Origin of the sequence: Pseudomonas sp. S5F11 (assembly GCF_019641515.1) — a bacterium.
In the GTDB taxonomy this organism is placed as follows: Bacteria; Pseudomonadota; Gammaproteobacteria; order Pseudomonadales; family Pseudomonadaceae; genus Aquipseudomonas; species Aquipseudomonas rhodesiae.
The window spans coordinates 2,173,131-2,626,218 of record NZ_JAIFJZ010000001.1 but is presented as its reverse complement, the minus strand read 5'-3'; the positions used below and the strand labels follow the sequence as shown (position 1 = coordinate 2,626,218).

Sequence of the window (453,088 nt, the reverse complement as noted above, 5' to 3'; positions counted from 1 at the left end):
CGCGCCAGCAGGGTCTTGGTCAGCTCTTCGGAGGAAAACTTTTTATCGGCGAGACCGCGGGCGATCTCGGCCAGAGTCATGTGATGCATGAAAGGCTCTTTCCCTTTAGTCGATGACTTTCGGAACCAGGTACAGGCCGTTTTCGACCGCTGGCGCGATGGACTGGTAGGCCTCGCGATTATTGCGCTCGGTCACCACGTCTGCGCGCAGGCGCTGGCTGGCTTCCAGCGGGTGAGCCAGGGGCTCGATGCCGTCGGTGTTTACGGCCTGCATTTGGTCAACCAGCCCGAGAATGCTGTTCAGGGCTGCGGTGGTCTGTGGAAGATCGGCTTCATTCAGGCCAAGCGAGGCCAGATGAGCGATTTTTTCCACGTCGGAGCGTTCAAGCGCCATGGGAATCTCCTGTGGAAAACAGAACGGAGGCTGTCCGTGTGTTAGATTGTCGGAACACTACCGCATTTCTACGGTCTTACGGCCGCGATTGTGGGGGTTGGTGCATAGAAAGTCGGCCAATTTAGCACATTGGCGCCTTGCCCAAAATCCCTGTCGTTGTTAGAGTTTGCCGCACTTTTTTACCCACGCGTTGCCTAGGGTCCCTTTCCCATGTTCAAGAAACTGCGTGGCATGTTTTCCAGCGATCTTTCCATTGACCTGGGCACTGCCAACACCCTTATTTACGTGCGCGAGCGCGGTATCGTTCTGAATGAGCCATCGGTTGTGGCCATTCGGACCCATGGTAATCAGAAAAGTGTCGTTGCCGTCGGCACCGAGGCCAAGCGCATGCTCGGCCGGACACCCGGCAATATTGCCGCCATTCGTCCGATGAAGGACGGCGTGATCGCCGACTTCAGTGTCTGCGAAAAGATGCTGCAGTACTTCATCAACAAAGTTCACGAAAACAGTTTTTTGCAGCCCAGCCCTCGTGTGCTGATCTGTGTGCCTTGCAAGTCCACCCAGGTGGAGCGTCGTGCCATCCGTGAATCGGCCCTCGGCGCCGGTGCCCGCGAAGTGTTCCTGATCGAAGAGCCTATGGCTGCCGCCATCGGTGCCGGCCTGCCGGTTGAGGAAGCGCGCGGTTCGATGGTGGTGGATATCGGTGGTGGTACTACCGAAATCGCCCTGATTTCGCTGAACGGTGTGGTGTACGCCGAATCCGTCCGCGTGGGCGGCGACCGTTTCGACGAAGCGATCATCACCTATGTGCGTCGTAACTACGGCAGCCTGATCGGCGAATCCACCGCCGAGCGCATCAAGCAGGAAATCGGTACGGCCTACCCGGGCGGCGAAGTGCGTGAAGTCGATGTTCGCGGTCGCAACCTGGCCGAAGGTGTTCCTCGTGCCTTTACCCTGAACTCCAATGAAGTGCTGGAAGCTCTGCAAGAGTCCCTGGCTACCATCGTTCAGGCGGTGAAAAGCGCCCTGGAGCAATCGCCGCCGGAATTGGCGTCCGATATCGCCGAGCGCGGCCTGGTCCTGACGGGTGGTGGCGCTTTGCTGCGCGACCTCGACAAGTTGCTGGCCCAGGAAACCGGCCTGCCGGTGATCGTTGCCGAAGACCCGCTGACCTGCGTTGCCCGGGGCGGTGGTCGTGCACTGGAAATGATGGATAAACACACCATGGACCTGCTCTCCAGCGAATAAGACATTGCTGGTTTGCCCATGCGTCGCCCGCAGGCAGCACTTTGCAGTGCTGCCTGTTGGCGTTTATCTTCTTCAATCTGCATCCAGGCCGGTTTGATGCCGTATGAATAAAGAGAATATTTGCCTGGGAGGAGCGGCCTATTAAACCGCTTTTCGCCAAAGGCCCCTCATTGGGCGTGCGCTTATTGGTGCTGGTCGTGCTTTCGGTCGCGCTGATGGTGGTGGATGCGCGCTTCGCACTGCTTAAGCCGGTGCGCAGTCAGATGTCGCTGGTGTTGATGCAGACTTACTGGATCACCGACCTGCCGCAGCGTCTCTACCAAGGCGTGGCCAGCCAATTCGGCAGTCGCACCGAGCTGGTCGCCGAGAACGAAAAACTCAAGACTGAAAACCTGCTATTGCAGGGGCGCATGCAAAAGCTCGCGGCCCTGACCGAGCAGAACGTTCGGCTGCGCGAGTTGCTCAATTCTTCTGCGCTGGTCAACGAAAAGGTCGAAGTGGCCGAGTTGATCGGCATGGACCCCAACCCCTTTACCCATCGCATCATCATCAACAAGGGTGAGCGCGACGGCGTGGTCCTGGGCCAGCCGGTGCTGGACGCGCGTGGCCTGATGGGCCAGGTGGTGGAGCTGATGCCCTACACCTCGCGGGTACTGTTGCTGACGGACACCACCCACAGCATCCCTGTGCAGGTCAACCGTAACGGGCTGCGCGCGATTGCCAGCGGCACCGGCAACCCCGAGCGTCTGGAGCTGCGTCATGTGGCCGATACCGCCGACATCAAGGAAGGCGACCTGCTGGTCAGTTCCGGCCTGGGTCAGCGCTTTCCGGCGGGTTACCCGGTGGCGACGGTCAAGGAAGTGATCCACGATTCCGGCCAGCCCTTCGCCATCGTGCGCGCCGTGCCTACCGCTGCCTTGAATCGCAGTCGCTATCTGTTGCTGGTATTCAGCGATAACCGCACCCCGGAAGAGCGCGCCAATGAAGCTGCGCAGGCTCAGGAAGCGGAAGACAAAAAGAACGGCACTGCGCCGATTATTCCCGCGACCGTGCCCAAGCCCGCTCCGGCAAGCCCAGTGACTCCAGCAGCAGCCCCGGCAGCGACTGCCCCTGTGGCCACGCCGGCCAAGCCTGCGGCCCATAGCGCGCATCCAGTCAAACCCGCCGCTACTAAGCCGCCAGCAACCACGGCGCCTGCCGCCAAGCCTCCTGCGGTTGCGGCGCCGGCCACCACGCGGCAGAGAGAGGAATAATGGCCAGTACCCATTCGCGAAATGGCTGGATCGTCTGGCTAAGCTTTGCCATCGGCTTGCTACTCAGCGTGTCACCGCTGCCTCAGTTCATGGAGATCCTGCGTCCGCTCTGGCTGGCGTTGTTGCTGGCGTTCTGGTCCCTGAACCTGCCGCATAAAGTCGGCATGGTCACCGCCATGTTCCTGGGCTTGGCGGAGGACGTACTCTATGGCACCTTGCTGGGCCAGAACGCGTTGATCCTGACCCTTATTACGTTCCTGGTGTTGTCGTTGCAGCAGCGTCTGCGCATGTTTCCGATGTGGCAGCAATGCCTGGTGATTCTGGTGATTTTCGGCCTGGCGCAGTTGGTGCAGCTGTGGCTCAGTGCCCTCACCGGTAACCGTCAGCCAACCCTGGCGCTGGTATTGCCCGCGCTGGTCAGTGCCTTACTGTGGCCGTGGATCAGCTTCGGTCTGCGTGGGTTATGTCGTCGCTACAAGATCAATTGAACGGATTGCGAGGCTCTGCCTGGTTATCGAACCCTACAGGGAGAGTCTGCAATGAATACCCTTTATCTGGCCTCCGGTTCTCCCCGGCGGCGTGAACTGCTGACTCAGATCGGTGTGCCTTTCACCGTCGTCAGTGCCGCTATCGATGAAACTCCTCTTGCCAATGAATCCGCTGTTGCCTACGTCGAACGTCTCGCGCGCGGCAAGGCCATGGCCGGTTTCGCCGCGCTTGGGCAAGCCTCGGCGGCCTGTGTGTTGGGCGCCGATACCGCTGTGATCGTGGATGGCCTGATCCTCGGCAAACCCGTGGATCAGGCCGACGCTTTGGCCATGTTGATGGCCTTAGCAGGGCGTGAACATGAGGTTCTGACCGCGATTGCTCTGACTGACGGCCAGCGTTGTGAAACGCAATGTGTCAGCAGCCTGGTACGTTTTCGCGCAATTAGCGTGGAGGAGGCGACCGCCTATTGGCGCAGTGGCGAGCCCCAGGACAAGGCGGGCGGCTATGCTATTCAAGGGCTTGGCTCGGTTTTCGTTACCGGGCTCAACGGCAGTTATTCCGCCGTGGTTGGCCTGCCGGTGTGCGAAACCGCACAACTGCTCGCGCAATTCGGCATACCCTGTTGGCAAAACCTTACCGTGCGCTGAATGCCTGACTCCAGCGCCCAGCCTTAAGCGATCGGTCACTATTGTGAAAACGCCTGAACGAGACCCAGCCATGAGTGAAGAGATTCTGATCAATATCACGCCGATGGAATCGCGCGTGGCGGTGGTAGAGAACGGTGTTCTGCAAGAAGTGCACGTCGAGCGTACTCAGAAACGCGGGATCGTAGGCAATATCTACAAAGGCAAAGTCGTGCGGGTATTGCCGGGGATGCAGGCGGCATTCGTCGACATCGGCCTGGACCGTGCCGCGTTCATCCATGCCTCGGAGATCTCGCTGCGCGAGGGCCCGGCGGTCGAAAGCATCAGTGCCCTGGTGCACGAAGGGCAGAGCCTGGTGGTGCAAGTCACCAAGGACCCCATCGGCTCCAAAGGCGCACGCCTGACCACGCAACTGTCGATTCCGTCGCGCTACCTGGTATATATGCCGCGTACCGCGCATGTCGGCATATCCCTGAAGATCGAAGACGAAGCCGAGCGCGAGCGCCTGAAAAAAGTGGTCAGCGACTGCGTGGCCGCCGAGGGCATCAAGGAAGCAGGTGGTTTTATCCTGCGCACCGCCGCCGAAGGGGCCGGCGCTGACGAGATCCTCATGGACATCCGTTATCTGCGGCGGTTGTGGGACCAGATCGGCGCACAGATCAAGACTATCGGCGCGCCCAGCGTGATCTATGAAGACTTGGGCCTGGCCCTGCGTACTCTGCGCGATTTGGTCAGCCCAAAAATTGAGAAGATTCGCATCGACTCGCGGGAAACCTTCCAGCGCACCACGCAATTCGTTGCAGAGCTGATGCCGGAAATCGCTGACCGTCTGGAACACTACCCCGGTGAACGGCCGATTTTCGACCTGTATGGCGTCGAGGACGAAATCCAGAAAGCCTTGGAGCGCAAGGTGCCGCTCAAGTCCGGCGGCTATCTGGTGGTGGACCCGGCGGAGGCCATGACTACCATCGACGTCAACACCGGTGCGTTCGTCGGCCATCGCAACCTTGAAGAAACCATTTTCAAGACCAACCTCGAAGCGGCCACGGCTATCGCCCGCCAACTGCGCCTGCGCAACCTGGGCGGCATCATCATCATCGACTTCATCGACATGGAAGATGAAGAGCATCAACGCCAGGTGTTGCGCACCCTCGAAAAACAGCTGGAACGCGATCACGCCAAGACCAATATCATCGGCATCACCGAGCTGGGTTTGGTGCAGATGACCCGCAAGCGCACCCGTGAGAGCCTGGAACAAGTGCTGTGCGAACCGTGCAGCAGTTGCCAAGGACGTGGAAAGCTGAAAACCCCGGAAACGGTTTGCTATGAGATTTTCCGGGAAATCTTACGAGAGGCGCGGGCTTACCAGGCCGAAGGTTATAGAGTGCTTGCCAATCAAAAAGTGGTCGACCGTTTGCTGGATGAAGAGTCCGGTAACGTCGCCGAACTTGAGGGGTTTATCGGTCGCACGATTCGCTTTCAGGTCGAAACCATGTATTCCCAGGAACAATACGACGTGGTGCTGCTCTGATTCCGCAATCGCTTCTTTTTAATGAGACCGGCGGCACTGACCTGCCGCCCGACTACTGCCTTGAGGGTCGCCTGACATGGAGCGTCTGACACGCTTTTTTGCCGCCTTGACCCGTTGGGGCCTGGGCTTGTGCGCCTTGCTGCTGGTGTTGGCGGCGGTTTACGTAAGCCTTGGACGTGAATTGACCCCGCTGGTGGCCGAGTATCGTGCCGAGGTCCAGGCCAAGGCGGAGGCCGCGCTAGGCATGCCCATGCACATCGGCAGCCTTGAAGGCCGCTGGAGCGGCTTCGCGCCCGTGCTGCTCGCCCATGACGTGATGGTGGGCGAGGGCAGCAGTGCCTTGCGCCTGGATCAGGTTGAAGTGGTGCCGGATATCTGGGCCAGCCTGACCGCCCGTGAAGTGCGCATCGCCCACCTGCAGCTCAGCGGGCTGCAACTGAGTGCCAAGGAAGACAAGGACGGCCGCTGGGCCTTGCAGGGCTTGCCGTTACAGGACGATCAGCCCCTCGACCCGCAGCAACTGCTTACCCGCATGCAGATGGTCAAGCGTGTGTCGCTGCTCGACAGCCAGGTAACCTTGCAGCCGTTCGATCAGCCGCCGCTGACCCTGACTTACGTGGGACTGAGCCTACACACCGGCATGACCCGCCAGCGTCTCGACGCGCGCCTGACCCTGCCCGACGGCCAGCCGCTGGCCATGAGCCTGCGCAGCCGCATCCGCGCCAGCCAATGGAGGGATGCCGAGATCCAGGCGTACCTGAGTCTGCCTCAGAGCGACTGGGCCAAGTGGATTCCGGCTCGGCTGACGCAGCAGTGGAAACTCACGCAATTGAAGGCCGGTGGCGAGTTCTGGCTGAACTGGGGCAACGGCACCGTGCAAAGCGCCGTGGCGCGCCTCAATTCGCCTCAGGTCAAAGGCAGCTACGCCGAGCGCAAGCCGGTACATATCGAAAACCTTGCCCTTACCGCGTATCTGCAACGCAGCGAGACAGGCCTCAAAGTACTGTTCGATTCGCTGGCGATGAGCCTGGGGGAAACCCGCTGGGAATCGCGCCTGCAATTGCAGCAGACCTTGGCCACCGATAAGGACCAGGAAGTCTGGAAACTACAGGCCGATCGGCTGGACCTGACCCCCATTACCCCGTTGCTCAACGCGCTGGCGCCGCTGCCGGAGGGTTTCGCCAAAACCGTCGAGCATCTCAAGGCGACGGGCTTGCTGCGTAATGTGCTGGTGGACTTCCGCCCCCAGGACAGCACCGATGAAAAAGTCAGTTTCGCCGCCAACCTCGAACGCGTGGGTTTCGATGCCTATTTCGGCGCGCCGGCCGCGCGCAATGTATCCGGCAGCATCAGCGGGAACCTGGGCCATGGCGAGCTACGCATGGACAGCAAGGATTTTTCCCTGCACCTGGACCCGATTTTCGCCAAGCCCTGGCAATACATTCAGGCCAATGCGCGCCTCACGTGGACCTTGGACAAGCAAGGCTTCACCCTGATTGCGCCTTACATCAAGGTGCTGGGGGAGGAAGGCAAGATCGCCGCCGACTTCCTGATCCGCCTGCATTTCGACCACAGCCAGGAAGACTACATGGACCTGCGCGTCGGCCTGGTGGACGGTGATGGACGCTTTACCCCCAAATACCTGCCGGCGGTGTTGAGCCCGGCCCTGGATGAATGGCTGCGCACGGCGATTCTCAAGGGGGCGGTGGACGAAGGCTTCTTCCAGTACCAAGGCTCGCTGAACCACGATGCGGTGCGAGCGGCGCGCAATATCAGCCTGTTTTTCAAAGTGCATGACGCCGAGCTGGCCTTCCAGCCGGGCTGGCCTCATGTGAGCAAGGTCGATGGTGAGGTGTTCGTCGAGGAGAGCGGCGTGCGCATTCTGGCCAGCAAGGGCCAGTTGCTCGACACTCAGGTCAAGGACATCTACGTCAACATTCCCCACGCTCCGGCGGGCAAAGACAGCCACCTGCTGCTCACCGGCAATTTCGCCGGCGGCCTGGGCGACGGTTTGAAAATCCTGCAAGAGGCCCCGATCGGCACGGCGTCGACATTCGCCGGCTGGAAGGGCGAGGGCGATCTGCAAGGTAAGCTCGACCTGGACATCCCCCTGGCCAAAGGCACCGAGCCCAAGATCGTGGTGGATTTCCAGACCGATAAGGCCCGCCTGCAGTTGGCCGAGCCAACCCTGGACCTGACGCAGCTCAAGGGCGATTTCCGTTTCGACAGCGCCAAGGGGCTCAGTGGCCAGAACATCTCCGCCCAGGTGTTCGAGCGACCGGTCACGGCGCAGATCTTCGCCGATGGCAAACCGGGCAATATCAGCACCCGCGTGGTTGCTAAGGGCCAGGTCACGGTCAAGCGGCTGACCGACTGGTTGAAAATCACTCAGCCGTTGCCCGTGTCCGGCGATATCCCCTACCAGTTGCAACTCAATCTGGACGGAGCCGACAGCCAACTGATGGTCAGTTCCAACCTCAAAGGGGTGGCGGTGGATTTGCCGGCACCGTTCGGCATGCCGGCCAGTCAGGGGCGTGACAGCACATTCCGCATGACCTTGCAGGGCGCCGAGCGGCGTTACTGGTTCGACTACGGCGAGCTGGCGAATTTCACCTTCGCTGCGCCGCCGGACAAATTCAATGAGGGCCGCGGTGAGCTGTTCCTCGGTGACGGTGACGCGGTGCTGCCGGGTAGCAAGGGGTTACGGGTTCGTGGCGTGCTCTCGGAGCTGGATATCGACCCTTGGAAAAAACTGGTTAATCAGTACGCCGGCAACGATCCTGGCGGCAGCGCCAAGCAACTGCTGAGCAGTGCCGATTTCAAAATCGGCAAGCTTACCGGCCTGGGCACCCAGTTCGATCAGGTCAGTTTGCAATTGGACCGCAAGCCCGCAGCCTGGGCCATGCAGCTCGACAGCCAGCAGGCCAAGGGCCGCGTGAGCCTGCCGGACGCCAAGGGCGCGCCGATTGTGGTCGACCTGCAGTACGTAAAACTGCCGGCCGTGGATCCGACCGTCCAGGCGGATGAAAATGCGCCGGACCCGTTGGCGAGCGTCGATCCCAAGGATATTCCGGCGCTGGATATCAGCATCGATCAGTTGTTCCAGGGGCCTGACCTGATAGGGGCCTGGTCGCTGAAGATCCGGCCTACCGCCAAAGGCTTGGCCTTCAACAATCTGGATCTGGGCCTCAAGGGCATGCAGCTCAAAGGGGCAGGTGGTTGGGAAGGGGCGCCGGGCGATAGCAGCAGTTGGTACAAAGGTCGCCTGGACGGCAAAAACATTGCCGACGTGCTCAAGGGCTGGGGCTTTGCACCAACCGTGACCAGCGAGGACTTCCATCTGGATGTAGACGGTCGCTGGCCGGGCTCGCCGGCCTGGGTGGGGCCGAAACGCTTCTCCGGCAGCCTGGACGCTGCATTCCGCAAAGGCCAGTTCGTCGAAGTGGAAGGCGGAGCTCAGGCCCTGCGGGTGTTTGGCCTGCTCAACTTCAACTCCATCGGCCGTCGACTGCGTCTGGACTTCTCCGACCTGCTCGGCAAGGGATTGAGCTATGACCGCGTCAAAGGCCTGCTGGCGGCCAGCAATGGAGTATTCGTCACCCGTGAGCCGATCACCCTGACTGGGCCGTCGAGTAACCTGGAACTCAATGGCACGCTGGACCTGGTAGCCGATCGCGTCGATGCGAAGCTGCTGGTGACGTTACCGGTCACCAATAACCTTCCGATTGCCGCATTGATTGTCGGTGCGCCAGCGGTTGGCGGTGCCCTGTTCCTGATCGACAAGCTGATCGGCGACCGTGTGTCACGTTTCGCCAGCGTGCAATACAAGGTGGAAGGGCCCTGGAAGGACCCCAAAATCACCTTTGACAAGCCATTCGAAAAACCAAACTGAGTGCCTGCGCGGTAGCATGGGGGCTCTTTTTTCCTGGTGCATGTCCATTGCGGAGTAGGCCCCATGTCCTTTGCGGTAATTCAAATGGTCAGCCAGAGTGACGTGCTGGCCAACCTGGCGCAGGCTCGGCGCCTGCTTGAGCAAGCGGCGGCGGGCGGGGCGAAGCTGGCGGTGTTGCCGGAAAACTTCGCTGCCATGGGCCGTCGCGATGTGGCGGACATCGGTCGCGCCGAGGCACTGGGCGAGGGCCCGATCCTGCCATGGTTGAAACAAGCCGCCCGCGACCTCACCTTATGGATAGTGGCTGGTACGTTGCCGTTGCCGCCAGAGGGCCAACCGCAGGCCAAGTCCAACGCCTGCTCGCTATTGATCGATGACCATGGCGAAATCGCTGCCCGTTACGACAAGCTGCATCTGTTCGATGTGGACGTTGCCGATGCGCGAGGTCGCTATCGCGAGTCCGACGACTATGCTTTTGGAAGCAACGTGGTGGTGGCGGACACGCCGGTGGGGCGCTTGGGCTTGTCGGTGTGTTATGACCTGCGCTTCCCGGAGCTGTACAGCGAATTGCGTGCAGCGGGGGCCGAACTGATTACCGCGCCGTCGGCGTTTACCGCAGTGACCGGCGCTGCGCATTGGGATGTGCTGATTAGGGCACGGGCCATCGAGACCCAATGCTACCTGCTCGCGGCGGCTCAGGGCGGTGTGCATCCGGGGCCACGGGAAACCTACGGCCACGCGGCGATTGTCGACCCGTGGGGACGGGTGCTGGCACAACAGGATCAAGGCGAAGCGGTGCTGTTAGCCGCTCGCGACAGCAGTGAACAAGCGTCGATTCGGGCGCGCATGCCGGTGGTCAACCACCGGCGCTTTTTCTCGCAGGGCGCACAGCGGCCTGCTTCGGAACGATGAATTTAAGGCCAAATCTATGAGCGAGTTGTTGTCCTCAGTCAGTGAACACCTCCTGGCACCCGGTGGCGTGACCATCGAAAACTTGCAAACGGTGCTGGGTGATCTGGCCGGGCCGGGCATCGACGCGGCCGACCTGTATTTCCAGGGGCAGATTTCCGAGTCCTGGTCCCTGGAAGACGGCATCGTCAAGGAAGGCAGTTTCAACCTTGACCAAGGCGTGGGCGTGCGTGCGCAGTCCGGTGAAAAAACCGGCTTTGCCTACAGCAACGCCATTACTCTGGAAGCCCTGGGGCTGGCGGCTCGCGCGGCGCGCTCGATTTCCCGCGCCGGCCAGCATGGCACGGTGCAGGCGTTCAGCAGCCAGGACGTGGCCCAGCTATACGCACCGGATAATCCTTTGGAAGTGATCAGCCGTGCCGAGAAGGTCGAGCTGCTCAAGCGTGTCGACGCCGCCACTCGCGCCCTCGACCCGCGTATCCAGCAGGTCAGCGTCAGCATGGCCGGTGTGTGGGAGCGCATCTTGGTGGCATCCACCGATGGCAGCCTGGCGGCGGATGTGCGGCCGCTGGTGCGCTTCAACGTCAGCGTGATCGTCGAGCAGAACGGCCGTCGCGAGCGCGGCGGCCATGGCGGTGGCGGGCGAACCGATTACCGTTATTTCCTCAGTGAGGATCGTGCCATGGGCTATGCCCGTGAAGCACTGCGTCAGGCATTGGTGAATCTGGAAGCCATTCCGGCGCCAGCGGGCACGTTGCCCGTAGTGCTGGGGTCGGGTTGGTCCGGGGTGTTGCTTCACGAAGCAGTGGGCCACGGCCTGGAAGGTGACTTCAACCGCAAGGGCAGCTCGGCCTACAGCGGGCGCATGGGCGAGCGCGTGGCGTCGTCACTGTGCACAATCGTCGACGACGGTACCCTCGCCGGTCGCCGTGGTTCGCTGAGCGTGGACGACGAAGGCACCCCTACCGAGTGCACCACCTTGATCGAAAACGGCGTGCTCAAGGGCTATATGCAGGACAAGCTCAACGCGCGTCTGATGGGTGTGGCACGCACCGGTAACGGTCGGCGCGAATCCTATGCGCACCTGCCGATGCCGCGCATGACCAACACCTACATGCTCGCTGGCGAAAGCGACCCGGCGGAAATCATCGCCTCGGTCAAACGCGGCATCTACTGTGCCAACCTCGGCGGCGGCCAGGTGGATATCACCAGCGGTAAGTTCGTGTTTTCCACCAGCGAGGCGTATTTGATCGAGGACGGCAAAATCACCGCGCCGGTCAAAGGCGCCACGTTGATCGGCAACGGGCCGGAAGCCATGAGCAAGGTGTCCATGGTGGGTAACGATCTGTCCCTGGACAGCGGCGTGGGTACTTGCGGTAAAGATGGGCAGTCGGTGCCGGTGGGTGTCGGCCAGCCAACGCTGAAGATTGATGCGATCACCGTGGGGGGCACGGGCTCGTAAGCACGGGAGCTACGGGTGGCGAAGGCCGCCACCCGGGGAAGAGGATCAGCGCAGGCCGCGTTGAGTCTCGTCCAGCTCACGGATGTACTTGAAGATTTTACGGCTGGTGGCCGGCGCCTTGTTATGCGCCAGCTCGTGCTGGGCCTGACGGATCAGGGAGCGCAGTTGTTGGCGGTCCGCGTCCGGGTAGTCCAGCACGAACTTCTCCAGCACCGCGTCATCGCCCGAGATCAGGCGGTCACGCCAACGCTCCAGGTTATGGAAGCGTTCGTTGTACTGGCGAGTGGAGGCATCGGTTTGATCGAGCAAGGTGAGAATGGCGTCAATGTCCTGATCGCGCATCAGCTTGCCGATAAACGAGATATGCCGTTTGCGCGCGATATTCGAGGTGTGCTTGGGCGCATCCGCAAGCGCCCGGCGCATTTCGTCGGTCAGTGGCAGTTTGGCAATCAAGTCTTTTTTGAGCGTTGTAAGGCGCTCGCCGAGGTCAACCAGAGCATGCAGCTCACGTTTGACCTGGGATTTGCTTTTCTCCCCATCGAGGGAGTCGTCGTAAGAATCAACCATGGTGGCAGTCCGCAAAGAAACGCCGCCATGATAACCAGTCGGGGGCCGCTTGTCCGGCCCGGTCGCTCGATGGCCTTAACCGAAAGCAGAATTTGAGTGGAGAAAACCATGAGTGCAGCCCAAAGCGTCGGTCCGCAAGCGTTACCGGCACTGCAGGAACAAGTCGAGCAGATTCTTGCCGAGGCCAAGCGCCAGGGGGCCAGTGCCTGTGAAGTCGCGGTGTCGCTGGAGCAGGGGCTGTCGACGTCGGTGCGTCAGCGTGAAGTGGAAACTGTTGAGTTCAATCGCGACCAGGGGTTTGGCATCACCTTGTATGTGGGGCAGCGCAAAGGTTCGGCGAGTACCTCGGCCAGTGGCGCGGAGGCGATCCGCGAGACGGTTGCCGCTGCATTGGCGATCGCCAAGCACACTTCCGAGGATGAAAGTTCGGGTCTGGCCGATAAAGCCCTGATGGCCAAGGATGTAAAGGACTTTGATCTTTTCCATGCCTGGGACATCACCCCGGAACAGGCCATCGAGCAGGCGCTGGTCTGTGAGGCCGCAGCATTTGACGCCGATTCTCGGATCAAGAACGCCGATGGCACCACGCTCAATACCCACCAAGGCTGCCGTGTATACGGCAACAGCCACGGTTTTATCGGCGGTTACGCGTCCACTCGCCATAGTTTGAGCTGCGTGATGATCGCCGAGGCCAATGGCCAGATGCAGCGGGATTACTGGTATGACGTGAACCGTCAGGGCGAACTCCTGGCTGACCCTGTCAGCATCGGCCAGAAGGCCGCGCAGCGTGCCGCGAGCCGCCTGGGCGCGCGTCCGGTGCCGACCTGCGAAGTGCCGGTCCTGTTTTCTGCGGAACTGGCCGGCGGTTTGTTCGGCAGTTTCCTCGGGGCGATTTCCGGCGGCAATCTGTATCGCAAATCCTCGTTCCTGGAAGGGGCAATCGGCCAAACGCTGTTTCCAGAATGGCTGACCATCGATGAACGCCCGCACTTGATGCGTGCCATGGGCAGCACCTCGTTCGACGGTGATGGCTTGGCGACCTATGCCAAGCCGTTCGTCGAGAAAGGCGAGTTGGTGTCCTATGTGCTGGGTACTTATTCCGGTCGCAAGCTCGGGTTGCCCAGCACCGCGAATGCGGGGGGCGTGCATAACCTGTTCGTGACCCACGGCGATGAAGATCAGGCAGCGCTGTTGCGGCGTATGGGCCGTGGCCTGCTGGTCACCGAGTTGATGGGCCATGGCCTGAACATGGTCACCGGTGACTATTCGCGCGGCGCGGCGGGGTTCTGGGTGGAGAACGGCGAGATTCAGTTTGCCGTCCAGGAAGTCACCATTGCTGGCAATATGCGTGACATGTTTAAGCAAATCATTGCGGTGGGGAATGACGTAGAGCGGCGCAGCAACATCCACACCGGTTCGGTATTGATTGAGCGGATGACGGTCGCCGGCAGCTGATCCTTCCGACTGACCGCCCACAAAAAAGGCGCGCCATCTCACAGATGGCGCGCCTTTTTTGTGGGCGGCTGAAAAGTCGACTTAACGCCTATGCTTGTTTTGATTCTCAATATCATTTAATAATAAATATCATTACCGAGCGAGTGTGGATCATGAATTCTGTCCTGCACGAGGATCCTTACCTGGAAAGTTGGCGCTGGATGAGCCGTCAGATCCGCTGCGGTCTGGACCCCAACGAACCGCGGCTGATCGAACATTACCTCAGCGAGGGTCGATACCTGGCGTGCTGCACCGCAACGCACCCGTGGACCATCGCTGAAACCTCGTTTCGCCTGTTGATCGACACCGCCAGTGATATCGCCTTGCCCTGGCACTGGCGATCACTGTGTCTGGATCAAGCCTGGCGCCCGTTGCGCGACCTGGAAAAACTCTCTCATTGCGCCTGTCGCCTCAAGCGCTGGCAGGCCTTTGCCTGGCAGTTGGCAACGTGCCAGTTGCTGCCGTCCCTTTCTGTTTCTGACCTGGTGCAAGGATCTTCCGATGAGTAACACCCGTATCGAACGCGACAGCATGGGCGAACTGCATGTTCCCGCCGATGCCCTGTATGGCGCCCAGACCCAACGCGCGGTGAACAATTTCCCGATCAGCCATCAGCCAATGCCCGCGCAGTTCATTCGCGCGCTGATCTTGGCCAAAGCGGCGGCTGCCAAGGTGAACGTGGAGCTCAAGCAAATCAGCGAAGGGCAGGGCAAGGCCATCGTCGATGCCGCCCAGGGCTTGCTGGAAGGCGATTACATGCGCCATTTCCCGGTGGATATCTTCCAGACCGGCTCCGGCACCAGCTCCAATATGAATGCCAATGAAGTGATTGCAACCTTGGCCAGCCGTTTGCTGGGTGAGGCGGTCAACCCCAATGACCATGTGAACTGCGGCCAGAGCAGCAACGACATCATTCCCACCACTATCCATGTGAGTGCCGCACTGGTCCTGCATGAGCAAGCGCTGCCGGCTCTGCTGCATCTGGTGCAGGTGATCGAACACAAGGCTGAAGAGGTTCACCCCTTTATCAAGACCGGCCGTACGCACCTGATGGACGCCATGCCCGTGCGCATGAGCCAGGTACTCAACGGTTGGGCGCAGCAACTCAAGGCCAATATCGGCCACTTGCAGGATTTGCTGCCCAGCCTGCAAGCCTTGGCCCAAGGCGGGACTGCGGTGGGCACTGGCATCAACGCACATCCGCAATTCGCGGCGCGCTTCAGCCAGCAACTCAGCAGCCTGACCGGCGTTAAGTTCACGCCGGGCAAGGACCTGTTTGCATTGATTGGCTCTCAGGACACCGCCGTCGCCGTTTCAGGCCAGTTGAAAGCCACTGCGGTGTCGCTGATGAAAATCGCCAATGACCTGCGCTGGATGAACTCCGGTCCGCTGGCAGGTCTGGGTGAGATCGAGTTGGAGGGGCTGCAACCGGGCTCGTCGATAATGCCGGGCAAGGTCAATCCGGTGATTCCGGAAGCAACCGCCATGGTCGCAGCGCAGGTGATCGGCAATGACACGGTAATCACCGTCGCCGGTCAGTCCGGCAATTTTGAGCTAAACGTGATGCTGCCGGTCATCGCCCAGAACTTGCTCAGCAGCCTGGAGCTGCTAGCCAGCTCCAGCCGCCTGCTGGCCGATAAAGCCATCGCCAGCTTCAAGGTCAACGAAGCCAAGCTCAACGAGGCGTTATCGCGCAATCCGATTCTGGTGACAGCGCTCAACCCGATCATCGGTTACCAGAAAGCCGCTGAAATCGCCAAGAAGGCCTATCAGCAGGGGCGTCCGGTGCTCGATGTGGCGCTTGAACACACCGATTTGCCGCGCAGCCAATTGGAAACGCTGTTGGACCCGGAAAAACTCACCGCCGGCGGCGTGTAATCACCCCACCCTGCTTTGGAGGCTCACCATGGAGCACTGGAAACGCACGATCGAACGGGCTAATCGATGCTTCATGCAGGGCGAATGGGTGGACGCGCGCGAGGCGTATCTGCAGGCCCTTGCCCTGGCCCAGGTGCTGTTCGAACGCTGGGCGGATGCCGACGAGGCCGTGGCAGCCTGCGTGATTTCCCATCACAACCTCGCGGACCTGCACCTGCGCCTCAACCAGCCGGAAGAAAGCGCGGAGTATCTGTGCGCCATTCACCAACGCTTGCTGCAGACCATGCAGGACCCACGCCTCACCCCGCAACTGCGTGACGCCGCAGCGCGCCAGAGCAGCAAAACCTACGTTGAACTGTTGAATTTCATCAGCGAGCACGGCGAGTACCCGCGTACCCATCGCTTGCTCGGAGGTGCCGCAGCCCAACCGACCACGCCTCACTACGGAGCACACTGATATGGCTTACACCTTGCCTGCTTTGCCTTATGCCTACGATGCCCTGGAGCCGCACATTGATGCGCAAACCATGGAAATTCACTACACCAAGCACCATCAGACATACATCAATAACCTCAACGCAGCGGTGCAAAGCACTGAGTTCGCTGAATGGCCGGTAGAAAAACTGGTCGCCAGCGTACAACAACTGCCGGAAAAACTGCGTGCGGCTGTGATCAACCAAGGAGGCGGGCACGCCAACCATTCTTTGTTCTGGGAAGTGATGTCGCCCCAGGGCGGCGGCAAACCGGAGGGCGTGCTGGGTCAGGCAATTGACCAGCAGTTGGGCGGTTTCGAGAGTTTCAAAGAGGCGTTTACCAAAGCGGCGTTGACCCGCTTCGGCAGTGGCTGGGCCTGGTTGAGCGTCACCCCGCAGAAGACACTGGTGGTGGAAAGCAGCGGCAATCAGGACAGCCCGTTGATGAATGGCAATACGCCGATCCTTGGACTGGACGTCTGGGAGCACGCGTATTACCTGCGCTATCAGAACCGCCGCCCGGAATACATCAATGCCTTCTACAGTGTTATCAACTGGCCAGAAGTCGCCGCCCGCTATCAGGCTGCCATGGCTTGATGCGTCTCTCCATGACAAGCACTAAGGCCGACTATGGGCACTGAAACTCTGGCGATCGGCAGCGTGCGATTGTTTCGTTATGCATTTGGCTCGCTGCTGCTGTTGGCAGGTACTGCATTGCTGGTGGCCCATGGTCTGGCCTGGCTCGACTTGGAACCGCGCATCCTGCGGGCGCTGCAGGGTGGTTCGATTTGCGCCCTGGGCACTGCACTGGGCGCGGTGCCGGTATTGGTGATAAAACGCATGCCGGCTGCCTTGAACGATACGTTGCTAGGCTTCGGGGCGGGTGTGATGCTGGCTGCCACCGCGTTTTCGCTGGTGGTGCCGGGCATCGCGGCAGCTGAAAGCCTTGGGCTTTCGCCCTGGGGGGCCAGTGGCCTGGTCAGCTTCGGCATCATGTTGGGGGCGTTCGGGCTTTATTTGGTTGACCGCAAGGTCTCAGGCGCCAGCCCGGAAATGCTGGTGGGTACGCCGGAGCACCCGGTGATTGCGCCACGCATCTGGCTGTTTGTGTTTGCGATCATTGCCCACAACATTCCGGAAGGCATGGCGGTGGGCGTATCGGCGGGGGGCGGAATGCCGGATGCCGATAGCCTGGCCATGGGCATTGCTTTGCAGGATGTGCCCGAAGGCCTGGTGATTGCGTTGGTGCTGGCGGGTGCGGGCATGTCGCGGGTCAAGGCCTTCATGATCGGCGCCGCGTCGGGGCTGGTCGAACCCGTATTTGCCGTGCTCTGCGCCTGGCTGGTAAGCCTGGCGGAAATGCTGCTGCCCCTTGGGCTGGCGCTGGCCGCTGGGGCGATGCTGCTGGTGGTCACTCACGAAGTGATCCCGGAGTCGCGGCGCAATGGCCACGAAAAGCTAGCCAGCCTGGGCCTATGTATCGGGTTTTGCGTGATGATGGCGATGGATACCGCGTTGGGATAAAGCGCCGGGAGGTTATTCCCCTTCGTCGAAGAAGTTGTTGATCAACTCTACCAAGGCGTCCATTGCCTCTTTTTCTTGATCGCCTTCGGTCTCCAGGTGAATCGTAGTGCCCTTGCCGGCCGCCAACATCATCATCGCCATGATACTTTTGCCATCAACCATCGACTCCGGCGTGCGTCCTGCGCGGATTTTGCAGGGGTATTTTCCAGCAACGCCGACAAATTTTGCCGAGGCCCGGGCGTGGAGGCCCAGCTTGTTGATGATTTCAATTTCACGAGCGGGCATCGCGTGAGTGTTCCTTTCAGCTGAGGTCGCGGTGGCGAACCTGGACGTTCTTGAGGGTTTGTTGCAGCACCTGACCCAGGCGCTCCGTCAGGTAAACCGAGCGGTGATGGCCGCCGGTGCAGCCGATGGCGATGGTCACATAGGCTCGGTTGCTTGCGGCAAAACGTGGCAGCCACTTGAGCAGGTAAGTGGAGATGTCCTGGAACATCTCCTCCACATCCGGTTGCGCCGCCAGGTAATCAGCGACCGGCTGATCCAGCCCGGACTGGTCACGCAATTCCGGCTTCCAGTAAGGGTTAGGCAGGCAGCGCACATCGAACACCAGATCGGCGTCTACCGGCATGCCGCGCTTGAACCCAAAGGACTCCACGAGAAAGGCCGTGCCAGGCTCCGGCTGGTTCAGCAGCCGCAGCTTGATAGCATCGCGCAGTTGATACAGGTTGAGGCTGGTGGTATTGATCTTCAGGTCGGCCAGATCGATGATCGGCCCCAGCAGCTTGGTCTCGTCCTCAATCGCTTCGGCAAGGGAGCGATGGGGGCTGCTGAGCGGGTGGCGCCGCCGGGTTTCGGAGAAGCGCTTGAGCAGGGTCTCCTCGTCGGCATCCAGGTACAGCACATCGCAGTGAATATGCTTGGCGCGCACTTCCTCCAACAGCTCAGGGAACCGGGAAAGGTGGCTGGGCAAGTTGCGGGCATCGATCGACACGGCAACCAGCGGCTGCGCTAGCTCAGTGTGGATCAGCGCGCGTTCGGCCAGTTCCGGCAGCAACCCGGCGGGCAGGTTGTCGATGCAATAAAAGCCACTGTCCTCCAGAACATTCAGGGCAGTACTTTTACCAGAGCCGGAGCGGCCACTGACGATGATCAAACGCATGATTACTTCTCGTTTTGTTCATCCAGAACAACCTGATAGAGCGCTTCATTGCTGCTGGCGCTGCGTAGTCTGTTACGTACTTCCTTGCGATCAAGCATGCTGGCGATCTGCCGAAGCAGTTCCAGATGCGCATCGGTGGCAGCTTCCGGGACCAGCAGGACAAACAGCAGGTCGACCGGTGCGCCGTCGATGGCGTCGAAATCGATGGGGGCTTCCAGGTGTATCAGAGCGCTTATCGGATCTGCGCACCCTTTGAGGCGGCAGTGTGGAATCGCGATGCCGTTACCAAAACCGGTGGAACCCAGTTTTTCACGGGCGACGAGCGCCTCGAAGACATCTTGCATCTCCAGATCCGGCACTTCGCGAGCGATCAGGTTGGCAATTTGTTCGAGGGCTTTTTTCTTGCTGCCGCCCGGCACGTTCACGAGGGAACGGCCGGGGGTCAGGATAGTTTCAAGTCGGATCATGGGGGGGAGAGTTAGCGACCTGTACCTTGCATCAGGTGCAGATTCTTTTCCTTATGCTTTATGAGTTGGCGGTCAAGCTTTTCGTACAGCGAGTCAATCGCGGCATACATGTCGTCATGTTCGGCATTGGCGACGACTTTGGCATTCGGTATGTGCAGGGTGGCCTCGATTTTCTGCTTGAGCTTATCGACCTCCATGATGACCTGCACATTGGTAATTTTGTCGAAGTGCCCCGCAAGCTTGTTCAGCTTGCTCTCGGTGTACTCACGCAGGGGCTTGGTGACTTCCAGCTGGTGTCCACTGATGTTGACTTGCATACAGCTTCTCCTTCGTTGCCAGTGCATAAAGCGGCAGGCCGGGATGCCTGCCACTGGAACGCTATGGCCCGCCCGTCACATCAAACGCTTACGCTCGCTGGAAGGCGCGATCCCAAGGGACTCGCGATATTTGGCGACGGTTCGACGGGCGACCTGAATGCCTTGTGCCTCCAGTAAACCAGCGATCTTGCTGTCACTCAACGGCTTTTTCTGATTTTCCGCGGCAACCAGTTTTTTGATGATCGCGCGGATCGCCGTGGACGAGCATTCGCCGCCTTCGGAAGTGCTGACATGGCTGGAGAAAAAGTACTTCAGCTCATAAATACCCCGTGGGGTATGCATGAATTTCTGCGTGGTCACCCGTGAAATTGTCGACTCGTGCATGCCGACCGCCTCGGCGATGTCATGCAGCACCAGCGGTTTCATCGCTTCGTCGCCGTATTCCAGGAAGCCGCGCTGATGCTCGACGATCTGGGTGGCGACTTTCATCAGGGTTTCATTGCGGCTTTGCAGGCTCTTGATGAACCAGCGCGCTTCTTGCAGCTGATTGCGCATGAAGGTGTTATCGGCGCTGGTATCGGCGCGGCGCACGAACCCGGCATATTGCGGATTGACGCGCAGGCGCGGCACCGACTCCTGATTCAGCTCCACCAGCCAGCGCTCGTTGTCCTTGCGTACGATAACGTCTGGGACAACGTATTCGGCTTCGCTGGACTCGATCTGCGAGCCTGGGCGAGGGTTGAGGCTTTGCACCAGCTCGATGACTTGGCGCAGCTCGTCTTCCTTGAGCTTCATGCGTCGCATCAGTTGGCTGTAGTCGCGGCTGCCCAGCAGATCGATGTAATCGGTGACCAAACGCTGGGCTTCGCTGAGCCAAGGGGTCTTGGCGGGCAACTGACGCAATTGCAGCAGCAGGCACTCGCTGAGGCTGCGGGCGCCAATGCCGGCAGGCTCGAACTGCTGGATGCGGTGCAGGACGGCTTCGATTTCGTCCAGCTCGATATCCAGTTCCGGGTCGAAGGCCTCAAGGATCTCCTCAAGGGTTTCGTCCAGATAGCCCTGGTTGTTGATGCAGTCGATCAGGGTCACGGCGATCAACCGATCGGTGTCCGACATCGGCGCCAGGTTCAACTGCCACAACAGGTGGCTTTGCAAGCTTTCGCCGGCGGAAGTCCGGGTGGTGAAATCCCACTCGTCATCGTCGCTGCTGGGCAGGCTGCTGGCGCTGGTCTGGTAGACGTCTTCCCAGGCAGTGTCCACGGGAAGCTCGTTGGGAATACGCTCGTTCCATTCACCTTCCTCCAGGTTATCCACCGTCGGGGCGGTTTCCTGATAGGAGGGTTCCTGCACATCGGAGTTGGGTTTTTGCTCGATGTTGTCAGCCAACGGATCTGCATTATCGAAGTCGTCGCCTTCTTCCTGGCGTTCGAGCATCGGATTGGACTCCAGAGCCTCCTGGATCTCCTGTTGCAGGTCCAAGGTCGACAATTGGAGCAGGCGGATGGCCTGTTGCAGCTGCGGTGTCATCGTCAGCTGCTGGCCCATTCTCAGGACTAGCGATGGTTTCATGGCAGGGGCTTAACACCTTATTCGCCGGCGCAATGCGCCATCCACGACAGGGCGCGTGAGCGCCAAACATAAGCAAATTATATGCCTGATATCGGGGGCTTTGCCTAGAGCGCGGTAACAATAAAAATCCAGAGGCTTTCATTGCATCCGCGCACCAGGCTAACGTCCTGCCAACGCCTTGCTAAAGGCTGTTTACAGGCGGAACTCGTGGCCCAGGTACACTTCCTTGACCAGTTCGTTGGCCAGGATGGTGGCGGCATCGCCTTCGGCGATCAGTTGACCATCGTTGACGATATAGGCGGTTTCGCAGATATCGAGGGTCTCACGTACGTTATGGTCGGTAATCAATACCCCGATGCCCTTGGCCTTGAGGTGATGGATGATCTGTTTGATATCGCCAACCGAAATCGGGTCGACGCCGGCAAACGGTTCGTCCAGCAAGATGAACTTGGGCGCGGTGGCCAGTGCGCGAGCAATTTCCACACGACGACGCTCGCCACCGGACAGGCTCATGCCAAGGTTGTCGCGAATGTGGTTGATGTGGAACTCCTGCAGCAGGTTTTCCAACTCCGCGCGACGGCCATCCCGGTCAAGCTCCTTGCGAGTCTCCAGGATCGCCATGATGTTGTCGGCGACCGAGAGTTTGCGGAAGATCGACGCTTCTTGCGGAAGATAGCCGATACCGGCGCGGGCGCGACCGTGCATCGGTTGGTGGCTGACGTCCAGATCGTCAATCAGCACGCGGCCTTGGTCCGCTTGAACCAGGCCGACGATCATGTAGAAACAGGTGGTCTTGCCGGCACCGTTGGGGCCGAGCAAGCCGACGATCTGGCCGCTGTCAATCGACAGGCTGACATCGCGCACGACCTGACGGCTTTTATAGGCCTTGGCCAGATGCTGGGCTTTCAGGGTTGCCATTACTCGGCCTTCTTCTTCGGCTGGATAACCATGTCGATGCGTGGGCGCGGTGCGCTGACCTTGGTACCGTTGGCGCGGCCCGCCTGGGCGACCTGAGTCTTGGTGTTGTACACGATCTTCTCGCCTTCGGTGGAGTTACCGTCGGCGCTCAGCACCTTGGCCTGATCGATCAGCACAATGCGGTTCTGCTGCGCATGATACTGGATGGTCTTGCCATAGCCCTTCATCGGGCCTGGATCTTCTGCCTTTTGCTTCTGTTCGAAGTAGGCAAGGTTGCCCACCGACGTCACCACGTCGATGTCGCCTGCCGGGGTGCGCGTCAGAGTTACCGTGTTGCCGGTGATCTTCATCGAACCCTGAATAATGATCACGTCGCCCTTGTAAGTGGCAACGCCTTGCTTGTCATCCAACTGAGCATCGTCAGCCTGGATGCGGATAGGCTGCTCGCTATCGTTCGGCAGAGCCCAGGCGCTCACGCTTCCCAGTGCTGCGCCAAGACCGAGCAAAATCGGGAGAGTTTTAACGAGCCTCATACTGTCCTCTTACGTTCGATAGCAGGTGTATCCTGCTTTCTTTCAAATACGCTTTCATTCCCTTGCCAGTCGATACACCGCCAGCGCCGTCGATTCTAACGTCTTGCTCGGTCTGCGCATATTGCTTCTGTGGGAATACGGTCATGCGACTGCTGGTAATAATGGTGTCGCGGTTCTGCGCATCGGTACGCGCGACGCGCACTGAGTCGATCAGTTCGACTTCGGTGCCATCTGGGTTCACCTCGCCACGCTTGCTAGTCACGTGCCACGGAAACTCCGTGCCGCGATACAGGTTCAAGTCCGGGTTGGTCAGCAGGGTCACCTCGCTGGCCTTCAAATGCTCGACTTTGTCCGAGGTCATTTCGTATTGCACCTTGCCATCGGGCAGGAACTGCACGCTGTAGGCGTTGGTGGCGTAATAGTCGATAGCCCCATCGTCGACCTGCGCCACAGGTCGGTCGAGAAACCGCTCCGGGCTGATATTCCAGTAGCCCACCGCCAGGAACAGCGCGGCGATGACTCCGAATAACAGGAAGTTGCGAATCTTTTTGCTCAGCATAAAACGCTCTATAGGTAGGCGGCGTGGGCCGCTTCAAGACGGTCTTGGGCGCGCAGTATCAGCTCGCAGAATTCGCGGGCGGCACCTTCGCCGCCACGGGCAGTGGTGATGCCATGGGCGTGCTCGCGAACGAACGCCGCCGCGTTAGCCACCGCCATGCCCAGCCCGACCCGGCGGATCACCGGCAAGTCGGGCAGGTCGTCACCGAGGTAGGCGACCTGTTCATAGCTTAGGTTGAGTTGGCCCAATAGTTCGTCCAGAACTACCAGTTTATCCTCGCGGCCCTGATACAGGTGAGGAATCCCCAGGTTTTGCGCGCGACGTTCCACCACTGGCGTCTTGCGACCGCTGATAATGGCGGTCTGTACCCCTGCGGCCATCAGCATCTTGATGCCTTGGCCGTCCAGTGTGTTGAATGTTTTAAATTCGCTGCCATCTTCGAGGAAATACAAGCGGCCGTCGGTCAGCACGCCGTCAACGTCGAAGACGGCCAATTTGATGCGCTTGCCGCGTTGTAACAGGTCGTTGCTCAATTACATCACTCCCGCACGCAGCAAATCGTGCATGTTCAAGGCGCCAATCGGGCGGTCATCGCTATTGACCACTACCAGCGCACCGATTTTATGGTCTTCCATGATCTTCAGCGCTTCGGCTGCCAGCATGTCAGGACGCGCGGTCTTGCCATGGGGCGTCATCACCGCATCGATGGTGGCGGTATGGATATCGATGGTGCGGTCCAGAGTCCGACGCAAGTCACCGTCGGTGAATACGCCGGCCAGGCGGCCATCAGCTTCGAGGATCACCGTCATGCCCAGGCCCTTGCGGGTCATTTCCATCAATGCGTCCTTGAGCAGAGTGCCGCGTTGGACGTGAGGCAGCTCATCGCCCGAATGCATGACGTTCTCCACCTTCAACAGCAAGCGACGGCCCAGCGCACCGCCCGGGTGGGAAAACGCGAAGTCCTCGGCGGTAAACCCGCGAGCTTCCAGCAGCGCCACGGCCAGGGCATCTCCCATGACCAGCGCGGCGGTAGTGGAGGAGGTCGGGGCCAGATTCAGTGGGCAGGCTTCGTGGGCCACATGCACGTTCAGATTGACTTCAGCAGCCTTGGCCAGGGTCGATTCCGGGTTGCCGGTGATGCTGATCATCTGGATGCCTAGGCGTTTGATCAACGGCAGCAGCGTCACGATTTCGTTGGTGGTGCCGGAATTGGATAGGGCCAGGATGATGTCATCCTTGGTGATCATGCCCATGTCACCGTGGCTGGCTTCGGCCGGATGCACGAAAAACGCTGTGGTGCCGGTGCTGGCCAGGGTGGCGGCGATCTTGTTGCCTATATGGCCGGATTTACCCATGCCGACCACGACAACGCGACCCTTGCTGGCCAGGATCATCTCGCAGGCGCGTACGAAATCTGCGTCGATATGGGCCAGCAAACCCTCTACGGCTTCAAGCTCGAGGCGGATAGTGCGTTGTGCGGATTGAATAAGGTCGCTGGATTGGCTCATGTCTGAAATCGTATAGCCTGACGAAAAGTCGGCGATTATAGCGGTAATGTTCAATTCCCTCACGCAAGTTCGTCAGGGTTTATTCGGTAGTCGCCTGAGATTCATGCTCAGCAACGTTTTTTCCTGGCCCCGAAACTGAACTGGCGTTGTTCCGGCCTTGGGGGCGTTGTACCAGCAGTGATATAGTTCGCGGCCAGTTCGGTCCGCTCAGTCCCTGTGGCTATCTATATTGCGCAGCCGTTGCAAACGTTTGTCGCATAGATGGTGTCTGAGTGAGAAGCTGCATCCCAAGGAGTTTAGATGAGTGCCGATAACGCCTACGCGGTCGAGCTGAAGGGACTGACCTTCAAGCGCGGGACGCGCAGCATCTTCAATAACGTCGATATTCGCATTCCCCGCGGCAAGGTCACCGGCATCATGGGGCCTTCCGGTTGCGGCAAGACCACCCTGTTGCGTTTGATGGGCATGCAATTGCGCCCGAACGCCGGTGAGGTGTGGGTCAACGGCCAGAACCTGCCGACGCTGTCGCGCAGCGATCTGTTCGATGCGCGCAAGCACATGGGCGTGTTGTTCCAGAGTGGGGCACTGTTCACCGACCTCGATGTGTTCGAGAACGTGGCGTTTCCGCTGCGGGTGCATACGCAACTGTCCGATGAAATGATTCGTGACATTGTTTTGTTGAAGCTCCAGGCCGTGGGCCTGCGCGGCGCCATCGACCTGATGCCTGACGAGCTGTCCGGCGGTATGAAGCGTCGCGTCGCCCTGGCGCGCGCCATTGCCCTTGATCCCCAGATCCTTATGTACGACGAGCCCTTTGTTGGTCAGGACCCGATCGCCATGGGGGTGCTGGTGCGCCTGATCCGTCTGCTGAACGATGCATTGGGGATCACCAGTATCGTGGTCTCCCACGACCTGGCGGAAACCGCGAGCATCGCCGACTACCTGTACGTCGTCGGCGATGGTCAGGTGTTGGGGCAGGGCACGCCTGAGGAATTGATGAATGCCGACAACCCGCGCATTCGCCAATTCATGACCGGCGATCCCGACGGCCCCGTGCCTTTTCACTTTCCGGCGGCGGACTACCGCGCAGATCTTCTGGGGAAGCGCTGATGCGCAAGACATCTCTTATCGAAAAGGTTCGCCTTTTCGGTCGCTCGGGCATCGACATCGTCGAAGTGCTGGGTCGTTCGACGATTTTTCTATTTCACGCGTTACTAGGCCGCGGCGGCATTGGTGGCGGCTTTGGTCTGTTGATCAAGCAGTTGCACGCAGTGGGTGTGATGTCCCTGGTGATTATCGTGGTCTCCGGCGTCTTCATTGGCATGGTACTGGCGTTGCAAGGCTTCAATATCCTGTCCAGTTACGGTTCGGAGCAGGCGGTGGGGCAGATGGTGGCCCTGACGCTGTTACGCGAGCTGGGGCCGGTGGTGACTGCATTGTTGTTCGCTGGGCGCGCGGGTTCCGCGCTGACCGCCGAAATCGGCAATATGAAGTCCACCGAGCAGTTGTCCAGCCTGGAAATGATTGGCGTGGACCCGCTCAAATACATTGTTGCCCCGCGCCTGTGGGCTGGCTTCATTTCTCTTCCATTGCTGGCGATGATCTTCAGTGTGGTGGGTATCTGGGGTGGTTCTTGGGTCGCGGTAGACTGGCTGGGCGTCTACGACGGCTCCTACTGGGCCAACATGCAGAACAGCGTGACCTTCAACGGTGACGTGCTCAACGGCGTTATAAAGAGCATCGTCTTTGCCTTTGTAGTGACCTGGATCGCCGTATTCCAAGGCTATGACTGTGAGCCCACTTCAGAAGGGATCAGTCGCGCCACCACCAAGACCGTTGTGTACGCCTCGCTGGCGGTACTGGGCCTTGACTTCATTTTGACCGCCTTGATGTTTGGAGATTTCTGATGCAAAACCGCACTGTGGAAATCGGTGTCGGCCTTTTCTTGCTGGCTGGCATCCTGGCTTTACTGTTGCTGGCCCTTCGGGTCAGTGGCCTGTCGGCCAGCCCCACCGCCGACACTTATAAACTTTACGCGTACTTCGACAATATCGCCGGTTTGACTGTCAGAGCCAAAGTGACCATGGCCGGCGTGACGATCGGCAAGGTCACGGCAATCGATCTGGATCGCGATAGCTTCACGGGTCGAGTGACGATGCAGCTGAACAAGAAGGTCGACAACCTGCCGACCGACTCCACTGCGTCTATCCTCACCGCGGGTCTGCTGGGCGAGAAGTACATTGGTATCAGCGTGGGCGGGGAAACAGCCTTGCTCAAGGATGGTTCGACCATCCACGACACGCAGTCGTCGCTGGTGCTTGAAGACCTGATCGGTAAATTCCTGCTCAATACGGTCAATAAAGACGCTAAATGAGGAATCTGTACATGATCTCTACCTTACGACGTGGCCTTCTGGTACTGCTTGCAGCGCTGCCGTTGTTGGCTAACGCGGCGGGTTCTGCGCACGATCTGGTGCAGGACACGACCAACAAAATGTTGGCTGACCTGACGGCTAACAAAGAACAGTACAAGCAAGACCCGAGTAAGTTTTACGACGCGCTCAATACCATTGTCGGGCCGGTGGTCGATGCCGAAGGCATTTCCCGCAGCATCATGACGGTCAAGTATTCGCGTAAGGCGACGCCTGAGCAGATGCAGCGCTTCCAGGAAAATTTCAAGCGCGGCCTGTTTCAGTTCTATGGCAACGCATTGCTTGAGTACAACAACCAGGGCATTACCGTTGCGCCAGCCGGCGACGAATCGGGTAATCGCACCAGCGTCAACATGAGCGTCAAAGGCAACAACGGCGCGATCTACCCGGTGCAATACACCCTGGAGAAGATCCAAGGCGAGTGGAAGCTGCGTAACGTGATCATCAACGGCATCAATATCGGCAAGCTGTTCCGTGATCAGTTCGCCGATGCGATGCAGCGCAATGGCAACGACCTGGACAAGACCATCAACGGCTGGGCCGGGGAAGTCGCCAAGGCCAAGGAAACATCCGACAAAGAAGCCGGGAAGTCTGCGCAATGATCGAGTCGGCTGTTCGTCTTGGCGATGCCGGCGAGCTGTTTCTCAGCGGCGTGCTGGATTACCGTACCGGGCCTGACCTGCGCAAGCAGGGCCAGGCACTGATCAAGACCAGTACCGCGCCCGCGCTGGTGCTGGATTGCTCGGCGGTGACCAAGTCCAGCAGCGTCGGATTATCGTTGTTGCTGTGCTTCATGCGCGATGCCGAGGCGGCCAAGAAGTCGGTCAGCATCCGTGCGTTACCCGACGACATGCGCGAAATTGCCGAGGTTTCCGGTCTGACCGAGCTGTTGGCGCATCCTTAATACACATATTCAAGCAAGCCCCCCGTCAGAGTCCTGCTATGCGGGGTTCGCAGGCGCGGGGCTTTTTTGTATGATGTGCGACCCGCGCGCACTGGGCGCCGATAGAGGTTGAGCATGCAGGCCCTAGAAGTTAAGAGCTTCCTTGAAGGAAAGCTGCCGAATACTGAGGTTGTAGTTGAAGGCGAAGGCTGCAATTTCCAGCTGAACGTGATTAGCGATGAACTGGCGGCATTGAGCCCGGTCAAGCGTCAGCAGCAGATCTATGCCCATTTAAACCCGTGGATCACCGATGGCAGCATCCATGCGGTCACTATGAAATTTTTCAGCCGCGCGGCCTGGGCCGAGCGCACCTGAGCCCCCAAGGCGTCGAGATTCTTATGGATAAATTGATTATTACCGGCGGTGCCCGCCTTGATGGCGAGATCCGCATCTCCGGTGCGAAAAACTCCGCCTTGCCGATTCTGGCTGCGACCCTGCTGTGCGATGGCCCGGTGACCGTGGCCAATCTGCCGCATCTGCACGACATCACCACCATGATCGAGCTGTTCGGTCGCATGGGCATCGAGCCGGTGATTGACGAGAAACTGGCTGTCGAAATCGACCCGCGTACCATCAAAACCCTGATCGCTCCGTACGAATTGGTGAAAACCATGCGTGCATCGATCCTGGTGCTGGGCCCGATGGTTGCCCGTTTCGGCGAAGCCGAAGTGGCACTGCCTGGCGGTTGCGCCATTGGCTCGCGTCCGGTGGACCTGCACATCCGTGGTCTGGAAGCGATGGGCGCGATCATCGACGTCGAAGGCGGCTACATCAAGGCCAAGGCACCGGAAGGCGGCCTGCGGGGCGCGAACTTCTTCTTCGATACCGTCAGCGTGACCGGTACCGAGAACATCATGATGGCCGCTGCCCTGGCCAACGGCCGCAGCGTACTGCAAAACGCCGCCCGCGAGCCGGAAGTAGTCGACCTGGCTAACTTCCTGAACGCCATGGGGGCGAAGGTTTCCGGCGCTGGCACCGACACCATCACCATTGATGGCGTAGAGCGTCTGCACACCGCAACCTACAAGGTTATGCCCGACCGGATCGAGACCGGCACCTACTTGGTCGCCGCCGCCGTCACCGGTGGTCGCGTCAAGGTCAAGGATACCGATCCGACCATCTTGGAAGCGGTCCTGGAAAAACTCCGTGAAGCCGGTGCCGAAATCACCTGCGGCGAAGACTGGATCGAACTGGACATGCACGGCAAGCGGCCAAAAGCCGTCAACGTGCGTACCGCGCCGTACCCGGCGTTCCCGACAGACATGCAGGCGCAGTTCATTTCCTTGAACGCGATTGCAGAAGGCACCGGTGCCGTGATCGAGACCATCTTCGAAAACCGCTTCATGCACGTATACGAGCTGCACCGCATGGGCGCGAAGATCCAGGTTGAAGGCAACACTGCCATCGTGACCGGGATCGACAAGCTCAAGGGCGCGCCAGTAATGGCCACCGACCTGCGTGCCTCGGCCAGCCTGGTAATCTCCGCGTTGTGTGCGGACGGTGACACCTTGATCGACCGCATCTACCACATAGACCGCGGTTACGAGTGCATCGAAGAAAAACTGCAGATGCTCGGCGCAAAAATTCGCCGCGTACCGGGCTAGTCCTGGAACTGAAAACACCGCCACTGTAGTGAGCGGGCTTGCTGTGGTGAGTGGGCTTGCTGTGGTGAGCGGGCTTGCCCCGCGCCCCGCGCTGGACTGCGCAGCAGTCCCCGCTTTGGGGTCGCTACGCAACCCCGCGCCTGGCAAGCCCGCTCACCACACACGGTGTCAGTTCGCGGTATGCTGAATGTGTTCCAAATCGAGGCTGTCATGGCCTCGATCTGTGTCTGGCGCCGTTTGCGACCGGACAGCAATAGCCTGATGAAGGATTGACGTTTCCCATGTTGACCATCGCACTGTCCAAGGGCCGTATCCTTGACGACACTTTGCCGCTTCTGGCTGAAGCGGGCATCGTGCCGACCGAGAATCCGGACAAGAGCCGCAAGCTGATCATCCCCACGACCCAGGACGACGTTCGTCTGTTGATCGTAAGGGCTACTGACGTGCCGACCTATGTTGAGCATGGCGCGGCCGACCTCGGCGTCGCCGGCAAGGACGTGCTGATGGAATATGGCGGTCAGGGCCTGTATGAGCCGCTGGACCTGCGCATTGCGCTGTGCAAGCTGATGACCGCCGGTCGCGTCGGTGACGTTGAACCCAAGGGCCGCCTGCGCGTGGCCACCAAGTTCGTCAATGTCGCCAAGCGCTACTACGCCGAACAAGGCCGTCAGGTCGATATCATCAAGCTCTACGGCTCGATGGAGCTGGCGCCGCTGATCGGCCTGGCCGACAAGATCATCGACGTGGTCGATACCGGCAATACCCTGCGTGCCAACGGTCTCGAACCACAGGAATTTATCGCTGACATCAGCTCCCGTCTGATCGTCAACAAGGCATCTATGAAGATGCAACACGCCCGTATCCAGGCGTTGATCGACACCCTGCGCAAGGCAGTGGAGTCTCGACACCGCGGTTGACCCACACGCGCGGCCTTAGGCTGCGCCCGTCTATCCGCCTCATAGCCAGAATTCTCAGGTGCCCAAGCGGAGCGAACGGTAGTTTAGGGCGCCTGAGTTTTTTGCCAATCCTATGAGGCCCTCGCTATGACCACGTCCACTGCAATTGCCCGACTCAACGCTGCCGATCCGGATTTCGCCCATCATCTGGATCATCTGCTGAGCTGGGAAAGCGTGTCCGACGATTCGGTCAACCAGCGGGTGCTCGACATCATCAAGGCGGTGCGCGAGCGTGGCGACGCCGCACTGGTGGACTTCACCCGTCAGTTCGACGGTTTGGACGTCCAGTCCATGTCCGATCTGATCCTGCCTCGCGAGCGCCTGGAGCTGGCCCTGACCCGCATCACCGCCCCCCAGCGCGAAGCCCTGGAAGTGGCGGCGGCAAGGGTTCGCAGTTACCACGAAAAACAGAAGCAGGATTCCTGGAGCTACACCGAAGCCGATGGCACGGTGCTGGGCCAGAAGGTCACGCCGCTCGACCGTGCAGGCCTGTACGTGCCGGGCGGCAAAGCGTCGTACCCGTCGTCGGTTCTGATGAATGCTATCCCGGCCAAAGTTGCCGGTGTGGCTGAAGTGGACATGGTGGTGCCGACCCCGCGCGGTGAAATCAACGAATTGGTGCTAGCCGCCGCGTGCATCGCCGGTGTCGACCGCGTCTTCACCATCGGTGGCGCCCAGGCCGTGGCGGCCTTGGCCTATGGCACCGAGAGCGTGCCAAAGGTCGACAAGGTGGTCGGCCCCGGCAATATTTACGTGGCTACCGCCAAGCGCCACGTCTTTGGCCAGGTCGGTATCGACATGATCGCCGGCCCGTCGGAGATCCTGGTGGTGTGCGACGGCCAGACCGATCCGGACTGGATCGCCATGGATTTGTTCTCCCAAGCCGAGCATGACGAAGACGCTCAGGCGATCCTGGTCAGCCCGGATGCCGAGTTCCTCGATAAGGTCGCGGCCAGCATCAATAAGCTGCTGCCGACCATGGAGCGTGCCGAGATCATCGAGAAGTCGATCAATGGCCGCGGTGCGTTGATCCTGGTGCGTGATATGGAGCAAGCCATCGAAGTGGCCAACCGCATCGCGCCCGAGCACTTGGAGCTGTCCGTGGCTGACCCACAGGCCTGGCTGCCGTCGATTCGCCACGCCGGTGCGATCTTCATGGGGCGCCACACCAGCGAAGCCCTGGGCGATTACTGCGCCGGCCCCAACCACGTACTGCCCACCTCCGGCACCGCGCGCTTCTCGTCGCCGCTGGGGGTGTATGACTTCCAGAAGCGTTCTTCGATCATCTTCTGCTCGCCACAGGGCGCGTCCGAGCTGGGCAAGACCGCTTCGGTGCTGGCCCGTGGTGAATCGCTGAGCGCCCACGCGCGCAGCGCCGAATATCGCATCGCCAAGGGAGAGTAAGACATGAGCAAATTCTGGAGCCCTTTCGTCAAGAACCTCGTGCCTTACGTGCCCGGCGAGCAACCGAAAATGACCAAACTGGTCAAGCTCAACACCAACGAGAATCCCTACGGTCCATCGCCCAAGGCGTTGGCTGCGATGCAGGCCGAGTTGAACGACAACTTGCGCCTGTATCCGGACCCGAACAGCGACCTGCTCAAGCAGGCGGTGGCCACGTATTACGGGATCGACGCCGGCAAAGTATTCCTCGGCAACGGTTCCGATGAGGTGTTGGCGCACATTTTCCACGGCCTGTTCCAGCACGAGCTGCCGCTGCTGTTTCCGGATATCAGCTACAGCTTCTACCCGGTCTACTGCGGCCTCTACGGCATCCAGTCGGCGCCGGTGCCATTGGACGAGCAGTTCCAGATCCGCGTGGAAGACTACGCCAAGCCTAACGGCGGGATCATTTTTCCCAACCCTAACGCGCCAACCGGCTGCGTCCTGGCGCTGGACGCCGTGGAACAGATCCTCAAGGCCAGCCCGGATTCGGTGGTGGTGGTCGATGAAGCCTATATCGACTTCGGCGGCGAAACGGCCATCAGCCTGGTGGACCGCTACCCGAACCTGCTGGTGACCCAGACCCTGTCCAAATCGCGCTCACTGGCCGGTTTGCGCGTGGGCCTGGCGGTGGGCCACCCGGACTTGATCGAGGCGCTGGAGCGGGTCAAGAACAGCTTCAACTCCTACCCCCTGGATCGCCTGGCGATTGTCGGCGCGGCGGCCGCATTCGAGGACCGTGAATACTTCGAGAAGACCTGCCGACAGGTGATAGACAGCCGCAACCAGTTGGTCGCGCAGTTGGAGGATAAGGGCTTTGAGGTGTTGCCGTCGGCGGCCAACTTTATCTTTGCCCGCCACCCACGGCACGACGCGGCTGGTCTGGCGGCGAAGTTGCGCGAGCAGGGCGTGATCGTGCGGCACTTCAAGCAGGAGCGGATTGCCCAGTTCCTGCGGATCAGCATTGGTACGCCGGAGCAGAATCAGGCGTTGATCGATGGCTTGGGTGACCTCTAACACTCAGTGAAATCAAATGTGGGAGGGGGCAACCCCCTCCCACATTGGTTGGTGCTTTGGCCGTCAGATCAATGGCTCATCTGGCTTCTTATTCTTCCAGCCATCATTGCCCGGCAGCAGCAGGTTCAACCCGATCGCTACCACGGCGCACAGGGCGATGCCCTTGAGACCGAAATCATCCGGGCCGGTGCCGGTTCCCACCAGCACGCCGCCAATGCCGAACACCAAGGTCACCGACACAATCACCAGATTGCGCGCTTCGCCCAGGTCGATCTTGTGGCGAATCAACGTGTTCATCCCCACAGCAGCAATCGAACCGAACAACAGGCATAGAATTCCGCCCATCACCGGCACTGGAATGCTTTGCAGCAGCGCGCCGAATTTGCCGATAAACGCCAGGCTAATGGCAAAGATAGCCGCCCAGGTCATGATTTTCGGGTTGTAGTTCTTGGTCAGCATCACCGCGCCGGTCACTTCGGCGTAAGTGGTGTTCGGCGGGCCGCCAAACAGGCCGGCGGCCGTGGTGGCAATGCCGTCACCCAGCAAGGTGCGATGCAGGCCAGGTTTTTTCAGGTAGTCGCGCCCGGTCACGCTGCCCACCGCAATCACGCCGCCGATGTGTTCGATCGCCGGGGCCAGGGCCACCGGGACGATAAACAGGATCGCCTGCCAGTTGAATTCCGGCGCGGTGAAGTGGGGCAGGGCGAACCACGGGGCGGCCGCGATCTTGGCCGTGTCGACCACTCCAAAGTAGAACGACATGGCAAAGCCCACCAGCACGCCGGAGATAATCGGCACCAGGCGGAAAATGCCTTTGCCGAATACCGCCACGATCAGCGTGGTCAGCAGCGCCGGCATCGAGATCATCATCGCCGTCTGGTAATGAATCAGCTCGGCACCGTCGCCGGACTTGCCCATGGCCATGTTCGCGGCAATCGGTGCCATGGCCAGGCCGATGGAAATGATCACCGGGCCTATCACCACCGGCGGCAGCAAGCGGTCGATAAAACCGGTGCCCTTGATCTTCACCGCCAGGCCCAGGAACGTATAAACGAAACCGGCCGCCATCACGCCGCCCATGGTCGCCGCGAGGCCGAACTGGCCCTTGGCGAGGATGATCGGGGTGATGAAGGCGAAGCTCGATGCCAGGAATACCGGCACCTGACGCCCGGTCACCACCTGGAACAGCAAGGTGCCTAGACCTGCGGTGAACAGCGCAACGTTTGGATCAAGACCTGTGATCAGCGGCATCAACACCAGCGCGCCAAATGCCACGAAGAGCATTTGTGCGCCAGACAGGATCTGGCGCCAAAGCGGGTCGTTGAATTCATCCTGCATGCTCACGCGTCCTTCTGCTTGGTGCCGAAGATCTTGTCACCGGCATCGCCCAGGCCTGGGATGATGTAGCCGTGTTCGTTCAAGCGTTCATCGATGGAGGCGGTGTAGATCTGCACGTCCGGGTGTGCGCTCTCGACGGCGGCGATGCCCTCCGGCGCGGCTACCAGCACCATGGCGCGGATGTCCTTGCAACCGGCCTTCTTCAGCAGGTCGATGGTGGCGACCATGGAGCTGCCGGTGGCGAGCATCGGGTCGATGATCATTGCCAGGCGCTCGTCGATTTCCGGAACGAGTTTTTCCAGGTAAGTGTGGGCTTGCAGTGTCTCTTCATTACGGGCCACGCCCACGGCGCTGACCTTGGCGCCCGGGATCAGGCTGAGTACGCCTTCGAGCATGCCGATGCCGGCGCGCAGGATCGGTACCACGGTGATTTTCTTACCGGCGATTTTCTCGACCTGGACAGGACCGGCCCAACCGGGAATCTCATAATTCTCCAGGGGTAAATCCTTGGTGGCTTCGTAAGTGAGCAGCGCTCCGACTTCCTGAGCAAGCTCACGGAAGTTCTTCGTGCTGATGTCGGCGCGGCGCATAAGGCCGAGTTTGTGTCGGATCAGCGGGTGGCGGATCTCGCGAGTGGGCATGGGAAAGGCTCCGGCGGCGGGCAAAAAAACCGGCCTAGATTAATCTATCCGAGGGTGTTGTCCTATAGACATGTAGCACGTTAGTCCATAAAGGCTTGCCCGGAGCGCATGAGAAGCGTACCTTCGCCCGCTTTTCTTGCCACAGCACCCCTTGGAGAGCGCCATGTCCGCTGATCTCGAGCATATCCGTCAAATCATGCGCGAGGCTGACTGCCTGTACACCGAAGCGCAAGTCGAAGAAGCGATCGCCAAGGTCGGCGCCCACATCACCCGCGAAATGGCCGATACCAACCCGGTGGTGTTCTGTGTGATGAACGGTGGTCTGATCTTCGCCGGCAAATTGTTGACTCACCTGCAATTCCCGCTGGAAGCGTCTTACCTGCACGCCACCCGCTATCGCAATGAAACCAGCGGCGGCGACCTGTTCTGGAAGGCCAAGCCGGAAGTCTCGTTTATTGACCGTGACGTGCTGATCATCGACGACATCCTCGATGAAGGTCACACCCTGGGCGCAATCATCGACTTCTGCAAACACGCCGGCGCACGCAAAGTGCACACTGCCGTGCTGATCGACAAAGACCACGACCGCAAGGCTCGCCCTGAGCTGAAAGCCGATTTCGTCGGTCTGCCGTGCATCGACCGTTACATCTTCGGTTACGGCATGGACTACAAGGGCTACTGGCGCAACGCCAATGGCATCTACGCCGTCAAAGGGATGTGATACGTGGCGCGCTTTCTGGATCAGACACTGTTTACCGAGCTGGCCGAGAAAGCGAACGCCAGCACCCGTGGGCGGCATCATCACAATTTCCATGAGATGGACGAGCCGTGTCATCGCATGGCAGTGGGCCTGCAACCGAGCACCTACGTGCCCCCACATCGCCACCTCAGTGCGGACAAGGCGGAAACCTTGCTCGTGCTCAAGGGCCGTCTGGGCCTGCTGGTGTTCAATGACCGCGGCGAGGTAATCGCCAAGCGCGTGATGCAGGCTGGCGGCGAGTGCGCCGGCGTCGATCTGCCGCCGGGCGTGTTCCATGGCCTGGTGGTGCTGCAGCCCGATACGGTGATGTTCGAATGCAAGGCAGGGCCTTATCGGCCGGTTGGCGAGGGCGAACTGGCCGAGTGGGCACCGCGTGAAGGCGACGCCGGCGTGGCGGCGTATCAACGCTGGATGCTTGCGCAGTTCGATTGAGCTACAGTGCTGGGCCCCTTGCCGTGGAGTGGCTCATGAGCCGGTTGATACGCAGTTGCGCCATGCTGGCGTTGTCCTTCAGTTTGCCCTTGGCCGCAGCGCCGGCGCCGATGCACGGCCAATTCCTGCCGCCGGATGACCTTGCCCTGCGTGCCGAAGCTCCTGATCAGCAGCAATTGCTGCAGGTCACCGAGTACGCGGTGGTGGTGGGCAATCAGCGTCAGTCCAATCAACAGCCGATCCCGGTTACGTCACCGCTGATGATCCGCCTCAAGGGTAAGCCCCTGAACAAAGGCGCGACCATCGCCCAAGTGATGCTCAACTTCGATGCCGAAAGCAAAAGCCTGAAAAAGCCGGTATTCGATGAGAAAACCCGTACGCTTACCTTGTCGTACCCGGTGGCTCAATACCGTGTAATCGTCGATCTGCTGCGCAATGACACGGTGTATGTGCAGTTCCTCAGTTATGCCAACGGTCATATCTGGGCGGATTTGCATACCGGCACGGTCAAGTCCAGATAGGCCGGCGCCTACACAAGGCCGTGCCCCGCAGGTAGACTTCAAGCCCCGTGTAAATGTCTGCAGGCTGGAGTCGGTAATGCGTAAAGATAAGAAACAGGTGATTGGCGACGAGATCGGCGACGATCAGATCAAGTTGTTCCTGGACTTCGAGCCAGTCGACGCAACTTCACCGTCCCTGCACAAACTGATCAAGGCTTACCGTGGCCTGCGTATCGACGACTTCGAGCGCTTCCTGGGTTTTTTCAAGGCAGCCGGTTTGGACCTGGATGGCAAGGATGAGCACGGCCAGACCTTCGTCGACCTGATCAAAGACCAGCGTAACGCCGCCGAATACATCGAGCTGATCGACAACGCCCGCGGCTGATTACTCCAGGCAAAAAAACGCCCCGTTCTCCTCGTGAGAGCGGGGCGTTTTTTATTGCAGCAAGGCCTTAGGCGAAGCTCTCGGCCTCGTTGCTCTGCTCAACCAATTGCAGACTGATGTTGTTCTGGGCGTTGATCTTGCGATACAGCTCGGCATCGGTCTCCAGCACTTTTTCCCGCGCCGGGAAGATTTCATGCAGCTTAGCCGCCCACTCTCCACTGGCCTTGTCCGGGAAGCAGCGCTCGATCAGTTCCAGCATGATCGAGACGGTCACCGAAGCGCCTGGCGAGGCGCCCAGCAGGGCCGCCAGCGACCCGTCCTTGGCTGCGACCAGCTCGGTACCGAATTGCAGCACGCCGCCTTTCTTCGGGTCTTTCTTGATGATCTGCACCCGCTGACCGGCCACTTCCAGGCGCCAGTCCTCGGCTTTCGCCTCCGGGTAGAAGCGGCGCAGGGATTCCAGGCGCTGTTCCATGGACTGCATCACTTCGCTGACCAGGTACTTGGTCAGGTCCATGTTGTCGCGAGCCACGGCCAGCATCGGGCCGATGTTGCCGGCGCGAACCGACAGCGGCAGGTCGAGGAACGAACCGTGCTTGAGGAACTTGGTGGTGAACCCGGCATAAGGCCCGAACAGCAGAGATTTCTTGCCATCCACCACGCGGGTATCCAGGTGCGGCACCGACATTGGCGGCGAACCCACGGCGGCCTGGCTGTAGACCTTGGCCTGGTGATGCTTGACCACTTCAGGGTTATCGCAGCGCAGCCACTGGCCGCTGACCGGGAAACCGCCGAAGCCTTTGCTTTCTTCGATGCCCGAGGCTTGCAACAGCGGCAGGGCCGCGCCGCCAGCACCGAGGAACACGAACTTGGCATCCACTTCACGGCTGTTGCCGCTGTTGACGTCCTTGATGCTCACGGTCCAGCCGGCGCCGTTGCGCTTGAGGCCGGTGACGCGCTTGCAATACTTGACCTGGGTGTCGGCCGAGCTGGTCAGGTGGTTGAGCAGTTGATTGGTCAGGGCGCCAAAGTTGACGTCGGTGCCGTTCATGACGCGGGTGGCGGCGATTTTTTCGTCGAGCGGGCGGCCCGGCATCATCAGCGGCATCCATTCGGCCATCTCGCTGCGGTCTTCGGTGTAGTGCATGTCCGAAAACGCGTGGTGCTGGCTCAGGGTCTCAAAGCGCTTCTTGAGGAACTCCACGCCTTTGTCGCCTTGCACGAAGCTCAGGTGCGGTACCGGGCTGATAAAGGATCTGGACGAGCCAAAGGTGCCCTTTTTGGTCAAGTACGCCCAGAACTGCTTCGACACCTCGAACTGGGTGTTGATGTGCACGGCTTTCTTGATGTCGATGGAGCCATCGGCGGCCTGAGGTGTGTAATTCAGCTCACACAGGCCGGCGTGACCGGTACCGGCGTTGTTCCACGGGTTGGAACTTTCCGCGGCACCCGAGTCCATCAGCTCAACGACTTCCAGCTTGAGGCCGGGGTCGAGCTCTTTGAGTAGTACGGCCAGGGTGGCACTCATGATGCCGGCCCCTACCAGTACTACATCGACTGCTTCGTTATGCGCCATTTAACGCGTCTCCAAAATCTGCAGCACCAAATTGACGGCATGGCTGCCAGGAGTGACGGGGCGTTCACGTATTGCCCCAGGTTACCCATGGCCAGGATCGCCATGTCCGTTTCGCAATTCTTTGCAACTCAGCACACGCTTGCTGCCTGGCCTGATCTGCCTATGAACGCATTCATGGGCGGCTGTGGCAATTCGACTTATGGTCAAAGCGTGCGATGCGTGCAATCAATCCGTAGCGGACAGGCTCAAGCTCCAGTGGTTGATGAGTACTCGGTCCTGTGCGGTTGGGCTGTTCCAGACGCTGATGGTGCTTGTACAAACGCCAAACTATTCATTTGCTCGCCACACTCTTGTGAAGTTGTGAAAACCCGTTTTTTCACGCTCTTTTGAAGACGTGAACCTCAAAAAAGGGCTGCCCCAGCCTGGCACCTGGCCCGTAAACCTCTGCCGATAGGCAGCAAAACGGGCAAACAACTCAAGTGGCCGAGCGCAATGGCAGCTCTGGCAGATTCGGTAAAGGCGGGTGGTTTGCAAAGGAACAGCAAGCGCGCCGGCTTCACTCGATCTGTGTGGGCGGCTCTCTGTGGGCGATTCTTGGGGGTTAATACCGAGGCATTAACGATGCTGCGAGGCCCGATCAGGAGACGTCCTTATAATCGGGGGGAGATTGTAGCGAAGAACGTCAGGGAAATGGGCGTGTTTTATGACTTTTATTAGGCGTTTGGTCAGGCGGCCAACACCGGGTGGCGCGATGACCGTGTCGCGCGTGGGCTGACACGGGCCCGGGCCGGCAGCGGTCGATGCATCCAGCTCAGGCGGATTTCTTCGATTTCCACCCAGCCTTGGCCCACCGGCGGCTGGCTGCATTCTTTGAAGGCTTGGCAGCGGCCCTGGGAATCGAGCAAGGCAAACTGACGAAGCGCGGACTTGCGAGTAAATAACGACCAGAGATATTGCATGGCGATCAACCTCCTGTGAATGAGGCCAAGCATGCCGATGCGGGATGACGCGGCGATGTATCGGCTGTGACACATCGGTGACAGCGAACCGCGCAAAGTGTCGTGAGTCATAGGTTGTAACTGATGCTGGTTCCCGGCGATGGCGCCCCGTTATACTGCCGGCCTGTCGGTACCTGATTTCTGGAGAGAAGCGCATGTTGCAACGCCTGTTGTTCGGTTTGATCACTGTGACCACGTTGTCCCTGGTTGGCTGCGCCAACAGCCCGCAACAACTCAGCCCGCAACCGAAGCTCACCACGCAGTTGGCCCCGGTAGGCCATGGTCAGCCGGTGTCGGTGCGTGTGGTGGATGGCCGTCCTTCGCCGACCTTGGGTTCCCGTGGGGGCCTGTATCCGGAGACCGCGCTGATTTCGGTCAACGCCCAGGATGTGCTGCCCAAGCTGCAGGTCCAAGCCGAGGCGGCCGTGCGTCTGCTGGGCTTTACTCCCTCCAACTCGCCGGGCGTGCCGCAGTTGACGGTCACCCTGGCTGAGCTGAAATACCAGTCGCCGAAGGAAGGTCTGTATGTGACCGAGGCGTCAATCGGCGCGACCTTCAAGTCCGACGTCAACGCCGGCACCCGCCGCTACAGTGGCCGCTACGCTGCATCCCTGAATCAGCGCTTTGGCATGTCGCCGAACCAGGAGACCAACACCAAGCTGGTCAGCGACGTCCTGAGCGATGCCTTGACCCGTCTGTTCAAAGACCCGAGCATCGGCCAGTTGCTTAGCTCGCAATAACCGCTCCACAAAAAACCGGGCTCGCAAGGCCCGGTTTTTTTACGTCTTCAGTTTCATGCCGCCGTGTCGATACAGAAGTCCAGCAGGCTGATCCCGGTCAGCAGATCGGTTTCCGGCAAGTCCGCATGGGAATGCCCGCCCAGGGCGCAATACACCAGCCAATGCCGGTCTTGAACGTTGAACGCCAGGCTGTCTATCAGCGCCTCCTGTTCATCGCTTTGAGCGATCAGATACAGCCGATCCTGGTTTTGTGCATGCAGCATGACAAGCTCCCGAACGTCCGAAGGGCCACAGAGTGGACTGTTAAGGTGACGTTCAGGTGACGCGGTAAATTACTGGATAGATTAGCCGTCCATGGGGAGGAAACGTTCACGCGCAGCAGAGGTAGTGCGCGTGCGGTTGTGTCCAAACTGTTACCCAGGCACCGTTTTACCGAGGTTTGCGATGGCACTGCCCGCACTAATGATTAACGTTGTCGCGCTGGCAATCGCCTGCCCAGGCGCCGCGCTGCTGTATGTCACCCGCCTGCGCGAGCAGCGCGCCATGACCAAGCTCGCCGCTCAAAGCGAAGAACGCGCAATCGATCAGCCGATGCTGTTTCTGGATGTGCGCCTTGTACGGGCGCACCGGGTGGCTTACCGCATCGGGTTCGCCTGCCTTGGAATGGCGCTACTGACCTCGTGGGTCAGCACTCACCTTTAAGAACACTGCAAAGCGAACGTGGGAGCTGCAAGCCCCCACATTTTTCGCCCGGTGTTTAGAGCGGGATCCCAGCCTTGACCCGATACTGATTGCGCACCGGCGTTGCATATTGCACCACCAGGAATGGCCGGTGTTCCGCCGGGCATTCGCTCAAGCGCCGCTCCCACTCGGCCTTCGCCTTGGCCAACTCGTCGGCGGGGAACAGCTCCTCGGCCTTGGGCACCTGCAATTGCGGCTCGGCGTCACTCCATTGGGCATAAGCCAGGTAGTGCACCGGAAACAAGCGGTAGCCGCCGAGAATCTGCCGGTCCATTTCCACCGCCAGCACCTTGGTGTCTTCGAAGCGCTCGGTAATCGGCGGGGCGAAGTTGATATGCACCCGGCCCTTGTAGCCGGTGATGCCCAGGGCAATGCTCACGTCGTCCTCGCCCGGTGCCTTCGTGTAGGTGCCGGTGGTGGCGCGGATATACAGTTCACGCGCTTTGGCCGCATCACAGGGGTCATATTCGTAGCTGATGGACACCGGCGTCAGGTTCAGCGACTGGATCACTTCGGCGAACGGTTCGTCCTTGCGGCTGACGTGGAACATCTTGAGGATCGCCGATTCGGTGCGATCGTCGCCGTCCTTGGCGCGGCCTTCGGCCTGGGCGATCCAGATCGATTGGCGGTCATTGAGGATCGAATGGTTGATGTAGGCCGACAGCAGGTTGAACGCCGCCATTTTTTCCTTCCGCCCGGTGATCGAGCGGTGCACGATGAAGCTCTTGTTCAGGCGCATCAGATCGCTGACGAACGGCTTTTGCAGCAGGTTGTCGCCAATGGCGATGCGCGGCGTCGGCAGGCCGGCGTGGTACACGGCGTAGTTGACGAAGGCCGGGTCCATCACGATATCGCGGTGGTTGGCCAGAAAGAGGTAGGCGGTGCCCGATTTGAGCTGCTCGACCCCGGTGTAGGTGACACCGTCGGTCGCCCGGTCGATGGTGTGGTCGACGTAATACTCGACTTTGTCCTGCAGCGTCGCCACGGTGGTGACGCCGGCGAATTCGCGGCGCAATTTGCGGGCGATCATGGGCTTGAGCAGCCAGCCAAGGGTGCCGGCGAAGCGGGGGAAGCGGAAGTGGGTCAGGATGTCCAGAAAGGCCTTGTCACTGAACAGCCGCGCCAGCACCGCCGGGACTTCGCTGTCGTTGTAAGGTCGGATGGTATCGAATTCGCCCATCATGCTCTCTTGTTAGAAACGGCTAGGATAAGTAGAAGAAATACCAGGGTTCGGCCCGAGTCATTGGCTCAGCCGGGGTATAACCCTGTAAATAGACCGGCGATTATACGCACAAGTCACCTGGGAGACTGCGATGCTGGAACCTGCGCTGTACGATTGTCCTTATTGTGGCGAGTCGGTTGAAACATCGGTGGATTTGTCTGGCGGTGACCAGATTTACATTGAAGACTGCCAGGTGTGTTGCAGACCGATCATTTTCAATCTGCAGGTGCATGGCGACGAGTGGATGCTCGACACTCGCAGCGAGAACGAATAACAGGTACGCCTATGCAGCGAATCTACGAACCGGAAAACCTGATGGAAGGCGAGCTGCTGCAGCAGATGCTCGCCAGCGAGGGTATCGAGGCGCACCTGGTGGGCCGCCATTTGCTCGGCGGCACCGGCGAATTGCCGATCTTCGGCCTGCTTGGCCTGGAAGTGGACAACGACCGCGCACTCGACGCCCGTGAACTCATCACCGCCTATATCGGCGCGCAACCGCTGCCCGGCGATGAACCCGACAGCTTCCCCGACGTGTTGGTCTGTTAGGCTGTCGGCCGGTTTATCCAAGAGTCGTGTTGCCCCATGTGTGGACGTTATGCCCTGTTTCGCTGGAACCCCACCTTTGCTGCCTTGCCGGGCTTTCCGGCCGATCAGCAGGCGCAGTGGAACATTTCGCCGAATGATTCGGTGCTGATCCAGCGCCTGGAAGGCGAGCAGCTCACCCTGGCCCGCGCTCGCTGGGGGCTGACGCCGCCCTGGCTCACCGACCTGTCCCGCACCCCGGCCCATGCCCGCGCCGAAACCCTGGCCGAGCAACCGATGTTTCGCGAGGCGTTTCGCCAACGCCGCTGCCTTTTGCCAGCCAACGGTTTCTACGAATGGCGCGGAACCCAGCGCAAACGCCCGTACTGGCTGACGCCGGGGGAGGGCTCCTCGTTGTTTTTTGCCGCGATCTGGGAAGCCTACCCCGTGCAGGAACAGGTGTGGCTGAGCACGGCCGTGGTGACGCAGGCCGCGCAAAGTCAGCGACGGCCGTTGATCCTGGATGCGGCAGGGCAAGCGGCCTGGCTCAACCCCGACACGCCGCTGCCGGCGTTGCAGGCATTGCTGGCCAGTGAACCGAGCGCGTTGCGCGAGCGGGTCCTGGCCAACCTGGTCAACGATCCCAAGCTCAATGGGCCGGAGTGCCTGACCCCGGCGTGAGCCTGTCGGCGCGCCCTACACCTTGAACTGATTGATCAGCCGCCGCTGCTGCTCCGCCAGCTTGGTCAAGTCCGCACTGGCCGCGCTGGATTCGTCCGCGCCTCCCGCCACTTCATTGGCCACCTGGCCGATATTAATCACGTTGCGATTGATGTCCTCGGCCACTGCGCTCTGCTCCTCGGCCGCACTGGCAATCTGAGTGTTCATGTCGTTGATCACCGACACTGCCTGAGTAATAGTCTGCAGCGCTTCAGCCGCCTTGGCCGCGTGTTGTACGCTTTCGTCGGTGCGGTGCTGACTGTCTTCCATCACCCGTACCACGTCCCGTGTGCCTTGTTGCAACTGCTGGATCATGGCCTGGATTTCTTCGGTGGCCTGCTGGGTTTTTTGCGCCAGGTTGCGCACTTCGTCGGCGACCACGGCAAACCCGCGACCTTGTTCGCCGGCGCGCGCGGCTTCGATGGCAGCGTTCAGCGCCAGCAGGTTGGTCTGTTCGGCAATCCCGCGAATGGCAGTCAGGATCGCGTTGATGTTTTCACTGTCCTTGGCCAGCGTTTGCACCACCGCAACCGCTTTGCCGATTTCCTCGGCCAGCACACCGATGGAGGCCGAGGTGTCGCGCACAATGCGCATGCCCTGATTCGCGGCCTGATCGGCGTGGCTGGCGGCTTGCGCGGCCTGGGTGGCATTGCGCGCCACGTCCTGGGCGGTGGCGGTCATCTCATGCACGGCAGTGGCGACCTGGTCGATTTCCACCATCTGCTTATGCACGCCCTGGTTGGTGCGGATCGCAATATCGGCGGTGTGCTCCGACGAATCGCTAACCTTCTGCACCGAGCTCACCACTTGGGTAATCATGCCCTGCAATTTGATCAGGAAGGTGTTGAAACCGCTGGCGATTGCGCCCAACTCGTCGGCTCGGTCGCTGGTCAGGCGGCGTGTCAGGTCGCCTTCGCCTTGGGCGATGTCATTGAGCATGGCCACCATCTGTTTGAGCGGGCGGGCGATCCCATGGCCAACCAGCCAGATCACCAGCAGGCCGAGCCCGGCCACCACCAGGCCGGCGATCGCCATGCCGACGGTATCGGTTTTGCGCTGGGCTTGCAGGTCGCTTTGCAGTTTCTGCGAGTCGGCCATCACCGCCGCCAATGGCAATTGCATCATCAAGGTCCAGCGTGCGTCGGTCTGGCCGATGCCGAAGGGCAGGAACAACTCGATATGGCCGTGCTCGCGGTCGATGTCGTAGCGCACTTCGCCGGGCTTGAGCTGGTTGAGGTTGGTCAGTTCGCTGGCGTCGAGCAGGTCGCTGGCCTTTTCGCCGAGTTTGCTGGCGTCCTTGGTGTAGGCCACCAGGCGGCCGTTGCTGGAGATCAGCGCCAGTTCGCCGGCGCCTTTATAGAGCTTCTGGTCGGCACTGGTGAGCATGTCCTGAATGAAGTTCACCGACAGATCGGCCCCCACAATGCCCTGGAACTTGCCATCGACCATGATCGGCTCGATGAACGAGGCCAGCATCACCATGACGTCGCCGACTTTATACGGGGCGGGGTCGATGGCGCAGGGCTTCTGGCTTTCCTTGGAGCACAGGTAGTACTCGCTGGCGCGTACGCCGGTGGAGAGCATTTTCTGGTCGGCCACGTCGGCGAGCTTATCCAGGCCCAGGCTGCCGTCCGCGTTGCGATACCACCACGGGATAAAGCGGCCGTCGGCGCCCATGCCGATGATGGGGCTGTTCACGTAGGCGGCGTCGTTATGATCGATCGCGTTGGGTTCCCAGCCGATGTAGGCACCGAGGATTTTGGGGTTGCGCACCACGCTTTCACGCAGCAGGTTGATCAGTTGCTCACGGGCGATCTGCAGCGCGGGCTCGCCCTTGGCGTCCTTCATGGCAAGTAAGGCGTTGGCGGTGGCCAAACCTTTGGCGGTCACCAGTGGCGCCTCCAGCTCACGCTGGATCTGGGTGGCCTGGGTTTGCGCCAGGGACGTCAGGCGCTGCTCGATGATCTGCTCGAACTGCGCCTGAGTGCGTTGCTGGACCATCTCTTGGGTGCGCGCGCTGGCGAACACCGCGTAGAGCACCAGCACCGCGACCACGGTCAGCACAATGGCCCCGGCCAATGCGGCGACGGAAAACTGAATCGACTTGAATTTCATGAACGCTCCACGCGCAGGAGAGATGGGCTGCCTGATGTATCGGCTGGAGACGGGCAGGTCATGAGCGGTGGGCGGTCAAAAGCCGGCCGCTTGTCGCAAATGGGACAGCCGTCGCCGCAGCGGGAGGTGTGAGATGTATCCGAAATTCAACGGTTACACGTCTGGTGTATCTGGCGTCGATACAGTCGAACGCCTACGATACGCGCCATGTTTTCAGGGCGTCTTTTCAGGGAGAGTGTATTGATGAAGAAATCACTGGCGGTAAGTGTATTGGCGGCAGCGGTCCTGCTGGCCGGGTGTCAATCGGTCAACACCACCAGCGGCGGCGCCGTTGGGGTAGAGCGCAAGCAGTACATGTTCAGCATGCTGTCGAGCCAGGAAGTCGACCAGATGTATGCCCAGTCCTACCAGCAGACCCTGGGTGAGGCCAGCGGCAAAGGCTTGGTGGATAAAACCAGTGCCAACGCCAAGCGGGTGCAGGCCATCGCCAAGCGTCTGATCGCCCAGGCACCGACCTTCCGTGCGGATGCGGCGCAGTGGAACTGGGAAGTGAACCTGATCAAAAGCGATGAGATGAACGCCAACTGCGGGCCTGGCGGCAAGATCTTCGTGTACAGCGCGCTGATCGACAACCTCAAGCTCACCGATGACGAATTGGCCGCGGTAATGGGCCATGAGATCGCCCATGCCCTGCGTGAGCATGGTCGCGAAGCCATGTCCAAGGCTTACGGCATCGAAATGGCCAAGCAGGGCGCCGGCGCGTTGTTTGGCCTGGGTCAGGACAGCCTGGCGCTGGCCGACACCGTAGCCAACTACGGCATGACCTTGCCCAACAGTCGCAGCAATGAAAACGAAGCGGACCTGATCGGCCTGGAACTGTCCGCCCGTGCCGGCTACAACCCGAACGCCGCGATCACGCTGTGGAACAAGATGGCCAAGGCGTCCGAGGGCGCGCCGCCGGAGTTCATGAGCACGCACCCGGCGTCTGACAGCCGCATCGCCTCGCTGCAGGCGGCCATTCCAAAGGTCATGCCGCTCTATCAGCAGGCCAAAAAATCTTGACCCTGTGACGATCCAATGGTGGGAGAGGGTTTGCCCCCTCCCACATTGAATTGGGTTTGCAGGCTGAGACTCTTAGATCCAGCCACTGCTCTGCATGGCTTTGTACACCGCCACGATCGCCAGGATGAAAAACGCTGAGGCGGCCAGGCGGCGAATCAACGTCAGCGGCAGTTTCTCTGCGGCGAAATTCCCCGCCAATACCACCGGCACGTTGGCAATCAGCATGCCCAGGGTGGTACCGATGATCACCAGCCACAGTTCCGGATATTGCGCGGCGAGCATCACCGTGGCGATTTGCGTCTTGTCACCGATTTCCGCGAGGAAAAACGCAATCAGCGTGGTTAGGAAAGGCCCGAACTTGCGCGTGGTGCTGGCTTCGTCATCGTCGAGTTTGTCCGGCACCAAGGTCCACAGCGCGGTGGCGCAGAAGCTGGCCGCGAGGATCCAGTGCAGCACCGCATCCGAGAAGAAACTGCCGAACCAGGCGCCCACGGCACCGGCGGCGGCGTGGTTGGCCAGGGTGGCGGCGACGATACCGGCGATGATCGGCCAGGGTTTGCGAAAGCGGGCGGCCAGGATGAGGGCGAGCAGTTGCGTCTTGTCGCCGATTTCGGCCAAGGCAACGATTGCGGTGGGAACGAGCAATGAATCCAGCATCAGGTAGGTTTCCAGGGGCGGGTCGACACGGCTATGACACGTACAGCCTTCCCGCCCCGGGTAAGGTGTGCGTGTCATAGGTCTTGTCAAACCCCGGTCCGTCTGTGCGGACTCCTGGGTCGCATACGCCATGGTCTGCTGACCAAGTATGTTGACGTATGCCGGACGAGCATGGTGCTCGTGGGAGACTACTCCCCTAGGACGGAGCGGATTCTGCCTAGGCAAATTCCATTCGGCAAGCGTTCTTTGCTAAACCTCGATCAGCCGCGCTTGGCGCGGTAGATACGAAAACCGTTGCCTTCAGCCTTGATCGCACACGCGCCCAGATGCTCTTCGATCAGCGGCTGGTACTTCAGGAAACTGTTGGCCACCAAGCGCAGTTCGCCGCCTTTTGACAGATGTTTGGCCGCTTTTCGCAGCAAGTTCTCGGTGGCGAAATAGTCTGTGTGCACGCCAACATGGAACGGTGGATTGCTCAGAATCGCATTCAATCCCATCGGCGCGGCGTCGATGCCATCACCGGTCAGCACCTCGGCTTCCAGGCCGTTGGCGGCCAGGGTCAGGCGGCTGCTGGCGGCGGCGAAGGCGTCCACGTCGAGCAAAGTGACGGTGTTGTGCGGGTAGCGACGTTTGATTGCGGCTCCCAATACGCCAGCCCCACAGCCAAAGTCCAGCAGGTGGCCGCTCGGCAGTTTATCCAGATGCGCCAGTAATAACTCGGTGCCGCGATCCAGGCGACCGTGGCTGAACACCCCCGGCAGGCTCACCACCTTCAACGGCCCTTCGGCCAGCGGTACGTCGAAGGTCTGTGCCAAGCTCTCCAACGCCAACGCCTGCGGAGCATTGGCTACGGTGACTTGCCACAGCTGGCAATGCCGCGCGTTGTCGAGCTTGCGCGGTTTGCCGAAGGGGATCATTTGCTTGGCGGCGCTTTCGATACCGGCTTTTTTCTCGCCCACCAGGAACAGCTCGGCGCCGGGAATGCGTGCGGCCACGGCCTTGAGCAGATAGTCGGTCAGGTCCTTGGACTTGGGCAGAAAGATTACCGCCGCGTCGAACGCACGCTCCGGCACGCTGACGCCGAACTGGCTGCGCTCGAGGAAACGGGCGTCGAGCGCCGCCTGGTCGCCGGCATGCCAGCACCAGCCGTGGGCATTGGGCAGGCGCCCCAGCAAGTCGTCGGCGGGCAACCCCACCAATAGCAGGTTGCCTTGAAAAAGTTCGGCCTGGCGAAGCAGTACTTCACTGCGCGGATCCATGGTCTGCTCCTTGAAAAGGGGCGCAGTTTATCAACTCACAACCCGCAGCGGGGTACCGCTGAAAAAGCCACGGGCGTTTTCCACCAGTTGACCAACGATACGCTGGCGCGCTTCGCGACTGCCCCAGGCATTGTGTGGGGTGACGATCAAGCGCGGAATATCGTCGGCCAGCAGCGGATTACCGTCGACCGGCGGCTCCACGCTCAACACATCGGTAGCCGCGCCGCCCAGATGGCCGCTGCGCAACGCCTGTGCCAGGGCTTGCTCGTCGATCAAACCGCCGCGCGCGGTGTTGACCACCAGCGCGCCGGGCTTGAGCAGCGCCAGTTCGCGGGCACCGATCAAATGGCGGGTGTGCTCGTTGAGCGGGCAGTGCAAGGTCAGCGCGTCGACCTGGGGCAGCAGTTCATCCAACGGCACGCGGTCGGCTCGGGCAGGGCGCCCCGGAATCGCGCCCAGCACCACGCGCATGCCAAAGGCTTCGGCCAGACGCGCCACGGCGCTGCCCAATTCACCGTGGCCAAGCAGACCGAGGGTTTTGCCCTCCAATTCGATGATCGGATGATCCAGCAGGCAGAATTGCTTGGCCTGTTGCCATTTGCCGGCGGCTACATCCTGCTGATAGTCCTTCAGCCGCGTCGCCAGGTTGAGCAGCAGCATAATTGTGTGTTGCGCCACCGATGGCGTGCCGTAGCCCTGGCAGTTGCTCACCGTGATGCCCTGGGCGCGGGCGGCGGCCATATCAATGTTGTTGGTACCGGTGGCCGACACCAGGATCAGTCTGAGATCGGGGCAAGCCGCCAGGGTTTGTGCGTTGAGCACGATCTTGTTGCTGATGGCCACTTGGGCACCTTGCAGGCGTTCCAATACATTTTGCGGCGTCGTGTCCGAAAACAGCTGCAACTCAGTGAAGCTGTCTCGCAATTCGCTGAGGTCGAGGTCCCCCAAGTCCAGGGAAGGGTGATCAAGGAAGACGGCGCGGCGATTGTCAGTCATCAACTGTACCTTTTGCGACAGAGTTCGAAGGCGTAATCTGCCGAGCCTATCAGATGAAATAATCAGTTACTTAATGGAGTGAGCATGTACCTCGCCGAGTTTTTGACCGTAGCCTTGATTCACTTGTTGGCGGTGGCCAGTCCCGGACCGGACTTCGCCGTGGTGGTGCGTGAGAGCGTGACCCACGGCCGCCGCGCCGGCACCTGGACCGCGCTGGGCGTGGGTTCGGCGATTTTCCTGCATGTGGGCTATTCGTTGCTGGGTATCGGGCTGATCGTGTCCCAGTCCATCGTGCTGTTCAACGCCCTCAAGTGGGCCGCGGCTGCTTACTTGCTGTACATCGGCTTCAAAGCCCTGCGCGCCCAGCCGGCCAAACCCGCGGCCGAGGGCGAGCTGCACCGCGAAGCCGGTGAACGCACCCCGCGCGGCGCCTTCACCGCCGGTTTCGTAACCAATGGCTTGAACCCCAAGGCCACGTTGTTCTTCCTCTCGTTGTTCACCGTGGTGATCAATCCACACACGCCGCTGGCGGTGCAGGCCGGTTACGGCGTGTACCTGGCGGTGGCGACGGCGCTGTGGTTCTGCCTGGTGGCGATGCTGTTCAGCCAGCAACGCGTGCGCGCCGGGTTTGCGCGGATGGGGCATTGGTTCGACCGGACCATGGGCGCGGTATTGATTGCCATAGGTGTGAAGCTGGCGTTTACCAGCATGAAATAACATTGGCCCACCCGGTGCGCATGACCAGTAATCGGTGCAAATGCTGGCGCAAAGCTAGCATTTGCTGAGGTCTGCAAATCATTCCTTTGGCTGATTTAGCGCACACATAACGTCTCTACAGTGCAGGTCTTCAAGCCAAGACCGTGCAGTCATAAAAGGGATTCGTATGTTGCAGACCCGTGTTATCCCGCCCGCCGAAGGTGCGTACCAATACCCACTGTTGATCAAGCGCCTGCTGATGTCCGGCACCCGTTACGAGAAGACCCGGGAAATCGTCTACCGTGACAAATTGCGTTACACCTACCCCACCTTGATCGAACGCGTCGCGCGCCTGGCCAATGTGTTGACCGAGGCCGGTGTGAAGGCCGGTGACACGGTGGCGGTGATGGATTGGGACAGCCATCGCTATCTGGAATGCATGTTCGCCATCCCGATGATCGGCGCGGTGATCCACACCATCAACGTGCGCCTGTCGCCGGAACAGATCTTGTACACCATGAACCACGCCGAAGACCGCTTCGTGCTGGTCAACAGTGAGTTTGTCGGGCTCTATCAAGCCATCGCCGGGCAGCTCACCACTGTGGACAAGACCCTGCTGCTCACCGACGGCGAAGCCAAAACCGCCGATCTGCCTGACCTAGTGGGCGAGTATGAAACCCTGCTGGCCGCCGCCAGCCCTCAGTACGACTTCCAGGATTTCGACGAGCACTCGGTCGCCACCACGTTCTACACCACTGGCACCACCGGTAACCCCAAGGGCGTGTACTTCACCCATCGCCAACTGGTGCTGCACACCATTGGCGTGGCGACCATCATGGGCAGCGTCGACAGCGTACGATTGCTGGGCACCAACGACGTGTACATGCCGATCACGCCGATGTTTCACGTGCATGCCTGGGGCTTGCCGTATGTGGCTACCATGCTCGGTCTCAAGCAGGTCTACCCTGGCCGCTACGACCCGGAATTGCTGGTGGAGCTGTGGCGTAAGGAAAAGGTCACGTTCTCCCATTGCGTGCCGACCATCCTGCAGATGGTGCTCAACGCCAAGGCCGCTCAGGGGGTGGATTTTGCCGGTTGGAAAATCGTCATCGGTGGCAGTGCGCTGAATCGTTCGCTGTATGAAGCTTCCAAGGCCCGTGGGATTCAACTCACCGCTGCGTACGGCATGTCCGAGACCGGACCGCTGGTGTCCTGTGCGCATCTCAACGAAGAACTGCTGGCCGGCAGCGAAGACGAGCGCATTACCTACCGCATAAAGGCTGGCGTGCCGGGGCCGTTGGTGGAGGCGGCGATCATCGACGCCGAGGGTCGTTTCCTGCCGGCCGATGGCGAATCCCAGGGCGAACTTGTGCTGCGCGCGCCCTGGCTGACCGAGGGATATTTCAAAGAGCCGCAGAAGGGCGCCGAGTTGTGGGCGGGCGGCTGGATGCACACCGGGGATGTGGCCACGCTGGACGCCTTTGGTGTGATCGATATCCGCGACCGCATCAAGGATGTGATCAAGACCGGCGGTGAGTGGGTCTCGTCCCTGGCCCTCGAAGACCTGGTCAGCCGTCACCCGGCGGTACGCGAAGTAGCGGTGGTAGGCGTCGCCGACCCGCAGTGGGGCGAGCGCCCGTTTGCCTTGGTGGTGGTGCGCGACGGCCATGCAATTGGCGCCCGCGAGCTGAAGGAACACCTCAAACCGTTCGTGGAATTGGGCCATTTAAGCAAGTGGGCGATTCCGAGTCAGATCGCCGTTGTTACGGAAATTCCCAAGACCAGTGTCGGTAAGCTCGACAAGAAGCGTATCCGCATTGACATCATTGAATGGCAGGCCAACAACAGCACGTTCCTGTCAACCCTCTGAGCTGATTTGCCGTGCCTTTGTGGCACGGCGATGCTCTATCTCGCGCCTTCACTTGTGATTTGCCGATTTTCAGCCATCCTTCCCGCGTCGGCCCCCGCCGACATGGCGAAAGGACTGTGGCAGACGGCTCGGTGATGCAAATCACACTTTAGAGGGATCAAGCCCTACCCCCTGCTGGCTATAGTCCCACTCAGAGTTTTTCAAGGATGCACCGCTTCGGGCCATGGAGGTTCAGTTGCCAGGCAGCATTGGAATCGTTGTATTCCGGCTGTTACACGCATCATCTAGAACTCACTGCCATAACAATAATGCACATGGAGTAGCGTCGATGACCTCAGTAAACCAGTTCTGGCGCCGGGCAAAATTGCCTCTGGCCGTCAGCCTCGCCTCTACGCTCGCCGGGCCCGCATTCGGCGTCAGCTTCAATATCGGTGAAATCGAAGGGAATTTTGACTCGTCGCTTTCCGTGGGGGCGAGTTGGTCGACAGCCAAGCCCAACAAGGACTTGATCGGCGCCAACAACGGCGGTCGGGGCTTGTCCCAGACGTCCGATGACGGCCACCTGAACTTCAAGCGCGGCGAGACCTTCTCCAAGATCTTCAAGGGTATCCACGACCTGGAGCTGAAGTACGGCGACACCGGCGTATTTGTGCGGGGCAAATACTGGTACGACTTCGAACTCAAGGATGAAAGCCGTGAGTTCAAGGACATCAGCGACAACAATCGCAAGGAAGGGGCCAAGTCTTCCGGCGGGCAGATTCTCGACGCCTTCGTTTATCACAACTATGCGATTGCCGATCAGCCGGGCAGCGTGCGCTTCGGTAAGCAGGTAGTGAGCTGGGGCGAAAGCACCTTTATCGGCGGCGGCATCAACTCTATCAACCCGATCGATGTGTCTGCGTTCCGTCGTCCGGGTGCCGAGATCAAGGAAGGCTTGATTCCGGTCAACATGTTCTACGTATCGCAAACCCTGACCGATAACCTCTCGGCCGAAGCGTTTTACCAGCTGGAATGGGACCAGACCGTTACTGATAACTGCGGCACGTTCTTCTCGCAGCCGGATGTGATTTCCGATGGTTGCAGCAATAACCTGCGGGTGCTGAACAAGCGTTCGACCATCCCGGGCGCAGCCTTGCCGACCTTGACTGCCTTGGGTGTGGACGTTAACAACGAAGGCGTACTGGTCCGTCGTGGCCCCGACCGTGATGCTCGCGACAGCGGACAGTTCGGCGTGGCGATGCACTACAACTTCGAACCGCTGGATACCGAGTTCGGCGCGTACTTCATGAACTACCACAGCCGTGCGCCGATTTTCAGTGCACAGGGTGCGCCGTCGTCGGCCTACACCCGTCCGCTGGGGCCGCTTGGCGCCTTGCGTCCACTGGTCGTGGCCGGTAACTCCAATTACTTTGTCGAGTACCCGGAAGATATCCGCCTCTACGGTTTGAGCTTCTCCACCACGTTGCCGACAGGCACCGCATGGAGTGGTGAACTGAGCTACCGTCCCAACGCACCGGTGCAGTTGAGCACCACCGATATCCTCTTCGCCGGCGTGACGCCGATCCCAGGCTTTGGCAACGCCTCCGTACTCAAAGGCACCCCTGGTCAGGACCTGCACGGTTACAACCGCAAGGAAGTGACCCAGTTCCAGACCACCTTCACGCACTTCTTCGACCAAGTGATGGGCGCGAGTCGCTTGACCACCGTCGGTGAAATCGGTGTGACCCATGTGGGCGGCCTGGAAAGCAAGTCCCAAGCCCGTTATGGCCGTGACCCGGTATTCGGCCCTGGCACCTTGCCAGGTGGCTTCTGCGACAGGCTTAACCTGTCCACCGCCAATGGCGCTGGCTTGCCCAATGCCTCAGGCTTGAACACCAATTGCAACAACGATGGCTTCACCACCGCCACCTCCTGGGGCTATCGCGCTCGCGCCATCTGGGAATACCCGGATGTGTTCGCCGGTGTGAACCTCAAGCCTAACGTGGCGTGGTCCCACGACGTGAAGGGCTACTCGCCAGGCCCTGGCGGTAACTTCGAGGAAGGTCGCAAAGCGGTCAGCCTGGGGCTGGATGCCGAATACCAGAACACCTACACCGCAAGCCTGGCCTACACCAACTTCTTCGGCGGCAAGTTCAGCACCGTGGATGACCGTGATTTTGTCGCCCTGAGCGTCGGCGCGAACTTCTAAGCACACTGAATTTCAGGAAGACCGGAATATGAAAATAACTAAAAGTCTGTTGCACGTAGGTGTGCTGGGGCTGTCGATCCTGGCGAGCAACGTTATGGCGGCGGTCTCGGCAGATGAAGCTGCCAAGCTGGGTACCACCCTGACGCCGATGGGTGCCGAGATGGCCGGTAACGCTGCCGGCACTATCCCGAAATGGTCGCCGATGCCGACCAACGCCGGCGCTGTGGATGCCCGTGGTTTCCTTGCCAACCCGTACGCCAGTGAGCAACCGCAGTTCACCATCACCGCAGCCAATGTCGAGCAGTACAAAGACAAACTGGCGCCGGGGCAGTACGCGATGTTCAAGCGCTACCCGGAAACCTTCAAGATGCCGGTCTACCCGACCCATCGCGGCGCTACCGTGCCGGCCGAGGTGTTTGCCTCGATCAAGAAGAACGCCACCACCACCAACCTGGTGTCCGGTGGCAACGGCCTGGAGAACTTCGAAACCGCGGTGCCATTCCCGATTCCGAAAAGCGGCGTTGAGGTGATCTGGAACCACATCACCCGCTATCGCGGCGGCAGCGTGACGCGTCTGGTTACCCAGGCTACCCCGCAAACCAACGGTTCCTACAGCCTGGTGTACTTCCGCGACCAGTTCGTGTTCCGCGACAAAATGAAGGACTTCGATCCGAAGAACCCGGGCAACGTACTGTTCTACTTCAAGCAGCAAGTGACCGCGCCGGCACGCCTGGCCGGCGGTGTGCTGCTGGTGCACGAAACCCTGGACCAGGTGAAGGAGCCGCGTTCGGCATGGGTCTACAACGCCGGCCAGCGCCGTGTGCGCCGGGCGCCGCAAGTGTCCTATGACGGCCCGGGCACCGCTGCCGACGGTCTGCGTACCTCCGACAACCTCGACATGTACAACGGCGCGCCGGATCGCTACGACTGGAAGCTGGAGGGCAAGAAAGAAATCTACATTGCCTCCAACAGCTACAAGATCGACGACCCTAAGCTCAAGTACGCCGACATCATCAAGGCCGGTCACATTAACCAGGACCTGGCGCGTTACGAGCTGCGCCGCGTCTGGCATGTGGTCGCCACCTTGAAGGAAGGCCAGCGCCACATTTACGCCAAGCGTGACTTCTACATCGACGAAGACACCTGGCAAGCGGCGGTGATCGACCACTACGACGGCCGTGGCCAACTGTGGCGTGTCGCCGAGGCTCATGCCGAGAACTACTACGACAAGCAAGTGCCGTGGTACGCCCTGGAAACCCTCTACGACCTGCAATCCGGCCGCTACCTGGCGCTGGGCATGAAGAACGAAGAGAAACAGGCCTACGATTTCGGCTTCACCGCCTCCACTAGCGAATTCACCCCGGCAGCCCTGCGTCAGGATGGTGTGCGCTAGGTTGCACGACCCAATGTGTGAGGGGCTGGCCCCCTCCCACATGGGATGCATTCCAGATTGAATGATAATTTGGCAAAGCTCGATCAAAGGGTGGGAGGGGGCTTGCCCCCGATAGCGGGATAACAGTCGGCATTTACGTTGACTGTTACCGCGTTATCGGGAGCAAGCTCCCTCCCGCTTTTTGCCTATCGCGATATTTTTTGTCGCAGTTCTTTTTCAGGCAATTGTTGCAAAGATCTACAAAGCGGCGGCTTTTACCGCTAGTCTGCGGACATCTGCAATGCCGACAATAGCCTTCAATAAGAGCCCGGCGATGACTGATCTGTCCCGAATCCAAGGGCCTGCCAGTGCGGTGATCCCGTCACTGGAAGCTCGCTTTTACCGGCCGCCACTGCCTGACGGCTATGTGCTGCGACCGCGCCTGTGTGAACGGCTGAGTGCCGGATTGCAGGGGCGGTTGTTGCTGGTCAGTGCGCCGGCAGGGTTCGGTAAGAGCTCCCTTGCGATTGAGTTCTGTCAAAGCCTGCCGGCGCATTGGCAAAGCCTGTGGCTGGGCTTGAGCCCGCGGGACAGCGACCCCGGTCGTTTCCTCGAGCGCCTGCTCGAAGGCCTGCAACAGTATTTCTCTTCACTCGGCGCCCAGTCCCTAGGCCTGCTGAAAATGCGTCAGCGTCACCAGCCTTTTGCCTTTGAGGAGTGGCTCGACGGCCTGCTCGATGAGTTGGCCCAACACCTGTCCGCCCGCGCGCCGCTGTTACTGGTGCTGGACGACTATCACTTGGCCCAGGGGCCGGTGCTGGATCGTTGTTTGCAATTTTTCCTTAACCACTTGCCCGATGGCCTGGTAGTGCTGGTGACTAGCCGCCAGCGCCCGGACTGGCATCTGGCGCGCCTGCGGCTGTCGCGGCATTTGCTGGAACTGAACGAGCACGACCTGCGCCTGACCCATGCCGAATCCCTGGCGGTGCTGGATCGCCATAGCAACTCATTGCGCGGCGAAGCCCTCGATAACTTGATCCGTCGTAGCGAAGGCTGGGTGGCCGGTTTGCGTTTCTGGTTGCTGGCGGCCTCCGAAGCCGGCAACGAGAGTGCCTTGCCCCAGAGCCTGCACGGTGGCGAAGGGTTGATCCGTGATTACCTGCTGGAAGAGGTGATCGATTGCCTACCGGCCGAGGTGCAGGCGTTTCTGTTCGACACCGCGCCCCAGGAGCGCTTTTGCAGTGACCTGTGCGACGCCGTGCGCGAAGCCCATGACAGCGCGGAGATCCTGCGTTACCTGCAATCTCACCAAGTGTTTCTGGTGCCGCTGGACGAGCAGGGCGTTTGGTTCCGTTATCACCATTTGTTCTCCGACCTGCTGCGCAGCCGGCGCGAAAGCAGCCCTGTGCTGCCGGCCGCCAGCCTGCACCTGCGCGCCTGTCGTTGGTTCAACGCCCAGGGTTTGATCGACGAGGCGGTGGAACAGGCGTTGCGCGCCGGCCATCTGGATGTGGCGGCGAACCTGGTGCAAAACCTGTCCGAAGAACAACTGCTGGCCGAGCAGAATGTCGGTATGTTGCTGCGTTGGAAAATGGACTTGCCCGATAGCTTGCTGATCAGCACTCCCCGCTTGATCGTGCTCTACAGCTGGGCATTGGGGCTGGCCTGTCAGTTGGATGCGGCAGAAGAATTGTCCAGCTATCTCAGTCGGTTTCTGCCGGCACCCTCGGCCACTGCGCAAAAATCCATGCTGGCGCAGTGGCTGGCGCTCAGCGGCATCATTGCTCGTGGTCGCGGCGATCGCGAGCGTACCCAGCGCTATTGCAGCGAGGCCTTGGACAGCCTGCCGCAGCGCCGTTACGGCCAGCGACTGATGTGCCTGTCGACCCTGTCCAATCTGGCGATTGCCGACGCCGATTTATGGCGTGCCCGCGGTTTGAATCGCGAGTCGCTGGAGCTGGCGCAGCGCGTCGGCAACCCGCTGTTCGAGGCCTTGGCCCACTATGATCGCGCGCGGGTCCTGCAAGCGCGCGGCGAAATTCTGCGTTCCCTTGACGAAGTGCGCCAGGGCCTGCAACGCCTGCACGGTCTGGCGCCTCAGCGGCTGTATGCGGTACGGGCTCGCCTCTCGCTGTATGAAGGTTACTTGCTGCTGGTGCGGTTTCAGCCCGAAGCCGGCATGGTTCGCCTGCGCGCTGGACTGGCTGAAGCCCGTGCCTGTCGCGATATCAGTGTGTTGATCGGGCATTGCGTGATCGCCAGTTTCGAAGGGCGGCGCGGTGAGTTCCCTTTGGCGTTCGCCGAACTCGCCGAAGCCGAACGCTTGATGCATATCTGGGACGTGCCGCCGATCTACTACCTGGCCATGATCACTCTGATCAAGTGCGAATTGTGGCTGGCCCAGGGCCGCACCGATCTGGCCGAAGCCTGGCTGGCACGGTTGGAGCAAACCTACAACGGCGAGCACGCCGCCGCCGCGCCGGAATTCCACCCGCACCTGCCGCAGCATATCGGCCTGCAACAAGCGGCCCTCGACGCCACACGCCATCAGCGCGGCGCGGCTTTGCAGCGCTTGGAAGAACTGGCTCAGCAAGCCCACGACAGCGGTCGCCAGATGATCGCCCTGATGGCCTTGACTCAACAGACACAGTTGCTGCTTGAGGGTGCCCAGGAAACCAAGGCGCGTCTGATTCTGGCTCGGGCACTGGAGGCGGGAGCGGGCGGCGCGCTGCAACCTTTTCAGCGTCTGCTGGACGCCCACCCGGATTGGATGCGCGAACAACTGGCCCAGGACCCTCATGGCTTACTGAGTCAAAGCTTGCTGGCCTTGCTGCCCAAGTCAGTGACGGTGCAGCCTGCGCCAGCCCATGAAGCTCTCAGTGCGCGTGAGTTGGCGGTCCTGCAGCTGATCGCCGAAGGCTGTTCCAACCAAGACATCAGCAACCGGCTGTTCATTTCACTGCACACGGTCAAAACCCATGCGAGCCATATCAATAGCAAATTGGGCGTCGAGCGGCGTACCCAGGCGGTGGCGCGGGCGCAGGAATTGCGCTTGATTGGTTAGGTATCAAGCGAGCTTGCTTGGAGTGGTCTGCGAAGCGTTCCAGTCTGTTTTAATAGGGCGATTGTTGCGGCGCTACCCGCCTGAGACACTGATTGATTTGCACTGGAAGACTGCCCATGGACAACACATCGCCCACGCTCATCCGCGAAACTTTCCCCGTCGGCCCGTTGCAGTGCAACTGCACAATCATCGGCGACCCCGTCACTAAAAAAGCCATCGTGGTCGACCCCGGCGGCAATCATGAGCTGATCCTGGCGCGCCTCGATGCGCTGGGGCTGAAAGTGGTGAGCATCATTCATACCCACGCCCATCTCGATCACTTCCTCGCTTCGGGTCAATTGAAAGAGAAGACCGGTGCCACCCTGCATCTGCACAAGGAGGACCAATTCTTGTGGGACAACCTGGAGATGCAATGTCAGATGTTTGGTGTGCCCTACACCCCGGTGCCGTCGCCCGACCGCTGGCTGGCCGATGACGAAGAACTGGCCTGCGCCTGCGGCGTGGCCTTGCACACCCCAGGGCATACGCCGGGCTCGATGAGTTTCTGGTTCGCCGATGCCAAATTGCTGATTGCCGGGGACACTTTGTTCCGGCGCGGCGTGGGGCGCACGGACCTCTGGGGCGGCGACCAGGCGACCATCGTGCGGTCGATCAAGCAGCGCCTGTACACCCTGGATGAGGGCGCCACCGTGGTGACCGGCCATGGGCCGGACACGCGGCTGGGGGATGAGATGCGCGAGAATCCGTTTGTTCGCGCCTGATGTAAGTGAGTGCACCGTTACAGCGAAAACGCAGGTCGTGTTCAGGTGGTGTCTGCTAGGGTTTTGATAACGGTAAATGGCGCCCTTCTTTTGTTACAGCCTGGGAAGCGACGATGGAATTTTTGCCGTTTGTCGCGTTCCAAACTCGGCACAGGTCCATTGCCAATGTCCTTTGCACCACAGAATGCAAAAGTAGGAGCTTTTTTCATGTTCACTCCGCGTCGTCTGCTTGTTGTCGCTACCGCCGTAGCCTTGTTGTCCGGCTGCGCTTCCCCTAATCCTTATGACGGCAGCAGCCAGGGACAGGCGAATAATGAATCCGGTGGTATGAGCAAGACCGCCAAATACGGCGGTCTGGGTGCCCTGGCCGGGGCATTGGCGGGCGCTGCCATCGACCACAACAACCGTGGCAAGGGTGCGCTGATCGGCGCGGTAGTGGCAGGTGCAGGTGCCGCCGGGTATGGCTATTACGCCGACCAGCAGGAAAAGAAACTGCGCGAAAGCATGGCCAATACCGGGGTTGAGGTGCAGCGCCAGGGGGATCAGATCAAATTGATCATGCCGGGTAACATCACCTTCGCGACTAACTCCGACGCGATCTCCAGCAGTTTTTACCAGCCGCTTAACAATCTGGCCAACTCGCTCAAACAGTTCAATCAAAACACCATCCAGATTGTGGGCTATACCGACAGCACCGGCAGCCGCCAACTGAACATGGACCTGTCCCAACGCCGTGCTCAGAGCGTGGCCAATTATCTGACCTCCCAAGGCGTGAGCCCGGCCAACCTGAGCGCACGCGGTGCCGGCCCGGATAACCCGATTGCCAGTAACGCCGACGTCAATGGCCGCGCCCAGAACCGTCGCGTGGAGGTCAACCTCGGTCCGATCCCTGGCCAGCAATACGGTCAGCCGGGCCAGCAGGCTCCTCAGCAGAATAATCAGTTCCAGGGCAATCCATACCAGCAGTACCAATAAACAGCAGGCATTAAAAAGGGCGCCGTGCAATCCATGCACGGCGCCCTTTTTAGTGGGCGGCATTTACTTCAGTCGATGTACTCGAACACTTTCACAATCTTCTGTACGCCGGACACGCCTTGCACCAAGTTGGCAGCGCGAGTGGCTTCCGCCTGGGTCAGCAAGCCCATCAGGTAGACGATGCCGTTGTCGGTGACAACCTTGATGCGCGAGCCTGGGATGGCGTTGTCCGTCAGCATCTGGGCCTTGATTTTGGTCGTCAGCAGCGCGTCGTTGCTAATCGCCAGCAGGGTGATCGGGTCCATCACCTGCAATTCGTTGTGAACCTTCTTCACGCGCTGCACGGCCGCGGCGGCTTGTTCGGCCTGAGCCTTGAGGTCGGCGCGAGGTGTCTGGCCAGCCAGCAGCACCACGCCATTAAAGCTGGTGACGACGATGCGCGAGGCGCCATTGCCGAGGTCCGGCGCGGCCTTGGCGACGTTGACCTCGACCTTGGTTTCGATCAGTGAATCGTCGATCTTGCTGCCGAAGGTGCGCGTGCCCTTGTCGTCCTGGATGGGGGTGTCACGTGTCGCGGTGATTGCCGTGCTGCAGCCGCTGATGGCGAGGCACAGCGTCATGGCCAAAAGGCTGAGGCGGTTAACGGTCATTCTTCACTCCCGAACAGTTGGCTGTCGATCAGATCGCACAGGCAGTGGATCGCCAGCAGGTGGACTTCCTGGATACGTGCGGTGACATTGGCCGGAACGCGGATCTCCACATCTTCAGGCAGCAGCAACGAGGCCATGCCGCCGCCATCGCGTCCGGTCAATGCTACGACAATCATTTCGCGATCATGTGCGGCCTGGATCGCTTGAATAATATTCGCCGAGTTGCCACTGGTGGAAATCGCCAGCAGCACATCGCCCGGTTGGCCCAGGGCGCGGATCTGCTTGGAGAAGATTTCGTTGTAGCTGTAATCGTTGGCGATCGAGGTAATCGTCGACGAGTCGGTGGTCAGGGCGATGGCCGGCAGGCTCGGCCGCTCGCGCTCGAAGCGGTTGAGCAGCTCGGAGGAAAAGTGCTGGGCGTCGCCGGCCGAACCGCCATTGCCGCACGAAAGCATTTTGCCTTCGTTGAGCAAGGCATTGACCATGACCTGACTGGCTTGCTCGATGTGCGGTGCAAGTACGTCCATCGCCTGTTGCTTGGTGTCGATGCTGGCTTGGAAAAGCTGGCGAATTCGGGATTGCATGTCCATCTGTGTGACCTTAAGTAGCGCGGCTGTTTGGCACAGGAATGTGCAGCCCGCAAAGCAAAGAGCAAAAGTGTGTGGTGAAGATGTCCGGCGAATCAGCTGTCGAAGGCGTTCGGGAGCCAGTTCAGATCAGCGGTACCCGACGGTGTGCTTTCTATGGCAACCACATCGAAACGGCAGGGGGCGTCGGCCCAGCGATGCTCTTCTTGCAGGAAAAACTGCGCGGCGAGTATTAGCTTCTGACGCTTGCGCCCGTCGATACTGGCGAGCGCGCCACCCCATTGTGCGTGTTTTCTGTAGCGGACTTCGACGAATACTACTGTATCGCCGTCAAGCATGACCAGATCAAGCTCGCCGCGTTTACATAACCAGTTCTGCGCCAAAAGGCGCAGACCCTGTTGTTGCAGGTAGTTCAGAGCTTGAAGTTCGGCATCCTTGCCGCTTTGCGCACGGGACCGCTCGGGCATCAGCGCGGGGTGTCCGGCAGACGCTGGATCTGACCACCGACGAACTTCGCCCAGGGCATCTGGCGATCTACGCGTTGGTTGCCGCTGATTCCCAGGTTGCCCGAGAGACCGTCAATCCGAGTGTCCGGGAGCGCCTTGAGCTGGCCCAGGCGTGGCGCCAGACGATAGGCATCCACACCCATCGCGTAGAGACGGCCGAGGCTGCCATTGGCTTGTGGCCATTGTGCTGCAACTTGATTGCGCAGCGGGTCGGTGGTGTTGAGCAGCCAAGGGGTTTCACAGAACATTACGTTGGTCATGTCCAGGTATTGGTTCTTGTCGCCGCTGGCGCTGAATACGTGGGACGTTGCATACACGGGCACGTCGCCGGCGTACTGGAAGTTCAGGGTCGGTTTGATCTGTTGGGCCAGTTGCGGGGTTACGGCCAGGAAGATGAACTCGATGTCCTGGCGACGCGAAGGTTGTGCCGCCACGTCGGTACCAACGGCGTTTTGCAGGCTCTTGGCGCGGCCTTCGCTTTTACGCAGTTGGAACAGGTCGGCAATTTGCTGGGCCAGGGCGACCGGCTGGTCGACGTATTCCACACCCATCACCGTACCGCCATGAGCTTCCCAATCCTGACGGAAGGCTTTGTAGACCCGCTCACCCCATTCGCCACGCGGCACCATGGCGGCAGCGCGGTGCAGGCCATCAGCACGGGCACGACGCGAGACTTCGCGGGCTTCGTCTTCGGCGGCCAGGCCAAACTGGAACAACTGCGGTGGCGCTTGATCGGTCTCGCTGTAGTTCAGCGCCAAGGTGGTGATCGGCAATTGAGGGCGCGCGCTGAGCTGTTTGACCAGTGGTTTCTCCAGAGGACCGACCACCAGTTGCACACCGGCGGCCTGGGCCTTGGCGTAGAAGTCGTCGATGGAGGTGATGCGGGAACTGTCATAGAACTCGATCACTGGCGGTTTCTGCCCGGCCTGTTCGGCCTGGTAGTGCGCCGCCATGAAACCTTCGCGCAACGCCTTGCCAACGGACGCCAGCGGGCCGTCTTGTGGCAGCAGTACGGCGATCTTGGTCAGGGGTTGGCTGGCCAGCTCTTTAAGCTTTGTCAGCGGAGTCGGCAATTGCAGCGCTGCCGGATGGTTAGGGTTCTGCGCGCGCCAGGTATCGATAGCGGCCTGCTGTTGTTCCAGGGTGCCGGCGGCCTTGACCGACTGCGCCAGGGTGATCCAGCCGTCGAGCACCGGGTTGCCGCTGGCTTGCAGTTGGTCGGCCGGCACGGCGGCAATCAGGACCCAGATCGCTTCATGGTTGCTGTGGGCTGCGTCGCCAGTCAGCAATGGCGCCATGGCGACCCGTTCGCGGGCGGCGGCCAGAGTCTGGCCGTCTGCCTCATAAGCACGGGCATGCACGGTGCCAGTGCGAATTTGCTGTTCGGCCGGCAAGTCCTTGAGGTTCTGCAGGCTCGGGTGGCTCAGAGCGGTCAACGCGGCCTTAGGCTGGTTGCGGGTCATGGCCAGTTCGGCGGCCAGGGTGCTGGCGAATACTTGTGCAGCCGGTTTGAGAGCGTCCAGGGGCACTTGGGCAAGAATCTGCGACGAGCGGCCGGGATTGTTCTGGTGATAGGCCATGTCCGCCGCGCTCAAGCGCAGTAATGCCGCCTTTTCTGGCGTCTTGGCGGTGGCGGCCTGTTCGAGCAATTGCTCGATACTGGCGTCCGGAGTCCGAGGAAGGTCGCCAAGGCTGGACGAGGGCGAGCTGGCGCAGGCGGCCAGTAAGGCAGCGAGGCAGAGGGCGGAGAGCAGCCGCAGGCAAGCGATCATGTAAGTGTTCCTGATACCGATCAAATTAGCGTGGAATTGTACCCAAGCACTGGCCCAGGCGCGATGTTACTGGAGTGAAACCGTCGATTTAGGTCGTGCAAATGTTGCTATTTGTGGACTGCTGGTCATGGATGGCTGAAACGGCATCGGTTTCGATGGCATATTTTCAAAGCATCTACGCGCTACAATGGATTTTTTGCCAACCATCGAGGTGTGCGTTTTGACTGCTCCAGGTTCTTTGAATTCCACTGCAGGCTCGCTTTTTGTCGTGGCGACGCCCATTGGCAACCTGGACGACATCAGTGCTCGCGCATTGAAAGTGTTGCGCGACGTTAAATTGATCGCGGCGGAAGATACTCGGCACTCCCAGCGGCTGATGCAGCATTTTGGCATCAGTACTCCTCTGGCCGCCTGTCACGAACACAACGAGCGCGAAGAGGGCAGCCGTTTTATCGTGCGCCTGCTGGCTGGCGACGATGTGGCGTTGATCTCAGATGCCGGCACGCCGCTGATCTCCGACCCTGGCTATCACCTAGTCCGCCAAGCGCGGGCCGCAGGTATCAATGTAGTGCCTGTTCCGGGAGCGTGCGCGTTGATCGCGGCTTTATCGGCGGCTGGTCTGCCGTCCGATCGTTTTATCTTCGAGGGTTTCCTGCCGGCCAAGGCCGTTGGGCGTCGGGCGCGCCTTGAGGCGTTGAAAGAAGAACCGCGCACCCTGATTTTTTACGAAGCTCCGCACCGAATCCTAGAATGTCTGCAGGATATGGAGCTGGTATTCGGCGGGGAGCGTCTTGCGTTGCTGGCGCGTGAGCTGACCAAAACCTTCGAGACCCTCAAGGGCCTGCCCCTGGAAGCGCTGCGTGCCTTTGTAGAAGGCGACAGCAATCAACAGCGTGGTGAGTGCGTGGTGCTGGTGGCGGGCTGGACGGCGCCGGAAAGCGAGGATGCCGTCGGCAGCGAGGCCATGCGCGTGCTGGACTTGCTTCTCAAGGAGATGCCCCTCAAGCGGGCCGCGGCTCTGGCGGCGGAAATTACCGGCGTGCGGAAGAACGTCCTGTATCAAGTGGCGCTGGATAAACAGAAAGCCGAATAGTTCCGGGTTGAATGCGGCATTTCGTCCGATGGTGATGGCAGTCGGGTACTTTTAATACTTGTCCTGAGGCCGTCGTGCCGTTAACCTGCGCGGCGGAGAGTCGATTGGACAGTCGCTGCCCTCTATGAAAATTAGGGGGGGGAGGAAAGTCCGGGCTCCATAGGGCGAAGTGCCAGGTAATGCCTGGGAGGCGTGAGCCTACGGAAAGTGCCACAGAAAATAACCGCCTAAGCACTTCGGTGCCGGTAAGGGTGAAAAGGTGCGGTAAGAGCGCACCGCACGACTGGCAACAGTTCGTGGCTAGGTAAACCCCACTTGGAGCAAGACCAAATAGGGTCCCAAGGCGTGGCCCGCGCTGGGACCGGGTAGGTTGCTAAAGATGTCCAGTGATGGCCATCGTAGACGAATGACTGTTCAAGACAGAACCCGGCTTATAGATCGACTCTCCACCTTATTTCCCTCTATCCGAATCTCGGGCAGAAAACCGGTAGTAGCGCAAGAATCCCTCCCTGCCAAATCATTGGCAGATGCATCTTCGTAATACCAAAAAAATCTTACTCTTAATAAATTACTTTAACTTCAAGCAATAGCTCTTTGAGCTTGCTGTGCTTGTTGGGTCAAAAATATCGCTGAACTCTGGTTTCTCCTCCTTTTACGCTCCTAAATCTCCGTTCTGTAAGGCTTTTCCTTGAATCCGTGCCTTGACGGTGTGGTGGGCGCATTCCTATAGTGTGCGCAAGTGGCGGAAAGTGGCACAAAGTGGGTTTTTTGAACGTAAAACGCTAAAATTTGGAGAAACGCATCTGTGTTTCGCGGAGCTAACGCTATCAGTCTCGACGCAAAGGGCCGTCTCGCTATGCCGAGCCGGTATCGCGACGAGCTGATTTCGAGAAGTTCCGGCCAGTTGATCATCACTATTGATGCCGTTGACCCTTGTTTATGTGTTTACCCCCTCGACGAGTGGGAGTTGATTGAAACCAAGTTGCGCGCCTTGCCTTCATTACGCGAAGAAAACCGCCGCCTGCAGCGTTTGCTGATCGGCAATGCCGTCGACCTTGAGCTTGATGGCAGCGGTCGTTTCCTGGTGCCGCCGCGTCTGCGCGAGTACGCCAAGCTCGATAAGCGCGCGATGTTGGTCGGCCAACTGAACAAGTTCCAATTGTGGGACGAAGATGCCTGGGATGCTGTTTCTGCAGCTGACCTGGCTGCTATTCAACAACCGGGCGCCATGCCTGACGAACTGCGTGATCTGATCCTGTGACTATTGATAGCGGCTTTAACCACATCACCGTACTGCTTGACGAAGCCGTTGAGGCTCTCGCTGTACGCGCGGATGGCTGCTATTTGGATGGCACGTTCGGCAGGGGCGGGCACAGCCGGTTGATCCTCAGTCAGCTCGGGCCGGATGGAAAACTCCTCGGGTTCGACAAAGACCCCCAAGCGATTGCCACCGGGCAAGCGCTAGCGGCCGAAGACGGCCGCTTTGTCGTTGTGCAGCGCAGCTTTGCCGAGCTGGGAGCCGAAGTGGCCGAGCGCGGCATGGCAGGCAAGGTGGCCGGGGTGCTGCTCGACCTGGGCGTGTCTTCTCCACAGCTCGATGACCCGGAGCGCGGCTTCAGCTTCATGAACGACGGCCCGCTCGATATGCGCATGGACCCCACCCGGGGCGTCAGTGCCGCGCAGTTCATCGCCACCGCACCGGTGGAAGAAATCGCCCGTGTATTCAAAGAGTACGGTGAAGAGCGCTTCGCCGGTCGCATGGCTCGTGCCGTGGTTGAGCGCCGCGAAATCCAGCCGTTCGAGCGCACCGCCGACCTGGCCGAAGTGCTGAAAGTCGCCAACCCTGCCTGGGAAAAGGGCAAGAACCCGGCGACCCGTGCGTTCCAAGGCCTGCGTATCCACGTCAATAACGAATTGGGCGATCTTGAGGCCGGCCTAGAGGCTGCCCTCGACGCGCTGGAAGTGGGCGGTCGCCTGGTGGTGATCAGCTTCCACTCTCTGGAAGACCGTATCGTTAAACTGTTTATGCGCCGCCTGGTCAAGGGCGAGTCCGACAACCTGCCGCGCAACCTGCCGGTACGGTTCGAAGCTTTTGTGCCGAAAATCAAAATCCATGGCAAAGCGCAGTTCGCTTCTGAAGCTGAACTCAAGGCCAACCCGCGTGCCCGCAGTGCTGTTATGCGCGTTGCGGAGAAGCTGCGGTGAGTAAGCTTTTCGCCAAACCCCTCCCGGGTGGCAGCTTCTTTATGTTGCTGCTGTTCATCGGCGTACTGGTGTCCGCGATTGCGGTGTCCTACAGCGCCCACTGGAACCGTCAACTGCTCAACACCCTATATGGGGAGTTGAGTGTGCGTGACAAAGCCCAGGCCGAGTGGGGCCGGTTGATCTTGGAACAAAGTACCTGGACGGCCCACAGTCGTATCGAAGTGCTGGCCACCGAGCAGTTGAAAATGCACATCCCGAGCGCGGCTGACGTGCGGATGGTGGCGCCATGATGAAACTCGAAGGCGCACTGTACCCATGGCGCTTCCGCTTGGTGCTCGGTTTGCTGGCGCTGATGGTGGGGGCGATCGCCTGGCGCATCGTTGATCTGCAAGTGGTCGATCGCGACTTTCTGATCGGTCAGGGCGATGCCCGCAGTCTGCGTCATATTCCTATTCCTGCGCACCGTGGCCTGATCACCGACCGCAACGGCGAGCCCTTGGCTGTCAGTACGCCGGTGACCACGCTGTGGGCAAACGCCAAGGAACTGCAAGTCGCCAAGGACCGCTGGCCGGCCCTCGCCGCCGCCCTCGGTCAAGACCCTAAGGCCTTGGCCGAGCGTCTGGAAGCTCAGGCCAATAAAGAGTTCATCTATCTGGTGCGCGGTCTGACGCCTGAGCAGGGCCAGCAGGTGCTCGACCTTAAAGTCCCCGGTGTCTACGGCATCGAGGAATTCCGTCGCTTCTACCCGGCCGGTGAAACCACCGCCCACATGGTGGGTTTCACCGACATCGACGACCATGGCCGCGAAGGCGTAGAGCTGGCCTACGATGAATGGCTCGCCGGGGTTCCCGGCAAGCGACAAGTCATCAAGGATCGGCGCGGCAGGTTGATCAAGGATGTGCAGGTCACCAAAAACGCCAAGGCCGGTAAGCCCTTGGCGTTGTCGATTGACCTGCGTTTGCAATACCTGGCCAACCGTGAGCTGCGTAACGCGATCATCGAAAACGGCGCCAAGGCCGGCAGCCTCGTGATCATGGACGTGAAGACCGGCGAAATCCTCGCCATGGTGAACCAGCCTACCTACAACCCGAACAACCGTCGCAACCTGCAACCGGCGATGATGCGCAACCGCGCCATGATCGACGTGTTCGAGCCGGGTTCGACCATGAAAGCCATCTCCATGAGTGCCGCCCTCGAAACCGGGCGCTGGAAGCCCAGCGACAAGGTCGAGGTCTACCCGGGCACGCTGCAGTTGGGCAAGTACACCATTCGTGACGTTTCCCGTACCGAGGGACCGGTGCTGGATCTGACCGGCATTCTGATCAACTCCAGTAACGTGGGTATGAGTAAGGTCGCCTTCGATATCGGCGGCGAAACCATCTACCACCTGGCGCAGAAGATCGGCCTGGGCCAACCCACGGGCTTGGACTTTCCGGGCGAGCGTGTCGGTAACTTGCCGAACTACCGCGACTGGAAAAAAGCCGAGACCGCCACCTTGTCCTACGGCTACGGCCTGTCGGTGACTGCAATCCAACTGGCTCATGCCTTCTCCGTGCTGGCCAACAATGGCCGCATGGTGCCGTTGAGCCTGATCCACGTCGATGAAGCGCCGAAAGCGACCCAGGTAATCCCGGAAAATGTCGCCAAGACTATGCAAGGCATGCTGCAACAAGTGATCGAAGCGCCGCGCGGTGTATTCCGTGCCCAGGTTCCGGCGTATCACGTGGGCGGCAAGTCCGGTACCGCACGTAAGACGTCGGTGGGTACCAAGGGGTACGCCGAGAACTCGTACCGTTCGCTGTTCGCTGGCTTCGGTCCAATGAGCGATCCGCGCTACGCCATCGTCGTGGTGATCGATGAACCGAGTAAGGCTGGATATTTCGGTGGCCTGGTCTCCGCGCCGGTGTTCAGCAAAGTGATGTCCGGCACCCTGCGCTTGATGAACGTCACCCCGGACAACCTGCCGCCCACCCAACAAGCGAACGCCGGGCCACCGGCCGCTGCCGTAAAAGCCAATGGAGGGCGCGGCTGATGTCTCTGAGTTTAAACAAGATCTTCGCCCACGCCGGGCGCGACCTATTGATTCGTGAGCTGACCCTGGACAGCCGCAATGTGCGTGCCGGTGACCTGTTCCTGGCGGTGCCGGGTGGCAAGTTCGACGGCCGTGCACACATTGCCGATGCGTTGCAGCGCGGTGCAGCCGCCGTGGCTTATGAAGCCGAAGGCGCCACCGTGCTACCGATCACCGACGTGCCGCTGATTCCGGTCAAGGGGCTGGCCAAACAGTTATCCGATATCGCCGGGCGTTTCTATGGCGAGCCGAGCCGCCACCTCAACCTGGTGGGCGTGACCGGCACCAACGGCAAGACCAGCGTGACCCAATTGGTTGCCCAGGCTCTTGATCTGCTGGGCCAGCATTGCGGGATTGTCGGCACCCTGGGGACCGGTTTCTATGGCGCGCTGCAAAGCGGCCTGCACACCACCCCGAACCCGATTGCCGTGCAAGCGACCCTGGCCGACCTGAAAAAGGCCGGTGCCAAGGCCGTGGCCATGGAAGTCTCGTCCCACGGGCTGGATCAAGGCCGCGTCAGCGCTCTGGCGTTTGATGTGGCGGTGATGACCAACCTGTCCCGCGACCATTTGGACTACCACGGCACCATGGAGGCTTACGCCGCCGCCAAGGCCAAGCTGTTCGCCTGGAACGATCTTAAGTGTCGGGTGGTGAACCTGGACGATGACTTCGGTCGCCAATTGGCCGCCGAACACAGCGAAGCGCGCCTGATCAGCTACAGCCTGCACGATTCAAGTGCCTACCTGTATTGCCGCGAAGCCCAGTTCAACGACGAAGGCGTGCGTGCCACGCTGGTGACGCCTCAGGGCGAACATCACCTGCGCAGTACCTTGCTCGGCCGGTTCAACCTGAGCAATGTACTGGCTGCCATCGGCGCGTTGCTGGGCCTGGACTATGCCCTGGACGAAATTTTAAAAGTGCTGCCGAAGCTGGAAGGCCCGGCCGGCCGTATGCAGCGTCTGGGTGGCGGCAAACAGCCGCTGGTGGTGGTCGACTACGCCCACACGCCGGACGCCCTGGAGAAAGTCCTCGAAGCGCTGCGCCCCCACGCCAAGGGCAAATTACTGTGCCTGTTCGGCTGCGGCGGTGATCGTGATCGCGGCAAGCGCCCGCTGATGGCCGAGATTGTTGAACGTCTGGCAGACGGCGTGTTGGTCACCGATGACAACCCGCGCAGCGAGAATCCGAGCCAGATCTTCGACGATATCCGTGCCGGCCTCAAAGACGTATCCAAGGCCACCTTCGTTGCCGGCCGCGGTGCCGCCATCGCCCAACTGATCGCCAGCGCAAGCGCCGACGATGTGGTGGTACTGGCCGGTAAAGGCCACGAGGACTATCAGGAAATCAACGGCGAGCGGCATGCCTTTTCCGATCTGGTCGAGGCTGATCACGCCTTGAGCGCCTGGGAGGTTGCCCATGCTTAAGCCGATGCGCTTCAGTGAACTGACCCAGGCCCTGTCGGGCCGCATGTTGTCCAGCGACTGCCGCTTCGACGGTGTCAGCATCGACAGCCGTGCCATCCAGCCAGGGCAACTGTTTGTTGCGCTGGCCGGCCCGCGCTTTGATGGCCACGACTACCTGAATGACGTCGCCGCCAAAGGCGCCGTGGGTGCCTTGGTGCAGCGCGAAGTGCCGGAGTCGAGCCTGCCGCAGTTGTTGGTTGCCGACACCCGCTTGGCCCTGGGCCAACTGGGCGCACTCAACCGTGCCGCGTTCGATAAGCCTGTGGCTGCCATCACCGGTTCCAGCGGCAAGACCACGGTCAAGGAACTGCTCGCCGGTGTCTTGCGCACCCGTGGTCCGGTACTCGCTACCCGTGGCAACCTGAATAATGATTTCGGCGCGCCGTTGACCCTTCTCGAACTGGCCCCGGAACACACGGCGGCGGTGATCGAACTGGGTGCATCGCGCATCGGCGAAATCGCCTACACCGTCGCACTGACCAAGCCTCACGTCGCCGTTATCAATAACGCCGGTACCGCTCACGTCGGTGAGTTCGGTGGCCCGGAAAAGATCGTCGAAGCCAAGGGTGAAATCCTTGAAGGCCTCGACGCTTCGGGCACTGCCGTATTGAACCTCGACGACAAAGCCTTCGAAACCTGGCGTGTGCGCGCCGCCGGTCGCAAGGTCCTGACGTTTGCCGTGCTTAACGCCGCGGCTGATTTCCATGCATCCAACATCACCGTCGATGCACGCGGCTGCCCTTCCTTTACCTTGCACACCCCGCAAGGCAACGAGCACGTGCAACTGAATTTGTTGGGCAACCATAACGTCGCCAATGCCCTGGCCGCCGCCGCCGCCGCCCATGCCCTGGGCGTGTCGCTGTTCGGTATCGCCACGGGGCTGGGCGCTGTGCAACCCGTCAAGGGCCGCACCGTGGCGCAGTTGGCTACCAATGGTATGCGCGTGATCGACGACACCTATAACGCCAACCCCTCTTCCATCAACGCTGCGGTCGACCTGCTCAAAGGGTTCGCCGGGCGCAAGGTGCTGGTGCTGGGCGATATCGGCGAACTGGGCGACTGGGCCGAGCAGGGGCATCGGGAAGTCGGTGCCTACGCGGCGGGCAAAGTCGATGCGCTGTACGCAGTCGGTCCGAACATGGCCCACGCCGTCGCCGCCTTCGGCCCCGGTGCCACGCATTTCGCCAGTCAAGCCGAGTTGATCCAGGCCATCGGCGCGGCCGAACACGATAAAAACACAACCATTTTGATCAAGGGATCGCGCAGCGCGGTGATGGAAAACGTCGTCGTGGCCTTGTGTGGCTCAAGTACGGAGAAACATTAATGCTGCTGCTGCTGGCTGAGTATCTGCAACAGTTCCACAAAGGCTTCGCGGTCTTCCAGTACCTGACCTTGCGCGGGATTCTGGGTGTGCTGACCGCGTTGTGTTTGTCGCTGTTCCTCGGGCCGTGGATGATCCGCACCCTGCAGAACCTGCAAATTGGTCAATCGGTTCGCAATGATGGCCCGCAGTCGCACCTGTCCAAGTCCGGTACGCCGACCATGGGCGGCGCGCTGATCCTGTCGTCTATCGGTGTCAGCACTTTGCTTTGGGCTGACCTGCACAACCGTTATGTATGGGTGGTGTTGCTGGTGACCCTGCTGTTCGGCGCCATCGGCTGGGTGGACGACTACCGCAAGGTGATCGAGAAGAACTCCAAGGGGCTGCCAAGCCGCTGGAAGTATTTCTGGCAATCGGTATTTGGCCTGGGTGCGGCGATCTTCTTGTACATGACGGCCCCAAGCGCGGTGGAAACCACGCTGATTCTGCCCATGCTCAAGGATGCCAGTATTCCCCTGGGTATCGGTTTCGTGGTGCTGACCTACTTCGTGATCGTCGGCTCCAGCAACGCCGTCAACCTCACCGATGGCCTCGACGGCCTGGCGATCATGCCGACGGTGATGGTGGGCGGCGCGCTCGGCATCTTCTGCTACCTGTCGGGTAACGTGAAATTCGCTGAATACCTGCTGATCCCTTATGTACCGGGGGCGGGCGAGCTGATCGTGTTCTGTGGCGCGCTGATCGGTGCGGGGCTTGGGTTCTTGTGGTTCAACACCTACCCGGCCCAAGTCTTCATGGGCGACGTCGGCGCACTGGCGCTGGGCGCGGCCCTGGGCACCATCGCGGTGATCGTTCGCCAGGAAATCGTGCTGTTCATCATGGGCGGTGTTTTCGTGATGGAAACCCTGTCGGTGGTCATCCAGGTGGCGTCCTTCAAATTGACCGGGCGCCGCGTGTTCCGCATGGCGCCGATTCACCACCACTTTGAACTCAAGGGCTGGCCCGAGCCGCGCGTGATTGTCCGCTTCTGGATCATCACCGTGATTCTGGTGCTGATCGGCCTTGCCACCCTGAAACTGAGGTAGAAACGAGTGTCCCTGATCGCTTCAGACCACTTCCGCATCGTTGTCGGCCTCGGCAAGAGCGGCATGTCCCTGGTTCGCTTCCTGGCGAGCCGGGGCACGTCGTTTGCCGTGGCCGATACGCGGGAAAATCCACCGGAGCTGGTCACGCTGCGTCGTGACTACCCGCACGTGGAAGTGCGTTGTGGCGAGCTGGATGTCGAGTTTCTGTGCCGCGCCGACGAGCTCTACGTGAGCCCCGGCCTGGCCCTGGCGACTCCGGCCCTGCAAGCGGCTGCGGCCCGTGGCGTGAAGCTGTCCGGCGATATCGACCTGTTTGCGCGCAATGCCAAGGCGCCGATTGTAGCCATCAGCGGTTCCAACGCGAAAAGCACCGTCACTACCCTGGTCGGCGACATGGCGGCAGCGGCCGGCAAGCGCGTGGCCGTGGGTGGCAACCTCGGCACCCCGGCGCTGGACCTGCTCAGCGATGATGTCGAGCTGTACGTGATGGAACTGTCGAGCTTCCAACTGGAGACCACCCACGACCTCGGTGCCGAAGTGGCCACCGTGTTGAACGTGAGTGAAGACCACATGGACCGCTACAGCGGCCTACCGGCGTATCACCTGGCCAAGCACCGGATCTTTCGCGGCGCTAAGCAAGTGGTGGTCAACCGTAATGATGCCCTGAGCCGTCCGCTGATGGGCGAAGGGTTGCCATGCTGGACATTCGGTTTGGGCAAACCCGACTTCAAGGCTTTCGGCATTCGTGAAGAGAATGGCGAGAAATACCTGGCATTCGAATTCCAGAGCCTGATGCCGGTGCGCGAGTTGAAAATCCGTGGTGCCCACAACCAGTCGAACGCCCTGGCGGCACTGGCGCTCGGGCATGCCGTGGGTTTGCCGTTCGATGCCATGCTCTCGACCCTGCGCACTTTCGCCGGGCTTGAACACCGCTGCCAGTGGGTGCGTGACCTGGATGGCGTGAGCTATTACAACGATTCCAAGGCCACCAATGTCGGCGCCGCGCTGGCTGCCATCGAAGGCCTTGGCGCCGATATCGACGGTAAGCTGGTGCTGATCGCCGGTGGTGACGGCAAGGGCGCCGACTTCAAGGATCTCAAGGCACCGGTGGCCGCCCACTGCCGCGCCGTGGTGTTGCTGGGCCGTGATGCCGAGCTGATCGCCGCCGCCCTCGGTGACGCGGTGCCGCAGATTCGCGTGGCCTCCCTGGACGAGGCCGTCCTGCAATGCAAAGCCGTGGCCCAACCCGGTGACGCCGTTCTGCTGTCGCCGGCCTGTGCCAGCCTGGACATGTTCAAGAACTACGAAGAGCGCGGCCAGCTGTTCGCTCGCGCCGTGGAGGCCTTGGCATGAACCTGAACCTGAGAAACATCATCAAGCCGTACCCGTCGCCGATTATTACCGGGCGCGGTATCGACCTGGATTTCCCAATGCTTGCCGGTTGCCTGGCGCTGCTGGGCCTGGGCTTGGTGATGATCACTTCGGCGTCTTCCGAAGTCGCCGCCGTGCAGTCCGGCAACACCCTCTACATGATGATCCGCCATCTGGTGTACCTGGTGATCGGTATCGGTGCCTGCATCGTGACCATGATGATCCCCATCGCCACTTGGCAGCGCCTGGGCTGGCTGATGTTGATCGGCGCGTTCGGCTTGCTGGTGATGGTGATCCTGCCGGGCATCGGTCGCGAGGTAAACGGCTCGATGCGCTGGATCGGTTTCGGCGCGTTCAACGTGCAACCCTCGGAAATCGCCAAGGTGTTCGTGGTGATCTACCTGGCTGGCTATCTGGTGCGACGTCAGAAGGAAGTGCGCGAGAGTTGGATGGGGTTCTTCAAGCCATTCATCGTGCTGCTGCCCATGGCCGGCCTGTTGCTGATGGAACCCGACTTCGGCGCCACCGTGGTGATGATGGGGGCGGCGGCGGCGATGCTGTTCCTTGGCGGTGTAGGTCTGTTCCGGTTCACCTTGATGGTGGTGCTGGCGGTGGCGGCCGTGACGATTCTGGTGCAGGCGCAACCCTACCGGATGGCGCGTCTGATCACCTTTACCGACCCATGGTCCGACCAGTTCGGTTCCGGCTACCAGCTGACCCAGGCGTTGATCGCTTTCGGTCGCGGCGAGTGGCTGGGCGTTGGCCTGGGCAACAGCGTACAGAAGCAGTTCTACCTGCCCGAAGCCCACACGGACTTCGTGTTCTCGGTACTCGCCGAAGAGCTCGGCGTAGTGGGCTCGCTGTGCACTGTTGCGCTGTTCGTGTTCGTGTGTGTACGCGGCATGTATATCGGCTTGTGGGCCGAGAAGGCCAAACAATATTTCGCCGCGTATGTGGCGTACGGCTTGTCGTTCCTGTGGATCGGCCAGTTCCTGATCAATATCGGTGTGAACGTCGGCCTGCTGCCGACCAAAGGGCTGACCTTGCCGTTCCTTAGCTACGGCGGCAGTTCCTTGGTGATTTGCTGCGCGTGCCTGGGTTTGCTGCTGCGCATCGAGTGGGAGAGTCGCACCCACCTGGGCAGCGAAGAGATGGAATTCAGCGAAAGCGACTTCGCCGAGGAGCCTATCCATGGGCGCTAATGTGCTGATCATGGCGGGTGGTACCGGGGGCCATGTGTTCCCGGCCCTGGCGTGTGCGCGGGAATTCCAGAGCCGTGGCTACACGGTGCACTGGCTGGGGACGCCGCGCGGCATCGAGAACGAATTGGTGCCTAACGCTGGGTTGCCGCTGCACCTGATCAACGTCAGCGGCCTACGTGGCAAGAGCAAGTTGTCCTTGCTCAAAGCACCGTTCGTATTGCTCAAGGCGGTTTGGCAGGCGCGCAAGGTTATCCGTGAGTTGAAGCCTGTCTGCGTGCTTGGCTTCGGCGGTTACGTGACCGGCCCTGGCGGCGTAGCAGCCAGGCTGGCCGGTGTACCGGTGATCGTCCACGAACAGAATGCCGTGGCCGGCACCGCCAACCGCCTGCTGGTGCCGCTGGCGGCGCGGGTGTGTGAGGCATTCCCGAACACCTTTGGCTTGTCGAGCAAACGCCGCACCACCGGCAACCCGGTGCGTACCGAGCTGTTCATGGGCATCGCTCGCGATGCCTTGGCCGGGCGCAAGGCGCACCTGTTGATCCTGGGCGGAAGCCTGGGCGCTGAACCACTGAACAAATTGCTGCCCGAAGCCGTGGCACAACTGCCGTTGGAGCTACGCCCGGAGATCTTTCACCAGGCCGGCAAAAACCACGATGAAGTCACCGCCGCGCGTTATCGCGAAGCCGGTGTGGAGGCCAACGTACAGCCTTTCATCAAAGACATGGCCCATGCCTATGGCTGGGCCGACCTGGTGGTTTGTCGCGCTGGTGCGCTGACCGTCAGTGAACTGGCCGCCGCCGGTCTGCCGTCCTTGCTGGTGCCTCTGCCCCATGCGATTGACGATCACCAGACCCGCAACGCCGAATATTTGGCCGGGGAGGGCGCTGCCTTCCTGCTGCCGCAAAGAACGACTGGCGCCGCCGATTTGGCCGCACGCCTGACCGAGGTTTTGATGCAACCGGAACGACTTAACAGCATGGCGAGCACCGCAAGCCGCCTGGCCAAACCTGAAGCAACCCGCACCGTGGTCGATATCTGCCTGGAGGTGGCCCATGGTTGAGAATCAGAAAGCCATGCCGCAGCCGGAAATGCGCCGTATCCGTCGCATTCACTTCGTCGGAATCGGCGGCGTGGGTATGTGCGGCATTGCTGAAGTGCTGCTCAACCTGGGCTATCAGGTGTCCGGTTCGGACTTGAAAGAATCCCAGGTCACCGACCGCCTCAAATCCTTTGGTGCGCAGATCTTTATCGGCCACCGTGCCGAGAACGCCGCCGAGGCCGATGTGCTGGTGGTGTCCAGCGCGGTGAACACAGCTAACCCGGAAGTGGCCACCGCCCTTGAACGTCGTATTCCCGTGGTGCCGCGCGCCGAGATGCTCGCCGAGCTGATGCGCTATCGCCACGGCATCGCGGTCGCCGGCACCCACGGCAAAACCACCACCACCAGCCTGATCGCCTCGGTGTTCGCCGCCGGTGGCCTGGACCCGACGTTTGTGATCGGCGGCCGTCTGAATGCAGCCGGCACCAACGCCCAGCTTGGCACCAGCCGCTACCTGATCGCCGAAGCCGACGAAAGCGATGCCAGCTTCCTGCATCTGCAACCGTTGGTGGCTGTGGTCACCAACATCGACGCCGACCACATGGCGACCTACGACGGTGACTTCAACAAGTTGAAGAAAACCTTCGTCGAGTTCCTCCACAACCTGCCGTTCTACGGCTTGGCGGTGGTGTGCCTGGACGACCCTGTAGTGCGCGAGATTCTGCCGCTGGTCAAACGCCCGACCGTCACTTACGGCTTCAGCGAAGATGCCGACGTGCGTGCGATCAATGTGCGTCAGGAAGGCATGCAAACCTTCTTCACCGTGCTGCGTCCGGACCGTGAGCCGTTGGATGTGTCGGTGAACATGCCGGGTAACCACAACGTATTGAACTCCCTGGCGACCATCTGCATTGCTTCCGATGAAGGCGTCAGCGATGAAGCGATCGTCGAAGGTCTGTCGCGCTTTGCCGGTGTGGGCCGACGCTTCCAGGTCTACGGCCAATTGCCGGTAGAGGGCGGCGACGTGATGCTGGTGGACGACTATGGTCACCACCCGACCGAAGTCGCCGCCGTGATCAAGGCCGTGCGCGGTGGCTGGCCGGAGCGTCGCCTGGTGATGGTGTACCAGCCGCACCGCTACAGCCGTACCCGCGATCTATACGATGACTTCGTCAATGTATTGGCCGACGCCAACGTGCTGCTGCTGATGGAGGTCTACCCGGCCGGTGAAGAACCGATCCCGGGCGCCGACAGCCGCAAGCTATGCAACAGCATCCGCCAGCGTGGCCAGTTGGACCCGATCTACATCGAGCGCGGTGTGGACCTGGCGCCAATCGTCAAGCCGCTGCTGCGTGCCGGTGACATTCTGCTGTGCCAGGGCGCCGGTGACATCGGTGGCCTTGCCCCTAAATTGCTGGCGAGCCCGCTCTTCGCCGCTGCCCAGGGGAAGTCGAAATGATCACGAACTACGAAGCCCTGTTTTCCACCATCACGCCTGCCGACTTCGGCCGCGTGGCGGTGTTGTTTGGCGGTAAGAGCGCCGAGCGTGAAGTGTCACTCAAGTCCGGCAACGCCGTGCTCGAAGCCCTGCAAAGCGCCGGCGTGAATGCGTTCGGGATTGATGTGGGCGATGATTTTCTCGCGCGCCTGTTGGCCGAAAAAATCGACCGCGCCTTTATCATCCTGCACGGTCGCGGCGGTGAAGACGGCAGCATGCAGGGCCTGTTGGAGTGCGCCGGTATTCCCTACACCGGTAGCGGCATCCTGGCCTCGGCATTGGCCATGGACAAGCTGCGCACCAAGCAGGTGTGGCACAGCCTGGGTATTCCAACCCCGCGTCACAGTGTTCTGTGCAGCGAAGCCGATTGTATTTCTGCAGTCGAGGAACTGGGCACTCCTTTGATCGTCAAACCTGCCCATGAAGGCTCCAGTATCGGCATGGCCAAAGTGAACTCGGCCGCCGAATTGATCGACGCATGGAAAGCGGCAAGTACCTACGATTCGCAAGTGTTGGTGGAACAGTGGATTTCCGGTCCCGAGTACACCATCGCCACCCTGCGTGGCCAGGTATTGCCGCCCATCGCATTGGGCACGCCCCACACCTTTTACGATTACGACGCCAAGTACCTGGCTTCCGATACCCAGTACCGGATCCCATGCGGCCTCGACGCAAACAAAGAACAGGAATTGATGGACCTTACGGCGAAAGCCTGTGAGGCGTTGGGTATCGCCGGTTGGGCACGGGCAGACGTGATGCAGGACGACCAAGGCAACTTCTGGTTCCTTGAGGTCAACACCGCACCAGGCATGACCGATCACAGCCTGGTACCAATGGCTGCCCGTGCCGCCGGTCTGGACTTCCAGCAGTTGGTGCTGGCGATCCTGGCCGCCAGCATCGAGGCAAGAGGCTAACGACATGAAAGGCGCATCGCTTCGTCATCAGCCCCCACGTGCACCGAGCCGCAAGCCGGTGCCCCGGGGTGCCAGTCGCATGGTGGCTAAAGAGCCGATGTCGGCGCGCCTGCCGAAAGCCAATTTTGCTTTCCTCAAGGCGCTGTTCTGGCCGGTGTTGCTGGTGGTATTGGGCTTCGGCACTTATGAAGGCGCGCAGCGTCTACTGCCGTACGCCGACCGCCCCATCACCAAGATCAGTGTGCAGGGCGATCTGAGCTACATCAGCCAGCAGGCGGTACAGCAGCGCATCGGCCCGTTCCTGGCGGCGAGCTTCTTCACCATCGACCTGGCCGGCATGCGCCGGGAGCTGGAGCAGATGCCGTGGATCGCCCACGCCGAAGTGCGTCGCGTGTGGCCGGATCAGGTGACGATCCGCCTGGAAGAACAACTGCCGGTGGCCCGTTGGGGGGACGAGGCGCTGTTGAACAACCAGGGCCAGGCGTTCACCCCGCGTGAGCTGGCCAACTACGAGCACCTGCCGCAGTTGTTCGGGCCGCAGCGGGCGCAGCAGCAAGTGATGCAGCAGTACCAGGCCTTGAGCCAGATGCTGCGGCCACTGGGCTTCTCCATTGCACGCCTGGAATTGCGTGAACGGGGCAGCTGGTTTTTGACAACCGGGGCAGGCAGTTCCGGCCCGGGCATCGAGTTGTTGCTGGGACGCGACCGCTTGGTGGAGAAGATGCGCCGCTTTATTGCCATCTACGACAAAACCTTGAAAGAACAGATTACGAACATTGCGAGCGTCGACCTGCGTTACGCCAACGGCCTTGCCGTCGGCTGGCGTGAACCGGCTGCGCCCACGGCAGCGCAACCCGCTGTCGCGAAGAATTAAGAAGAGGCAGGACCCATGGCAAACGTGCAAAGCGGCAAAATGATCGTCGGTCTGGATATCGGCACCTCCAAGGTGGTGGCGCTGGTGGGCGAGGTCGGGGAAGACGGCACGATCGAAATCGTCGGTATTGGCACGCATCCGTCCCGGGGCCTGAAGAAGGGCGTGGTGGTGAACATCGAGTCCACCGTGCAATCGATCCAGCGCGCCATCGAAGAAGCGCAGTTGATGGCCGGTTGCCGGATTCACTCGGCGTTCGTTGGCGTGGCGGGCAACCATATCCGCAGCCTGAACTCCCACGGCATCGTGGCGATCCGCGACCGCGAAGTCAGCTCGGCCGACCTGGAGCGTGTGCTCGACGCCGCCCAGGCCGTAGCAATCCCGGCTGACCAGCGCGTCTTGCACACCCTGCCGCAGGACTACGTGATCGATAACCAGGAAGGCGTTCGCGAGCCTTTGGGCATGTCGGGCGTACGTCTGGAAGCCAAGGTCCATGTGGTGACTTGTGCGGTCAATGCCGCGCAAAACATCGAGAAGTGCGTGCGCCGTTGCGGCCTGGAAATCGACGACATCATCCTTGAGCAACTGGCCTCGGCCTACTCGGTGCTGACCGACGACGAAAAAGAACTGGGCGTGTGCCTGGTGGACATCGGCGGCGGTACCACCGATATCGCGATCTTCACCGAAGGTGCGATCCGTCACACCGCCGTGATCCCGATTGCCGGCGACCAGGTGACCAACGACATCGCCATGGCACTGCGCACACCGACCCAGTACGCCGAAGAAATCAAGATCCGTTACGCCTGCGCCCTGGCCAAACTGGCCGGTGCCGGCGAAACCATCAAAGTGCCGAGCGTGGGCGATCGTCCACCGCGCGAACTGTCGCGTCAGGCCCTTGCCGAAGTGGTCGAGCCGCGCTACGACGAACTGTTCACCCTGATCCAGGCTGAACTGCGCCGCAGCGGCTACGAAGATTTGATCCCGGCCGGCATCGTGCTGACCGGCGGCACCTCGAAGATGGAAGGCGCGGTCGAACTGGCCGAGGAAATCTTCCATATGCCGGTGCGCCTGGGCGTGCCACATGGCGTCAAGGGCTTGGGCGACGTGGTGCGCAACCCGATTTATTCCACCGGCGTGGGTTTGCTGTTGTACGGGCTGCAGAAGCAGACCGACGGCATTTCCCTGTCGGGCCCAAGCAACCGTGACAGCTACCGTGGCGACGACGAAGCCAAGGCACCGTTGTTCGAGCGGTTACAGGCTTGGGTAAAAGGGAACTTCTAACGAAGTTGGCTTCATGCGACAAGTTACAAGCTTCAAGCTTGCAGCTCATGGCTTGCAACTTGGAGCTGCTGTAAAGCAGTAGGCGAAAAAACTAGAGAAAACGAAAGGAGAGGGAAAATGTTCGAACTCGTAGACAACATCCCCGCCAGCCCGGTCATCAAAGTGATCGGTGTCGGCGGTGGCGGCGGCAACGCTGTCAACCATATGGTCAAGAGCAACATTGAAGGCGTTGAATTCATCTGCGCCAACACGGATGCCCAGGCGCTGAAAAGCATCGGCGCGCGCACCATCCTGCAATTGGGCACCGCGGTGACCAAGGGCCTCGGCGCTGGCGCCAACCCGGAAGTCGGCCGTCAAGCCGCCCTGGAAGACCGCGAGCGTATTGCCGAAGTGCTGCAAGGCACCAACATGGTGTTCATCACCACCGGCATGGGCGGCGGCACTGGTACCGGTGCTGCGCCGATCATCGCCGAAGTGGCCAAGGAAATGGGGATTCTGACGGTTGCAGTAGTGACCCGTCCGTTCCCGTTCGAAGGTCGCAAGCGTATGCAGATCGCCGACGAAGGCATCCGTCTGCTGTCTGAAAGCGTCGACTCGTTGATCACTATTCCCAACGAGAAACTGCTGACCATCCTGGGCAAGGACGCTAGCCTGCTGTCCGCTTTCGCCAAGGCTGACGATGTACTGGCCGGTGCCGTTCGCGGTATCTCCGACATCATCAAGCGCCCAGGCATGATCAACGTCGACTTTGCCGACGTCCGTACCGTGATGAGCGAAATGGGCATGGCGATGATGGGCACTGGCTGCGCCAGCGGTCCGAACCGTGCACGCGAAGCTACCGAAGCGGCCATCCGCAACCCGCTGCTGGAAGACGTGAACCTGCAAGGCGCACGCGGCATCCTGGTGAATATCACCGCCGGTCCTGACCTGTCCCTGGGTGAGTACTCCGACGTGGGTAGCATCATTGAAGCCTTCGCTTCCGAGCACGCCATGGTCAAGGTCGGTACCGTGATCGATCCGGACATGCGCGACGAGCTGCACGTCACCGTGGTTGCCACCGGTCTGGGTGCCAAGATCGAGAAGCCTGTGAAGGTCATCGACAACACCCTGCACAGCAGCCAGGCCAGCCAGGCGGCTGCCGCTCCAGCCCCTGCGCGTCAGGAGCTGCCGTCGGTGAACTACCGCGATCTGGATCGTCCGACTGTGATGCGCAACCAGGCTCAGGCCGGTGCTGCGGCGTCCCGTAGCCCGAATCCGCAAGATGACCTGGACTACCTGGACATCCCGGCATTCCTGCGTCGTCAGGCCGATTAATGGAATGTATCAGGGCTATGAAGGTGATTGGTGTTCAGCAAAGGTCTGGTCTGCTATTATCGCCAGCCTTTGTTGATACCAGTTCGCAATTTGCGCTGAAGCGGTCCAAGCCATGATTAAACAACGCACCCTGAAGAATATTATTCGTGCCACAGGTGTAGGTCTGCACTCCGGGGAAAAGGTCTACCTGACCCTCAAGCCTGCACCTGTCGACACCGGCATCGTGTTTGTGCGTGCCGACCTGGACCCTGTGGTGCAGATTCCTGCTCGCGCGGAAAACGTTGGCGAAACCACTATGTCGACCACATTGGTCAACGGTGACGTCAAAGTGGACACGGTGGAGCACTTGCTCTCGGCCATGGCCGGTTTGGGCATCGATAACGCCTACGTCGAGCTCTCCGCGTCCGAAGTCCCGATCATGGATGGCAGCGCTGGACCCTTCGTATTCTTGATTCAATCTGCCGGCCTGGAAGAACAGGACGCAGCTAAGAAGTTCATTCGCATTCTGCGGGAAGTGACAGTAGAAGACGGCGACAAGCGCGCCACCTTCGTTCCGTTCGAAGGCTTTAAAGTGAGCTTTGAGATCGATTTCGATCACCCGGTATTCCGTGACCGCACCCAAAGTGCAAGCGTGGATTTTTCCAGCACTTCGTTTGTAAAAGAAGTCAGCCGCGCCCGTACCTTTGGTTTCATGAGTGACATCGAGTACCTGCGCAAGCACAACCTCGCACTCGGCGGCAGCGTTGAAAACGCCATTGTGGTCGACGCGGATGGTGTACTGAACGAAGACGGCCTTCGCTATGAAGACGAATTCGTGAAGCACAAGATCCTCGATGCAATCGGTGACCTCTACCTGCTGGGCAATAGCCTGATAGGCGAGTTCAAAGGCTTCAAGTCGGGCCACGCCCTTAACAACCAGCTGCTGCGCAAGTTGATTGAGCAGACAGACGCTTGGGAAGTCGTGACCTTCGAAGATGCCAGCACCGCACCGATCTCTTACATGCGTCCCGTTGCGGCGGTGTAAGTAACAACTCTCTTTCTTTAGTTTTTAAAGGCTGCCTTCGGGTGGCCTTTTTTTATTCCTGTGGGGTGTGGGCCTCGGTTGGCGGTGCACCGGCATCCACGATGCAATTGCGCCCACTGTGCTTGGCCTCATACAACGCCTGGTCCGCACTGAGCAGCAGCGCTTCCAGGGATTGGCGGTTGCGTTTATCCCAGGTGCTCACGCCGATGCTCACGGTGATCGGCCGCTCGCTACCCGCCACCCGTGGCAAGTGTTCGACGCTGCTGCGGATGTGCTCGGCGATGACCATGGCGCCTGCGGCATCAGTATGGGGCAGCACCACCGCGAATTCCTCGCCGCCATAGCGGGCGGCGAGGTCGGCGGGGCGGCGTATATTGCCGGCGATCACTTGGGCCACGGTGCGCAGGGCCTCGTCGCCGCCGCTATGACCGTGGCGGTCGTTGAACGCCTTGAAGTGATCCACGTCGATCATCAGCAGGGTCAGTGGCTCGGTCGAGCGCTGGGCGCGATCCCATTCCTGGCGCAGGCGCTCGTCGAGGATGCGACGGTTGGCCAGTCCGGTCAGGGCATCCGTGGCTGCCAGTTCTGACAGCACCCGTTCGGCGCGATAGCGACGTCGCAGCTCGCGACGCAGCATCCAGGCCAGCCACAACAACCCGATGCACAGAATGCCGGTCGCGCCGCTGGTCAGCAGTGCGGCGCGTTTCCAGGGGGCGAACACATCCTCGCGAGACAGCGCCACCACTACGATCAGTGGCAGTGTGCCCACGGTAGTGAAGGTGTACAGCCGGTCCTTGCCGGTGATGGTCGAGGTTGCCTGGAAGCTGCCATTGCCTTCGCGCAACATGCGCTTGAAATTCGGTCGCTCGCTCAAATCCTTGTTAATCATGTCGCTTTCGAGCAGCGGCTGTTGGGCCAGCAGGATGCCGTGGGTATTGAGTAGGTTGACGCTGCTACCGTTGCCGATGGCCAGGGTGCTGAACAATTGATCGAAATACGCCAGGCGCATGGTCGCCACCGCAACGCCGGCGAACTCGCCATTGGGCCCCGATACGCGCCGACTGAATGCTATGCGCCACACTTGGTCGCAGTCGCAACGGGTCTGGAAGGCCCGGCTGATATACAAACCGGCCTGCGGGTCCTTCAGATGCACCTGGAAATAATCGCGATCAGCGAAATTGCGCGGGGTGGGCCGCAGGGTCGAGGAATCCGCGATCACGGTGCCATTGGCATCCAGCATCAGCACCTCGCCTTTAAAGGGCGCGGCGGTGGATAAATCGAATTGCACCAGGTGTTGGATAGTGGCGTCGACCTTGGCCAGGTCCTCGCGCTGCCTGGCGGCTATCAGCCCCTTGAGGGCCAGGTCGTACAGCTCGACGTTGCGCAGCACATCGGCGTTGATCAGTTGGGCGATATTGGTGGACGAGCGCTTGGCCGCCTGCAGGGTACTGGTGTGTTCGCGGATCAATAACGCCGCGACGATAATGACGATCAGGACGACGGTGAGGCCGCTGCCCAGAAGGAGCAACAATTGCGGGTGTGCGGAAGGGTGGCGAGCACGGCGTGGACTCATCGGGCAGAACTTCAGCGGTATGGATGCTGGCAGTTTAGTTCTACCCGATGAAGATTGGATACTCGGTTACCAAAGAAAGAAAGGTGCCTCAGAACACATCAATCGGATAGTCGACGATCACCCGGTATTCATCCACATCGCGGTCTACTGCCGAGTAGCCGTTGCTGCCACGGTGGGTCGCCCATTGCAGGCGCACGGCCAGGTCTTTGGCCTGGCCGCCTTGCACCACATATTTCAAATCGATATCCCGCTCCCAGTGCTTGGCGTCCTTACCGTCGGCGCTGTACCAGGCGCTGTAGCCACGGCTTTGCGGGTCGACCTGGGTCAAGTCGGTCTTGCCGCTGATGTACGACACCGCCGTGGTCAGGCCGGGCATACCGAGGCCGACAAAATCATAGGCGTACTTGAGCTTCCACGAGCGTTCATTCGGGCCGTTGAAGTCCGAGTATTGCTGGGAGTTATCCAGGTACACGCTGTCGCCCTGGGTGATGTAGTCAAACGGCGTATTGCCGTTAACCCGCTGGTAGGCGGCGGTCACGCTATGGTTGCCTACGCCCACGGTCAAATGCAGGCTCCAGGTGTTGTTGTCGATATCCCCCAACAGGGATTGGCCGGTGTCCTGGGTGTGGTAGTAGTGCAGGCCCGGGTTGAGGGTGACCAGGTCGTTGAGGGCGTAGGTGTAGTCCAGGTCGTAGTAGTACTGGTGCCAGACGTCCTTGAGTTCGGATGCATAGAGATTGCTGGTCACCCCCGGCACACCGCTGAACGACACGCCGGCCCAATCCAGGTGTTGACTGCTGCGGTTATCGGGCAAGGCGCCGTAGCTGGCGCCGATGCGCCGATGGCCGCTCTGGTTGTAGAGCTTGGTGAAGCTGGCTTGGCCGCCCTCGAACATCCAGCCGTCCAGGCTATGGTTGCTCAGGCTAACGCCACGGAAAGTCTGCGGCAGCATGCGGGTCATGCCACCGGCAATCACCGGGTTATTGAGGAACAGGTCACCGGCTTTGAGTTCGGTGTCGAAGGCGCGCATTTTCAGGGTGCCGCCGGCCGTGGAGAACGAACCGGGGGCCTTGCCGCTGCCGCTGTCGCTGCCATAGGGAAGGATGCTGGAACCATCGGTGCCACCACCGCCGTCGAGCTTGAGGCCCAGCATGGCGTGAGCGTCCAGGCCGAAACCGACGGTGCCCTGGGTGTAGCCCGATTCGAAGGTGCCGATAAAACCCTGGCCCCATTCCTTGCTGTCGTCGGTGTGGAAGTCGCGACGGTCGCGGTTCATATAGTAATTACGGGTGTCGATTCTAAGGTGTGAACCTTCGACGAAACCGTCGGCGGGGAGGCTGTCTGCTGCGTGGGCTAGGGGGATAATCGTTGCTGCAATCGCGAGAAATAACGGGGTGAACGTCAGTGAGTTCTTCACCAGTAAAGCTCCTTTGGGTCAATCGTAAACGGCCGGTGTCGTGGGGGATGCCCGGCCTTTTTGACGGCAAAAAAAAGCCGCTGAAGGTCAGCGGCTTTAAGACAGATTCCCAGCGTAGAGCCCTGGAAATAAGTCGAGGGAAATTCGGGTAAGCGGGTCAGCTGTCTTTGCCGTCGCGCTCATCGATGCGTCAAATTAACGCAGGCGAGCACTGCGAAACAGAGTGTAACAAGATAATAACTGTTGCCCAAACCGCAACAGTCACGCACTTAGAGCGGTAGGGTGATGCCGAAAGTATTGCCACCGGTGTCGCTGCGCACAAACACATCCCCGCCGTGCATCAGCGCAATCGCTTTGACGATGGCCAGCCCCAACCCGTGATTCGCCCCGCTGTTACGCCGCGAGGCGTCGACCCGATAGAAGCGCTCGAACAACCGTGGCAGGTGTTCACTGGCGATTGTTTCGCCCGGGTTGGTCACGGCGATTGCCACCTGCTGCGCCTGCACCTCGATATGTACGTTAATCACCTGACCTGGGGCGGTGTGTTGCACGGCATTACTCAACAAGTTGATCAGCGCACGGCGCAGGTGGGCTTTTTCGATCTGTACCTGGGCGTCGCCGTGGACCCGCACTTGCACCTGGGCGTCTTCGAGGATGAAGTCCAAGTAATCGAGGGTGGTTGCCACCTCGTCGGCCAGTGAGCTTTCAACCAGTTTGGTGGCCTTGGTGCCCTGATCGGCGCTGGCCAGGAACAACATGTCATTGACGATCGAGCGCAGGCGTTCCAACTCTTCCAGGTTCGATTGCAACACCTCCAGATAATGCTCGGCCGAGCGTCCGCGTGTGAGGGCCACCTGGGTCTGGCCGATCAGGTTGGTCAGCGGCGAGCGCAGTTCGTGGGCCACGTCGGCATTGAACGATTCCAGGCGCGAATATGCCTGTTCCACGCGGTCGAGGGTGGCATTGAACGAGTTGACGAACTGACTGAGTTCCGGCGGCAACGGCGATAACTGCAGGCGCCCGGAGAGCTTGGGCGGTGCCAGTTTCTGCGCTTCTTCCGAGAGTTTGCCCAACGGCTTGAGGCCAATGCGCGAGACCCAGAACCCCAGCAACGCCGCCAGCAACACGCCCACCAGCGCCAGGCTGACCAACGCCACCAGCAACTGATGCTGGGTGGCGCGAAAGTTTTCGGTGTCGACGGCGATCATAAAGCGCAGCGGCGGGCGCTGGTCCTTGGCCGGGAACTGGCTGACCAGCACTTTAAGCGGGTAGCGATGGCCGGGCAGATGCAGGTCGCGCTTACCGGTGGGGCCGGCGGCGAAGGCGCGGATCTGCGCATCGGGATTGCCGTATTCGTAGGCCGGGTCGTTGCTGACTACCCAGAAGTGAATGCGCTTGTCTTCTTCGCTCAGCAGCTTGAGTTTGTTGGTGATCTTGGCCCAGTGGTCCGGCGTGCCGAAGCGGTTCACCGAAGATTCGAGCACGCTGTAGCGCGCGTCCAATTCGGCCCCCGGCAACAGGCCCAGGCCGCGATCCACTTGTTGGTACAGCGCACCGCCGATCAACAGGAAGATCAGCGCCGCAACCAGGGTGAACATGCCGCTCAGGCGCAGCGCAATGGAATTAGCCGGCACTGCGGTTCTCCAGCACATAGCCCATGCCACGGATGGTGTGCAGCAGTTTGTGTTCGAACGGGCCGTCGAGCTTGGCGCGCAGACGCTTGATCGCCACCTCGACCACGTTGGCATCGCTGTCGAAATTGATGTCCCAGACCATCTCCGCGATGGCGGTCTTGGACAGGATCTCGCCCTGGCGGCGCGCCAATACACTGAGCAGCGAGAACTCTTTGGCGGTGAGGTCCAGGCGCACGCCGTTGCGACTGGCCTTGCGGCTGATCAGGTCGATCCACAGGTCGGCGACCGTCACCTGCACCGGCTCATGCCCGCCGCTGCGACGCGTCAAGGCTTGCAGGCGTGCCACCAGTTCGAGAAACGAAAACGGTTTGCCCAAGTAATCGTCGGCGCCTTCGCGCAGGCCACGGATGCGGTCTTCCACGCGCTCGCGGGCGGTGAGCATGATCACCGGGGTCTGCTTGCGAGCACGCAAGGCGCGCAGCACACCAAAGCCATCGAGGCCGGGCAGCATCACGTCGAGCACAATCACTGCGTAATCATTCTCCAGGGCCAGGTGCAAGCCCTCGACGCCGTCGCGCGCGACATCCACGGTGTAGCCTTGCTCCGTCAGACCGCGATGCAGGTAGTCCGCGGTTTTCTCTTCATCTTCGATAATCAGGACGCGCATGACCCCGCCTCATTCTGTGGTCGCCAGCGCGGGCGCTGGTGTGGGCCGATGGAAAATTTTTTCGAGGTACAAGTATATGACCGGCGTGGTGAACAGGGTCAGCGCCTGGCTCACCAGCAGCCCGCCGACCACTGCGATACCCAGCGGTTGGCGCAGCTCCGCACCTGGCCCGGCACCGAGCATCAGCGGCACCGCGCCGAGCAGGGCGGCGAGGGTGGTCATGATGATCGGCCGGAACCGCGTGACGCAGGCTTCATAAATCGCTTCCTGGGGCGTCAGCCCGCGCACGCGCTGAGCCTCCAGGGCGAAGTCGATCATCAGGATGCCGTTCTTTTTCACGATGCCGATCAGCAGCACCAGGCCGATCAACGCCATGATCGAAAAGTCCTGGCCCATCAAGGTCAGCATGATCAGCGCGCCGAGGCCCGCCGAAGGCAGGGTCGAGATGATCGTCAGCGGATGCACGAAGCTTTCGTACAGCACCCCCAGGATGATGTACACCGCCACCAGCGCCGCGAGGATCAGCCATGGCTGGCTGGCCAGTGAACTTTGGAACGCCTGGGCCGCGCCCTGGAAGGTGCCGATGAGGGTGCTGGGCATGCCGATCTCGGCCTTGGCCTGGTCGAGCATGATCACCGCATCCCCCAGCGCCACACCGGGTGCCAGGTTGAAGGACAGGTTGGCGGCCGGGAACATACCGTCATGGCTGATGGACAACGGCCCCACGGTCGGTGGGTCGACCTTGGCCAAGGCCGATAGCGGCACCATCTCGTTGGTCAGCGGCGAGCGCAGGTAAAAGTAGTTCAGGCTCTCGGCCTTGCCGCGTTGTTGGCGGTCCAGCTCCAGCACCACTTGGTATTGATTGATCTCCGTCTGGAATTCGTTGATCTGGCGCTGGCCGAAGGCGTCATACAGTGCTTGATCCACATCGGTGGCGGTCAGACCGAACCGCGCGGCGGCCTGCCGATCGATGCTGATGTGGGTGATGCTGCCGCCCAGTTGCAGGTCATTGGACAGATCGCGAAAGGCCGGGTTGGCGCGCAGTTTTTCGGTGAGGCGCTGGGTCCAGGTGTTGAGCGTCGGGCCGTCGTTGCTCTTGAGCACATATTGATATTGGGCGCGGCTGGGGCCGGAGCTGAGGTTGATGTCCTGGCCGGCGCGCAGGTACAGCACGATGCCCGGCACCTTGGCCAGTTTCGCGCGGACGCGGTCGATAAACTGGCTGGCCGATACATCGCGCGACCCGCGATCTTTCAAGGCGATCCAGAACCGGCCGTTGGCGATGGTCTGGTTGCTGCCGGTCACCCCAACCGCGTGGGAGAACGCCTGCACCGCCGGGTCGTCCTTGATGATCTCGGCCAGTGCTTTGTGCTTGGCGACCATGTCCGGGAACGACACATCGGCCGCCGCCTCGCTGGTGCCGAGCACGAAGCCGGTGTCCTGCACCGGGAAGAACCCTTTGGGAATAAACACGTAACCGACCACGGCCAACGCGAGAGTCACCCCGAAGATCGCCAGCATGCTGCGCTGATGAGCCAGGGCCCTTCGCAGGTTACGCGCATAGCCGGCCAGCAGGCGCTCGCTGAAACCGGGTTTGGCATGGGCGTGATGACTGGGCGCGCGCATGAATAACGCGGCCAGGGTCGGTGCCAGGGTCAGGGACACCACCACCGAAATCAGGATGGTCGAGGTGGCGGTCAGCGCGAACTCCTTGAACAGGCGTCCGACCACGCCGCCCATGAACAGCAGCGGGATAAACGCCGCCACCAGCGAAAAGCTGATGGACACCACCGTAAAGCCGATCTCGCCGGCACCCTTGATCGCCGCCGCGCGTTGATCGAGGCCGGCCTCCAAATGGCGGTGGATGTTCTCCACCACCACGATGGCATCGTCCACCACAAAGCCCACGGCGATCACGATGGCCACCAGGGTCAGGTTGTTCAGGCTGAAGCCCATCAGGTACATCAGGGCAAAACTGGCGATCAACGACACGCCGAGCACGCTGGACACAATCAGCGTGGCCGACAGTTGGCGCAGGAACAACGCCATCACCGCCACCACCAGCAGGACCGCGATCAGCAAGGTCACTTCCACCTCATGCAGCGAGGCGCGGATGGTCTTGGTGCGGTCGCTCAGCACACTGACCTGCACCGACGCTGGCAGCATGGCTTGCAGGCGCGGCAACTGCGCCTGGATGCGGTCCACGGTCTCGACGATATTCGCGCCGGGCTGGCGTGAGATCACCAGGTTTACCCCGGGTGTATCCCCGGACCAGGCCTGCACGTAGGCGTTTTCCGAACCATTGATGACCTTGGCGATATCGCGCAATTGCACCGGCGCGCCGTCCTTGTAGGACACGATCAACCGTGCGTAGTCCTCGGGATGAAACAACTGATCGTTGGTCGACAGGGTCGATACGCTGTTATCGCCGTAGATCGCGCCCTTGGCCAGGTTCAGGCTCGACTGCTGGATGGCCAGGCGGATATCGGCGAGGGTCAGGCCGATGGCCGCGAGTTTGTCGGGGGAGGCTTGCACGCGGATCGCAGGACGTTGCTGACCGGTGATGTTGATTTGGCCGACGCCGTCGATCTGGCTGATCTGTCGGGCCAGGAGGGTTTCCACGTAGTCGCTCAGTTCGGTGCTGGGCATGCTGTCGGAGCTGACGCTGAGGATCAGCACCGGGCTGTCCGCCGGGTTGACCTTCTTCCAGGTCGGCAAGCTCGGCATATCGCTGGGCAGCTTGCCGGACGCGGTGTTGATCGCGGCCTGCACTTCCTGGGCGGCAGTGTCGATGCTTTTGTCGAGGGTAAATTGCAGGGTCAGCAGGGTGGAGCCCAAGGCGCTGCTGGAGGTCATCTGGGTCACGCCGGGGATCGCGCTGAATTGCACTTCCAACGGCGTGGCCACGGACGAGGCCATGGTGTCGGGGCTGGCGCCGGGCAACTGGGCGCTGACCTGAATTGTCGGAAATTCCGCCTCCGGCAGTGGCGCGATAGCCAGGCGCGGGAAGGCAATCAGCCCGAGCAGTACCAGGGCGAAGGTCAGCAGCAAGGTGGCGACCGGATGGTCGACACACCAGGCCGACGGAGAGCGGCTGCCGTTCATGGCTGCACCGTGGCGTCGACGGTTTGGATCACCTGGGGCGGCTCTTTGAGCACCTCGACCCGGGCGCCGGCCTTGAGCCGCGACTGACCATCGCTGACCAGCACATCCCCGGCCTGCACACCCTGGATCAGGCTGAGGTCGCTGTTCTGATAGGTGACCTGCACTGGTACCACCTCGACCTTGTCACCGTTGACCCGGTACACAAAGTGTGAATCCAGGCCGCGCTGCACCACGGTCGGCGGCACTACCAGGGCATTTTTGTCGAGGGCGGTCTGGATTTTGATGGTCACCAGTTGCCCCGGCCACAGGCGCTGGGCGGGGTTACTGAACTCGGCCTTGGCGCGCAGGGTGCCGGTGGTGGAGTTGATCTGGTTGTCGATCAGGCTCAGGTGGCCACGGCCCAGTAAATCGCCAGTCTGGCCGTCGGTGTCGGCGCCCAGATAGGCGTCGACACTGGCTTTTTCCGGCGCGGCGATCAGGCCTTGCAGGGTCGGCAGCATCTGCTGCGGCAGGGAAAATTCCACAGCGATCGGGTCGATCTGCGTCACGGAAAACAGGCCCAGGGCATCGCTGCTGCGCAAGAAGTTGCCTTCATCCACCGTGCGAATACCGACTCGGCCACTGACCGGCGAACGAATCTGCGTGTAGGAAAGCTGCACTTGAGCCGAATCAATCGCCGCCTGGTTGCCCTGGGCGGTGGCCTTGAGCTGGTTGACCAGGGCTTGCTGCTGGTCATAGGTCTGCTTGGACACGCCGTCATCGACACTCAACGCCTTGTAGCGCTTGAGGTTGACCAGCGCCACCTGCAACTGCGCCTGGCTCTCGCCCAACTGCGCCCTGGCCTGATCGAGGCTGGCGCGAATCGAGCGGTCATCCAGGGTAGCCAACAGGTCACCGGCCTTGACCCACTGGCCTTCCTTGACCAGCAATCGGGTGAGAATACCGTCCACCTGCGGGCGCACTACCACACTGTGCAGCGACAACACCGTGCCGATGCCGCTGACAAACCGAGGCACGTCCTGCTGCGTCACGTTCACCACCCGTACCGGGATCGCGCTGGGCGCCGCCAGCCGGGGCTTGGCCGGGCGGGTCACGGCCCAGAGGGCAATCGCGGATACCACGAGGACAACCGCGATCAGGGCGGTTTTTCGCTGAATGTGCATGGGCTGAGGCGCCGGGACAGAGGAGTGAAAGGGTTGGCCGTCTTTATAGCCCGCCAACCCGGTCAGCAAGGTGACTGCTAACTGACAGCGCTGTCAGCAAACGCCGACCATTCGTACAGGCGGTGGTTAAAGATCCGAGGCGGGCAGGTATACTGCGCGCCAGCGAAGCCCGCAAGCCGGCTTCGCTTCATTTTTTGCATGCTCCGGAGCTTCCATGAATTCCCCGACACAATCCCCTGTTGAAGCGGCCGACCTCGCCGATCCGGCCAGCGCCGAAGGCGTTGAAAAGGCCGAGATCCCGGCGTTCAAGTTTCCCTTCAAGCCGGGTGAGCTCGCCGGAGCCAAGAACGCCGCACAGCCTTGGTATAAGAACGGCGCCAAGAACGGCCACACCAAAACCCCGGGCATGGCCCCGCCGGGCACTCGGCGCTCCATGGGTAAACGCTGAGAATAAAGTCGGTCGGTTAGTTATGGCGTTTGCCTACAAATACTGCTGATATTTCTGCTTGTAGGATGACATCCGTTTCCAGAAAGCTTGCCAGCTTCTGCCATGCCCCAGGGTTACCGCGCAGGGATGGTGAGGTTGGTCTTTCCGGAAAAGGATGTTTCCCGTGGCTTTGATACACCTGTGTGTAGCGCTTGCCCTGTTGCTGTCGGTGGATGCCGTGGCAGCCGCTGATCAACCGCGTGACGAAATCCGTTTCGCCGTTGCCGCACAATTCCCCCCGTTCCAGAGTCGCAACCCGCAAGGGCAACTGGTCGGCTTGAACATCGAGTTGGGCAATGCCTTGTGCGTGCAATTGAATGTGCGCTGCACCTGGGTCGACCAAGTGCAGGTCGAAGACTTCAGCGCGTTGGATGCACGCCACTTTGACGCAATCATGGGCATCGCCCCCACTTCCAAACGGCGACGTTGGGCGAACTTCACCGATCTTCTCTATCCCTTTACCACCCGCCTGGTGGCGCGCAAAACCTCCGGCTTGCAGCCCTCTGCCCGCTCGCTCAAGGGCAAGCGTGTCGGCGTGCTGTTGGGCAGTAACCGTGAAGCCTTCGCCCGCTCGAAATGGGCGCCCAAAGGCGTGGTCGTCAAAAGCTTCTGGCTCAATGACGAACTGGTCCGCAGCCTTGTGGCGGGGGATATCGATGCAACCTTGCAAGGCACCGTGGAAATTCGCGAGGCTTTACTCGATACCCCCGAGGGCCAGGCTTTTGACTTTCTAGGCCCACCCGTTTCCGCCGAGCTATTGGGCGACGGCGTGGCGATTGCGGTGCGCAAACCGGATACCGCGTTGCGCCAAGCACTCAACCGCGCCCTTGAGCAGCTTATGCACAACGGCGAGTACCAGCGCATCGTTCAACCCTACCGCCTCGATGCCCCGCCCATCGGGCATGACGGCTAGTATGTGAGCAGCCGAGGGGCGCAGCGACTTACGCCGCCCGCAACGGGATAAACGCGTAGTTGGCCGGCACCTCGGTCGCAATCTGCGCGCCGGCATCCAGCACCTGCTCGGCGATGTCCAGCCCAGACACATGAAACACCCAGTCACTTGCCACTTTTGGTTGCTGCGTCGCCTGTTCGATCGCCTGGGCAAACGCGCCCATGTCCGGCAAGTAAGCCGTGAACCCATCGCCCTTGAGCGCGGTGGTGCGAATGCCCAGCAGTGCACACACCGCTTCCTTGGTCTGCACGTCGTCGCGGTCGGCCTGACGGGAGCGTTCAATCAACTGCGCCAATTCCCGATCCACCAATTGACCACCGACGATCAATGCCGGCCCCTGTTCCCAGGACTCCGGCGGGCATTCTTTGGCGGCAGGGTTCAACGGGATATGCGGGTTGATCTCCATCGGGTAGATGCGACACACCAGCGGGCGCCGTTCATAAATGCGGCATAGGTTGTCTTCGTCAAGATTCCGGCAGCGTCCGGCGTTATAGGCGGCAAACGTGATGGCCACAAATGCTTCGGCAGTGCCGCTGGGAACCACCACCGACCGCCGTTCGGCATGCTCGCGTTGATGGGCGGGCAGGCCCAGGCCGTTGCCGAGAAAGCCTTCCACCAGAACGATGACATTTCCGCCGTCGGCCGCCCACATACGGGCTTCGTCGAGGGTCAGCGGGACATGGTGGTCGGAGCAGCATTTGCCACAACCGACGCAGGAAAAATGGGTATTCATGGCGGATCTGTTACCAGGCTAGGTCAGAGGGCACGCGGCAACGGTGACGGGTTTTTACCTCTGTTCGCCGTTGTGCGACTCTGGAAGCAAGTTATGCGCCAGTCACTCGCGATCAACCACGTCGCGCAGCACGAAGCCCATGCCCGCGCTTTCATACAGCCGTCGGGCGCGCAGGTTGCTTTCCAGCACTTTGAGGTCCACGTAGGGTTCGCCGCGCTGCTTGAACACCTGGAACGCGTGCAGCAACAACGCCCGTCCCAGCCCTTGGCCTTGTGCGCAGGGATGCACGGAGAGGTTCTTGATAAACGCGCTGGTCCAGCATTGCGCCACGCCGAGAACGCCCGACGGGTTGCTGGCCACCAGACACAGGGTGGGGTCGAACTCGGCATCGGTGGTGAACTGAGCCTGCCAGGTGGGTAGGTCGGGCACGCGGCCGCCGCCTTGGTCCTGGGTCATGCGCAGAACCGCATGAATTGCTGGCGCCAGTTCTTCTCGGTAATGATCCAGCTGCGTACCGGCCGGCCACTGCGGGGCGGGCAGGCTGCCGCCGAGCGGGCGGCGTAGCAGTTGGAAATACTCAACCATCGATCAGCGGCCTTGTTGCGCTACGGTCTGAGCGGCGACCACCAGGCACTTGGTCAGTTCTGGGGAGGAAAACTTGGTCAGCACCGCGTTAGCCCCGGCCAGGCGTGCTTTTTCGCTGTTCATGGCGCTGTCCAGGGAGGTGTGCAGCAGCACATAGAGGTGCTGGAAATCCGGGGTTTCGCGTAGAGTGCGGGTGAGGGCGTAACCGTCCATTTCGGACATCTCGATGTCCGATACCACCACGTTGATCTCTTCGCCGGTGCCTTGCAGTTCAAGCAGTACGTCGATGGCTTCCTTGGCACTGCGCGCGGTGTGGCAGGTCAGGCCGAGGTTGCGCAGGGTGTGCACCGACTGCTGCAACGCCACTTGGCTGTCATCCACCACCAGAATCCGCGCATGGCCAAGCACTTCGGCTTCTTCCATGGTCAGGTCGGTGGGTGCGGTTTCAATCGGCGCGGGGGCAATGCCGTGGATCACTTTTTCGATGTCGAGCACCTGCACCAGGCCGCCTTCCACCTGGGTCACCCCGGTGATAAACGCGCGGTTGCCGCCTGAGCCGTAGGGCGGCGGGCGGATATCGGTGGTCAGGCAGTGCACGATCTTGCTCACCGCCTGCACATGCAGGCCCTGCTTGGAACGGCTCACATCGGTGACGATCAGGCAGCCACCGTTCGGATCTTCCAGCGGCATCTCGCCGAGGGCGCGGCTCAGGTCGATCACCGACAGTGAGGAACCGCGCAGGGTGGCGATGCCTTTAACGTGAGGATGGGACTCCGGCAATTTGGTCAGCGGCGGGCAAGGGATGATTTCGCTGACTTTCAGCAGGTTGATGGCCATCAGCTTGCCGCTGCGCAAGGTAAAGAGCAGAAGCGAGAGTGAGTCTGCGCGGGCTTTGGAGGTAGGCATAAAAACCTTCTGTGAATCACGGAGGACGATCTATGGAAGGTTATCGACCTCCGCGGCCCCGGCTTTAGCCCTTCCACACCTGCGGGTTCACCAGGTCCTGGGGCCTTTGCCCGAGCAGGGCGCTGCGCAGGTTGTCCAGGGCGCGGTTGGCCATGGCTTCGCGAGTTTCGGTGGTGGCCGAGCCGATGTGCGGCAGGGTCACGGCATTGCTCAGTTGGAACAGCGGCGACTCGGCCAAAGGTTCCTGTTCGTAGACGTCCAGCCCCGCGCCGCGAATGATGTGGTTCTGCAAGGCATGGATCAGCGCCGGCTCGTCCACCACCGGGCCGCGGGAAATGTTCACGAGGATGGCGCTGGGCTTCATCAGCCCCAGCTCGCGGGTGCTGATCAGGTGCCGGGTCTTGTCGCTCAACGGCACCACCAGGCAGACGAAATCCGCTTCGGCCAGCAACTGGTCGAGACTGCGAAACTGCGCGCCCAGCTCCTGTTCCAGCGCCGGTTTGCGGCTGTTGCCGCTGTACAGGATCGGCATGTTGAAACCCAGACGCCCGCGCCGCGCGACTGCCGCGCCGATATTGCCCATGCCGACGATGCCCAGGGTCTTGCCATGCACATCGCAGCCGAACAACGGCGCGCCGACGCTGGCCTTCCATTGCCCGGCCTTGGTCCAGGCGTCCAGCTCGGCCACGCGTCGCGCACTGCTCATCAGCAGGGCGAAGGCCAGGTCGGCGGTGCTTTCGGTCAGTACGTCGGGGGTGTTGGTGAGCATGATTCCACGCTCGGTGAGGTACGGCACATCGTAATTGTCGTAGCCCACCGACACGCTCGATACCACCTCCAGCTTGGCCGCGCCTTCGAGCTGCGCGCGGCCCAGCTTGCGACCCACGCCGATCAGGCCGTGGGCGTGGGGCAGGGCTTCAGCGAACTGCGCATTAATATCCCCCAGCTTGGGGTTAGGCGCGATGACTTCGAAATCCTGTTGCAGGCGTTCGATCATCGGCGCGGTGATGCGGCTGAAGGCGAGGACAGTCTTTTTCATGGCAGGCGGGGCTCATCGACTACGAAAGAATGCCAAGCACGCTAACATTCCTGCCGGCGGTTGTCAGGACACCGCCGAACCAATCTGAGCACAGGCCCCAATGGGTTGTTTGTTGGCGATCAATTAGCCAACCGCACCCCACCCAAGCTGCCGCTTAATTCATACGCCACCAATTCGGCCTGATGAGCCGCCAGAATCTCCGGCAGCGAGCCGCGCAGGTATTCCACCCAGGTCTTGATCTTCGCATCCAGGTATTGGCGCGATGGGTAGATGGCGTACAGGTTCAGCTCTTGGGAGCGGTAGTTGGGCATGACCCGTACCAGCGTGCCGTTACGCAGGCCTTCGATGGCGGCGTACACCGGCAGCAGGCCGACGCCCATGCCGCTGGTGATGGCGGTTTTCATCGCGTCGGCCGAGTTCACCAGGAACGGCGAGGTGTTGATCGCCACGCTTTCCTGGCCTTCGGGGCCATTGAACGTCCATTTGTCCAGCTGGATCACCGGGCTGACCAGGCGCAGGCACGCGTGGTTGAGCAAGTCCTGGGGGCGCTGTGCGCAACCTTTGGTCTTGACGTAGTCCGGCGAAGCGCAGGCGATGCTGTAGGTAATTCCCAGGCGCTGGGATACGAAACCCGAATCCGGCAATTCGCTGGCCAGCACGATGGACACGTCGTAGCCCTCGTCGAGCAGGTCCGGCACGCGGTTGGCCAGAGTCAGGTCGAAGGTAACGTCCGGGTGCGTGCGGCGGTAGCGGGCAATGGCATCGATCACGAAATGCTGGCCGATGCCGGTCATGGTGTGCACTTTGAGTTGCCCGGCGGGACGGGCGTGGGCGTCGCTGGCCTCGGCTTCGGCTTCCTCGACATAAGCGAGGATCTGTTCACAGCGCAGCAGGTAGCGTTTACCCGCCTCGGTGAGGGCAATGCGACGGGTGGTGCGGTTGAGCAAGCGGGTTTGCAGATGGGCCTCAAGGTTGGAGACCGCGCGCGAGACGTTGGCAGTGGTGGTGTCCAGTTGGGCGGCGGCGGCGGTGAAGCTGCCCGCTTCGGCCACGCAACTGAAGGCGCGCATGTTTTGCAAAGTGTCCATAGGGGCTTCTCAAGGGAGATGGCAAATTGTGACAGAAAGTTACGCAGTACAGTGATCCCTACCAATGGATTATCGCCTGAACGGTAACAAAGATTCACAGGAATACCCGCTTATCGACATCCCCCGCGCGCCCTAGAATTGCGCCACCTCTCCCGCTTCACCCATCTCAGGAATTCGCTTGCCGTGCCGCGTCGCATCAGCAGAGAGCTGAAGACTCTCAGTGTTTGGGCTTTATCGTTAGCAATCAGCGGCTGCATCGGAACCGGAGGAATCGCCCCACAAGGCCACGCCCTCGATGCCAATCAACTGGCCACCGACGAGGCTATCCAGCACGCCGCGCAAGACGCCCACTGGCCCACTGTGCAGTGGTGGCAAGCCTACGGCGACCCGCAACTGGACCACTGGGTCGACCTCGCCACGCAGCACAGCCCAAGCCTGGCCATGGCGGCGGCGCGAGTGCGTGAGGCGCGGGCCATGGCCGGGTTGGCCGAGTCGGCCGAAGCGCTGCAGGTCAACAGCGATACCACCCTCAAACGTCACAATTGGCCCAAGGATCAGTTCTACGGCCCTGGCGAGCTGAGCGGTGCCAACACCTGGGACAACAATACTTCCCTGGGCTTGAGCTATGCCCTGGACCTGTGGGGTCGCGAAAGCAACGCCACCGAGCGCGCAGTGGACCTGGCGCATATGAGCGCCGCCGAAGCGCGTCAGGCCCAACTCGAACTGCAAAACAACGTCGTGCGCGCCTATATCCAACTGTCGTTGCACTACGCCAACCGCGATATCGTCGCCGCCACATTGGCCCAGCAACAGCAGATCCTCGACCTGGCCAACAAACGCCTCAATGCCGGGATCGGCACGCATTTGGACGTGAGCCAGGCCGAATCGCCGTTGCCGGAAACCCATCGACAACTGGATGAGCTGGATGAAGCCATCGCCTTGAGCCGTAACCAATTGGCGGCGCTGGCGGGCATGGGGCCGGGGCAGGGCGCGCAGTTGCGGCGGCCAAGCCTGTCCCTGGCCGCGCCGCTCAAGTTGCCGTCGAGCGTCCCCGCGCAACTGCTTGGCCAGCGCCCGGATGTGGTTGCCAGTCGCTGGCAAGTGGCAGCGCAGGCGCGGGGCATCGATGTGGCCCATGCCGGTTTCTACCCCAACGTCGATCTGGTCGGCAGCCTCGGTTATATGGCCACCGGCGGCGGCATGCTGGAATTTTTGGCCGGCAAAAAATTCAACTACAGCGTCGGCCCGGCCATCACGCTGCCGATCTTCGACGGCGGCCGCCTGCGCGCGCAACTGGGCGAAGCCAGCGCCGGCTATGACATCGCGGTGGCACGCTACAACCAGGCTCTGGTCAATGCGCTCAAGGGCATCAGCGACCAGTTGATCCGTCGCGAGTCCATGGACAAGCAGCAGACCTTCGCCGCGCAATCGGTGGCCTCGGCGCAGAAAACCTACGACATCGCGATGATCGCCTATCAGCGCGGCCTCACTGACTACCTCAACGTGCTCAACGCCCAGACCCTGCTGTTTCGCCAGCAACAGATCGAGCAGCAAGTGCAGGCCGCGCGCCTGAGCGCCCATGCCGAACTGGTGACCGCCCTGGGCGGTGGCCTCGGTGCCGGCGACGACGTGCCTGCACCCGCCAAGACCGTTCCGAGCAAGACCCCGGCGGCGCTGGCCGCGTTCGATCACTGAGTAGGTTGCGATGACTCCCTTGCCTGCACCGCTGCGCTGGCTGCGTTCCCTTGAGTGGCGCCGTGGTTTCTTCGATTGGGCACGCAGTGACGGCGTGACCTGGGTATACATCTTCAAAGTGCTGATCGCGGCGTTCCTTACGCTATGGCTGGCCATGCGTCTGGAGCTGCCGCAACCGCGCACCGCGATGATCACGGTATTTATCGTGATGCAGCCGCAGAGCGGCCAGGTGTTTGCCAAGAGTTTTTACCGCTTCCTCGGCACCCTGGCGGGGTCGGCGGTGATGGTCTTGTTGATCGCCCTGTTTGCGCAGAACACCGAGCTGTTTCTCGGTGCGCTGGCGATCTGGGTTGGCATTTGCACCGCTGGCGCCACGCGCAACCGCAACTTTCGCGCCTATGGGTTTGTGTTGGCCGGGTATACCGCCGCGATGGTCGGCCTGCCGGCCCTGGCGCATCCGGACGGCGCCTTTATGGCGGCAGTCTGGCGTGTGCTGGAGATCTCTTTGGGGATCATCTGCTCGACCCTGGTCAGTGCCGCGATCCTGCCGCAGACCTCCAGCGCCGCCATGCGCAACGCGCTCTACCAACGCTTTGGCGTGTTCGCGCTGTTCGTCACCGATGGCCTGCGCGGGCGCAGCCAGCGCGACGGCTTCGAGGCCAGCAACGTGCGCTTCATCGCCGAAGCCGTGGGCCTGGAGGGGCTGCGCAGTATCACGGTGTTCGAAGACCCGCACATGCGTCGGCGCAACGGTCGCCTCAGTCGCCTCAACAGCGAATTCATGAGTATCACCACCCGCTTCAACGCCTTGCACCAGTTGCTTGAGCGCCTGCGCACCGATGCCGCCGACCATGTGGTGGCCGCGATCAAACCGGGCCTGCAAGACCTCGCCGAAGTGCTCGACGGTTTCTCTGGCCGCGCCCTCACCAGCCCCGATGCTGCGCGGCTGGTCAACCAGCTCAGCGCCTACAAGGACAGCTTGCCGGCCACGGTGCGCAGCCTGCGGGCGCGCTTTCAGGAGGGCAACCCCAGCGACGCCGAACAGCTGGATTTTCACACCGCCTATGAGTTGCTGTACCGCTTTGTCGACGACCTGCACAACTACGCGCAAACCCACGCCTCCCTGGCCGAGCACAGCCATGCGCGGGAAGACTGGGACGAACCCTACACACCGAAAACCAACTGGCTGGCCTGCGCCGCTTCGGGGATTCGTGCGTCGTTCATCCTGATCGTGCTGGGCAGCTACTGGGTGGCCACCGCCTGGCCCAGCGGCGCAACGATGACGATGATCGCAGCGGCCACCGTCGGCCTGTCCGCCGCCACGCCCAATCCCAAGCGCATGGCGTTCCAGATGGCCTGCGGTACCTTGATCGGTGCCCTGGTGGGCTTTGTCGAAATGTTCTTCGTGTTCCCCTGGATCGATGGCTTCCCGTTGCTGTGCGTGATGCTCGCACCGGTGATCATCCTGGGCGCATTCCTCGCCTCACGCCCGCAATACGCGGGTGTCGGTGTGGGCCTGCTGATCTTTTTCAGCACCGGCTCGGTGCCGGACAACCTCACGGTCTACAACCCTTACACCTTTATCAACGACTACATCGCCATGATCATCGGCATGCTGGTGTGTGCGGCGGCGGGGGCGATTATCCTGCCGCCCAACAGCCGCTGGTTGTGGCGCCGCCTGGAGCAGGACCTGCGCGAACAGGTGGTGTATGCCATCAGCGGCAAGCTCAAGGGCCTGGCCTCCAGTTTCGAGAGCCGTACCCGCGACCTGTTGCACCAGGCTTATGGCCTCGCCGTCGGCCAGCCGCAAGTGCAGCGCAACTTGCTGCGCTGGATGTTTGTGGTGCTGGAGGTCGGCCACGCGATCATCGAGTTGCGCAAGGAACAGGCGATCCTGCCGGTGCACCCGGCGTACGCCGAATCCCAGCCGTGGCGCCAGGCGATCCGCGTGATGGGGCGCTCGCTGGTGCGGCTGTTTCTGCAACCCAGCGCGAGCAACCTGGAGCGCGGGCTGGTCGCGGTCGACCATGCGATCAGCCGCGTGCAGGCCACCGACGAACCCTTCGCCCCGCACTTCGATACCTCGGCCCTGCGTCGGGTGAAAAGCTACCTGCACTTTATCCGCACCTCATTGCTGGACCCGCAATCACCCTTGGCGGCCCTCAAAGGAGCCCCGCATGCCCCGTGAAATCGCGTTCCACGGCATTTATATGCCGACCATGACCCTGATGTTCCTGATTGCCGCAGTGCTGGCGTGGGGCCTGGATCGCTTCCTGGCCGGCTTCGACCTGTACCGGTTTTTCTGGCATCCGGCGTTGCTGCGCCTGAGCCTGTTCGTTTGCCTGTTCGGCGCCCTGGCGCTGAGCGTCTACCGTTGAGAATGCACTGATGAAAAAGTTTTTCAGCCTGCTTGCCACCTTGCTGGTACTGGCCCTGGCGATCTGGATTGGCCACACATTGTGGGTGCACTACATGCAAACCCCTTGGACCCGCGATGGCCGCGTGCGCGCCGACATCATCAATGTCGCCGCCGACGTCACCGGTGAAGTGGTCGACGTGCCGGTGCGCGACAACCAGTTGGTAAAAAAGGGCGACCTGCTGATGCAGATCGACCCGGAGCACTATCGCATCGCGGTCAAACAGGCCCAGGCGCTGGTCGCCTCGCGCAAAGCCACCTGGGAAATGCGCAAGGTCAACGCCCACCGCCGCGCCGATCTGGACGCTCTGGTCATCTCCAAGGAAAACCGCGACGACGCCAGCAACATTGCCGACTCGGCCCTGGCCGATTACCAACATGCGCAGGCCCAGCTGGAAGCAGCCGAACTCAACCTGAAACGCACTCAGGTCGTGGCGGCCGTGGACGGCTACGTCACTAACCTCAACGTCCATCGCGGCGACTACGCACGCATCGGCGAGCCCAAGATGGCCGTGGTGGATATGCACTCGTTCTGGGTCTACGGCTTCTTCGAAGAAACCAAGTTGCCCCATGTGAAAGTTGGTGACAAAGCCGATATGCAACTGATGAGCGGCGAGACGTTAAAGGGCCATGTGGAAAGCATCTCCCGCGGCATCTACGACCGCGACAACCCCGAAAGCCGTGAATTGATCGCTGATGTAAACCCGACCTTCAACTGGGTACGCCTGGCCCAGCGGGTGCCGGTGCGGATTCATATCGATGAAGTGCCGCAAGGCGTGCTGTTGGCGGCGGGGATCACATGCACCGTGATCGTCGACCAAACGCAGAATTGAAATGTGGGGGGCAATCCCCCTCCCACATTTGACTGTGTTATGCCTTGATGAAGGTCTCATGCAAATGCCGCCACAACAGCGCACCACTGGCCTGTTTCTCGAACACCACGGTGGCGCGGCGGTCGGTCTGGGTGCCGCTGTCGTCCACTTGATGTTCGCGATAGGTCACCGTGGCGCCGCGCGCGTGGCGGTCAACCCCGGTCATTTCGCTCAAGGTGATTTTCAAGCCAGGGCGCATGCCGCCCAGGCGGGTGAACAGCGCCTTGACGCCGGCCGCATTCACCCGTGCGCCGGTGGCGGGGGCGATCATGCTGAAATCCGGAGAGAAGCGCGCAAGCAGGTTTTCCAAGGTTGCGTCGGGCGCAACGCCGGCAAACCATTGTTCGATCTCGATGTGGGTCTGGATTACTTCTTCGAAAAAGTCGCTGTAGTCGATCATTTACAAACTCCCATTTAAACCAAAGCGTTTTTTCAACACGGTTTCCAATAATCCTTTGGGCAACCACGCCGCCAACAGCGGCAACGCCCGGCCGCCATTGCCCGAGCGCAACAGGCGCGGCGGTTGCGATTGTTGCACCGCCTTGAGCACATCGGCCGCGAACACGGTTGCGGGTGTCGGTTTGTCCTGGGACGCCTGGCTGCGCGCACGAATGCCATCGCGCAACGGCCACCAGGGCGATTGTTCGTTGATCAGCAGTTCGGCTTGAGCGCCGGCGTTTTTGGCGAAGTGGGTGTCGATGGCGCCGGGTTGGACCTCCATGACGCGCACGCCAAAGGGCGCCAGTTCCATGCGCAGGGCATCGCTCAACGCATGTACGGCGGCCTTGGATGCGCAGTAAGCACCGGCGAACGGCGTGACCAGCACGCCGGAGACGCTGCCGATATTCACCACCAAACCCTTGCGTTTGCGCAAGGCCGGGAACAGCGCCTGGGTTACGCCGACGAGGGAAAATACGTTGGTTTCGAACTGGCGCTGCATGGCCTCGGTGCCGCCGTCGAGCAGCGGGCCCATGGCGCCGTAGCCGGCATTATTGATTAGCACGTCCAGCTCGCCCAGGTGTGCGGCCAGGGCTTTCAGCGCGGTGGCATCGTTGACGTCCAACTGCACGGCGTGAAAGCCGACCTGGTTGAGGGCAATCACGTCATCCTTGCGGCGGGCGCTGGCCAGTACGTCATAGCCTGCGGCTTTGAACGCTTCGGCCAGGGCGCGGCCGATACCGCTGGAGCAACCGGTGATCAATACGTTGGGCATGGAGCAGTCCTTTATCAGTCCGCGAAGCTGCCTTGCAGGTGCTCGGCACGAAATTCCAGGGTTTGCGGGCGGTAGCCGGGGCGTAGCGGTGGGGTGGGCAGGCAATCGTCCCAAGTGGCGCCGGCCTGCAACTCGCCGGGGCCGCGATAGCGCGGGGCGGCGTAGACGTTGTCGGCCAGGTTCACGGTGTCGCCCGGTGCGTAGGCCGCGACGCGCCAGCGCAGTTCGGTGAGGGGCACGTCGTTGCCGTTGTTCAGGGTCAGCTTCAGTGGCCGATCGGCTGGGCAGTCCTGCGGCGCGTAGGTGATGCGCAGTTCCAGGCGCGCCAATTGTGAGGCTTCGCGGTTGTCCAGCCACACCACCCAAACGGCCACGCAACCCAGGCCCGCCAAGGCCGCGAGGGACACCGGCAGCGCTTTGGCCGGGTAGCGCAGCAGCAGGATCAGCCAGGTGATGATCAGGAGAATGCCGAAGAACATGGAGACCACCTCGAATTTGGAACCAGCATCCTAACTTAAGCGTAGGTGGGATTGGGTAGCTTGAGTGCTGTGGTGGCCTTGCGGGCCCTATCGGGGGCAAGCCCCCTCCCACATTGGAATGTATTCACAGATCAAAGGCAGTAGGGTGCTTGCCCCCGATAGGCCCCACACCGCCAGCGAAAATCCAAAAAAAGCCCGCACCCACACTGGAATGTATTCACAGATCAAAGGCAGTAGGGGGCTTGCCCCCCGATAGGGCCCACACAGCCAGCGAAAATCCAAAAAAAGCCCGCACCCACACTGGAATGTATTCACAGATCAAAGGTGGGAGGGGGCTTGCCCCCGATAGGGCCCACACAGCCAGCGAAAATCCAAAAAAAGCCCGCACCCACACTGGTATGTATTCACAGATCAAAGGTGGGAGGAGGCTTGCCCCCGATAGGGCCCTCACAGCCAGCGAAAATCCAAAAAAAGCCCGCACCCACACTGGAATGTATTCACAGATCAAAGGTGGGAGGGGGCTTGCCCCCGATAGGGCCCACACAGCCAGCGAAAATCCAAAAAAAAGCCCCCACCCAACCCACTGCGGATAGGGGACGCAATGGGTTGGGCGAGGGCTTCTTGTACGACTGTTTTACTGCGCGATAGTTTTCACCGACACGCCACGTTCGATCGGCGTCGAGCGGCCGTAGATGTCTTCGAAGCGTTCGATGTCGTCTTCGCCCAGGTAGCTACCCGATTGCACTTCGATGATCTCCAACGGGATCTTGCCTGGGTTGCGCAGGCGATGGACCGAAGCGATCGGGATGTAGGTGGACTGGTTTTCGGTGAGCAGGAACACGTTCTCGTCACAGGTCACTTCGGCGGTGCCGCTGACCACGATCCAGTGTTCGGCGCGGTGGTGGTGCATTTGCAGCGACAGGCACGCGCCCGGCTTGACCGAAATGTGCTTGACCTGGAAGCGGCCGCCCATGTCCACCGAATCGTAGGAGCCCCACGGACGATACACTTCGCAGTGGTTCTGGGTTTCGCTGCGGCCCTGTTCGTTGAGGGTGTTGACCATCTGCTTGACGCCCTGGACCTTGTCCTTGTGGGCAATCATCATCGCGTCCTTGGTTTCCACCACCACGATATTGTCCAGGCCGATCACCGACACCAGTTTGCCGTTGCCGTGCACCATGCAGTTGCGGCTGTCCTGGATCACCACGTCGCCCTTGCTCACGTTGCCGTTGGCGTCTTTGTCGTTGACCGCCCACAACGACGCCCAGCAACCCACGTCGCTCCAACCGGCGCTCAGCGGCACTACGCAGGCGCGTTGGGTTTTTTCCATCACGGCGTAGTCGATGGAGTTGTCCGGGCAGCAGGCGAATGTCGCGTCGTCGAAGGACACGGTGTCGGCGGTCTGCTCGCTGCGTTCCAGGGTCAGTACGCAGGTGTCGTAGATGTCCGGATCGTGTTTTTTCAGCTCTTCCAGGAACCGGCTGGCACGGAACAGGAACATGCCGCTGTTCCAGAAGTAACCGCCGCTTTTGACGAACTCGACGGCGCGTTTTTCATCGGGTTTTTCCACGAACTGTTGCACGCGGCTCACGCCTTCGGGCAGCAGCGAATCGTTGGTGGACTTGATGTAGCCATAGCCGGTTTCCGGGCGGGTGGCCGGCACGCCGAACAGCACCATCTCGCCACGCTCGGCGGCTACGGTGGCCAGGGCCAGGGCACGCTGCAGGGCTTTTTGATCGTCGATCACGTGGTCGGCGGGCAGCACCAGCATCAGCTCGTCGCGGCCTTCGTTGACCAGCATCATCGCGGTCAGGGCCACGGCCGGTGCGGTGTTGCGGCCAAACGGTTCCATCAGGATGCGCTGGCATTCGAGCTTACGCGCGGCCAGTTGCTCGTTGACGATAAAGCGGTGGTCCTTGTTGCAGACCACGATCGGGGAGTCCATGCCTTCGAACACCAGGCGTTCCAGGGTTTGCTGGAACAGCGTGTGCTCGCCGGTCAGGGCCAGGAATTGCTTGGGGAACTGTTTACGGGAAAGCGGCCAAAGACGTGAGCCGCTACCACCGGAAAGGATTACTGGGATCATGGGTGTTTCTCCTTGAATTGATTTGGGTCAGAGCCTGTGGGGGGGGTAAGCCCGCGCCCACAGGGTTAGCGTCAATTTCAGAATCTAATCAGCGGGTCGACACAGGGCGTTTCACCCACACTGGCGACAGGCTCGAACCCGAGCCCGTGACGTACAGCACCGCCGCTTCACCACGTTCCAACGCAACCGGCTTCACATCGCCGACTTTCTTGTCACCGTCATACAACGCCAGGCTCACCTTCACCGGGTTGATCTCGCGCTCGCCGCGGCCTTTGGCGGCCACCGACTTGACCACATCGGTCTTGCCATCGGCGGTTTTCAGGCTCAGGGCCTTGTCGCTGAGGTTCTGCACGCGCACCAGGGATTTCTGCTTGTTCTTGAACGGCGGTTCTTCGATCAGCTGTGGCTGACCGCTACCGCTGTTGACCAGGGTGTAGTAGTGATCGGCGGCGAGTTTGACCGGCACGGTCTGGCTGCCGACTTTGGCGCTGTAGTCACCGCCAGGCATAAAGCTGAAGTCGCTGCTGGCCAGTGGGGCCACTTCGCTCAGGTTGGTGTTGCCAACGGTGGCGCTGACTTCCTGGTTGCTGGCGTTGTAGACACGCACGAAGCTCGAACCTTTTGGCGCGGTCGGGCCGTACAGGGCGGCGTCACCCCCGGCGAAGGCGGACATTGATACGACGCTCAGGCCGGCAGCGATGGCCAGAGTCTTGGCGAGACGACGAGGAGTTGTAGTGAAAGTCATGTGAGTTACCTCTCTTTCAGTTTTGCGCCCGTTCGGGCGTCTCGGATTTTTCAAGGGTGTTGAGTGCCATGTTTTGTTGGCGCGAACCGGCTTGTTTAAGTTGCGCAACCCACGATGGGTCGGCATCACCGATTTCGTTGTTGACCGGCAGATAACGTTCAGGGAACTCCCAGATCAGTACCTGGGGCGGGCTGTTCTTGAAGTCGTCGCTTTTGAGGTAGCTGAGCATCGGCAGGATCGGGCCGTGGCCGTCTTCGGCATAGCTGATCACATCGCTGCCCAAGGCTTGCTTGAGGGCGCCGACGAAGTTCCAGTTGGGGTTGGCGCTGTAGCTGGTGCCCACCAGCGCCACTGGGGTTTCGCTGTCGCTGAACAGCGCGTCGTCGCCTTTGGTTTCGGCCAGGTGCGTGACGCGTTTTTGCAGCGGCTCTTTAGGTGGCATCAGGTTTTCGAACAGCGGGTCCAAGGGCAGGAACAGACGCAGGTCGCCTTTATGCGGCTCGGTTTTTTCGGCCTCGGTGACAAAGCGCTGTGGCTCGCCACTGAGCGGGGTCTGCTCGGCAATCGCCTTGGCCAGTTGCTTGGCGGCGACTTCCGCGCCGTCCGGCGTCCAGTGGGTGTCGGTGCGCAGGAACACTTGCTTGCCGCTCAATTTGGCCTGTTGCAGCGGGCCAAGCAGGTCGGGGGCCGGGATCTTGTCGGCGGCGACACGGGCGTGGAAGTCCTGATACAGGTTGGCGTGGATGCTGGCCGGCTTCACTTCACCCAGGTGTTCTGGATACAGGCGTACCTTGGCCGGCACGATCGCCATCACCAGTTGAATGCCCTGGGCCTTGAGCTTCTGGCGCACACCTTCGACCAGCGCGTAGTTGCCTTCCAGGTTCTGGTCTTCGTTGACGGCGGGGTTGAACTCCTCGTCGCTGTACAACCAGTGATCGCGGCCCAGTACCACGCCAGGACGGCCTTCGTTGAACAGCTTGTAGTCCAGCGCGGCCCACAGGTTGGTGCCCAGGCGTTTGATTGGGAACTCGTCGTCGTAGTGGGTTTCGACGGCTTTGGTCCAGCGACCGTTGAGCACAGTGGCGTCGGCGTTGGTGCTAAAGCCGAAGAAGCTGCGCAGCGACCAGGCGCCCAGTGCCAACAGCAGCACCAGGAACAGGCCGATATAGAGGACGCGTAATGAACGGGTCATGGTCGGCTCCCTCAGAATTGGAAGTAAAGGAACGGCGAGAAACTCTGCGCCGACAGTTTGAGAATCGACGCCACGAATAGCAGCAGCACCGCAGCGCGCATGGCGTAGCGTGGCCAGTCAGCGGTCCAGTAGGCCGGTTGCACGGCAGCGTCCTGGCCCACGGTAAAACCGGGCTGGTGGATGCTGCCGGGGTTGTCGCCCGGTACGGCCTTGATCAGGCTCGGGTCGGCCGGCTTGGTTTTGTCGGCGGGGCGGTTGGTGTAGAAGTCGCGCAGGCCGAAGAACGCCAAAGTCGCATACGCCACCACCAGGGTTGCCACTTGCAGGCCAGTGAGGCTGGCGCGGTTGAGTTCCGACAGCGACCACTCGCCAAAGCTGAACATCGCACCGTACATACGGCCGGCGACGTGCAGGTTTTCGGCGCGGAAGATCACCCAGCCCATCACCACCAGCAGGAAGGTGAAGGCCCAGCGCAGCACATTGAAACTGCGCGGCGCGGTGTTCAGGCCGATGGCTTTTTCGATCGCCAGCCACATGCCGTGCCAGGCGCCCCACACGATGTAGGTGATGTTCGCGCCGTGCCACAGGCCACCGAGCAGCATGGTCAGGAACAGGTTGCGATAAGTAATCAGCGTGCCTTTACGGTTGCCGCCCAGGGTGATGTAGAGGTAGTCACGCAGCCAGGTCGACAGGCTGATGTGCCAGCGGCGCCAGAACTCGGTGATCGACTGGCTGATATACGGCTGTTTGAAGTTTTCCATAAAGCGGAAACCCATCATCAAGCCCAGGCCGATGGCCATGTCGCTGTAGCCGGAGAAGTCGAAGTACAGCTGCGCGGTATACGCCAGCGCGCCGAGCCAGGCATCCCCGGTGGTGGGGTTTTGCAGGGCGAAGCAATGGTCGGCCACCACCGCCAGGGTGTCGGCGATAAAGACTTTCTTGATAAAACCCTGCATGAACCGCGTGCAGCCCTCGGAGAACTTATCCAGGGTGTGGGTGCGGTTGTTGAACTGGTCGGCTAGGTCGCGGAAACGCAACACCGGGCCGGCGATCAGGTGCGGGAAAATCGCCACGAACGCCGCAAAGTCGATGAGGTTGCGCGTGGCCGGGGTGTCGCCACGGTATACGTCGATGATGTAGCTGATGGACTCGAAAATGTAGAACGAGATACCGATCGGCAACAGCACGTGGGTCAGGATGAACGGCTCCAGGCCCATCGATTTCATCATCACGTTGATGCTGTCGACACCGAAGTTGGCGTACTTGAAGTAGCCGAGGATGCACAGGTCGACGGCCACGCCGAGCAGCAGCCAGCGTTGGGCCGGTTTGGTGCGCACACCGGCGGCACCGACCTTGAGGCCGATCCAGTAATTCCACAGCGTCACGGCGGCGAACAGCGCCAGGAAGTCCACTCGCCACCAGGCGTAGAACACGTAGCTGGCAATCAGCAGCAGCAGATTGCGATAGCGTTGCCCGCTCAAGTAATACAAGCCGAGAAAGATCGGCAAGAACAGAAACAGGAACACATTGGACGAGAAAACCATCCCGATCTCTCCATGTTTAACCAACAGTCAAGGGCCAGAGCCCCCCCAAACCCCCCCACGAAAAAACGGGGGGCGGTACTACATTCCTACTGACGAAACCGGCTCAAAAATGTGGGAAGGGGCTTGCCCCCGATGGTGGTGAGTCAGTCACCGGATGTATCAACTGATACACCGCTATCGGGGGCAAGCCCCCTCCCACATGTCTAACCGCGTTGCGTCAGGAGCCTTTATTGCCTTTCTCATGTGCCGGGTCGTAGACCTTGGTCAGGTCGCCGCCCAGGCGGAAGGTCTTGAACGGCTGCATGCCATGCTTGCGTTCGATCACATCCGGTGCACAGGTGTAGAGGTTGCAGAACGGTTCGAGCCAGGCGAATTTCATGGCCTGCTTCAGGTCCTTCATGTCCTGTTCCTTGCCGTTCTTCTGCTCGAAGATTTCCGGGTCTTTCACTCCGGCCAGCACCTTGTCGCCCAGGCGCTTGAGCGCGCTGTTGTTTTCCTGGCGCAGGTCCACGCCGTTGACCAGGGCGAAACTGGCGATCATCGACAGCGGCGGCAAGGCGTAGTTGTGGTACGACAGCGCGCGTTGCTGGCGCTTCAATTCGTTAGGCAGGAAACCTTGGTCGTCGACCTGGTTCACGCCGACCTTGTATTCCTTCACCGCCCAATCGAACAGGTCGCGGCGGTTGGTGGCGACGGAGGTTGCCATCACCGACCAGGCGGCCCAGTAGGAGTGGTTGTTGGTTTTCTCCAGCGGCAGGTTGTCCCAGTCGCTCACTACCTGATCGGCCAGTTTGTTGAACCAGGCTTCGATCAGCTGCGACTCCTGCTGGTGGTTGGCCAGCGGGTGAGAGTCGGAGAACTTCAGGCGCACATAGGCCGAGGCCATGCTGCCCAGCGCCCATTTGCGCATGGACTTGCCGGTGTGGTTGAAGTCCTTGGACATCAGCGCATCGGCCTTGGCCCAGGACACCAGCCAGTTCAACGTGCATTCGAGCTGCTCCGGGCGACCGTCGCGCATGAACTGCATCACGCGCTTGCTGGTGTCTTTTTCCAGCTTGGTAATGTCAGCGGTGCTGTCGCGGAACGCCTGCTCGGACTGCACATTCAGCGTGGCGCGTGCCTTGTCCGAACCTTCGTACTTGCTGCGAAATTGCAGCGGCCCGGTGTAGGGCGTGGGCATGGTGTCGCAGTTTTCCTTGAAGTCGCCGGTCTTGAACGCTTCGATCGGTGCGAAATAGCCCTGGGGCGGACGCAGCGGCGCGGCGGCGTTGACGGAGCCGGCGAACATCGCCAGGCCCAGCAGGGTAGGGAGCATCAGCTTTTGCATAAGTAACCTCACTTCCCGAGTTGGGCGGTCTGTTGACCACCGCTTGGGAATACGTTGCGTGTGCAAATTTTCGCTTCGACCTTCTGCGCGGCAGTGCCCTTTTCCGGACCCTGCACTTCCACGGCCAGCAAGTTCTGCGAGGCCCAGTCTTCATCGGTGCGCAGTTCAAAGGCGAAACGCCCGTCTGTATCGGATGTTTCGGGTTTCTCGATCTTGATGTCCTCGTGGCGCCCGTTCATGTACCAGAGGGTGGCTTGCAGGGTTTTCACCGAGGTGTCGGCGAAGCGGATGTCGACCTGATGGTTGGCGTTGCGCAGGTCTTTGTTCGAACTGTTGACCAGCAATTCGTTCTTGCCCGGTTTCAAGGTGGCGCTGGCGCTCATCTGCGCGGGCTTGCCTTCGCAGCCGTTGTCGAGCAGCGACATCATCTGGCGGTAGATGGTCTCCTGGTCGAGGCGATACAGCGGCGAGAATTCCCAGATCAGGATCTTCGGCGGGCTTTTCTGGAACTCGTCGCTGCCCAGGTATTGCAGCATCGAGCCTTCCAGGCCGCCGCCGGGGAAGGCGACGTTGAGGATGTCGGCGCCGATTTCTTCTTCCAGGAACCCGGCGAAGTTGTAGTTCTTGCCGCTATGGCTGGTGCCCACCAAGGTGATCTGCGGGTTGCCGGAATCGCCGAACAGGTCGCCGTCGCCCGCTTCGCCCTTAGGCTCGGTGGTGAACTGGTCCATGTACTGGATCGCGTAACTGGTGCCGCACAGTTGCCCGGCCATGTTGTGCAGGGTGCCGGTCTTGCCCATGCGCCCGGAGCGCTTGGTTTCGAATTCACGCTTGGGAATATCGGCGAATTCCGGCATTTGCTTGACCTTGGCCGCGACGATTTTCGCGGTGCGCTGGGCGCCGTATGGGGTCCAGTGTTGGTCGCCACGGAAGTAGAAATCGTGGGCCGGTAGTTCGTCGGGCAACTGCTCGTTGGTCAGCGGCGACAGGTCCGGCACCACGTAACCCATCTTGGCGAAACGGCCGAGCATGGTCTTGTAGTTGGTCAGGGCCTTGTCGAAGTCGTACGAGGCTTTCTCTGCGGGATTGAGCTTGTTGCGGTTCACCAGGCCACGGGTCGGCTGGTAGACCACCACCAGTTCCACGCCTTTGCTTTTGAACGCGTCATGCAACTGCTGCATGCGCTTGTAGCCGGCCGGGGTGGTGTCGAACTCGGTGCGCAGGTCTTCCTGGGTACGGAACAGCCAGTCGCCCTGGGCTTGCACCAGGGTGGTGAAGTTCTGCTGGTAGCGCGTGGTGTAGTTCTTCGCGTCGTGGGCGGCCGGGCACAGGCTGCAGCACGGTTCGGCGGTAAAGGTCGGTGCCTTGACTTCGTCGGCGCGCACGCCCTGGCTGGCCGCGAGCAGGCCGAGGGTCAGACCCGAGAGGCTCAGCAGTTTGATCATGTGTGGGTGCATAAGGGTCATCCTCAGTCCTGCATTTCGGTCTGGCGTTCGACAGGGTCGATCAGCACGGCTTTCTGCTGGCGCACCAGCAGGTCGAGAATTTCTTCCTGGCGATCGCCGAGGACGCCGGAGAAGCTGATGCCACTGGATTTGGTCGGCGCCAGCATCGACACGCGGTACAGCTCGATACTCAACGGCGAGTCGATGGACAGCGGCCCGCTGCCGTTCCCCGCCAGTTCACCGCCGACCACGATCAGGGAAACCTTGGCGTCGAACGGATCGAGGGCGATGTCGCGGTCGGTGTCGGTCAAGTCCTTGATGTGGCCGTAGACGCCGGTCAAACCGTTGGCCATCGCGACGTTTTCGTACAGCTTGATGTTTACGCTGTTACGCACGCGGATGCCGTGGCGGCGGTTGCTGATCACCTTGTTGCCCCACAGCAGGTTGTCGCCGCTCTCATAGAGGGTGATGCCGTCGGTGTGGTTGCGGTAGATCTCGTTGTCGGCGATCAGGTTGTTGACGCTGTTACGGTCGATCACCAGGCCCGAGAGTTTGTTGTCGTAGCTGCGGTTGTTGAAGATGAAGCTGTCGTTCACTTCCCGGGAAATGATGATGCCGTGCTTCTTCTTGGTGCCGTAGACGGTGTTGTCCGCAATGATCAGGCCGTGGGAACGGTCGTGGGGGTCAATGCCGTAGACGATGTTGTCTTTGTAGGTATTGCCCTTGATCACGAAGCCGGTGGTCTCGTAGCAGTAGAAGCCGTACCACATGTCCGAGAACTCTGAATCAATGATCCAGCCGGTCGGCTCAGGACGCTTGAGTACCTTGGCCATATTCGGCGTGTACTGGGAAATACTCACCCCGTACGACTTACTGTTGGCGTAGCCGAAACTGGCCATTTTGCTGTTGGCGACGTAGGTCTCGGTGCCGCCCCAGGCCAGCAGGAACGGGCGGAATTCCTTGGGCGACTTGAACAGCGCCGGGCCATTGGCCTTTTCGCTCCAACCGGTGATTTTGGTGTCGCGCACAAACAGCTGGCCGTCGTTGATCAGGAACGAACCGGCTTCCTGGGACAGGCGCAGCTCTTGGGTGCGCTTGTCGATTTCGAGGATGCCCTTGCGCCCGACCACGATCGGCAACTTGGCCAGGAACACGCCCGGCGAGGTTTCGCTCAGGTACTGCTTGGGCACTTTGCCCAGCAGGTCCTTGAGGTTCATGTAGCCGTCGTCGATAAAGATCGCCTGGGGAATGCCATGCTGGCGCACCACCCATTCGGCCATCTTGTTATCGCCGCCGATAAAGTCCTTGAGCGCGTCTTCCTGCATCATGCGACGGATGCTGATTTTGCCCGGCTTGGTGCGTACGATCTTTTTTTCCATGGCCGCGGCGGTGTAGCCCGACAGGTCGGGCAGGGCCGGCTTGGCCATTTCCAGCGGCGCGGTCGGCGGGCTGGAAATGGTGTAGGTCTTGGCCTGTTGCAGTTCCTTGGCGATGGTCGGCGCCTTGGCCGTCGTATCGGCAAACGCGGTGGTACTGGCCACCAGCATTGCCGCGACGAGTAGGCTTTGAGCATTCATTGCGCAGGCTCCCATCAGAATTTCCAGATCACGTCGACAAACGCGCGATGCATGTACGAGTCGACCTGGCTGCCGTAGGCGTCACCCGGTTTGAACACACCCGCACGGAAACGCACCAACGCCGACGGCTCGTCGATCGACTGGCTGAGCGCGGCCGGCAGCAAGCCGGTCTTGAAGTACTTGGTGACCACCAGGTCCATCTCCTGACCCAGGTCTTTCTTACCGTCTTCCAGCGGCAGGGACGTGCTGGAGAGGATCGCGCCGGTCACGTCGTCGGTGTTGTTCTGCACCGCGTCGATACCGTTGCTGCCCACCGGCTTGTTGCCGTCCACGCGCCAGAACTTGTGGTACACCAGGCTGGCGTCATAGTCCTCACGCAGTTGCCAGGAGCCGAACAGGCTCATGGACTGCATGTTGTTCATTTCGCCGCGAAACGCTTCGCCGAAGCGATGCACACGGGATTGGGTGCCGGTCCAGTTCGAACGGTTGCTCTGCAGGCCGTTCTGTTCGTATTCGGCGCTGGCGCGGGCATAGGCCGCACCCACTTGCCACTGCGGGTCGAGACGCAGGCGGATACCCAGGTCGGTGGCCCAGCCGTTCACGTTATCGCTGCGCTTGGCCTGGTCCGGGCGGCTGCCGTCTGCTTTGAGGGCGTTGACCGTGTCGCGGTCGCCCTGCATACCGGTGACGCTGGCCCAGTAGTTGACGGTGTTGGTGTTGCGCCAGTTGTAGGCGTCGCTGTTGGCTTCGATGCCGAGCCAGGTCAGGTCGCCGTTTTCGCGCTTGTCCAACGAGTCGGTGGGCACGCCCGGTTCCGGGTAATCCAGCTTGCCGTCGTCATGAGTGTGATGGCCGCGCAGGCCGATCCACTGGCCCGGCATCCACTGGTAGGAAGCGTCGGCGTAGAAGTGCTGGCGGTCCTTGTCCTTGGGCGACAGTTCCTTGAGGTCGGTGCGGTATTCGCTGAAGCGTTCGGCGGCGCCCACATTGGCTTTGAGCAAAGTGGTGTCGAAGGTCCAGTTCAGCGCTTCGATATTGGTGTCGCGCCATTGGCCGTCGTCGTTGCGCAGGCGCTGGCGGCCGAACTTGAGGATCTCGCCGGGGTAGGGCGTGAAGCCGCTGTAGCCCACCCAGAACTCACGCATCGCCAAGTAGTTTTTCTTGGCTTTGCGGTCGTCATTGGTGGTGGGCTGGTCTGCGTCATCGGCCGACTGTTGCAGGGTGTCGGTCTCGATGATGTCGCTGGACACCACCGCCTGGCCCATGGCGTAGGCGCTCCAGTTGCCGCTTTCGCCGTAGATCCACGGGCGCAGGTCCAGGCCGACGCCGTTGACGTCGCCGCCTTTCTGGGTGCCCAGGTCGCGGTCGTCTTCGGATTGCGCGGTGGCTTTGACTTCCAGGCCGAAATTCTTGGCTTCGGTCAGCGCGGCCAGGGTCGGGCACGACCACAGCAGGGCAAAGGTCAGGCCAATACCGGCCTTGACGAATGGGTTGAGCTTCATAGGGATTCCTCGCCGTCTTCTTCTTGCAGGGCGTGCAGTTGCAGCGTGCTTTGGGCCAGGGTGCCGCGCGCGGCCAGCTCCTGTTGCACCAGGCGTTGGCCTTGGGCGCGTTGTTCCGGAGTCAGCGGGGCTTCGAGCTGGGCGGCCAGGTCATTGGCCTCCGGCGTGTCCTGGGCCTTGGCCAACTGGCTGAAGACATAGGCATTGACGGGGTCGGGCTTGGTGCCCTTGCCTTGGGAAAACAATTGGGCGATGGCGAAATCGGCGCTGTTCTGGCCGTTGCGCGCAGCGGTCAGCAAGTGGTCCAGGGCCTTTTGCGGGTAGACCTTGCCCAGGTAGCCACGGCGATAGATCTGGCCGAGGTAGTAATCGGCGGCCACTTCTTTGCCAACGGCTTTTTCGAAATGCGCTTCGGCGGCCTTGGCATCGGCCGGCACCCACTTGCCCTCGTAGTAGAGTTTGCCGAGCAACAGTTCAGCGCGCGGCTGGTCGGCGGCGCGGCCGTTGTCCAGGTACTTCATCATTTGGTCGACGTCGCCCAGTTCGGGGAAGTCGTAGAGCAGTTGCGCCAGGCTGACCCAGGACGCGGGGTAGCCGGGGGCGATTTTTTCCAGCAGCGCCTGGGCCGTCTTTTCGTCGGTCTTGCCCAGGGAGGCATCACCCAATACGCGGGCAACGCTGTCGACCCGTTGAGCGGTGACGGTGCCACGGCTGTAGCCGGCTTCCATCTGCTTGAGCAGTTCGGCTTGTTTTTCTGGCTCGGCTTTCTTCTGATAGACCGTAGCCAGTTCGACGTAGCAAATATCGGTGGTGTTCAGCGCGGCTTTGCAGATGCGCTCCACATCATCCAGATGCTGATCGTAGGTGTTCTGGGTGCGATACAGCAGCACCTGGGCCAGGCCCGCTTCCGGATAACCCGCCGCCTGCCACTGACTGATCTGCTGCTGGGCATTCACATTGGGAAAGCTGTGAGGGTATTGCAGGTACAGCATCGCCAGTGGAATCAGGGTGTTGCCTTCGCCATTGGCAAAGGCTTTTTTCAGCAGGGTTTCGGCTTCGTGGTGCTCGGCCTCGGTGGCGCCGGGCTTGGCCACCAGCAGGCGACCCAGGCGCGCCTGGGCGCGGGGCGAAGTATCCGCTGCGGCGCGGTACGTGGCCTCGGCCTGTTTGATCTGCGCCGGGTCACGAGTGCCAACCTGGATATCGGCCAGGCCCACTTGGGCCTCGCTGTAACCCAGGTCGGCCAGTTGCTGGTAGTTCTGCTGCGCGGTGACGGTGTCGCCGCGCTTGAGCGCTTCATTGGCCAGGCGTTGGTCGGGCAGGCCGACGCAACCGGCCAGCGAGATGGCCAGGGCCAGCGCACAGTAGGCCGAGGCGAAGTGGGATTTGCGCTGTGCGGGAGATGGCTTGCCTGCGAGCGTATCGGCGCGGTCAGCCTGGTAAACCGAGTCGCCAGCATCGCGGGCAAGCCCGGCTCCCACAGGGGCCAGTGTTGTTGTCGAGATAAGGTTCACAGGCATGTCCTCGCTTACAGACCGTGAGCCATGGCTTTGTCGATCAGCCAGTTCAGCGATGGGCCGCGGTCGCTGATCACTTCCACCGGGCGGCCGGCGTAGGTGCTGTCCAGCGGGGCATCAGGCTTGATCTGCACGCGGATGTCGGAGGACAGGTCGGCGCTGTTCAGGCTGGTGCTGCTGACGATGGTGCCGGTGCGGGTCTGTTCTTCGTCGGCGACCTGGAAGCTCACCGGTGTACCTGGGCGCACGTCGGCGAACTGGCGATAGGTGAAGCGCGCTTCGACGTTGGCTTCGCTGCCGCGTGGAACCAGTTGGAAGATCACGTCGCCCTTGCTGGCGTATTGGCCGTCGGCGACCAGTTGCTGCGCCACCACGCAATCGCAGGGCGAAGTCAGGGTGCCGGTCATTTGCTTGCCGAACAGCTCTTCGACTTTGGCCGGTTGCAGTTGGTCTTCGTCGAGGTGGCCTTTGAGCACATCGAGCATGCTGGTGCTGAAGGTGGCCAGCGGCGCGCCCTTGGCGGCGACCGCATCACCTTTGAGCAGGCTCTGCACGGTGCCGTCGCGCGGCATGGTCACGTTCATGCCCGGTACGCTGACCAGGCCGGCCTGGGCGTGGCTGACAAAGTACATGCTGTAGATCGACTTGAAGACGAACCCGAACGCTGCCAAGCCCACCAGGAAGATCGCCAGGCTGAAGGTCACGGCACGCAAGCGACCGAAGGCGCTCATGTTGCTGCCGCCGTCCTTGACCTTGCGCGCCTTGGTGAAGTTGTCGCGCTGCAGAGTCGCCAGCACGTCGCCCATGGTCACGATGTCACCGGACAGATGCGAGGTGATCAGGTGGCGCAGGGTGGAAATATCCTGGGCGTCGAGGTTCTGGAACTGGCAACCGGTGCGGCCGGTCTGGCGGTCGTAGGAGCGAATCTGCAGCTCGACGTCCATGGCCAAGCCAAGGTTATCGATGACGAATTGCAGACGACCCTTGTGCACTTCACCCACGTTCAGCGGCTGGGTGGCGGTGAACGCCAGGCCGCCGGCGGACAGGTCGATCACCCGTGCTTCGGTCTGGCTGCGGTCAGTGTTGAAAAAGCGCAGCTTGGCCGGGATTTTGACCCGGGCGTGCTGACGCTGGGCTTCGGATTCGTGGACAACGTTGGCGTTTACTTGGCTGTTCATGACGGTGTAATTCCTAGGTTAATTCAGGCTTGGCTGGGTCAGACCATCATCAGCAACACGGCGACGAAAATGCTGCCGGCGGAGAAGGTCATGGTCCGAGACGACCAGGTGTTGAACCAACGTTGAAAGCTGGCCAAATCGCGGGTCAGTTTGGTGTCCTGGCGGGTCCAGGACTGTTGATCAAGGCGGAAGAACACGTAGATCTTCACCAACGCGCCCATGATCTGGTTGTAATAGAGAATCAGCGGGTAGGCCGGGCCGATCTTGTGGCCGGAGCACGACAGCAGCAGGGTCAGGATCAGGCGGGTGATGCCGATCCACAGCAGGTACGCGAGGATGAATGCGCCGCCGTACTTGAAGGTGGCGATGATTGCCACGGTCAGGCCGAGCAGCGAAGTCCACATCGACACGCGCTGATCGAACAACACGATGCTGGTGAACAGACCCAGGCGACGCACACCCAGGCCCAGGGCACGGGAGTTCTGACGCAGGTTGTTGCCGTACCAGCGGAACATCAGCTTGCGGCTGGCCTTGATAAAGCTCTTTTCCGGCGGGTGTTCCACGGTGTTGATCGCGGCATCCGGCACGTAGAACGTGTCGTAGCCCAAGCGCATCAGGCTGAACCAGCTGGACTTGTCATCACCGGTGAGGAACTTGAAACGGCCCAGGCGCCAGTGTTGCAGCGAGTCGCTTTCCACGTCAGCAATAAAGCCCGGGTCGGTGACCACGCTGGCGCGGAATACCGACATACGACCGGTCATGGTCAGTACGCGCTTGGACAGGGCCATGGAACACATGTTGATGTGGCGTTGGGCGAAGCGCAGCTTGTGCCACTCGCTCATGATGTAACCGCCGCGCACTTCGCAGAACTCGTTGGTGGTCAGGCCGCCGACGTTGCCGAACAGCTGGAACCACGGCACGGTCTTGCGTACAACGCCTTCGGCGAGCACGGTGTCGCCGTCGATCACCGCCACGACCGCGCGGTCATCCGGCAAGTGACGCGAAATAGCACGGAAACCGAAGGCCAGGCCGTCGCGCTTGCCGGTGCCGGCGATACGCACGAAGTCGAGCTTGACGTGTTCTGGTGGGTTCATCTTTTCCCACAAGCTCTTGACCAGCAGCTCATCGGACATTTCCACCAGGGAGCAGACCACGGTGGTCGGGAAGCCACAGTCGATCGCTTCACGGATCACCGAGCTGTACACCTGGGCAGTGGTCAGGGCATCGATGCGGAAACTGGTGACCATCAGAAACACATGGGACGGGTCGGCAGCCTTGCCCAGCTTGCGGACTTTGCGGCGCAGGTGCGGGTAGACCACATACAGGAACAGCATGCCGCGAAAGAAATGCGTAGCGCCCATCGAGTAGCGCCAGATACCGACGGCGCCAATCAGGAAAATAAAATTCTTCGACTCGGAGTCGAACGTACTCGCCGGCAACAGCAGGGCGAGTCCCATCAGCAGGCTCAGAAACAACAGCCAGCCGGCGGATTGGAGGAGTACGTGTTTTAGCGTGGACATAAGCGTCATCCGAAGGTGAAGAAGGCTTCAAGCTGCAAGCGCTGGGGATAAGGACGCTTGCAGCTTGAAACTTGCCGTTGCTGTTACCAGCAAATGCCTTCAGTACGGCCGCTCGCGCTGGTGGCCTTGGACATGAAGCCCACCAGATCGACCACTTGCTTACCTTCCGGCGCGTTATGGGCCAGGGCGCGGAACTTCTCGTCGCGGTTGCCCAGGATGATCACGTCGGAGTTGTTGATCACATCGTCGAAGTCCGAGTTGAGCAGGGACGACACGTGGGGGATCTTGCCTTCGATGTAATCCTTGTTGGCGCCGTGAACACGCGCGTATTCGACGTTGCTGTCGTAGATGCTCAGGTCGTAGCCCTTGCCGATCAGCATCTCGGCCAGCTCGACCAGCGGGCTTTCACGCAGGTCATCGGTACCGGCCTTGAAGCTCAGGCCCAACAGGGCGACTTTGCGTTTGTCGTGGCTGGAGACGATGTCGAAGGCGTTCTGCACCTGGGACTCGTTGCTGCGCATCAGGGAGTTGAGCAGCGGTGCTTCCACGTCCAGGGAGCCGGCGCGGTAAGTCAGGGCGCGAACATCTTTTGGCAGGCACGAGCCGCCGAAGGCGAAACCTGGGCGCATGTAGTACTGGGACAGGTTGAGGGTCTTGTCCTGGCAGACCACTTCCATCACTTCGCGACCGTCGACACCGACCGCTTTGGCGATGTTGCCGATTTCGTTGGCGAAGGTGACTTTGGTGGCGTGCCACACGTTGCAGGTGTACTTGATCATCTCGGCGACGGCGATGTCCTTGCGGATGATCGGTGCGTCGAGTTCTTCGTACAGCGACTGCAGGACATCGCCGGAGGCTGTGTCGAATTCGCCGATGACGGTCATCGGTGGCAGGTCGTAGTCGGCGATGGCGGTAGATTCGCGCAGGAATTCGGGGTTGACCGCGACGCCGAAATCGACGCCTGCTTTCTTGCCGGAGCAGTCTTCGAGGATTGGGATCACCACGTTAGCGACGGTGCCCGGCAACACGGTGCTGCGCACCACGATGGTGTGGCGGGTGGTCTTGTCACGCAGGACAAAACCGATCTCGCGGCATACCGATTCGATGTAGTTGAGTTCCAGGTCGCCGTTTTTCTTGCTCGGCGTGCCGACGCAAATCATCGACAGGTCGGTATCGCGGATGGCTTCGGCGAAGTTGGTGGTGCCGCGCAGTCGACCCGTTTGGATACCCTGGCTCAACAGTTCGCCCAGACCCGGTTCAACGATTGGCGATTTGCCAGCGTTGATCAGGTCGATCTTTTCCTTGGAGATGTCCACGCCGACCACTTCGTGGCCACGGGCAGACAGGCAACCGGCACAGACTGCGCCAACGTAACCCAAACCAAATATGCTGATGCGCATCGCATTTACCTCATTGTCATTGAAGACGGTGTTAATCATGCCAATAGATGGCCGGAGTTCATGTTTGCAAGCGTCACTGTTTCCACGAAAGTTAGGCGAATAGACGCCGACTTACCGTGTACAGGCATGTTAAATAGTGAGTGTCTAACAATTGCACTCAAGTTGTGCGCAACGTGGCCTTGTTATTGGGGCCTGCCCTCAAATGCAGCCAGCCTTCCTGGGAGAAGGGCATGGCGCCAGTGCCGCAGAGCTTTGATAGGGGCAATAAGCCTTTAAATATCAAAGCCTTGGGATGTGTCACTGACCCATTGGGGTAAGCACGACCTTAGCCTTATAGTTTGTGGCAATAATTCCTTATCGCCGCCTTTAACTAATCAGTTGGTAATATGACCCATGAGTCGAAGTTGAATATGACAACTTCGCTACTTCCGTTGGTCGCCATGTAAGTCATCTCTTACAGAAACCGAGAATTTCGTTACCGGTGGTATGAGCGGCGCTTTAGGATGAAGTTCCTAGCCGCTCATCCTGTTTCCAGAAATTTCTTGAAATACGAGAGGAGATGGCACTAGTACTATATTGATAGCACTTGCTATTTGGGCCAGTAGTTGTGGGGAGTTGGCGCGTGGGGATAGTTTTGTGCCACTAGTGTGAAAAAAAACCGGTGCCACTACGAAAAAAAACGATGAATGTCGAGTGAAACTATTGATAGGGTTGTGTCGTGATATTTTTTGACGTCAAATAAATGACGATTTTTGATCTGCAGTGCAAACAGATAGGTGGGAGGCACCTGCCCCCGATTGCGTTGTGTCAGTCAATTTATGTATCGACTGATGCGCTGCCATCGGGGGCAAGCCCCCTCCCACATCTGCATTTTTTTGTCTGAGAGAGGCGGGTACGGCCTTATTCCGGTGCGTGGTCGCGCAGAAACACCAGGTTGTCCGGCTTAGACTGCTCCGCATTGAAGCGGTAGCCTTGCACATCAAACCCCTTGAGCTTTTCGGGGTCATTGATGCGTTCTTCGATCACAAAACGGCTCATCATGCCGCGCGCCTTTTTTGCGTAGAAACTGATGATTTTGTACTGGCCGTTTTTCAGGTCCTTGAACTCGGTGTTGATGATCCGCGCGTTCAGGGCCGTGCGTTTGACTGCCGAAAAGTACTCGTTGGACGCTAGGTTGAGTAGCACATCGTCACCTTGGGCGGCCAGGGCTTCGTTGAGCCATTCGCTGATGCGTGCGCCCCAGAAGGCGTACAGGTCCTTGCCACGGGCGTTGGCCAGTTTGGTGCCCATTTCCAGACGATACGGCATCATCAGGTCCAGCGGGCGCAGCAGGCCATACAGGCCTGAGAGCATGCGCAGGTGGTCCTGGGCGTAGCTGAAATCGGCGTCGCTGAACGTTTCCGCGTTCAAGCCGGTATACACGTCGCCCTTGAAGGCCAGCAGGGCCTGCTTGGCGTTTTCGGGGGTGAAGGCGGGCGTCCAACTGCCAAAGCGCGCGGCATTCAGGCCGCCGATCTTGTCGGAGACGTGCATCAATTCGCTGATCTGCGCCGGGCTGAATTCGCGCAGTTGCTCGATCAGTTCCTGTGAGTGATCCAGGTACTGCGGCTGGGTGAAGCGCGCAGTGACCGGCTTTGACTCGAAATCGAGGGTTTTGGCGGGGGAAATCACCATCAGCATGAAGTTGGCTCCTGTAATCGTGGGCGCGATTCTAGGGGCTGGGGCGATTTGACTCCACCTATGATGGCGATAGGCGCGATCCGCTATGATGGCCGGTAGTTCTGGAGAGGGAGACCCTGTGTGCGAATAGCGCTTTTATTGTCCGCTTGTCTGTTGTGCCTAAGCGCCCAGGCCGCGCCGGTGGACGTGGCCAGCCTGGACCGTGGCATCTGGCCCGAAAAGCTCAGCACGCCGGCGCTGTTCGATGTGGGCTCGCGCGCCGAAATCCTGATGTTCGCCCACAGCCTGCTGGCCAGCGAGTCCCAGGATGAAGCGGCTCTTAAACAACGCCTGGGATTGAAGATCATCAACCTGGCGGCCATCAACGACCTGCGCCGTGAGCTGTGGCAACGCTTGCTGGAGAACTACAGCGTCGCCCAGCAGAGTTGCGAGGTGGATGCGTCGTTCTGCTACCTGGTGGAAAACATGGACGACCTTCGCGAGGAGGCCGGCAAGTTCCAGATCAGCGAAAGCTCCTTCTATATAGATTGGGCCGCCCCCAGCCATGCCTTCCATGAGCGCTACCTGGACGAACTGCTGCGCAAGGCCGCGCTGTTTCCGCAGATCAGCAGCGAGGTTGCGCGGTTCGGCGACCATGAACGCAATGGCGATGAATTCAATGACCGCCTGTTCCTGCTGACCTTCGACGGCGGCCCCGCGCCCGTCAGCGGCAACACCGATTGGCTGGCCGACTATCTGCGCAAACAGAAGATGAACGGGGTGTTCTTTGTCCTCGGTAGCAGCCTGCAAACCCGCGTGGAGCGCAGCTCCGCCGCCGACGTGCAGGCGCTGTACCAAGGCCAGTGTGTGGGCACCCAGGGCTGGCAGTACCGTTCCCATAGCCATTGGGTGGACTGGCAAAGCTCGATCACCCGCAGCGCTGCGCTGGTGCAGAACCTGATGCCGGAAAACTACCTGCCGCTGTTTCGCCCACCCTATGGCCAGCGCCGCGCGGACAGCCAGGGGTTTTTCCAATCACAGGGCTTGCAGGTGGCGTTGTGGGACATCGATTCCCAGGACGAGCCGGGCAAGCTCAAGGCTGAAGAATCGGCGCAGCGCGTGCTCACGCTGATGCTGTTATGGCGCAAAGGCGTGATTGTGTTTCACGACACTCAGGACAAGGCGCGGGTGGCATTGCCGTGGTTGCTGCAGGCGACCGCCCAGAGCGGCCTGGGTTGGCAGGACTGTCGCGAAGCGTTTCGATGAAGTGCACGGCCCTGTTGGGTTTGCGCAAGTTTCGGGGTGATTTTGTGCGACATTTCGATGCAGGCGGACTTCCGACTTTAACGGCGCAGCTGGCACTCGGCTAGTGCTATTCGTCATCCTGAAAAATAAACTTCAAAAAAGCGTCAAAGTGCTTTTTCCTGTCACACGTTTTGCGGTATTACGAAGTCAGATCGCCGAAACCTGCAGCACAGGTGGCGTCTTCCAAGACTCCTCATGTGGGCATGCACTTGACGTCACTCAGGTGCATTCGGTGGTCGAATCGAGGCGCAGCACCGCCCAGGTATTGCGTCGACTGGCTCCCACAAAAGGTGACCGAGTATGGATGATCATGGACGTAACCCTTCTTCCGACCAGCCAATCCTTTATGTGCTTGATACGAATGTATTGATCCACGATCCAAACGCACTGCTCAATTTCGAAGAACACCACGTCGCCATCCCGATGATCGTGCTTGAGGAGCTCGACAAACTCAAAAGCGGCCACCACAGCGTTGCCGCCGAATGTCGCCAGGCCATCCGCCTGATCGACAAGACCCTGGGCGAGGCCTCGCCTGAAGATGTTGAAGTCGGTGTGCCGATCCAGCGCGGCAAGAGCGGACCCAAGGGCTTGCTGTCGATTCTGATGAGCAAGCGCAGCGAGCCCAACAGCCTGCTGCCGGAAAACCTGAACGACAACAAAATCATCAACCAATTGATCGACCTGCACGCGCGTGACAAGGACCTGCGTCTGGTGCTGGTGACCAAAGACATCAATATGCGCCTCAAGGCTCGCGCATGTGGGATCGCGGCCGAGGACTACAGCACCGACCAACTGGTCGACGACGTTTCGATGCTATCCCGTGGGTATCACACCATGACCGGTTCGTTCTGGGACCGTGTCAGCAAGGTGGAAACCCGTCAGGACCATGGCCGCACCTGGCATCAGGTACAACTGATCGACAACCTGCCGGCGGTGCATATCAATGAATTCATCATCGACGAACAGGGCTTCGTGGGCTGGATCAAAGAGATCCAGGTCGACAAGCTGCTGATCCTCGACCTGCATCAGGAACCCCTGTTGCACCAGGAAGCCTGGGGCCTGAAACCGCGTGATATCTACCAAAGCCTGGCGCTGTATGCGCTGTTGGATCCGGATATCCATCTGGTGAACCTGACCGGTGCCGCCGGTTCCGGTAAAACCATCCTGGCCCTGGCGGCCGCCATCGAACAGACCATGGTCACCAAGCGCTATCGCCGCATCATCGCCACCCGCAGCGTGCAGGGCCTGGACCAGGAAATCGGCTTCCTGCCCGGCACCGAAGCGGAAAAAATGGAACCGTGGCTGGGGGCGATCACCGACAACCTCGAAGCCTTGCACATGGATGACGAAAACACCCATGGCAGCGTCGACTACATCCTCAGCAAAGTGCCGTTGCAGTTCAAATCCCTCAACTACATCCGAGGTCGCAGCTTCCAGCAGAGCCTGATCCTGATCGACGAATGCCAGAACCTCACGCCGCACCAGATGAAAACCATCATCACCCGTGCCGGCGCCGGTTCCAAAGTGGTGTGCCTGGGCAACCTGGCACAGATCGACACCCCTTACCTGTCCGCGACCAGTTCCGGGCTGACCTACCTGACCGAACGCTTCAAGGATTTCCCGAACGGCGTGCATATCGCGCTGCAAGGGGTGCCTCGCTCGATTCTGGCGGAATACGCAGAGTCGCATCTCTGAGTCGCAAGCTTTAAGCTACAAGCTGCAAGTGGGTCCGGTGAGCTTTTGACCTGCCGCTTGCAGCTTTTAGCTTTTTTGCTGCCTCAAGGAGGCCTCGTGCTGACTCATCTCGATTCCCAAGGTCGCGCCCATATGGTCGACGTCACCGACAAGTCCGTGACGTTCCGTGAGGCGGTGGCCGAAGCGCGGGTGCGCATGCTGCCCGAGACCCTCAAAATGATTGTCGACGGTGCCCACCCCAAGGGCGACGTGTTCGCCGTGGCCCGTATCGCCGGGATCCAGGCGGCCAAAAAGACCAGTGATCTGATTCCCCTGTGCCATCCGCTGATGCTGACGGGCGTCAAGGTCGAGCTGGCCGCTGAAGGGGAAAATACCGTACATATCGTCGCGCGCTGCAAGCTCTCGGGGCAGACCGGCGTGGAGATGGAAGCGTTGACCGCCGCCAGCGTCGCCGCGCTGACCATTTACGATATGTGCAAGGCGGTGGATCGCGGCATGACCATCGAAAACATTCGCCTGCTGGAAAAACTCGGCGGCAAGAGCGGGCATTTCAAGGCAGACCAGGCATGAGCATCAACGTATTGTTTTTTGCGCGTTACGCCGAGGCGGTGGGCTTCGATTCGCTGGAGATGGAAGGCGAGTTTGCCACCGTGGATGCCGTGCGCCTGGCCTTGGCCAGCGACCCCGAGTTCGCCGTACTTAACGAGGCGAGCCTGATGTGCGCGCGCAACGAGGAGTTGTGTGATCTGGACGAACCGGTCTTGGCCGGTGATGACGTGGCGTTTTTTCCGCCCGTGACCGGAGGCTGAACGTGGCCATTCGTGTGCAGGTGGAGGCCTTTGATCCGGGTGCGCAAGTCAATGCCATGCACGCCGCGAATGTAGGCGTGGGCGCGGTGGTGAGCTTTGTTGGCTACGTGCGCGACTTCAACGATGGGCGCGATGTGTCTGGCATGTTCCTCGAACATTATCCGGGCATGACCGAAAAGGCCCTGGCCAAGATCACCGCCGAAGCCGAGCAGCGCTGGCCATTGCTCAAACTGGAAGTGCTGCACCGCGTCGGCGCCCTGGAGCCGGGCGAGCCGATTGTGTTCGTCGCGGCTGCCAGTGCCCATCGCCAGGCGGCGTTCGACGCCTGTGCGTTTGTGATGGATTATCTGAAGACCCGTGCGCCGTTCTGGAAGAAGGAAAACACACCGGAAGGTGCGCGCTGGGTGGAAGGGCGAGACAGCGACCACACTGCGGCGGATCGCTGGAAGTAGTACGGTCAAAAATCAGCTGAAATTAAATGTGGGAGGGGGCTCGCCCCCGATAGCAGTGTGTCAGTCAACAGAGGTGTTGAATGTGCCATAGCTATCGGGGGCAAGCCCCCTCCCACTTTTTATCGCATTCCAGCTTACGGGCGTTTGCGCTCTACGGCCCGCAATAGATGCGTCGGCGGTGTCTCGCAGCTGATCTTGCGCCCCAGCAGCGCTTCGATCGACGGCAACTGATACGAGTCATCTTCCCCGGCAAAGCTGATCGACACACCCGCCGCTCCGGCGCGGCCAGTACGGCCGATGCGGTGTACATAGTCGTCCGGCACTTCCGGCAGAGTGAAGTTGATCACATGGCTGATGCCGTCGATGTGAATCCCGCGGCCTGCCACGTCGGTGGCCACCAGCACGCGAATCTTGCCTTCGCGGAAACCTTCCAGGGTCTTGATGCGCTTGTGCTGAGGCACGTCGCCGGACAGTTGCGCGGCGTTCACGCCGTCACGCACCAGGCGTTCTTCGATGCGGCGCACTTCGTCCTTGCGGTTGGCGAACACCATCACCCGCTCCCAACCGTTGTCGTTGACCAGGTTGTAGAGCAGTTTGTATTTGTCGGCACCGGCCACGGCATAGATGTGCTGCTCGACGTTTTCGCTGGCGACGTTTTCCGCTTCGATCTCCACGATCGATGGGTCGGTGGTCCATTGCTTGGCAAGGTTCATCACGTCTTCGGTGAAGGTCGCGGAGAACAGCAGGGTCTGACGCTCGCTTTTCGGCGGGGTCTGGCGAATGATCTGGCGTACCTGTGGGATAAAGCCCATGTCGAGCATGCGGTCGGCCTCGTCCAGCACCATCACTTCGACCATGTCCAAATGCACGTCGCCGCGCTGGTTGAAGTCCAGCAGGCGACCCGGGGTGGCAACCAGGATGTCGCAGTGGCGGGCTTCGAGGTGCTTGAGCTGCTTGTCGAAGTCCATGCCGCCTACGAACGTCATGACGTTGAGGCCGGTGTACTTGGTCAGGTCGGCAGCGTCCTTGGCGATCTGTACCACCAACTCGCGGGTTGGCGCGATGATCAGCGCGCGCGGTTCGCCCATGTAACGTTCTTTGGGCGGCGGCGTTTGCAGCAGTTGGGTAATGATCGAGATCAGGAACGCGGCGGTCTTGCCGGTGCCGGTCTGCGCGCGGCCGATGGCGTCTTTGCCGGCCAGGGTAAAGCCCAGCACCTGCGCCTGGATCGGCGTGCAGTACGGGAAGCCCAGGTCCTGGATGGCGTGCATCAGTTCCGGAGCCAGCTTGAAGTCATGGAAGCGGGTCTTGCCTTCCTGGGGCTCGACGACGAAGTCTTCGAGTTTCCATGGGGTGACCGGCGGTTTGGGCGCACGTTGACGGCGCGGTGCTTTGGCTTGCGGGGCTGGCGTGGCCTCAGCCGGTGCAGTCTGTTCGGGCGCGGTCACCGATGGCTTCCTGGGCGGGGCCACAGGTGCGGTCCGGCCGGGCTGTTGACCGTCATTGCGGCTGCCGGGCGTCGGGACAGGGGCGCTGGGAACAGGCGCGAGCGGCTCAGCCTCGCTTTTGCCGAACATCTTCTTGAGTGCTTTGAGCACGGTGATCTCATTAATTGGTTAAGGAATATACGCCGGCCAGTGTAATGCAAGATTCGGGCGCGGCGTAGTGCGTCTGTCATACGGCTACATAAAGCGAGGGTTTCAGCGCAGGCGGTCGCTCAGCCATTGCCCAATGTCTTGTATCTCTTCAGGTAACACTTCGTGTCCCATTGGGTATTCCTGCCATGTCACGGTGACACCATGGTGCTTCAAGTACTCCATTGCTGTACGACCCATGGCGTTCTGCACCACGTCGTCGTACTGGCCGTGCAGGCAAAGGGTCGGAATGCGCTGTTGACTGGCGGATAACTCCAGCTCATCGCTGAACGTGGGGGCATAGGTGGAGAGGGCGATCACGCCACCCAGCGGTCCCTGCCACTTCAGAAAAGCGGTGTGGTAAACCACGGCGCCGCCTTGGGAGAACCCCGCGAGGAAAATTCGCGACGCGTCTATCCCGGTTCTTTTTTGCGCTTCGATCAAATCCATTACGGTTTGCGCCGAAATTTCCAGCTCTTCCAGGCTGATGGAGCGGGCGGGGCTCATGGCCGTTATGTCGTACCAGCTGGGCATCTCGTAACCGCCGTTGATCGTTACCGGACGGATCGGTGCCTGGGGCAAGACGAATCGGGTGGACAGCAGATCTTCCTGTAGGGCTTCGGCTACGGGCATGAAGTCATAGCGATCGGCACCCAGGCCATGCAGCCAGATAACACAGGCATCGGCAGGCTTGGCGGGCTGAAGAATAAGGGGGTCGGTCATGTTCGCTCCATAAACGTGCGCTCGCTCCGATTGGGTGCGTCGGAACGGTGCGCAGTGGGTTGATTTGTTAACAAGATGTCGCAACGTTGAATCTTTTACCCTTGAACCTGGGCTGAAACGACTCAGCCGTCACTCTGGTACGGCGCTTGCTATGTGTAGGTCGATGTCAGAACTATCCTCGGTCGGTAACACTATCAGTGAGTGCCGCTTGGGAGATAGCCGCTGGAATTAATGCGACAGTCCCATGCCGCTTGACCCTAAAAAAAGCCAACACGGGTCAATATCGCCTCATAAGGGTGCGCTGGGATTCGAGCTCCGACACAACAAGAGCAAAACTGGAGGTTTGAATGAAGGTATTGAAATCCACCCTGGCCATCGTATGCGCGGCCGCTGTACTGGGTGTCAGCGGTTTCGCCCAAGCCGGCGCAACCCTGGACGCTGTGCAGAAGAAAGGCTTTGTACAGTGTGGCGTGAGTGACGGCTTGCCGGGTTTCTCGGTACCGGATGCCAGCGGCAAGATCCTGGGGATCGACGCTGACGTATGCCGCGCTGTGGCGGCTGCCGTCTTCGGTGACGCCACCAAGGTCAAATTCAGCCAGTTGAATGCCAAAGAGCGTTTCACCGCGCTGCAATCGGGCGAAGTCGACATTCTGTCCCGTAACACCACCATGACCAGCTCCCGCGATGCGGGCATGGGCCTGAAATTCCCGGGTTTCATTACCTATTACGATGGCATCGGCTTCCTGGTTAACAACAAGCTGGGCGTCAAAAGCGCCAAGGAACTGGACGGTGCAACCATCTGCATCCAGGCCGGTACCACCACCGAGCTGAACGTTTCCGACTACTTCCGTGGCAACGGTCTGAAATACACCCCGATCACCTTCGACACCTCCGACGAAAGCGCCAAGTCGCTCGAATCCGGGCGTTGCGACGTGCTGACCTCCGACAAGTCCCAACTGTTCGCCCAGCGCAGCAAGTTGGCCTCGCCGAAGGATTACGTGGTACTGCCGGAAACCATTTCCAAGGAACCACTGGGCCCGGTCGTGCGTAACGGCGACGACGAGTGGCTGGCCATCGTGCGCTGGGTAGGCTATGCCATGCTCAACGCGGAAGAGGCCGGTATCACTTCCAAGAACGTCGAGGCTGAAGCCAAGTCCACCAAGAACCCGGACGTAGCTCGTCTGTTGGGCGCTGACGGTGAATACGGCAAAGACCTGAAAGTGAAGAAGGACTGGGTCGTACAGATCGTCAAGCAAGTCGGTAACTACGGTGAAGTGTTCGAGCGCAACCTGGGCAAGAGCACCCCGCTGGAAATCGACCGTGGCCTGAACGCACTGTGGAACAACGGCGGCATTCAATACGCACCGCCTGTGCGCTGATCGCTGATGGTTCTGTCACCCGGTGGGCCAACCGCCGGGTGATGTTCTGTTCCATTCTTTCCGGGGCACTTCATGCAAAATCAAATCGGCGCACCCAAGCAGAAGCTCAGCTTCAGCGACCCCAAAGTGCGTGCGTGGCTCTTCCAGATCATCACGATTGTGGCGGTGGTCTCGCTGGGCTGGTACCTCTTCAACAATACCCAGACCAACCTTCAGCACCGGGGCATCACCTCGGGTTTCGACTTTCTTGAACGCAGTGCCGGCTTCGGCATCGCGCAGCATTTGATCGATTACACCGAATCGGACAGCTACGCCCGGGTCTTCGTGATCGGCCTGCTCAACACCTTGCTGGTGACGTTCATCGGCGTGATTCTGGCCACCTTGCTGGGCTTTATCATCGGCGTGGCGCGCCTGTCGTCGAACTGGATGATCAACAAACTGGCGACGGTATACGTGGAAGTTTTCCGCAACATCCCGCCGTTGTTGCAGATCCTGTTCTGGTACTTCGCCGTGTTCCTGACCATGCCAGGGCCGCGCAACAGCCATAATTTCGGCGATACCTTCTTTGTCAGTAGCCGTGGCCTGAACATGCCGGCGGCGCTGGCCGCTGACGGTTTCTGGCCGTTCTTGGCGAGCATTGTGCTGGCCATCGTGGCAATCGTGATGATGGCGCGCTGGGCCAATAAACGCTTTGAAGCCACGGGCGTGCCGTTCCATAAGTTCTGGGCGGGCCTGGCGCTGTTCATCGTGATCCCGACACTGTGCGCGTTGATCTTCGGCGTGCCGCTGCACTGGGAAATGCCCAAGCTGCAAGGCTTCAACTTTGTCGGCGGCTGGGTATTGATCCCCGAACTGCTGGCGCTGACCCTGGCACTGACGGTGTACACGGCAGCGTTTATCGCCGAGATCGTGCGCTCGGGCATCAAGTCCGTCAGCCATGGCCAGACCGAAGCCGCTCGCTCCCTGGGCCTGCGTAACGGTCCGACGCTGCGCAAGGTCATCATCCCGCAGGCCCTGCGGGTGATCATTCCGCCGCTGACCAGCCAATACCTGAACCTGGCGAAGAACTCGTCGTTGGCCGCCGGTATCGGTTACCCGGAAATGGTTTCGCTGTTTGCCGGCACGGTGCTCAACCAGACCGGCCAGGCGATCGAAGTCATTGCCATCACCATGAGCGTGTACCTGGCGATCAGCATCAGCATTTCCCTGCTGATGAACTGGTACAACAAGCGCATTGCGCTGATCGAGCGGTGAGGAAACGCACATGAGTTCGCATACTTTCAAACCTGATATGCCGCCGCCGAGCAAAGTCTTCGGGCCGATGGCATGGATGCGCGCCAACCTGTTTTCCAGTTGGCTCAATACACTGCTGACCCTGCTGTCGATCTACCTGGTGTACCTGGTGGTGCCGCCGATCCTGCATTGGGCCATCCTGGACGCTAACTGGGTTGGCACCACCCGCGCCGACTGCACGAAGGAGGGCGCCTGCTGGGTGTTCATCCAACAGCGTTTCGGGCAGTTCATGTATGGCTACTACCCCGGCGATCTGCGCTGGCGCGTGGACCTGACCGTGTGGCTGGCCATCGTCGGCGTGGCACCGTTGTTCATCTCGCGCTTCCCGCGCAAGGCAATCTACGGGCTGAGCTTCCTGGTGCTGTACCCGATCATCGCCTTCTTCCTGCTGCATGGCGGTGTATTTGGCCTGGCCACCGTGGCCACCAGCCAATGGGGCGGCCTGATGCTGACCCTGGTCATCGCCACCGTCGGCATCGCCGGCGCCTTGCCCTTGGGTATTGTGCTGGCCTTGGGGCGGCGTTCGAACATGCCGGCGATTCGTGTGGTCTGCGTGACCTTCATCGAATTCTGGCGCGGCGTGCCGCTGATTACCGTGCTGTTCATGTCCTCGGTAATGCTGCCGTTGTTCCTGCCCGAAGGCATGAACTTCGACAAGTTGCTGCGGGCGCTGATCGGCGTGATCCTGTTCCAGTCGGCCTATGTGGCCGAAGTGGTGCGTGGCGGTTTGCAGGCCATCCCTAAAGGCCAGTACGAAGCGGCCGCAGCGATGGGCCTGGGCTACTGGCGCAGCATGGGCCTGGTGATTCTGCCGCAAGCCCTGAAGATGGTGATTCCGGGGATCGTCAACACCTTCATCGCGCTGTTCAAGGACACCAGCCTGGTGATCATCATCGGCCTGTTCGACCTGCTCAACAGCGTCAAGCAAGCCGCCGCCGACCCTAAATGGCTGGGCATGGCCACTGAAGGCTACGTGTTCGCCGCCCTGGTGTTCTGGATTTTCTGTTTTGGTATGTCGCGCTATTCCATGCACCTGGAACGCAAGCTCGACACAGGCCACAAGCGTTAGGAGTTCTTTTGATGAGCGAAGCAATCAAACAGCCTGTGGGCCCTGAAGGCATTATCCAGATGCAGGGCGTCAACAAGTGGTACGGCCAGTTCCATGTGTTGAAAGACATCAACCTCAACGTCAAGCAGGGCGAGCGTATCGTGCTGTGCGGCCCGTCGGGTTCCGGCAAGTCCACCACCATCCGCTGCCTCAACCGCCTGGAAGAGCACCAGCAGGGCCGCATCGTGGTCGATGGCGTGGAGCTGACCAACGACCTCAAGCAGATCGAAGCAATCCGCCGCGAAGTCGGCATGGTGTTCCAGCACTTCAACCTGTTCCCGCACCTGACCATCCTGCAGAACTGCACGCTGGCGCCGATGTGGGTGCGCAAGATGCCCAAGCGCAAGGCCGAAGAAATCGCCATGCACTACCTGGAGCGCGTGCGCATCCCGGAGCAGGCCCACAAGTTTCCGGGGCAGTTGTCCGGCGGCCAGCAACAGCGTGTGGCGATTGCCCGGGCACTGTGCATGAAACCGAAAATCATGCTGTTCGATGAGCCGACTTCGGCACTGGACCCAGAGATGGTGAAAGAAGTACTCGACACCATGATCGGCCTGGCCGAAGACGGTATGACCATGCTCTGCGTGACCCACGAAATGGGCTTTGCCCGTACCGTGGCCAACCGCGTGATCTTCATGGACAAAGGCGAAATCGTGGAACAAGCGGCACCGAATGACTTCTTCGACAACCCGCAGAATGATCGGACCAAGTTGTTCTTGAGCCAGATTCTGCATTGATCCAGCGGTAAAGCTTGAAGATAAACCCGGCCTTGGCGCCGGGTTTATTTTTGCCTGTCGACCGTGTCAGGACGCCTGAGCTGAAAGCTGTTGCGCGTCTTTGGCGATGAGCAGCCGGTTAAGATCTTCGCCAACGTTGAGCGTCTCTATCTCCGCCAACAGGTGGGGATGTTTATCCAACAAGCGCATCAGGATGAGTAATGGCTCAGGTGGAAACACCTCGGCCCTTTCGTACCGGGAAAATGCGTTGTGGCCGCGGCCAATCAACAGCCTCACAGCCTCCTTTTGGGTCAGATGTAATTTGCGCCGAATTCGCTTTATTTCGGCGGCAATGACTTTTCGCGCATCGACCAACAGTTGATCACTGGCAGTGGAATAACGCTCTGCACTGTCGGTGTCCATATCGAACTCCCTTTCATGGCAGACCTGGCATTCCCAGCCGGCGATATCAGGAATCTTGCGCAGCATGCCGCGGGTATTGATCGTGAAGGTGCGACCTTCGAAATGCTGCATGCCTTCAGCAGCGCCGCAGCTCACGCATTGTCGGGTTCTCATGAAGTTTTCTCCTTGAAGGAGATTACCGGCGGCCCACCGCTTGGACGGTAGGTCACTTTGATGTAAATCTCCGTGCCGTAAAACTTGATCAGATAGACGTCCTGCATATCTGATGGTCTGCGTATGTAGTCATTGACTTGTACAACATTCGAGCTTCCAGAGCGCAAACGGCAAGTCGCATCTGACCGAGGCTCAACTCCAGCTGCCGCCCTCCCTCTCGCGCGCTGGCGGTGAAAGCGCGCGCACCTAGCCGGATGACCTCTTCCTTGACTTGAGCCAAATCGTAATGAGGTGTGTGCTTTTCCATAAGACACCTAAGTTGATAATTACCCTTTAAGGGTAATTTTACCAATCGAAAATTTTGCTTCGTTTTCCGCCCAATAACCCTAGTGCGTTGCCTTTGTCGCTGAGCCCTAATAGGCTGTAGGAAAATTCATCCTATGATTGGACGAAAGCGCAAAATCCATGACAGACATCGCTCCACTGATTAAACGCTCGCTGGTCGACCAGGCCCTTGAACAGTTGCGCCTGCGCATCGCCCAGGGCGTATGGGCTGTCGGCGAGCGCTTGCCCACCGAGCCGGAGTTGTCCGCCGAGCTGGGGATCAGCCGCAATACCGTGCGTGAAGCCATGCGGGTGCTGGCGTTTTCCGGGTTGATTGAGATCCGCCAGGGAGACGGCAGTTATCTGCGCTCGATGACTGACCCTTTGGGGGCGATGCGTGCGTTGTCCCACTGCACCTTGGCGCAGGCGCAGGAGACCCGGCAGATCCTCGAAGTGGAGGCCATTGGTCTTGCGGCGCAACGCCGTACCGAGCAAGACCTGCAGGGGTTGCATCAAGCCCTGCGCACCAGCGCCGCGCTGTATCACGGTGACCTGGAGGCCTATATCCACGCCGATCTGGTGTTCCACACCCGCCTGGTGGATGCCGCGCACAACCCGGCGTTGAGCGAGTTGTACCAGTATTTTTCCGCCATCGTCGGCGCCCAGTTACGCCAGACCCTCAGTGTTTCACCACGCCGCCAGGCGGTGTTCGACCTGCACAGCGCCTTGCTTGAAGCGGTGGAGCAGCAAGACCCGGAACGCGCCAAATCCCTCTGCCGACAGTTGATCCATGAACCCTGAAGCCCAACGCACACCCGAACTCGAAGAACTGCTGATCGATGCCGAGGCCGATGACGACGAGGTCCAGCACACCCCGCCGCAGGTCAGCCGCCCGTGGTTGTTGCTGCTGGGCCTGGTGCTGGTGGCGTTGAACCTGCGCCCGGCGTTGTCGAGCATGGCGCCGTTGCTCAGCGATGTGTCGGCCAGCCTGGGCTTGTCGGCGGCCAAGGCCGGTTTGCTGACCACTTTGCCCGTGCTGTGCCTGGGGCTGTTTGCGCCATTGGCGCCGATTCTGGCGCGGCGATTCGGCGCCGAGCGCGTGGTGCTGGGGATCGTGCTGACACTGGCCAGTGGCATCATTCTGCGCAGTGCATTCGGTGAGGTCGGGCTGTTTGCCGGCAGCCTGATTGCCGGGGCGAGCATCGGCATTATCGGCGTGTTGCTGCCGGGCATCGTCAAGCGTGATTTCGCTCGCCAGGCCGGGGCCATGACCGGCGTGTACACCATGGCGTTGTGCCTGGGCGCCGCGCTGGCGGCGGGGGCGACAGTGCCGCTGAGCCATGTGTTCGGCGACCGCTGGAGCATGGCCCTGGGCTTCTGGATGGTGCCGGCGGTGGTGGCGGCGTTGGTATGGTGGCCCCAGGTCGGGCAACGACACGGCGCCCATCGCGTCGCGTATCAGGTCAAAGGCTTGTTACGCGATCCGTTGGCCTGGCAGGTGACCTTGTACATGGGCCTGCAATCGTCCCTGGCGTACATCGTGTTTGGCTGGCTGCCGTCGATTCTGATCAGCCGCGGCCTCAGCGCCACCGAGGCCGGGCTGGCGCTGTCCGGCTCGATCATCCTGCAATTGATCAGTTCGCTGGCCGCGCCCTGGTTGGCCACTCGTGGCCGCGACCAGCGCCTGGCGATCGTGGTGGTGATGCTGCTGACCCTCGGCGGGTTGTTCGGTTGCCTCTATGCGCCGCTGGACGGTCTGTGGGGCTGGGCGATCCTGCTCGGCCTGGGCCAGGGCGGCACCTTCAGCCTGGCGTTGACCTTGATCGTGCTGCGCTCGCGGGATGCCCACGTCGCCGCGAACCTGTCGAGCATGGCTCAGGGTTTCGGCTATACCCTGGCGTCCCTCGGCCCGTTTGCGGTCGGCCTGGTACACGACTGGACCGGCGGCTGGAGCGCCATCGGCTGGATTTTCGCGGTGATCGGCCTGGGCGCGATCATTGCCGGCCTGGGCGCAGGGCGTGCGCGTTATGTGCAGGTCACCAGCGAGAAACGCTAGAGATAGATCACCTCCAGAGTCGCCGAGCCGTCGAGCAGGGTGTCGGTGCTCAGGTCCAGGTTCTGCCGTGCGTTGATCACCGCTTGGACCTTGACCGTGCTGATCAGCTCCTGGATCGCCGAAGGCCCGGCGGTGCTGCCCTGCCTGGCGGTAAAGCCCAGGTAGCTATTGGCGTCGATATCAATGGGGTTGAGGTTGGCGGTGCGCCAGGCCAGGCCGCCGGTGGTGGACTCGGTGCCGTACACCGTCACGGTGCTATCCACCAGCGTGTTGCGGGGGTCGAAGGTCATCGAGTAAAGCCCAAGCCGGTTGCCGCTGTTGTCCAGTCCGAGCCCATAGTAAATCTCGCTGTTGACCGTTGCGGTGCCCTCGCGATTGTCGCGCATGCGCAGCGCAAAACGACTTGGCGCCGTGCAGGCGATGCTCACTTGCAGGTGTTTGATCGGCAGCCGCGTGCTGGTCTCCAGGTTCAGATCCTGCTGGGACATCTTGCCGTAGTCGATCAGCCCGCCGCCGGACAACTGAGGGTCGCAGGCGGTGGGCGTGACCACGCCTTTGACCCTCAGATCGACGCTGGAGGCGGCCTGGGTGTGGGCCGTGGCGGTCAATAACAGCAGGCTGTAAAAAACGATGGGATAAGCGTTCATGGCGTCAATTCCAGAAGTTAGAGGTAGATAATTTCGAGGGTGCCGGAGCCGTTGATCTGCACCACCTGACGCAGATCCAGGGATTGGGTCGGCGCCAGGTAAGCCTTGATGCGTAACGTGCCGCTCAGGTGCTGGATCGCCATCGGGCCTTGGGTGCTGCCCGCCAGGTGGGTGAAGCCCATATAGCTGTTGGCGGCGATGGGGATCTGCCGCGCACTGGCGCTGCTCCAGGCGGCGCCGTTGCTGGTGGAGTCGGTGCGATACAGCGCGCCGTAGGCATCGGCGGAAAAGTCTTCCGGGTCGATGTTCACGTAGAAGCGGCCGATCTTGTTCTGGCTGCCGTCGCGGTCCAGGCCGTAGGCGGTCTCGTCGGTGCCGCCGGTGGCCGAGCCTTCACGGTTGTCGTGCATGCGCAAGGCGAAGGGCACGGGCGCGTCGCAACTGACGGTCATTTGCAGGGTGCGGGTGGGCAACGGGGTTTCGTTTGTGACGCTCAGGTCCTTGGCCAGCAAGGTGCCGTAATCCACCAGGCCGCCGTTGGACAACTGCGGCGTGCACGCCACCGGCGCGAAGTGCGCGCGCAGGGTCAGTTCACGGTAACGACCGCTGCGCTGGGCCTCGAACGTCCCGTTGACCTCCCAGGTGGTGGCGTCCCGCACGTAGGTTGCGGCCCTGTCCGCCCAGGCGCTGAGGCTCAGTTGCAGGGAAAAGGTTTTACCCTGTACCACCGCGCCGCCTTGCACGGGGGCCACCAGGTGACCAGTGCGCCATTTCAAGCGCGGGCCAACCACGGCTGGCGGTTGCCCGGCCACGGGCATCAAGCCCAACTCCACCGAACGGCCATCCATTACGCCGTCACTGAGTTCGAGCGCGTAGCTGCCGTGTTCGGTGAATTGCAGGCGTTCGGCACTGGCGGCGAGGGCGCGATAAAACACGCTCAGGTCCTGCGCTTGCGGGCACGCAAGGGTCAGGCGCAAGCGGCGCTCGCCGAGCAGGCGCTGGGGTGCGCTGTCGGTTTGCGCCAGGCGGTTCATCAGGCCCAGGTCCAGCAGCGATTCGCTGAGGGTCAACTGGCACTCGTCGTTGGCCAACGCGTTGGCTGTGGCGCCGACGATGAGCAGCGATGCGGCCGTCAACTGCCGCAGCAGGCGAATAGGGGGCATGGTTACGGTCCTCATGATGGGGTACAGCGCGCGGGGGCGGTTTCGAAATACACCTCGGGATCGCCCTCATCCGGCAGCTCGAACTGCAAGCGACAACGGGGCAAACCGGGGGCACTGACCCACAGGCCGGACGAGGCCAGCACATTGGGCAGAAACACCTGGCCGCCGTCCTGAACCAAGGTCACGAACTCGCCGTTGGCGGTGCTGACACTGGCGCCGCGAGGCAGCAACACGCCCTGTTCGGTGCGGGCGGTGAGCAGCACGCGACGGGTCAGGCTCACGCCGAACTCCACGCGGTCCACGGCGCCGCGTCCGGCCGCGAGCATCGCCAGGCCGTTATTGATATCGGCATTGCGCGGCAGCGAACGGGTTTGCACTTCCACCGGGCTGCGGCCATAGGGGCTGATCTGGGGGACCACGGCCTGGCCTTGCCAGTCGGTCCAGACCGGGCCGCTGGGGGTGCTGAGCTTGATGCCGCTGATGTCGCCCACCGAAACCAAGGCAAAGGTGTCACGCACCGGATAGGGTGACAACGTGACCCCGCCGCCATGCACCACCACGCCACCGCGAGCGCTGCCCTGATAGCTCGAACGCTCGGCGTCGGAGCGGCTGTAACTGACATCCAGCTGGCTGTAGCGGGGCAGGGCCGAAAGGCCGAGGGTGGTTTCCACTTGTTGGTCGCGGGTGTCGTGTTCGGCGCTGACGCGGTAGCTCAGTTGGTCGTCGATCTGCTCGTTCACCCCCACGCCGGTACGGTGCTCGCCCCCTGAATTGCGCACCCAGGCCCGCACGCGCCGGTTATCCCCCAAGGGCAGGCTGACGTTGAAGTAGAACGCGTTGCCCTGCTGTTGGCGCCCGCCCATCTGCCACTCGGCACTGGCCGATAACGACACGCCGCTGACGCTGGTGCCCCAGGACACCAAGCCCCGGCTGCTGCTGTCGCCGTCGAAGTTGCTGGAGCGCGACACCCCGGCACTGAATGCACCCAGCCACGGATGCGCCCAACCCAGGCTGGCGCTTTGTTGGTCGCGATAGCGCGAGCGGCGCTGCTGGGTGGTCTCGGCCTCGTAGGTGGCCTCCTCCAGTTCGCGATAACCCGGCGTGCGCCAGGCGTTGGCCACGCTGAACGACCATTGATCGTTCAGGCGCTGGGACCACGACAGGTCGGTCTGCACACCGCGCACCTGGTCCCGTGCATGCGTGTCGGCCACTTGGCTGGCCAGTTGTACCTGGCTGTCCAACCCCGGCAACCAGCCCAGGCTCACACCGGCGGCGCGATATTCGCTGGCGGCCAGCACGCCGCTGCCCAGCGACAGTTGCGGGTGTACGGCACCGGTCCAACCGGCGCTGACCACCCAGGGATAGTCTCCCTGGGCATCGCCGATGTTGCGCACGCGCCCTGCCGACACCGAGTAACCCGGCGCCGGCAACCCCAGGCCGAGCATGGCGGCCGGAACGGTAAAGCGCCGTTCGCCACCGTTGCTTTCCTTGACCGTCACCTCGACGTCGGAGCGCGAGTTCAGGCGCCGCACGCCCGTCAAGGAAAACGGCCCGGCGGGAACTACCGTGGAGTGAATCAACGTGCCGTTCTGGCGCACTTCGACTTGGGCCGGGCTGTTGGCGATACCGTCGATGGTCGCGCCCTGACTCTGCTCTTGCAGCGCCTGCTCGGTCAGGACCTGCACACCGGTGATCTGCGCGCCGGGCAATACCGGGTTGTACAGGTTGACCTGCCCCGCCTGCAGCACCGCCTGGTGGCTGGCAAAGGTGCGCTGGGCATAGGCCTCCAGGTGCGTACTGCGCGAGAGGCCGTCCTGCCAGGTCTGCACCTGACGGCTGCGTACGATCCAGTCGCCGGCATTGAAGCCGACCTCGGTGTTGGCCGAGCCGAAGCGGCTGTCGCTGTCGCCGAAGCGGTTATAGAACCCGGTCAGGTCGTAATTGAGCAGGCCGGCCACGCCACCGGTTTCATAGCCCGAGACATCCTGTTGTAGCGGGCGCAGCGCCTCGGTCGGCACCACCAACGCCACCGTGAGCGTGGCTGGGTCCGGTTCCACCAGGCTTTGGGGATACTGTGCGAGAAAGTCGTGGCAGGGGCCGCTGTCGTCAGGTAAGCGCAGGTTGGCGGCGTCCAACAAGGCACGGTCGAAGCACAAGGCACCTTGTTGATCGAAGTTGACGTCAAGCCGACCGCGGTGCTGGCCGTTGACCCGCAGGCTGACGGCATGCCGCCCTGCGGCAAAGCGCGGAGGTTCCAGCAGCAGGCTGGCCAGGTGCGGGTCAATCCCGCGTTGCCGCAGGGTGGTGGCATCGAAGCCTTGGCGTGCATCGGCGCTGGCGGCCAAGGGTGCCAGCGTACAGGCCAGCAGCAGCGTGATAGTGACGGGCACAGTGGCGCCGTCACGGTAACTCAATACTGTTTTCACAAAGGGCACTCGAATGATGGACGCTGGAGCGTCCTGGTGACGGTCATCGAGCCGTCACTTCGATGCAGGCGGTAACCGCCTGGGGTTGTTCGTCAGGTAATCGGTGCTTCGTAGGCCGCCACGGCAAAGCCGTACACCGTGGCCGGTTGCAGCCGGACCTTGGTGGCCGGACCACCGCTGGCCGGCACACTCAGGGTTTCCCCCGGCAACACATAGGTGCGCGGCAACATCGCCTTGCCGTCGCCGGGCAGCAGCCGCAGCTCCTGGGCCAGGCGCACCACATAAGGGCTGGTATTGCGCACCTGCAACGTATTGCCATGCTGTGACCACGTCAGCTCAGTCCAAGGTGTGCGATTGGGCGCCAAGCCCTTGGGATGAATGATCACCGGCAGGTTCTGGCGTACCGTCACACCCACCCGGGCATGCCCGGCTTGCGTGGCGGGGCGGCCCTGTGGCATGCCTTCGAAAATCGCGCGTTTGAGGCGCTGGGTGAGCAGCGGTTGCTGGCTTTGCAGGATGAAGCGCACCAGTTGCGATTTGGACGGCTCCACCCGCGACAGCGGCGGCGTGACCACCAGCAAGGGTTCGGTGTCTTCGGGGATGTCTTGCAACGTGACATGCAGCAGCGCCAGTTGGCTGTCGGTGTTGGTGACCGACACGGCGGCTTCGCCCTCGGCTTCGTGAACGATCACCACGGAGGTGTCAGGGACCATGCCGTCAGCCCGTGCGCCCGTGCCGCCGAGCAGCAGCGCCAGGGCCATAAGGCAGGTTGCGGGGTTGAGCACTGTGGTCATGAGAGGGGTTCCATAAAGGTCAGAGGTAGCGCAGGTCCAGCACCACGGAGCCATCGAGCGGCACCGCCTGATCCAGGGTCAGGTACTGGGTCGCGTTGATGGACGTGTCGATCTGGAGTTGGGCGCTTAACTGGCCGATGAAATCGGGCTGGCGATCCCCGACCGGGGCAAAGCCGATATAGGTTTTGGGCCAGGCTTCGGACGCCGGGCGCCAGGTTTCGCCGCTGTCATCGGAGGCCAGCACTTGCAAGACTTGGGCGTCTCCCACCGGGTTGCGATATGACAGGGCCACCGAGCCCAGGCGCTCGGCCGGGGCATGGATATTTCGGCCCAGGCCATAGAGCACATCAGGGTCCAGGGAGGATTGCGCTCGGTTGTCGAGCCCCACCAGGGCGAACAGCATCGGCCGGCCGCACTGCACATGCAGTTGCAGTACGCGACTGGGCAGCTCGGTGACCACGTCGTCGCTGAGGGTATGAGAAAGAATTTTGCCGTGGTCGATCACGCCTTCGTCGGACAGCGTCACCAGGCAGGCGTCCGGGGTCAGCCGACCGGTCACGGTGACATCCACCTTCGATGCGGCGTGGGCCGCAGCGGCGCTGGTCAGCCAAAACACGATCACCGCAGTGCAGGGGTAGGTGTTCATCGATTGCGCCATTGGCCGAGGCAAGCTCGGCAGATCCGAAAAAAAGCCCATGCCGCACGCGTCAGCCAGGCATGGGCACCCAGGGTTACAGGTACTTCACTTCAAGCGTGGCGGAGCCGTCGATGGTGACCTCGTTGCTCAGGTCCAGGCCATCGGTACGGGCGATCACGGTTTGCACTTCCAGGTCCGTGACCAGTTCCTTGACCGAGGCCGGCTGGCTAGGGTCGGCCATGGTGGCGATCGATACGTACAGGCCGGCATCCCAGGCGTTATCGCCGTACCAGGTATTGCCGCCATCGCCGGAGACAATCGACTGCATCTGCGCGCCGTCGGCGACCGGGTTGCGCACGGTCAGCAGAAACCAACCCAGTTTCTGGGTGCCGTTTATCAGGCCCAGGCCGTAATTGGCGGGAGAGGCCGATGAGCCGGCACGGTTGTCGACGGAATGCAGGGCAAATTGAATCGGTGCATCGCAGATGACCGCCATGGTCATGGTGTGGGTGCCGATCAGCGTTGGGTTGTCCGGGCGCAGGTCTTTGGCGGAAATCTTGCCGTGATCGATGACGCCGCCCCGGGTCAGGCTCGGCGTGCAGGCGCTGGGTACGATCAGGCCCTTGACGGTCAAGTCGACCGTGGACGCCGCATAAGTGGCGGCAGAGCCGAGCAACAACAGGCCGGTGGCGAGGGGAGTGAGCAGGCTTTTCATCGGGAGCGAGTTCCTTTCGAGTCAATGGGCAGTTAGAGGTAGTTGAGTTGTACGGTGACGTGACCGTCGATGGGCACCTCATCGATCAGCGTCAACTCGTCTGCGGGGGCAACCCGCGTGAATAATCTGAGATCGGCGTTAAAGTCCTTCACCGCAATGGGCGCCAGTTGGCCGGAATCGCTGGCGACCGCACTTTTGAATGCGTAGCTCAGGATGTCGCTGGGGTTCCAGGTCACACCGTCGCTGGATATCACCATCCTCACCACGGCGCCATCGGCCACGGGGTTGCGCACGCGGAAGGCCACGCCGCCGAGTTTTTCGTCATGGGGCGTCATGCCCAGGCCATGCCAATGTCTGGGGCTGGCGGAAGTGCCAGCGCGGTTGTCGATGGTATTTAAGGTAAAAAACGTCGGCCCCTCACACACCACGCTCAGGTGCAGGGACTGGCCCGGCAAAGAGGTGTAGTGATCCGAGTTAAGGTCCTTGGCGGTCATTTTTCCGAAGTCGATTTCGCTGCCGCCGGACATCAATGGCGCACACGCGCTGGGGGTGATGCTGCCCTTGACGGCGAGGTCGGTGGAGCTGGCGGCGAACGCCGGCGGTACACACAGCAGTGTCAGCAGGAGCCGGTAAGCAAAGGCTTTCATGGGCACAGAGTCCTTTCGGGAGAGGTCAACGCAGTGTTGAGTGGGTTACAGGTACTTCAGCTCCAGCGTGGCGGAGCCGTCCAATGCCACGTCGTTGGTCAGAGTCAGGTCGTTTGCCGGGGCAATCGCGGTGTTGAAGACGAACTCTGCGGTGGCATTTTGCAGGGGATGGGGGAGCCAGCCGATTTGGGCGTCGAGGCTGCCGAAAGCCACCAGCATGCCGGGGATGATCGCCTCGTCCTCATCCACGGGCGACCATCGATCCGTCGTGTACTGCCCCAACAACGTCGACGGAATATCCGCCACGGGGTTGCGCAGCGACAGGAAATACCGGCCCAGTTTCTCCGTGGTGCCGTCCACCAGCCCCAAGCCATAAGCCCCGGAGCGGGTCGAGGTGCCTACCCGGTTGTCGACGGGGTGGATGGCAAAGAGCGTCGGCGCTTCGCAACTCACCGTCAGTTGCAGGGTTTTGACTTCCAGCACGGTGTGGTTGTCGGGGGTCAGGTCCTTGGCCGAGATTTTTCCAAAGTCCACGGCCCCAGGCAGGCTGGGCGTGCAGGCGCTGGGGGTGATGGTGCCCTTGACGGTCAGCTCCACGGAGCTGGTCGCAAACGCGGATGAGGCACTGGCGAGCAAGAGGGCGGCACCCACCAGGTTTAACGACGTGTTCATTTCAGGTTGTTCCAATACAAAGTCGGTGGTTGGCAAGCATGTCGGTTTCGAGGCGCCGCGGTGCGGTCGTCCGTTCCCTGTGATCGGGGTGGGGTGCAATCTAGCGACGGGGCACAGGAGGGGGAATACAACTATTACGAGAATGATCAAGCGGCAGACGTGTGTCGGATGCTTGTCGGAATAGGTTTGCCGAATATGTAGGAAAGTTGGTTTTTTCGTAGTTTTTGCATCGTCATGACGCCACCCATGGAGATAGCGTGACGTCGCGATAAGTAGTCATGTGAGTGTTTCGACTCTGTTTGCCTGGCTGCTACGTCAGCGCTGTCGGTTTGTTGCGAATGCCGCGTGCTGCAAAAACGACCGCAACCATGAGGTGACCATGGAGACTGACGTATCTTCGGACGCAGTGCTTTCCCGTGAATTGACACCTTCGACCGAGCCGCCCCTCCATTGGCGGCACCTGAAGGTCCTGGTGGTGGAAGACCATGCGACATACCGCGTCTTGATGGGGTGGCTATTGAAAAAACTCGGCTTGGGCCACCAACTGGCAACTGACGGGCAGCACGGTTTGGCGGCTCTGGCCGAGACCCCCTTCGACCTAGTGATCAGCGATTGCCAGATGCCGCAGATGGACGGCTACACCATGAGCCGCGCGATTCGCCTGCGCGAACATGCCAACGCACAGCGGCGGGTGCCGATCATTGCCCTGACCGGCAACCTGGTGCATGACGACCCACAGCGTTGTCGCGACGCCGGCATGGACGCCTGGCTGGTCAAACCGTTGACCCTTGAACAACTGCATGGGGTGTTGGCGTGCTGGTTACCGGGGCCGTCAGATGTGGTGCCGGTGCTGCCCAAGACCACGGGCTGGCCGACCCGTGCGGGTCTGATCGAAGCCTTCGGGGATGCGCGGGTTGTCGACCAGATGCTCGTCAGCCTGCTGCGCGAAGCGCGGGAAGACACCCTGATGCTCGACCATGCACGCAAAATCCGCGACGCGTCGTTGACTGCCGAAAGCCTGCACCGCTTGGTGGGTAGCCTGGCTTTTCTGGGCATGGCCGAGCTGGAGCTACGCGGCATGAGCCTGATCGAGCGGGTGCATGCCGAGGGCGTGGTGTTGAATGAGGCGCACCTGGACGCCTTCCAGGCCGACCTACGTGCTTACCTCACTTACTTGGGTTCATTGTGATGCCCGCAGACATTTGTAGGGAAAGGGAAGGCTGTGTTGAGGGTAATAGCTGTAGGTATTTTCTTTTTATTTTGTAGGTCCAAAAGCGGCGGCTATCAAACATTGATCGTGAGGAAAAACGCCGAGACTTCTGCGGTTGTTGAGGGATGGCGGCGGGGGTATTTTGCGCGGAATCTAGTGGCCATCATCTGTGGGTATTTATGCTTCGCGTAATCATTGCTGACGATCATCCCATCGTACGCATCGGGCAGAGAGTGGTGATCGAGGCGAATGGACGGTGCAAAGTAGTGGGCGAGGCCGACGGTCCCGATCAACTGCTGCGTGTGCTGGCGACCACACCCTGCGATGTGCTGGTGACCGATTTCGCCATGCCTGGTGGCCAGCAGGCGGACGGCTACGGTTTGTTGAGCCTGCTGCACCGCCAGTACCCGACGTTGCCGGTGATCCTGGTGACCATGTTTGCCAATATCGCCACGTTGCGAGCCTCCTTTGCCCACGGCGCGCGAGCTATCGTGGCCAAAAGTGCGTCGGCCAAGGAGCTGCCGCTGGCGATCAAGACCGTAAGCGCGGGCCAGACCTTTGTCAGTGAATGCCTGCGGGCCCAACTGGTGGAAGCCGGGCCGGGTGACCAATCGCGACAGCCGCAATTGTCCGAAAAAGAGCGTGAGGTGGTACGCATGCTGGCCAGCGGCATGACCGTCAGCCAGATCGCGGCGCGGGTCAATCGCAGTGTGTCCACCATCAGCAAGCAGAAGAGCACTGCCATGAACCGGCTTTGCATTTCCACCGACGTAGACCTCTTCGCCTATGCCCGCAGTTGCGGCATGGTGCCCTGAGGCGGGCTACTATTGGCGCGGTGAATGTCAGTAGCCTTGGCGGCGCGGGCGGCTTATCGTGCGCCTATCTTTTTCGCCGTCGACGGAGCCTGCCCATGAGTGATGCCCACAACGCCCTGATCACCGAGTTCTATCGCGCGTTCCAACGTCTGGACGCCGACGCCATGAGCGCCTGTTACAGCGACGACGTGATCTTCAGCGACCCGGCGTTCGGTGAGCTGCGCGGTCGGGACGTCGGCGATATGTGGCGCATGCTCACCACCCGCGCCAAGGACTTCTCGCTGACCTTCGACCAAGTGCGCAGCGACGACACCCGCGGCAGCGCCCATTGGGTGGCGACCTACCTGTTCAGCGCCACCGGCAACACAGTGGTCAATGATATCCAGGCGCGTTTTGTGTTCCGTGACGGCAAGATCTGCGAGCACCACGACCACTTCGATCTGTGGCGTTGGTCGCGTCAGGCCCTGGGCACCAAAGGTCTGTTGCTGGGCTGGACGCCGCTGGTGAAAAACGCCGTACGCGCCCAGGCACGCAAAGGTCTCAAGGCATTCCAGGCCAGTCGTTGATAAGCTGGGCGCTCTTCTGGTTGACCGACTCGATCCGTGACGACTCCCACCGACCCCAAACCCTGGTTCGTTTACCTGGTGCGCGCCGCCAACGGCGCGCTGTATTGCGGCATCAGCAATGACCCTATGCGCCGCTTCGCTCAGCATCAAAGCGGCAAGGGCGCGCGGTTTTTTCAGTCCAGCCCGGCGGTGGCGCTGGTGTACACCGAGCAATGTGCAAGCAAAGGCGACGCCTTGCGTCAGGAACGGCTGATCAAAAAACTCAAGAAGAGCGCCAAGGAGTGCCTGGCCGCCAGTGGTGCATAGATTCGACTGATGGGTTCCCATCACGGCATCGCCACCCATTGCGCGCTAAGCTGGCAGCTCAACCTGACAACTGGACCCTGGCATGTCTGAGCTCATTCTTCACCACTACCCCACCTCTCCCTTTGCAGAAAAAGCTCGGCTGCTGCTGGGCTTCAAAGGCCTGTCCTGGCAGTCCGTGCTGATCTCGCCGGTGATGCCCAAACCGGACCTGACCGCGCTCACCGGCGGCTACCGCAAAACTCCGGTGTTGCAGGTCGGCGCCGATATCTACTGTGACACCGCGCTGATCGCCCTACGCCTGGAGCAGGAAAAAGCCGCGCCGGCGCTGTTCCCCCTCGGCCAGGAAATGATCACCCAGACTTTCGCCACCTGGGCCGACAGCGTGGTGTTCGCTCACGCGGTGAGCCTGGTGTTCCAGCCGGAATCGGTGGCGGTGCGCTTCGGCAAATTGCCGCCTGAAGCGATCAAAGCTTTTATGGCCGACCGCGCCGCGTTGTTCAGCGGCGGTTCGGCGAGCAAGCTGAGCGCCGACGTGGCCAAGCATCAATGGCCAGCGATCATGACGCGCCTGGAGCAACAGTTGCAGCGCGAGGCGGGGGATTTTCTGTTTGGCGAGCCGTCGATTGCCGACTTCTCCCTGGCCCATTCGCTGTGGTTCCTCAAAGCCACGCCAGTTACAGCACCCCTGGTGGACGCCTACCCGGCAGTGTCCGCATGGCTGGGGCGCGTGCTTGGTTTCGGCCACGGCACGCCCAACCAGATGACCGCCGAACAAGCGCTGGAGATTGCGCGCAACGCCACCCCGGCGGCGTTGCCGGACGAAGCGTTTGAAGACTTGAACGGCTTCCATCCCGGCCAGGCGGTGACCATCAGCGCGATCGACTACGGCGTCGACCCAGTGGCCGGCGAGCTGCTGTTTGCCGGGCGCGAGGAGCTGATCCTGCGCCGTAGCGACGAGCGCGCAGGCACTGTGCATGTGCACTTCCCGCGCTTCGGTTTCCGTATCCAGGCGCAGTGAATGAAATTATTTATCCACAACAGGTGAGGTAAACCATCCGCCCATCCGTGTAGTGCTTGAAACTGCGATCAATTCGCATTAACAGCGTTTTCTACACGGGTTCTCACAGCATGAAGTCGATGGCGGGCGGTTGGGTAAAACAGTGGCTGGGAGCCTCGGTACTGGCGGTGTCAGCGGTGGCTTTGCTGCCGTTGAGCGTGGCGCGGGCGCAGGAGCAGCAAAGCGCGCAGTTCGACTTTGCCCTGGCGGCCAAACCATTGCCACAGGCTCTCAGCGATTTCAGCCGGGTCACCGGAATCAGTGTGATCTACACCGATGAAGCGCCCTATGGGTTCAGCGCCCCGGCAGTGCGCGGGCAGATGAGCGCGACCCAGGCCCTGCAACGCCTGTTGGGCAACACCGGCATGACCTTCCGCCAGATCGACGCCCGCACCCTGGCCCTGGAACCCGTGCCCACCGAAGGCGCACTCAACTTGGGCGCCACCACCATCAGCGGCATAGGCCAACTTGACGACAGCACCAGCTACCAGCCGCCGCCCACCAGCTCGGTGATGCGCTCGCGCGGCCTACTGCTGGAAACCCCGCAAACCGTCAACGTGGTGCCGGCCCAGGCGCTGCGCGATCAGACCCCGCGCAACCTGGATGACGCCCTGGCCAATATCAGCGGTATCACCCAGGCCAACACCCTGGCCAGCACCCAGGACGCGGTGATGTTGCGCGGCTTTGGCGACAACCGTAACGGCTCGATCATGCGCGACGGCATGCCGGTGGTGCAGGGCCGCGCGTTGAACGCCACGGCCGAACGGGTTGAAGTGCTCAAGGGCCCGTCGTCGCTGCTATACGGCATACAAGACCCGGGCGGCGTGGTGAACATCGTCAGCAAAAAGCCTGAATTGACCCCATCCACCGCCCTGACCGTGCGCGGCTCCACCTTCGGCGACGGCAAGAACGGCAGCGGCGGCAACCTCGACACCACCGGGCCGTTGGGCGATTCAGGGCTGGCCTACCGGTTGATCGTTGATCACGAAGACGAAGATTACTGGCGCAACTTCGGCACTCACCGCGAATCGCTGGTGGCGCCGTCCCTGGCGTGGTACGGCGATTCCACTCAACTGCTGTTCGCTTATGAGCATCGTGAGTTTCTCTCACCGTTCGACCGCGGCACGGCCATCGATCCCAAGACCAACCATCCGTTGGATATCCCGGCGACGCGGCGCCTGGACGAGCCGTTCAACAATATGGAAGGCCGCTCCGACCTGTACCGCTTCGAAGCCGATCACGATCTGAACGACGATTGGAAAGCTCACTTCGGCTACAGCTGGAACCGTGAAACCTACGACGCCAGCCAGGTACGCGTCAGCGCGGTGAACGCCAATGGCACCCTGACCCGCCGAATGGACGGCACCCAGGGCGCAATTACCACCGACCGGTTCGCCACCGCCAGCCTCGAAGGCAAGGTCAACGTGCTGGGCATGCAACATGACCTGGTGTTCGGCCTGGATGACGAGTACCGCAAAATCTACCGCGCCGACCTGATCCGCCAGGCCTCGCGGGGCACGTTCAACTACAACAATCCGGTATACGGCAACGAAGTGGCGGGCAGCACCGTCAGCGCCGCCGACAGCGCCCAGACCGACCTGCTGCGCAGCGACTCGCTGTTCTTCCAGGATTCGATTCACCTGACCGACCAATGGATTTTCGTAGCCGGTGCGCGCTACCAGATGTACGACCAATACGCCGGCAAAGGCGTGCCGTTCAAAGCCAACACCGATGGCAACGGCCAGGCCTGGGTGCCGCGTGCCGGGCTGGTTTATCGCTATACCGATCAACTGTCGTTCTATGGCAGTTACACCGAGTCGTTCAAACCCAACTCCACCATCGCCGCCTTGGCCGATGGCAGTACGCTCACCGGCGATCTTACGCCCGAGCAGGCCAAGTCCTGGGAACTGGGGGCCAAGCTCGACATTCCCGGGCGCATCACCGCCAGCGCGGCGTTGTTCACCATCGACAAGCGCAATGTGCTGGTCTCGGTGGGGTCCGGCGCGAACACGATCTACAGCATCGCCGGCCAGGTGAGTTCCCGTGGCCTGGAACTGGACGCCACTGGCCAGTTGAGCGACCAATGGAGCGTGATCGGCAGCTATGCCTACACCGACGCTGAGGACATCAAGGACAACGACCCGACCCTGGAAGGCAACCGCTTGCAGAACGTCGCCAAACACACCGGCTCGCTGGCGCTGGCCTACGACTTCGGCAGCCTGTTCGGTGGCGATCAACTGCGCATTGGCGCAGGCGCGCGCTATGTGGGCGAGCGGGCAGGGGACGCCGCCAACGACTTCACATTGCCGGGCTACACCGTGGCCGATGCTTTCGCCACCTACGACACCAAACTCGACGGGCAGAAGGTCAAGTTCCAGCTCAACGTGAAAAACCTGTTCGACCGCACCTACTACACCTCGGCGGCCAGCCGCTTCTTTGTATCGCTGGGGGACGCACGGCAGGTGTCGGTGTCGAGCACGCTGGAATTCTAAGGCTGGTGCTGGGCGCGTTGGCTGCGACGCTGTGTGAACTGCTTTTTGTGGTGAGCGGGCTTGTCCCGCGCTGGGCTGCGAAGCGGCCCCAACTCTAGACGCCTCACTGCCAACTGGAGCTATGCAGCATCATCGATGGAGCGGCTTCGCCACCCAGCGCGGGCGGTGCGACGATTCGACAACCCGGCTCACCACCAAGACAAATCCATGTCCCCCAGCAGCTTGCTCCACCGGCCCGCTCGCCACGGGCAGGTGGAGCTGTTAGCGTTGCCGCCACTGAAGATTTTGCGGAATTTGACACTGATGCATGTTGGACGATGGCTACCCCTGCTGTGCTTGAGCGTTTTCATGGGCGGTTGCGCGAGCGTTTCGCCAACCTCCACCCCGGCCATCCTTGACCATCTCATGGCCGACCCGGCCTTCAATGGCGCCACGGTCTCCTTGATGGTGCGCGACGCCCGCAGCGGCAGCACCCTCTACCAGCACAACCCGCGCACGCGCCTGGTGCCGGCCTCCAACCTCAAGTTGTTGACCACTGCGGCGGCGATGGATGTGCTGGGGCCGCAATACCGGTTTTCCACTCAGGTACTGAGCACCGGCAGCCGCCAGGGCGAGCGGCTGGCGGGCAATCTGTACGTGCGCGGCTTGGGCGATCCCACCGTGCAGTTCGCCGATTACCAGGCGCTGGCGGCACAGTTGGCCAGCAATGGCGTGCGAGAAGTGCAGGGCGATCTGGTGTTCGACGACACCTGGTTCGATGCCGAGCGCCTGGGCGTCGATTGGGCCCAGGATGACGAAAGCACCTACTACGGCGCGCAGATCTCCGCGTTGACGGTGTCGCCCAACACGGATTTCGACGCGGGTACCTTGATCGTCACCGCGAAAGCGCCCGTGGCCGTCGGCCAACCGGTGGGCGTTTCCGTGAGCCCGGCCACCGACTACGTGCAACTGAGCAATCGCGCCATCAGCGGCCCCGGCAACACGTACGGCATTACCCGCCAGCACGGCACCAACCTGCTGCAACTGAGCGGTGCGCTGGCCCCCGGCAAGCAGAGCCGGCAGTGGGTGAGTGTGTGGGAGCCTACCCAACTGGTGGCGAACCTGTTTGAACAGGCGCTGGCTCAGCAGGGCATCAAGGTGCAGGGCCGGCGCGTGATCGGTGGCGCTACGCCCGCGACGGCCGCATTGTTGGCCGAACATCAGTCGGCGCCGTTGCAGGAGTTGATCACGCCGCTGCTCAAACTCTCGAACAACAATATGTCCGAGGCCCTGCTCAAGGCCATGGGCCGCAAGACTGCGAACGCAGGCACCGCCGCGGCCGGCGTGGCGGCAGTGGCGGGCTTTATGACACGCCAGGGGCTGGACCCGGCCAGCCTGAGCCAGGTGGACGGTTCGGGCTTGTCGCGGCGCAATCTGGTGTCGTCCCTGACCTTCACCGAGCTGCTGCTGGCCAGCGCCAGACAACCCTGGTTCGACGCTTGGTACAACGCGCTGCCGATTGCCGGCAATGCGGACCGCATGGTGGGTGGCAGCCTGCGCTATCGCCTGCGCGGGACGGCGGCGCAAAACAACCTGCATGCCAAGACCGGCTCCATGGCCGGCGTGTCGTCATTGAGTGGCTATATCACCGACGCCGACGGCCGGCGCCTGGTGTTCTCGATGGTCAGCAACAACTACCTGGGCAACGCCGCGCCGGTGCGCGCCCTGGAAAATAGCGTGGCCCAGGCCCTGGCCCATTGGCAGGACTAGTTCAGGGCTGGTAGCCCATGCGCCAGCTTACGGCCCGGGTCGCCGCCAGTAATTGCTGGGCCGCCGGGCCGTCTTCATCGGCGTGGAACAGTGAGGTAGGGCCGACTACGGTCATTACCGCCGCCACCTGGCCGATGGCGTTGAACACCGGTGCCGACAAGGCGTCCACCCCCGGCATCAGTAAGCCGTGCACAAAGTGCAGGCCACGCTGGCGGATCTGTTCGCAGGCCGTGGCGTAGGCTTGGTCGTCCGCCAGGGCGTGGGCGATGCCCGCGTCGATCTCCTGCTGGCGCAGCTCCACGGTTTCCCGCGAGGGTAGGTACGCACTGAACACCAGCCCGGTGGACGAACTGAGCAGCGGCAACACCGACCCCAGTTGTGTCACCACCGTCACCGCGCGCACCGCCGGCTCGATCTGCACCACGGTCGCGCCCTGATTGCCCCACACCGCCAGAAAGCACGTCTCGTTCAGTTGGTCGCGCAGTTCCGCCAGGGGCAGCGCGCCGACTTTCAGCACGTCCATGCTGCCCAACGCAGCCAGACCCACGCGCAACGCTTCGCGGCCCAGTCCGTAATGGTTGGTGGCGTTGTTCTGTTCGGCGAACCCCGACGCGATCAATGCTTGCAGGTAGCGATGCACTTTGCTCGCCGGCATCTGCACATGCTCGGCCAGGCGCGACAGCGACGTGGCCGGGGATAGTTCGGCCAGGGCCTTGAGAATATCGGTGCCCACTTCGGCCGAACGGACTTTTTGTTTACCGGTGTCGCGGGGCTTTTCCATGGAGGGGCGGGGTTCCGAAAGATGAATGGGCGTCTTTATAGCTTGACGCTCGATAGTGATCAAATTACGTTATGCGTAACTGGATTACGATAAAAACAACTTCCGCTCAGAGGACGATCCATGACCCTCGAATACCTGTCGGGCTTCGGCAATGAATTCGCCAGCGAAGCCCTGCCCGGCGCCTTGCCGGTCGGCCAGAACTCCCCGCAAAAAGCACCCTACGGCCTGTACACCGAACTGTTCTCCGGCACCGCGTTCACCATGACCCGCAGCGAAGCCCGGCGTACCTGGTTGTACCGCATCCAGCCGTCGGCCAATCACCCGGCGTTCGCCAAATTGGAACGGCAATTGGCCGGCGGTCCGTTGGGTGCGGTGACGCCCAACCGGCTGCGCTGGAACCCACTGGATATGCCTAGCGAGCCGACCGATTTTATTGACGGTCTGGTCGCAATGGTCGCCAATTCGGCGTCGGAAAAACCCTCGGGTATCAGCATCCACCACTATCGCGCCAATCGCTCCATGGAGCGGGTGTTCTTCAACGCCGACGGCGAATGGTTGATCGTCCCCGAGCAGGGGCGCCTGCGTCTTGTCACTGAACTGGGCGTGCTGGAAGTGGAGCCGCTGGAAATCGTCGTGCTGCCCCGTGGCCTTAAATTCCGCGTCGAACTGCTGGACGCTCAGGCCCGCGGCTACATCGCCGAGAACCACGGCGCGCCGCTGCGCCTGCCGGACCTGGGGCCCATCGGCAGCAACGGCCTGGCCAATCCACGGGACTTCCTCAGCCCCGTCGCCCATTACGAAGACTTAAGGCAACCGACGACGTTGGTGCAGAAGTTTCTCGGCGAACTGTGGGCCTGCGAGCTCGACCATTCACCGCTGAACGTGGTGGCCTGGCACGGCAACAACGTGCCGTACAAATACGACCTGCGCCGCTTCAACACCATCGGCACCGTCAGTTTCGATCACCCGGACCCGTCGATTTTCACCGTGTTGACCTCGCCCACCAGCGTGCACGGCCTGGCCAACCTCGACTTCGTGATTTTCCCGCCGCGCTGGATGGTGGCCGAGAACACCTTCCGTCCGCCGTGGTTCCACCGCAACCTGATGAACGAATACATGGGCTTGATCCAAGGCGCCTACGACGCCAAGGCCGAGGGTTTCCTGCCCGGCGGCGCGTCGCTGCACAGCTGCATGAGCGCCCACGGCCCGGATGGCGAAACCTGCACCAAGGCCATCAATGTGGAGCTGGCGCCGCACAAGATCGATAACACCATGGCGTTCATGTTCGAGACCAGCCAAGTGCTGCGTCCCACCCAGTTCGCCCTGGACTGTCCGCACCTGCAACCTGCTTACGACGCGTGCTGGGCCTCACTGCCCGTCACCTTCAACCCGAATCGGAGATAACCCATGACTCAGCCCACCCCTGCCCGTAGTTGGGTAGCGTCCGCCAACGGTCACGCGGATTTCCCGCTGCAGAACCTGCCGCTGGGCATCTTCAGTCGCAATGGCGAGCCCCCGCGCAGCGGCGTGGCGATTGGGGATTTCATCCTGGATCTTCACGCGACATTAGACGCATTCGACGGCGAAGCCCGTCGTGCCGTGGAAGCGACTGCCGGCGGTCAACTGAACGGGTTGTTCGCCCTGGGCCGCGGCCCACGCGTGGCCCTGCGCGAGCGCCTGCTGGAGCTGCTTGCCGAGGGCAGCCCGCTGCAAGCCCGCGAGGCGCAGGTGCTGCACCGCGCGGCTGATTGCCAACTGCACCTGCCAGCCAAAATCGGCGACTACACCGACTTCTACGTTGGTATCGAACACGCGCAGAACGTCGGCAAGCTATTCCGCCCCGACAACCCGTTGCTGCCCAACTACAAGTATGTGCCGATCGGCTATCACGGCCGCGCCTCCACCGTGCGCCCCTCGGGCATGGATGTGCGTCGCCCCAAAGGCCAGACCCTGCCTGCCGGCCAATCCGAACCCACCTTCGGTCCCTGTGCGCGGTTGGACTACGAGTTGGAACTGGGCATCTGGATCGGCCAGGGCAACGCCATGGGCGAAGCGATCGCCATCGGTGACGCGGCCGAGCATATCGCCGGTTTTTGCCTGCTCAACGACTGGTCGGCGCGGGATATCCAGGCGTGGGAATACCAGCCGCTGGGGCCGTTCCTGTCCAAGAGCTTTATTACCACAGTCTCGCCCTGGGTGGTCACGGCTGAAGCGTTGGCGCCGTTCCGCAAGGCTCAACCGGCACGCCCCGAAGGCGATCCGCAGCCGCTGCCGTACTTGCTGGATCAACGCGATCAGGCCGGCGGTGCTCTGGATATCGAACTGGAAGTGCTGCTGACCACGGCCGCCATGCGCGAACAAAACCTGCCGGCCCATCGCCTGGCCCTGAGCAACAGCCTGCATATGTACTGGACCGCCGCGCAGTTGGTGGCCCATCACAGCGTTAACGGTTGCCAACTGCAGCCCGGCGATCTGTTCGGTTCAGGCACCTTGTCCGGGCCGCAAGCCAGCCAACTCGGCAGCCTGTTGGAGATCACCGAGGGCGGTAAAAAAGTGATCGAGCTGCCGTCCGGCGAAGTGCGTAAATTCCTCGAAGACGGCGACGAAATCATTCTGCGTGCGCGCTGCAACCGTGAAGGCTATGCCTCCATCGGTTTTGGCGAATGCCGTGGCACTGTGGTCGCAGCGCGCTGAGGAGGGCGGGGGATGGAACTCTATACCTATTACCGCTCTACTTCGTCGTATCGCGTGCGCATCGCTTTGGCGCTCAAGGGGCTGGCGTTCACGGCGGTGCCGGTCAACCTGCTGGTGCCGGCAGGGGGCGCCAACCGCCAGCCGGCGTACCTGGCCATCAACCCGCAGGGCCGCGTGCCGGCCCTGCGCACTGACGACGGCGACCTGTTGATCCAGTCGCCGGCGATCATCGAATACCTCGACGAACGTTATCCACAGGTGCCGCTGCTGAGCCAAGACCTGGCGACCCGCGCCCACGAGCGTGCGGTGGCATCGATCATCGGTTGTGACATCCACCCGTTGCACAACTCCAGCACTCAGAACCTGTTGCGCCAATGGGGGCATGACGACACGCAGGTGCTGGCGTGGGTCGGGCACTGGATCAGCCAGGGCCTCGGCGCGGTGGAGCAGTTGATCGGTGATCAAGGGTTCTGTTTTGGCGACCAGCCGGGCATGGCCGATGTGTTTTTGATCCCACAGTTGTACGCAGCCGAGCGGTTCAAAGTGTCGCTGGCCGATTACCCGCGTATCGGCCGTATTGCGGCCTTGGCCAAGCAGCATCCGGCGTTTATTCAAGCCCATCCCGCTAATCAACCGGATACCCCTGAGGCCCCGTAAATCCGCTGTGCGACACCCATAAAAATAAAACAGGTACCTTGCGATGCACACTCAGATTGCCAGCTTTCGCGCGGCACTCGACGCCCGTCCGGTGTCGCGCTTCCAGTGGTTGATCCTCTTGTTGCTGGCGTTGCTGCTGGTGACCGATGGCTACGATGCCCAAGTGCTAGGCTACGTAGTGCCGGCGCTGGCCGCCGACTGGGGGCTGGAAAAAGCCGCGTTCGGCCCGGTGTTCAGTGCCAATTTGCTGGGGTTGACCCTTGGCTCACTGCTGGTGACGCCACTGGCGGACCGCTTTGGCGTACGCCGGATTCTGTTGGCCTGCGTGCTGATCTACGCCAGCCTCACGGTGCTGATGGTGTTCGCCGACTCGCTGACCACGCTGATGGCCGCACGGTTTATCTGCGGGATCGGCATGGGTGGGGCGATGCCCAGTGCCATGGCCTTGATGTCGGACTATTCGCCACCGCGCCTTCGCACCCTGATGGTGACCTTGGCCGCGTGCGGCTTTTCGTTTGGTGGCGCGGCGGGTGGGTTCGTGGCCGCAGGATTTATTGAGCATTACGGGTGGGAGGCGGTGTTCCTGGCAGGCGGTGTTACGCCGCTGCTGCTGTTTCCGTTTCTGGTGTGGCTGCTGCCCGAATCCTTGCCGCGATTATTGCGGGACGCGCCGCCTTACTGGCGTCTGCAGCGGGTCACGGCGCGCCTGTTGCCCGACTGGCAACCGCCGCTGGCCAGCACCGCTGATGACCAGCAGGCGCGGGGCAGCCAATTGACTGTGGTTGAGTTGTTTCGCAACGGTTACGCCCGCCCGACCTTGCTGATCTGGGCAACCTTTTTCGTCAGCCTGATCCTGCTGTATTTCATGATCAGCTGGCTGCCGTCGTTGCTGTTGGAAAGTGGCCTGGCACTCAAGCAGGCCAACCTGGTGACGTCGATGTTCCTGTTTGCCGGCACCTTGGGTGCCATCGGCATGGCCTGGTTTGCCGACCGCCTGAAAAATAAAGTCCGCCTGCTGTGCGGGGTGTTGTTCGCGGCCGGGCTGTGCACCGTGCTGTTGGGCTTGAACCACGATAATCCGCGCTACTTGGTGGCGTGCGTGTTTGCCGCCGGCTTCTGCATCATCGGTGGGCAACTGACGTTGAATGCCTTCGCCAGCAACTTCTACCCGGCCCACGTGCGCGCCACCGGCACGGGCTGGGCACTGGGAGTAGGGCGCTTCGGCTCGATCCTCGGGCCGTTGCTGGGCAGTCTGCTGCTGGCAATGCAGGTACCGGTGCAGCAGATTTTTTTCTACTGCGCGATTCCGGCGGTGATGGCTGCGTTGTTGATCATTCAGGTGCGCTCGCCACAAAAAACTTCGCGCCTTAACTAGAACCCAAGGTGTTGGTCAATGCACCACCGTGTTGGGCGGCAGATGCCCCAACCGCTCGGTCAGGCGCAGGCGTTGGATCGGGTCTTCGCTGAGCAGCAGCGCATGTTCCAGATCGAAGCGTTCGGCGTTGGGGCAGTCCAGGCGTTGATACAGGCTGGCCCGTGCCAGGTAATCGGCGGCGCTGGCATTGCCCAGTTCCAGCACGCGCTCGGCGTCGATCAGCGCCGCCAGTGGATCGTCATTGGCCAAGTGCAATTGGCGCAGGTTGCGCGACAAGCGTTGGAGCATCGAGCGCGGTTCGGCGGTATGCAGGTGTTCGGCCTGCAACTTGAGGTTGGGGCCATATTGGCGTTGCAGCAGTTCGCGGCAATCGTTGGTGTAGAGGCGCCGACCGCCGCAGGGGTCCAACAAGTGATCAGCGCCGGGGACGCGTAGCAGGAAATGCCCTGGGAAGTTCACGCCGACCATGGGAATGTGCAGGCGCCGCGCCAGTTCCATGGCAATCAAGCCCATGGCCAGGGGCTGCCCGCGTTTGCGCAGCAGGACTTTATCCAACAGCGCAGCGGCGGGGCGTAGGGGCGTGAAGTCATCCTGGGCAAACCCCAGATCGTTCATGCGCCGCAGCAGCGGTTGGCCCAGTTCATCCGCCGGCAGCACGGGCATGCCTGCGCTTACCTGCTGTTGCAACAACCCCAGTTCTTGCAGGATCTGCAACGGTTGCACCGTCGCGTCATGTTCGGCGGCAATCCACAGCGCGGCCTCGAACAGTGCAGGGGGCGAGCGTTCCAGGCAGGCGAAAAAGGCTTGGCGGGGCTTCATTGCATTCTCCGGCGGATGCCCCCGTTTTAGCCTTGCTGGGAATTTTCGTCCAGTGACTTAAGAAAGATCCTGCGCGCTTATGTCGCAGAGCCTACAAAATCGGACGACTTATTCCAGCGCACTTCGGCAGTTTTCTGCCGCAAGCCTATACTTGGCGACACAAGAAGTGATTCGGGAGCTCGACGATGTTTGCTCTCATGCACCGCACCCGCCTTGAATCGCTGCACCTGAGCATCGACCCGGTGACAGGCTTGAAGGCGGTCATAGCCATTCACAACAGCCGCCTGGGGCCCGCCCTGGGCGGCTGTCGTTACCTTGCCTACCCCGACGACGAAACGGCCGTGGCCGATGCCGCGCGCCTGGCCCAAGGCATGAGCTACAAAGCCGCCCTGGCCGGGTTGCCGGTTGGTGGTGGCACCGCGGTGATCCTGCGGCCCGCCCATGTTGAAAGCCGCGCGGCGCTGTTCGAAGCCTTTGGGCGTTGCGTGGAACAACTGCATGGCCGCTACATCACGGCCATCGACAGCGGCACCTCGGTGGCCGACATGGATTGCATCGCTCAACAAACCCGTTTCGTCACCAGCACCACCGCCGCCGGCGACCCTGCGCCCCACGCCGCCATGGGCGTGTTTACCGGCATCCGCGCCACGGCCATGGCGCGCTTGGGCAGCGACAACCTCGAAAGCCTGCGGGTGGCCATACAAGGCCTGGGCAACGTCGGCTACGCCCTCGCCGAACAGCTGCACGCCGCCGGCGCCGAATTGCTGGTGAGCGATATCGACCATGGCAAGGTGCAACTGGCCATGGAGCAGTTCGGCGCACACCCCATCGCCAACGACGCCTTGCTCAGCACCCCCTGCGACATTCTTGCGCCCTGCGGCCTGGGTGCGGTGTTCAACCGTACCAGCGTGGGCCAACTGCGTTGCGCCGCCGTGGCCGGTTCCGCCAGCGCCCAACTGACCAACCTGCAAGTGGCCGATCAGTTGGAGGGGCGCGGCATTCTTTATGCGCCCGACTATGTGATCAATTCCGGCGGCCTGATCTACGTCGCGCTCAAACACAGCGGCGCCGAGCTGCCCACCATCACCGCGCACCTGTCGAACATTGGCTCACGCCTGACTGAAATCTATGCCCATGCCCAAGCCGAAAAACGCTCGCCCGCACGGGTAGCGGACGAATTGGCCGAGCGCCTGCTGTACCAATGAGCGGCGATTAAAAAGGCCCTGAATCAATGATTCAGGGCCTGTTCAATTCGGGCGTTATTCCGCCGGCGGGTTGAGCAACTCGGACAACGCGTCCGGCTGACTCTTGAATGCCTTGGCAAATACATCGCGGTTCTTCGCCATGTAGATCCCGGCTTCCTCGACCTGCTGCTCGCTCAAGGACGGCACGGCTTTTTGCAACACTTCTGCCAGCAACTCAGCGAGTTCAAGCATTTTGTCATGACGGTCAGCTTCGGCTTTATCCATGAACAAACGCTCCAGATCTCGGCTGCTGCGGTATACCACTTCGACGGCCATTCACCACCTCACATGCCTTCACGATAGTTGTCTTTTGCGACTACTGTATTTATATACAGCGAAAAGGGTAAGCCAAACCGTGGGGTTTGGGTAGCAGTTTTTTAATGTAGTTGGGAAATGGACCGTGTGGGGCGACGCATCAAGCTATCAGGCTGCCGGTGTGCCTCATGTCATGCTGACATCATCTTAGTTTCCACGCTCTGGCCTTTTTTCTGCATGCAGAACAACCGTCACGTCCAACCCGCATTATCCGGTCGAACCGACCTAAGGAAGCATCATCGTGAAAATCAACTGGGCCGAAAAGTTGCGCCACCAAGTCCATGGCCTGGCCGAGTCGCTGGGGAACCTGTTTGTGGAGTCGTTCCACTACCTGGCGCTGTTCGCCATTGGCGCGGTCACGGCCTGGGCAGCGGTGATGGAGTTTCTGGGGATGCTGGAGAACGGGCACATCAAGATCGATGACATCTTGCTGCTGTTCATCTACTTGGAATTGGGCGCGATGGTCGGGATTTACTTCAAGACCAACCACATGCCCGTGCGCTTCCTGATCTACGTTGCGATCACTGCGCTGACACGTCTGTTGATCTCCAACGTATCCCATCACAACCCGCCGGACCTGGGCATCATCTACCTGTGCGGGGGGATTCTGCTGTTGGCGTTCGCGATCCTGGTGGTGCGTTACGCATCGTCGTCGTTCCCTTCGGTGAAGGTCGAAAGCCCGCGGCGCAAGGGCGAGGCGAGCCTGGAGACCGAGAAGGGTGAGCTTTAAAGACCGACGCTGAACGGCAGGTCACGGGCCGGCGGTGGCTGCATAAGTTTGTGGTTGTCGCCGTCGGTCATGATCGCCAGGATTTCCATGGCGCTGTGGCCCTGCTCGATGGCGATGCCGAACTGGATGCTCTGCACCAGGCGTTTGAGCCGTTCGGGGTCGTTGCGTTGCTCGGCACTGATCATGCGCTTGGCTACCACGCCCGTCTCATTCGAGAGGGTGAGCATGATGCTGCCGTCGAGCCGTTGGATGCTCAGGTTGACGCGATATTTTGGGCTGAATGTGTCGGTGATGATCTGAAAAGGATTGTCCATGGTGCGTTACCGCCTGATAAGAACATGCAGTCATTGACGACCGGTGTCTGGATTAGTTCGCATCGCCTGACCACCGGCCACTTCGTCGCTGAGGGGCACAAATTCCGTTTGCCTCAAGAGCCTTACAGCAAGGGCCGTGCCGTATATCGACCATCCCAATGTGGGAGGGGGCTTGCCCCCGATAGCGCTGGGTCAGTCAGCCCATCTACCACTGACCTACCGCCATCGGGGGCAAGCCCACTCCCACAATTGTTTCAGACCCGTGATCTATTTCAGGGCACTACCGGGAAAACGATCTCACACAGCGCAATCAGCATTCCACCCAGCTCACCGCCAGGCCTCCCCGAGAGGTTTCTTTGTACTTGTCATGCATGTCGGCGCCGGTGTCGCGCATGGTGCGTATCACTCGGTCGAGGGAAATGAAGTGCTTGCCGTCGCCGCGCAAGGCCATTTGGGTTGCGTTGATCGCCTTGACCGCCGCGATGGCGTTGCGCTCGATGCACGGTACTTGCACCAGGCCGCCGACGGGGTCGCAGGTCAGGCCCAGGTTGTGTTCCAGGCCGATTTCGGCGGCGTTTTCCAATTGCTCGGGCGTGGCGCCGAGGATCTCGGCCAAGCCGGCGGCGGCCATGGCGCAGGCTGAGCCGACTTCACCCTGGCAACCGACCTCCGCCCCGGAGATCGAGGCGTTTTTCTTGCACAGGATGCCGACGGCGGCTGCGGCCAAAAAGAAATTGACCACGTCGTCGTCAGACGCGTCGGCGTTGAACTTCATGTAGTAATGCAGCACCGCCGGGATGATGCCGGCCGCGCCGTTGGTCGGTGCGGTGACCATGCGCCCGCCCGCGGCGTTTTCTTCGTTGACGGCCAGGGCGAACAGGTTGACCCACTCCATTGCCGACAAGGTGGACGTGATGACATTCGGTTTGCCGATTTCCAACAGGCTGCGGTGCAACCTTGCCGCGCGGCGCGGAACGTCGAGGCCGCCAGGCAAGATGCCTTCATCGCGCAGGCCTTGTTCGACGCATTCGCGCATCACCGACCAGATATGCAGCAGACCGCTGCGAATGTCTGCGTCACTGCGCCACGCACGTTCGTTGGCCATCATCAGCTCCGACACCCTTAAACCGTGCTGCTTGCACAGCGCCAGCAGTTCGGCGGCGCTGGAAAAGTCATAAGGCAGTGCCACATCGCTGACAGGCGCGATACCCGACGCCGCCTCGGCCGCCTCGATGATGAAACCGCCGCCCACCGAGTAGTACGTCTCTTCACTCACCAGACCATGGTCGCCATAGGCGTGCAGAGACATGGCGTTGGGATGGTAGGGCAAGCTCTCTTCGAGCAGCAGGAGGTCGGTGTGCCAGTTGAAGGCGATGTCCTCGATGCCTGCCAGCAGTAAGCGGCCGCTGTCGCGCAGTTGCTGAATACGCGGATTGATCGAGGTGGGGTCGACCTGATCCGGCCACTCGCCCATCAACCCCATTACGCAGGCGCGATCCGTGGCATGGCCGACACCGGTGGCGGACAGCGAGCCATACAGGCGCACTTCGACGCGGCGGGTGCGGCTGAGCAATTGTTGTTCGCTCAGCGCCTTGGCAAAGGTCGCGGCTGCGCGCATGGGGCCGACGGTGTGAGAGCTGGACGGGCCGATGCCGATTTTAAATAGATCGAAAACACTGATAGCCATGCTAAAGCCTTACAAGCAATGGAGTAGGAATCGCTGCCATTTTTTTGTAGGACGAGCGCAATTGGCGCGATACTGAGCGCCTGTACAACCACTGACCAACGAATTCTCCTAAGAAACCCTTTAGCAGGACTAAACCCTATGGCTCGGCCACTCCATGGTCAGACGTACGTCTGGCTGCATGTTTTCTCCTGTGCGGCGCGGCATTTGTCTTTCACCCGCTGCGCCGAAGAACTGCACATCACGCCGGGGGCGGTGAGTCAGCAGATTCGCCAATTGGAGGAGCGCCTAGGCTTTCGCCTGTTCCATCGGCGCGCCCGGGGCGTGGAACTCAGTGCCGAGGGGCAGCGCTTAGCGGCGACGGTGGGGGAGGCCTACGGCAGCATCGACGCCGAGTTGCGGCGGCTGGACGCCGGCATGATCAGCGGCACCTTGCGGCTGCGGTCGATCCCGTCGTTCCTCGGCAAGTGGTTGACCCCGCGCTTGCCGCGTCTGCAGCAACGCTTTCCGGATATCCAACTGCGCCTGGTCGCCGAAGACAGCAGCGTCGCCCTGCACGAAGGCGACTTTGACCTGGCCATCGACCTCAACGACGGCAGCTACCCCGGCCTGTTATCCACAGCCTTGCTCGACGAACAGATCTTCCCAGTGTGCGCGCCGAGTCTGCTGCGCGGACGTCCACCGCTGCATGGCCCTGCCGACCTGGCGCATTTCCCGCTGTTGCACGACATCACCGCCTGGCGTGGGAGTTATGAGTACGCCGAGTGGGAGTTCTACTTGAATGCCATCGGCTGTCACGACGCCGATGTGCGCCGCGGCCATACCTTCAACCGCAACCACCTGACCATCGAAGCGGCCATCGCCGGCATGGGGGTGGCCATTGCGCGGCGTACCTTGCTCAACGATGAGCTGGAGCGCGGCACCTTGATCGTGCCGTTCGGCCTTGCCGTGCCGAACCACAAACGTTACGTGTTGCTGTACGCGCCAGGCGCGTTGAGCCACCCGGGCGTGCGCGCGGTACATGACTGGCTGGTAGAGGAAGCGGGGTTTTTTCGCAGTTTGCACCCGTTGGGAGAGGGGCAATGATGAGGATCGAGAGGACGTAAGAAGATGTAACTAACTCCCCACCCTACCAGCGTTTTTGCTTGTCGTCAGGGTTAATTTGTAATGTAGGATTTATCTTTGCAAAGGGGTTGAATTGTTTCCGCAGGTGCTCAATTGTGTAATCAAGAGGTCATGGTTTCACCACAACGGTGTTGCAGTTTGTGATCTCTCGCGAGCTAGCTGAAATAAGGGAAGAACTATGCAAATCCAAGTCAATAGCGATAACCATATTGAAAGCAGCATCCGACTGGAGGAGTGGGTACGTACTACCATTGAGAGCACGCTCGAACGTTATGAAGAAGACCTGACCCGTGTCGAGGTCTACCTGCGGGATGAGAACGGCGACAAGCCTGGCCCCCATGATCTGAGTTGCCGCCTGGAAGCGCGGCCAAAAGGCCATCAACCGCTGTCGGTTCTGCACAAGGCCGATACCTTGGAACAAGCGATCGACGGTGCAGCGACCAAGCTGGACCACGCGCTGGAACACCTGTTCGGCAAACTGCAAGGCAAGCCTCGCGCTGCCGGCAAAGGCCAGCCGACCACCAAAGTCAACGAAGATGAGCTTGAACAGGAGTTCCTGGAAAAAGAACGCGCCGTTTTCAACGGCTGATCACTGACCGTTCTATCATCCCCTCTGGAAACGGGCCTGCACACGCAGGCCCGTTTTTCGTTACTGGACTCGTCGGAAAAAGTACCCGCTCAACAGCCCCAACCCAGCCGCTCCCAGCCCCGCGAATACCATCGCCCAGCCAGCCCCGTGGCGCAGCGCCGCCTGTGCATCCGCCGTTGTCAGCCCCGCCGCGTTGAGTTTGCCGGCCGCAAGTTGCTGGCTGATGTCCGGCCATGTCTGGGCCGAGCTGGCAGGCAGCACACTGCCCAGGTAGTGGCTGATGCCCAGCAATACCACCAGGCCCATCAGCGCAATGGCGAGCGCCAACGTAATCAGGCGCGCGCTCAGATCGATGCCCGACGCCATTCCCGCCCTATCAGCCGACACCGAACCGGTAGTGGTGTTGGTGGTCGGGGAATTGATCAGCGCCAGGCCCACGCCGGCGATCACACAACTGGCCAGCATCCATCCGACAGCGGCGTGCTCGGCTTGGTTGGCGGCGGCCATCGCCAGAAAACCCGTCCCCATCAAACCCAGGCCCAGCGGAATGATGCGCTCGGCACCATGGCGCAATGCCAGGCGCTCGGCTAGAGGCGGCACCAGCAAGGTGGGCAGGGTGTAGGCGAGCAGCGCAGCGCCGGTAGTGAGGGTGTCGTAGCCCAGGCCGGTCTGGAAATACAGCGGCAGGTAGATCATGAATGGCCAAAAACTGACGTTCATGCCGATCGACCCCATCAGCGCGCCATTGAAGCGGCGAATGCGGAACACCGAAAAATCGAACATCGGGTGCGCACTGTGCCGTTCGATCTGCACGAACCACAATAAGGCGGCCGCCGACAGACTGGCCCAGCCCAGCATCGCCGGCGTGGCGAAGCCGTTTTCGCTGCCCTGGGTGATGACATACACCAGGGCAAACACCGCCAATGTCAGGGTCAGCATGCCGCCGATATCCAGGCGGTGGGCGGCCGGATCGCGGGATTCCTGCACACTGATGCGCAACAGCAACAGGGTGAACAGTGTCAGCGGCACATGCACCAGAAACACCCAGCGCCAATCCGCGACCGCGAGGATAAACGCGCCGACCATCGGCCCGAAGCCCAAGCCAATACCGGCGATCACGCCCCAGATAGCGAATGCCCGCGCCCGTGCCGCCGGTTCACGGAACAGATGCGAGAGAATCGCGAACTGGCAAATCATCATCGCCCCGGCGCCGATGCCCTGAACAAAGCGTGCCGTGATCAGGGTGGCGGCGCTGTCGGCCAGCCCGCAGGCCAGTGAGGCCAGCCCAAATAGCCACAAGCACAGCACGAGCACGCGTCGCCGCCCAAAGCGATCAGCCAGGGTGCCGGCCGCCATCAGCACGCTGGTGCAGGCCAGGGTGTAGGCATTCATGATCCATTGGGCGTCTTGGAAACCCGTGCCGAGTGCATGTTCAAGTGTGGGCAGAAGCACGGGCACGCTGGAGATTTCCAGGCCGAACATCAGCGCCACCAGGCACACGGCGGTGAGGGCGACGGCCTGGCGGGGAGCGCGCGCGGGGCTGGCGGTCAAGGTAGCGGCGGCGGGCATGGGATTCTCCTGTAAACAAATGGATTAGCCATTTTCAGGGGAATTGAATTCTTTATCCGTGATAAGTTTTCCGCCAGTTAGGGAATTAAAGGCGACAATCAAATCATGGTCACCCCCCGTTTCGATGGCGTTGAATTGTTTTTGCAGATCGTTGAGAGCGGCAGCCTCACTGAGGCCGCCGAACGTTTGCACCTCACGCGATCCGCCGTGGGCAAGGGCCTGGCGCGGCTGGAAGCGCGGCTGGGCACCTGTTTGTTACAGCGCTCCACCCGCCGTCAACGTCTGACCGAGGATGGCCAGGCGTACTACGAACATTGCTTGCGCGCCCAGGCGGAGCTGGAGGCTGCCGAATCGGTGCTGCAAAGCGGTCGGCAACAACCGCGCGGGCGCCTGCGGGCGAGCGTACCGTTGGCGTTCGGTCATCACTACGCGGCGCCGGCGCTGTGGGGCTTGATGGACCGGTATCCAGAGCTGGAAGTGGAGATTTGCTTCGCCGATCGGCTGACGGACCTGGCGCAGGAAGGGTTCGATATTGCCGTACGCATCGGCGCATTGCCCGATACCGACCGGCTCAGCGCACGACGCCTGGGCGAACAAGTGATGGGCTTGGCCGCGTCACCGGAGTACCTGCAGCGCACGGGACCGATCCATCATGTCGACGACCTTGCCAGTCGCCGTAGCATCGCCTATCGCAGCCAACCTACGCAGCGTGCCGGCATCGCCTCGCCGTTGATCATGGACGACCTACAGGCCGTGGCCGATGCCGCGATGGCGGGTGTCGGCCTGGCGTGGTTGCCGAGTTGGTTGATTGCCCATTACGTGCTGCGTGGGCAATTGCTGGCGGTGCTGCCGGACTGCCGTGAGCAGCCCGCACCGATCCATGTGATCTGGCCAACGGCCACTCACCTGCCGGCCAAGACGCGCTGCGCCATCGACGCGCTGGTGGCCGGCACGCCCTCGTGCCTGGCGGGCAGTTGATCAGAACGCGACGGAGGTCTGCACATACACCGTGCGCGGTTCGCCGACGTATTTGCCCTTGTTGTTGTCATCGAACGAGCGGGTGAAGTACTGCTTGTTGAAGATGTTTTTCACCCCGACCGCTACGTTCAGGTCCGATAGCTGCGGGCCGAAGTCGTATGCCGCGCGGCTGCTGAACAGCATGTAGCCGGGTATGCGTCCATTGGCACCGTCGGCGGTTTCGGCACGGGTGTTGGCGTTGTCGGCAAACTGGCTGCTCTGGTAGCTGCTGTCCAGGTTGAGCTTCCAGCGGCCTTCGGTGTAACCCACGCCCAGCGTGCCCTTGTGTTTGGACGAGAAGGGCACGCGGTTGCCTTTGTTTGGGCCGTCTTCGCGGATGGTGGCGTCGACATAAGCGTAGGACGCGTACACGTCGAAACCGGCCAGTGCCGGGCTCAAACCGTCGAGGGCGTAGTTCACGCTGGTCTCGATGCCCTGGTGCCGGGTTTCGCCACGGGCGATCACCGAATCGTTGGTCTGGTTGCTTTCGTACTGATTGTCGAAGTTGATCAGGAACGCGCCGATTTCCGCGCGCAGGGTGCCGTTGTCATAGCGGGTGCCCAGTTCCCAGGTGCGGGCTTTTTCCGGTTTGACTTCGCCGCTGGTCACGCGATTGGGCATCTGGCTGTATTGCACACTGCCGAACGAACCTTCGGTATTGGCGTAGAGGTTCCAATCGTCGGTGACGTGATACAGCACATTGAGCGCCGGCAACGCGGTGTTGTAGTCGCCCTTGTACTTGACGTTGGTGAGGTTGTTGGTCTGCTGGGATTCGATCATCTCGTAGCGAATGCCCGGGGTGAGGGTCCATTTGCCGATATCGATCCGGTCGTCGATGAAAAACGCGTTGGCTTCGGTGCCGCCCCGGGTGTCGCGGTCGTTGCGGCTATCGGTGTTGGGGAGCTGCTGGTTATTGGCGTTGATCGGCGTGCGGTAGCGCAGTTCGTGGCCGGCTTCGTTGATATAGCGGTAGCCGACGCCGACTTCATGGCTGGTCGGGCCGAGGTCGAAGCCTTGGGCGAAGCGGGTTTCCAGACCGCGTACCCAGTATTCACGCGGCGACAGCGACAGGAACGTGCCCTGATCCAGGTAACCGCTGCGAAGGGTCTTGGTGAAGAAGCTGTTGACGGTGAATTCGCGACGGTCCTGCTCGTAGCGGTAGCCAACGTTGAACATCGTGCGGCGGCCCCAGAATTTGTCGTAGGGGCGGGTGGACTGATACGGGTCGGCCTTGTAGTCCGCGACGTTCAAGCCGCCGGGCATATCGGCCTGGCCTTCGTAGTACTGCGCCATGGCGTTGAAGCTGTTGGCGTCGTCGAGTTGGTACTTGCCTTTGAGAATCAGGTCGTCGATGCGTGTGTCGCTGTGTTCGCGCCAGTCGCCGCCCCGGGTGCCGGAGTACAGCAGCGCGCCGCCCAGGCCATTCTCGGCAGTGCCGCCGGCCAGCAGGTTGCCGGTGGTCTTGAAACCATCGTGGCTGGAGGATGGGCTGGTTTCAGTCTGCAGGCCGCCTTTGACGGTGGGGGCGTCCGGGATCGCACGGGTCACGAAGTTGACCACGCCGCCGACGTTCTGTGGGCCGTAGCGTACGGCGCCGCCACCGCGTACCACGTCCACCGCGTCCATATTGCCCATGCTGATCGGCGCGAAGGACAACTGCGGCTGGCCATAGGGCGCGAACGGCACCGGAATTCCGTCCATCAGCACAGTAGAGCGTGAGGCCAAGCGCGGGTTGAGGCCACGGATGCCGAAGTTCAGCGCCATGTCGTGGCTGCCGGTGCCGTTGTTGTCCGGGGCGTTGACGCCGGGGATGCGGTTGAGCACGTCGCGGGCCTGGGTGGCACCTTGGCGTTCGAACTCTTCGCGGCGGATCACGTCGCGGGCGCCGGGGTGTTCGAATACGTTGGTCTGTGCCGCATCGCCGAGCCAGTCGCCGACCACGCTGGAAGTACCCAACTCAATAGTGGCCGGTGCGCTGGCCGGTTGCACGCTGTAGGCGTTGTCGCCCTCGGCGCGTGCTTGCAGGCCGGTGCCTTCCAGCAGTTTTTGCAGGCCGTCGGCGGCGCTGTAGTTGCCGGACAGGCCGCGACTCTGCAGGCCGGCGGTGACCTCGGAGCCGAACGAAATCAACACGCCAGCTTCGTGGCCAAATTGATTGAGCGCCGCTTCAAGGGAGGCGGGGACGATGTGATAAGGCTTGGTCTCGGCCGCCATCACCGACGGCAGCACCGTCAGGCTGAGGCTGGCGCCAAGCAGCAGTTGGCGCAGGGTGCGGGCGAGAAGGGTGGGTTGCTGGGGCATGAAGGGCGGTCCTGAGAAGGAAGGATCAAGGGGGCTTTCCTTCTCTGTCACGCGAGGTACGGAAAACGGCTCACGGTGTTTGGAAATAATTTAAGCGCGGGCCTGCACCGTGACCCAGTAGCGGGTGAAACGCCGGACTTTCACCGGCAGGCTGATTTCCAGCAGGTCGAGGATGCGCTCGCTGTCATCCAACGGATAGCTGCCGGAAATCAGCAGATTGGCCACCTGCGGATCGCAATTGAGCTGGCCGCGGCGATAGCGGCCCAGTTCGCCGAGGAAGTCCTCCAGGCGCATATGGGCGGCCATCAGCATGCCTTCGGCCCAGGCGCCGCTATTGGCGTCGGTGGCGCGCGGCGTGTCCCAGCCCTTGCGGGTGAAATTGACCTGGCGCATCGCCTCCACCGTCAGCGGCAGGCCGCTGTAGGTGTTGGGCATCACCTCGACGCGGCCATTGAGCACCGCCACTTGAGTGTGATCGTTGAACTGGCGCACATTGACGCGCGCGGCTTGGCTGCTGAGTAGGCCCTGGCCGGTCAGCACTTGCAGCGGGCTACTGCCGGCGTTGGCGTTGAGCAGGATCTCGCCTTCGAGCAGGCGCACCAGGCGTTGTTCGCCATCGAAATGCACGTCCACCGCGCTGCCGGTGTTGAGCTGCAACTGGCTGCCGTCCGCCAACTGCACCTTGCGTCGCTGGCCGACGGGGCTGCGGTAATCGGCGGTCAGCGGCGGCAGGATATGCTGCTGGCGCAGGCTCCAGGCCGCGGCCGAGCCGGCCCCCAGGATCAACAACAACTTCAACGCCTGGCGCCGACTGTTGGAGGTTGGCGCATTCAACGCTGCGTGGGCCAAAGGCGAAGGCATGCCGCGCAGGCGTTGATTGACGCGTTGGATATGCTCCCAGGCGCGCTGGTGTTCGCTGTGGGCGTTCAGCCACTGCTGCCAGGCGGTCTGCTGACGCGGGGTGAGCGCGCCTTGCTGCATTTCCAGCAGCCAGTGCACAGCTTGTTCGGCCACCTGGTGGGAAACGTTCATAGGGCGAAGTAGCAGCGCAGCGCCGCTTTATGCAGGTGGCGTTTGACGGTGGCGATGGAGATGCCCAACTCGGCGCCGATCTGCGCGTAAGTGAGGCCGTCGAGCTGGGCCAGCAGAAAGGCGCGTTTGACCTGAACGGGCAGGCCGTCGAGCAATTGGTCCAGCTCCATCAGGGTTTGCAGGATGATTGCGCGTTCTTCTTCCGAGGGCGCTACCTGCTCGGGCATCTGCGCGAGGGCGTCGAGGTAGGCGCGTTCGAGGTCCTGGCGGCGATAGAAGTTGTACAGCACGCGCTTGGCCACGGTGGTGAGGAAGGCGCGCGGTTCGATCAGCGTCGGGGTTTCGCGGGCGGTGAGCACGCGGATAAAGGTGTCCTGGGCCAGGTCGGCGGCACTTTCAGGGCAGCCGAGCTTGCGTCGCAACCAGCCGGTGAGCCAGTGGTGATGGTCGTTGTACAAAACTTCGACGGTGTTGGACGGCGACAACGCGAACACTCCGCAAGCATCGGTAGGCGTTAGAGAACAAGAATTGTTCGCATTGTAGGGGCGACGGCGGTGTTCGGCAATCGGAACGGGGAGGTGATTCATCCGTTCTGTTTTGCTTATGAGAATATTTATCATTAATATTGCGCGCTGACGAACCTGGCGCCCTCCCATGAAAAGCAAACCCTCACTGCCTCTGGCTTACCGCTTTGCCGTCACGTCGCGTGTGTTGGCGGCGGTAATTGGCGGCTACCTGATGGCCTCCCTGGCCAGCATCTGCCTGGCGCTGTGGTTGCCGACTTCTCGTGCCGACGCGGTGATCACCGGGATGATGAGTTCCTTTGTGTTCTATCTGCTGGCCGTGCTCTGGTGCTTCGCCTGCCGTAGCGCCATGCGCGCCTGGCTCGGCGTGATGCTGCCCAGTGCGCTGTTTGCCACCCTGGCGGGCCTGGGTTTTTGGATGGCGCGCACATGAAAGAGGGCTTCCGTCAGGCCATGGCCTGGTTGCACACCTGGGCCGGGTTGATATTCGGCTGGCTGCTGTTCGCGATTTTTCTGACGGGCACCATGGCCTATTTCAAGGAAGAGATCAGCCACTGGATGCAGCCCGAAGTGCAGGCGCATCCGCTGGACGACGTGCGCAGCCTGAACGTGGCGCAACAGTACTTGCAGGAAAACGCCCCGACCGCTGCGCGCTGGTTTATCAACCTGCCGGATGCCCGCGACCCCGGCCTGTCGGTGATGTGGCAAGACAAAGTCGACCCCGGCAAACGCGGCAATTTTATGCAGAAAACCCTCGACCCGCTGACCGGCCTCGCCGTGCAGGCTCGGGAAAGCATGGGCGGCGAGTTCTTCTATCGTTTCCACTTCCAACTGCAAATGCCCCATCCGTGGGGGCGCTGGTTGTCCACCCTGGCCGCGATGGTGATGTTGGTGGCGCTGATCACCGGCATCATCACCCACAAAAAAATCTTCAAGGACTTCTTCACCTTCCGCCCGCGCAAAGGCCAGCGTTCCTGGCTCGACGGGCATAACGCCGTGGGTGTGCTGGTATTGCCGTTCCATTTGATGATCACCTACAGCAGCCTGGTGATTTTCATGAGCATGGTGATGCCGGCGCCGATCCTGGCCTCTTACGGCAACGACACGCGGGCATTCTTCAGCGAAGTATTCCCGGCCACCGACAATGCCCCGGCCCTCGGCCAGCCTGGCCGCTTGCTACCGTTGGCGTCGATGTACGAACAGGCGCGAGCGCAGTGGGCGGGCGGCCATGTCGGGCGTGTGGCGGTGAATAATCCCAGCGATGTGAACGCGTCAGTGAATGTGTTCCGCGCCGGTTCCGACAGCGTGGTGCATGACTTTGGCAGCACCGTGTCGTTCAACGGCACCACCGGCGAGCTGCTGCGGGTCAGCGGCGAGCCATCGTTGCCGGCGGTGGTCGGCGGCAGTTTCTACGGTCTGCACATGGGCCATTTCGCCGGGCCGGTGTTGCGCTGGTTGTACTTTATTTGTGGCCTGGCGGGCACGGCCATGATCGGCACTGGGCTGGTGATCTGGCTGGGTAAGCGGCAACTCAAACATGCCAAAACCGATGGGATGCCGTTTGAACTGCGTCTGGTGGAAGTGCTGAACATCGCCAGCATGTCCGGGCTGTTGATCGCTATTGCGGCGTTTTTCTGGGCCAACCGGCTACTGCCGGTGAGCTTCGCCGAGCGTTCCGGCTGGGAGGTGCAGGCGTTCTTCATCGCTTGGGGCTTGAGCCTGCTGCACGCGATCCTGCGCCGGGGTCGCCAGGGCTGGGTCGAGCAACTGAGCGTCGCCGCGCTGCTGTTAATGGCAATCCCGGTGCTCAATGCACTGACCACTTCCCATCACCTGGGGGTGTCACTGGCCAGCGGCGATTGGGCCATGGCCGGTTTCGACCTGACGTGTCTGGCCAGCGGCCTGTTCCTCGCCTGGGCCGCCCGCAAGATGCAGCGTCGCAGCGCGCCGGCGGCCAAGCCAGAGCGCCCACGAACCTTGACCCTCAAGCGCGAGGCCCACTGAATGTTGATCGCGTTGTTGATGTGCTACGCCGGGTTTACCGCGTTGTGCCTGGCCACCGACCGTCACCATGGCGAACTGCTGCGCAGTAAACCGTCGCCCGCTCGGCGCCTGGGCTTGCGTGTGGCGGGCTGGTTGTTGCTGACGCTGTCGATAGCGCCGGCGGTCGCAGTCGCCGGCTGGGCTCAGGGCTTGGTTGAGTGGTGCGCGGTGTTGATGCTCAGCGCTTTGCTGCTGGTGCTGTTATTGCCGTATCGGCCAAGGCTGGCCTTGATCCTGGCGGGCGTGGGCCTGCTGGCCAGTCCCGTTGCGGCCTTCGCCCTCTGAGCGTCTTTGCATGATGATCGGCACCCCACCGGATTCCCAGGACCCGCCCCAGGCCGATGCGCAGGGTGGACGCGCGCATTTTTTGCAGGTGTTCCTATCTCAGCGTTCACAGATGGAAGCTCTGGTGAATCGCCGCGTAGGCTGCCGCGCCACCGCGGCGGACCTGGTGCAGGACCTGTTCCTGCGCTTCTGGCGTCGGCCCCTGGTGCAGGTCGAAGAACTCAGCACCTACCTGTTGCGTTGCGCGGGCAATATCGCCATCGATCACCTGCGCAGCGAAGGCGCGCGGGTGCGCAGCAATGAAGGCTGGCTGCCGGAACAGCATGACCACCAAGGCTGCGAACCCCAGGCGGCGCTGGAGGCGGGCAATGATCTGCGGCATGTCGAAGCGGCCTTGCGCAGCCTGCCCGAGCGCACCCGGCACATCTTTCTGCTCAACCGTATCCACGGGCGCAAATACGCTGATATCGCCAAGGCCATGGGGTTGTCCCAAAGTGCCGTGGAAAAACATATGATGCGTGCCCTCGAAGCCTGCAAGGCCAGCCTTCGCGAGCCATCGACCCCACGCACGCCAGGGAAAGCACCGTGAACCTCACCCCCACGCCCGACCAGGAAAAAGCCGCCCTGGCCTGGCTGAGCCTGCTGCACGACCAGCCCAGCAGCGGCGATCAGGCCACGTTCAGCCGCTGGTTGCGCGCCGACCCGGCCCACGTCGAAGCCTATGCCCAGGCCCAAGTGCTGTGGGAGTTGAGCGAAGTGCCCGCACGCCAGCTTGCGAATGAAGAGGCTCAAGCGCTGCAGGGCTACCTCGATGCGATGAACCGCTCGAAGCGTTCGCGGGTGGCGCGTTGGTCGGGCGCACTGGCCATGGCCGCGTGCCTGCTGCTGATGATTTCGATGGGCGCCGGGTGGCAGCCGTCGCGCTGGGTCGATGACTTCGGTGCCGATTATGTGAGCGCGCCGGGGGAGGTCAAGACCGTCACCCTGGCGGATAACACTCAAGTGACCCTGGATGCCGACAGCGCCATCACGGTGGATTTCACCCACGGCGAGCGGTATATCCAGTTGCGGCGTGGCGCCGGCTTTTTCAGCGTGAGCCACACCGGTGAGCCATTTGTGGTGGAGGCGGGCAGCGGTGAAGCGCGGGTGCTCGGCACGCAATTTGAAGTGCGCCTGCAACCGGCGGGCGCGCAGGTGACGGTGTTGACTGGGCGTGTTGGGGTTACAGCGTCGAAACAAGGCCAGCAACAGGTACTGACCGCCGGCCAGCAGATCGCTTATGCCGATGGCATCGCCCAGCCCCTGCATGCCGTCGACAGCGCATCGCGCCTGGCTTGGCGCGACGGTTGGCTCAATTACTACAAAGCGCCGTTGGCCGACGTGGTCAAGGATCTTGGACGTTACTACCCAGGCCGCATCCTGTTGCTAAACGAAGCGATGGGCGCCAAACGCGTCAGCGGTAGTTTCCCGAGCAAAGACCCACAGGCAGTGCTGAATGCGTTGCAGGCGGTGCTTGGCTTCGAGCAACACAACCTGTTGGGACGGGTGATCGTGGTGCGCTGATTATTTCAACGCCACCATGATCTGTTCGGGCAGAAAGTCGCGAATCAGCGTGCCATTGACGTCCACAAACGGAATCCCGCCGCCGCCCAGCGCCTCGTACGCCTTGCGCGCCTGGGCGTCTTTTTCGATATCGAACTGCTGATAGGGAATGCCTTTCTGGTCCAGGAAGCGGCGAATCTGCTTGCAGTAGCCGCACCATTCGGTGGTGTAGAGCACCACGCGCGCATTGGCGCGAACTTGCTCGGACACCACCTGGGACGGGTTGAACACTCGCTCGATCTTGCCCCAGTTCTGAAAGACCACCACCACCAGCAACACCAGCAGGACTTTCTTGAACACCCCGCCTAACATCAGTTGCGGCGCTTGAGCTGGTCGGTCAGTTGGGTCGGCAGGCCCTTGATGATCAAGGTGCCGGCGGCTTCGTCATACTCGATCTTGTCGCCCAGCAGGTGCGCTTCAAAACTGATGGACAAGCCCTCGGCGCGCCCGGTGAAGCGGCGGAACTGGTTGAGGGTACGTTTATCGGCCGGGATCTCCGGCGACAGGCCGTAATCCTTGTTACGGATGTGGTCGTAGAACGCCTTGGGCCGATCTTCATCGATCAGGCCGGACAGTTCTTCCAGGCCCATGGGCTCGCCGAGTTTGGCCTGGCTGCTGGCGTAATCCACCAGGGTCTTGGTTTTTTCGCGGGCGGATTCGTCCGGCAGATCTTCGCTCTCGACAAAGTCGCTGAAGGCCTTGAGCAGGGTACGTGTCTCGCCGGGGCCGTCGACGCCTTCCTGGCAGCCGATAAAGTCGCGGAAGTACTCCGAGACCTTCTTGCCGTTCTTGCCTTTGATAAACGAGATGTACTGCTTGGACTGCTTGTTGTTCTGCCACTCGGACACGTTGATGCGCGCCGCCAGGTGCAACTGGCCCAGGTCCAGATGGCGTGAGGGCGTCACGTCCAGCTCGTCGGTCACCGCCACGCCTTCGCTGTGGTGCAGCAGGGCGATGGCCAGGTAGTCGGTCATACCTTGCTGGTAGTGGGCAAACAGCACATGGCCGCCGGTGGAGAGGTTGGATTCTTCCATCAGCTTCTGCAGGTGCTCGACCGCCGTGCGGCTGAACGTGGTGAAGTCCTGGCCGCCATCGAAATACTCCTTCAACCAGCCGCTGAACGGGTGCGCGCCTGACTCGGCATGGAAGAAACCCCAGGCCTTGCCTTGTTTGGCGTTATAGCTCTCGTTGAGGTCGGCGAGCATGTTTTCGATGGCGGCGGACTCGGCAAGCTCGGAGTCGCGGGCATGGAGAACCGCAGGTGTGCCGTCGGGTTTTTTGTCGATCAGGTGGACGATGCAATGACGGATCGGCATAGGCTTCTCGGCTGGTTGAAGGGGAGCGGTTGGCCTCCCCGAAAAGTTGCCCAGTGTACCGCACCCATTGGCCAAGACACGCCTCGAAGGGGGTTTTGCACACCGTCCGACGGGGCATACGGCTTTTTTTCACGGTTTAGAGCGATAAAGCTGACCAAATGGGTAGGTAGAAGCGGATATTTCCCCGTCTCTGTGCTAGTTTTGCCCGGTCTTACGCCAAGTCTCGGCGATAAGCGTGCATTCAGCATTTGTCAGGTCGAACCAATCCCCGTTTCAAGCATCTATAACCCCGATCTCCGCGGTTATAGCCTGGGGTGCCAGACCTAGACGGTCGGGCTCGACGGCTGACACTGCACTCTGCAATCCATATGAATTTGATAGGGAAGGAACACCACAATGGCTATTACTAAAGACCAACTGATCGCTGACCTGGCTGAAGCAGTAGACGCACCGAAAACCACCGTGCGCGCTCTGCTGGACCAACTGAGCCAGGTTGTTGCCGATCAGCTGGAAAACGGCGGCGAAATCACTCTGCCAGGTGTTGGCAAACTGAAAGTGACCGAGCGTCCTGCCCGTACTGGCCGTAACCCTTCGACTGGCGCTGCCATCGAAATCGCTGCCAAGAAAGTTATCAAGCTGGTTGTGGCCAAAGGCCTGACCGACGCTGTTAACAAGTAAGACGCAGCAAAAAAACCGTGCTTCGGAGCGATCCGGGCACGGTTTTTTGTTGCCTGCGATTTGTGCTTTACCGCACCCAGCGCTGGCGCCAGATCTGCTGCTCGTTCTTGGTCTGGAAGGTCCAAGCGACGAAGCGGCTCTGTTTCTGGCCTTGGGACATCTCCACCACCTGGCTCTCCAGCGCGCCGGCTTTTTTCAGCGCGGTCTCGATGGCGGGCAGGTTCGACGCTTTCGACACCAGGGTGCTGAACCACAACACCTTGTGGGCAAAGTGCGCGCTCTCGGCGATCAGCTGCGTCACGAACCGCGCCTCGCCGCCCTCACACCACAGCTCGGCCGACTGGCCGCCGAAGTTCAGCACCGGCAATTTACGCTTGGGATCGGCCTTGCCCAGGGCGCGCCACTTGCGTTCGCTGCCCTTGGTGGCTTCGTCCATGGACGCATGGAACGGCGGATTGCACATGGTCAGGTCAAAGCGCTCGCCCGGCTCCAGCAGGCCCAGCAGGATCTGCTTGCGGTTGGTCTGCTGGCGCAGCTGGATGACCTTGCTCAGATCGTTGGACTGCACGATGGCCTTGGCGGCGGCCACGGCAATCGGGTCGACCTCCGAGCCGAGGAAGTTCCAGCGGTACTCCATATAGCCAATCAGCGGGTAGACGCAGTTGGCGCCCATGCCAATATCCAGCACCTTGACGATCGAGCCGCGTGGGATCTTGCCGTCGTTGACACTGGCCAGCAGGTCGGCGAGGAAATGCACGTAATCGGCACGCCCTGGCACCGGCGGGCAGAGGTAATCGGCTGGGATATCCCAATGCTGGATACCGTAAAAAGCCTTGAGCAACGCGCGATTGAACACCCGCACCGCATCCGGGCTGGCAAAGTCGATGCTTTCTTTGCCATAGGGGTTGGTGATCACGAATTGCGCCAGTTCGGGCATTGTCTTGATCAACGCCGGGAAGTCGTAACGGCCCGTGTGGCGGTTGCGCGGGTGCAGAGTCGCCTCTTTGCGCGGCACCGCAGGCTTGGCTGGGGCGGCGGATTTAGGCTTCTTGCGCGGAGGTTTGGGCGTAGTGGGGGCGGTCATGATGATTCTGGTGTTGGCTCAAAGTGGCGGCCATTGTCACACATTCCTGAGGAAAGCTCGGTCAAATGTGGGAGGGGCGGTGGCGGTGCTGCCAGCAAGGGATTGGGAAATTGCAGGCAAAAAAAGAGACCCGAAGGTCTCTTTCTCGACGCGAACCAAGCCTTAGAGGCTGGAAATCCGCGCATGCTGCTCCGCCAGTTTGCCCAGGGCCTGTTCAGCCTCGGCCAGCTTGGCGCGTTCTTTCTCGATCACTTCGGCCGGTGCCTTGTCGACGAATGCCGCGTTGGACAGCTTGCCGCCCACTCGCTGCACTTCGCCTTGCAGGCGTGCGATTTCTTTGTCGAGACGGGCCAGTTCCGCGCCCTTGTCGATCAACCCAGCCATTGGCACCAGCACTTCCATGTCGCCTACCAGTGCGGTGGCGGACAGCGGTGCTTCGGCATCGGCAGCCAATACGGTGATCGACTCCAGCTTGGCCAGCTTCTTGAGCAGTGCATCGTTCTCGCTCAGGCGACGCTGATCCTCAACGCTGGCGTTCTTGACGAACACCGCCAGTGGTTTGCCCGGACCGATGTTCATCTCGGCGCGGATGTTGCGCGTGCCGAGCATCAGGGTCTTGAGCCATTCGATATCGCTTTCGGCCGCTTCATCGATGCGGGCTTCATTGGCCACCGGCCAAGGTTGCAGCATGATGGTCTTGCCTTCGATACCCGCCAGTGGCGCCAGGCGCTGCCAGATTTCTTCGGTGATGAACGGCATGAACGGGTGGGCCAGGCGCAGCGCCACTTCCAGCACGCGCACCAGGGTACGGCGGGTGCCGCGCTGACGTTCGACCGGCGCGTTTTCGTCCCACAGGACCGGCTTGGACAGTTCCAGGTACCAGTCGCAATACTGGTTCCAGATGAACTCGTACAACGCCTGGGCCGCCAGGTCGAAACGGAACTGATCGAGTTGGCGAGTCACTTCGGCTTCGGTGCGCTGCAACTGCGAGATGATCCAGCGGTCCGCCAGGCTCAGCTCGTAGGCTTCGCCGTTCTGGCCGCAGTCTTCGCCCTTGTCCAGCACGTAGCGCGCGGCGTTCCAGATCTTGTTGCAGAAGTTGCGATAGCCTTCGACGCGGCCCATGTCGAACTTGATGTCGCGACCGGTGGACGCCAGCGAGCAGAAGGTAAAGCGCAGGGCGTCGGTGCCGTAGCTGGCAATGCCATCGGCGAATTCATCGCGGGTCTGCTTCTCGATCTTCTTCGCCAGTTTCGGCTGCATCAGGCCCGAGGTGCGTTTCTGCACCAGGGTTTCCAGGTCGATGCCATCAATGATGTCCAGCGGGTCCAGGACGTTGCCTTTGGACTTGGACATCTTCTGGCCCTGGCCATCGCGCACCAGGCCGTGTACGTACACGGTCTTGAACGGCACTTGCGGCGTGCCGTCTTCGTTCTTCACCAAGTGCATGGTCAGCATGATCATCCGGGCGACCCAGAAGAAAATGATGTCAAAACCGGTGACCAGCACGTCGGTGGAGTGGAATTTCTTCAGGAATTCGGTCTGCTGCGGCCAACCCAGGGTGGAGAAGGTCCACAGGCCCGAGCTGAACCAAGTGTCCAGCACGTCGTTGTCCTGTTGCAGTGCTACGTCGGCACCGAGGTTGTGCTTGGCGCGCACTTCAGCTTCGTCGCGACCTACGTAGACCTTGCCCGACTCGTCGTACCAGGCCGGAATGCGGTGGCCCCACCACAGTTGGCGGCTGATGCACCAGTCCTGGATGTCACGCATCCACGAGAAGTACATGTTTTCGTACTGCTTAGGCACGAACTGGATGCGGCCGTCTTCCACGGCGGCGATTGCAGGCTCGGCCAGCGGTTTGGTGGACACGTACCACTGATCGGTCAGCCAAGGCTCGATCACGGTGCCGGAACGGTCGCCCTTCGGCACTTTCAACGCGTGATCGTCGACGCTGACCAGCAGGCCGGCGGCGTCGAAGGCGGCCACGATCTGCTTGCGCGCTTCGAAGCGGTCGAGGCCGGCGAATTCAGCCGGGATCTTGCCGTCGACGCTGTCGTTGAGGGTGCCGTCCAGGTTGAACACCTGGCAGGCCGGCAAGACAGTGGCGTTCTTGTCGAAGATGTTGAGCAACGGCAGGTTGTGGCGCTTGCCCACTTCGTAGTCGTTGAAATCGTGGGCCGGGGTGATTTTCACGCAGCCGGTGCCGAATTCAGGGTCGCAGTAATCGTCCGCGATGATCGGGATGCGGCGGCCGACCAATGGCAGCTCGACGAACTTGCCGATCAGCGCCTGGTAGCGCGCGTCGTTCGGGTTAACCGCGACGGCGGCATCGCCGAGCATGGTTTCCGGGCGGGTGGTGGCGACGATCAGGTAGTCGTTGCCTTCGGCGGTCTTGGCGCCGTCGGCCAGTGGGTACTTGAGGTTCCACAGGAAGCCTTTCTCGTCATGGTTTTCCACTTCGAGGTCGGAAATCGCCGTGTGCAGCTTGGTGTCCCAGTTGACCAGGCGTTTGCCGCGGTAGATCAGGCCGTCTTCGTGCAGCCGCACGAAAGCCTCTTTGACCGCTTCGGACAGGCCGTCGTCCATGGTGAAGCGCTCGCGGCTCCAGTCGACGGACGAGCCCAGGCGACGGATCTGACGGCTGATATTGCCGCCGGACTGATCCTTCCATTCCCAGATTTTTTCCAGGAATTTCTCACGGCCCAGGTCATGGCGACTTTGGCCGGTGGCTTCGAGTTGGCGTTCCACCAGCATCTGGGTGGCGATACCGGCGTGGTCGGTGCCCGGTTGCCACAGGGTGTTGCGGCCCTGCATGCGGCGGAAACGGATCAACGCATCCATGATCGCATTGTTGAAGCCATGGCCCATGTGCAGGCTGCCAGTGACGTTCGGTGGCGGAATCATGATGGTGTAGGACTCGCCGGCACCTTGTGGGGCGAAATAATTTTCGGACTCCCAGGTCTGGTACCAGGAAGTTTCGATAGCGTGGGGCTGGTAGGTCTTATCCATGCGCGGCGGGACCCTAGTTGGCATTAATTCAGGAAAGCCGGCAAGTATAGCGGTGTGAAGCAGTTGCAAGCTATAAGCCACAAGCTGCAAGTGGAGTGCAGTGCTTTAACTTGCGGCTTGTGGTTAGTTGTTTGTAGCAGCGGCGATCAGCCGCTCCATCCGCGCATCCAACCGACGTTTGATCTCGGTTTCGATATGCGGGGCAAAATCGTCGATCACGTCTTGCATGATCAGTTGTGCGGCGGCACGCAGTTCGTTGTCCAGGTGCAGCAGCAAGGCGTCGGGGGTTTTTTCAGCGGCGGTAGCGGGTTGCGCAACGGGGGCTGGCGCGACGGGTTCAGGCGCGGCAGGTTTGCCGCCGACCATGTCGAACAACAGCGGAATCTGTACCTCGCCCGTGACCGCCTCGGTCAGCAGTGGCGGTTGCAAACCCTCATCACCCAGCAACTGACGGATCGACTCAAGGTCGTCCAGCAGGTGGTCATCTTTTTTTAACGGGTTGAAAGTGTCCATCGTGTGCTCAAAGTCGTTGTAGCCGGTGATCTTGCAAAGGATAGCCCTGTTCGCGGTAGAAACGGAAACTCTCCCGCGCAGCCTGACGAATAGCCGGATCTTCCACCACCACCTCCGCCACGCGGGCGAATGCCTGGGCAAAGGGCGGTACTTTCAGGTCCAGGTTGACCAGCAGGTCGTGATGCGCGCCGCAGCTGTCGCCCAAACCCAGTACCACCAGCCCTTCGGGTTCGGTTTCTGCGGGGCCATGGGGTACAAAGCTTTCACCCTTGAAACGCCACAGACGGGCATCCAGCTCCTCGCGTTGGGCGGCATCGCTGCAATGCAGGTAAATGCGATGGCCCATGCGCCAGGCTTTTTCCGTGAGTTTGCAGGCGAAATCCAGGCGCGCGAGGGGATCGGCGCTGGGCAATATATAGAAGTCGACTTGGGGCATGTAGGTTCCTGCAACGTCCCGTCCCACCCTTTATAGACGCAAGGGCGGGACGGGCACTGTTTAGGCTTTGGCGCGATCCAGCAGGTACTGCGTCAGCAACGGAACCGGACGGCCAGTGGCGCCCTTGTCTTTGCCGCCGCTGGTCCAGGCGGTGCCGGCAATGTCCAAGTGAGCCCAGTTGAAGTTCTTGGCGAAGCGCGACAGGAAGCACGCCGCAGTGATGGTGCCGGCCTTCGGCCCGCCGATGTTGGCGATGTCGGCGAACGGGCTGTCCAGTTGTTCCTGGTACTCGTCGAACAGCGGCAGTTGCCAGGCGCGGTCGTCGGCAGCCTTGCCGGCGCTGAGCAGTTGCTCGATCAGCTCGTCGTTGTTGCCCAGCAGGCCCGAAGTGTGGGAGCCCAGGGCAACGATGCAGGCGCCGGTCAGGGTGGCGATGTCGATCACGGCCTGTGGCTTGAAGCGCTCGGCGTAGGTCAGGGCGTCGCACAGCACCAGACGGCCTTCGGCGTCGGTGTTGAGAATTTCCACGGTCTGGCCGCTCATGGTCGTCACGATATCGCCTGGGCGCGAAGCACCGCCGCTCGGCATGTTCTCGGCACAGGCCAGGATGCACACCAGGTTGATCGGCAGCTTGAGTTCCAGCACGGCACGCAGAGTGCCGAACACGCTGGCGGCACCGCCCATGTCGTACTTCATCTCGTCCATGCCGGCGCCAGGCTTAAGGCTGATGCCGCCGGTGTCGAAGGTGATGCCTTTACCCACCAGGGCGTAAGGCTTCTCGGACTTCTTGCCGCCGTTGTATTGCATCACGATCAGACGAGGCGGCTGGTCGCTGCCCTGGCCTACGGCATAGAACGAGCCCATGCCCAGGTCCTTGATCTTCTTCTCGTCCAGCACTTCAACCTTCAGGCCTTTGAATTCCTTGCACAATGCCTTGGCTTGCTCGCCCAGGTAGGTCGGGTGGCAGATGTTCGGCGGCAGGTTGCCCAGGTCGCGGGTGAACGACATGCCGTTGGCGATGGCCTGGGCGTGGGTCACGGCGCGGGTCACTTCAGCCTGAGCGGCCTTGATGGTCAGCAGGGTGATTTTTTTCAGGGCGCGGGGTTCGGCTTTCTGGCTCTTGAACTGGTCGAACACGTAGCCGCCGTCCACCAGAGATTCGGCCAGCAGACGGGTCTTGCCGTAGCTGTCACGGCCCTTGACGACGATTTCATCCAGCGCCAGCGTTGCATCGCTGCCGCCCAGGCCCTTGAGGGTGCTGAGGATGCCGCTGATGATCTTGCGGAACGGGCGGTCGCCCAACTCGTCGTCCTTGCCTACGCCCACCAGCAATACGCGGTCGGCCTTCAGGTTGGGCAGGCTTTGCAGCAGCAGGCTCTGACCCACTTTGCCGGCCAGGTCGCCGCGCTTGAGCACCGCGCTGATGGCGCCGCCGCTCAGTTCATCGAGCTGCTTGGCGGCGACGCCGAGCTTGCGGCCTTCGCCGATGGCGACCACGAGGGTGGCGGTCTTCAACGTTTCGGGGCTAACGCTTTTTACAACCAATTCCATGTTCGGGTCCCTTATAAAGGTCTATGAGCCTGGCGTTTGTACCCAGGCTTTAAAGCGTGGCAGTCGTGTCAACCGCCAGCGACAAAGGCCGCAGTTTGAACCTCGCCGGCAGAGCCTGACAACCCTTGGCGCACGCTTTGTGCGTGTGCATGAGGTTGCGCAGTGACAGGCGCGGTCAATCACAGGATAATGCGCCATCTTTTTAGCCGGCCCTGTGTAAAAGGGGCTGACTCGGTATGCTTGCTTGTTTGGCCGCCTTAGCCTGACAACCCTGGAGTGTCTGGTTTGATTGTCTTCCGTTATCTGTCCCGCGAAGTCCTGTTGACCCTGAGTGCCGTGAGTGCGGTGCTGCTGGTCATCATCATGAGTGGTCGTTTCGTCAAATACCTGGCTCAGGCCGCTTCCGGCGCGCTCGACCCAGGTTCGCTGTTCCTGATCATGGGCTTTCGTCTGCCAGGGTTCCTGCAACTGATCCTGCCGTTGGGCCTGTTCCTGGGCATTCTGCTGGCCTACGGTCGTCTGTACCTTGAAAGTGAAATGACCGTGCTGTCGGCTACCGGCATGAGCCAGCAGCGCCTGCTGGGCATGACCATGATCCCAGCCGCCGGCATCGCCCTGATCGTCGCTTGGCTGAGCCTGAGCCTGGCTCCCCAGGGCGCCATGCAATTTCAGCTGGTGCTGAACAAGCAGGACGCGATGACCGAGTTCGACACCCTCGAACCCGGCCGCTTCCAGGCCCTCAGCGACGGCACTCGGGTGACCTACACCGAGACCATGACCGAAGACCGCGCCAACCTGGGCGGCGTGTTCATCTCCGAGAAGCGCCTGGGTCAGGACAAGAAGGACCGTGGCATTTCCGTGCTGGTGGCCGATTCGGGCCGTCAGGAAGTACGCCCCGATGGCAGCCGCTACCTGATCCTGGAAAACGGCTACCGCTATGACGGCAGCCCGGGCCAGGCCGATTACCGGGCCATCAAGTACGACACGTACGGCGTGATGCTGGCCCGTCCGGAAGTCAGTGATGAAGTCACCGACCGCGACGCCATCCCCACCGCGCAATTGATCGGCAGCCAGGAACTGCGTTCCATCGCTGAGCTGCAATGGCGCATTTCCTTGCCGCTGCTGGTGTTTATCGTGACCTTGATGGCCGTGCCGCTGTCGCGCGTCAACCCGCGCCAAGGCCGTTTCCTCAAGTTGTTGCCGGCGATTCTGCTGTACATGGCTTACCTCACCATCCTGATTTCCGCCCGCGGTTCCCTGGAAAAAGGCAAGCTGTCGCCGGTCCTGGGCCTGTGGTGGGTACACGGGATTTTCCTGGTGATCGGCCTGGGGCTGCTTTATTGGGAACCTATACGCTTGAAGATGAAGAGCCGTCGTGGCCAGAAGGAGTTGGCTCGTGGCTAAGCTCGATCGCTACATTGGTAGCAGCGTACTCATCGCCATCCTGGCGGTGCTCGGCATCATCCTGGGCCTGGCCTCGTTGTTTGCCTTCATCGATGAAGTGGGCAACGTCAGCGACACCTACACCGTCACCGACGTACTGAGTTACGTGGCGCTGACCGCTCCGCGTCGCCTGTACGACATGATGCCGATGGCCGCGCTGATCGGTTGCCTGATCGGCCTGGGTAGCCTGGCCAGCAACAGTGAGCTGACCATCATGCGTGCCGCCGGGGTCTCCGTCGGCCGGATCGTATGGGCGGTCATGAAACCCATGTTGCTACTGATGCTTTGCAGCGTGCTGATCGGCGAGTACGTCGCGCCGCCGGCTGAGTCCACGGCCCAGGCCAATCGCGCCCTGGCCCAAGGTTCGGGTGACGCGCAGAGCGCCAAGCATGGCCTGTGGCACCGTCAGGGTGACGAGTTCATCCACATCAACGCCGTGCAGCCTGGCGGCTTGTTGATCGGGGTGACGCGCTACACCTTCGATAAAGAACGTCATATGTTGTCGTCCAGTTTCGCCAAACGTGCGCAGTACGACGCGGAAAAATGGCAACTGAGCGATGTCACCACCACTTATTTCCGCAACCCTGGCCAGGGCACCAAGGCCAGCACTGAAGTGATCAACGTACCGAGCGAAGCGTGGGACATCGCCCTCAAGCCGGAACTGCTCAACACCGTGGTGATGATCCCGGAAAGCCTGCCGATCTCCGGTCTGTGGAGCTATATCCACTATCTCAAGGACCAGGGCCTGAGCAATGGCCGTTATTGGCTGGCATTCTGGGTCAAAGTGTTGCAGCCGGTGGTGACCGCCGCGCTGGTGCTGATGGCGATCTCATTCATCTTCGGGCCGCTGCGCTCCGTGACCCTGGGCCAGCGGGTGTTCACTGGCGTGCTGGTGGGTTTCACCTTCCGGATTGCCCAGGATCTGCTCGGCCCGTCGAGCCTGGTGTTTGGCTTCTCGCCGCTATTTGCGGTGCTGGTGCCGACCGCCATCTGCGCTTTGGCCGGGTTCTGGCTGTTGCGCCGCGCCGGTTGATCGCGCGCTTATGAACAAAAAATGCCCCGGTCGAGAGATCGGGGCATTTTTGTTCTGGTCAGCAAAGATGACGTCTGGCCTGAGCATCAGGTACAATTCCCGGCTATTTTTCAGCGGGCAATCTGCCTGCAGCCTTTTTGAGTGTTGATCCGTGAGTGATTTGAGTCATATCCGCAATTTCTCCATCATCGCCCACATTGACCATGGCAAGTCGACGCTGGCCGATCGATTCATCCAGATGTGCGGCGGCCTTGCCGAGCGTGAAATGGAAGCCCAGGTTCTGGACTCCATGGACCTCGAACGCGAACGCGGGATCACCATCAAGGCCCACAGCGTCACGCTGTACTACAAGGCCAAAGACGGCATCACTTACCAACTGAACTTCATTGACACCCCCGGCCACGTTGACTTCACCTACGAAGTCAGCCGGTCCCTGGCGGCCTGTGAAGGTGCATTGCTGGTGGTGGACGCCGGTCAGGGCGTGGAAGCGCAATCGGTCGCCAACTGCTACACCGCGATCGAACAGGGCCTGGAAGTCATGCCCGTGCTGAACAAGATCGACCTGCCGCAGGCTGAGCCCGAGCGCGTCAAGGAGGAGATCGAGAAGATCATCGGCATCGACGCCACCGACGCGGTCACCTGCAGCGCCAAGACCGGCCTGGGTGTCGACGAAGTGCTCGAACGCCTGGTCCACACCATTCCAGCCCCCACCGGCAACATCGAAGATCCGCTGCAAGCGTTGATCATCGATTCCTGGTTCGACAACTACCTGGGCGTTGTGTCCCTGGTCCGCGTGCGCCACGGCCGCGTGAAGAAGGGCGACAAGATCCTGGTCAAGTCCACCGGCAAGATCCACTTGGTGGACAGCGTCGGTGTCTTCAACCCCAAGCACACCGCGACCGTTGATCTGAAAGCCGGTGAAGTAGGCTTCATCATCGCCGGTATCAAGGACATCCACGGCGCGCCGGTGGGTGACACCCTGACACTCAGCTCCACCCCGGATGTGGATGTGCTGCCAGGCTTCAAGCGTATCCAGCCGCAGGTCTACGCCGGTCTGTTCCCGGTCAGCTCCGACGATTTCGAAGATTTCCGCGAAGCCCTGCAAAAGCTGACCCTCAATGACTCGTCGTTGCAGTACACCCCGGAAAGCTCCGACGCCCTGGGCTTCGGCTTCCGCTGCGGGTTCCTGGGCATGCTGCACATGGAAATCATCCAGGAGCGCCTGGAGCGCGAATACGACCTGGACCTGATCACCACCGCGCCTACCGTTATTTTCGAGCTGTTGCTTAAAACCGGTGAAACGATTTACGTCGACAACCCCTCCAAGCTTCCGGATCTGTCGGCGATCGAAGACATGCGCGAGCCTATCGTGCGGGCCAATATCCTGGTTCCGCAGGAGCATTTGGGCAACGTCATTACGCTGTGTATCGAAAAGCGTGGCGTCCAACGCGACATGCTGTTCCTCGGCACTCAGGTTCAAGTGACTTACGACATGCCGATGAACGAAGTGGTCTTGGACTTCTTCGACCGTCTCAAGTCCACCAGTCGCGGCTATGCTTCGCTGGACTACCATTTCGATCGTTACCAATCGGCTAATCTGGTGAAACTGGATGTGCTGATTAACGGCGACAAGGTAGATGCCTTGGCACTGATCGTGCACAAGGATAATGCGCATTACAAAGGTCGCCAGTTGACCGAAAAGATGAAAGAACTGATTCCGCGTCAGATGTTCGACGTCGCGATCCAGGCCGCCATCGGCGGGCAGATCATTGCGCGAACCTCCGTCAAGGCACTCAGAAAGAACGTACTGGCCAAATGCTACGGCGGTGACGTAAGCCGTAAGCGCAAGCTGCTTGAGAAGCAAAAGGCCGGTAAAAAACGCATGAAGCAAGTGGGCAACGTGGAAGTTCCACAAGAAGCCTTCCTTGCGGTGCTCAGGTTGGATAGTTAGGTCCTATGTCGCTAAATTTCCCGCTGTTGCTGGTCATCGCCGTTGCCGTCTGCGGTCTCTTGGCGTTGCTCGATCTGGTGTTCTTCGCCCCGCGTAGGCGGGCGGCTATCGCGTCCTATCAAGGCAGCGTCAGCCAGCCCGATGGTGTGGTGATCGAGAAGCTGAACAAAGAGCCTTTGCTGGTTGAATACGGCAAGTCGTTCTTCCCGGTGTTGTTCATCGTGCTGGTGCTGCGTTCGTTCCTGGTGGAGCCGTTTCAGATCCCGTCGGGGTCGATGAAACCTACCCTGGATGTGGGCGACTTCATCCTGGTGAACAAGTTTTCCTATGGGATCCGCCTGCCGGTGATCGATAAGAAGGTCATCGAAGTCGGCGACCCGCAGCGCGGTGATGTGATGGTGTTCCGCTATCCAAGCGACCCGAACGTCAACTACATCAAGCGTGTGGTCGGCCTGCCGGGCGATGTGATCCGTTACACCAGCGACAAGCGCCTGTTCATCAACGGTGAGTCGGTGGCCGAAAAACTGCTCGGTTCCGAACCGAACACCCTGGGCAGCGCCGAGCTGTATCAGGAGAAGCTCGGTGCCGTGGAACACGAGATCCGCAAGGAGATGAGCCGCTATCGCGCCCAGCCTGACGGCCAGTGGAAAGTGCCTGCCGGGCACTATTTCATGATGGGCGACAACCGCGACAACTCCAATGACAGCCGCTACTGGGATGACCCCAGTATTCCCAAAGAGCTGCTGGGCATGGTTCCCGACCAGAATATCGTCGGCAAGGCCTTCGCGGTCTGGATGAGTTGGCCGGAACCCAAGCTCAGCCACCTGCCGAACTTCTCGCGGGTCGGGCTGATCAAGTAATACAAGCGGCGCTGTGAACACAGCGCCGAATGCTTTTCTGGGGCGTGGACAATTCGCGTCCCATGCAACACCCATCAGGATTTGAATTTGAACACTGCGTCAATCGTCGATGGCCGCCGGTGCCACCAACTCACTATGGATAAACCGTGACCGTTTCTCTCAGTCGTCTCGAGCGCCAGCTCGGCTACACCTTCAAGGACCAGGAATTGATGGTCCTTGCCCTCACACACCGCAGCTTCGCAGGGCGCAATAACGAGCGCCTGGAATTTCTCGGTGATGCCATCCTCAATTTCGTTGCCGGGGAAGCCCTTTTCGAGCGCTTCCCCCAAGCCCGTGAAGGCCAGCTATCGCGCCTGCGCGCACGCCTGGTCAAGGGCGAAACCCTGGCCGTACTGGCTCGCGGTTTCGGCCTGGGCGAGTACCTGCGCCTGGGTTCCGGCGAATTGAAAAGCGGCGGGTTCCGCCGTGAATCGATCCTGGCCGATGCCCTCGAAGCGCTGATCGGCGCTATCTACCTGGATGCGGGCATGGAAGCGGCCAAGGAGCGGGTCACGGCGTGGCTGACCTCCGAGATCGAAAGCCTGACCCTGGTCGATACCAACAAAGATCCCAAGACCCGCCTGCAGGAATTCCTGCAATCGCGCGGCTGCGAACTGCCCCGCTACGAAGTGGTGGATATCCAGGGTGAGCCCCATTGCCGCGTGTTCTTCGTGGAATGTGAAATCACCTTACTGAACGAAAAAAGCCGAGGTCAGGGTGTGAGCCGTCGTATTGCCGAACAGGTAGCGGCCGCTGCAGCACTGATTGCCCTGGGCGTGGAGAATGGCCATGACTGATTCAACCGCAACACGCTGTGGCTATGTTGCCATCGTCGGCCGCCCCAACGTGGGCAAGTCCACGCTGCTCAACCACATCCTGGGGCAGAAGCTGGCGATTACATCGCGCAAGCCGCAGACCACCCGCCACAACATGCTGGGCATCAAGACCGAAGGCAACGTGCAAGCGGTCTACGTTGACACCCCGGGCATGCACAAAGGCGGCGAAAAAGCCCTTAACCGCTATATGAACAAGACCGCTTCGGCCGCGTTGAAAGACGTCGACGTGGTGATCTTCGTGGTCGACCGCACCAAGTGGACCGATGAAGACCAGATGGTTCTGGAGCGCGTGCAGTACGTCACCGGCCCGTTGATCGTCGCGCTGAACAAGACCGACCGCATCGAAGACAAAGCCGAGCTGATGCCGCACCTGAGCTGGCTGCAGGAACAACTGCCGAACGCCCAGATCATCCCGATTTCCGCCCAGCACGGCCACAACCTCGACGCCCTGGAGCGCGTGATCGCCGAGCACCTGCCGGAGAACGAACACTTCTTCCCGGAAGACCAGATCACCGACCGCAGCAGCCGTTTCCTCGCCGCCGAACTGGTGCGTGAGAAAATCATGCGCCAGATGGGCGCCGAGCTGCCGTACCAGATCACCGTCGAAATCGAAGAGTTCAAGCAGCAGGGCAAGACCTTGCATATCCATGCGCTGATCCTCGTCGAACGCGACGGCCAGAAGAAAATCATCATTGGCGACAAGGGCGAGCGCATCAAGCGCATCGGTACCGAGGCGCGCAAGGATATGGAATTGCTGTTCGATTCCAAGATCATGCTCAACCTGTGGGTGAAGGTGAAAGGCGGTTGGTCCGATGACGAGCGTGCGTTGCGCTCTCTCGGCTACGGCGACCTGTAAGTACACCGCAGGGCAAAAAATGTGGGAGGGGGCTTGGCCCCGATAGCGGTGGACCAGTTAATAAATACGTGACTGAGCCACCGCCATCGGGGCCAAGCCCCTTCCCACATTAGGTTTATGTTGTTTTCACGATAGAGAACCCATGTCCCAATCCCCACCTCCCAGCCAACTCGCCTATGTCCTGCACAGCCGTGCCTATCGCGAGACCAGCGCCCTGGTGGATTTCCTCACCCCCCACGGTCGCCTGCGCGCGGTGTTGCGCAGTGCGCGGGGCAAGGCCGGGACATTGGCGCGGCCCTTTGTGGCGCTGGATGTGGAGTTTCGCGGCAAGGGCGAGCTGAAGAACGTCGGCCGCCTGGAAAGCGTCGGCACCTCCGCCTGGCTCAATGGCGATGCGCTGTTCAGCGGCCTATACCTAAATGAACTGCTGATTCGCCTGTTGCCAGCCGAAGATCCGCACCCGGCGGTCTTCGATCACTACGCCGCCACGTTGCTGGCCCTGGCCGAAGGTCGGCCGTTGGAGCCGTTGCTGCGCGCCTTCGAATGGCGTCTGCTGGACGATCTGGGTTACGGCTTTGAACTGAACAACGACCTGCACGGCGAACCCATCGCCGCCGATGGCATGTATCGCCTGCAAGTGGACGCGGGGCTGGAGCGAGTCTACTTGCTGCAACCCGGTCTATTTCAGGGCACCGAGCTGCTGGCCATGAGCGAAGCCGACTGGACCGCGCCCGGCGCCTTGTCCGCCGCCAAGCGCCTGATGCGCCAGGCCCTGGCCGTGCACCTGGGCGGGCGGCCGCTGGTCAGTCGCGAGTTGTTTCGAAAGCCCTGACATCCCCGTGTATGCTGTGCAGCGTTTCTTTCCCCTTTTCAGGAGCGCTTCCGTGACCACCAGCAATCGCATTCTTCTTGGCGTCAACATCGACCACGTCGCTACCCTGCGCCAGGCCCGGGGCACTCGCTACCCCGATCCGGTCAAGGCCGCGCTGGACGCCGAAGAAGCGGGCGCCGACGGCATCACCGTGCACTTGCGCGAAGACCGTCGGCACATCCAGGAACGCGACGTGCTGCTGCTCAAGGACGTGCTGCAAACCCGCATGAATTTCGAAATGGGCGTCACCGAAGAAATGATGGCGTTCGCCGAGCGCATCCGCCCGGCACATATCTGCCTGGTGCCGGAAACTCGCCAGGAACTCACCACCGAGGGCGGCCTGGATGTGGCCGGCCAGGAAGCGCGGATCAAGGCCGCGGTGCAGCGTTTGTCGAAGATCGGCAGCGAAGTGTCGTTGTTTATCGACGCCGACCCGCGCCAGATCGAGGCCTCGCGCCGCGTCGGCGCGCCCGCCATCGAACTGCATACTGGCCGCTACGCCGATGCCACCACGCCGACGGAGGTCGCAGACGAGCTGCAACGCATTATCGAAGGCGTGAACTGCGGTCTCAATGAAGGCTTGATCGTCAATGCCGGCCACGGTTTGCACTACCACAACGTCGAGGCCGTCGCCGCGATCAAGGGCATCAACGAACTGAACATCGGCCATGCCCTGGTGGCCCACGCGCTGTTCGTCGGCTTCAAAGGCGCGGTTGCCGAAATGAAGGCCCTGATCCTGGCCGCCGCCAAGCACTAAAAGCAGCCAAGCCGAAATGTGGGAGGGCGTCACCTCCCACATGAGAACCCTTACTGTTTAGCCCGTGTAGGTGTATCGTATCCGCCCTTTGCAGGCTATGCGCCTGCGGCCGATACGCGAGGTTGTTGTGTCCCGATCCTTTTCCCGTCGACAAATCCTGGGTGGTCTGGCCGGCCTGGCCGTAGTGGGCGCCGGTGCCGGTGGCGCCTACCGCTACTGGCTGGGGAAAGTCGCCGAGGCCGAGGCGGGGCAAGATTACGAACTGATCGCGGCGCCGCTGGATGTTGAGCTGGTGCCGGGACACAAGACCGAGGCCTGGGCGTTCGGCCCGTCGGCGCCGGGCACCGAGTTGCGCGTGCGCCAGGGTGAGTGGCTGCGGGTGCGCTTTATCAACCACTTGCCGGTCGCCACCACCATCCACTGGCATGGCATCCGCCTGCCGCTGGAAATGGACGGCGTACCCTACGTCTCGCAGTTGCCGGTGCTGCCTGGCGAATACTTCGACTACAAGTTCCGCGTGCCCGACGCCGGCAGCTACTGGTACCACCCTCATGTCAACAGCAGCGAAGAACTCGGCCGTGGCCTGGTGGGCCCGCTGATCATCGAAGAGCGCGAGCCCACCGGCTTCAAACACGAATGCACCCTGAGCCTCAAGAGCTGGCACGTGGACGAAGAGGGCGAGTTCGTCGCCTTCAGCATCCCCCGCGAAGCGGCGCGTGGCGGTACGGCCGGGCGCTTGTCGACGATCAACGGTGTGTCCCAGGCGGTGATCGACTTGCCGGCCGGGCAGATCACCCGTGTGCGTCTGCTCAATCTGGATAACACCCTGACCTATCGCATCAATATTCCCGACGTCGAAGCGCGCATCTATGCGTTGGATGGCAACCCTATCGAACCGCGCCCGCTGGGCAAGGAGTACTGGCTGGGCCCGGGCATGCGTATCTGCCTGGCGATCAAGGCGCCGGCGGCGGGTGAAGAACTGTCGATTCGCAACGGCCCGGTGCGCCTGGGTACCTTCCGCTCGGTGGCCAATACCGACGCGCCCACCGACTGGCCGCCGGCGCTGCCGGCCAACCCGATCAGCGAGCCGGACCTGGCCAATGCCGAGAAACTCAACTTCAATTTCGAGTGGGTTGGTTCGGTCTCGGTCAATGTGGACAACGGCAAGCCGCCGAGCCTGTGGCAGATCAACGGCCAGGCCTGGGACATCACCGACAAAACCTGCGCCGACCGCCCGATCGCCAAGCTGGAAAAGGGCAAGAGCTACATTTTCGAATTGAAGAACATGACCCAGTACCAGCACCCGATCCACCTGCACGGCATGAGTTTCAAGGTGATCGCCTCTAACCGCCATAAGGTGATCCCGTACTTCACCGACACCTACCTGCTGGGCAAGAACGAGCGCGCCCGGGTGGCGTTGGTGGCGGATAACCCTGGGGTGTGGATGTTCCACTGCCATGTGATCGACCATATGGAAACCGGCCTGATGGCCGCCATCGAGGTGGCGTGATGCGTCAGTTTCGCCCCACCGCGATCATCGACCGCAGCCGGGACCAGGACTTTATGCGTGAAGCCCTGGCCCTCGCCGCCCAAGGCGCAGCGCTGGGTGAGGTGCCGGTCGGCGCGGTGCTGGTGCAGGACGGTGAAATCATCGGACGAGGCTTTAATTGCCCCATCAGCGGTAACGACCCTAGCGCCCACGCCGAAATGGTCGCCATCCGCGCCGCCGCCCAGGCCGTCAGCAACTACCGCCTGCCAGGCAGCACGCTGTATGTGACCCTGGAGCCGTGCAGCATGTGCGCCGGTTTGATCGTGCATTCACGCATCGCACGGGTGGTGTACGGCGCGTTGGAGCCTAAGGCTGGGATCGTGCAGAGCCAGGGGCAGTTTTTTACCCAGGGCTTTTTGAATCATCGGGTGTTGTTTGAAGGCGGTGTACTGGCTGAAGAGTGCGGCACGGTGCTGAGCGAATTCTTCAAAGCCCGCCGTGCCAAACCCCCCCTCTAAAGAACACTGCAGCTCAAATGTGGGAGGGGGCTTGCCCCCGATGACGGCGGGTCAGCTAAGGCTATGCTGACCGACACTCTGAAATCGGGGGCAAGCCCCCTCCCATATTTTGAGCTTCATTTTTCCAGCGGGACGGGGGCTTACTTTTTGGCGATGATGACGGCCCGCATAGGCGCCGGCAGCCCTTCAATGGTCTTGCTGTGATCATCCGGATCGAGGAAATCGCTGAGGGATTGATACTTCATCCATTCCGTCCCACGCTGTTCCTGCACCGTGGTCACACTCACATCCACACACCGCACATCACTGAACCCGGCACGCCGCAGCCATAGCATCAACGCTGGCACCGAGGGCAGGAACCACACGTTGCGCATCTGCGCGTAGCGATCTTCCGGCACCAGCACTTGCTGCTGATCGCCTTCCACTACCAAGGTTTCCAGCACCAGCTCGCCGCCCTTGACCAGTGTGTCCTTGAGCGCCAGCAAGTGCTCGATGGGCGAGCGACGGTGGTAGAAAACGCCCATGGAAAACACCGTGTCGAAGCCTTCCAGGTTGGGCGGCAGGTCTTCGAACGGGAACGGTAGGTGCCAGGCTTTGGGCTCGGACAGGTAGCGTTGCACCGCCTGGAACTGGCAGAAGAACAACCAGTTGGGGTCCACGCCGATCACGCTGTCGGCACCGGCGCCGAGCATGCGCCACATGTAGTAGCCGTTGCCGCAGCCGACGTCGAGGATGCGCTTGCCCTTGAGGTTCAGGTGCGGCGCCACCCGCGACCACTTCCAGTCCGAGCGCCATTCGGTGTCCACATGCACGCCGAACAAATGGAACGGGCCTTTGCGCCAGGGGCTCAGGCCCATGAGCGCGGTGTGCATCTGCGCGCGGGTGGCGTCGTCGCAGTCGGCGTCCAGGGTCAGGCCGTTCAGCAGGTCGACGTGGTCGGGCGCGAGGGTCGGCAGTGCGTCCAGCGCGCTCTGCCAGCGCGCGAGGTCGCCGTGGCCTTTCTCCATTTTGCTGTCGAGTTGCGCCTGCAGGCCCTGGGCCCAGACGGCCAGGGGCGTGCCGACCAGATGGCGGGCGAGGGGGGACAGATCAATCATGGCAAGGCAATCAACGAGGCAAAGTTAAGACACTGGAACCACGGCACGACTTTCGAGAACCCGGCCGCCAGCAGGCGTCCGCGGTGTTCTTCGAGGCTGTCGGGCTTCATGACGTTTTCGATGGCGCTGCGTTTTTGGGCGATTTCCAGTTCGCTGTAGCCATTGGCGCGTTTGAACGCCACATGCAGGTCGGTGAGCAGTGCGTGTTCTTCCAGGTCATTGAAGCGCAGCTTTTCCGAAAGGATCAGCGCGCCGCCCGGCAACAGCGCCTGACGAATACGGCCGAGCAACGCCAGGCGCTCCTCGGGGGCGATGAACTGCAAGGTGAAGTTCAGCGCCACCACCGAAGCCGGCTGGAACTGCAACGCGAGGATATCGCCCTCGACCACCTGCACCGGCAGCAACTCTTGAAACATCGAGTCCTGGCCATTGAGGTATTCGCGACAGCGTTCGACCATCGCCGCCGAATTGTCCACCGCGATCACCGAGCAGCCCTCGGTGCGCACATGGCGCCGCAGAGCCTGGGTCACCGCGCCGAGGGATGAGCCCAGGTCGTAGAGCACGCTGTGGGGTTGGGCGAACTGCGCGGCCAGCACGCCGAGGTTCTCGACAATGGTCGGATACCCAGGCACCGAGCGTTTGATCATGTCGGGAAACACCCGCACTACATCCTCGTTAAAGGCGAAGTCCGGCACCTGGGGCAGGGGCTGGGCGAACAGGCGATCGGGTTCTTGGCTCACGGTTGTTCCGGCGACGGTGGGGGAAAGGCCGGCATTTTAGCCAAGTTGCCCCTCGGATGCCCGTGTTGTCTGATGGAAAGCCGAGGCCGTGATACCCCACTGGCCAAGCCAATAGGTAGTAATCAGCAAATACGGCGCGGCCTCGAACGCGACCACGAACCGATTGATGCCGATCAGCGTGTCGGAAAACACAAAGGATGCGGCCCCCGCCGCGGCCAGCAGCGCCGAACGCTTGGGCACATCACCGCCCAAGCGGGCCAGCGCGCGCCAGAGCATGGCGCTGATCACCAGGGCATAAACCACCACAGGTATCAACAAATCCCCCAGGCCATGGGAAATCAGGAGGCTCAACAGCACCGCTCCCACGCCCAGCGCGAGGATCAACGGCAGCGGCGCCAAGCGGCGGCAATCGCTGAAGTAGGCCTTGAGGTACGCCAAGTGCGCCAACAGAAATGCGCCCAGGCCAAAGATAAACAGGTCCCCCGGCCAGGCCAGCAGAACATCCCCTACCAGTGAGAAAATCAGCCCCAGGCTGATCCAGCGGCGATAGTCGGTGGGCGGCGCATCGTGCAGCCAGCCCAGCAGTGCCAGCACCGGCAAGGGTTTGACCAGCAGGCACAGCAGCGTGGCGTGGGTGGTCAGGCCGTAGATAAAAGTGCCGGCGCCCATCAGCGCAAGAATCAGCCACGGCATATCAGTTCACCGTAATGGCGCAGTCGAAGGCTTCAACGGGTTCGGCTTCCGGCTCCCAGGGCTGCTGGGAGGTCAGGCGCAAGCGACCCTGACCCGGCGCGAAAGCCTGGAACCGCCAGGTCGACTGGCCGCCGCCGCCGATCACCCCGGATTCGCTGCTGCTGTAGACCTCGGGGCTCAGCGCACGCAGCACGCCGCCGGCCGAATCCTGGATGGCCCAGCGGTAACCGGTGGTGGGGTTGCTGGGCAGGGTGAGGATCAGGTTTTGCCCGGTTTTCAGCTGGAGCGGGCAGGCGCTCTGGTTTTCCACGGTGACGTTTTGCTTGGGAGCGCTGGCGCAGGCGGCCAGCAGGGCAAGGCTCAAGGGGAGAAGCAGGCGGGCAGCGGTCATAAGGGCTCCGTTGTTTGGCGACGAAGACCGAGCATAACCGAAGATAAGACAGGGTGTTACAAGGTGGATACAGGTTGCGGCCACTCGCGCCATCGGGGGCAAGCCCCCTCCCACACTTGAGTATGTTCACAAATCAAACTGTGGGAGGGGGCTTGCCCCCGATGAGGCCGGTGCAAGCGCTAACGGTCTATCAGAACAGCACCTTCGCCACATCCGCAAAGCGCTTGGCGAAATGCACCGTCATGCCTTCCTTCAGGTACTCCGGCAACTCTTCGAAACTGCCGCGATTGGGCTCTGGCAGGATCAGTTCATGGATCTTCTGGCGCCGCGCGGCGATTACTTTTTCGCGCACTCCGCCAATTGGCAGCACATGCCCAGTCAGTGTCAGTTCGCCGGTCATGGCCACGCCTTTCTTCGGCGGTTGGTTACGTGCCAGGGACAGCAGGGCGCTGGCCATGGTCACGCCAGCACTTGGGCCATCCTTCGGCGTGGCGCCTTCCGGCACATGCAGGTGCACAAAGGCTTCGTCGAAGAACTTCGGGTCGCCGCCAAAAGACTTCAGGTTCGAACTGATGTAGCTGTAGGCGATTTCGGCGGACTCCTTCATCACCTCACCCAACTGGCCGGTCAGCTTGAAGCCGCGGTTAAGGGTGTGAATGCGCGTCGCTTCAATCGGCAAGGTGGCACCGCCCATGCTGGTCCACGCCAGGCCGGTGATGACGCCAATGCCGGACAACACTTGTTCATTACGGAACACCGGCGTGCCCAGGGAGCTTTCCAGATCCTTGTTGCCGATCTTGATCACGCTGTCCGGCGCATCCAGCAACTTGACCACCGCTTTGCGCACCAGTTTGCCCAGCTGTTTCTCCAACTGGCGCACCCCAGCTTCACGGGCGTAACCGTCGATCAGCGCGCGCAGGGCGCCATCGCTGATGGTCAGGCTGTTTTTTGCCACGCCGGCTTTTTCCAGCTGCTTGGGCCATAGATGGCGCTTGGCGATGGCGACTTTCTCTTCGGTGATATAGCCCGACAGGCGAATCACTTCCATACGGTCGAGCAGTGGGCCGGGGATGGAATCCAGGGTGTTGGCGGTGCACACGAACAGCACCTTGGACAGGTCCAGGCGCAGGTCCAGGTAGTGGTCGAGGAATTCGACATTCTGCTCAGGGTCCAGGGTTTCCAGCAGCGCCGACGCCGGGTCGCCCTGGAAGCTCTGGCCCATCTTGTCGATCTCGTCGAGCATGATTACCGGGTTCATCACCTCCACGTCCTTGAGCGCCTGCACCAGTTTGCCGGGCAGGGCGCCGATGTAGGTGCGGCGATGGCCCTTGATTTCGGCCTCGTCACGCATGCCGCCGACGCTGAACCGATAGAACGGGCGGCCCAGGGACTCGGCGATGGATTTGCCGACACTGGTTTTGCCCACGCCCGGCGGGCCCACCAGCAGCACAATGGAACCGGCGACTTCGCCTTTATAGGCGCCCACCGCGAGGAATTCGAGGATGCGGCTCTTGATGTCATCAAGGCCTGCGTGGTGTTTATCCAGCACCTTGCGCGCGTGCTTAAGGTCGAGTTTGTCCTCGCCATATACGCCCCATGGCACCGACGTGGCCCAATCCAGATAGTTGCGGGTGACCGCGTATTCCGGCGAGCCGGTTTCCAGGATCGACAGTTTGTTGAGTTCTTCATCGATGCGTTTTTTCGCCTGGGCCGGCAGTACTTTGCCTTCCAGGCGTTGCTCAAATTGCTCGACGTCCGCGCTGCGGTCGTCCTTGGTCAAACCCAGTTCCTGCTGGATGACTTTGAGCTGTTCCTTGAGGAAGAACTCGCGCTGATGCTCGCCGATCTTGCGGTTCACTTCGGCGGACAGCTCTTTTTGCAGGCGCGCGACCTCGACTTCCTTGCGCAGCATCGGCAGCACTTTTTCCATGCGCTTGAGCATGGGCACGCAGTCCAGCACTTCCTGCAGTTCGTTGCCGGTGGCGGAGGTGAGGGCGGCGGCGAAGTCGGTCAGCGGCGATGGGTCGTTGGGGCTGAAGCGGTTGAGGTAGTTCTTCAACTCTTCGCTGTACAACGGGTTGAGGGGCAGCAGCTCCTTGATCGCGTTGATCAGCGCCATGCCGTAAGCCTTGACCTCGTCGGTCGGCTCGGACGGCTGGTGTGGGTATTCGACTTCCACCAGGTACGGCGGGCGATGGTGCTTGAGCCAGGTGCGAATCCTCACGCGGGTCAGGCCCTGGGCGACGAATTGCAGCTTGCCGTTTTCGCGGCTGGCGTGATGCACCTTCACCAGGGTGCCGTACAGCGGCAGGCTGGAGGTGTCGAAGTGGCGCGGGTCTTCCGGCGGCGTGTCCATAAAGAACAGGGCCAGGGAGTGGTGCTCGGACTTGCTCACCAGTTCCAGGGTTTCGGCCCAGGGTTCTTCATTGACGATCACCGGCAACACTTGCGCGGGGAAGAACGGCCGATTGTGGATCGGGATGATATAGACCTTGTCCGGCAGGTTCTGGCCAGGCAGGGCCAGGCCGGTATTGGACGAGTGGGATTCAGCGTTTTCGGGGTCGGCGTAATCGTTGAGGTCGTAATCGGGAAATTCTTGCTGGTCGCTCATGGGGCACCTGCATCAGGAAGTATGGTGCTTAGATGGGGCGAGGTAGCGGTGGTTTCAATGGTGGGGGTGAGATAGCAACATATTGCATAAAATTACGGCGGCGATCCGGCCAGGAGGTCAGCTGATTTTATGAAGGTAGGCCGGGAGCGGCTGTTCTGGCAGCACCGAGAGTACTTTCAAGCGCTGCAACATTCGCTGTCGCGCCCGCTGCAAGTGCTCGCGCAGGTTCAGCGCGGCGGCATCGAAGGCACCGTGCAGCAGCAGTTCGAGAATCAAGCGATGTTCGGCAAGCATCGACGGATCGGCGCCGATCCCCAGCAAACCATGGAATATCCGGCTGATGATCATCGGGCTCTGGCCCTGGCGGATCAACGCCGCGATCTTGCGGTTTTGCAGACCGGCCAGGCAGTGCTGGTGCAAGTCCTCTTCGATGCGCTCGATGGCTTCCAGGCTGCAGTGCGCGGTGCTCTGGGCGTCCAGTACCCGTTGCAGCATGGCTTGCAGCACCTCGCGGTCGAGGTTCGGCGCGCTCTGGCGCAAGGCTTCGGGCTCCAGGCAGGCGCGCAGTTCGTAGTCCTCGGTCACTTCCCGGGCCGTCAACGGGCCGGCCAGCCATTGGGAATAGGGCTCCTTTTCCACCAGGCCACGGTCGCGCAGACGCATCAGCGCTTCACGCACCACCGCGCGGCTGACGCCGTAGTGTTCGGCGGCCGCCTGTTCATCCAGGCGGTAATGGCCGAAGGCGATGCAGGTGGACAGCGCCGCGCCGATTTCATCGACGATCCGTTCGCCCAACGGTCGCGTGTCCACCAACTCATCTTCGCCGTTCAAGCCCAGGTGCGCAGCGCTCAAGGGCAGGCGCAGCGGCTCCATGGCCAGGCCTTCGGGATTGATCAAGTAACCGCGGCCATTGAAACGGCAAATCAGCCCTTCTTCATGCAGCAGGTCCAACGCCCGGCGTACCGGCACGCGGCTGGTGCCGAACAAATCGGCCAGGGGCGCTTCCAGCAACACCAGCCCATGGCGGGCGGTGCCGTTGACGATCGCATCTCGCAGCACCTGGTGAATCATCGCGTAACGGGAGGCCGAGGCAGACGCTGCTTTCATCGATTTCTCAAGAGCATGTAGGACGATGGCCGGGGATTCTCTCATAGATGTGGGTGTCACTCTGCGCCACGTTGTGGGCACTTTTTTGGGGCCTGAAACGGATCATTGTTACTTTTCTGCACCAAAATGTACTTATTAATAAAAGATACATTATTTGAGCCTAAGTCACTTCTCCTCTGCTTGTCGGATTATTCTGCAACCCTGCAAGGGCTCTAGTCCGCTATTTCTAGCGTTAACGACCCGGAAAGCGCCAGTAGATCACTCAAGCCTGGCACGAAAGCTGCTTTTGTAAAATGTACATTTTATGAATATGTACGTTTTAAAAGGACTGCGCTGATGTCAGATGCCACATCAATGGCCGAGGATTTCGCCCACGGTCGCAGCGACCCGGTGCAAGCTCTGGAGCACTCGCTTGACCAGGCCCGGCGGTCTAGCTGCGTGTTTATCAGCCTCACCGCCGACCGCGCACGCCGTGAAGCCGAAGCCGCGGCTGCCCGCTGGCGTGCCGGTCAGCCATTGAGCCCGTTCGACGGCGTGCCGCTGGCCTGGAAAGACCTGTTTGACATGGCCGGCAGCGTCACCACCGCCGGTGCCGCCTACCGTCGCAATGCCCCCGCCGCCGCGCTCGATGCGCCCGTTGTCGGCCTGTTGTGCCGCGCCGGCATGGTCAGCGTGGGCAAGACCAACCTCAGTGAGCTGGCGTATTCCGGCCTGGGACTGAACCCGCATTTCGGCACGCCGCGTAATCCCCATGCCAGCGATCAGCCGCGTATCCCCGGTGGTTCGTCGTCCGGTTCGGCGGTGGCCGTCGCCGCTGGAATCGTGCCGATCGCCATGGGCACCGACACCGCCGGCTCGATCCGCATCCCCTCGGCCTTCAATGGCCTGGTGGGGTATCGCAGCAGCAGTCGGCGCTATAACCGCGACGGTGTGTTCCCTTTGGCTCGCACCCTCGACAGTCTCGGCCCGCTGGCGCGTAGCGTGCGCGATGCCCTGACCCTCGACGATATCCTTCACGGCCGCACGCACACTCATACCGCACGCAGCCTAAAGGGTCAGCGGTTTGTGCTGGAGCACAGCGTGCTGAGCCACGTTGAACCGGCCGTAGGCAATAACTTGCTGCGCGCCGTGGAGCAACTCAAGGCCGCCGGTGCGCTGGTCGAAAACCGTGAAAGCCCGACCTTCAAAGGCGCACTGGAACTGATCCACCAACATGGCTGGCTCGGCGCCTTCGAAGCCTTCGCCCTGCACCAAGCCCTGCTCGACAGCGCCGACGCCGCGCAACTCGATCCACGGGTGCGCCGCCGCCTCGAAACCGCGCGCGGGCTGCCCGCCAGTCAGTTAATCGGCCTGATCGAGGCACGCCAACGCCTGCAACTCCAACTGGTCGACGACCTCGACGGCGCGATCCTGATCACGCCCACCGTCGCCCACGTCGCCCCGGCCCTGGCGCCTCTGGAAGCCGACGACGACCTGTTCGCCACCACCAACCTCGCCACCCTGCGCCTGACCATGCCCGGCAGCCTGCTGGACATGCCCGGCGTGACCTTGCCCAGTGGCCGCGATGCCTTGGGCCTGCCCACCGGGATGCTGCTCAGCGCCCCGATGGGGGAGGACGCGCGCCTGCTGCGCGCCGCGTTGTCCGTCGAATCCGTACTTAACGTTTAAGGAGATACACCATGGCTAAAGACATCCTTTGTGCATTTGGCGTCGACGTTGATGCCGTCGCCGGCTGGCTCGGTTCCTACGGCGGCGAGGACTCGCCGGATGACATCTCTCGCGGCCTGTTCGCCGGGGAAGTCGGCGCGCCGCGCCTGCTCAAACTGTTCGAACGCTACGGCCTGCGCACCACCTGGTTTATCCCCGGCCACTCGATGGAGACTTTCCCCGAGCAGATGAAGGCTGTCGCCGATGCCGGCCACGAAATCGGCGTGCACGGCTACAGCCACGAAAACCCGATTGCGATGACCGCCGAGCAGGAAGAAATCGTCCTCGACAAGTCCATCGAACTGATCACCCAAGTTACCGGCAAACGCCCCACCGGCTACGTTGCGCCGTGGTGGGAATTCAGCAAGGTCACCAACGAGCTGCTGCTGAAAAAAGGCATCAAGTACGACCACAGCCTGATGCATAACGACTTCCACCCCTACTACGTACGCAAGGGCGACAGCTGGACCAAGATCGACTACAGCCAGCACCCCGACACCTGGATGAAACCGCTGGTGCGCGGTGAAGAAACCGACTTGGTAGAGATCCCGGCCAACTGGTACCTGGATGACCTGCCGCCGATGATGTTCATCAAGAAAGCCCCCAACAGCCACGGCTTCGTCAACCCGCGCCACCTCGAAGAAATGTGGCGCGACCAGTTCGACTGGGTCTACCGCGAACACGAACACGCGGTGTTCACCATGACCATCCACCCCGACGTATCCGGCCGCCCGCAAGTGCTGCTGATGCTCGAACGCTTGATCGAACACATCCAGAGCCATGCCGGCGTGCGTTTTGTCACGTTCGATGAAATCGCCGACGACTTTATCCGTCGCCAACCGCGTTCCTGACCCCACCCCTTGAGGCGCCACCCATGTCCATCTACAACAAGCTTGACCTGACCGGTTGGAAACCCCGGCAATTGACGTCCCAGGAAGTGCGCTTTGCCACCTGGATCGCGTTTTTCGCCTGGGTGTTTGCGGTGTACGACTTCATTCTGTTCGGCACCTTGCTGCCGGAGATCGGCCGGCACTTCGGCTGGGGTGAAGTGGAGCAAGCCGAGATCGCGACCTGGGTGGCGGTGGGCACCGCCGTGGTCGCCCTGGCCATCGGCCCTATCGTCGACAAACTGGGGCGGCGCAAAGGGATTATTTTCACCGTGGCCGGTTCGGCGCTTTGTTCGGCGCTGACCGCGATCGGCGGGGCGTGGGGCAAGTCGCCGCTGATTCTGATCCGTTCGTTGGGCGGTCTGGGTTATGCCGAAGAAACCGTCAACGCCACCTACCTCACCGAGCTGTATGGCGCGTCGGAAGATCCTCGACTGACCAAACGACGCGGTTTCATCTACAGCCTGGTGCAGGGCGGCTGGCCGGTAGGGGCACTGATTGCGGCGGGGTTGACCGCCTTGTTGCTGCCGATCATCGGTTGGCAGGGGTGTTTTATCTTCGCGGCGATCCCGGCCATTGTGATTGCAATCATGGCGCGCAAGCTCAAGGAGAGCCCGCAGTTCCAGATCCATCAGCGCATCAGCGAACTGCGTAAAAGTAGCGCGGTGAACGAAGCGCAGAACGTCGCCGCCACCTACGGCGTGGACTACGACGAACACAGCAAGGCCGGGCTCAAAGCCGCATTCCGTGGCCCGGCACGCCGCGCCACCCTGGTGATCGGCGCCGCGCTGTTGCTCAACTGGGCGGCGATCCAGGTGTTCAGTGTGCTGGGCACGTCGGTGATCGTCAGCGTGCACCACATCTCGTTCGAGAACTCGCTGATCATCCTGGTGCTGTCGAACCTGGTGGGTTACTGCGGCTACCTCAGCCATGGCTGGATGGGCGACAAGATCGGCCGCCGCAATGTGATCGGCCTGGGCTGGATGCTCGGCGGTCTGTCGTTCGCCGGCATGCTGTTCGGCCCGAGCAATATGGCCATGGTGGTGGGCTTGTACAGCCTGGGCCTGTTCTTCCTGATCGGGCCGTACTCGGCGGCGCTGTTCTTTATCAGTGAAAGTTTCCCCACCAGCATTCGCGCCACCGGCGGCGCGATCATCCATGCCATGGGGCCCATCGGTGCGGTGGTCGCAGGCTTTGGTGCCACTCAAGTGTTGTCCGCCGGCAGCGACTGGCAGACCGCGGCGCTGTGGTTCGGTGCGTTGCCGTGCTTCCTGTCCGGTGCGCTGATGTTTGCCGCCCGCCATGTCCGCCCGGAAACCGTGCAGTAAGGAGTATTCGATGAATCGTAAAGTTGCCTTGATTACCGGTGCCGCCAGCGGCATCGGCCAAGCCCTGGCCGTGGCCTATGCGCGCAATGGCGTGACGGTAGTGGGCGGGTATTTTCCGGCTGATCCCCATGATCCGCAGATCACTGTGAGCCTGGTGCAAGAAGCCGGTGGCGTCTGCCTGATGTTGCCGCTGGACGTGGGCGACACCGCCTCGGTGGACGCCTTGGCCGCGCAGGCTGTGCAGCATTTCGGTCGGCTCGACTATGCGGTGGCCAACGCCGGCCTGCTGCGTCGCGCACCGTTACTGGACATGACCGATGCGCTGTGGGACGAGATGCTAAATGTCGACCTGACGGGCGTCATGCGCACCTTTCGCGCTGCCAGTCGGCATATGAACGAGGGCGGCGCGTTAGTGGCGATTTCGTCGATTGCCGGCGGCGTGTACGGCTGGCAGGACCACAGCCACTACGCCGCCGCCAAGGCTGGTGTGCCGGGGTTGTGTCGTTCGCTGGCGGTGGAACTGGCGCCTCTGGGCATTCGCTGCAATGCGGTGATCCCGGGCCTGATCGAGACGCCGCAGTCCCTGGACGCAAAAAACTCCCTCGGCCCCGAAGGCCTGGCCAAAGCCGCCCGCGCTATTCCGCTGGGCCGGGTAGGGCGCGCCGATGAAGTGGCGTCGCTGGTGCAGTTCTTGACCAGTGATGCGTCCAGCTACCTCACCGGCCAGAGCATCGTCATCGACGGCGGCCTGACCGTACGCTGGCCTGACTGATGGGTGGGGGACTTGCCATCGATGGGGGTGTGCCAGACACAGCTGCCCTGGCTGAGCCGCCGCAATCGGGGGCAAGCCCCCTCCCACATTGGAATGCCACTGGCCTGACGGATGTACTCGCTCCCACTATGGAATGCCACTGGCCTGACGGATGTACTCGCTCCCACATTGGAATGACCCTGGCCTGACGGATGTACTCGCTCCCACTATGGAATGCCACTGGCCCTACGGATGTACTCGCTTCAACTGTGGGAGGGGGCTTGCCCCCGATGGGGGTGTGCCAGACACAGCTGCCCTGGCTGAACCACTGCAATCGGGGGCAGGCCCCTCTCACATTGGAATTGTGTTTGTTTCTGGAGAATGTATATGCCCCAACTCACTGATCGTCGCGCTGTGATCACCGGTGCCGGCAGCGGCATTGGTGCCGCCATCGCCCGTGCTTATGCGGTTGAAGGCGCGCGTCTGTTATTGGCCGACCGCAACGCCGCCAGCCTCGCCGAAACCGCGATCACCTGCCGCAATTTGGGCGCCGAGGTGGTCGAGTGTGTGGCCGATGTCGGCACGCTAGAAGGCGCTCAGGCCGGGGTCGACCGGTGTGTCGAGCACTTCGGCGGTATCGATATTCTGGTCAACAACGCCGGCATGCTGACCCAGGCGCGTTGTGTCGATCTGACCCTCGAAATGTGGAACGACATGCTGCGCGTCGACCTCACCAGCGTGTTCGTCGCCAGTCAGCGCGCCCTGCCGCACATGCTGGCGCAGCGCTGGGGGCGGATCATCAATGTGGCCTCGCAACTGGGCATCAAGGGCGGCGCCGAGCTGACCCACTACGCCGCCGCCAAGGCCGGGGTGATCGGCTTCACCAAGTCCCTGGCCCTGGAAGTGGCCAAGGACAATGTGCTGGTCAACGCCATCGCCCCGGGGCCGATCGAAACGCCGTTAGTGGGCGGGATCAGCGAGGCTTGGAAACGCGCCAAAGCCGCCGAGCTGCCCCTGGGCCGCTTCGGCCTGGCCGATGAAGTGGCGCCCAGCGCCGTGCTGCTCGCCAGCGAGCCGGGCGGCAATCTGTTTGTCGGCCAGACGCTTGGCCCGAACGCCGGCGACGTCATGCCATGAGCGGGGTATAGCGATGTGTGGACTCTGCGGACTGCTGGGCGAAGACCTGCATTGGAGCGACCCCTTGGGCGATGAGTTGCCCCGGCGCCGGGAACGGCTGCGCCGCATCGCCGCGATCAATCAGGTGCTGGCGGTGTTCCGGCTCAAGGTCGAAGATTTCCAGGGCGCCTCTTATTTACTGATCGGCGCCACCGGCAAACAAGCCCTGGCCAGCGGCCTGGATCAACTCTGGCAAGCGGCCGAAAGCATGCTCGGCCGTGCGTTGGACCCCCTCGATGCGACGCTGTTGGATCACTTGGAGTCCGCCCCATGAGCATGGCCCTGAACGTCATCACCGGCTTCCTCGGCAGCGGCAAAACCACCTTGCTCAAGCGCCTGTTGCACGGTGAAAGCCTGGGTGACACCGCGTTACTGATTAACGAATTCGGCGATGTGGGTATCGACCATCTGCTGGTGGAAGAAGTGGCCCCGGACACTGTGTTGCTGCCCAGCGGCTGTGTGTGTTGTTCGATTCGCGGCGAGTTGAAAGACGCCCTGCTGGCTCTGTTGCAGCGCCGCGAACGCGGTGAAATCCCGGCGTTCAAGCGCGTAATCCTGGAAACCACCGGCCTGGCCGACCCGGCGCCGATCCTCGCCACACTCAACAACGACGTGCAACTGCGCGGGCGTTTCCATATTGGCCTGGTGATCACCTTGGTGGACGCCAGCCACGCCGCCCTGCAAGAACGCCTGCACCCGGAATGGCTAGCCCAAGTGGCCGCCGCCGACCGCCTGCTGCTGAGCAAGACCGACCTGGCCGGTGATTGCGCCCCGCTGCGTGCGCATTTGCAGGCGCTCAACGCCGGTACGCCGATCCTCGACACCCACGCCATTCACAGCGGCGACCAATTGCTGCTCGGCGAAGGCCTGCGCAGCGCCGAGCCCGCCGATGAAGTGCAACGCTGGCAACTGCATCGATCCACCACCGCCTCCCATGGCGCGGCGCAGGTGTGCTGCCTGACCTTCGAGCAGCCGCTGGACTGGGTAGGGTTCGGGGTGTGGTTGTCGATGCTGCTAAGATGCCACGGCGAACGAATCCTCAGGGTCAAGGGACTGCTCAACGTGAACGCCAGTAACGCCCCCATCGTCATTCATGGCGTGCAGCATTGCCTGCACGCGCCGGTGCATCTGCCTGCGTGGCCGGGCAGCGACCGGCAATCGCGCTTGGTATTTATCCTGCGCGGCCTCGACCCTGCGCTGTTGCGTCGTTCTTTCGAGGTGTTTTCCCGGCGGTTGGCCCGATGATCACACTGCGCGTCCTCGGCACCTCGGTGACTTTGCTCGAATGTTTGCGCGTGCGGGCCGAGCAGGAACTTGGCATGCGCCTGGTCTATCAGGTGCACGATGTCGAGCAGGCCCAGCGTATTGCGGTGATGCAGCCCGACAGTTACGACCTTTACGATCAATGGTTTCACAACGTCGACTTCGTCTGGCCGGCGCGGGCGATCCAGCCTATCGATACGCGCCGCATCGCGCTATGGCACGAGATCAACGACTTGCCCAAGCGCGGGCGCCTGAGCCCCAACGACCGCCTGGGCAGTGGCAGCGTGCCCAGCGAGCGGCTGTTCGTGCAGCACGACGGCAGCCTCGGCAGCACCGTGACCGAACGTATCAGCATGCTGCCCCTGACCCACAACGCCGACAGTTTTGCCTACCGCCCCGAGCGTCTGCCCGCAGGCTTTTGCCGGGGCAACGAAAGTTGGGGCTGGCTGCTGGACCCGGCGTGGCGCGCGCGCACCGCACTGCAAAGCGACGCCGCCATTGGCGCACTGGATGCCGCGCTGGCGGTGCAGGGCGCTGGGCTCGCCAGTTTCCGCGACATCGGCAATATGAGCATCGAGGACATCGACGTACTCGCCGACATCCTGGTGCGCAAGCAGAAGGAGGGGCACTTCGCGGCGTTCTGGTCAGACGACGAAGAAGCCGCGCAACTGATGCTCAGCCCCAGTATCGATATCCAGAGCCTGTGGTCTCCAACCTTGATGCGCCTGCATCGCGCCGGTGTGAAGTACCGCCTGGCGGTGCCGCGCGAAGGCTATCGCGCCTGGTTCGGCGGTTTGTCGTTATCGCGCCATGCCCAGGGCGCGGTGCTGGATGCCGCCTACGCGTACCTCAACTGGTGGCTGTCCGGCTGGCCCGGTGCGGTGATGGCGCGTCAGGGGTATTACATCGGCAACCCGGCCCGCACGCGCGACCATTTGAGCGCCGCCGAGTGGGATTACTGGTACGCCGGCAAGCCCGCCCGTGAAGAACTGCCGGGCAGCGATGGCCTGCCGCTGATCGACCGGGGCGAGGTGCGCGACGGCGGCTCCTATGAACAGCGCATGGGCCATATCGCGGTGTGGAACGCGGTGATGGACGAGCACAACTACCTGGTGCGCCGCTGGGGCGATTTCATGCGCGCGCGAGGGCCGGCCTGACCCGAAAAGCCAAGCCTCTGTCGCCAATAAGCTGACGGTGAAGCCCCCGGTTTTATTGGGTGGACAAGCGCCTGCGCCGAGCTAATCTGCTCAACACAAATACCTGCAATGGACGGGTATTTTTTGACGCCAGGTCAGCTGTCGCAGGGAATGCACATGACAAATGGACGTAGTGGCAGAAACAGACGAACGCTGCCAGAGGGCACGCCGATGACGTGGCGCCATACGTTCCAGACCCGCATTGCCGGCGTATTGGCGTTGCTGCTGTTGGTGGTGGTCGCCGCGACCTACTTTGCGGTGCAGGCCGCCACCAGCCGCGCCGTGGAGAACCAGGCCCGCGCCCAACTGAAAACCGGCAGTCAGGTGTTCGAACGCCTCTTGGACCTGCGGGGCCGGCGCCTGCAATACGGCCTCGACTGGCTGACCGCCGACGGCCCATTCGTAAGCGCGGTGGCCGAGGGCAACTCGGCGTCGATCCTGGATGTGCTGGAGCGTCACGGCAGCGGCATCCGTTCCAGCGAAGTGCTGGTGCTGGGCCTGGACGGCACGGTGATGGTCAGCACCTTGCCGGGGTTTACGCGGGGCCAGGTCTTCCCTTATGCCGAGGCACTGCGTCGGGCCCGGCGCAGTGGCTTGCAGATGTTGATCGTGGCCATGGACCAGCGCCCCTACTTGCTGGTGCAGGACGAAGTCGTCGACACAACGCCCATCGCTCGCGTGGTCATGGGCTTTCCCATGGACACGTTGTTCGCCAATGAACTGCGCTCCATGAGCAACCTGGAGGTGTCGTTCCTCAGCATGCGCAACGGGCATGTCGGCCAATTATTCAGCACCCAGCCCGACGCTTATCAGGCCACGGTGATCAACCTGTTGCGTGGGGCCCGTCCGGACCCCGAGGCGCATATCCATCGGTTCTACGGCGAGCGTGTGCTCAGCCAGGTGCTGACGCTGGCCAATACCGGTGAGGGCGATGACGTGCGGGTGTTGCTGCAAAGCCCGCTGGATCATGCTCTGGAATCCTTTGCGCCGCTGGACCGGCAGTTCCTCGGAATTGCCCTGGCGGTGTTGGTGGTGTCGTTGGCTGGCGCGTTGTTTCTGGCGCGACGCGTGTCGCGGCCGCTCAATGCCTTGGTGGACGCCGCCGGGCGGATCGGCGCCGGTGACTACCGCACCCCGGTGCGGGTGCGTGGCCACGATGAGTTCGGCCTGCTGGCCCGCGCCTTCAATGCCATGCAAAGCGGCATCGCCATGCGTGAACGGCAACTGGCCCATAACGCTTTGCACGACCCCCTTACCGGGCTGCCCAATCGCGCCCTGGCCATGGAGCGCTTGGGCAGTGCGATCAGTGCGCGGCGGCCGGTGGCGCTGCTGTACCTGGGCATCGAAAACTACCGCGCAATCAACGAAGGCTTCGGCCCGGAGGGGGTTGAAGACATGTTGCGCGAAGCCAGCCGGTGCCTGTCCATGAGCCTGTTGGCCAGCGACACCGCGGCGCGGGTGTCCGGCAGCGAATTTCTGCTGTTGCTGGAAAATATCGGCATCGACCGCGCCGTGGCCCGCGCCGACCGCCTCTATGCACTGCTCACCGAGCCTCAACGCATTGGCAACGACGAGCTGCGCCACGAAGTGAGCATCGGCATTGCGGTCTACCCCAATGACGGCCAGCACGTCGAAGAACTGATCAGCCGCGCCGCCATCGCCCGCCACGATGCGGCGATGCTGCCGGGCTATCTGCAGATCTACCAGCAGGACCGCGACCTCGCCCATCAGCGCCAGATCACCCTGATTCGCGACTTGCGCCGTGCCGCCGCCGAAGGTGCGTTGCACCTGTGTTACCAGCCCAAGCTCGACCTCAAGCACGGCCAGGTGCGCCAGGCCGAAGCCCTGCTGCGCTGGCAGCACCCCAGTCTGGGGTTGGTGTCGCCGGCCGAGTTCATTCCCCTGGCCGAGCGCACCGGCAGCATGGCCAGCCTGACCCACTGGGTGATCGAAGAAGCCATCCGCCAGATCGCCGAATGGGCGCGGCGCGGCCTGTTGATCCAGTTGTCGGTGAATATCTCGGTGGACGACCTGGCCGACGACGACCTGGCGATCCGCGTGACGACTTTGCTTGCCCAGCACGGTGTGCAAGCCGAGCAATTGCTGTTCGAAATTACCGAGAGCGCCATCATGCACAACCCCCGCCAGGCCCTTAGCGTGTTGGAGCAACTGCGCGGCTGCGGTATCAGCCTGTCGGTGGATGACTTTGGCACCGGTTATTCCTCCCTCGCCCAACTGCAACGCCTGCCGGTGCAGGAGCTGAAGATCGACCAGTCCTTCGTGCGCAACCTCGACAACGAGGGCGGCGACGGCGTGATCGTGCGTTCGACCATCGAGATGAGCCATAACCTGGGGCTCAAAGTGGTGGCCGAAGGGGTGGAGTTCGAACCCAGCTTGAAGCTGCTCAAACAGTGGAACTGCGACACCGCCCAGGGCTACCTGATCAGCCGGCCGCTCAACGCCATGGCTTTTGAGATGTGGATGCGGCGCGAACGCGCGGCGGTCTAGACACCTTGCAGGTGACTACAGCTTTTTTAGGTATGGTCGATAACTTCTACGGAGCCTGACCGTTTGCACAGTTTTTACCGACCAACGGTTTAGCGTCCTCCTGTGTTCAATAGTGGCATTTTGCCTTGATTGCGGCATCATGGCCGTGACCGTTCTTTTCCGCCAAGGCTGGACGCTTTCTACCGGATCTCCCATGGCCCGATGTGTAAACCTGTTATCTCGCATGATGCTCTTGCTGGCGGCGGCAGCGCCCGTTTCGGCGGCCACCCTTGAGGTGTTGGTGCAGCAGGCCGATGGCAGCCCGGTCAGCGATGCGGTTGTGACTTTGCAAGGCCCGGCCGCTGTGGCGGCCGTCGCGCCCAAGGCGGAGATGGACCAACGTGGCCAGCGCTTCGCCCCCCATGTGCTGGCGGTGCATACCGGCACCCAGGTGCGCTTCCCCAATAGCGACAATATTCGCCATCAGGTGTATTCATTTTCGGCCGCCAAGCGTTTCGAACTGCGCCTGTACGAAGGCACGCCGACCGCACCGCTGCTGTTCGACAAACCGGGCGTGGTGGTGCTGGGCTGCAATATCCATGACTGGATGCTCGGCTATATCTACGTCACCGACGATCCTCACTTCGGCGTCAGCGATGCCCAAGGCCGCGTGCGCCTGGAACCATTGGCGCCGGGGGATTACCACGCCACCCTGTGGCACCCGCAGCTGGCGGATATGCAGCCGCTGGACGGCGGCACCTTGCATATTCCCGCCGCCGGCCTGAGCCACCGCGTGCAGCTCACCCTGCAACCCGCCTCGGCAGACCTGCCACCGGCGCCGACCGCCTTCGGTGACGCCTTCAATCGAGCTGCCCGTGAAACTGCGCAGTAGTTACCAGGCGCGGGTCGCCACGGTCCTGATCCTGCTGTCGCTGGTGGTGATCGGCGCGCTGTATTTCAGCGTCAAGATGGCCACCCGCCAGGCTGTCCATGGCCAGGCGTTGGCCCAGTTGCAGGTGGGCACGCGGGTGTTCGAGCGTTTGCTGGATGTGCGCGGCCGGCGCCTGGCCGATGGCGTGCAACTGCTGGCGGCCGACTTTGGCTTTCGCGATGCCGTGGCCAGTGGCGATTCGGCGACGATGCGCTCGGTGCTGCTCAACCACGGCAAACGCATCAATGCCAGCGACATGATCCTGCTGGGCATGGACGGCAAGGTTCTGGCCAGCACCGTCGACGAAGTCTCCGAGGGTTCGAGCTTTCGTTACGACCAGGCATTGCGCGAAATGCGCCGCCAGCGCCAGGCCGCGTTGTTGATCGTGCCGCTGCAAGGCACGCCGCACCTGCTGGTGGAAGCGCCGGTGCTGGCGCCGTTGCCGATTGCGCGGGTGGTGATGGGCTTCAGCATGGACACGGCGTTCGCCGATGAACTGCGTTCGTTGAGCAATCTGGAAGTGTCGTTCCTGGCCATCGACCGCCAGCAGCCCGGGACGCTGGTCAGCACCCAACCCCAGGTGCTGCGCGACAGTATCGTCAGCCTGATGCTGGGGGCGTCCACCCATGAGGGCGTGTCCACCACCGAGCATCTGGAACACCGTTTTCTCAGCCAATCGCTGGTGTTGGCCAGCAACGCCGACAGCCAGGTGCTGGCCTTGCTGCAAAGCCCGCTGGATTCGGCGATGCAAGCCTTTGTGCCGTTGGATGAAAAGATTCTGGCCATCGCACTGGTTGCGTTGGCGGCGTCGCTGGTCGGCGCATTGCTGCTGGCGCGGGGCGTGTCGCGTCCGGTGCAAGCCTTGGCCCAGGCCGCCGAACGCATTGGCCATGGCGACTACCAGACCCCGGTCATCCTGACCCGCAGCGACGAACTGGGCCGCCTGGCCCTGACGCTCAACGCGATGCAAAGCGGCATCGCCGAGCGTGAACAGCAACTGGCCCACAACGCGCTGCATGATCGCCTCACCGGTTTGCCCAACCGTGCGTTGGCCATGGAGCGCCTGGGCAGCGCGATTGCCACCCAGCGGCCGATGGCGCTGATTTACTTGGGCATCGACAACCTGCGCGCCGCCAGCGAAACCGCCGGGCCGGACGCCGTGGATGAGTTGTTGCTCAATGTCAGCCGCCGCCTGCAGGCCGTGCTGCGCCCACGGGACACCCTGGCGCATCTGATCGCCGACGAGTTCCTGCTGCTGCTTGACGGCGCCGGTCGTGACGAAGCGGTGGGCCTGGCCGACAAGCTGCAGCAATTGCTATTGCGCCCCCAGCGTATCGCCGGCCACGACCTGGCGCTCGACTGCCGCTTGGGCATCGCGGTGTACCCGGACGATGGCGATTCTGCGCAAAGCCTGCTGGAACGCGCAGCGATTGCCATGAAGGACGCCGCGCAAATGCCCGGTCGCTTGCAGGTGTACGAGCCGGGCCGCGACCTTGCTCATCGTCGCCAGATCACCCTGATCCGCGACCTGCGCCACGCTCCCGGCCAAGGCCAGTTGCTGCTGCACTACCAGCCCAAGCTGGATATTCGTCTGGGCCATGTGCGTCAGGCTGAAGCCCTGTTGCGCTGGCAGCATCCGCAGTTCGGCATGGTTTCGCCGGCGGAATTCATCCCCCTGGCCGAGCGTTCGGGCAGCATCCAGTTGCTGACCCAGTGGGTGATTGAAGAGGGCATCCGCCAGTTGTGCGAGTGGAACCGCCGAGGCCTGTACCTGCAACTGTCGCTGAACATCTCGGCCGACGATTTGCTTGGCGATGAGCTGGCCCACCGCGTTTCTGCGCTGTTGCGGCGCTACGGGCTGCCGGCCGAACAACTGGTGTTCGAGATCACCGAAAGCGCGGTGATGCGCGAACCGGAAAAGGCCTTGAAAGTGCTGCACCTGCTGCGCGAGTGCGGCATCAGCCTGTCGGTGGATGACTTTGGCACCGGGTACTCGTCGTTGGCCCACCTCAAGCGCCTGCCTGTGCAAGAGTTGAAGATCGACCAGTCGTTTGTGCGCAACCTGGACGAAACCAGCGAAGACGCAGTGATCGTGCGTTCCACCATCGAGATGAGCCATAACCTGGGGCTCAAGGTGGTCGCCGAGGGGGTCGAGTACGCCCACAGCCTGCGCCTGCTGGAGCGCTGGCAATGCGATACGGCACAGGGTTACCTGATCAGTCGGCCCTTGAGCGCCGACGCTTTCGAAGCCTGGGTGGCCTTGCCTCTCAGTGCGCAAACTTCGCAGGTGCATTGAGGGCTATGACGTGCGTCTTTCTCTACTGATCGGTTGCATGGCCAGCCTGAGCCTGCCCGCCGCCTTGGCCGATAACGGTCGCCTGCTCGCCACCGGCGGCGCCAGCAGCCTGGAAGGCGCGGCGGGCGGCGGCATCACCCCGTGGGCGGTGCTCAGCGGTTACGGCGAGCAACACGAATGGGGCGCCACGGCGTTTGCCACCACGGTCGACCTGCCGGACTACCGGCTCGATGTCGCCGGGTTGGCGCTGGCCTACGACAACCGCGTGGAAGTCTCTTTCGCTCGGCAACGTTTTGACCTGGGCACCTTGGTACACAAGCTGAACCTGCCCGACGACCACCTCGGCCAGGATGTGCTGGGGGTCAAAGTGCGGCTGTTCGGCGATGTGATCTACGACCGCTTGCCCCAGGTTTCGCTGGGCCTGCAATACAAGCATCAGAACACGTTCGACATTCCGCGCCTGGTCGGCGCCAAGCATGACAGCGACGTGGAAGGCTACCTGGCCGCCAGCCGCCTGTTCATGGGCGCGGCCTTTGGCTACAACGTGCTGGTCAACGGCGGCCTGCGCTATAGCCGCGCCAATGAAACCGGCCTGCTCGGTTTTGGCGGCGACCGCCGCGACCGCCGTAGCCTGCTCAAGGAGGGCTCGGTGGCGCTGCTGTTCAACCCGCGCTGGGCGCTGGGCGTGGAGTACCGCGAGAAACCCGACAACCTGTCCTTCGCCGGAGAAAGCGACTGGGCGGACGTGTTCCTCGCATACTTCCCCAGCAAGCATGTGTCGTTTGTGCTGGCGTATGCACGGCTGGGGGAAATCGCCACGTTGGATAACCAGAACGGCACTTACCTGTCCGTCCAGGGGAGTTTCTGATGCGCGTATTGCCCGTGCTATTGCTGGTGCTGCTCAGCGCCTGCGCCCAGCAGCCGCCCAAGGACGACAGTCTCTACCGCGACCTCGGCGCCATGCCCGGCATCACCCGCATCGTCGAAGGCATGCTGCTCAACATCGCCCGCGACGACCGCATCGTCGAGCGCTTCCGGCGTATCGACATCCAGCGCCTGCGCAACAAACTGATCGAACAGTTCTGCGTCGAAGCCGGCGGCCCATGCACCTACACCGGCGACAGCATGGCCGAGAGCCACAAAGGCCAGAACGTCAGCCGCAGTGACTTCAACGCATTGGTGGAGGATCTGATCAAAGCGATGGACAGCGAAGGCATCCCAGTGCCCACACAAAACCGCCTGCTCGCCCGCCTGGCACCCATGCGCGGCGAAGTGATCGAGCACTGATCCCAGCGCCAACCCCATTCCAATGTGGGAGGGGGCTTGCCCCTGATGGCCGTCTGTGTTTTCACGAATTGAGTGCTTGGCATTCTGGGGGCGTCCATGTATGAGCAGGGCTTTTGTGGTGAGCGGGCTTGCCCCGCGCTGGGCTGCGAAGCGGCCCCAAAACCGGCAACGCGGTGTACCTGAATCAACGCGGCGTGTGTATGAGGGGCCGCTTCGCAGCCCAGCGCGGGGCAAGCCCGCTCACCACAGCAAGCCCGCTCACCACAGCCGGTCTGCTCACCACAAGAACCGCATGTTTTCGAAGGCTTGTAGATAGCTGTGCCTCTATGGCGGCGGGGCAGTGAGAACTTTTTATTGGCTGACCAGCAGCCGTATTGAACCCATAAAAAAGGCGGCTACCCGTAAGGGAAGCCGCCTTTGTCTTGCCGCCGGTAACGCTTATTCCGGCAGTTTGAACGCCATCACATAGTCACCCTGCTTGGTGCCCAGGGAGCCGTGACCGCCGGCCATGACCAGCACGTATTGCTTGCCGTCCTTGCCGGTGTAGGTCATCGGGGTGGTCTGGGCACCGGCTGGCAGGCGGCCTTCCCACAGTTGCTTGCCATTTTTTACGTCATAGGCACGCAGGTATTGGTCGAGGGTGCCGCTGAGGAACGCCACACCACCGGCCGTGGTGAAGGTGCCGCCCAAGCTCGGTACGCCCATGGTCAGAGGCACTGGAACCGGCGAGCTGTCACGCACGGTGCCGTTTTTGTGCATCCAGATGGTCTTGTGGGTGGTCAGGTCGACCGCCGCCACATAACCCCACGCCGGCGCCTGGCAGGGCAAGCCCATCGGCGACAGCAAGGCTTCAAGGATCACACCGTACGGTGCGCCTTTGTTCGGCTGCACGCCTTCGGTTTCGCTGACGCGTGGGCCTTGCTTGGCGATGTCGGCAGCCGGGATCAGTTTGGATTTGAACGCCATGTAGCTCGGGTTCACGAAGGCGATTTGACGTACTGGGTCGACGGAAATGCCACCCCAGTCGAAAACACCGAAGTTACCTGGGTACACGATCGAACCCTGCAGCGACGGCGGGGTGAACGGACCGTCATAGCGCATGGATTTGAAATCGATACGGCACAGCATCTGGTCGAACGGCGTCACACCCCACATGTCACGCTCTTTGAGCGGTGGTGGCATGAAGTTCAGTTCGGACTTCGGCTGAGTAGGGGAGGTACGGTCGCCCGCGACTGCGCCCTGAGGCACGGCCACTTCGTGTATCGGCACCACCGGCTGGCCGGTTGTACGGTCCAGCACGTAGATGCTGCCCTGTTTGGTCGACGCCATCACCGCCTGCTTCACGCCGGCTTCGGTCTTGATGTCGATCAGCGAAGGCTGGCCGCCAACGTCCATGTCCCACAGGTCATGGTGAGTGAACTGGAAGGTCCACTTCACATGGCCGGTGTCGATGTCCAGGGCGGTCAGGCCCGCAGCGTACTTCTCGGATTCATCGGTACGGTCGCCGCCGTACTGGTCGGGCATCTGGTTGCCCATCGGCAGGTAGAGCATGCCGAGTTTTTCATCCACGGCGAACATGGACCACATGTTCGGCGAGTTACGGGTGTAGGTCTTGCCCTCGGCCAACGGGGTGGTGTCGTCCGGGTTGCCGCTGTCCCAGTTCCACACCAGCTTGCCGGTGTGCACGTCGAACGCACGGATTACACCGCTTGGCTCGTCGACGGAAACGTTGTCGGTCACATGACCACCGATCACCACCAGGTTTTTGGTCACGGCCGGTGGCGAGGTGGAGTAGTAACCGCCTGGGGCGAAGCTACCGATATTGGCGCGCAGGTCGACTTGGCCTTTATCGCCGAAGTCTTCGCACATCTTGCCGGTGTCGGCGTTCAGGGCGATCAGGCGGGTGTCGGCGGTCGGCACGAAGATGCGTTTCGGGCAGGCATTCGGCGCGGCGGCCGGGCTGGCGCTGCCGGTTGGGCTCTGCTCGGAGGCGTAGACGGCGTCGTCGTGATACGACACGCCACGGCACGTCATGTGCGCCCAGCCCTTGAAGTTCTCGGCACCCTGGCTGCTGATCTTCGGATCGAAGCGCCAAATTTCCTTGCCGGTGTCTGGGTCCAGAGCGATGACCTGGCTGTGCGGCGTGCACACGTAGAGCATGCCGTTGACTTTCAGCGGGGTGTTTTCCGCGGTGGTCTCGCCCGGATCGTTAGGGCCGGGGATGTCGCCGGTGCGATAGGTCCACGCCGGCACCAGTTTGTGCGCGTTCTCCGGGGTGATCTGCGCCAGCGGCGAATAGCGATCACCAAAGGCCGAACGGCCGTAGGAATTCCAGTCGCCATCGGCCTGGGCCGGCGCAACGCTGGCCATGCCCGGTACAGCGTCACGGTCCAGTTCGCCGGTCTTGACCATTTCACCGGGGTTGGTGAATTGACTGGCCAGGGCGGTCGCACCGGCCAGTACCACGGCCACGCTCAGCGCGCCGGTGCCCAGTGGCGCGGGTTGACCACGCAGCAACGGGCGACGAACCCACGGCAGCAACATGACGATGCCCAGGGCGAACAGCAGCGCCAGACGCGGCACCAGTTGCCACCAATCCAGGCCGACTTCCCACAGTGCCCACACGGTGCTGGCGAACAGCACCAGTGCGTACAGGCCCAGTGCCGCGCGGCGGGTGGCCAGCAGCAGAATGCCGGTGAGGGTGATACCGATACCGGCCAGCAGGTAGTACAGCGACCCGCCGAGCGTGGTCAGCTTGATACCGCCGGCCAGCAGGGCCAGGCCCATGATCAGCAGCAAGACGCCGAGCAGCCTGGGCAGCAGGCGGCTTGGGCTCGAAGCACCATCAGTGCTCATAGTGTGTTTCTCCGTGACGTTGGAATAATTGTGTAACCCCGTGCTTCACTCACTGTAGATGACGATTCGGCGCGGGCTTGGTTCAGCGTTATTTCGGTTTTTGTGGGGGATGGCGCGGGTTATCCACCGGCGGGCGATTGAACCCCAGGCGCAGGTCGAGATAAGACAGCGCTGTCTTGGGTATGGGAGATATTCGGCAAGATGGGATCGACCGCAGGCGTGAAACGTTTCAGTTTGTTGCGGCAAGGATAAAGAGATGACGCGCCGAGAGAAAGCGCAAATCGCAAGATGCATCATTTCCGATTTGGTAACAGTGACAGAACGTCGCTGCATGCATGGCGGTTTCAGCCTTGAATTGAGTGGTGAACGAACTGCCTCGCGCGGGGCAAGCCCGCTCACCACAACGTTGTGGGTCAGCCTGTGAGATCTATGTAGATGCCGATGGCCATCGGGGGCAAGCCCCCTCCCACATCGTGCAACGCGGGTATCTATATTTCTTTGCTGAAAAGAAGCGATTCTTTTGTGGTGAGAGAGCTTGCCTCGCGCGGGGCAAGCCCGCTCACCACACCGTTGTGGGTCAGCCTGTGAGATCTATGTAGATGCCGGTGGCCATCGGGGGCAAGCCCCCTCCCACAGCGTGCAACGCGGGTATCTATATTTCTTTGCTGAAAGAAGCGGCTCTTTTGTGGTGAGCGGGCTTGCCCCGCGCGGGGCCGGCGCCTTCACCACAAGAACCTCGGCTTTTTAAAAGGTCGTACGAATGCCCACCTGCACGCTGCGTCCCGGTGCCGGGGCGATGTCGCGCAGGATCGAGCTGGCGTAGCGCACGGTCTGGTTGGTGAGGTTTTCACCGTTCACAAAGGCCAGCCATTGGCTGCCGCCGACGTTGAAGCGGTAGCCGGCACTGGCGCCCAGGGTGGTGTAGCCATCGGTGCCGCTTTCGTTATCCGGTACACGGCCCTGGCCGGCGGCATGCTCCACGTCGATGCGCGCCTGCCAGCGGTCCAGTTCCCACAGCAGGCCGCTGTTCAAGCGCAATGGCGCAATGCGCGGCAAGGCTTCGCCGGTATCCAGGTTGGTGGCGCGGGTGTAATCGCCTGAAAGTTCCAGCGCAAATTTCCCGTAGGCGCCTTCTCCAAGTTTCCAGTGGTCCTGGGCTTCGAAGCCGGCGAATCGCGCACGCACACCGGAATATTCGTACTCAGGGATGCCGGCCGGGTCTTCTTCACCTTCGTCGTTCAGCGTACGACCGGTGCCCAACAAACCGATGTAATTGGAGAAGTGGCTGTAGAACACACCGAAGCTGCCCTTGTGGGTGCCATTGTCGAAACGCAGCGCCAGGTCGCTGGATACGGCTTTTTCTTTGTTCAGATTGGCGTCGCCCAACTCGAATGTGCCGGTAGCGACGTGAGCGCCGTTGGCGTACAGCTCATAAAAGGTCGGTGCCCGCTCGGTGTAGCCCAGGGTTGCGGCCAGGGACCAGATCGGCGTCAGCGTATACACCGCGCCCGACGAGAGGCTGCCGGCGGTGAAGTTATTGCTTTGGTCAGCCGCGGCGAAACGCGCGTTGCCCTTGGCGTCCGGGTCGACTTGGGTGTGCTCCAGGCGCCCGCCAAGGCTGAGCTTGAGGCGTTCGGTGGCTTGCAGTTCTTCGAGGATAAACAGTGCGGCGGCGGTGGTGTCGGTCTGCGGCACGAAGGCTTCTTCACCCAGGGCCGAGAACTCGTTGCGCGTCACCTGGGCACCGACCACGCCGTCCAGGGGGCCGATCGGCTGATGTCGCGCTTCCACCCGTGCTTCGTAACCTTTGTTCTTGAACACTGTGCCGGTTTCGCCGCCTTCGATTTCGCGGTGTTCGTAATCGGTGTAGCCCGCGTCGAGTTTCACCGAGGTAAACGGCCCCTGGAGGTTGCGGATCTCCGACGCGAACGCGTAGTGATCCTGCTGCATGCGAATACGCACGTCCTGTTCAGCGGGCGAGCCGTAGTTGCTGTCGTAGTTGCTGTAGGAAAGCCCGGCGTAACCGTCGTCCCAGGTGTAGGAGCCGCCCACCGCGCCGCCGTCCTGACGCCCGTCGCTGTTACCCAGGCGCCCGTTTTTGCCGGGGCCGTCGTCGCTGTCCGGAGCGTGGCGGCTGCGTGCGCTACCGGGGATTTTCAGGTCATTGAACGACCGCGCGCTGGCGTCCAGATGCAGCGCGAACATGCCGTTGCCGGCCTCCAGTTTGCCGGCGCTGCTGCGGGTGGTGTCCGCGCCGCCGTAGCGCAGCTCGCCGGCACCGTGGATGCCTTCGATAGCTTCGGTGGGGATGCGGTTATCGAAGGTATTGACCACGCCACCGATGGCGCTGCCGCCATACAACAGCGCGGCGGGGCCCCGCACGATCTCGATGCGCTCCACATTGACCGGGTCCAGTGGCACCGCATGGTCGTAAGACAGCGACGACGCATCCAGCGCGCCCACGCCATTGCGCAGCAGGCGAATGCGGTCGCCGTCCTGGCCGCGAATAATCGGTCGGCTGGCGCCTGGGCCGAAGTAGGACGAGGACACCCCCGGCTGTTTGTTCAGGGTTTCACCGAGGCTGCCTTTTTGCTGCAAGGTCAGTTCATCGCCCTCCAGCACGGTGGTGGGCGAGGCCAGTTGTTCACTGCCCAGCGGATTGCCGGTGACCACTTGGGTCGGCAGTTCCAGAGCATGGGTTTCGGTGCAGATCAACAGAGCGGCGGCCAGTGGAGTCAAGCGCCAGAGGGAGGGGAGGGACATCGGACATTCCTTGGAAAAACGGCGAAAAGATTTGAAAGTTATAGTTACAATATAACATCTCTTTTTCGCTGGGAACGGGAACTTTTTTACCTGGTCTGACGGGGTGATAAGGTGTGCACCTTTCCGACCCCCTTTTTTCATAGGCCTGGCATGACCGCGACAAGCAATGACCCGCTCCACGGCGTCACCCTGCAACACATCCTCACTACGCTGGTGGAACATTACGAATGGCAAGGCCTGGCCGAGCGCATTGATATCCGCTGCTTCAAGAGCGACCCGAGTATCAAGTCGAGCCTGACCTTCCTGCGCAAAACCCCGTGGGCGCGGGAAAAAGTCGAAGGGTTGTACGTGAAGCTGATGCGCACCAAACGACCGTTGGATTGATCCCATGAAGCGGTATGTGGCAGCAGCGGCACTGGCCGGTTGGGTGGGCCTGGCGATTCAGCAGTACCTGATTTTCTATTCGCGCTGGGAGGCCGGCGCCAGCCTGATGGGCGGGCTGATCAACTTTTTCAGTTTCTTCACTGTGTTGACCAACACCCTGGCGGCGGTGGTGCTCAGTTATGCCCTGGTCAAACGCCCTTCGGCGGCGCAGCGGTTTTTTCTCGCGCCGGCGGTGAGTAGCGGCATCGCGGTGAGCATTGTGGTGGTGGGCGTGGCTTACAACCTGTTGCTGCGACATTTGTGGCAGCCCGAAGGTTTTCAATTCATTGCCGATGAATTGCTGCACGACGTTATGCCCGTGCTGTTTGCGCTGTATTGGTGGCGTTGCGTGCCCAAGGGGCAGTTGCGTTTAACCCATATCGGCCTGTGGGTGATTTACCCGCTGGTGTACTTCGGCTACGCGCTGTTGCGGGGGGATTTGCTCGGGCAGTATCAGTACCCGTTCATCGATGTGAGCACGCTGGGTTATCCACAGGTGTTCGTGAATGCCGGCGGCATTCTGGCGGGTTTTGTGCTGATTGCGTTGTTGGTGGTGGGGATGGACAAGTCTTTGCGAGCGCCATCGCGCTGATGCGGGCATGTCAGCCGCTTCATCGTTGGCTGACATGCTGCTATCAGGATTAGGTCTTCATCCTGCTGGAGCGATGAGTTATGCCTCTTTGCTGCCGTCAGCGCGCCAGTAGCCGACGGCCTTGAGGTACTCCTCGTTTACCCGATGCGTATCGAGCAACACCCTGCGCACCCGCCGCGCCAATTGGGTCTCGGTCGCCACAAAACAGTACAGCGAGCCCTCGGGCAATGTCAGGTTTTGCACGGTTTCCAGCAGGTCATCCTGGCCGCGCAGCACCCAGATCACCTCGACATCGGCGTCGCTGTGCAGCGTCTGGCGTTCCGCCGCATCGGCGATTTCGATCACAGCCAATACCTTGCGCCCGGCGGGCAGTTCTTCCAGGCGTCGGCCGATGGCCGGCAGCGCGGTTTCGTCGCCGATCAACAGGTAGCTGTCGAACATGTCCGGCACGATCATCGAACCCCGTGGCCCGCCGATGTGCAGGTGCTGGCCGGGCGTAGCCTGTGCGGCCCAAGTGGAGGCGGGGCCATCGCCGTGCAGCACGAAGTCGATGTCCAGTTCGCCGCGTTGCGCGTCATAGCGGCGCGGGGTGTAGTCGCGCATGGCCGGTTGCGGGCCGTCGCCCTTGATGTTGAACGTCGGGCTGTCCAGCGCGGCCTGTTCGGCCGCGTTGCGTGGGAACAGCAGCTTGATGTGGTCGTCGCTGCCCAGGCTGATAAAGCCCGCCAGTTCCGGCCCGCCCAAGGTGATGCGGCGCATGCGTGGGGTGATGTCGACCACGCGCAGCACGTCGAGGCGGCGGCGCTTGATCTCGTGGGTGACGCGGTGGATACCTGGCTTATTCATTGAGCTTTCCCGTCAGCGATGGCTTGGGCGGTGCCGTTGAGCAGCGCGGCGACCCGTACGATTTCTTCCGGGCTCCAGCGCCCGTGGTGCGAATGCAAGGCATGGCGCAGGTTGTGCACTGCCTCGTGGATTTCCGGCGGGCGGTCGTGGCCGCGCAACGAGCGTTTGCTGACGTCCATGCGCAAACGAATGCCATCGAGGGCAACCGCCTGTTCGCTTAAGAAGAGACGACCGGCGTCGGTGATGGTGTAGCGTTTTTTTCCACCTTCGCTGTCGCCGGCGATCAACTCGCTCTCTTCCAGGAACGTCAGCGTGGGGTAGATCACCCCAGGGCTGGGGGTGTAGGCGCCGTCGAACAAGGTTTCGATGCGGCGGATCAAATCGTAGCCATGGCACGGCTGTTCGGCGATCAGCGCCGGCAGCAGCAATTTCAAATCTCCCGGCGCAAACACCCGTGGGCCGCGCCCGCCGCGTTCGCGGCCGGGGCGTTTGTCGAAGCCGTCGCGACTGTCACCGTGGTCTCGGTGGTGATGAGGGTCTCTCATGGTCATGCTCTCCTGTCTCATTTAGATACAACGTAAGATATATCTTATGAGTCATGCAAAAACCTCTGACGAACGGTATCGGCGCGCGCAAGCCCTTGCGAGCGGGGCTGCACTGGGTCTGCAACGGCGGCTGATCGGCTGTTTTACTCAGCAAATAAGTAGCGTTTTCAAGTGTCAGGTACTAACTTGTTAGTTGGAGTTATTACTCTAAAGCGGGTAATAATCAGACCCTGTACGGCATGTAGTATTCGTCTTACAGTCGAGTTGTTAATACAAGTAGTACGCTGCATTAAGTGATGTAATAAGCGGCTTACAGTTAATATCCATCATATTGAATATCAAGGTTTTCTTCTGTCTTGTCGTGTCGTGATTAACTACTGCTTTAAACGAAAGTACTGGCTTCGCGAAAAGGCGTTTCGAGGGACTATTTACGTGCGTCGCAGGACTCGGTTTTTCCGGGTTGTGCCACGCACGAAACTGAGTTTTTCAACTAACGCTCTTAATGCGATAACAGGTACTCAAAATGCTTAAAAAAACCGCTTTCGTACTGCCACTGATTGCCCTGGCTTTCGGTTCGTCCAGTGTGTTCGCTGTCGGTGAAGCGTCCAGCGTCATCAACATCAAAGCCTCGATCCCGACTAAACAGTTCCACGTTCAGCCGCGTGACCCGAACTTTGGTCGTGACGAAGTCATGAACTACAACACCGTGTCCGGTGAGCTGAGTTCCTTGCGCGCCACCTACGACGTGAAAAACACCGAAGGCTCCATCAAAGCCTACATCGAAGGTGGTCCTGCTTCGTTGAGCAACGGCACCGACGCCATCGCTCTGACCAACACCTTCAACGGTGTGGTGCTGACCGGTTCGCCGCTGGAAGTGGTCGATGACGCCAGCTCCACGCCGGGTACTCAGGCTGATTTGGTGATTGCCGCAGCCAAGCCGGCTGATGGTGTCTCCGGGCTCTTCACCACCAACTACACCATCGTGTTCGATCACGAGCCTCGCGTCACTCAGTGAGGCAGGCCCGCTGATCAATAAGCGTCGGCTTATTGGGTAGTGATACCGATCGGCAGGCAGTCATGTCGGTTGATCGGTTCCCTTATTGCAGTTCGAAAATCAGAGTATTCCGTTCATGTTCCCGATGACTCCCATCGCGGCAGCGCTCGCCCTGTTGTTTTGTGCGGGCGCGTTGGCGGCAGATCCCGCCAACGGCACCACACCCCGTAGTTTGCTCTCCCAGGCCAAGGGTTTGCCGGCAGACTTTGAAGAGCATTTTTTTGATGTGCCTCTGGCGGTCAGGGTTGAACTCGATCAGGAGTTTGTTTCTGAAGCGATGGTGGTGCTATCGCGGGATGACCGCCTGACCTTGCTCGAATTCACCGACCACGACGGCAGCGTGATCAAGGACGACGAGCGCGATCGCTGGGCCGACTATCTGAAACAAGGCGTGAAACTGGGAAGCTGCGAAAGTAACTGCCCGGAAAAACTCCTGGCGGTGCACTACAACCTGGAAGGTTCCAAGGTTTCCCTGCTGACCGAGGACGCCGAACGTGACGCCGACGAAGAGCGTTACTACTTCCTGCCCACCGGCGGCAGCACCGGCCTGATCGTACGTAACCAATTGAACCTCAGTGGCGGCGAAGGCCAGGACCTGGGCGGGCGCTTCGGCCTGGATGCCAGCAGCAGCCTGGGCCTGTGGAGCCAGACCCTGAACATGCAGTTGTCGCGGCTGGGCGGGCCGGATGACCAGGACCTCAACCACGCCGTTTATTCGCTCTACACCCAGCGCGAGCTGCAAGGCAATTTCCTGCGTTTGGGCTACTTCACCCCCAACTCCGAAGGCTTGACCCGCCAACTGCGCTCCTTCGGCGCGAGCCCGGACACCGCCATCGGGGTGATGTACGGCAGCTCCGACAGCCTGATGATCAACAACCCCAAGCCTGCCGTGTATCCGATTTACGTCACCGCCAGCCGCCAGGCATCGGTGGAGATTTACCGCAATGGCCTGCTGATCAACACCCAGGCCGTCGGCAGCGGTTTGCAGAGTCTGGACACCCGTGCCTTGCCGGGCGGCATTTATGAAGTGGAAGTGCGCCTGATCGAAGACGGCCAGATCACCAGCACCACACAAGAGTTGGTCTACAAACCCAACAACTGGCGCAACCTCGACGAGCGCTGGCGCTACAACCTGTTTGCGGGCCGGGAAAGCAAACTGCTGAGCAACTACGAAGAGCAGACCAGCGGCGATCCGACCGCCGGGGTCTCGCTGAATTACCTGGCACACCCGCGCGTGGTGCTGGGCGTGTCCGGGCGCCAGGTCAAGGACAACATGCAGTACGGCACCTCCATCGATTGGACCCTGGCCAACTACGCCAGCCTGTATGCCAACCTGTACCAGACCGAAAAATACGGCACCGGCGCCGACTTCAACGCCCTCTACAACTACGGTGCCGGCACGGTGGTGTTCAACTACACCCGTAGCTGGCTCGACACCCGCAACACCTACGAAACCCTGCCCGACGGCACGCGCATCCGCCAGCGCGATGTGTTCGTCGGCCAGACCAGCAACGCATCGCTGTCCCTCAACCACCGGCTCAGCAACCTGCGTTCGATCAATGGCCGCGTGTCTTATAGCCAAGGCAATACCGATGGTTTGGGCTTGGACTTGGGCTGGACCGAGCGCACCCACCTGTTCGGCAACGACGCCAACTGGCGGTTGTCGGTGTTCGACCGCCCGGCGACCGCCAGCACCGGCGACCGGCGCAACCGTGGCGTCGACCTGAGTGTCAGCCTGGCCCTCGGTGCGCCGGGCGAGCAATGGTCCGCCAGCATCGGCACCCGTACCGCCCGTGACGGCACTCGCGACAACAACGCCTCGCTGACCTACCGCAAAGACCTCAAGGATCACGTCCTGCAAAGCGTGTCGGCGACCGCGATCACCGACACTTACGGCGTCGGTCTGTCCGGCATGGCCAGTTTCCAGAACGATGTGGTTACCGGTGACGGCTTCGTCCAGCGTTCTTCGTTCAACAACGAACTGTCCGGCGGCCTGAACCTGGACAGCACCTTCGCCATGGGGCAGCGGGAAATGGTGCTCACCAGCCAGTACCACGGGTCGGGTTCCGGCTTGATCGTGGACGTGGAAACCGACGTGGATGACATCGCCCTGCGCGCCGATGACATGAGCGGCGGCAGCACGGCGTTGCGGCCGGGGCGTAACTTCATTCCGGTGGCGGCCTACAAAGGCAGCTCGGTCAGCTTCGACTTCGAGGGCAACCATGCACCGTCGGCCTCGATCCAGCCGCAACGGACGCGCTACCACCTGAATAAGGGCGGGGTGGATTACCGCAAGATCAGCGTGATGCAGACCGTCACCGTGCTCGGGCGCCTGGTCGACCCTCAGGGCAAGCCGCTCAAGGGCCTGCATGTGATCAACCACGCCACCCGTGGAGTCAGCGAAGTCGACGGCTTCTTCTCCCTTGAGATGAACGCCAGCTCGCCAACCCTCGAAGTGCGGCGCAACAACCAGTTGCTCTGCCAGTTCCGACTCGATCCTTCCAAGGCCCGTGAGGAAAGCAACGTGCTGATGATCGGCGACTTGCGCTGCACCGCGGATACGTTAGCGGAGGCCTTCAATGGCAGTGGCAAAGCGGGTTAACGGTGTGATTTTGTGCAGAGCAGGGCTCAAACGCATCCAGCGTGTGGCGATCGCGCTGGTACTGGGGGTTCCAACACCCTTGTCTTTCGCGGGCGTACTGGAAGTGACGGCAGTGTTCAAACCCGACCCGGCGAACCCTATGGTGAACAAGTTCGTCAACACCTCACCGAACTTGGGGCATTGTCTGTGGCAACCGGCGTTTTGTGAAACATGGGGCTTGGCCAGTTTGCTATCGCCCTTGAGCTTCAGTGCCAATGGGCCCATCGCCGCCAACAATGAAATGCGCCAAGGCGCCATGTTCAGAGTGCCCTCGCAGTTTCGCTCAGTGCAGGTCACGCATGTCAGGACCGGCGAGCAGCAAACGCTGGACATGCGTATTGGTGGCTTGGGTGGATGGCATGAGCTGGGCGGCAATGTCTCGCAAATGACCGGGACTGGGGGCGCCGCTGGGCATAACTTGATGTGGCGCGGCGGCTGGTGGGCCAGGGATGCTCTGCCGTGCAGGCAAACCAGCGGAACTCAAACAGTCACTTCGACGGGCTCATCGTATTTTTGGCGAATCCCGGAAGGAGATGGAACCTGTGTCAAACAGGCGTTGTTCCGGGTGCCGAACTTGCGCTACACGTCACTGTACCTGGGTTATGAGCTGCGCACGCCGAATCCGCTGAGCATGTCCTCGGGCGATTACGTAGGCAGCCTGACCTATACGGTGGGGCCGGGGATGGATTTCGATATGGGCGACGTCATGATGCCCAACGATAACGTCCTTACGTTCAACTTTACGCTGAGTGTGGAGCACGACCTCAAGGTCGAAGTCCCACCCGGCGGCAACCGCATCGAACTGGTGCCCCAAGGCGGTTGGCAACCCTGGCTGAATCAGGGGCGCAAACCGGCGCGGCTGTTTCGTGACCAGACCTTCAATATCTCCGCGTCTTCGCGTTTCAAGATGCAGTTGGAATGCGAGCGCGTGATGGGCAACACCTGCGCCTTGCGCAACGCCGACGGCCATCAAGTGCCATTGGATATCAGCGTCAGCCTGCCCTATGGCCTGAACCGCCCCGATGGTTCGGCCGTGAACCGTCAGCCCTTGCTGCTCAGCGGCGCGGGCACCGAGCTGTTCCAGCCTGGCTACTACGTCAATCGCCGCCCCGGCACCCTGCATTTCGAGGTCGCCAAAGAGCATGCCGACAGCATGCTGGCTCAGGGCGGCAGCACTTATTCGGGACAAGCCACTGTTATTTGGGATTCGGATCTATGAATCGCGCATCACCGTTGAACCTTGCCGTCTTGGTCGGACTGTTGAGCCTAGGAGGGACGGGGACAGCCCAGGCCATATCCGAGAACATCACCGCGCTGTTCAAACCGGACCCTGCCAACCCCATGGTCAACAAGTTCCAGAACACCACGCCGATCAGTTCTATCTGTCAGTCGCATATCCCGACGCAGTGTCAGGCCCTGAATCTGTTCAGCCTTCGCATCCCCGGTTTTGACGCGTTGTCCAACGGCCCGATCCTGGCCAATCACGCCGATGAGCGACAGGGGTTCATGGTGCAGGTGCCGTCGCATTGGCGGAACGTGTTGGTGACGCATACCAAGACCGGAGAAACCGAAACAGTGCAAATGCGCATTGCCGGTTTTGGTGGTCTTTGGCAGGTGCCGCGTCCGCCTGGGGTTTCTGCTTGGGCGCAACCTGGGGTTGGTTGGACACAACAATGGGCAAGGGCGCCGAGCCCATGTATTTCAACCGGTCATTTGAAGGCTGGTTTGCAAACCGCTACCTATTTTTGGATGGTGCCGGAAGGCGCTGGGGTCTGCAGTCGTAAGCCCTCCCAAGAATTGGCCTATATGCGTATCTACCAGATGGAGTACGCCTATGAGCTACGGACCCCCAACCCCTTGGGGATGTCCAGTGGCGAATACACGGGCAGCCTGACCTACACAATGGGGCCTGGTGGTGATTACGATTTCGGCGATGTGCTGATTCCCACGGATAACCAACTGACCTTCAGTATTTTCCTGGAGGTCCAGCACGACCTCAAAATCGAAGTCCCACCCGGCGGCAACCGCATCGAACTGGTGCCCCAGGGCGGCTGGCAAGCCTGGCTGAATCAGGGGCGCAAACCGGCGCGGCTGTTCCGTGACCAGACCTTCAATATCTCCGCGTCTTCGCGTTTCAAGATGCAGTTGGAATGCGAGCGCGTGATGGGCAACACCTGCGCCTTGCGCAACGCCGACGGCCATCAAGTGCCATTGGATATCAGCGTCAGTCTGCCCTATGGCCTGAACCGCCCCGATGGTTCGGCCGTGAACCGTCAGCCCTTGCTGCTCAGCGGCGCGGGCACCGAGCTGTTCCAGCCTGGCTACTACGTCAATCGCCGCCCCGGCACCCTGCATTTCGAGGTCGCCAAAGAGCATGCCGACAGCATGCTGGCTCAGGGCGGCAGCACTTATTCGGGACAAGCCACTGTTATTTGGGATTCGGATCTATGAGCAGAACATCACGATTGGCGCGCGTCGCGCTGGCCGGCCTGTTGGGCCTTGGCGCTACCGGCACGGCACAGGCGCTGTCCCAGGACATCACCGCCGAATTTGTCCCCGACCCGGCGAACCCGACCAAGAACGAGTTTCGCAACACCACACCGGTGACGGGTATATGTGCCGGACACATGCCGATTCGCTGCCAGCAGATGGGGATTTTCACCATCCGCACCAGCAATTTCGCCGCCAACGCCAACGCGCCTATCGAGGCCTTTCACGAGGATCCGCGCCAAGGCGCAATGTGGAAAGTGCCGTCCGAGTGGCGGGATGTACAGGTGACCCATGCCCGTACCGGCGAAACCGAAACCGTGCAGGTGCGCATTGCCGGGATCGGGCACCGTTGGGATGTGCGCCCCAACACCAGTGCCTGGGCGCGGCCTGGGTATTCCTGGCAAGGGCAGTGGTCAACTGCGCCGAGCCCTTGCCAGAGCACCGGGTTTCTCACCGGAAACAACACCCTGGCTCTGTTCTTCTGGCTGGTGCCGGAGGGCGCGGGGGTGTGCAGCCGATTCCCCGGCACCACGATCACGCGGTTTTGGTACAGCACCTTCGAGTTCGCCTACGCGCTGCGAACCCCGAACCCGTTGGGCATGTCGTCAGGGGAATACGTCGGCAACATCACCTACACCATGGGGCCGCATCAGGACTTCGATTTCGGCGACGTGGTGATCCCCAGCGACAACCAGTTAACCCTCAATTTCAGTCTGGATGTGCTGCACACCTTGCAGGTCGAAGTGCCGCCCGGCGGCAACCGCATCGAACTGGTGCCCCAGGGCGGCTGGCAAGCCTGGCTGAATCAGGGGCGGAAACCGGCGCGGCTGTTCCGTGACCAGACCTTCAATATCTCCGCGTCTTCGCGTTTCAAGATGCAATTGGAATGCGAGCGCGTGATGGGCGACACCTGCGCCTTGCGTAACGCCGACGGTCATCAAGTGCCGCTGGATATCAGCGTCAGCCTGCCCTATGGCCTGAACCGCCCGGATGGTTCGGCGGTGAACCGCCAGCCCCTGTTGCTCAGCGGCGCGGGCACCCAACTGTTCCAGCCTGGGCACTACGTGAATCGCCGACCCGGCACCCTGCATTTCGAGGTTGGCCGAGAGCACACCGACAACATGCTGAGCCAGGGCGGCAGCACCTATTCGGGGATGGCCACGGTGATCTGGGATTCGGACCTGTAAACGACGTCACACGTGTTATTGGAGAGCGTTATGTGGAGCAAATATGTGTGGGCCTTGTGGTTGCTGTGCGGCCTGCCGCTGGGGGCGCAGGCCGGGCCCAGCCTGAATGTCGGGGTGTTTTACGACTATCTGGACGGTGACAAGAGCACCTACCTCAAGCGCGTGTTCAACAGCGGCGACAGCACAGCGTTCGTCAGGGTTCAGGTGCTGGAAATCCTTTACAACGCCGACGGCACCTCCGAAGAGGTGGAAGTCAAACCCGCCACCGACGCGAGTTTGCGCGATGGCCTGATGGCCAGCCCCACGCGCTTGATCGTGCCGGCCAACGGCATGCAGGGCACGCGTCTGCTGTACCTGGGCGAGCGGGAAAAAGAGCGTTATTTCCGCGTGCGCTTCGTGCCGGTGATGCCGGAAAAGGACGACGAGTTCGCCCTCTCGGAAGAAGAGCGCGAAGCCTATAAAGGCGCTTTGTCTGCCGGGGTAACGGTATTGGCGGGCTATGGCACGGTGTTTTTCGTGCGGCCTAAGGACGCGCGTTTCCAGACCGGCGTCGACGACAGCGCCGGCCATTACCGCCTGAGCAACGCGGGCAACAGTGTGGTGGTGGTCGACGAATTCAAGGACTGCTCCGCGGCCGATCCCAAGGACTGCCAGCCGACCACCAAGAACCACATTCTGCCCGGTCGCACGTTTGGTTTTGACAAGCAAAAGGGGCGGACCTACCGCTTCACCCTGATCGAAGGCAGCGACAAGAAACCTTATGAGGTCAAAGGATGAGAGTCAGTAAACGCACCCATCGTGGGTGGAAACGAGGCGGTCCGGCCCTGCTGGGCCTGGTGCTGCTCACCGGTGGGGCGGTGTTCAGCCCTGCGGTACAGGCGGTTCGTGAAGTGCAAGTGTTCGATGTGTCGGTGACCATCCCCACCCAGGATTTTTACGTGTTGCCGATCACGCCCGGTTTTCTGGAGCGCGAACAACAGATGATCTGGGACCTGGTGCCGGGGCGCCTGCGGCCCTTGCGGGAACACTTCGACGTCAAGAGTTCCGCCGGCGGCATCAATGCGCGCCTGGGTGCGTTGCCCACCCTGTTCAACGGCGGGCGTACCTACATCGACCTGAGCGTCACGTTCAACGGCCAAGTGCTGAGCCTTGAAGACACCCTGGTGGTGCCCCAGGACGAAGCGCGCCAGGGCAAGCGCGTACTGCTGGATATCTCGGCCGTCGAGCCGCCGGATGGGTTTACCCCAGGTGACTACTACGGCAGCGTCGAGCTGCTGTTCGATGCGGTGAGGCCATGATGGTGTGCAAAGGAGCGGTTATGAAGCGTGTATGTGCGGGGCTGGGCCTGTTGCTGTGTGCCCTGAGTGCCCAGGCGGGGCCGAGTATCAATGTCGGGGATTTCTACGATTATCTGCGCGGCGATAAAAGCACCTACCTCAAGCGGGTTTTCAACGGCGGCACCAAGACCGCTTTCGTTAAGGTCAACATCACCGAAATGCTCTACAAGCCCGACGGCACTTACGACGAAGTCCCGCTCAAGACCGAGGCCGACGGCAGCGTGCGCAACGGCCTGATCGCCAGCCCGGCGCGCTTGATCGTGCCGGCCGGCGGTGTGCAGAGCACGCGCTTGTTGTTTATGGGCGAGCGTGACAAGGAGCGCTACTTCCGCGTGCGTTACTTGCCGGTGGCGCCGGAGAAAGACGATGAGTTCCAGGTCAGCGATGAAGAACGCGAAGCCTATAAAAACACCCTGGCCGGTGGCGTGCAGGTGATGGCTGGCTATGGCACGGTATTTTTCGTTCGTCCCAAGGACAGCCGCTTCGACACGAAGATCGAGAACGGTGGGCAGCGCTACGTCATGCGCAATGCCGGCAACACCGTGGTACTGGTCGATGAGTTCAAGGATTGTGCGGGCCATGACAGTACGGAATGCGCGCCGACCACCAAGAACCATATCTTCCCCGGCCGCACCTTCAGCTTCGACAAGAAGGCTGGGCGCGTCTACCGCTTCTATCTGTGGGAAGGCGATGCGCAGCGCAGGATCGAAGTGCGCTGACGGACCCCGGCAGGCGCGCGCCCGTGCACGCCTGCCGGAGCTGGCGGTTCAACGCTTCGGCGCTCGATTGCGCCAGTCGCCGGCGTCGCGCAAAGCATTGCGCGTCTGTTCGCGCATCCACGCCAGGGCGTCATAGCCCAGCGTTTCTTCCAGGCGCTCGCAGGCGGCCTGAAACGCAGCGTCATCGCCTTGCAACTGCCCATCGGTAATACCCAATAGGGTCGCCAAATCCTGCATCTGCTGTAGGGCCTCGGGCGTCGGTGCCCTGCGCCATTGTTCATGCAAGTCTTGCAGCTCAAACAACTGCCCGTGACGCGTTTTAAGCCTTTGCTGATGCTGCGCGTGGCGTTCGGGATAGCGCTGCTCCAGCCAGCCGCGCCAGTGTGGGTCCAGCAGCATGCGGTTGACCAGGCCGTCGCCTTCGCCCAGTTCCAGCACCTGGCGGTACGCGCTGTCGATCTGCGCCTCGCTCACGTTGGCCGTCAGGCGGTAGATCATATGGTCCGCAATCCACGGCAAGTCCAGGCGCTGCGCCAACGCAGTCTGGTAGGCCAGGTACACCTCCACTTCATCCACCTCGCCGGGCAGGTTGTCGACGATTTCGCTGCGCAGCCGCAGGCCCTGGCCGCCCTGGGAGAGCGGCGCCAGGCGCTGGCGGATGTCGGCCCGCGCCACGTCGTTGAGCTGCCGCAATCGCGCAATGCCCCGGCACAGCACGGCCAGACGCTGCTCGTGAACCTCGGGCGAGGGGGCATAGCGTTCAATCTGATGGACCAACACCTCCACGCCCAGCTCGTTGAATATCTGCGTGCCGGCATCGGCGCAGTTGGCCGGGTAACTGGCCATCTCGAACAGTTTCAGGCGCAGGGCAGTGTCGGCGTCCGCCGCCTCCAGCAGCTCCCAGACCTGTTGCGTCAAGGTGCGGTGGTTGGCGGTGTAACGCTGTTCGTCTTCGGCGCTCTGGAATTCGTCGGGTGCTTCAAGCGCTTTGATCACTTCAAAGAAGCCTTGGGAGCCATGCTCGTGTTCCAGCCGACTCCACAGCGCACGCGCGGCGTCCTGAGCGGTGGCGTCCAGGTAGGCCAGCCAGGGTTCACTCTCGCCGCGCGGCTCGTAGCTGCGGTCTGCGTCCAGGCCCACGGATTCGCGGTAGGCCCTGAAACGCTCGCGACTCACCGCCCCCAGACGTGCGCGATCCAGGCGCGTGCGGGCAACCACCAGGGCGGCAGGGCTGCCCAATTCGACCTCGGGCACCTCGGTAATGGCTGTGTCTTGCAGGTTGAGCAGCCAGTGCGGCGGCCGGGGCACATCGAACACCCCGTCCGGCCAGCGTTCGATGGGCGTGCGGCTCAGGTCCAGTTCGTGCAGGTCGCGCATGCGCCCGATATCCGGGACTTGGCGGGTCGGGGTGTGGTTGAGTTTCAGGCGGCGCAGGTAACGCAGGTTTTTCAGGCGGGTGACATCCCGCGCGCGTAATTGCAGCAGGGTGTGCGACAGGTCGAGGTTTTCCAGATGGCGCAGGTCCACCAGGGTATCCGGCAGGTGGGTCAGGGGGTTGTGGGTCAGATCGAGGGTGCGCAACGAGGGGAAGCGCGCGAGAAAATCGGCATGCGCTGCCTTGAAGCGGGTTCTGGCCAGGTTGAGCCCGACCACATGGCCGAAATCGGCTTGCAGCGTCGGCAACGCGTCCGGTAATACCAGGCCGCTGAGGTCCAGCACTGAACCGCGATGTTCGACCCGGACGCGTACCTGATCGTCCCAGCATTCGAGGATTCTGGCGCTGATAAACGCGCGCAACTCGCGCTCCACGCTCAGGCTATGGGCGCCTGGCTGCAGTGCCCAACGCGACAGCTCGCCGTTCAGGCGAATGCGTTCGACGACCAGGGTGTTGATCGTTTCGCCAAGGGCCTGCGGCCCGACGGTATCCATGTAGGTCTGGATACGTTCTTCACTTTGGTAGGGGAACAGGGTTTTCAGAGCCTCCCGATGCAGATCCGCGCTCGGCTGCGTTGGCCCGCGAGCGGTTCTTTTCGGCATCGGTGTGCCCAGCAGGGCCAGGGTCTCCCGATCCGCGCGAGCGCGTGTCGGCGGCTCGGCCAAGGCGATACGGCGTTCGGCCAGGGGTTCCAGGGTTTGCATCAGCCAGCCGCGCAGCGCGGTGCCCTGGCCGGTGCTGTAGCCCAGTGCTTCCCGGGTGGGATCGGGCAGGGCCTGGAGTATCGACTCGTACAGCGTGTCCGGGCCGTGCAGATGCTTTAACTGATCGTCGAGCACTTCATAGCCATGGTTGCCCTTGCGGATCAGCGTGCGGCGCACCTGGGCGTCCATGGGCCCCGCCTCGCAGCGCAACGGCCCATCGGCCGTGCGTTCGCGAATTTGCAGGTGCAGGTCGGCGAAGGCATCGCTGTGATGCTTGAGGGTGTTGAGCACCATGCGTTCGCTGTCCGGGGTTTGCTGCCAGGGAAAATAGAAACCCTCGTAGGCATGGGTGGTGCGGGCGACGAAATCCAGTTCGCCGGCGAGGTTCTTCAGGCGCAGCGGCACGCGCTGGTGCTCATCCATCACCCGCAGTTCGTCGCTGTCGGCGCTGCTGAGCAGCGCGTCGATGGCGTGGCTCTCCAAACGCGGCAAGTGCTCACGCAACAGGCGCGTGCGCGGCTCGTCGGACAGCTCGCGCAAACGGTGCATATAGGGGCCAATGTCGGGCGCCTGCTGGCTGACGTAATCGGCCAGCAGGTTGCGCAGGTGTTGGAGCCGTTGGGGTTTCGGCACACTTTGGCCCAGCAGCGCCTCGGTCTGGGGTTCATCGAGAAATGCCAGAACCCGCTCCGGCAGTGTGCCGGACATCACTTGCGCCAGGCTCATCTGCAGAGTGTCGGCGGGCGCTGCGTCGGGATTGCCGTAGTGGTGAGAGGCGCCGGTGAGGTCGGCGCGTAGATACACCTGCAAGGCTTTATCCGCCGGCCAGCCGGGCAGTTCGGTAACCGTCTGCTCGAACCACGCCGAGGCCGGGTCCAGTGGCTGCCCGACGCGAATGCTGTCGCTGGAGCGGCTGGCACTGGCATAGGCGTCGAAGCGGTTGAGGGTGTCTTCCAGCAGGGGCGGCAGCGGCTGGTCGTGGTGGTAGATGCCGCGCAACAGGTCGTCGTCGCAACCGCTGATGCGGCGGATACGCTCCAGTTGTGTATCGCTCAAACCTTCTACCGGTCGCCCGAGGCGACGCAGCAAGGTCGAACGGTCCCAGGTCTGGGGGTGTTCCGCCTCGTGCAGCACGATGCCGTCGCGCTTGAGCTGCACCCTGGGTTGATAGGCGTCGGGTCGGCGCGGATGCACGATGCGATGTTCGTCGCGCTCGGCGTCATAGCGCACCCGAAAGTGCTCGCCATCGCGTCTGAGCAGTGCTTGCCCCTGGTGCCGGTGTAGCCCTGACGGTTCGGCACGGGCTTGCGCCGGCAGTTGCAGTGAGGGATCGGCATAAGGGCTGATTTCTGGGTTCCACAAGCGCGTGCGACCGTCGGGCAGTTGCACGGCTTTGAGGCCCTCTACAAAGGCCGACAGCTTCAGGTGCAACGGTTGCGCGACCTGCGCACCGGCGGCGAACGTGCCGAGCTGCAGCAGGTTCTGCGCCACCCCAAACATATGCTCCACGGCCTCCCGCGCCTGGCCCTCGGCCCAGTCTACGATACCTTCGAAGACCTCGTCGGTCAGTTGATAGGCGGTGTACGCGAGCATCAGTTCACCCAGCCCGGGTATGAAAGGCGTGAGGATTTGCACCGCGACATTAAGTAGGTCGGAAAAGATTTTTTCCAGATTGTCCCACCATGCCCAACGCGCCATGCGATCGACGCGATGGGTCGAGACGGCGAGGCTTTGGGCATCGTTGACGATCTTGTTCAAGCGCACCCGATACAAGTAGTTCCACAGGTCGTTTTGCGTGGAGACGGTCGAGCGGTTCTGGTAGTCGTGCTCGAAGCGTTGCACGTTGAATTGCAGATGCGGGTGCTCGACCGGCGTGTCTTTCCAGCTGGGCTGGCTGTCAGTGGGCGCTTTGTGGTGCCACTGCACGCGGCTCAGGCGCGCATTGAGGTTGGCGAAGAAATACCCGCGTTGGTCGTGGGCGACGAAGCGGCTGAAAAAGACCTGATAGTGCTCGACGTCGCGCAGTTGGCGGGTCAGTTCAGCCATGAAGGCCTGCGGTGAAGGGTAGTGCTTGAGCGGGTGTTCGGGGTCGTCCGGCACATAGGCGAGCACCTGGGTCAGCGGCGTGGGCGGCGATGGCGGGCTATGCAGCAGGATGATGCCGGTGAGCCGCGTGTTCATCATGTCCAGGGTGTGGCAATGCAGCGGCTGGCCCTCCCACTCGACGGCGGGTTGGCCGACGGCCAGGGCCAGCAACGGTGCCAGGGCGTTGCGCGGAATATCGCCCTTGTGCGCGGCCAGTTGCGCGGCCGCGCTCAAGCCGCTTTTCTGCTGGGCAAGCACGTGCTGGCGCACGCGATAGGCGACGCTGCGCTGCTCGAAGCCCAGGGCTCTCTTGAGCTGGGCCTGATACTGCGCGCCGATATCCAGCCGGCGACACAGTTGTTTGAACCCCTCGACAGTCAGCGCCGCGCCGCTGACCTTGTGGGTGAAGCTCAGGCTGCGTTGTTGCCCCCGTGCGTCGGGGCGCGAGAGAAATGCGTAATCGACAAACTGCTCGTTGTCGGCAAAGTTGTGCAGCGCCGCGTCCAGCAACGACACGGTGCGACTGGTGACACCCTGGGTCACGTCAATCACCCACCAGGCCTGGGCGGCGCTGACATACGTGCGCAGAAAGGTATTTTTCACATCGATGTCGCCGTAATCCTGGGCCAACGCCGTGCGCAGTTTGGCCTCGGCGTAGGCGTAGACATCGTTCAAGCCTTGAAACGGCCCATCCAACGCATTGAGGTTTTGCCAGTGCGCGTCCACTGCCTGCTTGAGGGGGCGCGGTAGCGAGGCGGGAGGGATCGGGTGGCGGCGTGCAGCGTGGTGTAAAGCTTTGAAGCGTTGTGGGTGGGTAGCGGTCAGCCAGGGCGGAAGCGCAGTGTTGATGAAGTCGTAATGCAGCCCTTTAAAGGCTTGGGCAAAGGGGATGTCAGCCATGCAATGAATCCTGGAAATCAGCTCATGAGGCATTCGAGTCTAATGAGGGCAGGGGGCGAGAATAAGCGCGAATACCGGGTTGGATACCACGACGGGATGGCGTTTGATTTCGAAATTATCCATCTCGAAAATAGCCGGCTACCGCCCCTCGCCAACTGTCGAGGGGCGGGGACGCTTCAGGATGTTTGCGCTGCGATTTCTAAGGCCTGGCGGGTCAGGCGGCGTGCCAGATCTCGGTAGTCGCGCTGGATATGCTCGTAGAAGGTATTCACCGTCGCGTCGGACAGCGGCTGCTCCTCAAGCACCTCGGCTTGCGCAAGGTTCAACGTGTCGGCCAGGCTGACCAGCTGTGTGCGCAGTGTGGCCTTGCGCTCGACGCTCACGGACGGGCTCACCCACTCGCGGTGCGCTTCCAGCAAGTCCTCCAGTTGGCTGCCGGCCTCGGCACGTTGTTCCAGGGCTTGGTTGAACGACTCAACGTATTTTTCTTGCAGGTATTCGTTCCAGAACGGTTGCTCAAGCATGCCGTCGACCAGACCGTTGCCGCGCTCCTGATGGGCAATGTAGCGAGCGGCGCGGCTGAGGTGGGTTTCCGTGACCCTGGCGGTGTTGCGGTAGACCATATGTTCGGACAGCCACGGCAGGTCGAGTCGTGCCTTGAGCCCGGTCTGGTAGGCCAGGTACACCTGCACGTCGTCGACCTGGTTATCTCCACTGCCGAAGGCTTGTCCCAGCCCCCCTTGGCTGATCGGGTCGGTGCGATATTTGATTTCGGCGCGCGCGCGCTCGTTGACCTGATCCAGGCGCCAGGATTGTTTGGCCAACGTCGCCAGGCGGCTCTCGCGGCTGGCCAGGCCTGCGGGGCTTTGGTCCTTGAGGATGTTTTCCAACAGCGTCTCGACGCCGATGCGGTTGAAGATCTGCGCACCGGCATCGGCGCAATTGGCGGGCGCGCCGGCCAGGCTGAATATGCGCTCGCGGAACTGGGGGTTCTCGTCCACGGCAAACAGCACCTGCCATACGCGTATGGACAGGTCTTCCCGGCCCTGGCGGAACAACCGCGCATCTTCCTGGGTTTGAAAGCGCTCCGGCGGTTGCAGCAGCTGGAGCACGTCGAACAAGCCCTGGGAGCCGTGCTCTTTTTCGACCTCGTCCCAGACCTCCTTGGCCGTGTCCAGATCCTCGCCTTCCAGGCCGCTTGTCCAGTAGTCCCGGTTGGCTTTGTCGCCGACCGGGCGTGTGCGATAGGGGTCGATGCCTTGGGCGCGGCGATAGCTGACAAAACGGTCTTCGTCGAGGCGTTCGAGCTTGGTACGGTCCAGCCAACTGTTGGCCACGATGCGTGCCGCCGACGAATCCGAGGCGAACTCAGGCACGGTGCGCACGTTGGTGTTGCTCAAGTCCAGTTCCGGCGTGACCCGTTTCGGGCTGTCCAGCCCCGCCGGCCAGGCGCTGATACTGGTTCGCCGCAACACCATGCGGCGCAGCTCAGGCAAGTGGCTGAGGTCCGGAGCGATGCGCATCTGCGTATTGCCTTCCAGGTTCAATGAGCGCAGAAGCTGGCAGCGTTCAAGGATCGCGTAGTCGCTGGGGCGCCAGGCGATGGGGTTATTGCTCAGGTTCAGTTTGGCCAGGAACTTGATATTGGGCAGCTGTGACGGCAGGCCGGCGAGGTTGTTGTCGGACAGATCAAGGCTGCGCAGATTGGGGAAATTGTCGAGGAAGCCAGTGTCCCGATCCCCCAGGCGTGTGCCGCTGACATTCAAGCGCGTGACATGGCTGAAGTCCGCCCGCAGAGGCTCAAGGCTGGCGATATAGCGCCCCAGGGTCAGTTCGCTCAGGTCCAGCCGCGTTCCGCCGGAGCGTGCCTGCGCAGGCAGCAGGCGTTGATAGGCGCCTTGTTCCCAGCAGTTTTTTAACTCCTTGATGATGTGGCCGCGCATCAGCATTTCGTTGGCCACCAGCGTGGCGCTGGCCTTGGTCAGGCTGGGCTTCTGCTTGCAGAAGTTCTCCAGCTCTGTGTCCAGCACCGCGCGGTCGATTTCCAGGGTGTTGAGCAGTTGCTCCGCTTGCGGGGTTTTCAGGTGCGGTGTCACTTCTTCGATCTGCTCGGTGCTCAAACTTGGGCACAACCTGACCAGGGTTTCCTTGAGCGTCGGCGGTTGTGGCGGTTCGCGCCGAAACAGGCGGCGAAAGGCGTCGAACATGGGCTTTTGCAACAGCGATTGGGCGGCGCGCTCATCCACCTGACGCCGTGTGGGGGCTTGCAGCAGCGTGCGACGGTTGCTCAAGGGTTCCAGTTTTTCTTTGAGCCAGGCTTTGAAAATCGCGCCCTGGCCGGCCACATAGTCGATCTTGCCCGGCGGCAGCAGCCAGATCAGGGCTTCGTACAAGCTGAACTGCGGTTGCGGCGCAGCGCTGCTCATATCGTGGATCTGGTACTGCCCAGGGCCTGTGTGCAGCAGGATTTTCCTCGTGGCGGCCTCGGCGGCGCCAACCTGGCAGCGCACCTGGCCCTGGGCGGTCTGTTCGTGAATGGCGATGTTTATGTCGCTCAGTGCATCGGTGTGCTGGCGCAGGATATTGAGCACCATTCGTTCGGTGTCCGGGGTCAGCAACGCGTCATCGTACAGCCCCTCGCTTGCGTGGCTGGCGCGCACTTCGTTGGCCAGTGCCCTTGCCAGGTTTTTCAGGCGCAGAGGCATCTGCCGTTGCGTGTTCAGCGTTTCCAACTCATCGGGCGAGGTGCGCAGCAACAGGTTGGCCACCAGGTTTTTCGGCAACTGCGGGAACTGTTGTTGAATCAGCTCGCCAGGGGCGGTTTCGGCCACTTCCGTGGTGCTGTAGAGATGGTTGAAAACGGCGGTTTTTTCCCGCGCCACTTTATCCGCCAGTAACCCGCGCAGGGCCTGGATGCGCGCGGCAGACGTAGGCCCGACCGGCGCGGGCAACAGGCCGGCGAATTCGCTGTCGCTCAAGAACGTAGCGAGGCGTTCGGGCAATTGGCCGGCGCTTACCTCGCGATGGCTGATGTTCAGGGTGTCGGCATCGCTGGGTGTGGCTGCGCCGTAGGTGAGGGCGTGCCCGCTCAAATCATCGTTGATAAACACGGCGATGGCCTTGGTCGGCGGCCAACCGGGTAGCTCGCTGGTGGTTTGCGCGGCCCAGTTGTCCGGCAGCTTAGCGGCGGTGCCGGTGCGCACCTGGGCCGGTGCGCGGTCGACCTGCGCCCGCAGCCTTATTCGCCTGAGGGTGTCGACCAACAGCGGCGGCGGGCTGTCGCGGTCGGCGTACATCATGCGCAAGTCTGCATCGCGGGTGGCGCTGGTCTCGCAGGCCTGTTCCAGCTGGGTCGCGTCGAACCCTTGCACCACCGGGCCAAGGCGGCTGCGCAGCCTGCGGCTGTCCCAGGTCAGCGGGTCCTCGCCTTCGTGATACCACGCGCCGTGCTCGTTATGAACGAGCTTGGGGGCGTAGGCCTCGGCGCGGGTGGGGTGCTTGATGCGATAGGTGCCGCTGGTTTCATCCTGCTCGACGACATAGTGCTGACCCTCCAGGCGCAGGACTTTCTGCGCGCGGTGCCCATGCAGGCCGAGGGCATCGGGCTGTGCGTCGGCCGGCAACTGCAACGCGGGGCGGGCGTAGGGCGCCAGATCCGGGTTCCACAAGCGCGTTCGGTCGCCCACCTGCACGGGTTGCAAACCGTCGATAAACGGCGAGCGCTTGAACGCACCCACCACTTTGCCGCCGATGGCGAAGGCGGCCACTTGTACCAGGTCGTTGGTGACGGTGAGCAGATGTTCGCCGGCCTCTCTGAATTGGCCTTCGCTCAAATCCACTGCGCCTTCGACCGCATCATAGGTGAGTTGGAACACGGTGTAGGCCAGCATCAGTTCGCCCAAGTAAGGCACGAACGGCGTGACCACCATCAGAGCGACATTGAAAATATCCGATAACAGGCGGGTGAAGTTGTCCCACCAGGCCCAGCGCGCGTGGGTGTCGGCGTCGGCGGTGGAGACCGCTATGGCGCGCCCGTCGTTGAGGATCTTGTTGAGCGACTGCTGGTAGAGAAATTGCCACAGGTCGCCCCTGATCGGGGTCGCGGAAAACTGCAGGCGGGGGGCGGTCAGTGGCGTTTCGCGCCAGCTGGGGCGAGGGTCCAAGGGGCTGTACTGATGCCATTGGACGCGGCACAGCCGCTGGCTCAGGTTGGCAAAAAAATGCCCGCGTTGAGTGTGATCGACAAACTGGCTGAAGAACTGCTGGTAGGTCTGCTGCTGGCGCGACGGGATCGGCGCGTTGGTTTGCAGTTTGCGTGTCAGGTCCTGCATGAAGGCGAGGCTTGAGTCGTATTCTTTGACCGGGCTTTCGGGGTCATGGGGAATATAGGCGATCAACTTTGAGGTGCTGGTTACCCGCTCCAGGTCCGCGGCGATCAGCAGAATGCCGCTCAAGGACACGTCCAGAATGCTCAATTGATAGAACTGCATCACGCCACGATCACCGCGCAGCGTGCGCATCAGCAGGTGGAAGCCGGCCATGCTCAAGTCGGCGGGCTGTTGCGCGACAGTGTGGATGCTGGCCAAGTGAGCGGCGACTTTGAGGGCTGCTTTTTGGCTGGCGATCACCTGGTGCTGCAATTCGGTGCGCGCCGCCGTGGCTTCAGGCAGCAGACGCTCGTTCAAGTAGCGTTGGTAGTGGGCGCCGAGGTCCAGCTCACGGCACAGGGTCTTGAACTGTTGGATCGACATCGTAGTGTCCAACGGCAGCACGGCGAAGTGCCCGCGATAGTCGGGTTGAGTGATATAGCAAGAGTTGATATCAAATGTTTCGCGTTTGGCGAAGTTATGCAGGGCGGCATCCAGTAATGACACTTTGCGGGTGGTCACGCCGTTGGAAAAATCAATGACGTACCACGGCTTTGCAACCGGAATATATAAATAAAGAAACGTGGTCTGCACATTCAGGTCGAGGCCGTATTTATCCTGGATGGCTTTTTTCAAGCGCGGTTCGGCGAAGGCGTAGACATCCTGGATATCGCTTAACAGCCGGTCCACTTGGTTCTGCGTGCGCCAGCCGTCGGCATTGGCCTCCTGCAGCGCTTGATGCTGCGCCGAGGTGAGGCCGGCGAGCCCGGCCGGCCGCGTCAGAGTGGCGGTGTTCAGTTGGCCTAGCCTTGTCGGTGTGCTGGAGGTGATCCAGTCTGGAATGGTTTGTTTGATCAACCCGTAGTGCGGGCCTTTATAGGTGCTGCGCGTAGTTTCAAGTGGAAGAAGTTCGGGCATGAACAAAGACTCTTTAATGGGTTCGAGTCGCTAGTTTCATGCTTTGAGAATTGCCGTAAAAGTTCAAAATGCTGAAGCTTATTAATCCATTAAGTGTGAAGTTAATGGGTTATTTGAATGCAAGTTATAGATAACTAACGCCCCTTTGTCGGGTGCTTGGCACAGGGTCTGTTCGCCTGGTTGCAAATAGGGCGTCAACAGCGGCGCCATGCCTTTGAGCACCTGCACCGGCAATGCCGAGGTGAAGGTGAAATTCTGCGCCGAACTGCCGGGTACGAACGCGGTGAGGGTGCCGAAATGATGCTCACCGATATAGAACACGAAGGTGGCCGTGCGGTTGATCGACTTGGAACTGAGCACCCGCCCGCCGGCACCAATGGCCTCGATGCGGTTGTCGCCGGTGCCAGTCTTGCCGCCCATGATCAACGGCGTGCCGTCGCTGAGTTTGAAACTGCCGGACACGCGTTTGGCGGTGCCGGCATCCACCACCTGCGACAGGGCTTCGCGCAATGCTGTGGCCACTTCGCTGGGCATGACGCGCTTGGCTTTGTCGGGGTTATTGATCAGGTGCGTTTCATAGGGGGTGCCGGCGGCAAAGTGCAGGCTGTCGATGCGCAGGGTCGGCTCGCGCACGCCGTCGTTGAGGATGATCCCCACCAGTTCGGCCAGCGCCGCCGGGCGATCACCGGAACTGCCGATGGCCGTGGCCAGCGACGGCACCAAGTGATCGAAGGGGTAGCCGACTTTTTTCCAGCGCTCATGAATATCCAGGAAGGCCTCGACCTCCAGCATGGTGCGAATGCGGCTGTCGCGCGCGCTCTTGTGCCGGCTCTTGAACAGCCAGCCGTAGACTTCCTGGCGTTCGTGCTCGCTGGCGGCCACGGCCTGGGCAAAGGTTGCGTCAGGGTGGTTAAGCAGGTAGCCGAGCAGCCACAGGTCCAACGGGTGGACCTTGGCGATATAGCCTTGGTCCGGCAAGTCGTAGGCACCGGGGCCGTAGTCGGTGTAGAGCTTGGCCAGGCGTTCGTCGCTGAGTGTTGTGGCGGTGCCGGACGGGGTCAGGTGCGCCCGTACAAACCGGTTGAAACTCGCCTGGCTGGCCTGGGGCAACAGGTAGCGGTGTACGGCGGCCAGGCGGATCGCGGTGGGGTGGAGGCTGTCCAGAAACGTATCGAGGCGCGCTTGGGTGTCTTTGTTGCGGTACTTCTTCCAGAAACGCAACAGGTAGGTGGTGCCCTCGCGGTCAGCGAACTGGGCCAGGTATTCCTGGCGACGCGGGTCGCTGTCGTCTTTGAGCAACGCGGCGCTATTGCCGGGGGCCTGGTAGGTGCTGTAGCGCACCAGGTCGCGCATCAAACGGATGAAGGGCAGGTTGATCGACTCGCGCAGGGACTCGCGCAAGGTCGGGTTGCGCCCGTTGTCCTCAGCGCGAAAGTTATGAAAACGATGCAGGCCGCCACCTGTGAAAAAACGTTCGCCGGGGCTGGCCGAGTACTGCCGGTCGAGGGCCGCACTGAGCATTTTCGGCAGGCTTGGATCGGTGTTTTGTGCCAGGTAATCCAGGGCCCAGCGCGATAGGCGATCCTGCTCGTCCACCGGGATTTTCTTCAAGGCGGCGGGCGTCTGGCCGGCATAGCGGTCATGCAGCTCGCTGATGATTTGCAGGTAGGTGGTGAGCACTCGCAGCTTGGCGGTTGAGCCCAGTTCCAGTTTGCTGCCTTCGTTGATGTCGAAGGGCTGATCGGTGCTGTCGGTCTGCACCCGCACCCGCGCGCCGTCGGCGGTCATCTCATAGAGGTTGAAGCTGTAGCGCACTTGGGCGGTGCTGGCGGGGGTCAGCAGGCGCGGCCCCAGCAGGCCCAATTGCGCGGCGAAGGCCGGGTCCGCCAGGCGCTTGAGGTAGTCGGTGGCCTGGGTTTGCAGGTCGCTTTGCAAGGTACTGGTGGCGGCCAGGTCCAGGCGGTCAAGGTCGTAGAGCGGGCGATTGAGCAATGCCGCGAGGCGGCTGCGGGCGACACTGATGCCTTTGTTGGTGTCGATCGGTTGGATCGTCGGTTGTTGCAGCCAATCGCGATAATGCACCTTGCTGGCCAGGGCCGCGTCGGCCAGCGCCGCTTCGATCACCTGGTTTTGTGCGAGCAGGCGGATATGGCTGTCGGTCAGGCTGGCCAGTTCGTCGTGGCCCCGGGTCAGGTAAAACGACGGGCGCCGCTGGGCGATCATCAGCGACAGCACCTCGCGCAGCGCCAGGCCACGTTGGCCGAGCAGGTCTGGCTCGTGGCCGGCGAGCAGGGCGTTGGTGCGGTTGAAATCGGCGCCGAACCAGACCCGCAGGCCTTCGGCCAACCCATGCACTTCGCCGTGACCGGGCACGGCGGACAGCGGCACGCTGTTGAGGTAGTCACGCACGATGCGCTGGCGCGCCTGCAAGGTCTGCGGGCCGTCCTGATAGGCGCGCACGCTGGCGGAAATCATCTGGCGGATCTTCTCGCTGCCCGACAACGTCAGGCCATCCGGCGAGTGGCGGTATTTTTCCAACTGCGTGGCCAGGGTACTGCCGCCGGCGGTCTGGCCGGGCAGGTGCAATACCTTCGCCACTTGCGACCAGGCGGCCTTGGCGAAGCGTGGCCAATCCACCGCCGGGTTGGCCAGCGGCTGGTCGGCGGCGAGTAGATCGCGGTTCTCGATAAACAGCAGGCTGTTGACCACCACCGGTGGAATCGCGCCGAAATCCTGATAGGCCTGCTGTGGGTACATGAAGGTGTACAGCGGCGTGGCGCGGCAATCGCTGATGGTCAGCCCGGCTTGGATTTTTTCCGCGTAGGGCACGAACAGGTCGTGCTCGGTGTAGGCCATCAGCGCCGCAGAGAACCGGGCCTGGCGCTGGATCAGGTAGTCGCGTTTGAGCAGGCGCGGCAGAAACTCATCCAACGCGCTGTAACCCAGGCGTTTATCGAACGGGCCGTCGCCGGGATAGACGATGGCGTCGCTGGGGCCGGGTTGCACGTCGTAGGTCAAGGTCTGCGCCAGGCGACTGAAAGTGCGGGCCTGCCAATGGGAGGTGAGCATCTCGCGGCGCGCCGCCACGCCGGCAATGACGCTGCCGATCAACAGCAACAGCCAGAACATCCTCCAGGCGTAGCGGGGTTTGCGCGGCTTTTCGGGCAATGGCGGTTCAACCGCACTGTCGGTGGCAACCGCAGCGGGAGGTGAATCGGTGTGCCATAACGCGCCCATAGTCGATTGATCCATTCACGCAGATTGATCGGACTTGACTCAAGCTTAGTCGCTGATTGGCGTTGGCAAGGAATTTGTCGCCGCCATAACCGGTTACCGCTGGCAGCCCAGGCGGCCGCGCTAGCGTGCGGGTTTGATCGGACCGATCCCCGCGTCCGGCACAAGGAAGTCAGCATGCCTCAGTCGACAGGTTCAACCTCCGCGCGTCACGACCATATTGAACAGATCGTCACCGTTTTTTCCGATGTTCCAACCCTGCACGAGGTGGCGGTGACCCAGGTGCAGGCCCTGCTGGATACGCATTACCCCGCCCTTAATTACCTGGCCCGGCGGGTGGCCATCGGCACGCCGTTGCGCGCCGACCAGCATCACTACAGCCCCTTGCCCGATGAAGTGCTGTTGCGCCTGGCCAGTGCCGCGCCGGTGCGCTACGTGGAAGGGCATCATCAGGTGGCGTTGCACCAGCGCGAGAACTATGTGCCGGGCGGGCCGTCGCTGGCCGACGTGGAGCGATGGGTCAATCAGTTGGGCCCGCGTCTGCTGGAGGCCTGGCTGGCGCGTCTGGGCGACTGGTGGCGCGACACGGTACCGGTGCAAACCACGCGCTGGGCCTACTTGTCCGCCAGCCTGCTGGCCTTGTTGTACGACTGTGACCCGCCTGCCGGCATGGATGAGCAGGCGTTCGAACGGATATTCCCGCGCGAACGGCTGCGCCCGATCCGACCCGATGCGCAATGGAGCGTGCAGCAAGAGGCATTGAGCGTGTGCACGGTGCAGGTGCGGCGCCAGGGCAGTACGCAAGCGCCGCGCATGCTGCCGGTGCTGGTGCTCGACCATGCCCCGAGCGGCGCGCAAGCGCGTACGTTGCTGTTGTTCAGCCCAGCCACTGGTATTCATCCTCTGGACAGCCTGGACGCTATCGCAGCCCTGATCCCCGATTACCTCAGCCAGGACCTGGCAGGAGGGGCGGTGGAGTGGTTTATCGAACAACCGCCGGCGGACCCCTTCGATCTGCTGGCCGCTTGTTATGCCGAGCGCCAACGGCTCGACGTGCTGGCCATCGACCCCACGGTGCCGCGCACGCCGCGCCAGTACCAGCAGATGCTGGACTACGTGACCGATCCGCGCCGCTGGTTCGAGACGGTGCTGACGCCGGTCCAGCAACGCTTGCAGGATGCGCTGCCGCTGTGGCTGGTGCACGCCTCGGCGGACGACAGCCTGGCCTACGCCCGTGGGTTGCAGGCCCTCGCCGAGCAACAGGCGCGTGCCGCCGGGCAAGGGTTTCTCGACGGTATCCCGCCGATCCGCGCCTTTGCCGCCGAGGCCCTGAAGCGGTGCCTGGCCAAGCAACCCTTGGCTAAAGACCTGAACCCGGACGACATCGAGTTGACCTTCAACCTGGTCACGGCGGCCATGTTGCCGGGCGGTTACCCCAGTGGCGATGTGCAGCGGGTCAGCCTGAGCCTGACGGAACTGGCCCTGGAGAACCTCAGGGGCTTTCCCCATGCGCCGTCCCAGATCACCCTCAAGGGCCGCGCCGCGCCGACGTGGTTGAGCGCTTCGTTGTTGCTGGCCTGCGTCACCGAGGTGGACATCGGCCAGTCCTACCCGGACCTGCTCAAGCAAAAGCTCATCAGCGATCCCCCCGAACGCACACGGCGCGAAGCCCTGTTTACTGGGCAATTGCGCGCGCAGCTGCCATTGCTGGCCTTGCAGATGAAACTCAAGGGGGAGGGCGGGTTGACCCAGGCAGGTGCGCGCTTGGTAGCCACGGCAGTAGCGTCGGCTGCGGATGAGCAGGCGGCGATCTGGCCTTTGGCGTTCAAAGCATCGCCCACGGCCGCCGAGGATCCTGTGCTCAGCCACTTTGTGATCGGCCCGCGCAATAGCGAGCAGGGGCCGCATCTGCTCTACCGGCCGTTGTTCACGCCGAGTCTGCGCGAGTTCGAATCCCCTCGGGCGCTGTTGCAGGCGATCCAGGCGCCGGGCGAGTTGCAGGACAACGTGCTGGCCTGGATCGCCCCGAGCCGTCAGGCGGTGTATGCCAACGGTGGGTTTCTGGAACCGCATATCCGTCACTTTCATCAGGGCGATGAATTCAGCGTGCCCGCCCGGCCCGCGCCCGCTCAACTGAGCAAACAGGTGCAAAGCGGCGACCCACTGCCCCGGCTGTTTGCTGCCACCGCCGAAGCGTTGGTGAGCCTGGCCGACGCCGAGTCGGTGTCGAACGCCGAGCAGCGCTGGGCGACGATCAAGGCCGGTGGCTGGTTGCTGTTCAGCAGTGCGTTGCCGTTTCTGCGTGGCCCGGCGTTGCTGGCCGGCTGGATGGTGCAGGTGCTGGACAGCGTGCAGCGCGACGTGGCCGCCTCGACCCCCGCCGATCCCGTCGCCCAAACCGAGGGCGCAATGGACCTGCTGAGCAATCTGGTGATGGTCCTGGCCTATCGCGCCTCGCCCCACGAGCGGCCGGCGACGCTCGATCTGCGCCATCCGGTGTTTGCGCGCACCCGAGCTACGCTGGCATCGCCTTCGCCTACGGTGACGCGCAGTGCCGCCGCGCTGCCCACCCATGCGCCGTACCGCTGGAGCAGCGCCCGCGATACGTTGACGCCGTTTATGCGCGAACGTCTGGAAGGGCTGAGCCTGCGCGCCGTGCAACAGCCCTGGCCGCTCGCTTTGCCGGGCGCCGAAACCGCGGGTCGGCTCAAGGGCTTGTTGCAGGACACCGGTTCGACTCCGCCGCAATGGCAGGCGGTGGTACGCGGCCATGTTTATCGAGTGCGGCTGGTCGGCGACAGTGTGCAAGTCACCGACGCCGCCGGCACGGCCAGCGGCCCCTGGCTCAAACCGCTGGAGGGCGGCGGCTGGGATCTGGACTTGCGCCTGCGCCTGCGCGGTGGCCAAGCCGACACCCCGGCGGCGCCCGCCAGCACCGAAGCGCGTCGCCAACAACTGGAGCAGGATTTACGTCAATACGCCCAACGCCGCGAAACCGCGGAGCGTGCTATCGGCGTGGCGCGCAGCCTGAAAACCAGCCACGCCGGGCACATCACCGAACAACAGCGAATCGCCACCGATGCCCGCTACCTGCACGAGTTACAGAACAAACTGGAGGCTTCCCGCCTTGAACTCCAATGCCTTAAAGACCTGCAAGCTCTACGCCCGCGCCCCGGTTACGAGCGCGAGTTGAGCACGCTGCTCGAAGGCCAGATCCTCAACTTGCGCCAGTTGCTGCAATACGCTCGGGAAGCGACCGCCGCGCTGCATGCCAGGCTGGTGCCGGCGCTGGAACTGGTGCAAGCCGAGAGTGAAGCGGAGGCATTGTCGGATATCAACCTAGAGGCGCATCGCAACATCGTCGAAGGCATGCGCCTGTTGGCCGACCAAAACCAGAACGCGATTGTCTGGCGCAGCCTGGAAATCGACACCCTGGACGCGCTGGAGCGAGTGCCCAAATACGGGCGAGACAAAGCCCAGGCGTTCAAACAGAGTGAGGCGGCTACCCCGACGGTGCTGGAGTTGCAGTCGTTGCAAGTGTCCGCGTTGTGGGCGGTTGCGCTCAACAGCGAGGGGCCGAGGCTGGACGATGATTTTTTCCAAAGCCTGGACGACACCGTACAACGTGCCCGTTGGGCCAGCGGCTCCCAGGCGCAGCTCGATGAGCTGGCGTCGCACAACCCGGAGTTGCGCGTCGAATTGCTGGAAAGCTTCGATCGCGTGTATGCCCAGACCGACGACCGCATCGAGTTCTGGCGAGCCATGGAACCGGACAAGTTCCACCTGGGCTACCTGGACAAACTGCAACAACTGTTCGCCCAATTGCACCTTCAGGTACAACGCGAGTTGGCCGCGACTTTGGAGCCGGCGCCTGTCACCCGGCCCGCGTCCCGTGTGCGGCAGAAGAAAATAATCCGCACGCGCAACCAGGACCTGTACGTGGCGCGGGTGACAGTCACCAGCGATGAGCAGCCGATTGAAATCGCCGAGGTCACCGACGCTCAGAACGAAGTGATTGCTTCGTTTACCCAGGCCACCGACGGCATCTGGGAGCCGCTCAACAAAACGCCGGTGCAGCGCACGACGTCGTTGCCCAACCTGGCGCGCTTGATCGAACAAGGCCAGGCCCTGCGCGCGCCGGTGGAAAAGGCCATCGCCGAAGTGTTGAAAATGGCGCGCAACGCCAACGAACCGCAGTCCCTGCAAGACATCCTGGAGCAACGCGCCGACAAGTTACGCCGCTGCGCCGATGCCATTCAGCAGCGCCTGTTGCTCAGCGAGCCGGATCGTTTGGCGGCCACGCAAAGAGCCCGGGCGCGCACCGAAACCGACGAGCTGCGAGCCGCTGCCAGTCGTTTGTCCGAGCAAGGCTTGCAGGCGCGCTTGACCGCTATCAAGGCGCGCCCGCCGACCCAGGCCGGGTTGGACGTGTTGGTGGGGCATCGCGAAGCCAAGGTGTATCGCCAGGGCGAGCGCGTGGCGTTGGCGGGGCGCGCGGATGACTGGTTGCAAAGCTATTTGGTGATCGACGAACAGAGCCGACAGCCCTGGTGCTACGGGCATTTTCACTATGGGCGCCAGACCGGGCCGGACGATCATTTCAGCGCCGCGCACCTCAAGACTCCGGAACAGCACCGGTTGGGCAAGCAGGCGCAGATCGAGGCCCAGGCCCAGGCATTTGCCAGGATGAAGGCCGGGCAGAGCGGACGCGTCAGCCAGACCCTGGAGATCCATCGCGGCGAAATCAACCTGCGCATGGCCCGCAAGCTGTTCTTCGATGCGCCCGCCTGGCCTGAGGGCAAACCCTCGATCTAGAGCGCTCGCCGCCCGCGCCTACGACCAGAGTAGGGGCATGACGCTGCACCTTGGCTGTGCAATACTCGCCGCCGTTTCCACGGCAGAACGCCACGTCAGGCAGTTAATGCCCCTCCGCATAAGCGGCTTTTGCCGCGAGTTCTCGCCAAATTTTGTCGTTTATTGAGTGAAAAGCCCTGTTGGGAGCTTTTTATACTGCACGCCCGCTGATCTGACGGTTGTTCTGTCAGACGGTTCTGCCCACGAGGCAGGCCGGTTATTCAGGCGCCCGCGCTTATCCGCGCTAACGCCCATGACTCGGTGGATCAATCCAATAACAAAATGAGGTTGTATCCCTATGCCCTCTGGCAACCACCTGCCCCATGGCGAGACCGCTCAAGGCGGCCCGCTCAAACGCGAACTGGGTGAACGGCATATCCGCCTGATGGCCCTGGGCGCCTGTATCGGCGTCGGCCTGTTCCTCGGTTCGGCCAAGGCCATCGAAATGGCCGGCCCGGCCATCATGCTCTCCTACATCATCGGCGGTCTGGCGATCCTGGTGATCATGCGCGCCCTCGGCGAGATGGCCGTGCACAACCCGGTAGCGGGCTCGTTCAGCCGCTATGCCCAGGATTACCTCGGGCCCTTGGCGGGCTTTCTGACCGGCTGGAACTACTGGTTTCTGTGGCTGGTGACCTGCGTCGCCGAGATCACCGCCGTGGCGGTGTACATGGGCGTCTGGTTCCCCGATGTGCCGCGCTGGATCTGGGCTCTGGCGGCCCTGGTGAGCATGGGCACCATCAACCTGATCGCGGTCAAGGCGTTCGGTGAGTTCGAGTTCTGGTTCGCCCTGATCAAGATCGTCACCATCATCGCCATGGTCATCGGTGGCGTCGGCATCATTGCCTTCGGCTTCGGCAATGACGGTGTGGCGCTGGGGATTTCCAACCTGTGGGCTCACGGCGGGTTTATGCCCAACGGCATGACCGGCGTGCTGATGTCCCTGCAAATGGTGATGTTCGCCTACCTGGGCGTGGAAATGATCGGCCTCACCGCCGGTGAAGCACGCAACCCGCAAAAGACCATCCCCAACGCCATCGGCTCGGTGTTCTGGCGCATCCTGCTGTTCTACGTCGGGGCGTTGTTCGTGATTCTGTCGATCTACCCGTGGAATGAAATCGGCACCCAGGGCAGCCCGTTTGTGATGACCTTCGAGCGTCTGGGTATCAAGACGGCGGCGGGCATTATCAACTTCGTGGTGATCACGGCCGCCCTGTCTTCCTGCAACGGCGGCATCTTCAGCACCGGGCGCATGCTCTACAGCCTGGCGCAGAACGGCCAGGCACCGGCGACCTTCGCCACCACTTCAAGCAACGGCGTGCCGCGCAAGGCACTGCTGCTGTCGATCGCCGCGTTGCTGCTGGGCGTACTGCTCAACTACCTGGTACCGGAAAAAGTCTTTGTGTGGGTGACATCCATCGCCACCTTCGGCGCGATCTGGACCTGGGTGATGATCCTGCTGGCGCAGCTCAAATTCCGTAAGAGCCTGAGCCCTGCCGAACGCAAAAACCTGAAATACCGCATGTGGCTGTACCCGGTCAGTTCCTACCTGGCCCTGGCGTTCCTGATGCTGGTGGTGGGCCTGATGGCGTACTTCCCGGACACCCGCGTGGCGCTGTATATCGGCCCGGCGTTCCTGGTGCTGCTGACGGTGCTGTTTTACGTGTTCAAGCTGCAGCCGACCCAAGCGGCGGCGCAGTCGGCTTGACCGCCTGAACCGGCGACCGCGCAAGGCGGTCGCCGGTTTGCGTCAGCGGCTGGCGCCCAAGGGCGCCGGCCGTGGCGCGCTCAAACGCTGATTGAATTCCAGCCAGGCCGCCAGCGCCGCCATCAACAGCAACCCCAGCAACGCACTGAAGATCTGCATCGGCCAGGCATCGTTGACTTGGGCGTTGAGCATATCCGCCAATGGCGCCAGCAATACCCCCAGGCAAAACACTTCCAGTGAATGACGCCCCATGCGGCAGCATTGCTGGGCCGGCCAGTTCTGTGTCCAGCCGTGGGTGGGCAACAGCTTGGCGGTGACATAGGCCAACGCCAGAAAATGCAGCAGGCGCACCGGCGACAAGTCGGTCTTGCTGATCGGGTACAACCACTCGTTGAGCAGCGTCGGCATCAGCGCATCGTGAATCTGCGGCCAGCGCCACGACAAGGTAATCACTGCCGCCAGCAAGCTGTACGCCGCTGCGACCATAAACACGGGCTGGCGCGACAATGGTCGCGGATCGGGCGTGCGGGGCCGGCGAGCATGGATCGACGCGGCACCGCCGAGCACGAACAGCAGTTGCCAGGTCACCGGGTTGAAGTACCACACACCGTCGGCAATCGCCGCCAGGTTCCAACCCAGTTTTGGCGCCAGCAGGTACACCGTCAGCGACACGGCCACCACCGCCAGCGGCACACGCACCAACGCCGGCAGCACCAGCGGCAGCCCAAGTAACAGCACGATATACAGCGGCAGTGGGTCCATCAGATTGGGTTTGAAGCGCAGCAATAACTCGTCGGTCAGCGCCTGCTGCGGGTTGGTGATGAAGTGCGTCAGGCCCATTTCCTGTACTAGGTCGCGGGTTTCCACATGGCTGTTGGCGAAGAACACGATGCCCATCAGCATCGCCAGCAGGAAGATATGCACTACATACAGCACCCAGGCTCGGCGCAGGATTTTCAGGCAGGCCATGCCATAGCCCTCGCGCTCCATCACCTTGCTGTAGGCCAGCACCGAGGCATAACCGGCGAGGAACACAAAGACCTCGGCCGCGTCGCTGAAACCGATGTTGCGCAGGGTGATCTGGCCGAGGGGATTGTGGGGGACGTGATCCCAGAAAATGAAGATCAACGCCAGGCCCCGAAAAAAATCGATGCGTGGGTCGCGTCCGTTCAGCATGGCAGCGGGCTCTTGAACAAAATGGGTTTAGTCAGGACAAGTCTACGAGGGCGATGTCGTACGCCGCTTGTCGGGCGGGCGCAGGTTGGCGGTATTTGTAAGCAATTGCAAAGACTGGGTATTACTGAATGTCTCGACAGCCCGCCCAAGTTGGGCGGGCTGAGGGCGTAGATCAGGCAGCAGCAACTTCAAGGGGTTCAAAGCTATCGGCGCGCGCCATCTGCCACATGCGCGAATAGAACTCACCATTCACTTCACCGGTCAGCAGCTCCCCTGGCTTGAGGAACACATGCAACTGCGAGAACAACTTGATCTCGGTCGCCGACATGCGCCGTACCAGGTGCTTGGCCGACAGCTGCGAGGGGTGATCCAGTCCCGCCGCCGCGAGCATTTCGGCCAGGGCCTTGAGGGTGTTGCGGTGGAAGTTGAACACGCGCTGGGCCTTGTCCGGTACCACCAGGGCACGTTGGCGCAACGGGTCCTGGGTGGCGACGCCGGTCGGGCACTTGTTGGTGTGACAGCTTTGGGACTGGATGCAACCGATGGCGAACATAAAGCCGCGCGCCGAGTTGGCCCAGTCGGCGCCGATGGCCAGCACGCTGGCGATATCGAACGCGCTGACGATCTTGCCGCTGGCGCCGAGCTTGATCTTGTCGCGCAGGTTCAGGCCCACCAGGGTGTTATGCACGAACAGCAAGCCTTCGCGCAGTGGTACGCCGATATGGTCGGTGAACTCCACAGGTGCCGCGCCGGTGCCGCCTTCTTTGCCGTCGACCACGATAAAGTCCGGAAGGATGCCGGTTTCCAGCATGGCCTTGGCGATGCCCATGAACTCCCATGGATGGCCCAGGCAGAACTTGAAGCCCACCGGTTTGCCGCCGGACAGTTCACGCAATTGGGCGATGAACTGCATCAGCTCGATCGGCGTGGAAAACGCACTGTGGCGTGACGGCGAGATGCAGTCTTCGCCCATCTGGATACCGCGGGTGTCGGCAATTTCCTGGGTGACTTTGTGTTTGGGCAGGATGCCGCCATGGCCGGGTTTGGCGCCCTGGCTCATCTTGATTTCGATCATGCGCACCTGGGGGTTCTGCGCCTGCACGGCGAAGCGCTCCGGGTCGAAACGGCCGTCGCTGGTGCGGCAACCGAAGTAGCCGCTGCCCAGTTCCCAGGTCAGGTCGCCGCCGTGTTCGCGGTGGTAAGGGCTGATACTGCCTTCGCCGGTGTCATGGGCGAAATTCCCGAGCTTGGCGCCCTGGTTCAGCGCGCGGATTGCGTTGGCGCTCAACGAGCCAAAGCTCATCGCCGAGATATTGAATACCGACGCCGAATACGGCTGTGTGCATTGCGGGCCGCCGACCATTACACGGAACGCGCTGGGGTCGCTCAGGGGAGCGGGGCGCATGGAGTGACCGATAAATTCGAAGCCGGACTGGTACACGTCGATCAAGGTGCCGAAGGGTTTGTCGGCAGTCTCGTTCTTGGCCCGCGAGTACACCAGCGAACGCTGGGCGCGGGAGAAGGGCAGGGCGTCGCTGTCGGACTCCAGCAGGTACTGGCGGATTTCCGGGCGGATGGCCTCCACCAGGTAACGGATATTGCCCAGGATCGGGTAGTTGCGGCGCACCGCGTGAGGGCTTTGCAACAGGTCGAACAGGCCGATCAGGCTCAGCACGCCGGTGACCAACGTGATCGGCCACACCCACTCATAGTGAAGGAACGGCAGGCTGGCAAGGGTGAACAGGACGCACACGGCAAAGAAGGCGTAACGGCTTAGCAAGGACAGGCTCATACGGGTTCCTTGAGGTCGGACTCTTACAGGTCGGTGCGGCATTCTGCGCCGCTAACGAAGGCCCAGACAACCGCCGCCTGCACTCAAGGCCGCCCGGACGGCCCCGCGCCAGACAGCACGCGGCTGTCCGTGACCTCGAACCGCGCCTGGTTGTCGGTGGTCGAGTCGGCCCCGACGAACACGCTGAAGCGGCCGGCCTCGACCATCGTTCTCCAGTGCTCGTCGAGCAAGGCAAAGTCCTGCGCGTCCAGGGTAAAACTCACCGTGCGCGTTTCACCGGGCTCCAAGTGGACCTTGCGAAAGCCGCGTAACTGGCGGACCGGGCGGGTCACACTGGCGACGTCATCGCGCAGGTACAACTGCACAATTTCGTCGCCTGCGCGCTGGCCGGTATTGGTGACGTTTACTTGCACCGTCAGCGTGTCGGTGGAGGCAATCCGATCGGCGCTGAGGTGTGGCGTGGCGTAGCTGAACGTGGTGTAGCTCAGGCCGAAGCCGAACGGGTACAGCGCAGTCCACGGTGAATCAATATAAGTGGAGGTGTACAGGCCCTCGCCACTGGGCGGGCGACCGGTGTTTTTATAGGCGTAGTAGAGGGGGATTTGCCCGACGTTACGGGCAAAGGTGATGGGCAGTTTGCCGCTTGGGTTGACGTCACCGAACAGAATATCGGCCACCGCGTGCCCCATTTCGCTGCCCAGAAACCAAGTCTCCAGCAGCGCCGGAGCCTGGGCAACGGTGTCGGATAACACCAGCGGGCGGCCGTTCATCAGCACGATAACCACGGGTTTGCCCGTAGCCAGCAGCTCGCGCAACAGCGCGTCCTGGGCGCCCGGCAAGCCCAGATGCGTGCGACTGCGCGCTTCACCACTCTGGTTGGCGCTTTCGCCAAGCACGGCAACTACCACCTGGGCAGAGCGGGCGGCCTGGCGGATCGAGCGCAAATCCTCGATTTGTTCGCTGTTGGGCGAAGTACCGGGCAGGTAAGTCACCTCGGTGTCTGGGTCGACGGCGCTGCGAATGCCTTGCAGCACCGTGACTGAGTCCGCGGCCAGCCCCACCCCTGACCATGGGCCGAGTGTGCTTTCGGCGTCCGTGGCCAAGCTGCCGACCACTATCACCTTGCGCAGGCTCTTGGGCAACGGCAGCAGCGCATCGGTGTTTTTCAGCAGTACGATGGATTTTTGCGCGGCCTCCCGTGCCAAGGCACGGTGCTGCGGTGTGAGCAGATTGGCCCGTTGCCGGGCTTCATCGCTGTAGCGGTAGGGGTCGGCAAACAGCCCCAGGCGTTGCTTGGCCTTGAGCACGCGGCGCACCGCCTCGTCCACGGTGGCCAAAGACACCTGGCCCGCGCGCACCAGTGAGGGCAAGTACTGCCGGTAGGTCTGGCTGGCCATTTCAATGTCCACCCCGGCGGTGAACGCCAGCCGTGCCGCGTCGGCCGGCACAGCGATGATGCCATGCTGGTTCAGTTCCCAGATGGCGTTGTAATCACTGACGATCAGACCGTCGAACCGCCACTCGTCCCGCAGTACACCGGTCAGCAGCGCCTTGTGGCTGTGCAGAGGAGTTCCGGCCAACTCGTTGAACGACGGCATGATCCCGTCGACTCCGGCCGCCACCGCTGCGCGGAACGGCGGTAAATACACCTCGCGCAAGGTGCGCTCCGACAGGTCGGCGCCGTTGTAGTCGCGGCCGCCTTCCGCCGCGCCGTAGGTCACGAAGTGTTTGGCGGTCGTCAGCATCGAAGAATTGTCCGAGGGGCCTGCGCCATGAAAGCCCCGGACCTTGGCCTCAGCCATCGCGGCACCGAGAAAGGGGTCTTCACCGGCGCCTTCCACCACACGCCCCCAGCGCGGGTCGCGAGCAATGTCGACCATTGGCGCAAAGGTCCAATGCACGCCGCTGGCCGTGGCTTCGATGGCGGCGGCACGAGCGGTGCGGTAGGCAAGGTCGGTGTCCCAGGCTGCGGCCTCCGCCAGTGGCACGGGAAATATCGTGCGGAAACCGTGGATCACATCATAGGCAAACAACAGCGGGATATGCAGGCGCGATTGGGTGACGGCCTGCTCCTGCAACTGCCGGGTCTGCTCAGCACCGTAGGCACCGAGCACCGAACCGACGGTGTTGATGGACGCCGGCGGCAACTGCCCGTTATTGATGACCGGACCGGTCGGTGTGATCTGGACACCCAACTGGCTGAGCTGGTCGATTTTTTCTTCCAGCGTCATCTGCCTCAGCAGGTCTTCCACCGGGTCCTGCTCAATGGCCTGCACGCCGACGCTTATGCTGAGCGCCAGGTAGAGCAGGGCTAATTGACAGTAAAGTTTCATGACGGCGGGACGTTGTCAGCTGGCCAGGGGGTGCCGATGGCCGTCGATTCCGAGCGGAAGGGGTGGTACTGATACAGCCAGGTCTCTGATAACGGCTGCCCCTCCAGGCGCAGGAACAGCCGCAACTCCACGGGGTCTTGACCGTCGACGGTCAGATCGAACTGAGCGCGCCAATGGCCTGCCACACCGTCCGGCACAGGTTCGGTAAAGATCAGGCTGAGTTCGCCTCTGGAACAGCTGATCACCGCCTCGGGCTTGATGCCGGTTGCGAGCTTTTCCAAGGGCGCGCCTTGAAATTCCACCACGAACTTACGCATCCCCGCCGGTCGCGCCAGACCGGGTTGACCCCCCTTGCCTAGGCGCGTCGCCACGCAGCGCGCCAGGGACGATGGGTACGGCTCATCGGCCAGCCAGTGCAAGCGATAACGTAGCGTATAACGATTGCCCGCTTCCGCTGGGGTCGAGGGCACCCACATCGCCACGATGTTGTCGTGGATCTCGTCATCGGTGCCGTTTTCCATCAGTTGCACGCTGCCTTCGCCCCAATCCCCCAACGGTTCGACCCACAGGCTGGGACGCCGCTGGTAATTCACGCCATCGAGGTAGTGGTCGAAGTTGCGATCACGCTGGAACAGGCCGAACCCCTTGGGCTGACGATCACTGAAGGCCGACACCATCGTGCGCGGCGGGTTGTTCAAGGGGCGCCAGAGGCGTTCGCCGTTGCCGGTCCACAGCGCCAGGCCGTCACTGTCGTGGACTTCGGGACGCCAGTCGGCGGCAGTGCGTTTGGCGGCTTCGCTGAACCAGAACATCGAGGTAACCGGCGCGATGCCCAATCGGCTGACGTTATGGCGCAGGAAGAACGTGCAGTCGACCTCCATGATCACGCCCTGCTGACGGCTGATCACGAAACGGTACGCGCCACAGAGGCTGGGCCCATCGAGCCGCGCATAGAGCGTCATGGATTGGGCGTGTTCGTGCTTGGGCGGTTCAAACCAGATGTGGGTGAAGTCCGGGAATTCCTCGGCTTTGCCGGCTTGGGCCACATCCAGTGCAATCGCTCGCGCCGACAAGCCGTATTGGTAGAGCTCGCCGATGGCACGAAAGTACGAGGCGCCGAGAAACGCCACCCAATCGTTCTGTTGCCACGCCAACTTGGCTTGGTTGCCCAAACGACTTTCCTGGATACGAAAACCGGCGAACCCACTGTTACGAGGCAGGGCGTGCGCCGGGCTATCGGCGGGCATGTCAAAGTGCGCCGGGTCGTAGACGATCTCGCGGGCCGCGCCGTTGTCCAACACATACATCCTGACGGGGGTACGAAAGAACGAACCCAAGTGGAAGAAGGTCACGGGAAATTGCCCAGGGCCTTTGGCGAACAGGGCCTGCTCGGATTTAAAACGGATCTGGCCGTGGGCGCTGTAATCCAGTTTTTCCAGTAGTGCTGCCGAGGCGGTGCTTGGATAGATGTAGGGTTTCAAGGCGTCGGCTTGCGCCTGTTCGATCAATTGTTCGAAAGAAAAGGAGCTAGCGGGCTCGGCCGCCAGGGCTGTCCGATTCAGGGCTGGCAGGAGTGCGGCCAGCGAAGCGTACGTCAGAAACTCGCGGCGTGTAGACATGGCGGCCTTTCCTTGGAGATAGAAATCCAGGCACCACGATCGGTACGACGCAGGCAACCGTGCTGCTTGCCTGAAGTTTTGAGCGGGAAGGGCAAAGTGTCTACTGTCAGAAATAACAGGTTGGCAAGTGTTTCAGACCAGTGGCGGAAGCGGGCTTCGCTGCCAGGACCATGGGGTTTTCAAACGCGACGGCCACGGTGTGATGCATCGCGCGCCGCCGCCCGAACGCATTAGTCGCGCCTGTCAGCCCTGGCCTGAGGCGCGTTGGGGGCTACACCCTCAGGCCGCCGTTTGCCGAATCGGCAACACCACGCGAAACGTCGTACCCTTGCCCGGCTCGCTGCGCACGGAAATATCGCCGTGGTGCTTTTTGATAATGCCGTAGGACAGTGACAGCCCCAGGCCCGTGCCTTCCCCCACCGGTTTGGTGGTGAAGAACGGATCGAAGATTTTCTGCACGGTTTCGGGCGCAATGCCGCAGCCGTTATCGGCGACTTCCAGCCACACGTTATCGCCCTCCACCCCATTGCTGATGGTGATCGTGCCACGCTCAGGGCCCATGGCCTGGGCGGCGTTGATTACTAGGTTCATCACCACTTGGTTGAGTTGCGAGGCCAGGCATTCGATTTCCGGCAACGCGCTGTAGTGCTTGATCACGTCGGCCTTGTACTTGAGCTCGCTGGCGACGATGTTGAGGGTGGAGTCGATGCCCTGTTGCAGATTGGCCCACTGCCAGGTCTGGTCGTTGTCCACCCGCGAGAAGTTTTTCAGGTCCTTGACGATCTGCACCACTCGCCCGATGCCCTCCTTGGACTCCTTGATCAGGATGGGAATGTCTTCCTTGAGAAAGTCCAGCTCCAGTTCATTGCGCAGGGTTTTGAGTGCATCGCGCTGTTCGGCCGAGGCGAGGCTGTCCTCGACCTGCCGGTAGGCATCGAGCATCTGCTGCAACTGATTGAAGTAGCTGTCGAGGGTGCTGAGGTTGGAGGAGATAAACCCCACCGGGTTGTTGATCTCATGGGCTACGCCAGCCGCCAGTTGCCCCAGGGACGCGAGTTTTTCCGACTGCACCAGTTGGCTCTCCAACTGCTTGCGCTCGTCGATTTCCTGTTGCAACGCTTCGCTGGTCTGGGTCAGGGCCAGGGTGCGTTGCGCCACCAGTTGCTCCAGGTGGCTGGTTTGCAAGGAGGCGCGGCGGGCCATGTCCCACTTGTTGGAGAGCGTGTTGGCCATCTGTTGCACTTCGATGTTGTCGAAGGGCTTTTTCAGGATCAGCAGGCGATCATGGCCTTTGAGGCGGTACAGCAGGTCATCCCAGGAGTAATCCGTATAAGCCGTGCACACCACCACTTGCAGGCCGGGGTCGACTTTCCATAACTCTTCGATGGTCTTGGCGCCGTCCCAGCCTTGAGGCATGCGCATATCGACGAACGCCAGGGCGTAGGGGCGCTTGTCCGCCATGGCTGCACTGAGCAATTGCAGGCCTTCTTCGCCGCCATAGGCCGAGTGCAATTCGAACGCCTGGACCTCGGGTTTATCGGTGTCGCCGAACAGCGCCGATTCCAAGTCGTCGAGAGCCTGGTTGGTCTCAACGGTCGGCATCAGGATCTTGCGGAAATCGTCGTGAATCGACGGCGTGTCGTCGATCAACAGGATGCGTCGATTGGGAGGCTGGTTCATGCAGGACTTCCGGCTGGGGTCATGGGAATCGTCAGGGTAAAGATCGCGCCCAGGCCAGGCCCGTCGCTGTGGGCGCTGAGCTGGCCACTCATTTCGACGGCGGCCAGCGCGCAGCTGTGCAGGCCGAAGCCGTGGCCTTCCTTGCGGGTGGTAAAACCGTGGGTGAAGATCCGCGTCATGTTCTCGGCGGGGATGCCTTCACCGTCGTCTTTCACGCTGATCTGCAAGGTGTTGTCGGCCAGTGCCTGGACTTTGAGCGTCATCTGCCTCGGGCGGTCGTTGAGATTGGACATAGCGTACTTGGCGTTGCTGATCAGGTTGACCATGATCAACAGCAGGCGATGTTTGTCGGCGAGGATTTCCGGCACGGGCGCATATTCCTTTACCACCGTGACGTGATGCCGGCTCAAGGCGCCGGCGTTCATGCGCAGGGCGTCCTCCATCAGGTCGCTGATATGCACCGGCTCCAGCAGCGTGGCGGCGCCGGCATAAGATTGCTGGGTGGAGACGATGTCTTTGATGTGGTCCACGCTTTTGCTCAACTGCGCCAACTCATCGGTCATGCCCTGCTGCTCCACGGCGATGGCGTCCACTAGTTGGTTGAGGTAACCGGGCAGCAGCTTGCCTTTCTCATCTTCAGTGAGAAAGGTGCCCAGGTCGGCCTTGTGCTCATTGATCAACTGCATGGCCTTGCCCAGCCCCAGCGCTTTGCTGCTGCGCAGTTTGCGGGTGACCAGGTCGGCGGAGATGTTCACGCTGTTGAGCACGTTACCCACGTTATGCAGCACGTTGGTCGCGATTTCGGCCATGCCGGCTTGGCGCGCGCTGTCGAGCAGTTCGCTCTGGGCATCCTTGAGCTGCTGGGTGCGCCGCTCCACGCGTTGTTCCAGGGTTTCGTTGGCGGCCTGCAATTGGCGGTTGACCCGGTTGATCTCGGCGAAACTGCGCAACAGGCGCACAGCCAGATAGAGCAGCATCGCCACCAGCAAGGTCGAGAAAATCAGCAGATAGCGGTGGTACTGATGGTCAATGCGGTCGGCTGCCTGCTGGTCCTGGTCGAGGTGGGTGGTCAGGTCGTCCAGGCGTTCGGCCACGGGCACGTCGGCAATCCGCTCAAGAAGGTTGTTGACCACCGGTTGTTCGCGCAGGATCAGCGAAATGTGATTGCTCAGCAGTTCCACCGGGCCCTGGAATTCGCTCGGTAGCTGTTCCTTATTGGTAGCCAGTTTGCCCAGGCCCACCAGGATGTCGGCGGCCCGATCATCGCTGGTGACCTGGGCGAATTCCAGGCTGCTGAGCAGCAGGTCGTAGGTGTCGGTGGCCACGCCTTGCAGCTGCAGCCGACCTTCGTCGTCAAGGCGATTGAACTGGGCCTGGATGTCGTCTTCGGCGGTTGGCAGGAACGCCAGGGAATTGCGCAGCACCGCGTTGTGGGATTTGAACTGGTCCACCAGCCGGGCTTTTTCTTGCATTGCCGTCTGGTAGGCGGTTTGCGTGGCCTGCCAACTGCTCAGGTCGATCGGGTTGTGGTAGGTGTCGCGGCTGTTCAATTCGGCCCAGATCCGCGTCATCTCCGTGAGGGGCGTGACCAGGGGATCATAGTTGTGGGTGATCGCGATCCTGGCCTTGAGCACTTCGCTGTCCCACTGCGCATTGAGTTGTTGCAACTGGCGGATCAAGTCCCGCGACTGGGTGTAGCTGGCGGTCTGGTCACGAGCGGCCTTCAGGTACAGAAACACCAGAGTCGAGGCCAGCAGTAGGGTTACCAGGCCCAGCACGATTTGGGTGAAGCGACGGCGCGATTGAGTCGTCATAGTGGCTTGCCCGCCCATTCACCGGTCAGCGTCTTGAGAAACTGCACGATCAAGTCTTTGTCTTCCTGGTTAGGGTTGCGCCCCAACTGGTACTTGAACATCACGTCGACGGCTTCTTCCAGGGTTTTGGCCGAAGCATCGTGAAAATACGGCGCGGTCACTGCCACATTGCGCAGGCTCGGCACTTTGAATACATGGCGGTCTTCCTCGTCCTGGGTCACCAGGTAGCGGCCCAGGTCGGCTTCGACCGGGTTGCCGCGGGCTTTGAAGTAATCGCCCATCACGCCGAACTTCTGGAACATATTGCCGCCGATATTGATGCCCTGGTGGCAGGCGATGCAGCCGTAATCCTTGAAGCGCTGGTAGCCGTACTTTTCCTGGATCGTAAGGATCTCGGTGTTGCCCAGCAGGTACTGATCGAAGCGCGAATTGGGGGTCAGCAGCGTTTGCTCATAGGTGGCCAGGGCATTCTGCACATTGGCGGCCGTGACCCCGTCGGGGTAGGTCTGTTTGAAGGTGGTCTGGTAGTCGGGCAGTGCGGAGAGGTTCTGCACCACGGTGTTCCAGTCGCTGCCCATTTCCACCGGGCTGATCACCACCTGTTCGATCTGGGCTTGCAGGGTGTCCACCCGGCCGTTCCAGAACTGTTTGAAATTCAGGCTGGCGTTGAACACCGACGGGGTATTGATCGCCACCGGCTTGCCGTCGAAGCCCAGGGAAAATGGCTTGTTGTCGGCGCCTCCGGTTTCCAGGTGATGGCAGCTGGCGCATGACAAGGTGTTATTGACCGACAGGCGCGGTTCGTTGAACAGTCGGCGGCCCAGCTCGACCTTGGCCGGGTCCAGGGTGGGCACCGGCGGCAGCGGTTTGAGCGCCTCATTCAACGGTGCAGCCGACAGCGGCTGAACCAGCCCCGACCACAACACCAGCATGACGCCGAAACGGTAACGTGAGACTTCGCTCAAGCGAGCACTCCTTGCAGGCATGGGGCTATGGGGTGGGCATCAGTGTGGCGCTGCCCACTTGCAGCATTTGAGCGAAATCCTTGGGCGGTACGGCCTTGCTGAACAGAAAGCCCTGGCCTTCTTCGCACTGCTGGGTTTTCAGGAAATTCAGCTGTTCGACGGTTTCGACCCCTTCGGCAATGATGTTCAGTTCCAGGCTTTTGCCCATGCCGATGATAGCGCTGATCAGTTGCGCGTCCTGGCTATTTACGTTCAGGCCGCGCACAAACGACTGGTCGATTTTCAACACATCGATGGGAAAGCGCCGCAAGTAACTGAGGCTGGAGTAACCGGTGCCGAAGTCATCCAGCGCCAGGCGCACGCCCATGGCCTTGATCTTTTGCAGGATGTCCACGGTTTCATCGACGTTCTGCATCAGCACGCTTTCGGTGATTTCCAGCTCCAGCCGAGCGGGCGGCAGGCCGCTTTGCTTGAGGATCGCGGCCAGGTTGTCGACGAAGTCGCGCTGGCGAAAGTCGATGGGCGAGACATTCACTGACATGCACAACGGCGGCAAGCCCATGCCGCGCCAGGCTTGCGCCTGCTCGCAAGCCTGGCGCAGCACCCATTGGGTCAACGGCACGATCAGGCCGCTGTCCTCGGCCACCGGGATGAAATCGGCCGGGCTGACCCACCCCGAGCGCGGTTGAAACCAGCGTATCAGCGCCTCCGCGCCGACGATGCGCCCGGACCTGAGGTCCAGTTTGGGCTGGTAGTGCAGCACAAATTCATCGCGTTCCAGGGCATGGCGAATCGCGCTCTCCAGGTTTTGCTGGTGTTGGGCGCGCAGGTTCATATCTTCGGTGTAAAAACTGAAATCGTTCGCGCCGCGTTCCTTGCTGGTGTGCATGGCGGTTTCGGCGTGCTTGATCAATTCCACCGCGTTGCAACTGTCATTGGGGTAGATGCTGATGCCCAGGCTCGCGGTGACGCTCAGGTCATGCCCGGCCACATGCCGCGTCGCGCTGATGGTCCTGAGCACTTTGTCGGCGATGTGCTGGGTTTGCTGAGGGTGCTGGACGTCGTGGAGCACGATCACAAACTCATCGGAACCGTAGCGAAACACCGAATCGGAGTCGCGCACCGTTGCCACCAGGCTGTGGCTGACCTGTTGCAGCACTTCGTCGCCCACCGGATAGCCCAGGGCATTGTTGATGCGTTTGAAGCGATCGAGCCCGATGAACATCACCGCCAGTTGCGTGTCGTGCCGCCGGCCAAGGGCGATGGCCTGGGTCAGGCGGTCCCCCAGCAGCGTGCTGTTGGGCAGCTCGGTCAGCGCGTCGTATTGCAGCAGGTGCGAGACTTTCAGCAGCTCCTGCACCCGTTCTTCGATGGTGCGCTCCAAGCCGATCACCTTGCGGGCCACGTCTTGAGCCAGTTGCCATTTCCACGTCAGCGCACTGGCCATCTGGCGGATCTCAAGGTGGTCGAAGGGCTTTTTCAGGATCAGCAGCTGGTCGTTGTACTTCAGCCGTGCCTCGATGGCCTCGAAGGAGTAGTCGGAATACGCCGTGCACAGGGCGATCTGCAGGTTGGGGTCGACGTTCCACAGCTGTTCGATGGTTTGCAGGCCATCCCAGCCTGGCGGCATGCGCATATCGATAAACACCATGGCGTAGGGGGCGTTGGCGGCCAGGGCCTGGCTCACCAGTGCCAGTGCTTCCTGGCCCTGGTAGGCCGAATCCAGCTCGAACACCTGGCGTGGAGCAGCGGGAGTGCCGAACAGGGTTTCCTCAAGGCTATCCAGAGACGGCTCGCCGTCTGCGTCGGCGCACAAGATCTTTCGAAAGTCCTCGTGAATCGACACAGTGTCGTCGACGATCAGAATGCGGCGGTTGGCCCGAGTTGAGTCTGCATTCCGCGCTGGCAAAAGGCTCGACGGCATAACGATTCCTTCCCTGGTTTCACTTCTTGGGGGGGCCGACTACTGTGACAGCATAGCCGAGCTACCTTGAAATTGATGGCCAGTTGGCGTCAAATCGACCCCGCGCCTTGGGCGAGGGAAAGTGGCTTGGCAAGACGGTTCAATTTAGCTCAATTCCGTTTAATTTGAAGGCGCGTAGGCATGGATGAACAACTGGCGACGAAACCCACGATTTTGTTGGTCGACGATGAAGAGTCGATCCTAAACAGCCTGCGCCGCCTGCTGCGCGGCCAGCCTTTCGACGTGGTGCTGGCGGGCAGCGGCGCCCAGGCCCTGGACATCATGGCCGCCCAACCCATCGACCTGGTGATGACCGACGCGCGTATGCCGGGCATGGACGGCGCGCAGTTACTGGCCGAGGTCCATCGGCTGTACCCCGGCACCAGCCGCATCCTGCTCACCGGTTACGCCGACCTGCCGACGATCGTCAAGGCGATCAACGAAGGGCATATCCACCGCTACATCAGCAAGCCCTGGAATGACGAAGAACTGCAGCTGGTCTTGCGCCAGACCCTGGAGCATCAGCGCCTGGAGCGTCTGACCCAGGTTCAGAACGAGCAGCTCAAGCAATTGAACGCCACCCTGGAAAAACGCGTGGCGGCGCGCACCAGCGAGTTGCAGCAGACCGCCGATATGCTCGATCTGGCCTACGACGAGCTCAAGCGCAGCTACGTGACCGGCACAGAAGTGTTTTCGCTGCTGGCCAACCTGCGCTTGCCCAAGAGCAAGCAAACCAACCGCGCGCTGATCGAACTGGTGCGCGTGTATTGCGCAGCGCAGAGCATCGACGAGTCCAGTGCCCGCGATCTGGCCATGGCGGCCGCGCTGTACAACATCGGCAAGCTGAGCTGGACCGACAGCATGCTGATGGAACCGGCGGACAAGCTGCACAGCACCGACCGTGAGCGCTATCGCGGTTATCCGACCCAGAGCGAATCGCTGTTGATGACCCTGGAACCGATGAAAGATGCCGCGCGGATCATTCGTCATCACCAGGAGCGCTGGGACGGCAGCGGCTTTCCCGATCACCTCAAGGGTGATGCGATTCCCTTCGGTTCGCGCCTGCTGAAGCTGGCGGTGGATTTTATCGAACTGCAAAAAGGCCTGATCCTGGAGCGGCAGATGAACAGCGACGAAGCGCTGTTGTTCATCCGCAAATACGCCGGGCGTCTGTATGATCCGGAGTTGATCGAGGGCTTTGTGCAGGCCTGCGCCACCTTCCTCAGCGACGTGACCCTGGGCGACCCGACCGTCAAGGTGCTGACCACCCGGGAACTGCAGGACGGTATGATCCTGGCGCGCAACCTCAACGCAGACAACGGCATGCTGCTGCTCAACGCCGGCAAGGTGCTGAACCTACCGCTGGTGGACAAGCTGATTGCGTTCGAGGCGATGGAGGGGGCCAAGTACAGCGTCTTTATCAAGGAACCGGACGAGGCGTGAGCCTTGGGCGGTGATTTTCACTGATTTGAATGCAAGGTTTTTATCGTATGTCCACCACTATCCGCATCGCCGCCGCCCTCCTGATCGGCGACGACGGCCAGACCCTGCTGGTGCGTAAACGCGGCACCCAGGCTTTTATGCAACCGGGCGGCAAGATCGACGCCGGCGAGCAACCCGCCGAAGCATTGGCCCGTGAGCTGTTCGAGGAACTGAACCTGCGTATCGACCCTGAAGCGGCGGCCTACTTGGGCCACTTCTCGGCCCCGGCGGCTAACGAGCCGGGTTGCACCGTGGAAGCCGAGCTGTTCCAGGTCAACATCGACGTACCCGTGGCCCCCGCCGCCGAGATCGAGGAAGTGCGCTGGATCGACCCGGCCGGTGACGGCGGCCTGGTCCTGGCGCCCCTGACCCGTGACCTGATCCTGCCGTTCTATCGCTCGTCCCTGGCCACCCCGGCCTGACGCCCATGCTGATCCGTGCGCTGGGGCCCGAGGATGCCGAGGCTTATCGGGCGTTGATGTTGGAGGCTTACGACACCTACCCCCAGGCATTCACCTCCAGCGTGGCCGAACGCGCCGCCATGCCCTTGAGCTGGTGGCAGAAGCGCCTCGACAACCCGCTGGATAGCCTGCTGGGCGGTTTTGACGGCGAGCGATTGGCCGGGATTGTCGGCCTGGCTTTCGAACCCCGGGAAAAGGCGCGGCACAAGGTCACGTTGTTCGGCATGTACGTGACCACGCAGTCCCAGCAACAGGGGCTGGGCCGCCGGCTGGTGGAAGCGGCGCTGGCCGAAGCACGGCGGCACCCGCGCCTTAAAGTCATCCAACTCACCGTCACCGCCGGCAACACCGCAGCGTTCACGCTGTACCAACGCTGCGGCTTTATCCAATACGGCCTGGAACCGCTGGCGGTGCGAGTGGGGGAGGACTACTTCGACAAGATCCATATGTGGCGCGAACTCAGGGTTAACTGAGGCCGGCGCGTTAGTGCGCCGTATGATCCCGCCCAGGCAATGACATCAACGGTGGGAGGGGGCTTGCCCCCGATGCTTATAGGCATCTACGCATCCTAACGGCTGGCCAGTAACGCTGTGTCGGCTGACCCGCCCCATCAGCGCACCGCACTCACCCCGTCCAACGTGGAAAACGACGTGTCCTTGGCCGTCAGCAGGAAGTCGCGCATATACGGCGCATCCAACATGTCGGCGCGAATGCCGGCGTACAACGTCGCGAACAACCCTTTCTCACCCAGGCGCTTGGCCTTTACGTAGCCGCGCGAGCTGTATTCATGCAGCGCCCAATGGGGCATGCCGCACACGCCACGGCCGCTGGCCACCAGTTGCATCATCATCACCGTCAGCTCGGAGGTGCGCACCTGGGCCGGTTCCACGTCGGCCGGTTCCAGAAAGCGCGTGAAGATGTCCAGGCGGTCGCGTTCCACCGGGTAGGTGATCAGGGTTTCGCTGAGCAAGTCTTCCGGCACGATATACGACTTGTTCGCCAGCGCATGCTGATTGGCCACGGCCAGCATCGCCTCGTAGGTAAACAACGGTACATAGGTGATGCCCGGCAGCTCCAGCGGGTCGGAGGTCACCACCAGGTCCAGGTCGCCACGGGCCAGGGCCGGCAGCGGGGCGAAGGCAAAACCGGAGGCCAAATCCAGCTCGACTTCCGGCCAGGCGTCGCGGAACTGGTCGATGGTCGGCATCAGCCACTGGAAGCAACTGTGGCATTCGATCGCCATGTGCAAGCGCCCGGCGGTGCCGCCGGCCAGGCGCGCGATATCGCGCTCGGCGCCGCGCAGCAAGGGCAGGGTGGCATCGGCCAATTGCAGCAGGCGCAGGCCGGCGCTGGTGAAGCGCAGCGGTTTGGTCTTGCGCACGAACAGCGGCATGCCCAGGCGTTCCTCCAGCTCCTTGAACTGGTGGGACAGCGCCGATTGCGTCAGATGCAGGCGCTCGGCGGCTTCCACCAGGCTGTCGGCTTCGCGCAGGGCGTGCAGGGTCTTTAAGTGACGGATTTCGAGCACGGGCTCTCCATGAGGGCAATTTGTGTTGAAGTGCAATGGCGTGAGTTTGGCTCATGTTGCAAAGCATGTCGACCATGACCACCGGGCACTCTTCATCAAACTGTCATGGAACTGTGGCAGCGCGCTTGAACAAACTTCATCAGACTCGCGCTCTACTGGGGTTCTGCGTTTTGGTGTTTTTCATGCGTGTGTTGTTTTTATTGGCCGCCTTGCTGTTCGGCCTGCCGTCTTTTGCGGCCTCCCGTTGCGATATCAACGTCCCGACCCAAACGGTCGATCTGGATCAGGTGGGCCTTGCCTATCAAAGCATCGGCCGTGCTTCGGACCCGGCCTTGTTGTTGGTGATGGGCCTGGGCGGGCAACTGATCCATTGGCCGGATGAAGTGGTAGTCGCCCTGTGTCAGCAAGGCTTTCGGGTGATCCGCTATGACAACCGTGATGTCGGCCTGTCCACTTGGCGCCAAGCGCCGGCCAGCGCCAACCTGACTTTTGAAGTGCTGCGCTACAAGCTCGGCCTGCCGGTGTCGGCGCCCTACACCCTGACCGATATGGCCGACGACGCCTTGGGCCTGATGGATGCGTTGCAGATCCAGCAATTTCACGTACTCGGCGCCAGCATGGGCGGCATGATCGCCCAGCACCTGGCGGCCATGGCGCCGCAGCGGGTCGAGAGCCTCACCCTGATCATGACCAGCTCCGGCGCCGAAGGGCTGCCGGCGCCGAACGCGGCGCTTGTGCAGTTGTTGTCGCGGCGCAGCGCGCCCAATCGCGAAGTCGCTCTGGAGCAACAGGCCGATCTGCTGGCGGCACTGGGCAGCCCAAACATCAAGGACGATCGCCAGGCTCTGCTGCACCAGGCGGCGCTGTCCTATGATCGCGCGTTCAACCCCGAAGGCGTGAAGCGCCAGATCATGGCGATCCTCGCCGAACCCAGCCGCGTGCCTTTGCTCAACCAGCTGCGCGTGCCGACGCTGGTGGTCCACGGCACCGCCGACCCGTTGCTGCCGGTGATGCACGGCGTGCACCTGGCGGCGCATATCCAGGGTAGCCAGTTGAAGCTGATCCCAGGCATGGCCCACCGGTTTCAGGAAGCGTTCAAGGCGCCGCTGCTGACGGCGGTGCTGCCGTACCTGCAAGCCCATCGCGAGGATGCCGCGCACTGGGCACGCATCGAGCCCGTGGCGCCTTCGAAGGTGTTGTGACATTGGTGTATGGTGCAACCTTTATGGCGCATATGGCCTGCGAGGTTGCCTAGCATGAGTACTCCCCTGAAAATCGATTTCGTCAGCGATGTGTCCTGTCCCTGGTGCATCATCGGCCTGCGCGGCCTGACCGATGCCCTGGACCAACTGGGCGCCGAGGTACAGGCCGAGATCCACTTCCAGCCGTTCGAACTCAACCCGAACATGCCGGCCGAAGGGCAGAACATCGTCGAACACATCACCGAGAAATACGGCTCCAGCGCTGAAGAGTCCCAGGCCAATCGCGCGCGCATCCGCGATCTGGGCGCGGCGTTGGGCTTTGCCTTTCGCACCGATGGCCAGAGCCGCATCTACAACACGTTCGATGCGCATCGCCTGCTGCATTGGGCCGGCCTTGAAGGCTTGCAGTACAACCTCAAGGAAGCCTTGTTCAAGGCCTACTTCACCGACCAGCAGAACCCCTCCGACCACGCCACCCTGGCGATCATCGCCGAAAGCGTCGGCCTGGATATCCAGCGCGCAGCCCAGATCCTCGCCAGCGACGAATACGCCGCCGACGTTCGCGAGCAAGAGCAACTGTGGGTTTCCCGGGGCGTGAGTTCGGTGCCCACCATCGTGTTCAACGACCAATACGCCGTGAGCGGTGGCCAACCGGCCGAAGCCTTTGTGGGCGCGATTCGCCAGATCATCAACGAAGCCAAAAACTAGAGCCCCCTCTCCAAAGGTGGGGGGCGCTGCGACGATTCGATGGCTGAGTGTCGGTCAGCGCTTGTAGCGCTCCAACCACCTATCGAGGGCAAGCCCTCTCCCACAGGGTATGGCAGTGTGCATGGAGTAAGTGCTGGCCCGCGCCTTGCATTGACCCCCTAAAGCCTTAGGGGAACACTGCCTTGAATATTCTCGATCTTGACCACAGCCTCACTGCGCAGGCGCCGATTGCCCGGCGGTTGGCCAGCGGCCAGGCCACGCGTATCGACCTGCTGGACCTGGGCCCCAAGCTGCGGCTGTGGTCCACCGCAAACACCTGGAAGCGCTTCGTCGAACGTCTGGCCCAGCGGCCTCGGCCCACCGACGCGCGACCGGAAATCCTGTTTATTGGCTCCGGCGATTATCACCACCTCACCCCGGCGTTCCTGGCCGATTTGAAAGAGCCGGTCAGCCTGATCCACTTCGATAATCACCCCGACTGGGTGCGCTTTGCGCCCAAGCGTCACTGCGGCTCGTGGGTCAACCGTGCGCTGAAAATGCCGGCTATCAAACGCATCGTCACCCTCGGCCCATGCAGTGACGACCTGCATAACCCGCAACTGCGCGGCGGTAACCTGGGCGCCCTCAGGCGCGGGCAGTTACAGCTGTTTCCCTGGCAGCATGCGCCGTCGAAAGTGTGGGGGCGGATCGGCGATGGCGCCGGGCATCAGCAGCGTGAAGATCAGCTGTATTGGCGCAACCTGGCGGAGCTGGATTGGACGGCATTTCTTGAGGAGATGATCAGCAGCCTGCCCACCGAAGCGGTGTGGATCACCGTTGATAAAGACGTGCTGGCCAGCGAAGACGCGGCCACCAACTGGGACCAGGGCGGCATGCGCCTGACCCACTTGCTCCAGGCCCTGCGCGCCTTGGCCGCGCGCAAACGCATTATCGGCATCGACGTGTGCGGCGAGTTCGCCACGCCAGCGTTCAGCAACGCGTTCAAGCGCTGGGAGGCCAAGTCCGATCAACCCCCCGCCGAGCGCTGGAGCCCTGAGGACTTGCAGCGCAATGCCGCGACCAATCAAGCCCTGATCGAACTGTTTGAGGAGTTGTTCCCGTGACCCTGACCGTAGTGGTGCTGGTGGCGTTTTCGATCGTGCTCGATGTGATCGGCCAACTGTGTTTCAAGATGGGCCTGGACCGTTTGCCGGAGCTGGAGGGCGGCTTTCGCCTGAATGCGTTCTGGGGGCAGGTATTCAATGCGCCGTTGTTGTGGGCGGGGATCGGTGCCTATGTGATCGAGTTTTTCGTCTGGCTCGAAGCCTTGTCGCGCGCGCCGCTGAGCTTGCTGTTTCCGGCGGCGGCGCTGGCGTATTGCGGGGTGGTGCTGGTCGGCAAACTGGTGCTGGGGGAAACCGTCAGCCGTCGGCGCTGGCTGGGAACCTTGGTGATCACCTTAGGGGTGATGCTGGTGGCGATTGGAGGAGGGCAGGCATGAGTACGCAGAACGTCAATGCCGGTTGGCTGCACGAACGCTTGGGCACGGTGGTGCTGTGGGCCCTGCTGATCTGCACCGAGAGCGCCGGCCAGCTGTTTACCAAGGTCGCCGGCGATCAGCTGGGACAGATGGATTTCAATTGGCGGTGGCTGGTGGAAGTCGCGCATAACCCCGGCATCCTGGCGGCGATTGCCTGCTACATCGGCGCGTTTTTCGTGTGGATGCTGATCCTGCGGCGCAGCAGTTTGTCCCTGGCCTTTCCCCTGAGTTCGCTGGTGTTCGTGGTGGTGCTGTTGGGGTCGTGGCTGGGGCTGGGGGAACATATCAGCCTGCTGCACTGGGTGGGGGTTGCAGTGATCATTGGCGGCATCGCCTTGCTGGCCGAAGGCGAAGAGAACTGATGGTAGAGGGGCTTGGCCCCCCGATGTTCATGGGTGGGAGGGGCAAGCCCCTCCCACATTGAATCAGTCGAACTTGTAGCTGATCGCCGTCTGCACCTGCCCCTGGTTCACATCGCCAGTCTGCTTGACGATGCTGCTGTCCGCCGCCGAGCCCACCAAGTGCACCCAGCTGGCGCTGGTCAACAGGGACCAGTGGGGCGCCAGGGGGAATTCGAAACTCTGGGTCAGCGTTACATTCTGGAAGCCGCCGCTGGCGCTGTATGGGCGATACCCGGTGGCGGCGGCCTCGTGGTCGTCCACGCCGAAAAACGTGTTGGTCTGCCGTGCGTCGGCGAAATGCGCCACCAGGCCGCTGCTGCCGATGATTCCGCCGCCCAGCGGGTAGCCCAGTTCGCCACCCAGTTTGCCCAACGTGCCGCTCTGGGCGTGGCCGCCGCCAACGGCCTGGCCCAACTGCGCGTAGACCCGCCAGAAATCAGCCGGTGCGTACTGCACGAAACCACCGATCTCAGCCATGTCCGACACATTGCGCAGGCCCTTTAGCGAGCCGTTGGAAGTGCGTCCCTGCAGGTAATTGATATACGGCCCAGCGCTGAAACCGTGGGTGTTCAACGCGCTCCAGGTCAGGCCGTCGTCGGTGCTGAGGCTGACATTGCCCCAGTCCAGGTCCACATAGGGCACGGGCCGGGTTTCGTAGCGGCTGCCGGTCGGGTCGTGGGGCTGGTAGCTCAGGCCGGCGCCGACTTCACCGCTGATGCCGTCGGCAAACGCGGCATTGGAGACACTCCACAGGCCAAGTAAACCGGCGAATGCCGCGTGGGTGATCCTCAACATGGTCACTGTTCCTTGATTGAATACCCGCGCATGAACGCGCAAAGCATGGCGGCCGTGCAAGCACTCATCTTGTTTGTAGCAAGCTACAAAAATTGTAGCTTCCACGACACTTATCACCTGCGTACCCCGAGCAAAGCCCCGGCCCCACGGGGTGATGGCCAGTTGGCACAGTCTCTGCTCTACCCCTGGTGCAAGCGCATGCAGCGCGCCCTCTTCAAGGTAAACGCAGATGATTGACTGGCATATCGTGTGTGACTTCGACGGGACCATCACGCCCACCGATGTCATCGACAACGTCCTCCAACGCTTCGCCGGCCCCGAGTGGGAAACCATCGAGCAGCAATGGCTGGACGGGCATATCGGTTCACGCGAATGCCTGAGCCGCCAACTGGCGCTGATCAAAGCCACGCCCAGCGAGCTGCTGGCGTACTTCGACAGCGTCGAGATCGACCCGGACTTTCCGGACTTCGTCGATCACGTCCTCGGCCTGGGGGCGAGCCTGGAAGTGGTCAGCGACGGCATCGAGCAAGGCATCGCGCGGATTTTGTCGCGCAACTACGTGACCTTGCTGCCGATCCTCGCCAACCGCCTGCGCCAGGTCGACCAGAACAGCTGGCGCATCGACTTCCCGTATTCCAGCGATGCCTGCCGCGCTGCATCCGGCAACTGCAAGTGCAAATCCACGCCAGGCAACAAGCGGGTGCTGGTGATCGGCGACGGCAAGTCCGACATGTGCGTGGCGTCCACCGCCGACTTCGTATTCGCCAAGGGCAGCCTCGCCGAGTACTGCACCGCCAATGCCATCCCCCACGCGCGCTTCGACACCTTCGCCGAAGTGACCGCACTGCTGGCGCGGCTCCCGCAGAGCCTTGCCGCCAACGCCACCTCCTTTGCTACCGACTCTCAGGAACTCTTCCATCATGTCTGATATCCGCATCGCTACCGCCGAAGACCAGGTGCTTCTGGATAAAGAAGCCAAGTATTGCTCCTACGGGGACACCGTCCACTACATCGAGCCGCCGCGCATTTTCAGCCGCTGCGAAGGCTCCTACGTGTGGGACACCGAAGACCAGGCCTACCTCGACCTGCAAATGTGGTACTCGGCGGTCAACTTCGGCTACGCCAACCCGCGCCTGAACAACGCGCTGAAACAGCAGATCGATACCCTGCCGCAAATCGCCAGCCAGTACCTGCACAAGGGCAAGATCGAGCTGTCGGAAATGATCGCGGTGGACGCCAAAAACAAGTTCGGTCGCGACGGTCGCGTGCACTTCAATGTCGGCGGCTCGCAATCGATTGAAGACTCCCTGAAAGTGGTGCGCAACGCTACCAACGGCAAGAGTTTGATGTTCGCCTTCGAAGGCGGTTACCACGGGCGCACCCTCGGTGCTTCGTCGATCACTTCCAGCTACCGCTACCGTCGCCGCTACGGCCACTTTGGCGAGCGCGCGCAGTTCATCCCGTTTCCGTACCACTTCCGTGGGCCCAAGGGCATGACCAAGGAAGAATATGGCAGCCACTGCGTGCAGCAATTCGCGCGGCTGTTCGAGACCGAATACAACGGCGTGTGGGACCCGAAAGTCGGCCAGAGCGAATACGCTGCGTTCTACGTTGAGCCGATCCAGGGCACCGGCGGTTACGTGATCCCGCCGATGAACTTCTATCGCGAACTCAAGCAAGTGCTGGATCAGCACGGCATTCTGCTGGTTTCCGATGAAATCCAGATGGGCTTCTATCGCACCGGCAAGCTGTGGTCGATCGAGCACTTCGACGTGCAGCCCGATGTGATCGTGTTCGGCAAGGCGCTGACCAACGGCCTCAACCCCCTGGGTGGTATCTGGGCTCGCGAAGAGTTGATCAACCCGAAGATCTTCCCGCCAGGCTCGACCCACTCCACCTTCGCCTCCAACCCGCTGGGCACGGCGGTGGGCCTGGAAATGTTCAAGATGACCAACGAAGTCGACTACGGCGCGATGGTGATGGCCAAGGGCAAGTTCTTCCTTGAAGGTTTGCAGGATTTGCAGAAGCGTTTCCCGATCATCGGTGACGTGGACGGCCTGGGCCTGGCCCTGCGCTGCGAAATCTGCGGCCCGGACGGTTTCACCCCGGACAAGGCAACCCTGGACTACATGGTCGAGGAAGGCATGAAGGGCGATATGGTGGTCGACGGGCAGAAACTCGGCCTGATCCTCGACGTAGGCGGTTACTACAAAAACGTGATCACCCTGGCGCCGTCCCTGGAAATCAGCTACCCGGAAATCGAACTGGGCCTCAAGCTGCTGGAACAACTGCTGGTACGGGCGACCAACCGGTGAACAGTCACGGGTTCGACCTCGGTGAAGGTGATGCCGGTTTCGTGCTCGGCAACGGTCCGGTCGGGGTCCTGTTGATCCATGGCCTGACCGGCACCCCGAACGAATTGCGCCAGGTCGCCAAGGGCCTGGCCAAGGACGGTACGTGCACGGTGTACGTGCCGACCCTGGCCGGGCACTGTGGCGGCAACAGCGACTTGCAGGCCACCGGCTGGCGCGACTGGTACGAAGGCGTGCGCAAGACCTTCGTGCAGGTGCGCCAGCGGCATGGGCAAGTGTTCGTCGGTGGCTTGTCCATGGGCGCGGTGATGTCGATGTACCTGGCTTCGGAGCATCCGGGCCAAGTCGCCGGGCTGCTGATGTATTCCACCACCCTTAAGTACGACGGCTGGAGCATCAGCAAAATGGCGTTCATCACGCCGTTGCTGATCCGCATCCCGTTCGGCGTTCGCCTGTTCCGGTTTACTGAAAAGCCGCCCTACGGCATCAAGAACCAACGGTTACGGGCAATCGTCGAGCGGCAGATGAAGGAGGGTGAAAGCAGCGAGGCGGGGTTATTGACCATGGAAGGGGTGACGGTGCGCGAGTTGCACTGGATGAACGCCGTGGTGAAAAAACGCATGCCGTCGATCAACGTCCCGGCGCTGGTGCTGCATTCGATCGAAGACGATATCACCAGCCGCTGGAACGCCGACTACGTCGAACGCCACTTCGGCGGGCCGGTGACCAAGATCCTGCTGGACGACTGCTACCACATGATCACCGTCGACCTGCAATACCGGCGGGTGATCGAACTGAGCGCCGCTTTCATCCGCGAACGGGCGAACGATGATGTGTTGGCGTGTTGTGGTTAACGCGACTGTTGTGCTGAGCGGGCTGTGCGCCAATCAGGCTCTTGGTGGTGAGCGGGTCAAGCCTGCTCACCGCGCGACCTGACCCAACTAGATCCTCAGCCAAAAAAGGGGAGCACGTGATCACCACCCAAGCCTTTGCAACCATCCGGGCGCTCCAGCGCAGTGCCTGGAACGATTGTTTTCCTGGTGCGCTGGAGGACTGGGACTACTACGTCGCCGTGGAAAACGCCGCCATCGAGGATTTTCAATGGCGCTATCTGGCCGTGTACGACAATGGAACGCTGGTGGCCGTGGCGCCGGCCTTTATCACCCATTACCGCCTTGACACCACTGTGTCCGGTGTCGGCAAGCGCCTGACCACGCGCTTGCAACGCGTGTGGCCCGGGGCTTTGCAGTTGGGGTTGTATGCAGTGGGCTCGCCGGTGGCCGAGCGCTGCGACGTCGGGTTCGCCAGTGACGTGCCGGCCGCGCGCCGACCGCTGTTGCTCAAGCACCTGTTGCACGCCGCGCGACAGGACGCCGATGACCTCGGCATCGGCCTGCTGGCGGTCAAGGATGCCCCCAGCCATGACCCGCACTGGCGCGAAAGTTGCCGCGCCGCCGGTTTCCAGAGCATGCCGAGCCTGCCCACCGGCGTGCTGCCGCTGCCCTATGGCTCGGTGGACGCCTACCTCGGCTCGCTGGGCAAATCCACGCGCAAGGACCTGCGCCGCAAGCTGCGCGCGCCAGGCCCGCGTGTCGAGTGGCGGGACAATATCGATGATGTGCTGCCCGAGGTCATGAGGCTGTACGAAGCCACGCTTACCCGCGCCGAATTGCAGTTCGAACGCTTGCCCGCCGACTACTTCACCGGCGTGCTCGAACGCCTCGAAGGGCGCGCGGTGTGTGTGCTGTACTGGGTGGACGAGCAACTGGTGGCGTTCAACCTCATGCTCAGGGACGAACATCGGCTGGTGGACAAGTTCTTCGGGCATGACGTCGCCTTCACCCGCGACCACAACCTGTACTTTCGCAGTTGGCTGACCAATGTCGACTACTGTATTCAACACAAAATTGCAGCGTACGAGTGCGGGCAGGCCGGGTATGCCAGTAAGCTGCGCCTGGGCTGCGAGTTCCAGGGCAACCAGGTGTTCTTCCGACACCGCAACCGCCTGGTCAACGGCCTGCTTGCGCTGGTAAAACTGTTTATTCGACCGGATCGTTCCGACCCTGCCATGGCTGCCGCAATAAGCGAAACCCGATGATCACCAAGACCCGCCAGAAAGCCCGTCCGTTTGCCATTTCGCGCTGGAGTGTCCAGCGCAAGCTGGTGCTGGCGTTCTGGTTGGTCAGCGTGATCCCCACCATGATTGCGGCGGAATTGGCCGCCACCACGCTGTCGGAAATTTTCGACAGCAACGTGCGCATCTGGCTGCAGGAGTCGACCAAGATCGTCAAGGACGAGATCGGCGATATCCTTCACGACAACGCGCGCATGGCCAAACTGTTCTTGCGCTACACCAGTCCGCCAGAGAGCAGGCAAGCCGCCAAGCACGATCGTCTGACCGCGGACATAGCCGATGCCACCGACATCGATGTGGTCGCGCTGATCCGCGTGAGTGACAACAAACCGGTGTTCAGCACCGCCGCCGACGACATCGTCAAACAGATCAGCCTGGCCCGGAACACCGTATTGCAGACCGTGCAGGTGGGCGGTGTTTCCACCGGCATCGTGGTCTCCACCTTCGAGACCACCCAGGAGGGCGTCGACTATGTGCTGTTGGTCGGCACCTACCTGGACAGCAGCTTCCTCACCAGCGTGGCCGATGTGCATTCCCTAGACCTGCGCCTGTACCTGGCCAACCCGGACGGCTTCTCGGAAATCTTTTCGACCCAACGCTTCGAGGATCACCCCTCGCGCATCCCCAAGGACGTCGAAACCGCGATGCGCAGCACGCGCCAACCCAGCGAGCAGTTCACCCATAACTACAGCGGCCTGTACTGGCCAATCTTCAACGACGCCGGCGAGTTGCAAGGCGTGATTTTCAGCGGGTTGCTGCGCCACACCAGCCTGGTGGGGCTGGTCAACCAGAGCAACTTGTTCGTGCTGATCTTTGTGCTCAGCTCGGCGTTGTCCCTGGCGGCCGGGGTGCTGGTGTCGCGACGCCTGACCAAGCCGCTGCGGGATCTGTCCCAGGGCGTCAGCGCGGTGATCTCAGGCGATTATGCGCACCGCGTCGAGGTCAGCGGCGGCGACGAATTGGCCCAGTTGAGCAGCACCTTCAACCACATGACCGAACGCTTGGGCGAATTGCACCAGCTCGAAGCCCAATTGCGGCGCCGCGACCGCCTGCATGCCCTGGGCGAAGTCGCCATGGGCCTGGCCCACGAGATCCGCAACCCGTTGGGCATCATCAAGACCGCCACCCAGTTGCTGCACCGCCGCGCCGACCTGCCGGACGCCGACAAGCGCCACCTCGAATATGTGATCAGTGAAGTCAGCCGCATCAATGACCTGATCACCGAGTTTCTCGACTTTGCCAAGCCCAACCCGCCGCTGCGCGTGGTGCAACCGGCGCGTGCACTGGTGGAAGAAATCCTCGGCTTCTGCGCGCCGGAACTGGCCACCCATAACATCGATGCGCAGATCGACGACCAGTCGCCGGGGGCGACGCTGTATGCCGATGCCCGCCAACTCAAACAGGCGTGTCTCAACCTGATCATCAACGCTATCGACGCCATGCCCGACGGCGGGCGTTTGACCTTGGGCATTCGCAGCGTGGGCGACAACACCGTCATCAGCATTGCCGACAGCGGCCAAGGCATTCCCGCCGAGATGATCGAGCGTATCTTCACGCCGTTTGTCACCACCAAGGCTTCGGGCACGGGGCTGGGGCTGGCCAAGGTCTATTCGATCATGGAAAGTCACGACGGCAGCATCGAATGCGCCAGTGAGAAAGAGGCCGGCGCCACCTTCAGCCTGTACATTCCGGCGCGGGGCGAAGACGACGAGGACAGTCATGACGCATAACGTATTAGTAGTCGACGATGAGCCCAAGCTGTGTGATTTGCTCGCCTCGGCCCTGGGCCAGAACGGCATTCAAGTATTCACCGCCGGCAACGGCCTGCACGCGCTTAAGGTGTTGGAGCAGGAAGACATCGACCTGGTGATCAGTGACTGGCGCATGCCGGGCATGGACGGTGCGGCGCTGCTGGCGGAAATCAAAACGCGCTACCCCCACGTGCCGGTGATCGTGATGACTGCCTACAGCACAGTGAAAAACGCTGTGCAGTCGATGCGTAACGGCGCCTATGACTACATCGGCAAGCCGTTCGATATCGACGAACTCGATATCACCGTGGCCAAAGCCCTGCAGTTTCGCGACATCCTGCGCGACAACGCACGCCTGCGCGCCGAGCTGGATGAGCACGCGCAGTTCGACAGCCTGGTGGGCGACAGCCCGGCGTTTCGCAAGGTGCTCCAGGCAGTGGATTCGGTGCGCGACAGCAGCGCCACCATCCTGCTGACTGGCGAGAGTGGTACCGGCAAGGAAATGGTCGCGCGCGCCATCCACAAGCACGGCAGCCGCGCCGACAAACCCTTCGTGGCGGTCAACTGCGCGGCGATTCCCGAAGGCTTGTTGGAAAGCGAGATGTTTGGCCATCGCAAGGGCGCGTTCACCGGCGCGGTGTCGGACCGGGTCGGGCGCTTCCAGCAGGCCGACAAGGGCACGTTGTTTCTCGATGAAGTAGGCGATATGCCCCTGGCCTTGCAGGCCAAGATCCTGCGCGCCTTGCAGGAGCGGGTGATTGAGCCGGTGGGCGACCCGCGCGAGCGCAAGGTGGACGTGCGAGTGATCGCCGCCACCAATAAAAACCTGCTGGATGCAGTGGCCAACAAAGAGTTTCGCGAAGACCTGTATTACCGCCTCAATGTGTTCCCGATCCCGCTGCCGGCCCTGCGCGAGCGGGTGGAAGACATCGCGCCCCTGGCCCGGCATTTCGCCCAGACCCTGAGCGCCACCGCCGGCAAACGCATCACCGGTTTCAGCCCCGAGGCCTTGCAGGCCATGGCGGCGTATCACTGGCCGGGTAATATCCGCGAGCTGCAAAACTGCGTGGAGCGCGCGACCATCGTGGCAGCCACGCCCGTGATCGAAGACATCGATTTGCCAGGCTATCTGTTTGCTTCCAAGCCCAGCGAGGGCGGCGTGGCGACGATTCTCAGCGACGGCCCCGGCATTCCCCAGGACTTGGATGCGGCGCTGGCCGAGGTCGAGAAAGCCTACATCCTGGCGGCGTTACAGGAGAGCAACGGCGTACAGGCCGCGGCGGCGGCAAAGATCGGGATTTCCGAGCGCAGCTTCTGGTATCGCCTGAAGAAGCTGGGCATCCAGGTCGACAAAATAGTCCGCTGACTCAACCGGGATAAAACTGTGGGAGGAGGCTTGCCCTAATGCCAGTCAGTTAGGGGATTCAGTTGATCCAGCCCAGGCAATAACTTTCAAAGGTGGGAGGGGGCTTGCCCCCGATTGCAGTGGCCCAGTTACAGATGAGCTGACTGTCACACAGCTATCGGGGGCAAGCCCCCTCCCACATGTTTGACCGCAGTGTGTCAGGTGTGAAGGCGTACCCAGACGCTTACCAGCACAGTTGCGGCGATTAGCCACGCTACTGCCGCTACGGCTAAAGAAGCCTCCAGGCGCATTCGGTCGACCATCACATACAACGCAGCCAGGTACACAAAGTACGGAATGATCGACCACATGCCGAACAGGATGGTGGTCTTCAAGTCTTCCACCGAGCGGCCTTTGCCGACGATGTAGTGGGCGATCAGCGCAAAGGTCGGGAACAGCGGCACCAGCCCGGCAATGTAATAGTTCTTGGTCTTGGCCAGCGCGGCGAGTATCAGCACCACCGCCGCGCCCAGGGCGGCCTTCAGAAACAGATCCATCAGTGACTCAACCCATATTTTTTGACTTTGTCGAACAGCGTGGTCTTGGCCATTCCCAGCTCCTGGCTGGCTTGGGTCAGGTTGCCGCCGCTGCGTTGCAGGGCGTCCATCAGCAAATTGCGCTCAAAGGCTTCCACCGCCTCGGTAAAGGCCAACCCCTGGCCGCCGCTGCTGGCGCCGCTTTTTTTGAATGCGGGCAGGCCGAGTGCGAAGCGTTCGGCGACGTTGCGCAGTTCGCGGACGTTGCCGGGCCAGTCGTGGCTCATCAAGCTGGATAGGGTCTGGTTATCCAGCTCCGGCGCGGTGCGGTCGAAACGCAGGGAGGACTGCTGCAGGAAATGCTCGAACAATTGCAGGATGTCTTCGCGGCGCTCGCGCAGTGGCGGCAACTCCAGGGTGACCACGTTGAGGCGGTAATACAGGTCGCTGCGGAACTGACTGGCGCGGCTCAGTTCGTCCAGGTCGGATTTGGTCGCGGCAATCACTCGGCAATCCACCGCCACGCTCTGGTTGGAGCCTAGGCGTTCCAGGGTGCGCTCCTGCAACACCCGCAGCAGTTTGATCTGCAGGTTGATGGGCATGCTTTCCACTTCGTCGAGGAACAGCGTGCCTTCATGGGCGTGTTCGATCTTGCCGATACGCCGCTTGCCGGCGCCAGTGAAGGCGTTGGCTTCGTGGCCGAAAATCTCGCTTTCAAACAGGTTTTCCGGCAAGCCGCCGCAGTTCAGGGCGACGAACTGGTGGGCGTGGCGCCGGCTGAAATCATGCAGGCAGCGGGCGACCAGTTCCTTGCCTGTGCCGGTCTCACCTTCGATCAACACATTGGCTGAGGTGTCGGCGACATTGGCGATCAATTCGCGCAGGTTCTGCATGGCCGGCGAACGCCCGATGATGCGGCCTTCCAGGGAGTCGCGTTCGGCCAGTTGACGGCGCAGCGCCCAGACTTCCCGCGCCAGCCCGCGCTGCTCCAGGGCGCGCCGGGCGACGTCCACCAGGCGTTCGGGGGAGAAGGGTTTTTCCATGAAGTCATAGGCGCCGTTGCGCATCGCCCCGACGGCCATGGAAATATCGCCGTGCCCCGTGATGAGCACCACCGGCAGGCTTTTATCCAGGGCTTTGAGGCGGGTGAGCAGCTCCAGGCCGTCGATGCCCGGCAGGCGGATATCGCTGATGACAATGCCGGCAAAGTTCTCGCCGACGCGCTTCAAGGCTTCCTCGGCGCTGGCCACCCCCACACTGGTGATGTCTTCCAGCGCCAGGGCCTGCTGGCAACCGAGCAGCACATGGGGGTCGTCTTCGACGATCAGGACGGTGAGGTCATTGGGGTCTGTATTCATGTCGACTCAGTGGGGTGAGCGCCCGCCAATGGCAGGCTCAGGACAAAGGCCGTACCACCGCTGGGCGGGTGTTCCACGGCGAGGTTGCCGCCGGTGGCCGCCGCCAGGCTGGCCGACAGGGTCAGCCCCAGGCCCAGGCCTTGTTCGCCGGGTTTGGTGGTAAAGAACGGTTCGAACAAATGTTTGCGCGCCTCGGGGTCGATGCCGTGGCCATTGTCGCGCACCTGCAAGCGGTATTTGCCCTCGGCGTTGCTGCCCTCCAGCCACAGTTCGGGCGCCGGCTGGGCCTGCATGGCATCCAGGGCGTTGCCGATCAGGTTGACCAGGATCTGCTCCAGGCGCGTCTGATCGATCTGCAATGGGGCGTCGGTAAAGTCACGGTGCAAGGTCAGTGGCAGGTTGTCCAGACGCGCGCTCAGCACCTGGAGCGCGGCGTCCACAGCCTTGGCCAGGCTGGCTTGGCCCTGGTCGTCGCCACGCCGGGCGAACGAGCGCAGGCTGGCGGTGATGCGGCCCATGCGGTCGATCAGTTCGTTGATGGTCTTGAGGTTGGTGCTGGCGGTGTCCAGCGCGCCGCGTTCGAGGAAGCGCACGGTATTGCCGGACAAGGTGCGCAGCGCCGCCAACGGCTGGTTCAATTCATGGGCGATGCTGGTGGACATCTGGCCGATGGCCGCCAGTTTACCGGCCTGCACCAGTTCATCCTGGGCGCGGCGCAGGGTTTCTTCGGCCTGGCGCCGTTCGCGGATCTGGCCCTTGAGCCGTTCGTTGCTGGCGCGCAGGTCGGCGGTGCGTTCGGCGATCCGCCGCTCCAGTTGGCTGTTGGCTTCCTGCAAGGCTTCCCGCGCGGCGAGGCGGGTGGCGATGACCTTGCGTCGCTCGTTCCAGGCAATCAGCAGGAATGCCACCAGGCCGAAGGCGACCGCCACCAGGATGCCCTGATTGATCGCTGCGCGACGCAGGTCGTTGAGTGGGGTGAGGAGGGTGAAGCTCCAGGGTGTGTCATTGAGCGGGCGCGATTGCGCCAGGTAGCTGACCTCGTGCTCGTCGTTGACCACTTCACTATTGGCCGGGAAGGTCAGTTTTTCCGTGCCTTCCTTCAAACGCTCGCGTGCCAGGGGCTCCAGCTCGTTCAAGGTGGCCCAGTAGTATTGCAGGCTGTGGGCGAGGCGTTCTTTGACCTCGTCGCTCAGTGGACGCACGGCCTTGAGGCGGCGGGCCGGGTCGCTGGATAGAATGATGATGCCGTTCTCGTCGCTCACGAACGCTTCGAGACGCGCACGCTGCCAGCGCTCTTCCAGGGCTTCGAGGCGCACTTTGACCACGGCGACGCCGATGATTTTGCCGTGCTCCTCCAGGCCATGGGCCAGGTAGTAGCCAGGCTCGCCGTTGGTGCTGCCGATGCCATAGAAACGGCCGGGCTGGCCGCGCACGGCGTTCTGGAAATACGCGCGGAAGGACAGGTCTTCCCCCTGGTAACTGTCGGCATCGCGCCAGTTACTGGTGGCGAGTACGCGGCCAGTGGTGTCCATCACGTAGATGGCCCGGCTGCGGCTGCGTCGGTTCAGGCCTTCGAGGTAATCGTTGACGGCTTTGCGGGTTTCTTGATTCGGGTCGGCCAGCAGTGTGGAGACACTGGTTTCCAGCTCCAGCAGGCTGGGCAGGTAGGTGTATTTGCTGATCTCGCTCTCGACGGTACGGGCATGCAGCTCCAACTGGCGTTCGCCGTTGTCGCTGAGGGTGCGGATGCCATAGTACTCACTGATCCAGAAGCCGATGTAACCCAGGCCGATCATCAGGGCGATGATCAACGGCGGCAGGAACAACTGGCGAATCAGGCGAGGTTTCACGGCAAGTGATGGCGGTGCGGCGCGAAATTGGTTGGGGTCGCATTTCATCACAGATGCCTTGGGTCAACCAGAGCTTGCCATGTAGGAGGGGGCTTGCCACCGATGACGGTGGCTCAGTACAGATGTACCGAATGACACACAGCTATCGGGGGCAAGCCCCCTCCCACACTGGCTCGGGCTTAATTGCTTAGTGCTGCAGGATTTTCTCGAGGAACTGCTGCGCGCGCTCGGAGCGGGCGCTGATGTCGCCGAAGAATTCTTCTTTCGGGCAGTCTTCGATGATCTTGCCGGCATCCATGAAGATCACGCGGTCGGCCACTTTACGGGCGAAGCCCATTTCGTGGGTCACGCACATCATGGTCATGCCTTCCTGAGCCAGTTGCACCATTACATCCAACACTTCGTTGACCATTTCCGGGTCCAGGGCCGAGGTCGGTTCGTCGAACAGCATGACGATCGGGTCCATGGCCAGGGCGCGGGCAATCGCCACACGTTGCTGCTGACCACCGGAGAGCTGGCCAGGATGCTTGTGGGCGTGTGCCGACAGGCCGACGCGCTCAAGCAATTGCAGGCCTTTCTTGGTGGCTTCTTCCTTACTGCGGCCGAGCACCTTGATCTGCGCGATGGTCAGGTTTTCGGTGATGGTCAGGTGTGGGAACAGCTCGAAGTGCTGGAACACCATGCCCACGCGCGAGCGCAGTTTCGGCAGGTTGGTCTTCGGGTCTGCGATGGAAGTGCCGTCGACCACGATGTCGCCTTTCTGGAACGGTTCCAGCGCGTTCACGCACTTGATCAGGGTGGATTTGCCCGAGCCGGAGGGCCCGCACACCACGATCACTTCGCCTTTTTTAACCTCGGTGCTGCAATCGGTCAGCACCTGGAAGTCGCCATACCACTTGTTGATGTTCTTGATAGAGATCATACGGCAAACCTTTTTTGCAGACGCTTGACCAGCAGCGAGGCGGAAAAGCTGATGATGAAGTAGACGACACCGGCGAAGATCAGGAACTCATTGGAGCGCCCGATGATATCGCCGTTGGAGCGGGCGGAGTTGAGGAAGTCCACCAGGCCCACGGTGTAGACCAGCGACGTATCCTGGAACAGGATGATCGACTGTTGCAGCAGCAACGGGGTCATCTTGCGGAACGCCTGGGGCAGGATGATCAGGCGCATGGTCTGGCCGTAGGTCATGCCCATGGCCTGTGCTGCCGCCATCTGGCCCTTGGGGATCGACTGCACGCCGGCCCGCACGATTTCACAGAAGTACGCGGCTTCGAACATCATGAAAGCCACGACGCAGGAGGTGAACGCACCGATCGGGGTGTCTTCGCCGGTGATCCAGCGCAGCACGAACGGCACCGCCAGGTAGAACCAGGTGATCACCAGCAGCAGGGGGATCGAGCGGAAGTAGTTCACATAGGCGCCGGCCAGACGCGACAGCAGTTTGCTGGACGACAGGCGCATCAGCGCGAGAATCGTGCCCAGGGCGATACCGCCGATCACGCCCATGACCATCAGCTTCAAGGTCATGATCATGCCGTTCCACAGGCCGGGCATGGCGGGGATGATACCGCTGAAATCGAGTTCCATTATTTACCCCCCACGGAGATCAGGCCGGGCACTGCGACTTTCTTCTCGACCAGGCGCATCAGCAGCATCAGGCTCATGTTCAGGGTGAAGTAGATCAGCGTGGCCAGGGTGAAGGCTTCGAACAGGTTGGCCGAGAACTCGGCGGTCTGTTTGGTTTGCGCCAGCAGTTCCATCAGGCCGATCAAGGACGCCACCGAGGAGTTCTTGAAGACGTTGAGGAATTCCGAGGTGAGGGGCGGGATGATGATGCGGTAGGCCTGGGGCAGCAGCACGTTCCAGTAGATCTGCGGCAGCTTGAAGCCCATGGCGCGGGCGGCGGCTTCCTGGCCGCGTGGCAGCGCCTGGATACCGGTGCGCACTTGTTCGCAGACACGGGCCGCGGTGAACAGGCCCAGGCACACGACAACGCTCAGGTAGGCCGAGGTGGTCGGGTTCAAGTCCTGCTTGTACCAGTCCTGCAGGTTCTGCGGCAGCAGGTCGGGCACCAGGAAGTACCAGATAAACAGCTGCACCAGCAACGGCACGTTACGGAACAGCTCCACGTAACAGGTCGCAATGCCGGATACCAGCCGGTTCGGCACGGTGCGCATGACCCCCAGAATGGAGCCCAGCAGCAAGGCGATGATCCATGCCACGACGGCGATGGCGATGGTCCAGCCCAAGCCGGCGATGTACCAGTCGAGATAAGTCTCGCTGCCCACGCCGGTGGACTTGAAGAACACGCCCCAGTCCCAGTTGTAATTCATTAGGGTCTCCCCCGAAATCGATCGATGTACAAGCACCCGCTTGGGGAAAATCCATTCCCGCCTGACGTTGAACGCCAGGCACACGCGATCGGCTCGAAAACCGCCAGGTCGAGTGTTCCAAGTTAAAACCAGCAGGTAGTAACAGACGCCTGAGGGAGGGTTGGCTCCCTCAGGAGATAAGGTTAGTCAGCTTTTAGATCTTTACTTCCGGAGCCGGCTTATCGGTCGGGTTCTGGATCAGTTCCTTGACCTTGTCGCTCATCGGGAAGTTGAGGTTCAGGCCTTTAGGTGGAACCGGGCTTTCGAACCACTTGCCGTAGATCTTGTTGATCTCGCCGGACTTGTACAGACCGATGATGGCGTCATCCACGGCTTTCTTGAACGCTGGGTCGTCTTTGCGGACCATGCAGGCGTAGGCTTCGAAAGACTGCGGAGTACCGGTGATCACCCAGTCATCCGGCTTCTTGGCCTTGGCTTCCTCACCGGCCAGCAGGGCGTCGTCCATCATGAACGCTACTGCGCGGCCGCCTTCAAGCATCTGGAAGGATTCGCCGTGGTCTTTGGCGGAGATGATGTTCATGCCCATCTGCTTGTCGGCGTTCATCGACTTGATGATGCGCTCGGACGTGGTGCCGGCGGTGGTCACGACGTTCTTGCCTTTAAGGTCGGCAAAGTCGGCATAGCTTGGCTTGCCATCTTTGTCTTTCTTGACCAGCAGACGGGTGCCGATTTCGAAGATGTTGGTGGTGAAAGCGACTTGCTGGGCGCGTTCGGCGTTGTTGGTGGTGGAACCGCACTCGATGTCGACGGTGCCGTTCTGAACCAGCGGAATACGGGTCTGCGAGGTCACCAGGTTGTAACGGGTCTGCAGATCGGGCTTGTTCAGGTCTTTTTTCAGGGCTTCAACGATGGCCAGCTGAATGTCGTGGGAGTAACCCACAGGTTTGCCCGAGCCATCCGCGATGTAGGAGAACGGAATGGAGCTGTCGCGGTGCCCGAGGGTGATGGTGCCGGAGTCGTTGATTTTCTTCAGCGTGCCGGTGAGTTCGGCGGCAAAGACTGGAGTGCTGATCAGAGCAGCAGCGATAGCTGCGCCCAAAATATGGGGAACGATGCGCATCAATACTTCCTCGACATTTGTTTTTTTTATGAAGCCGGCTAAACGGCTCTCTTGTACAGCGAATGTCCGTGACGGCTCCTGAGGCGTCTCGGCAATCGTCCAAGAGTGTAGAGCATGAGTCGTGCCAGGCTTGAAATAAAAGGTTAACTGTATGATTTAGAAGGTGATTAAGTTTGTGTTACGGGATTTCGCCGGTCTTTTGATCCGGCAAACCGAATAGCGTGGGATGTCGTGTTCGGAAAACCGAATGGCTGTTGGTTGGTCGATCGGCGTAAGTGTGTACGGGACAAACGCAAAAGCGCCGCGTTTATTCAGAATAAACGCGGCGCTCTCAGGTTGTTACTCGCAGGCTCAAGGCCATGCGGCGGCAGATCAGGCCGCTTGGAACTTACTGCGGTTCTGCTCAACCTTGGACAGGTAGCGCTGGACGTTGTCCTGCTCTTGCTCAGTGGTAAACAGGCCCAGCTTGGTGCGGCGCCATAGGATGTCCTGAGCCTGGGTGGCCCATTCTTCTGTGCACAGATAGTCGACCTCGCGGGTGTACAGGCCACCGCCCAAATGCTCGCCCAGGTCAGCCAGGGTTTGCACGCCCTCCAGCAGGCGCCAAGTGCGGCTGCCGTAGGTTGTGGACCAGCGGCGTGCGATCTCGCTCGGAACCCAATCGAACTTGGCGCGAATCGCCTCGGCCAGCGCTTCGGGCGTGCTCATGTCCTCACCACCCGGCAGGCTGGCCGTGGCGGTCCAGCTAGGACGCATCTGCGTGAAGTACGGCGCCAGTTGGGCCATGGCCGATTCGGCGAGCTTGCGATAGGTGGTCAACTTGCCACCGAACACCGACAGGATCGGTGCCTCGCCCGTACTGCCAGACAGTGCCAGGGTGTAGTCGCGGGTGATCGCCGATGGGTTGTCCGACTCGTCGTTGCACAACGGGCGTACGCCGGAGTAGGTGTGCACGATGTCATCGCGGCTCAGTTGCTTCTTGAAGTGGGCATTGACCACCTTGAGCATGTAGTCGGTTTCGCCCTCGGTGATCGCCACTTTCGCCGGGTCACCGGTGTATTCGCGGTCGGTGGTGCCGATAATGGTCAGATGATTCAGGTACGGAATCGTGAAGACGATGCGCTGGTCTTCGTTCTGCAAAATGTGCGCGTGGGCGCCTTCATACAGTTTCGGCACGATCAGGTGGCTGCCCTGGATCAGGCGGATGCCGTAGGGCGAATCCAGTTTCAGGTCATCCTTGATGAATTTGGCCACCCATGGGCCGGCGGCATTCACCAACGCACGAGCGCGAATCGAAAACAGGCTGCCGTCGGCACGTTCCATGTTCATTTCCCACAGACCCTTGCTGCGATGGGCGCTGACGCACCGGGTCCGGGTGTGGATATGGGCGCCCTTTTCGCGGGCGGCCATGGCGTTGAGCACCACCAGGCGGGCGTCGTCGACCCAGCAGTCGGAATACTCGAACCCTTTGGTGATTTCGCTTTTCAGTGGGCTGTCCGGGCCAAACTTGAGGCTCTTGGAACCCGCGAGTTTTTCGCGCTTGCCCAGGTTGTCATAGAGGAACAGCCCAGCACGAATCATCCACGCCGGGCGCAGGTGCGGGCGGTGCGGCAGGACAAAACGCATTTGCTTGACGATGTGCGGCGCCTTGGCCAGCAGCACTTCCCGTTCGGCCAGGGCTTCGCGCACCAGACGGAATTCGTAATGTTCGAGATAGCGCAAACCGCCGTGGATCAGCTTGCTGCTGGCGGAAGAGGTGTGGCTGGCCAGGTCATCCTTTTCGCAAAGGAATACCGACAGCCCACGACCGGCTGCATCTGCTGCAATGCCGACGCCATTGATCCCGCCGCCGATAACGGCAACGTCATAGACTTCGGCAAGCGGTGGAGCAGGCAAGGTAGAAGGGTTCATCGGCTGGCCTCGCGATTTTTTCGTATTGGAATTCGAACATTAATGTTCATTTGCGAAAATGGTAGCCGATAAACGCGGGCACAGCCACCCGACTTCGATTGAAAAAACTCATCGAAGGGCAGGAAAAGGAAAAATTGTGAACATTGGCCCGTCTAAGGCTCGAGATGTTTCAGCGAGTATTGATAGCTATCGGGGGCAAGCCCCCTCCCACATTTGAATGGTTATACACATCAAAGTGTGGGAGGGGGCTTGCCCCCGATAGCATCAGTAAAGGCCCTACACGACTTCCAGCCGAACCTTATGCTGATTCAGCAACTGCACCAACGCCGGCACCGGCTCTTGGTCAGTCACCAGGCAATCCACCAGACTGATCGGCCCCAACCGAATCATGGCATTGCGCCCGAATTTGCTGGAGTCCGCCGCCAGAATTACTTGTCGGGCATTGGCGATGATCGCCTGGGACACGCGCACTTCCTGGTAATCGAAATCCAGCAGACTGCCGTCCTCGTCGATGCCGCTGATACCCACCAGTGCGAAGTCGACTTTGAACTGATTGATAAAGTCGACGCTGGCCTGGCCCACCACGCCGCCGTCGCGTCGCACATTGCCGCCGGTGAGCAGCACGTCGAAGTCGTCCTTGGCGCTGAGCATGGCGGCGACGTTGAGGTTGTTGGTGATGATTTTCAGGTGGCTGTGGTTCAGTAGCGCACGGGCGATGGATTCGGTGGTGGTACCGATATTGATGAACAGCGAGGCGTGATCGGGGATCTGGGCGGCGATGGCTTCGCCGATGCGTTGTTTTTCGTCGCGCATCTGGTCGGCACGCATGGCGTACGCGGTGTTTTCGACGCTGGAGTCATAGGCTGCGCCGCCATGGTAGCGACGCAGCAGATTAGCGTCCGCCAACTGGTTAATATCGCGGCGGATGGTTTGCGGGGTGACAACGAACAACTGCGCCATTTCCTCGATACTGACGTAGCCGCGTTCGCGGACCAGTTCGAGAATTTGTTGCTGGCGGGGAGGCAGATTCATGGGGCGTCCTTTGGGCTGCCATACAAAAGTGGCCCATGATGACGCAGGAATCTGCTCCCTACCAGTTACAACCCGAGGTTGGCTTATTCGGCGCCTTCGTGGGGCTCCCAGTCACGGGTGCGGCTGACTGCTTTTTGCCAGCCGGCGTAGAGTTTTTCTTTTTCCTTTTCGTCCAACTGAGGTTCGAATTCGCGCTCGATCACCGCTTTGCCACGCAATTCGTCCAGGCTGCCCCAGAAACCGCAGGCCAAGCCGGCCAGGTACGCCGCGCCCAGCGCTGTGGTTTCACGCATTTGCGGGCGCTCCACCTGAGTACCGAGGATGTCGGCCTGGAACTGCATCAGGAAGTTGTTGGCCACCGCACCGCCGTCTACGCGCAGGGCTTTGAGGCGTTCGCCGGAATCCTGCTGCATGGCGTCCAGCACGTCGCGGGTCTGGTAGGCAATCGACTCCAGAGCTGCACGAATAATGTGATCCACACGTACGCCACGGGTCAGGCCGAACAGCGCGCCACGGGCGTAGGGGTCCCAGTACGGTGCGCCCAGACCGGTGAAAGCCGGGACCAGGTACACGCCATTGCTGTCCTTGACCTTGCCGGCAAAGTATTCGGTGTCATGGGCGTCGTTGATGATCTTCAGCTCGTCACGCAGCCACTGCACGGTGGAACCACCGTTGAATACTGCGCCTTCCAGGGCGTAGGCCACTTCGCCGCGCGGGCCGCAGGCGATGGTGGTGAGCATGCCGTGCTTGGATTTCACGGCTTTGTCGCCGGTGTTCATCAGCAGGAAGCAGCCGGTGCCGTAGGTGTTCTTAGCCTGGCCGGCTTCCACGCACATCTGGCCGAACAGTGCGGCCTGCTGGTCACCGGCGATGCCGCCGATGGCGATACCGCTTTTGGTGCGGCCGTAGATTTCCGACGAGGACTTCACTTCCGGCAGCATCTCGCGCGGAATGTCGAGGATCTCCAGCATCTTCGCATCCCACTCCAGGGTGTGGATGTTGAAGAGCATGGTGCGCGAGGCGTTGGTGTAGTCGGTGACGTGGGTTTTGCCGCCGGTAAATTTCCAGATCAGCCAGCTGTCGACGGTACCGAACAGCAGCTCGCCGCTGCGCGCACGCTCGCGGCTGCCTTCGACGTTGTCGAGGATCCACTTGAGTTTGGTGCCCGAGAAGTACGGGTCGGTGACCAGGCCAGTGGTGTCGCTGATGTATTGTTCGTGACCGTCGCGCTTGAGCTGCTGGCAGATTTCGGTGCTACGGCGGCACTGCCAAACAATGGCGTTGTAGATCGGGCGGCCGGTGACTTTGTCCCACACCACGGTGGTTTCGCGCTGGTTGGTGATGCCGATGGCGGCTACCTGGTCATGGTGCAGGCCGGCCTGGGCCAGCGCTTCGACCATCACCGCGCTCTGGGTGGCGAAGATCTCCATCGGGTCGTGTTCGACCCAGCCCGCTTGCGGGTAATGCTGGGCGAACTCACGTTGGGCGGTGCAGACCACGTTGGCGTCACGATCGAAGATGATTGCCCGCGAACTGGTGGTGCCCTGGTCGAGGGCAATGATGTAGTTCTTATTCTGAAGGTCGGTCATGTCGATTGCCTTAAACGAAATAGGAAGTCAGAAATCAGCCTGGGCCGCGAAGGGCAGGGGCGCCAGGCTGGCGCTTTCAGGAAATACGGGTGTTGCCGTTGACAGCCGTGTCAGGTGTTTCAATTACAGCAGGTGCGGCGCTCGGCAGATGACGGGCGATCAGGCCGCGATACGCCGCAGCACCAAGGCACGCACCCACGATCGGCGCGAAAATCGGCACCAGGAAATAAGGAATATCGCGGCCGCCGGTAAGGGCCATTTCACCCCAGCCGGCGAAAAAGGTCATCAGCTTCGGCCCCAGATCCCGCGCGGGGTTCATCGCAAACCCCGTCAGCGGGCCCATGGAACTGCCGATCACGGCAATCAGCAGGCCGATCAACAGCGGCGCCAGTGGGCCGCGTGGCAGGCCGTTGTTGTCATCGGTCAGGGCCATGATCACGCCCATCAGGATCGCTGTGATGACCATTTCCACCAAGAATGCTTGGGCGGTGCTCAGCAGCGCATGGGGGTAAGTGGAGAACACCGACGCCAGCTCAAGGCTGGCTTGAGTGCCGCGCACCAGATGGTGGGTTTGTTCGTAATCGAAAAAAAGATTGCTATAGAGGGTGTAGACCAAGGCGGCCGAGCAAAAGGCGCCGGCGATCTGGGCGAGGATATAGAAAGGCAGTTTGCGCTTGTCGAAGTCGGCGAACAGGCACAGCGCGATACTCACCGCCGGGTTCAAGTGGGCCCCGGAAATCCCGGCGCTCAGGTAGATCGCCATGCTCACGCCGACCCCCCAGATGATGCTGATTTCCCACAAGCCAAAACTGGCACCCGCGACCTTGAGCGCAGCGACACAGCCGGTACCGAAGAAGATCAGGAGCGCAGTGCCCAGAAACTCGGCCATGCATTGGCTTGAAAGTGAAGGCTGTTGAAGAGCAGTTGTCATGGAAAACCTCAATTGTTTTTCTTGTCTGGCGCTGGGCCTCAACGGGCCTTGCGCGATTTTCACCGCGGCGGGGATCCCCATCTCCGTTACGGCTTACTGCTCGAATGCGTAGGATTATTTCCCACTGTATTCGGAAACGAAAAAATATAGACAAGAATGACCGCTGTCAAAGGTCGAAAGTGAACTGTCAGTCACTTTCCAACTATTGGTCTGATGAATGATCACGTCACCTACGCCCGATGCGTGTCACGGCAGTGGGCGCACTAGAGCGTTTCGTGCTGGGTTGGCCTAGAATTGGCCATCTGTTTGCCACGCTTGGAGTATCCATGACCCCTGCACTGGATCTTTTGAAGAAAGTTCGCGCCGAACATCGTATTCATAGTTATGAACACGACCCTAAGGCCGCCTCCTATGGGCTGGAGGCCGCAGAGAAATTGGGCCTCGACCCGGCGCAGGTGTTCAAGACCTTGCTGGCGAGCAGCGAGAAGGGCGAATTACTGGTGGCCGTAGTACCGGTCGTCGGAAGTCTGGATTTGAAGGCCCTGGCTCATGCGGCGGGGGTCAAGAAAGTCGAAATGGCCGATCCGGCGGCCGCGCAGCGTTCAACCGGTTACTTGCTGGGCGGCATCAGCCCGCTGGGGCAGAAGAAGCGCTTGCGCACGTTTATTGGTGTGACGGCACAGCCCTTCGCGACGATTTTTGTCAGCGCAGGCAGGAGAGGGTTGGAAGTGGAGTTGCCGGCGGCAGTGCTGGCGGAGCATACCCAAGCCAAATTTGCCGAAATTGGCCGGGCATAATCCAGATTGCTGAAGATGCCGTGTGGGAGGCGGCTCACTCCCACACGTTTCGTAACTCAGCTGGCAGTGCTGTAGCGCCGTACGCCGGATTCGAGCTGGGGAATTTGCGCCGCAACGCTGCCTGACGCTTGGAACAGTACCAAGTGTTCAGCGGCGACACGAATGCCAACCTCCGCGCCCACCTGGTGGTCGGCATGGCTGGGAAAAATCGACTCCAGCTGTGCGCCGGTCGGCAGTTGCAGGCGGTACAGGGTGGACGCGCCGAGGAAGGTCTTGCCGACAATCCTTGCCTTCAACGCGCTGTCGGGCGCATAGACGATATCGTCCGGGCGCAGCAATACATCCACCGCACCGCCCGTAGGCCAGGTATAGGCACGGTTGCCGCGCAGATCGCCCAGCTCGGTGCTGACCGACTCCGGTGAGCTCAACTGCCCACGAATGAAGTAGCCCTGGCCGATAAAGCTGGCCACATAAGGCGTCTGCGGTTCGTGATAGAGGTTGTAGGGCGTGTCCCACTGCTCCAGCCGGCCTTCTTTGAACACGCCCACCTGATCGCTCACCGCGAAGGCTTCTTCCTGGTCATGGGTGACCAGGATCGCACTGGTACCGCGCGCCTTGAGGATGTCGCGCACCTCATGACTGAGCTTGCGGCGCAATTCGCCATCCAGGTTAGAGAAGGGTTCGTCCAGCAGCAGCAATTGCGGTTCCGGCGCAAGGGCGCGGGCCAGTGCCACACGTTGTTGCTGGCCGCCGGACAGCTCATGGGGAAAGCGCTTGCCCAGGTTTTTCAGGTTGACCAGTTCCAACAGCTCGGCCACCACACGCTCTTTTTGCGGGTGCTTGCGAATACCAAAGGCGATGTTGTCGGCCACGCTCAGATGGGGAAACAGCGCGTAGTCCTGGAACACCATACCGATGCGACGTTTCTCCGGCGCCAGGGTGAAACCGGCGCTGGAGATGACTTCGCCTGCCAGACTGATCTCGCCTTCGTACACCGGCTCAAACCCGGCGATCGCGCGCAGGGTTGTGGTTTTGCCGCAGCCCGAGGAGCCCAACAGGCAGCCGATATCACCGGCATTGAGGTGCAGATTGAGGTTCTGCACCACGCGTTGGTCCTGATAGCCGCAAGCCAGGTTGCGCAGGTTCAGCAGTAATGAATGGCTCATGCGTGGTGGTACGCCGGCTCGACCAGAAATTCGAGCAGGGCCTTCTGTGCGTGCAAGCGATTTTCGGCCTGATCCCAGGCGATCGAACGCGGGTCGTCGAGTAGGTCGAGGCTGATTTCTTCGCCACGGTGCGCAGGCAGGCAGTGCATGAACAGCACGTCCGGCGCGGCCAGGTCGAGCAGGTCGCGGTTGACCTGGTAGGGCGCGAACAAGGCCATACGCTTGGCGGTTTCGTCTTCCTGGCCCATGGAGGTCCACACGTCAGTGCTCACTAGGTGCGCACCAACCACGGCGTCTTTTGGATCGCGCAGCAGTTGCACGCGGCCATCGGCCTTGGCCAGGAACTCAGGGTTAGGCTCGTAGCCTTCCGGGCAGGCGATGCGCAAGTGGAAGTCGAATTGAATCGCCGCTTCTAAATAGCTGTTGCACATATTGTTGCCGTCGCCGATCCAGGCCACGGTCTTGCCTTGGATCGAGCCGCGGTGCTCAAGGAAGGTTTGCATATCGGCCAGCAGCTGGCAGGGGTGCAGGTCATCGGACAGGCCGTTGATCACCGGCACGCGCGAATTGGCGGCGAATTCGGTCAGGGTGCTGTGGGCGAAGGTTCGGATCATCACCGCGTCGAGCATGCGCGACATGACGATGGCGCAATCGCTGATCGGCTCGCCACGGCCCAGTTGGGTGTCCCGCGGCGACAGGAAGATGGCCTGGCCGCCCAGCTGAATCATGCCGGCTTCGAAGGACAGGCGGGTGCGCGTGGATGATTTCTCGAAAATCATCCCGAGTACGCGGTTTTTCAAAGGCTCGAACAGTACGCCGCGGTTACGCAGGTCTTTAAGCTCAATGCCTCGACGGAGCACGCTGACCAGCTCTTCGGGCGTGCAATCCATCAGGGAGAGAAAGTGCCTTGCGCTCATCATTAACTACCTTTTGCAACAGACCGCAGATACTCAAAGCCTTGTTTATTGTGACAACGGGCGAGACCTGCGGCGAAAGCCGCACGGGGGCGACGAAATAGGGGAAGGCGCGATATTGACATTAAATGTCGCGTCTTACCAATAGGGCTACGTTTTTAGGGGTTTTCAAGCAGGGCGCCGAGACGCGTTTGAAGACAATTTCCTGACAGCAGCGGCCCATTTGTACACTGGCCTCGCAACCTTTTGCAATGCGCGGAGGCGGGCTCGGGCCAGGCTGCGTCGGTTTCAGCCGGTATGGGCGGGGTTCTGTAACATTTGCTCATGCTTCGCCATGGCCCGGCCTGATGCCCGGCGATTCACAGGGCGAACGATGCTGGCGCCCATTGAGGTCGCGGCCCATAGTCAGCCCAAAGCCCCTATAAAGAGACTGGCCATGACCAAGACTCTCCACCACCGTGCCTGCCATCTATGTGAAGCCATCTGTGGTCTGACCCTGGAAACCACCCGTAACGACGACGGGCGCCTGGCGATCACCTCGATCAAGGGCGACCCGCAGGATACTTTCAGTCGTGGCCATATCTGTCCCAAAGCTGTGGCGCTGCAGGATATTCAAAACGACCCCGACCGCCTGCATCAACCCATGCTGCGGGTGGGCAGCGAATGGCAGCCGATCCCATGGGAGGAAGCATTCGCCCTGGTGGCCGAGCGGCTCGCGGATATTCAGACACGGCACGGGCAGAATGCGGTGGCGGTGTATCAGGGCAATCCCAGCGTGCATAACTATGGGCTGATGACCCATAGCAACTACTTCCTGGGCCAGCTCAAAACGCGCAACCGGTTTTCCGCGACGTCCGTGGACCAATTGCCCCATCACCTCACCAGTCACCTGATGTACGGCCATGGCCTGCTGCTGCCGATTCCGGATATCGATCACACCGACTTCATGCTGATCCTGGGCGGCAATCCACTGGCGTCCAACGGCAGCATCATGACAGTGCCGGATGTGGAAAAGCGCCTCAAGGCGATCCAGGCCCGTGGCGGCAAAGTGGTGGTCGTCGACCCCCGGCGCAGCGAAACCGCAGCAATTGCCGATCAGCACCTGTTCGTACGGCCTGGGGGCGATGCAGCCCTGTTGTTTGGTGTGCTCAACACTTTGTTCACCGAGAACCTGACTCGCGTCAGCCATTTGCCGGTTGAGGGGCTGGACGAGGTTCGCCGTGCGGTCAGCGGCTTCACCGCCGAGGCGATGAGCCGCCAGTGTGCCGTGCCGGTCGCGCAGATTCGCCAGTTGGCACGGGATTTCGCCGCAGCGGACAAGGCTGTCTGTTACGGGCGCATGGGCGTATCGACCCAAGCGTTCGGTACCTTGTGCCATTGGCTGGTGCAGTTGATCAACCTGGTGACGGGCAACCTGGACAGGATGGGCGGCGCCTTGTGCACGTCGCCGGCGGTGGATTTGGTGGCATCGACCGGAGGCGGCCATTTCAACCGCTGGCAGAGCCGGGTGTCCGGGCGCCCGGAATACGGTGGCGAGTTGCCGGTATCGGCGCTGGCCGAGGAGATGCTGACCGAAGGGGATGGCCAGATTCGCGCCTTGGTGACGGTGGCTGGCAATCCGGTGCTGTCTACGCCGAACGGTCGCCAATTGGAGCAGGCGCTGGATGGTCTGGAGTTCATGGTCAGCGTCGATCTGTATATCAACGAGACCACGCGTTACGCCGACCTGATCCTGCCGTCCACATCGGCGCTGGAGAACGATCACTACGACACCACCTTCAATATGTTCGCGGTGCGCAATGTCACTCGGTTCAATCGCGCGATCTTGCCCAAACCCGAAGGTGCGTTGCATGACTGGGAAATCTTCGTGGGCTTGGCTCAGGCATTCGCGGCGAAGACCGGCGCGGCCCTGAAGCCGACCATGCCGCCGGCGCAGATGATCGACTACGGGCTGCGTGCCGGGGCTTATGGCGATGCGTCCAGCTACAAGTTGTCTCTGGCGATGCTGGCCGATCATCCCCATGGCGTGGACCTGGGCCCGCTGCGGCCCAACCTTGCCGAGCGCTTGAAGACCGCGAACGGCAAGGTGCAGGCGGCTCCAGCGGTGATCCTCGCCGACCTGGCGCGCTTCGCGGCTCAGCCAGCACCTATGGCCGATGAGCTGTTGTTGATCGGCCGTCGGCATGTGCGCAGTAATAATTCCTGGATGCACAACTATCACCGCCTGGTGAAAGGCAAGCCGCGCCATCAGTTGCACATGCACCCCGACGATCTGGCTCAGCGCCAGCTAAGCGATGGCCAGCGGGTACGGGTCAGCTCACGTATCGGCATGATCGAGGTGGAGGTGGTCGCCAGTCAGGACATGATGCCCGGCGTGGTCAGCCTGCCCCATGGCTGGGGGCATGGTCGTCCCGGTGTGCGGATGAGCATTGCCAGCGAACAGCCAGGCGCCAGCGCCAATGACCTGACCGACGAGCGGCAGTTGGATGAGTTATCCGGCAATGCGGCCTTGAATGGCGTGCCCGTGCAAGTCGCCGTGGCGTAAGGAGCCCGAGCATCCTGCGGGAATTTTGCGTTACAATGCGCCACCGTGCCGACCTGTGAGTCGCAAAGTTCCTGCAGAGGTGTTCCATGGATATCATCGAAACGATCAAAGAGCAGATTGCCAACAACACTATTCTGCTTTACATGAAGGGTGCTCCGAACGCTCCTCAATGCGGTTTCTCCGCGAAGGCGTCCCAGGCCGTCATGGCGTGCGGCGAGAAGTTCGCTTACGTCGATATCCTGCAAAACCCAGAAATTCGTGCCAACCTGCCCAAGTACGCCAACTGGCCAACCTTCCCACAACTGTGGGTGGCGGGTGAATTGGTCGGCGGTAGCGACATCATCGTTGAGATGGCGGCTGATGGTTCGTTGCAGGCGCTGATCAAAGACGCAGCGGCAAACGCGGCGGCCAAGACAGACGCTTGATTCGACCGCATTAAAAAGCCCCGCTTCTCGTGAGAGAGCGGGGCTTTTTTGTGCCTGTGTGCGTTGGGTTTATTCGCCCATCTGCGACTGCAGGTAATTCTCAAGGCTGACTTTGTCGATCAGGCCCAGTTGAGTTTCCAGCCAGTCGATATGTTCTTCCTGATCTTCGAGGATATCTTCCAGCAGTTCACGGCTGCCGAAGTCGGCGCTTGTTTCGCAATGAGCGATGGCGGCCTTGAGGTCGCTGTGGCTCTTGCGTTCAAAGCCCAGGTCGCTGCCAAGCATTTCCTGGGTGTGCTCGCCGATGTTCAGCTTGCCCAGGTCCTGCACGTTTGGCAGGCCTTCTAGGAACAGGATGCGTTTGATCAGCGCATCCGCGTCCTTCATGGCCTTGATAGATTCTTTGTATTCACGTTTGCCGAGCTTTTCCAGGCCCCAATCGTCGTACATGCGCGCATGCAGGAAGTACTGATTGATCGCGACCAGTTCATTGGCAAGGATTTTGTTGAGTTGCTGGATGACTGAGATGTCGCCTTTCATGACTGGGGTCCTGCCCTGTAATAGCTGTGTATAGGGCGGAGTTTGAGCGGCGAACTCTTTAGTGTCAAACCTAAGTTATTGAATAATAAATGAAAATTAATCGGAATAAGAATGTTTGTGTTCCGCGTCTTGACGCTAACTAGTTGAATTACGGGCATAAAAAAACCGAACACTAAGTTCGGTTCTTTAAAACATGCCCGATCAGGCGTGAGTAAATTCTGCTGAATAGGGGAGCGAAGCCTGCGCGGTCTGCAGCTGCGTCAGGGTTTCCCGTACCACTTGCTTGGCAAGACAAGCGCATTTACCGCACTGGCTGGCAACGCCGGTGGTTTCACGCACTTCCTTGTAGCTGCAGCAACCTTCGTAGATTGCTTCGCGGATTTGTCCGTCGGTGACGCCAGTACAGAGGCACACATACATAAGGGAGAACCGTCGCGGGTTTAGGGCTTAAGTGCGATGGATCTTAATGTTAACGAGAATGATTGTCAAAGTAGATTCATGGACTTTTCGCGCCGGCGCCCTCGCGCTGACGAACGGTTTTTTCCGTGTATGATGGTCGGTCTTCACGAAGCGTGGCTGCGTCACAGGCTTGTCGCTTGAACACGGCAGACTCTGGATCGGTCCTTTTACTTCAATCTTCATCCCACATCAGGAGATACCCCATGAGCGTACTCGTCGGTAAACAAGCCCCGGATTTCGACGTACCTGCCGTTCTCGGCAATGGCGAAATCGTCGACAGCTTCAAACTGTCTGAAGCCATCAAAGGCAAATACGGCCTGGTGTTCTTCTACCCGCTGGACTTCACCTTCGTCTGCCCTTCGGAGCTGATCGCTCTGGACCACCGCATGGACGATTTCAAGGCGCGTAATGTTGAAGTGGTTGCGGTGTCCATCGACTCCCATTTCACCCACAACGCCTGGCGCAACACCGCCATCAACGATGGTGGCATCGGCAAAGTCAAATACACCATGGCTGCCGACATGAAGCACGAGATCGCCAAGGCTTACGACGTTGAATCCGAAGGCGGCGTGGCTTTCCGTGGCGCTTTCCTGATCGATGACAAGGGCGTTGTTCGCTCGCAAATCATCAACGACCTGCCACTGGGTCGTAACATGGAAGAGCTGATCCGCCTGGTCGACGCGCTGCAATTCCACGAAGAGCACGGCGAAGTGTGCCCTGCCAACTGGAAAAAAGGCGACAAAGGCATGAACGCCTCGCCAGAAGGCGTTGCCGCTTACCTGACCGAGAACGCTGGCAAGCTGTAAGCCACGTTTACGGTAAAAAAAACCGGCCTGAGAAGGCCGGTTTTTTTATGCGTGGGATTCCATCTCAGTCGTTGAAGTCTTCCCAGCCGCCCATCTGCTTCCAACGATTGACGATACCGCAAAACAGCTCGGCGGTCTTTTCGGTGTCATAACGCGCCGAGTGGGCTTCACGACCGTCAAAGTCGATGCCGGCGGCCTGGCAGGCTTTGGCCAACACCGTCTGGCCGTAGGCCAGGCCGGCGAGGGTGGCAGTGTCGAAGCTGGAGAACGGGTGAAACGGGTTGCGCTTCATGTCCAGACGCGCCACGGCGGCGTTCAGGAAGCCCAGGTCGAAGCTGCTGTTGTGGCCAACCAGGATCGCGCGTTTGCAGCCGTTGGCCTTCAACGCCTTGCGCACGCCACGGAAGATATCGGTCAGCGCCGCTTCTTCGCTCACGGCCATGCGCAGCGGGTGATCAAGCTTGATCCCGGTGAATTCCAATGCGGCGGCTTCGATATTGGCGCCTTCGAACGGTTCGACGCGGAAGAAGTGGGTATGCTCCGGGAACACAAAACCCTGCTCATCCATGCCAATGGTGGTGGCGGCGATTTCCAGCAACGCGTCGGTGGCGCAATTGAACCCACCAGTTTCTACGTCGATGACAACCGGCAGATAGCCGCGAAAACGCTCGGCCATCGGGTGGCGGGAACCGCCACCACTGTGCTCGTGTTCGTCATCGTAATGGTCTTCACTCACTTGCTTTCCTCCAGCAGGCGCCAGCGCAGTGTTTCACCGGCGCGCAGCGGGATGACAGTCAGCTCGCCGAACGGCAGGCTGGCAGGGGCGGTCCAATCTTCGCGAACCAGGGTGATGCGATCGGTGTTGGCCGGCAGGCCGTAGAAGCGCGGGCCATTGAGGCTGGCGAAGCCTTCGAGCTTGTCCAGCGCGTTACGCTGTTCAAATGCCTCGGCATACAACTCGATAGCGGCGTACGCGGTGTAGCAACCGGCACAGCCGCACGCCGCTTCCTTGGCGTGCTGAGCATGGGGGGCCGAGTCAGTGCCGAGGAAAAACTTCGGATTGCCGCTGGTGGCGGCATCCAAAAGCGCCACTTGGTGAGTATTGCGCTTGAGGATCGGCAGGCAATAGAAGTGTGGACGAATCCCACCCACCAGCATGTGGTTGCGGTTGTACAGCAGATGATGCGCAGTGATGGTCGCGCCGACGTTGGCCGGGGCCTCGGTGACGAACTGCACGGCATCGGCCGTAGTGATGTGTTCGAACACCACCTTGAGCGTCGGAAACAACTCCACCACGCGGCGCATGTGCTCGTCGATGAAGATCTTCTCGCGATCGAACACATCGACGTCGCCACGGGTCACCTCACCGTGGATCAGCAGCGGCATGCCGACTTCCGCCATGGCTTCGATGGCCGGCAGGATCTTGTCGATACTGGTCACGCCGGAGTCGGAGTTGGTAGTGGCGCCGGCGGGATACAGCTTGGCGGCGTGTACGAAACCGCTGGCCTTGGCCTGGCGAATTTCTTCCGGCTGGGTGCGGTCGGTCAGGTAAAGCACCATCAGCGGTTCGAAGCGGCTGCCGGCCGGCCGTACCGCGAGGATACGCTGGCGATAGGCGTCGGCTTCGGCGGCATTACGCACCGGAGGTACCAGGTTAGGCATGATGATGGCGCGGCCAAACGTGCGCGCAACATCGGCCACGGTGTGGGGCAACGCAGCACCATCGCGAAGATGAATGTGCCAGTCGTCGGGACGCAGCAGGGTCAGGCGGTCGGACATTGGGGATTCCAGGCGGGTCAATCTGGTGGGAATGCTACCGGAAAAGACTCGTGCAGGCACTCGCTATCAAGTTTTGCGGGATACGACCGATAGCACTGGGTATGCCTTAACGATGTATGACGCTTTGAAGTGTTGTAGAAACCAGTGGAGCCTCCCGTGCGCCAGCATTATCTAGCCCTGCTCAGTGTGTTCGCCAGTCTGCCTACAATGGCACTCACGTTCCAGACACGACTGGAGAATATTGAGTGGAAGGTGGAAGGCGACCAGTTCGAGTGCCGTCTGACCCAGCCGATTACTGATTTCGGCTCAGGTGAGTTCGTGCGTCGAGCCGGCGAGCAGGCGACATTCCGCCTGAAAGCCTACAACGGATCGCTGGGCGCTGGATCGGCCACCTTGTTGGCGGCTGCCGCTCCGTGGCAGCCGGGTCGCGGTGACATAAATCTGGGAGCGGTGCGCGCCGGGAGCGGCGACGTCCTGTTCAATAGTTCACAGGCCCAGGCCGGGCGTCTGTTCATCGGCTTGCTCGAAGGGCGTTCGCCTACTGTGCGGCATTACGGGCGTGAGGGTGGGTATTCGGAGATCCGTTTACTGCCAGTGAAATTCAATAAGGCCTACAGCGACTATCAGTTGTGTACGACTAAATTGCTGCCAATGAACTACGATCAGGTCAAGCAGACCGTGGTGGGCTTCCCCGGCGGCGGTATCGAACTGGATGCAGCGGCTAAGCAAAAGCTGTCGGTGATTCTCGCATTCATGAAGGCCGATCCTACCGTCAACCATATCGAGTTGAACGGCCACTCGGACAACAGCGGCAATCGCCTGAGTAATCGCGATATCTCGCGTCGGCGCGCCTTGGCGGTCATGGATTACTTCAAGGCCAATGGCATCCCGGAATCCCAGATCACCCTGCGGTTCTACGGTGAAAGCTACCCTCTGGCGCCCAACACCAATGCCGCCAATCGCGCCCGTAACCGTCGCGTGAATATCCAGTTGGAAAGAGTGGCGGCCCCCGAGAAACCGGCGCCCCAGGCCGCGACACCCAGCAATCCGGCGCACACCTCCTAAGGTGCGACCATTGGTCGCCCGTTCGACATAATCTGTCGCTTTATCTTCATTTGCTGTCGCGCCCCTGTAATTTCACGGTTTTGATCGGTAGAATCGACGCCTTTCCGTACAACCCCGTGGAGTGATGGCATGGCCGACGTAAACAAGGTCGTTCTCGCGTATTCCGGCGGCCTGGACACTTCGGTGATCCTCAAGTGGCTGCAGGATACTTATAACTGTGAAGTGGTGACCTTCACCGCTGACCTGGGTCAGGGTGAAGAGGTCGAACCTGCACGTGCCAAGGCGCAAGCCATGGGCGTGAAAGAGATCTACATTGACGACCTGCGCGAAGAGTTCGTCCGCGATTTCGTTTTCCCGATGTTTCGCGCCAACACCGTCTATGAAGGCGAGTACCTCCTGGGTACCTCCATCGCACGTCCTCTGATCGCCAAGCGCCTGATCGAAATCGCCAACGAAACCGGCGCCGACGCCATTTCCCATGGCGCGACCGGCAAGGGCAACGACCAGGTCCGTTTCGAGCTGGGTGCCTATGCGCTCAAGCCTGGTGTCAAGGTGATTGCACCTTGGCGCGAATGGGACCTGCTGTCCCGTGAAAAGCTGATGGATTACGCCGAAAAGCACGCAATCCCGATTGAGCGTCACGGCAAGAAGAAATCCCCGTATTCCATGGATGCCAACTTGCTGCACATCTCCTATGAAGGCGGCGTGTTGGAAGACACCTGGACCGAGCACGAGGAAGACATGTGGCGTTGGACCGTCTCCCCTGAAAAGGCGCCGGATACCCCGCAGTATCTGGAACTGACCTACCGTAACGGCGATATCGTGGCGCTGGACGGCGTCGAGATGACCCCGGCCACCGTACTGGCCACCTTGAACCGTATCGGCGGCGAGCACGGTATCGGCCGTCTCGATATCGTCGAGAACCGCTACGTGGGCATGAAGTCCCGCGGCTGCTACGAAACCCCGGGCGGCACCATCATGCTGCGCGCGCACCGCGCTATCGAGTCCATCACCCTGGACCGTGAAGTGGCCCACCTCAAAGACGAGCTGATGCCCAAGTACGCCAGCCTGATCTACACCGGCTACTGGTGGAGCCCGGAGCGTCTGATGCTGCAACAGATGATCGATGCTTCCCAGGCTCACGTGAACGGTGTGGTGCGCTTGAAGCTGTACAAAGGCAACGTGATCGTCACCGGTCGCAAGTCGGATGAGTCGCTGTTCGATGCCAACATCGCCACCTTCGAAGAAGATGGTGGTGCCTACAACCAGGCAGACGCCGCAGGCTTTATCAAGTTGAATGCACTGCGTATGCGCATTGCTGCCAATAAAGGCCGTTCGTTGTTCTGAGTCGCGGATACGCTTGAAAAAAGCCCCTTACTCAAGGGGCTTTTTTTTTCCTGGCTACTTTAGCAACACCACATGTTTATCCGCGTTTAAATCTATGAGCAATTGCGCCAAAAATTGTACTGATCAATTTATTTGCACAGATTGCGGTGGGTAATTTGTAGGAGTACTAAGAATTTTATAATTAAGCGGGAACTGGTCTTACAGAAAAATCACTCATATAAATGCTATGTGAGTGTAATTAAGGAAAGGTCTGTAGGAATTCAGGATGTAAAAAAATATGTTTATTGGAACTGAAGCAAACGATTTTTTTCCCGCTACGTCAGTCTCTACTTCGTCGTGGCAAGGGGTATTTCCTGAAAGTGCTGTGAGGGGGGGTTACCGCCTGTACCTAATTTTCCGGAAATTTCATTCAAACTATGTATGGGCCCGGAAAGGTCTGAAAGGCTGCATAAAACTGGAAACATCCGACTTGGTGTTTTTTTGTAGGGCGATTCCTTTATGGTTGTGGGTTGGGTCTCTGCTTGCTGTTGCTTGGGGGGGAGCGCTATGCCAACTAGGAAACGACTAGGCTATTGTGCTTGCTCTGAATAATTCGAACAGCGAAATTGGACTTTCTTATGAATAAAGTGCTGATCGTGGATGATCATCCTGTCATTCGTCTTGCTGTGCGTATGCTAATGGAGCGTCATGGTTATGAAGTCGTTGCCGAGACTGATAACGGTGTCGATGCGTTGCAACTTGCACGGGAACATATGCCGGATATTGTCATACTGGATATTGGAATTCCCAAACTTGACGGACTGGAAGTTATTTGCAGGCTGTCCTCAACCAAACAACCTGCGCCGTTCAAGGTGTTGGTGCTGACGTCTCAAGCTCCCGGGCATTTTTCAATGCGTTGCATGCAAGCCGGAGCTGCTGGCTATGTGTGCAAACAACAGGATCTGACCGAGCTGCTCAGCGCGATCAAAGCCGTTTTGTCGGGCTACAGCTATTTCCCGAACCAGGCTTTGAACTCGGTGCGTTCCACTATGGGTAATGCCAGCGAGGCTGATATGGTCGAGCGTCTGTCGGGGCGTGAGATGATGGTGTTGCAGCAACTGGCCCGTGGTAAGACGAACAAGGAGATCGCTGACGGTATGTTCCTCAGCAACAAGACGGTCAGTACCTACAAGACGCGCTTGCTGCTCAAGCTCAATGCCCGCTCTCTGGTTGACCTGATCGAACTGGCTCAGCGCAACGGCCTAGTGTAGAGGAGGGTATAACACCCTACGTAGCCAGGGTGACCGGCAGAAAAAAGCCTCCGTCAGGGAGGCTTCCGGTGATCGACCGCTTGGTCAGAGGTCGAAATCGTAATCGGCCAATTGCTTTTGCAGGCGTCGCTCTTCCAGAAGATTGTCGATGGTGCGGCGTTTGCTCAGATTGGTCTTGGCCACTTCTGCAACAGGTGCATCAGTTCCATCGTCATCCGACTCCACAAGGTCGTCTTCGATTTCCAATTGTTCTTTGCCAGTGCTCATAAGGTTAACTCCAGGCTAAGACTGCCGTTGGCGCTCCTTATAACGATAATCCGCGGGCGGGTAAAAAAGATTTTTTCAATCGTGAGATGAAGAAAATCAATGATTCCTCAATCGTCGGATGTCTTGTCTTTGTATTCACACAAATCTTCGATCCGACAGCTCCCGCAACGGGGCTTTCGGGCTTGGCAGACGTAGCGTCCGTGCAGGATAAGCCAGTGGTGGGAATCAAGCAGGTAGGGCTTGGGCACGAACTTCATCAGTTGCTTTTCTACCTCCACCACGTTTTTCCCGCGAGCAATTCCGGTGCGGTTGCTGACTCGGAAAATATGCGTATCCACGGCCATGGTCAGTTGTCGAAAGGCGGTGTTGAGCACCACGTTGGCGGTCTTGCGACCCACGCCTGGCAGGGCTTCCAGGGCTTCACGGGTTTGCGGCACTTCGCTGCCGTGTCGCTCGATCAGCAAACGACAGGTCTCGATCACATTCTTGGCCTTGCTGTTGTAAAGGCCGATGGTCTTGATGTACTCCGACAGCCCCTCAACGCCCAGGGCATAGATTGCTTCGGGTGTATTGGCCACGGGAAATAACTTGGCTGTGGCCTTATTGACACCCACGTCCGTGGATTGAGCGGACAGGATCACCGCAATCAGCAGCTCGAACGGTGACGAGTAAGCCAGCTCGGTCTTGGGTTCTGGATTGTCTTCGTGGAGCCTGCGAAAAATTTCCAGGCGTTTTGCAGCATTCATGAGGCGAAATGTTCCTTGCAGACGGTCAGCGGGATGTCGAAGTGGAGAGCCCTGTGTGAGGCCCTGCGAGCGATAATCCAAGCAGAATAAGCCTGACGGGCATCAATATGTGTCATGGCCGCGCCGAAAAGGCCAGCAAGGCCGGGTTCCGTGCCTGTTACAGCTCAGTCACCATGGTTATCCACCTGGCGTTGAGCTTCATCGAGCCTATGCTGTGCATCCGCCAGTTGCTGCGCGTCGGCCTGTTGGTCCTGGGCCTTCTTCAACTCGGCGCGGCGCATCGCCAGCTGAATCTTCGCGCGTTTAAGGTCAGCAGAATTGCGGTTGGATTGTTTGGCTACCGGAGCGCCACTGAACTCCAGCGCTGCCAGGGCCTGCTCCGCCGCCTCGAACTGCTGCTGGAGGACAATCAGTTGCGATTGTTGCTCAAACGTCGGCGGATGCCCAAAGGCTTTCAAGGATTTGTGCAGTTGGGCACGGCTCATGGTTACATTGACCTTGGCCTTCTTCACTGCCGCATCGCGTGCTGCTTGTGCTGCGTCTATCGTCGTTACTTCTACAGGTGCCGAGCGCTTGGGGCGGGCCAGGCGTTCGGCGAGTTTGTGTGCTTCTTCGCGCTGCAGGCGCGCGTTACGTTGTTCGAAGCGGCGACGGGCGCGACTGCGTTTGACCTCGCGCTCAAGGCGTTCTTTATCATCGCTCGCCAAACCACCCACAAGCGCAACGACGCTGAGCGGCGCACGCATCTCGATGCAATCAACCGGACAGGGTGCCACGCAAAGGTCACAGCCGGTGCACTCGTCGATGATCACCGTGTGCATCAGCTTGGCGGCGCCGACAATGGCATCCACCGGGCAGGCCTGGATACATTTGGTGCAGCCGATGCACTCGGCCTCGCGGATGAAGGCGATTTGGGCGGGCCCGTCTCCTCGGCTGGTGTCCAGTTCCAGCATCGGCACGTTCAGCAATTGCGCGAGCCCAGCAATGGTCTCCTGACCACCGGGCGGGCACTTGTTGATCGCTTCACCCTTAGCAATTCCTTCGGCGTAAGGTTTGCAGCCTGGGTGCCCGCATTTACCGCATTGGGTCTGCGGCAGCAGCGCGTCGATACGTTGAATGAGGTTCATGCTGAGATCGTTGTCATGCCGGTTGATTAAACAAACAGAGCCTGATTATCCGGCAGGCAAGAAGGGAGGCTAGCTGCAAAGCCCCGTCGCCGAAAAGACAGGGCTTGTTGTGCAGATTTACTTGATGCGCTGACCCGGCTTGGCGCCACTGTCAGGGCTGAGCAGGTAGATTTCTTCACCGCCAGGCCCCGCCGCCATCACCATGCCTTCGGAAATACCGAACTTCATTTTCCGCGGCTTGAGGTTGGCGATCATCATGGTCAGGCGACCATCGAGTTTGGACGGGTCCGGATAGGCGCTCTTGATCCCGGAGAACACATTGCGCCGCTCATCGCCGATATCCAGGGTCAGGCGCAACAGTTTGTCGGCACCTTCTACCGCCTCGGCCTTGACGATGAGGGCAACGCGCAGATCGATGGCGGCGAAGGCGTCGAAATCGATTTCCGGGGACAGCGGATCCTTAGCCAGTTCGCCATTGCCGGCCGGTGCGGCGTCGCCGGTGTCGGTCTGGCTGGCGGCCAGGTCTTCTTTCGAAGCGTCGGTCATGGCTTGTACCTTCACAGGGTCGATGCGCGTCATCAGCGGCTTGAACGCGTTCAACGGGTGGTTGGCGAGCAAGGTGGCGTGGTCGTTCCAGGTCAGGGGGGCGACATTCAAGAACGCCTCGGCATCGGCGGCCAGCAGTGGCAGCACCGGCTTGAGGAAGATCACCAACTGGCGGAACAGGTTGACGCCCGTGGCGCAGATCGCCTGCACCTCAGCTTCTTTGCCTTCCTGTTTGTTCAGCGACCATGGGGCTTTATCTGCGATCCAGGCGTTGGCGCGGTCGGCCAGGCCCATGATCTCACGCATGGCGCGGGCGAAGTCGCGGGCTTCATAAGCATCGGCGATGCTCGGCGCGGCGGCCAGGAAGGCGTCGGTCAGTTCCGGTGCGGCATTCTCGGCCACCATCACGCCGGCATTGCCCTTGTGGATAAAACCGGCGCAACGGCTGGCGATGTTGACGACTTTGCCCACCAGGTCAGAGTTGACCTTCTGTACGAAGTCTTCCAGGTTCAAGTCCAGGTCGTCGACACCACGGCCAAGTTTGGAGGCGTAGTAGTAGCGCAGGTATTCCGGCGACAGGTGGTCCAGGTAGGTGCGCGCCTTGATGAAGGTGCCACGGGACTTGGACATCTTCTGACCATTGACGGTCAGGTAGCCGTGCACATTGATGCCGGTCGGCTTGCGGTAGCCCGAGCCTTCAAGCATTGCTGGCCAGAACAGGGCGTGGAAGTTGACGATGTCCTTGCCGATGAAGTGATACAGCTCGGCCGTGGACTCCTTGCTCCAGAACGCGTCGAAGTCCAGCTCCGGCGTGCGGTCGCAGAGGTTCTTGAAGCTGGCCATGTAGCCGATCGGCGCGTCCAGCCACACATAGAAGTACTTGCCTGGCTCGCCTGGAATCTCGAAGCCGAAGTACGGCGCATCGCGGGAGATGTCCCACTGCTGCAGCCCGGCATCCAGCCATTCGGCGATCTTGTTGGCCACGGCGTCCTGCAAAGTGCCGCTGCGGGTCCAGGTTTGCAGCATCTGCTGGAAATCCGGGAGCTTGAAGAAGAAGTGCTGGGAGTCCTTGAGCACCGGGGTGGCGCCGGAAATCGCCGACTTGGGATCCTTCAGGTCGGTGGGGGCGTAGGTGGCACCGCATTTTTCGCAGTTGTCGCCGTACTGGTCTTCAGTGCCACACTTGGGGCAGGTGCCCTTGATGAAGCGGTCGGCCAGGAACATTTTCTTTTCCGGGTCGAAATACTGGGTGATCGAGCGAGTTGCAATGTGGCCGGCTTCTTTCAATCGCAGGTAGATCTGGCTCGATAGCTCGCGGTTTTCTTCGGCGTGGGTCGAATGGAAGTTGTCGAAGTCCACCAGGAAATCGGCAAAGTCGGCGCTGTGTTCAGCCTGCACATTGGCGATCAGTTGTTCCGGCGTGATGCCTTCCTTTTCGGCGCGCAGCATGATGGCCGAACCGTGGGCGTCGTCCGCGCAGACATAAATGCATTGATTGCCGCGATGCTTCTGGAAGCGCACCCACATATCGGTCTGGATGTACTCAAGCATATGGCCAAGATGGATGGAACCATTGGCATAGGGCAGGGCGCTGGTGACGAGGATCTTGCGTGGCTCGGACATGGGGCTCGGCTACTTGATGAAACGGAGGTCGGCCACTATAAAGCGCCGGCAAATTTATTTCACCCCGTGGCGTTGTTTCAGCATCCTGCAAACTGTCGAAAGCATGCCGTTACGTGGCCGGAACGGTTAGGATAGCCGCCTGTTTCAGTCAGTCTTTTTCGGGAGTAGCCCATGAGCGCCGTGAATCGCGCAGCGGTGGAAGCCGTTCTTCGCCAGTACACCGACCCCTATTTGAACCAGGACCCGGTGAGCGCCGGCTGTGTGCGAGCCATCGAGGTCCAGGGCGATCAAGTCTCGGTCCAGTTGGAGCTGGGCTACGCCGCCGGCCTGTTCAAGAACGGCTGGGCACAGATGCTGCAGATGGCCATAGAAGGTTTGGACGGCGTACGTTCGGCCAAGGTCGATATTCAATGTGTCATCGCCGCGCACAAGGCGCAGGCGCAGATCCCGGGCTTGGCCAACGTCAAGAATGTGGTGGCAGTGGCGTCCGGCAAGGGCGGGGTGGGCAAGTCTACTACGGCGGCCAACCTGGCCCTGGCCCTGGCCCGCGAAGGCGCACGTGTGGGCATTCTCGACGCCGATATCTACGGGCCGAGCCAAGGCGTGATGTTCGGCATCGCCGAAGGCACGCGGCCGAAGGTCAAGGATCAGAAGTGGTTCGTGCCTATCGAGTCCCTGGGCGTGGAAGTAATGTCCATGGCGTTCTTGACCGATGACAACACGCCAATGGTCTGGCGAGGGCCGATGGTTTCCGGCGCGTTGTTGCAACTGGTCACCCAGACAGCCTGGGGCGACCTGGACTACCTGGTCATCGATATGCCGCCCGGCACCGGTGATATCCAGCTGACCCTGGCGCAGAAGGTGCCGGTGGCGGGTTCAGTGATCGTTACCACGCCTCAGGATCTGGCGCTGCTGGACGCGAAAAAAGGCGTGGAGATGTTCCGTAAGGTCAACATTCCGGTGCTGGGCGTCGTGGAAAACATGGCGGTGCATATCTGCTCCAATTGCGGTCATGCCGAGCATTTGTTTGGTGAAGGGGGCGGCGAGAAGCTGGCCACCCAGTATGGCGTCGAGCTATTGGCCTCGCTGCCGTTGTCGATGCTGATCCGCGAACAGGCTGATGGCGGCAAGCCTACGGTAATGGCTGAGCCTGATAGCCAAATCGCCATGATTTATCAGGAACTGGCCCGCCATGTGGGCGCGCGGATCGTGCTGCAGGAAGCGGCCATGCCATCCATGCCGACGATCACTGTCAGCGAGGATTGAGGCGAGGAGGGGGCGATTACGCTTTTGCGCAATGTCTCATGTAAGCATTCGCTTACTTTTTCGTAAGCGAATGGTTTTTTTCCTCGCCCTGGGTGGCTAAAAAATGCGAAAGACTTTTCTATCTTATTGAAACATAACAATTATTTAGGGGTGTTCTGTTACGTCGGCGTGCTGGAGTGGATGTAGCATCCCGTTGAACTTCCCTTGGAACTCTCTAACATCAGTCCTGTGTCCACGGATTGACACGGCCATCAAGGAACGATGGTTAAAGGAATATCGCGGGATGCGATTCATCAGGATGATGAAAAGGAATAAAGGGACTAAGGAAAAAATGTGGGCGGGTCATACCGCCCCTTTTTTCGCCTGTAGAAAAGTAAAAGCAGGTCCAGGAAATGCAAAAAGGCCCGCAAGGGGCCTTTTGAGGAACGGTGAGGCTATCAGCGTTCGAGGTCGGCGATTTTGCCGGTCTTGCCATCCCACTCTTCGGCGTCAGGCAGAGCGTCTTTCTTCTCGGTGATGTTGGGCCAGATATCGGCCAACTCAGCATTCAACGCGATGAAGTTTTCCATGCCGGCAGGCACCTCATCTTCAGAAAAAATCGCTTGGGCCGGGCATTCTGGTTCACACAGGGCGCAATCAATGCACTCGTCCGGGTGGATGACCAGGAAGTTCGGGCCTTCGTAAAAGCAGTCCACCGGACAGACTTCTACGCAGTCGGTGTACTTGCACTTGATGCAGTTGTCGGTGACGACGAAGGTCATTTCTAATTTTCTCCTCAGGCGGCGGCAGCGAAACCCTTAATGGCAGGGCTCGCGAGGTTCGGGAGCGATAGTCTGCAGGCCAGGCTAAAAGCCAGCAGCATCCCAAACCGCGCGAGAGTCTACCAGTTTGCAGGCCTGTGCGTTATATCCGAGTCTTCAGTGCATATAACATTTCGAGTGCTTTACGCGGCGTCAGATCGTCCAGCTCCAGCTTGGCCAGTTCATCCAGCACGGGGTGGGGCAGGCTGGCGAAGAGATCGCTCTGATGTGGCGCGGCACTTTGTCGCTGAGTCTTGGCGGGACTGACTACCGCAGTTTCGTGGGGTAACGCAGTGGTTTCCAGGCGACTGAGGTGTTCGCGGGCGCGGCTGATCACGTCGTCCGGCACACCGGCCAGTTGCGCAACAGCCAGGCCGTAGCTTTGACTGGCCGGCCCCGGCAATACATGGTGCAGAAACACGATACGCTCGTTGTGCTCGGTCGCGTTCAAGTGCACGTTGGCCACCAGCGGCTCGCTTTCCGGTAGTACGGTCAGCTCGAAATAGTGGGTGGCGAACAGCGTGTAGGCGCGTAGGTGTGCCAGGCGCTCGGCGGCGGCCCAAGCCAGGGACAGCCCGTCGAAGGTGCTGGTGCCGCGACCCACTTCGTCCATCAGCACCAGGCTGCGTTCGGTAGCGTTATGCAGGATATTGGCGGTCTCGCTCATTTCCACCATAAAGGTCGAACGCCCACCGGCCAGGTCGTCGCTGGAGCCGATCCGGGTGAAAATCCGGTCTACCAGGGACAGCTCGCAACTGGCCGCCGGCACAAAACTGCCGATATGCGCCAACAACACGATCAACGCCGTCTGGCGCATGTAGGTGGATTTACCGCCCATATTCGGACCGGTGATCACCAGCATGCGGGTATCGTCATCCAGCGACAGATCGTTGGCGACGAACGGCGTGGTCAGCACCTGCTCCACCACCGGGTGACGCCCCTGCACGATGCGCATGCATGGCTCGCTGACGAACCGCGGACAGTTGAGGTCGAGGTTGAGGGCGCGTTCGGCCAGGTTGCTCAACACGTCCAGTTCCGACAACGCTGCAGCCGTGTCTTGCAGCGGCGCCAGTTGGCCGATCAAGTCTTCGAGCAGCGCCTCATACAGCATCTTTTCCCGCGCCAAGGCTCGGCTTTTGGCTGACAGTGCCTTGTCTTCGAACTCCTTAAGCTCCGGGGTGATAAAGCGTTCGGCACCTTTAAGTGTCTGGCGGCGCTGATAGTCGATCGGTGCCTGCTCGGCCTGTTTGCTGGGCAGCTCGATAAAGTAGCCATGCACGCGGTTGTAGCCGACCTTCAGATTGGCCAGGCCAGTGCGGGCTTTTTCGCGGGCTTCCAGGTCGATAAGGAATTGCCCGGCGTTTTCGCTCAGGGCTTGCAACTCATCCAGTTCGCTGTCGTAACCGGTCTTCAGTACGCCACCGTCACGGATGATGGCCGGCGGGTTATCGATGATGGCTTTTTCCAGCAGCGCCGCCAGTTCCGGGTAGGTGCTGGTGGTCACGGCCAGTTGTTGCAGGTGCGGCGCGTCCAGTTCCGTCATGGCTGCTTGCAATTGCGGCAGGGCGCCGAGCGCATCGCGCAGGCGCGCCAGGTCGCGCGGGCGCGCATTTCGCAGGCCGATCCGCGCCAGAATGCGCTCGATATCGCCGATTTCCTTGAGCTGCGGCTGCAGCTTTTCAAAGCGGTAACCATCCAGCAGGCAGGTGATGGAGGATTGGCGTGCTTGCAGCACCTTCAGATCCCGCAGCGGACGGTTCAGCCAACGGGTCAGCAGGCGGCTGCCCATGGCGGTCTGGCAACGGTCGACCACCGATTGCAAAGTATTGTCGCGCCCGCCGGCCAGATTGGTGTCCAGCTCCAGGTTGCGACGGCTGGCGCCATCGAGCACCACGGTATCGTCCAAGCGTTCGTGGCGCAGGCTGCGCAAGTGCGGCAGGGCGGTGCGCTGGGTTTCCTTGGCATAGCTGAGCAGGCAACCGGCGGCGCCGATGGCCAGGGTCAGGGTTTCGCAACCGAAGCCTTTAAGGTCTTGCACGGAGAATTGCTGGCACAGGCTCTTGAGCGCCGAGTCACGCTCGAAATCCCACGGCGCGCGACGTTTGGTCCCACGCCGTTTTTCCGCCGGCAAATCCTTGGGCCAATCGTCCGGGATCAGCAACTCCACGGGATTAATGCGCTCCAGCTCCGCCAGGAGGTTCTCCCAGCCCTTGATCTCCAGGACTGTGAAATTGCCGCTGGTGATATCCAGCACGGCCAGGCCGAACAAGCGCTCATCCCCCAGCACCGCCGCGATCAAGTTATCGCGACGCTCATCCAGCAGCGCTTCATCACTCACCGTACCCGGCGTAATGATGCGCACCACCTGACGTTCCACCGGGCCTTTGCTGGTGGCCGGATCGCCGATCTGCTCGCAGATCACCACCGACTCGCCCAGCTTTACCAGCTTGGCCAGATAGCCTTCGAGGGAGTGGTAAGGAATCCCACACATCGGAATTGACTGCCCCGCCGACTGCCCGCGCGCGGTCAGCGTGATGTCCAGCAACTTGGCAGCCTTCTTCGCGTCTTCGTAGAAGATCTCGTAGAAGTCGCCCATGCGGTAGAACATCAACTGATCAGGGTGCTGGTTTTTCAAGCGCCAGTACTGCTGCATCATTGGGGTGTGGCTTGAAAGGTCTGTCATACGGGGCGTTCAGCTCTTCCTGTCTATTTGACAAAGTACATCTGTCTAATACTACAGGGATTTTTTCGGCATTGTCGGCGGGAGGCCCACGTTGATTTTACGCAGGCGCAGATAACGTTGCGTCATCTTTGCATCGGTATGGCCACCGAGCTTCTGTGCGTCGTTGCCCTGGTCGTCCGTGTCGGAAAGCGACTTGGCGCGCAGGTCATGGAGGCTTGCATCTTCAACGCCGGCCTTCCTGCAACTGATTGCGAAGGCATCTTTCACCGAGCTGTAGTGCACTGGCTTGCCGCCGCGCGGGGAACAGAACAGCGTGAGCCCACGGATCTTCCTAGGCAGCGCCTTTGCGCGCGCGATCAGGTCTTCCAGGTCTGGAGTCATTTGCACCAGCAACCTTGCGTTCGTCTTCTCCTGCTTGAATGCAATGCCTTCGGCGCTGATGTCGGCCAATCGGATGGACAGCACATCACCGATGCGCTGGCCGGTCAGGTAGCACATCTCGTAGATGACGCGCATGTTGTCGCTTGAGTTGGCGCAGATCGCCTGGAACTCGCCATGGGTGATGTACCTGTCGCGCTTGTGTTCTAGGTGCCGCCGTACGCCGATGCACGGATTCGAGTCGACGATCTGCTGCTCCAGTGCGTAGGTGAACACCGCCCGCAGTACCGAGATCACCCGGTTCGACATGTTCGGCGTGTCCGCCATGTGCAACTTGAGCGCCACGACGTGGCGTTGAAGCACCTCGCGCGGCTCGAAGTCGGCGAAGGTCTCCTTCAGCCGCTCGCAAGCCGCCTCGTACTGCTTGAGCGTGTTCGGCTTCAGCGGCGGCTTTGTCCTGGTGCGCATGTGTTCCAGCGCGTCGTCGATCAGTTTGGGCATTCCGCCCATGCTGCGCTTGTCCAGAAGCATGGCGTACTCAGCGAGAGACGCCTGAAAATCCGTGCCAAGGCGCAACCACTTGCCCTTGCGGACTAAGTAGTAGGCGCCGTGCTTCTGGTACATGCACGCTGGCAGGTGCCGGTCCTTCTTGCGCGGTCGCATCTATCTCACCTCAGCACAGCCGCAACTCCGGCCCCTTCCTTGATTGAATACCACCCAGTCGCCCGATGACAACTTGGCGCAGCACCTTCGGGTGACCATCACCACCTACCGCGAACCCGTATCGTTCTGCGGTCAGCCACTTTATCTGTGCCCCTGGCTTCTTGTAGCCGGTCAGGTCGGCAACTTCCTCTGCTGTCAAAAACATTTCTACCTCCCGCCCACCGTGGGCCGCGCTGTCTTGATGATGTGGATGGCCAGGCCGAAGCTGATCAGCAGCCAGGCGCATGTGCCGGCGAAGGCGTAGAGCAGTGCCTCGGTGGTGCCGGTGTCCAGCAGGTCAAGCCCGGCCCATAAGAACCAGCCGAGGGTTCCTACCAGGTACAACAGGGCGCCCAGTACAGTCAGGGTGAGTTTCATAGCGAACATGGGGTGTCCTTGCCGCGCTGGGCGGCAGAAGGTGGGTTATTGGGTTGGCTTTGTGTAGCTCAGCTTCCACTCGACGGCATCGGCGCCGAAATCCTTGGCGGTAAGCTCGATGGTTCCGAACGGCCAGTAGTAAGCAAACTCACCAGTTCGCTCGCAACCGGCCAAAATGCTGCCGCAGGATAGGCGCACATCAATCAGGTCTACGGCTGGGTCTTCCTCTGGGTCGGCGTCTTGCCAGTTGCCCTTGAGGGTGAGGACCTGACTGACCACGTCTTCAATTTCAAACCCGCCGCGATTGCCCATGATTGAACTGATCTGCCGCATTCCGCTGACCCATCGATCCTTGCGGACAATTGCCCCGTCATCCCGGAATTCGTAGTCCTCTACCTTCTCGTGGCGAAATTCAGGCTTTCGGAAATCCATCTCGGTTACTTGTCTGCTCATGGCATAGCTCCGCCCGCCGCTCACCGGCAGGCATGTAGGGGGATTGGGGTTATGGAAGCGTGCTGCCGATTTGTGCTGCGACGGCGGTGATTGCTCTGCGGAGCGCGCCACCTCGGCCCGCGTCATCGGTCCAGCCGATGTTCTCGCCGAAACCGCGGCGCTCCACCATCACGTATTGCAGGTTGGTGAGCCAGAGGATGCTGAGCTGAAGGCTTGTTGCCAGGCGCTGCGCATCGCCGTCATTGGTCAGCGGGGACCAGACGACATCCAGTCCTGACTTTTTATCGACAATCCACATCCCGCCGGAAGGGCAGTGGCGGTTTTCTTCGAGATCAATGCCTGCCGCCTTCGCCGCCAGATCCAAAAGCTCACAATCGTTCATGGCTTTGGACCTCGGTAGATGAAGACGTAGGCGAACCAGAGGGTGGCGATCATGGCGTCACCCGCTTGAACTCGACCACCCAGACCCGCTGATCGCCGAAGCTTTCAGGGCCGTTTATCTGCTGCCACAAATCCCGAAACCAAAGCCACGCGTCCATATCGCTACCGCCAGTTTCCGCTTGCCGATCTGCTGGATATCCCTCGCGCCGGCATTGGTCGGCGCTGATGTCCTGCAACCGCTCGACGCGCACGTCGGTGATCTCCAGCAGGATGCGGCAGGCCCAGCGCGGCATGTGGATGCTGGGTTTCCAGGTTGGCTGCTCCTGCTCGTACGGGGTCAGCCCGTCGGCGGCGTAGACCAGCGTCCCGTCCTCGAGCGCTTCACGGATGTCCAGATCATCCGGCTTGAGGTAGGGTCCGCGCATTACTTCGAAGTGATCGCAGTACCAGGTCTCGCGCACCCACAGCCGGTCGCCTGGCTTGCCATAGGGGCAGTCAGCGATGATTTGTGCTTTGGCATTCGGATAAAGCCAATGGCCGCCCCGCTTATTTTTGAAAGTCAGCATTGGGCCGATCATGTCGACCATGCGTACTTCTGGCTGCGGTTTCACCGCCCGCCGCGTGACCGTCTTCCGACCTTCCAGGATGGCGCGCACCATCGGCGCCGAGAACAGGATGGGGCGTTCCTTTATTTCAGGCATGACTTCGTCCTTGCCGCTATAGCGGCTGACTTTGAAGGGAGAGGGGTACGGATGTACTCCTTAGATGATTACGACGCTTATTGCTCTTGGCATCGCTTCAATAACTCGCTGCACAGCAACGATTCAGACATACTCGAACGGCTCTTACTATCAATGGAGATAATCGCGTGAAGGAATTCTTGAATAGGGACAGTTTTTTATTGGCTTCCCTGCCGGTACTAGCGTTTGTCGTATCATTTATTTTTGAGATGGGGTATGCGGATGCGTTTGGGTATGATTACTATTTTATTGAGGTTGATTTGAAAGTTATGGTAGTTGCGTTGGTTTGTGTGATTGTAGTCTTGCTTCCATTGTTTGTTTTTCTTTACGCTTTTTTGTTTTTACTGCAGTCTGACTCTAAAAAAATACGCGCTGCTGCACTTCCTTTGTTGTACCCGGTGTTCACTATGTTCGGCTTCTACATTACGGGATTTCAGTCGACAGTGATGAAAGTTCTCCTTTCGGGCTCTTTTGCTTATCTAGCATGGACCCTTATAAAAATACTATATAAAGCTAGATCTAGAGGGCTGGAGCACGCGCTCAGCGAATTTGCAGACTCAGAGGGAGTGCTCGAACGGAGTAAATCGGAAGTGCCCGCTAGATCTATGATATTTCGAGACTATCTCTACATGTGGGCATCGGTGTTAATTTTTACACTCTGCGTAGTGTTCATGATTCGGGGTATAGGGTTCGGCGTTGCACATTGGAAAACCAATTATTCAACCGTAATGCTTGATGGTGAAGAGTATGCTCTTGTTGCTGCTTATGGAGATAGGTTTGTTGCAGCTGGGGTTTTTGAAGATCGATACAATTATAAAATATCAATTATCCCTAAAGAATCCGAAGTTCTTAAAGATATAAAGTCCGCTCGTTTTTCGGACTTCATTTCTTTAGGGTTATGGCTTAGGTAGGGTTGCACTTAAGCCGCCACTGATTGAAAAGATGACAATCGCCACGGGTCGTTGGCGCGTGCCAGCGCTGCCATCGGCGGCGGGCTGACGCTGTTACCGCACATGTGCACCTGCTGGGTTTTGGTAAACGGCTTGCCGTCGGCACCGTGGCTGATGATGTAGTCGGCTGGGAAGCCCTGGGCCTTGTACAGTTCGGACGGCTTCAGCATCCGCAGGCAGATGTCGACGATCACGTAGGGGGCGCCCTTGACCATCACGGTGACCATGGCCAGGCGGTCCTTGGTGGTGATCGTCGGCGCCGGCGAGTCGCAAGCGCTGATGTTCTCGGTACCGTAGTAGCTGATCAGGAAAGCGGCTACGCGGAGGGCACCGGCTTCGTGTTCGGGCGAAAGGGTGAGCGAAACCAGCGAACTCTTGCCCCCGCCACCGGCGGTAATGGTTGGCGCCGGTTCCTCCAGGCCCTGGCCAATGCTGCCGCCGAATGCCCGCTCCATGAATGCGCTCACCAACCCGTGGTGCTGGCCACCGGCGCTGACGGTGTGCAGCGGGTCATTGGCGTCCCGTGCATCGCAGTTGCCGCGCAAGTGCACCAGGTTTGCCGCCACCAGCTGTTGCTGGCTACCGGTGTTGGTCACCGTGGTCATCGGGTCTTCTATGCTCTTGGCGTCAGTGGTGTTGAAGCCGCCATTCATTTGCGCCATGAACACCGTGGATATGCCCATGGCGTGAGCGGCGCCGGCCGGGCGCTGATAGTTGCCGCCGCTGGTGATGGTCGGCAGTGGCTCATCCAGCGCCTTGCCCGCGTCGTTGAATCGAAACTTCACCAGGTGCGCGGCTGCGAGAGCGTGCTTCACGCCGCCGGCGACCACCGTACCCAGTGGTTGATCCAGACCAGGCACTCGCGGCTCCTGGCCCGGCCGCTCGCCGTACCCTGACTGAATCAGCGTGGGACTGATCAGCGTCAGCTCCCCGCGGTTTGCGCAGGTCACTGTCGGCAGCGGTTCAAGTGGATCATTGATTCGGTCGCTGCCCTGGTGGGTAGCTGGGGCAATGATCGGGCTGACCACCGAGAAGGCGCCGCCCTTCGGGTAGGAGGTGACGGTGCGCAGTGGCTCATCGGCAGACTGCACCGCCTCACCTGACCAGTTGGCTATCGGCACAATGAACGGCGACGCGCTGTCGATGACGAACTTCTTCATGCCCTTGGCAACGCGGCGCAGTGTGGCCGGGGCCAGGTCTTTCTTGCGGCCAAAGATGCTTTTGCCCAGGTCGGTGAAGTCGATGCAGTCGGCGGCTGTCTTCCACTTCTGCTGACCCTTGGTGGGGTTCTTGGCGTGGGTTGGCTCCGGCCACACGATTGGCTGGCCGTCGCACCTCGCAATCATGAACAGGCGTTCACGGCTGGTCGGCGCACCGAAGTCGCATGCCTTGATCACCTTCCACTCAACGACATAGCCCATGCCTTCCAGCAGGGCCACGAAACGGCGCCAAGTGCGGCCGCGCTGTTTCGGGTCAGGGATTAGGAACTGCTGGCCCACCGGGACAACCTCACCAGGTGCAGCAATGTTGCCGTCCAGCTTGACCACGCGGCCGGTGGCCTTGTCGCGCTTGGCGATCAGGCGGCCCCACTGAAGGATCTGCTTCACGTTTTCCAAGCTGATCACCCGGGGCCGCTTCATACCTGCCCACTTGAGCCCGATCCATGAAAGGTTCCGGATTTCGCGCTTGCGCGGCTGGCCGCCGGCCGCCTGGCTGTGGTGCGTGCAGTCCGGTGACATGTGGAACCAGCCGACCGGGCGGCCGCCGCACTCGGTGTCCGGATCACCCTCGAACACGTCGGTGGTGAAGTGCTTGGCACCTGGGTGATTGACGGTGTGCATGCTGATCGCTTGCGGGCTGTGATTCTTCGCCACGTTCACCGTGCGGCCCAAGCCCATTTCAAGCCCGGTACCGGCCCCGCCGCCGCCACAGAAGAAGTCGACAACGATCTCATCGTCCTGAGGGTTGAAGCCGAGTCCGTATTGGGTTTTGAAATCGAAGGGGTGTTTCTTCTGTTGTGCGGACATAGGGGATCCTCGCCTGCTGGCGTGATTCGTAAATTGGGTTGATGATTTGCACTCAGCAAAAACCTGACGGTGACTGCGATGAGCACGAAAACCGATGTGTAAGCGATACGCCTGATCGGCGCTGAGGTTGTCCGCCTGCTGAGCCTTCCTGATGAAGCGCTCGAAGCTGAGGTGCGCCCAGGACTTAAGTTGATCGCTGACCTGGCGAAGTGGCGTGACCTCGCCGGCCTGCCTGCTACTGAGCCGGCTGGCGTGATTCGTTAATGAGTGGGCTCATATGATTTCCCGCAGAACCAAAATCAGAAAATGAAGTCTTCATATTGGTTTGCAGCCATTAATTAAAACGGACAAAAAATCATGAGCCTAATTGACTGCCCTGAATGCTCTGCAAAAATCTCTGATAAAGCCTACTCCTGCCCCCACTGCGGAAATCCTTTTCGCGAGCCGCCATCTGGCCGCTATTTCAGCGAAAAAAACATTGGGCAGATTGCCGGGGTTACCGGCGTCTGGCTAACAGCTCCTTGGCTCGCACGGATGGTGTTTGGAGTCGTCGCTGTGATTGCGATAGCGGCAGTTTTCATAGTTCGCTCAAGCTAGAATCTAAAAATATCTGCGTCCGAGATTGATATGGGGTATTACGGGTGACCGGCATGGAGCCGGACGGCTACGGCGTCTTCGAACTTGATCAGCAGGCTGCGGGTATCGTTGGTGCAGCCGTCTTCTTTGACGCAGTACGTGGCTGGGGTGTGCTCGTAGATCCGCGTGATCACGCCTTGTTTTACCCTGGTGCCAATAGGCAGCGGCGGTTCGGGCTTGAACTCTTCAGCCCACGCTTTAACCGCCAGGCCCTCGGCCCGATCTACGAGATAGTCGACCTCGTCCAGCGCATCCATATCATCACGCGTGGTGTCCCAGGACGCGTACTTATCGAGTTCCTTTGCCAGCTCAAAACCGTCCATGTGGCGACGGTAGTGCTTGGCGATGGTTTCGGCATCGCCGTTGATCTTCTCAGCAACAAGGGTGCAAGCCGCAAGGATCATTACTTTGTCGGCCTTCGGGCGCGGGGGAATGTTGCTCATGGATTGTCTCCAGTCAGGCGCCGCCCTCCGGTTACCGGATGCAGCGAGTAGGGTGGGTTATTCGGGTTCGATGATCTCGTCGCCGGGGTCTTTCTGGATGGCGAGCAGGCTTTTATTGCGAAATTCCCGCGCCACGTTTTCGGATATCTTGAATTCGTGGCGCGGCGGTTCGAGTAGCGCTTTGGACTTCGAGCCAAGGTCATGAAGACGATGAATCATCAGCGTCATTGCCTCTCCCTGCTCAGTAATGCCTGACCACTCCATCAGGTCGGCCAGCGCCTGTCGGGTGCCGGGGCGAACGCTGAGCCTCAATTCCTCTTCGGCATTCGCCACGCGCTTCCTGGCGGTTTTGGCCGAGCGTTCCTGCGGTGTTTTCGCCATGGCCTACCTCCTCTATTCCGCTGGCCGGCAGTGCGAGCCAGGTTTGACGTTTGCGTTGCTGGGTGCGGGCTATGCGGCGCATGAATCGACCTTCACCTGGCGCCAAGCACCGACCGCTTCGAAGATTCGCGCGGCGTGTTCCTCGTCCAGCGACAGAGTGTCGGGGATGGCGATCCAGCCGGAGGCCACCATCTGGCTTTGGTTGGCCTCGGCGCGCAGCTTCATGTAGCAATGCTCGATCACGTCTTCCAGGTGGTCGGACAGGTAAACCCCGTCCGGTGCCAGTTCCACCGACTTGCTGTAGCGGTCGCCGCGAGCGTCAATGCACATTGCGCTCATGTAGATCGTCCAGCGGTGAGGGATGCCGCACACGGCCTGGCCGATCTTCCCCGGCGCAATGTTCTTGAGTGACTTGTAATTGATCATGCCCTGGCGGCCGCTGGGATCAATGTTCACCACCGCGACATGGTTGGATGTCAGGAGTGACCGGCACGACCGGGCGATGCGCGCCTGCAGGTTGTGAGGCTTACGCTTGCTCATAATGCCTCCGCCAATTTGCGCAGCGCGTTACGCTCAGCCCTGGTGATGGCTGGCTTTCGGCGCTTGAGGATGGTTTCGGGATCAATCTTCGCGGATCGCTTGGGAGGGATCGGATTGCCCGCCAGGCTTGGCACCTGGGCGACGTTCCCGCCGGCAGCCAGGAACTGCGCGGTGCGTTCCGATATTGAGTCGGCGTGCTGGCGGTGCTGCTCTACCAGGCTTAGGTGGTTGCTGACGTAGGTCATGCTGCTTTGCTCCTCATCCGCTCCCGCATTTCCTTCTCAAGGTCGGCCAGCTCTTCCAGAAATGCCGTGATTTCGGATTCCATCTCGCGGGCTCGCTTGAAGTCGAACTCGTACCGGAAGCAAACGTACTGAAGCTCTTCAGGCAAGCGGTCGTCGTAGCTCACGAAGTCGGCCCACTTGCGGCCGGTGCAAGCCATCTGGGCCAGCATCTGCCATTCGTACTGAGGGTCATGCTTGCCTGACTGCATCGTCGCGATGTGGGTTGCGGTGTTCGGGCACTTGATTTCAAGAACGCCATCATCACCTGCAAGCCCATCTGGTGATGCACCGAAGCCCTGGATCTTGGGGTGCATGACAAGCCCGGTCTCTTCCACCATCAGACCCTTATCAGCCTCGTAGGCCATGCAGGCGAACGGCTCAAGCTCGACGCCGCGCTGTACTGCAGCGTTGCGCGAAAGGTCGCTACCGCCTTGCTGTCCGGTCAGGCGCTCACAGAGCAGCTCCATCATGTAATTTTTGCGAGTGGCAGAAGGTGCGCCGCCGCGCCCGCTGGCCATCACATCCTTGACGCGGCTGGCCGTGACGTTGCCCAGCCTTGCCGCAAACCATTCAGCGCTACGCTGTTCCATCTAACACCTCCTCAGCTTCACCTTCGATTGGCTCGGCTGCTGCTTTCAGGGTTTCGCTGCGCTTGGTCACTTCCGCCTTAAAGCGGGCGTGACCAGCAGCATCTTTGGCTTGCTTCATCGCGGCCGTGCCGTTGTGGTAAACCTCGGCGAGTGACTCCAGACTTCCGGCGCGCATAGCCAAATCAATCCAGTCGTTCACCATCTCAGGGTCGGTTGGAGCCGAGCCTTGAATCGATGCGAGGCCTTCGCCGCCATCGGTGTTCAGGTGATGGATGGCCTGCTCAAGTCGCTCCGTCTTCGGCCAATACTTGTAGCCGCGCTTCACCACGGTTTTCTTTGCCATTTCACCCGGGTCGGTAACCCATGGGCAGGATGACTTCTTGCTGATCCATGCTTTCCAAGCGCTTGAACGGTCACGGATCGCGTTCACGTCGTCGATGCTCATCGTCTCGGTGAGGTAGTCGCCGTCTGCCGTCTTGACCACCACATAAACGCCGACAGCCTCGCCACGATCCTTTGCGAACGGGTTGTATGAGTGGGTCGGCGGCTTGTCGAAGCCGTTGAGAGCGAAGGAGTCAGCCGTATAAACCAGCTCGGCCTGGGCCCAGCGAATTGCGCCAGTGGCCATGGCCAGGTCCATCAGACCGATATAGCTGATGTCCAAGCAGATCTTGCCGTCCCGAGGAACCAGATAGGCCTGCTTCTTCGCAGGGTTCAAGCTGATACCGATGGCGGCGATGTTCGTGATTGCGTTGACCACTGACTGCCGGTTCTGTACGGCGATCTTGGTGGCGTACTCGCTGGAGGTGATCACCTGAATGGCGAATTCAGCCTCGCGCTCGAAGTTCAGCGAGCGGTCGGTCAGGACGTTGGCGAACTGATTGCGCGCACCGTAGATGTCCTGAGTGATTGTTGCGACGGCTTGGCTCATGGCGACCTCAGTAGGAAATGGATACGGCTGGAATCTTGCGCTGGGCAATCAACTTAACGGCCTGCTTGGCGCACTCTTCTGGCATGCCGCCAGCAATAAAGGCGTCCAGGGCTGCACGGTTGATTGCGCGGCGATGCGCTTCATCAGCTTCGCGGGCCTGGGCCTGCTCCAGTTCGAACGCTACGGCTGCGGCCTGGCGTGCCAGTTCGTTCTGGCGTGCTTGCTCGACTGCCTGCTCCTGGCGCTGCGCTGCGGCGGCACGATCTTGCTCGGCGCGCTGTTCGGCGGCCAGACGGCTTGACTCGGCCTGCGCCGCTGCTGCACGGGCCTGCTCGGCCTGTAGTTCAAGTCGCATGCGCTGGCGCTCGGCGGCGGCCTCGGCATCCAGTACGGCTTGAGCGGCGGCGCGCTGTGCGGCGGCGGCCTGATCAAGTAGATCCTGTTCTCGGCGGGCGGCGGCCAAGCGCTCAGTCTCAGCACGCTCAGCTGCTTCACGGCGGGCCTGATCAGCGGCGGCCTGGGCGATAGCAGCGTCACGGTCTCGCTGGGCCTGGGCTTCTGCTTCGGCGCGCAACCGGACGAGTTCGGCCTGCTCGGCTTCGTGCTGGGTGCGCTCGGCATGTATTGCGCGCAATAGTGAGAGGGTGCGGTCTTTCGCCTGGGCTGCTTCTGGCAGGAACTCTTCCCAGGAGTCGCCAAGCTCGATGGCTTCCAGCTGGACAATCACTTGCGCCACTGCAGCTGCAGTCGGCGTGGCGCCAAACACTTCCATGTCCTTGATGGCCTGGATGTTGTCGACGTGCCGGTCCTTGCGGACCTGCTCGGCATTTTCCCAGTCGGTCAGGGGCTGGCGGGTTGCATCGCGCAGGCTGTCCATCTTGGTGACGAACTCGCGTAGCTCGGCCTCGACGACCTTTGGCATTTCCTTGAGGCGCTTGAGGTAGTCGCGACCAGGCTTCTCGACAGCAGCCTTGGACTTGCTCACCGTTGCTGCCAAGGAGGCGATGCGAGCGCGACCTTTCACAGTGGTCAGATCGGGCACCTCTCCGGTGACTTCTGCTTTCACCGCTTCGAAGAACTGGCCCAGGCCGCCGGCCACGTAGATGGCCGGAGCATTGTCGGCGCTGATGTCGTCGATGGTGATTACTTGCTGTTGTGCGGACACGGTGACTCCCTGCCGCGATGCTCGCAGCGATTAGAGGTGTTGTTTATTGAGTGATCAGGCCACCGATAGCGGGGCCCAGTAGAACGATGGTGAGGAAGGTCAGGCCAACGATGGCCGACAGAGGGCGGATGGCGCGGCGCCGGTGCCGCTGGTGGGTGGTCATGAACTCAACCGCTCGGCTTTTTCGCACTGGGCGGCCAACCTCAGCAGGTTTCGCGTGGTCGGCCTGAAGCCTTCTGTATTGGGGAACATCGCGTGCTTGTGGTCGTGCGGGTATGCGTCGAATGGACCATGCCAAGGCCAAATATGCAGCCAGGACGCCCAAACTGTGTAGGCCTCGTCGCTGTCCCCGGTGTACGAGTCGTACCCGCCGCCGACGCTCGGACAATGCCGAACATTCGAGTTTTCATCATAAGCCAGCTCCGAATGATCGTCGTCGATCCAGGCGCGTCCGTATAAGTGCGGATACAGCTGTACAAGGCGTTTGCTGAGCTTCTTTTCAATGCGCGGGTTCATGGCCGAACCCTCACCGCAATCCGCCCACCCTTCATGGTTGGCGCCAGGCGCTGTGGCAGATCCCGTACCAGGTCTTCACGCTTGCGGCCGATCAGCTCGTTGAAGGGGAGGCCGAAGCCGAGGATGGCAATGCGGCGCTCGATGTCGTCGAGATTCTCTTCTGCGAGCGATTTAACCGGCGCGGTAGTCATGCTGCGGCCCTCTTGAGTTCTGCATTACGCTCGACGAACTTGGCGTCCAACGCATCGCGGTAACGGTTTGCGGTAGGGGAGTCGACCAGATCGGCGAACTCGGCCATTTCGATCATGCCCATGACAAAGGTGCGGTCCGGTACCGGGGTGCATGACTTCTTCATCTTGGCGATTTCCAGGCACAGGCGGGCGAGGGTGGTAGGGGTATTCATAGTTCTTCGTCCTCGGCCTGGGCGGCCAGTGCATCGTCTGCGAGGGGCCTTAGTAGAGCCTCTGCAATTTCGCCAAGCTTGCCGAAGTGGTGGTCACTGGGGCCGAGTAGCTCGGCTATGGCGTTCTTGTCGGGATTGTCGTCAGTGGTGACCAGAAGCCAGCCCAGGGCCGGTGAGGTTACCTCGCAGTTCGCCAGCCGGTTGTTCACGTGCTCATCCAGCGCCAAGGCAAGCTGGGACACCCGCACGCCCTGTGGTTGGCACATACGGCGCTGGAACTTGACATCCATACGGAACCGCACCAACTGCTCGGTGGCGTTGTAAAGCCACTCCTTGCGGGCAATCTCCACCGCCGACTCGCTCACTGGTGGAGGCAACTGGGCGTCGTACATCGCCTGACAAATCTTCAATGCTGCGTTCATGGCTTGATCCTCGCGTTCTGCGCTCGGTAGCGGCGCATATACGCACCGGTCAGGCGCCGCATCAGTACGGCGTTGCGTTCTTCTTCGTGATACCAGCAGGTCAGCCACTCGCCGCCAATTGAACCGCCGTAATCCATGTACTCGCAGTCGCAGCGGGTTTTGAGCAGTGCCCGGGCCTCGGCAGCACAAGCCGACCTGAGCGTGAGATAACGCCGACCGCCGCCCTTGTAGACGACAGCCTGCGAGGTAGTGACGGCCATGGCGACCTCCAGTGTTTGGGGTTAGGCGGAACGAGCGGACTATTCGTGCTGGCCGGTCCACGGGTTGAAGCGGTAGGCGCCGTCCTCAGAAACAGCGGGGCGAACCCCGTTTTCATCGGCGCCGTCGCTCCCTCCTTGGTCGTCACACTCGATGCAGTTATCGCCTCGCTTTTCGTCCACATGGATGACCCGATTGCAGGTCAGGCAGTGGCCATAATCGGGCGGATCTGGCGGTTGGAAGTTCATGTCTCGCTCCTTTGGTTCACCTGTATTCGTCAACACTCATTCCTCCCGCTGGTTGCCGATGGGCGCGGGGGAGGAGTGCTGACGTAATAGAGGCGGGGAAGGGAGGACAGGTCATCCAACTTCGTTGAAGCGGCGCTTTTATTGCTGGACAGTTGAGTGAGCTGATAGGCTAAAAACAGCCATGTGCGAGAATCGCACCGCCAAATAGCGAGACTTTGAATGTTCAGATTTTTTCTAACCACTATTTTTGCCTTTGTTTTTCTCGGCGTAATCTCTGGTTGCTCCTCCACTGCCGAACAAGAAAAGACACTGAGCGCCGGGCTCGTGGCGCATTTGAATAAATTCAAGAATTACCCGATCGCCTCGCAATTGGCCGGGATTGAAGGGACAAACCAACTGCGCTTTACGATAGATGGCGACGGAAATGTCGTTTCTTATGAGCTGGTACAAAGTTCAGGAAATGTGGACTTGGACGCGGCCACTCTAGAGTTAATCCGTCGCGCCCAGCCACTGCCAAAACCACCAGCCGACTTAATGAAAGACGGCCCAATTACGATCACCGCCCCGCTTATCTACTCCCTAGACGGGAATATCTAAGTAAGACTTGCAATCGGCGGCCGTCATTCGATGTCCGTCTTCGCACTCAACAACGCGCACGCCACTGGTGAATCCACGCTCAGCGTTGAGCCTGTTTGCCTCGCTGATACAGGCGGCCAGGCTCTTATCGGCAAATACCTGAAGTTCGCCGCGCAGAGTGATGTGGATGACTTTGTTCATGGTCATGCTCCGGGTTGTTTTCCCAATGCCCACCGCTCTGGATGGGCATCAGTGAAAAGGTCCGTCAGCCTTCGCAGCCCATTTGGTAGTTGCTTGCATGCTCGGCGCTGCAAAACGACAACTCTCGAGTGCGAAGCACCTGCCGATTGGTGTATGGGTCGCGGGTGCGGTCGTGAATGTTGCGGCGCACCACCTTTTCGGCTGGCTTACCGCAGTACGTGCACTTCGTTTGCGTTGCTGCTGCATCGGTCATCGTCTTGCCCTCCATTGGATTTCCAATGCCGCCTCATAGAAGCGGCATCAGGAATATGCGGTCATGCTGGTTTGAAGTTGCGCAGGAAGTCGGCCTGCTTACTGCTACCGAAGATTGCTCGACCCTCGATCTGGTACTCAAGGATTCCGAATGGCTTTCGCTCCAGCACCACGACGACTCGGCCTTTGCTGCCAACCCATCGGCTGTTGATGGCTACTGCCGGCGATCTGCTCATGCTGGATTCCAGTCCAAATAATCAACACGCTGGAGCGATTGGTCGGCTTCGGTCGCAGGCTGGTGCTCATGACCATCCCGAACGCACTCTGTTGTTACGGAGTTGCGTTCTCCTGCGTCTTTGCAAGTGACGACGTAGGCTTCGTGGCTCGACTTCACCTTCACATCGAATTGATTGCTCATCGCTTTATTCTCCGTTTGATTTTCCGGATGACCCTGTCGCCAAGGTCATCGAGGAAATCTGTTGTCTCCACCACGCGCATCGCCGGATTCATATCTCTGGCCAGGTCACACATTTCGTGTCCGGTGTTCTTCCTGGCTGGCTTGCGTGGTTTCGCGTACTCACATCTGGTGAGCACGGCCAGTTCCAGAGCTGGCGTGGAGATCGAATTTATTGTTCGCGCTGTGCCCGTTGCCGGGGATCGATCTGCGAAGGTCTTGAACTGTTAAAGAGCGGCGAGCTGTGAGGCCCTTCGCAGTCCCTCGTAAGTCGCTGCGATGGGTTAAATATGAACTACAGGTTCACATTCAGTCAAGTACCAAAAGTACATAATTTTCTGGTTCACTTTCGAAGGAAGGAAAAACGGCGGACGAAATGGGATTTACGTTGAACCAACGGTTCGCTATGCTCGCGCCATAACTGTACGCATATACAGTATTTAATCGAGAGATGATTCCATGGCGAAGAAGCAGGCGGCATCGGTAGCGAGGCAGGAGATGAACGGGATGGAGCGCCTTGGGCTGAGGGTTTCGTCGATGATCAATCACCCGGTCGCGCAGGCGCAGCGCTGGGTGACTATTCACCGCCTGGACACGGATGGAGACCGCGAGTGGGAGGAGGTGCTGAGCGTAATCGCCGATACGGACGAACTGGAGCTGACGCTCAATGACGACGGCAGTGTGACGGTGAGGTGGGAACAACAGGACGTCGAGGTAGCGGAGAGGGGAGATGTCGCGTTCGAGCTGGAAGAGGAGGCGGCGCCTTTCTGACTGACAAGAAAAAGCCCGCGCTTGGCGGGCTCACTAAAAAATGGTTGGTCAGTCTGTAATCGGTGGGTACTTGCCGCTCACCGAGTCTCTGTAGACGATCTCGCTGAACAACCTGGGGCCATCACGCATAGTGACCAGGGCCTGTTTTGCCTCTTCTTTCGTTTCAAATGGGCCGGCACCCACTGCCAGACCGATCATTGGAACAACCGGAAGTCCGGTGCTGGCAATTGCCTCAATGGTTCGCTGCTGTTCTTCTTCGTCACGGCAGGCAGTTGATGCAACCCATCCATTTTTAGGGCGCGGGGCTGCTACTGGCTCAATATCGGCGCCGCAGTGCTTGCACTTGACCGCAGCATTCTTGATGCTCTCGGCACACATAGGGCAGGAGCGAGTATCTTTCTCTACCTGGGTGGCAGTACGGGAGCCTTTGCCGCCCAGCAAAACCATGAGCAGGCCGGCGAGCGCGATCATGCCGCCGACAATCGTATGGATCTGCCGGTCGGCCATCAGCCCCATGTTGTTCACTCGGCCGCCGGCACCGGTTGCCACGGATACATCCATGCTCAGCGCGAAGACCAGCCAGCATATCCCGACGATCAGTGCGAACGTTCCAAATCCCTTCATTTGTTCCCTCCTTAATTGAGCCCGCACTTTACCATTCGTGGCGAACAGCTACTATTAGAGCTGCCGCGGCTAGAAAGACGAAGCTTGGCTAACCCAATAAAAAATACTCGGCGTGTCGTTATGAGCAAAGACAGTAAAGTAATTGCGCTGGCCACTTGGCACCGCATGCTCGAAGAACCAAAGCTCTACATCGACCCCGAAGAGCTTTACGATCTGCTCCTCCAGATGGCTGATTCTTTAGAGCAAGCAGGCATCATCAGCCCTGCCGAGTGGCGTCACCTTGTTCGTGACGCGTCCATAATTTTGGTGGGGGAAGGTAGCGAGAATGACGTGGGCCCTTAAACACCCTAGTGGCTCGCTCATCCGTCGTTACCGCCGTAGAGCTCGATCCTTTGTCGCAAATCGGGAAGCAAACAAAAAAGCTCGCATATGCGAGCTAAGGTCGAGCACGGAGGGGGACTTGCAGCTCGACTATTTGATCGTAGACCAAGTTAGAAAGCGGTCAAGGAAGGGCGGAGACAACAAGTCGGGCTCGAATTACTCGCTCGCCAGCGGCAACGCCAAGGCCTGATATAGCGCTAAACACCAACCGACTCCGGTCCAGCCAGCTAGCAGATTCAGCTTGAAGATCGATAAGCGAGTTTGACTGGTATGGCCCATTGCGCATATTGATGGGTAGAAATACAGAGCTGTAGCGCTTGAGAAGAACAGAATGTTGGCAAACAGCGCGACCTCGTTGTCGCCGCTAGTACCTAAATAGCTGAATTCGCAGAGTGGGATCAGGATACCCAGCATAAAGACTTTCACTTAGGCATCCCCTGCGTATAAATGCGATAAGACCGTTATGCGGCATAATGACATCAATGTACATAGAAGCAGGTTGATAGTTAACCGAGGAAAAACTATCCGATCGTCATCTAGAAACAAGAAGCGCTGCTCTACGCCGGGATATCCATTGAGTCAGGTCAGTGAGTATCCGGGGAAGGGCAACGATTTGGTCTCCAGTAGAAGGAATGGAGAGCATGGCCGCTATCCTGAATATGCCAGGTGAAAAGGATGTCGCAAAAGCAGAAAGCCCGCACGGGGCGGGCGCTTTGTAACAACTAGGGCGCCGATTATTCAGCGTGGCTAAGCCAATATCTTGCCGTTCATGGCGTAATGCCACCATTTGTCGGCAATTACGAGATCATTCCGAACGTCCCCGGCAACCTGATACATACTGAGTCATCTCATCATCAGGGGCCCTCAATGAGAGAGGCGCAGCGAAGACTGGCTATGACAGCCTGGCGAGACCTGTTTGCACTTGCTGGAAGTCAAATGGACGCAGAGGTTAAGTATTTTGGCTTGTTGCGGCGGGCTGACGCCATGGAGCTTGCCGAGCTCATCACCAGCGACGAATGGGTAAGACTTGTAAGGGAGGCGGGAACATTGCTTGCCAGCACCTCCGAGTGTATGGGCGGACCTGGGTAGGGCAGATACAAGAAGGCCGGCGCCGTGGACGGCTGGGAAGTGGCTGTCAGAGGGAAGTTGCGATCGCCCTGGCCAGTTGCGTGTCTGACATCAGCGGCGGTGCGCTGGTCGAGCGGTAGTACCTGGAGGCTTGCTCAAACTGGGCACCGCGGATCTCGCCATCCGAACCAATGAACGCCAGAGCGTCGGTCTTCGCCGATTTGAAAATCTTAGGCGGCTCGGTTGTGAGAGATGTGGTCGCGCCAATTAAAATAGTTGGCGCGGAGATTGTGAGAAATATCGCGGCAGCGATAGGGTTGGCGCCATCACCTGATACGGCCTGCGTGCTGACCGATGCCAGCAGTGCGATCGCTAGAGTCTTCCATGAGTCCATTCTTCTTTGCTTCCATTGCATCAAGAGGGCGCCACAATAGCAGAGCAGAGCGTTCGCCAGATACAAGAAGCCCGGCGCAGGGCCGGGCTCGATGATGGCTGCTTATGCTGCTACCGCCAGGGTAACAGCTCTCACAAGTACCAGGATCTTCACATGGCGGCCTTCAGAAGGACTTTGCATTCGGCGTCGTATTTTTCACGCAGCTTGGCAGTGCTAGCTGGCGTCATCCGCCCTGGTGTCTCTTTGTGCAATTCCACCATTTTTTGCGCAACTTCTTCCTGAGCCTCCGGGGTATAGCCAGCATGCACCAATAGTACATAGGAGGCTCTTGAGGACTGACTGCGGCTTATGTCTGGCTGGTCACCAGCTACTGAAAGCACTTCGTAGTAGGCCGCGCAGTGGAGGTCTCTCTCTTTTTGGGTTTCTGCTTGGGCGGTGAAGGAAATGCAGGTGAATAGGGCGCAGAAGGCCAATGGCATCAAGGATAGGCGCATAAAAACGAGTCCATTCGAGAGGAGGGCACAGATTTTATCATCTCAAGGTGGAGAAACAAGAAGCCCGGCGCTTGGCCGGGCTTTACCTAAGCTATTTCAGCCGAGGCTGGAATGCCTTCCTTAATTAGACTCACCATGCTTGCTCGATCTTCTTCTGAACTGATCACGCGAACCTCTGGAAACGCACTCAATTCTATTGAAACTTCTTTATAAGCCTTAAAAAGCTTCGGCTTTCCAGCGATAGGAGGGCCCGCGACAAACAAGGTATCAGGTGGTAGCTGGCCCTTTGCGCTTAGGCGTCGCACTCGTGATATCCATGCATCCCCGTGTTCATAAATTTTTCCGGATTCTTCGTGACCAAGGTGCAATGGTTTGATTGCCTGCACAGGCTTACCGCCCTGGATCAGTACGAATGGAAATTTCACTGGGTAGTCAGCTGAGCCCAGCTTTCGATCCACGTAGTGCTGCTTCAGATTAACGTCAGCCAACAGCCTGCCTAACTGTTTCTCTAGAGCTGCTTCTTGATATTCCTTTGTTGCAAAGCTGTGCTTCACATAGTGGTCAAATAGAGCCTTTAGTGCCTGGTCTGAATTTGCCGCAACTATTGATCCAGGCTCACTGAAGCGCATCATCGTTTCCCGCGGATGCACCAGGTGGCTGAATGTCGCAGAGAGGGCTTGGCGATCAGATCTATGGCTCGTGAAAAAGCCGCTGAGCCTAGCAAGCTCAGCATTTACTTCTTTTCGTGCCCTGATAAAAATCTTGGCATCAAGACTTGGGAAAAATGTTGTTACGCGCTGGCGTTTGGTCTCTACGACGAAACGAAAATCACCGTTATTGGCCAACAACACTATCCCGATGTTTACAAACTCACCCGTCTCTGGGTAAGGGAGAAACCTCAAAATTGAATAATTACATATGATTCTCATAGGGCCCCCCAGAATCGCTCTTCCTTGAACATCTGCAGAATTTCTAGCCGGCTTGCTAGCGTTGGCTCTGTCAGGTCGATGAGGTCTGCATCCCTATAAAGCCAGTCTTCGGTCAAAAAGGTGGTGATCGTATCCCAGTTCGACAGCGCCTTGCTGAGGATATCAGTGTATTCCTGACGAACGAGGTAGTCCCTAAAATCTTTACGGCACTCGCAGAATACGTGCTCTTCTAGAAATTCCTCCTGATTGAATGACTTATGAAATGCCATGTTGTGATCGATGACGGCTAGCTCGCCACGGCTGTCCAATAGAAGGTTCACGTTCCCACCCATTGGACCGAGAATCCTGTCACCATTTTGTACCCACCAATCAAAAAGTAGAACCTTCCTCATCAGGTCTCGAGGGGTGGATTTCAGATGGGCAATGTTGAAATCTACGGCGCTTTCGACCGCTTGCGATGCGAAGGCTAATCCCCCCTCCAGATCGGAGACGTTTGGAACCACGCTGAAGTCGATCAGGTCTTGAGGTACGACCATCTTTTTCCATGGAGGAATAGGCAACCCGAGAATTTTGCCCAATTCTGCGCTGAGTAACTCCGATATCAGTGCCGGACCGCCAGATTTGGAAAGCCCTTTTACAAAGTAGGTTTCACCATCGTCAGCACGAACAATGAAAGGCTTTATGGATATTCCCTGATGGCTTTGTCGAACAATTTCGACAGCTGTTACTAGGTCCGACATAGCCGCACTATCCCTGAGCTAAATTTAAATGCGTAACCTTCTTAGTCGTACGGCCCGGTTACGTTCTGATTATGCTTCCCGCATTCACCTCATCCGCTGCCATAAAAGTGATTCAGCGCTATCAGCTCAACCACCGCCACGATGGTGCAGAGCACAACGAAGCCAGGGCTGAAGACTCGCTTGCGGCCGGATGAACCCCAGCTAAGACCAGCTGCGTCGGAGTATCCGGGGATCATCATAAGCAGCGCCAGCCAGGCAATGACCCCCACCTTGCTCCAGAAGCTTTGCTCTCGCCATGCAGTCATTTGCGCTGTTCCGCAGTCCGAATTATCCGGCAGTCCTTCACCTCATCCGCATAACCCGCCAGTCGATCCTCATCAGCATGAAACACGGTGCACATCTTCAGCACGGCCTGGGCGTCCGCCTCGCTCCCTGCAAGGCTCAGCCGCTCCGCAATCCTCATCAGCTCTACGGCTGACCACTTGAGGTCGGAGGCGACGCCTTGCAAGTCGCGCTTAAGGTCTTGGTTTGGTTTGTCGAGGGTCATAATGCGTCCTTACAGATCTATGGCTCGAAGGCGCTCAATGGCGTCTCTGAGCTTTACGGACTGCTCCAGGGCTGCTTCGCCGAGATCGATAAGGCCTGCATTCATTAATTCCACTGCCTGACTGGCCAGCGTTTCGGCGATAGCTTCAAGGTTCGCCGAGTAAGCTTCAATCTCAGATTTTGCAGTCTGCGTCATAGCCATGTTCTCCGCATTTATCTGTGCGATTATTTACCTAGCGACTGACGCGCGTTATATGCGCCGTCTTTACCTCATCCGCATACCCATCCATCAGCTCCTCGACCTCCTGGAACCTCATAGCGATCGCTATCAGTTCGCGAGCGTCATCTTCCTGGCCGGCATCAGAAAGCTTTACAGCAGCCTGCTTCAGGTCGACGCCCGACCACTTGAGCAGGGCCGCAGCATCTTTCAGGTCGCGACGCAGCTGCTGGTTGGGTTTAGTGAGGGCCATGTCGTCACACCGGTTGTCCGTTCCACACGTAAAGCACCCGAGCCAGAATGTGAGTGTCGTCCACTCGGATATCCTCGGCGGCGTGGTGCTTGTTGTCCGAAATCATCTTGAAGCGGTCCTTGCCTTTCTTCTGCAGGCGCTTCACGTACAGCATGTCGTCGTGGGAGAAGAGGTAGATGCCGTCGCCGGTGAACTCCCGGATCGTGATATCTACCAGCAGCGGATCCCGGTCCTTGATCGTGGGGGCCATCGACTGACCCCACCCGGTGATCATCTTGAGGTGGAAGTGCTCTTTGAAGGTGACGCCTAGGTCGCGCAGGTGCTTGGGGCTGACCCTGATATCCTGGAGCATTTCCGGGTATTCGTGCGGGATCTGCCCGCCGCCCATGGCTGCGCGAACGTCGTAGTGAGCGATCCACACCTCGTCACCGACCTGGCCGGGGCGGGAGAAGTCGACGGTGATGACGTTGCTCGCCGGCTCATTTGCCGCTGACGCAATGCGCTGGCGTACTTCTTTTGGCAAACCCTTTCCGTGCTTTTCAAGCATGTCACGCACTAGATCGGCGGCAGACAGCCTATCTGCGCTCGCTGGGTCTTTGGTCATGTGTAAGCTGGAGTGTCCCGGCTCATCACCTGCCCCATGCTGTAGCCACTCGATTTTCACGTCGAGCGCCTCAGCTATAGCCTGCATTTTGGCAGGACCTGGAATGCTCTCACCGTTCAGCCATTTGCTGGCTGCTTTCGGGGTGACCTTGGCTATTTCAGACAGCCGAGCGCCCGCGCCCCATTGATCGATGCCTTTTGCGGCAACGGATTTTTTGAGGCGAGAGGCAAACGCTGCGCGTATCTCTTCGATTTGAACCATAGGTTCAATATCGCATGGCCTTGCATGTACTTTCAGTTCCGACATAATATGTACTGCAAGTTCATATTTCGCTTGGTGGCCACATGAGCCCGCTTAAGAAATCAATTGATGATGCCGGCGGCGTTCCGGTGGTTGCCCTGGCATGCGGCAAGACGCCTCGGGCCGTTTACAAGTGGCTTACCGCCGACTGCCTGCCCCGCACCGAATACACCGGAGAGACACGGTACGCAGAAAGAATCGCGGCCCTAGCTTCTGCTAACGGCAAGCCATTCGAACCTTCTTGGCTTCTTTCCGAGGCCCATCCGAAGAAGACCGCCGCCTGACATCCCTGTCCGCCGTTCCATTGAGCAAATGATCGCCTCTGCACCCGCAGGGCGCCACGTAAAGAAATTCGAGGTTTTAGGTATGCAGGATTTTCTGAGGGCTTGCGACACCTCTGTCGAAGAGGCGAACACCAAGAATCTCGCGACACTGATGAGCATGCCGCCGGTGAGCTTGCTCCAGCGCGCCAACGCGAACTACGACGGCGCTTGGTTCAACGTGAAGCACCTGTACTCCTTGCTGCTGCATACCGAGGACATGCGGCCACTGGCTGCGCTGGCTGGCGAGTTCGGCTATTCGATCGTGAAGACTGCCCAGCCTAAGGCTATCGACATTCATGACGCACTGGGGCGCGCAACCCTGGAGTTTGCAGAAGTCACCGTCGAGACACATGCGGCGATGGCTGATGGTCGAGTAGACCAGGTCGATCGCGCCCGGATTCTTCGCGAGATCGATCATGCCGAGAGCGCCCTGGCGCAATTGAAAGCCTCGGTGAAGGTGGCCTGATGTTTCGCCCGCACCCTGCGCGTCATATCAATCAGGGTCTCGATGAGGCCTTGGAAAAACTCGCTGACTCAGTGCCGGTGGAGGCGGGCACCCGTGAGTTTCATCAATTCGCAGCAGAGAAGGCTGCGTTTCTGGTTCGGCTTTCCTACAGCGAGCCAGCCAAGAAAAAAGCCCGCAACGACTGCATGAGTCATTTGCGGGCTTCTTTGTCTCGTTCGGCTGCAACCGAAGCGAGCATTTCAAATATCAGGACGCATTAAGTATGAGCAATGTCATCCCACTTCGCAATACCGGGGGATTTACCCGGATGGACAACGACCTGTACGAAGCCTTGATAGGTGCCGACCTTTCAGGACGTGAGCTGCGTGTCGCCCTGGCGATCCACAGGCTCACCAGCGGTTACAACAAGGAAGCGGTGAAGGTAGCGGCCCTCTACATTTCTAAAATGATGTACAGCGACGAGGAGAAGGCCGTGTCGGAGCGTGCAAACGTATCCCGAGCAATCAACTCCCTGATCCGTCAGCGGGTTCTGTTTCGTGATGGCGGGAGTCGTGATCCGATCACTTTTCTACCCGTAACCGAATGGAAAATAGACCCTAAATCCACCGTGTCGAAAACTACACACTGTGTAGAAAGCGCACCTTCCACCGTGTCGAAAATTACACACATAAAAGACAGAAATACAAATCTAACTGCTAACGCAGTTGTCGCCGCTGACGCTTCGACCGGCGAGGATTTGGAATCTGAGCCGGAACAGCAGGGCGCGCCAGAACCTGATCAACCTCCTGCAGCCAAGGTTGATCGAATCCCGTACGGCCGAATCGCTGAGATCTACAACACCGTCTGCGGCGAGAAGCTGCCGAAGTGCCTGAAGCTCTCGACCAAACGCAAGAACCTGATCAAGGGCTGCTGGAACCTGGAGATCAACGGCGTTCATCCCTTCCGCAAGGGTGAGTTCTGGACCGCGTACTTCACCGATTGCCTGAACAACAAGCACTGGATCGGTGAGAACGACCGGGGCTGGACTGCCGATATTGAGTTTCTGACCCGCCAGGACAAGGTCCTGAAAGTGTTGGAGGCCCTATGATTACTGATCGCCCACTGGTTGCGATGGAAGCTGAATACGGCGTTGTCGGCTCCCTGTTCATCAAACCCGATCTGATTGAATCAATCGGCGCCATGGTCAGCCCGACCGACTTCTACGACCAAGACGTTGCCGAGATTTACACGCTTATCCTTGCCGCCCGTTCCGCCGGCCGGCCAGCAGACCCTGTTTCGATTGCCGACATTCGCCACGAACTGTCCAGCGGCGAACTGACCATGATCCGGGCCTCCGAGATCTACAACGGCGTGCCAAGCGCCGCGAATGGCCTGGAGTACGCCCGTATCGTGGTGGAGCGTTCCAAGGCCCGGAAGGTCGCGGAGATCGGTCAGGCCATCATCGACATGGCGAGCCACGCACGGCCATTGGCCGGGATCATCGCAGACGCTCAAGAGGCCGTTTTGGCCCTGAACAGCGAAGACGACGAACCGGACGTGATCAGCCTGCGTGAAGCGCTCGGCCCGGTCGTTGACGAAATGGACGCTCGCTTCAATGGCGAGGGCATCAACGGCCACGCAACAGGCCTGAAGGATCTGGATGAACTGGTCCAAGGCCTGCGCGGCTCACACGTCATCATCATCGCTGGGCGTCCGGGCACTGGTAAAACCACGCTGGGCCTGGGTATCGCCGAAAACCTGACCATCCGCGAAAGCAAGTCAGCGCTGGTGTTCTCGCTCGAAATGTCTGCCAAGGAGCTTTCCAAACGCAGCCTGGCGTCTTCTTCGGCGGTAACACTTGGCAGCATCGACACCGGCCAGGCCATGGGCAACGACGAATCGATTACTCGAATCACCGGCGCTGTGAGCCGCATGCACTCTGCCGATCTGCGCATCTGCCAGAAGGGCGGCCTGCCGCTGAGCCGCATCCGCAACATCGCCCGTTTTCAGCACCGCGCCAAGCCGCTGGACCTGATTGTCATCGACTACATCGGCCTGATCGCGCCAGAGGCTAGCTCTCGCCAGCAGAACCGGAACCTGGAGCTGGGCGCCATCAGTCGAGGCATCAAGGCGATGGCCAAGGAACTGGACATCCCGATTATCGTCCTGGCCCAGCTCAACCGCAGCATCGAAACGCGCTCGACCAAGAAGCCACAAATGTCCGACCTGCGCGACTCCGGCGAGATCGAGCAGGACGCCGACATCATCATGATTGCCCACCGTGACGCCGATTCTGACCTCGGGCGCAGCGGCGTGACCGAGATCGACGTGGTGAAGCACCGGCATGCATCGGTCGGGCACTGCCTGCTCCAGCACCAGGGCGAGTTCGCACGGTTCGTCAGCTACGCAGGGCAGCGCGAGCAGCAGCAAGAAGCCGCCGCGCCAGCGCCCCGCAAGTCCTCCAAATCCCTTTTGAACGACTTCAATCCACGGGGTGGCTTCTGATGAATGAATCCAGACAGCAGCAGATCCTCGCCGGGCAATCCTCGATCGCTCAGAAGGTTTTCACCCTGGTTCCCATCCAGGCGGCCTGGAGCAATCACGAAATCCACGGCGCCGCCCTCACAGCCAAGGCTACTAGCGCATCGCCTTATGCCATCCGCCGCGCCCTCGGCGAACTCAAGGAAGCGGGCCTCATCCGTGAGCCGATAGGTGGCAAGTTTCAGCGTGACGCAGCGACCCCCAAAACAATCAAGGAGCAAGCCGTGACCCAGGTAGCCAAACAAGCCGTTGTTTCGATCAAGAAGTCCGAAGGCCCCCTGGATGTTATGGCCAGCCTTTCCGGCGAAGTCGTGAGCCTGGCTGATGATTTCAGCAAGCGCATGAAGGCGCTCGCCAGTCGCATCGAAGAGGTGGCGCTGTCCGTGGAGGCTGAGCGCGAAACCAACGCAGCGGCCGTGGGCAAGCTGAAACAGTTGCAGGAACTGCTGAAGGGGATCTCGCAATGACGAGCCCGGTAAAGAAACTCACCCCTGCCTCCGAGGACCTTGTTCGTCTGCGCGATGAGATCGCTATGCAGGCAATGAACGCGATGATCATCGCCGGCGGCTGGGGTTACACCGACAGCGACGGGAAGCGCCACAACTGGACATCGATGCCGGAGTATTCGGTCGCCGCCTATCGCTTCGCCGACGAGATGCTGGCTGCACGGGAGCGCAAGTGATGAAGCGAGCAAACCCAGCACAGCTACGCCAATCCCTTGAGATGGCGAACACCATGGTCAAGCACGGCATCCGTTTCGTGTGCATGCCGGTGGTGGATGAGGCGGACATGGTCAATCTCGCCAGTCAGGCCGCTGAGCGCTTTGGGCGCATGGCATTGATCGCAGAAGCGGCGGAGCAACGGACATGAATGGAATCGGCAACGAAATCGCTAAAGCGGCCAGGCGTGCGCTGGTTTACGGGGTTGTCTCTCTGGTGATCATTGCAGTAGCTGCGTTTGTGCTTGGGAGGCTCTCTCATGGCTGAACTCGCCCTTATCCGCACAGCCCAGGGCCTGGTACCCGCCACCGAGGCCGACCGCGAGCTAACCCAGAAGTGGAAGCTGGGCCAGGTCGTGCACGGCAAATTCACCCGCATGCGCAACGCCAAGTTCCACGGCAAATTCTTCTCGATGCTGGATCTGGCGTGGGAGTACTGGGAGCCGGTCGGCGGCCTGGTGCCTCGTCAGGAGTTGCGAGGCATACAGGGTCTGGCCAAGTTCTTCGAGGCGCAGAGCGGAAAGCCTGGGCAGTTGTCGCATGCGGTTAATGCATACATCGCCGGCCTAGAGTCGGCCAGGGCTGAGCGCTTTCCTGCCGTGGACAAGTCCCGCGAGGCATTCCGTGAGTGGGTGACGATCGAGGCCGGTCATTTTCATCTTGTGCGCACTCCCGACGGCGTGCGCAAGGAAGCCAAGTCGATCAGTTGGGCCTCGATGGATGACACAGCCTTTGAGCCCCTTTACCGCGACGTGTTCAACGCCTGCTGGCGCTTGGTCCTGTCTGCCCACTTTGAATCGGAAGAGGCGGCCTTGAGTGCTGCTGACCAGATCGGGAGCTACGCATGAGCCATAACTTCAAGCCGGGCGACCTGGCACTGACGCTGGTTTCGAAATACCAGATTCCGGCTATGGCTACTGTGTCGCTGGTTGTGTTCATTCCTGCCGGGGAGGGTGCTATCGAGCCGGATGGCTGTTTGTGGTTCGCTCCGCACGCGGGCTGGGTCGTTGGACGTGATGATGAGGACGGCTACGGATTCTTCAGGGCGGCAGACCTGATGCCGTTGAGGGGCGACTTTACCCATGAGCAGCAGAAGTCGCAGGAGGTGGCCCTGTGATTACTTGGTTCGATGTGATCGTTTATGCGATCGGCTGGGCTGTGCTGATCAGGCTCGCATGGGCAATCGGCAAAGCGATTCCTCGGGTCGCTATCGCAATTGGTCGGGCATCCAGTGTTTGCCGATGGACGAAAGCAATCATCCGCACGCATGGCCTTAAAGGTCGCGCAGGCTTGTCATGGATTCCGTTGTTCTTCTGGACATTCATCGGCGGCTTCAGCTATTCGCCCGACAAGCTGACTCACAAGCACGGAGTTTGGTCGGACATTGGCGACTGGACGGTTTTCCCGCCAAAGGAGGCCGCATGAAGCGCACCCCACTGCAGCGCAAGACCCCGATCAAATCTGGGGCGCCACGCCGCAAGCGCTGCCCCGAGTGCCGGGTGATGTTCACGCCATCCAGAAGCGCGCAGGCGGTGTGCGGCGAGATCGAGTGCGCCATCGCACACGGCAAGTCCGAGAAGGGGCGAGCCATTGCCGGGAAAGCCTTGGCAGAAGTAGGGCGCCGGGAGATCAAGGTCCGCAAGGAAAAGCTGAAGAGCAGGGCGGATCACCTGCGCGAAGCCCAGGTCGCGGTGAACGAGTACGTGCGCCTCCGTGACGCGCACCTGCCGTGCATCAGCTGCGACTCCACGCCGAACGACAACGACCTCATGACCGGCAGCCGCTGGGACGCCGGGCATTACCGCTCCGTCGGCGCGTGTCCTGAGCTTCGCTTCGAGCCGCTGAACATCCATCGCCAGTGTGTGAAGTGCAACCGCAACCTTTCCGGCAACGCCGTGGAGTACCGCATCCGCCTAGTCCAGCGCATCGGCGCCGAGAAGGTGGCATGGCTGGAAGGGCTGCACCCGGCCTGCAAGTACACCGTCGAAGAGATCAAGGCCATCAAGGCCAAGTACCGGGCAATGACCAAAGAGCTGAAGAAGGGGGAGGCAGCATGACCTATCGCAACGTTGTTTCAGCAGTAGTCCGGGCCTTGGCCGCGGAAACCATCAACTCTGCCGGCGGCTGCGATTTCGAGCCAAAGGTTCAGTGCGCGAAGCAGAAGGGGGAGATCGTCGGGAAGGAGGCTGCCTTCCTGACCGACTGCTGGGTGTTCGGCCGGCTGCATAAGTCGCTGTCGGCGGCGCACTGGCGGGCGCTGGTGGCGAAGTTCTCGACCCACACCGAGCGCAAACACGCGGCAATCGCGGAGCTGACCAAGGTCATGCGATCCCCAGCGCCCGAGCGTTTCCTTCACTGTGCCGTCGTCACATGGGCGTTGCCAAAGCTGCCTGGCGTGGATGGGAAGCGGTCGACGAACGTCTTGCCGGCCGGCTGGTACGAGATGGACAACTGGTCAAACGAGCCGCACCCAATCAAGACCCAAGAGCGCTGGCGGCGTGACATCCGCAAGGTGCTGGAGGGCGCCGTTAACGAGGCTTTGACCGAGGCTCAGCACATTCTCGACCATGAAGGCCTATTGGTGGCAAATGTCGCTTGACGACGAGTGAGCCAATGAGCCAATATCCACCCATCCTGTCATTCCTGCGCGTTTAGGAGTGACCACAAGAAGCCCGGCCCAAAAAGCCGGGTTTTTTATTGCCCGCAAGAGGGCCTCAAGAGTCCCGGACGGGGCGGAGCAAATATGGACCCAACCGACCTTGGCCCAGGCACAGCTACCTGGCTGAGCGGAACGGGCACCGTATTGCTGGGAGGATTCCTCTGGCTGCGCAAGTTCCTCTCTAAGGATGCAGCTGACCGCGCAATGGATAACGCCGACATCGGCACCGTGCGCCGCCTGAATGAACTGCTCGACTCCGAACGTGAGGCCCGCAAGCTTGCCGAGGCCCGCGCCGATCAGTTCGCCAAGGAGCGCAATGACTTGGCCGCAACCGTCGGCCGCATGGAAGGGAAGATCGAAGCCCTGACCAGTCAGGTCGCCAACCTCACAGAGCGGGTGACGCTGCAAAGCGACGAGATCGCCCGCCTGCGCATCAAGCTGGGAGGTACTACCTGATGGACAAGTGCGCAATCCAGTTCATGGCCCGCCATTGGTGGCGTCGGGTGGAGGTGTGGTTTATCGCGATGCTGCTGGTCACCGGTGGGGTCTTCTTCGGCTTCCAGCTCGGTCAGTGGGCGCTGGCTGATTCCTACCGCCAACAGGTCGCCGAGATCCGCGCCGCCTACGACGAGGCCACGCTGCAGCGTGACCATCGCCTGGATGAGCTGACCCGAAAGACCAGCTCGGCAGCCGAGAAGGCCACCAAGGCGGCGACCACCGCTACAAAGGCAGCCGACAAGGCTGATGAGGCCCTCAATCGGGTATCGCCGTAACCTCGCCGTTCTGACCATTCCTGCGAGCGCGGCACTCGGTCACGGCGAGCATGATCGCTGCAGTCAATCCCGGCATGAGAAATGTGAATAGGATCGTGAGATCCCAGCTCATTGCCGCGCTGCATGGGAAGGCCCAGAAAGTGGCGACAATGACTGACGCGATAACTCGCCAGTCACGTGGGTGCCTGGGCTTGCTCGCCATTGCGGCTGCATAGGCTTTCCAGCACCCCCATAGGCTCGGTACAGAGATGGCGATTATCGTCACTGGCAAGGCAAGCTTATCCATATAGACGATGGCTATGACCAAATAGATTAGTCCCCAGAGGAAGATCAATGTCACTGGAGCGATTCCGGCGAGCGCACCAAGCGTGAGGGCAATACGAATCTTGGTAAGTCTGGTCATCCCGATCCCTGTGGGGTAATTCATTCGCGGATAGGATAATTCCACCGCGCCACGAAATCGACATGCGCCGTTTTGTGGCGCGGGAGTAGCTATGAGCAGACCGATGCCACCGGCCGACCTGCTCGAGTCGCTATGGCTCACCCTGCAACCTGCCCCTGATGTATGGGAGTGGATACAGGCCGAGATCCTCGCCACCACCGGTGGTATCCACAACGAAGAGCACGCTCACCTCATCGACGCGAATGTCGGCGTGCTGTGGGCGTCGTCTGCGTTTGCGAAGAAGGGTAGGACGGTGCTGGGCCAGGCCGAGCAACTGATGATCCGGGCGGGTGGTTGGCAGAAGGCCCGACAAGAGCAGCAGATGCGTGACTGGTTCGGCGAAGAGCCAGAGTTCCTGATCACCCTTGCCGCTGACTACTGCGCCCAGTGCACCGAGGCTGAGTTCTGTGCCCTGGTAGAGCACGAGCTGTACCACATCGCCCAGGCGAAGGATCAGTACGGCGCTCCCAAGTTCACCCAGGAAGGATTGCCCAAGCTTGAGATGCGCGGTCACGACGTCGAAGAGTTCGTCGGTGTGGTCCGCCGCTATGGTGCGAGCCCTGACGTCCAAGCGTTGGTGGACGCTGCAAACAGTCCTGCTGAGGTGGGGAAATTGAACATATCGAGGGCCTGCGGAACCTGTCTGCTCAAGTTGGCCTGATGTAAGACAGGCGTGAGACGGAATCTAACTTATGGCAGCCCTGAAAAATGAGGTGAAGAGCTTCATCGTTCAGGCTTTGGCCTGTTTCGACACGCCGAGCCAGGTCTCACAAGCGGTGAAGCAAGAATTCGACGTGGACGTGACCCGCCAGCAGGTAGAGCAGCACGACCCCACAAAGCGTGCTGGCTCCCATCTGGCACTCAAATGGCAAACCCTGTTCCACGACACTCGCAAGCGTTTCCGTGAGCAAACCGCAGAGATACCCATAGCTAACCGAGCTTATCGACTCCGCGCCATGAATCGTTTCGTGGAGAAGGCCGAGACGATGAAGAACATCGGCTTGGCAATGCAAATTCTCGAACAGGCCGCGAAGGAAACCGGCGACATCTACGTCAACCGGGCCCGGAAGGAAGAGGTTGGCGACGAACCGGTGATCCCGACCCGAATCCAGGTCGACGTGGTGGATGCGAGGAAGCCGAATGCCGAGCCTTAACGTTCCGCAGGCTCAGTTCCTCACACTGCCCCACAAGTTTCGCGCGTTCGTTGCCGGGTTCGGTTCAGGCAAGACCTGGGTGGGATGCTCGGCACTGAGCAAGCATTTCATGGAGTGGCCTGGCGTCAACGCGGGCTACTTCGCACCGACTTACCCGCAGATCCGGGACATCTTCTATCCGACCATGGATGAGGTGGCCTACGACTGGGGGTTGAAGACGAAGATCAACCAGGCGAACCACGAGGTTCATATCTACAGTGGCCGCCAGTCCCGCGGCACTGTGATCTGCCGATCGATGGAGAAGCCGCAGACCATCGTCGGCTTCAAGATTGGCCATGCTCTAGTGGATGAGCTGGACGTGCTGACCGCTGTCAAGGCGCAGCAAGCTTGGCGCAAGATCATTGCCCGGATGCGCTACAACCTGCCCGGGCTGAAGAACGGGGTGGACGTAACCACGACACCGGAAGGCTTCAAGTTCGTCTTCCTGCAGTTCGTGAAGCAGTTGCGGGACAAGCCTTCGCTCAAAGAGATGTACGGCCTGGTACAAGCCAGCACTTTCGACAACGAGCTGAACCTGCCGGATGACTACATCGCATCCCTGATGGAGTCGTATCCACCACAGCTGATCATGGCGTACCTCAAGGGCCAGTTCGTCAACCTGACGTCCGGGACGATCTACACGGCCTACGATCGCAAGCTCAACGAATGCTTCGACACCGTAAAGCCTGGTGAGCCCCTGTTCATCGGCATGGACTTCAACGTCGGCAAGATGGCGGCGATCACCCACGTCAAGCGCGATCAAGGCTTGCCCAGGGCCGTGGATGAGCTGATCGACGGCTACGACACGCCCGACATGATCCGTCGCATCAAGGAACGCTACTGGCAGCACGATGGGAATGACTTCAAGAAGACCTGCGAGATCAGGATCTACCCGGATGCCTCGGGCGATTCACGCAAGTCTGTGAACGCCAGCATCACCGACCTTGCCATGCTCAAGCAGGCCGGGTTCGCGGTCATCGCTCCAGCGGCAAACCCGCCGGTGAAGGACCGAATCAACGCAATGAACGCCGTCTTCTGCAATGCGCAGGGCGAGCGCCGCTACCTGGTCAATCCGTTTACCTGCCCAACCTACGCCGATGGCCTGGAGCAGCAGGTGTGGGGCGCGAACGGGGAGCCAGACAAAACTGCCGGGATCGATCACGCGAACGACGCTGGCGGTTACTTCATCCACCGCGAGTACCCGATCATCAAACCGGTCACCGCTATCAAAATGGGATACGCCCGATGAGCAACGACGTCTCCTTCAAGCGGGCGGATTACATTGAAGCGCTGGACCGCTGGGCGACCGTTCGCGACGTCTGCGCCGGGCAGCACCGGGTTGTCGATCGGCTCCCGTACATCAACGCGCACGACAAGTCGCCGGAGAACGAAGACCGGAACCGGGCTTACCGCGAGCGAGCGGTGTTCAAGAACGCCACCGGGCACACCCGTAACGGATTGCTTGGCCTGGCCTTCCATAAAGACCCGACACTCACGGTGTCGAAGAAGCTTGAGTACCTGCAGGACAATGCCAACGGTTCCGGCGTCAGCGTCTACCAGCACTCCCAGGGCACGCTTGAAAAGGTGCTTGAGGCCGGTCGGCATGGGCTGTACGTCGACTATCACCAGGACGACAGCATCGGCGGGCACTCGGTGATCCTGTCCTACTGCGCTGAAGACATCATCAACTGGCGCACCGGCATGGTTAACGGTCACAGCGTGCTGACGCTGGTGGTGTTGCGTGAGTCGCCTGAGATTCCCGACGGCTTCGGTTTCAAGACGGTCGAGCAGTACCGGGAACTGGCGCTGGAGGACGACGGCTTTGTCTGCCGGGTCTGGCGCAGGTCCGGGCCGAAAGGTGGCGGGCCGTTGGCGGTCACCGAAGAATTCAGGCCTGAAGGTGTCACTGGGCGTTTCAAAGAGATCCCGTTCACCTTTGTCGGCGCGCAGAACAATGACCCCAGCATCGACGAATCACCGCTGTACGACATTGCCATGATCAACCTAGGTCATTACCGGAACAGCGCCGACTATGAAGACAGCGTTTTCTGGTGTGGGCAGGCTCAGCCGTGGATCAGCGGCTTGGATGAGCAGTGGCGCGACTGGATGGAGAAGAACGGCGTCTATGTCGGCTCCAGGGCGCCAATGATGCTGCCGGCCGGTGGCCAGTTCGGCTACGCGCAGCCATTGCCCAACACACTGGTCAAAGAGGCCATGGCCGACAAGAACCAGATGATGATCGAGCTGGGCGCGCGGATGGTGGTGGCGTCAATTGCCACCAAGACCGCTACGGAGTCTCGTGGTGATCAGTCGGCCTCCACTTCGGTGCTGGCCGGCTGCGTGGCAAACGTAAGCGAGGCTTACACCCGAGCAATCATGTGGTGCTGTGCCTACATGGGCATCGCTGACAAGAAGGTTGCCTACCAGGTGAATCAGGAGTTCGTCGAGCTGACGGCTGATCCGCAGATGATCACCGCCTTGGTCGGCTTGTGGCAGAACGGCGGATTCGCGAAGGCTGACCTTCGGGCCTACCTGCGTAAGTTGGGCCTGATCGCGCCAGAGCGCACTGACCTGCAGATCGACGGCGAATTGCAGGAGCAGGGCGACGGCCTGGGCCTGGACAACGAGGACGCACCAAATGGCGGCAAACCAAGCAATCCATGACGCCACCATCCGGCACGCCGTTTTCCTCGAAAAGCTGAAGGCGGGGGAGGTGGGCAAGTTCGCCCCCTTCCTCAAGGAGATCGATCGCTCGATCCGCGACCGGCTGACCCAGTCGGACCTGACCGAGTACAACGTCAAGCGCCTGGAAGCGCTGCTGAAGGAGGTCGACAGCCTGTTGCTGGGCATCTTCGACCGCTACAGCGCGCAACTGAACCTCGACTTGGTGGATATCGCCAACTATGAGGCCGAGTTCGAGGCGACCAGTCTTGCCAGGTCAGCACCGGTCGGCGTATCGCTCGACGTGGTTGCGCCGACAGCCGCAGCAATCCGCACTGCAGTGCTGAAGAATCCGCTCAGCGTGCGCGGTACCGGCGGTGGGAAGTTGCTGAAGGCCTTCATCAAGGGTTGGACCGGCGCCGAGCGAGAGCGTGTCACCGGCACTATTCGGCAGGGCTACTTCGAAGGGCAGACGAACTTCCAGATCATCCGCAACATTCGCGGTACCAAGGCTGCCGGGTACAAAGACGGCATCCTGGCGACCACCAACCGCAATGCCGCCACGGTCGTACATACCGCGATTCAGCATGTGTCGTCTCAGGCGCGTATGGAGGTGGCCAAGGCCAACACTGACATCGTGGAAGAAATCCAGATGGTGGCCACGCTGGACAGCAAAACCAGTCAGCTTTGCCGCTCTATGGACAAGCGCAAGTTTCCGGTGGATTCCGGCCCAAGGCCGCCATTCCACCCGAACTGCCGCACTACCTTCATTCTCCTGACCAAGCTCAGCGCGATGTTTGCCAAAGGTGCTACCCGGGCTTCGGTGGGTGCCAATGGCGGACAGCAGGTCAGTGCCGACCTCGACTATTACCACTGGCTTCAGCAGCAGCCTGCGGCGTTTCAGGATGTGGCGATTGGTCCGGTGCGTGCCAAGCTGTTCCGGGAGGGTGGCTTGACCGTGGAGCGCTTCTCGGAGCTGCAGCTTGATCGCAACTTCGCGCCGCTGACCCTGGCGCAAATGAAAGGGCTTGAACCGCTGGCATTCGAGCGCGCCGGAATTTAACCGAACACATTCAATCAGCCGCCTCCGGGCGGTTTTTTATTGCCTGCAAAGCGGGCGAAACATACCCAAGGGGTGCATCAACGTGGCAGAAGAAAACGAAATCGACCTGGAAAACCCGGCAATCAAGGCCGCTATCGCGACTGCCGTTGAAGCATCCGTTTCTGGTTTGAAAACCAAGAACTCGGAACTGCTGGGCAAGCTGAAGGAAACCTCCGGCAAGTTGACCCAGTTCGAAACCCAATTTGAAGGCATCGACATCGACGCCGTCAAAGGACTGCTCAGTCGAGCGGGCCAGGACGAAGAAACCAAGTTGCTAACTGAGGGCAAGGTTGACGAAGTGTTTAACAAGCGCACCGAGCGCCTGCGTGGCGAGCACGACAAGCAACTGAAGGCGCTCGCCGGCCGCGCCGAGAAGGCTGAAGCCTTCGCCGCCAAGTTCCAGGGCAAGGTCTTGGGCGACTCGGTGCGCGGCGCTGCACTGAAAGCCGGCGCACTGCCGGAAGCAACCGACGACATCATCCTGCGCGCCAAAGGCGTGTTCTCTCTGAACGAAGAGGGCGAAGCGGTCGCTGTCGATGAGCATGGCCAGACCATCCTCGGCAAAGACGGCAAGACCCCTCTGACTCCGCTCGAATGGGCGGAATCCCTGCGCGAAAGCGCACCCCACCTGTGGCCAAGGGCTTCAGGGACACAAGCCCCGGGCGGGGGCGGCGGCCAGGCTGCATTCAAGCGCTCCGAAATGACCTCCGAGCAAAAGCGCGAATACCAGCGCAAGCACGGCCAAACCGCATATCTGCAATTGCCCAAGTAAGGGGAAATACTCATGGCGACAACCGTCAATAGCGACCTGATCATCTACAACGATGAGGCGCAAACTGCATACTTGGAGCGCGTTCAGGACAACCTGGACGTGTTCAACGCATCTTCCAATGGCGCGATCGTCCTCGACAACGAGCTGATCGAAGGCGACTTCCGCAAGCGCGCTTTCTACAAGATTGGCGGCTCGCTGGAACACCGCGACGTCAACTCCACCGGGAAGGTGACCGCCAAAAAGATCGGCGCCGGTGAGGCCGTCGGTGTCAAAGCACCGTGGAAATACGGCCCGTACCAGACCACCGAAGAGGCGTTCAAGCGTCGCGGCCGCCCGGTTGATGAGTTCTCCCAGATCATCGGTGCCGACGTTGCCGACGCGACCTTGGAAGGCTTCATCCAGTACGCCACCGCCGCGTTGCGCGCCGCCATCGGCTCCAACGCCGGCATGGTGGTCTCGGCGAACATCGAAACCGACGGCAAGAAGACGCTGACCCGCGGCATGCGCAAATTCGGCGACAAGTTCGGTCGCATTGCGTTGTGGGTTATGCACTCCAGTGCCTACTTCGACATCGTCGACGAGGCCATCACCAACAAAATCTACGAAGAAGCCGGTGTCGTTATCTATGGTGGCCTGCCTGGCACCCTGGGCAAGCCCGTGCTGGTGACTGATACCGCGCCATCTGACGTGATCTTCGGCCTGCTGCCGAACGCCGTGGTGATCACCGAGTCCCAAGCCCCCGGCTTCCGTTCGTACAATGTGGACGACGAGGAAAACCTCGGCATCGGCTACCGCGCCGAGGGCACCGTCAACATTGACGTCCTGGGTTACAGCTGGAAGGAAACTGCCGGCGGCGCGAACCCAACCCTGGCGGCTGTCGGTTCGGCGGCCAACTGGGTCAAGCATGCCGACAGCAACAAGGTCACCGCCGGCGTGATGATCACCCTCACCACTACGCCACCAGCCGGCGGCTGATATTCACCCCAGGAAGCGGTCGGCAACGGCCGCTACGGAGATTCCCATGGAACTGATTTACACGAACCAGCTTGAGGGCTTTGATCCGGAGAAGCGCTACCGGACTGCGAGTCTATTTCGCGGCATTGAACGCGACGCGACGGCGGTGGTAGTCGTTGGCGAACATCCAGATATCGTCGCTGCCTATGAGGCTGCAGGCGTTGACGTGTCGGTCGTCGAGACTCCAGCACCTTCCGCAGTCAGCGTGCCAGCGGGACTATCCGATGCGCTGGCTGAGGAAATTGCCAGGTTGCGGACTGAAAATGGCGCGCTCATTCTGCTGGTTGATGGCCTGGAAGCTGGCGAAATTCAGCGACCCGAATTTGGTGAAATCGCGTTGCGATTGTTTGGCGTGCTGGGCACCATCCACACCTCGGTTGGAGAGCTGACTACTGAGCGTGACGGCCTGCTCGTGACCGTCGACACACTGCGCGGCGAGGTTGAAGCGCTGAAGAAGGCCGCCATCACGCCGCCGGCTGATGAGGCTGGAGAAATCGCCGACCTGAAAGCCAAGCTCGACGAAGCGAAGGTGCCATACCGGGCCAACGCCTCGAAAGACTCCTTGGAAAAGCTCGTCGCTGATCTGCCCAAGGCGTGATACTGCTGGCTGCCGGTTACCCGGTGGCCAATCTTCAAACCATTCCAGCGAGTTGACGCATGACACTCATCATCGAGGACGGCACCGGCAAGCCTGACGCCGAAAGCTACGCGAGCGCTGAGGACTTGGCCATGTATGCCGTGAAATTCGGCACGGTTATCCCCGCAGGCGTTCCCGAGCAGGAAGCATTGCTGCGCCGGGCCGCCTTGGCGATGGATGGCAAGACCTGGAAAGGCCGCAAGATGAGCAGCGAGCAGGCCTTGTCCTGGCCGCGCCGGGAAGTGCTGCTGGATCAGGAGATCAAGCCGAACAACTACCTGCCGGCGCGCATCCAGTATGGCCAGATGGCCCTGGCCGCCGAGATTCATCAGGACGATATCGACCCGGTGGAGAAGCGCAAAGGAGCTGTGCTGCTGGATCGTGTTGAGGGGGCGGTGACGCGACAGTATGCGGCTATTCCGTCTACCAGTAACCGGCTGCTGCCAGCGGCGCCTGATCGACCCAGCGCTACGCAGTTTTCCGACTATTTGCAGCGGCGCGGACTATTTGCCGTTAGAGCCTAGAATAGAAGCTTGGAAACGATCTTCAATATTCTGGCCTGGTGATGGATGGAGATAGTTGATTTGCTCATAGATCTAATTTCACTAGCTTTGATTTTAACGGGGATCACAGAGTGGTTTTTTCTGTGGCTCATTCTGTTTTTTAGCGCATCAGTGCGGAATCAAAGTTTGCATCGAAGCAGGCGACGAATGATTGCGTTATGCAGTCTGCCTTTGATTGCACTGTTTCAGGCGGTTATGTCGTACAAGTTTTACGACGATAGCCACAGCAATTGGCTGGTTGCTTTGTCTGCGGCCGCAATTCCTGCATTTGCTCTTCTATATTTGCGTGCTTTCTTTTTAAAGAGATCAGACTTTACCCACTAGAAACTTCTGGAGAAATCATGGCCACCTTCTACGATGAAATGGCCGTGATGGCTCTGGAGATGATCACAGAGTTCGGCCAGCCCGTGACCATCAGCAAGACGGAGCCGGGCGAGTACGACCCGGAGACGGGCGGCGAAGCGCCAGGCGCAACCGTCGAGCAAATTGCCCAGGGCATCCTGCTCGACTTCACCGGCCAAGAATTCCAGAACAACAGCCTGATCAAACAGGGCGACAAGAAGCTCAAGATCGCCGCGCAGGGGCTGACCTGGGTGCCGGGCTTGCTGGACAAGGTGGGCGCCCAGGGCCGCACCTGGTCCATCGTTCCGCCGCTGAAAGAGGTCAATCCGGCCGGCACGCCGATTCTGTATGAACTGCAGGTGCGGTCTTGAGCCGGGCAGGCGCCGGTCAATCCGGCAGCTTCGCCCTGAGCCTGGCCGAGTTCGCCGCCCAAACCAGCGAAGCCATCGACGCCAGCGTGCGCGAGATCATCATCGAGGTCGGCAGCAGCCTGATTCGAATGTCTCCCGTGGGTAACCCGGAGATCTGGGCCGCAAACGTTGCTCACCGTGAGGCGAACACTCGGGCGGCCGACGACTATGACTTCAAGGTCGCGGTCCGCAATACGATCATCAACCTCAACGAGTCGAACTTCACCAAAGCCGGCAAATTGCGAAAGGGTGTGAAGTACGCCAAGCCCCTGACAAAGACCGAGCGCGACCAGAATTTCAACGTGAACGGTTTGGTGGCTGGCAAGGACTACGTCGGCGGCCGGTTCCGGGCGAACTGGCACATATCGCTTGGCGTGGTAGAGAGCGTCACCTTTGATGAGGTTGACCCGAGCGGCGCCGAAACCACCGCTGCAATGGTTGCCGCGATGAGTGATTTCACCGCTGGCCAAATGGCCTACATCATCAACAACTTGCCCTACGCGATTCCGCTGGAGTTCGGCCACTCAACCCAGGCCCCCGGAGGCATGGTTCGGGTAACTGTGGCTCGCTTTCAGCAGATCGTGCTGGAGGCCATCAGGAACAACCAAGTATGAGTCACGCACGCGCCCGTCAGGCCATCGAAACGAAGCTGGCCGCATGGGCGGCTGCGCGCCCGATAAGGGTGGCCTACCCAAATCAACCGTTCACTCCGGGTTCTTCTGAAACCTACCTCCAAGCCTTTCAACTTCCAGCCAGCACCACCTGCCGCTATCTCGGCGGGGAGGCCTACGAGTACGCCGGTGTTTATCAGGTCAGCATCGTTTGTCCGTCCGGCCAGGCTTTGGCCACCGCCGAGACGCTTATTGACGAATTGACCCGGCTGTTCCGCGTCGACACACCTCTGACCCGTAACGGTTTCGATGGCCTGATCACTGAGCCAGTAGATCAGGGACCAACTATCACAGAGTCGGCGACCTACACGGTCCCGGCCAGCTTCACCTACCTGGGTGTCGCAGACCAACCGCCCGCTGGGGCATAACCTACCGCCGTCAGGCGGGCACTCAAGAGGAAATACACCATGGCCGCACGCTTCCCGCTGCCGAACGGCGCTGTGCTGGAGATCGCCAGCGTTATGGGCTCCGCAGTCGCTTTCACCGCATTGACCAATGCGAAATCGCCAGTCGCTGCGTCTGTAGGGCACAGCATTGAAAATGGCGACGTTTTGCTGATCAACTCTGGCTGGGCGCTCATCAACGACCGCGCAGTAAAGGCTTCCGGCATTACTGCAGATGCTTTCGCTCTGGCCGGTCTCAACACGACCAATACCGACAAATACACCGTCGGTGCAGGCGCCGGTTCTGTGATTCCCGTGTCCGGATGGACGCAAATCTCCAAGGTGACTTCTTTCACGTCCTCAGGCGGTGAGCAGCAGTACCAAACCGTCGGCTACCTGGAAGATGACGACGACAAACAGTTCCCGACAAACCGCAATCCGACCACGATCACCATCGTGGTGGAGGACCAGCCAACGGCTCAATACGTCGAGACCGTCGAAGGGTACGACGACACCAAGGAACTGGCGGTGGTCCGCATGAAGCTGCGTAACGGTGACCAGATTCTCTACCCGGGCTATGTGAGCATTACTCCTGACCCAACCATGGAGCGCAACAACGTCATGACGCGCACCATCAGCATCGGGCTTTCCGCTCGTTCGCTCCGTTATTTGGCTGGCGCATAAGGAGTTCCCATGGCAAAGATCAGGATCGCCCAGAACCCTACATTCAAGGCATTCGTGCTGATCCCAATTGTTGGAGAGGAGCCCGAGAAAATCGAGTTCACCTTCAAGTATCGGGATCGCCCGGGGCTTGCCGCCCTATTCGATGATTGGAGCGCAAAGGGGAAGGAGATGCGCGAGAGCTTCGGCGAAGCCACCACTTTGTCCGATGTCGTTTCTGCCGAGACCGAGCTTCAGGTGCAGCAAATCAAGGATCTCGTCGTTGGGTGGGGGTTCGATGACAAGTTTGACGACAAGAGCATCCAGGCCCTTGTTAAGTCCTGTTATGGCACAGCCGAAGCGGTCGTGAGCGCCTATCAGAGCGCATTCAGCCAGGCTCGCCTGGGAAACTGATAGCGGCAGCCAAAGCAATGTACGGAAGCGGCCAATCTGCTGAGCAATTGGCTGCTCTCGGGCTGACGGCTGCCGACCTCGATGAGGACGATGTGGAAGTCTGGCCCTGCAACTGGCCGGCCTTCCTCCTGTTCAACAGGATGTCCACACAGTGGCGGGCGGGCACCAGCGGCGCGATCGGTCTCGACTACAGCAGCATCCGCGACGTGGCCGGCTTCCTCGGCATCAAGAAAAAGAAACTCGCTGAAATCTTCCCTGACCTTCAAGTCCTGGAAGGCGAAGCCCTGCGCGTCATGGCGGAGGAAAGGGAAAACAGCCCGTAACCACGGGCACTTATTCAAGGTGAGTCGATGAAAATTGCAGAACTCGGCGTCAAGATCGACTCGGCCGATGCAATCCAGGCTAAAACGAGCCTGGACGAAATGGCGAAGGCCGGCGGCCGGGCCGAGCAGTCCGCCGTTTCGCTGATGAACGAAATGCAGGCGCTGGAAAAGTCGCTGTCCACCAGCGCTAAAACCACCCAGGACCTGGCAAAGCAGCGTGACGCTCTCGCCAAGCTGACTAAGACCGGCGCCTATGGCGAGGCAGAAGCAGCGAAGATATCGGCACAGCTGGACAAGCAGCAGGTGGCCCTGGCCAAGTCCGCACTGGATGAGCAAAAAGCTCTCAACAGCTTGTTGGGGGCGATTGACCCGGCCCGCGCCGCGCTGGCGAAACTCGACACTCAAGTCGAGCAACTTGGCAAGTACTTGGACGCGGGTCGCCTGAGTCAGGACGACTACAACAAAGCCCTGGGCAATATCGACAAGGACTACGCCAAGCTCGAAAAAACCACCACCGGCTTCGACAAGCTGCGCCTCGGCACCCGCCAAGCGCAGGAAAACGTTATGCAGCTCGGTAATGCCCTCTCCACCGGCGATTGGGGGAGCGGTGCCCGGGCAATCACGCAGATCGGCGTAGGGGCTGGCGCCTCCATGAGCGGTCTGCTGGCACTAGCTGCTCCGATTGGCCTTGTCGCCGCAGCCATAGGTGGGCTGGCCTACGCCTACTACAGCGGCAGCAGAGAGACGGAAGCCTTCAACAAAGCGCTGATCCTAACCGGCAACTATGCAGGTGCAAGCGCTGGACAGTTGGGCGATATGTCCCGCCAGGTCGCAGCGACCGTGGGCACCACCGGGCAGGCTGCGGACGTGCTGGCCACCCTGGCAGGTAGCGGTAAGCTCGCCAGCGGCAGTTTCGTGGAGATCGCTGAGGCGGCTCTATCCATGGAGAAGGCCACCGGCAAGTCCATCGAGGCAACCGTTGCCGAGTTCGTCAAGATCGCCGACGACCCAGTGGCCGCCGCCAAGTCGCTCAACGAGCAGTACCACTTCCTCACAGCCTCGGTTTATTCGCAGATCGTCGCACTCAAGGACCAAGGCGACGAAATCGGCGCCACCAAGCTGCTGACCGACACCTATGCCGACACTGTACAGACCAGATCCCGCCAGGTGATAGAGAACCTGAATCTATGGGAGCGGGCCTGGCTTGGCATCAAGAGTGCCGCGAGCGGCGCCCTAGATGGAATCAGCGATGTAGGTCGGCAGAAGAGCTACAACGACCAGATTAAGGACCTGCAGTCCAAGCTCTCCGGCTCCGATGCGTTCGACGTTGGCGGCACGAGGATGAACGCCCAGGAGGTGAGCCCGAAGGTTCGGGCCCAGATTCAGGCGCAGATCACCTTTCTTACGCTGCAGCGTGATGCCGATGATGCTCGGATCAAGTATTTCGATGACCAGGGAAGGGCCCAGCAAGCTGCCATCGTCGCCAGCGACAAGATCGACGTGCTCACCAAATCGTCGTGGACGAATGAGCAGAAGCGCACCGAGGCAATCAAGGAATACAAGCGGCAGCTCGAAGACATCCGCAAGGTCGACCCGAAGGATTCTCGCCTCGATCAGGCGGCGATCGACAAGAACATCTCCAACATCAACGACAAGTTCAAAGACCCCAATGCCTCGGGTTCTCAGGTCAACCTGGCCGGCTTCAACGACGCCAAGAACAACCTGGCGGCCATCGCGGCCGACTACAAAAACTACCAGAAGGAACTGGACGCGGCGCAGAAGGCCGGCCTGGTATCCGAGGCTGACTACCTGCTGCGCCGCCAGGCCCTGATCGGCAACGAGCGCGATCAGGTGACGGCAGCCTACGAGGCGGAGATCACCGCGCTGGAGGCCGCCAAGGGCAAGAAGACCACATCGGCCGCGCAAAGCATCCAGCTGGACCAAAAGATAGCCGATGCGCGCGCAGGGATGGTCAAGGCGCAGAAGGATGCCGACAGCCAGCTTGAAGTGTTGGCCACCAACGAGGCCGGGCGGCTTGCCAAGCAGGAGCGCGCGATCAGCACCTACATTCAGGCGCTGGGGCAGCAGCAGCGAGCCTTGGAGCTGGCTGGCCAGCGTGCAGTCCTCGGTGTGGGCCAGGGTGATCGTCAAAACGCACTCAGCGGCGAGCTGAACAGCCAGCAAGACCGGTTTGCTCAGCAGTCCCTGGAGTTGGCCAACCAGAAGTCCGACCCGTCGCGGAACATGTCGGAGGAAGAGTTCAAGCGTAAATCCCAGGCGCTCGCCGATGCGAACAAGGCCGCCACCGACCAGATCCGGCAGAACTACGCGGATGTGGAAGCCGCCCAGGGCGATTGGACGAAGGGCGCGACGGCAGCTTGGGACAATTACCTGGACTCGGCGCGGAACATCGCCGGCCAGACGAAAAGCCTGTTCGGCAACGCCTTCAGCTCCATGGAGGATTCGCTCGTCAACTTCGCCGTTACAGGCAAAGCGTCGTTCGCGGACTTCACCAAGTCGATTTTGGCGGACATGGCGCGCATTGCGACACGTCAGGCCAGTTCCGCTTTGCTGGGCAGCCTGGTGGGGGCGGCGGCGAGCTATTTCGGCGGCAGTGCTGCTGGCGGCAACGGGCTGGCCGCAGGATCTGCTGGCGCTGCATCTTCCAACCTCGGTGCTTCAGCGGGGGGCTACTCGGGCAGCTACTTCCCGCAAGCCATGGGCGGCGCCTGGTCGGGCGGCGTGCAGATGTTCGCCGACGGCGGCGCGTTCACCAACTCCATCGTCAGCAAGCCAACCTCGTTTGGCATGGCGAACGGCAACATGGGTATCGCTGGTGAGGCCGGTCCGGAGGCGATCATGCCCCTGACCCGGACATCGAGCGGCAAGCTCGGCGTTATGGCCATGGGCGGTGGCGGGGCCGGCGCAACACAGATCAATGTCGAGGTCCATATCGACGGAGACGGCAACGCATCGTCCTCCGCCGACGCGCCTGGCTACGACATGTTTGGCAAGGAGCTGGCGGCTTTTGTTGAGCAGAAGTATCAGCAGCTACGCAACAAGGACATGGGCCAGGGCGGCGTCATCAACAAAGCAATCAAGGGGCGCTGATGGCAATCGAACGATTCACCTGGGCAACGGAAAAGGGCGCGGAGGGTGATGTGACCCAGCGCGTCCGGACCAAGCAGTTCGGCGATGGGTATGAGCAGTCGGTCGAAGACGGACTCAATAACCAGTCCCAATCCTGGCCGCTCACGTTCACCGGCGCCAAGGCTCGCGTTCTGGAAATCAAGGCGTTCCTCGATCGGCACAAGGGCGCCAAGGGCTTTCTATGGGAGCCGCCCTTGGGCGAGCTTGGCCTCTACAAGTGCAACGGCTACAAACCGGTTCACCGTGGCGGTCAGGTCTACGCCATCACCGCGACCTTCAAGCAAACCTTTCATCCCTGAGGCCTATCCATGGCACTGATCACGGACATCCAGAAACTGGAGCCCGGTGGCGAGATTCGCCTGTTTGAAATTGACGGGACTGAGTACGGCGCGGATTACCTGCGCTTCCACGGGCACGCCATTCCGCACACACCAGAAGAACTGCTGGCCTACGAGCATTCGGAAGAGGATCTGCCGGCGAAGTCGATCTGGTGGCAGGGCGAAGAGTACGCGGCCTGGCCGGTGCAGATTGAGGGGATTTCTTCGAGTAGCGACGGCACAGCCTCACGGCCGACGTTCGCCGCCGGCAACGTCAACGGCAGAGTCACGGCGCTGTGCCTGGCCTTCGAGGACATGCTCAAGTTCAAGCTGACGGTTCGCGAGACCCTGGCCCAGTACCTGGACGCGGCCAACTTTCCTGACGGCAACCCGACTGCAGACCCGACCCAGGAAGCGTTGGAGATCTGGTACATCGACCAGAAAACCAGCGAGGACGGCGAGGCGGTGGTCTGGGAGCTGTCTTCCCCGGGGGAGATCGACAACCACGGACTGCCCGGCCGGCAGATGACGACGTTTTGCCACTGGAGTATGACAAACGGCTACCGCGGGCCGGACTGTGGCTACACCGGCGCGGCCATGTTCGATGACGAGGACAACCCCACGGATGACCCCGCCAAGGATCAGTGCAAGGGCTGCCTGTCGTCGTGCAAGTTGCGCTTCGGCGAGAGCAACGAGCTCAGTTTCGGTGGATTCCCCGCTGTGAGCTTGGTCTCAAGGAGCTGACTATGCGCAAACACATCATTGCGGCGATTCAGGCGCACGCGGCAGCGGAGTATCCCCGCGAGTGCTGCGGGCTGTTGTTGGCCATAGGGCGCGCGCAGAAGTACTTCCCATGCCGGAACATCGCCACGGAGCCGAACGAAGAGTTTCGGCTCGATCCCGAGGAATACGCCGCGGCGGAAGATTTGGGCGAGGTGATCGGGATCGTTCACTCGCATCCTGATGCCACCAGCAGACCATCACCGCATGACCTGGCCATGTGCGAAGCTACAGAGCTGCCCTGGCATATCCTGAGTTGGCCCGAGGGCGATCTCAGGTCGATCACGCCAACGGGCAGCACGCCGCTGCTCAATCGCCCATTTGTTCATGGGGTTTGGGACTGTTGGGGTATTTGTGCCGAGTGGTACCAGCGCGAATGGGGTCTGGAATTCGAAGCCTTCCAGCGCGCCGATGGCTGGTGGGAGAGCGCAGAGAACGCCAGCCTGTACGAGGCGAACTACGAGGCCGCCGGTTTTGTACGTGTCGACCGGCCGCAGCGCGGCGACATGATCGTTATGCAGGTTGGCCGGACAGCTCACCCGAACCACGCTGGGATCTACCTGGGTACCGATCCAACGCTGCCCGGTGAAGAGTCGGGCACCTTCGGCCCTGGCCCGTTCCTGCTGCACCACCTGTACGGTAGGCCGTCCGAGATTTTGGTGTTCGGCGGACCGTGGCATGACAGAACTCGCCTGATACTCAGGCACAAAGATGCTCAGTCCAGATCGCCCAATGAATAAATGGAAAACCCGTGCTTGGATAGATGGGTGACTTGCACCGACCCGCCTATATAAACGCGATTTAGGGCTTTTTCGTCTTCCTGTCGCGATTGCGCGCGCATTATGTCGGGCGCACACGCAGGGAACGAATCCAAGTCGATACCCGCCTTATTCATAAGCTCTGGCTTTACCCCGAGCCCATAATCTAAACGCTCGGATTTGAAGTCCGACACAGAACGGTAAGCGAATCCATGGATTTTTCCAGAATCGTCGGAAATCCCGAAGTGATAGATCGTTGCAGTTTGGTCTTGGAGGGCGGGGACATAGCGATTCAGTTCGCTCCAGAGGGCCTGAAGCTCCTGGGGGGCATGAGCATCGACCGTATCTACATCGAGGGCAAAACCTTGGTTATTCACAAGGCCTATCCAGCGACTGAAGAGAAGCGCCGATCCGGTACCTGCGATGATCATTCGCATGTGAGGTATAGAGATGGCTTTGCTGGCGAATCCTGGGGGCGTGTCGACGGAATAATGTAAAAGCGTATCCGTGGCCACAATTGCGTCGTTTTCATCCGTGTAGAACAAGAGCGAGGACATAGGGCCTCCTGGCCGACTTTGAGTTGGCGGAGGCTACTACCGCTCATGGATCAGTCGCTACTGGCATTCCATCCACACTGGATGCCCGGACAGGTACGGGGTACAGTCGGCGTTTTAGGGCAAGGAGATGCTCATGCGGATTTCAAAGGTTGTCGCCGCAGCTGCTTTGGCGTTCGTGCTTTCTGGCTGTGCCGGAACAAGCTTTTCGTATGATGACGCCAGGAAGGTCCAGATCGGAATGACTGAGGAACAGGTGACCCAGATTATGGGGCCTCCGTACTCCGTCGTTTCTCGGGCTGACGGACAGATGTGGGTTTGGAGCCACGCGAACGGCATGACTGGCGCTAGCCGAGTGGTCTCTTTCCGCATAGTGGACGGCAAGGTCGTTGAAGTGCCCACCATTCCGACGAGCTTCAAATAGACAAACCAAAGAAGGAACGACATGCGAACTTTGATAGCGGCGGTAGCGGTGGCGATGCTGGCGGGGTGTATGCCGCCAACGATGAACGAGGCTCGCCTAGATGGCCCTTACAAGGTCCTGCATTCGAAAAAGTCGGATAAAGACGTCGCTGAATGCGTTCAGTACGAATGGCAAAATCAGGCAATTTTCGGCGGAACGCCAGGTGCAACACTTCAAGCCGGAAGACCAAGCGGCTATACCGTTTTCACTGAGGCCTCTGCTTATTTTGTGGACATCCAGCCCAAGGGCGCGGGCTCAGAGGCGAAGTATTACGTGGTGGTGGGTAATTGGATCGCCAATAAACGGCTGACCGCGCTGCAAGGCTGCCTGTAGCGGCAAATCAAATTGTTCAAGGCTCGCTTCGGCGGGCCTTTTTATTACCTGGAGAAAAGCACATGGCGGCACTTGCCATCAATTATCAGCCCATGACCACGATCCTGCTCTACGGACAGCTTCGTCAGTTTGGGAGGTCCTTTCGGATGGTCGTAAGGACGCCGGCAGAAGCAGTTAAAGCTCTGTGCGTCCAGATTCCCGGCTTTGAGCGGTTCCTGTCGAATGCAAAATCGCGAGGTGTCGAATTTGCGGTTTTCCGCGGATCGAAAAATCTTGAAGAAAAAGAGCTCGGTTTTTCCGGCGAAGGAAGCATCCGGATCGCACCGGTAATCACAGGCAGTAAACGGGGTGGCGCCCTACAAACAATCATTGGAGCCGTACTCATCGTCGTTGGCTTGGTGATCACCGGTGGCAGCTTCGGCACCATGGCCCCTTTCGGCTCGGCATTGATCATGATGGGCGGATCGATGGTGCTGGGCGGCGTAATCCAAATGCTCAGCCCCCAGGCCGGCGGCCTCAAGACCAGCGCCGCGCCAGAGAACACCCCCGGCTATGCCTTCGGCAGCGCCAAGAACACCACTGCATCCGGTAACCCGGTACCGCTTTGTATAGGCGAGCGCCGGTGGGGTGGCGCAATTATCAGCGCCGCCATCTACGCCGAAGACCAGATGTAGCAGAAACCCGCAGCACCGCAGCCGCCCAAGAGGCGGTTTTTTATTGCCTGGAGGAAAGCATGGGCGCAGCACGCAAGATTGATATCCACGGCGCCAAGGGCGGCGAAGAGAAAGCAAAAACGCCAACGGAAGCCCCGGATAGCCTGCGCTCTGTTGCCATCGCCAAGATGCTGATTGCCATCGGAGAGGGTGAGTTCGAAGGCACTCCAACCGCTCGCGACATTTACCTCGACAACACCCCGCTGCAAGATCCTCAGGGCAACATGAACTTCCCGAACGTGAAGTGGGAGTGGCGCACCGGGGCCGTGGACCAGACCTATATCCAGGGCATCCCCTCGATCGAGAACGAGACCACCATCAGTACCGAGCTGCGCAGCGGCACACCGTGGGTTCGGGCAATCAGTAACACCCAGCTTTCGGCCGTGCGCGTGCGTTTTGCTTGGCCGGCGCTCCAGTCTGTGGATGCCAGCAACAACATCAACGGCTACCGGATTGAGTACAAAGTTGAGCTCGCCACCGACGGCGGCGCCTACCAGCAGGTGCTGAGTGAGGCGGTCGACGGTAAGACCACCAGCCTTTACGAGCGCACTCGTCGTATCGATTTACCCAAGGCTACCGCCGGCTGGCTGATGCGCATCACCCGCCTGACGATCAACCAGAACAACAACAAAATCTCCGACACGATGCAGATCGCCGGCTTCACTGAGGTGATCGACGCCAAGATCCGCTATCCGAACACCGCGCTGCTCTACATCGAATTTTCGGCCGAGCAGTTCCGCAGCATTCCAGCGGTAACCGTCGGCTGCAAGGCTCGCAAATGGCAGGTCCCAAGCAACTACGACCCCGTGTCGCGGACATACAGTGGTATCTGGGACGGAACGCTCAAAGAGGCCTACACCAACAATCCGACCTGGGCTACATACGGCATCACCACGGCCGACCGCTTCGGCCTTGGCCGCCGCATCAAACCCTGGATGGTCGACAAGTGGGAGCTTTACCGCATCTCTCAGTACTGCGACCAACTGGTACCGGACGGGAAGGGCGGCCAGGAGCCGCGCTTCATCTGCAACCTGAACCTGCAGAGCAAGGCTGACGCCTGGTCGCTGCTGCGCGACATTTCGGCGATCTACCGGGGCATGACCTACTGGGCCCAGGGCCAGGTCTTCACGCTGTCGGACATGCCGCGCGCCACTGATTTCGACTTCGCCTACACCCGGGCGAACGTGATCGACAGCAAGTTCACCTACTCGAGTGCGTCGGAGCGCACCCGGTACAGCCGCGCGCTGATCAGCTACGACAACCCGGCGAACAACTACGACACCGACGTCACGGCCGTTACGGATGCCAAGCTGCAGCGCCGCTACGGCGACAACCCGCTGGAGATCAGCGCCATCGGCTGCACCCGCGAGTCGGAGGCGCAGCGCCGGGGCAAGTGGGCATTGCTCACCAACTCCAAGGACCGGGCCGTTACCTTCAAGGTCGGCCTCGACGGGCGCATCCCGCTGCCTGGCTACGTGATCCCGATCGCCGACGAACTCCTGGCCGGTCGGCCGGTGGGCGGGCGCATCGCTGCTGTGAACGGCAAGGTCATCACACTGGACCGTGATACCCAGGCCAAGCCCGGCGATCGATTGATCCTCAACCTGCCCGACGGCAAGTGCGAGGGGCGCACCGTGCAACTGGTCAGCGGCCGGCAGGTCACCGTTACCGTGGCCTACTCCGTTGCGCCCGAACCCGAACTGGTGTGGGCGCTGGATGCCGACGACCTGGCAATCCCGTTATACAGGGTGGTGAGCGTGGCCCGGCCGGAGCCAGGCGTCTTTGAAATCTCGGCCGTGCAGTATGACCCGAGCAAGTTCGCGCACATCGATACCGGTGCGCGCCTGGAAGAACGCCCAATCAGCGTGGTGCCGATCACCGTCGTTCCGGCGCCGGCGAGCGTCACGCTGACGTCAAGCTACGCCGTTAACCAGGGCCTCGCGATCAGCACCATGAACATCTCGTGGCCCGCCGTGAACGGTGCGGTCGCGTATGACGTGGAGTGGCGCAAGGACAGCGGCAACTGGATCAAGGTGCAGCGCACCGGTTCGACCAGCGTCGACGTCACCGGCATTTACGCGGGCTCCTACGTGGCCCGGGTTCGGTCGGTGAGCGCCTTCGAGATCTCCTCGATCTGGAAGAGCTCCAATTTGACCAACCTGGAAGGGAAGGTTGGCCTGCCGCCGGCGGTGGCGTTCCTGACCACCAGCAGCCTGGTCTATGGCATTGGCATCCAGTGGGGCTTCCCGCCGGGCGCCGAGGACACCCAACGCACCGAGTTGTGGTACAGCCAGTCACCGGACCTAACCACTGCGGTGAAGCTGAGCGACTTCAGCTACCCGCAGGCCAAGCACGAGATGCAGAACATCCTGGCGGGGGCGAGCTTCTACTTCTGGGCACGCCTGGTGGACCGTACCGGCAACGTCGGGCCGTTCTGGCCGATCCCGGGCGCCGTGAATGGCCGGGCCAGTTCTGACCGGACCGAGTACGACAAGTACTTCGCCGAGAAGATCGGCAAGGGTGCGCTGTACCAGAGCCTGCGGGAAGAGATCGACCTGATTACTGGTGATGGACCGGGCTCGGTCAACGATCGTCTGGAGAAGGCTAAGCAGGAGCTGGAGGATCTGATCTCGGAAGTGGTCGACGCTCTGGAGTACGTCGCCACAAAGACCTACGCCAAGGGCGACATGGTCCGGGTAGGCCAGCAGTTGTTCCAGGCCACCAAGGCGGTACCGGTCAACACCACACCGCCGAACGCCAACTACTGGTTCAACCTGGGCACCATCGCCGAAACGAATGCGGCGATGGCACTGGAAATCAGCCAGAACAAGGCAGCCATCGAAGAGGTGGACGGGAAGGTCACGGCCACCGCCGAACGCTTGGAAGGCGTCTATGCGTTGGTGAAATCCGACTCAGCAGGCTCGGAGCAGGGCAGTGCGGGTGATGACACCGCCTCGGCCGGGGCCTGGTCGTTGATGTCCGCAATTGCTGAGCGGGATTTCGCGCAGTCGCAGCGTACAGATATTGTCGAAGCGAATGTGGCGGCGAACGCGGCAAGCATCACGACCGTGCAGACAGCCGTGGCAACTGACAAAGCTGCCACTGCCGAAGAGATCAAAACCCTAAAGGCGGTTGCCGGCGATAACTCGGCAGCTATTCAGGTCGTCAGCAAAGCTCAGGCCACCACCGACGGGAAGGTTTCGTCGATGGTTACGTTCAAGGCCCAAACCACTGCTGGAGGAAAGACGGTCGCCTCCGGCTTCGCGTTTGGCTCAGATGGCGAGCAGTCGGAGTTTCTGATTTTTGCGCAGCGTTTTGCGGTAGTCGACGAGGTTAGCGGACAGCTCACTCCTATGTTTGTTGTTCAGGGGAACCAGGTAGTCCTCAATCAGGCAATTATCAGCAAGGCCTTTATCCAGGAGATCATTCTGGGGATGACGCTGAAATCAGAGACGGTCGACTCCAAGGGGCGGCCGTTACTGGAGATCAATGTCAAGGCCGGCACGTTCACGCTTCGTAGCGCCGGCACCGGTGGCTCGACACTGCTCAATAACGATGGCCTTTCGGTATACGACATCAACGAGCTTCTGCGTGTATTGGTGGGGAGGCTTTCGCCATGACTTATGGAGTAAGGACGTGGAGCGCGAATGGCGTGCTCGAAATGGATACCGACAGCTACACCTATCAGGTGCTGCACAATGCAGTCTATACGCTCGCCATGGGCGCCGTAGTTACAGCAAACATTGCCGGGTTCAACCCGGCAACATGCACAGCCGTCATACTTCCTACCCAGGCCGCGGCTAACAACTACTGCTACAGCGCTATGCCGTTTATGTCGGTAGGCGTCGGTTCGGTTGTTGTACGCTCAAAACACCCAAATGAGCCGGGCGCTATAGGATCAACAATACAGTTCAGGTTGCTTGTAATGAGGTTCAAAAATTGAATTTCGGTCTATCTGTTGTAAACGATGGAAGCTATGTACAGATAGACTCAGAGCAACCTAGGCTTTGTGCGCTGTACAGTGGAACGTATCAGGCATCCGGCAGTTCATCGGTGTCAGTGTCGTTCCCATCCGCCATAACCACGCCGGAGCCGCCGTGCGTATTCATTCAGAACAGCTCGGCTAGACCGAATGAGCTATACACGAGCATGACCATTAGCGGCGGTCCTGGTGCTTGGACTGGGTTTTCAATAACGTCCCTGAACATCGACTTCAGGCCAACAGGCAAGTGGTTTGCAGCGGTGTTCGCGTCAATCACTAAGGCCGATTATGGGCTCAGGATGTGGGGCGAAAATGGCGTGCTGATTTTCGACTCAGGGGCCGCTCCGGTGATCTTCACGAGAGCCAATAACTCATGGTCATATCAGGGTCAGGTAGTTCTAAATGCGACAGCACAGGCGTACTACTGGGCGAATGGATCTGTTGCACCACTGCAATCTGATGAGTACTTTATGATCAATCCGTTTTCGCGAGGAATACTACAGAACCACACAAACTGGCTAACATCAGCTGTAAGGTTCAACTATTCAGAGAACAGGTTACAGGTGTTTGGGGTTAGCGCTCTCTCACCATGGACAAATATCGGCGCACCCGGCGCGGTATTCGCCAGACTTCCCGGCACCTGATCGGGCACTCATCAATTGATCTACACCACCCGCTATGCGGGTATTTTTTCGCCTGGAGAAAACCATGGCAAGACAAGAAATTATTCTCGGTACGCCGCCTACAGGTCTCGGTGGCGACACGCCCCGCGTGGCGAGCGCAAAGATAAATGCGATGACCTTGGAGCTCTACCAGGGGATTGGCACACCCGCTGCGCCGCTGCCATTGGAGCGTGGTGGAACAGGCGCAACGACGCAAGCAGGGGCGCAGAGCGCTCTGGGGCTGCCGAAGGCATTTCGCGACAGCGTGAAAGCTGGCGAGGTACTAACGGTCGGTCATGCAGGGTGGAATGGTGGCACCGCACAAGTTATGGGAAATGGTACGGATTGCAACATTCTTATAACGGCTATGCTGTATGCACTTAACGGAACCTATACTAATGGTCCTCCTAACTTTTCAGGCAATGCATTTTTTCTAAAGGTTAGTGTCCATGGCGCTGGGTACTATCATCAAGAGGCTTACGGAATTACCCAAAGCATTCGCGCAGAAAGAATTTGCGTTAACGGTGCTTGGGGTGCATGGCGCATCATGTACAACGATTTTAACGTTAGCCTAGACCCCTCCTCAGTTAGTGGCGGTATTAACTCGCGAACCATCATAAGCGGAATGGTTATAAATAAGTTCGTCAGTGGTCTTATAGTTATGAATGGCCCCATCGGTACTACCGCGTCTATTGCAGCAAACACGGTGGGTACGGTAACCCTAACGCTGCCTGCATCATCAGGGCCAGACTCTAGCTTTGCAACACCCTATGTTTCCTTAATTCCAAACGGTGCGAATGACTTTGCCCTTATGACGGCGTATATGCTTTCGACAACGCAAGTAAATCTTGTGATAAGAAATGGCGCAACAGCTCAAACATTTTATGCGCGAGCAATAATTATAGGTCACTGGAAATGAAGATTAAGTTATTCCCGTTTTTGACTAATGATCTGCTGGAGGCATCGGTTAAGGGTGACGTAATCACTATTAACAGAGAGACTATCGACCTATCCGGAATTCCCGCAGGATACCGTTTGCCCGGTAGTGCGGTCGGTAATCGGTTCTTCCTAGATACGGACTACATCGAACGAGTTGACGGGGTTCTTAACTTTACGCTACTTCTTCCAGTCCACTGGGATAGCCCTGAAGAGTCCCGTAATCCAGCCGAGCCAATCATTATCGATATTCAAAGCGGGGCAGTTCCATTCCCTGATACAACCCCGCCTATTGCCCCGATTGTTGAACTGCCGACCTTTATAGAGGAACCCGAAAATGGTGGATTTGAGCCAGCTTGAACCGATCAAGACGGCGCAGGATCTGGCGGACGAGATCAGCCTGGACCAGGCCCACGCATACCTGAAGGAAACCAACTGGCATGCCTTCGCCCTGCTTGAGGATGGCACGCCCATCCCGGACGACATCAAAGAGGCGCGCACAGCCGCCCGCGCAACCATCAACCGGCTGAGCCCTCCACCAGCGTCTTGAGTTTCTGCCGAACACCGCCACCCGCCACGAGCGGGTATTTTTTTTGCCTGGAGAAAAGCAATGGCACGACTTTCCGAATCACTCGCCGGCGGGCGTAACGCGTTGGCGTTCCTCGACATGCTCGCCTGGTCCGAGGGCACCAGCACATCTCCGGCCACGGCCATGGACGGTTACGACGTGATCGTCACCGGAGCCGATCGTAAGCCCGAGGTCTTCAAGGACTTCACAGATCACCCGTTCGCCAAGGGGCGCGCGTCGAAGGTCATCAACAGCAAGGGGCTGACGTCCAATGCTTCCGGCCGATACCAGCAGATGCTGAAGGACTGGCCGCACTACAAGGCGCTGCTCAAGCTGCCGGACTTCAGCCCGATCAGCCAAGACCTTCTGGCGCTGCAGCACATACGCGAGTGCAGGGCTTTGCCCGACGTGGTGGCCGGGCGGATTGAAACGGCTATCGCGAAGTGCCGGAACATCTGGGCCAGTCTGCCCGGCGCGGGATACGGGCAGCGCGAACACCGCCTGGAGGATCTGCTGAAGCAGTACCGGCTGGCGGGCGGGGTGATGTCGTGACGCCCGGGCAGATTCTGGGCGCGATCCTACTGGCGATGGTCCTTAGCGCCGCTGGCACCTGGCAGGTGCAGGACTGGCGGATGGGCAAGAAGCTCGCCGAACAGGTCAACCTGCACCAGATGGACCTGGCGGAGATCACCAATGCTGCCTCCGCCCAAGCGCGCGCCGAGCAGGACAAGCGCCTGGCCACCGAGCAACAGTTGGCCATCCAGGACCAACAACACACCAAGGAATTGACCGATGCCCAACGTACCCAAGCTGCTCTGCGCGATCGCCTTGCCACTGCTGATGTGCGGCTGTCAGTCCTTATCGACGCAGCCGATACAGCCGGTGGCTGCAACGTGCCTACCGCCACCGGCGCCGTCGGCGTGGTTCATGCAGCCCGTCGAGCCCAACTTGACCCAGCGCATGCTCAAAGAATTCTCGGCATCACCGGCGACGGGGATCGAGGACTGATTGCTTTACGGGCATGCCAGGCATACGTAAGGACCATCACGCAATAATGGCTATTAGTCATCGTTGCGTATTCGAAAAATCGAGGCCATTCTTTTTGTTCTCAAAAATGACAGTGCCTTATGGACAAGCAACTGGCGGGCCTCTCAATCCTTCTCACGGTCTGTTGGATCAGTGCCGTACTTTTTGTCATGTGGATTTTCAGCTGACACCTCCAATTTGCGTTATCAGCGTCTCGCCTTTGTTGCGCACATTGCCCACGGCTGTGTCGACCTTGTACCACTCGAACACCTCGGCCGGCTCGCCCTGATGGAGCACCATCTGCTCGGCGCGCTCCTTGGGGGTGGCCGGGTCCAACCATTCGCGAGCCAGTTCGGGATTCAGCACCACGGGCCGCCGGTCATGGATGTCCACCATGCCGCCTGCGCTGTCGGCAGTGATGATCACAAATCCGTCATGCTCACCTGGGCCTTCGTTAGCGTTGGGTAGCTGGCCAATAGCGGCGCAGTAGATCGGCGCCCCGTCGCGCCGTCGGATCAGATAGGGCTGTTTCTTCTGCCCGCCTTCATCGACCCATTCAAACCAGTTATTGATTGGTGTGATTGCACGGTGCGGCCAGATTGCCCGGAAGAACGGGCCGTGGGCGACTTTCTCGACGCGGGCATTGATCGGCGCGGCGCGATCCGTTGCCCAGTGCGGTCTCCATCCCCAGCGCACCGGATCAGCCAAAAGGAGTTCGCCCTGTACGTGGAGCACGGCGACCTGGGTGGTGGGGGCGACGTTGTATCGCTCCAGGGGCAGTTCGCCGACCGAGTTGACCATGGCGTTCGGCATGCTGAGGGCCGCAACGAAGTCATGAATGCCGCTGTACTGTGAAAGGCGTCCGCACATAACTGTCTCCGCTCGTCGGGCTTGATGAACAGCCGCGCGCCGGCCGATCTCTACACTGTAGACACCGGCACCGGAGATTCGTCATGACAACTGATATACAGAAGGTCAACGAGATGGAAGCGTGGCATGCGCTGCTCAATGACGCCGAATTCACGGCAGGCGGCCCTGAGTATCGCTATGAAACGCGCCTCGCACTGGCCGACAACATGTTGGAGCGAGGCGTGATCGACAGCGGAGAATGGCGCGAGCTGGTCGAGGAGGCTGTTGCAGGTTATGCGGACGACGTCGGCTGAGTGCCAGCTGTACTGACAAAGCCGTTACCTGTGCAGTTGCTGCAATCTTCGCGCTGTCCGAATCGGTCCAGGCAGGCACCGCACTTGGTGAACTGGGCGGAGAGCAGTAGAGGACGGGCCTTGCGATAGCTCTCAAAATCGCGGCTCTCCAAGGCGACCTGTGCGCAATCTACCAGCGCACGGTAGATATCGGCATCGCAGATAACTGGGTAGACCTGCCCATAGATAAATTGCGCGGTCTGTACCAGATCGTACAGCTCACCAGATGGCGCGGTAAGCAACAACCCATTTATCGCCCAAGTCTGGTTGTCGTTGCGGAACACCAGTCGCAAATCATTCTTGTCGCGAAACACCTTTCCATCAAACCCATCAGCACCTGGGCCGAGCGCTGAGTAATAGGTGTTGCTTCGGATGTACCCGACGCACTCCGATGTTGCTCGTTGAATGACGTCATAGTAGCCGCCATACGTGTATCCCGCAGGTGTGGTGACCAGCTCTTCAACGGCATGCCAGTAAGCCGCGTCGGCCAGCTCATCCATCTCAAATTTTTCCATCTCATCGATGACCCCTGCCTCTAACATGTCACGAGTCTCCCAACGGCACATCATTCGATGAGCTTCGGGGTTATCGATCCGGGACGCGTTGTCGTCGAGGATTCTCCGCCATTTGGCGAGCCATTCCTTTTTTAGTTCTGTAGGGGGCATGTGAGTGACTGCTTATTTTTTACTGTATGTGTATACAGTAATCCAGCTTTGCCACTGATGCGATTCGAAGCGACGAGCTGTATGGCGTCACTCTGGCGACATCAACACCGCCAATGTGAGCTTGATGAATTCCTCATTGTGACTGAGCGTGTCCAGTGCGCCGCGTACATTCGCAGCGACCTCAGCGGAGCCGCGTTGCTCCACCCAGTTTGATAGCTCCATGATCGATGCTTCGAGTGCCAGCTGATTTTCATAGAGCTTGGTAACCAGGGAGGGGAGTAGGTCTGAATTCGGCATGCTTTTTCCTCTTTTGAGTGACCAGCTTAGCAGCCGTTTGAAGCTTGGGATTTGATATAGATCGGCAGGACGCCGGGGGGGGGTTCACTGTCTAATACTGCCTGCCGTTAACCCGGTTTTATTGCCCCTAAAGCCTCCAAAATGACGCTAGGGTTTTAGACAGAGGAACCTTAAAAGCCCCGCCTAACGTGGCTTGCGCATCGATCAAGCCCATACTGCTGCATCATCGGGGTGTGGGAGGACAGATCGGACGTGTTCTTACTCATCAGATAGTTAGCAAATTCGTTGAAAGGAGTGGGGCAAAGGTGGGGCGCTCGGCCCTGCTTATTGCAATGGCCGCAAGGTTAACATGTGAAGTCGGCGCTTCGCAGGTTGCAAACCGGTGTACAAAACGCAGAGACGCTGCCCCTGATACAGCGCGACCTGTGCATAAAATATGCAAATTAGCATTTGCCAAGCTGCAAAACACCCGGCACTATCGCCGTTATGCAAAAACGCAACGTTTCTATCGTATTAAGAGAATTGCTGGACCGCGACCGGATCTCCCCAACGGAGCTTCACCGGCGTACCGGTGTGCCTCAGTCCACGCTGTCTCGGATCCTCAGCGGCAAGATTGTCGATCCGTCTGACAAGCATATCTCCCGCATTGCCGAATACTTTGGCGTGAGCACCGACCAACTGCGCGGGCGCGTGGCCGTAGGCGCTGCGCGGGACGACGGGCGCGACCCGATGCATTCGGAACTCAAGGACATAAGCCTGTGGGACGACGACACCCCTATCAATGACGATGAGGTGTCGATCCCCTTTCTGCGCGAGGTTGAATTGGCTGCTGGATCAGGAAGATTCGTCATCGAGGAAAGCGAGAAAGCCAGCCTGCGTTTTGGAAAGCGCAGCTTGCGACACAATGGTGTGCAATTCGACCAGGCCAAGTGTGTGACGGTGCGCGGCAACAGCATGTTGCCAGTGCTGCGCGATGGCGCAACCGTCGGGGTCAATGCGGGCAAGAGCGGCATCGGCGATATCGTCGATGGCGATCTGTATGCCATCAATCACAATGGCCAATTGCGGGTCAAACAGCTCTATCGCCTGCCATCCCGGATTCGTCTGCGCAGCTTCAATCGCGACGAGCATCCGGACGAGGACTACAGTTTCCAGGAAATCCAGGACGAGCAGATCAGTATCCTCGGCCATGTGTTCTGGTGGGGCATGTACGCGCGTTAACCCAATTCAGTAGGACAAAACCCGCCAAGCAGCGGGTTTTTTTTCGCCTGCCAAAAGCCAGTAACCCCTTGAATCGCCAAGCCAAAAATGCACATGAGCATATCCTGAGTGAAAATAAATGCATTTACGCATTGACTGTATATGCATACATGCATATTCTTCATCTCAAGCCAGCCAACAAGGCCTGGTGGAGGCGGCAAGGATGCTGCCAAGGATGACAAGGAAGGCAAGCAACATCGGCAAGGACGCCATCACAGCGATGGCAGGGATGGCAGGCAATACCGGCAAGGATGCCGACGCTCTTTAGTGACACCGCTTTACAAGAAACAGGCAGCGATGAACCGGCCTTAACGGTTCAGAGGGTTGGCAACTGACCCGGGTGTGCAGCGTAAAGCACCAGAAGCAGTTATCCGGCAGACAGGGATCGTGGTCGGAAAAACATTGAGGAAAGAACCGTACCGCGCCAGTAGCGCCGAAGGTTCGAGGACAGCATTACTGAAAAGCCCGGGCAACCGGGCTTTTTGGAATGCCTACCTATAAATGGATTTATCCGGAAAACCGGCATTCAGCCGGCATTGCTCAGCCAGGAGGCGTGATATGACAAACGAGCAGCAAGCGTTAGCGGAAATGCCTATCTGGCTGGTGATTGCACTGGCCTTGATCGGCGGGGTATCCGGCGAAATGTGGCGCGCCGACAAGGAGGGCGCCCGCGGTTGGTCGTTGATCCGGCGCCTGGCCTTGAGGTCTGGCGCGTGCATGGTGTGCGGGGTTTCGGCCCTGATGCTGTGTTACGCCGCCGGCATGTCGATCTGGACTGCCGGCGCCATCGGCTGCCTCACCGCCATGGCGGGGGCCGACGTAGCCATCGGTCTTTATGAACGCTGGGCGGCCAAGCGTATCGGGGTCAACCAGACGCCGACTTCGCGGCCCGATCAGCAGTAATTGCTGCAAGGACGCGACCCTATGACACTTATCGAAAAACCTTCCCAACTGCCCATCGCGATCGCAGAAACGCTCAAGCTGGCGTTCCCGCACCTGCGGGTGGGCAATCACCAGGATTTCAACGGCGCCACGGATGCCAGCGGCATTTTGATCGGCGTGGAGCGTAACGGCCCCGGAATACGCGCCCTGGACGGGCGTAAGGCGCATGCCTTGTCGGTGTCTCTCAAAGTCACGGTTGCCAGCGGTGCGGCGCCCTTTGACGCCTGCGACTTGGCCAGCCAACTGATGGATCTGGCCCTAGACAACCGCTGGGGGCTGCCGGCCGAACAATGCGACCTGCCCATGGCCATTGTGGCAGCACCCTCCGTTCTGGGCTCCAGCGAAACGGACTACGACACCTGGACGGTGGCCTTCAGCCAAACGCTCTATCTGGGGCCGCCGCTGCTCGAAGATCCTACGGGTAAACCGCTGTTTGCCTGCACCTGGGAAGTTTCGAATATCGACGATCCCGATCAATATCGACCTCTGCAGGAGTAGACCATGTTTGACGCGTTACTACGCATGCATCTGGGGCCGATCATCGAGCGCCTGGCGCAAATGGAGGCCCAGCTCGAAGACCTGTACCGCCGTGCCGACAGTTTTTGTCGGATTGGCGTATGTGAGGAAGTCGATGCCGCCAGCCACACATGCAAGGTTCGGCATGGCGATTTGCTCACCCCGGCCATTCATTTTTTCAACCCCAGCGCCGGTGCGCAGACGGAAACCCGCATCCCATCTGTGGGCGAGCAATGCCTGCTGCTCAACTATGCAGGTGGAGAAGGGGGGACGCAGTCCGTGGCCTTGTTCGGCCTCAACAGTAGTCAGTTTCCGCCTGTCTCCCGTGTGGCGACGTTGACGCGTCGCCTTTATCAGGACGGCACGCAAAGCGATTACGACGATGCCACTCACCTGTTCAATTGGCGCAACGGACCCACCACCGTCACGGGCTCACGGGAGCAGGTCTTCGCACAGGTCGGCGCCGCCAGCCTGGTACTGACGGCCGACAGCATTGCCCTGCAATTGGGGGCTACCGGCCTGCGGCTGGATGCCGGCGGAGTGCATTTAAGTGGCCCGGTGGTGGATCACCAGGGCCGTGTGATCAGCAGCGCATAAGGATCTGCCATGCTCGGAATCGATAGAAACACCGGGGCAGCCGTGGATGACTGGCTGCAGTTCGTACAGCGCGCCACCCGAGCGCTGACCACTCCCATAGGCACTCGCCAGAAGCGCCCGCTGTACGGTTCGATGATCCCGCAATTGCTTGGTCAGAACCTGGGCGACGACCTGCTGATCCTCGCCCAGAGCCATGCCGCGCAGGCGTTCTACAACACCCAGAATGGCATCGCCGATTTTCAACCCGAGGTCATCGTCGCCACGCGGCAAGGCGCTGGTTTGTTGCTGCGTTTTGCCGGCTCCTGGAAAAACCGTCAACAAACCTTCGAGGTCGTGACATGAGCATGTTGATCCCCGGCCAGAACCAACTGGCGGAGCCGACGCTTATTGCCGTGGAGGCGTTCGAGCCGTTGTTGGCGGAATTCAAGGCGTTCGTCATCGATTACGTGGCCACCCGTGCGCCGCAAAGCGCGCCCAAACTCAAAGCCAGTCTGGACAATGAAAGCGAATTATTGACCCTGGCCCTGGAAGCGTTTTGCGTGCGCCTGCAAACCCATGAACGCAAGTACAACGCCCGTATCAAGCAGATGCTGGCGTGGTGGGCAACCGGCAGCAACTTGGATGCACGCCTTGCCGACATGGGGCTGGAACGCCAAGTCCTCGACCCTGGCGACCCGGCCGCATTCCCGCCGATACCACCCATTCTGGAAAGCGACGACGATGCCCGTCTGCGCTACTACCTGGCACCCCATGCACCGGCGGCAGGCTCGCGGATGCAGTATCGACGCGAGGTCTTCACCCTGGGTGAACGGCCGTCGGTCAAGGTGCAGAGCGCCACTCCCGGCGTGGTTACCGTCAGCTACACCTTCGACCCGGACGGTTACGCGGCCCAAGTCAAGGATGGCAATGCGCGGCGCACCGCTCCAGGTGAAGTCATGGTCACGGTACTGTCCAGGGAGGGCGACGGCAGCGCATCCTCCGAATTGCTTGACGGCGTGCGACGACATTTCGCACGGCCGGATGTAAGGCCGGAAACCGATCTGGTCAGCGTGCAGAGTGCGCAGATCCTGCCGTACAAAATCCGCGTCGTGGCCAAGATCAACGCCGGGCCGGATTCCGGGTTGACCCAAGTGGCGGCTCAACGCCTGCTGCAAACCTACGCCGACTCCTGCCATCGCCTCGAAGGACGCGTCGACCCCAGTTGGATCGACTACGCCATTCACAGTGCAGGCGCGGCGCAGTTGCAGATTCTCGAACCTCTGGAACCGATCATCACCACAGCCTTCCAGGCCCCTTATTGCACCGGTGTCGAGGTGGAGGTGCGCACGCTATGAGTGAAAGCAAAGCGAGCCTGTTGCCGGCCAATAGCTCAGCACTGGAGAAAGCCCTGGACCTGGGCTTCGGCACCCTGCTGGACCGCGTCGTACCGCCGTTTCCCGCGCTGATGAACCCGCTGCAAACCCCCGTCGAATTTCTGCCGTACCTGGCCGCCGACCGGGGTGTCAGCGAATGGAATACCCAAGCCAGCGAAACGGAAAAACGCCTGACCGTGGGGCTTTCCTGGCAGATCCAGCGTCAGGCGGGCACGCCCAAGGCGTTGAACCATGCGGTGGAGTCTTTGGGTTTTACGCCCAATATCAGCGCCTGGTATCAGCAGCGGCCGCTCGGCGTGCCGTACACCTTTGACGTGCAGGCAATTGTGGGGCGCAGTTGGTCCAGCGGTGACCACAACCGGCTGATTCGGCGTATCAACGCGGCCAAGAGCGAGCGTGATCAGGCCACCATCACCATTGTCCACGAGACCTTGGGCGGCCTTTCGATCAGCAGCGCGCTCGACCCGCCGTTGAGTGACAGTGAGTTTTCCCTGCGGGGCGCTCTACCCGAAACAGTGCTGGGCGCCCGGCTTACCCAAACCGGCGCAGCCCTGCACTACACCATTAACGACTACGACCTCAGGGCGCAGCCATGACAGATGACATTACGCGCCTGGTGCGCTTCACCGCCAAGGGATTGGATGAAGTGCTGCAGGCGAAGAACCAGGGTTTGAAAGGTGAAATCACCCACATTGGCGCCGGCACCGGCCGCTACAACCCGGACGGCAGCGAAGTGGCCTTGCGCGACGAACGCCAACGGGTCGCCATCGTGGATTACGAAGACCTGGGCAACCACCAACTTAGGATGGCCGCGCTGTTTGACGGCGACGGGGAATATGAAATTGGCGAGTTTGGTTTTTATCTCGCCAGTGGGACGCTGTTGGCGGTGTATTCCGTCGCAGGCAAGTTGCTGACGTATAAAGCGGCGGCGGCTCGGGTGCTGCAGAAGTTTACGCTGGATGTTTCGCCGTTGCCGGGGGATAGCGTGGTGATTTTAGTGGGGAGTGAAAATCTGAATGTGTTGTTGATCGATGAGTTGGCAGCGTTGTCCGCAGCCAGTGTAGACAACATGGCCAGAGGGGTAGGGCTCATGTTTCGAGTAATGAAACTCGAAAGTGTTGGGGGTGGCATCTAGTTTTGTCGGCTTTCTAAATTGAGAAGCTGTCCGGTCATTGTAAAAGATAAGGAGATCATATCTTGAGTACAGAACAACAACTGGCCGCCGTGGTCAGTGCAGCGAATAACCTTACCCAAGTTATCACCGGAAAGGTCGGAGAGATTGATAAAGCGATTGCTGAGGCACGACGTGCCTATGAAGCGCAATTGTTGGATCTTAAAAATCGCTTGCCAAGGCTGGCGGTGACTAAAAATTTCAATTTGTACCCCAGCGCCGACGGGAAATTGATTGATAACTGGGGTATTCATGGTGAAGTTACTTGCAACAAACTTCGTTCGATAACTACTACCTCTCAAGCCACGGGACGCCCCCAGGCGGATGTGGACTTCATGTTGCAGGTACAGGCGGACGTGCGTGAACAGTTTCCTGGATTTGATATTAGGGCCAGTGAGTACTGGCGAACTATCGTCAACGTGTGGCAGTTGAAATGGGCAACCGCCGATGTGAGTCCCTGGCTGGCTTTCCCCTATACCGTAGATACGGCGCTTGCAAATGGGACTGGCGCGGTGCCGCTTAACTCTTACATTACATTGGGGGCTTTTGTCCGCGTTGTAGAGGGGGCAATTGCTGGTGCTTGGAGCACAGGGGCAGAAAAAGGCAAATGGCGCTGGTGCTCTGCAGTTGTAGCACCCACCGAGCTCTTCGGTGCTTATTATCATCTGCACCCAATGCGTAACTCCGCCTCCGGGGTTGTCGAGGTGATGCTGGCAGGTGCATGTACGGGTGTTGTTACTAGTCCAGGTGACTGGGGAACTATGTTGGCGTTGAATTAAGGAGAAATTATGAAACCGATTTTTGTACCTGCTGAACTTCATCCGCTAATCAAGTGGCAGGTAATTCGTAGTGCTCGCGACCAGGATCTGGCTGCCAGTGATTATGCGGCTATGCCAGATTATCCAATGGAGGAGTCAAACAAGGCTGCGTTTTTAGCCTATCGCCAGGGCCTGCGAGATATCCCGGACCAAGGCAGCGACCCGGACGCGGTCGAGTGGCCATCTAAACCGTCCTTTCTCAAATAACCTCACCGCGAAAGCGGTTTTTTTTCGCCTCCCCAAAGCCCCTCCTCAAGGGGCTTTGGCGTTCTCAACCCGGAGAAACCCACCTATGCCTACCCGCCAAACCTACACCGTCCTCATCCCATTCCCTACCGGAGGCGGCCATTGGTCCACCGTTGGCCAGGAACTGGAACTGCTGGACGTCGAAGCATCCGCCCTGCGCACCGCTGGCCGTCTGGAACTGACCAGCGTCCTTAACTCCACCCCGAAGAAGGCTGAATAACCATGGCTGAGGTTCTGAACTTCGAGCACAACGGTATTACCGTCAATGCCACCGAATCCCCCGAGGCCATGGGTGGCCTGGGTGATAACGTCATCGGTCTGGTCGGCACCGCGCCGAACGCCCATGCGTCGATTCCGAAAAATGCGCCGTTTCGCATCAATAGCTTCACTACCCAGGCGCTGCTGGACACCACCGGTGCCGAGTCGGGCACGTTGTTCCACGCCGTCTACCAGATTCTCAAAGTGGTGAAGGTGCCGGTCTACGTGGTGATCGTCGAAGAGGGCGCCACTGCGGCCGATACGCTCAACAATGTGATCGGCGGTAACGACCCGGTCACCGGCCGCAAACTGGGCCTGGCCGCACTCGCCAGCGTGCCTGAAGACCTGACCATCATCGGCGCCCCCGGCTTCACTGGCACCAAGGCCGTGGCCGGCGAGTTTGCCTCGTTCGGCAAGCGCATCAAGGCGCGTGTCGTGCTCGACGGCAAAGATGCCAGCGTCGCCGACCAAGTGGCCTATAGCGGCGAACTGGGCGGCGCCGACCTGGGTTTCGACCGCTGCCTGCTGGTGCACAACATGCCGTCGGTGTACTCCAAGGCGGCGAAGAAAAACGTGTTTCTGTCGCCGTCGTCTCTGGCGATCGCCGCGCTGGCCAAGGTCAAGCAGTGGGAGAGCCCGGGTAATCAGGTGACGTTCGCCGAGGACGTTTCCCGCGTGGTCGAGTACAACATCCTCGACACCTCCACCGAAGGCGACCTGCTCAACCGTTATGGCGTGAGCTACTACGCGCGCACCATCCTCGGCGGCTTCTCGTTGCTGGGTAACCGTTCCATCACCGGCAAATTCATCAGCTATGTCGGCCTGGAAGATGCCATCAGCCGCAAACTGGTCAAGGCCGGCCAGAAAGCCATGGCCAAGAACCTCACCAAGTCCTTCATGGATCAGGAGGTCAAGCGCATCAACGACTGGCTGCAAACCCTGGTCGCCGACGAAACCATTCCCGGCGCCAGCGTGTACCTGCACCCGGAGTTGAACAGTGTCGAGAAGTACAAAAACGGCACTTGGTTCATCGTCATCGACTATGGCCGCTACGCGCCCAACGAACACATGATTTATCAACTCAACGCCCGTGATGAAATCATCGAGCAGTTCCTGGAGGACGTTCTCTAATGTTTACCAACCGAGTCAGACAGGCCATTGCGGCCACCCTCCAAGGCCTGCCGTTGTCCGCGACCGTGGAAGAGTTCACCCCGCCGAAGATCGAGTTCGACATGGAACTCATGTCCGGTGGGCGCTTTATCGCCGAGGAAATGGCCAAGAGCGGCAAGGTGCTCAATGCCACGCTGGTCCTCCAGGGTGCCGGTCCTGAAATCATGCTGGCGCTGGGCGTGCGCATGGGTGACGACATCCTGCTCAACGTACGTGAAGCCGGCCAGGACCAGGATGGCAAGACGTATTTCACCTACCACACCGTCGGCGGCAAGCTCAAATCCCTGGATGAAGCGAAGCTGAAAATGGGCGACAAGGCGCTCACCACGCTGGTGTTGTCCTGCCGCACCTACAACCGACTGGAAAACGGCATCCCGGTGATCGACATCGATGTGCGCACCCAAAAATTCGTGCTCAATGGCGTCGACATCCTGGGCGATGCGCGCCGCGCTGTGCTGATGCCTTAAACCCCTGGGGGCGGGTGCGCTCGCCCCTTGCTTGAACAAGGAATTGCCCCATGGCCTGGATGCCACCGCTGCATAGGTTGCTGTCTGCAATCACCGCCGACACCGGCGCGACGATCGAGCAGGTGCAACTTAAACCGCTGTACTACGCCGCGCAAAAAGACGCGCTGGCCCGGGCCGGTGACGACGAGGACGATCAGTTCTTTGAACTGGCGAAACTCGCCACCGGCCTGTCGGAAAAAGAACTCGACCAGCTCAAGCGCCCGGACTACGTGTCTATCGCTCAGTACGTACACGAGATGTCGACGCGACCTGCTTCATTCTTTCTCAACGAACCTCAGCAGTCGTCCCACGACCAGCCCATCCAACTGCTATTGCCCCTGGATGCAGCCGGCCGAACCCTGAATGAACTGCCCCTGGAAATGCCCGCCCTGCGCGCCACCAAAGTGATGAAAAAACTCGCCACCAACAAAGAACGCGCCGAATTCATCACCGCCCATTGCACCGGCTTGATGATCCCGGATCTCGCGGGGTTGACCGTACCGGACTGGACGGAATTGCAGGAGCGCATCGACGATTTTTTAAATCAACCGGCGGACTTCTTTCGGAACGCGACATCGACGTGATCCTCGATGTGGTGCCGCTGGTTTACTCGGTAAACGAAGCGGAAATTCTCGACTGGGACGCCGCAAAAGCACTGCGCCGCTACGACATTGCGATCACTCGCCTTGGGGTTAAACAGGAGTAAAGCGAGATGCAAGAGACTCAATATGCGACCCGGCTCGCGGTGCAAGACAACCGCTGGATGCTCGGTGACGCGGATCTGGGCAGTGTGCTCGCACCGTTCTCTGCAAGCTTGGCCGCGCCTGAACGCGAGGCTCCATCACCGCAATCGACGCTCAGCTCGGCGCTGGTTACCGTCAGCGTGGACCTGAATGCGTTGACCCTGGAGCAGGTACGGTTGCGCGAGACGCTGGAGACGCTCAACACGACGTTGTTCATCACCGGCGCTGCCCTGACCGCCCCGGCCCTGAGCCCCGCGACCAGTGAGACGAAGAAAACGCCGGAAGAAACAAAGCCTGCCGAATCCTCCGCCACTCAATTGCTCAAGTGGGCCGTTGAAGGCTTGGCGGATTCGTTCAGAACCAAGGTTTCAGACAAGGTGCTTGAAGCGACCTTGGGCAAGATCCCCCGCATCGGCGCGGTGTTTAAGGGGGCCGGCAAGGGCGGTGACGCTTGCTGCTCGGGTGTCAGCGAGGTGCCGCGGGGGCGTAAGCGTTATGGGCCCAACAAGTCATCTGGGAAGAGAGGGCCAGGCAAGCCCACGTTCATGAAGTCAAGGCGCAGTCCCCCCCGAACCTCTTTGAGTTTGTTCGCCACGGTGCGCAGCCTCTTCGAAAAGGTAAGCAAGGTCTTCGAAGGTCCGCGCCTGGGGTTCAATGCCTCGACGATTGCTCCACGCACAGCGGCCCCTTCGAGCCTGGCTGGCGCCGCGACCCGACTGGAATCATCCTTCGTGCGCAGGCTGGGCCCGCTGAAGTACGTCGACACCGCGATGGCCGTCGTGCAAGGCGTGCGCCAGGGCGATGCAAAAGCCGTTGGCAGTGGCCTGAGCACCGCCGGTGGCGCCTGGGCTGGCGCATCGGCCGGGGCTGCACTTGGCACGCTGGTTTTTCCCGGTATCGGTACCGCCGTCGGTGGTGCAATCGGTGGCTTGCTGGGCAGCGAAGCGGGCAGTTGGCTCGGTGACAAACTGTTCAGTTCAAGTGATCGCTTGCCCGCGCCGAATGCCTTGAGCAAGGAACTCAACAGTGCTCGCACCGACAACATCCAGGTCACGATCTCGCCGAGCATCCAGATCACTGGCGTCAACCCCGCCGATGCCCAGCAAGTGGTCAACCAAGTGCTCCAGGCCCTGCAATTCCAATGCACGCCCATGGTGACCGATTCCCTCGGTATTCGACGCAACGCGGCATTGGCCGACCCCGGAGGTGATTGATGCGACAACAGATGGTATTGGGCGATTTTATCTTTGGCCTCTCACGAGGTTTTGCCTACGCCACGCTCACCCACAGCAGTTACGGGGGCTGGAGCAACCTGGAAATCATTGCCAGCAAGCCGCAGTCCCGTCAGAGCGGTCAGGCTCTGGAGAAACTCACGTTCGGCGGCACGGCAATGTACGCCGTAGGTATGCAGCGCCTGGACGAGTTACGCGCCTTGCAGAATGCGCGGGCACCGCTGCCGCTGGTCGACGGGATCGGCCGGAACTGGGGGCTGTGGCGCATCAACGCCGTGGTGGAAAACCAAAGCCATGTGATCGACGACGGCACCGCCATGGTCATGTCCTGGAGCCTTGAATTGGAGGAGTTCGTCAATGCGTAGAGTGCGAAGTATTGCCGGGGATTCAGTCAACCTGCTGCTGTACCGCGAGTTGGGGCGCTGTGACGACGCTGCTGAAGAAACCCTCTGGCGCCTGAACCCCGAACTGGCCGAGCACGGGCCGGTATTGCCGGCGGGCGTGTGGGTGGTGGTGCCGGAGTTGCACGCCCGGCCAGCGGCTTTGCGGCCGATTTCGGCCTGGGATTGAGGAGGCCATATGACACAGGGATTCACCCCGGTCGTTGAGTTCTACGGTGCCAATGCGGCATTGCTTAACCAACGGTTGATGCACTGGAGCCATACCGATGCCGCCGGTATCCAGACCGACCGACTGGAACTCACGCTCAATACCGAGGGCCTGGAAGGGTTGCCGAGCTTGAGCGGCAAGATCGGCATGCGGGTCGGCTATCAGGAGTCGGGCCTGGTGGAGAAGGGCGAATTCGTCATCACGCAGCGAACCCCGGTGCTGTTTCCGATGCGCTTGATGATCGTCGCCACCGCCGCACCTTTCAGTGCTGCGGACCCCAGCCATTACCGGCAGCGTCGCTCCGCCAGTTACGGGCCTACCACCCTGGGCGCGCTGTTTCGTCAGTTAGTCAGCCGGCATGGCTATTCACCCCGGGTGGCACCGGCGCTGGAAGGCATTCCGATTCCCCATATCGATCAATCCAACGAAAGCGACATGGCGTTTATCACGCGCCTGGCCAATCGCTATAGCGCCATCACAAAACCGATCAACGAACTGTATGTATTGGCGGAAGCCGGCAAGGTTCACTCCCTTTCCGGCCAGCCTCTGCCGGATGTGACGTTATCCGTGACCCAGGACAACCGGCCCGGTGACCAAGCGTTCATCACAGCCAAGCTCGACGAACAATCGCGCTCTAAGTACATGGGGTGCCGTGTGACCTGGTGGGATGCCGCCGGGGGCAAACAGCACGTCGTGCAAGTCGGCATTGCGCCGTTCAAAACCTTGCGCCAACGCTGCCAGAACGAAGCCGAAGCCCGCGCTGTGGCCGAAGGCGAACTGCGGCGCGTGGGCCGTGAAGGTTTGAAATTACAGATCGATTGTCCAGGCAACCCGCTGCTCGCCGCTGAAGGGTTGCTGCTGCTGGATGAGAGCTGGCCGTCCTATATGCAAGGGCGCTGGTCGATCACCCAAGTGACCCATGTGGGTGACCCGACGACGGGGTATCGCAGTTCGATTGTGGCGGGCGGGTTGTCGATCTAGACCTTCTTACAGAGTAGAAACCATGCTGATTACGCTTGCCCAGCTTGTCCACATCATGCCAGCAGCCCGCCTCGTAGCGGGTGTTTTTTTGCCCGCCATAAATGCGGCGATGGAACGGTACGCTATCGACACCCCCCAACGCATCGCTGCCTTTCTCGCTCAGATCGCTCACGAATCCGGCGAGCTGCAATACCTGCGCGAATTGGGCAGCCACCAATACCTGAGCAAATACGACACCGGCACCTTGGCTGCGCGCCTGGGCAATACGCCCGAAGCGGACGGTGACGGTCAGAAGTATCGGGGCAGGGGGCTCATCCAGGTTACCGGCCGTCGAAACTATATGACGTGCAGTCGGGCGCTATTCGGCGACGATCGCCTGTTGGCACAGCCTGAACTGCTTGAGCAGTCCCGGTGGGCGTGTGAGTCGGCGGCTTGGTATTGGGCAAGCAATGGTCTGAACGCGTTGGCCGACAAGGATCAATTCACCACGATTACGCGCCGCATCAATGGTGGGCTCAATGGCCTGGAGCAGCGCATGCAGCTGTGGGCGCGGGCGAAGGCAGTGTTATGCGGTTCTTAACGTCCTACCGTTTGCTCGGCTATTTCCTGCTGGTGGCGATGGCGGCGGGGCTGGCCTGGCAGGTGCAGGTCTGGCGGTATGAGGCGCAGATCCAACGGTTGGCGACGATACATGCCCGGGAGCTCGATCAACAACACCAGTTGGCCGTGCGTCAACAACAGGCCGAACACGACAAGCGACTGGCCCTGGAGCAGAAGCTCAGCGCCAACGATCAACAACACGCGCAGGAGTTAAGCGATGCACAACGTCATCAGGCTGCTTTGCGTGATCGCCTGGCCACTGCTGATGTGCGGTTGTCAGTCCTTCTCGACACCCGCGACCCCGCCAACGGTAGTGCAGTGCCAGCCCCCACCACCGCCAGCGGCCTGGTTCATGCAGCCCCGCGAGCCCGACTTGACCCGGCGCATGCTCAGCGAATTATCGCCATCACCGACGACGGCGATAACGCCCTGATTGCCTTACGAGCGTGCCAGGCCTACGTGCAAACCATCGCCCGTTAGCATCTTGATGCAGCCTGTGGCTTGCGTGCGCGATCGGCTCCTGTAGGGTAGGCGAACGCCCGCCCACTCCAGGAGACGACCGTGAACGAGATCACTCAACTTGCCGCTGAACTGGGCCGCCGCCTGCAGGTGCTCAATGCACATGTCACTACGGCAGAGTCCTGTACAGGTGGCGGCATTGCCGAGGCTATTACGCGGATTCCCGGCAGTTCAGCCTGGTTCGAGGCCGGTTATGTCACCTACTCCAACCGGCAGAAGACTCGACAGTTGAATGTTCCCGACGAGCTGTTTGCCAAAGTAGGGGCCGTGAGTCAGGAAGTGGTGGAGGCGATGGTGCGCGGCGCCCAGGAGAAAAGTCTGGCGCGATTCGCCGTCGCGGTCAGTGGCGTGGCAGGGCCGGATGGTGGTTCGCCGGAAAAACCGGTGGGTACCGTTTGGCTGGCGTTCGGCGTGGGGGATGAGGTTACGGCGCAGCGCGAGCACTTCAAGGGCAACCGTGACGAGGTCCGCCGACAAACGGTCAAGGCCGCGCTGGACGGCTTGTTGCGACGAGCTGCAGTAGAAATAGAAAAACAGGGGTAGGCGATCTCCGATCTTTGTGGAACAATACTGTCTACTTATACAGGTGTTGGCCGTCAGGCCTTATTGATTACGTGAGGACTTTAATGGACGACAACAAGAAGAAAGCCTTGGCTGCGGCCCTGGGTCAGATCGAACGTCAATTCGGCAAGGGTGCCGTAATGCGTATGGGCGATCACGACCGTCAGGCGATCCCGGCTATTTCCACTGGCTCTCTGGGTCTGGACATCGCACTCGGCATTGGCGGCCTGCCAAAAGGCCGTATCGTTGAAATCTATGGTCCTGAATCTTCCGGTAAAACCACCCTGACTCTGTCGGTGATTGCCCAGGCTCAAAAAATGGGCGCCACCTGCGCGTTCGTCGATGCCGAACACGCCCTGGATCCAGAATACGCCGGCAAGCTGGGCGTCAACGTTGACGACCTGCTGGTTTCCCAGCCGGACACCGGTGAGCAGGCCCTGGAAATCACCGACATGCTGGTGCGCTCCAATGCCATCGACGTGATCGTGGTCGACTCCGTGGCGGCCCTGGTACCCAAGGCTGAAATCGAAGGCGAAATGGGTGACATGCACGTGGGTCTGCAAGCCCGTCTGATGTCCCAGGCGCTGCGTAAAATCACCGGTAACATCAAGAACGCCAACTGCCTGGTGATCTTCATCAACCAGATCCGTATGAAGATCGGTGTGATGTTCGGTAGCCCGGAAACCACCACAGGTGGTAACGCGTTGAAGTTCTACGCTTCGGTCCGTCTGGATATCCGCCGTACTGGCGCAGTGAAGGAAGGCGACGAGGTTGTCGGTAGCGAAACCCGCGTCAAAGTGGTGAAGAACAAGGTAGCTCCACCTTTCCGTCAGGCCGAATTCCAGATTCTCTACGGCAAGGGCATCTACCTGAACGGCGAGATGATCGACCTGGGCGTGTTGCACGGCTTCGTCGAGAAATCCGGCGCCTGGTATGCCTACAACGGCAGCAAGATCGGTCAGGGCAAGGCCAACTCGGCCAAGTTCCTGGCGGATAATCCTGATATCGCCGCTGCGCTTGAGAAGCAAATTCGCGACAAGCTGCTGACTGCCGCGCCAGACGTGAAAGCTGCCGCCAACCGTGAACCGGTTGACGAGATGGAAGAAGCCGACACCGACATCTGAAGCAAACGATGACTGTTGTACTGGATACACTCGTCGCCGTTAGGCGCACTGCAATGGACCTGCTCGCTCGCCGCGAGCATGGTCGAGTCGAACTGACGCGTAAATTGCGCCAGCGCGGCGCAGAGCCCGAGATGATCGAAGCCGCCCTCGACCGTTTGACGGAGGAGGGCCTGCTTTCCGAATCCCGTTACCTGGAAAGTTTTGTTTCCTACCGAGCCCGGTCCGGCTATGGTCCTGCACGAATTCGCGAAGAACTGAGCCAGCGCGGTTTGCAGCGTAGCGATATCGATCTTGCTTTGCGTGAGTGCGGTATCAACTGGCAGTCGCAACTGGAGGATACCTGGCGTCGCAAGTTCTCTGGTCATCTGCCGATTGATGCCAAGGAACGTGCGAAACAAGGTCGATTCCTGAGCTATCGCGGGTTCTCAATGGATATGATCAGCCGTTTGCTCAGCGGTCGAGAGATGGACGACTGAGTAACGCAGATTCGTTCCGGCGAACGGCTACATAACCCCTGGCCGCTCAATACGATCTCCCAATACAGCCGAAAAGGCCCGCTATGAAGATAGCGGGCCTTTTTGCGTTTCTGAATTCACGCTGGCTCCGGTGTCACTCGCTGCTGCGCCGTGCCCTGGGCATGGGCCCAGTTCTCTGGCAGGTTGATGTAGTCCACCAACTCTCGCAAACGGCCTTGATCTCGCCCGTTGAAATTGAACACCAATCGCGTCAAATGGCTGAATTTCGGCTCATCATGTTCCTCCCCGGTGTAAGTCAGTTGCTGGAACTCGCCACTCAAACGCAGGCTGGCGAATTCAGTCTGCAGATGCGCCAAGGCCTGTTCGCTGAGCGGATGGTTCATGCGCATTACAAACTCCCGTTTGAGCCAGCGTGTGGAGTGGAAGTTGGCGTAGAACTGATTGATTTCGTCCACGGCCTCTTCAGCGCTGTACACCAACCGAACCAGCTTGAGATCGGTCGGCAGAATGTAGCGATTGGCCTCCAACTGATTGCGGATAAAGTCCAAAGCGCCTTGCCAGAACCCACCGCCGGGCGCATCCAGCAACACCACCGGCACCAGCGGGCTCTTGCCGGTCTGGATCAGCGTTAATACTTCCAGCGCTTCGTCCAGGGTGCCGAAACCGCCTGGGCATAACACCAGCGCATCGGCTTCTTTGACGAAGAACAGTTTGCGGGTAAAGAAGAAGTGGAAGGACAGCAGGTTTTCAGTGCCATCGATGGTGGGGTTGGCGTGCTGTTCAAACGGTAAGGTGATATTGAACCCCAGGCTATGCTCCAGGCCAGCACCCTCGTGTGCTGCCGCCATGATGCCGCCGCCACCGCCAGTGATCACCATCAGATCGGAGCGCGCCAAGGCGGTGCCCACCTCGCGAGCCAAGGCATATAACGGGCTTTCTACCGGAGTGCGTGCCGAGCCGAATACGGTGACCTTGCGTCGCCCCTTGAACTGTTCCAGAACCCGGAACGAGTGGTCCAATTCGCGGATGGCCTGTAGGGTTATTTTGGCGTTCCAACGGTCGCGGTCGTCTTGGGCCATGCGCAGCACGGTAAGGATCATGTCGCGATACAGGGGGCTGTTCGGGCTGTTGGGGGCGATCTGTTGGAGCTGAGCTTCGACTTGCTGTGTGAGCTCGGGCCCGTGTTCTTCAAAATGTCGTATCAAGCTGTCATTCGGTTGGTAAGGCATTCAACGTCTCCTTATTCACAGAGGTTGGGCCGGCGGCGAGTGATCGTCCGGCGGTCACGACACTGCATGTGTCGCTGCATGCCTTAGGCATTGCACCTGTTTGCCAGTCGGCAAAGCGCGCTCTGTATGTTCCTAGTGATTTAAAAACCTCTGCACTGCAAGTCGCAGTAGGGAAACCCTCTTGTGCCCTGAAAATGTTACAGGACGGTATGGAAACCGTTACGCAAGGGTGTTTGAGATGACTCGATCATGGGCCGAAAAAGCCTTGGCTGGCAACCGCTTATTGGTTGATCAGAGGGGGGCTGGCGGGAAACAATTGCAAAGGGGGAGTACGCGCCACGGGACCGCAGCGCGGGGATAAAGCCGAATTTACTTTTTCTTCTTCGTCGGGGCTGGGCAGTCCGCTTCTGCGAACTTCACCGATGCCACAGGGCGGTTGCTCTTGTTCTCGGTGATTTCATAGCGCATCACGGCGCCCTTGGCCATCAGCTCGCGGTAGCCTGGGTTGGTGCAGACGCTGCGGCCCAATTGGAAGTAGACAGCCTTGGGGTTGGCGCGCATCTGTTCGGCACGGTCGGGCAGCACACTCAGGTGGTCGATCAGCTGCATACCTTCAACGGTGTAGGCCACTTCCAGGGTTTTTTCGTCGATTTCTCGCGGCAGGCCTTTATTGCTCTCGGCGGCAACGCTTTGCAGCTTCTTGTTCATTTGCGCCTCCAGCAGCGAGGCAGCGTGGGCGCCCATGGGCAAAACCAGCGCAAGCGCGACGGATGGGGCGACAAGACGCAGCATGGAACGCAGCATGAAATTCTCCTGATTCGGTTACAGGTGCATAGACCCGCCACTGCGCTGTGCGTTCAGTGGCGCGCGATTATAGGTGAGGCCTTGCCGCTACAGCCAGGCGTATCGCTGGTAAACTGCGGCCACTTCAACCGATCTTGAGTGACCCCGTGTCGATTTTCCCGTTTCTACGGCGCATGCGATGAGCCACGCCGTCTCCCGCCTGCGCACTCAGCGCCTGGCGCGCGCCATCAAACCTTTCGTCAATCGCGGCTCCCGCGCTGAGCGTTGCCCCGGCTGCCGGGTCATTCCCGAATATTGCCTGTGCGCCTGGCGACCCAAGGTCGCAGCCAGGTCCGCCATGTGCCTGTTGATGCATGATGTTGAGCCGATGAAGCCCAGCAATACCGGCTGGCTGATCGCCGATGTGATCGATGACACCACGGCGTTCGCGTGGTCGCGTACCGAGGTCGATGCAGGGTTGCTCACCTTGTTGGCCGATCCGCAGTGGCAGCCCTATATCGTGTTTCCCGGCGAGTTCGTGGCGCCGGAGCGTGTCGTCAGTGCCGTCACGGTGGAGGAGGGCAAGCGTCCGTTGTTCATCTTGTTGGACGGCACCTGGAGCGAGGCGCGCAAGATGTTCCGCAAGAGCCCTTACTTGGAACATCTGCCGGTGTTGAGCCTGGCGCCTGAGCAACTGTCACGCTATAAGCTGCGCCGCTCCAAACGCGATGATCACTTTTGCACCGCCGAAGTTGCGGCCCTGTGCCTGGAGTTGGCTGACGATGGCGCCGCCAGTGAAGTCTTGGACGCCTACCTCGATGTATTCAGTACCCACTACCTGGCGGCCAAGTTTCAGTTGCCACTGGACCTGGCGGACCCTGTTCACGCGCGCCTTGCGCCCTATATACCGGAGCTTTAGCCAGACGACGTTTGCATGATGGCACCTTATCCCTGCAACCCGCTAAAATGCCCGTGGGCGTAGTGCTTGACCCCCCAGGCTACGCTGGGCATGCTGGGCGCCGATTGAGGTGCCAGCATGGATTATCGACGTCGTTTCACGTCGAGCACGCCCTCTGGCGATGGCTGCCTGGCCACCGCCTTGTGCATTGGTGAACCCTGAACCCATCGGGGCTCCCATAAAAACAGGATCATTTAATCAATGGCCACATACGAAATCCTGATAGCCGACGACCACCCGCTGTTTCGCAGTGCGTTGCGTCAAGCGGTGACGCTGGGCCTAGGCCCGGATGTCCGCCTGGTCGAAGTGGCCAGTATTGCTGAGCTGGAAACCCATCTGACCGACAAAACCGACTGGGATCTTGTGCTGCTCGACCTGAACATGCCGGGCGCATACGGTTTCTCCGGGCTGGTGCTGCTACGCGGACAGTACCCACAGATTCCAGTGGTGATGGTCTCTGCCCAAGAAGAGGCCGATGTGGTGGTGCGCTCAAGAGAGTTTGGCGCCAGTGGATTTATTCCCAAGTCTAGCTCCATGGAGCAGATTCAAGCCGCAGTGCGTGCCGTTCTGGATGGTGACGTCTCGTGGCCCCCGCAAGCCTCGGAAACCATCAATGTCTCTGCCGAGGCCAAGGCCGCACAGGAGGGCCTAGCCAGCCTGACACCCCAACAGTTCCGGGTCTTGACCATGGTCTGTGAAGGTTTGTTGAACAAGCAAATTGCCTACGAGCTGAAAGTCTCGGAAGCCACAATCAAGGCCCATGTCACGGCGATTTTCCGCAAACTGAACGTGCGTACGCGCACCCAGGCGGCCTTGCTTTTGCAACAACTTGAGTCAATTACGCAGCATTAAGCCGTTTTCGATTCACGCTTTTTTGACTTCGCGTGATCTAGTTTCCCCACTCCTTTGGTTCAGTTGCTTACATCTATGTCGCCTTTCAAGGGTCAAACCGGTATCAAACGTATCTTCAATGCTGGGGGATATTCCCTGGATGGCCTGCGCGCGGCATTCACCGGGGAGGCGGCGTTCCGTCAGTTGGTGTTGCTCAATGTGATCCTGATCCCGTTGAGCTTTTTTCTGAGCGTCAGCCGCGTCGAGCGTGCGTTGCTGATCGCCGTGTGCCTGCTGGCGCTGATCGTCGAGCTGCTCAATTCGGCGGTGGAAGCGGCGATCGATCGCATCTCTCTGGACCGTCATCCCTTGTCGAAAAACGCCAAGGACATGGGCAGCGCCGCGCAATTCGTGGCCCTGACCATGATCACCCTGGTGTGGGCCGTCATCCTGATTTAAACCTCAGGCAATGGTCGGCAGCACGATTTCGTCGCTGCGTTGCACGCCGGCCGTGAACGCGCGACAGAGTTCCAGGAACTCGCGCATCGCTGAGGTCTGGTATTTCTGCTTGTGCCAGATGAAGTAGAACTGCCGCATAAGGTCCAGATCCGGCGTTTCCACCGGCACCAGGCTGCCACGGCGAAACGCATCGCGCAGCGCCAGCCGTGAGATGCAGCCAATGCCCAGTCCGGACTCCACCGCTCGCTTGATCGCCTCGGTGTGTTCCAGTTCGAGGCGAATATTCAGCGCGCTGCGGTGATGGCGCATGGCTTGGTCAAACGTCAGGCGCGTGCCGGAGCCTTGTTCACGCAGGATCCACGCCTCATGGGTCAACTCGTCCATGCTCGCCATGCCGCGTCTGGCCAGGGGGTGCTGCGGCGCGCAAAACACCACGAGTTCGTCCTCTACCCAAGTCTGCACCTCGATATCCGGGTGGCTGCAGTCGCCTTCGATTAGACCCAGGTCAATTTCGTAATGCGCGACTTGGTGCACGATATGCGCAGTGTTTTGCACATGCAGTTTCACCTGACTCTCGGGGTGTTGTTGCATGAAGCTGCCGATCAGCAAGGTCGCCAGGTAGTTGCCGATGGTCAGGGTGGCACCGACCGCCAGGGAACCGAAGCCGGACTTGCCGTTGAGCAGGTCTTCGATCTCCTTGGCCTGGTCCAGCAGCGCCACCGCCTGGGGTAACAGTTGATGGCCGAGAGCGTTGAGACTCAGGCGTTTACCGGCGCGGTCGAATAATTGGCAGCTGGATTGACGCTCAAGCTCCGTGATCGAAGTGCTGGCGGCGGATTGGGATAAGGCCAGCAGGCCAGCAGCGCGCGAAACGCTTTCCTGCTGGGCGACGGCGACGAAGACTTGCAGTTGACGGAGAGTAAATCGCATATCGATATAACCGATAACCCTTATCTTAATAATTCAGTTAACAGATATTGTCGCCGCCATTAGAATGCGCTGCAATTGCGCGCTTCACATTTAGTGCAGACCCATTTCCAGGAGTCCCCCGTACATGAGCAACATGAACCACGAGCGTGTCCTCAGTGTTCATCACTGGAACGACACTCTGTTCAGCTTCAAGTGCACCCGCGATCCGGGCTTGCGCTTCGAGAACGGTCAGTTCGTGATGATCGGCCTGCAACAGCCCAACGGCCGCCCGCTCATGCGCGCTTACTCCATTGCCAGCCCGAACTGGGAAGAGCATCTGGAGTTCTTCAGCATCAAGGTGCCGGATGGTCCGCTGACCTCCCAATTGCAGCACCTGAAGGAAGGCGACGAAATCATCATCAGCAAGAAACCGACAGGCACCCTGGTGCTTGACGACTTGAAGCCCGGCAAACACCTGTACCTGCTCAGCACCGGCACTGGCCTGGCGCCATTTATGAGCGTGATCCAGGACCCGGAAACCTATGAGCGTTTCGAAAAAGTGATCCTGTGCCACGGCGTGCGCTACGTCAACGAAGTCGCCTACCGCGAGTTCATCACCGAGCACCTGCCGCAGAACGAGTTCTTCGGCGAGGCCGTGCGTGAGAAGCTGATCTACTACCCAACCGTGACCCGCGAGCCCTTCGAAAATCAAGGTCGCCTGACCGACCTGATGCGCAGTGGCAAACTGTTCAGCGATATCGGCCTGCCGCCGATCAATCCAGAGGACGACCGCGCCATGCTGTGCGGCAGCCCAAGCATGCTGGACGAGACCAGCGAAGTGCTCAACAGCTTCGGCCTGAAAGTTTCGCCGCGCATGCGTGAGCCGGGCGACTATCTGATCGAGCGCGCATTCGTCGAGAAGTAACCGCGGTAAAAAAATGTGGGAGGGGGCTTACCCCCTCCCACATTTCGTTTGCGCCTTATTCAGTTAGCGGGCACCACTTCCAATACGCAAATCACCCCCGCTTCGGGATAGTGCCAGCGCACATCCACATCCCAGAAGCGCACCCCGTATTCACGTTCTGGCCCCGGTGTCTGGTAGGCCGGGCGCGGGTCCTGAGCCAAACACTGATCGATCAGCTCAACCAATGGTTCCCCAAGGCGCTGGGCGTGGCCTTGTGCTTGCTGCAGCGCCGTCTTCAGCCACTGCACGGCAATCAACGGCGGCGCAGCGCTGGCGATGTCATTGGTGGCCGTGTCGATGATGTCGGCGTAGGGCACATAGGGCTTGATATCCAGTACGGGGGTGCCATCCAGCAAATCGATCCCGGAAATCCACAAGCGCCCGGGCTCCACCTTGTCCAGTTTCACCACCGACTGGCCGATGCCATTGGGTCGATGGGTTGCGCGGGTGGCAAACACCCCCATGGACGCATTGCCACCCAGGCGCGGCGGGCGCACCTTCAGGCGCGGCTTGTCTTCCAGGGCCTGGTGGAACAGAAACAGCAACCACACATGGCTGACCTGCTCCAAGCCTTGTACCGCCTCGCCCTGATCGAACGGTGCCACCAGTTCCACCACACCCCGGGCCGCTGGCGCCAGTTGCGGCTGGCGCGGAATGGCGAACTTCTCCTTGAAGCAGGAACGCACGAAGCCCACGGGTGAGACCGGGTAATTCATGGCTTAGGCACGCACCCGCAACGTCAGCCCCTTGAGGAAGTTACGCAGCAGCTGGTCGCCGCATGGGCGGTAATTGGTGTGGCCGAACTTGCGGAACAGCGCGCTCAGTTCCGGTTTGGATACTGGGAAATCGGCTGACTTGAGAATGGCGTGCATGTCGTCTTCCTTCAGTTCGAAGGCGACGCGCAGCTTCTTGAGAATGATGTTGTTGGTCACCGGGGTTTCGATCGGCTGGGGTGGGCGGCTTTCGTCTTTGCCGCGCTTGAAGATCACCAGGCCATCGAGAAAGTGCGCCATGACCTCGTCCGGGCAGAACACGAAGCCTTCTTCTTCGTCCTTTTTGAGGTAGGTCAGCAGGTCATCCTTGGTGATGTCCATGCCGCCGAGCTTGGTGATCTCGACCATTTTGTTGTCGCTGATGTCGAGCATGTAGCGCACGCTGCGCAATACGTCGTTGTGAATCATGGTGGGCAATCCTGGTTTCAACGGTGGACAACGCCCAGTGGGGCGCTGTCGAAAAAAAGGAGCGGCTTAGAATTTCTCTTTGCCGGACAAGTAACGCCATTGGCCTACGGGCACCTTGCCGATGGACACACCGCCGATGCGGATACGGCGAATCGCCACGACTTTCAGGCCGACCGCTTCGCAGAACAATGCGATTACCCCGGGTTGCGGGTTTTTCAGCGCAAAGCGCAGGCGGTTTTCGTTCTGCCAGCTGGCTTTGACGGGCGGCAGTTCCTTGCCTTTGTAGGTCAGGCCGTGGTTCAGGCGATTGAGGCCGTGGGCAACCATCTCGCCTTCCACCTCAACCACGTATTCCTGCTCGATCTTGGCGGCATCGGCGGTCAACTTGCGCAGAATCTTCCAATCCTGGGTAAACACCAGCAGGCCGCTGGCCTTGGCTTGCAGGTCGGCGCTGGCGCTCAGGCGCAGGAAGTGGCCCTTGAGCGGGCGCTTGCCGAAGCGATGTTCGTCCGACAGGGTTTCGGCGCTGATCGACGCCATCGCCGTGTCGGCATCCACGCCGGCCGGGGCGTGCAGCAGGATGGTCACGGGCTCCGGCGCAGTGGCCTTGGCTTCGGGGTCGAGTTCGACCTTTTGGGTGGTGACCTTGAACTGCGGTTCGTCGATCACTTCACCGTCCACCGAGACCCAGCCGCCTTCGATAAACAGCTCGGCCTCCCGACGGGAGCAACCGACCAGTTCGATAAGGCGTTTGGAGAGGCGTATGGGGTCAGTCATGACAAGGGCCGTAACAAAAGGGGGCGGCTATTGTACCTGCCTGGCGCCGGTTAATCCCGACCCCATTTCATTTAGCCCTGACGCGCCTGTGACGGCAGCTGGCGCAAACGCATGCGCAACAACGGATAAGGCTTGCCCAGGCCGTCGTGCTCCGTGCGTCCGATCACCTCGAAACCCTGCTTGAGGTAAAAACCCAGGGCCTGGGGGTTCTGTTCGTTGACTTCCAACTCATCGGCGTTCATGCACTCCACCGCGTAGCGCAGCAACTGTCGGCCCAAGCCCTGGCCACGGTATTGCGGGTCGATGAACAGCATCTCCACTTTGCCCGCCGCGACCCCGGCAAATCCGGTAATGCGCTGGCGGGCGTCTTTTGTGCAGATCAGCATCACGGCATCCAGGTAGCGGGTCAGCACCAGATCCTTGAGTAACACGATGTAGCTGTCCGGCAGGAAGTCGTGGGTGGCGCGCACCGAAGCTTCCCAGATGCGCACCAGCTCCGGGTAATCGCTGCTCTTAGGTGTGTGAATGACCGAATGCTGCCTCATGCCCGCTGCCCCTTGCCGATATCTGCATTGTTGGGCCAAACGATAGACCGAAAAAAGCCCCGCATCTTGTCCAGAAGCAGGGCTTTTCCAGTTTTTAACGATCAGGCGCGCTTTTCGGCCCACAGGTCGTATTCGTCGGCGTCGGTCACGGTGCACCAGACCTTGTCGCCTGGCTTCAAGCCGCTGGCGTCGTCGATAAATACGTTACCGTCGATCTCCGGCGCATCGAAGAAGCAACGGCCCACGGCGCCTTGTTCGTCGACTTCGTCGATCAACACTTCGATTTCCTTGCCGATGCGCAGTTGCAGGCGCGCCGAGCTGATGGCCTGCTGATGGGCCATGAAGCGTTCCCAACGGTCCTGCTTGACGTCGTCCGGCACCACGGCCAGGTCCAACAGGTTGGCCGGAGCACCTTCAACCGGTGAGTACTGGAAGCAGCCAACGCGGTCCAACTGGGCTTCGGTCAGCCAGTCCAGCAGGTACTGGAAGTCTTCTTCGGTTTCGCCGGGGAAGCCGACGATAAAGGTGGAGCGGATGATCAGCTCGGGGCAGATCTGGCGCCAGTTTTTGATGCGCGCCAGGGTCTTGTCTTCGAAGGCCGGGCGTTTCATGGCCTTGAGCACTTTCGGGCTGGCGTGCTGGAACGGGATGTCCAGGTACGGCAGGATCTTGCCGGCGGCCATCAGCGGGATCAGCTCGTCCACATGCGGGTACGGATAAACATAGTGCAGGCGCACCCACACACCCAGGCTGCTGAGGGCTTCGCAGAGTTCGGTCATGCGGGTCTTCACCGGCGCGCCGTTCCAGAAACCGGTGCGGTATTTCACATCGACGCCGTAGGCGCTGGTGTCCTGGGAGATCACCAGCAGCTCTTTCACGCCGGATTTGACCAGGCGTTGGGCCTCGTCTAGCACGTCACCCACCGGGCGGCTCACCAGCTTGCCGCGCATCGACGGGATGATGCAGAAGCTGCAGCTGTGGTTGCAGCCTTCGGAAATCTTCAGGTAGGCGTAGTGGCGCGGGGTCAGCTTGATGCCTTGTGGTGGCACCAGGTCGATCAGCGGGTTGTGATCCTGACGTGGCGGCACCACCTCGTGCACGGCGTTAACCACTTGCTCATATTGCTGCGGACCGGTCACCGCCAGCACGCTGGGGTGCACGTCGCGAATATTGCCTTCTTCCACGCCCATGCAGCCGGTCACGATGACCTTGCCGTTTTCCTTGATGGCTTCGCCGATCACTTCCAGCGACTCCGCCTTGGCCGAGTCGATAAAGCCACAGGTATTGACCACCACCACGTCCGCGTCCTGATAAGTGGACACCACGTCATAACCTTCCATGCGCAGTTGGGTCAGGATGCGCTCGGAATCGACCAGGGCCTTGGGGCAACCCAGGGATACAAAGCCGACCTTGGGGTTGGCCGTTGCGGGAGTGGTGGACATGTCTAACCTCGGTATTGAATGACGCCGCCGCCGTGAAGGGCAGGGCAGCGGACGGGCGCTGGGCGCGCCTCTGATCAAAAAGTGCGCAATTCTAGCGATGGGCAACGCACTTGACCAGCTTTATGCAGGGAAATACGACGAGCGCTGCGCTATGCTTCGCGCCGTTGCGCATGGGTAAAACCCGTGGGTCAATAAAACGTCTGTTACGAGAAGTAAAACAGCGCATGCTAGGGTTCGCTTAGACGCGCTGTTTATATAAGACCTCAGGTCAAAGGGCAGGAGTGGTTGATGGGTCAGGCAAGTAGTCAGGCAACAGGTGCCGAGCATTCAAACGCCAAGCCGATTGGCATGCTGGTGGCGGCGGTCGGGGTGGTGTATGGCGATATCGGCACCAGCCCGCTCTATACCCTCAAAGAGGTGTTCAACGGCGGTTATGGGGTTCAGGTCAACCACGATGGCGTGCTGGGGATTCTGGCGCTGATTTTCTGGTCGCTGATCTGGGTCGTGTCGATCAAGTACATGCTGTTCGTACTTCGTGCCGACAACCAGGGCGAAGGCGGCATTATGGCCCTAACCGCGCTGGCGCGGCGGGCGGCGGGGGAGCGCAGGAAGCTGCGCAGTTTCCTGGTGGTCTGTGGTCTTTGCGGGGCGGCGTTGTTCTACGGCGACAGCATGATCACCCCGGCGATTTCCGTATTGTCGGCCGTGGAAGGTCTGGAACTGGCGTTCGATGGCCTGGAAAAATGGGTGGTACCGATTGCCCTGGTGGTGTTGGTAGCGCTGTTTCTGATCCAGAAGCACGGCACCGACCATATCGGCAAACTGTTCGGGCCGGTGATGGTGACCTGGTTTCTGGTGCTGGGCGGCCTGGGTGTGTACGGCATCACCCTGCACCCTGAGGTGCTGCATGCCTTGAACCCGATCTGGGCCGTGCGTTTCTTCGAGGCCCACCCTGGCATTGGCGTGGCGATCCTTGGCGCGGTGGTGCTGGCGTTGACCGGTGCCGAAGCGTTGTACGCCGACATGGGGCACTTCGGACGCAAGCCGATTGCCCGTGCGTGGTTCATGCTGGTGCTGCCGGCACTGGTGCTTAACTACTTCGGTCAGGGCGCGATGCTATTGGGCGACCCCGAAGCCGCGCGTAACCCGTTCTACTTGCTGGCACCGAGTTGGGCGCTGATCCCGCTGGTGGTGTTGTCCACCCTGGCCACGGTAATTGCGTCCCAGGCAGTGATTTCCGGTGCGTTCTCCTTGACGCGCCAAGCGATCCAGCTTGGTTACATCCCGCGCATGCACATCCAACACACCTCCAGTGCCGAACAGGGCCAGATCTACATTGGCGCGGTGAACTGGTCGCTGATGGTCGGCGTGATTCTGCTGGTACTGGGCTTCGAATCCTCCAATGCCTTGGCCTCGGCCTACGGCGTGGCTGTAACCGGCACCATGCTGATGACCACTATCCTGGTGTCGGCGGTCATGCTGCTGCTGTGGAAATGGCCGCCGGTGCTGGCTGTGCCGGTGCTGGTCTGCTGCCTGTTGGTCGACGGTCTGTACTTCGCCGCCAACGTGCCGAAGATCATCCAGGGCGGGGCCTTCCCGGTACTGGCGGGGATCGTGCTGTTCGTACTGATGACGACGTGGAAACGCGGCAAGCAATTGCTGGTGGACCGCCTCGATGAAGGCGGCCTGCCGTTGCCGATCTTTATCAGCAGTATCCGCGTACAGCCGCCCCACCGGGTGCAGGGCACGGCGGTGTTTCTCACCGCGCGCCCCGACGCTGTGCCCCATGCGCTGTTGCACAACCTGCTGCACAACCAGGTGCTGCATGAGCAAGTGGTGCTGCTGACCGTGGTGTACGAAGACATCCCACGGGTGCCCGCCACCCGGCGGTTCGAGGTGGACTCCTACGGTGAAGGCTTCTTCCGGGTCATCCTGCACTTCGGTTTCACCGACGAGCCGGACGTGCCCGAAGCGCTGAAGCTGTGCCATCTGGACGATCTGGATTTCAGCCCGATGCGCACCACCTACTTCCTCAGCCGTGAAACGGTGATCGCCTCGCGTATCAAAGGCATGGCGCGCTGGCGCGAAGGGCTGTTCGCGTTCATGTTGAAAAACGCCAACGGTAACCTGCGCTTCTTCAAACTCCCGGTAAACCGGGTGATCGAGCTGGGCACCCAGGTCGAAATGTAAGCACGCGCTGCACGGGGGCCGGCAATCGGCTCCCGCTTTGTGCTGAACCCTGTGCAATCGCGCGTTGTCGACTAGGCTCTAAGCACGGTTTGAATAGTGCCCACAGAACCCAGAAGAGGTGCGCCATGAGTCAGCTGCTCGAATCCTATACCCTGCGCCAATTGACCCTGCCCAATCGCATTGCCGTTTCGCCGATGTGCCAGTACTCCAGCGTAGATGGCTTGGCCAACGACTGGCACCTGGTGCACCTCGGCAGCCGTGCTGTGGGCGGCGCCGGTCTGATCTTCACCGAAGCCACCGCTGTGACCGCCGATGGCCGTATCACCGCCCAGGACCTGGGGCTGTGGAACGATCAACAGATCGAGCCGCTGCAACGCATTACGCGCTTTATTGCGGCCCAAGGGGCGGTTGCCGGTATTCAACTGGCCCATGCCGGGCGCAAGGCCAGCACCCACCGCCCGTGGCTCGGCAAGCATGGCAGCGTCAAGCCCGAAGACGGCGGCTGGGTGCCGGTCGGCCCTTCGCCGATTGCCTTCGACCCGCTGCACACCCAACCCAAACAGCTGGATGAGGAACAGATCCAGCAGGTGGTTGCCGACTTCGTCGCGGCCGCCAAACGCGCCTTGACCGCCGGTTTCAAGGTAGTGGAGATCCACGCGGCCCATGGCTATTTGCTGCACCAGTTTCTGTCGCCACTGAGCAATCAACGTCAGGACCAGTACGGGGGCTCGTTCCAGAATCGCATTCGATTGGTGTTGCAAGTGACCGAAGCCGTGCGCGACGTCTGGCCTCAAGAACTGCCACTGTTCGTGCGCGTATCTGCCACCGACTGGGTGGAAGACGGCTGGAACCCGGATGAAACCGTGGAACTGGCGCGCCGCCTCAAAGCGATCGGGGTGGATTTGATCGACGTCTCGTCCGGCGGCACCGCCGCCAACGCCGAGATCCCCACCGGCCCGGGTTACCAGACCCGTTTCGCCGAGCGGGTGCGCAAAGAGTCAGAAATTGCCACCGGCACCGTCGGCATGATCACCGAGCCGGCGCAGGCCGAGCACATCCTGCGTACCTGTCAGGCCGACATCATCTTCCTGGCCCGTGAACTGCTGCGCGATCCGTACTGGCCGTTGCATGCCGACGACGACCTGGGCGGGCGCAAGGCGATCTGGCCGGCGCAGTATCAACGAGCAACCCATCGCGATCAGCCAATCCATGAGTCCGACTTGAGGGATTAGCCGTCGCGACAATAAGCAACCCACCCTGATCCGGTGGGTTTTTTATTGCCCTGAGTATGGGAAATACCTGTAGGCCTTTGTTACCGAAGAAATTTTTTAAGTGAATGCTCTAAAAAAATCCCACGCGCGATCAGAATGTTTCTACGCTTACGGTAAGCCTGATTTCTGGCCCAGGAAATCAGGCAGCTTGCCCACTGAGGCATTGCGCTTCACGGGACGCAGGTGATGGGCGCCAGGAGTATTTGATTGTTATCAGGAGAAGCAGTCCATGGCCAAGTCCTATGGTGTAGCGGGTATGGTGGCGTCATTTCTGACCCGCAGGGTGGCGTTGCGAGGTCGAAGGCTGAGTTCGGATGAAGAGGCGTTGTTGGCGCAGTACCGCGCCCTGACCGAGGACGACCAGGTGGCGATGCGGTACTTGATTGGAGCGATGAAAAGCGTGTCGCGATTCTGAATCGCGGTTCAATCATGGGGGAGCGAACGCTCCCCCATGGTGCATCAGGTGTACTTGCGTTGGTCCGGTGCTGGCGGGAAGTACTGATACAACCAGGTTTCGCTCAAGGTGCGGTCCTGGGTGCGGATAAACAATCGCAGCTCCACCGGTTCCACGCTGTCGCTGGTCGGGTACCAGTCGAACAGAATGCGGTAGCCCTTGATGTTATCCAGTACCAGCACGCTGAAGTCCTTCACCTCGCCGTGGGAACAGGTCACCACCGGTTCGATCCCGGTGCCCTCCGGCAAGCGGTCCAGGCCGCCCCCCTTGAAGTCCACCGCGAAGCGGCGCGCCCACACCGGCGGGTAATGCTCGCCCGGTGCCCAGCCTTCGGTAAAACCGCCCATGCCGGAACGGGTAGCATCCACTTGCGCTAATGGCGTGCTTACCGGTGGCAGGGCGCTCCAGTACAGCTTGTAGCCGTAGTTGAGCGAATCGCCGGCGGCCACGGGGTTTTTCGGGGTCCAGAAGGCGACGATGTTGTCCAGGGTTTCGCCGGTGGTGGGGATTTCTAGCAGGTCGATGGAGCCTTCGCCCCAAGCGGTGGTCGGCTCCACCCACAGGCTTGGGCGTTTGCTGTACCAGTCCACAGTGTCCTGATAGCTGGCGAATTCGTGGTCGGTCTGCACCAGCCCGAAGCCTTTCGGGTCGGTGTCGGCGAACGCATTGAATTGCAGCTTGGCTGGGTTATTCAGAGGGCGGCAGACCCACTCGCCATTGCCGCGCCACATGGCCAGGCGGTCCGAGTCGTGGATCTGCGGGTGGATGGTGTCGCACATGCGGCGCTCGTGGGTGCCGCAGCTGAACATGCTGGTCATCGGTGCGATGCCCAATTGTTCGATGGCCGTGCGCGCATTGATATGCGCGTCAATAGCCATCACCACCTGGTTGGCCTGGCAGTCGATATCGAAGCGGTAGGCACCAGTGGCGCTCGGCGAGTCGAGCAGGGCATAGACCACGAAGCGGGTAGCGTTCTTATCCGGGGTTTCGAACCAGAACTGCGTGAAATCTGGGAATTCTTCGCGTTTTTTCGCGTAGGTGTCGATTGCCAGGCCACGCGCGGACAGGCCGTACTGGCCAGTGGAATCCACCGCGCGGAAATAGCTGGCGCCGAGAAACGACAGCACATCATGACGGTCCAGCTCCGGCGCCTTGAACAGTTTGAAGCCGGAGAAACCCAGGTCGCCGGTCAGTTGCTTGGTGTCGACCGTAGTTTTTTCATAGTTGAACAGCGAAGGGCGGAAATGCACCTCACGGGCTTCGCGGGTCTTAGGGTCGACGCTGTGCATGCGCACCGGCGTCTTGAAGCCCATGCCGACGTGGAAGAACTGCACGTCCAGCTGGCCGTTCAGCTCTTTCCACAGCGAATGGTTGCGGTCGTAGCCGATGGCGTTGAAATTCTGCGGGGTCATGCTCGCCAGGGTCGGCGGCAGCACCTGTTTGGTGTCTTTGTAGGCGGTTGCGGCCAGTTGTTTGGCCTGGGCCTTGAGCGATTCGAAGTCGAACGCCACGGCTTTCCCATCGGCGGCGCGGTTCCCGGCCCATGCTTGGGCGGCGAGCAGGCCACTGGCCGACAGACCGGTATAAGCCGCAATGGCCATGGACGCTTTGAGCAAATTCCTACGATGCATAGAGACAACCTGTCGTGAGCAAATCCCGCGCCGTTCCTGGCACGTGCTGGATCAGAAAGTACGGTTCGGACATGCCTTCGGCCAAACGCAACGAACATTAAACAGACGCCGGATAGCTTAAGCGGTTCGATGGTGTAGGAAAAATGATTGATGGCGGGGTGATAGCATTGCAAGTGCGACAAGACATTTCCGGGGCTGTGGGGCAACCACATTACTCACGAATTATGAAGCTCCAATGTGGGAGAGGGCTTGCTCCCGATAGCGGTGCATCAGCCAACTATTTCAGTGCTGACCCACTGCTATCGGGGGCGAGCCCCCTCCCACAAACAGTTTTGTATTGCCTGTCAGAGGTGTGTTTCAGGCCACTTCGCCCACGGCTCGGTACGCCTCGTCGATCGCCGCATGCGCGTACGCACTCCAGGCCGCGTCCGAGTTGGCGATGCTCACATGCCCCAACGGTTTGCGCGCCAGGTTCATCAGCGCTTCACTTTCGTCGGCGTCATCGAACAGGCTGTTGGAAAAATACGCATAGCCATGGGACCAGCGATTCACGGTGATCGCCAGGATATCCGTCTCATGGTTGAACCCGCCCGGGCCTAGCATGCGTTGCAGTTGGTCACGTAATTGCGCTTCCAGTTGCTCGAATGTCTGCCCATACAACCGGCCGCGTCCGGCGCGGGCCTGGTCGCGGGCGTTCATGCCGCTGTTGGGGCTGGTGGGCACGTAGACCATGTGCAAGCCGATGGGCTGCGTCGGGTCGCGCGGGTGGTCGTAGCCGCCCATGCTCACCGGGTAGTCCAGCTTGATGCGGCTGTAAGGCTGGGTAGCTGCGTAGATTTCATGCACGCCCAACTTCTCAAACGCCTGCCAGTTACGAATCACCACCTTGGTGTACACCAAGGGGAATTTCACGTTCTGGCTCAACGCATGGGCCTGGGGCGCGGGCAGGCCCTTGAGCAGGTACGGAATCATCATGTTGTAGCAGGCCAGGATGCAGCGTTTGCCGCGTACTTGTGCGAGTTGGCCGCCTCGGCTGTAGCCGATATGTACGCCGTCGCCGACATTGCGCACACTCACCGCCGTGCTGTTCAAGCGCAGGCGCACCGGCGCCTTGGGTTGGTCGAGCCTGGCATAGTCGAAGGGCGCCAGCACGATATCGTCCATGGTGTGCCCCGGCGCCACCCCCGGAATCAGGCTGCGCACCAAGAGGCGCGCCAGCGACGCGTTGCCGTCCGGGAAGTGGTAGATGTAGGGCTCTTCCATTTCTGCCGCAGCTTCTTCACTGATCGGCGCCAGGTTCATCCCCGCGAAACCAGGGAAACCGACGTTATAAGCGTCGGACGCAGCCACGGCATCAATGCTCAAGGCCATAAAGTCATTGGTGCGGCTCTGGAAGTATTTCACCGCACCTTCCGACAACCCCACGTTCTTGAGCAGGAAGTCCCGGTAGCTGGTGGCCGCCAGATAATCGGCCTTTTCCTCGGCCGTTTTGCCCGGCAAGTAGTCCTTGGGCGCAGTGTGCAGTTCGATCAACGCCTGGCGGTCCGCAGCCGGCAGTGGGAAATCATTGATAAAGTCTTTCAGGGCGCGCCCATGCAGCTGTTCCGGGGCGATATCGTCGGCCACCATCGGCGTCGGGTCGCCGGTCACCAGTTTGTCTTCGCCGAAGTTTTCCTTGTCGAAAAATACCCCGCGCGACAGCCCCAGGCTGGGGTAGAACGGGCGGTCGAAGGCGGTTTCGAAGCGCTTGATATTCACCCCGAGCTTTTTCAACAAACCGTTCACTTGCTCGCTGAACAGGTGGGTGGGCGACTGGAAGGCTTCGCTGCCGCCATAGCCGATGATCATGCGGCCGCCGGCCTGGAACTCATTGCGTTTGGCATGGCCGCCGAAATCGTCATGGTTTTCCAGGATCAGGATTTTCGCCTTGGGGTGCTTCTCACGGTAGAACCACGCCGCCGCCAGACCGCTCAGGCCACCGCCGACCACCACCAGGTCATAGTCCTCGGTGATCGGCAAGGTATCGGTGTCAAAGACCTTCTTTTCCCAGCCCATCTGATGCGCCACTTCGAACGAACCGACATGACTGCCGCGCAGGCCGGTGAGGGCGGGTGGGTAATAGCGACCGTCGGGGGCGGCCTGGAGAATCTGCAGCGGCGTGATGCCGGCAGCAATGGTGATGGCGACGCCGTTGAGGAAGTCGCGGCGGGTGATGTCCATGGGGGATCCTGAAAATTATTGTTATTAGCCCCCCTGCAAGCGCCTGCTTGCAGGGGGGCGGCGAATCAATGCTTGAACATCACATGCCGGACCGTGGTGTAGTCCTCCAGCCCATACATGGACATGTCTTTGCCATACCCCGACAGTTTCTGACCGCCGTGGGGCATTTCGCTGACAAGCATGAAATGGGTGTTCACCCAGGTGCAGCCGTATTGCAAGCGTGCGGCCAGGCGATGGGCGCGTCCTACGTCGGCCGTCCACACGGATGACGCAAGGCCATAGTCCGAATCGTTGGCCCAACCCAGCACCTGGGCTTCATCCGAGAATTTGGTAACCGACACCACCGGCCCGAACACCTCGCGGCGCACGATTTCGTCGTCTTGCTGGGCGTCGGCCAGCACGGTCGGTTCAAAGAAGAACCCGTTGCCTTCTACGGCCTTGCCGCCGGTGATCAGCCGGATATGCGGTTGCGCCACGGCACGTTCGACAAACCCGGCCACGCGGTCGCGATGTTGCGCGGTGATCAATGGCCCCAGCTCGGTGCTCGGGTCATCCTGCAAACCGTACTTGATACTGGCGACCGCCGCGCCGAGTTTCTCGACAAATGCGTCGTAGATGTCCGCCTGGGCATAGATACGGCACGCCGCCGTGCAGTCCTGGCCGGCGTTGTAGAAACCGAAGGTGCGGATGCCTTCCACGGCAGCGTCGATGTCCGCGTCGTTGAAGATAATCACCGGTGCCTTGCCGCCCAGCTCCATGTGCATGCGCTTCACGCTGTCGGCGGTGTTGGCGATGATGTTCGCGCCGGTGGCGATCGAACCGGTCAGCGACACCATGCGCACTTTCGGGTGCTGCACCAGCGGGCTGCCTACGGTCGGGCCGCGGCCAAATACCAGGTTGAGCACGCCGGCCGGGAAGATTTCCGACGCCAGTTCCACCATGCGCAATGCCGTCAGTGGGGTTTGTTCCGACGGTTTGAGCACCACGGTATTACCGGCGGCCAGGGCCGGGGCGATTTTCCAGGCGACCATCATCAGCGGGTAGTTCCACGGTGCGATGGACGCGATCACGCCCACAGGATCGCGGCGGATCATTGAGGTATGGCCGGGCAAGTACTCGCCGCCGGCAGAACCGCTCATGCAGCGACTGGCACCGGCAAAGAAGCGGAACACGTCGGCAATCGCCGGGATCTCGTCATTCAGCGCGGCGCTGTAGGGTTTGCCGCAGTTGTCCGACTCCAGCTTGGCCAGTTCTTCACCGTGGGCTTCGATGGCGTCCGCCAATTTGAGCAGCAACAGCGAGCGGTCTTTGGGCGCGGTTTGCGACCAGCTTTCGAACGCGGCATCGGCGGCGCGCACGGCGGCGTCGACCTGGGCTTCGCTGGCTTCGTTGATTTCCACCAGCACACGGCCCAGGGCCGGGTTGAACACCGCTTGTGCCGGGCCTTCGCCTTGTAGCAGTTGGCCGTTGATCAACAGTTTGGTTTGCATGATTGAGTCCTCCAAAAAACGCGTGTTATTTCCCTGAAGAAACCGGATTTAAATGTGGGAGGGGGCTTGCCCCCGATGCCAGTGGTTCAGTGACAGCTGTGTTGGCTGTCACACCGCTATCGGGGGCAAGCCCCCTCCCACATTTGAACCGCGTTCCTTCAGTGGCAAGTTATTTACCGCCGCTCCCCGCCACGCTTTCACCGCCGCGGGTCAAGTAATAGGCGCCCAGGATCGGGAACATCGTCACCAGCATCACCAGCATCGCCACCACGTTGGTCACCGGCACATCCCGTGGCCGGCTCAGCTGGTTGAGCAGCCACAGCGGCAAGGTGCGCTCATGCCCGGCGGTGAAGGTGGTGACGATGATTTCGTCGAACGACAGCGCAAACGCGAGCATGCCGCCGGCCAGCAGCGCCGAGCCCAGGTTGGGCATGATGATGTAGCGGAAGGTCTGCCAGCCGTCGGCGCCCAGGTCCATCGACGCCTCGATCAGGCTGTGGGAGGTGCGGCGCAAGCGGGCGATGACGTTGTTGTAGACGATCACCACACAAAAGGTGGCGTGGCCGACGATGATGGTGAACATCCCCGGCTCGATGCCCAGGGTCTTGAACGTTGCCAGCAACGCGATACCGGTGATGATCCCCGGCAATGCAATCGGCAGGATCAGCATCAGCGACACGCCCTGTTTGCCGAAGAACTCACGCCGGTACAGCGCCGCGGAAGCCAGTGTGCCGAGCACCATAGCGATCAGGGTGGCGATGGCGGCGATCTGCAGCGACAACTTGATCGCTTCCAATACGTCGGGCCGTGCGAACGCCACGCTGAACCACTTCAGGGTGAAGCCCTGGGGCGGGAAGCTGAACGCCGCTTCTTCGGTGTTGAAGGCGTAGAGGAAGATGATCAGGATCGGGAAGTGCAGGAACACCAGGCCGCCCCAGGCGGCTATGCGCAAACCGAGAGATGCTTTTTCAGAGTGCATCGAAGGCCCCCAGGCGTTTGACGATGGACAGGTAAATCGCGATCAGCACGATCGGCACCAGGGTGAACGCCGCCGCCATGGGCATATTGCCGATGGCGCCTTGCTGGGCGTACACCATGCCGCCGACGAAGTAGCCCGGCGGGCCCACCAGTTGCGGCACGATAAAGTCGCCCAGGGTCAGCGAGAACGTGAAGATCGATCCGGCGGCGATCCCCGGCACCGACAGCGGCAAAATCACCTGCATAAAGGTCTGGCGCGGCTTGGCCCCCAGGTCGGCGGAGGCTTGCAGCAGCGACGGCGGCAAACGCTCCAGGGACGCTTGGATCGGCAGGATCATGAACGGCAGCCAGATATAGACGAACACCATGAACCTTCCCAGATGCGAGGTGCTCAAGGTGCTGCCGCCCACGCCAGGAATGCCCAGCACAAAGTGCAGCAGCGGCTCCAACCCCAGGTGCTGCACAAACCACTGCGCCACGCCGCCCTTGGCCAGCAGCAAGGTCCAGGCGTAAGCCTTGACGATGTAACTGGCCCACATCGGCATCATCACGGCGATATAGAAAAACGCCTTGGTTTTGCCAGTGGTGTAGCGCGCCATGTAATAGGCAATCGGGAAGGCGACGATGGCGCTGGCGATCGACACCACGATCGCCATGCTCAGCGTGCGCAGGATGATGTCGAAATTCGACGGCTGGAACAGCGCGGCGAAGTTGGCCAGGGTCAGGTCCGGGGTGACCGCCATGGTGAAGTCGTCGAAGGTGTAGAAGCCTTGCCATAGCAAGGTCAGCAACGAGCCCAGGTAGATAGCGCCGAACCAGATCAGCGGCGGCACCAGCAGCATCGCCAGGTATAGGTTGGGCTTGCGGTACAGCAGGTTGGAAAACCTGCGCATCGGCGGTTGTTGGGAAAGGGCTAGGCTCATGTCACACCTCGCCTGCGTTATCGGTCAACGGCGTCATGGCCTGTCGGGCCCAGCGCGCGGTGAGGGGCTGGCCGACCTGATGGGCGCTGCTGGTGTCCAGCCACTGGTTGTTGGCCTGGCTGATGCTCAGGGTCTGGCCGTTGTCCAGTTTCAGCTCAAAACGGGTGGCGCTGCCTTGGTACTGGATGTCATGCAGCACGCCGCTGATCTCCACATCGCCAGCGCCCAGCGGGCCTTCGGCAAACCGCACATGTTCCGGACGGATCGAAAACGGTTGGGCGCTGCCGCTCAAGCGCTGGGCCAGTTCGCCCCGAATCACGTTGGAGGTGCCGACGAATTCGGCGACGAACGCCGTGGCCGGTTTCATGTAGAGGTTGCGCGGGGTGTCGACCTGTTCGATACGGCCTTTGTTGAACACCGCCACGCGGTCGGACATGGACAGCGCTTCGGTCTGGTCGTGGGTCACGAAGATAAAGGTGATGCCGAGCTGGCGTTGCAGCTTTTTCAGCTCGCTTTGCATCTGCTCGCGCAGCTTGAGGTCGAGGGCGCCCAGGGGCTCGTCAAGCAACAGCACGCGCGGGCGATTGACCAGCGCGCGGGCCAGGGCCACTCGTTGGCGCTGGCCGCCGGAGAGTTGCACCGGTTTGCGTTCGCCGTAACCGCCCAAGGCCACCATGCCCAGGGCTTCTTCGGCGCGGTTGAGCCGTTCGGCCTTGCCCACGCCTTTGACCTTTAGGCCATAGGCCACGTTGTCGCGCACATTCATATGGGGGAACAGCGCGTAATCCTGGAACACGGTGTTCACATCGCGCTGATACGGCGGCAAGCCGGCGGCTTCCTCACCATGAATGCGGATCGAGCCGGCGCTGGGTTGTTCGAAGCCGGCGATCAGCCGCAGGCAGGTGGTCTTGCCCGAGCCGGAAGGGCCGAGCATGGAAAAGAACTCGCCGTCCTCAATATCGATGCAAACCCGGTCAACGGCTTTCACTTCGCCGAACTGACGGGAAACGTGGGTGAATTGGACTGCAAGCGTCATGGTGCGGTGCTCCAAAAAGGCGCGGGTCGTCGCAGCGGCCCGGCCTGGACTTCTGAAAAAACAAAACATCTGTGAGTGCGGTCAATGTGGGAGGGGGCTTGCCCCCGATACCAGTGGTTCAGTGAAAGCTGGGTTGGCTGTCACACCGCTATCGGGGGCAAGCCCCCTCCCACAGTAGGTCTATGCCGTCTTGATGGTTTTAACGGCCGCCCATGATCGCAATGTAGTCCTGGGTCCAGCGGCTGTACGGCACGAACTTGCCGCCTTCGGCCTGTGGGGTTTTCCAGAAGGCGATCTTGTCGAACTGGTCGAAGCCATTGGTCTTGCAACCCTCGGCGCCGAGCAATTCGCTCTCCTTACACGCGGCCGGCACCGCTGGCAGCGAGCCGAACCAGGCGGCGACATCGCCCTGGACCTTCGGCTGCAGCGACCAGTCCATCCACTTGTAGGCACAGTTGGGGTGCTTGGCCTCGCTGTGCAACATGGTGGTGTCGGCCCAGCCGGTGGCGCCTTCCTTGGGGATGGTCGAGGCGATCGGTTGTTTCTCATTGACCAGCCCGTTGACTTGGTACGGCCAGGCACTGGAGGCCACCACGCCTTCGTTCTTGAAGTCGCTCATTTGCACGGTGGTGTCGTGCCAGTAACGGTGGATCAGCGGTTGCTGGGCGCGCAGCAGGTCGAGCACGGCCTTGTATTGCGCTTCGGTCAGCTCGTAGGGGCTCTGGATTCCCAGCTCCGGTTTGGTGGCCTTGAGGTACAGCGCCGCGTCGGCGATGTAGATCGGGCCGTCATAGGCCTGCACGCGGCCCTTGTTCGGCTTGCCGTCCGGCAGGTTCTGCGGGTCGAACAGCACGCTCCAGCTAGTGGGCGCGGTCTTGAACACGCTGGTGTTGTACATCAGCACGTTCGGCCCCCATTGGTACGGGGTGCCATAAGTTTGCTGGCCGACCACGTACCACGGCGCATCCTTGAGGCGCGGGTCGAGGTTTTTCCAGTTGGGAATCAGCGCGGTGTTGATCGGCTGCACACGCTTGCCGACGATCAACCGCAGCGACGCATCGCCGGAGGCGGTGACCAGATCATAGCCGCCCTTGGCCATCAGGCTGACCATTTCGTCAGAGGTGGCGGCGGTTTTCACATTGACCTTGCAGCCGGTTTCCTTCTCGAAACCGCTGACCCAATCGTAGGCTTTGTCGCTTTCGCCACGTTCGATATAGCCGGGCCAGGCGACGATATCCAACTGGCCCTCGCCGGCGCCGACCGCCTTGAGCGGTTCGGCGGCTTGCAGGCTGGCGCTGGCCAGCAGCGCGGTGGTCAAGGCACTGAGCAGTGCGGTCTTGTGCGCGGACATGGGGGTTCCCTCTTCTTTAATTATGGTCGGGGCAGTGTGTGAAGCCGTGACGCATGAGCTTAGTTGTTGTTTTAAAGGTGCTGACCGTGACGCGCCATAATGTGGCGCACCACGCTGTAGTCCTGTAACGAGTCGCTCGACAGATCTTTCCCGTATCCCGAGCGCTTCAAACCGCCGTGGGGCATTTCGCTGACCAGCATGAAGTGGCTGTTGATCCAGGTGCAGCCGTATTGCAGGCGTGCCGCCACTTGCATGGCTTTGTCCAGGTTCTGGGTCCACACCGAAGAGGCCAGGCCGTATTCGGAATCGTTGGCCCAGTCCACCGCTTGCTCCAGTTCGTCGAAGCGGGTCACGGTGACCACCGGGCCAAACACTTCGCGCTGCACGATCTCATCGCTTTGCTTGCAACCGGCCAGCAGGGTGGGCTGGTAATAGAAACCGGCGCCGGAATGCACGGCGGCGCCGGTGACCCGTTCGATATGCGGTTGGCCGAGGGCGCGTTCGACAAAGCTGGCGACGCGGTCGCGCTGGCGCGTGCTGATCAACGGGCCGAGTTCGTTATCGGCATCGCGTTTGCCGGCAAAGCGCAGGCTGCCGACGGCCGCGCCCAGCTCGGCGACCAATTTGTCGTGAATCCCGGCCTGGGCATAGATACGGCATGCGGCGGTGCAATCCTGCCCGGCGTTGTAATAGCCATAGGCGCGCACGCCTTCGACCACGGCCTGCAGGTCGGCGTCGTTACACACGATCACCGGTGCCTTGCCGCCCAATTCCAGGTGCGTGCGTTTCAGGGTTTTGGACGCTGCTTGCAGAATCTTCTGGCCGGTGACGATATCGCCGGTCAGCGACACCATGCGTACCTTGGGATGACTGACCAAATGGCTGCCGACCCCTTCGCCGCCGCCGCACAAAATGTTGATCACGCCCCGTGGCAGCAGCTCTTTGAGCACGGGTGCCAGGGCCAGGATCGACAGCGGCGTGTGTTCCGACGGTTTGAACACCAGGGTATTACCGGCGGCGAGGGCTGGGGCGATCTTCCACGCGGCCATCATCAACGGGTAGTTCCATGGCGCAATGGAGGCCACCACGCCGATCGGGTCGCGGCGCACCATGCTGGTGTAGCCCGGCAGGTATTCGCCGCTCAATTGGCCGGTCTGGCAACGCACGGCGCCAGCGAAGAAGCGGAACACATCCACAGTGGCGCTCAAATCATCCTGACGCGCCAGATGCAACGGCTTGCCGCAGTTCAGCGATTCCAGACGGGCCAGGTAGTCAGCTTGTTTTTCAATAGCATCGGCGATCCCCAGCAGCAGGTTGGAGCGTTGCTGCGGTGTGGTCCGCGACCAACCGGCAAAGGCGCGGTGGGCGGCAAGGATGGCGCTTTCGACTTGCTCGGTGCTGGCTTCGGCTATCTGGGTCAGCACTTCACCGGTGGCTGGGTTGAGGATCGGCTCGACAAACCCCTGGCCTTGAACCAGTTCGCCGTCGATCAGCAACGCAGTGAGCAGCGGGGTGGACGCGCCGGACATTTTTCGCGATCTCTTTTCTTGTGTGGCCATGGGCGTTCTCTTACAAGGCGCCCGGCTTTCTCTTATGGATGAGTCGAGAGTAGAGGGCGGGCGCGAGGTCAACAAATACTAAATACTGAATGCAGCATTCGATTAAATAGATGGCTTGCGTGGGTGCGGTTGTTCGCGTGCCACAGTGAGGAACGGGTCCACCAGGGTCGGACGCGCGGTGCCACGGCGCCAGGCCAGGCCGACATCCAGAGTCTGGCTGAGGTCTGCAATCGGCCGCGCTTCAATAATGTCGCCTTCCAGCGACCAGGGGCGGTAGGTCATGTCCGGCTGGATCGACACCCCCAGGCCCGCCGCCACCAAGCTGCGCACCGCTTCGGTGGATGCCGTGCGCAAGGTCACACGCGGTTGCAGGCCGGCGCCGGCCCACAGGCGCTGAGCGTTGTGGCCCATTTCATCGACGTTCAACTGAATCAACGGTTCGCGTGCCACATCGGCCAGGTTGATGCTGTCGTGCTCCAACAACGGGTGCTGCGCCGGCAGCCACAGGCGGTGGGGCGAGTGGGTCAGGACTTCGGTCTGCAGGGCATGACGGTCTTCGAGGTTGGACAGGATCAGCACGCCCACGTCGATTTCGCCGCTGACCAGCAGATGTTCGATATACGGGCGCTCGTCTTCCATTACGCGGATTTCCACATTGGGGTACGCGCGCTGGAAGCGGGTCAGCAGGTCGGCCAAGTAGTAGCCGGCCACCAGGCTGGTCACGCCGACGATCAATTGCCCGGCTACCTGGTCGGTGCTCTGTTGCAGGCTGCGCTTGGCGTTGTCGACGGTGGCCAGAATCAGGTGTGCCTGGCGCAGAAACTGATGGCCCTGGTGGGTGAGGGTCATGCCCTTGGCGTGGCGATTGAACAGGTTGACGCCAATCTCCTGCTCCAGTTGCTGGATCGCCAGGGTCAGGGTCGACTGAGAGATGAACGCGGTTTGCGCGGCGGCGGAGATCGAGCCGGTCTCGGCCACGGCAATGAAGTGGCGGATTTGACGCAAGGTCATCATGCTGGAATTACCAGAAGGCTGTTTTTATAGAAGTACCTGAGTGTATATCGATTTATACGATAGGCAGCGGCGTTACATCTGGAAGCACTCTAGATCCTGGTTTTTTGGCACTTAGTTTTACGCTGGCAGCCTATTGGTCCTATGAACCCAAGTGTCTGGAGGCTGTTATGAACACCCGTGGATTGCTCGATCAGTTGCTCAAGTCTGGTCAGGACATGTTGCAGAATAAGGCCGGCGGCCAGCGCAAACAGGAAGACAAGGGCGCCTTGGGCGGTCTGCTCGGCGGTGGCGGCCTGGGCAGCCTGCTCGGTGGCGCTGGCGGGGGAGCCCTGGCGGCGGGTGCCATGGGGCTGTTGCTGGGTAACAAAAAAGCCCGCAAATTCGGCGGCAAGGCCCTGACCTACGGCGGTTTGGCCGCCTTGGGCGTCATCGCCTACAAAGCCTATGGCAACTGGCAGGCGCAACAGGCCAGTGCGCCCCAAGGCGAACCGCAAACCATCGACCGTCTGCCACCGGCCCAGGTCGAGCAGCACAGCCAGGGCATCCTCAAGGCGTTGGTCGCCGCCGCCAAGGCCGACGGCCATGTAGACGAGCGTGAGCGCGCGCTGATCGAAGGCGAGTTCACCAAACTCGACAATGACCCCCAATTGCAACACTGGCTGCATGCCGAACTGAACAAGCCCCTGGACCCGGCGGATGTCGCCCGCGCCGCCGACACCCCGGAAATGGCCGCCGAGATGTACATCGCCAGCGTGATGCTGGTAGATGAGGAAAACTTTATGGAGAAGGCGTATCTGGATGAGTTGGCGCGCCAGCTCAAACTGGAGCCGGGCTTGAAGGTGGAACTGGAAAAACAAGTACGGCTTAACCAATAACCACCGGTTTAAAACAAAATGTGGGAGGGGGCTTGCCCCCGATAGCGGTGCATCAGTTGCAGGTTTTCCAACTGAGGTATCGTCATCGGGGGCAAGCCCCTTCCCACAGGCGTTTTAGCGTTTATGTCGGTTGACCACCAAAACCCATTCATAAATGAGCGCTGCTGCTCAGCTATACTCCCCTCCATTTGAATGGCCCTTCGAGGAAGTACTGTGAAGAATTGGACCTTGCGCCAACGGATCCTGGCAAGTTTTGCGGTCGTTATCGCCATCATGCTGTTAATGGTCGTGGTCTCTTATTCACGGTTACTGAAAATCGAGGCTGGGCAAGAAGCCGTGCGCGATGACGCTGTGCCGGGGGTTTATCTGAGCTCAATGATCCGCAGCGCATGGGTCGACAGCTATCTGCAGACCCTCGATATCATCGGTATGCGCGAAGACAAAACCCTGACCAGTGCCGACAAGACCGATTACCAGGGTTTCGAAAAGCGCATCGAACAACAAATGGCCAATTACGAGAAAACGATCGGCAACCAGGCCGATCGTATGGAGTTCGATAACTTCAAGGCCTCGCACAGCAATTACAACAAGGTCCTGGCGCAAGTACTCGATCGCATCCAGGCCAACGATTTGCCGGCCGCCCACGAGTTGCTGGATGAGCAGTTGACGCCGATCTGGATTGAAGGTCGTATGAAACTCAACGACATCATCGCCGAAAATAAAGGCGTGTCCGATAACGCAACGTCCGCCATCGATGAAGCAGTGGTCTCCGCCAAGATCAGTTTGTTCGTGTCGCTTGCCGTGGCGATTCTGGCCGCTGCCCTGTGCGGTCTGCTGCTGATGCGCGCGATCATGTCGCCCATGCAGCGTATCGTCGAAATTCTTGAGGTCATGCGCACCGGCGACCTGAGCAAGCGTCTGAACCTGTCGCGCAAGGACGAGTTCAACGCGGTCGAAACCGGCTTCAACGACATGATGACCGAGCTGACCGCCCTGGTGTCCCAGGCCCAGCGCTCGTCGGTGCAGGTGACCACTTCGGTCACCGAGATCGCCGCCACCTCCAAGCAGCAACAGGCCACCGCCACCGAAACGGCGGCGACCACCACCGAAATCGGTGCCACGTCCCGCGAAATCGCGGCCACCTCCAAGGACCTGGTGCGCACCATGACCGAAGTTTCCACCGCCGCCGACCAGGCATCGGTGGCCGCCGGTTCCGGTCAGCAGGGCCTGGCGCGCATGGAAGAAACCATGCACTCGGTAATGGGCGCCGCCGACCTGGTCAACGCCAAGCTGGCGATCCTCAATGAGAAGGCCGGCAACATCAACCAAGTGGTGGTGACCATCGTCAAGGTCGCCGACCAGACCAACCTGCTGTCGCTCAATGCCGCTATCGAAGCCGAGAAGGCCGGTGAGTACGGGCGCGGCTTCGCCGTGGTCGCCACCGAGGTGCGGCGCCTGGCCGACCAGACTGCCGTGGCCACGTACGACATCGAGCAGATGGTGCGTGAGATCCAGTCGGCGGTGTCGGCCGGGGTGATGGGCATGGACAAATTCTCCGAAGAAGTGCGCCGCGGCATGTTCGAAGTGCAGCAGGTGGGCGAGCAACTGTCGCAGATCATCCATCAGGTCCAGGCCCTGGCGCCGCGAGTGCTGATGGTCAACGAAGGCATGCAGGCCCAAGCCACGGGGGCCGAACAGATTAACCACGCGCTGGTGCAACTGGGCGACGCCAGCAGCCAGACGGTGGAATCCCTGCGTCAGGCCAGTTTCGCCATCGATGAACTGAGCCAGGTTGCGGTGGGTCTGCGCAGCGGCGTGTCGCGTTTCAAAGTCTGATGAGCGAACTCGCGGCTAAACGCGGCGCCGTCCCGGCAGCGAAAAAAGCGTTGTTCCTGGTGTTTCATATCGGCAGCGAACGCTATGCCCTACGGGCCACCGAAGTGGCCGAAGTACTGCCGCGCCTGCCGCTCAAACCCATCGCCCACGCCCCCGTGTGGGTGGCCGGCATTTTCGCCCATCGCGGCGCGCTGGTGCCGGTCATCGACCTCAGTGCCCTGGCCTTCGGCACGCCGGCCCAGGCCCGCACCAGCACGCGGCTGGTGCTGGTGCATTACCAGCCGCAGCCCTGGGTCGAGGCGCGCCGGCTGGGGCTGATTCTGGAGCAGGCCACCGACACCCTGCGTTGCGGCCTTGAAGAGTTCCATGCATACGGCCTGGACAACCGCGAGGCGCCGTACCTGGGACCTGTGCGCGAAGATGCGGAAGGCTTGATGCAGTGGATCGGCGTCAATGATCTGCTCACCGATGACGTGCGCGCCCTGTTGTTTTCCAGCGAGCTGAGCCTATGAGCAACGATCCGCGCTTCTTTGCCTTCCTTAAGGAACGCATCGGCCTGGACGTGGCGTCGGTGGGCGAGGCCATCATCGAGCGGGCCGTGCGCCAGCGCAGCCAGGTTGTTGGGGCACTTACCCCGGACGATTACTGGCAGCGCCTGCAACGCTCCCACGACGAGCAGCAAGCGCTGATCGAAGCGGTGATCGTCCCCGAGACCTGGTTTTTCCGTTATCCCGAATCCTTCGCCACGCTGGCGCGCTTGGCCTGCGCGCGCTTGGCCGAGATCAAGCAGATGCGCGCCCTGCGTATCCTTAGCCTGCCGTGTTCCACCGGGGAAGAACCTTACTCGATCGCCATGGCCCTGCTGGATGCCGGGTTGGCGCCGCATCAGTTCAAGGTGCAGGGCATGGATGTCAGCCCGCTGTCGGTGGAGCGCGGCCGGCGCGGCGTGTATGGCAAGAATTCGTTTCGCGGCGGTGATCTGGCCTTTCGCGAACGCCACTTCACCGAGCACAGCGACGGTTACCACATCGCCGACCGCGTGCGCGAACAGGTGCGTCTGCAAGTGGGCAACCTGCTTGACCCGGCGCTGCTGGCCAATGAGGCCAGCTACGATTTTGTGTTTTGCCGCAACCTGTTGATCTACTTCGATCAACCGACCCAGCAGCAAGTGTTCGAAGTGCTCAAGGCCCTGACCCACGTCGACGGCGTGCTGTTTATCGGCCCGGCCGAAGGTAGCTTGTTGGGGCGCCACGGCATGCGCTCGATTGGGGTGCCGGAGTCCTTTGCCTTCAGTCGGCACGCGGAACCGGTCAGGCCCGAGCCGACCTTCATACCGATGCCCAAGCCGCAACGCAGTGCGGCGCCGCTTCCGGCTAAACCACGGCCGTTCAGCACAGTGAGTGCCCAGGTAGTGCCGATCAAGGCGCCACCCTCCGAAGCGGGCGCCTTGCTCAGCCGTATCGCCACCCTGGCCAACCAAGGCAAAAGTGCCGAGGCCCGCGCCATGTGCGAACAGTATTTGAGCGACCATCCCCCGGCCGCCCAGGTGTTCTATTGGCTGGGGCTGCTCAGCGATGTGGAGGGCAGTGCCCAGCAGGCCCAGGGGTATTATCGAAAAGCCTTGTACCTGGAACCCCAGCATCCGCAGGCCCTGATGCAGTTGGCCGCGCTGCTGGAATCCCAGGGCGACAGTGCGGGGGCGCGTCGTTTGCAGGCGCGGGCCGCCCGCAGCGAGCGAGCTGACAGTGAGTCCAAACCATGAGTAGCCCCGACGCGCTCGACACCACCGGCCTGGACCTGACCCTGGCCGACACCCAAGCCATCGACGATTGCTGGAACCGCATCGGCGTCCATGGCGACAAATCCTGCCCGCTGCTGGTGGAACACATCCACTGCCGTAACTGCTCGGTCTATTCCGCCGCGGCCACGCGCCTGCTGGACCGCTATGCCTTGCAACAGGACGACCGTCGCGCTCACGTCGCCGAGACGGTCGACGAGGACGTGGCGACCCGCTCGCTGTTGATGTTCCGCCTCGGTGACGAGTGGCTCGGCATCGCCACCCGTTGCCTGGTGGAGGTGGCGCCGCTGCAACCGATCCACTCGCTGCCGCACCAGCGCTCGCGCGCCTTGCTCGGCGTGGCCAATGTGCGCGGTGCGCTGGTGGCGTGCTTGTCGCTGATGGAACTGCTCGGTCTGGATGCCACTGACAGTGGGCCTAGCGGCGCACGGGTCACACCGCGCATGTTGATCATTGCCGCGCAGGATGGCCCGGTGGTGGTGCCGGTGGATGAAGTGGACGGTATCCACGCCATCGACGAGCGTACGTTGAGCGCGGCGTCGGTGTCCGGCACCCAGGCCAGCGCGCGCTACACCCAGGGCGTGCTGCAGTGGAAGGGCCGCAGCCTGCGCTGGCTGGACGAGGCACAATTGTTGTCTGCCGTGACACGGAGCCTTACATGACCCCCGACCAGATGCGTGATGCTTCGCTGCTGGAACTGTTCAGCCTGGAAGCCGATGCGCAGACCCAGGTGCTGAGCGCGGGCCTGCTGGCCCTGGAGCGCAACCCGACCCAGGCCGACCAACTCGAAGCCTGCATGCGCGCGGCCCACTCGCTCAAAGGCGCGGCGCGCATCGTGGGGGTGGATGCCGGGGTCAGCGTGGCCCATGTCATGGAGGACTGCCTGGTCAGTGCCCAGGAAAGCCGTCTGTATCTGCAACCTGAACATATCGATGCATTGCTGCAAGGCACCGACCTGCTGATGCGCATCGCCACCCCCGGCAACGACGTGGGGCCGGCGGATATCGAAGCGTACGTGGCGTTGATGGAGCGCTTGCTGGACCCCTCGCACCCGAGCCCCAGCGTTGCGCCGCCAACAGTACCCGAGCCAGCCCCCGAGCCGGTGCTTGAAGAACTGCCGCCGGAGCCCGAGCCCGCGTCGCCCGTCACCAGCGACCCACCGCGTCAGGGCAAGCGCATGACCGAAGGCGGCGAGCGCGTGCTGCGCGTAACCGCCGAGCGCTTGAACAGCCTGCTGGACCTGTCGAGCAAGTCTTTGGTGGAAACCCAGCGCATCAAGCCCTACCTGGTCAGCCTGCAGCGCCTCAAGCGTATTCAGAGCCAGAGCGTGCGTGCCCTCGACACCCTCGATGGCCAGCTCAAGACCCAGCACCTGAACCTCGAAGCGCAGGAGGCCCTGGCCGATGCGCGCCGCCTGTTGAGCGAAGCCCAGGCGCTGCTGGCGGAAAAAACCGCCGAGCTCGATGAGTTCGGCTGGCAGGCCGGGCAGCGCGCCCAGGTGCTCTATGACACCGCGCTGGCCTGTCGCATGCGCCCGTTTGCAGACGTGCTGGCTGGGCAGGTGCGCATGGTCCGTGACCTGGGCCGCAGCCTGGGCAAGCAAGTCCGCCTGGAGATCGAAGGCGAGAAAACCCAGGTCGATCGCGACGTACTGGAAAAACTCGAAGCGCCCCTCACCCACCTGTTACGCAATGCCGTCGATCACGGCATCGAAATGCCCGAGCAACGTGTGCTGGCGGGCAAACCGGCCGAAGGGCTGATCCGCCTGCGCGCCTCGCACCAGGCTGGTCTGTTGGTGTTGGAGCTGAGTGACGACGGCAATGGCGTGGACCTCGAACGCCTGCGCGGCACCATTGTTGAGCGCAAGCTGTCGCCGCTGGAGACCGCGCTGCGCCTGAGCGAAGAGGAGTTGCTGACGTTCCTGTTCCTGCCGGGTTTCAGCCTGCGCGACAAAGTCACCGAAGTGTCCGGGCGCGGCGTCGGGCTGGACGCGGTGCAGCATATGGTGCGCCAACTGCGCGGCGCGGTGGTGCTGGAACAAGCGGCGGGGCAGGGCAGCCGTTTCCATCTGGAGGTGCCGCTGACCCTATCGGTGGTGCGCAGCCTGGTGGTCGAGGTCGGCGAAGAGGCTTATGCCTTCCCGTTGGCGCATATCGAACGCATGTGCGATCTGGCGCCGGAAGACATCGTGCAACTGGAAGGTCGCCAGCATTTCTGGCACGAAGGCCGGCATGTCGGCCTGGTCGCCGCCAGCCAATTGTTGCAGCGACCGGCCGGGCAGAGCCCTTCGGAAACGCTGAAAGTTGTAGTGATTCGTGAGCGTGATGCGGTGTATGGGATTGCCGTGGAGCGCTTTATCGGTGAGCGCACCCTGGTGGTGTTGCCGCTGGATGATCGCCTGGGCAAGGTCCAGGATATTTCCGCCGGTGCATTGCTCGACGACGGCTCGGTGGTGCTGATCGTCGACGTCGAAGACATGCTGCGTTCGGTGGACAAACTGCTCAATACCGGGCGTCTTGAGCGTATCGCCCGGCGCAGCCAGCAGACCGCCGAAGCTCCGCGCAAACGCGTGCTGGTGGTGGATGACTCGCTCACGGTGCGTGAATTGCAGCGCAAATTGCTGCTTAATCGCGGCTACGAAGTGGCCGTGGCCGTCGATGGCATGGACGGCTGGAACGCCTTGCGTTCCGAGGATTTCGACCTGCTGATCACTGACATTGATATGCCTCGCATGGACGGTATCGAATTGGTCACACTCTTGCGCCGTGACAGTCGCCTGCAATCGTTGCCGGTGATGGTGGTGTCGTATAAAGACCGCGAAGAAGACCGCCGACGCGGGCTCGACGCCGGGGCCGATTATTACCTGGCCAAAGCCAGTTTCCACGACGACGCCTTGCTCGATGCCGTGATGGAACTGATCGGAGGCGCGCGGGCATGAAGATCGCCATCGTCAATGACATGCCGCTGGCCATCGAGGCTTTGCGCCGAGCGTTGAGTTTCGAGCCGGCGCATCAAGTGGTGTGGGTGGCCAGCAATGGCCTGGAAGCGGTGCAGCGCTGCGCCGAACTGACCCCGGACCTGATCCTTATGGACCTGATCATGCCGGTAATGGACGGTGTGGAGGCCACGCGCCAGATCATGGCCGAGACCCCGTGCGCGATTCTGATCGTGACCGTCGACCGCCAGGCCAATGTGAGCCGCGTGTTCGAAGCCATGGGCCATGGCGCCCTCGACGTGGTGGATACGCCGGCGTTGGGCGTGGGCAACCCCCAGGATGCGGCGGCACCGTTGCTGCGCAAGATCCTCAACATCGGTTGGTTGATCGGCCAGCGCGGCAGCCGTGTGCGCGCGGAAACCGCGCCGCCGCGCCACGAGGGCAAACGCCAGCGGCTGGTGGCCATCGGCTCTTCGGCCGGCGGCCCGGCGGCCCTGGAAACCCTGCTCAAAGGTCTGCCCCGCGACTTTCCCGCCGCCATTGTGCTGGTGCAGCACGTCGACCAGGTGTTCGCCGCCGGTATGGCCGAGTGGCTCAGCAGCGCGTCCAGCCTGCCGGTGCGCCTGGCCCGTGAAGGTGAGCCGCCCCAGAGCGGGGTGGTATTGCTGGCCGGGACCAACCATCACATTCGTTTATTGAAGAACGGTACGCTGGCCTACACCGCAGAGCCGGTGAACGAGATCTATCGCCCGTCGATCGACGTGTTTTTCGAGAGCGTCGCCAGTCACTGGAATGGCGATGCTGTCGGCGTATTGCTGACCGGCATGGGGCGCGACGGGGCCCAGGGTCTCAAACTGCTGCGTGAACAAGGTTATTTGACCATCGCCCAGGATCAACAGAGCTCGGCGGTGTATGGCATGCCCAAAGCGGCGGCGGCAATCGATGCCGCTGTTGAAATTCGCCCACTGGATAGAATTGCGCCTCGACTGCTGGAGGTCTTTGCACAATGAGCAAGACCTTGCGCGGTGCTGGCTTGCAGGTGGTAATTCAGGTGACTGCAGATGAATGATTTACAGATCGACGACATCAAGACCGACGAAAACGCCGCCATGGTGTTGCTGGTCGACGACCAGGCCATGATCGGCGAAGCCGTGCGGCGTGGCCTGGCCCATGAAGAAAACATCGACTTCCATTTCTGCGCCGACCCGCACCAGGCCATTGCCCAGGCCATCCGCATCAAACCGACGGTGATCCTGCAGGACTTGGTGATGCCCGGCCTCGATGGCCTGACCCTGGTGCGCGAGTACCGCAACCACCCGGCCACGGCGAACATCCCGATCATCGTGCTTTCCACCAAGGAAGACCCGCTGATCAAGAGCGCGGCATTTGCAGCCGGCGCCAACGATTACCTGGTCAAGCTGCCGGACAACATCGAACTGGTGGCGCGCATCCGCTATCACTCACGTTCCTATATGACCCTGTTGCAGCGCGATGCGGCATACCGTGCGCTGCGGGTCAGCCAGCAGCAGTTGCTGGACACCAACCTGGTGCTGCAACGGTTGATGAACTCCGATGGCCTGACCGGGCTGTCCAACCGTCGCCACTTCGACGAATACCTGGAGCTGGAATGGCGGCGCGCCATGCGTGACCAGACCCAACTGTCATTGCTGATGATCGACGTGGATTTCTTCAAGACCTACAACGACAGCTTCGGCCACGTCGAAGGCGACGAAGCCCTGCGTAAGGTCGCCGACACCATCCGTGACGCCAGCAGCCGCCCGTCGGACCTGCCGGCGCGCTACGGCGGCGAGGAGTTCGCTCTGGTGCTGCCCAACACCTCGCCGGGAGGCGCGCGCCTGGTGGCGGAAAAACTGCGCATGGCCGTCGCCGCGCTGAACATCCCCCACAATGCCCCGACCGAAGGTTCGTGCCTGACCGTCAGCATCGGCCTGTCCACCATGGTCCCGCAGCAGGGCTCCAGTTGCCGCCAGGTGATCATGGCGGCGGACAAGGGGCTGTATACGGCCAAGCACAATGGGCGCAATCAGGTCGGTATCGAATGACCTGAGGCTGTGCTCAACACAAGTTTCAAAGGCAGACTCCTAACTCTTTGGTGAGCAGACTTGCCCTGCGCCGGGCTGCGAAGCGGCCCCAAACCCAGGCACCTCGGTGTGTCAGCTAAAACCACATCGCCTGGAGTGGGGCTGCGTCGCAGCCCAGCGCGGGCGGTGCGACGATTCGACAAGCCCGCTCACCACGGCAACTCCCTTCCCACGGCGGGTTTTCATAGGGTTTGAAACCGCCTTTTCGGCTCAGCGGGCTGCCGTTTCCAGCGGTTTGCCGTTATACTCGCCGGCTTTCAAAAGTTCGCCAACGAGTGCTGCCCGCCATGGAAATCAACCCGATCCTTAACACCATCAAGGACCTGTCCGAGCGCTCCGAAACTATTCGGGGGTATCTTTGACTACGATCAAAAGCATGAGCGTCTGACCGAGGTCAACCGCGAGCTTGAAGATCCGAGTGTCTGGAACAAACCTGAATACGCCCAGGAACTGGGGCGCGAGCGCGCTGCGCTGGCGCAGATCGTCGACACCCTCGACGAACTGAACACCGGCCTGGCCGATTGCCGTGACCTGCTGGACATGGCCGTCGAAGAAAACGACGAAGGCGCAGTGGGCGATGTGGTCGCCGAGCTGGCCCGTCTCGAGGAAAACCTCGCCAAGCTTGAATTCCGCCGTATGTTCAGCCACGAAATGGACCCGAACAACGCCTACCTGGACATCCAGGCCGGTTCCGGCGGCACCGAGGCCCAGGACTGGGCCAACATCCTGCTGCGCATGTACCTGCGCTGGGCCGACAAGCGCGGTTTCGACGCGACCATCATGGAGCTGTCCGCCGGTGAAGTCGCCGGTATCAAGGGTGCTACCGTGCATATCAAGGGCGAATACGCCTTTGGCTGGCTGCGTACCGAGATCGGCGTGCACCGTCTGGTGCGCAAGAGCCCGTTCGACTCCGGCAACCGTCGCCACACTTCGTTCTGCGCGGTGTTCGTCTCGCCCGAGATCGATGACAAAGTGGAAATCGAGATCAACCCTGCGGACCTGCGGATCGATACCTATCGTTCCTCCGGTGCCGGCGGTCAGCACGTCAACACCACCGACTCGGCCGTGCGGATTACCCACGTACCGACCAACACCGTGGTGAGCTGCCAGAACGAACGCTCCCAGCACGCCAACAAGGACACCGCCATGAAAATGCTGCGGGCCAAGTTGTACGAGCAGGAGATGCAGAAGCGCAACGCCGCTTCCCAGGCGCTGGAAGACACCAAGTCGGATATCGGCTGGGGTCACCAGATCCGTTCCTATGTGCTCGACGCGTCGCGTATCAAGGATCTGCGCACTAACATCGAACGCAGCGACTGCGACAAGGTGCTCGACGGTGATATCGACGAGTACCTGGAAGCCAGCCTGAAGTCCGGCCTGTAATACCCTGTGTGGGAGCGGGCTTGCCCGCGATCCCCAGGCCGAAGGCCTGAGGGCAACGAACCTGTGATGGAAAATTTAAAGACATGAGCGACCAACAACTCGACCCGCAAGCCCTGCAACAGGAAGAAAACTCCCTGATCGCCCTGCGCAAGGAAAAGCTTGCTGCCGAGCGCGCCAAGGGCAACGCCTTCCCCAACGACTTCCGCCGCGACAACTACTGTGATGCCTTGCAGAAACAGTACGCGGACAAGACCAAGGAAGAGCTGGCGGAAGCGGCGATCCCGGTCAAGGTGGCAGGTCGCATCATGCTCAACCGTGGCTCGTTCATGGTGATCCAGGACATGACCGGGCGTATCCAGGTCTACGTCAACCGCAAGACCCTGTCCGAAGAGACCCTGGCCTCGGTGAAAACCTGGGACATGGGCGACATCATCGCCGCCGAAGGCACCCTGGCCCGTTCCGGCAAGGGCGACCTGTACGTGGAAATGACCAACGTGCGCCTGCTGACCAAGTCCTTGCGCCCGCTGCCGGACAAGCACCACGGCCTGACCGACACCGAGCAACGCTATCGCCAGCGCTATGTCGACCTGATCGTCAACGAAGACGTGCGCCACACCTTCCGCGTCCGCTCGCAGATCATCGCCCACATCCGCAGCTTCCTGATGCAGCGTGACTTCCTGGAAGTGGAAACGCCGATGCTGCAAACCATTCCCGGCGGTGCCGCAGCCAAGCCGTTCGAAACCCACCACAACGCGCTGGACATGGAAATGTTCCTGCGTATCGCGCCTGAGCTGTACCTCAAGCGTCTGGTGGTCGGTGGTTTCGAGAAGGTCTTCGAGATCAACCGCAACTTCCGCAACGAAGGCGTCTCCACCCGTCACAACCCAGAATTCACCATGTTGGAGTTCTACCAGGCTTACGCCGACTACGAAGACAACATGGACCTGACCGAAGAACTGTTCCGCGAGCTGGCGCAGTTGGTCCTGGGCAGCACCGACGTGCCGTACGGCGACAAGGTGTTCCACTTCGGCGAGCCGTTCGTGCGCCTGTCGGTGTTCGATTCGATCCTCAAATACAACCCCGAGCTGAGCGCCGATGACCTCAACGACATCGACAAGGCTCGCGCCATCGCCAAGAAAGCCGGCGCCAAGGTGCTGGGCTTCGAAGGCCTGGGCAAACTGCAGGTGATGATTTTCGAAGAGCTGGTGGAGCACAAGCTGGAACAGCCGCACTTCATTACCCAGTACCCGTTCGAAGTGTCGCCGTTGGCCCGTCGCAACGACGACAACCCGAACGTCACCGACCGTTTCGAGCTGTTTATCGGCGGCCGCGAAATCGCCAACGCCTACTCCGAGTTGAACGACGCGGAAGACCAGGCCGAGCGCTTTATGGCCCAGGTGGCCGACAAAGACGCCGGCGACGACGAAGCCATGCATTACGACGCCGACTTCGTCCGCGCCCTGGAATACGGCATGCCGCCGACCGCCGGTGAAGGCATCGGCATCGACCGCCTGGTGATGTTGTTGACCAACTCGCCGTCGATCCGCGATGTGATCCTGTTCCCGCACATGCGGCCACAAGCGTAACCGTAGCGAAATCCAGAGCCGCCTTTTATAAGGCGGCTTTTTTATGTGGCGTCTATAAGCGTCAAGCAAACAGCGCCAGGTTTTGATCTGTTCAAGGATGTGAGTCGTGAACCGCGTAACCGCACAAGAAGGCGCCGCCGGCATTGCTGCTGCCGTGGCTGAAAGCGTCCAGTACCAGGGCCGCAAGGCCAGTCGCCAAGGCAGCGAGCAGCGCAGGCAAGACATTTTGGATGCGGCCATGCGCATCGTGGTGCGCGATGGTGTGCGGGCTGTGCGTCATCGTGCGGTGGCCGCCGAAGCGGGGGTGCCGCTGTCGGCGACCACCTACTACTTTAAGGATATCGACGACCTGCTCACCGACACCTTCGCCCAATACGTGGAACGCAGCGCCGCGTTCATGGGTAAATTGTGGGTGCGTAACGAGGGCCTGCTGCGCGAAATGGTCGCTTATGGCGATGGCAGCCCGCAGTCGCGCTCCCAGTTGGCGGACGACATCGCCCGCTTGACCGCCGATTACGTGATGCGTCAATTGACCAACCGCCGCGAGCACTTGATGGCCGAACAGGCCTTCCGTCAGGAAGCCTTGCTCAACCCGCGCCTGGCGGAACTGGTTCGCTCTCATCAACAGATCCTGCTGCAGGGCACCGGGCAGTTTTTCCAGGTATTGGGTTCCCGCGAGCCGCAACAGGATGCCAAAGTGTTGACGGCGATAATCGGTCGGATGGAATATCAGGGCCTGCTGGGCGGCCCAGAGCCTCTGACCGCTGACGAGATGCTTGAGATTCTCAAGCGTTACATGCATTTGGTGTTGGCCTCGGTCTGACACCGGGGGAGTCCAATGAAAACCTGGCGTTTGGCGGTACTGGCCCTGTCGTTCCTATTGCTCGGTGGTTGCCTGGTAACGTTCAAGGACCCGTTGCCCGCCCATGAGGCGGCGCCGGATGAACTGCTGGGCCATTGGACCAGCAAGAATGCCTGGGGCGAACCGCTCAATCTACAAATCAGCCGCGTCGGTGAGCACCGCTATAAAGCGGTGAGCTACCCTAAAGCCTCGCCGGCCCAGCGCGATGAGTACCTGTTTACCGTTTCGCGCCATGGCAGCCGCTGGTACCTGTCGGCACCGTTGCCCGCCAGGTTGGGAGGGCATTACTTCCTGGCGGGGTTCGAGTTCGACGATAAGCACGAATTGGTGGTCTATAACCTCGATCTCGAACAGATTCACCAGGCTATCGGGCAACAGGTACTGCATGGCAGTACCGTGGATACCGTCGAGGGCGCCGGTGTACTGATCGACAGCGCCATGAGCCAGGTATTTGCCTACCTGGATGATCCGGCCAATGCCGATGTGTTCGTTGAAGCCGTGCGCTACCGGCGCGCGGGTCGATAACGTTTAAAGAGGAAGTACCGGGTGGACGATTACCAGCAGACGATACGCACCTTGTCCGATCGCATTGTGCTGGCGCAAACCCCGATCCGCGTCCTCGACGCCGTGAAGTGGGACGAGAACATCCGTCAAGGGTTTCTCAATGCCAAGGGCAAAGCCATGCCGGCCGTGGATCGCGACTATTACCTGAACCGGCCGCTGTCGTTCGATTCCAGCGCGGTGAAGCTGGAATTCCAGAATATCGAGCGTGACATCACCCGCCGGCTCGGCCAATTCAGCCCGGTGGGGCAGATCATGCGCCGCATGTGCAAGGAATACCGCATGGTGGTGCGCATGCTGGAGGCCCGCGGCACCGAGGACTTCGGGCTGATCTCCCAAGAGCTGTACGGCGCCGCCTCCGATGCGTTCCACGCCGGCGACCCGACCCTGGCCGATCTGGGCCTGATGCTGTCCGATTACCTGAACAACATCGACGGCCGTGGCGACCTCAAGGACGAAGCCAAGACCCTGACCGCCAAGGACGCCGTGGCCCTGCTGCAAACCCGCCTGAACAAGGTATTCGGCGAGGCCGAAGAAACCATTCGTGTGTTCGAGTCCGACGGTATCGTCGCCGACGCGGCGGCGGGTGCCGACTACATCAAGATCCGCGCCGACGCGATGTTCAACGACCGCGATGTGCGCGCCTTGGAAGTGCATGAAGGCCTGGTGCATGTGGGCACCACCCTCAACGGCCAGAACCAGCCGATCTGCACATTCCTGTCCAAGGGCCCGCCGTCGTCCACCGTGACCCAGGAAGGTCTGGCGATCCTGATGGAGATCATTACCTTCGCCTCCTACCCCAGCCGCCTGCGCAAATTGACCAACCGCACGCGGGCCATCCATATGGTGGAGGAGGGCGCCGACTTCCTGCAGGTATTTGAGTTCTTCCGCGAACAAGGCTTTGAGATGGCGGAAAGCTATGGCAACGCCAGCCGCGTATTCCGTGGCTCGGTGCCTACCGGTCTGCCGTTCACCAAGGATTTGTCCTACCTCAAGGGCTTTATCATGGTCTACAACTACATCCAGTTGGCTGTGCGTAAAGGCAAGCTGGAACAAGTGCCGCTGCTGTTCTGCGGCAAGACCACCCTGGAGGACATGCGCACCCTGCGCCAACTGGTGGACGAGGGGCTTGTGGTGCCGCCCAAGTACCTGCCCGAGCAATTCCGTGACATGAACGCCCTGGCGGCGTGGATGTGCTTTTCCAACTTCCTCAACCATCTGAGCCTGGATCGGATCGAGGCTGACTACTCCAATATCCTTTAAATGCTGTTATTTGCGAGGCTTCAACGGATGAGAATCCTCGGCATTCTGTGCCTGCTCCTCACACTGAACGGCTGTAGCTCGCTGCTGTTCTACCCCGAACCCGGCCTGCCGTTCACGCCACAAAAAGCACACTTGGACTACCGCGACGTCACCTTGACCACCGCCGATGGCGTCAAGCTGCATGCTTGGTGGTTGCCGGCCAAGCCCGGCGTGCCGCTCAAGGGCACGGTGCTGCACCTGCACGGCAACGGTGGCAATTTGGCCTGGCATCTGGGCGGCAGTTGGTGGTTACCGGAGCAGGGGTATCAAGTGTTGCTGCTGGACTATCGCGGTTATGGGCTGTCGGAAGGCAAGCCCTCATTGCCGGCGATTTATCAGGACGTGGACGCGGCTTTCAGCTGGCTCGACAAGGCCCCCGAAACCCAGGGGCAGCCGCTGATTGTGCTCGGCCAAAGCCTGGGCGGCGCGCTGGCCGTGCATTACTTGGCGGCGCACCCGCAGCGTCAGACCCAGCTCAAAGCGCTGGTGCTGGACGGCGTACCGGCTAGTTATCGTGACGTAGGACAATTCGCGCTGAGCACCTCCTGGCTAACATGGCCATTGCAAGTGCCCTTATCCTGGCTCGTGCCCGACGCGGACAGTGCGATCAACGCCATGCCCCAGTTGAGTGGCGTGCCGAAACTGTTGTTTCACAGCCTCGATGACCCGATCGTGCCCGTGGCCAATGGCATCCGCTTGTATCAGGCGGCGCCGCCGCCCAGAGTCTTGCAATTGACCCGTGGCGGGCATGTGCAGACCTTTGCCGATAAAACCTGGCAAACCGTGATGCTGCGCTATCTGGATGACCCGCAACATTTCAATGGCCTGCGGCGCCTGGGCGAAATTCCAAACTATCCGACTCCTAACGTTGATCCATCAGAGAGCCCGCAATGAGCGAAGAACGCAACATGATCCCGCTGATCCTCACCGGCATCGGCACCATCATCGGTACCGTCGGTTGCCTGTGGTACTACGGCTACCTGCACTTCGCCAAACCGGAAGATGCGTTGCTGCTCAGTGACTTCACCATGCTCAAGACCGTGCCGGGCGAGGATTACAAGATCTCCCTGACTCCGGCCGCCCAAGTGGCGCAATGCGTCGATGGCGTGCTGGTGATGTTTGATACTGAGCAGAAAGGCTTGAGTGGCGTGCTGGTGAACAACAAGAAGCAAGCCGTGCGCTGCATGGGGCAGGAAACGCCGCAGTTGCAGCAGTAAGCTTTCACATCATTGTTGTGGGAAAACGCCACGAGACTTGGTGATTAAGTCTTCAGTGCAATGGTAAACCTGCGCAACCCGGAACTGTCTCGATTAACCGGCCACAGATTCTGGACTGATTGGTATCACTGATCGGTCTTTATTTCAGTTATGTGGAGTTAGCATCTATGGCAGCTATTAATGGACCGTCGAGTGTTGGGAATGCGGGCTATGCCGGCGCAGTGGGGCAAGATAGTCTCGATCAGCAGATCCAAGATACACGAAACAAAATTCAACAACTGCAATCGCAAGGTTCCCAAGGTGGATCGGGAAGCAGTGGTGCCGGTGGCGGCGAAACCCTTGAGGAGCTTTTGAAGCTGCTGAATAAGCTACTTGAACAAAAAAAGAATGAAGGGGCAAAGAGCGGTCAAGAAGCTCAAAGCGGCAACGCTCAGCAAGACGGTCAATCTGGCGCGCAGTCTGCCTCTCAAATCCAGCAGGGAGACTATCAGGGGAACACCCCGGTATCTTTCTGACTGCCGTCTCACAAAAGCAGCTCTCGCCGATGGGCTTTTTATCGCGCTTGTAGCGATCAGTCCACGAACAAGTTGGCGCTGGCGGTAGTCACTGGCGACGGAATTAACTGGAACCCTATCGCGTATTCAAACCACAGAAAGCGGAGTTGCTTACACAGATCGAGGCTGAGAACGTGGCGATACGGATTGCTGCAATCGACAATATGCTGGACATGATCAGAGGGCATCAGACGCTGGAAAGGCGAGATGCTCGGGATCATGAGCTTGCGCAACTGATGGACAAGCTATCGCAAAATACCTACGGTTCCAGAATTGAGATGCCCGCTGAGGATACTCATCGCACTATCGAGTTTGGCGAACCGAAAAAAAACCCACCGTAAGGTGGGTTTTTCTATCCAAGCTCAATCAATCAGTTCGCCATCGACGAACGTGGCTTGACCGGTTGGTTGTCGTTGGAGATGGTCACTTCAACGCGGCGGTTCATGGCGCGGCCCGATGCACTGCTATTGTCGGCAACCGGATATTCCTTGCCATAGCCCTGGGTCACGATGCGCGAAATATCCACACCTTGCTGAGCCAGTGCGCGTTGTACGGACGCTGCACGGCGCTCCGACAGGCTCTGGTTGTAGGAATCGGAACCGGTGCTGTCGGTGTAGCCTTCGACGATCACTTTACGATCTGGATTGTCGCGCAGGAACTGAGCCAGTTTGGTGATATTCACCAGACCACTGGATTTCAGGTCGGATTTGTTGGTGGCGAACAGTACGTCACCGAAAGTCACCAGCGTACCGCGATCGGTCTGCTTGGCGTTCAGGCTATCCTGCAGCTGCTTGATCTGCGCATCGCGAGCATCCAGCAGGGCGCGAGCGCGTTCGTCACCGGCGTTTTTCAGCTTGGCTTCGGATTCGCGCAGGGCGATGGTGTCTTTGGCCACTTCAACGCGCTGATTGGTCAGGTAAGCCAACTGGTCGACCTTCTTCTGGTCTTCCTTGTCGCGGTAGGCTTTGTCGGCCTTATCCAGCCATTCCTGAGCGTCCTTGGTTTCCAGCGCCGCAAGCTTGGTGGCTTGAGGGTTGGTTTGCAGGGCGGAGAAGTTGGTGCGGGCGTTTTCCAGGTTGGCGTTCGGCGGGGTGGAGCAGGCCGCCAAGGCAACGCTCATTGCCAACAGGGCAGGGATCATCAGTTGTTTACGCATAATCGTGTCGTCCTTTCAATTCAGTATCGGGTGCGGTGCGATCAAGGGGCTCGGTTTATTTCTGCTGGATAGCAGCCGGGCGCATACCTTCCTTACGCAACTCGTCAACGGCCTTCTGGGAATCCTTTACCGCTTGCTCAGCTTTGGCAGCCTGGGCTTTACGTTCTGCGACACGGGCGTCCCACTCGGCTTGCTCAGCCAACATACTAGCCTTCTCGTAGTTTTTGTCGTGCATCGCGATTTCAGCTTCTTTGAGCTTGTCCTGAGCCGACTTCATTTCTACAGCGGCGTACTCGGTGCCGCCGGCGCTGACAGCGCTGTTGACCGCCGACTGGGTCACTGCGTACTGCTCAGTCGGAGGGTTACCGGCGCAGCCAGCCAGAACGAAGCTGGTACCGATTGCCAGCGCGGCCAATTTAAGCCCGCGCAGATGGTTAAACGAGGATTTGGCAGTGCTGGTCTTCATCGTCTTCAACTCCATTGGATAACTCCTGAAAAACATCAAAATCCATCTCAGTCAGTGAACGGCTGCGAGCCCGGTCCTAAAGCGCCTGGTGCTCTTTCAAACGGCCGTTCCAAGTGATGGCTTACTGGCTGTGACCGGAGGCTTTTTTCAAAAGTTCAGACGAGATGGCGATTTGCCTAAAAAAATAACTGACTGAGCGGTCAGCGAAAAAAATTGGAACTTTTGCAGTGCCAGGAAGTATTTCGGGCCTGCAATAGGCCCGGAATACACGGGGAGGGTGGATTAAACGACAGCAGATCAGTGCTTCGATTCGTCCGCACTGGTAGACAAATCATGTAGATAGCGACGCGACAGCGACAAAAAGCGCGGGGTCGGGCCGACGTCTTCGTACAGCGGGTCGCCCTCTTCATCGGTCGCAATCACCTGCTGACCTTTGATATAGGGAAAGCTGGCTTCCAGCTCTTCAAGGGCGGCGCCGATCAGCTCGCCCAGCAGCTCTTCGGTGTTGCGCTTGGGGTACATCTCGGCGATGGCCGCCAGCCGGGCGGCGGACTCCACGTCCAGGTGGATCGCATATTCGGTCTTGGTCAAGCGACCCTTGGCGTTCTCTTCCCAATGCTGGGCCAATTCTCGGATTTTCATGGCAACCTCAATAAAACCCACGGCAAGCGGGCGGTGATGAGTGACCAGCCGTTCGCCTATCGCGACGGCTTACGGTTGAGACTAGCTGCAACCCACAAGGTTTAAAGTCTTGTCTTAAAACAACGCGGGCGGCACTCTGGCAGATCTGCGCGTCCCGGATTTCTGGCTGGAGATTGGCTGATGAGTGATATCGATGCACGCTTGCGTGAGGATGTTCACCTGCTGGGTGAGCTGTTGGGCAACACCATTCGAGAGCAGTACGGCGATGATTTTCTCGACAAGATCGAGCAGATCCGCAAAGGCGCCAAGGCCGATCGGCGTGGCGCCGACTCTGAGAAAACCGCCGGCGATGAACTGAGCGCCAGCCTCAATCAGTTGCAGGAAGACGAACTGCTGCCGGTGGCGCGGGCTTTCAACCAGTTTCTCAATCTGGCCAATATCGCCGAGCAGTATCAATTGATTCACCGCCGCGATGAGTCGCAACCGGCACCCTTCGAGGCGCGCGTGCTGCCCGAGTTGCTGGGGCGCCTGCAACGCGAAGGCCACAGCAACGAATCCCTGGCCCGCCAGTTGGCGCGCGTGGAGATCGAGCTTGTCCTCACCGCCCACCCGACCGAAGTGGCGCGCCGCACTTTGATCCAGAAGTACGACGCCATCGCCGCGCAGTTGGCCTTGCAGGATCATCGCGACCTCACCACCGCCGAGCGCGAGCAGATCCGCCAACGCCTGCAACGGTTGATCGCCGAAGCCTGGCACACCGAAGAAATCCGCCGCACCCGCCCCACACCCGTGGACGAAGCCAAATGGGGCTTTGCGGTGATCGAGCATTCGCTGTGGCACGCCATTCCCAACTATTTGCGCAAGGCCGATCAGGCGTTGCACGCGGCCACCAGCCTGCGCCTGCCCCTGGAAGCGGCGCCGATTCGCTTTGCATCGTGGATGGGCGGCGACCGTGACGGCAACCCGAATGTCACCGCGCCGGTCACCCGCGAAGTCTTGCTGCTGGCGCGGTGGATGGCGGCCGACCTGTACCTGCGCGATATCGATCAGTTGGCTTCCGAGCTGTCCATGCGCCACGCCAGCCCAGCGTTGCAGGCCAAGGTCGGCGACAGCGTCGAGCCGTACCGGGCCGTGCTCAAGCAACTGCGCGACCGCTTGCGCGCCACGCGGCAATGGGCCCACACCGCGTTGAGCAGCAGCACACCGGCGCCCGCTGAGGTGTTGCAGAACAACCGTGACCTGCTTGAGCCGCTGGAGCTGTGCTATCAGTCGCTGCATGAATGCGGCATGGGCGTGATCGCCGACGGGCCGCTGCTCGATTGCCTGCGCCGCGCCGTGACGTTTGGCCTGTTCCTGGTGCGTCTGGATGTCCGCCAGGATTCCAGCCGACACTCGTCAGCCATGACGGAGATCACCGATTACCTCGGCCTGGGTCGCTACGAAGACTGGGATGAGGACGCGCGCATCAGCTTCTTGATGAAGGAGTTGACTAACCGTCGTCCGTTGCTGCCGGGGTATTTCAAACCGTCGGCCGACACCGCCGAAGTGCTCAACACCTGTAAGGAAATTGCCGCGGCCCCGGCGGCTTCGTTGGGCTCGTATGTCATCTCCATGGCCGGTGCGGCGTCGGATGTGCTGGCGGTGCAATTGCTGCTTAAAGAGTCGGGTGTACAGCGGCCAATGCGCGTGGTGCCGTTGTTCGAAACCCTGGCCGACCTGGATAACGCCGGCCCGGTGATCGAGCAATTGTTGCAACTGCCGGGTTATCGCGCGCGTCTGCAAGGCCCGCAGGAAGTGATGATCGGCTACTCCGACTCGGCCAAGGACGCCGGCACCACCGCTGCCGCCTGGGCGCAATACCGGGCGCAGGAGCGCCTGGTGGATATTTGCCGCGAACAGCAAGTGGAGCTGCTGTTGTTCCATGGTCGCGGTGGCACCGTGGGCCGTGGCGGCGGCCCGGCCCACGCGGCGATCCTGTCGCAGCCACCGGGCTCGGTGGCCGGGCGTTTCCGCACCACCGAACAAGGCGAAATGATCCGCTTCAAGTTCGGTCTGCCGGACATCGCGGAGCAGAACCTCAACCTTTACTTGGCTGCAGTGCTGGAAGCAACGCTGTTGCCGCCGCCACCGCCCGAGCCGGCCTGGCGTCATTTGATGGACGAATTGGCCGCGGATGGTGTGAGGGCTTACCGCGCGGTGGTGCGAGAAAATCCGCAATTCGTCGAGTATTTCCGCCAGTCCACCCCCGAACAGGAGCTGGGCCGCCTGCCGCTGGGCAGCCGTCCAGCCAAGCGGCGTGCGGGCGGTATCGAAAGCCTGCGCGCCATCCCTTGGATTTTCGGTTGGACCCAGACACGCTTGATGCTGCCGGCCTGGCTCGGCTGGGAAGCGGCGTTGAGCAATGCCCTGGCGCGGGGTGAAGGTGAGTTGTTGGGGCAGATGCGCGAACAGTGGCCTTTCTTCCGCACCCGCATCGATATGCTGGAAATGGTGCTGGCCAAGGCCGATGCCGATATCGCGCGTCTCTATGATGAGCGTCTGGTGCAGCCCGATTTGTTGCCATTAGGTGCGCACTTACGCGACCTATTGTCGCAGGCGTGCTCGGTGGTGCTCGGTCTGACCGGCCAGTCGCAGCTGCTGGCCCACAGCCCTGACACCCTGGAGTTCATCCGCCTGCGCAACACCTACCTTGACCCCTTGCATCTGTTGCAGGCCGAGCTGCTGGCGCGCTCGCGCCGGCAGGAAGCCGCGCAGGACAGCCCTCTGGAACAGGCGCTGCTGGTGTCCGTGGCCGGTATCGCGGCCGGCTTGCGCAACACCGGCTGAGGTTTTTCGCATGTTCTCAATGGCTTGCGCTTGAACCACGCTGGCCGCCCGGAACCGGGCGGTCATCGTTCAAGGGGCAGGGTTGCACTCTGGAATACCCTACCTATGACGCATGCGCGGCGCGGGTTCTTCCGACTTTTGGCGGCTTGTGTGGTTAGGGCCTGCTGTGTATCTTGATCAGCCTTTGGCCGTTTGGGCGGCCCGAATCACATTTTTACGCGATTGGCCCCACGCGGCGAATCCGAGCGTCATCTCTATAAAAAATTGAGGAGCACATCGATGCGCGTCATTCTGCTGGGAGCTCCCGGGGCCGGTAAAGGTACTCAGGCAAAGTTCATCACTGAAAAATTCGGCATTCCACAAATCTCCACCGGTGACATGCTGCGCGCTGCGGTAAAAGCAGGCACCGAGCTGGGCATCAAGGCCAAGAGCATCATGGACGCCGGTGGCCTGGTTTCCGATGACCTGATCATTGCCCTGGTCAAGGACCGTATCGCGCAGCCTGACTGTGCCAACGGTTTCCTGTTCGACGGTTTCCCGCGCACCATTCCTCAGGCCGAAGCTTTGGTCACGGCCGGTGTCGAGCTGGACGCCGTGGTTGAAATCGCGGTGGAAGACGAAGAAATCGTCCAGCGTATCGCAGGCCGTCGCGTTCACGAGGCCTCGGGTCGCGTGTACCACACCGTCTACAACCCGCCGAAAGTTGAAGGCAAAGACGATGTCACCGGCGAAGACCTGGTACAGCGCAAGGACGACACCGAAGAAACCGTGCGTCATCGCCTGTCGGTCTACCATTCCCAGACCAAGCCGCTGGTGGATTTCTACCAGAAGCTTTCCGCTGCCAACGGCAAGCCGAAGTACAGCCATATCCCTGGCGTCGGTTCGGTGGAAGCGATCACCGCCAAGGTGATGCAAGCCCTGAGCTGATCACCTGATCGGCGTCTCACACAACGGCCCGCTTGCGGGCCGTTGTTGTTTATACTGGCGCACTTTTTTTCGACTTGGACACCGACACCGATGAGCACCCTGCTGGCCCTGGACACCGCAACCGAAGCTTGCTCCGTTGCCTTGCTGCACGATGGCAAAGTAACCAGCCACTACGAGGTGATCCCACGCCTGCACGCGCAAAAGCTGTTGCCGATGATCAAGCAACTGCTCGAAGACGCCGGCACCACTTTAGCGGCGGTGGACGCTATTGCTTTTGGTCGCGGCCCGGGCGCCTTTACCGGTGTGCGCATTGCTATCGGCGTGGTGCAAGGCCTGGCCTTTGCCCTGGAACGCCCGGTGTTGCCGGTCTCCAACCTTGCCGTATTGGCCCAGCGCGCGTTGCGTGAGCAGGGCGCGTCGCAGGTAGCGGCCGCCATCGACGCGCGGATGGACGAAGTCTACTGGGGCTGTTACCGCGCGGTGGCCGGTGAAATGCGCCTGGTCGGCGCGGAAGCGGTGCAGCCGCCCGAAGCGTCGGCACTGCCGGAGGATGCCAGCGGCGATTGGTTCGGCGCGGGCACAGGTTGGGGGTATGGCGAGCGCATTGCGGTGAAACTGGCCGGCCAGGACGCTGCCATGTTGCCCCATGCCGAAGACCTGCTGACCCTGGCGCGTTTTGCCTTCGAGCGCGATGAAGCGATCCCAGCCGATCAGGCGGCGCCGATGTACTTGCGCGATAAAGTGGCGCAAACCAAGGCCGAACGCGGGCTGATTTGACGCCAAAGTGATGGCAACTTTCGCCAATCGTCAGAATTTGCCCTTGGTTTTAAACCTTTTTCAAATTATGTGTTCTAGTTATCACCAGAGCATTTGCGCGCAACGGAAGTCGCCACTAAAATGCCATCACTGATAGCGAGTTCGCATCGATGCGTATAGACGGATTTTCCTCACAGTCGTACCCCCTCAAACGTAAGCCGCGCAAGGCGAGCGTGACGGTAGACGATTCGGTCGAAGATTCGCCGGACTTCATCGAAGTCCAGTCCGAGGCGGCGACCGCTACGCAAGGTGCTGGCAGTGCGCGTATCAGCGGCCTGCCTGCCCGTCAGCAGGATATGGTCTTCCCCCGCTCCATGAGCAAAAGCGTTGCCACCGCCTTGGCCAGTTACCTGACCACCGCCGGTTTTGTCGAGTGGGATATGGAAGTGCTGGGTCTCGACGTTCATATCTGATGCTTCTGCCTTACTACCTCGGTTGCCCGTCCTGGAGTGAAAACGCCTGGCGCGAGTACCTGTACCCAGCCGATGCTCGCGCCAGCGATTACCTCGCCCTCTATTCTCAGGTCTTCAACGCCGTTGAAGGCAACACCACATTTTACGCTCGCCCCTCGGCCGCCACCGTGCAGCGCTGGGCCGAAATCATGCCCGCCGATTTTCGCTTTACCGCCAAATTCCCCGGGGATATCAGCCACGGGGGCGATTTGCGTGAGCAATTACCGGCGGCGGAAAGTTTCGTCGGCCTGATGAGCCCGTTGGGTGAGCGCGTAGCGCCGTTATGGCTGCAACTGTCGGCCGCGTTCTCGCCGCAACGTCTGGCGGAGCTGGCTGGGTTTATCGACGGCCTGGAGCGTCCGATGGCGGTGGAAGTGCGCCATCCGGAATTTTTCGCCAAGGGCGATGCCGAGCGCATGCTTAACCGCCTGTTGCGCGATCGGGGTGTCGAGCGTATCTGCCTGGACCCCAGGGCGCTGTTCAGTTGCACCTCGACGTCGCCGGCGGTGCTGCATGCGCAATCGAAAAAGCCCAAAGTGCCGCCGCGGCCGGCTGCGCTGACTCAGTTTCCGCAGGTGCGCTTCATTGGCCATCCGGAGCTGGAGGCCAACGACCCGTTTCTGGTGCCTTGGATTGAAAAAGTCGCCGGCTGGATCGAAGAGGGCCGCACTCCCTATGTGTTTCTGCACACCTCGGACAATCGCCTCGCCGCCCAATTGGCCATGCGCTTTCATACCCAACTGATGGCACGCTTGCCTGGCCTTGCACCATTACCCACGTTGGATCGCGAGCCCGAAGCGGAGCAACTGGGGTTACTCTAGGGCTCCTTTTCCCGCCAGGAGCTTGCCATGGATGCTCAAACCCTTCGCGCCGAAACCTTCAAGCGCCTGCATGAACGCGACCGCGCTTTCGTGATGCCCAACCCGTGGGACGCAGGTTCCGCCGTGATGCTTGCCAGCCTGGGGTTCGAAGCCTTGGCCACCACCAGCGCGGGTTATGCCTTCAGCCTTGGTCGGCCGGATGCGGAGGGCGCGCTGTCTCTGGACGACACCTTGCTCAACGCGCACCAGATCGCCCAGGCCACGACACTGCCGGTGGCGGCCGACCTGGAAAACGGCTTCAGCGACAGCCCGGACGGCTGCGCCCAGACCATCCTGCGTGCAGCGGCCACGGGGATTGTCGGCGGTTCCATCGAAGACGCCACTGGACACTCTGGCGACCCCATTTATGCCTTCGACCTGTCTGTGGAGCGTGTACAAGCGGCGGCTACCGCGGCCCGCAGTTTGCCGTTTGCGTTCATGCTCACCGCCCGCGCGGAAAACCTATTGCACGGTCGTCTGGACCTGCCCGATACCCTCCGCCGCCTGCAAGCCTACGCCGAGGCCGGTGCCGACGTACTTTACGCGCCGGGCCTGCGCACCGCCGATGAGGTGTTGGCGGTGGTCAAGGCAGTCGCGCCCAAACCGGTGAATGTGTTGATGTCCGGTGCGCTGAAACTCAGCGTCGCGCAATTGAGCGCCATGGGCGTCAAGCGCATCAGCGTGGGTTCGGCGATGGCGTTGGCGGCCTATGGCGAGTTCTATCGCGCGGCCCAGGAGGTCTATGAGTTGGGCACCTTTACCTTTACCGAGCGCTCGATGCCCTTCAGCACGGCCAATCAGTTTTTCAAGGTCTGACCCATGCGGTTTATCAAGGTGGTGGGTGTGCTGCTGATGCTGGGCGGCGCGGTGGTGGTCGGTGTATGGCGCGGCTGGGTGCCGTTGGCGCCGGAATGGAATCCATGGGCGCCGCTGGATGTGCGCGCGAGCCCAAACCTGTTGACGCGTTTTAAGCTGGGACGTCTGCAGGACGACCCGGCGCTGTGCGACCAGGTGCTGAAAACTTCAGGCTTGCGCGTGAGCCATCAAGCTGATTCATCCGCCGATGTCGCCTGCCCGTTGCGCAACACCTTGCGCGTGCAGGGTGCAGAGGTGGGATTGAGCAGCAGCTTTCTTGCCAGTTGCCCGCTGGCCGTGGCGTTCGCGCTGTTCGAGCGCCATAGCCTGCAACCGGCGGCGCAGACGGTGTTCGGCCAGGCGGTGACGCGGGTCGATCATCTGGGCAGTTTTGCCTGTCGCACGATGTATAACCGTGCCAACGGGCAACTGAGTCAGCACGCCTCGGCCAATGCGTTGGATATCGCCGGTTTTCGCTTGGCCGATGGGCGCAGTATCAGCGTGCTCAAGGATTGGCCGGGGGAGGGCGCGAATGCGCGGTTCCTGCGTCAGGTGCGCGACAGTGCCTGTGATGATTTCAACGTGGTGTTAAGCCCGGACTACAACGCCGCGCACCGCAATCACTTCCACTTCGATATGGGGCGCTGGTGGGTGTGTCGCTGAGGGTCAGGCGGCCAGGCGCAGGTTGTGGGTGATCAACGGGCGTGCCCAGTAGTAGTCGAAGTCCAGGGCTTTTTGCTGCTCCACCAACGCTTCTTCGGGGTAAGGCGTAGGCGGCGGTGGCAACAGGTCCAGTTCGAACTCAGCGATCGGCAAGTGCAGGGCGCGCGGTTCCGGCGCGGGGCCTGGCTCCGGCAATGGCTGCCCGGCGGCCAGCACGATAGGGCGTACCCAACCGCTTTCGAAATTCTGCTGACGTTGCTGGGCGACGATTTCTTCTTCAGGAAACGGCGTCGCAGCCGGTGGCAGCAGCTCGGTTTCAAATTCGGCGATGGGCAGGAACAGCGGTTCTGGCGGGGCGATTTCGGTGTCTTTAACGTCGCACTCACGCTGGGTGAGGATCTGCGACAACAGGTCAGCGCCTGCGCTGGGTTCTACCGCCGGGTCCAGCGGTGCCGTCGCCTCGGCTGCTGGCGCGTCCGGCATTTCGCCGAGCTGCTCGGCCAATGCCCGGGCGAAGAAGTCCTGCCACACATGACTCACACCGGCCAGCGCTTGAGTGTTGCGCAAGCCGTAGTGGTTGTGGGTCGGCAGTACACCGATGGTTAGGGGGAGAATGTCTGACATTTTCTTCGGTCGACGCTCAGCTCTGGCAAAATACCTGACTGTTGGTTTTATCGGCCGGTGTTGGCCGATCCTTAATATTTTTGAGCGTAGCGATTGATGAGCGAACAACCAGCGGCCAGCCGCATCCGGGTCGAGGCCATGGCCGATGCTTTCCAGGTCCGCGCCGAGCAGTGGGCTGCCCAACTTGGTTTGCCGTTAGTGCTGGCGGATGCGGATTTTTCCTTGCAGGTCGGCGAACATGGCTTGCAGTTGCAGCAACTGGGGGCGGATGCGCCGGGGCCGGTGCGTGTGGACTTTGTCGAAGGCGGCGCGGCGCATCGGCGTTTATACGGCGGTGGCAGTGGGCAGATGATCGCCAAGGCCGTGGGCATCGCCCAAGGCGTACGCCCACGGGTGCTGGACGCCACCGCCGGCCTGGGCAAGGACGCCTTCGTGCTGGCGAGCCTGGGTTGCGACATGAGCCTGATCGAACGCCAGCCGTTGATTGGCGCTTTGCTCGAAGACGGCCTGGCGCGCGGCGCGGATGATTTCGAGGTGGCGCCGATCGTGGCACGCATGCAGCTGCTCAAGGGCAACTCCATCGAGGTGATGCGCAACTGGGAGGGCGAGCCTCCCCAGGTGATCTACCTCGACCCTATGTTCCCTCATCGTGAGAAAACCGCCCTGGTGAAGAAGGAGATGCGCCTGTTCCGCCCGCTGGTGGGCGATGACCCAGACGCACCGGCCTTGCTCGCCGCAGCGCTGGCCCTGGCCAGTCACCGTGTTGTGGTCAAGCGCCCGCGCAAGGCGCCGTGTATCGACGGGCCCAAGCCGAGCCATGCGCTGGATGGCAAGTCCAGCCGCTACGACATTTACCCCAAGAAAGCGCTCAAGCCCTAATAACCGCTATGGCTTGTAGGCCCGCATAAACAACCCCACCACATCCTGCACATGAGCTTCGGCGGCTTCCTCACTCAACTGGCCGCCGCAGCCATACAGCAGGCAGAAGTTCGCCGTGCCTTTGAGCAGGCAGAAGAAATGCTCGGCCGCCTTGAACGGTTTATCGATGCTCAGGGCGCCGCTCTGGTCAATGGTGCTGAGCAGGCGCTCCATGCCTTGCAACATGCGCATGGGCCCGGCTTCGAAGAAAATCTGCGAGAGTTTCACGTCCTGATTGCCGGTGGTCATCATCAGCCGATGCAGGTTCACCGACTCTTCGCTGTTGATCAGCCGATGAAAGCCACGGGCGATGGTCAGCAGGACCGTTTCTACCGGTACACCCGCGGGCATCTCGAAATACATCACCGGTAATTGTTCCTCGCACTTGGCCACGACGGCGGCGGTGAACAGGGTTTCTTTGTCGGTGAAGTGGTTGTAGACCGTGAGTTTCGACACGCCAGCCTCCAAGGCCACCGCGTCCATGCTGGTGCTGGCGTAACCATTGCTCAAAAACAGAAACTTGGCTGCTTCGAGGATTGCCTGGCGTTTTGCCATGTCCTTGGGACGCCCGGGGCTATTGGTGTTCAGAGGATTGTCGGACATTTTCACCTTTAATACTGGACTGGCGAGTTTGGTATTAATAACATACCGGCAAGTATAATTATTCCTAGCATCATTTGCGAAAGGTCCTTCAGCATGCGCAGCACTTTCCTGCCCCTTGCGTTGCCTGCGTGTCTGGTCCTCCTATTGGCCGCCTGCGGTCATGAAGAAGCGCCCCAGACCACCATCCGCCCGGCCATGGTGGTGCAGCCACAGCCTTCTGCGCAGACGACGGACAGCTACCCCGGGGAAGTGCGTGCGCGCTACGAGCCGGACCTGGCTTTTCGCATTGGCGGCAAAGTCAGTAAGCGCTGGGTGGAGGAGGGCGAGCGGGTCAAGGCCAATCAGGCGTTGGCCGAACTCGACCCTCAGGACGTGCGCCTGCAACTGGACGCCGCCCGCGCTCAGGTCGCCGCCGCCCAGGCCAACTTGAGCTTGGTGCGTGCCGAGCGTGATCGCTACAAAACTTTGCTGGATCGTCAGATGGTCAGCCGGTCCCAGTACGACAATTCCGAAAATCTTTACCGTTCGGGCGAAGCCCGCCTCAAGCAAATCAAAGCCGAGTTCGATGTGGCCAGTAACCAGGCGGCCTATGCGGTGTTGCGCGCGCCGCAGGATGGCGTGGTGGCCAAGCGTGCGGTGGAAGTCGGGCAAGTGGTGTCCGCCGGGCAAACGGTGTTCACCCTGGCCACCGATGGCGAACGTGAAGTGCTGATCAGCCTGCCCGAACAAGGCTTTACTCGCTTCAAGATCGGCCAGCCGGTGTCTGTGGAGCTGTGGAGCCAGCCGGATCAACGCTTCGCTGGGCGCATTCGCGAGTTGTCCCCTGCCGCCGACCCCAAGTCGCGTACTTTTGCTGCGCGCGTTGCGTTTACCGGCGGCAAAGTCCCGGCGGAACTCGGCCAGAGCGCTCGCGTGTTTATACAGGGCGACGGCAGTAATCCGCTGTCCGTGCCGTTGTCTGCCATCAGCGCGGAGAACGGTGAGTCCTACGTCTGGCGCGTGCAGCCGGACAACACCCTCAAGCGCACACCGGTGCGTATCGGCGCGTTCGGCGATAAAACCGTGCCTGTGCTGGAGGGCTTGAGCGCCGATGATTGGGTTATCGCAGCCGGTGTGCATGTGCTCCACGAGGGCCAGCCAGTGCGCCCGGTGGATCGCGCCAACCGTGTGGTGAATCTGGCGGCCAAGGAGTAGTCCCAATGGGTTTCAATCTTTCAGAATGGGCGCTACGTAATCGCCAGATCGTGCTGTTCCTGATGATCCTGCTGGCAGTGGTGGGCACGTTGTCCTACACCAAGCTGGGGCAGAGCGAAGATCCGCCCTTCACCTTCAAGGCCATGGTGATCAAGACCAACTGGCCTGGCGCCACCGCGCAGGAAGTCTCACGGCAAGTCACCGAGCGCATTGAGAAAAAACTCATGGAGACCGGCGACTACGAGCGCATTGTCTCGTTTTCCCGGCCGGGCGAGTCCCAGGTGACCTTCGTCGCCCGTGATGCCATGCGCTCGGCGCAGATACCCGAACTGTGGTACCAGGTGCGCAAGAAAATCAGCGACATCCGCCAGACCCTGCCGCCGGATATCCAAGGGCCGTTTTTCAACGACGAATTCGGCACCACCTTCGGCAATATCTACGCCCTGACCGGCGATGGTTTCGACTACGCCGTGCTCAAGGACTACGCCGACCGCATCCAGATCCAACTGCAACGCGTAGCGGATGTGGGCAAGGTCGACTTGCTCGGTTTGCAGGACGAGAAGATCTGGATCGAGCTGTCCAACCTCAAACTCGCCACCTTGGGTTTACCCTTGGCCGCTGTGCAACAGGCGTTGCAGGAACAGAACGCGGTGACTACCGCCGGGTTCTTTGAAACGCCAAGCGAGCGTGTGCAGTTGCGGGTGTCGGGCAATTTCAAGACGGTGGACGAAATCCGCAGTTTTCCCATTCGCGTGGGGGATCGCACTTTCCGTATCGGCGATGTAGCTGATATTCACCGTGGCTTCAACGATCCACCGGCGCCACGCATGCGCTACATGGGCGAAGACGCCATCGGCCTGGCCGTGGCCATGCGCGAGGGCGGCGATATTCTGGTGCTGGGCAAGGCGCTTGAGGGTGAATTCGCACGTCTTCAGAAGAACCTTCCGGCGGGCATGCAGTTGCGCAAAGTGTCGGATCAGCCCGCAGCGGTCAAAACCGGAGTCGGCGAATTCGTCCAGGTGCTGGCCGAAGCGTTGGCCATCGTGTTGCTGGTGAGCTTTTTCTCCCTGGGACTGCGCACCGGTATGGTAGTGGCACTGGCGATTCCGCTGGTGCTGGCGATGACGTTCGCCACCATGTATTACCTCGGCATCGGCTTGCACAAGATTTCCCTCGGCGCCCTGGTACTGGCCCTCGGGCTGCTGGTCGATGACGCCATCATCGCCGTGGAAATGATGGCGATCAAAATGGAGCAAGGCTACGACCGGCTCAAGGCCGCCAGTTTTGCCTGGACCAGCACCGCGTTTCCGATGCTCACCGGTACGCTGATCACGGCGGCCGGTTTTCTGCCCATCGCGACGGCCCAGTCGAGCACCGGCGAATACACCCGCTCGATATTCCAAGTGGTGACCATCGCGCTGCTCGCGTCCTGGGTGGCCGCCGTGGTGTTCGTGCCCTACCTGGGGGAAAAACTCCTGCCGGACCTGGCGAAGATTCATGCCGCCAAACACGGCCATGATGGCCCCGACCCCTACGGCACACCCTTCTATCAGCGTGTAAGGCGGTTGGTGGCGTGGTGTGTGAATCGGCGTAAAACCGTGATCGTGCTGACGCTGCTGCTGTTTATCGGTTCGGTGGCGTTGTTTCGGTTCGTGCCGCAACAATTTTTCCCGGCGTCTGGTCGCCTGGAACTGATGGTCGATTTGAAATTGGCCGAGGGCGCGTCCCTGAGCAACACCGCCGAGCAGGTCAAACGCCTGGAGGCGCTGCTCAAAGAGCATGCCGGCATCGACAATTATGTGGCCTATATAGGCACCGGCTCGCCGCGATTTTACTTGCCTCTGGATCAGCAGTTGCCGGCCACCAGCTTCGCCCAGTTCGTGGTGTTGGCTAAGACCATCGAGGAGCGCGAAACCCTGCGCACCTGGCTGATCGAAACCCTCAACGAACAGTTCCCTGACCTGCGCTCGCGTTTCACACGCCTGGAAAACGGCCCGCCCGTGGGTTACCCGGTGCAGTTTCGCGTGACGGGGGAACATATCGAAGAGGTGCGCGCCCTGGCCCGCAAGGTCGCCGCGAAAGTCCGCGAAAATACTCATGTGGTTAACGTGCACCTGGACTGGGAGGAACCGAGCAAAATCGTCTACCTCAATATCGATCAGGACCGCGCCCGGGCGCTGGGCGTCAGCACCGCCAACCTGTCGAAATTCCTCCAGAGTTCCCTGACCGGCTCCAGCGTCAGCCAGTACCGGGAGGATAACGAGTTGATCGAAATCCTCCTGCGCGGCACCCGGCATGAACGCACCGAACTGACGTTGCTCCCCAGCCTGGCGGTGCCCACCGACAATGGTAAAAGCGTCGCGCTGTCGCAGATCGCCACCCTTGAGTACGGCTTCGAAGAAGGTGTGATCTGGCATCGCAACCGCCTCCCCACGGTGACCGTCCGCGCCGATATCTACGGCAAGGAACAACCGGCGACCCTGGTGCAGCAGATTTTTCCGACCCTCGCCGAGGTGCGCGCCGAATTGCCGGACGGTTACCTGCTGGAGGTCGGCGGCACCGTCGAAGACTCCGCGCGCGGCCAGAACTCGGTGAAGGCCGGTGTGCCGCTGTTCATCGTGGTGGTGTTGACGTTGCTGATGCTGCAATTGCGCAGTTTCTCACGCACCGCGATGGTGTTTCTGACGGCGCCGCTGGGGCTGATCGGTGTAACGCTGTTTCTGTTGGTGTTCCGTCAGCCCTTCGGGTTCGTGGCGATGCTCGGCACTATCGCATTGTCCGGGATGATCATGCGTAACTCGGTGATCCTGGTGGATCAGATCGAGCAAGACATCAAGGCGGGGCTGGCGCCGTGGCAGGCGATCATCGAGGCCACGGTCCGACGCTTCCGTCCGATAGTGCTGACGGCCCTGGCAGCGGTGCTGGCGATGATCCCGCTGTCGCGTAGCGTGTTCTTCGGGCCGATGGCAGTGGCGATCATGGGCGGGTTGATTGTCGCCACGGCATTGACCCTATTGTTCCTGCCGGCCCTGTATGCTGCGTGGTTCCGAGTGAGGAAGGGTGACGTGTAAGCATGCTGGCCACAGTTTTGAGTTTGATGTTGTTACTGTCTGCCCCCGGGCCGACTAACACATTGCTTTTTCGCGCCGGTGTGCTCTTCGGATTTCGGGGCGCATGGCGCTTGGTGCTGATTGAGTGCGCGGCTTATCTGCTGCAGGTGTCGTTGTGGGGGGCCGCCCTGATCCATTTCGCGTTCTATTCCCCATGGGTAATGCGGTGCGCGCAATGGGTTGCCGTCTCCTACTTACTCTACGTCTCGTATCAGCTTTGGCAGCGTAAAAGCGAAAACACCCGTTTAGACCGAGACGGTTTTTCAGGTCGCTATTTCTTTCTGATGACGTTGATGAACCCCAAGGGTTTATTGATTGCTTCATTCCTCGCGCCCGCCGATGCGTTCAGCAGTCCGCGAGGCTACTTGGCGTTTATGGTTGTGCTGGCCATGGTGATCGTGCCGGTTGGCGCGACCTGGTTACTGCTGGGCAGCCGTCTTGAACGACGCCGAGGAAACTGGCTGACACCCGTTGCCATCAATCGAGCCACTGCTGTGACGATTTGCTGTTTCGCGGCCGTTCTGCTGGGACGACTGGCAGATGAACTGATCCACTGAGGTCTTGCTGTACGCTATTTGTGGACGCGTCAGGATATTTGAATACAGGCCAGAGGAACTGTTTACAAGCGAATTGCCACACATGGCTACCTGATCTGCAGGTGCTCTCTCATGTTGATGGGGCCGCTGCGGGATAAGGTTTCATTGAATTCGTGAGGAGTTGCCTATGCTTTTTCCTGTGTTCCTAGGCCCGCTTTCGTTGTTAGGGCTCAACTCGTTGTTTAATGAGGCGAAGAGGGGCGATAAGCATTGCCACTCGCACAAACCCGAACCTGCAAAGCCATGCGAAGACAACGCCAAGCCTTGCCAAAAAACTGCGACGATTGAGACCAAAATCACTTGGTGATGCAGTTGCGATACCAACGGTTT

General features: G+C 60.8%; 450 protein-coding genes, 1 other RNA gene, 4 pseudogenes and 1 riboswitch (1 of these 456 running past the window's edge). Of the genes and pseudogenes, 264 read left to right on the top strand and 191 right to left on the bottom strand.

Annotation, left to right across the window (positions count from 1 at the left end; all coding sequences use genetic code 11):
- Both gatA and gatC read right to left on the bottom strand, forming a co-directional pair.
- Positions 1–89, bottom strand: partial view of an Asp-tRNA(Asn)/Glu-tRNA(Gln) amidotransferase subunit GatA gene (gene gatA / locus K1567_RS11900; RefSeq protein ID WP_034095894.1) — the start only. Its footprint begins 1,363 nt before the window's first position; only the first 89 of its 1,452 coding nucleotides appear in the window; the start codon lies at positions 87–89; the stop codon falls past the left edge of the window.
- A 16-nt stretch (positions 90–105) separates the two neighbouring features.
- Positions 106–393 carry an Asp-tRNA(Asn)/Glu-tRNA(Gln) amidotransferase subunit GatC gene (gatC, locus tag K1567_RS11895; protein ID WP_003171764.1) on the bottom strand — a complete coding sequence of 96 codons (288 nt, stop codon included), beginning with the start codon at positions 391–393 and terminating at the stop codon, positions 106–108.
- 210 nt (positions 394–603) lie between these two features.
- Between gatC and mreB the strand changes: the two genes are divergently transcribed.
- The 8 genes from mreB (at position 604) to tldD (ending at position 11,821) form a co-directional block, all read left to right on the top strand.
- Positions 604–1,641: a rod shape-determining protein MreB gene (mreB, locus tag K1567_RS11890; protein WP_002555108.1), complete on the top strand. Its 1,038-nt coding sequence runs from the start codon at positions 604–606 to the stop codon at positions 1,639–1,641.
- A 140-nt stretch (positions 1,642–1,781) separates the two neighbouring features.
- A complete protein-coding gene (gene mreC, locus K1567_RS11885) occupies positions 1,782–2,894 on the top strand; it encodes a rod shape-determining protein MreC (protein WP_080758674.1) in 1,113 nt (370 codons plus the stop codon).
- On the top strand, positions 2,894–3,382 hold the full coding sequence (gene mreD / locus K1567_RS11880; RefSeq protein WP_034095896.1) for a rod shape-determining protein MreD: 489 nt from the start codon (positions 2,894–2,896) through the stop codon (positions 3,380–3,382). The genes mreC and mreD overlap by 1 nt, the downstream gene beginning before the upstream one ends.
- A 51-nt stretch (positions 3,383–3,433) precedes the next feature.
- Positions 3,434–4,030, top strand: coding sequence for a nucleoside triphosphate pyrophosphatase (locus tag K1567_RS11875; protein ID WP_034095897.1), 597 nt, complete (start codon positions 3,434–3,436; stop codon positions 4,028–4,030).
- Positions 4,031–4,100: 70 nt separating this feature from the next.
- Positions 4,101–5,558 (top strand): ribonuclease G, encoded by a 1,458-nt coding sequence (gene rng, locus K1567_RS11870; RefSeq protein WP_010213134.1) that lies wholly within the window; start codon positions 4,101–4,103, stop codon positions 5,556–5,558.
- Positions 5,559–5,634: 76 nt separating this feature from the next.
- On the top strand, positions 5,635–9,450 hold the full coding sequence (locus K1567_RS11865) for a YhdP family protein (RefSeq protein WP_220698519.1): 3,816 nt from the start codon (positions 5,635–5,637) through the stop codon (positions 9,448–9,450).
- Between the two features lie 63 nt (positions 9,451–9,513).
- A complete protein-coding gene (locus K1567_RS11860) occupies positions 9,514–10,362 on the top strand; it encodes a carbon-nitrogen hydrolase family protein (protein WP_220698518.1) in 849 nt (282 codons plus the stop codon).
- 16 nt (positions 10,363–10,378) lie between these two features.
- Positions 10,379–11,821, top strand: a complete 1,443-nt coding sequence (gene tldD, locus K1567_RS11855) for a metalloprotease TldD (protein WP_034095901.1) — start codon at positions 10,379–10,381, stop codon at positions 11,819–11,821.
- A 45-nt stretch (positions 11,822–11,866) separates the two neighbouring features.
- On the opposite strand, the gene yjgA is transcribed toward tldD, so the two are convergent.
- The gene (gene yjgA, locus K1567_RS11850) at positions 11,867–12,388 is read right to left on the bottom strand and encodes a ribosome biogenesis factor YjgA (protein WP_034111774.1); all 522 of its coding nucleotides are present in this window, start codon (positions 12,386–12,388) and stop codon (positions 11,867–11,869) included.
- 108 nt (positions 12,389–12,496) lie between these two features.
- On the opposite strand from yjgA, the gene pmbA reads away from it, so the two are divergent.
- The 6 genes from pmbA to K1567_RS11820 all read left to right on the top strand — a co-directional run bounded on the left by pmbA (position 12,497) and on the right by K1567_RS11820 (position 17,757).
- Positions 12,497–13,843: a metalloprotease PmbA gene (pmbA, locus tag K1567_RS11845; RefSeq protein ID WP_034095903.1), complete on the top strand. Its 1,347-nt coding sequence runs from the start codon at positions 12,497–12,499 to the stop codon at positions 13,841–13,843.
- 152 nt (positions 13,844–13,995) lie between these two features.
- Complete coding sequence (locus K1567_RS11840; protein WP_034095904.1) at positions 13,996–14,391, top strand: hypothetical protein; 396 nt, start codon at positions 13,996–13,998, stop codon at positions 14,389–14,391.
- Positions 14,384–15,760: a lyase family protein gene (locus tag K1567_RS11835; RefSeq protein WP_034095905.1), complete on the top strand. Its 1,377-nt coding sequence runs from the start codon at positions 14,384–14,386 to the stop codon at positions 15,758–15,760. The genes K1567_RS11840 and K1567_RS11835 overlap by 8 nt, the downstream gene beginning before the upstream one ends.
- Before the next feature lie 28 nt (positions 15,761–15,788).
- Entirely contained in the window at positions 15,789–16,217 is a 429-nt protein-coding gene (locus K1567_RS11830; RefSeq protein WP_034095906.1) for a hypothetical protein, read from the top strand.
- 1 nt (position 16,218) lies between these two features.
- A complete protein-coding gene (locus tag K1567_RS11825) occupies positions 16,219–16,830 on the top strand; it encodes a superoxide dismutase (protein WP_034095907.1) in 612 nt (203 codons plus the stop codon).
- A 33-nt stretch (positions 16,831–16,863) separates the two neighbouring features.
- Positions 16,864–17,757, top strand: a complete 894-nt coding sequence (locus K1567_RS11820; RefSeq protein WP_034095908.1) for a ZIP family metal transporter — start codon at positions 16,864–16,866, stop codon at positions 17,755–17,757.
- A 12-nt stretch (positions 17,758–17,769) separates the two neighbouring features.
- Here the strand turns inward: K1567_RS11820 and K1567_RS11815 are convergent, their stop codons facing one another.
- The 10 genes from K1567_RS11815 to K1567_RS11770 all read right to left on the bottom strand — a co-directional run bounded on the left by K1567_RS11815 (position 17,770) and on the right by K1567_RS11770 (position 24,787).
- A complete protein-coding gene (locus K1567_RS11815; protein WP_034095909.1) occupies positions 17,770–18,042 on the bottom strand; it encodes an HPr family phosphocarrier protein in 273 nt (90 codons plus the stop codon).
- Positions 18,043–18,058: 16 nt separating this feature from the next.
- Positions 18,059–18,916, bottom strand: coding sequence for an RNase adapter RapZ (gene rapZ, locus K1567_RS11810; protein ID WP_034095910.1), 858 nt, complete (start codon positions 18,914–18,916; stop codon positions 18,059–18,061).
- Between the two features lie 2 nt (positions 18,917–18,918).
- A complete protein-coding gene (ptsN, locus tag K1567_RS11805) occupies positions 18,919–19,383 on the bottom strand; it encodes a PTS IIA-like nitrogen regulatory protein PtsN (protein ID WP_034095911.1) in 465 nt (154 codons plus the stop codon).
- An 11-nt stretch (positions 19,384–19,394) separates the two neighbouring features.
- A complete protein-coding gene (gene hpf, locus K1567_RS11800) occupies positions 19,395–19,700 on the bottom strand; it encodes a ribosome hibernation-promoting factor, HPF/YfiA family (RefSeq protein WP_034095912.1) in 306 nt (101 codons plus the stop codon).
- Positions 19,701–19,775: 75 nt separating this feature from the next.
- The gene (locus K1567_RS11795; protein WP_034111779.1) at positions 19,776–21,269 is read right to left on the bottom strand and encodes an RNA polymerase factor sigma-54; all 1,494 of its coding nucleotides are present in this window, start codon (positions 21,267–21,269) and stop codon (positions 19,776–19,778) included.
- 192 nt (positions 21,270–21,461) lie between these two features.
- On the bottom strand, positions 21,462–22,187 hold the full coding sequence (gene lptB, locus K1567_RS11790; protein WP_034095914.1) for an LPS export ABC transporter ATP-binding protein: 726 nt from the start codon (positions 22,185–22,187) through the stop codon (positions 21,462–21,464).
- Positions 22,187–22,720 (bottom strand): lipopolysaccharide transport periplasmic protein LptA, encoded by a 534-nt coding sequence (gene lptA, locus K1567_RS11785; protein ID WP_034095915.1) that lies wholly within the window; start codon positions 22,718–22,720, stop codon positions 22,187–22,189. The genes lptB and lptA overlap by 1 nt, the downstream gene beginning before the upstream one ends.
- Positions 22,707–23,279, bottom strand: a complete 573-nt coding sequence (gene lptC, locus K1567_RS11780; RefSeq protein ID WP_034095916.1) for an LPS export ABC transporter periplasmic protein LptC — start codon at positions 23,277–23,279, stop codon at positions 22,707–22,709. Before lptC ends, lptA begins: the two co-directional genes overlap by 14 nt.
- 8 nt (positions 23,280–23,287) lie before the next feature.
- A complete protein-coding gene (locus K1567_RS11775; RefSeq protein WP_034095917.1) occupies positions 23,288–23,812 on the bottom strand; it encodes an HAD family hydrolase in 525 nt (174 codons plus the stop codon).
- The gene (locus tag K1567_RS11770; protein WP_034095918.1) at positions 23,813–24,787 is read right to left on the bottom strand and encodes a KpsF/GutQ family sugar-phosphate isomerase; all 975 of its coding nucleotides are present in this window, start codon (positions 24,785–24,787) and stop codon (positions 23,813–23,815) included.
- Positions 24,788–25,087: 300 nt separating this feature from the next.
- On the opposite strand from K1567_RS11770, the gene K1567_RS11765 reads away from it, so the two are divergent.
- The 10 genes from K1567_RS11765 to hisC all read left to right on the top strand — a co-directional run bounded on the left by K1567_RS11765 (position 25,088) and on the right by hisC (position 33,181).
- A complete protein-coding gene (locus K1567_RS11765; RefSeq protein WP_034095919.1) occupies positions 25,088–25,897 on the top strand; it encodes an ATP-binding cassette domain-containing protein in 810 nt (269 codons plus the stop codon).
- A complete protein-coding gene (gene mlaE / locus K1567_RS11760) occupies positions 25,897–26,694 on the top strand; it encodes a lipid asymmetry maintenance ABC transporter permease subunit MlaE (protein WP_034095920.1) in 798 nt (265 codons plus the stop codon). The genes K1567_RS11765 and mlaE overlap by 1 nt, the downstream gene beginning before the upstream one ends.
- The gene (gene mlaD / locus K1567_RS11755; RefSeq protein ID WP_034095921.1) at positions 26,694–27,161 is read left to right on the top strand and encodes an outer membrane lipid asymmetry maintenance protein MlaD; all 468 of its coding nucleotides are present in this window, start codon (positions 26,694–26,696) and stop codon (positions 27,159–27,161) included. Before mlaE ends, mlaD begins: the two co-directional genes overlap by 1 nt.
- Before the next feature lie 11 nt (positions 27,162–27,172).
- Positions 27,173–27,820, top strand: a complete 648-nt coding sequence (locus K1567_RS11750) for a phospholipid-binding protein MlaC (protein WP_034095922.1) — start codon at positions 27,173–27,175, stop codon at positions 27,818–27,820.
- On the top strand, positions 27,817–28,122 hold the full coding sequence (locus tag K1567_RS11745; RefSeq protein ID WP_034095923.1) for a lipid asymmetry maintenance protein MlaB: 306 nt from the start codon (positions 27,817–27,819) through the stop codon (positions 28,120–28,122). The genes K1567_RS11750 and K1567_RS11745 overlap by 4 nt, the downstream gene beginning before the upstream one ends.
- Before the next feature lie 114 nt (positions 28,123–28,236).
- Positions 28,237–28,476 (top strand): BolA family protein, encoded by a 240-nt coding sequence (locus tag K1567_RS11740; protein WP_034095924.1) that lies wholly within the window; start codon positions 28,237–28,239, stop codon positions 28,474–28,476.
- Positions 28,477–28,499: 23 nt separating this feature from the next.
- Complete coding sequence (gene murA / locus K1567_RS11735; protein WP_034095925.1) at positions 28,500–29,765, top strand: UDP-N-acetylglucosamine 1-carboxyvinyltransferase; 1,266 nt, start codon at positions 28,500–28,502, stop codon at positions 29,763–29,765.
- Positions 29,766–30,046: 281 nt separating this feature from the next.
- Complete coding sequence (gene hisG / locus K1567_RS11730) at positions 30,047–30,682, top strand: ATP phosphoribosyltransferase (protein WP_010213102.1); 636 nt, start codon at positions 30,047–30,049, stop codon at positions 30,680–30,682.
- A 126-nt stretch (positions 30,683–30,808) separates the two neighbouring features.
- Positions 30,809–32,125, top strand: a complete 1,317-nt coding sequence (hisD, locus tag K1567_RS11725; protein ID WP_220698517.1) for a histidinol dehydrogenase — start codon at positions 30,809–30,811, stop codon at positions 32,123–32,125.
- A gap of 3 nt (positions 32,126–32,128) precedes the next feature.
- Entirely contained in the window at positions 32,129–33,181 is a 1,053-nt protein-coding gene (hisC, locus tag K1567_RS11720; RefSeq protein ID WP_034095927.1) for a histidinol-phosphate transaminase, read from the top strand.
- A gap of 63 nt (positions 33,182–33,244) precedes the next feature.
- Here the strand turns inward: hisC and K1567_RS11715 are convergent, their stop codons facing one another.
- Both K1567_RS11715 and upp read right to left on the bottom strand, forming a co-directional pair.
- The gene (locus K1567_RS11715; RefSeq protein ID WP_034095928.1) at positions 33,245–34,519 is read right to left on the bottom strand and encodes a uracil-xanthine permease family protein; all 1,275 of its coding nucleotides are present in this window, start codon (positions 34,517–34,519) and stop codon (positions 33,245–33,247) included.
- Positions 34,520–34,521: 2 nt separating this feature from the next.
- Complete coding sequence (upp, locus tag K1567_RS11710) at positions 34,522–35,160, bottom strand: uracil phosphoribosyltransferase (RefSeq protein WP_034095929.1); 639 nt, start codon at positions 35,158–35,160, stop codon at positions 34,522–34,524.
- Positions 35,161–35,323: 163 nt separating this feature from the next.
- Here upp and K1567_RS11705 point away from each other — a divergent pair, with 163 nt between their 5' ends.
- The 4 genes from K1567_RS11705 to K1567_RS11690 all read left to right on the top strand — a co-directional run bounded on the left by K1567_RS11705 (position 35,324) and on the right by K1567_RS11690 (position 37,237).
- Positions 35,324–35,881: a hypoxanthine-guanine phosphoribosyltransferase gene (locus tag K1567_RS11705; RefSeq protein ID WP_012722254.1), complete on the top strand. Its 558-nt coding sequence runs from the start codon at positions 35,324–35,326 to the stop codon at positions 35,879–35,881.
- A gap of 3 nt (positions 35,882–35,884) precedes the next feature.
- Positions 35,885–36,352 (top strand): WbuC family cupin fold metalloprotein, encoded by a 468-nt coding sequence (locus tag K1567_RS11700; RefSeq protein WP_034095930.1) that lies wholly within the window; start codon positions 35,885–35,887, stop codon positions 36,350–36,352.
- Between the two features lie 35 nt (positions 36,353–36,387).
- The gene (locus tag K1567_RS11695) at positions 36,388–36,873 is read left to right on the top strand and encodes a hypothetical protein (protein ID WP_034111783.1); all 486 of its coding nucleotides are present in this window, start codon (positions 36,388–36,390) and stop codon (positions 36,871–36,873) included.
- A 76-nt stretch (positions 36,874–36,949) separates the two neighbouring features.
- Positions 36,950–37,237, top strand: a complete 288-nt coding sequence (locus K1567_RS11690) for a PA4642 family protein (RefSeq protein ID WP_017845962.1) — start codon at positions 36,950–36,952, stop codon at positions 37,235–37,237.
- Between the two features lie 67 nt (positions 37,238–37,304).
- On the opposite strand, the gene mqo is transcribed toward K1567_RS11690, so the two are convergent.
- Together mqo and K1567_RS11680 are read right to left on the bottom strand one after the other, a co-directional pair.
- On the bottom strand, positions 37,305–38,813 hold the full coding sequence (gene mqo / locus K1567_RS11685; RefSeq protein WP_220698516.1) for a malate dehydrogenase (quinone): 1,509 nt from the start codon (positions 38,811–38,813) through the stop codon (positions 37,305–37,307).
- A gap of 725 nt (positions 38,814–39,538) precedes the next feature.
- Entirely contained in the window at positions 39,539–39,772 is a 234-nt protein-coding gene (locus tag K1567_RS11680; RefSeq protein WP_047881647.1) for a hypothetical protein, read from the bottom strand.
- A gap of 194 nt (positions 39,773–39,966) precedes the next feature.
- Between K1567_RS11680 and K1567_RS11675 the strand changes: the two genes are divergently transcribed.
- A complete protein-coding gene (locus tag K1567_RS11675; RefSeq protein ID WP_034095934.1) occupies positions 39,967–40,551 on the top strand; it encodes a YajG family lipoprotein in 585 nt (194 codons plus the stop codon).
- Positions 40,552–40,604: 53 nt separating this feature from the next.
- Here K1567_RS11675 and K1567_RS11670 read toward each other — a convergent pair whose 3' ends face one another.
- A complete protein-coding gene (locus K1567_RS11670; RefSeq protein WP_034095935.1) occupies positions 40,605–40,814 on the bottom strand; it encodes a hypothetical protein in 210 nt (69 codons plus the stop codon).
- A gap of 181 nt (positions 40,815–40,995) precedes the next feature.
- On the opposite strand from K1567_RS11670, the gene K1567_RS11665 reads away from it, so the two are divergent.
- Positions 40,996–41,253: a hypothetical protein gene (locus K1567_RS11665; protein WP_034095936.1), complete on the top strand. Its 258-nt coding sequence runs from the start codon at positions 40,996–40,998 to the stop codon at positions 41,251–41,253.
- Between the two features lie 55 nt (positions 41,254–41,308).
- On the opposite strand, the gene K1567_RS11660 is transcribed toward K1567_RS11665, so the two are convergent.
- Entirely contained in the window at positions 41,309–42,472 is a 1,164-nt protein-coding gene (locus K1567_RS11660) for a 1-acyl-sn-glycerol-3-phosphate acyltransferase (RefSeq protein ID WP_220698515.1), read from the bottom strand.
- Positions 42,473–42,605: 133 nt separating this feature from the next.
- On the opposite strand from K1567_RS11660, the gene K1567_RS11655 reads away from it, so the two are divergent.
- From K1567_RS11655 to K1567_RS11645, 3 genes are read left to right on the top strand one after another with little or no spacing between them, the layout of a single operon-like run.
- Complete coding sequence (locus tag K1567_RS11655) at positions 42,606–42,788, top strand: CPXCG motif-containing cysteine-rich protein (RefSeq protein WP_034095938.1); 183 nt, start codon at positions 42,606–42,608, stop codon at positions 42,786–42,788.
- Between the two features lie 11 nt (positions 42,789–42,799).
- On the top strand, positions 42,800–43,060 hold the full coding sequence (locus K1567_RS11650; protein ID WP_034095939.1) for a putative signal transducing protein: 261 nt from the start codon (positions 42,800–42,802) through the stop codon (positions 43,058–43,060).
- Between the two features lie 36 nt (positions 43,061–43,096).
- A complete protein-coding gene (locus K1567_RS11645) occupies positions 43,097–43,717 on the top strand; it encodes an SOS response-associated peptidase (RefSeq protein WP_034095940.1) in 621 nt (206 codons plus the stop codon).
- A gap of 15 nt (positions 43,718–43,732) precedes the next feature.
- On the opposite strand, the gene K1567_RS27965 is transcribed toward K1567_RS11645, so the two are convergent.
- A complete protein-coding gene (locus K1567_RS27965) occupies positions 43,733–44,476 on the bottom strand; it encodes a methyl-accepting chemotaxis protein (RefSeq protein WP_371918484.1) in 744 nt (247 codons plus the stop codon).
- A 114-nt stretch (positions 44,477–44,590) separates the two neighbouring features.
- Positions 44,591–44,791: pseudogene (locus tag K1567_RS27960) on the bottom strand (HAMP domain-containing protein); the annotation flags it as partial.
- Positions 44,792–46,114: 1,323 nt separating this feature from the next.
- On the opposite strand from K1567_RS27960, the gene K1567_RS11635 reads away from it, so the two are divergent.
- A complete protein-coding gene (locus K1567_RS11635) occupies positions 46,115–46,933 on the top strand; it encodes a M48 family metallopeptidase (RefSeq protein ID WP_034095942.1) in 819 nt (272 codons plus the stop codon).
- Between the two features lie 72 nt (positions 46,934–47,005).
- Here K1567_RS11635 and K1567_RS11630 read toward each other — a convergent pair whose 3' ends face one another.
- The 3 genes from K1567_RS11630 to K1567_RS11620 all read right to left on the bottom strand — a co-directional run bounded on the left by K1567_RS11630 (position 47,006) and on the right by K1567_RS11620 (position 49,845).
- Positions 47,006–47,590, bottom strand: a complete 585-nt coding sequence (locus K1567_RS11630) for a TMEM165/GDT1 family protein (protein WP_016978300.1) — start codon at positions 47,588–47,590, stop codon at positions 47,006–47,008.
- An 89-nt stretch (positions 47,591–47,679) separates the two neighbouring features.
- A riboswitch (yybP-ykoY riboswitch) is annotated at positions 47,680–47,799 on the bottom strand.
- Positions 47,800–47,850: 51 nt separating this feature from the next.
- Positions 47,851–48,849 carry a class I SAM-dependent methyltransferase gene (locus K1567_RS11625; RefSeq protein WP_220698513.1) on the bottom strand — a complete coding sequence of 333 codons (999 nt, stop codon included), beginning with the start codon at positions 48,847–48,849 and terminating at the stop codon, positions 47,851–47,853.
- Positions 48,850–48,879: 30 nt separating this feature from the next.
- Positions 48,880–49,845, bottom strand: a complete 966-nt coding sequence (locus K1567_RS11620) for a 2-hydroxyacid dehydrogenase (RefSeq protein WP_220698512.1) — start codon at positions 49,843–49,845, stop codon at positions 48,880–48,882.
- 84 nt (positions 49,846–49,929) lie between these two features.
- Here K1567_RS11620 and K1567_RS11615 point away from each other — a divergent pair, with 84 nt between their 5' ends.
- The 7 genes from K1567_RS11615 to K1567_RS11585 all read left to right on the top strand — a co-directional run bounded on the left by K1567_RS11615 (position 49,930) and on the right by K1567_RS11585 (position 60,771).
- Positions 49,930–50,562 (top strand): LysE family translocator, encoded by a 633-nt coding sequence (locus K1567_RS11615; protein WP_034095946.1) that lies wholly within the window; start codon positions 49,930–49,932, stop codon positions 50,560–50,562.
- A 166-nt stretch (positions 50,563–50,728) separates the two neighbouring features.
- The gene (locus K1567_RS11610) at positions 50,729–52,411 is read left to right on the top strand and encodes a fatty acid--CoA ligase (protein WP_034111794.1); all 1,683 of its coding nucleotides are present in this window, start codon (positions 50,729–50,731) and stop codon (positions 52,409–52,411) included.
- 328 nt (positions 52,412–52,739) lie between these two features.
- Positions 52,740–54,599 carry a DUF1302 domain-containing protein gene (locus K1567_RS11605; protein WP_034095948.1) on the top strand — a complete coding sequence of 620 codons (1,860 nt, stop codon included), beginning with the start codon at positions 52,740–52,742 and terminating at the stop codon, positions 54,597–54,599.
- A gap of 28 nt (positions 54,600–54,627) precedes the next feature.
- The gene (locus K1567_RS11600; RefSeq protein WP_034111795.1) at positions 54,628–55,992 is read left to right on the top strand and encodes a DUF1329 domain-containing protein; all 1,365 of its coding nucleotides are present in this window, start codon (positions 54,628–54,630) and stop codon (positions 55,990–55,992) included.
- 313 nt (positions 55,993–56,305) lie between these two features.
- Positions 56,306–59,035, top strand: a complete 2,730-nt coding sequence (locus K1567_RS11595) for a LuxR C-terminal-related transcriptional regulator (protein WP_034111797.1) — start codon at positions 56,306–56,308, stop codon at positions 59,033–59,035.
- Positions 59,036–59,151: 116 nt separating this feature from the next.
- A complete protein-coding gene (locus K1567_RS11590; protein ID WP_034095951.1) occupies positions 59,152–59,796 on the top strand; it encodes an MBL fold metallo-hydrolase in 645 nt (214 codons plus the stop codon).
- A gap of 207 nt (positions 59,797–60,003) precedes the next feature.
- Positions 60,004–60,771, top strand: coding sequence for an OmpA family protein (locus K1567_RS11585; protein WP_034095952.1), 768 nt, complete (start codon positions 60,004–60,006; stop codon positions 60,769–60,771).
- Positions 60,772–60,839: 68 nt separating this feature from the next.
- On the opposite strand, the gene K1567_RS11580 is transcribed toward K1567_RS11585, so the two are convergent.
- From K1567_RS11580 to K1567_RS11565, 4 genes are all read right to left on the bottom strand, one after another.
- A complete protein-coding gene (locus K1567_RS11580; protein ID WP_034111799.1) occupies positions 60,840–61,421 on the bottom strand; it encodes a BON domain-containing protein in 582 nt (193 codons plus the stop codon).
- Positions 61,418–62,011 carry a phosphoheptose isomerase gene (locus K1567_RS11575; RefSeq protein WP_007904374.1) on the bottom strand — a complete coding sequence of 198 codons (594 nt, stop codon included), beginning with the start codon at positions 62,009–62,011 and terminating at the stop codon, positions 61,418–61,420. The genes K1567_RS11580 and K1567_RS11575 overlap by 4 nt, the downstream gene beginning before the upstream one ends.
- A gap of 92 nt (positions 62,012–62,103) precedes the next feature.
- Complete coding sequence (locus K1567_RS11570; protein WP_034111801.1) at positions 62,104–62,475, bottom strand: YraN family protein; 372 nt, start codon at positions 62,473–62,475, stop codon at positions 62,104–62,106.
- On the bottom strand, positions 62,475–64,286 hold the full coding sequence (locus tag K1567_RS11565; RefSeq protein ID WP_034095954.1) for a penicillin-binding protein activator: 1,812 nt from the start codon (positions 64,284–64,286) through the stop codon (positions 62,475–62,477). Before K1567_RS11565 ends, K1567_RS11570 begins: the two co-directional genes overlap by 1 nt.
- A 187-nt stretch (positions 64,287–64,473) precedes the next feature.
- Here K1567_RS11565 and rsmI point away from each other — a divergent pair, with 187 nt between their 5' ends.
- The 18 genes from rsmI to lpxC all read left to right on the top strand — a co-directional run bounded on the left by rsmI (position 64,474) and on the right by lpxC (position 84,038).
- Positions 64,474–65,379 (top strand): 16S rRNA (cytidine(1402)-2'-O)-methyltransferase, encoded by a 906-nt coding sequence (gene rsmI, locus K1567_RS11560; protein ID WP_169867995.1) that lies wholly within the window; start codon positions 64,474–64,476, stop codon positions 65,377–65,379.
- Between the two features lie 96 nt (positions 65,380–65,475).
- Positions 65,476–65,829: RNase P RNA component class A (gene rnpB / locus K1567_RS11555), an RNA gene on the top strand.
- A 355-nt stretch (positions 65,830–66,184) separates the two neighbouring features.
- Entirely contained in the window at positions 66,185–66,640 is a 456-nt protein-coding gene (gene mraZ / locus K1567_RS11550) for a division/cell wall cluster transcriptional repressor MraZ (protein WP_003171868.1), read from the top strand.
- Positions 66,637–67,584 (top strand): 16S rRNA (cytosine(1402)-N(4))-methyltransferase RsmH, encoded by a 948-nt coding sequence (gene rsmH / locus K1567_RS11545; RefSeq protein WP_034095955.1) that lies wholly within the window; start codon positions 66,637–66,639, stop codon positions 67,582–67,584. Before mraZ ends, rsmH begins: the two co-directional genes overlap by 4 nt.
- Entirely contained in the window at positions 67,581–67,874 is a 294-nt protein-coding gene (gene ftsL / locus K1567_RS11540; RefSeq protein WP_034095956.1) for a cell division protein FtsL, read from the top strand. Before rsmH ends, ftsL begins: the two co-directional genes overlap by 4 nt.
- Complete coding sequence (locus tag K1567_RS11535) at positions 67,874–69,616, top strand: penicillin-binding protein 2 (protein WP_169868009.1); 1,743 nt, start codon at positions 67,874–67,876, stop codon at positions 69,614–69,616. The genes ftsL and K1567_RS11535 overlap by 1 nt, the downstream gene beginning before the upstream one ends.
- A complete protein-coding gene (gene murE / locus K1567_RS11530; RefSeq protein WP_169867996.1) occupies positions 69,616–71,079 on the top strand; it encodes a UDP-N-acetylmuramoyl-L-alanyl-D-glutamate--2,6-diaminopimelate ligase in 1,464 nt (487 codons plus the stop codon). The genes K1567_RS11535 and murE overlap by 1 nt, the downstream gene beginning before the upstream one ends.
- A complete protein-coding gene (gene murF / locus K1567_RS11525; RefSeq protein WP_034095959.1) occupies positions 71,072–72,442 on the top strand; it encodes a UDP-N-acetylmuramoyl-tripeptide--D-alanyl-D-alanine ligase in 1,371 nt (456 codons plus the stop codon). Before murE ends, murF begins: the two co-directional genes overlap by 8 nt.
- Positions 72,442–73,524, top strand: coding sequence for a phospho-N-acetylmuramoyl-pentapeptide-transferase (gene mraY / locus K1567_RS11520; protein WP_034111805.1), 1,083 nt, complete (start codon positions 72,442–72,444; stop codon positions 73,522–73,524). The genes murF and mraY overlap by 1 nt, the downstream gene beginning before the upstream one ends.
- A gap of 6 nt (positions 73,525–73,530) precedes the next feature.
- Positions 73,531–74,877 (top strand): UDP-N-acetylmuramoyl-L-alanine--D-glutamate ligase, encoded by a 1,347-nt coding sequence (murD, locus tag K1567_RS11515; protein ID WP_169867997.1) that lies wholly within the window; start codon positions 73,531–73,533, stop codon positions 74,875–74,877.
- Positions 74,874–76,097, top strand: coding sequence for a putative lipid II flippase FtsW (ftsW, locus tag K1567_RS11510; protein WP_034095962.1), 1,224 nt, complete (start codon positions 74,874–74,876; stop codon positions 76,095–76,097). Before murD ends, ftsW begins: the two co-directional genes overlap by 4 nt.
- Positions 76,087–77,157 carry an undecaprenyldiphospho-muramoylpentapeptide beta-N-acetylglucosaminyltransferase gene (gene murG / locus K1567_RS11505; RefSeq protein WP_034095963.1) on the top strand — a complete coding sequence of 357 codons (1,071 nt, stop codon included), beginning with the start codon at positions 76,087–76,089 and terminating at the stop codon, positions 77,155–77,157. Before ftsW ends, murG begins: the two co-directional genes overlap by 11 nt.
- The gene (gene murC / locus K1567_RS11500) at positions 77,150–78,595 is read left to right on the top strand and encodes a UDP-N-acetylmuramate--L-alanine ligase (RefSeq protein ID WP_034095964.1); all 1,446 of its coding nucleotides are present in this window, start codon (positions 77,150–77,152) and stop codon (positions 78,593–78,595) included. Before murG ends, murC begins: the two co-directional genes overlap by 8 nt.
- Positions 78,592–79,548 carry a D-alanine--D-alanine ligase gene (locus K1567_RS11495; protein ID WP_034095965.1) on the top strand — a complete coding sequence of 319 codons (957 nt, stop codon included), beginning with the start codon at positions 78,592–78,594 and terminating at the stop codon, positions 79,546–79,548. Before murC ends, K1567_RS11495 begins: the two co-directional genes overlap by 4 nt.
- 4 nt (positions 79,549–79,552) lie before the next feature.
- Complete coding sequence (locus tag K1567_RS11490) at positions 79,553–80,422, top strand: cell division protein FtsQ/DivIB (RefSeq protein WP_034095966.1); 870 nt, start codon at positions 79,553–79,555, stop codon at positions 80,420–80,422.
- 15 nt (positions 80,423–80,437) lie between these two features.
- On the top strand, positions 80,438–81,700 hold the full coding sequence (ftsA, locus tag K1567_RS11485) for a cell division protein FtsA (RefSeq protein WP_034095967.1): 1,263 nt from the start codon (positions 80,438–80,440) through the stop codon (positions 81,698–81,700).
- Between the two features lie 117 nt (positions 81,701–81,817).
- On the top strand, positions 81,818–83,014 hold the full coding sequence (gene ftsZ, locus K1567_RS11480; protein WP_034095968.1) for a cell division protein FtsZ: 1,197 nt from the start codon (positions 81,818–81,820) through the stop codon (positions 83,012–83,014).
- A 112-nt stretch (positions 83,015–83,126) separates the two neighbouring features.
- Positions 83,127–84,038: a UDP-3-O-acyl-N-acetylglucosamine deacetylase gene (gene lpxC / locus K1567_RS11475; RefSeq protein ID WP_003171886.1), complete on the top strand. Its 912-nt coding sequence runs from the start codon at positions 83,127–83,129 to the stop codon at positions 84,036–84,038.
- Positions 84,039–84,090: 52 nt separating this feature from the next.
- Here lpxC and K1567_RS11470 read toward each other — a convergent pair whose 3' ends face one another.
- The 6 genes from K1567_RS11470 to K1567_RS11445 all read right to left on the bottom strand — a co-directional run bounded on the left by K1567_RS11470 (position 84,091) and on the right by K1567_RS11445 (position 93,597).
- Positions 84,091–85,611 carry a sensor domain-containing diguanylate cyclase gene (locus K1567_RS11470; RefSeq protein WP_169867998.1) on the bottom strand — a complete coding sequence of 507 codons (1,521 nt, stop codon included), beginning with the start codon at positions 85,609–85,611 and terminating at the stop codon, positions 84,091–84,093.
- An 88-nt stretch (positions 85,612–85,699) separates the two neighbouring features.
- Positions 85,700–87,028, bottom strand: coding sequence for an OprD family porin (locus tag K1567_RS11465; protein WP_220698511.1), 1,329 nt, complete (start codon positions 87,026–87,028; stop codon positions 85,700–85,702).
- 269 nt (positions 87,029–87,297) lie between these two features.
- A complete protein-coding gene (locus K1567_RS11460) occupies positions 87,298–88,662 on the bottom strand; it encodes a heavy metal sensor histidine kinase (RefSeq protein WP_169867999.1) in 1,365 nt (454 codons plus the stop codon).
- Entirely contained in the window at positions 88,652–89,329 is a 678-nt protein-coding gene (locus K1567_RS11455) for a heavy metal response regulator transcription factor (RefSeq protein ID WP_034095972.1), read from the bottom strand. Before K1567_RS11455 ends, K1567_RS11460 begins: the two co-directional genes overlap by 11 nt.
- A gap of 9 nt (positions 89,330–89,338) precedes the next feature.
- On the bottom strand, positions 89,339–92,434 hold the full coding sequence (locus K1567_RS11450) for a multidrug efflux RND transporter permease subunit (protein ID WP_034111812.1): 3,096 nt from the start codon (positions 92,432–92,434) through the stop codon (positions 89,339–89,341).
- Positions 92,431–93,597 (bottom strand): efflux RND transporter periplasmic adaptor subunit, encoded by a 1,167-nt coding sequence (locus K1567_RS11445; RefSeq protein ID WP_047881634.1) that lies wholly within the window; start codon positions 93,595–93,597, stop codon positions 92,431–92,433. The genes K1567_RS11450 and K1567_RS11445 overlap by 4 nt, the downstream gene beginning before the upstream one ends.
- A 214-nt stretch (positions 93,598–93,811) precedes the next feature.
- On the opposite strand from K1567_RS11445, the gene K1567_RS11440 reads away from it, so the two are divergent.
- Both K1567_RS11440 and K1567_RS11435 read left to right on the top strand, forming a co-directional pair.
- A complete protein-coding gene (locus K1567_RS11440) occupies positions 93,812–94,045 on the top strand; it encodes a hypothetical protein (RefSeq protein WP_034111815.1) in 234 nt (77 codons plus the stop codon).
- Between the two features lie 163 nt (positions 94,046–94,208).
- Positions 94,209–94,997, top strand: a complete 789-nt coding sequence (locus K1567_RS11435; protein WP_220698510.1) for a transporter substrate-binding domain-containing protein — start codon at positions 94,209–94,211, stop codon at positions 94,995–94,997.
- Positions 94,998–95,025: 28 nt separating this feature from the next.
- Here K1567_RS11435 and K1567_RS11430 read toward each other — a convergent pair whose 3' ends face one another.
- The 5 genes from K1567_RS11430 to K1567_RS11410 all read right to left on the bottom strand — a co-directional run bounded on the left by K1567_RS11430 (position 95,026) and on the right by K1567_RS11410 (position 99,387).
- Positions 95,026–95,769: a YkgJ family cysteine cluster protein gene (locus K1567_RS11430; RefSeq protein WP_034095977.1), complete on the bottom strand. Its 744-nt coding sequence runs from the start codon at positions 95,767–95,769 to the stop codon at positions 95,026–95,028.
- 102 nt (positions 95,770–95,871) lie between these two features.
- Entirely contained in the window at positions 95,872–96,354 is a 483-nt protein-coding gene (locus tag K1567_RS11425; RefSeq protein ID WP_034111819.1) for an N-acetyltransferase, read from the bottom strand.
- 3 nt (positions 96,355–96,357) lie between these two features.
- Positions 96,358–97,260, bottom strand: coding sequence for a chemotaxis protein CheV (locus tag K1567_RS11420; RefSeq protein WP_034111821.1), 903 nt, complete (start codon positions 97,258–97,260; stop codon positions 96,358–96,360).
- A 64-nt stretch (positions 97,261–97,324) separates the two neighbouring features.
- Positions 97,325–98,299, bottom strand: coding sequence for a D-glycerate dehydrogenase (locus tag K1567_RS11415; protein ID WP_220698509.1), 975 nt, complete (start codon positions 98,297–98,299; stop codon positions 97,325–97,327).
- A 119-nt stretch (positions 98,300–98,418) separates the two neighbouring features.
- Positions 98,419–99,387 carry a LysR family transcriptional regulator gene (locus K1567_RS11410; RefSeq protein ID WP_034095981.1) on the bottom strand — a complete coding sequence of 323 codons (969 nt, stop codon included), beginning with the start codon at positions 99,385–99,387 and terminating at the stop codon, positions 98,419–98,421.
- A 183-nt stretch (positions 99,388–99,570) separates the two neighbouring features.
- Here K1567_RS11410 and K1567_RS11405 point away from each other — a divergent pair, with 183 nt between their 5' ends.
- The 4 genes from K1567_RS11405 to K1567_RS11390 are packed head-to-tail and all read left to right on the top strand — an operon-like array spanning position 99,571 to position 104,331.
- Positions 99,571–101,082, top strand: coding sequence for an efflux transporter outer membrane subunit (locus K1567_RS11405; protein ID WP_034095982.1), 1,512 nt, complete (start codon positions 99,571–99,573; stop codon positions 101,080–101,082).
- A 10-nt stretch (positions 101,083–101,092) separates the two neighbouring features.
- The gene (locus K1567_RS11400) at positions 101,093–103,270 is read left to right on the top strand and encodes an FUSC family protein (RefSeq protein ID WP_034095983.1); all 2,178 of its coding nucleotides are present in this window, start codon (positions 101,093–101,095) and stop codon (positions 103,268–103,270) included.
- Positions 103,260–103,460 carry a DUF1656 domain-containing protein gene (locus K1567_RS11395; protein WP_034095984.1) on the top strand — a complete coding sequence of 67 codons (201 nt, stop codon included), beginning with the start codon at positions 103,260–103,262 and terminating at the stop codon, positions 103,458–103,460. Before K1567_RS11400 ends, K1567_RS11395 begins: the two co-directional genes overlap by 11 nt.
- Positions 103,461–103,470: 10 nt before the next feature.
- Positions 103,471–104,331 (top strand): HlyD family secretion protein, encoded by an 861-nt coding sequence (locus K1567_RS11390; RefSeq protein ID WP_034095985.1) that lies wholly within the window; start codon positions 103,471–103,473, stop codon positions 104,329–104,331.
- 37 nt (positions 104,332–104,368) lie between these two features.
- On the opposite strand, the gene K1567_RS11385 is transcribed toward K1567_RS11390, so the two are convergent.
- From K1567_RS11385 to yaaA, 16 genes are all read right to left on the bottom strand, one after another.
- Entirely contained in the window at positions 104,369–104,770 is a 402-nt protein-coding gene (locus tag K1567_RS11385) for a nuclear transport factor 2 family protein (protein ID WP_034095986.1), read from the bottom strand.
- Positions 104,771–105,583: an SDR family oxidoreductase gene (locus K1567_RS11380; protein ID WP_220698508.1), complete on the bottom strand. Its 813-nt coding sequence runs from the start codon at positions 105,581–105,583 to the stop codon at positions 104,771–104,773. It abuts the gene before it with no gap.
- Between the two features lie 14 nt (positions 105,584–105,597).
- On the bottom strand, positions 105,598–106,062 hold the full coding sequence (locus K1567_RS11375) for a hypothetical protein (RefSeq protein ID WP_034095988.1): 465 nt from the start codon (positions 106,060–106,062) through the stop codon (positions 105,598–105,600).
- A 634-nt stretch (positions 106,063–106,696) separates the two neighbouring features.
- Positions 106,697–108,148 (bottom strand): mannose-1-phosphate guanylyltransferase/mannose-6-phosphate isomerase, encoded by a 1,452-nt coding sequence (locus K1567_RS11370; protein ID WP_034095989.1) that lies wholly within the window; start codon positions 108,146–108,148, stop codon positions 106,697–106,699.
- 88 nt (positions 108,149–108,236) lie between these two features.
- On the bottom strand, positions 108,237–108,893 hold the full coding sequence (locus K1567_RS11365; protein ID WP_034137039.1) for an alginate O-acetyltransferase AlgF: 657 nt from the start codon (positions 108,891–108,893) through the stop codon (positions 108,237–108,239).
- A 16-nt stretch (positions 108,894–108,909) separates the two neighbouring features.
- The gene (locus K1567_RS11360; protein WP_034095991.1) at positions 108,910–110,085 is read right to left on the bottom strand and encodes an alginate O-acetyltransferase; all 1,176 of its coding nucleotides are present in this window, start codon (positions 110,083–110,085) and stop codon (positions 108,910–108,912) included.
- Between the two features lie 11 nt (positions 110,086–110,096).
- Positions 110,097–111,629: an MBOAT family protein gene (locus K1567_RS11355; RefSeq protein WP_034095992.1), complete on the bottom strand. Its 1,533-nt coding sequence runs from the start codon at positions 111,627–111,629 to the stop codon at positions 110,097–110,099.
- 217 nt (positions 111,630–111,846) lie between these two features.
- A complete protein-coding gene (locus K1567_RS11350; protein ID WP_047881628.1) occupies positions 111,847–112,956 on the bottom strand; it encodes a mannuronate-specific alginate lyase in 1,110 nt (369 codons plus the stop codon).
- An 8-nt stretch (positions 112,957–112,964) separates the two neighbouring features.
- Positions 112,965–114,413, bottom strand: a complete 1,449-nt coding sequence (locus tag K1567_RS11345; RefSeq protein ID WP_034096761.1) for an alginate O-acetyltransferase — start codon at positions 114,411–114,413, stop codon at positions 112,965–112,967.
- Positions 114,414–114,424: 11 nt separating this feature from the next.
- Complete coding sequence (gene algG, locus K1567_RS11340) at positions 114,425–115,993, bottom strand: mannuronan 5-epimerase AlgG (protein ID WP_034095994.1); 1,569 nt, start codon at positions 115,991–115,993, stop codon at positions 114,425–114,427.
- A complete protein-coding gene (locus tag K1567_RS11335) occupies positions 115,993–117,480 on the bottom strand; it encodes an alginate export family protein (RefSeq protein ID WP_034111837.1) in 1,488 nt (495 codons plus the stop codon). The genes algG and K1567_RS11335 overlap by 1 nt, the downstream gene beginning before the upstream one ends.
- Complete coding sequence (gene algK / locus K1567_RS11330; RefSeq protein WP_231980868.1) at positions 117,477–119,000, bottom strand: alginate biosynthesis TPR repeat lipoprotein AlgK; 1,524 nt, start codon at positions 118,998–119,000, stop codon at positions 117,477–117,479. Before algK ends, K1567_RS11335 begins: the two co-directional genes overlap by 4 nt.
- Positions 119,001–119,008: 8 nt before the next feature.
- Positions 119,009–120,175: an alginate biosynthesis protein Alg44 gene (locus K1567_RS11325; protein ID WP_034095996.1), complete on the bottom strand. Its 1,167-nt coding sequence runs from the start codon at positions 120,173–120,175 to the stop codon at positions 119,009–119,011.
- A gap of 38 nt (positions 120,176–120,213) precedes the next feature.
- Positions 120,214–121,704, bottom strand: coding sequence for a mannuronan synthase (gene alg8 / locus K1567_RS11320; protein WP_034095997.1), 1,491 nt, complete (start codon positions 121,702–121,704; stop codon positions 120,214–120,216).
- Between the two features lie 74 nt (positions 121,705–121,778).
- Entirely contained in the window at positions 121,779–123,095 is a 1,317-nt protein-coding gene (locus tag K1567_RS11315) for a nucleotide sugar dehydrogenase (protein WP_034096763.1), read from the bottom strand.
- Positions 123,096–123,995: 900 nt separating this feature from the next.
- The gene (gene yaaA, locus K1567_RS11310) at positions 123,996–124,775 is read right to left on the bottom strand and encodes a peroxide stress protein YaaA (RefSeq protein WP_034095998.1); all 780 of its coding nucleotides are present in this window, start codon (positions 124,773–124,775) and stop codon (positions 123,996–123,998) included.
- Between the two features lie 120 nt (positions 124,776–124,895).
- On the opposite strand from yaaA, the gene K1567_RS11305 reads away from it, so the two are divergent.
- The 5 genes from K1567_RS11305 to moaE all read left to right on the top strand — a co-directional run bounded on the left by K1567_RS11305 (position 124,896) and on the right by moaE (position 129,015).
- Positions 124,896–126,020, top strand: a complete 1,125-nt coding sequence (locus K1567_RS11305) for a polysaccharide deacetylase family protein (protein WP_034095999.1) — start codon at positions 124,896–124,898, stop codon at positions 126,018–126,020.
- A gap of 339 nt (positions 126,021–126,359) precedes the next feature.
- Positions 126,360–127,754: a PhoH family protein gene (locus K1567_RS11300; RefSeq protein WP_024073562.1), complete on the top strand. Its 1,395-nt coding sequence runs from the start codon at positions 126,360–126,362 to the stop codon at positions 127,752–127,754.
- Between the two features lie 96 nt (positions 127,755–127,850).
- Complete coding sequence (gene moaC / locus K1567_RS11295) at positions 127,851–128,324, top strand: cyclic pyranopterin monophosphate synthase MoaC (protein WP_034096000.1); 474 nt, start codon at positions 127,851–127,853, stop codon at positions 128,322–128,324.
- Positions 128,321–128,563, top strand: a complete 243-nt coding sequence (locus K1567_RS11290; RefSeq protein WP_034096001.1) for a MoaD/ThiS family protein — start codon at positions 128,321–128,323, stop codon at positions 128,561–128,563. Before moaC ends, K1567_RS11290 begins: the two co-directional genes overlap by 4 nt.
- A 2-nt stretch (positions 128,564–128,565) precedes the next feature.
- Positions 128,566–129,015: a molybdopterin synthase catalytic subunit MoaE gene (moaE, locus tag K1567_RS11285; RefSeq protein WP_169868833.1), complete on the top strand. Its 450-nt coding sequence runs from the start codon at positions 128,566–128,568 to the stop codon at positions 129,013–129,015.
- Between the two features lie 134 nt (positions 129,016–129,149).
- On the opposite strand, the gene rhlB is transcribed toward moaE, so the two are convergent.
- Both rhlB and K1567_RS11275 read right to left on the bottom strand, forming a co-directional pair.
- Positions 129,150–130,619, bottom strand: a complete 1,470-nt coding sequence (rhlB, locus tag K1567_RS11280; protein WP_034111841.1) for an ATP-dependent RNA helicase RhlB — start codon at positions 130,617–130,619, stop codon at positions 129,150–129,152.
- A gap of 96 nt (positions 130,620–130,715) precedes the next feature.
- Complete coding sequence (locus K1567_RS11275; protein WP_034096004.1) at positions 130,716–131,372, bottom strand: alpha/beta hydrolase; 657 nt, start codon at positions 131,370–131,372, stop codon at positions 130,716–130,718.
- Between the two features lie 347 nt (positions 131,373–131,719).
- Here K1567_RS11275 and K1567_RS11270 point away from each other — a divergent pair, with 347 nt between their 5' ends.
- From K1567_RS11270 to K1567_RS11255, 4 genes are all read left to right on the top strand, one after another.
- A complete protein-coding gene (locus tag K1567_RS11270; protein ID WP_034096005.1) occupies positions 131,720–132,751 on the top strand; it encodes an amino acid ABC transporter substrate-binding protein in 1,032 nt (343 codons plus the stop codon).
- Positions 132,752–132,823: 72 nt separating this feature from the next.
- A complete protein-coding gene (locus K1567_RS11265) occupies positions 132,824–134,005 on the top strand; it encodes an amino acid ABC transporter permease (RefSeq protein WP_099312812.1) in 1,182 nt (393 codons plus the stop codon).
- Between the two features lie 10 nt (positions 134,006–134,015).
- Positions 134,016–135,113: an amino acid ABC transporter permease gene (locus tag K1567_RS11260; RefSeq protein ID WP_034096007.1), complete on the top strand. Its 1,098-nt coding sequence runs from the start codon at positions 134,016–134,018 to the stop codon at positions 135,111–135,113.
- A gap of 11 nt (positions 135,114–135,124) precedes the next feature.
- The gene (locus K1567_RS11255; RefSeq protein WP_034096008.1) at positions 135,125–135,889 is read left to right on the top strand and encodes an amino acid ABC transporter ATP-binding protein; all 765 of its coding nucleotides are present in this window, start codon (positions 135,125–135,127) and stop codon (positions 135,887–135,889) included.
- 66 nt (positions 135,890–135,955) lie between these two features.
- Here the strand turns inward: K1567_RS11255 and K1567_RS11250 are convergent, their stop codons facing one another.
- Positions 135,956–136,444 carry a type II toxin-antitoxin system MqsA family antitoxin gene (locus tag K1567_RS11250; protein ID WP_034096009.1) on the bottom strand — a complete coding sequence of 163 codons (489 nt, stop codon included), beginning with the start codon at positions 136,442–136,444 and terminating at the stop codon, positions 135,956–135,958.
- A pseudogene (locus tag K1567_RS11245) lies at positions 136,441–136,751 on the bottom strand (type II toxin-antitoxin system MqsR family toxin). The gene K1567_RS11250 and the pseudogene K1567_RS11245 overlap by 4 nt, the downstream one beginning before the upstream one ends.
- 158 nt (positions 136,752–136,909) lie before the next feature.
- Here K1567_RS11245 and K1567_RS11240 point away from each other — a divergent pair.
- Together K1567_RS11240 and K1567_RS11235 are read left to right on the top strand one after the other, a co-directional pair.
- Positions 136,910–137,569: a FadR/GntR family transcriptional regulator gene (locus tag K1567_RS11240; protein WP_034137049.1), complete on the top strand. Its 660-nt coding sequence runs from the start codon at positions 136,910–136,912 to the stop codon at positions 137,567–137,569.
- Positions 137,559–138,824, top strand: coding sequence for a CynX/NimT family MFS transporter (locus K1567_RS11235; RefSeq protein WP_220698507.1), 1,266 nt, complete (start codon positions 137,559–137,561; stop codon positions 138,822–138,824). The genes K1567_RS11240 and K1567_RS11235 overlap by 11 nt, the downstream gene beginning before the upstream one ends.
- Here K1567_RS11235 and K1567_RS11230 read toward each other — a convergent pair.
- The 8 genes from K1567_RS11230 to K1567_RS11195 all read right to left on the bottom strand — a co-directional run bounded on the left by K1567_RS11230 (position 138,821) and on the right by K1567_RS11195 (position 146,525).
- Positions 138,821–139,471: a DUF1120 domain-containing protein gene (locus tag K1567_RS11230; protein ID WP_220698506.1), complete on the bottom strand. Its 651-nt coding sequence runs from the start codon at positions 139,469–139,471 to the stop codon at positions 138,821–138,823. The two genes, K1567_RS11235 and K1567_RS11230, sit on opposite strands and share 4 nt — an antisense overlap.
- A 17-nt stretch (positions 139,472–139,488) precedes the next feature.
- Positions 139,489–140,634 (bottom strand): DUF1120 domain-containing protein, encoded by a 1,146-nt coding sequence (locus K1567_RS11225; protein ID WP_220698505.1) that lies wholly within the window; start codon positions 140,632–140,634, stop codon positions 139,489–139,491.
- Positions 140,635–140,645: 11 nt separating this feature from the next.
- A complete protein-coding gene (locus tag K1567_RS11220; RefSeq protein WP_220698504.1) occupies positions 140,646–143,060 on the bottom strand; it encodes a fimbria/pilus outer membrane usher protein in 2,415 nt (804 codons plus the stop codon).
- A 92-nt stretch (positions 143,061–143,152) separates the two neighbouring features.
- On the bottom strand, positions 143,153–143,854 hold the full coding sequence (locus K1567_RS11215) for a fimbria/pilus chaperone family protein (protein WP_034096013.1): 702 nt from the start codon (positions 143,852–143,854) through the stop codon (positions 143,153–143,155).
- Positions 143,855–143,873: 19 nt separating this feature from the next.
- Positions 143,874–144,500: a DUF1120 domain-containing protein gene (locus K1567_RS11210; protein ID WP_052448334.1), complete on the bottom strand. Its 627-nt coding sequence runs from the start codon at positions 144,498–144,500 to the stop codon at positions 143,874–143,876.
- Between the two features lie 85 nt (positions 144,501–144,585).
- Entirely contained in the window at positions 144,586–145,206 is a 621-nt protein-coding gene (locus K1567_RS11205; protein ID WP_034096014.1) for a DUF1120 domain-containing protein, read from the bottom strand.
- Positions 145,207–145,238: 32 nt separating this feature from the next.
- A complete protein-coding gene (locus K1567_RS11200) occupies positions 145,239–145,853 on the bottom strand; it encodes a DUF1120 domain-containing protein (RefSeq protein ID WP_034096015.1) in 615 nt (204 codons plus the stop codon).
- 45 nt (positions 145,854–145,898) lie between these two features.
- Positions 145,899–146,525, bottom strand: a complete 627-nt coding sequence (locus tag K1567_RS11195; protein ID WP_034111849.1) for a DUF1120 domain-containing protein — start codon at positions 146,523–146,525, stop codon at positions 145,899–145,901.
- A gap of 379 nt (positions 146,526–146,904) precedes the next feature.
- Between K1567_RS11195 and K1567_RS11190 the strand changes: the two genes are divergently transcribed.
- The 7 genes from K1567_RS11190 (at position 146,905) to dacB (ending at position 154,720) form a co-directional block, all read left to right on the top strand.
- On the top strand, positions 146,905–147,714 hold the full coding sequence (locus K1567_RS11190; RefSeq protein ID WP_034111851.1) for a response regulator: 810 nt from the start codon (positions 146,905–146,907) through the stop codon (positions 147,712–147,714).
- 200 nt (positions 147,715–147,914) lie between these two features.
- The gene (locus tag K1567_RS11185; protein WP_034096018.1) at positions 147,915–148,550 is read left to right on the top strand and encodes a response regulator transcription factor; all 636 of its coding nucleotides are present in this window, start codon (positions 147,915–147,917) and stop codon (positions 148,548–148,550) included.
- A gap of 95 nt (positions 148,551–148,645) precedes the next feature.
- On the top strand, positions 148,646–149,116 hold the full coding sequence (locus K1567_RS11180; RefSeq protein WP_034096019.1) for a nuclear transport factor 2 family protein: 471 nt from the start codon (positions 148,646–148,648) through the stop codon (positions 149,114–149,116).
- Between the two features lie 36 nt (positions 149,117–149,152).
- Complete coding sequence (locus K1567_RS11175; RefSeq protein ID WP_034096020.1) at positions 149,153–149,422, top strand: GIY-YIG nuclease family protein; 270 nt, start codon at positions 149,153–149,155, stop codon at positions 149,420–149,422.
- An 82-nt stretch (positions 149,423–149,504) separates the two neighbouring features.
- Positions 149,505–150,440 (top strand): glutathione S-transferase family protein, encoded by a 936-nt coding sequence (locus K1567_RS11170; RefSeq protein ID WP_034111853.1) that lies wholly within the window; start codon positions 149,505–149,507, stop codon positions 150,438–150,440.
- A gap of 110 nt (positions 150,441–150,550) precedes the next feature.
- Positions 150,551–152,971, top strand: coding sequence for a TonB-dependent receptor (locus K1567_RS11165; protein WP_220698503.1), 2,421 nt, complete (start codon positions 150,551–150,553; stop codon positions 152,969–152,971).
- 303 nt (positions 152,972–153,274) lie between these two features.
- Positions 153,275–154,720, top strand: coding sequence for a D-alanyl-D-alanine carboxypeptidase/D-alanyl-D-alanine-endopeptidase (dacB, locus tag K1567_RS11160; RefSeq protein ID WP_220698502.1), 1,446 nt, complete (start codon positions 153,275–153,277; stop codon positions 154,718–154,720).
- A 1-nt stretch (position 154,721) separates the two neighbouring features.
- Here dacB and K1567_RS11155 read toward each other — a convergent pair whose 3' ends face one another.
- Positions 154,722–155,501 carry an IclR family transcriptional regulator gene (locus tag K1567_RS11155; RefSeq protein WP_034111857.1) on the bottom strand — a complete coding sequence of 260 codons (780 nt, stop codon included), beginning with the start codon at positions 155,499–155,501 and terminating at the stop codon, positions 154,722–154,724.
- A 120-nt stretch (positions 155,502–155,621) separates the two neighbouring features.
- Here K1567_RS11155 and hmgA point away from each other — a divergent pair, with 120 nt between their 5' ends.
- Genes hmgA through K1567_RS11135 form a run of 4 tightly spaced genes read left to right on the top strand, consistent with a single transcriptional unit; the run spans position 155,622 to position 160,227 of the window.
- Positions 155,622–156,905, top strand: coding sequence for a homogentisate 1,2-dioxygenase (gene hmgA / locus K1567_RS11150; protein ID WP_034096024.1), 1,284 nt, complete (start codon positions 155,622–155,624; stop codon positions 156,903–156,905).
- A gap of 3 nt (positions 156,906–156,908) precedes the next feature.
- Entirely contained in the window at positions 156,909–158,195 is a 1,287-nt protein-coding gene (gene fahA / locus K1567_RS11145; RefSeq protein ID WP_034096025.1) for a fumarylacetoacetase, read from the top strand.
- Between the two features lie 12 nt (positions 158,196–158,207).
- Positions 158,208–158,852 carry a maleylacetoacetate isomerase gene (maiA, locus tag K1567_RS11140; protein WP_034111859.1) on the top strand — a complete coding sequence of 215 codons (645 nt, stop codon included), beginning with the start codon at positions 158,208–158,210 and terminating at the stop codon, positions 158,850–158,852.
- Positions 158,853–158,895: 43 nt separating this feature from the next.
- Positions 158,896–160,227, top strand: coding sequence for an aromatic acid/H+ symport family MFS transporter (locus tag K1567_RS11135; RefSeq protein WP_034111861.1), 1,332 nt, complete (start codon positions 158,896–158,898; stop codon positions 160,225–160,227).
- 15 nt (positions 160,228–160,242) lie between these two features.
- On the opposite strand, the gene K1567_RS11130 is transcribed toward K1567_RS11135, so the two are convergent.
- Positions 160,243–161,046: a SirB1 family protein gene (locus tag K1567_RS11130; protein WP_034096028.1), complete on the bottom strand. Its 804-nt coding sequence runs from the start codon at positions 161,044–161,046 to the stop codon at positions 160,243–160,245.
- A 185-nt stretch (positions 161,047–161,231) separates the two neighbouring features.
- On the opposite strand from K1567_RS11130, the gene K1567_RS11125 reads away from it, so the two are divergent.
- A complete protein-coding gene (locus K1567_RS11125; protein WP_034096029.1) occupies positions 161,232–162,251 on the top strand; it encodes a Glu/Leu/Phe/Val dehydrogenase dimerization domain-containing protein in 1,020 nt (339 codons plus the stop codon).
- Between the two features lie 54 nt (positions 162,252–162,305).
- On the opposite strand, the gene K1567_RS11120 is transcribed toward K1567_RS11125, so the two are convergent.
- The gene (locus K1567_RS11120) at positions 162,306–162,566 is read right to left on the bottom strand and encodes a YebG family protein (RefSeq protein ID WP_010564043.1); all 261 of its coding nucleotides are present in this window, start codon (positions 162,564–162,566) and stop codon (positions 162,306–162,308) included.
- Positions 162,567–162,846: 280 nt separating this feature from the next.
- Here K1567_RS11120 and K1567_RS11115 point away from each other — a divergent pair, with 280 nt between their 5' ends.
- Positions 162,847–163,335, top strand: a complete 489-nt coding sequence (locus K1567_RS11115; protein ID WP_034096030.1) for a phosphate-starvation-inducible protein PsiE — start codon at positions 162,847–162,849, stop codon at positions 163,333–163,335.
- Here the strand turns inward: K1567_RS11115 and K1567_RS11110 are convergent.
- Together K1567_RS11110 and K1567_RS11105 are read right to left on the bottom strand one after the other, a co-directional pair.
- Positions 163,332–163,649: a DUF3509 domain-containing protein gene (locus K1567_RS11110; protein ID WP_034096031.1), complete on the bottom strand. Its 318-nt coding sequence runs from the start codon at positions 163,647–163,649 to the stop codon at positions 163,332–163,334. The two genes, K1567_RS11115 and K1567_RS11110, sit on opposite strands and share 4 nt — an antisense overlap.
- A 310-nt stretch (positions 163,650–163,959) precedes the next feature.
- Positions 163,960–165,336 (bottom strand): L-serine ammonia-lyase, encoded by a 1,377-nt coding sequence (locus K1567_RS11105; protein WP_220698501.1) that lies wholly within the window; start codon positions 165,334–165,336, stop codon positions 163,960–163,962.
- Positions 165,337–165,474: 138 nt separating this feature from the next.
- Between K1567_RS11105 and K1567_RS11100 the strand changes: the two genes are divergently transcribed.
- Positions 165,475–166,419, top strand: coding sequence for a LysR substrate-binding domain-containing protein (locus tag K1567_RS11100; RefSeq protein WP_034096033.1), 945 nt, complete (start codon positions 165,475–165,477; stop codon positions 166,417–166,419).
- A gap of 217 nt (positions 166,420–166,636) precedes the next feature.
- The gene (locus tag K1567_RS11095) at positions 166,637–167,047 is read left to right on the top strand and encodes an HPF/RaiA family ribosome-associated protein (protein WP_034096034.1); all 411 of its coding nucleotides are present in this window, start codon (positions 166,637–166,639) and stop codon (positions 167,045–167,047) included.
- Positions 167,048–167,107: 60 nt separating this feature from the next.
- Here the strand turns inward: K1567_RS11095 and K1567_RS11090 are convergent, their stop codons facing one another.
- Complete coding sequence (locus K1567_RS11090) at positions 167,108–168,616, bottom strand: MFS transporter (protein ID WP_047881606.1); 1,509 nt, start codon at positions 168,614–168,616, stop codon at positions 167,108–167,110.
- A gap of 105 nt (positions 168,617–168,721) precedes the next feature.
- On the opposite strand from K1567_RS11090, the gene K1567_RS11085 reads away from it, so the two are divergent.
- Complete coding sequence (locus tag K1567_RS11085) at positions 168,722–169,594, top strand: LysR family transcriptional regulator (protein ID WP_034111869.1); 873 nt, start codon at positions 168,722–168,724, stop codon at positions 169,592–169,594.
- Here K1567_RS11085 and fecA read toward each other — a convergent pair whose 3' ends face one another.
- From fecA to K1567_RS11070, 3 genes are all read right to left on the bottom strand, one after another.
- A complete protein-coding gene (fecA, locus tag K1567_RS11080; protein WP_220698500.1) occupies positions 169,595–171,934 on the bottom strand; it encodes a TonB-dependent Fe(3+) dicitrate receptor FecA in 2,340 nt (779 codons plus the stop codon).
- Between the two features lie 90 nt (positions 171,935–172,024).
- Positions 172,025–172,966 (bottom strand): FecR domain-containing protein, encoded by a 942-nt coding sequence (locus K1567_RS11075; protein ID WP_220698499.1) that lies wholly within the window; start codon positions 172,964–172,966, stop codon positions 172,025–172,027.
- Positions 172,963–173,451, bottom strand: a complete 489-nt coding sequence (locus tag K1567_RS11070) for a sigma-70 family RNA polymerase sigma factor (protein ID WP_034096039.1) — start codon at positions 173,449–173,451, stop codon at positions 172,963–172,965. The genes K1567_RS11075 and K1567_RS11070 overlap by 4 nt, the downstream gene beginning before the upstream one ends.
- A gap of 169 nt (positions 173,452–173,620) precedes the next feature.
- Here K1567_RS11070 and K1567_RS11065 point away from each other — a divergent pair, with 169 nt between their 5' ends.
- From K1567_RS11065 to K1567_RS11045, 5 genes are read left to right on the top strand one after another with little or no spacing between them, the layout of a single operon-like run.
- A complete protein-coding gene (locus K1567_RS11065) occupies positions 173,621–173,923 on the top strand; it encodes a DUF3649 domain-containing protein (RefSeq protein ID WP_034096040.1) in 303 nt (100 codons plus the stop codon).
- Positions 173,920–175,494, top strand: coding sequence for a PepSY domain-containing protein (locus K1567_RS11060; protein WP_220698498.1), 1,575 nt, complete (start codon positions 173,920–173,922; stop codon positions 175,492–175,494). The genes K1567_RS11065 and K1567_RS11060 overlap by 4 nt, the downstream gene beginning before the upstream one ends.
- Entirely contained in the window at positions 175,495–175,818 is a 324-nt protein-coding gene (locus K1567_RS11055) for a DUF3325 domain-containing protein (RefSeq protein ID WP_034111877.1), read from the top strand. It begins immediately after the preceding gene.
- Between the two features lie 13 nt (positions 175,819–175,831).
- A complete protein-coding gene (locus tag K1567_RS11050; RefSeq protein ID WP_376782726.1) occupies positions 175,832–176,407 on the top strand; it encodes an RNA polymerase sigma factor in 576 nt (191 codons plus the stop codon).
- Complete coding sequence (locus K1567_RS11045) at positions 176,404–177,381, top strand: FecR family protein (RefSeq protein ID WP_169868853.1); 978 nt, start codon at positions 176,404–176,406, stop codon at positions 177,379–177,381. Before K1567_RS11050 ends, K1567_RS11045 begins: the two co-directional genes overlap by 4 nt.
- Here K1567_RS11045 and K1567_RS11040 read toward each other — a convergent pair whose 3' ends face one another.
- Both K1567_RS11040 and yejK read right to left on the bottom strand, forming a co-directional pair.
- The gene (locus K1567_RS11040; protein WP_169868854.1) at positions 177,382–177,732 is read right to left on the bottom strand and encodes a glutaredoxin family protein; all 351 of its coding nucleotides are present in this window, start codon (positions 177,730–177,732) and stop codon (positions 177,382–177,384) included.
- Positions 177,732–178,736, bottom strand: coding sequence for a nucleoid-associated protein YejK (gene yejK / locus K1567_RS11035; RefSeq protein ID WP_010212893.1), 1,005 nt, complete (start codon positions 178,734–178,736; stop codon positions 177,732–177,734). Before yejK ends, K1567_RS11040 begins: the two co-directional genes overlap by 1 nt.
- A 396-nt stretch (positions 178,737–179,132) precedes the next feature.
- On the opposite strand from yejK, the gene K1567_RS11030 reads away from it, so the two are divergent.
- Positions 179,133–179,414: an HU family DNA-binding protein gene (locus tag K1567_RS11030; protein WP_003188840.1), complete on the top strand. Its 282-nt coding sequence runs from the start codon at positions 179,133–179,135 to the stop codon at positions 179,412–179,414.
- Positions 179,415–179,481: 67 nt separating this feature from the next.
- Here K1567_RS11030 and rlmF read toward each other — a convergent pair whose 3' ends face one another.
- From rlmF to K1567_RS11005, 5 genes are all read right to left on the bottom strand, one after another.
- On the bottom strand, positions 179,482–180,498 hold the full coding sequence (gene rlmF / locus K1567_RS11025) for a 23S rRNA (adenine(1618)-N(6))-methyltransferase RlmF (RefSeq protein WP_220698497.1): 1,017 nt from the start codon (positions 180,496–180,498) through the stop codon (positions 179,482–179,484).
- Between the two features lie 162 nt (positions 180,499–180,660).
- Positions 180,661–183,507 (bottom strand): valine--tRNA ligase, encoded by a 2,847-nt coding sequence (locus K1567_RS11020; protein ID WP_034096047.1) that lies wholly within the window; start codon positions 183,505–183,507, stop codon positions 180,661–180,663.
- Positions 183,508–183,630: 123 nt separating this feature from the next.
- On the bottom strand, positions 183,631–184,020 hold the full coding sequence (locus K1567_RS11015; protein ID WP_034096048.1) for a hypothetical protein: 390 nt from the start codon (positions 184,018–184,020) through the stop codon (positions 183,631–183,633).
- 7 nt (positions 184,021–184,027) lie between these two features.
- Complete coding sequence (locus K1567_RS11010) at positions 184,028–184,456, bottom strand: DNA polymerase III subunit chi (RefSeq protein WP_034137116.1); 429 nt, start codon at positions 184,454–184,456, stop codon at positions 184,028–184,030.
- 60 nt (positions 184,457–184,516) lie between these two features.
- Complete coding sequence (locus tag K1567_RS11005; protein WP_220698496.1) at positions 184,517–186,007, bottom strand: leucyl aminopeptidase; 1,491 nt, start codon at positions 186,005–186,007, stop codon at positions 184,517–184,519.
- Between the two features lie 285 nt (positions 186,008–186,292).
- Here K1567_RS11005 and lptF point away from each other — a divergent pair, with 285 nt between their 5' ends.
- The 10 genes from lptF (at position 186,293) to tadA (ending at position 196,660) form a co-directional block, all read left to right on the top strand.
- Positions 186,293–187,411 carry an LPS export ABC transporter permease LptF gene (lptF, locus tag K1567_RS11000; RefSeq protein WP_034111890.1) on the top strand — a complete coding sequence of 373 codons (1,119 nt, stop codon included), beginning with the start codon at positions 186,293–186,295 and terminating at the stop codon, positions 187,409–187,411.
- Positions 187,404–188,483 (top strand): LPS export ABC transporter permease LptG, encoded by a 1,080-nt coding sequence (gene lptG, locus K1567_RS10995; protein WP_034096052.1) that lies wholly within the window; start codon positions 187,404–187,406, stop codon positions 188,481–188,483. The genes lptF and lptG overlap by 8 nt, the downstream gene beginning before the upstream one ends.
- Positions 188,484–188,634: 151 nt before the next feature.
- Positions 188,635–190,434: a translation elongation factor 4 gene (gene lepA, locus K1567_RS10990; protein ID WP_034096053.1), complete on the top strand. Its 1,800-nt coding sequence runs from the start codon at positions 188,635–188,637 to the stop codon at positions 190,432–190,434.
- Between the two features lie 5 nt (positions 190,435–190,439).
- The gene (gene lepB / locus K1567_RS10985; protein WP_034096054.1) at positions 190,440–191,294 is read left to right on the top strand and encodes a signal peptidase I; all 855 of its coding nucleotides are present in this window, start codon (positions 190,440–190,442) and stop codon (positions 191,292–191,294) included.
- Between the two features lie 146 nt (positions 191,295–191,440).
- The gene (gene rnc / locus K1567_RS10980) at positions 191,441–192,130 is read left to right on the top strand and encodes a ribonuclease III (protein ID WP_033902449.1); all 690 of its coding nucleotides are present in this window, start codon (positions 191,441–191,443) and stop codon (positions 192,128–192,130) included.
- Complete coding sequence (gene era, locus K1567_RS10975; RefSeq protein WP_016978271.1) at positions 192,123–193,025, top strand: GTPase Era; 903 nt, start codon at positions 192,123–192,125, stop codon at positions 193,023–193,025. The genes rnc and era overlap by 8 nt, the downstream gene beginning before the upstream one ends.
- 142 nt (positions 193,026–193,167) lie before the next feature.
- Positions 193,168–193,857 carry a DNA repair protein RecO gene (recO, locus tag K1567_RS10970; protein WP_220698495.1) on the top strand — a complete coding sequence of 230 codons (690 nt, stop codon included), beginning with the start codon at positions 193,168–193,170 and terminating at the stop codon, positions 193,855–193,857.
- A 52-nt stretch (positions 193,858–193,909) separates the two neighbouring features.
- Positions 193,910–194,653, top strand: coding sequence for a pyridoxine 5'-phosphate synthase (gene pdxJ, locus K1567_RS10965; protein ID WP_034096056.1), 744 nt, complete (start codon positions 193,910–193,912; stop codon positions 194,651–194,653).
- Between the two features lie 127 nt (positions 194,654–194,780).
- On the top strand, positions 194,781–196,163 hold the full coding sequence (locus tag K1567_RS10960; protein ID WP_310794498.1) for a multicopper oxidase family protein: 1,383 nt from the start codon (positions 194,781–194,783) through the stop codon (positions 196,161–196,163).
- Positions 196,163–196,660 carry a tRNA adenosine(34) deaminase TadA gene (gene tadA, locus K1567_RS10955; RefSeq protein WP_053133694.1) on the top strand — a complete coding sequence of 166 codons (498 nt, stop codon included), beginning with the start codon at positions 196,163–196,165 and terminating at the stop codon, positions 196,658–196,660. The genes K1567_RS10960 and tadA overlap by 1 nt, the downstream gene beginning before the upstream one ends.
- 140 nt (positions 196,661–196,800) lie before the next feature.
- On the opposite strand, the gene cmoB is transcribed toward tadA, so the two are convergent.
- The 6 genes from cmoB to K1567_RS10925 form a co-directional block, all read right to left on the bottom strand.
- Positions 196,801–197,757, bottom strand: coding sequence for a tRNA 5-methoxyuridine(34)/uridine 5-oxyacetic acid(34) synthase CmoB (cmoB, locus tag K1567_RS10950; protein WP_034111893.1), 957 nt, complete (start codon positions 197,755–197,757; stop codon positions 196,801–196,803).
- Positions 197,754–198,497 (bottom strand): carboxy-S-adenosyl-L-methionine synthase CmoA, encoded by a 744-nt coding sequence (gene cmoA / locus K1567_RS10945; RefSeq protein WP_034111894.1) that lies wholly within the window; start codon positions 198,495–198,497, stop codon positions 197,754–197,756. The genes cmoB and cmoA overlap by 4 nt, the downstream gene beginning before the upstream one ends.
- A 36-nt stretch (positions 198,498–198,533) precedes the next feature.
- Positions 198,534–199,190 carry a lysoplasmalogenase gene (locus K1567_RS10940; protein WP_220698494.1) on the bottom strand — a complete coding sequence of 219 codons (657 nt, stop codon included), beginning with the start codon at positions 199,188–199,190 and terminating at the stop codon, positions 198,534–198,536.
- Position 199,191: 1 nt separating this feature from the next.
- The gene (locus K1567_RS10935; protein WP_034096061.1) at positions 199,192–199,581 is read right to left on the bottom strand and encodes a protease inhibitor I42 family protein; all 390 of its coding nucleotides are present in this window, start codon (positions 199,579–199,581) and stop codon (positions 199,192–199,194) included.
- A 190-nt stretch (positions 199,582–199,771) separates the two neighbouring features.
- Entirely contained in the window at positions 199,772–202,192 is a 2,421-nt protein-coding gene (gene lon, locus K1567_RS10930; protein ID WP_034096062.1) for an endopeptidase La, read from the bottom strand.
- A 117-nt stretch (positions 202,193–202,309) separates the two neighbouring features.
- The gene (locus tag K1567_RS10925) at positions 202,310–203,299 is read right to left on the bottom strand and encodes a GntR family transcriptional regulator (protein ID WP_034096063.1); all 990 of its coding nucleotides are present in this window, start codon (positions 203,297–203,299) and stop codon (positions 202,310–202,312) included.
- A gap of 336 nt (positions 203,300–203,635) precedes the next feature.
- Here K1567_RS10925 and K1567_RS10920 point away from each other — a divergent pair, with 336 nt between their 5' ends.
- The 13 genes from K1567_RS10920 to K1567_RS10860 all read left to right on the top strand — a co-directional run bounded on the left by K1567_RS10920 (position 203,636) and on the right by K1567_RS10860 (position 218,608).
- On the top strand, positions 203,636–204,967 hold the full coding sequence (locus K1567_RS10920) for an amidase (RefSeq protein ID WP_220698493.1): 1,332 nt from the start codon (positions 203,636–203,638) through the stop codon (positions 204,965–204,967).
- A gap of 11 nt (positions 204,968–204,978) precedes the next feature.
- Positions 204,979–205,857 carry a polysaccharide deacetylase gene (locus K1567_RS10915; protein WP_034096065.1) on the top strand — a complete coding sequence of 293 codons (879 nt, stop codon included), beginning with the start codon at positions 204,979–204,981 and terminating at the stop codon, positions 205,855–205,857.
- Positions 205,858–205,880: 23 nt separating this feature from the next.
- Positions 205,881–207,221, top strand: a complete 1,341-nt coding sequence (locus K1567_RS10910) for an MFS transporter (RefSeq protein ID WP_220698492.1) — start codon at positions 205,881–205,883, stop codon at positions 207,219–207,221.
- 10 nt (positions 207,222–207,231) lie between these two features.
- Positions 207,232–207,993, top strand: coding sequence for an SDR family NAD(P)-dependent oxidoreductase (locus K1567_RS10905; protein ID WP_034096067.1), 762 nt, complete (start codon positions 207,232–207,234; stop codon positions 207,991–207,993).
- Between the two features lie 366 nt (positions 207,994–208,359).
- Positions 208,360–209,109: an SDR family NAD(P)-dependent oxidoreductase gene (locus tag K1567_RS10900; RefSeq protein WP_213548771.1), complete on the top strand. Its 750-nt coding sequence runs from the start codon at positions 208,360–208,362 to the stop codon at positions 209,107–209,109.
- Between the two features lie 13 nt (positions 209,110–209,122).
- Complete coding sequence (locus K1567_RS10895) at positions 209,123–209,422, top strand: hypothetical protein (protein ID WP_034096069.1); 300 nt, start codon at positions 209,123–209,125, stop codon at positions 209,420–209,422.
- On the top strand, positions 209,419–210,393 hold the full coding sequence (locus tag K1567_RS10890) for a GTP-binding protein (protein ID WP_099312785.1): 975 nt from the start codon (positions 209,419–209,421) through the stop codon (positions 210,391–210,393). Before K1567_RS10895 ends, K1567_RS10890 begins: the two co-directional genes overlap by 4 nt.
- The gene (locus K1567_RS10885; protein ID WP_099312783.1) at positions 210,390–211,568 is read left to right on the top strand and encodes a PotD/PotF family extracellular solute-binding protein; all 1,179 of its coding nucleotides are present in this window, start codon (positions 210,390–210,392) and stop codon (positions 211,566–211,568) included. The genes K1567_RS10890 and K1567_RS10885 overlap by 4 nt, the downstream gene beginning before the upstream one ends.
- Before the next feature lie 210 nt (positions 211,569–211,778).
- A complete protein-coding gene (locus tag K1567_RS10880; RefSeq protein ID WP_034111908.1) occupies positions 211,779–214,115 on the top strand; it encodes a bifunctional diguanylate cyclase/phosphodiesterase in 2,337 nt (778 codons plus the stop codon).
- A gap of 193 nt (positions 214,116–214,308) precedes the next feature.
- The gene (locus tag K1567_RS10875) at positions 214,309–214,986 is read left to right on the top strand and encodes a methylamine utilization protein (RefSeq protein ID WP_034096073.1); all 678 of its coding nucleotides are present in this window, start codon (positions 214,309–214,311) and stop codon (positions 214,984–214,986) included.
- A complete protein-coding gene (locus K1567_RS10870; RefSeq protein ID WP_220698491.1) occupies positions 214,970–217,321 on the top strand; it encodes a bifunctional diguanylate cyclase/phosphodiesterase in 2,352 nt (783 codons plus the stop codon). The genes K1567_RS10875 and K1567_RS10870 overlap by 17 nt, the downstream gene beginning before the upstream one ends.
- Positions 217,322–217,358: 37 nt before the next feature.
- The gene (locus K1567_RS10865) at positions 217,359–218,189 is read left to right on the top strand and encodes a DUF3034 family protein (RefSeq protein ID WP_220699035.1); all 831 of its coding nucleotides are present in this window, start codon (positions 217,359–217,361) and stop codon (positions 218,187–218,189) included.
- Positions 218,189–218,608, top strand: a complete 420-nt coding sequence (locus K1567_RS10860) for a group 1 truncated hemoglobin (protein WP_034111916.1) — start codon at positions 218,189–218,191, stop codon at positions 218,606–218,608. The genes K1567_RS10865 and K1567_RS10860 overlap by 1 nt, the downstream gene beginning before the upstream one ends.
- A gap of 438 nt (positions 218,609–219,046) precedes the next feature.
- On the opposite strand, the gene K1567_RS10855 is transcribed toward K1567_RS10860, so the two are convergent.
- Both K1567_RS10855 and K1567_RS10850 read right to left on the bottom strand, forming a co-directional pair.
- The gene (locus K1567_RS10855) at positions 219,047–221,464 is read right to left on the bottom strand and encodes a glucose/quinate/shikimate family membrane-bound PQQ-dependent dehydrogenase (RefSeq protein WP_034096080.1); all 2,418 of its coding nucleotides are present in this window, start codon (positions 221,462–221,464) and stop codon (positions 219,047–219,049) included.
- Between the two features lie 744 nt (positions 221,465–222,208).
- A complete protein-coding gene (locus tag K1567_RS10850) occupies positions 222,209–224,227 on the bottom strand; it encodes a TonB-dependent receptor (RefSeq protein ID WP_034111918.1) in 2,019 nt (672 codons plus the stop codon).
- A gap of 150 nt (positions 224,228–224,377) precedes the next feature.
- Between K1567_RS10850 and K1567_RS10845 the strand changes: the two genes are divergently transcribed.
- Positions 224,378–224,611: a VF530 family DNA-binding protein gene (locus K1567_RS10845; protein WP_034096082.1), complete on the top strand. Its 234-nt coding sequence runs from the start codon at positions 224,378–224,380 to the stop codon at positions 224,609–224,611.
- Between the two features lie 4 nt (positions 224,612–224,615).
- Positions 224,616–225,242: a Pr6Pr family membrane protein gene (locus K1567_RS10840; RefSeq protein WP_034096083.1), complete on the top strand. Its 627-nt coding sequence runs from the start codon at positions 224,616–224,618 to the stop codon at positions 225,240–225,242.
- Positions 225,243–225,320: 78 nt separating this feature from the next.
- Here the strand turns inward: K1567_RS10840 and K1567_RS10835 are convergent, their stop codons facing one another.
- Positions 225,321–226,088: a siderophore-interacting protein gene (locus K1567_RS10835; RefSeq protein ID WP_220698490.1), complete on the bottom strand. Its 768-nt coding sequence runs from the start codon at positions 226,086–226,088 to the stop codon at positions 225,321–225,323.
- Positions 226,085–226,633, bottom strand: a complete 549-nt coding sequence (locus K1567_RS10830; RefSeq protein WP_034096085.1) for a PadR family transcriptional regulator — start codon at positions 226,631–226,633, stop codon at positions 226,085–226,087. The genes K1567_RS10835 and K1567_RS10830 overlap by 4 nt, the downstream gene beginning before the upstream one ends.
- A gap of 523 nt (positions 226,634–227,156) precedes the next feature.
- Here K1567_RS10830 and K1567_RS10825 point away from each other — a divergent pair.
- The 8 genes from K1567_RS10825 (at position 227,157) to K1567_RS10790 (ending at position 236,061) form a co-directional block, all read left to right on the top strand.
- Positions 227,157–227,648 (top strand): CS1 type fimbrial major subunit, encoded by a 492-nt coding sequence (locus K1567_RS10825; protein WP_034096086.1) that lies wholly within the window; start codon positions 227,157–227,159, stop codon positions 227,646–227,648.
- A gap of 115 nt (positions 227,649–227,763) precedes the next feature.
- Positions 227,764–230,289: a CS1-pili formation C-terminal domain-containing protein gene (locus K1567_RS10820; RefSeq protein ID WP_040267679.1), complete on the top strand. Its 2,526-nt coding sequence runs from the start codon at positions 227,764–227,766 to the stop codon at positions 230,287–230,289.
- Complete coding sequence (locus tag K1567_RS10815; protein ID WP_259444994.1) at positions 230,267–231,547, top strand: hypothetical protein; 1,281 nt, start codon at positions 230,267–230,269, stop codon at positions 231,545–231,547. Before K1567_RS10820 ends, K1567_RS10815 begins: the two co-directional genes overlap by 23 nt.
- Positions 231,544–232,779 carry a hypothetical protein gene (locus K1567_RS10810; protein WP_220698489.1) on the top strand — a complete coding sequence of 412 codons (1,236 nt, stop codon included), beginning with the start codon at positions 231,544–231,546 and terminating at the stop codon, positions 232,777–232,779. The genes K1567_RS10815 and K1567_RS10810 overlap by 4 nt, the downstream gene beginning before the upstream one ends.
- A complete protein-coding gene (locus K1567_RS10805) occupies positions 232,776–234,005 on the top strand; it encodes a hypothetical protein (RefSeq protein ID WP_169867392.1) in 1,230 nt (409 codons plus the stop codon). Before K1567_RS10810 ends, K1567_RS10805 begins: the two co-directional genes overlap by 4 nt.
- Before the next feature lie 30 nt (positions 234,006–234,035).
- Positions 234,036–234,782, top strand: coding sequence for a pilus assembly protein (locus tag K1567_RS10800; RefSeq protein WP_052229510.1), 747 nt, complete (start codon positions 234,036–234,038; stop codon positions 234,780–234,782).
- A complete protein-coding gene (locus K1567_RS10795) occupies positions 234,779–235,303 on the top strand; it encodes a CS1 type fimbrial major subunit (protein WP_052229511.1) in 525 nt (174 codons plus the stop codon). The genes K1567_RS10800 and K1567_RS10795 overlap by 4 nt, the downstream gene beginning before the upstream one ends.
- Positions 235,304–235,323: 20 nt before the next feature.
- Entirely contained in the window at positions 235,324–236,061 is a 738-nt protein-coding gene (locus K1567_RS10790; RefSeq protein ID WP_034096089.1) for a pilus assembly protein, read from the top strand.
- A 48-nt stretch (positions 236,062–236,109) separates the two neighbouring features.
- Here K1567_RS10790 and K1567_RS10785 read toward each other — a convergent pair whose 3' ends face one another.
- From K1567_RS10785 to K1567_RS10775, 3 genes are all read right to left on the bottom strand, one after another.
- Positions 236,110–241,185, bottom strand: a complete 5,076-nt coding sequence (locus K1567_RS10785; RefSeq protein WP_220698488.1) for an NEL-type E3 ubiquitin ligase domain-containing protein — start codon at positions 241,183–241,185, stop codon at positions 236,110–236,112.
- 176 nt (positions 241,186–241,361) lie between these two features.
- Positions 241,362–246,470, bottom strand: coding sequence for an NEL-type E3 ubiquitin ligase domain-containing protein (locus K1567_RS10780; RefSeq protein WP_220698487.1), 5,109 nt, complete (start codon positions 246,468–246,470; stop codon positions 241,362–241,364).
- Positions 246,471–246,551: 81 nt separating this feature from the next.
- Positions 246,552–249,707 (bottom strand): transglycosylase domain-containing protein, encoded by a 3,156-nt coding sequence (locus K1567_RS10775; RefSeq protein ID WP_220698486.1) that lies wholly within the window; start codon positions 249,705–249,707, stop codon positions 246,552–246,554.
- Between the two features lie 174 nt (positions 249,708–249,881).
- On the opposite strand from K1567_RS10775, the gene K1567_RS10770 reads away from it, so the two are divergent.
- Together K1567_RS10770 and K1567_RS10765 are read left to right on the top strand one after the other, a co-directional pair.
- Positions 249,882–254,519 carry a hypothetical protein gene (locus K1567_RS10770; protein ID WP_220698485.1) on the top strand — a complete coding sequence of 1,546 codons (4,638 nt, stop codon included), beginning with the start codon at positions 249,882–249,884 and terminating at the stop codon, positions 254,517–254,519.
- Positions 254,520–254,856: 337 nt separating this feature from the next.
- Complete coding sequence (locus K1567_RS10765; RefSeq protein ID WP_034096094.1) at positions 254,857–256,266, top strand: amino acid permease; 1,410 nt, start codon at positions 254,857–254,859, stop codon at positions 256,264–256,266.
- Positions 256,267–256,308: 42 nt separating this feature from the next.
- On the opposite strand, the gene K1567_RS10760 is transcribed toward K1567_RS10765, so the two are convergent.
- From K1567_RS10760 to K1567_RS10725, 8 genes are all read right to left on the bottom strand, one after another.
- Entirely contained in the window at positions 256,309–257,442 is a 1,134-nt protein-coding gene (locus tag K1567_RS10760; RefSeq protein ID WP_034096095.1) for an OpgC family protein, read from the bottom strand.
- 172 nt (positions 257,443–257,614) lie between these two features.
- Positions 257,615–259,234 carry an FMN-binding glutamate synthase family protein gene (locus K1567_RS10755; protein ID WP_034096096.1) on the bottom strand — a complete coding sequence of 540 codons (1,620 nt, stop codon included), beginning with the start codon at positions 259,232–259,234 and terminating at the stop codon, positions 257,615–257,617.
- A gap of 83 nt (positions 259,235–259,317) precedes the next feature.
- The gene (gene bglX / locus K1567_RS10750) at positions 259,318–261,567 is read right to left on the bottom strand and encodes a beta-glucosidase BglX (RefSeq protein ID WP_220698484.1); all 2,250 of its coding nucleotides are present in this window, start codon (positions 261,565–261,567) and stop codon (positions 259,318–259,320) included.
- Positions 261,564–263,186, bottom strand: coding sequence for a glucan biosynthesis protein (locus K1567_RS10745; RefSeq protein WP_052202171.1), 1,623 nt, complete (start codon positions 263,184–263,186; stop codon positions 261,564–261,566). The genes bglX and K1567_RS10745 overlap by 4 nt, the downstream gene beginning before the upstream one ends.
- A gap of 279 nt (positions 263,187–263,465) precedes the next feature.
- Entirely contained in the window at positions 263,466–264,866 is a 1,401-nt protein-coding gene (locus tag K1567_RS10740; protein WP_034111933.1) for an ATP-binding protein, read from the bottom strand.
- Positions 264,863–266,680 (bottom strand): DAHL domain-containing protein, encoded by a 1,818-nt coding sequence (locus K1567_RS10735; protein WP_034112123.1) that lies wholly within the window; start codon positions 266,678–266,680, stop codon positions 264,863–264,865. The genes K1567_RS10740 and K1567_RS10735 overlap by 4 nt, the downstream gene beginning before the upstream one ends.
- The gene (locus K1567_RS10730; protein WP_169902720.1) at positions 266,677–267,645 is read right to left on the bottom strand and encodes a cytochrome c peroxidase; all 969 of its coding nucleotides are present in this window, start codon (positions 267,643–267,645) and stop codon (positions 266,677–266,679) included. The genes K1567_RS10735 and K1567_RS10730 overlap by 4 nt, the downstream gene beginning before the upstream one ends.
- A 25-nt stretch (positions 267,646–267,670) precedes the next feature.
- Positions 267,671–269,569 carry a bifunctional diguanylate cyclase/phosphodiesterase gene (locus K1567_RS10725; RefSeq protein WP_220698483.1) on the bottom strand — a complete coding sequence of 633 codons (1,899 nt, stop codon included), beginning with the start codon at positions 269,567–269,569 and terminating at the stop codon, positions 267,671–267,673.
- A 180-nt stretch (positions 269,570–269,749) separates the two neighbouring features.
- On the opposite strand from K1567_RS10725, the gene K1567_RS10720 reads away from it, so the two are divergent.
- The 3 genes from K1567_RS10720 to K1567_RS10710 are packed head-to-tail and all read left to right on the top strand — an operon-like array spanning position 269,750 to position 272,024.
- Entirely contained in the window at positions 269,750–271,051 is a 1,302-nt protein-coding gene (locus K1567_RS10720; RefSeq protein WP_034096100.1) for an HD domain-containing phosphohydrolase, read from the top strand.
- A gap of 47 nt (positions 271,052–271,098) precedes the next feature.
- Complete coding sequence (locus tag K1567_RS10715; RefSeq protein ID WP_034111939.1) at positions 271,099–271,512, top strand: NUDIX domain-containing protein; 414 nt, start codon at positions 271,099–271,101, stop codon at positions 271,510–271,512.
- 5 nt (positions 271,513–271,517) lie between these two features.
- Entirely contained in the window at positions 271,518–272,024 is a 507-nt protein-coding gene (locus tag K1567_RS10710) for a GNAT family N-acetyltransferase (RefSeq protein WP_034096102.1), read from the top strand.
- A gap of 137 nt (positions 272,025–272,161) precedes the next feature.
- Here K1567_RS10710 and metR read toward each other — a convergent pair whose 3' ends face one another.
- A complete protein-coding gene (gene metR / locus K1567_RS10705) occupies positions 272,162–273,079 on the bottom strand; it encodes a transcriptional regulator MetR (RefSeq protein ID WP_034096103.1) in 918 nt (305 codons plus the stop codon).
- 182 nt (positions 273,080–273,261) lie between these two features.
- Here metR and K1567_RS10700 point away from each other — a divergent pair, with 182 nt between their 5' ends.
- The 5 genes from K1567_RS10700 to K1567_RS10680 all read left to right on the top strand — a co-directional run bounded on the left by K1567_RS10700 (position 273,262) and on the right by K1567_RS10680 (position 276,870).
- Positions 273,262–274,281 carry an alpha/beta fold hydrolase gene (locus tag K1567_RS10700; RefSeq protein ID WP_220698482.1) on the top strand — a complete coding sequence of 340 codons (1,020 nt, stop codon included), beginning with the start codon at positions 273,262–273,264 and terminating at the stop codon, positions 274,279–274,281.
- 54 nt (positions 274,282–274,335) lie between these two features.
- A complete protein-coding gene (locus K1567_RS10695) occupies positions 274,336–274,989 on the top strand; it encodes a DsbA family oxidoreductase (protein WP_034096105.1) in 654 nt (217 codons plus the stop codon).
- Between the two features lie 182 nt (positions 274,990–275,171).
- Positions 275,172–276,092, top strand: a complete 921-nt coding sequence (locus tag K1567_RS10690; RefSeq protein WP_034111941.1) for an arginase — start codon at positions 275,172–275,174, stop codon at positions 276,090–276,092.
- Positions 276,089–276,469, top strand: a complete 381-nt coding sequence (locus K1567_RS10685) for an EamA family transporter (RefSeq protein WP_034096107.1) — start codon at positions 276,089–276,091, stop codon at positions 276,467–276,469. Before K1567_RS10690 ends, K1567_RS10685 begins: the two co-directional genes overlap by 4 nt.
- Complete coding sequence (locus K1567_RS10680; protein ID WP_034111943.1) at positions 276,466–276,870, top strand: EamA family transporter; 405 nt, start codon at positions 276,466–276,468, stop codon at positions 276,868–276,870. Before K1567_RS10685 ends, K1567_RS10680 begins: the two co-directional genes overlap by 4 nt.
- A gap of 63 nt (positions 276,871–276,933) precedes the next feature.
- Here the strand turns inward: K1567_RS10680 and K1567_RS10675 are convergent, their stop codons facing one another.
- On the bottom strand, positions 276,934–277,704 hold the full coding sequence (locus K1567_RS10675; RefSeq protein ID WP_220698481.1) for a MipA/OmpV family protein: 771 nt from the start codon (positions 277,702–277,704) through the stop codon (positions 276,934–276,936).
- Between the two features lie 229 nt (positions 277,705–277,933).
- Here K1567_RS10675 and K1567_RS10670 point away from each other — a divergent pair, with 229 nt between their 5' ends.
- The 6 genes from K1567_RS10670 to K1567_RS10645 all read left to right on the top strand — a co-directional run bounded on the left by K1567_RS10670 (position 277,934) and on the right by K1567_RS10645 (position 285,267).
- Positions 277,934–278,632 (top strand): HAD-IB family phosphatase, encoded by a 699-nt coding sequence (locus K1567_RS10670; RefSeq protein ID WP_034111949.1) that lies wholly within the window; start codon positions 277,934–277,936, stop codon positions 278,630–278,632.
- Positions 278,625–280,019, top strand: coding sequence for an aspartate aminotransferase family protein (locus K1567_RS10665; RefSeq protein ID WP_034096112.1), 1,395 nt, complete (start codon positions 278,625–278,627; stop codon positions 280,017–280,019). The genes K1567_RS10670 and K1567_RS10665 overlap by 8 nt, the downstream gene beginning before the upstream one ends.
- On the top strand, positions 280,016–280,870 hold the full coding sequence (locus K1567_RS10660; protein ID WP_213548804.1) for a carboxylesterase: 855 nt from the start codon (positions 280,016–280,018) through the stop codon (positions 280,868–280,870). Before K1567_RS10665 ends, K1567_RS10660 begins: the two co-directional genes overlap by 4 nt.
- Positions 280,871–280,986: 116 nt before the next feature.
- Positions 280,987–282,114 (top strand): GNAT family N-acetyltransferase, encoded by a 1,128-nt coding sequence (locus K1567_RS10655; protein WP_034096114.1) that lies wholly within the window; start codon positions 280,987–280,989, stop codon positions 282,112–282,114.
- A complete protein-coding gene (locus tag K1567_RS10650) occupies positions 282,111–283,880 on the top strand; it encodes a HAMP domain-containing sensor histidine kinase (protein ID WP_034111953.1) in 1,770 nt (589 codons plus the stop codon). Before K1567_RS10655 ends, K1567_RS10650 begins: the two co-directional genes overlap by 4 nt.
- On the top strand, positions 283,870–285,267 hold the full coding sequence (locus tag K1567_RS10645; protein WP_220698480.1) for a sigma-54 dependent transcriptional regulator: 1,398 nt from the start codon (positions 283,870–283,872) through the stop codon (positions 285,265–285,267). The genes K1567_RS10650 and K1567_RS10645 overlap by 11 nt, the downstream gene beginning before the upstream one ends.
- 197 nt (positions 285,268–285,464) lie before the next feature.
- On the opposite strand, the gene K1567_RS10640 is transcribed toward K1567_RS10645, so the two are convergent.
- The 11 genes from K1567_RS10640 to K1567_RS10590 form a co-directional block, all read right to left on the bottom strand.
- Positions 285,465–285,803, bottom strand: a complete 339-nt coding sequence (locus K1567_RS10640; protein WP_034096117.1) for a GlpM family protein — start codon at positions 285,801–285,803, stop codon at positions 285,465–285,467.
- Entirely contained in the window at positions 285,803–287,140 is a 1,338-nt protein-coding gene (locus tag K1567_RS10635; protein WP_034096118.1) for a sigma-54 dependent transcriptional regulator, read from the bottom strand. The genes K1567_RS10640 and K1567_RS10635 overlap by 1 nt, the downstream gene beginning before the upstream one ends.
- Positions 287,137–289,038 (bottom strand): sensor histidine kinase, encoded by a 1,902-nt coding sequence (locus tag K1567_RS10630; RefSeq protein WP_034096119.1) that lies wholly within the window; start codon positions 289,036–289,038, stop codon positions 287,137–287,139. The genes K1567_RS10635 and K1567_RS10630 overlap by 4 nt, the downstream gene beginning before the upstream one ends.
- Positions 289,039–289,177: 139 nt before the next feature.
- The gene (locus tag K1567_RS10625; RefSeq protein ID WP_034096120.1) at positions 289,178–289,912 is read right to left on the bottom strand and encodes an amino acid ABC transporter ATP-binding protein; all 735 of its coding nucleotides are present in this window, start codon (positions 289,910–289,912) and stop codon (positions 289,178–289,180) included.
- The gene (locus K1567_RS10620; protein ID WP_034096121.1) at positions 289,909–290,580 is read right to left on the bottom strand and encodes an ABC transporter permease subunit; all 672 of its coding nucleotides are present in this window, start codon (positions 290,578–290,580) and stop codon (positions 289,909–289,911) included. The genes K1567_RS10625 and K1567_RS10620 overlap by 4 nt, the downstream gene beginning before the upstream one ends.
- Positions 290,580–291,326, bottom strand: a complete 747-nt coding sequence (locus K1567_RS10615) for an amino acid ABC transporter permease (protein WP_034096122.1) — start codon at positions 291,324–291,326, stop codon at positions 290,580–290,582. The genes K1567_RS10620 and K1567_RS10615 overlap by 1 nt, the downstream gene beginning before the upstream one ends.
- 193 nt (positions 291,327–291,519) lie before the next feature.
- On the bottom strand, positions 291,520–292,446 hold the full coding sequence (locus tag K1567_RS10610) for a glutamate/aspartate ABC transporter substrate-binding protein (RefSeq protein WP_034096123.1): 927 nt from the start codon (positions 292,444–292,446) through the stop codon (positions 291,520–291,522).
- 372 nt (positions 292,447–292,818) lie between these two features.
- Entirely contained in the window at positions 292,819–294,357 is a 1,539-nt protein-coding gene (gene glpD / locus K1567_RS10605; protein ID WP_034096124.1) for a glycerol-3-phosphate dehydrogenase, read from the bottom strand.
- Between the two features lie 276 nt (positions 294,358–294,633).
- A complete protein-coding gene (locus tag K1567_RS10600) occupies positions 294,634–295,389 on the bottom strand; it encodes a DeoR/GlpR family transcriptional regulator (protein ID WP_034096125.1) in 756 nt (251 codons plus the stop codon).
- Positions 295,390–295,472: 83 nt separating this feature from the next.
- Positions 295,473–296,978: a glycerol kinase GlpK gene (gene glpK, locus K1567_RS10595; protein ID WP_034096126.1), complete on the bottom strand. Its 1,506-nt coding sequence runs from the start codon at positions 296,976–296,978 to the stop codon at positions 295,473–295,475.
- 76 nt (positions 296,979–297,054) lie between these two features.
- The gene (locus tag K1567_RS10590) at positions 297,055–297,909 is read right to left on the bottom strand and encodes an MIP/aquaporin family protein (protein ID WP_034096127.1); all 855 of its coding nucleotides are present in this window, start codon (positions 297,907–297,909) and stop codon (positions 297,055–297,057) included.
- Positions 297,910–298,235: 326 nt separating this feature from the next.
- Here K1567_RS10590 and ybaK point away from each other — a divergent pair, with 326 nt between their 5' ends.
- Positions 298,236–298,706 (top strand): Cys-tRNA(Pro) deacylase, encoded by a 471-nt coding sequence (ybaK, locus tag K1567_RS10585; protein WP_220698479.1) that lies wholly within the window; start codon positions 298,236–298,238, stop codon positions 298,704–298,706.
- A gap of 56 nt (positions 298,707–298,762) precedes the next feature.
- Here ybaK and K1567_RS10580 read toward each other — a convergent pair whose 3' ends face one another.
- Together K1567_RS10580 and argF are read right to left on the bottom strand one after the other, a co-directional pair.
- The gene (locus tag K1567_RS10580) at positions 298,763–299,872 is read right to left on the bottom strand and encodes an ABC transporter ATP-binding protein (protein ID WP_034137171.1); all 1,110 of its coding nucleotides are present in this window, start codon (positions 299,870–299,872) and stop codon (positions 298,763–298,765) included.
- Positions 299,869–300,789: an ornithine carbamoyltransferase gene (gene argF, locus K1567_RS10575; protein WP_220698478.1), complete on the bottom strand. Its 921-nt coding sequence runs from the start codon at positions 300,787–300,789 to the stop codon at positions 299,869–299,871. The genes K1567_RS10580 and argF overlap by 4 nt, the downstream gene beginning before the upstream one ends.
- Before the next feature lie 433 nt (positions 300,790–301,222).
- Between argF and K1567_RS10570 the strand changes: the two genes are divergently transcribed.
- Positions 301,223–303,331 (top strand): molybdopterin oxidoreductase family protein, encoded by a 2,109-nt coding sequence (locus K1567_RS10570; RefSeq protein ID WP_034111960.1) that lies wholly within the window; start codon positions 301,223–301,225, stop codon positions 303,329–303,331.
- Positions 303,332–303,417: 86 nt separating this feature from the next.
- Positions 303,418–303,756, top strand: coding sequence for a Grx4 family monothiol glutaredoxin (gene grxD / locus K1567_RS10565; protein ID WP_034096132.1), 339 nt, complete (start codon positions 303,418–303,420; stop codon positions 303,754–303,756).
- Positions 303,757–303,825: 69 nt separating this feature from the next.
- Here the strand turns inward: grxD and bfr are convergent, their stop codons facing one another.
- The gene (gene bfr, locus K1567_RS10560; RefSeq protein WP_034096133.1) at positions 303,826–304,296 is read right to left on the bottom strand and encodes a bacterioferritin; all 471 of its coding nucleotides are present in this window, start codon (positions 304,294–304,296) and stop codon (positions 303,826–303,828) included.
- Positions 304,297–304,497: 201 nt separating this feature from the next.
- Positions 304,498–304,716: a bacterioferritin-associated ferredoxin gene (locus K1567_RS10555; protein ID WP_034096134.1), complete on the bottom strand. Its 219-nt coding sequence runs from the start codon at positions 304,714–304,716 to the stop codon at positions 304,498–304,500.
- Positions 304,717–304,958: 242 nt separating this feature from the next.
- On the opposite strand from K1567_RS10555, the gene K1567_RS10550 reads away from it, so the two are divergent.
- Positions 304,959–305,561, top strand: coding sequence for a peroxiredoxin (locus K1567_RS10550; RefSeq protein WP_034096135.1), 603 nt, complete (start codon positions 304,959–304,961; stop codon positions 305,559–305,561).
- A 64-nt stretch (positions 305,562–305,625) separates the two neighbouring features.
- Here K1567_RS10550 and rnt read toward each other — a convergent pair whose 3' ends face one another.
- A complete protein-coding gene (gene rnt / locus K1567_RS10545; protein WP_010564138.1) occupies positions 305,626–306,297 on the bottom strand; it encodes a ribonuclease T in 672 nt (223 codons plus the stop codon).
- On the bottom strand, positions 306,294–307,340 hold the full coding sequence (gene pyrC, locus K1567_RS10540) for a dihydroorotase (RefSeq protein ID WP_034096136.1): 1,047 nt from the start codon (positions 307,338–307,340) through the stop codon (positions 306,294–306,296). Before pyrC ends, rnt begins: the two co-directional genes overlap by 4 nt.
- Positions 307,341–307,496: 156 nt before the next feature.
- Here pyrC and K1567_RS10535 point away from each other — a divergent pair, with 156 nt between their 5' ends.
- The 3 genes from K1567_RS10535 to K1567_RS10525 all read left to right on the top strand — a co-directional run bounded on the left by K1567_RS10535 (position 307,497) and on the right by K1567_RS10525 (position 311,002).
- On the top strand, positions 307,497–308,405 hold the full coding sequence (locus tag K1567_RS10535; RefSeq protein WP_034096137.1) for an OmpA family protein: 909 nt from the start codon (positions 307,497–307,499) through the stop codon (positions 308,403–308,405).
- Positions 308,406–308,534: 129 nt separating this feature from the next.
- Positions 308,535–309,752: an argininosuccinate synthase gene (locus tag K1567_RS10530; RefSeq protein WP_034096138.1), complete on the top strand. Its 1,218-nt coding sequence runs from the start codon at positions 308,535–308,537 to the stop codon at positions 309,750–309,752.
- Between the two features lie 617 nt (positions 309,753–310,369).
- Positions 310,370–311,002 (top strand): response regulator transcription factor, encoded by a 633-nt coding sequence (locus tag K1567_RS10525; RefSeq protein ID WP_034096139.1) that lies wholly within the window; start codon positions 310,370–310,372, stop codon positions 311,000–311,002.
- A gap of 84 nt (positions 311,003–311,086) precedes the next feature.
- Here the strand turns inward: K1567_RS10525 and K1567_RS10520 are convergent, their stop codons facing one another.
- The 4 genes from K1567_RS10520 to metG form a co-directional block, all read right to left on the bottom strand.
- Positions 311,087–311,269: a PA3496 family putative envelope integrity protein gene (locus K1567_RS10520; RefSeq protein ID WP_034096140.1), complete on the bottom strand. Its 183-nt coding sequence runs from the start codon at positions 311,267–311,269 to the stop codon at positions 311,087–311,089.
- 107 nt (positions 311,270–311,376) lie between these two features.
- Positions 311,377–312,015: an endonuclease III gene (nth, locus tag K1567_RS10515; RefSeq protein WP_034096141.1), complete on the bottom strand. Its 639-nt coding sequence runs from the start codon at positions 312,013–312,015 to the stop codon at positions 311,377–311,379.
- A gap of 164 nt (positions 312,016–312,179) precedes the next feature.
- The gene (rsxB, locus tag K1567_RS10510) at positions 312,180–313,142 is read right to left on the bottom strand and encodes an electron transport complex subunit RsxB (RefSeq protein WP_220698477.1); all 963 of its coding nucleotides are present in this window, start codon (positions 313,140–313,142) and stop codon (positions 312,180–312,182) included.
- A 117-nt stretch (positions 313,143–313,259) separates the two neighbouring features.
- Positions 313,260–315,311: a methionine--tRNA ligase gene (metG, locus tag K1567_RS10505; RefSeq protein WP_034096143.1), complete on the bottom strand. Its 2,052-nt coding sequence runs from the start codon at positions 315,309–315,311 to the stop codon at positions 313,260–313,262.
- 171 nt (positions 315,312–315,482) lie between these two features.
- On the opposite strand from metG, the gene apbC reads away from it, so the two are divergent.
- Positions 315,483–316,577, top strand: coding sequence for an iron-sulfur cluster carrier protein ApbC (apbC, locus tag K1567_RS10500; RefSeq protein WP_034096144.1), 1,095 nt, complete (start codon positions 315,483–315,485; stop codon positions 316,575–316,577).
- A 437-nt stretch (positions 316,578–317,014) separates the two neighbouring features.
- On the opposite strand, the gene fdxA is transcribed toward apbC, so the two are convergent.
- The 8 genes from fdxA to K1567_RS10460 all read right to left on the bottom strand — a co-directional run bounded on the left by fdxA (position 317,015) and on the right by K1567_RS10460 (position 323,053).
- Positions 317,015–317,338 (bottom strand): ferredoxin FdxA, encoded by a 324-nt coding sequence (fdxA, locus tag K1567_RS10495; RefSeq protein WP_034096145.1) that lies wholly within the window; start codon positions 317,336–317,338, stop codon positions 317,015–317,017.
- Between the two features lie 142 nt (positions 317,339–317,480).
- Positions 317,481–320,060 (bottom strand): DNA mismatch repair protein MutS, encoded by a 2,580-nt coding sequence (gene mutS / locus K1567_RS10490; RefSeq protein ID WP_220698476.1) that lies wholly within the window; start codon positions 320,058–320,060, stop codon positions 317,481–317,483.
- Between the two features lie 51 nt (positions 320,061–320,111).
- Entirely contained in the window at positions 320,112–321,101 is a 990-nt protein-coding gene (locus K1567_RS10485) for a tyrosine-type recombinase/integrase (RefSeq protein ID WP_198712458.1), read from the bottom strand.
- 10 nt (positions 321,102–321,111) lie between these two features.
- Positions 321,112–321,306 (bottom strand): DUF4224 domain-containing protein, encoded by a 195-nt coding sequence (locus tag K1567_RS10480; protein WP_005785292.1) that lies wholly within the window; start codon positions 321,304–321,306, stop codon positions 321,112–321,114.
- Between the two features lie 2 nt (positions 321,307–321,308).
- On the bottom strand, positions 321,309–321,527 hold the full coding sequence (locus K1567_RS10475) for a hypothetical protein (RefSeq protein WP_220698475.1): 219 nt from the start codon (positions 321,525–321,527) through the stop codon (positions 321,309–321,311).
- Between the two features lie 36 nt (positions 321,528–321,563).
- The gene (locus K1567_RS10470; protein WP_220698474.1) at positions 321,564–321,971 is read right to left on the bottom strand and encodes a hypothetical protein; all 408 of its coding nucleotides are present in this window, start codon (positions 321,969–321,971) and stop codon (positions 321,564–321,566) included.
- A gap of 49 nt (positions 321,972–322,020) precedes the next feature.
- The gene (locus K1567_RS10465) at positions 322,021–322,353 is read right to left on the bottom strand and encodes a hypothetical protein (RefSeq protein WP_220698473.1); all 333 of its coding nucleotides are present in this window, start codon (positions 322,351–322,353) and stop codon (positions 322,021–322,023) included.
- 49 nt (positions 322,354–322,402) lie between these two features.
- Positions 322,403–323,053, bottom strand: a complete 651-nt coding sequence (locus K1567_RS10460; RefSeq protein ID WP_220698472.1) for a hypothetical protein — start codon at positions 323,051–323,053, stop codon at positions 322,403–322,405.
- 167 nt (positions 323,054–323,220) lie between these two features.
- Between K1567_RS10460 and K1567_RS10455 the strand changes: the two genes are divergently transcribed.
- Positions 323,221–324,003: a hypothetical protein gene (locus tag K1567_RS10455; RefSeq protein ID WP_220698471.1), complete on the top strand. Its 783-nt coding sequence runs from the start codon at positions 323,221–323,223 to the stop codon at positions 324,001–324,003.
- Positions 324,004–324,011: 8 nt separating this feature from the next.
- Here K1567_RS10455 and K1567_RS10450 read toward each other — a convergent pair whose 3' ends face one another.
- From K1567_RS10450 to K1567_RS10385, 14 genes are all read right to left on the bottom strand, one after another.
- Positions 324,012–326,069, bottom strand: a complete 2,058-nt coding sequence (locus K1567_RS10450) for a DNA cytosine methyltransferase (RefSeq protein ID WP_220698470.1) — start codon at positions 326,067–326,069, stop codon at positions 324,012–324,014.
- Between the two features lie 635 nt (positions 326,070–326,704).
- Positions 326,705–327,148: a hypothetical protein gene (locus K1567_RS10445; protein WP_034097461.1), complete on the bottom strand. Its 444-nt coding sequence runs from the start codon at positions 327,146–327,148 to the stop codon at positions 326,705–326,707.
- A gap of 57 nt (positions 327,149–327,205) precedes the next feature.
- Positions 327,206–327,529, bottom strand: coding sequence for a hypothetical protein (locus K1567_RS10440; RefSeq protein WP_220698469.1), 324 nt, complete (start codon positions 327,527–327,529; stop codon positions 327,206–327,208).
- 69 nt (positions 327,530–327,598) lie between these two features.
- Complete coding sequence (locus K1567_RS10435) at positions 327,599–328,069, bottom strand: hypothetical protein (protein WP_169956888.1); 471 nt, start codon at positions 328,067–328,069, stop codon at positions 327,599–327,601.
- Positions 328,066–328,314 carry a hypothetical protein gene (locus tag K1567_RS10430; protein WP_083377807.1) on the bottom strand — a complete coding sequence of 83 codons (249 nt, stop codon included), beginning with the start codon at positions 328,312–328,314 and terminating at the stop codon, positions 328,066–328,068. The genes K1567_RS10435 and K1567_RS10430 overlap by 4 nt, the downstream gene beginning before the upstream one ends.
- Entirely contained in the window at positions 328,311–328,943 is a 633-nt protein-coding gene (locus K1567_RS10425) for a lambda exonuclease family protein (protein WP_083377808.1), read from the bottom strand. Before K1567_RS10425 ends, K1567_RS10430 begins: the two co-directional genes overlap by 4 nt.
- Positions 328,930–329,874 carry a recombinase RecT gene (locus tag K1567_RS10420; protein ID WP_060773040.1) on the bottom strand — a complete coding sequence of 315 codons (945 nt, stop codon included), beginning with the start codon at positions 329,872–329,874 and terminating at the stop codon, positions 328,930–328,932. Before K1567_RS10420 ends, K1567_RS10425 begins: the two co-directional genes overlap by 14 nt.
- Before the next feature lie 7 nt (positions 329,875–329,881).
- Positions 329,882–331,039 (bottom strand): hypothetical protein, encoded by a 1,158-nt coding sequence (locus tag K1567_RS10415; protein ID WP_220698468.1) that lies wholly within the window; start codon positions 331,037–331,039, stop codon positions 329,882–329,884.
- A 159-nt stretch (positions 331,040–331,198) separates the two neighbouring features.
- The gene (locus tag K1567_RS10410) at positions 331,199–331,555 is read right to left on the bottom strand and encodes a hypothetical protein (RefSeq protein ID WP_220698467.1); all 357 of its coding nucleotides are present in this window, start codon (positions 331,553–331,555) and stop codon (positions 331,199–331,201) included.
- Positions 331,552–331,746, bottom strand: a complete 195-nt coding sequence (locus K1567_RS10405) for a hypothetical protein (protein ID WP_220698466.1) — start codon at positions 331,744–331,746, stop codon at positions 331,552–331,554. Before K1567_RS10405 ends, K1567_RS10410 begins: the two co-directional genes overlap by 4 nt.
- A complete protein-coding gene (locus K1567_RS10400; protein WP_220698465.1) occupies positions 331,743–331,958 on the bottom strand; it encodes a hypothetical protein in 216 nt (71 codons plus the stop codon). Before K1567_RS10400 ends, K1567_RS10405 begins: the two co-directional genes overlap by 4 nt.
- Positions 331,955–332,380, bottom strand: a complete 426-nt coding sequence (locus K1567_RS10395) for a hypothetical protein (protein WP_220698464.1) — start codon at positions 332,378–332,380, stop codon at positions 331,955–331,957. The genes K1567_RS10400 and K1567_RS10395 overlap by 4 nt, the downstream gene beginning before the upstream one ends.
- Positions 332,377–332,640: a hypothetical protein gene (locus tag K1567_RS10390; RefSeq protein ID WP_169877736.1), complete on the bottom strand. Its 264-nt coding sequence runs from the start codon at positions 332,638–332,640 to the stop codon at positions 332,377–332,379. The genes K1567_RS10395 and K1567_RS10390 overlap by 4 nt, the downstream gene beginning before the upstream one ends.
- Before the next feature lie 39 nt (positions 332,641–332,679).
- The gene (locus K1567_RS10385) at positions 332,680–332,886 is read right to left on the bottom strand and encodes a hypothetical protein (RefSeq protein ID WP_172312996.1); all 207 of its coding nucleotides are present in this window, start codon (positions 332,884–332,886) and stop codon (positions 332,680–332,682) included.
- A gap of 321 nt (positions 332,887–333,207) precedes the next feature.
- On the opposite strand from K1567_RS10385, the pseudogene K1567_RS10380 reads away from it, so the two are divergent.
- Positions 333,208–333,483 (top strand): annotated as a pseudogene (locus K1567_RS10380) (energy transducer TonB); the annotation flags it as partial.
- Here K1567_RS10380 and K1567_RS10375 read toward each other — a convergent pair.
- The 4 genes from K1567_RS10375 to K1567_RS10360 all read right to left on the bottom strand — a co-directional run bounded on the left by K1567_RS10375 (position 333,466) and on the right by K1567_RS10360 (position 334,333).
- Positions 333,466–333,663 (bottom strand): hypothetical protein, encoded by a 198-nt coding sequence (locus K1567_RS10375; RefSeq protein ID WP_034097480.1) that lies wholly within the window; start codon positions 333,661–333,663, stop codon positions 333,466–333,468. The pseudogene K1567_RS10380 and the gene K1567_RS10375 overlap by 18 nt on opposite strands.
- A 64-nt stretch (positions 333,664–333,727) precedes the next feature.
- Positions 333,728–333,916, bottom strand: a complete 189-nt coding sequence (locus K1567_RS10370) for a hypothetical protein (RefSeq protein ID WP_003212725.1) — start codon at positions 333,914–333,916, stop codon at positions 333,728–333,730.
- Between the two features lie 61 nt (positions 333,917–333,977).
- The gene (locus K1567_RS10365; RefSeq protein WP_185833429.1) at positions 333,978–334,151 is read right to left on the bottom strand and encodes a hypothetical protein; all 174 of its coding nucleotides are present in this window, start codon (positions 334,149–334,151) and stop codon (positions 333,978–333,980) included.
- The gene (locus tag K1567_RS10360; protein ID WP_126589644.1) at positions 334,148–334,333 is read right to left on the bottom strand and encodes a hypothetical protein; all 186 of its coding nucleotides are present in this window, start codon (positions 334,331–334,333) and stop codon (positions 334,148–334,150) included. Before K1567_RS10360 ends, K1567_RS10365 begins: the two co-directional genes overlap by 4 nt.
- A gap of 495 nt (positions 334,334–334,828) precedes the next feature.
- Here K1567_RS10360 and K1567_RS10355 point away from each other — a divergent pair, with 495 nt between their 5' ends.
- A complete protein-coding gene (locus K1567_RS10355) occupies positions 334,829–335,140 on the top strand; it encodes a DUF1654 domain-containing protein (protein WP_034097487.1) in 312 nt (103 codons plus the stop codon).
- Between the two features lie 48 nt (positions 335,141–335,188).
- Here K1567_RS10355 and K1567_RS27525 read toward each other — a convergent pair whose 3' ends face one another.
- Positions 335,189–335,764, bottom strand: coding sequence for a hypothetical protein (locus tag K1567_RS27525; RefSeq protein WP_259444993.1), 576 nt, complete (start codon positions 335,762–335,764; stop codon positions 335,189–335,191).
- 120 nt (positions 335,765–335,884) lie between these two features.
- On the opposite strand from K1567_RS27525, the gene K1567_RS10345 reads away from it, so the two are divergent.
- Complete coding sequence (locus tag K1567_RS10345; protein ID WP_034097488.1) at positions 335,885–336,106, top strand: hypothetical protein; 222 nt, start codon at positions 335,885–335,887, stop codon at positions 336,104–336,106.
- A 195-nt stretch (positions 336,107–336,301) separates the two neighbouring features.
- Here K1567_RS10345 and K1567_RS10340 read toward each other — a convergent pair whose 3' ends face one another.
- From K1567_RS10340 to K1567_RS10295, 10 genes are all read right to left on the bottom strand, one after another.
- A complete protein-coding gene (locus K1567_RS10340; RefSeq protein WP_310794497.1) occupies positions 336,302–336,571 on the bottom strand; it encodes a superinfection immunity protein in 270 nt (89 codons plus the stop codon).
- 709 nt (positions 336,572–337,280) lie between these two features.
- The gene (locus K1567_RS10335; RefSeq protein ID WP_220699032.1) at positions 337,281–337,607 is read right to left on the bottom strand and encodes a DUF2388 domain-containing protein; all 327 of its coding nucleotides are present in this window, start codon (positions 337,605–337,607) and stop codon (positions 337,281–337,283) included.
- A gap of 149 nt (positions 337,608–337,756) precedes the next feature.
- A complete protein-coding gene (locus K1567_RS10330; protein WP_220698463.1) occupies positions 337,757–338,101 on the bottom strand; it encodes a hypothetical protein in 345 nt (114 codons plus the stop codon).
- Positions 338,102–338,187: 86 nt separating this feature from the next.
- A complete protein-coding gene (locus K1567_RS10325) occupies positions 338,188–339,030 on the bottom strand; it encodes a DUF3037 domain-containing protein (protein ID WP_220698462.1) in 843 nt (280 codons plus the stop codon).
- Positions 339,027–339,770, bottom strand: coding sequence for a HipA family kinase (locus tag K1567_RS10320; RefSeq protein WP_220698461.1), 744 nt, complete (start codon positions 339,768–339,770; stop codon positions 339,027–339,029). The genes K1567_RS10325 and K1567_RS10320 overlap by 4 nt, the downstream gene beginning before the upstream one ends.
- A gap of 89 nt (positions 339,771–339,859) precedes the next feature.
- Positions 339,860–340,075, bottom strand: coding sequence for a hypothetical protein (locus K1567_RS10315; protein ID WP_220698460.1), 216 nt, complete (start codon positions 340,073–340,075; stop codon positions 339,860–339,862).
- Entirely contained in the window at positions 340,072–340,317 is a 246-nt protein-coding gene (locus K1567_RS10310; RefSeq protein WP_220698459.1) for a hypothetical protein, read from the bottom strand. Before K1567_RS10310 ends, K1567_RS10315 begins: the two co-directional genes overlap by 4 nt.
- A 9-nt stretch (positions 340,318–340,326) precedes the next feature.
- Positions 340,327–340,512 carry a hypothetical protein gene (locus K1567_RS10305; protein WP_124356191.1) on the bottom strand — a complete coding sequence of 62 codons (186 nt, stop codon included), beginning with the start codon at positions 340,510–340,512 and terminating at the stop codon, positions 340,327–340,329.
- 37 nt (positions 340,513–340,549) lie between these two features.
- The gene (locus K1567_RS10300; RefSeq protein WP_220698458.1) at positions 340,550–340,786 is read right to left on the bottom strand and encodes a hypothetical protein; all 237 of its coding nucleotides are present in this window, start codon (positions 340,784–340,786) and stop codon (positions 340,550–340,552) included.
- 4 nt (positions 340,787–340,790) lie between these two features.
- Entirely contained in the window at positions 340,791–341,696 is a 906-nt protein-coding gene (locus K1567_RS10295; RefSeq protein ID WP_405045965.1) for an XRE family transcriptional regulator, read from the bottom strand.
- 38 nt (positions 341,697–341,734) lie between these two features.
- On the opposite strand from K1567_RS10295, the gene K1567_RS10290 reads away from it, so the two are divergent.
- From K1567_RS10290 to K1567_RS10220, 15 genes are all read left to right on the top strand, one after another.
- Positions 341,735–341,974, top strand: coding sequence for a hypothetical protein (locus tag K1567_RS10290; protein ID WP_010211449.1), 240 nt, complete (start codon positions 341,735–341,737; stop codon positions 341,972–341,974).
- An 82-nt stretch (positions 341,975–342,056) separates the two neighbouring features.
- Positions 342,057–342,479 (top strand): phage regulatory CII family protein, encoded by a 423-nt coding sequence (locus K1567_RS10285; RefSeq protein ID WP_034099777.1) that lies wholly within the window; start codon positions 342,057–342,059, stop codon positions 342,477–342,479.
- A complete protein-coding gene (locus tag K1567_RS10280) occupies positions 342,479–342,739 on the top strand; it encodes a hypothetical protein (RefSeq protein WP_220698457.1) in 261 nt (86 codons plus the stop codon). The genes K1567_RS10285 and K1567_RS10280 overlap by 1 nt, the downstream gene beginning before the upstream one ends.
- 2 nt (positions 342,740–342,741) lie before the next feature.
- Positions 342,742–343,566: a replication protein gene (locus K1567_RS10275; RefSeq protein ID WP_220698456.1), complete on the top strand. Its 825-nt coding sequence runs from the start codon at positions 342,742–342,744 to the stop codon at positions 343,564–343,566.
- Positions 343,563–344,963 carry a DnaB-like helicase C-terminal domain-containing protein gene (locus K1567_RS10270; protein WP_220698455.1) on the top strand — a complete coding sequence of 467 codons (1,401 nt, stop codon included), beginning with the start codon at positions 343,563–343,565 and terminating at the stop codon, positions 344,961–344,963. The genes K1567_RS10275 and K1567_RS10270 overlap by 4 nt, the downstream gene beginning before the upstream one ends.
- A complete protein-coding gene (locus K1567_RS10265) occupies positions 344,963–345,466 on the top strand; it encodes a hypothetical protein (RefSeq protein WP_220698454.1) in 504 nt (167 codons plus the stop codon). The genes K1567_RS10270 and K1567_RS10265 overlap by 1 nt, the downstream gene beginning before the upstream one ends.
- Positions 345,463–345,681 (top strand): hypothetical protein, encoded by a 219-nt coding sequence (locus tag K1567_RS10260; protein ID WP_220698453.1) that lies wholly within the window; start codon positions 345,463–345,465, stop codon positions 345,679–345,681. Before K1567_RS10265 ends, K1567_RS10260 begins: the two co-directional genes overlap by 4 nt.
- Positions 345,681–345,869, top strand: a complete 189-nt coding sequence (locus K1567_RS10255; protein ID WP_220698452.1) for a DUF1382 family protein — start codon at positions 345,681–345,683, stop codon at positions 345,867–345,869. Before K1567_RS10260 ends, K1567_RS10255 begins: the two co-directional genes overlap by 1 nt.
- Before the next feature lie 108 nt (positions 345,870–345,977).
- Positions 345,978–346,565, top strand: coding sequence for a DUF1367 family protein (locus K1567_RS10250; RefSeq protein WP_220698451.1), 588 nt, complete (start codon positions 345,978–345,980; stop codon positions 346,563–346,565).
- Positions 346,562–346,834, top strand: a complete 273-nt coding sequence (locus K1567_RS10245; RefSeq protein ID WP_220698450.1) for a hypothetical protein — start codon at positions 346,562–346,564, stop codon at positions 346,832–346,834. The genes K1567_RS10250 and K1567_RS10245 overlap by 4 nt, the downstream gene beginning before the upstream one ends.
- Positions 346,831–347,142, top strand: a complete 312-nt coding sequence (locus K1567_RS10240) for a hypothetical protein (RefSeq protein ID WP_220698449.1) — start codon at positions 346,831–346,833, stop codon at positions 347,140–347,142. Before K1567_RS10245 ends, K1567_RS10240 begins: the two co-directional genes overlap by 4 nt.
- Positions 347,139–347,774 carry a recombination protein NinG gene (locus K1567_RS10235; RefSeq protein WP_220698448.1) on the top strand — a complete coding sequence of 212 codons (636 nt, stop codon included), beginning with the start codon at positions 347,139–347,141 and terminating at the stop codon, positions 347,772–347,774. The genes K1567_RS10240 and K1567_RS10235 overlap by 4 nt, the downstream gene beginning before the upstream one ends.
- The gene (locus K1567_RS10230; RefSeq protein ID WP_220698447.1) at positions 347,771–348,316 is read left to right on the top strand and encodes a hypothetical protein; all 546 of its coding nucleotides are present in this window, start codon (positions 347,771–347,773) and stop codon (positions 348,314–348,316) included. Before K1567_RS10235 ends, K1567_RS10230 begins: the two co-directional genes overlap by 4 nt.
- A gap of 144 nt (positions 348,317–348,460) precedes the next feature.
- Positions 348,461–348,832, top strand: a complete 372-nt coding sequence (locus K1567_RS10225) for a chemotaxis protein (protein ID WP_220698446.1) — start codon at positions 348,461–348,463, stop codon at positions 348,830–348,832.
- On the top strand, positions 348,832–349,149 hold the full coding sequence (locus K1567_RS10220; protein WP_060489639.1) for a hypothetical protein: 318 nt from the start codon (positions 348,832–348,834) through the stop codon (positions 349,147–349,149). Before K1567_RS10225 ends, K1567_RS10220 begins: the two co-directional genes overlap by 1 nt.
- Here the strand turns inward: K1567_RS10220 and K1567_RS10215 are convergent.
- Positions 349,130–349,552, bottom strand: a complete 423-nt coding sequence (locus K1567_RS10215; RefSeq protein ID WP_188036190.1) for a hypothetical protein — start codon at positions 349,550–349,552, stop codon at positions 349,130–349,132. The two genes, K1567_RS10220 and K1567_RS10215, sit on opposite strands and share 20 nt — an antisense overlap.
- Positions 349,553–349,643: 91 nt before the next feature.
- Between K1567_RS10215 and K1567_RS10210 the strand changes: the two genes are divergently transcribed.
- The 19 genes from K1567_RS10210 (at position 349,644) to K1567_RS10120 (ending at position 365,723) form a co-directional block, all read left to right on the top strand.
- Positions 349,644–350,252 (top strand): putative metallopeptidase, encoded by a 609-nt coding sequence (locus K1567_RS10210; RefSeq protein WP_220698445.1) that lies wholly within the window; start codon positions 349,644–349,646, stop codon positions 350,250–350,252.
- A gap of 31 nt (positions 350,253–350,283) precedes the next feature.
- Positions 350,284–350,745, top strand: a complete 462-nt coding sequence (locus tag K1567_RS10205; protein ID WP_220698444.1) for a DUF2280 domain-containing protein — start codon at positions 350,284–350,286, stop codon at positions 350,743–350,745.
- Positions 350,732–352,033 carry a terminase large subunit domain-containing protein gene (locus tag K1567_RS10200; protein ID WP_220698443.1) on the top strand — a complete coding sequence of 434 codons (1,302 nt, stop codon included), beginning with the start codon at positions 350,732–350,734 and terminating at the stop codon, positions 352,031–352,033. The genes K1567_RS10205 and K1567_RS10200 overlap by 14 nt, the downstream gene beginning before the upstream one ends.
- Positions 352,030–353,448 (top strand): DUF4055 domain-containing protein, encoded by a 1,419-nt coding sequence (locus tag K1567_RS10195; RefSeq protein ID WP_220698442.1) that lies wholly within the window; start codon positions 352,030–352,032, stop codon positions 353,446–353,448. Before K1567_RS10200 ends, K1567_RS10195 begins: the two co-directional genes overlap by 4 nt.
- Positions 353,423–354,508: a minor capsid protein gene (locus tag K1567_RS10190; protein WP_220698441.1), complete on the top strand. Its 1,086-nt coding sequence runs from the start codon at positions 353,423–353,425 to the stop codon at positions 354,506–354,508. The genes K1567_RS10195 and K1567_RS10190 overlap by 26 nt, the downstream gene beginning before the upstream one ends.
- A gap of 82 nt (positions 354,509–354,590) precedes the next feature.
- Positions 354,591–355,319 (top strand): hypothetical protein, encoded by a 729-nt coding sequence (locus K1567_RS10185; RefSeq protein WP_104902930.1) that lies wholly within the window; start codon positions 354,591–354,593, stop codon positions 355,317–355,319.
- A 12-nt stretch (positions 355,320–355,331) separates the two neighbouring features.
- Positions 355,332–356,294: a major capsid protein gene (locus K1567_RS10180; protein WP_090403895.1), complete on the top strand. Its 963-nt coding sequence runs from the start codon at positions 355,332–355,334 to the stop codon at positions 356,292–356,294.
- Between the two features lie 46 nt (positions 356,295–356,340).
- Positions 356,341–356,931, top strand: a complete 591-nt coding sequence (locus tag K1567_RS10175) for a phage scaffolding protein (RefSeq protein ID WP_220698440.1) — start codon at positions 356,341–356,343, stop codon at positions 356,929–356,931.
- 59 nt (positions 356,932–356,990) lie between these two features.
- On the top strand, positions 356,991–357,494 hold the full coding sequence (locus tag K1567_RS10170) for a DnaT-like ssDNA-binding protein (protein WP_220698439.1): 504 nt from the start codon (positions 356,991–356,993) through the stop codon (positions 357,492–357,494).
- 380 nt (positions 357,495–357,874) lie between these two features.
- Positions 357,875–358,246, top strand: a complete 372-nt coding sequence (locus K1567_RS10165; RefSeq protein WP_220698438.1) for a hypothetical protein — start codon at positions 357,875–357,877, stop codon at positions 358,244–358,246.
- Positions 358,243–358,899 carry a hypothetical protein gene (locus K1567_RS10160; protein WP_220698437.1) on the top strand — a complete coding sequence of 219 codons (657 nt, stop codon included), beginning with the start codon at positions 358,243–358,245 and terminating at the stop codon, positions 358,897–358,899. Before K1567_RS10165 ends, K1567_RS10160 begins: the two co-directional genes overlap by 4 nt.
- On the top strand, positions 358,896–359,324 hold the full coding sequence (locus K1567_RS10155) for a phage tail terminator-like protein (protein ID WP_220698436.1): 429 nt from the start codon (positions 358,896–358,898) through the stop codon (positions 359,322–359,324). Before K1567_RS10160 ends, K1567_RS10155 begins: the two co-directional genes overlap by 4 nt.
- A gap of 39 nt (positions 359,325–359,363) precedes the next feature.
- Positions 359,364–360,023: a phage tail protein gene (locus K1567_RS10150; RefSeq protein ID WP_046382985.1), complete on the top strand. Its 660-nt coding sequence runs from the start codon at positions 359,364–359,366 to the stop codon at positions 360,021–360,023.
- Positions 360,024–360,032: 9 nt separating this feature from the next.
- A complete protein-coding gene (locus tag K1567_RS10145; RefSeq protein WP_220698435.1) occupies positions 360,033–360,413 on the top strand; it encodes a phage tail assembly chaperone in 381 nt (126 codons plus the stop codon).
- A 17-nt stretch (positions 360,414–360,430) separates the two neighbouring features.
- Positions 360,431–360,736: a DUF1799 domain-containing protein gene (locus tag K1567_RS10140; protein ID WP_220698434.1), complete on the top strand. Its 306-nt coding sequence runs from the start codon at positions 360,431–360,433 to the stop codon at positions 360,734–360,736.
- A gap of 27 nt (positions 360,737–360,763) precedes the next feature.
- Entirely contained in the window at positions 360,764–363,847 is a 3,084-nt protein-coding gene (locus tag K1567_RS10135) for a phage tail tape measure protein (protein ID WP_220698433.1), read from the top strand.
- Positions 363,847–364,185 (top strand): phage tail protein, encoded by a 339-nt coding sequence (locus K1567_RS10130; protein WP_010567892.1) that lies wholly within the window; start codon positions 363,847–363,849, stop codon positions 364,183–364,185. Before K1567_RS10135 ends, K1567_RS10130 begins: the two co-directional genes overlap by 1 nt.
- A gap of 9 nt (positions 364,186–364,194) precedes the next feature.
- Positions 364,195–364,947: a phage minor tail protein L gene (locus K1567_RS10125; protein ID WP_220698432.1), complete on the top strand. Its 753-nt coding sequence runs from the start codon at positions 364,195–364,197 to the stop codon at positions 364,945–364,947.
- 2 nt (positions 364,948–364,949) lie between these two features.
- On the top strand, positions 364,950–365,723 hold the full coding sequence (locus tag K1567_RS10120; RefSeq protein WP_220698431.1) for a C40 family peptidase: 774 nt from the start codon (positions 364,950–364,952) through the stop codon (positions 365,721–365,723).
- Here K1567_RS10120 and K1567_RS10115 read toward each other — a convergent pair.
- A complete protein-coding gene (locus tag K1567_RS10115; protein ID WP_220698430.1) occupies positions 365,699–366,298 on the bottom strand; it encodes a hypothetical protein in 600 nt (199 codons plus the stop codon). The two genes, K1567_RS10120 and K1567_RS10115, sit on opposite strands and share 25 nt — an antisense overlap.
- Positions 366,299–366,425: 127 nt before the next feature.
- On the opposite strand from K1567_RS10115, the gene bamE reads away from it, so the two are divergent.
- From bamE to K1567_RS10065, 11 genes and pseudogenes are all read left to right on the top strand, one after another.
- Positions 366,426–366,719 carry an outer membrane protein assembly factor BamE gene (gene bamE / locus K1567_RS10110; protein WP_310794496.1) on the top strand — a complete coding sequence of 98 codons (294 nt, stop codon included), beginning with the start codon at positions 366,426–366,428 and terminating at the stop codon, positions 366,717–366,719.
- Between the two features lie 21 nt (positions 366,720–366,740).
- Positions 366,741–367,091: a hypothetical protein gene (locus tag K1567_RS10105; protein WP_220698428.1), complete on the top strand. Its 351-nt coding sequence runs from the start codon at positions 366,741–366,743 to the stop codon at positions 367,089–367,091.
- 62 nt (positions 367,092–367,153) lie between these two features.
- Positions 367,154–367,765, top strand: a complete 612-nt coding sequence (locus tag K1567_RS10100) for a tail assembly protein (protein WP_220698427.1) — start codon at positions 367,154–367,156, stop codon at positions 367,763–367,765.
- A 59-nt stretch (positions 367,766–367,824) separates the two neighbouring features.
- Positions 367,825–369,282: pseudogene (locus K1567_RS27955) on the top strand (host specificity protein J); the annotation flags it as partial.
- Positions 369,283–369,756: 474 nt separating this feature from the next.
- Positions 369,757–371,424, top strand: a complete 1,668-nt coding sequence (locus K1567_RS27950) for a DUF1983 domain-containing protein (protein ID WP_405046000.1) — start codon at positions 369,757–369,759, stop codon at positions 371,422–371,424.
- A 41-nt stretch (positions 371,425–371,465) separates the two neighbouring features.
- On the top strand, positions 371,466–371,747 hold the full coding sequence (locus tag K1567_RS10090) for a hypothetical protein (protein ID WP_046382996.1): 282 nt from the start codon (positions 371,466–371,468) through the stop codon (positions 371,745–371,747).
- Between the two features lie 747 nt (positions 371,748–372,494).
- Positions 372,495–373,367 (top strand): pyocin knob domain-containing protein, encoded by an 873-nt coding sequence (locus K1567_RS10085; protein WP_220698425.1) that lies wholly within the window; start codon positions 372,495–372,497, stop codon positions 373,365–373,367.
- Positions 373,364–373,744 carry a hypothetical protein gene (locus K1567_RS10080; protein WP_220698424.1) on the top strand — a complete coding sequence of 127 codons (381 nt, stop codon included), beginning with the start codon at positions 373,364–373,366 and terminating at the stop codon, positions 373,742–373,744. Before K1567_RS10085 ends, K1567_RS10080 begins: the two co-directional genes overlap by 4 nt.
- On the top strand, positions 373,722–373,934 hold the full coding sequence (locus tag K1567_RS10075; protein WP_220698423.1) for a hypothetical protein: 213 nt from the start codon (positions 373,722–373,724) through the stop codon (positions 373,932–373,934). The genes K1567_RS10080 and K1567_RS10075 overlap by 23 nt, the downstream gene beginning before the upstream one ends.
- A gap of 60 nt (positions 373,935–373,994) precedes the next feature.
- Entirely contained in the window at positions 373,995–374,504 is a 510-nt protein-coding gene (locus tag K1567_RS10070) for a glycoside hydrolase family 104 protein (RefSeq protein ID WP_169898443.1), read from the top strand.
- Entirely contained in the window at positions 374,501–375,007 is a 507-nt protein-coding gene (locus tag K1567_RS10065; protein WP_220698422.1) for a lysis system i-spanin subunit Rz, read from the top strand. Before K1567_RS10070 ends, K1567_RS10065 begins: the two co-directional genes overlap by 4 nt.
- Positions 375,008–375,158: 151 nt before the next feature.
- Here the strand turns inward: K1567_RS10065 and K1567_RS10060 are convergent, their stop codons facing one another.
- Positions 375,159–375,848, bottom strand: coding sequence for an SOS response-associated peptidase family protein (locus tag K1567_RS10060; RefSeq protein WP_169868971.1), 690 nt, complete (start codon positions 375,846–375,848; stop codon positions 375,159–375,161).
- Positions 375,849–375,931: 83 nt separating this feature from the next.
- Between K1567_RS10060 and K1567_RS10055 the strand changes: the two genes are divergently transcribed.
- Positions 375,932–376,141 (top strand): hypothetical protein, encoded by a 210-nt coding sequence (locus K1567_RS10055; RefSeq protein WP_169903978.1) that lies wholly within the window; start codon positions 375,932–375,934, stop codon positions 376,139–376,141.
- On the opposite strand, the gene K1567_RS10050 is transcribed toward K1567_RS10055, so the two are convergent.
- Both K1567_RS10050 and K1567_RS10045 read right to left on the bottom strand, forming a co-directional pair.
- A complete protein-coding gene (locus K1567_RS10050) occupies positions 376,120–376,845 on the bottom strand; it encodes a hypothetical protein (protein ID WP_220698421.1) in 726 nt (241 codons plus the stop codon). The genes K1567_RS10055 and K1567_RS10050 overlap by 22 nt on opposite strands.
- Positions 376,846–376,932: 87 nt before the next feature.
- Positions 376,933–377,142 (bottom strand): hypothetical protein, encoded by a 210-nt coding sequence (locus K1567_RS10045; protein ID WP_034112058.1) that lies wholly within the window; start codon positions 377,140–377,142, stop codon positions 376,933–376,935.
- A gap of 486 nt (positions 377,143–377,628) precedes the next feature.
- On the opposite strand from K1567_RS10045, the gene K1567_RS10040 reads away from it, so the two are divergent.
- The 24 genes from K1567_RS10040 (at position 377,629) to recX (ending at position 392,844) form a co-directional block, all read left to right on the top strand.
- Positions 377,629–378,363, top strand: a complete 735-nt coding sequence (locus K1567_RS10040) for an XRE family transcriptional regulator (protein WP_220698420.1) — start codon at positions 377,629–377,631, stop codon at positions 378,361–378,363.
- 597 nt (positions 378,364–378,960) lie between these two features.
- Positions 378,961–379,305, top strand: a complete 345-nt coding sequence (locus K1567_RS10035) for a phage holin family protein (RefSeq protein ID WP_034096148.1) — start codon at positions 378,961–378,963, stop codon at positions 379,303–379,305.
- Positions 379,306–379,326: 21 nt separating this feature from the next.
- Complete coding sequence (locus tag K1567_RS10030) at positions 379,327–379,842, top strand: hypothetical protein (protein ID WP_094064806.1); 516 nt, start codon at positions 379,327–379,329, stop codon at positions 379,840–379,842.
- Between the two features lie 3 nt (positions 379,843–379,845).
- Complete coding sequence (locus K1567_RS10025) at positions 379,846–380,457, top strand: phage baseplate assembly protein V (protein ID WP_220698419.1); 612 nt, start codon at positions 379,846–379,848, stop codon at positions 380,455–380,457.
- 9 nt (positions 380,458–380,466) lie between these two features.
- Positions 380,467–380,799 carry a phage baseplate protein gene (locus K1567_RS10020; protein ID WP_034112065.1) on the top strand — a complete coding sequence of 111 codons (333 nt, stop codon included), beginning with the start codon at positions 380,467–380,469 and terminating at the stop codon, positions 380,797–380,799.
- Entirely contained in the window at positions 380,796–381,791 is a 996-nt protein-coding gene (locus tag K1567_RS10015) for a baseplate J/gp47 family protein (protein ID WP_034112067.1), read from the top strand. Before K1567_RS10020 ends, K1567_RS10015 begins: the two co-directional genes overlap by 4 nt.
- On the top strand, positions 381,788–382,426 hold the full coding sequence (locus tag K1567_RS10010) for a phage tail protein I (protein ID WP_034096153.1): 639 nt from the start codon (positions 381,788–381,790) through the stop codon (positions 382,424–382,426). Before K1567_RS10015 ends, K1567_RS10010 begins: the two co-directional genes overlap by 4 nt.
- Positions 382,423–382,965 carry a hypothetical protein gene (locus tag K1567_RS10005; RefSeq protein ID WP_123480577.1) on the top strand — a complete coding sequence of 181 codons (543 nt, stop codon included), beginning with the start codon at positions 382,423–382,425 and terminating at the stop codon, positions 382,963–382,965. The genes K1567_RS10010 and K1567_RS10005 overlap by 4 nt, the downstream gene beginning before the upstream one ends.
- 62 nt (positions 382,966–383,027) lie before the next feature.
- Positions 383,028–383,780, top strand: a complete 753-nt coding sequence (locus K1567_RS10000; RefSeq protein ID WP_169867412.1) for a hypothetical protein — start codon at positions 383,028–383,030, stop codon at positions 383,778–383,780.
- A 9-nt stretch (positions 383,781–383,789) separates the two neighbouring features.
- A complete protein-coding gene (locus K1567_RS09995) occupies positions 383,790–384,026 on the top strand; it encodes a tail fiber assembly protein (RefSeq protein WP_123480575.1) in 237 nt (78 codons plus the stop codon).
- 85 nt (positions 384,027–384,111) lie between these two features.
- Positions 384,112–384,285, top strand: a complete 174-nt coding sequence (locus K1567_RS09990; protein ID WP_167389876.1) for a hypothetical protein — start codon at positions 384,112–384,114, stop codon at positions 384,283–384,285.
- A gap of 2 nt (positions 384,286–384,287) precedes the next feature.
- Positions 384,288–385,454 (top strand): phage tail protein, encoded by a 1,167-nt coding sequence (locus K1567_RS09985; RefSeq protein ID WP_167416403.1) that lies wholly within the window; start codon positions 384,288–384,290, stop codon positions 385,452–385,454.
- Positions 385,454–385,960 carry a phage major tail tube protein gene (locus tag K1567_RS09980; RefSeq protein WP_220698418.1) on the top strand — a complete coding sequence of 169 codons (507 nt, stop codon included), beginning with the start codon at positions 385,454–385,456 and terminating at the stop codon, positions 385,958–385,960. The genes K1567_RS09985 and K1567_RS09980 overlap by 1 nt, the downstream gene beginning before the upstream one ends.
- 50 nt (positions 385,961–386,010) lie before the next feature.
- Positions 386,011–386,583 carry a phage tail assembly protein gene (locus tag K1567_RS09975; protein ID WP_034112071.1) on the top strand — a complete coding sequence of 191 codons (573 nt, stop codon included), beginning with the start codon at positions 386,011–386,013 and terminating at the stop codon, positions 386,581–386,583.
- On the top strand, positions 386,580–386,705 hold the full coding sequence (locus K1567_RS27520; protein ID WP_010212704.1) for a hypothetical protein: 126 nt from the start codon (positions 386,580–386,582) through the stop codon (positions 386,703–386,705). Before K1567_RS09975 ends, K1567_RS27520 begins: the two co-directional genes overlap by 4 nt.
- A 6-nt stretch (positions 386,706–386,711) precedes the next feature.
- Positions 386,712–387,956, top strand: coding sequence for a hypothetical protein (locus K1567_RS09970; protein WP_220698417.1), 1,245 nt, complete (start codon positions 386,712–386,714; stop codon positions 387,954–387,956).
- Positions 387,956–388,339, top strand: a complete 384-nt coding sequence (locus tag K1567_RS09965) for a phage tail protein (protein WP_034096160.1) — start codon at positions 387,956–387,958, stop codon at positions 388,337–388,339. The genes K1567_RS09970 and K1567_RS09965 overlap by 1 nt, the downstream gene beginning before the upstream one ends.
- Positions 388,332–388,544, top strand: coding sequence for a tail protein X (locus tag K1567_RS09960; RefSeq protein WP_034096161.1), 213 nt, complete (start codon positions 388,332–388,334; stop codon positions 388,542–388,544). Before K1567_RS09965 ends, K1567_RS09960 begins: the two co-directional genes overlap by 8 nt.
- Before the next feature lie 9 nt (positions 388,545–388,553).
- Entirely contained in the window at positions 388,554–389,564 is a 1,011-nt protein-coding gene (locus K1567_RS09955; RefSeq protein WP_034096162.1) for a contractile injection system protein, VgrG/Pvc8 family, read from the top strand.
- A gap of 22 nt (positions 389,565–389,586) precedes the next feature.
- On the top strand, positions 389,587–390,144 hold the full coding sequence (locus tag K1567_RS09950) for a glycoside hydrolase family 19 protein (protein ID WP_220698416.1): 558 nt from the start codon (positions 389,587–389,589) through the stop codon (positions 390,142–390,144).
- Positions 390,132–390,644, top strand: a complete 513-nt coding sequence (locus K1567_RS09945) for a lysis system i-spanin subunit Rz (protein ID WP_034112077.1) — start codon at positions 390,132–390,134, stop codon at positions 390,642–390,644. Before K1567_RS09950 ends, K1567_RS09945 begins: the two co-directional genes overlap by 13 nt.
- Before the next feature lie 81 nt (positions 390,645–390,725).
- Positions 390,726–391,226 (top strand): CinA family protein, encoded by a 501-nt coding sequence (locus K1567_RS09940; RefSeq protein ID WP_220698415.1) that lies wholly within the window; start codon positions 390,726–390,728, stop codon positions 391,224–391,226.
- A gap of 83 nt (positions 391,227–391,309) precedes the next feature.
- The gene (gene recA, locus K1567_RS09935) at positions 391,310–392,368 is read left to right on the top strand and encodes a recombinase RecA (protein ID WP_034096166.1); all 1,059 of its coding nucleotides are present in this window, start codon (positions 391,310–391,312) and stop codon (positions 392,366–392,368) included.
- Between the two features lie 8 nt (positions 392,369–392,376).
- Entirely contained in the window at positions 392,377–392,844 is a 468-nt protein-coding gene (recX, locus tag K1567_RS09930; RefSeq protein WP_167416410.1) for a recombination regulator RecX, read from the top strand.
- A gap of 116 nt (positions 392,845–392,960) precedes the next feature.
- Here recX and K1567_RS09925 read toward each other — a convergent pair whose 3' ends face one another.
- Complete coding sequence (locus K1567_RS09925; RefSeq protein ID WP_034096168.1) at positions 392,961–394,073, bottom strand: TIGR00730 family Rossman fold protein; 1,113 nt, start codon at positions 394,071–394,073, stop codon at positions 392,961–392,963.
- Positions 394,074–394,442: 369 nt separating this feature from the next.
- Positions 394,443–394,877, bottom strand: a complete 435-nt coding sequence (locus tag K1567_RS09920) for a PA3611 family quorum-sensing-regulated virulence factor (protein ID WP_034096169.1) — start codon at positions 394,875–394,877, stop codon at positions 394,443–394,445.
- A gap of 178 nt (positions 394,878–395,055) precedes the next feature.
- Between K1567_RS09920 and K1567_RS09915 the strand changes: the two genes are divergently transcribed.
- The 3 genes from K1567_RS09915 to K1567_RS09905 all read left to right on the top strand — a co-directional run bounded on the left by K1567_RS09915 (position 395,056) and on the right by K1567_RS09905 (position 397,104).
- Positions 395,056–395,775, top strand: coding sequence for a tRNA-uridine aminocarboxypropyltransferase (locus K1567_RS09915; protein ID WP_034096170.1), 720 nt, complete (start codon positions 395,056–395,058; stop codon positions 395,773–395,775).
- Positions 395,776–396,015: 240 nt separating this feature from the next.
- On the top strand, positions 396,016–396,666 hold the full coding sequence (erdR, locus tag K1567_RS09910; protein ID WP_034096171.1) for a response regulator transcription factor ErdR: 651 nt from the start codon (positions 396,016–396,018) through the stop codon (positions 396,664–396,666).
- Positions 396,667–396,741: 75 nt separating this feature from the next.
- Positions 396,742–397,104, top strand: coding sequence for a diacylglycerol kinase (locus tag K1567_RS09905; RefSeq protein ID WP_034096172.1), 363 nt, complete (start codon positions 396,742–396,744; stop codon positions 397,102–397,104).
- A 3-nt stretch (positions 397,105–397,107) separates the two neighbouring features.
- On the opposite strand, the gene K1567_RS09900 is transcribed toward K1567_RS09905, so the two are convergent.
- Positions 397,108–398,034, bottom strand: coding sequence for a LysR family transcriptional regulator (locus K1567_RS09900; RefSeq protein WP_034096173.1), 927 nt, complete (start codon positions 398,032–398,034; stop codon positions 397,108–397,110).
- Positions 398,035–398,158: 124 nt separating this feature from the next.
- Here K1567_RS09900 and fpr point away from each other — a divergent pair, with 124 nt between their 5' ends.
- Positions 398,159–398,938, top strand: coding sequence for a ferredoxin-NADP reductase (fpr, locus tag K1567_RS09895; protein ID WP_034096174.1), 780 nt, complete (start codon positions 398,159–398,161; stop codon positions 398,936–398,938).
- Between the two features lie 59 nt (positions 398,939–398,997).
- On the opposite strand, the gene tsaA is transcribed toward fpr, so the two are convergent.
- The 5 genes from tsaA to rimO all read right to left on the bottom strand — a co-directional run bounded on the left by tsaA (position 398,998) and on the right by rimO (position 402,922).
- The gene (gene tsaA / locus K1567_RS09890; RefSeq protein ID WP_034096175.1) at positions 398,998–399,693 is read right to left on the bottom strand and encodes a tRNA (N6-threonylcarbamoyladenosine(37)-N6)-methyltransferase TrmO; all 696 of its coding nucleotides are present in this window, start codon (positions 399,691–399,693) and stop codon (positions 398,998–399,000) included.
- A 3-nt stretch (positions 399,694–399,696) separates the two neighbouring features.
- A complete protein-coding gene (locus tag K1567_RS09885; protein ID WP_034096176.1) occupies positions 399,697–400,158 on the bottom strand; it encodes a DUF1456 family protein in 462 nt (153 codons plus the stop codon).
- Positions 400,159–400,224: 66 nt separating this feature from the next.
- Positions 400,225–400,935 (bottom strand): rRNA pseudouridine synthase, encoded by a 711-nt coding sequence (locus K1567_RS09880; protein WP_034096177.1) that lies wholly within the window; start codon positions 400,933–400,935, stop codon positions 400,225–400,227.
- A gap of 71 nt (positions 400,936–401,006) precedes the next feature.
- Positions 401,007–401,480 carry a GNAT family N-acetyltransferase gene (locus K1567_RS09875; protein WP_034096178.1) on the bottom strand — a complete coding sequence of 158 codons (474 nt, stop codon included), beginning with the start codon at positions 401,478–401,480 and terminating at the stop codon, positions 401,007–401,009.
- Between the two features lie 101 nt (positions 401,481–401,581).
- On the bottom strand, positions 401,582–402,922 hold the full coding sequence (gene rimO, locus K1567_RS09870; RefSeq protein WP_034096179.1) for a 30S ribosomal protein S12 methylthiotransferase RimO: 1,341 nt from the start codon (positions 402,920–402,922) through the stop codon (positions 401,582–401,584).
- A gap of 288 nt (positions 402,923–403,210) precedes the next feature.
- Between rimO and K1567_RS09865 the strand changes: the two genes are divergently transcribed.
- From K1567_RS09865 to K1567_RS09855, 3 genes are all read left to right on the top strand, one after another.
- Positions 403,211–405,112, top strand: a complete 1,902-nt coding sequence (locus tag K1567_RS09865) for a potassium transporter Kup (protein WP_034096180.1) — start codon at positions 403,211–403,213, stop codon at positions 405,110–405,112.
- A gap of 125 nt (positions 405,113–405,237) precedes the next feature.
- On the top strand, positions 405,238–406,344 hold the full coding sequence (locus tag K1567_RS09860) for an NADH:flavin oxidoreductase/NADH oxidase (protein WP_034096181.1): 1,107 nt from the start codon (positions 405,238–405,240) through the stop codon (positions 406,342–406,344).
- 268 nt (positions 406,345–406,612) lie between these two features.
- On the top strand, positions 406,613–406,798 hold the full coding sequence (locus K1567_RS09855; protein ID WP_034096182.1) for a hypothetical protein: 186 nt from the start codon (positions 406,613–406,615) through the stop codon (positions 406,796–406,798).
- 44 nt (positions 406,799–406,842) lie between these two features.
- On the opposite strand, the gene K1567_RS09850 is transcribed toward K1567_RS09855, so the two are convergent.
- The 9 genes from K1567_RS09850 to K1567_RS09810 form a co-directional block, all read right to left on the bottom strand.
- Positions 406,843–408,468: a glucan biosynthesis protein D gene (locus K1567_RS09850; protein ID WP_034096183.1), complete on the bottom strand. Its 1,626-nt coding sequence runs from the start codon at positions 408,466–408,468 to the stop codon at positions 406,843–406,845.
- A gap of 357 nt (positions 408,469–408,825) precedes the next feature.
- Positions 408,826–410,688, bottom strand: coding sequence for an FAD/NAD(P)-binding protein (locus K1567_RS09845; RefSeq protein WP_099312737.1), 1,863 nt, complete (start codon positions 410,686–410,688; stop codon positions 408,826–408,828).
- Between the two features lie 65 nt (positions 410,689–410,753).
- A complete protein-coding gene (locus K1567_RS09840) occupies positions 410,754–412,178 on the bottom strand; it encodes a gamma-aminobutyraldehyde dehydrogenase (RefSeq protein ID WP_220698414.1) in 1,425 nt (474 codons plus the stop codon).
- Positions 412,179–412,347: 169 nt separating this feature from the next.
- A complete protein-coding gene (locus tag K1567_RS09835; RefSeq protein ID WP_034096186.1) occupies positions 412,348–413,157 on the bottom strand; it encodes an ABC transporter permease in 810 nt (269 codons plus the stop codon).
- A complete protein-coding gene (locus K1567_RS09830; RefSeq protein WP_034096187.1) occupies positions 413,147–414,079 on the bottom strand; it encodes an ABC transporter permease in 933 nt (310 codons plus the stop codon). The genes K1567_RS09835 and K1567_RS09830 overlap by 11 nt, the downstream gene beginning before the upstream one ends.
- 1 nt (position 414,080) lies before the next feature.
- A complete protein-coding gene (locus tag K1567_RS09825; RefSeq protein WP_099312733.1) occupies positions 414,081–415,115 on the bottom strand; it encodes an ABC transporter ATP-binding protein in 1,035 nt (344 codons plus the stop codon).
- Between the two features lie 199 nt (positions 415,116–415,314).
- Entirely contained in the window at positions 415,315–416,466 is a 1,152-nt protein-coding gene (ydcS, locus tag K1567_RS09820) for a putative ABC transporter substrate-binding protein YdcS (protein WP_034112087.1), read from the bottom strand.
- A gap of 71 nt (positions 416,467–416,537) precedes the next feature.
- Entirely contained in the window at positions 416,538–417,995 is a 1,458-nt protein-coding gene (locus K1567_RS09815; protein WP_169903677.1) for a gamma-aminobutyraldehyde dehydrogenase, read from the bottom strand.
- A 132-nt stretch (positions 417,996–418,127) separates the two neighbouring features.
- A complete protein-coding gene (locus tag K1567_RS09810; RefSeq protein WP_034096190.1) occupies positions 418,128–419,039 on the bottom strand; it encodes a LysR family transcriptional regulator in 912 nt (303 codons plus the stop codon).
- 167 nt (positions 419,040–419,206) lie between these two features.
- Here K1567_RS09810 and K1567_RS09805 point away from each other — a divergent pair, with 167 nt between their 5' ends.
- The 17 genes from K1567_RS09805 (at position 419,207) to K1567_RS09725 (ending at position 436,391) form a co-directional block, all read left to right on the top strand.
- On the top strand, positions 419,207–419,914 hold the full coding sequence (locus K1567_RS09805) for a tellurite resistance TerB family protein (protein ID WP_047881558.1): 708 nt from the start codon (positions 419,207–419,209) through the stop codon (positions 419,912–419,914).
- A gap of 192 nt (positions 419,915–420,106) precedes the next feature.
- Positions 420,107–421,750 (top strand): methyl-accepting chemotaxis protein, encoded by a 1,644-nt coding sequence (locus tag K1567_RS09800; RefSeq protein ID WP_405045964.1) that lies wholly within the window; start codon positions 420,107–420,109, stop codon positions 421,748–421,750.
- On the top strand, positions 421,750–422,262 hold the full coding sequence (locus K1567_RS09795) for a chemotaxis protein CheW (RefSeq protein WP_220698412.1): 513 nt from the start codon (positions 421,750–421,752) through the stop codon (positions 422,260–422,262). The genes K1567_RS09800 and K1567_RS09795 overlap by 1 nt, the downstream gene beginning before the upstream one ends.
- A complete protein-coding gene (locus tag K1567_RS09790) occupies positions 422,259–423,512 on the top strand; it encodes a protein-glutamate O-methyltransferase CheR (RefSeq protein ID WP_220698411.1) in 1,254 nt (417 codons plus the stop codon). The genes K1567_RS09795 and K1567_RS09790 overlap by 4 nt, the downstream gene beginning before the upstream one ends.
- Entirely contained in the window at positions 423,509–424,210 is a 702-nt protein-coding gene (locus tag K1567_RS09785; RefSeq protein ID WP_047881556.1) for a chemotaxis protein CheW, read from the top strand. Before K1567_RS09790 ends, K1567_RS09785 begins: the two co-directional genes overlap by 4 nt.
- Positions 424,207–426,486, top strand: a complete 2,280-nt coding sequence (locus K1567_RS09780) for a hybrid sensor histidine kinase/response regulator (RefSeq protein ID WP_169867419.1) — start codon at positions 424,207–424,209, stop codon at positions 426,484–426,486. The genes K1567_RS09785 and K1567_RS09780 overlap by 4 nt, the downstream gene beginning before the upstream one ends.
- Entirely contained in the window at positions 426,483–427,493 is a 1,011-nt protein-coding gene (locus K1567_RS09775; RefSeq protein ID WP_034096197.1) for a chemotaxis response regulator protein-glutamate methylesterase, read from the top strand. Before K1567_RS09780 ends, K1567_RS09775 begins: the two co-directional genes overlap by 4 nt.
- A 51-nt stretch (positions 427,494–427,544) precedes the next feature.
- Positions 427,545–428,546: a diguanylate cyclase gene (locus tag K1567_RS09770; protein WP_034096198.1), complete on the top strand. Its 1,002-nt coding sequence runs from the start codon at positions 427,545–427,547 to the stop codon at positions 428,544–428,546.
- Between the two features lie 326 nt (positions 428,547–428,872).
- A protein-coding gene (prfB, locus tag K1567_RS09765; protein WP_098100956.1) for a peptide chain release factor 2 occupies positions 428,873–429,968 on the top strand; the annotation gives its coding sequence in 2 pieces (ribosomal slippage) (positions 428,873–428,944 and positions 428,946–429,968; 1,095 coding nt in all).
- Positions 429,969–430,051: 83 nt separating this feature from the next.
- Positions 430,052–431,554 carry a lysine--tRNA ligase gene (lysS, locus tag K1567_RS09760; RefSeq protein ID WP_034112093.1) on the top strand — a complete coding sequence of 501 codons (1,503 nt, stop codon included), beginning with the start codon at positions 430,052–430,054 and terminating at the stop codon, positions 431,552–431,554.
- Between the two features lie 106 nt (positions 431,555–431,660).
- A complete protein-coding gene (locus K1567_RS09755; protein ID WP_034096200.1) occupies positions 431,661–432,377 on the top strand; it encodes a TetR/AcrR family transcriptional regulator in 717 nt (238 codons plus the stop codon).
- Between the two features lie 15 nt (positions 432,378–432,392).
- On the top strand, positions 432,393–432,941 hold the full coding sequence (locus tag K1567_RS09750) for a hypothetical protein (RefSeq protein WP_034112094.1): 549 nt from the start codon (positions 432,393–432,395) through the stop codon (positions 432,939–432,941).
- A gap of 21 nt (positions 432,942–432,962) precedes the next feature.
- A complete protein-coding gene (locus K1567_RS09745) occupies positions 432,963–434,240 on the top strand; it encodes a flavohemoglobin expression-modulating QEGLA motif protein (protein ID WP_034096202.1) in 1,278 nt (425 codons plus the stop codon).
- Positions 434,241–434,267: 27 nt separating this feature from the next.
- Positions 434,268–435,173 carry an alpha/beta hydrolase gene (locus K1567_RS09740; protein WP_034112098.1) on the top strand — a complete coding sequence of 302 codons (906 nt, stop codon included), beginning with the start codon at positions 434,268–434,270 and terminating at the stop codon, positions 435,171–435,173.
- Entirely contained in the window at positions 435,170–435,496 is a 327-nt protein-coding gene (locus K1567_RS09735) for a hypothetical protein (protein ID WP_003172217.1), read from the top strand. Before K1567_RS09740 ends, K1567_RS09735 begins: the two co-directional genes overlap by 4 nt.
- A 167-nt stretch (positions 435,497–435,663) precedes the next feature.
- Positions 435,664–436,011: a hypothetical protein gene (locus K1567_RS09730; RefSeq protein WP_034096204.1), complete on the top strand. Its 348-nt coding sequence runs from the start codon at positions 435,664–435,666 to the stop codon at positions 436,009–436,011.
- 146 nt (positions 436,012–436,157) lie between these two features.
- On the top strand, positions 436,158–436,391 hold the full coding sequence (locus tag K1567_RS09725; RefSeq protein ID WP_080758681.1) for a hypothetical protein: 234 nt from the start codon (positions 436,158–436,160) through the stop codon (positions 436,389–436,391).
- A 29-nt stretch (positions 436,392–436,420) separates the two neighbouring features.
- Here K1567_RS09725 and K1567_RS09720 read toward each other — a convergent pair whose 3' ends face one another.
- The 3 genes from K1567_RS09720 to K1567_RS09710 all read right to left on the bottom strand — a co-directional run bounded on the left by K1567_RS09720 (position 436,421) and on the right by K1567_RS09710 (position 438,314).
- Positions 436,421–437,206 (bottom strand): OmpA family protein, encoded by a 786-nt coding sequence (locus K1567_RS09720; protein WP_034096205.1) that lies wholly within the window; start codon positions 437,204–437,206, stop codon positions 436,421–436,423.
- Between the two features lie 55 nt (positions 437,207–437,261).
- A complete protein-coding gene (locus K1567_RS09715) occupies positions 437,262–437,687 on the bottom strand; it encodes a DUF4398 domain-containing protein (RefSeq protein WP_220698410.1) in 426 nt (141 codons plus the stop codon).
- Between the two features lie 282 nt (positions 437,688–437,969).
- Complete coding sequence (locus K1567_RS09710) at positions 437,970–438,314, bottom strand: hypothetical protein (protein WP_034096207.1); 345 nt, start codon at positions 438,312–438,314, stop codon at positions 437,970–437,972.
- 180 nt (positions 438,315–438,494) lie between these two features.
- Between K1567_RS09710 and ppc the strand changes: the two genes are divergently transcribed.
- From ppc to K1567_RS09675, 7 genes are all read left to right on the top strand, one after another.
- Positions 438,495–441,140 (top strand): phosphoenolpyruvate carboxylase, encoded by a 2,646-nt coding sequence (ppc, locus tag K1567_RS09705; RefSeq protein ID WP_220698409.1) that lies wholly within the window; start codon positions 438,495–438,497, stop codon positions 441,138–441,140.
- A gap of 279 nt (positions 441,141–441,419) precedes the next feature.
- Positions 441,420–442,067 (top strand): adenylate kinase, encoded by a 648-nt coding sequence (gene adk / locus K1567_RS09700; RefSeq protein ID WP_034096209.1) that lies wholly within the window; start codon positions 441,420–441,422, stop codon positions 442,065–442,067.
- 90 nt (positions 442,068–442,157) lie between these two features.
- Entirely contained in the window at positions 442,158–442,844 is a 687-nt protein-coding gene (tsaB, locus tag K1567_RS09695; protein ID WP_169867423.1) for a tRNA (adenosine(37)-N6)-threonylcarbamoyltransferase complex dimerization subunit type 1 TsaB, read from the top strand.
- 149 nt (positions 442,845–442,993) lie between these two features.
- A complete protein-coding gene (locus K1567_RS09690) occupies positions 442,994–443,296 on the top strand; it encodes a hypothetical protein (RefSeq protein WP_034096211.1) in 303 nt (100 codons plus the stop codon).
- Positions 443,296–444,156, top strand: coding sequence for a DUF72 domain-containing protein (locus K1567_RS09685; protein ID WP_040267464.1), 861 nt, complete (start codon positions 443,296–443,298; stop codon positions 444,154–444,156). Before K1567_RS09690 ends, K1567_RS09685 begins: the two co-directional genes overlap by 1 nt.
- A 27-nt stretch (positions 444,157–444,183) precedes the next feature.
- A complete protein-coding gene (locus tag K1567_RS09680; protein WP_034096213.1) occupies positions 444,184–445,011 on the top strand; it encodes an oxaloacetate decarboxylase in 828 nt (275 codons plus the stop codon).
- A 3-nt stretch (positions 445,012–445,014) separates the two neighbouring features.
- Positions 445,015–445,713: an extensin family protein gene (locus K1567_RS09675; protein ID WP_047881552.1), complete on the top strand. Its 699-nt coding sequence runs from the start codon at positions 445,015–445,017 to the stop codon at positions 445,711–445,713.
- Between the two features lie 3 nt (positions 445,714–445,716).
- On the opposite strand, the gene K1567_RS09670 is transcribed toward K1567_RS09675, so the two are convergent.
- Entirely contained in the window at positions 445,717–446,337 is a 621-nt protein-coding gene (locus K1567_RS09670) for a hypothetical protein (RefSeq protein WP_034096215.1), read from the bottom strand.
- Between the two features lie 96 nt (positions 446,338–446,433).
- Between K1567_RS09670 and K1567_RS09665 the strand changes: the two genes are divergently transcribed.
- Complete coding sequence (locus K1567_RS09665) at positions 446,434–447,216, top strand: class I SAM-dependent methyltransferase (protein WP_169867426.1); 783 nt, start codon at positions 446,434–446,436, stop codon at positions 447,214–447,216.
- Between the two features lie 6 nt (positions 447,217–447,222).
- On the opposite strand, the gene K1567_RS09660 is transcribed toward K1567_RS09665, so the two are convergent.
- Positions 447,223–447,858: a TetR/AcrR family transcriptional regulator gene (locus K1567_RS09660; RefSeq protein ID WP_034096217.1), complete on the bottom strand. Its 636-nt coding sequence runs from the start codon at positions 447,856–447,858 to the stop codon at positions 447,223–447,225.
- Positions 447,859–447,951: 93 nt separating this feature from the next.
- Between K1567_RS09660 and K1567_RS09655 the strand changes: the two genes are divergently transcribed.
- Genes K1567_RS09655 through K1567_RS09645 form a run of 3 tightly spaced genes read left to right on the top strand, consistent with a single transcriptional unit; the run spans position 447,952 to position 452,719 of the window.
- Complete coding sequence (locus tag K1567_RS09655) at positions 447,952–449,052, top strand: efflux RND transporter periplasmic adaptor subunit (protein WP_169867428.1); 1,101 nt, start codon at positions 447,952–447,954, stop codon at positions 449,050–449,052.
- A gap of 5 nt (positions 449,053–449,057) precedes the next feature.
- On the top strand, positions 449,058–452,123 hold the full coding sequence (locus K1567_RS09650; protein ID WP_169867429.1) for an efflux RND transporter permease subunit: 3,066 nt from the start codon (positions 449,058–449,060) through the stop codon (positions 452,121–452,123).
- Between the two features lie 2 nt (positions 452,124–452,125).
- The gene (locus K1567_RS09645; RefSeq protein ID WP_034096220.1) at positions 452,126–452,719 is read left to right on the top strand and encodes a LysE family translocator; all 594 of its coding nucleotides are present in this window, start codon (positions 452,126–452,128) and stop codon (positions 452,717–452,719) included.
- Positions 452,720–453,088: the final 369 nt, after the last annotated feature.

Excerpts from the sequence above, each read along its gene's own strand:
- gatC (WP_003171764.1), bottom strand. The coding sequence starts at position 393 with ATGGCGCTTGAACGCTCCGACGTGGAAAAAATCGCTCATCTGGCCTCG.
- mreB (WP_002555108.1), top strand. The coding sequence starts at position 604 with ATGTTCAAGAAACTGCGTGGCATGTTTTCCAGCGATCTTTCCATTGAC.
- mreD (WP_034095896.1), top strand. The coding sequence starts at position 2,894 with ATGGCCAGTACCCATTCGCGAAATGGCTGGATCGTCTGGCTAAGCTTT.
- K1567_RS11875 (WP_034095897.1), top strand. The coding sequence starts at position 3,434 with ATGAATACCCTTTATCTGGCCTCCGGTTCTCCCCGGCGGCGTGAACTG.
- rng (WP_010213134.1), top strand. The coding sequence starts at position 4,101 with ATGAGTGAAGAGATTCTGATCAATATCACGCCGATGGAATCGCGCGTG.
- K1567_RS11865 (WP_220698519.1), top strand. The coding sequence starts at position 5,635 with ATGGAGCGTCTGACACGCTTTTTTGCCGCCTTGACCCGTTGGGGCCTG.
- K1567_RS11860 (WP_220698518.1), top strand. The coding sequence starts at position 9,514 with ATGTCCTTTGCGGTAATTCAAATGGTCAGCCAGAGTGACGTGCTGGCC.
- tldD (WP_034095901.1), top strand. The coding sequence starts at position 10,379 with ATGAGCGAGTTGTTGTCCTCAGTCAGTGAACACCTCCTGGCACCCGGT.
- yjgA (WP_034111774.1), bottom strand. The coding sequence starts at position 12,388 with ATGGTTGATTCTTACGACGACTCCCTCGATGGGGAGAAAAGCAAATCC.
- pmbA (WP_034095903.1), top strand. The coding sequence starts at position 12,497 with ATGAGTGCAGCCCAAAGCGTCGGTCCGCAAGCGTTACCGGCACTGCAG.
- K1567_RS11840 (WP_034095904.1), top strand. The coding sequence starts at position 13,996 with ATGAATTCTGTCCTGCACGAGGATCCTTACCTGGAAAGTTGGCGCTGG.
- K1567_RS11835 (WP_034095905.1), top strand. The coding sequence starts at position 14,384 with ATGAGTAACACCCGTATCGAACGCGACAGCATGGGCGAACTGCATGTT.
- K1567_RS11830 (WP_034095906.1), top strand. The coding sequence starts at position 15,789 with ATGGAGCACTGGAAACGCACGATCGAACGGGCTAATCGATGCTTCATG.
- K1567_RS11825 (WP_034095907.1), top strand. The coding sequence starts at position 16,219 with ATGGCTTACACCTTGCCTGCTTTGCCTTATGCCTACGATGCCCTGGAG.
- K1567_RS11820 (WP_034095908.1), top strand. The coding sequence starts at position 16,864 with ATGGGCACTGAAACTCTGGCGATCGGCAGCGTGCGATTGTTTCGTTAT.
- K1567_RS11815 (WP_034095909.1), bottom strand. The coding sequence starts at position 18,042 with ATGCCCGCTCGTGAAATTGAAATCATCAACAAGCTGGGCCTCCACGCC.
- rapZ (WP_034095910.1), bottom strand. The coding sequence starts at position 18,916 with ATGCGTTTGATCATCGTCAGTGGCCGCTCCGGCTCTGGTAAAAGTACT.
- ptsN (WP_034095911.1), bottom strand. The coding sequence starts at position 19,383 with ATGATCCGACTTGAAACTATCCTGACCCCCGGCCGTTCCCTCGTGAAC.
- hpf (WP_034095912.1), bottom strand. The coding sequence starts at position 19,700 with ATGCAAGTCAACATCAGTGGACACCAGCTGGAAGTCACCAAGCCCCTG.
- K1567_RS11795 (WP_034111779.1), bottom strand. The coding sequence starts at position 21,269 with ATGAAACCATCGCTAGTCCTGAGAATGGGCCAGCAGCTGACGATGACA.
- lptB (WP_034095914.1), bottom strand. The coding sequence starts at position 22,187 with ATGGCAACCCTGAAAGCCCAGCATCTGGCCAAGGCCTATAAAAGCCGT.
- lptA (WP_034095915.1), bottom strand. The coding sequence starts at position 22,720 with ATGAGGCTCGTTAAAACTCTCCCGATTTTGCTCGGTCTTGGCGCAGCA.
- lptC (WP_034095916.1), bottom strand. The coding sequence starts at position 23,279 with ATGCTGAGCAAAAAGATTCGCAACTTCCTGTTATTCGGAGTCATCGCC.
- K1567_RS11770 (WP_034095918.1), bottom strand. The coding sequence starts at position 24,787 with ATGAGCCAATCCAGCGACCTTATTCAATCCGCACAACGCACTATCCGC.
- K1567_RS11765 (WP_034095919.1), top strand. The coding sequence starts at position 25,088 with ATGAGTGCCGATAACGCCTACGCGGTCGAGCTGAAGGGACTGACCTTC.
- mlaE (WP_034095920.1), top strand. The coding sequence starts at position 25,897 with ATGCGCAAGACATCTCTTATCGAAAAGGTTCGCCTTTTCGGTCGCTCG.
- mlaD (WP_034095921.1), top strand. The coding sequence starts at position 26,694 with ATGCAAAACCGCACTGTGGAAATCGGTGTCGGCCTTTTCTTGCTGGCT.
- K1567_RS11750 (WP_034095922.1), top strand. The coding sequence starts at position 27,173 with ATGATCTCTACCTTACGACGTGGCCTTCTGGTACTGCTTGCAGCGCTG.
- K1567_RS11745 (WP_034095923.1), top strand. The coding sequence starts at position 27,817 with ATGATCGAGTCGGCTGTTCGTCTTGGCGATGCCGGCGAGCTGTTTCTC.
- K1567_RS11740 (WP_034095924.1), top strand. The coding sequence starts at position 28,237 with ATGCAGGCCCTAGAAGTTAAGAGCTTCCTTGAAGGAAAGCTGCCGAAT.
- murA (WP_034095925.1), top strand. The coding sequence starts at position 28,500 with ATGGATAAATTGATTATTACCGGCGGTGCCCGCCTTGATGGCGAGATC.
- hisG (WP_010213102.1), top strand. The coding sequence starts at position 30,047 with ATGTTGACCATCGCACTGTCCAAGGGCCGTATCCTTGACGACACTTTG.
- hisD (WP_220698517.1), top strand. The coding sequence starts at position 30,809 with ATGACCACGTCCACTGCAATTGCCCGACTCAACGCTGCCGATCCGGAT.
- hisC (WP_034095927.1), top strand. The coding sequence starts at position 32,129 with ATGAGCAAATTCTGGAGCCCTTTCGTCAAGAACCTCGTGCCTTACGTG.
- K1567_RS11715 (WP_034095928.1), bottom strand. The coding sequence starts at position 34,519 with ATGCAGGATGAATTCAACGACCCGCTTTGGCGCCAGATCCTGTCTGGC.
- upp (WP_034095929.1), bottom strand. The coding sequence starts at position 35,160 with ATGCCCACTCGCGAGATCCGCCACCCGCTGATCCGACACAAACTCGGC.
- K1567_RS11705 (WP_012722254.1), top strand. The coding sequence starts at position 35,324 with ATGTCCGCTGATCTCGAGCATATCCGTCAAATCATGCGCGAGGCTGAC.
- K1567_RS11695 (WP_034111783.1), top strand. The coding sequence starts at position 36,388 with ATGAGCCGGTTGATACGCAGTTGCGCCATGCTGGCGTTGTCCTTCAGT.
- K1567_RS11690 (WP_017845962.1), top strand. The coding sequence starts at position 36,950 with ATGCGTAAAGATAAGAAACAGGTGATTGGCGACGAGATCGGCGACGAT.
- mqo (WP_220698516.1), bottom strand. The coding sequence starts at position 38,813 with ATGGCGCATAACGAAGCAGTCGATGTAGTACTGGTAGGGGCCGGCATC.
- K1567_RS11680 (WP_047881647.1), bottom strand. The coding sequence starts at position 39,772 with ATGCAATATCTCTGGTCGTTATTTACTCGCAAGTCCGCGCTTCGTCAG.
- K1567_RS11675 (WP_034095934.1), top strand. The coding sequence starts at position 39,967 with ATGTTGCAACGCCTGTTGTTCGGTTTGATCACTGTGACCACGTTGTCC.
- K1567_RS11670 (WP_034095935.1), bottom strand. The coding sequence starts at position 40,814 with ATGCTGCATGCACAAAACCAGGATCGGCTGTATCTGATCGCTCAAAGC.
- K1567_RS11665 (WP_034095936.1), top strand. The coding sequence starts at position 40,996 with ATGGCACTGCCCGCACTAATGATTAACGTTGTCGCGCTGGCAATCGCC.
- K1567_RS11660 (WP_220698515.1), bottom strand. The coding sequence starts at position 42,472 with ATGGGCGAATTCGATACCATCCGACCTTACAACGACAGCGAAGTCCCG.
- K1567_RS11655 (WP_034095938.1), top strand. The coding sequence starts at position 42,606 with ATGCTGGAACCTGCGCTGTACGATTGTCCTTATTGTGGCGAGTCGGTT.
- K1567_RS11650 (WP_034095939.1), top strand. The coding sequence starts at position 42,800 with ATGCAGCGAATCTACGAACCGGAAAACCTGATGGAAGGCGAGCTGCTG.
- K1567_RS11645 (WP_034095940.1), top strand. The coding sequence starts at position 43,097 with ATGTGTGGACGTTATGCCCTGTTTCGCTGGAACCCCACCTTTGCTGCC.
- K1567_RS27965 (WP_371918484.1), bottom strand. The coding sequence starts at position 44,476 with ATGGTGGAAATCGACCAGGTCGCCACTGCCGTGCATGAGATGACCGCC.
- K1567_RS11635 (WP_034095942.1), top strand. The coding sequence starts at position 46,115 with ATGAAGAAATCACTGGCGGTAAGTGTATTGGCGGCAGCGGTCCTGCTG.
- K1567_RS11630 (WP_016978300.1), bottom strand. The coding sequence starts at position 47,590 with ATGCTGGATTCATTGCTCGTTCCCACCGCAATCGTTGCCTTGGCCGAA.
- K1567_RS11625 (WP_220698513.1), bottom strand. The coding sequence starts at position 48,849 with ATGGATCCGCGCAGTGAAGTACTGCTTCGCCAGGCCGAACTTTTTCAA.
- K1567_RS11620 (WP_220698512.1), bottom strand. The coding sequence starts at position 49,845 with ATGACTGACAATCGCCGCGCCGTCTTCCTTGATCACCCTTCCCTGGAC.
- K1567_RS11615 (WP_034095946.1), top strand. The coding sequence starts at position 49,930 with ATGTACCTCGCCGAGTTTTTGACCGTAGCCTTGATTCACTTGTTGGCG.
- K1567_RS11610 (WP_034111794.1), top strand. The coding sequence starts at position 50,729 with ATGTTGCAGACCCGTGTTATCCCGCCCGCCGAAGGTGCGTACCAATAC.
- K1567_RS11605 (WP_034095948.1), top strand. The coding sequence starts at position 52,740 with ATGACCTCAGTAAACCAGTTCTGGCGCCGGGCAAAATTGCCTCTGGCC.
- K1567_RS11600 (WP_034111795.1), top strand. The coding sequence starts at position 54,628 with ATGAAAATAACTAAAAGTCTGTTGCACGTAGGTGTGCTGGGGCTGTCG.
- K1567_RS11595 (WP_034111797.1), top strand. The coding sequence starts at position 56,306 with ATGACTGATCTGTCCCGAATCCAAGGGCCTGCCAGTGCGGTGATCCCG.
- K1567_RS11590 (WP_034095951.1), top strand. The coding sequence starts at position 59,152 with ATGGACAACACATCGCCCACGCTCATCCGCGAAACTTTCCCCGTCGGC.
- K1567_RS11585 (WP_034095952.1), top strand. The coding sequence starts at position 60,004 with ATGTTCACTCCGCGTCGTCTGCTTGTTGTCGCTACCGCCGTAGCCTTG.
- K1567_RS11580 (WP_034111799.1), bottom strand. The coding sequence starts at position 61,421 with ATGACCGTTAACCGCCTCAGCCTTTTGGCCATGACGCTGTGCCTCGCC.
- K1567_RS11575 (WP_007904374.1), bottom strand. The coding sequence starts at position 62,011 with ATGGACATGCAATCCCGAATTCGCCAGCTTTTCCAAGCCAGCATCGAC.
- K1567_RS11570 (WP_034111801.1), bottom strand. The coding sequence starts at position 62,475 with ATGCCCGAGCGGTCCCGTGCGCAAAGCGGCAAGGATGCCGAACTTCAA.
- K1567_RS11565 (WP_034095954.1), bottom strand. The coding sequence starts at position 64,286 with ATGATCGCTTGCCTGCGGCTGCTCTCCGCCCTCTGCCTCGCTGCCTTA.
- rsmI (WP_169867995.1), top strand. The coding sequence starts at position 64,474 with ATGGATTTTTTGCCAACCATCGAGGTGTGCGTTTTGACTGCTCCAGGT.
- K1567_RS11535 (WP_169868009.1), top strand. The coding sequence starts at position 67,874 with ATGAAACTCGAAGGCGCACTGTACCCATGGCGCTTCCGCTTGGTGCTC.
- murE (WP_169867996.1), top strand. The coding sequence starts at position 69,616 with ATGTCTCTGAGTTTAAACAAGATCTTCGCCCACGCCGGGCGCGACCTA.
- murF (WP_034095959.1), top strand. The coding sequence starts at position 71,072 with ATGCTTAAGCCGATGCGCTTCAGTGAACTGACCCAGGCCCTGTCGGGC.
- mraY (WP_034111805.1), top strand. The coding sequence starts at position 72,442 with ATGCTGCTGCTGCTGGCTGAGTATCTGCAACAGTTCCACAAAGGCTTC.
- ftsW (WP_034095962.1), top strand. The coding sequence starts at position 74,874 with ATGAACCTGAACCTGAGAAACATCATCAAGCCGTACCCGTCGCCGATT.
- murG (WP_034095963.1), top strand. The coding sequence starts at position 76,087 with ATGGGCGCTAATGTGCTGATCATGGCGGGTGGTACCGGGGGCCATGTG.
- murC (WP_034095964.1), top strand. The coding sequence starts at position 77,150 with ATGGTTGAGAATCAGAAAGCCATGCCGCAGCCGGAAATGCGCCGTATC.
- K1567_RS11495 (WP_034095965.1), top strand. The coding sequence starts at position 78,592 with ATGATCACGAACTACGAAGCCCTGTTTTCCACCATCACGCCTGCCGAC.
- K1567_RS11490 (WP_034095966.1), top strand. The coding sequence starts at position 79,553 with ATGAAAGGCGCATCGCTTCGTCATCAGCCCCCACGTGCACCGAGCCGC.
- ftsA (WP_034095967.1), top strand. The coding sequence starts at position 80,438 with ATGGCAAACGTGCAAAGCGGCAAAATGATCGTCGGTCTGGATATCGGC.
- ftsZ (WP_034095968.1), top strand. The coding sequence starts at position 81,818 with ATGTTCGAACTCGTAGACAACATCCCCGCCAGCCCGGTCATCAAAGTG.
- lpxC (WP_003171886.1), top strand. The coding sequence starts at position 83,127 with ATGATTAAACAACGCACCCTGAAGAATATTATTCGTGCCACAGGTGTA.
- K1567_RS11470 (WP_169867998.1), bottom strand. The coding sequence starts at position 85,611 with ATGAGTCCACGCCGTGCTCGCCACCCTTCCGCACACCCGCAATTGTTG.
- K1567_RS11455 (WP_034095972.1), bottom strand. The coding sequence starts at position 89,329 with ATGCGCGTCCTGATTATCGAAGATGAAGAGAAAACCGCGGACTACCTG.
- K1567_RS11450 (WP_034111812.1), bottom strand. The coding sequence starts at position 92,434 with ATGAACGGCAGCCGCTCTCCGTCGGCCTGGTGTGTCGACCATCCGGTC.
- K1567_RS11445 (WP_047881634.1), bottom strand. The coding sequence starts at position 93,597 with ATGCACATTCAGCGAAAAACCGCCCTGATCGCGGTTGTCCTCGTGGTA.
- K1567_RS11440 (WP_034111815.1), top strand. The coding sequence starts at position 93,812 with ATGAATTCCCCGACACAATCCCCTGTTGAAGCGGCCGACCTCGCCGAT.
- K1567_RS11430 (WP_034095977.1), bottom strand. The coding sequence starts at position 95,769 with ATGAATACCCATTTTTCCTGCGTCGGTTGTGGCAAATGCTGCTCCGAC.
- K1567_RS11425 (WP_034111819.1), bottom strand. The coding sequence starts at position 96,354 with ATGGTTGAGTATTTCCAACTGCTACGCCGCCCGCTCGGCGGCAGCCTG.
- K1567_RS11420 (WP_034111821.1), bottom strand. The coding sequence starts at position 97,260 with ATGCCTACCTCCAAAGCCCGCGCAGACTCACTCTCGCTTCTGCTCTTT.
- K1567_RS11415 (WP_220698509.1), bottom strand. The coding sequence starts at position 98,299 with ATGAAAAAGACTGTCCTCGCCTTCAGCCGCATCACCGCGCCGATGATC.
- K1567_RS11410 (WP_034095981.1), bottom strand. The coding sequence starts at position 99,387 with ATGGACACTTTGCAAAACATGCGCGCCTTCAGTTGCGTGGCCGAAGCG.
- K1567_RS11400 (WP_034095983.1), top strand. The coding sequence starts at position 101,093 with ATGACTCCCTTGCCTGCACCGCTGCGCTGGCTGCGTTCCCTTGAGTGG.
- K1567_RS11395 (WP_034095984.1), top strand. The coding sequence starts at position 103,260 with ATGCCCCGTGAAATCGCGTTCCACGGCATTTATATGCCGACCATGACC.
- K1567_RS11390 (WP_034095985.1), top strand. The coding sequence starts at position 103,471 with ATGAAAAAGTTTTTCAGCCTGCTTGCCACCTTGCTGGTACTGGCCCTG.
- K1567_RS11385 (WP_034095986.1), bottom strand. The coding sequence starts at position 104,770 with ATGATCGACTACAGCGACTTTTTCGAAGAAGTAATCCAGACCCACATC.
- K1567_RS11380 (WP_220698508.1), bottom strand. The coding sequence starts at position 105,583 with ATGCCCAACGTATTGATCACCGGTTGCTCCAGCGGTATCGGCCGCGCC.
- K1567_RS11375 (WP_034095988.1), bottom strand. The coding sequence starts at position 106,062 with ATGTTCTTCGGCATTCTCCTGATCATCACCTGGCTGATCCTGCTGCTG.
- K1567_RS11370 (WP_034095989.1), bottom strand. The coding sequence starts at position 108,148 with ATGATCCCAGTAATCCTTTCCGGTGGTAGCGGCTCACGTCTTTGGCCG.
- K1567_RS11365 (WP_034137039.1), bottom strand. The coding sequence starts at position 108,893 with ATGACTTTCACTACAACTCCTCGTCGTCTCGCCAAGACTCTGGCCATC.
- K1567_RS11360 (WP_034095991.1), bottom strand. The coding sequence starts at position 110,085 with ATGACCCGTTCATTACGCGTCCTCTATATCGGCCTGTTCCTGGTGCTG.
- K1567_RS11355 (WP_034095992.1), bottom strand. The coding sequence starts at position 111,629 with ATGGTTTTCTCGTCCAATGTGTTCCTGTTTCTGTTCTTGCCGATCTTT.
- K1567_RS11350 (WP_047881628.1), bottom strand. The coding sequence starts at position 112,956 with ATGCAAAAGCTGATGCTCCCTACCCTGCTGGGCCTGGCGATGTTCGCC.
- K1567_RS11345 (WP_034096761.1), bottom strand. The coding sequence starts at position 114,413 with ATGCACCCACACATGATCAAACTGCTGAGCCTCTCGGGTCTGACCCTC.
- algG (WP_034095994.1), bottom strand. The coding sequence starts at position 115,993 with ATGGGAGCCTGCGCAATGAATGCTCAAAGCCTACTCGTCGCGGCAATG.
- K1567_RS11335 (WP_034111837.1), bottom strand. The coding sequence starts at position 117,480 with ATGAAGCTCAACCCATTCGTCAAGGCCGGTATTGGCCTGACCTTTGCC.
- algK (WP_231980868.1), bottom strand. The coding sequence starts at position 119,000 with ATGCCTGTGAACCTTATCTCGACAACAACACTGGCCCCTGTGGGAGCC.
- K1567_RS11325 (WP_034095996.1), bottom strand. The coding sequence starts at position 120,175 with ATGAACAGCCAAGTAAACGCCAACGTTGTCCACGAATCCGAAGCCCAG.
- alg8 (WP_034095997.1), bottom strand. The coding sequence starts at position 121,704 with ATGACGCTTATGTCCACGCTAAAACACGTACTCCTCCAATCCGCCGGC.
- K1567_RS11315 (WP_034096763.1), bottom strand. The coding sequence starts at position 123,095 with ATGCGCATCAGCATATTTGGTTTGGGTTACGTTGGCGCAGTCTGTGCC.
- yaaA (WP_034095998.1), bottom strand. The coding sequence starts at position 124,775 with ATGCTGATGGTGATTTCCCCCGCCAAAACCCTCGATTTCGAGTCAAAG.
- K1567_RS11300 (WP_024073562.1), top strand. The coding sequence starts at position 126,360 with ATGGATGATCATGGACGTAACCCTTCTTCCGACCAGCCAATCCTTTAT.
- K1567_RS11290 (WP_034096001.1), top strand. The coding sequence starts at position 128,321 with ATGAGCATCAACGTATTGTTTTTTGCGCGTTACGCCGAGGCGGTGGGC.
- K1567_RS11275 (WP_034096004.1), bottom strand. The coding sequence starts at position 131,372 with ATGACCGACCCCCTTATTCTTCAGCCCGCCAAGCCTGCCGATGCCTGT.
- K1567_RS11270 (WP_034096005.1), top strand. The coding sequence starts at position 131,720 with ATGAAGGTATTGAAATCCACCCTGGCCATCGTATGCGCGGCCGCTGTA.
- K1567_RS11265 (WP_099312812.1), top strand. The coding sequence starts at position 132,824 with ATGCAAAATCAAATCGGCGCACCCAAGCAGAAGCTCAGCTTCAGCGAC.
- K1567_RS11260 (WP_034096007.1), top strand. The coding sequence starts at position 134,016 with ATGAGTTCGCATACTTTCAAACCTGATATGCCGCCGCCGAGCAAAGTC.
- K1567_RS11255 (WP_034096008.1), top strand. The coding sequence starts at position 135,125 with ATGAGCGAAGCAATCAAACAGCCTGTGGGCCCTGAAGGCATTATCCAG.
- K1567_RS11250 (WP_034096009.1), bottom strand. The coding sequence starts at position 136,444 with ATGAGAACCCGACAATGCGTGAGCTGCGGCGCTGCTGAAGGCATGCAG.
- K1567_RS11240 (WP_034137049.1), top strand. The coding sequence starts at position 136,910 with ATGACAGACATCGCTCCACTGATTAAACGCTCGCTGGTCGACCAGGCC.
- K1567_RS11235 (WP_220698507.1), top strand. The coding sequence starts at position 137,559 with ATGAACCCTGAAGCCCAACGCACACCCGAACTCGAAGAACTGCTGATC.
- K1567_RS11230 (WP_220698506.1), bottom strand. The coding sequence starts at position 139,471 with ATGAACGCTTATCCCATCGTTTTTTACAGCCTGCTGTTATTGACCGCC.
- K1567_RS11225 (WP_220698505.1), bottom strand. The coding sequence starts at position 140,634 with ATGCCCCCTATTCGCCTGCTGCGGCAGTTGACGGCCGCATCGCTGCTC.
- K1567_RS11215 (WP_034096013.1), bottom strand. The coding sequence starts at position 143,854 with ATGACCACAGTGCTCAACCCCGCAACCTGCCTTATGGCCCTGGCGCTG.
- K1567_RS11210 (WP_052448334.1), bottom strand. The coding sequence starts at position 144,500 with ATGAACACCTACCCCTGCACTGCGGTGATCGTGTTTTGGCTGACCAGC.
- K1567_RS11205 (WP_034096014.1), bottom strand. The coding sequence starts at position 145,206 with ATGAAAAGCCTGCTCACTCCCCTCGCCACCGGCCTGTTGTTGCTCGGC.
- K1567_RS11200 (WP_034096015.1), bottom strand. The coding sequence starts at position 145,853 with ATGAAAGCCTTTGCTTACCGGCTCCTGCTGACACTGCTGTGTGTACCG.
- K1567_RS11195 (WP_034111849.1), bottom strand. The coding sequence starts at position 146,525 with ATGAACACGTCGTTAAACCTGGTGGGTGCCGCCCTCTTGCTCGCCAGT.
- K1567_RS11190 (WP_034111851.1), top strand. The coding sequence starts at position 146,905 with ATGGAGACTGACGTATCTTCGGACGCAGTGCTTTCCCGTGAATTGACA.
- K1567_RS11185 (WP_034096018.1), top strand. The coding sequence starts at position 147,915 with ATGCTTCGCGTAATCATTGCTGACGATCATCCCATCGTACGCATCGGG.
- K1567_RS11180 (WP_034096019.1), top strand. The coding sequence starts at position 148,646 with ATGAGTGATGCCCACAACGCCCTGATCACCGAGTTCTATCGCGCGTTC.
- K1567_RS11170 (WP_034111853.1), top strand. The coding sequence starts at position 149,505 with ATGTCTGAGCTCATTCTTCACCACTACCCCACCTCTCCCTTTGCAGAA.
- K1567_RS11165 (WP_220698503.1), top strand. The coding sequence starts at position 150,551 with ATGAAGTCGATGGCGGGCGGTTGGGTAAAACAGTGGCTGGGAGCCTCG.
- dacB (WP_220698502.1), top strand. The coding sequence starts at position 153,275 with ATGCATGTTGGACGATGGCTACCCCTGCTGTGCTTGAGCGTTTTCATG.
- K1567_RS11155 (WP_034111857.1), bottom strand. The coding sequence starts at position 155,501 with ATGGAAAAGCCCCGCGACACCGGTAAACAAAAAGTCCGTTCGGCCGAA.
- hmgA (WP_034096024.1), top strand. The coding sequence starts at position 155,622 with ATGACCCTCGAATACCTGTCGGGCTTCGGCAATGAATTCGCCAGCGAA.
- fahA (WP_034096025.1), top strand. The coding sequence starts at position 156,909 with ATGACTCAGCCCACCCCTGCCCGTAGTTGGGTAGCGTCCGCCAACGGT.
- maiA (WP_034111859.1), top strand. The coding sequence starts at position 158,208 with ATGGAACTCTATACCTATTACCGCTCTACTTCGTCGTATCGCGTGCGC.
- K1567_RS11135 (WP_034111861.1), top strand. The coding sequence starts at position 158,896 with ATGCACACTCAGATTGCCAGCTTTCGCGCGGCACTCGACGCCCGTCCG.
- K1567_RS11130 (WP_034096028.1), bottom strand. The coding sequence starts at position 161,046 with ATGAAGCCCCGCCAAGCCTTTTTCGCCTGCCTGGAACGCTCGCCCCCT.
- K1567_RS11125 (WP_034096029.1), top strand. The coding sequence starts at position 161,232 with ATGTTTGCTCTCATGCACCGCACCCGCCTTGAATCGCTGCACCTGAGC.
- K1567_RS11120 (WP_010564043.1), bottom strand. The coding sequence starts at position 162,566 with ATGGCCGTCGAAGTGGTATACCGCAGCAGCCGAGATCTGGAGCGTTTG.
- K1567_RS11110 (WP_034096031.1), bottom strand. The coding sequence starts at position 163,649 with ATGGACAATCCTTTTCAGATCATCACCGACACATTCAGCCCAAAATAT.
- K1567_RS11105 (WP_220698501.1), bottom strand. The coding sequence starts at position 165,336 with ATGGCTATCAGTGTTTTCGATCTATTTAAAATCGGCATCGGCCCGTCC.
- K1567_RS11100 (WP_034096033.1), top strand. The coding sequence starts at position 165,475 with ATGGCTCGGCCACTCCATGGTCAGACGTACGTCTGGCTGCATGTTTTC.
- K1567_RS11095 (WP_034096034.1), top strand. The coding sequence starts at position 166,637 with ATGCAAATCCAAGTCAATAGCGATAACCATATTGAAAGCAGCATCCGA.
- K1567_RS11090 (WP_047881606.1), bottom strand. The coding sequence starts at position 168,616 with ATGCCCGCCGCCGCTACCTTGACCGCCAGCCCCGCGCGCGCTCCCCGC.
- K1567_RS11085 (WP_034111869.1), top strand. The coding sequence starts at position 168,722 with ATGGTCACCCCCCGTTTCGATGGCGTTGAATTGTTTTTGCAGATCGTT.
- fecA (WP_220698500.1), bottom strand. The coding sequence starts at position 171,934 with ATGCCCCAGCAACCCACCCTTCTCGCCCGCACCCTGCGCCAACTGCTG.
- K1567_RS11075 (WP_220698499.1), bottom strand. The coding sequence starts at position 172,966 with ATGAACGTTTCCCACCAGGTGGCCGAACAAGCTGTGCACTGGCTGCTG.
- K1567_RS11065 (WP_034096040.1), top strand. The coding sequence starts at position 173,621 with ATGAAAAGCAAACCCTCACTGCCTCTGGCTTACCGCTTTGCCGTCACG.
- K1567_RS11060 (WP_220698498.1), top strand. The coding sequence starts at position 173,920 with ATGAAAGAGGGCTTCCGTCAGGCCATGGCCTGGTTGCACACCTGGGCC.
- K1567_RS11055 (WP_034111877.1), top strand. The coding sequence starts at position 175,495 with ATGTTGATCGCGTTGTTGATGTGCTACGCCGGGTTTACCGCGTTGTGC.
- K1567_RS11050 (WP_376782726.1), top strand. The coding sequence starts at position 175,832 with ATGATCGGCACCCCACCGGATTCCCAGGACCCGCCCCAGGCCGATGCG.
- K1567_RS11040 (WP_169868854.1), bottom strand. The coding sequence starts at position 177,732 with ATGTTAGGCGGGGTGTTCAAGAAAGTCCTGCTGGTGTTGCTGGTGGTG.
- yejK (WP_010212893.1), bottom strand. The coding sequence starts at position 178,736 with ATGCCGATCCGTCATTGCATCGTCCACCTGATCGACAAAAAACCCGAC.
- K1567_RS11030 (WP_003188840.1), top strand. The coding sequence starts at position 179,133 with ATGGCTATTACTAAAGACCAACTGATCGCTGACCTGGCTGAAGCAGTA.
- rlmF (WP_220698497.1), bottom strand. The coding sequence starts at position 180,498 with ATGACCGCCCCCACTACGCCCAAACCTCCGCGCAAGAAGCCTAAATCC.
- K1567_RS11020 (WP_034096047.1), bottom strand. The coding sequence starts at position 183,507 with ATGGATAAGACCTACCAGCCCCACGCTATCGAAACTTCCTGGTACCAG.
- K1567_RS11015 (WP_034096048.1), bottom strand. The coding sequence starts at position 184,020 with ATGGACACTTTCAACCCGTTAAAAAAAGATGACCACCTGCTGGACGAC.
- K1567_RS11010 (WP_034137116.1), bottom strand. The coding sequence starts at position 184,456 with ATGCCCCAAGTCGACTTCTATATATTGCCCAGCGCCGATCCCCTCGCG.
- K1567_RS11005 (WP_220698496.1), bottom strand. The coding sequence starts at position 186,007 with ATGGAATTGGTTGTAAAAAGCGTTAGCCCCGAAACGTTGAAGACCGCC.
- lepB (WP_034096054.1), top strand. The coding sequence starts at position 190,440 with ATGTCGCTAAATTTCCCGCTGTTGCTGGTCATCGCCGTTGCCGTCTGC.
- era (WP_016978271.1), top strand. The coding sequence starts at position 192,123 with ATGACTGATTCAACCGCAACACGCTGTGGCTATGTTGCCATCGTCGGC.
- recO (WP_220698495.1), top strand. The coding sequence starts at position 193,168 with ATGTCCCAATCCCCACCTCCCAGCCAACTCGCCTATGTCCTGCACAGC.
- tadA (WP_053133694.1), top strand. The coding sequence starts at position 196,163 with ATGCGTCAGTTTCGCCCCACCGCGATCATCGACCGCAGCCGGGACCAG.
- cmoB (WP_034111893.1), bottom strand. The coding sequence starts at position 197,757 with ATGATTGATCTGTCCCCCCTCGCCCGCCATCTGGTCGGCACGCCCCTG.
- K1567_RS10940 (WP_220698494.1), bottom strand. The coding sequence starts at position 199,190 with ATGCCGTGGCTGATTCTTGCGCTGATGGGCGCCGGCACTTTTATCTAC.
- K1567_RS10935 (WP_034096061.1), bottom strand. The coding sequence starts at position 199,581 with ATGACCGCTGCCCGCCTGCTTCTCCCCTTGAGCCTTGCCCTGCTGGCC.
- lon (WP_034096062.1), bottom strand. The coding sequence starts at position 202,192 with ATGAGCGACCAGCAAGAATTTCCCGATTACGACCTCAACGATTACGCC.
- K1567_RS10925 (WP_034096063.1), bottom strand. The coding sequence starts at position 203,299 with ATGAAAGCAGCGTCTGCCTCGGCCTCCCGTTACGCGATGATTCACCAG.
- K1567_RS10920 (WP_220698493.1), top strand. The coding sequence starts at position 203,636 with ATGTCAGATGCCACATCAATGGCCGAGGATTTCGCCCACGGTCGCAGC.
- K1567_RS10915 (WP_034096065.1), top strand. The coding sequence starts at position 204,979 with ATGGCTAAAGACATCCTTTGTGCATTTGGCGTCGACGTTGATGCCGTC.
- K1567_RS10910 (WP_220698492.1), top strand. The coding sequence starts at position 205,881 with ATGTCCATCTACAACAAGCTTGACCTGACCGGTTGGAAACCCCGGCAA.
- K1567_RS10905 (WP_034096067.1), top strand. The coding sequence starts at position 207,232 with ATGAATCGTAAAGTTGCCTTGATTACCGGTGCCGCCAGCGGCATCGGC.
- K1567_RS10900 (WP_213548771.1), top strand. The coding sequence starts at position 208,360 with ATGCCCCAACTCACTGATCGTCGCGCTGTGATCACCGGTGCCGGCAGC.
- K1567_RS10895 (WP_034096069.1), top strand. The coding sequence starts at position 209,123 with ATGTGTGGACTCTGCGGACTGCTGGGCGAAGACCTGCATTGGAGCGAC.
- K1567_RS10890 (WP_099312785.1), top strand. The coding sequence starts at position 209,419 with ATGAGCATGGCCCTGAACGTCATCACCGGCTTCCTCGGCAGCGGCAAA.
- K1567_RS10885 (WP_099312783.1), top strand. The coding sequence starts at position 210,390 with ATGATCACACTGCGCGTCCTCGGCACCTCGGTGACTTTGCTCGAATGT.
- K1567_RS10880 (WP_034111908.1), top strand. The coding sequence starts at position 211,779 with ATGACGTGGCGCCATACGTTCCAGACCCGCATTGCCGGCGTATTGGCG.
- K1567_RS10875 (WP_034096073.1), top strand. The coding sequence starts at position 214,309 with ATGGCCCGATGTGTAAACCTGTTATCTCGCATGATGCTCTTGCTGGCG.
- K1567_RS10865 (WP_220699035.1), top strand. The coding sequence starts at position 217,359 with ATGGCCAGCCTGAGCCTGCCCGCCGCCTTGGCCGATAACGGTCGCCTG.
- K1567_RS10860 (WP_034111916.1), top strand. The coding sequence starts at position 218,189 with ATGCGCGTATTGCCCGTGCTATTGCTGGTGCTGCTCAGCGCCTGCGCC.
- K1567_RS10855 (WP_034096080.1), bottom strand. The coding sequence starts at position 221,464 with ATGAGCACTGATGGTGCTTCGAGCCCAAGCCGCCTGCTGCCCAGGCTG.
- K1567_RS10850 (WP_034111918.1), bottom strand. The coding sequence starts at position 224,227 with ATGTCCCTCCCCTCCCTCTGGCGCTTGACTCCACTGGCCGCCGCTCTG.
- K1567_RS10845 (WP_034096082.1), top strand. The coding sequence starts at position 224,378 with ATGACCGCGACAAGCAATGACCCGCTCCACGGCGTCACCCTGCAACAC.
- K1567_RS10840 (WP_034096083.1), top strand. The coding sequence starts at position 224,616 with ATGAAGCGGTATGTGGCAGCAGCGGCACTGGCCGGTTGGGTGGGCCTG.
- K1567_RS10835 (WP_220698490.1), bottom strand. The coding sequence starts at position 226,088 with ATGAATAAGCCAGGTATCCACCGCGTCACCCACGAGATCAAGCGCCGC.
- K1567_RS10830 (WP_034096085.1), bottom strand. The coding sequence starts at position 226,633 with ATGAGAGACCCTCATCACCACCGAGACCACGGTGACAGTCGCGACGGC.
- K1567_RS10825 (WP_034096086.1), top strand. The coding sequence starts at position 227,157 with ATGCTTAAAAAAACCGCTTTCGTACTGCCACTGATTGCCCTGGCTTTC.
- K1567_RS10820 (WP_040267679.1), top strand. The coding sequence starts at position 227,764 with ATGTTCCCGATGACTCCCATCGCGGCAGCGCTCGCCCTGTTGTTTTGT.
- K1567_RS10815 (WP_259444994.1), top strand. The coding sequence starts at position 230,267 with ATGGCAGTGGCAAAGCGGGTTAACGGTGTGATTTTGTGCAGAGCAGGG.
- K1567_RS10810 (WP_220698489.1), top strand. The coding sequence starts at position 231,544 with ATGAATCGCGCATCACCGTTGAACCTTGCCGTCTTGGTCGGACTGTTG.
- K1567_RS10805 (WP_169867392.1), top strand. The coding sequence starts at position 232,776 with ATGAGCAGAACATCACGATTGGCGCGCGTCGCGCTGGCCGGCCTGTTG.
- K1567_RS10800 (WP_052229510.1), top strand. The coding sequence starts at position 234,036 with ATGTGGAGCAAATATGTGTGGGCCTTGTGGTTGCTGTGCGGCCTGCCG.
- K1567_RS10795 (WP_052229511.1), top strand. The coding sequence starts at position 234,779 with ATGAGAGTCAGTAAACGCACCCATCGTGGGTGGAAACGAGGCGGTCCG.
- K1567_RS10790 (WP_034096089.1), top strand. The coding sequence starts at position 235,324 with ATGAAGCGTGTATGTGCGGGGCTGGGCCTGTTGCTGTGTGCCCTGAGT.
- K1567_RS10785 (WP_220698488.1), bottom strand. The coding sequence starts at position 241,185 with ATGGCTGACATCCCCTTTGCCCAAGCCTTTAAAGGGCTGCATTACGAC.
- K1567_RS10780 (WP_220698487.1), bottom strand. The coding sequence starts at position 246,470 with ATGCCCGAACTTCTTCCACTTGAAACTACGCGCAGCACCTATAAAGGC.
- K1567_RS10775 (WP_220698486.1), bottom strand. The coding sequence starts at position 249,707 with ATGGGCGCGTTATGGCACACCGATTCACCTCCCGCTGCGGTTGCCACC.
- K1567_RS10770 (WP_220698485.1), top strand. The coding sequence starts at position 249,882 with ATGCCTCAGTCGACAGGTTCAACCTCCGCGCGTCACGACCATATTGAA.
- K1567_RS10765 (WP_034096094.1), top strand. The coding sequence starts at position 254,857 with ATGCCCTCTGGCAACCACCTGCCCCATGGCGAGACCGCTCAAGGCGGC.
- K1567_RS10760 (WP_034096095.1), bottom strand. The coding sequence starts at position 257,442 with ATGCTGAACGGACGCGACCCACGCATCGATTTTTTTCGGGGCCTGGCG.
- K1567_RS10755 (WP_034096096.1), bottom strand. The coding sequence starts at position 259,234 with ATGAGCCTGTCCTTGCTAAGCCGTTACGCCTTCTTTGCCGTGTGCGTC.
- bglX (WP_220698484.1), bottom strand. The coding sequence starts at position 261,567 with ATGAAACTTTACTGTCAATTAGCCCTGCTCTACCTGGCGCTCAGCATA.
- K1567_RS10745 (WP_052202171.1), bottom strand. The coding sequence starts at position 263,186 with ATGTCTACACGCCGCGAGTTTCTGACGTACGCTTCGCTGGCCGCACTC.
- K1567_RS10740 (WP_034111933.1), bottom strand. The coding sequence starts at position 264,866 with ATGAACCAGCCTCCCAATCGACGCATCCTGTTGATCGACGACACGCCG.
- K1567_RS10735 (WP_034112123.1), bottom strand. The coding sequence starts at position 266,680 with ATGACGACTCAATCGCGCCGTCGCTTCACCCAAATCGTGCTGGGCCTG.
- K1567_RS10725 (WP_220698483.1), bottom strand. The coding sequence starts at position 269,569 with ATGCCGTCGAGCCTTTTGCCAGCGCGGAATGCAGACTCAACTCGGGCC.
- K1567_RS10720 (WP_034096100.1), top strand. The coding sequence starts at position 269,750 with ATGGATGAACAACTGGCGACGAAACCCACGATTTTGTTGGTCGACGAT.
- K1567_RS10715 (WP_034111939.1), top strand. The coding sequence starts at position 271,099 with ATGTCCACCACTATCCGCATCGCCGCCGCCCTCCTGATCGGCGACGAC.
- K1567_RS10710 (WP_034096102.1), top strand. The coding sequence starts at position 271,518 with ATGCTGATCCGTGCGCTGGGGCCCGAGGATGCCGAGGCTTATCGGGCG.
- K1567_RS10700 (WP_220698482.1), top strand. The coding sequence starts at position 273,262 with ATGCGTGTGTTGTTTTTATTGGCCGCCTTGCTGTTCGGCCTGCCGTCT.
- K1567_RS10695 (WP_034096105.1), top strand. The coding sequence starts at position 274,336 with ATGAGTACTCCCCTGAAAATCGATTTCGTCAGCGATGTGTCCTGTCCC.
- K1567_RS10680 (WP_034111943.1), top strand. The coding sequence starts at position 276,466 with ATGAGTACGCAGAACGTCAATGCCGGTTGGCTGCACGAACGCTTGGGC.
- K1567_RS10675 (WP_220698481.1), bottom strand. The coding sequence starts at position 277,704 with ATGTTGAGGATCACCCACGCGGCATTCGCCGGTTTACTTGGCCTGTGG.
- K1567_RS10670 (WP_034111949.1), top strand. The coding sequence starts at position 277,934 with ATGATTGACTGGCATATCGTGTGTGACTTCGACGGGACCATCACGCCC.
- K1567_RS10665 (WP_034096112.1), top strand. The coding sequence starts at position 278,625 with ATGTCTGATATCCGCATCGCTACCGCCGAAGACCAGGTGCTTCTGGAT.
- K1567_RS10650 (WP_034111953.1), top strand. The coding sequence starts at position 282,111 with ATGATCACCAAGACCCGCCAGAAAGCCCGTCCGTTTGCCATTTCGCGC.
- K1567_RS10645 (WP_220698480.1), top strand. The coding sequence starts at position 283,870 with ATGACGCATAACGTATTAGTAGTCGACGATGAGCCCAAGCTGTGTGAT.
- K1567_RS10640 (WP_034096117.1), bottom strand. The coding sequence starts at position 285,803 with ATGGATCTGTTTCTGAAGGCCGCCCTGGGCGCGGCGGTGGTGCTGATA.
- K1567_RS10635 (WP_034096118.1), bottom strand. The coding sequence starts at position 287,140 with ATGAATACAGACCCCAATGACCTCACCGTCCTGATCGTCGAAGACGAC.
- K1567_RS10630 (WP_034096119.1), bottom strand. The coding sequence starts at position 289,038 with ATGAAATGCGACCCCAACCAATTTCGCGCCGCACCGCCATCACTTGCC.
- K1567_RS10625 (WP_034096120.1), bottom strand. The coding sequence starts at position 289,912 with ATGATCTCTATCAAGAACATCAACAAGTGGTATGGCGACTTCCAGGTG.
- K1567_RS10620 (WP_034096121.1), bottom strand. The coding sequence starts at position 290,580 with ATGGAACTCGATTTCAGCGGTATCATCCCCGCCATGCCCGGCCTGTGG.
- K1567_RS10615 (WP_034096122.1), bottom strand. The coding sequence starts at position 291,326 with ATGAATTACAACTGGGACTGGGGCGTGTTCTTCAAGTCCACCGGCGTG.
- K1567_RS10610 (WP_034096123.1), bottom strand. The coding sequence starts at position 292,446 with ATGCGCATCGTTCCCCATATTTTGGGCGCAGCTATCGCTGCTGCTCTG.
- glpD (WP_034096124.1), bottom strand. The coding sequence starts at position 294,357 with ATGAACCCTTCTACCTTGCCTGCTCCACCGCTTGCCGAAGTCTATGAC.
- K1567_RS10600 (WP_034096125.1), bottom strand. The coding sequence starts at position 295,389 with ATGAATCTGCCTCCCCGCCAGCAACAAATTCTCGAACTGGTCCGCGAA.
- glpK (WP_034096126.1), bottom strand. The coding sequence starts at position 296,978 with ATGACCGACCTTCAGAATAAGAACTACATCATTGCCCTCGACCAGGGC.
- K1567_RS10590 (WP_034096127.1), bottom strand. The coding sequence starts at position 297,909 with ATGACAACTGCTCTTCAACAGCCTTCACTTTCAAGCCAATGCATGGCC.
- ybaK (WP_220698479.1), top strand. The coding sequence starts at position 298,236 with ATGACCCCTGCACTGGATCTTTTGAAGAAAGTTCGCGCCGAACATCGT.
- K1567_RS10580 (WP_034137171.1), bottom strand. The coding sequence starts at position 299,872 with ATGAGCCATTCATTACTGCTGAACCTGCGCAACCTGGCTTGCGGCTAT.
- argF (WP_220698478.1), bottom strand. The coding sequence starts at position 300,789 with ATGAGCGCAAGGCACTTTCTCTCCCTGATGGATTGCACGCCCGAAGAG.
- K1567_RS10570 (WP_034111960.1), top strand. The coding sequence starts at position 301,223 with ATGACCAAGACTCTCCACCACCGTGCCTGCCATCTATGTGAAGCCATC.
- grxD (WP_034096132.1), top strand. The coding sequence starts at position 303,418 with ATGGATATCATCGAAACGATCAAAGAGCAGATTGCCAACAACACTATT.
- bfr (WP_034096133.1), bottom strand. The coding sequence starts at position 304,296 with ATGAAAGGCGACATCTCAGTCATCCAGCAACTCAACAAAATCCTTGCC.
- K1567_RS10555 (WP_034096134.1), bottom strand. The coding sequence starts at position 304,716 with ATGTATGTGTGCCTCTGTACTGGCGTCACCGACGGACAAATCCGCGAA.
- K1567_RS10550 (WP_034096135.1), top strand. The coding sequence starts at position 304,959 with ATGAGCGTACTCGTCGGTAAACAAGCCCCGGATTTCGACGTACCTGCC.
- pyrC (WP_034096136.1), bottom strand. The coding sequence starts at position 307,340 with ATGTCCGACCGCCTGACCCTGCTGCGTCCCGACGACTGGCACATTCAT.
- K1567_RS10530 (WP_034096138.1), top strand. The coding sequence starts at position 308,535 with ATGGCCGACGTAAACAAGGTCGTTCTCGCGTATTCCGGCGGCCTGGAC.
- K1567_RS10525 (WP_034096139.1), top strand. The coding sequence starts at position 310,370 with ATGAATAAAGTGCTGATCGTGGATGATCATCCTGTCATTCGTCTTGCT.
- K1567_RS10520 (WP_034096140.1), bottom strand. The coding sequence starts at position 311,269 with ATGAGCACTGGCAAAGAACAATTGGAAATCGAAGACGACCTTGTGGAG.
- nth (WP_034096141.1), bottom strand. The coding sequence starts at position 312,015 with ATGAATGCTGCAAAACGCCTGGAAATTTTTCGCAGGCTCCACGAAGAC.
- rsxB (WP_220698477.1), bottom strand. The coding sequence starts at position 313,142 with ATGAACCTCATTCAACGTATCGACGCGCTGCTGCCGCAGACCCAATGC.
- metG (WP_034096143.1), bottom strand. The coding sequence starts at position 315,311 with ATGTCCGAGCCACGCAAGATCCTCGTCACCAGCGCCCTGCCCTATGCC.
- apbC (WP_034096144.1), top strand. The coding sequence starts at position 315,483 with ATGAGCGCCGTGAATCGCGCAGCGGTGGAAGCCGTTCTTCGCCAGTAC.
- fdxA (WP_034096145.1), bottom strand. The coding sequence starts at position 317,338 with ATGACCTTCGTCGTCACCGACAACTGCATCAAGTGCAAGTACACCGAC.
- mutS (WP_220698476.1), bottom strand. The coding sequence starts at position 320,060 with ATGACAGACCTTTCAAGCCACACCCCAATGATGCAGCAGTACTGGCGC.
- K1567_RS10485 (WP_198712458.1), bottom strand. The coding sequence starts at position 321,101 with ATGCGACCGCGCAAGAAGGACCGGCACCTGCCAGCGTGCATGTACCAG.
- K1567_RS10480 (WP_005785292.1), bottom strand. The coding sequence starts at position 321,306 with ATGTTTTTGACAGCAGAGGAAGTTGCCGACCTGACCGGCTACAAGAAG.
- K1567_RS10475 (WP_220698475.1), bottom strand. The coding sequence starts at position 321,527 with ATGTTCGCTATGAAACTCACCCTGACTGTACTGGGCGCCCTGTTGTAC.
- K1567_RS10470 (WP_220698474.1), bottom strand. The coding sequence starts at position 321,971 with ATGAGCAGACAAGTAACCGAGATGGATTTCCGAAAGCCTGAATTTCGC.
- K1567_RS10465 (WP_220698473.1), bottom strand. The coding sequence starts at position 322,353 with ATGAACGATTGTGAGCTTTTGGATCTGGCGGCGAAGGCGGCAGGCATT.
- K1567_RS10460 (WP_220698472.1), bottom strand. The coding sequence starts at position 323,053 with ATGCCTGAAATAAAGGAACGCCCCATCCTGTTCTCGGCGCCGATGGTG.
- K1567_RS10450 (WP_220698470.1), bottom strand. The coding sequence starts at position 326,069 with ATGTCCGCACAACAGAAGAAACACCCCTTCGATTTCAAAACCCAATAC.
- K1567_RS10445 (WP_034097461.1), bottom strand. The coding sequence starts at position 327,148 with ATGAGCAACATTCCCCCGCGCCCGAAGGCCGACAAAGTAATGATCCTT.
- K1567_RS10440 (WP_220698469.1), bottom strand. The coding sequence starts at position 327,529 with ATGGCGAAAACACCGCAGGAACGCTCGGCCAAAACCGCCAGGAAGCGC.
- K1567_RS10435 (WP_169956888.1), bottom strand. The coding sequence starts at position 328,069 with ATGAGCAAGCGTAAGCCTCACAACCTGCAGGCGCGCATCGCCCGGTCG.
- K1567_RS10430 (WP_083377807.1), bottom strand. The coding sequence starts at position 328,314 with ATGACCTACGTCAGCAACCACCTAAGCCTGGTAGAGCAGCACCGCCAG.
- K1567_RS10425 (WP_083377808.1), bottom strand. The coding sequence starts at position 328,943 with ATGGAACAGCGTAGCGCTGAATGGTTTGCGGCAAGGCTGGGCAACGTC.
- K1567_RS10420 (WP_060773040.1), bottom strand. The coding sequence starts at position 329,874 with ATGAGCCAAGCCGTCGCAACAATCACTCAGGACATCTACGGTGCGCGC.
- K1567_RS10410 (WP_220698467.1), bottom strand. The coding sequence starts at position 331,555 with ATGAACCCGCGCATTGAAAAGAAGCTCAGCAAACGCCTTGTACAGCTG.
- K1567_RS10405 (WP_220698466.1), bottom strand. The coding sequence starts at position 331,746 with ATGACTACCGCGCCGGTTAAATCGCTCGCAGAAGAGAATCTCGACGAC.
- K1567_RS10400 (WP_220698465.1), bottom strand. The coding sequence starts at position 331,958 with ATGAATACCCCTACCACCCTCGCCCGCCTGTGCCTGGAAATCGCCAAG.
- K1567_RS10395 (WP_220698464.1), bottom strand. The coding sequence starts at position 332,380 with ATGAACGCAGCATTGAAGATTTGTCAGGCGATGTACGACGCCCAGTTG.
- K1567_RS10390 (WP_169877736.1), bottom strand. The coding sequence starts at position 332,640 with ATGGCCGTCACTACCTCGCAGGCTGTCGTCTACAAGGGCGGCGGTCGG.
- K1567_RS10385 (WP_172312996.1), bottom strand. The coding sequence starts at position 332,886 with ATGAACTTCCAACCGCCAGATCCGCCCGATTATGGCCACTGCCTGACC.
- K1567_RS10375 (WP_034097480.1), bottom strand. The coding sequence starts at position 333,663 with ATGAACAAAGTCATCCACATCACTCTGCGCGGCGAACTTCAGGTATTT.
- K1567_RS10370 (WP_003212725.1), bottom strand. The coding sequence starts at position 333,916 with ATGACCGATGCAGCAGCAACGCAAACGAAGTGCACGTACTGCGGTAAG.
- K1567_RS10365 (WP_185833429.1), bottom strand. The coding sequence starts at position 334,151 with ATGAGCAGATCGCCGGCAGTAGCCATCAACAGCCGATGGGTTGGCAGC.
- K1567_RS10360 (WP_126589644.1), bottom strand. The coding sequence starts at position 334,333 with ATGAGCAATCAATTCGATGTGAAGGTGAAGTCGAGCCACGAAGCCTAC.
- K1567_RS10355 (WP_034097487.1), top strand. The coding sequence starts at position 334,829 with ATGGCGAAGAAGCAGGCGGCATCGGTAGCGAGGCAGGAGATGAACGGG.
- K1567_RS27525 (WP_259444993.1), bottom strand. The coding sequence starts at position 335,764 with ATGAAGGGATTTGGAACGTTCGCACTGATCGTCGGGATATGCTGGCTG.
- K1567_RS10345 (WP_034097488.1), top strand. The coding sequence starts at position 335,885 with ATGAGCAAAGACAGTAAAGTAATTGCGCTGGCCACTTGGCACCGCATG.
- K1567_RS10335 (WP_220699032.1), bottom strand. The coding sequence starts at position 337,607 with ATGGACTCATGGAAGACTCTAGCGATCGCACTGCTGGCATCGGTCAGC.
- K1567_RS10330 (WP_220698463.1), bottom strand. The coding sequence starts at position 338,101 with ATGCGCCTATCCTTGATGCCATTGGCCTTCTGCGCCCTATTCACCTGC.
- K1567_RS10325 (WP_220698462.1), bottom strand. The coding sequence starts at position 339,030 with ATGAGAATCATATGTAATTATTCAATTTTGAGGTTTCTCCCTTACCCA.
- K1567_RS10320 (WP_220698461.1), bottom strand. The coding sequence starts at position 339,770 with ATGTCGGACCTAGTAACAGCTGTCGAAATTGTTCGACAAAGCCATCAG.
- K1567_RS10315 (WP_220698460.1), bottom strand. The coding sequence starts at position 340,075 with ATGACTGCATGGCGAGAGCAAAGCTTCTGGAGCAAGGTGGGGGTCATT.
- K1567_RS10310 (WP_220698459.1), bottom strand. The coding sequence starts at position 340,317 with ATGACCCTCGACAAACCAAACCAAGACCTTAAGCGCGACTTGCAAGGC.
- K1567_RS10305 (WP_124356191.1), bottom strand. The coding sequence starts at position 340,512 with ATGACGCAGACTGCAAAATCTGAGATTGAAGCTTACTCGGCGAACCTT.
- K1567_RS10300 (WP_220698458.1), bottom strand. The coding sequence starts at position 340,786 with ATGGCCCTCACTAAACCCAACCAGCAGCTGCGTCGCGACCTGAAAGAT.
- K1567_RS10295 (WP_405045965.1), bottom strand. The coding sequence starts at position 341,696 with ATGTCGGAACTGAAAGTACATGCAAGGCCATGCGATATTGAACCTATG.
- K1567_RS10290 (WP_010211449.1), top strand. The coding sequence starts at position 341,735 with ATGAGCCCGCTTAAGAAATCAATTGATGATGCCGGCGGCGTTCCGGTG.
- K1567_RS10285 (WP_034099777.1), top strand. The coding sequence starts at position 342,057 with ATGCAGGATTTTCTGAGGGCTTGCGACACCTCTGTCGAAGAGGCGAAC.
- K1567_RS10280 (WP_220698457.1), top strand. The coding sequence starts at position 342,479 with ATGTTTCGCCCGCACCCTGCGCGTCATATCAATCAGGGTCTCGATGAG.
- K1567_RS10275 (WP_220698456.1), top strand. The coding sequence starts at position 342,742 with ATGAGCAATGTCATCCCACTTCGCAATACCGGGGGATTTACCCGGATG.
- K1567_RS10270 (WP_220698455.1), top strand. The coding sequence starts at position 343,563 with ATGATTACTGATCGCCCACTGGTTGCGATGGAAGCTGAATACGGCGTT.
- K1567_RS10265 (WP_220698454.1), top strand. The coding sequence starts at position 344,963 with ATGAATGAATCCAGACAGCAGCAGATCCTCGCCGGGCAATCCTCGATC.
- K1567_RS10260 (WP_220698453.1), top strand. The coding sequence starts at position 345,463 with ATGACGAGCCCGGTAAAGAAACTCACCCCTGCCTCCGAGGACCTTGTT.
- K1567_RS10255 (WP_220698452.1), top strand. The coding sequence starts at position 345,681 with ATGAAGCGAGCAAACCCAGCACAGCTACGCCAATCCCTTGAGATGGCG.
- K1567_RS10250 (WP_220698451.1), top strand. The coding sequence starts at position 345,978 with ATGGCTGAACTCGCCCTTATCCGCACAGCCCAGGGCCTGGTACCCGCC.
- K1567_RS10245 (WP_220698450.1), top strand. The coding sequence starts at position 346,562 with ATGAGCCATAACTTCAAGCCGGGCGACCTGGCACTGACGCTGGTTTCG.
- K1567_RS10235 (WP_220698448.1), top strand. The coding sequence starts at position 347,139 with ATGAAGCGCACCCCACTGCAGCGCAAGACCCCGATCAAATCTGGGGCG.
- K1567_RS10230 (WP_220698447.1), top strand. The coding sequence starts at position 347,771 with ATGACCTATCGCAACGTTGTTTCAGCAGTAGTCCGGGCCTTGGCCGCG.
- K1567_RS10225 (WP_220698446.1), top strand. The coding sequence starts at position 348,461 with ATGGACCCAACCGACCTTGGCCCAGGCACAGCTACCTGGCTGAGCGGA.
- K1567_RS10220 (WP_060489639.1), top strand. The coding sequence starts at position 348,832 with ATGGACAAGTGCGCAATCCAGTTCATGGCCCGCCATTGGTGGCGTCGG.
- K1567_RS10215 (WP_188036190.1), bottom strand. The coding sequence starts at position 349,552 with ATGACCAGACTTACCAAGATTCGTATTGCCCTCACGCTTGGTGCGCTC.
- K1567_RS10210 (WP_220698445.1), top strand. The coding sequence starts at position 349,644 with ATGAGCAGACCGATGCCACCGGCCGACCTGCTCGAGTCGCTATGGCTC.
- K1567_RS10205 (WP_220698444.1), top strand. The coding sequence starts at position 350,284 with ATGGCAGCCCTGAAAAATGAGGTGAAGAGCTTCATCGTTCAGGCTTTG.
- K1567_RS10200 (WP_220698443.1), top strand. The coding sequence starts at position 350,732 with ATGCCGAGCCTTAACGTTCCGCAGGCTCAGTTCCTCACACTGCCCCAC.
- K1567_RS10195 (WP_220698442.1), top strand. The coding sequence starts at position 352,030 with ATGAGCAACGACGTCTCCTTCAAGCGGGCGGATTACATTGAAGCGCTG.
- K1567_RS10190 (WP_220698441.1), top strand. The coding sequence starts at position 353,423 with ATGGCGGCAAACCAAGCAATCCATGACGCCACCATCCGGCACGCCGTT.
- K1567_RS10180 (WP_090403895.1), top strand. The coding sequence starts at position 355,332 with ATGGCGACAACCGTCAATAGCGACCTGATCATCTACAACGATGAGGCG.
- K1567_RS10175 (WP_220698440.1), top strand. The coding sequence starts at position 356,341 with ATGGAACTGATTTACACGAACCAGCTTGAGGGCTTTGATCCGGAGAAG.
- K1567_RS10170 (WP_220698439.1), top strand. The coding sequence starts at position 356,991 with ATGACACTCATCATCGAGGACGGCACCGGCAAGCCTGACGCCGAAAGC.
- K1567_RS10165 (WP_220698438.1), top strand. The coding sequence starts at position 357,875 with ATGGCCACCTTCTACGATGAAATGGCCGTGATGGCTCTGGAGATGATC.
- K1567_RS10155 (WP_220698436.1), top strand. The coding sequence starts at position 358,896 with ATGAGTCACGCACGCGCCCGTCAGGCCATCGAAACGAAGCTGGCCGCA.
- K1567_RS10150 (WP_046382985.1), top strand. The coding sequence starts at position 359,364 with ATGGCCGCACGCTTCCCGCTGCCGAACGGCGCTGTGCTGGAGATCGCC.
- K1567_RS10145 (WP_220698435.1), top strand. The coding sequence starts at position 360,033 with ATGGCAAAGATCAGGATCGCCCAGAACCCTACATTCAAGGCATTCGTG.
- K1567_RS10140 (WP_220698434.1), top strand. The coding sequence starts at position 360,431 with ATGTACGGAAGCGGCCAATCTGCTGAGCAATTGGCTGCTCTCGGGCTG.
- K1567_RS10135 (WP_220698433.1), top strand. The coding sequence starts at position 360,764 with ATGAAAATTGCAGAACTCGGCGTCAAGATCGACTCGGCCGATGCAATC.
- K1567_RS10130 (WP_010567892.1), top strand. The coding sequence starts at position 363,847 with ATGGCAATCGAACGATTCACCTGGGCAACGGAAAAGGGCGCGGAGGGT.
- K1567_RS10125 (WP_220698432.1), top strand. The coding sequence starts at position 364,195 with ATGGCACTGATCACGGACATCCAGAAACTGGAGCCCGGTGGCGAGATT.
- K1567_RS10120 (WP_220698431.1), top strand. The coding sequence starts at position 364,950 with ATGCGCAAACACATCATTGCGGCGATTCAGGCGCACGCGGCAGCGGAG.
- K1567_RS10115 (WP_220698430.1), bottom strand. The coding sequence starts at position 366,298 with ATGTCCTCGCTCTTGTTCTACACGGATGAAAACGACGCAATTGTGGCC.
- bamE (WP_310794496.1), top strand. The coding sequence starts at position 366,426 with ATGCTCATGCGGATTTCAAAGGTTGTCGCCGCAGCTGCTTTGGCGTTC.
- K1567_RS10105 (WP_220698428.1), top strand. The coding sequence starts at position 366,741 with ATGCGAACTTTGATAGCGGCGGTAGCGGTGGCGATGCTGGCGGGGTGT.
- K1567_RS10100 (WP_220698427.1), top strand. The coding sequence starts at position 367,154 with ATGGCGGCACTTGCCATCAATTATCAGCCCATGACCACGATCCTGCTC.
- K1567_RS27950 (WP_405046000.1), top strand. The coding sequence starts at position 369,757 with ATGAACATCTCGTGGCCCGCCGTGAACGGTGCGGTCGCGTATGACGTG.
- K1567_RS10090 (WP_046382996.1), top strand. The coding sequence starts at position 371,466 with ATGGATACCGACAGCTACACCTATCAGGTGCTGCACAATGCAGTCTAT.
- K1567_RS10085 (WP_220698425.1), top strand. The coding sequence starts at position 372,495 with ATGGCAAGACAAGAAATTATTCTCGGTACGCCGCCTACAGGTCTCGGT.
- K1567_RS10080 (WP_220698424.1), top strand. The coding sequence starts at position 373,364 with ATGAAGATTAAGTTATTCCCGTTTTTGACTAATGATCTGCTGGAGGCA.
- K1567_RS10075 (WP_220698423.1), top strand. The coding sequence starts at position 373,722 with ATGGTGGATTTGAGCCAGCTTGAACCGATCAAGACGGCGCAGGATCTG.
- K1567_RS10070 (WP_169898443.1), top strand. The coding sequence starts at position 373,995 with ATGGCACGACTTTCCGAATCACTCGCCGGCGGGCGTAACGCGTTGGCG.
- K1567_RS10060 (WP_169868971.1), bottom strand. The coding sequence starts at position 375,848 with ATGTGCGGACGCCTTTCACAGTACAGCGGCATTCATGACTTCGTTGCG.
- K1567_RS10055 (WP_169903978.1), top strand. The coding sequence starts at position 375,932 with ATGACAACTGATATACAGAAGGTCAACGAGATGGAAGCGTGGCATGCG.
- K1567_RS10050 (WP_220698421.1), bottom strand. The coding sequence starts at position 376,845 with ATGCCCCCTACAGAACTAAAAAAGGAATGGCTCGCCAAATGGCGGAGA.
- K1567_RS10045 (WP_034112058.1), bottom strand. The coding sequence starts at position 377,142 with ATGCCGAATTCAGACCTACTCCCCTCCCTGGTTACCAAGCTCTATGAA.
- K1567_RS10040 (WP_220698420.1), top strand. The coding sequence starts at position 377,629 with ATGCAAAAACGCAACGTTTCTATCGTATTAAGAGAATTGCTGGACCGC.
- K1567_RS10035 (WP_034096148.1), top strand. The coding sequence starts at position 378,961 with ATGACAAACGAGCAGCAAGCGTTAGCGGAAATGCCTATCTGGCTGGTG.
- K1567_RS10030 (WP_094064806.1), top strand. The coding sequence starts at position 379,327 with ATGACACTTATCGAAAAACCTTCCCAACTGCCCATCGCGATCGCAGAA.
- K1567_RS10025 (WP_220698419.1), top strand. The coding sequence starts at position 379,846 with ATGTTTGACGCGTTACTACGCATGCATCTGGGGCCGATCATCGAGCGC.
- K1567_RS10020 (WP_034112065.1), top strand. The coding sequence starts at position 380,467 with ATGCTCGGAATCGATAGAAACACCGGGGCAGCCGTGGATGACTGGCTG.
- K1567_RS10015 (WP_034112067.1), top strand. The coding sequence starts at position 380,796 with ATGAGCATGTTGATCCCCGGCCAGAACCAACTGGCGGAGCCGACGCTT.
- K1567_RS10010 (WP_034096153.1), top strand. The coding sequence starts at position 381,788 with ATGAGTGAAAGCAAAGCGAGCCTGTTGCCGGCCAATAGCTCAGCACTG.
- K1567_RS10005 (WP_123480577.1), top strand. The coding sequence starts at position 382,423 with ATGACAGATGACATTACGCGCCTGGTGCGCTTCACCGCCAAGGGATTG.
- K1567_RS09995 (WP_123480575.1), top strand. The coding sequence starts at position 383,790 with ATGAAACCGATTTTTGTACCTGCTGAACTTCATCCGCTAATCAAGTGG.
- K1567_RS09990 (WP_167389876.1), top strand. The coding sequence starts at position 384,112 with ATGCCTACCCGCCAAACCTACACCGTCCTCATCCCATTCCCTACCGGA.
- K1567_RS09985 (WP_167416403.1), top strand. The coding sequence starts at position 384,288 with ATGGCTGAGGTTCTGAACTTCGAGCACAACGGTATTACCGTCAATGCC.
- K1567_RS09980 (WP_220698418.1), top strand. The coding sequence starts at position 385,454 with ATGTTTACCAACCGAGTCAGACAGGCCATTGCGGCCACCCTCCAAGGC.
- K1567_RS09975 (WP_034112071.1), top strand. The coding sequence starts at position 386,011 with ATGGCCTGGATGCCACCGCTGCATAGGTTGCTGTCTGCAATCACCGCC.
- K1567_RS09970 (WP_220698417.1), top strand. The coding sequence starts at position 386,712 with ATGCAAGAGACTCAATATGCGACCCGGCTCGCGGTGCAAGACAACCGC.
- K1567_RS09965 (WP_034096160.1), top strand. The coding sequence starts at position 387,956 with ATGCGACAACAGATGGTATTGGGCGATTTTATCTTTGGCCTCTCACGA.
- K1567_RS09960 (WP_034096161.1), top strand. The coding sequence starts at position 388,332 with ATGCGTAGAGTGCGAAGTATTGCCGGGGATTCAGTCAACCTGCTGCTG.
- K1567_RS09955 (WP_034096162.1), top strand. The coding sequence starts at position 388,554 with ATGACACAGGGATTCACCCCGGTCGTTGAGTTCTACGGTGCCAATGCG.
- K1567_RS09950 (WP_220698416.1), top strand. The coding sequence starts at position 389,587 with ATGCTGATTACGCTTGCCCAGCTTGTCCACATCATGCCAGCAGCCCGC.
- K1567_RS09945 (WP_034112077.1), top strand. The coding sequence starts at position 390,132 with ATGCGGTTCTTAACGTCCTACCGTTTGCTCGGCTATTTCCTGCTGGTG.
- recA (WP_034096166.1), top strand. The coding sequence starts at position 391,310 with ATGGACGACAACAAGAAGAAAGCCTTGGCTGCGGCCCTGGGTCAGATC.
- recX (WP_167416410.1), top strand. The coding sequence starts at position 392,377 with ATGACTGTTGTACTGGATACACTCGTCGCCGTTAGGCGCACTGCAATG.
- K1567_RS09925 (WP_034096168.1), bottom strand. The coding sequence starts at position 394,073 with ATGCCTTACCAACCGAATGACAGCTTGATACGACATTTTGAAGAACAC.
- K1567_RS09920 (WP_034096169.1), bottom strand. The coding sequence starts at position 394,877 with ATGCTGCGTTCCATGCTGCGTCTTGTCGCCCCATCCGTCGCGCTTGCG.
- K1567_RS09915 (WP_034096170.1), top strand. The coding sequence starts at position 395,056 with ATGAGCCACGCCGTCTCCCGCCTGCGCACTCAGCGCCTGGCGCGCGCC.
- erdR (WP_034096171.1), top strand. The coding sequence starts at position 396,016 with ATGGCCACATACGAAATCCTGATAGCCGACGACCACCCGCTGTTTCGC.
- K1567_RS09905 (WP_034096172.1), top strand. The coding sequence starts at position 396,742 with ATGTCGCCTTTCAAGGGTCAAACCGGTATCAAACGTATCTTCAATGCT.
- K1567_RS09900 (WP_034096173.1), bottom strand. The coding sequence starts at position 398,034 with ATGCGATTTACTCTCCGTCAACTGCAAGTCTTCGTCGCCGTCGCCCAG.
- fpr (WP_034096174.1), top strand. The coding sequence starts at position 398,159 with ATGAGCAACATGAACCACGAGCGTGTCCTCAGTGTTCATCACTGGAAC.
- tsaA (WP_034096175.1), bottom strand. The coding sequence starts at position 399,693 with ATGAATTACCCGGTCTCACCCGTGGGCTTCGTGCGTTCCTGCTTCAAG.
- K1567_RS09885 (WP_034096176.1), bottom strand. The coding sequence starts at position 400,158 with ATGATTCACAACGACGTATTGCGCAGCGTGCGCTACATGCTCGACATC.
- K1567_RS09880 (WP_034096177.1), bottom strand. The coding sequence starts at position 400,935 with ATGACTGACCCCATACGCCTCTCCAAACGCCTTATCGAACTGGTCGGT.
- K1567_RS09875 (WP_034096178.1), bottom strand. The coding sequence starts at position 401,480 with ATGAGGCAGCATTCGGTCATTCACACACCTAAGAGCAGCGATTACCCG.
- rimO (WP_034096179.1), bottom strand. The coding sequence starts at position 402,922 with ATGTCCACCACTCCCGCAACGGCCAACCCCAAGGTCGGCTTTGTATCC.
- K1567_RS09865 (WP_034096180.1), top strand. The coding sequence starts at position 403,211 with ATGGGTCAGGCAAGTAGTCAGGCAACAGGTGCCGAGCATTCAAACGCC.
- K1567_RS09860 (WP_034096181.1), top strand. The coding sequence starts at position 405,238 with ATGAGTCAGCTGCTCGAATCCTATACCCTGCGCCAATTGACCCTGCCC.
- K1567_RS09855 (WP_034096182.1), top strand. The coding sequence starts at position 406,613 with ATGGCCAAGTCCTATGGTGTAGCGGGTATGGTGGCGTCATTTCTGACC.
- K1567_RS09850 (WP_034096183.1), bottom strand. The coding sequence starts at position 408,468 with ATGCATCGTAGGAATTTGCTCAAAGCGTCCATGGCCATTGCGGCTTAT.
- K1567_RS09845 (WP_099312737.1), bottom strand. The coding sequence starts at position 410,688 with ATGGACATCACCCGCCGCGACTTCCTCAACGGCGTCGCCATCACCATT.
- K1567_RS09840 (WP_220698414.1), bottom strand. The coding sequence starts at position 412,178 with ATGCAAACCAAACTGTTGATCAACGGCCAACTGCTACAAGGCGAAGGC.
- K1567_RS09835 (WP_034096186.1), bottom strand. The coding sequence starts at position 413,157 with ATGCACTCTGAAAAAGCATCTCTCGGTTTGCGCATAGCCGCCTGGGGC.
- K1567_RS09830 (WP_034096187.1), bottom strand. The coding sequence starts at position 414,079 with ATGAGCCTAGCCCTTTCCCAACAACCGCCGATGCGCAGGTTTTCCAAC.
- K1567_RS09825 (WP_099312733.1), bottom strand. The coding sequence starts at position 415,115 with ATGACGCTTGCAGTCCAATTCACCCACGTTTCCCGTCAGTTCGGCGAA.
- ydcS (WP_034112087.1), bottom strand. The coding sequence starts at position 416,466 with ATGTCCGCGCACAAGACCGCACTGCTCAGTGCCTTGACCACCGCGCTG.
- K1567_RS09815 (WP_169903677.1), bottom strand. The coding sequence starts at position 417,995 with ATGTCCGGCGCGTCCACCCCGCTGCTCACTGCGTTGCTGATCGACGGC.
- K1567_RS09810 (WP_034096190.1), bottom strand. The coding sequence starts at position 419,039 with ATGATGACCTTGCGTCAAATCCGCCACTTCATTGCCGTGGCCGAGACC.
- K1567_RS09805 (WP_047881558.1), top strand. The coding sequence starts at position 419,207 with ATGAACACCCGTGGATTGCTCGATCAGTTGCTCAAGTCTGGTCAGGAC.
- K1567_RS09800 (WP_405045964.1), top strand. The coding sequence starts at position 420,107 with ATGGCCCTTCGAGGAAGTACTGTGAAGAATTGGACCTTGCGCCAACGG.
- K1567_RS09795 (WP_220698412.1), top strand. The coding sequence starts at position 421,750 with ATGAGCGAACTCGCGGCTAAACGCGGCGCCGTCCCGGCAGCGAAAAAA.
- K1567_RS09790 (WP_220698411.1), top strand. The coding sequence starts at position 422,259 with ATGAGCAACGATCCGCGCTTCTTTGCCTTCCTTAAGGAACGCATCGGC.
- K1567_RS09785 (WP_047881556.1), top strand. The coding sequence starts at position 423,509 with ATGAGTAGCCCCGACGCGCTCGACACCACCGGCCTGGACCTGACCCTG.
- K1567_RS09780 (WP_169867419.1), top strand. The coding sequence starts at position 424,207 with ATGACCCCCGACCAGATGCGTGATGCTTCGCTGCTGGAACTGTTCAGC.
- K1567_RS09775 (WP_034096197.1), top strand. The coding sequence starts at position 426,483 with ATGAAGATCGCCATCGTCAATGACATGCCGCTGGCCATCGAGGCTTTG.
- K1567_RS09770 (WP_034096198.1), top strand. The coding sequence starts at position 427,545 with ATGAATGATTTACAGATCGACGACATCAAGACCGACGAAAACGCCGCC.
- lysS (WP_034112093.1), top strand. The coding sequence starts at position 430,052 with ATGAGCGACCAACAACTCGACCCGCAAGCCCTGCAACAGGAAGAAAAC.
- K1567_RS09750 (WP_034112094.1), top strand. The coding sequence starts at position 432,393 with ATGAAAACCTGGCGTTTGGCGGTACTGGCCCTGTCGTTCCTATTGCTC.
- K1567_RS09740 (WP_034112098.1), top strand. The coding sequence starts at position 434,268 with ATGAGAATCCTCGGCATTCTGTGCCTGCTCCTCACACTGAACGGCTGT.
- K1567_RS09735 (WP_003172217.1), top strand. The coding sequence starts at position 435,170 with ATGAGCGAAGAACGCAACATGATCCCGCTGATCCTCACCGGCATCGGC.
- K1567_RS09730 (WP_034096204.1), top strand. The coding sequence starts at position 435,664 with ATGGCAGCTATTAATGGACCGTCGAGTGTTGGGAATGCGGGCTATGCC.
- K1567_RS09720 (WP_034096205.1), bottom strand. The coding sequence starts at position 437,206 with ATGCGTAAACAACTGATGATCCCTGCCCTGTTGGCAATGAGCGTTGCC.
- K1567_RS09715 (WP_220698410.1), bottom strand. The coding sequence starts at position 437,687 with ATGGAGTTGAAGACGATGAAGACCAGCACTGCCAAATCCTCGTTTAAC.
- K1567_RS09710 (WP_034096207.1), bottom strand. The coding sequence starts at position 438,314 with ATGAAAATCCGAGAATTGGCCCAGCATTGGGAAGAGAACGCCAAGGGT.
- ppc (WP_220698409.1), top strand. The coding sequence starts at position 438,495 with ATGAGTGATATCGATGCACGCTTGCGTGAGGATGTTCACCTGCTGGGT.
- adk (WP_034096209.1), top strand. The coding sequence starts at position 441,420 with ATGCGCGTCATTCTGCTGGGAGCTCCCGGGGCCGGTAAAGGTACTCAG.
- tsaB (WP_169867423.1), top strand. The coding sequence starts at position 442,158 with ATGAGCACCCTGCTGGCCCTGGACACCGCAACCGAAGCTTGCTCCGTT.
- K1567_RS09690 (WP_034096211.1), top strand. The coding sequence starts at position 442,994 with ATGCGTATAGACGGATTTTCCTCACAGTCGTACCCCCTCAAACGTAAG.
- K1567_RS09685 (WP_040267464.1), top strand. The coding sequence starts at position 443,296 with ATGCTTCTGCCTTACTACCTCGGTTGCCCGTCCTGGAGTGAAAACGCC.
- K1567_RS09680 (WP_034096213.1), top strand. The coding sequence starts at position 444,184 with ATGGATGCTCAAACCCTTCGCGCCGAAACCTTCAAGCGCCTGCATGAA.
- K1567_RS09675 (WP_047881552.1), top strand. The coding sequence starts at position 445,015 with ATGCGGTTTATCAAGGTGGTGGGTGTGCTGCTGATGCTGGGCGGCGCG.
- K1567_RS09670 (WP_034096215.1), bottom strand. The coding sequence starts at position 446,337 with ATGTCAGACATTCTCCCCCTAACCATCGGTGTACTGCCGACCCACAAC.
- K1567_RS09665 (WP_169867426.1), top strand. The coding sequence starts at position 446,434 with ATGAGCGAACAACCAGCGGCCAGCCGCATCCGGGTCGAGGCCATGGCC.
- K1567_RS09660 (WP_034096217.1), bottom strand. The coding sequence starts at position 447,858 with ATGTCCGACAATCCTCTGAACACCAATAGCCCCGGGCGTCCCAAGGAC.
- K1567_RS09655 (WP_169867428.1), top strand. The coding sequence starts at position 447,952 with ATGCGCAGCACTTTCCTGCCCCTTGCGTTGCCTGCGTGTCTGGTCCTC.
- K1567_RS09650 (WP_169867429.1), top strand. The coding sequence starts at position 449,058 with ATGGGTTTCAATCTTTCAGAATGGGCGCTACGTAATCGCCAGATCGTG.
- K1567_RS09645 (WP_034096220.1), top strand. The coding sequence starts at position 452,126 with ATGCTGGCCACAGTTTTGAGTTTGATGTTGTTACTGTCTGCCCCCGGG.